Raw genomic sequence first — 461,373 nt, forward strand, 5'->3', positions numbered from 1 at the left:
CATTTTCTTCTATGAATTGGTCTACAGTTTTTAAAGCAGATAATCGGTCTGTAAAGTTAGTTATATCTGTTCTTTCTTGAGTTATGGATTTAGTTAATCCATCTCTTTCTCTCCAATAATAGATTGGCCATTTAGCATCTGCTAAAACTGCGGTTGATCTGGATTTGAAATGTGCAGGGATAGTTACTGGAATATCTTCGTATAAAACTCCTTCTGGAAATTTGAAATTGTTTTCTCTCCAGAATTCTGTTTTGAATAGTTTATTCCATGCTGTTGTGTCGTATATTAATTCTGGGTTTTTAGTGATGTGTGTGTTCTCAATAGTTTCTTTGAATATTTTTTTATGTAAACTTGAATCATAATATCTTTTGGAGTTGAATCTTCTTACGTTTCCAGTTATTATGTCGTGTTTCCCGTTTTCAGACATTTCATATAATTTTTTATAAGCGTCCTTTGATAAGAAGTCATCAGAATCCACGAAAGCAATGTATTCTCCATTAACAAGAGGAATAGCGTAATTTCTTGCTTGGCCTAATCCTCCGTTGGGTTTTGTTATTAGGTGGAAGTTTTCGTATTTGTTTGCATATTCTGCAGCAATCTTACCACTGGAATCTGTTGAACCATCATTCACCATTAAAACTTCAATTTCTTTTAATGATTGATTAACTAGTGAATCCAAGCATTCTTTAAGGTATTCTTCTACATTGTAAATTGGAACAATTACACTAACTTTTATATTGTTTAACATTTCATCCCCTAATGAAATTATCTTAAATATCTAATATTCAAATTTTATTGTTAAACTCTTCAATCAAAGTGTGGGCATATTCCCAGTCATTTTTGTCATCTATTTCTGTCCATTTTAACCCGTTAGTGTAAAAATATTCAATTCTAGATTTTTTACTAAGGTCTTTATAGGTCAAATCATAATAATTTTGGACGTCTTCTGCAATTAAACCTTCTAAAATAGAATTAAACATGGATAAATCATTTTTAGATATTTTTGAAACCCCTATAAATTCTCCAGAGGCCATATCGATATTTATTCCTTTTCCAATTTCCATTATTACATTATCTTCAATCCGTATCTTAAAAGACTCTTCATTTAACTGTTTATAATTGTCCACTACGAGGGCAGTTTCGTTGATCGCAAGCAGACCTGAAATTATACGCTCATCCACAACGTTATCTCCATTGATGATTAATACATCTTCATTTAGCTGCCTGGTCGCCAAACTAACAGAACAAGATGTATTTGTTTGGGAATATCTTTTATTTTCAACGGTATTTATTTCAACATCGCATCTGTTCTTCAGGTCCTCAATTTTTTCAATTACCCTTTCTTTTTTGTGACCTAAAACTATAATAAACTTATTAATACCACTGGAAATGCAGTTTATCATCATGCGTTCCAGTAAACTCATATTATCAATCTCAAGCAGGGGTTTGGGAATATCTTTGGTTAATGGCATCAATCGGGTTCCTGTTCCTGCCGCTAATATTATTGCTATCATAAAATCACCTAACTATTTGCTATTAGTGTATTTTAATAAAAATTTTGTAAAATATTGAATTTAGCATTCCATTTTATCCCATAGTTTCTTAAAAGCTATTTTTGGAGGTATAGATTCCACTATAATATCATATACAAAATCAACAATTGTACTGTCTATAGAAGTCTTATCACATAGTGCTTTTATGGCCATTATGGAGTTTTTACCTTCAAATATTATTCCTGAGGCTTTTTCATCTACAACTATCCTTTGACCATATAACATCCCTAGAGTGTGGTTCCTACTTTCTCCAGATGTAGATGTTAAAACTACGTCTCCAAATCCACAGTAATCGTTAACCGTATCTCTTTTACCACCTAATGCTTCTATTAAGTCTTTAGTTTCATTAAATCCTTTAGTTAACACGGCATATCTTGCATTATCATTTAAATTCATTCCTTCACATATACCATAGGCAATTGCATTTATGTTCTTAATTACGCCGCAACATTCTGTCCCGATTACATCTTTGTTTAATTTAACCTTAAATTCGTCTGTAGTTAATACTTTTTTAACCAGATCCAGATGTTTTGGATCGTCAGAAGCTATATTGGCTACTGTAAACAGTGAAAGTGCAATTTCAGATGCAAAGTTAGGTCCAGATAATATAACTGGAGATCTATCAAAGTATTCTGTCACGATTTCACTCATAGTTTTTAATGATGGATATTCTATCCCTTTAGCTGTACTTACGAGTATACAGTCTTTACAGATGAATTTAGATAACTCTTTTAGAGGAGATCTAATTCCAGATGACGGAACACATAAAAATACGATATCACAACTTTTAACATGGTTAAAATCATTGACAGGGATAATATTTTCTGCTAACTTTAAATTAGGATAGTATTCAGTGTTATGTCTTGTTTTAGCTATTTCATCGACAACTCCTTTTCTTCGGGCGTATAAATAAACTGAATTTGCATTAACAGAGATAAGTTGTGCAATAGCTGTTCCGAGTCCACCGGCTCCAATAACTGAAACTTTTAAATCCATGAATTCACCTCAATAGTTGTCAAATTGAAATTAATAAAATAATCAACATATCATTAGATTCAATATTAATAAACTAATTTAAATACTAAATTGTGATTAATAATCCTTATATTTATTACTTATGTGCTAAAATAATGGAAATGAAGTAATATAATATTTCTTTTTCAAAATGAATTTAGGAGATATTTGCAATGTATTGTATTTAAAGGTTTCAAAATAAATTGTTTGTTTTTATATTAGTATAATGGTTCTAAATTTGGATAATAAGTTTTTATTGCAATAATTCTGTATCGTGTTTTTATAATAAAAAATTATTATAAATGGATACTAATAAGTATATAACTCATATAAATCTTATATTTTATATTACAATGGTTATTTGCCGATATTTATTAATACATGGTGATATTATTACTAATTATAATGGATACTTGTGGTTAGGATGATTCGCGATCTTAAATTTGATAACTTAAGGGGTTTAGCTATAATACTGGTAGTTTTTGGCCATTTTATTGGCAGCTGTTTAGTTGCTAACCGTTTTGTCGGTAGTGCTTTAGATTTAGCTTATACTTCAATATATCTTTTTCATATGCCTTTATTTATATTTATAAGTGGTTATTTCTCTAAAATTGCTTCAGATACTAATGTGAAAGCTTTAAAGAATGTTTTCATACCATATTTATTATTTAATACAGTGTGGATACTGTCTGTTTTTTTAATAGATGGAAATTTATCCAGAACTATGTATATAATACCTGGTTATGGGTTGTGGTACTTATTAAGCCTTTTCTTCTGGAGAACCTTTTTACCGGCTGCAGATAGAATAAAATATGTTTTCTGGTTTAGTATTTTATTAGCACTGTTTATAGGAGTAATTGATTTTAAATCAGACCTTTTATCAATTTCAAGGACTATATGTTTCTTCCCGGTATTTCTTTTTGGATATTATTTCAAAGATTTAAAAGAAAAGTTTACCTTTAATAAATATTTATCTGCAGGAGTTTTTGTAGCATTAATTACAGCTGCGACTTTGTTTTTTGTTTTTAAATCAAGTAGACTTCTAATGTTAAAAAATTCCTATGTTGATATGCATATGGGAAATGCAGAAGGTATAATTTTAAGACTTATAGTTATATCCGTTGGAATATTGTGTTGTATTCTTCTATTTAATATTATGACCTCTAAAAAAACATTTTTAACTAAAATGGGAAGAAATTCGCTGGCTATTTATGTTTTACATTTGTATTTTGTAAGTTATTTACCCTATATATTCAAATATTTAGGTTTTAACTTCCTATTTAAGAATTACATTTTTTGTGTGGTTTATATTGGTTTAGGGGCAATTATCGTCCTATTTGTCTTGTCTAGAGATGTAGTTAGCAATGGTGTGAGGGCATTGACTGACATTGCCGTAAAAATCTTAATAAAAGATGAATCTCAAAATAACAGTAAGTTAATTCCAGGTAATATACGTGGATTTTTAGCCAGAATATTGAATTTAAGCAGTATTTATAAAAGGTAATATCATATAAAATGGTTATTAACTTAAAAGGAAATTTCTATGGATACAAAAATTTCAGTAATTATACCTAATTTTAATGGGAGGCAGTTCATTAAAACGTGTCTTGATTCGATTAAAAGACAAAATTACTCCTTTTATGAGGTAATAATCATAGATAACGCGTCATCTGATGAAAGTGTAAGGTATATTCATGAAAATTATCCTGAATTCACTTTAATACAAAACAAAGAAAATTTGGGCTTCGCAGCTGCAGTTAATCAGGGAATTAGAAGTTCATCTTCAGATTATGTGTTTCTTTTAAATAATGATGTGGAACTAGAGCTAAATTCCATTTCAAATCTTCTAAAATGTGTTGAAAAAGATGAAAATATCTTTGCAGCCTCTTCCAAGATGATTCAATATGCAGATAGAAGCAAAATGGACGATGCTGGAGATGAATACACTGTTTTAGGCTGGACCCGGAAAGTAGGTGATGGAAAATCTCCAGATCTATATGTCACAGAAAGAGAAACTTTCAGTGCCTGCGCTGGAGCTGCTCTTTATAGAAGAAGCATTTTAGATGAACTGGGATGCTTTGATGAAAATTTCTTTGCATATATGGAAGATGTGGATATCAGCTATAGAGCAAGAATTCAAGGGTATAAATGTGTATATTGTCCTGAGGCTGTTGTCTACCATTTTGGCAGTGGAACCAGCGGTAGTAAGTATAATGAGTTTAAAATCAGATTAGCTGCGAGGAATAATATTTATGTTCCATATAAAAATATGCCATGGCCTCAACTAATAATAAACGGTATTTTTTTACTTGCAGGCTACTTCATAAAGTACATATTTTTCTTTAAAAAAGGATATGGCAGTACCTATTTAAGTGGTCTAAAAGAGGGATTTAATTCTTTAGGGAAACTTGAAAAAACGAAATATGAAAATAAAAATATTATCAATTATTTAAAGATAGAATGGTTTTTAATTAAAAATACTGTTAAATTCATTTTTTTTTAATACAAAACCTTTTCATATGCCTGTGAAAATGTAAAATGTAGTATTTGATATGATCTATAAGTATAAGTACCTGCAAATTTAATTTTTTAAATAAAGTATAAAATTTTTACTAATTATATTTAACTGGATATTATTAATTATATTTATTATCAGACTTAATTTTTTCTAGATAAGGTACTATTTTTTTATAAATATTACATATTTTTTTTAATTATTTGACTAAAGCATGTTTTTTTATTAAAAATATTATTAAATTTATTATTATATGAAAAATGTATAGTAAAGCTTATCTTTCTTATTTTAATATAATATTATAACCTCCTGAAATGTTAAATAACTTTTCAATCTTGTAATCAAAAAATTAAAGAAAGTATTACTTAAGATTGATTGTTTCAATTCTCAAGTAGAATATTTTATATAGAGGCGGAGTTTATGGACTTATCTATAATAATAGTGAACTATCGTACATATGATTTAACAAAACAAACCATAGAATCTGTAATCAACAAAAAACACCCTTTCAGTTATGAAATATATGTGGTGGACAATGCATCAGCTGACGGCAGTCTCGAAAATCTAAAAAAAGATTTTTTCAGAGAATCAGAAACTGGTCTAATTAAATTTATTGCAAATGAAGAAAATAAAGGCTTTGCCCACGCAAACAATTTGGCCCTGAATCAAATATCTTCTAAATATGTACTGTTACTTAATTCTGATACCATAGTTGTTGACGACTGCATTGAAAAATGCATAGAATACATGGAAAATGATAATGCATTAGGTGCAGTAGGATGTAAAGTTGTTCTACCAGACGGCACGTTGGATAAAGCATGTAGAAGAAGTTTTCCCGATTTCAATGTTTCATTTTATCGAATGACTGGATTGTCACACATTTTTCCAAAAAGTGAACGTTTTGGAAGGTATAACCTCACATATCTTGATGAAAATGAAACTTATGAAGTTGATTGTTTAGTTGGAGCTTTCATGATGCTAAGATCTGCTGCTATCCGTCAAGTAGGGCTTCTAGATGAAACATTTTTCATGTATGGGGAAGATATTGACTGGTGCTATAGAATTAAAGCAGCTGGCTGGAAAATAGTGTATTACAGTGATGCTGAAATAATCCATTACAAGGGAGCAAGCAGTAAACAAAAAAATAAGCTCATATATGAGTTTTACAGGGCAATGTATATATTTTACAACAAACACTACAAAGATGAGTATTCTAGAATTATAACCGCAATTACATATGCAGGAATATGGGGAATGTATGGATTAAAACTATCTTTAAACACATTAAAAATTAACTATGGCATGATTATGCCTAATAAAACTCCAAAAGAACCTGTTTCGCAACTATCTAAATAAGATATAATTGGTGAATTGGTGATGGAATGATCAGGCAAAATCAAAGATTTTTTAATCTGGCTCTAGTAATTATAGACATAATAGTAATCGCATTTTCACTCGTATGCGCATGGTTTGTCCGTTTTCAGAGTAATTTATTTATTCATGAGTCTAATTTAGGTTTTGGGTACTATATGTTATCCCTTTTAGTGATTATACCATTATATATTTTATTATATTCTGTTTTTGGTTTATATACTCCTCAAAGGACTAAAAGCGTTAGATCATTGCCTGTAAATATCATTAAAGCAAATGTTATGGGATTATTAATGCTTGTAACGTTCCTTTTTATAATTGAACAAATTGATTACTCCAGGTATTTACTTGCATTATTTGCCGTATTCAGTACCGTATTTTCCAGTATTGAAAGAATCATATTCAGACAATCACTTCGATTTATACGCAGCAAGGGTTTTAATATTAAATATATCCTAATGATAGGGGGAGGAGTACTAGGTGAACAGGTTGCAACTAAACTCAATCAGCGTGAATATCTAGGATATAATATAATTGGATTCTTAGATGATAATATTGAAAATGGACATAAAATTGCAAATTCTCAAGTAATAGGAAACATTGATGACTTATGTGATGTTATTTTAACAAATCAGATAGATAAGGTAATTATAACAATATCTCCAAGACATTCTGCTCTATTAGAATCTATAATAGATTTATGCGAAAGGTATGGTGTAAAAGCAGAAATTGTACCTGACTATTATAGATACTTCCCTGCAAAACACTATATCGATATGATAGATGACATTCCAATTATAGACGTTAGATACGTTCCTTTGGATAGTTCGTTTAAAAAAATCGTTAAAAGAATTTCAGATCTTCTATTTGCTATAATCGGCATTATCCTTCTTTCGCCTGTCCTGATTTTAACTGCCTTTATAATAAAATTAAGTTCTCCAGGACCAATTATATTTAAACAGGAAAGGATAGGGTTTAACAGGAGAAAATTTGTGATGTATAAATTTCGCAGTATGAAAATTCAGGAGGGAGAAGCAGAAAAACATCAATGGACAGTTAAAGATGACCCCCGTACCACTAAATTTGGTTCATTTATCCGGAAAACAAGTATTGATGAACTTCCACAGCTTTTTAATATATTAAAGGGAGATATGAGTTTAATAGGCCCTAGGCCTGAGCGCCCTTATTTTGTAGAAAAGTTCCGTGAGGAAGTTCCAGATTACATGATTAAACATCATGTACGTCCTGGGATGAGTGGTTGGGCTCAAGTACATGGGTGGAGAGGAAATACTTCCATCAAAAAGAGGATAGAATTTGATATCTATTATGTGGAAAACTGGACTTTAATTTTAGATGTAAAGATATTTTTAATGACTTTAATCCAGGGTTTTGTTAATAAGAATGCTTATTGAATGATTTTTGATTAGATTGAATCATACCAATATTTACCAAAGGTTATATGGTATGAATTACTATTACTATTTTTAAATTCAAGATTTGATTGTAGGTTAATAATATGTCATTGAAAGATATGTCATGGAAAAAGAGAATTGCTATCATAATTCTAGTCATTTTCATTGCAGGCATTTTATTTGTAGCTTATGAATATGAAACTACAACTTCGGATGAAAATGTACTGCAAGGAGACCATAACATACTTATTCTCTGTGCAGATCCTTCAGAAAAGAGGCCAGGTATTGGGGCTGTAGATATGGCTTTTGTAGTCCATACACATGATGGAAATATTGAAAATGTAACACCAATATATCCTGGTGGTATGGCTCATCCAACTGCTTCACCTCCTGAGTATCTAAAAGAAACGCAGGGTGTAAATAAACTTTATCTCCATGATTCCCTATGGGATGCTAATGTAGAAACTGGAACTAAGCTAGCTCAAGAGATTGTTCAATACCATACTGGCTATAAAACGGATGTTGTTGTAGTGGTAACTCCTGATGCTATAGATGCATTGATAAATGCTATTGGGCCAATATATGTTAATGGCACAGATGTTACTGGTAGTTCTATAGCTTTCGTACGAAATGAACAGTATAATGAAAGTATGAGTAGGGGCGAAGCTGTAAAATCGGTTATGAATCCTATGATGAATGCTATAAAGGATAAAAGCAAATTTTCTGCATTTTTACAGGCAGCTACCGCCCAATATGCCTTGGGAAACATAGTAGTTGTGCCAAGGGATGCATTTGTAAAGATATCTATTGCATATGGGTTTAAATCTTTACTTTAATTTGTTGAATCAAAAATTTTTCAAAAATTCCCTCAAAATCTTTGATTTTGTAACTGCAAACACAACGTGTTTGCATGTTTCATTTCCTGAACCGTGAAATCGAAGATTTCGCAGGCCACAAACACAAGGGTGTTTGTTGGCTTTGGTTTTGAGAATTTTTGCAGGATTTCCTTTTTTATTAGTTAAATAGGTAGTATTTATTCTTAACTAAGATAATATACATCATCAAATACTAATAGTAAAAACAATACTCATATACACTAAATCCACTTCAAAGTATGTTAAATAGATGATATTTATTTAAATGATGTATTAACTGATTTAAATGCAATAACTTAATTATTTTTTTTTAAAATTAAAATTTAGTTAAAATCTATGGTTTATGAGTTTCCCATACGTCTTCAATTTCATTTAATGAAAATTCACCCAATTTACGATGGAATTGAGTATTATTCCAGTAATTAAACCATACTTCTGAATGTATAAGTTCAATATAGTTTGTATTCACTTTGTAAATATTAAATCGTAATTTAACGCTTAATAACACGCCCTCAGTAACTTTGAAAATTTCTTTATTTTTTTTAGATTCCTCTTTTATAAACCCAATGTCTTTAATTTTTTCTATAAATTCTGTTTTTTCCAACTAAAATTCCTCTTTAAAATTTGTATAGTAATCTGTTCTTTTGTAATAAATAGTTTTTTTAAGTGAGCTTTATAACCGTGCCGATCTAACAAGATTAATTACAGTTGTACAAAGCCCACGGGTTTGAGAGTTTTTGACAGTTTTTCGAGTACTGATTCTATTTTTTTTAAAATATATCTTTAATTTTGAGTATTGCATATTGGCATACTTACCACAAATAGAAACAATAAATTACCTGAAAATATTTAATATCATTTAAAGAATAATCATAAATTATGCTTTGAAATTATGTAAAAATATGCTTAAATAGCGAGTATTATTTGTGCAATACTAATAGTATTATATAATACGTTAACAAATTTAACTAATGTATAATAGTAAGGTGTTTTGATGTCATCAGACAGTAATAGGGGCAAGTCATTTGATCTAAATTTCTTTGAAAATTTAAAAAGATCAAATGAGGACCATGGATATTTAATATGTCATAAATGTTATGGATATTATCCTCTTAAAGAAAATGAATCACCAGATGATTTTTTAGAATGTGAATGTGGTAGTGATCTGGAATTTTATGAAGATATTGATGATTTTATAAAGATCAAAGATTCAAAAGACTTATACGGGGATAACTCCGGAACAGTGAACGGTAATTATGATGAACTGCAAGAAATAGAAAATGCCATTAAAAGCAAATCTGAGAAGAGAAAAAAGTTTTTTGAAGAGTTATCAATGCGTATTAAAATGCAGGAAGACATATTGGCTGAGATCAATTATGGAGAAAACGGACTATGGGATACACTTGAAGAAAAAAGTTTAGATGAAAGCATCATTGAAACTACTACTGTAAATATGGCTGTACAGGAAAATAATTTTTTATCACATGTTAAAAAGCAGCGGTCAAGGGCAGAACGTGCAGAAAGCCATTATTTTACAAAAATAAGTGCAACTTTATTTATTATAACTGCTTTTGTGCTTTTATTTTTATATGCAACGACTTAAAATCATGTTCTTTATTTTAAGTAATTATTTTAACGCACATGTTCACAAAAACTTCGGTTTTGCAAGCCGCCGAAAATTCGTAGAATTTTCTGGGTATCAAAAATTCAAGGAATTTTTGAGCACCGCCGAAAAATCGTGGATTTTTAGGGCTGCAAAATTAGAAATTTTGCAAGCTATCAAAAGATTTGTCAGCTGCGATTTTTACATGTCCTATGATCATGTGCACAGTTCATGCTTTATGTTAAATTATAATATCAATTAATTATATGAAATTATATTTGGAAGAGTGTAATTTACTTAACCATATGACCCATAAAAATTCAAAGTAACATCTGCACAACTATTTAGACATGAGCGTAGTTAAAATTTAGAAAAGGGATGAAAACCCCATAACTGATATAAAAACTAAAAAAAAGTTTTAAACTTTTATTGCTTTTTCTACAGCTTCCAGTGTTTTTTGAATATCTTCATTATCATGCATGGATGATATGAAACAGCATTCAAACTGTGATGGTGGAATGAAAACTCCATTTTTAAGTAAAGTCTGGAAATACTGGTTGAACTTTTCAGTATCTGCAGATTTAGCACTGATATAATCATATACTTCTTTATCTGTAAAGTATAACTGGAACATGGAGCTTAAACCAGATATTTTAAAGTTCAAATTATTATCAGAGAGTATATCTTGAATTCCAGTTCTTATCATCTTTCCTTTTCTTTTTGATTCTGCATAAAAATTATCATTAAGCTGGTTTAACATTGCAAGTCCTGCAGTAATTGACACTGGATTTCCATTAAATGTCCCTGCCTGATAAACAGTGCCCGCTGGAGCTATCATTTCCATAATCTCTTTTTTACCTGCTAAAGCACCGATAGGGAATCCTCCACCAAGAATTTTACCGAAAGTTACAAGATCTGGAGTTACACCAAAATATTCTTGAGCTCCACCTTCAGCTATCCTAAAACCAGTGATAACTTCATCAAATATTAAGATAATATTATTTTGGCCTGTCATTTCACGTAAAAATTTTAAATAGTCTTCTTTTGGGGGAATAAAACCCACATTTCCCATTATAGGTTCTACAATTATGGCTGCAATGTCATTTTTTTCTCTTTCTATTAAATCTACCACAGCTTCTTTATCGTTAAAAGGTATTAGAACTGTATTTTTTGTTGTATCTTCTGGCACACCTGGCGAATCTGGTAATCCAGCAGCTCCAGAACCTGATTTAACGAGAACGTAATCATGTGCTCCATGATAAGATCCTTCAAATTTAATGATCTTTTTTTTACTGGTAGCTGCTCTTGCGAGTCTTATTGCGCTCATTGTTGCTTCTGTACCTGAATTTACAAACCGAACCATTTCGGCACATGGTACTTTTTTAATTACAAGTTTTGCAAGCTTAATTTCATTTTCTGTAGGAACACCATATGCTGAACCAATTTTAAGCTGTTCTGCAACTTTGCCAATTATTTTTTCGTTGGCATGACCTAAAACGAGAGGCCCATATGCGAGGCAGTAATCTATATATGAATTTCCATCAACATCTATTATTTTTGAACCTTTTGCTTCTTTTGCAAAGAATGGATATGGTTTATAAGCTCTAACAGGAGAATTTACTCCTCCTGGGAGATAATTTTGGGCTTCTTTGAATAATTCTTCAGATTTCATATTTTTAACTCCTTATCTTGTTAGCTAATGGGGTAAGTTTGAAATAATTAAATGTAATTTAGTTATGGGTTTACGTATGGTGTACTATTTAACTAATTTTTCAAGTCCAATAAGTGAATTTGCAATGGCCACTGCAACTGGGGTCCCGCCTTTTGGTCCTTTGGTTATAATATGAGGTATTTTAGTTTTTGCAAGTACTTCTTTAGATTCTGCAGCACCGACAAATCCAACTGGGACCCCTGCAATGGATCTAGCTTTCATACCTTCATTTTCAACCAGATTTATAGCTTCAAAAAGTGCTGTGGGAGCGTTTCCAATTACAATAATTCCATCAAAACCCTCTTCCTGTGCAACGCGCATTGCAGCGGCTGCTCGAGTTATCTGTTCTTCTTTTGCAAGTTTAATGGCATCTTCATGGCTGATATAGCACTTTATTTCACCTTCATATTTATTTATTCCAACTTTGACCATATTTATGTCTGTAAGAATATCTTTCCTGGCTTTAATTGCTTTTATACTTTCATCTACAAAATTAGAAGATACTCTGCTGATATCTGCATATTCAGGATCTGCTGTGGAGTGAACTATTCTCTCAACTATCCTTTGCTCGGCTGGAGAAAGATCTTTTATTTTATCTGCAATTAATGATCTTACTATTTCTCTACTTTTAGAGGCTATATCATAGCCCTGTTTTGTTGATGCACCCATGAAAATAGAATCGTTACCCATTTTTTCACATCTTAGATTTTTGATTTTAATTGTTACTATATTTAAAGAAGACATAGGATATAAATCTGCAATATCTGATTCAATATTTCTTATGCTCATGTCTGACACGCGCATGAATTATACATGTTAAATTGTAAGTTTATAATGAATTATCTTTAAATATATAATTCAACCATATCGCATGAAAATTACATTATTTTATAATTACATTATTTTGCACAACTTCTGCACATGATCGTTTCTCAATTTTTAATTGGTGATGAGAATTTATATTTTTTTGCTGTTTGCATCTGGGTTGTACATAGTCTCAATTTCTGATTTTGATATTTTGAATTTTATTTATAGTTTAATTTCCAATTTTTTTTTAGGGGTTAATTGTTATAACACTGTCAACAGTGAATTATGCAAGACATCCCTCTTGATTTGATGATTTTACACAAAGTTTTTATAATATAAATATATAATAGTTGCCTAAGCAACGATTATGAGGTATTTCATGGAAAAAAATGAATTAATTGATCTGGATGACTTTTTGATCTACCAGATCTATGGATCTGCGCGTTTGTTACGATTTCAACTTCAAAAGTTGTTAGATGAGAACGAACCTAATTTCACACCAGAACAGGCATTTTTACTCTATAAATTGTATATGAATGATGGCCAATCACAGAGACAGCTTGCAGACAAAATTCTCAATGATTATCCCAATATAACCCGCCTTATTGACAAGCTGGAAAAGAAGGGATATGTACGCCGAGAAGTCGATGAGAATGACCGCAGGATCTTTAAAGTTTACATGTCCGAGGAGGGTAAATCTCGTTTTAATAGTTTTATTCCTTTGATAATGCATCAAAGAGGAAAGTTACTGGAGAATGTCAGTTCTTATGAAGAAAAAATAGTTAAAGATGTATTAAAGCGTATAGAACAAAATGTACAGAAATATTCTTTATAATTTTTGTAGTTTTCCAGTTTAAATTTATTTTTTAATAGTTGCTTAAGTAACTATTATTAAAGCAATTATTGCTGGAGTAATTAAATGAAAATATTTAGTAAAAACTGTGAAAAAGTATATAAACTGTTTAGGTGGTTTTAATGATAAAAGAAGCAATTAAAATATTTAAAAAGGATATTAAAACGATTAAACAACTCCCACTACTTATAATCTTTTTGATAGTGATTATCTGTTTACCTTCACTGTATATTCTGTTTACTATTCCTTCTGCTTGGGATCCATATTCTCAAACCTCAAATATGGAGGTTGCTGTAGTTAATGATGATACCGGTTATAGTACTAATGGAACACGTTATGATATTGGAAACATGTTAGTTGATGAATTAAAAAATAATACCAATTTTAGCTGGCAGTTTGTTGATAAGGAAACAGCGTTAGATGGCGTTAAAAATGGAAAATATTATGCAGCTTTGATAATGCCTGGTAATTTCAGTGAAGATTTACTTTCCATTGAAACAACAACTCCTCAACAGGCTAAAATACAGTATATAGACAATGAAAAATTGAGTCCTATTGCAACAAGACTTACTAGTGCTGGGGCTAATGAGATACAAACTAAAATTAATGATGAAATAGTTAAAACCATTGATGGAATTATTTTTGGTAAGCTCAGCGATGTAGGGGAAGTGGCTAAAGAAAATAAAGCACAATTCATTAAGTTAAGATCATTTGTAAATGAGTTAAATGGAAAGATAGACATTATAGATTCGTCAATATCAGAAGTAAATTCAGATATGGGCACAGTACAGAAAATATGGCCTAAAGTTAGTGCTGCACTGCCTGAAATACAAAAATATTCCAATTATGCCAGAAAAAATTATGATTCTTTATACAATCAAATTTTATTTGATCCACAGAAATCTTTAACTAAAGTCCAGGACATGGAATCACAGGTCGGCACAACCATAACAGGTCTCAAATATGTTGATGCGATTTTAACAAGTTTATACAATGCAACAGGAGACTCTCAGCTAGAATCTGTCATTACACAAATTGAAACTAATATCAACTATGCAAATCAAGTTCTTGCAGTTTTAAAAAATATAGAAACTAATATAAAAGATGGTAAAAACCCGGGAGGAAAATTAACAGAGCTAAAATCTTTAATTGACCAGATGGATGATGGTGTAAATACCCTCGCAGCAAACAAAGCCAGCATAAGCCATAAAATTAACAAAGCTGCGGCCACATTAAATATGGTTAATTCAAAATGGCCTACAATTAAAAGTGCCATACCTATAGCTACAGCTAAGCTTAATTCGATAAATGAAGAGGACATAGATAAATTAATAGCATTCTCAGATACTAACCATGGTGATGTTAAAAATTACTTTGAAAGCCCAGTAGAATTAAATAAAGAAAGCATGTATCCTGTGAATAATTATGGGTCTAGTCTTGCTCCATTTTATATTGCTTTATCGCTATGGATAGGGGGCCTTATAGCTATAGCTATGGTAGCTGTGCGTGTGAAATCAAATATATATTCTGTTAGGGCTGCTTATTTGGGAAGAATGAATTTATTTTTAGTAATAGGCGTATTTCAGTCATTATTAATAGCATTGGGTGTATTGCTTTTAAATGTACAAAATTCATCAGCAGCACTAATGACATTAACCATATTGATCATAGGCATGTGCTTTATGATAATCATGTATTCTGTGGTTTCAATCTTTGGAAGTCTTGGGAAAGTAATAGCAGTTTTACTGTTGATTTTGCAAATTGCCTCGTCAGGAGGAATTTATCCTGCAGAACTCCAATCCACGTTTTTCCAGGTTATACAGCCATATTTGCCCATGACATATGCTATTAGAACTCTCAGGGAAGTGGTAGCTGGAGTTTTATGGAACAGTTACTGGTACAATTTAGGGGTATTAATTATATCCACAAGCATTATCTTAGTGCTAGCATTGCTAATTACAGGAAAAATAAAAAATTCACAAGATCTAGAAGAAAAATTAAAGGACAGTGGTTTAGTTGGATAATTCGTAAATATTTAGTTATCTATTGCAGGATAATCCTGCTCTATTTTTTATTAAAATAGATGTTTTACCTTGGACATTAAAGGGGATACGCTTAATGTCCAATGAAAACAATCTTAATGCAAATTAAATAGTGATTTTATACTTATTTATAATTTCATTTTTGTGATTGTGTGTTTTTATGCATATTTTATACATAAAAAAGCTTAAAATTATAAGTCACGTAAATAGGTCTGATAATTGAATTTAAGAAATAAAAACAAAAATATCTATTATTTTAAAAAATAAAAAGGAAAAAGGCATCATGCCCCTGTCATAAATCTTAATGTATATCCTGCAGATAAATTGTTACCTGCACTGTCTTTTACAGCTGATGCTGGAATATAGATCTGGTACACATTATGAGCATATCTATTTAAATCCATTTTGATGGAAAGCGTGTTACCACTTATAGATTTGCTGATTACAACTGTTTTTCCATTATTCATGTTTTTCATGTAAATTTTAGACCAGTTAACATTTGATTTAATGTTTTCACTGAATTTGATAGTGATAGTAGTTGTCCTTGAAACTCCAGTAGCACCATTTTGGGGAGTGCTTGAAGTTACTTTTGGAGCTGTTGTATCATGTGTTGTGTTTCCAGTTGATGCACTTCCAACTTTAGTGTCTAACGCGTTTATAAATGCGTTTGCATCACTGTTTTTCTTAGCTGTTGAATCACTCATGTAAGTTTCATAGATTATGGTAGGTATTCCTTTATTTGCGATAGGCACTGTAACGTACTGTGTACTTGTTGGATTTGGTGGGCTGTATGTCAATAAAAATGGCATAGCACTGATTATCTGGTTAGCATAGGTTTTAGTTATAGCAGTACTTGAAATTGGATATAAAAATCTGTAGTATTCATATCCACTATCTGCACCGTGATTTTCGTGAACATCTACCACTAACATTGGATTTTCTTTAGAAACAGCAGGTACCACGAATTTCTGGGCTAATAACTGTCCATTCATTCTTCCTTTGCTGTAATCATCTGCATCCTGGGTTACATGAACCTTGTAGATGACATACCTTTTACTGAGAGTCGCTGATTTACTTGCCAGAGCATTTGCAACAGCGGTATGAATTCCATTTTCCTGGGGATGTACACCTACTATGATTACTATGGTTTTATTTGAACTTAGATTCCCGTAAACTTCTTTTTCAACATAACCATAGCTTGTACTGCCTATTACATTTGCGCCATTTGGTGTACTAATTGTTGACCATGAATTTACTGAAACGTAGTTTGGTAGCACTTTATTTGTTTTGTAGTAGTTAAGTACCTTTGAATACATATAAACCATAGATTCGAAGCTTATGGTGTCTCCAGTACTGGTTTGTGTGGCGTAATTAGGTGCTCGTCCATTGGAATCCATGTAAGACTTAACGCGGTTTGCAATATCTAGATATTCTGCTTTAGTGATATTTCTGCTTGTAATGTTTTCTGATGGAGCAGTTGCGTTACCATAGTCTTTAAGGGTAATTGTTGCATTGGACTTATTATTGTTGATATTTGACACTGCTGTAGTTGAAAGTTCTAAGAATTGCTGCATGTTCACCTGTTTTCCAGATACATTTACAGTACTTGGAAGTGTGTGATTTGTTTCTACGTATGATTTCACTGCAGTCGATGCATTAATGACCTGATCTGTTGTGACGTTTGTAGAATTTGCTGCAGATATGTTGCTGATACTTAAAAAAAGTGCCATAGCAAATACTGCTACAAAGAACAATTTCCGCATTTTTCCGCCTCCGAAAAATTTTCTATTTTTTGGGGTTCAGAAAATTTCGAAAGAAATTTTCTTCAACCTCCTTATTAATCTAAATAAAATTTAAATTAAATCTAATCAACGGTTTTTAATTTAAAAATTATTTACAGATCAGGATAGTTATCTATATCTTATAAATGATTTGGTTTTAAATCAAAAATAAAGAAATTAAATAACGGATTTTATCATTTGAAACATTCTAATTGAGTTTTATTGGCATATATTCCTGTTAGCATTTCCTTATTACTAACCAGACCATTTTAAATAATTTTTGATGATGTTTAAAAATTGATTAGCTTTTTTAAAAATCTTTAATTTTTTATATGGACTTAAAATTATTTGATAGATAATTTGAGCTTAAAATTTAAAATATAAAGTTAATAAATGTTTTTTTATATTTTAATTAGTTAAATTAAAATAAAGAACAAGATTTAAAAGGTTATATTTAATTAATTTTATTTTTTAGTGGACTAGAGAAAATTTTACCTTGTATAAATAGAATTATGAAGTTATTTATGAATTAATATTATTTAATTAAATCTTAATTAATTATTAAAAGTGTATTATGATATTAAAATTAAAATAAATTTATTACAAATAAAGAAAATAGCATAACTACCTTTTATGGAAATATTTAAATAAATAAAGCTCCTTAAACTTTATAGATATTATAAATAGAATTTACCACGTGAATATAGAGATCATTAAATCAAAAATATTAATACTTGGTTAAAACACAGTGTTCATATTCAGGCTTATCATGCTACTAATAAAATAATTGCTTTTATAATGAAAATGTATATGTAATAAAAGCAGTACAACAAAAATAGGTGAAATTAACTTGTGAGAAGTCTTAAACTTGCTTAATATCATATTCGTGAAATAGAAATAGAATAAATTATCGTATATTTGCTGGATTTAAAAAACAGAACGTTTATGAAGATATTATTTTTAAACTTTTTTTAGAAATATATTTAAGGTTTAAAATAATAAATAATGTAAAATTCAACTAATTGAAAACGCAATATGATCGCTTTATAATAATTAGGTGAGTTTTATAATAAAGCGAAAAGGTAGATACAATAAATTCAAGTTATAAAAGAAAAGTTACAAATCTATTAAAATGTAATATTTAAAATGAAGGCAGCTAAAACTTTAAACTCTTTTTAATAAATTTTAATTTCATAATCAATAAAATAAAAAAATTCCGTAAGGATACAATTGTGTAATAGAAATATAAAGATTCCGTAAGGATACAATGTGTAATAGAATGTGTAATAGGTGATAGACATGCGTGATATGTTCAATGCAAAATCGATTGCAGTAATAGGTGCGTCGGAAACAAAAGGTAAAATCGGATACGATATAATGAGATCCCTTTTGAATTACTATAAAGGAGAAATCGTCCCGGTTAATATTAAAGGCGGTGAAATACTTGGAATTACTGCCTGTACATCAATAAGTGAGCATGGTCCTGTAGATCTTGCAGTTATAACCATACCTTCGCATTTAATTCCTGCAACTGTTGAAGAATGCGGTGAAATTGGAATTAAAAATATTGTTGTAATTTCAGCAGGATTTAAAGAAATTGATGAAGAAGGGGCCCGACTTGAAAATGAATTAGTGGAACTATGTAAAAAATACAAGATCAAACTGGTAGGTCCTAACTGTTTAGGTGTAATGAATACTTATAACGATATGAATGCATCTTTTTCCTCTGATATTGCCCACAAAGGTAAAATCTCTTTTATGACCCAATCTGGAGCTATCATGGCAGCTATTCTTGATTATGCTGATAAAAAGAATATTGGTTTTTCCAGAATTGTCAGCCTTGGAAACAAAGCTGTGATCAATGAAAATGACTGTATGAAAGACTTTATGGAAGATGAAAATACAGAAGTTATAACTGCATATCTGGAAGGTATTGTCGACGGCCCTGGTTTTATAGAAGCCAGTAGAGAAGCTTCCAGGAAAAAACCGGTTCTTGTTATAAAATCTGGAAGAACTTCCAAAGGATCTGAAGCTGTTTCTTCACACACAGGCACAATTGCAGGTTCTGACTCTGCTTATGAAGCAGCTTTCTCCCAGTGTGGAATTATACGTGTAAATTCCCTCGACGAAATGATGGATTACAGTAGTGCTTTGGCTTTATCTCCACTTCCAAAGGGAAATAGAATAGCTATAATCACAAATGCTGGGGGTCCAGCAATTATGACAACAGATGTTGCAATAAAAAATAACCTTGAAATTGCTGAACTTACATGTGAAACTAAACAAAAATTAAAAGACGGATTACCTGCAACTGCAAGTGTTAAAAATCCTGTTGATGTTTTAGGTGATGCAAGCCCCGAAAGATATGCATTTGCACTTGAAACTGTCTTAGCAGACCCTAATGTAGACGGAGTAATTTATTTGGTTACACCTCAGTCTGTTACCGATGCTGATGGAATTGCTAAAGTTGCAATTGAACACGCAAAGAATTCTGAAAAACCAATTTTATGCAGTTTCTTTGGAGGAACCAGTTTTGAAGGGGCTGAAAAACTTCTAGCTGAACATCAGATACCAAATTACCTGTATCCTAAACGAGCTGTTAAAAGTTTGAAAACTTTATACAACTACAGCATTATCAAAGACCAGGAATATCCAGACTCCCCTGATTTTGACGTTGACAAAGAAATTGTTAAAAACATTATTCAAGAGGCACAGGAAAAAGATATGTATACCCTGGGTCTTGAATCATTTGATATACTTAAAGCATACGGAATTCCAACAGTAGGCACTGCAATTACAAAGAATCTTGAAGATACAATAAAAGCAGCTGAAGAAATTGGATATCCTCTGGTTATGAAAATAGTTTCACCGCAGATTTCACATAAATCGGATGTAGGTGGAATTAAACTTAACCTGAACAGTGCAGATGATGTCAAAGCAGCTTATGAAGACATGATGGAAAATATACCTAAAAAAGAACCTAATGCAACTCTTGAAGGTGTTCAGCTACAGAAAATGTTGTCCGGTGGTAAAGAGGTTATCATAGGTATGGTCCAGGATCCTACCTTTGGTCCAATGATGATGTTCGGACTTGGCGGTATCTACGTTGAAATATTAAAGGACGTTAAATTTGCAATTGCACCTGTAAATGAAGAGGAAGCAAGGGAAATGATAGCTGGAATTAAAACTCATGAACTCCTCGAAGGAACAAGAGGAGATAAAGCAATGGACACTGAAGCCATTGCAGATATCATACTGAGAATTTCACAGCTTGTTACAGACTTCCCAGAAATCAACGAGTTTGAAATCAACCCGTTAATGGTCTTTGAAGAAGGAGCATTAGCTGTTGATATGAGGTTGATGTTAAAAGAAGGTGGATCCGGTCCTGTATCCGAACTTTCCCAGAGTGCAAGGGTAAAATCAAGTGAATAATTTTAAGAAGTTTAAATCCTTCTTAAAATATTTTTTATTTATATTTTAAATATATAGTTAAGTCCTATCTTTTTGTTCTTTAATTAAGGAATTAATATTGATTTTTCTGTTTTTATTGAAATATTCATGATAATATAAAAGTTTCTCATTTTAAATTTGAATCTAAACTCATTATTCAGTTTTCTTGATTTGATTTTTATGCCTATATTTTAGTTTCAATTAGATTACTCTATTAAATTTAAAACTGCTTCTAATAACAATTAATGTAATCTGAATAACATTTAACTTGATTTTAGGTGTTTAAATGCATAAAAACAACTAATTACTTACTAAAACTAAATAATAGGTATTATCTTACAAATTTTTATAATTTAAATATTATTTTTTCATTAAAAATTCATAAATGTTATTTTAAAGTTCTTGTTTGGCGAACCAACCAAAAATAGCAAACTTTATATATTTTAATATAGATCAAGTATATTTGAAAAATATTAAAGTTAAATTGAATAGGTGGATAAAATGAAGGAGAAATTAACATGCATATAATGGAAGGATACTTACCATGGTACTGGTGCGTTTTCTGGTACGCGATTGCAATACCATTTGTTGTCCATGGAGTAATCCAGATAAAAAAAGTAACTGAAAAACATCCTGAATCAAAACCACTGTTAGCTGTGGCCGGAGCATTTATGTTTATTTTGTCATCTTTAAAAATGCCTTCAGTAACTGGAAGCTGCTCTCATCCATGTGGTAATGGTTTAGGTGCAGTTTTATTCGGACCAACAGTTGTAAGTGTTTTGGGAGTAATTGTACTAGCTTTCCAGGCACTGTTACTGGCCCATGGAGGTATAACCACTCTTGGAGCTAACGACTTTTCAATGGCCATCGTAGGTCCAATTTCGGCATGGCTGGTTTGGAAGGCTTCAAGAAAAATAGGCTGGTCCTTTTCAGTGTCAATATTCCTCGCAGCAGTTGTAGGGGACTGGTTAACTTATGTAACAACAGCGGTACAGCTTTCAATGGCATTCCCAATACCAACATTTGGTGACGCTTTTGTAAAGTTCATAGCAATATATGCTTACACCCAGGTACCTCTTGCAATAGCAGAAGGTCTTTTAACTGTAGTTGTATTTGACTACATCATGAAACTCAGGCCAGATATATTGAAGACTCTTGGAGTTATAACTGCCAAAGAAGCATCCGAAAAAACTTCAGAAAAAACACCGGAGGTAGCTTAAATGGTTGACAAAAAACCTATAATTTTATTACTTCTGGTTGTCCTGATTGTAGCATTCCCTCTTGCCATGTACAATGGTAAAGGGGAGGAACAGGGATATTTTAGTGGAGCTGATGACCAGGGAAGTGAATTAATAGAGTCAACAGGTTACGAGCCATGGTTCAGCTCGATATGGGAACCTCCAAGTGGTGAAATAGAAAGTCTGCTGTTTGCAGTGCAGGCTGCTATTGGGGCCATTATAATAGGCTATGTTTTAGGATATTATAATGGTCAGGCCAAAGAACGGAGAAAAAGAACAGAGGAAATAGTTAAAGAAAGTCAAAAAATAGATGAAGCAAATAAGCTGATAAATAAAGCAAAATAATGGAAGATAACTGGTGATAAAAATGTTTGAAAATACATTAGATGGATATGCTCACTCTAACGGACTTAGAACTGTAAATACTTACCTTAAGGTTATATTTGCAATTTTAACTATGGTAGTGAACTTGATATCCACTTCACCAGTTGTACCTTTTATTGTGTTACTAATATTGACCTATTTAATCATATTTAAGGCTAAAATTCCTTATAAATTCTACTTAAAATTTTTTGCAGTTCCGTTTATATTCGCATTCATAACATTCATTTTCATGGCAATATTCTTTGGAGTCGGAGCACATGTCCTAGATCTAGGTATATTTAACCTTGCAGTGACGGCTGATGGTTTTAACCTTGGACTTCTTGTTTTTGCAAGGATGCTGGGAGGTTTCTCATGTCTAGCATTTCTGGCTCTTACAACCCCAATGACAGAACTTTTTTCAATACTAGAAAGGTTAAAAATTCCATCTGTGGTTGTAGAAATTACCATGCTCATGTATCGTTATATATTTGTCTTTCTGGATGAAGCTATCAACATGTATCATTCCCAGGAAACAAGGCTTGGCTATTCCAGTATGAAAAGAGCATATAACTCAATGGGAATGCTTGCAAGCAACCTGTTTATTAAAACATGGATAAAAGGTGAGCAGATATATGTTTCAATGGAATCAAGATGTTACAATGGTTCAATGAAAACAATGGGCGAATATAGGAGTATAAGAAGTATTGGAATTCGTAATTTGACATTACTAGTGTTGTTTGAGATAACACTCTCTATAAGTGTGTATTTAACAGGGAATTTTAACATATTTTAATTTTTTTAGGAGTGATTAAATAAAGATATTTCATCGCTTAGAGGTATTACTGATTATATAAATAAAATGCAAAATTGTATTACGACAGAAAAGTTATGAATTTGATTTAAGGGGATTTAAGGAGATAACATGAATATTGTTGAAACAAAAAATGTCACGTATCAGTATCCTGATGGAACTAATGCTTTGGAAACTATTAATTTTAGCGCTGCTACAGGCAAAATTATCGCACTTCTCGGTCCAAATGGCGCAGGAAAGTCCACATTGTTTTTACACTTCAATGGGATACTTCAACCTACATCTGGAAGTGTAATAGTAGATGGTAAATCTTTAAAATATAAAAAAGATAGTCTTATGAATTTAAGGCAGAAAGTAGGGATAGTCTTTCAAAATCCAGATGATCAATTATTTGCCCCGACTGTGCAGGAAGATGTCGCATTTGGACCTATGAATTTAGGTTTATCAAAGGAAGAAGTAAAAAAACGCGTTGAGGACTCTTTAAGACGAGTAGATATGATTGAATTTAAAAAGAAAGCGCCCCATCATTTAAGCGGCGGTCAAAAGAAACGTGTTGCCATTGCAGGTATATTAGCAATGCACCCTAAGATAATGGTTCTAGATGAACCAACAAGCGGTCTTGATCCGAGGGGTGCATCCAGAATTATGAAACTGCTTTATGAGCTTAACAGGGAAGGGATTACTATTATCATATCCACCCATGATGTTGATCTGGTACCTCTCTATGCACATACTGTTTATATAATTAGTAAAGGAAATTTAATCAAAAAAGGAAACCCTCAGGAAGTTTTTGAAGATGCTGAAACCATAAGAAAAGCTAATTTGCGCCTTCCAAGAATAGCACATCTTATGGAAATACTGCAAAAGGAAGATAAATTGCCGTTTGATAAACCGTATCCTCTTACGATAGGTGAAGCTCGAAGAAGGATATATAATCAAATTAAAATATTTAATTCTTACTGAAATATCAGTTAACTCCTTATTTTTTTGATTTTTTTTTGAGTTATTGACACTTCAGTGCTTGTAAGTATTACTCATCTTATAAATAAATTAGAAAATTGTATTACAATTTGTTGGATATTTTGGGTAGTTAAATGGAGGTACTATCGCAGTGATTACGTGTATTACTTAATATAAAGAAATTGGAAAATTGTATTACTTAAAATGTTAAATTACAGAGGTGGTTTAAATGAATTTAATATCAGGAATAACAGCTGTTCCATCAGAAATGAGTTTAATGTTTATACTTTCCGCTTTTATACTTGGTGCGCTGCATGCACTGGAACCAGGACATGGAAAATCTGTCATGGCCGCATTTGTTATGGGTACCAATGCAGAATTAAAAGATGCTTCATTACTTGGGCTTACAGTAGTTTTTTCCCATGTAATTGTTGTAGTTTTGCTTGGAATAGCTTCAATATTTTTAATAGGAGCTTTAGACGTTAACGGAACCCATGAAGTTATGAGTTTAATAGGGGGAATCATACTGGTCGGAGTTGGTATATGGATAGTGAGAAAATATCTTCATCCTCATCACCACCATGAACACAGCATCGATACTAAGAAAGGTGTTGTTGCTATTGGATTATCTACTGGTTTAATACCATGCCCTGCAGCCCTGGCAGTACTGCTTTTCAGTATTGCAAATAACCAGTTATACAACGGCCTTACATATGTTTTGATATTCAGTGCAGGGCTTGCAATATCCATAACTCTTCTTTCAGCACTTTTTGTTAAAGGAAGAGGATTTATCCAAAGATACATGGGCAGCAATGCTATAAACAAGATTCCACTGATAAGTGGAGCTATTATTATGGTAATTGGAGTATTTACACTGTTACAGCCTGTATTTGAATCTATTTAATTTATGTAAAGGGTATTTGATTGCTTCAATCTGGCAATTTTCCTTTAATTTTTCAGTTAAGTATTATAACTTTTCTTAATTTGGCCTCAAAAGTAATAATATAAAATAAATAGAAAGTATTATATATAAAAAGCACTAATTCTTCTTTGTAGTGGTAAAGCTTGTAAAAAATTTCGAAAATCATAGATTTTCTTTGTTTTTGCGGCTGCAAAAATTCATAGAATTTTTGCAAGATGTCAAAAAATATTATTAATAGTTAAAAATACCAATTTTAATTATTAATTTCGACCTTGCCATTTATTTCCCCCTAGAAATATCGGTTAGGATATAAAAAAATTATAACCATTAGAGACCTATACAATTCAAGAAATATGTGGCATTTAATTATAATAACTAAAATTAAATGCCATTTAACTTGAATTTATTTATCCCCCGTATTTCTATAAGAATGAATTTAGATAGAAAATAATGAAACTTATATCCTAATTAACTTTTATCGCGTTAAAAATGTCTTTTAGAGGGTTATATCAATTTGATAGTGCCAGGTATCTTTTTTGAAATTTTATCTGCAATTTGTGGAACTGTTGAAGTTATAATGCTGTTTTTTGAATTTTCTGCAGCATATTTGTCATTAGATCCAGCACCAGTAATATTTGTATTTAGTTCTTCACTTAGGTTTTTAACTGTAACTTTTTCTACCCATGGATCCATGTCGCTGATAATAATTTCATCCACTAATCCATCTAATTCTTTAGCTATAACCCATGAGACAAATCTACCTCCTAATAAAGATACATTATCTCCTTTTAAATCATTTACTATACTTTTTGCAGTTTTATTTATATTTATATATTTATAAAGGTTTGAATTAGCTAAAGTAACCCAATGAGCATCTCCAACTTCAAAAGATCCAATTTTATGAGGATATATGTTGTGAGGACCAGCTATCTTTACAGCCCTTGTCAGAGCTTTTAATTCTTCTCTTTGTACTGGGATGCTTGTAGATTCACATTTAACTTCCTCTTTTATCATTTTTATAACTCGGGGGAGCCCAAAAATACCTCTTTTGGCAGTTCCTGGGGAGTATCCACACATATAACCGTGGTGATTATTAGGGAAGCCTGTTATAATTGCATTAAGACCTGCCCTTAGACCTGCTCTGCATTCGTCTTCATATGCACCGTTGGTTGCGACTACTTTGCCAGGAACTAAAATTCTAGCCATGGCAACTGCTTTAGCAAATGCATCCAGTCTATTTTTGGAATTATTAAATGGGCCTCCTTCTAAAACAAAAACATCGGCACCTATATCCAGAGCTTTCTCAAAACCAGTGATCAGGTCATCATAACCGTCACCAATGAACATGATGGCTTCTAGCCCTTTTCCATATTTTTTAGCTAAGTCGGCAACTTCTTCTGCTTCTTCTATGGGGGCTGCATGGCCTTCTCCGCCCTGTTCGATTGTTAAATTAACAGCTACTGAAGAAGAAAGCTTAATCCATTCTTCTTTGTTTATTTCTTCTATTTTTTCCTTATCAAAAAGTCTTGAATGAATTCTTCCCTTTGGGCACTCTTCAAAGTAGGGCCCTTGATAATAACACTGCCCTGAACACTTAACTATCTCTTTGGGAAATCTCATGGGGCCATAGCGGCCAAAGTGGTCAAGATCTAGGGGGACATCAGTTATCGCGCTGACTTCTTTGATAATGTCAATTCCGTTCATGCCATGGGCTTCTGCAATGTCTGCGAAGGCGTAAGCACATATATGTATTGGAGCCCCAATCATATTTGCTAGAATACAATTACCAAGAAGGTCTCGTTTTTCCAGATCGGATGCGCAGGTTCCCACAACGATTTCTGTCAGGTCGCAACCCAGGGGAAACTTTTTAAAATTCATACCTAATTTCATAGCTTCTTCTGTATTCAATTCTGATACTGTATTTACCACATCAACAACGTTTTTTTGTGATTTACAAAGTTCTAATGCTGAATCCATATCATTAACGGATTCTTTTATTATTTCATGCATTTATGTCACCTTTCAGACTTTTGGAACGCTAAAAAAGTATATAAAAAATACTGTTTTGTCTTATTTGTATTAATTACGGCTTCTAAAATTCTATTAATTTAGATAAGTGTATTTTATATTTAAATATTAGCATTTAATCCAGATTTTGTATTACTTTTTTCTTAGATTGCTCTGTATAATTCATACATGCATTTCAGAAGTGGTACTCTTCAAAATAAAAGAAAAAATATAAAAAAAAGTTAATTGGACTTTTGAATAGGTCCAATTGATTTTATACAGTTATAAAATTCTTTCATGGTTTTTTGGAATTTTTCACCCTCTGAAGCAGAGATCCATTCAAATTTAAACCTTTTTTTATCTATTCCAAATTCGGGAATGAGATCTTCAATGAATTTAGCCCTTCTTTTCCATTTATAGTTCCCAGAATCATAATGACAGTCCCCAATATGACATCCGCCTACAAATACACCGTCTGCTCCTTCCTTAAATGCTTTGAGTATCATTTCTGGATTGATTCTTCCAGAACACATGACTCTTATAATTCTAACTCCTGGAGGGTACTGCATACGGGCAGTCCCTGCAGTATCTGCCCCTCCATAACAACACCAGTTACAACAGAATCCCACTATTTTTGGTTCAGACATTTTATCACCTTAATTTTTTACTCCTTTTCTGGGCTGTATAACGGAGGTAATTCATCATTTACTCCCGCTATGTACCCTGATTCTTTTTTATATTTTTTTTGCATTTTTTGGTAGATTACAGACAGCGGAATTTCCATAGGGCAGATATCTTCGCACTGGCCGCAGTTTATACAGCTAAAACTCATATGGGATAACTTAACACCCTGGAAAGTAATTGGATTAGGAGGGATCTGGTCTTCTTCTACATAACATTCTTTATCGAGTGCACATTCTTTGCAGTAACAGATAGGGCAGACATCTCGACATGCATAACATTTTATACATCTATTCCAGTATTTTTCCCAGCTTTCGGAAGATGGATAATTTTCTTCTAGATATTTATCCTGGAAATTCAGGGCTAGCTTTATCATAGATTCTTCAATTTTGTTTCTTATAGATATGGACTTTTCAGAAGGAGATTTAATTTCAATATAGCCTTCTTTTTTTGCATTTTCTACTAATTCTTTTCCTTTTTCTGTATTTATTTCTATAAATGTCCATCCGGGTTCCGCTCCCCAGTTACCGCAGGCTATATCTGCATTTCTAGGAACCATAAGATCACATCTCTGGCAGTTTGCACGCCTTCCATGCCCTTTTTCTTCGAGTTCATCTATTTTAACAGATTTATGGCTGCCGTCTTTAAGTTCGATTATGAACTGCCCTTTGTCTATTTCTTCTTTGATCACATCATCTGGATCAACATCATAGAACATGTCTATCATTTTTCGTGCGGTTACTGGCATTACGGTACCTCCACAGTTTAAACCTATTTCATACAGTTTATCTTTTTTTAGCTGGCACCGCTTTTCTAATTCATTGATTGCCATAGCGTCACATGGTTTCACAGCCACTGCGAGCTTCATGTCATTCATGTGTTTTTTTATTATATCCCCGAACATGGTAGGTGCACAGTGCAGTGAACCGCATGTTTTCAGTACATCTTCTGCTTCTTCAATAAGTGAAGGAATACCATCATAGATATCTTCACCTCTTGTTAAAGTTAGAACACCTTCTACCAGCTCTTTGTCAAGTAAATACTGAAAAATAGAACTTACTGCTCCACCGCATTCACCTTCATCCAGTATTTCAGGGTTTTTTGATCTGGCGAGTAAATATTCTGAATTCATTTTATCACCTGTAGTTCAATTCCCATCTTTCCTGCGATTTTATCGATGATTATTTGATCTTCAAGTGCACTTCCAGGTGCTGGAACGGTTTTTGAAATTTTCTGTATATCTCCCATACTACTCGTAAAAGTTCCAGTTTTTTCCGCCCAGCAGGAAGCAGGAAGTACTGCATCCGATAATAAAGTGGTTTCGTTCACTGAACTATCTTGAGTAATTAAAAAATCAAGATTATTTAATGATTCTTCTACATAAGATGCAGGATTGTCTCCCACCACATAAAGAAGTTTTACATTTGATATTAATTCAGCTATTCCCTCTTTATCTAATGCTGGAAGAATTTTCATAACTCCCATTCCATTGCACTGTTTCATTACAGGGAGTATTTTAGATTTGGTATTTTTCGTAAGATTTAATATCTTTTCAAATTCTTTTTTATGATCTAATTTGTTGAATATGATAGTTGATGATTCATTTAGCTTATTAAGCACGTCTGGATCCATATTATCTAAAAATTCTGAAATTGTTTTGATTTGAATGTAATTATCTGAATTTAATCCGGTGAAAGTCTTATCTGGAGAGTCTGCAGATGTTATTTCTGCACCATTTTCACTGGCAATAATTATTCTTCTGCCCAGTAATGGATTTTCTTTAATTACATCCCCTATTATCAAAATGAAATTTGAATTCTCTAAATCTTCAAAAGTGGCAGTTTTTATGTCAAACTCGGGAAAATTTCCGGTGTAATACCCTATATTTTTTATATTTAATGTGTCAGCAAATTTTTTCAAAGTTTTCATGTCTTCATTTGTATAGTTCCCTGAACCTATTATTCCAATTTGAGAAGGGGGATAAGATTTTATTTTGGAAACTATTAAATCTAAAGCGTCTTCCCAGTTAGATTTTGATAAATTACCATTTTTCATTATAAGGGGGTTTTTTAATCTATTTTTAGCAGTTATTAGATTAAAACAGTTTTTTCCTTTTTCACAATTTTTTCCTTCATTTATAGGGTGTCTTTTATAGGGATAGGTATCCACTACTTTATTTTCTTTAGTTATCAGGTTTATTCCACAGCCAACACTACATTGTGGACATATGCTGTGTGCTACGTTTAAAATTACTTTCATTTTTTCACCTTTAACGTTTTAATAAAAAAATTTAAAAATTAATTATTTTAACAGTATATACTGGGGTACATGTCAACAAAATTTTTATTAGGTGAGCTGTTTTTAGTAAATGTTGATTTTGAATCTTCTAATTCGGTTTTTATATTTATATCAACGCTTTTTGTTAAATTTAACATAGTTAACATTATTTTTAAACTATTATCAAAGATCGTGCTGGGTAAAATATTTGCTGGATCTTTTAGACCTTCTAACCCTACTGTGCCATTGATTTTGAAGGTTATAGGGTACTTATCCGATGTTTTAATTGTACATGAATATTCTAATGAAGAATTACTCTTTTCTTTAAAATCAACATACCAGTCAACATCTAAATCTATGTTGGGTTTTTTGGGATCTTTTTCCGGACGAATTATTTGTAGTTTATTTACAGAAATTTTCATTTTTCCTCCACCTCCACTTGATCAAACAACAAATACTTAGTATTACTTATATAAAATTTATGATTATATAACGCTCATTAAACAGCTTCATTCAGGCTTAAAGTGAAGGATTATGTGTTTTAAACTGAAAAATGTGTGTACAATATCATGTTATTTAATAAACGTATTTTATGATACTATTTTAAAAAAAATTATTATTTATTTTAAAAAATTCGCGGAAAAAATGGGAGTTTTAAACTATTAAAGCAAGTATTAAACATTATAATCATGTATAAATCAAAATAAGAAGTTATATATTTTTTTAGAAGTAAATAATGGCTTAAATAGTAAAAATAAATGAAATGAGTAACTGAATTTAATATCATTAATAAAGTATTATTTATTACTCCATATTCTGGACTAAAAAGGTTATTTTTTATAAAAAATGCTTAAAATTATCCAAAATTAATTCGTTATACTTACCTAACTTTAAAACTTAATACTTCCATACCATCAGAATTATTACGCGAAAAAAACAAATCAAAAGATTTATATTTTTTATGATATCAATTCTCAATCTGTACTACATAGAATTAAGGTAGTATTACTTAATTAGCAAAAAAAGGAGTGATAGTATGAAGATTGCAATATTAGGGGCAGGATGTTACAGGACACACGCTGCGAGTGGAATTACGAACTTCACAAGGGCATGTGAAGTGGCTGAAATGGTAGGAAAACCTGAAATAGCCATGACTCATTCCACAATGACTATGGGCGCAGAATTAATGGAACTTGCAGGAGTTAAAGATATAGTAATTGCTGATCCTGTATTCGACAACGACTTTAGAGTTATCGATGATTTTGATTATGAAAACGTTATAGAGGCCCATAAAGAAAACCCTGAAAGTGTAATGCCTCAAATAAGAGAAAAAGTCAATGAAGTTGCTAAAGACCTGCCGAAACCCCCAAAAGGAGCTATTCACTTCGTCCATCCTGAAGACCTTGGATTTGAAGTAACAACTGATGACCGTGAAGCAGTTGCAGATGCAGACTTTATAATGACATGGTTCCCTAAAGGCGACATGCAGCCAGCAATAGTTGATAACTTCTTAGATGATGTTAAAAAGGGCGCAACAATAACCCACGCATGTACAATTCCAACCACAAAATTCAGCAAGATATTTGCAGAAAAACACGGTGACCTTGTAACCTCACCTGAAACACTCAACGTCACATCCTATCACCCTGGAGCTGTTCCAGAAATGAAGGGGCAAGTGTACATAGCTGAAGGCTACGCTACGGATAATGCAATAAACACTCTTTTTGAGTTAGGTCAGAAGGCAAGAGGTAACGCATATAAAATGCCTGCAGAACTCCTTGGGCCTGTATGTGATATGTGCTCAGCATTAACTGCAATTACATATGCTGGATTATTAGGTTACAGAGATTCTGTAATGAATGTTCTGGGAGCTCCTGCGGGATTCGCTCAGATGATGGCTAAAGAATCACTCACCCAGATTACAGATCTGATGGATAAAGTAGGTATTGATAAAATGGAAGAAAGTTTAGACCCTAGTGCTTTACTGGGGACAGCAGACTCTATGAATTTTGGATCAACAGCAGAATTACTGCCTATAATTCTTGAATCATTAAATAAAAGAGCTGCAGAGTAAAATAATGCTCTTATTTTTTTTATTTTTTATTTTTAGAAATAAAATGTTGCATATTAACAGTTTATGGTGTTAAATTGATACAAAATACCCTAAAAAAAGTTCAAAATGGAAATGAACTTGAAAAGAATGATATAATAAGTTTATTTCAGACCAAAAGTGCTGAAGATCTTTTATATCTGTTACAAACTGCCTGTGATTTAAGAGATGGTAAAATAAAACTCACATCTACGGTTCATCTAACTAATGTTTGCAAGGTTACTCCTAAATGCAAATACTGCGGATTTGCTGCTGGAACATCACATGATGGATATTACCACCCTTTCTTTAAAGCAGATTCTGAGATATTAAATGCTGCTAAATGTGTAGAAAGGTCTGGTATTCCTAGAATAAGCTGTTCAGGTGCTCATGGGTATGAAGGTTCCCACGCAGTTAATGCTGCCAGGTTAGTTAAGGAAAATACTTCCTTAGAACTTTTGGTTAATGTGGGGGCTGATTTAAATAAAGAATCGTTAAAAGAACTTGGTAAATATGAAACTGATACAATATGTTGTAATTTGGAAACTGTAAATCAAAACCTCTTTAATGAACTTAAACCAGGCGAAAAATTAGAAGATAGAATAAAAATATGTAATAATATATCTGATTCTGGAATAGAACTCTCTTCAGGACTTTTAATTGGATTAGGTGAATCATATATGGATCGGGCTGATCACCTGCTTTATCTTAAAAAGTTCAAGACACTTGGAGAAATTCCGATAATGGGATTCAATCCATACAGAGATACTCCTATGGAATATTACCCTCCATGTTCTTTGATTGAACAGATTAAAACAATTGCAATAACCAGATTAGTCTTCCCTGATCTCAGGATAACTGTGCCTACTCCTACAATCGGCCCAAAAAATGTTAAATATCCATTAATTGCTGGAGCTAACAATTTAGCTACTGTAATTCCTGAAGATTATCCATCTAATGTTAAAGGAGTTGGATCTTCATCTTATGGAAATCTTAAAGATGTGGTAAGTATTGTTAAAGAGCTTGGATTAAAATTAGAATCATAAAAAGAGAGGTCAAAATGAAACTTGAAAAAATAATCAAAAATGCATGTGAAGAATCAATCAGCGAATCAAGGACAGGTGATACAGAAGATGAAATTAAATTCATCCAGAATTATTTAAAGTCTGCCCAGAAAATTATAGTTCCAAGCAGGAATACTGTAAAATTAAATATTATAAACAGTGTATTAAAAGAATTTGGACTTCAAGAAGCTGAACAACTGCATATCAATACCAGTGCAGCTGATTTGAACAGATTACCTGCACTTTCAAAGGCCATTATGGCTCTTGATCAGTGTGAGTGTGATCTAATAATTTCTAGAGGCCGTCTTGGTGTTCCAGGTTCAGGTTCAATGCTTGTAATAATCGATAAGAAGGGTAGAATTCTCACTGCAGCGACTTCTCCTTCCCATGTTGTGCATAAAAAAGAGGTGAAGGATGCAGTCAGCGGTGAAATCGTGCATGCGCTGGAAGGAATTGGGTTAAAGAGGATAAAATGAAATACGATACTGGGATTACTTCAGAAGTTTTCACTGTCACTTCAAGGATGAGGGTCGAAGATATCATTAAAAAAATAACTGAAATAAAATGTAATGCCGCGCTTGACTGGATAAACTCTTTAAATGTAAATATAGAGAACTCAGTTGTAGTAGGGGCATATCTCACAGGAATTGAATTATCCAAAAGACTTAAAAGAATTTCAAATGTTACAGTTATTGATATTTATCCCCACATGGAAAAATTTGTTGAAAAGGATGTTGAATTCAATTCAGATTTAATGAAGATTAAAGACGCAGATCTGGTTGTGGATACTACTGGTTTAGGTGGACTTAGACCTAAAATAGCTAAACTTATTAATGGTAACGTTTTTCTAGTTGAAGATCCAGTATCAGACGGTAGTGACAATCCAATACGCCAAAAAAATAATATAATAAATAGATTACGACTATCTAACTCAAATTGTAGGGGAATTCTAAAAACAGAAGGTTTAAATTCCAAAACATCAGGCACAATGACATTAACTGTAGAAGTTTTAAGGAAAAGTCTTGAAGATGTCCTAAAAAGATCTGGTGTTTTGTATGGCATAGCCGGTATGGAATTCTATGAGGGGGCACTTTTTAAAGAAAAAGATGTTGATAAGTTTTTAAGGCTTATTAAAAAACCTGCACTTACAGTTTCAACACTTGAACCACTTTCATGTGATGAAATAATCGAAAATTATCTTAAAAAAATAGGCAGCGAGGTAAAAAATGTTGGCCTCTGAACTTTTTAATGCCATTAACAAAATAGCCCCTCCTTATTTGGCCCTTAAAAATGATAGAATAGGTTATTTAGGTCCAGGAAATCCTGAAGAAATGGAAATAGATAAAGTTCAAGTAAGAATGGATATTCTCCCGTGGGAATATCCGTCTAATTCAGATATTGTGGTTTGTCATCATCCTCCCCTCTTTGAGCCAGATTTTCCAGTATATGTTGTTCACTCAAATTGGGATATTGTAAATGGGGGAGCAAATGATGCTCTTGCGGAGTGTTTAAATTTATGGGTTTTGGATGTTTTAGATGAAAAAACAGGCATTGGTAGAATTTGCTCCACAGTTACAACCATTGAAAAATTTATCAAAAATATATCAAGAGCCATACCTACAGATCACATTAAAATAGTAGGTAATCAACAGAAAATAATTAAAAAAATTGCTGTTGTTTCTGGATTTGGCCTTAATAACCTTGAATATATAAATTTAGCATACAAAAAAGGTGCAGATGTCTATATATCTGGAGATTTAACTCACCAAAGTGCTATACTTGCAGAAAAATTGGGGTTATGCGTTATTGATGCTACTCATCATGCTACTGAAATTCCTGGATTGATAAAACTATGTGATTTCATATCTAAATTAGGAGTTAAAGCTGAATTTGTAGATGGAGAAGTACCATGGAAAACTATTAAAATTTAGAATAATAATTGTATATTTATTTAAATTAGGTGTAATAGTGATGTTTAATGGATATTTAAGATAGTTTTAGGGATATATTCTATTTAAAAAGCTGTAAAAATTATTTATATTTATTACAAAAGATTAATTAAAGCCATTAAATGTAATACGATTATATAAAAAAGTATTTATAGGAGATACTACTTCATTACTTTGAGGATGATTTTTTCCATTTATTAAAACATCCTTGGTAAGTAATAAAATATTAGGTATTTTTATTAACCTAATTGAAAAAAAATGGGACATTCAAAACAACCAAAATATCACATTCGCTCAAATGTATCATTTAATTGTTTGAATGTCCCTCAACAATAAGATCTATAGATGATATTCATTAACTTATATTAAATAAATTTTTCCGTATTTTTTATATAAAAAGTCATTTGGAAGGTGTGAAAATGAGTATTGAAAAATTAAAATATGATGAAAACCCTAAAAACTATGTTACATTAGCGGGTTTTGCAAAATCAGGGATAAAAATAGATATAACTTATCCTGTTGACGAAAATGTGACATTTGAATTGTTTTAAGGTTACCTTAGTTGTAGCTATCAATTTGCAAGTGGAATATTTGAAAAAATTCAAACAGCTCAATATTAAATTTATTTTTTTTAAAATTGGTTTAAAAATGTAATTAGCAAATCTTGTAAAATACATAACAATTGTTACCTGACTAATTGGTAATCATGGGGAACATCAAAATGATGGGTGAAGTTCTAGAAAACAAAATACAGAGTATTGGTGAATTAGAAAATAAGAAAGTATCTAATGGACATGTAACACTGGTCGGCGTAGGTAGATTGGGGTTGAGGATAGGTATAAATTTAATACAGGTTCATAGAGGAGGTCCAAAAGAGATCAGTGCTTTTGACGGCCAGAAAATTTCAAAGTCAGATATAATATTTAAGATTCTTGGAGGGAATTTTGGAGATTATAAAGTGGATTTTCTAAAAAACATTTGCACGCATCCAGAGAGTTTAAGGAAAGTAACTGCATTTAAAGAAGATATAACCAAAAATAATTTAGATCTTATAAAAGGAAATGTTGTTTCCATACAATCTGCGGGAGGGAACACTATCCCTACTACCGCAGCTATTATTAAAAGAGCCCATGAAATTGGAGCAAAAACAATAAGTACTGCCGGCGTTTTTGGTATTGGAGAAGAAAAAATAACTGTTATGGATATCTCTGAGGTAGATGACAGTAATCCTGTGGTTAAAGAACTTAGAGCGCATGGAATTGAAGAAAATCACAAAATAGTAACTACTGGAAGGTTCATTGAGGACAATATACCAATTACACCTTACGTTTTAGATGCGTATTCTATTATAATGACTAAAGAAATTTTAAAACTATTGATATGATTATTATGATTAAAGTAGCAACTGCAGAGTGTTTTACACATGGACATATTGCAAGGGAAATACATGCAATTTCCCAAGGATACGATGGTGAATTTGGCCCTAACTACCCTTTATTAAAGAATGTTACTCAAGATTTGACTGTAGTGTGTGGAATTTTTGCCCCTACATTATCAGCACTTCAAAAAGTTTTAAAAGTAGATCCTCCTGAACCTTTAAAATTAATTCGTGGAATAAAAGTTTACGATGAAGAAAACGACAAAAAAGTGGCAGTTATGATGGCAGAAGCCGTGAAAGATCTTTTAGAGGCAGATATGGGAATTGGGACAACTGCAGGTATTGGGAGGGGAGGTATCGCTATATCAACTGATGAATATACTGTTGTGACCAGTTCTGGATTTTATGCAGATATTACAACTCATGATTCGTCACGATTACTCAAAAGGCAGGAATGCGGTATCAAAAAAGCATTATCTATTTTTAGGGATGTGTTGAACGATAATATGGGTAAAATAAAGGAATATGAAAATATTGAGATTATAAATAATGAAAAATGAATTTACTTCAATTTATATTTATGAAAAGTATTGAATTAGTATATTATTACTTTTTACTGTATTTTTAGTATTGTTTTATTATTTTGTAATACTCTAAGTGATAAATCTTTTATTATTCTTCTAATGATTAAAATTTATACTTTTTTATAAAAATGCATATTGTCCACTTTTTAATTGTTTAAAATCAATTATATTGCTTATAAATGATTTAAGATTCATATAATGATTTGTATTTTATTTATGGATAGTATATATGGTTAAATATTGAATATAAGGTTAGTAATGTCAAATATTAAGTTTCTGTTAATTTACTAAATAAAATCAATTTTATTACTAATTCTAACTAATTTAGTTATAAATTATTAATTTTTACTGATTTTTATTACTAAAACTATGATTTTAAGCTTGAAAATAATAATAAAAAATTAATAACAAGTATTAAATGTAATTGGGCTATAACAGTTTTATATCAGCGAAAGGAGGTGAAAATATGAAAAATAGAATAATTAAGCGATATGTGGTATTAATGATGCTAGCGGTTCTTTTTGTATTGAGTATTTGTGGAACGGTAGCAGCAGATGATACTAAAACTGGAGATGATTTAAACAATAGTGTTGTAGAACGATCTACTGCACAAAATAATGATAATGGAAGTTTAAAGGATATTGATCCGCGGATATATGGGGTTGTTAAAGTTAATAAGTCCCCGGTTAGCGGTGCCAAGATCACTATAATTAACCCAAATAATAATTCGGTTATTGCTTCAGGGACTACAAACTCCACTGGAAATTATGATGTCAGTTTTGTATCTAATCTCACGCAATTCAAAGTGAATATAGCATATTCTACCTATAAGAATTACACGACTACAGTAACACCTGCTGGTTCTCCAATACCAACAGCAGAACTAAATCACACATTTGTACCATCAAAGATGTTGAAATCAGTGAAAATGGTTATATTTGTCGCAGGTAGTAGGGTAGGGGTCGTTGATCGAGTAATGAACGATGTTTACCTGAATAATCTGGTTCCAGAAGGATATGATTTTGAATTAAAGATATTCTCTGAAGATACATTGTCTACAGATTCCGCAACATTCAAAAGGTTTTCTGAGGCATTAAAAACAGCGAATATTTTCCTGATGGTTAACCCCGGTACTAATACGTTCACAGCGACCCTTTCACCGGTTGTACAGAAAATGCCATCTGGCTCTAAGGTGTATTTACTGGGGGGATCTAATCCTTTAACAGATAGTACTAATGTAACAACGCTGGGTATAGCTTCTTCCATCTTAAATTCCAATTTAAGTCCTGAAAACATTAGAAGAGGTATGTTACAAGCATTAAAAGAGTATAAAGCTATTGATAGTTCGACAAATACCACAGTAATTACACTACCTACAGAATTTGTTTACCATCCAGATACCACAAAAATTTTCAATACCAGGCAGGAGTATGTGGACTGGTATATTTCAGCAGGTAAATACAAAGCAAATGGTCCATGGGTGGGATTGTTATTCCACAGCTGGTACTATGGTGCCAATGATCTGGAGGCATACAATGATTTAATCCATGAATTGGAAAAACGCGGAGCTAATGTAATAGTCCCTATATTTTCAAACTTTGCAACCACAGCCAATAAATTCTTCATAGTAAACGGTACTCCGGCTATAGATGTTCTGATTACTCATTTACATAGTGGAATGACTGATAATGCAAGTTTAGATATAATTGATAAGTTAAATATACCTATACTTAGCCCAGTACACGTGTTCCTTCAAGATACTCTTGACGGTTATCTTGCAAGCAGCACAGGGCTTACTGGTAACGAATTAACCACATGGATTATAACTCCTGAAATAAATGGACGTTCTCAACCTGTTCTTATAGGTGGGTCCATGAGTGTAGGTACTGATCCGACTACTGGTACGGATATTAAGGTGTTTACTCCTTACCAGCCAGGCATTGATCAGCTGGCAGATAGGGCTGTTGCATGGGGTAATTTGAAGCATAAACTTAATCAGGATAAAAAACTTGCTTTGATATACTTCGACAACACTCACGATGAGGGAATGCCTGTCGGGGGCAGTCTTAATATTGAAGCTAGTCTGGCAAATATCCTTAAAGCTCTGGCTAATGAAGGGTACAATGTAGGATCTCTGAACACCGCTAATTTGACTGCAAGCAGTATTTTGGCTTTAATTAATGACCATGGACGTAATATTGTAAATTATACTCAACAGGATCTGGCGAATCTTATCAAGAAAGGCGCGCCTACTATGTCTGTACAGAGATATCTTCAGTTATACAATGCTTTACCATTGAAACTGCGTCAGGAAGTTGAAGCTGTTTGGGGCCCTGCTCCTGGAAACCTGATGATTTATAACGGCCGGATCGTATTCCCTGGAATAATGATGGGCAATATCTTCATGGGACCACAGCCGATCTGGAAGTGGAATGGTAATTCATCCAGTCTAGATAATGACACCTTACCTCCGACTCACCAGTACATTGCTTTCTACCTGTGGCTGCAGGAAGATTTTAACGCTGATGCAGTGGTTCATACTGGAGAGCACGGTACACTGGAACTTCTTCCAGGACATAGTAGTGGTATGACTGAGGACAACTGGCCAAACACGCTTATTGGTGGAATGCCTAATATCTACATTTTCTCCGGTACCAATGATAATGCTAAGAGGCGTGCATATGCAGTACTTATTTCTCATTTGACCCCGCCTGTTGTTGAAACAGCATTATATGGTAATCTATTGGAAATGCATGATCTGTTAAATTCATTTGATGATGCCTACAATAGAAACGATAATGAAAGAATGGCTCTTTTAAAGACTCAGATTCTAAATAAAATCAACAATGAAACGGGTTTAAAAGAAAGGTTAGGTATGGACTCTAAAACAGGATTTGGAACAGTTTTGAACAGGTTGCATGATTATCTTCATGAACTGCAATCACTGCTGACTCCATATGGTCTGCATACTTTTGGCGAATTGCCAGATAATGAAACTCTGGAGAAATTTATTGCAGCTATCATTGCATATGATCCCGGAAACAGAACAGGTCAACATGATTACATCCTTAGTCTTCTGAATCAGAGCGTAACTAATGAGATGGCTTCTTTGATTAATGCTTTAAACGGAGGCTTTGTCAAACCAGGGGTGGTCGGTGATCCCGTAAGAGATTTAACATCAATGCCTACTGGAAAAAATACGTATTCATTTGACCCTAGAAAAGTTCCTGATGCAGCCGCATTGGCTATTGGTACTGCAACAGTAGAAGCTGTGTTAAAACAGTATCTGGCTGACAATAAAGGTAAGTATCCTGAAACTATGGGTACTTCTATACGTGGAGGAGAAGTGATAACTACCAATGGTGAAAGTATTGCCACTATTTTCTATTTACTGGGTGTAAAACCAGTATATGTAAGTGGAACAGTTGTGGGAATTGAAGTGATTCCTCTAAGTGAAATGGGAGGAAGGCCCAGAATTGATGTACTTATTGGCGCTTCTGTTAGTTTCATTAACGTATGTCCTAATATAATAGCACTCATTGACAACGCCATCAAACAAGTAGCTCTTTTAGATGAGCCCACTAACAAAAATTATGTGCGCAAACATTATCTGGCTATGATGGGTCAATTAAAAAAAGAGCTGTTATCAAAGGGATTGAGTCAAACTGAAGCACAGACTCAGGCAGAACGTCTGGCAAGGGCAAGAATATTTGGCTTACCGCCGGGTGCTGATCCTCATGCAATGGGAACTGCAAGAATTTTGCGTTCTTCTGAAACATGGACTGAGGAAGAGCTTGCAGAAGCTTACTTAGAATATGAGTCATGTCTGTATGGTGATGGCTTGTATGGGGTACCTGGCCGTTCAGTAATGGAAAAATTGTTAATGACTGTTGAAACTAGTATGGTAATTACTCCTCGTGTAACCAACGGCGCAACTGCACCAACTTACAGGGGTATAACTATGATAGAATTCATGGTCAAACGCCTTACTGGTAGAAATATAACAAGCTATGTTGTTAACACAGGCAATGCGCGAATTGATGGAAGCACTATCACTGGTATTAGTGTAAAAACATTAAAAGAAGCATTATATGATAGCATAACCATGACTCTGCTTAATCCAGTTTGGAGAGAAGGCATGTTGAATGAAGGACCTGCAGGACAGAGGCGTGTGGCTCTGGCCGTACGTAGCATGTATACATTAAATATTAATGGTGCAGTAGATCCTGATATGTGGCAGGAAATAGCCGATATGTACTTATTTGGTAAAAACAGGCTTACGGATCCTGATGCAAGAGCAATGATTGCAAACGTGGTTAATCAGCTTAATAAACGTGGCATGATGCAGCTTTCTTCGGATCAAGTTAAGTCATTGAATAAGATCTTGGGATTACCTGAACAAAATAACAACTCGAATAATAATCAGAATAGTACTAATGTAGTAAAAGCTCCCCAGGGAGTGGAAGGAACTTCTGATATCAACACGGGTTCTTCAGGTGGTTCTGTAGGTGATTCTGGGCAGGTTGTTCAGGCAGTTGCAGTGGCTGCTGATGCAGGCCAAAGTGCAGGTGATCAGGGACAGACAGCTTATGAAATCTCTAAAGCAGAATCTCAGGGTTCTACAGAAGATGAAATGCCATTAACAGCAGGAATAATAGGAGTTATTTTGATAATTAGCCTTTTGACAGTAGGTTACTTTAAGGGTGGCTTATTGAACTTTTTAGGTTTCACTAAAAAATAATTCCTACTTTTTTTTATTTTTTTATAAGGGATGTGAGATTATAAAACACATGAAGAGAAGGGAATACTTATACTTGTAATGGCAATATATGTTAGCTTTTTGCGGCACGCTCTGGTCACGGTACTGAATATCCGGAAGAAATTAATATTACAACTCCAGATCCAACGCCAGGTTCGACACCAGATCAAAGGGGGAATGGTGGGACAATTAAAAGCAGCACAACAAGCAGTGAAAATAAAGGGGATAATTCAGTACAAACCTGCTGATGATAATTATACAAAGGTTCAGCCTGTTGAGGAAATCAATGACACTGAAGATAATAATGAAAGCGTTACAAATTATGGAGATTTAAAAAGTTTTTATTGGGAAATTGCTTTAGCATGTGTAGTCATAGTTGGCTTGCTTGTAGCGGGTTTTGTACTTAGGGGTAAATTGCGTGGCAGATAAGATATGTGTTTATATTATTTTTTTTATTTTGATTTAAGATACATAATTATAACAAGTAATTTGCTGCATTCTACCATATTATTATGTATTTTATTGACTAGATTTTTAAATGGTAGCTGATGTTATTTTGACTAAAAGCAGCTATTAATTATTTTAATAATAAATAATCTAAAATTCAATAATTCTTATATTATTTAAAAATTTTTATTCTCATTTTAAAACTAATTAAAGGTTTTTTTTGGTATTTTAAAACTATTGTGGTTATTTAATACTACTTAAAATTAACAATAGTTAATTTGAACGAGTATGAATGGTTTTAATAATATTTTAAAATTATTGCAATGAAAAATATTAATTTTTCCTGATTTTTATTACTGAAGCCTATATTTTAAGCTTGAAAGTAATAATAAAAAATTAATAACAAGTATTAAATATAACTGTGCTATAAATTGAGTTTGTCAACAAAAAGGAGGTCGAGAAAAATGTTATCAAAATCGGAGATTTTGATACAAGAGAAATTCTTTGAATTTCTCATGCTTTGCATTTTTCGAAACGTTTGGAAATCTTCGATTTCCGATGTCCCGAACACACGGTGTTCGAGGGCCCCAATTAAATAGAAAATTTTTTTGGAGGTGAAAAATATGAAAAATAGGACAATTAAGCGAAATATGGTATTACTAGTGTTAGCAGTTCTATTTACGCTGTTTATTTGTGGGTCCGCATCAGCTGCAGACTCATCAACCACTGGAGGTAATGGTACTGGTTCAGATTTGAACCAATCTTTACAGAATAGTACTAATTCTGCATTGCAGTTATCTTCACAAAATAATAGTCATGTAGTAGACCCCATAATCGGTGTGAAAGTGGGTTATGAGTATTCTTCTGATTCTATTAATCCAGAAATAACTGTCAAAGATAGCAAAGGCGCGAAAATTAATGTCACCAAGACCTATGACATGGCTTTTAAAGGTTATAGGCTGAGTTTTGATTATGATGGCGCTGTAAACGGTACTAAATTTAATGTAACGGTCTCTGCACCGGGTTATACTACCCAAAGTCAGATGATCGGCGTGTTTTTAAACTCTGCCAATGCTACAGACACTAACCTGTACGGCAGCGCAACTTTCAACATGAATGCTACTGCTGCTTATAAATTAGGTCGAGAGGTAACTAAAAAGGCAGATCAGCTTTTAAACTTTTCAAAAGCAGATAAAGTGCTGGTTATAACTACTGCTGGTTTAGCTTATTTAAATGGGACCACGACTGAGGACTGTTTGGAAGGTATTTTAAACGGTTCTGGCGGTAAGATCAGTTACGGTCAAGGGAACCTGCTAACTTTTCAATCAACCCGAACAGATCCACTGGATTTCTGTTTTGTGGTTATGAATGGGAATTCACTGACTGCAGCGTTCTTCAAGAATGGTTCATTAGCACCAGCTTATAAAGGTACTTTCTCTGCTATCAACCAGACTTTATGGGAGAAAACCATTGTTCCAACATTGGGTGATGAAGCATTTGGCTATGTCAGCCTGGCTAATGCCTGGAAAGAAGGATTATCAACAGACATCCTGAGACAAGCTGCATACCACGGCCATGTTTGTCTGGGAACCATCAGCGGACAGGCTATGATAAGCCTCCTGCTCAAATATTACCCTCCAGGGGTATATGGAGATGATGGAGAACTGGAAGCAACAAGTTACAGGGCAGTTAGTGTGCCAGGTAATTCAGATGATGATGCGTTCATCTATTCCTTAGATTTAACTTCAGGAAAACGTTCTTGGGTTGGATATGAAACCAGCGACTCAGGTGCCGCTGACAACATGGTGGGATTCATCCGATGGTGTGCATCAACCAACACAGGAACTCTTATAATAATGGCTTTCGATGAAGACAAAGTGGTACAGGCATACAAGAATAAAACAGGCCTTATAGCTTACTCAGGTATAGCATCCGAGTTGAAATTCAATGCATGGTTAATAAACAAATTAGAAAACGACCCAGATTCCCTCGTGGATATACTGTACGTTTTCAATATAACTGCAGAAGTTCACAACAACCTGACTGGAGGAGTCGACTCCAAAAATGTTGTATGTGATGCACTTGGATTAGACATGGACTACATATTAGGACTTGGACTGACAAACCTAGTGGACCAGAAAAATGCTACAAACTACACTACTGGAAACCTAACTGAGGATCAGATCAAACAGATTGGAATAGATGCTGCTAACAAAGCCATTGAATTATTCGCGGCAGACGGCATTACTCTGGAGAAAGATGATCCTAACCTCACAGTCTTCACATCTGCAGGTTATGTACGTGTCAATGAACAGGTAATGGACATGGTCTTTGATGGAATTTACGATGTCTTAGGATCCAGACTTTCCAGAGCAACATTACTATCACAGCACAATGCAAGGTTCAATCCGTTATTCTTCCAGTTCACTCTGGTACAAAATGGAACATATATCAGTAAAACTCTTACTTACGATCCAGAAACAGGTAATTTTACTGTGAAGAACGAATCTTCCTGTATCATAGACCAGGTACTCCCGTACGACCCACCATACGATGTCTTAATGGCATGGTTATGGCACAACCACGTCTGTGGAGGTAGTACAACTGGATACTTAATTACCGACTACGTTTATGATAATTTCCCTATAAGCGAAGATGAACAGTACTCTTACGTATCTACCAATGACATCTGTAGAGATGATATTTTATCCTATCTCTTAGGAGTTTCTGCAGGATCTGGAACCTACTATAACCAGCGAATGGAGTCAGCAGGTAGTGAAGTTGGAATTATCAGTATATATGACAGCAAAACTAAAACTCGAAGAGTAGCTATACTCAATTTGACCAGTCCCAAATTTTCAGGTGGTAACTCTTATGAAAACTATATAAATCTTTATAAAGTACTCCAAAAATACGACGACTGGAATTCACCAGAGTGTCTTGCGGAGTTAGCGACTATACCCAACCTGATTTCTGGACCTTCAATAACCCGGACTGTTGATACTTGGGTAACTGAAGAAGAGTGGCAAGCAATCATATCTGGAGGCAATGGATCTCTCAATGCTCTGGAGTATATTAAGAGCTTACCTGTGCGTACGCAAGCAGATCTCATAAGTTTACTGAATCAGAATCAGAACGGTACTCATAATCAGAATGGTACTCAGAATAATAATGGAACTGCTGTAGTAGAAGCTCCTGATGGAGTTCAAGGCAATTCTCAAGGTATTTCAAGCAGTGGTACTGGTTCTGCTACTGGATCTGTAGGCGATTCTGGACCTACTGTTAGTGCAGCTACTCAAACAGAAGTTACTACTTCTGATGAAGGAACTCCTAGTGCTGGAGGTAATGCCTATGAAGTTTCCAAAGCTGCTCCTAACTCAGAAGAGTCTGATTTGAACTATGCATTAATAGCTTTAGGAGCTGTTCTCTGCGGAGGACTTCTTGTGGTAGGGTTCTTTAAAGGTAGTATTCTGGGATTCTTAAGGAAATAAAATATTTTTCCCTTTCTTTTTTTATTTTTTAAATAGTTTACAATTTAAAGGAGATGAGCTTATAAAACACATAAAAAAATTCAGTGTCTTGTTAGTATCTACAATGGTGTTTGTTTTAGCTTTTTGCAGTGCTGCAGCGGCACATCCTGGGCATGGTACCGTGTATCCTGAAGAAGTTACTTCTGATCAAACATCCGATCAGAGCACGAGTAGTGGAACAACAGGTACCAGTGGTACAAGTACAAACACTAAAAAGAGTACGGGAAGTGCAAGTAGTACAGGAAGTACATCAGGCGCGAGCAGTACAAATACTGGAAAGTCAGTACAATCTGGAACATCTTCAAGTAACGCTGATTCTGATGATTCTGGAGATCAATCTGTGGATGATACATCTAAGCCTAGTAAAGTTACCAATACAACTTCTGATTCCAACACGTCTGATACAAATGCAACTTCCAAAAATTCAAACAGCTCACCGTGGAACACTGCTGCTATTGTAGTGTTTCTTGTAGTGGGATTGGGGGCTGTTGGGCTCTTTTTAAAGAGTAGTTTGTTCAAATAATCTTTGTTTCTATAATAAACATTTAAATTTAAAAAGGAGGTTTTATTCTGCATTTACCTGATGGACTTATACCTTTATGGCAGGCTGCGATTTACTGGATTTTGACCATTATTATACTGACAGTATATATATTCAAACTTTCCAGAACTGAAGAAAAGGAGAAAAAAATTGTGGCAACGGCCATATTTGCAGCCGCTACATTTGTAGCATCATCATTATCGATACCATCACCATTTGGAGTACCTGTGCATTTTTTCCTGATACCTCTTGTGGTGATTTTGCTTGGTCCTTTAAGCGGTGTTGCAGTGGAGTTTTTATGCCTTATTGTGCAGTTTTTCTTTTTGGGAATGGGGGGCATAACTTCTTTAGGTGCTAATACTGTGACTATGGGAATAGTACTGAGCTTTTCAACGTATCTCTTCTATAAACTAACTTTAGATCTTGATAAGAGATTAAGTGTTTTTGCAGGTACATTAATGGGAATAACTATGGCCACAATAACGCAGGTATTGATACTGATTGCGGCAGGAGTTGCAACATTAGACATGTTAATGGCCACGTTGATTCCATTCTATTTGTTTGTAGCGGTTATTGAAGGGATTGCGAACGTATTAATTGTATCGGCACTATCCGGTGTTAAACCTGAACTTTTAACACTGAATAAGGGTGAGGAGATATTAAAATGAAAATAAAAGTTATATGTCTATTGATTTTGATAATGGGTACCGTAGCATCTGTCAGTGCCCATGGGGTGGATGTTACACCTCAATCAACCATTGTAATTGCTGATAATTCAAGCGGGGTACTGGCTAAGAAAGTAGTGGATGAAATGGGCGTGAATGCCAGTGTCTACAAATTTACATCTGATGATGAAGTTGCCCATCAGCTTGAACATGCATTATCTAATCCAAATAAAAGAATTCTGGCAGTGGCCTATCAGGGCACAGTCAGTGAATTTATAACCAATAACTCCAATGTGTCAAATAGGGTATTCGTATGCTCAGCCGATGAGATGGATATTAAAAATGGTTTAACTCTGTTAACTTCAAATAACAGCAGTGGAGGATTTGCAACGCCGTTTGCAGCAGGTCTATTAATTGGTGTTATTGGGGGCCTTGCAGGGGGCGCTTTCTGGATGAAAAGGAAGATTTCATGAAAATTTAATTTATTTTTTTTATTTTTCTAACAATGGATAATTTTCCCAGGGGGTTCATATTTTCTGATTTTATCAATGCTTGGAGATTTTATTTCATATTCTTAAATTTTCAGTGACTTAAATTTAATTATATAATTTTCTCCATGTGCACGGTCCCTAATTCATTTTTCATGTCTCTGGTAATCCTGTATCCCTTTGAAAGCCAGAAATCCAGAGAACCATCCACTATCTTTTGTGTATGGAGGTACAGGTTTTTATAACCTTTATCTTTGCAGAACTTTTCTGCGGTGCTTACTAATTTAGAGCCAACACCGTTTCTTCTCCATCTTTTATCTATAAAAACTCTCCAAATGCTTGCAGTACTTTTTGAATTATAAATCCCATCAAATATATTATAATTTTTGTCATAAGCTCTTATTGCGAGAGTTCCTATTAAACTTCCTGTATTTTTATGGGTTGCAAGTAAAAATACGCTTTTATCAGGTTTAATATAATAGTCTTCTATGTTTATGATGTCGTGGTGGTATTCTGGAACGTACCCGTAACCAAATTCTTCATTTATTATTTTAAAAATGAAATTTTCTACGCTGTAATGTTTTATGTCTTCTGTTTTCATCTGTTTTATATTGAAATAAGTAATATGAACCTCTCCTTTGCCGCATATTGCATTGTTTAATACTTTTTAAATGAAAAAGTCCAGTTTAGTAATACACATTACTATATCTATATTAACTGACAATATAATATACAACAAAGATATTTAAACCTATTGTCAATTGGGGAATATCTAATGGAAACACCAGTGATTGAAACAAAAGATCTAAATTATGATTACCCTGATGGAACACATGCACTTAGGGATGTCAGCATCAAAATTAAAAAAGGGGAAAAAGTTGCTTTTATTGGTTCAAATGGTGCAGGTAAAACTACTCTCTTTTTACAATTTAACGGTATTTTAAAACCTGTATATGGAAGGATTAATATTTCTGGAGAAAAAATGGGATATAAAAAGGAAGTTTTAACCAGAATAAGGCAGGAAGTGGGTATTGTTTTTCAAAATCCTGATGATCAACTTTTTGCCCCTACTGTGGTGGAAGATGTCGCATTTGGACCTATGAATTTAGGTTTATCAAAAGAAGAAGTAAAAAAAAGAGTTGACGATGCCCTAAAGCGCGTGGAAATGGAAGAATATAAAAAGAAAGCACCACATCACCTGAGCGGCGGTCAAAAAAAGAGAGTCGCAATTGCAGGTATTCTAGCCATGGAACCAAAGATACTGGTACTAGATGAGCCGACAACAGGATTGGACCCTTATGGGGTGCTTCAAATATTAAAAATACTCAATAAACTAAACCAGGAAGGAATGACGATTCTTTTAACCAGTCACGATGTGGATATAATACCTCTTTTTGCAGATAGGATTTATGTGATGCATCATGGAGAAATAGCGGGTGAAGGTTCACCAGAGGAGATATTTTCCAGCCCAGAACTGGTAAAAAAAGCACATTTAAGACAGCCACAGGTTGCAGATCTATTATATAGCTTAAAGAAGGAAGGCCTAGATATTAAAGTTAAACTAACTGTAAAGGAGGCCCGTGATGAGTTGTTACATTTACTGGGATAAGATTTTAAAAATTTCCCAAACTTTAAGTAAATTTAATGACTTTGAGTCAAAAAGTTTACCTTTAGATAAATTTTTACCTTTGCTTGGGGAAATAGAGGAAATTGCTCATGATAAAAATATTGGATTTGATGATGCAAAGCACATATTAAGCGATAAAAAGATGGGTCCCGCCCTGGATGTAATTAGAGAATTCTACATTGATATAGCGGAAAGGTTAGAAGTTGAAAAAGCACAGGAGATACTTCAGTCCCATGACCCCTGGAAAACATTAGAATCGTTTTATTTCTTTGATCACTATCAAAAACTGATTCAAAATGAACATGGACTTATTCCTTTTGTACCTGGCGAAAAAATAGTGTTTATTGGGGGCGGACCACTTCCCCTGACTTTGATAATGCTCCACAAATTTTATGGGATACATGGTATAAGCATAGAAATTATTCCTGAAATTGCTGCACTTTCAAAGGAAATAATAAAAAAACTGCGTTTAGACCAGTATATAGATGTGGTAGTGGGAGACGAAACTTACCTCAGCCATTTGGAGTATGACGTTGTGATGGTGGCTGCACTGGCCGAACCAAAAGAAAGGGTATTTAAAAACATAAGGAAACAGATAGATCAATCGATTCCGGTCATTTATAGAACTTATATGGGTATGAGAGCAATTTTATATGCTCCAGTTACAGAAGATGTACTTAAAGGGTTTAAAAGGGAAAATATGGTTTTGCCTACAGGTAAAGTGAACAATACATCGGTGCTCATTAAAAAAGAAGTTTAAAACGTCAAATCCATAATACAACTTTTTTACAGACCTTAGATCTTATTCTATGAAACTCTAATTTTTTATTATTGACTTTTAATCTGCAAAAATTTCTATTAAATAAGTTATATTGTGTTAAACCACAATTCTCCTATAAAGTAATACTGGGGCGATTATTGTAATACTTTTATCCTGTTTTAAGCCGTTTTAGTAATATTCTTTATATTGTAGTTTGAATATATACTAAAATGTGTATTAAAACAGGTATGACTTTGAGTTTCTATGAAATAAAAAAAAGACAATAACATGAAATTTTAAAAACATGATTCGAAATTATATGGATTTTTAAAGGTATATCTTTAAAAAAACAGTGAAACAGGGATATTAAAGGAGTTCTATGAAAAAATAATCATGAAGGTGTTTAAATGAGCTGTTACAAATACTGGGGAAACATAGTGAATATATGCAAATCACTTGAAAAGTACGACGGCTGTAAAATAGGAGAATATCCTTTAGATGAGGTTATACCTATCTTAGATGCTGTTGAAATTATTGCGCATGATGAAAGCATTGACTTTGATTCAGCAAAACACATACTGGAAAATGAAAGGATGAACCAGGCCCTCAAGACTATCAGGAAGTTCTATGTTGATGTTGGGACCAATCTGGAAATAAACAATGCAAAGGAAATACTGGAAGCTGAAGACCCATGGGCGAAACTCTCATCGTTCCATTTTTACCATAGGTATGAAAAGCTTGTAAACAACGAAAAAAATCTTGCAAAGCTTTCTAAAGATGATAGGCTTGTTTTTATAGGTGGAGGGCCTCTTCCGTTAACAGTTATATTGTTTAACAAGTTCTTTGGTGTTAAAGGCACGAGTATTGAAGTGGTCCCTGAAATAGCTGATCTCTCAAGAAAAGTTCTTGAAAAGCTTGGACTCAGTTCCCAGATAAATGTTGTTGATGGGGATGAAACGGTGCTGTCCCACGTGAAATATGATGGTGTCATGGTTGCCGCATTTGCAGAACCTAAAATAAGGGTTTTTGAACACGTTCATGAATTAGTTAGGCCTGAAACCAAGATTCTTTACAGGACTTACAGTGGCATGAGGGCAATTCTTTACACGCCTATAAAACATGAGGATTTAAGTGGTTTCACTGAGCTTGGAAGGGTTTTTCCAACGGGCAAAGTAAACAATACTTCGGTACTTATTAAGAAGATAACATAAATTTATTAAGATCACTTTAATGTTTTATTTTCTCCTGCAAAATTTAGAGCGGATTAACAAATGACAACGTTTTTCAAGGGTTTATCATTGTTTTATGATGTTTTACTGCAGTTATAGAAAATATACGCGATTATGACTGAAAATTAGGTTAAACTATACTAATTTTACATATGCATTTGCATTGTCTATTTAATAATGATCCCAAAATCAGTGTATAACTTAATTTAAGAATTGAAACTATTTGGACATTATCAGTTTAAAAGTCAACTTTTAATTGGATTAATAATAGTCCCAGAGAATGTGCGCTGCAGGTGTAAATTCCTTTAAATCTTTTATTGTTTTTGTTTATTTGATTTTTCATGTTTTATTTCCATTCAAATTTTTATCCTTGAAGATGCTCTTTAAATTTATTGTGTCTATATTTAAGGACTATGGATTCCTATATTCATAAAATTCATGATATTTTATTTCATACTATGAAATATTGCTTAATGCAAATATTATTGTAAAAATAAGTGGTAAAATCCATAATTATGCTCATGTGATATGTAAGTATAGATAATATGGGGAATGGTATGGGTAACTCTATCCTAAACTTTCTCAACATTATATTACCACTAATAATCATTAAATTTTAACCTATATAAATATTAGCTTTTTATTAAATAGTATTAATATTTCAATTAAATTTAAATGAAAATTATTATGATATCTCTATGGATTTCTGGGCTAATTGTAAAAATATTTTATTTTATATTCGTAATTTCTATAAATTAATAAGAAATAAAGTTTTTCATCTTTTAGAGTAATAAATTTACTTTTTTATTACTAAAAAGCAAGTATTGAGGTTAAAAGTAATAATAAAAATAAAATAGAAAGTGTTAAATATATTGAAAACCAATTTTCTGTCTGTGATGGCAAAACCACTGTAAAGTATTATTTAAACACAAATTCGTTGGCATGATTATTAACAAATCCCTCTTTGCCATCACTTTTTCTTCTTAAATATAACTTAACCTTCAATTGTGGTGTTAAAATGGAATCTAATAATAAAATTGGTTGATTAACATTAAAGAACAACTTAAAAAACTCGAGAGAAAATCTGGAGATAAAAATACATGTATTGTATGGGTGAAATTTCCTTACAGCAGAAGCAATCTTAAACTAATAAACGAATCATTAAAGGAACTAAATTGGAATATAAAAGATTACAGGCTGACCTATGATGAAAACATTATTTTTATAGATAAAGAACTGCTTTAAAAATTATATTGAAAATTTTTAAATTAACTATACATTTTTTCTAGTTGGGTATTACAATTTTGACTAAATTAACCTTGAAAGTAATAATACTAAAAAAATAGAAAGTATTATATATAAAAAGTACTAATTTATTCTTTGTAGTGGTAAAAGCATTGACTAAGTATTATAATTAGTTAAAAATAGCCTCTTTAATTATTACTTTGCTATTTTGCCATCAATCCCCCCACCAAAATATTCTCTTATGTATTTAAGAGATTGAATATATCAAAAACTTTTAACCAAGGAGGTATAGGGCATTTAAAGCTTATTTTAAATTTTAATGTCCCATACCTTTTGAGGGATTATAATGAATTACAAGGATGATGTTGAATTATTAAAAATGAAAAAAATAATAACATTAGATTTAGTAATTAAAAAATTAATAGAATTAGATTTTGACTTTGAAAAAAAAGCTACCTGTGTTGCGTGGATAACTTTTCCATACAGTGAAGAGAATTTAAAAACAGTAGAAACTGCTTTAAGAAAGCTTAATTGGACGGCTGAAGAATACATATTAAACCATGATGAAGATTTTATTTTTGTTGAAAAAGATATAAATACTCATTAAACTGTTTTTTAGGGCCTGCTTCTGACGTTTAGCTTTGATAGTAATGATTTTGTAATTTTATTAAGTTATAGATAAGGATATGTCTTGTGAATTTAAATAGTCTCTTAATTCAATACCTCCAGAACTCCTGATTAAAGGAAGTTCAACATGTAAGTTAATCCTTTTGTGTAAATTTTTTCATATAATCATGGATGTCTCCTGATTCTAAGAAATCTATAAGAATGGGGTCTTCCTTAATATTCATATAGATTGTATAAATTTTATAGTAAATGAGTACATCACGGAGGAATTATCACTATGATAACTGTAGAAGATGCTATGGCTAAAGATGTAGTTAAATTTAAAGATGTTGATACAATAGCTTATGTTACAGAAATTTTAAGGGGAAAAAATATAAGTGGGGCCCCAATAGTTGATGAAGATAATAAAGTAATTGGTATCGTAAGCGAAGGGGATATAATGAGACTTATTGAAGTTCATTCTCCTAACCTTAACCTGCTTTTACCAGCCCCATTTGATTTAATTGAACTTCCGGTAAGAATGGAAGTTGGATATGAAGAGATAGCAAACGATGTAAGAAAGGCAGCATCTGTTTTAGTCGGCGAAATAATGACCAAAAAAGTCAGAACCACAAAAAAAGACGCTTCAATTTCTGATGCAGCAGCATTAATGGATAAACATAACGTCAACAGGCTCCCTGTAGTTGATGAAAATAACAAATTGGTAGGTATTGTAACAAGGGGAGATATCATAGGTGCTTTGGTGAGGAAGGAATGAGTAAGCGAATTGCTATTTATGGTAAAGGTGGAATTGGAAAATCCACTATTGTTTCCAATATAGCTGCAGCCTATTCTAAAGATTATAACGTGCTTGTAATTGGATGTGACCCTAAAGCTGATACAACAAGGACTCTTATAGGTAAAAGATTGCCTACTATCCTTGACATTGTAAAAAAAAAGAAGAACGCATCCATTGAAGAGGTTTTATTTGAAGGATATGGAAATGTTAAATGTGTGGAAAGTGGAGGTCCTGAACCTGGAGTTGGATGTGCTGGAAGAGGCGTTATAGTTGCAATGGGGCTTCTAGACAAACTGGGAACATTTTCTGATGATATAGATATTATTATATATGACGTGCTTGGAGATGTGGTCTGCGGTGGATTTGCAGTACCTCTTAGGGAAGATTTCGCTGACGAAGTCTATATAGTGACTTCTGGGGAGTACATGGCATTATATGCTGCCAATAATATCTGCAGAGGTATTAAAAAGCTTAAAAGTAACCTTGGAGGCATCATCTGCAACTGCCGAGGAATTGAAAATGAGGTTCAGATTGTAAGTGAATTTGCGGGTAAAGTTGGAAGCAAGGTTATAGGTGTTATTCCTCGCAGTGAAATGGTTCAAAAGAGTGAAATTGACGCAAAGACCGTTATTGAGAAATTTGGAGAGTCTGAACAGGCCGATATTTATAGGGAGCTTGCAAAATCTATATATTCCAATGAAGATTTTGTTATTCCAGAACCTATGGGTGTAGATGAGTTTGATGAATTCTTTAGAGGATTTCAATAATTCAATCAATCCTCAAAAACCTTGTTTTCTGCGGTTTGGAAATTACAAATCTACAAATATTTGTAGATTTGTAAAATTGCGAAAAAGTCGCAAGAATTATAAATTTCTTCAACTCAAAATTTTTTTATTTTTGAAGGGTTTTCACAATCTTTGATTGTGATACCCAGAAATCATAGATTTCACTGATTTATTTTTTTAAAATTGAAATGTGGCACTTGTAATTGTAAGTGTCTAAGATCAGGTATTTGAGCAAAAATGTTAATATTGATCCTGATATTCTAATTTCATTTTTGCGGATATGTGCAAAAGCATTTATGTGCATTATTTCTCTAAATTTTTAATATTGTACCAAAAAGATGGTATGAATCGACTTTATGTGAGTAAAAATGATATGATTTTTAAAATAATCACAGGATTAAACGATAAATATATATAGGATAGTTTAAATAGGATATATTGACAAAACAAAAATGAGGTGAATGTTTATGGCAGAATTACCATTAGCTCCAGTCGGAAGAATCATAAAAAATGCTGGTGCTCAAAGAGTAAGCGAAGATGCAACAGAAGCTTTAGCAAAAGCTTTAGAAGCTAAAGGCGAAGAAATAGCAGCAGAAGCTGTTAAACTCGCAAAACACGCTGGAAGAAAAACAGTTAAAGCATCAGACATAGAATTAGCTGTTAAAAATTTATAAATTTTTTTAATATAGCCAAATCTTGGCAGGGTATGCCTTAAACACTGTTAGTGTTTAAAGCCGGTGAATTCAGCTTCAGCGGCTGCAGAAGTTTTATAAACTTCTGTAAGGCTCTACTTTTTATTTTTCACTTAAAGCTTTTCAAATTAACATGCTGTTATAAAATAATCATACTTTTTTTTAAACTGTTTTAATTTTAAGCTCATTAAACCTAAAATTAACTTTTTTAAAAATTAAGATCAACAGTTATAAAAAGAGTTATCGATGGTCATATAGACGTGTTTGGATTGAATTAGAAATGATATCAGTTCAATATTTTTTCTTCAAATGAGAAAAATGAATTTTAAATTATAAGATTAATTTAATCTTAAAATTGATTGTTTTAAATAACTTTATTTTTTAATACGTATTTATAAGCCATTGGCTGCTTTTTCCTGGTTTAAAATCATTCTCGTTGTAGTTACACTCTTTGCACGGGAAAGAATTTCGCTGTGACCATCAGACTTAATTTTTGCCTTAATTTCTTCAAGTAAGTCTTTTAATTCATTGGGCTTGCATGAATATGCTTTGTTTAATAAATCTTCTGAGTTTTCTTTTGTTTTATTATTTGATTTCTTAAATTTCATTTGTCTAACCTTTTAAAATTCTAAGATTTTAGAGTATACATGTTTATATTAGTTAGTAGTGTCTAATCTGATTTTAAATGTCAATTGAGTTAGCTATAGTAATTTTTGTTCTTTCTGGACTTAATTATCGTTTTATATGAACTTATCAATAGTTAGGATGTTTGTAGATTTTTAAATCCCTACATTTTGAATATTTTTGTTAAATCTAATGATTTAATAAAACTCAATAAGCCTTAAAAAGTGTTTAATTATTTATAGTCATTAATTTTTACATTATACTAATATACATTACAGTTTTAGCTATTTAACCAGAATATATTAATATATTTCGGAAATAGTGATTAATATATCATGGGAAATAGTATTTAAATAATAATATTTTTGGGAAATAAAAACATTTTAAGATCTTTTTTTGGATATTTAGAGAAAATTAAGTTGTATAGTGAAATAGCCATTTATTTTGGGGAATATACTTGATTACATTCTTTAAAAAACTTAATCACCTATAAAATCCCTGTTTTAGTAATGCAAAAAAACAATAATAAAAATAGACATAGTATTACATGGTGGAAGTATGGTGAAGATACCTGAGTTAAAAAGAGGAATAGCAGATAATGCAACAGAACTTATAGGTAATACTCCTTTGGTAAGGTTAAACAAAATTAATGAAGGGGCAGATGCAGAAATTATAGCAAAATTAGAATCTTTCAACCCCTTAAGCAGCGTAAAAGATAGGATAGGGGTTGCAATGATTGAATATGGGGAGGAACAGGGTTTAATTAATAAAGATACTGTACTGGTAGAACCTACAAGTGGGAATACTGGTATAGCTCTTGCATTTGTTGCAGCGGCAAAGGGTTACAAATTAATTCTTACAATGCCAGATACAATGTCAATAGAGCGGCGGAAGCTGCTTGCACTTTTTGGGGCTGAAATTGTACTCACCCCCGGTGCAGGTGGAATGAAAGGTGCAGTAGCAAAAGCTGAAGAACTTGCAGAAAACACACCCAATGCCGTGATGCTACAGCAGTTTAAAAACCCTGCAAACCCTAAAATGCACAGGGAAACAACTGCACATGAAATATTAAGAGATACTGACGGTAAAGTTGATATCATAGTGGCAGGTGTAGGTACTGGTGGAACAATAACTGGTATTGCAGAAGTTTTAAAGGAAAAAAATCCTGATTTTAAAGCAGTTGCAGTTGAACCTGCTAATTCCCCAGTTCTATCTGGTGGGCAACCAGGACCTCACAAAATACAGGGAATTGGTGCAGGTTTTGTTCCTGATGTGCTTAGAAAAGATTTGATTGATGAAATTATAAAAGTTGAAGATGACGATGCTGCAAGAACTATGTTAATGCTGGCAAGAAAAGAAGGAATCTTTGCAGGTATATCATCGGGAGCCGCAACATGGGCCGCCCTTAAACTGGCTAAAAGAGAGGAAAATAAAGGTAAAAGAATTGTTGTAATACTTCCAGATACTGGAGAAAGGTATTTGAGCATGGAATGGGTATTTGAAGAAGTATTCAACGAATATGAAACTGAAGAATTTACAAATTAAGGTTAAATTCTCCTCTGGTTTTATCAGAATTTGATCAGGGCTTGACTACCGCACTGTCAAATTTAACTTCTTCAGCTATTTTTAGCATAACTCTTTTTTATCAAAACCTTAATAAATCAAGTATTTTATTTTCAACATGTCTATTTTGACCTTTATATGGAAAATTATGGGGATAAAGCACTGGATTGAAATTTAATTCAATAACACTGTGATTGTTTTTATCTGGTTTTGCTTTTATATCTTGGATGATCATGTCAACCCCACAGATCTTCGCTCCTACTGCCTTTGTTGAGTTTACGGCGATGATCTTGTAATGTTTCAGCACATCATCTGTAAAATCGATGCTGTCACCACCGGTACTGATATTGGAATTTTCCCTGAGATATACAATTTCTCCACCATTTGGAACATAAGATATGTTCTTCATTTGAGAAGCCAGGTAATTCTCTTCAACTGGACCTATGCTGATTTTCTCAAGTGGAGTTAAATACCCTTTACCCCTCATAGGATTCATATTTTTTTCAAAAACCAGTTCTTTAATGTTCTGTACTCCATCACCTACAACATTTGCCGGAACTCGGTGCATCACTGCCGCAACTTCATCGTCAATTACTAAAAATCTATATTCTTTTCCTGGCACGAATTCTTCAATCATAACAGAGTTATCATAGCTTAATGCATGTTTAACTGCTTTTATATATTCTTCTTTAGACTTTAAACATTTTAATATTAGAACACCGTCTCCAAAATTAGTGGATTTAGGTTTTATCACAATATCTTTATATATAAAGTTGGAATATTTATCTAGAGCTTTATTTATATTGTCCACGGTTACACTGGGAGGCACATTAATGTCGTGCTCCTTAAGAACCAACTTTGTTATTTCTTTGTTTTCCATGATCAATGGGGCTATATATGTATCTACAGAGGTTTTTGTAGCCTGCTTAACGTATTCAACGTTGCTTCCTTTTTTCAAGCGGATGAAGTTATCATCATGGTCAAGTACTTCTACATCAACTCCTCTTTTTAAAGCTTCCTTTATAACAATTTGAGTTGAAAGTTCTAGTCGTTCATAGTTTGTTTGCATAACTCGCCTCTTTTGATATTGTTATTTAAATTAGTCATGGTGGCACTTTTTTGTATATTATTTTTGGCCCATCTTGTTCCAAATTCTAAAAAATTTTCATTATTTTCTTTCATTTCCATGTTTATCATTTCAGAGGGTAATAATGATATATCAAGAAGCTTTTGATGCTCCTTTTCTACACTTAGAAGATATTTATTGTCTCCAGTGCCCATGTACATTAAATCTGCTATAGTTTTAAGCCTTTTAAATATCTCTTCTCCCCATGATTTCAGATTGATCTCTTTTTTATCATATTTTTGGAGCATTAAATCTTTTTTCCTTCCAAAAAGTGATACTAGCTGGTGGTTTAAGTTCATTTTGGTATGTTCCTCTTCGGTGATGGGGGAACTTTCTTCAAACAGGCAGAAGAGCATGAAAACTTGAAGGAAGTTCATTTGTTCAATACTTAAACCCATCTTTTCAAATGGATTTAAATCTAAAATTCTTACTTCCACATATTCCACACCTCTTTTTTCCAGCGCATCTAGATGTGTTTCTCCTTTCTTGACGGTTTGCTTTAATCTAATTGAAGAATAAAATTCGTTTTCTTTTTGCAAGACATTTTCATTGAGTTGCACCTGAGAACCGTTCCTGTAGATACCCATCTTTGAATATTTTTCATCCTTAGTTGACATCATCTTACGGAGCTTTGTAGAATACTCCTTTAAACTGTTGAAGTACATCTTCTCATTTTTAAGACTGTTTGAATAGCCAAATCTGCTTACACGTAGAGATGTTGCGTATTGATTGAAATTTTCTATAATTTCTGCACAGCTGGGGCAGCATTTTTGAATTATCTCAAGTTCCCTGTTTATAACTGAATGGTAAGTATGATGGCAGAATGGTGAAGCACCAAAAAGATAAATTAGTACCCATCTGTATCGTAAAAAGTTTCTTGCAAGCCCAAAATGTATTTCATCAATAAATAAACGTTTATTTTTTTTGTTCCCAAATTTTTTATATAAATAATCAATTATTTCAGTGCCAAAAGAAAAATTGTAGTGAATTCCAGATATCATCTGCATTTTTTTACCATATCTCACTGCCAGCCCTTTTCTATATATTTCCATATTTTTTCCATTTTCAGAACCTGGAAAACGTGCAATGGGTATTTGCTCTTCATCTGGAAGTTTTGGAGGCATACTGAGTGGCCATAGGAGCTCGTTACCTATGCTACTTTCAACCTCCTTGCTTATGGTGTTTAATTCTTCATAAACTTCTTCAACTGAATTGAAGGTTGCTGTTATCATCTCGATCTGACTTTCAGAAAAGTCAGTGGTAATGCGTGGATTTTTAGTTTTATCCCCAAATAATGTGGGATGAGGTGTCAATGCAAGATCACCTGAGGAAAGAACCCTCTGACACTCTTTTTCCAGGCCAAAATTACCCTCTACCAATAATTTTCCTTTATTATCCTTTAAAAAAGACTCTGATATTTCTGAAAAATCCCAGTTCATAAAATCCTCTTTTTAATCAGTAATTAATTATTCATGGTTTAAAAACAGCACAACGCCATTATTTACTGTTACTATTTATAATTCGGTAAATGTTCATAGATTTCTTAGGTATAGGTTGTTACATTAAATAAAATTAATAAAATTGTTTGAATATGTAAATTAAGACTTTTTTACATTTATATTTTTTTGATGGTTTTACATTATCAAAATTTTTGGCATATAAATTGGGGTCCCAAATACTTCGTTAAATCTAGCTATAACGAAGCACACGAAAATTTTCAATTTTTGGTGCATCAAAAATTACATTTTTGACAGTTGAAAAAATCTGTCAAAATTTTTAATTTTGACGTTTGCGAAACTTGTTTCGCAACTGCAAAAATTTAAATTTTTGCACGCCACAAAAAATCTCCGATTTTTGTTGGTTTTAATTTTTTCACATGCAAAAATCTGTGATCTTTGACATGAAGTTAAAAATTCAAATATCTTCGATATTTTTATGCAATTCTGTTTGTATTAAGTTGTAATTACAAGTCAAATATTAAGATCAGTAAAATATAGCAAATATAATGCTGTACATATACCCTAAAAGATGTAAATATGTTAAACTTTTTATTTTATAGTAATCCAGATTCACTCGTTTAATTAAATACATTAAAAATATAAATTAACTGGATTCTGTATGTGAATAATTAAATTATTATATAATAATTACATTCATTCAGTTTCAGAAATACGATGTGTGCCTGGACAATAAATTGGTATATTTAGCACCCCTGAACTTAAGTGTATTACTTAATTTGGCAGAGTTTATGAACCCGGGACAACTGAGGGGGATTATTGCCCCATGTTAATTGTATAAATGTTGCAGTTTAAAAGCTATAATATACATAAGTAATCTTTATGAATTCTTTTTAAAATACTAGAAAATTACATTTAATTAAAATAAAATTTGAGATTATTCCTAACTTTTTTAAATGAATTTAACTTTTTTTTATTCTAAATTTTTTCTGTTGATATCATAATTATATAATTTAAGATATGGTGCTCAAAAATTGTATTGATTGACTTTATGTGAGTAAAAATGATATGATTTTTAAAATAATCCTAAAATTAAACGATAAATTTATATAAAATTACTAAGAGATAATATAATAATAAAATAAAAAATGAGGTGATAGGTATGACTGAATTACCAGTTGCTCCAGTTGGAAGAATCATAAAAAATGCAGGTGCTCAAAGAGTAAGTGATGATGCAAGGGACGAGTTAACAAAAGTGCTTGAAGAAATGGGTGAAGAAATAGCTGCAGAAGCTGTTAAACTTGCAAAACACGCTGGAAGAAAAACAGTTAAAGCATCAGACATTGAACTAGTCGTTAAAAAGTTATAGGCACTTTTTCTTTTTTAAATCCAATAACTCTTTCTTTTTTACAAATGTTATCTTAACTAATTTTAAAATGTTATTAAAAAGGAATTATGTTAAAATTAGGCATAATATTTATAAAATACTGAAATACATGACTATAATTCCACAAATTACCATTAACTAAACATAAAAGATTGTAGAGGTTTGGATCCATAATTAAGATATTTATCTATGGTTATATTTGATATATTGATAGAGTATTATCCACATATAATTAAAAATTAGCATTAATATGTAATAAAAAGAATAATATATGTTTTTATATTTAACTATTGACAATTAAGTGCATTATTTATAGCTTTTTTCAGTTTGGTATCATCAAAGGGCTTTACTAAATATTCATAAGGTTCAGTTTTTTTGATTTCTTCAAGAGTTTTAAAATCAGAATTAGCAGAATTATAAATAATGGGAATATTATAATCTTTTTTAATTAATATTGCAGTTTCAATGCCATTTAAGTTTCCTTTTAAAATTATATCCATAAGAATTAAATCCACTTTATTATTTTTTACTAAGTTTAGGGCATCTGCACCTGAAGCTGCTATACCTACCACTTCATGTCCCAATAATTTTAATCTTTGTTCGAGATCCCAAGCTACTATGCTTTCGTCTTCAACAATAATAATTTTAATTGTCATATGTGATGTTCCTCCAACTACCTATTTTTTATTAACTTTAATCGCCGAACAAATCTTTTATTTCTCGCTATTTTCCTTTTAATGCCCTTATTTTTAATATAAAGATCAACGGTGTTATTAATTTAATTAAATCCTTATATCCATTAGCTATTTAATGCCTCTGTTTCTTAAATAAAGATCAAAAATGATCCTAATAAACATAATATTTCCTATTCATCCTATTTTAATGTTACCTCGCTTTATTTGGCAGAATAACGAGAAAATATTAATTTAAATGTAAAAATGAATAAAAAGGTAAATAAAAAAGTAAGTTAAATTAATATTATTTTCTAAATGTATAAATTAAAGCTTAATAAATAAAATATGCCTTTTTGTCATCGTTTATTAGCATATGGGATATATACATTAGAAACTGAAAAATATTTTTTTATTCATGCATATTCTGTTAGAATGTATGAATGGAATAATTTCTATTTTAATTGCTGTAATTGTTCTTCTATTTTATATTGGCTTAAATTGAGATGGTTTTATGTATATTTTGATTGAATTATAAATTTAGAAATAAAATTTTATCTAAAATCGTCACATAAGTTTTACACAAAACTTTATTATGTTGGTAACTTAATATTCTGTTTAAATCAATTTTTATGTCTTAATAACATATATTATGTTTTATTTTTAATATATATAAATTATTTAATCTTTAAATGGTTTTATTCATTAATTTTATGATTTTAAATTCTTATAAATGTTTAAAAATAGGTTTTATGGGTTGACTAGTATGTAATGAACTTAAATTTTTGAGACTATGGTGGCTGTTTGAATCTAAATCTGGATAAAAAGGCTTTTTATGATTAAAAGTATGAATATAATTTTCAAATTATATTTTTACCTCATATTTTTTGGCTTTTTGTGAATATAGTCACTAATAGATCCTTAAACGTTTTTATATTGTGAATAGATAAGATAATTTGATTTTTAAAAAAAAAATAGGAGGTAAATTTAATATGAACATGTATAAACTATTTGTTACAGTAGCACTGGTTTGTATTATGGCTGTTGGAGCATCACCTTCATTTGCTGCAGATCCAACTTCAAGTGCAACTCAAGCAGCTTCTGGAAACGTGACAAGTTTAGTAGCTATTACTACTCTTTGGAATGGTAATGAAGGAAGTGATATTGATTTTGGAAATCTTGTAGCTAATAATGTTGCAACTACATTTTCAGGTAATGAAACTGTAAAAGATTACTCAAATGTTCCAATAGCTCTTTCAACATATGCTAGTGGAGCACTTTCAGGTAGTTCAGAAACAATTCCATTAGCAAACATGTTGTACTCAGATTATGGTAATAGTGTACCAGACACTGCGTTCACCACTACACCTTCAGCAGTGAAAACATGGGATACACCGGATCAAGCTTCAACACCTACAACACCGGTGACATATAAAATAACAGTACCATGGAACACAAAGCCTGGAACTTACACAACTACCATATATCATGTTGCACAGGCTGCTACATAAATTTTTTTCCTTTTTTTTTATTTTTTTAGTTAAAAACTTATTTTAAAAAAAGAGCTACCATACTTTAAATTTAATCTTTTGGAAGTGAATTTTCATGAAAAAAAAACTTTTAAGTATATTATTAGTAGCAGTATATGTTCTAGTCCTTGTATTACCTGTATCTGGTGCAGGGCTCTTAGCATCACCTGCTAAATTTAATATAAACCTTAAATCATCTCAAACATTTACTGGAAGTGTCAATGTCCAGAACACTGGAAAAGGAACTTTACAAGTAACTGTTGATAAAAAAAGAGAGCAGAACAATGGTAAAATTACTCTCTTTGCAGATGATGGAATTGCACAGTGGATATCAGTGGATACTACCAATATAACCTTAAATCCTGGTGAAACTAAAACTATCAATTTCAAAGTTACAGCACCAAGTACCATAAATTACAGTGATGCATTTGGTGTACTTGTAATAAAGGCTACTCCTGTAAGTAAACAAAACAGTTCTAATGGTGGGATAGCTGTAGTGGTGAAACAAGGAGTTGAACTGCTTATACCTCTAATTGTAGGACTTCCAGGTCCAATAACAGAATCTATAGGACTTTCAGGACAGGACATTCCATGGTTACTTTTAACATACATGCCTGGAAACTTTAATTACCACATAAAGAATAATGGGACAGTTATGGAAAATGTCACAGCTGACAGTCAAATTAATGGATGGTTCAACAACTACAATATTAAAACATCAGGAAAGGTTTACCCTGGAAATGATTACTATATCCAGAATACTTGGACGCCCGATATCTATGATTTTGGAGTATATACTGTGGAAACGAACTTAACATATGGTCAATACAACGGAACCAAGACAATAACTCAAAAAGATAACATGATTGTGATACCTATATGGTTAATTATATTGATCTTGGTGATACTTGCAACATGGATCATGAGAAAAAAAGGTGTAAAATCGCCAGTAGTTATTCAAAGAAGAAAAGAGTAATTATTTAATTCTTCTTTTTAATTTATGTACTGAATTAATTCAAACAAAAATTTAACTGCTGCTGATGATTTTTAATGTTTCAAACTTAATAGAGTTGAGCATAAAAATTTAATTTATAAAACATTATAATAGAGATTCGTCCTGCTCTGCAATGCAGAATCCACAGACCGCACCAGGATTATCCTTTTGATTTTCTTTTACAGGGCACAGATAACTTCCATTTTCATATTTAACTTTAAGACTTCCTGGAAATGGAGTTCCAGGTGGATGAACAGATTCTTCTAAAATAAAAGTAGTATAGAGTGACATTATTTTATATATCTTAAAAAAATCAGGGTCAAACCCTTCACCAGCATTTACTTGGGTTTCTTGTTCATTTAAAAGTTTCACGGCTTTTTGAAGATTTTCACAATCCACTTGCTCACTGTACTCTTCTCCATCCTCTTTAAGAACTTTAAGTCTTGTAATAAACGCTTCAGTGTAAGATTTAATGTATTCTTCCCTATAACTTCCAGGCACATATTTGGCATCTTCACTTAAAAAGACAGAAGCCTTCATTATGTCCATTATACATACTTTTGATGCTTCTTTTTTCAAGATTTGCATCAATTCATTTTTATTTAAATTTTCAAGTGAATATACATCTTTTAACATATAAACCATTTATTTATCAGCTTTTTCCTGGCAATCTGGACAGATATAAACATTCTTATCTGTTGAAAAAATCTTGATTTTTTCACAAGTAAAATCAGAGATTTTACGTGTTTTAAATACTTTATCGCAAACTTCACATATGGCTTCTTTAAAGCCCTCTTTGTGTGGTTTTATACTTGCACAACAGGAAAATGGTCCAATGTTGCGATTACCTTCCATTACTGGTTTATTTTCTTTTTCTGTCATTTAAATTACCTGCAAAATTTATAAAGGGGATTTAACCGCAGCAGCTTCCCCCGCCTATACTAAGGCCTAAATTATTTAAAAATGTCACATATCCCTTATCCACGAGTTGAGCCTGATCTACAAGTCCATAAACTTCTATTTTTCCGGATGAAAGTAAATCTATGAATTTTGAGGAACTATCGTCTTTTAATATTTGTGCAATATCTTTTTCATCGAGTATAAACAGTAAATCTGCAACAGGACTTTCTAATTTCTGCAGGCTCTTTAAATCTTTTATATCTGTCTTTAAACTATTATTTTCTTTTTCTATAATTACTAATTTCTCTTTATTTTCAGTCATGGATATTGCAATAGCAGCACTATCAATTAAATCATCAAATAAAGCAGAATTTTGTCTAGCCCAGTTATCCCATATTTCAACTTTAAATTTTTTACACTCAAAAAATCGAAGATTTTTTGGTGCCCCAAACGCATTTGGTGTTTGAGGGTTTTGTTTTTCCTTTAATTTAGCATTCATTTTGTCAAATTTATTTTTAACGTGTTCATATCCTTTCAGGTAAAATGGACATCCTTCTATACAGTAAGTACAGCCATTGCTGCATCCTATACAGTTTTTCTTTATAAGTTCAACTTCTTTACCACCGCAGCAGGTTTCTTTTTCTATCAAAGCTTCGTAAGGGCATGCTTTAACACATTTATTACATTTAGCACAGTATTCTGGTATCCATTCATGTTCATTGTCTTCGTTTACTGGTAAATTAGCAATGCTCACAAATATGGCAGAAACTTTAAGTCTTGGCCCGAGTTCTGGAGTTATAAGAAGTCCACTTTTTCCGATATGACCTAAACCTGCCTTTTGGCCAAGTGCAGAGAAGTTAACAATTCCCCCTTCTGGATGGGCAACTTCAGTTGCATAGCCATTTTTTCTAAGATAATCAGAGAGCTTAGTAGTTAAAATAGCCGTTTTAACATATGCAGTATTATTAAGGTCCTGGGCATCTGCTCCCGGAGCAGTTTCAATAATATCCATACCCATTTCTACAGTTAAAACAATAGTAAATGGGTATTGGATGAATTTATCCTTAAGCATTAAGTCTGGGGTCGTTTGAGTGTATCCTAAACTACTAATACCTAATGAATGAGCGTAATTTTCAAATTCTTGCATAAAGTCATTATCAGCTATAAATTTAGGCTTATCCGGATTTTCTGCCCGTGATAAATCAGGTAACTCAATAGCTCCACAGCATTCTCCACCTTCTTTTTCTGCTGTGCTTTCTGCCCCGCAGCCGCATCCATTATCTTCTTCCAAATGATTATCATCTTTTATGGTCCCACATCCACAGTCTTCAACTTCTTTTGAAGCATTTCGATTGTTTAAAGTAGATTTATCTTCACATCCACATTCACAATCTTCATCCTGATTTCCTGTAGGTAATTCATCATCACAGCCACAACTACATTCATTAATATCTTTTACCTTATCTTCAATTTCTTTATCTAATTTATCGTCTTCACATCCACATTTATTATCATTCATGATTTTCCCTCATTTTTATAAGTTTTACGATTGTTTTATTTTTTAAAATATTTTCTATGGAACATCAATGCCACATTTACAAGGCTTATAAGTACTGGAACCTCTATTAAAGGTCCAATTACTGTAGCAAATGCAACTCCAGATCCTATACCAAAAACTGCTACTGCAACAGCTATTGCAAGTTCAAAATTGTTACTTGCTGCTGTAAATGATATTGTAGTTGTTTTTGAGTAATCTGCCCCAATCCTGCGGCCTAAGTAAAATGTTACAAAAAACATTATTATAAAATACAGGAGTAGTGGAATAGCAATACGAACAACATCTAGAGGTATTTGAACGATAAAATTACCTTTTAAGCTAAACATCACCACTATAGTAAAGAGTAGTGCTATTAATGTGATAGGGCTGATTTTAGGGATAAATTGATTTTGATACCACACTCTGCCTTTTTTTCCGATTAAAATGAATCTTGTGGTTATCCCTGCTAAAAATGGAATTCCAAGATAAATAAACACACTCTGAGCTATTTGGCCTATACTAATATTTACAATGCTTCCCTGTATTCCAAAGATTGGAAGAAGTACTGTAAGGAATACATAAGCATAAACACTGTAAAATAATACTTGAAATACGCTGTTAAATGCTACAAGACCTGCTGCATATTCTGTATTTCCTCTTGCAAGCTCATTCCAAACTATAACCATTGCGATACAAGGTGCTATTCCAATTAAGATTAAACCAGTTACATATTCGGGATATGCACTTAAAAAGACTATTGCCAATATGAACATTAGAATAGGTGCTATAACCCAGTTCTGGAAAATAGCCAAACCTAATATTTTTTTATTTTTAAATACATCTCCTAGTTCTTCATATTTTACTTTTGCAAGCGGAGGGTACATCATTAAGATTAATCCAATTGCTATAGGTATGCTTGTTGTTCCAACCGAAAACTTACCTATAAATGATTCTACCCCTGGAATGAGATACCCTAATGATACTCCTAAAACCATTGCCAGGAAAATCCACAGAGTTAGATATCTATCCAGAAAACTGAGTCTGGTAACTCCACAAAGTTGACTTGTAAATTGATCTGTAGTGTTTTTCCCCATAATCATCCTCTTTAGATCATTTTAAGTTTTTAAATAAAAAGAATTATTTACATGAGAATTCTTTATCAATGGGCTCGCAGCATTCTCCAATATCTTCAGATAAATCGCAGCATCCTGGTATCATATGGGAATAGTATAAATCTTCTAACCAGTCTTTTAATTCATCCCTTATCTTTTTAAATAATTCTAATTTTTCTTCTTCTGTCCCGTCAAATGATGAAGGATCTTCAAATGGCTGCTTAAAGTATTTTTTACCTCCCGCAAAGAAAGGACATGCATTATATGGATTTCCACAAACGGTTATAACATAATCAAATTCATGGTCCTCAAATTCCTTTAAGCTTTTAGATCTATGGCTTGAAATATCAATTCCAATTTCGCCCATACATTTTATTGCAAGCGGGTCTACTTTTTGAGGGTCGCTTCCAGCACTGTAAACATCAAAATCATCACCATACAAATGTCTGAACAGCCCTTCTGCCATTTGAGAACGGGCTGCATTATGTATACACATGAATAAAACTCTTTCTTTTGCCATTTAAACCACCTTAGATGTTTTTCCCGACTAGTTAATCAAACCTATACAATTTTGCAGCGTTTAGCAATGAATGTATAACGCTGATTTTTTTTGTATTTTCCCACCCGTCAACATCTAATAATCTTAAACTTACGAAATTTACTTTTTTTAATCTATAAGTTCTTTAATTTTCTTTTTCATTACTAAAACACACTTTTCCCCATTTTCATCAAGTCTAACGGGATCAGTAGGCTTCATATTCTCTAAATTTAATTCTTCCTGGGCATTAATAATTTTTGCAACCTTAACTCCTTTCTGCTCAAGTATTTTATCAACACAAGAACCTTCGCACCCATTAACTGCAATAATAGGATATTTTCTTATTAATTGTTTGAAACCTTCTCTATCTGCAGATGTTGCACCCATACAAATAGATATAAGGTCATCTCGTTCTTTAACTGTATCAACACTTGCTGCTCTTGTAATTAGTCCATAAGGACTCATTCCACTGCATGGAGCTAATGCATATTTCTTTTCATTTACCATGACTATCACCTAAATTAGTTCTATTAATTCTTTAATCATATCTGCAATTTTAGGACTTGTAAGGCTGTAGTGGATCCATACGCCTTCTTTTCGCCCTTTAATGAAACCTAAATTTTTTAAGATATTCAAATGGTGGGATATGCTTGACTGGGGTTTTTCCAGTGCACATATTATCTCACAAACGCACAGTTCACCATCTGATAATAAGTACAATATTTTAAGCCTGGTAGAGTCTGATAAAGCTTTAAGTTTACCAGAATATTCCTCAAAACGATCTTCAGATGGTAATGATTCTGTAAGTTTCTTCATTCTTTTTATTTGATTTTCATCAGGCCTACCGTCGCCTGAAATTTGACAAGTTTTCATAAACATCCTCTTTTAATGTTTCAACCAGTAATCTGTAACAATTTAAATTTTTTACTAAATCAATATATCTATATATGTCGATATATTGATAGATGTTGAAAATAGTATATAAAATTAACGGAATATCGGTTGAAAATTATAAATCAACAAATAGAGTATAACGTTTGATAATATTCTTTTCTATAACAAAGATGAGCGACCTTTTATAGAATCCATTAGGATCTATAACATAGCCTTAGAGTAGTAGTCCATAGTGGGAGATTAGACCTTTAGAGAAATAGAAGTGATTAGTTTCTTGGGAAAGCTTTGCAGTATTTAACCTTCAATAAAAGGACGGTAGTTCTACAGAAGTACCATAAAAGAATCCAAATGTGTACTATTAATGAATTCAATAAGAGGTACGACTCAAGTAAGTTCTATTTAATGAGACTGTCATTCTATTAACGGCTTCTTCTTTATGAAATTTAATGGGTATCTATCTCATGAAAATATGTTAAAATAAGAAATAAAAGTTGTTTTTTAAATAGTTTATATTAAAAAATTTAAGTAAAAAGTGTTTTATTGTGCTTCTCCGTTTTTACAGTAGTATCCTCCAGGTTTTCCTTCACCTAATTTATTTTCTTGGTATATGGGACAAGTAGGGCAGTTGCACATTTTATCATAGTCGAGGTCATCGCACATTGTAGTGCCTGTGGCACAGTAAAGTCCAGGTAATTTTTTGGGATCGGGTATTTCTCCTTTTTTCATCATTTCTGGCATCATTTTGAATACTTTTTGGGCACATTCACTTTTTTCCTGTACTGGACATACATTACAAACGCATTTTTTAATATTTTCCATATTATATTCTATTTTAGCCATGAAACTCCTCCATTACTACTTTGATTATTATTTTTAATAAATTTTTCCAATGCAATTATCCATTTTTCAAAGGATTAAATGGGTCTTTGCACTAGAAAAACATAATTAATAATTTTAAAAGATTTCAATTGGATGAATTCTATTTTAGCTTCTTATGAAATCAAATTAAGGGGCTTTAAGGATATCTCATGGAATTTTCGTTTGACTATCAACATTTTTAATTTTGATGTGTAAAATCAGAGATTTTACAACGTCGCCATATATTGATTTGGCTAAATACCGTGCTTCTCTTTAAGAGAATGCTGCGTCTAAGAACTGCAATTACCGCTTCGTGAATTATTTTTGAAATAATTTTCCAGTAAAAATTAGAAATAGAAAAATTCTAAATTCAGTAAGTTTATAATAATAAATTAACTGTTTATTGGTGGGAATTCCATTGGATAAATATTATCGTACGGTAAGGAGAGTTCTAATCTTTATTCTGGTACTCAATATAATTGTTGCTTTAGCTAAAGTTCTTTATGGTTGGTATTCTAATTCTTTGAGTATGCTTTCTGATGGTTTTCATTCTTTTTTTGACGGTGCATCTAATGTAGTTGGGATTATTGGAATTACATTGGCATCTAAACCTGCAGATAAAGACCATAAATATGGGCATTGGAAAATAGAAACGTTTGCTTCCATAATAATTGCATTATTCTTATTTTTAGTATGTTTTGAAGTTGTTCAATCAGCTATAACTCGGTTCTTTAACCCTTCAGCACCTGAAATAACATCAATCAGTTTTTTTGTAATGGGAATAACTATTCTAATTAACGCAGGTGTTTCATTTTATGAATACAAAAAAGGACGTGAAATAGACAGTAAAATTCTTATTTCAGATTCAATGCATACGAGAAGTGATATATATGCATCTATAGCAGTTATATTTGGATTTTTTGCAATTATTGCAGGTTATATATGGATAGATCCACTTATAGCTTTATTAATAGCAATATTAATAGCTAAAACAGGAATTGGAATAATAAAGGAAAGTTCTGAAGTTCTTCTGGATAAATCAGTTATAGATGATGGGGTTGTTGAGAAAATTGTAAAATCCGTGCCTGATGTTATTGAATGCCATGCAATAAGAACTCGAGGAAAAAAGTCCCAAACATATATAGATCTGCATATCACAGTTGATCCTCGTTATTCAATTGAAGAAGCACATAATATAGGTAATAAAGTAGAATTAAAGCTTAAAAAATCCATTCCCGGAGTGAAAGAAGTTTTAATACACTTAGAACCTGAGACAGATTAAATTTAGTCGTGATTATTATTTTTATTGTTAATAAGTTTAATTCATGTTAAATCCTGTTAAAAATAAAAAAATAATATAAATAATTATCAGTAATAATGCTCTTAAACGAGTTAATCCACTTTTACTCATTAAATACAGGCTAAAAATAGAAATTAGAATTATAAAAAATATGGAAACTATTTGAAACTCGCTATAATCTGGGACTAAAATTGGATTTATAATTGATACCGTTCCTAAAATCAAAGTAGAATTGGATACAGTACTTCCCATCAAATCGCCTACTGCCAGAATTTTGTAGCCGTGTAACAAAGAAATTGTCTCAAATGTGAGTTCCGGAAGAGATGTTCCAAATGAAATCAATATGATTCCTATTAGAAAAACAGGGATTCCAATATCAGATGCTATTAATGGGGTATAATCAACTAAATATTTTGCACTGATTAAAAGTGCCATTAAACCTATTGAAAAGAAAATTAAGTTTTTTATGAACTGTTTTTTGTTTACTACATTTTCCTCTTCTTCAAAATCTGTCTGCTTAAAAACCAGAGTGAAATAAGCTATAAAAATGATAATTAAAATTATGCCATCGATACGTGATAAAATTCCGTCTGAAGCTAATATTATTGGTAAGAGGGCTATGAAAAAGGGATAAATGAGTTCTTTTTTAATTTTATTATCCTTAAAATTAATTTCTCCAGCTATTAATACGGCTGTGCCTATAACTAAAGATAAATTGACCACATTAGATCCTAAAACTGTTCCTAAAGAAAGTTCAGGTATTTTCTCTATAGCAGATGTTATACCAATTATTAATTCAGGTACACTGGTTACAATGGCCATTATTATAAATCCTGCCGCAAAATGACCCAATTTAAGATATAATGAAATTTTAGATATTGATCTTGTCGTTACAGCACCGCTTAAAATTAAGATAATTAAAAGAAATGCAAAAATCATGTAATCAATATTCATAATATTATGTCTGTTTAATATGATATTTAGTAGGGTATACCTTAAAAAGTGATTTTTTTCTAAATTAGAATAAATATTTTTAAAGTAAGTCAGACACTCTTCAATGCAGTAAATTGAAGCATTACATGAAAATGACATTATTATAGTCTTCCAGAATTGTGGAATCAATTTCAGGTGCAAACAGTGCCAGAATGAAATCAATTATTATGGGACTAATTAGCAGATGCAGAATAAATATTTAAATTGATGCAACATGATTGAAAATTGAGCAGAATACAATAAAAAGAATATTTCATTTAAAAAGTCAAATTTATTCCTAAGTACTTTGAATTGAATCAATATAACTGAGATTTGAATAATTTATAAAAAAGTGACAATACAACTTCTACAGAGTAGGTGATAGGTTATAGTGGGAAATTGGTAGGTTTGAAAGGAGGTAGAGCCTAACAAATATTGAAGGGGCTCCATTGCTTGTGTTTTAAAATATGTCAAAAATTATTTAATATATAAATCATAAAATTCTGAACTTGCTATATCTTCTAATATGCGCTTATAATAATTTTCAAATAGTTTTTTTTCTTCTTTAATATATTCTGGACGATTTAAATCATCATCTTGAGGATTTAATTCAAGAATCACTACAATGTTATCTATTTTAATTATAGAATCAACATAGGCCGATTCTTTATATTCTAACAATTTATGGTTGATGATTGGCCCCCATTCCTTTGGGGAGCTTTCATCAACGAAGCCTAATTTATAGGGGTCCTCTTTGATAGTTTTTACATATTCTAACATAAATATCACCAGAGATATCTGGTCTAACATGTCTTTGATATTCAATAGGAAGGTACATAATAATTATATCCAATATAATGTTTTAAAGTAGCTGTAAAACTTGAATACCCGCATGTTGGGCATTTATGTTTCTTTTTGAATTTGATCTTTTCCAGACTTAATATTGTTATCTGGCCTTTTTTAGGAATATTATAAGTTGTTCCACATTTTTTGCATGTTACGGTCCAATTATCTATATCTACCATGAGTACACCTTAAATATATTTATTATGTTTTATATCATTTGAAAATAAATGGGGATGGGAGTGTGTAAAGATCCCCAAAAATTATGTAGGAGGCGGATTTTTTATATTTTTTATACTCCCTGGATTTTTTTAATTATTTGACTGGCTTTAATTTCTTAACTGCCGTATCTCACGTATTCTATTTAGTAAATAGTATTTAAGTAATTATTCCAAAGTTTTTCCCAAATTATTACTGATTATGCCCAAATCTAATGTTATCTTGAAAGTGAAATGAATGGATAACTTAAATAATAATCTAAATGGTTTAATTGATACTATATTTATTGCAGTATATGCTAACTTATTAGATTGCATGGAAGAAGATCCATGTTAGACTATAAATATAAGTTGAGCTATTGGGCCGGCACCAAAGCGAAGAATAATTAATTTCATAATTGGATAATAGTTATAATTTGTCGTTTATTCTTATTTGACAGTGTATATTTTGATTTAAATGGATTTAATTAACCTATTCTAGATTTATATTCTAAAACTCTTATTTTCAACCTATCTGATTTTAAGTCCCATAACCACTATTAAAATAAAATTTAATGATAATCTTGAAGGGTAAAATCAATAAGTTTATTCATCTCCTTTTCAATATAATCAGTCCCCGTTTTACCCTCCTGTAAGATATAGTCACTGTAAATGTCACAAAAAACCATAATTTAATTTATTTTTATAGAGATATTAAGGAAGTTAAAAAAGATATTTAAATGAGTAACAACTTAAAACAGTATAAATATTAGAAAAGCTATTTACAGCATTTTTAGTACATTTAAAGGTAAAAATATTTTTTTCAATTGAAAAAAAATCTCTCTAAAGATTATAGTCTAGACTTTAGATCAACATATCATATCAAGAATACAGGCGAAAAATATATACGCTCTCCAAATATAGTTAACTCTATAATAAAAATCATTCGTCAATATGTGAGTTATCACGGTAACGTTAGATTTAAACTAATTCTTTTTAATTCATAAAATTTAAAGCATTTTGGTCATCACTTAGTTTGTACTAGAATCTTTTTTGGCCAAATTAAAATCATTCCTAGCGATAGCTATGAATTAATGTGCTGTAAACTTTTTCAAACAATATGGATATGTTTATGAATGAAAAAGAAAAAAAAACAGAATTAAATTAGATAAAGAAGAGTTAAAATGCGTAAGTTAATGAAAAAACGCATCGAGGAAATTATAGGAAACATGAATACAGTAGATGGTTTTAACCAAATTAAATAAGGAGGACTTGTGATTGAGGATATTCACACGATAATTCTGTATAATAAAATAAAAATGTGTATTTTAAAGAATAATGATCTTATGAAGAATGTTATATCTAAAATTTTTAATTAATATAACATCCCCTAAGTTTTTAATAAACTTTTTTCAGTTATAAGTGGACTATTCTACTTTTAAGGTAAATTTTGGGATTTATAAGTATATTACAGGATGATATGCCGTTTATGGAGATAAAAAGGTTAAAATCCATAATATGAAAGAGAAGAATATATCCTTAAAAATAGGATGTCATTTTTTTTGGTTAAACAATCCTAATTTTAAGCTTTTCATGTCATTAACAGAAAATTTTCGATCATATCATTAAAATGGGCTTTTTGAAGATTTATAATAACTTTAGATTAATTAATTGGGCGTTTATTCATTCCGCTCTAAATAATCAATGGATTGGTAAAATTATGTCTTTTATGAGTAGAATAAAAAGTAAAATAAACAATTTAAATACAAAAAATGAAGTTTTATCAGGTACTACTGTGGCGTTGGCTCTTGTACCTGAAGCTATAGCATTTTCAATAATTGCAAATGTAAGTCCGCTGGTTGGTCTTTACACTGCAGTTATAATAGGATTAATTACCGCCCTTTTTGGAGGTAGGCCTGGAATGATTTCTGGTGCTACTGGTGCAGTTGCAGTGGTCATAGTCGCTTTAGTAGTAACACATGGTGTTGAATATCTGTTTGCAGCGGTAATTTTAATGGGCATTATACAAATGACAATTGGCTTTTTAAAGCTTGGGAAATTCATTCGTATGGTTCCACGAGCAGTGATGTTTGGATTTTTAAATGGTTTGGCTATAATTATATTTACATCTCAATTTGCGCAGTTTCATACAGCAGACGGCGGCTGGCTAACTGGCCCTCTGCTATGGATAATGTTAGGTTTTGTAGCACTATCAATGGCGATCATTTACCTGTTACCTAAAGTTACCAAGGCTATTCCTGCATCATTAGCTGCAATAATGGCAGTTTCGGCCGTTACAATAGGTTTACAGATACCAACAAAAACGGTTGGTGATATTGCATCAATTGGGGGAGGTTTGCCTGCATTCCATTTACCGTTAGTTCCTATTAATCTGGAAACTCTTGCAATTATATTGCCTTATTCGCTTGTTATGGCATTAGTAGGGTTAATTGAGAGTTTATTAACGTTAAATGTCGTTTCTGAAATGATTGAATCATCTGGAAAAGGAAATAAAGAAAGTGTAGCTCAAGGAATTGCCAATACAGCTTGTGGTTTCTTTGGGGGTATGGGAGGCTGTGCAATGATTGGTCAAAGTATGATAAATGTGAGTTCTGGAGGTAGAAACAGGATTTCTGGAGTTACAGCAGCAGTTGTACTATTATTCATTGTTTTAGCAGGTTCTTCATTGGTAGAAAAGATACCAATGGCTGCATTAGTTGGTGTAATGTTTATGGTTGCTATAGGTACATTTGAGTGGGCTTCATTTAGAATTATAAAAAAAGTGCCGAGAATAGATGTAGTTGTAATGGTAGTTGTGGCTGGAGTGACTGTAATCTTTAATAACCTTGCAGTAGCTGTAATAATTGGTGTTATTATTTCTGCATTATCCTTTGCCTGGAATAGCGCTAAAAAAATCCATGCACATGTATCATTTGATGCTAATAATGTGAAGTACTATGGAATAAGTGGCCCTTTGTTTTTCGGCTCAACAACGGCATTCAAGGAAATATTTGATTATTCAAATGACCCTGATAAAATAGTTATTGATTTCAGCGATTCTAAAGTTATGGATCACTCAGCAATTGAAGCTTTAAACTGCACAACTGAACGGTATGCTAAATTGGGGAAAAAGGTCCATATTAAACATTTAAGTGAGGACTGTAAGCAATTGTTAGATAACGCGTCAGAAATAATTAATGTTAATTACTGAAGATATGAATTGATAAATAATTAGTTTCTTTTTTTTACACGGAAAAGAACGTTATTTATTTTCAAATTTAGCTTTTTATTTTTGCTAAATATATTTAATTAAGCTTTATTAAAGTGGTATGAAACCTTTATTTTTAAAATAAACCTGTTAAAATTTAATTTGAAGTAGCAAAGACGAGCCCTATTTTATAGAATCCCTTAGCTGGATCCAGAATATTGCCCTAGAATAGTAGGTCCTAGCGGGAGATTCGAACTTTAGAGAAATAGAAGTGACTAGTTCCTTAGGAGAGCTTTGCAGTATTTCAACCCTGATAAGAAAGACGGTAGTTCTACTGAAGGTGCCATATAAGAATCCAATAAAATGCACCTATCAAATAAATTCTTGATTGTAACAGCAAATGATAATACTGTCTTTTAACTATAAAAAATTAGATTGAATTATGGAGAAGTATAAACATCCTTTGAAAGCTGGATAGGATGGAGATAAAAGTGAGTTTGTGGGAATATATTGATTGGGATATTGACGAAGAAAAAGAGAAAAATAAGAAAAATGCAGAGAAAATATTGAAAGAATTCCCTGATGTTGAAGGTTTAAAAGAGGTTCTTGATGATGTACAGGCTTTGATGGATTCTGAAGTTTATGATAAAGTTTATGAGGCTAGTTTGAAGGATCCTGAGGAAATGTCATCATATATTGATACGGTAGATGATCTTTTGAAATTAAAACAAGTTAAATTAGCTTCTGAAATTCTTAAGGAACCTCCTCTTTATATTTCGTCTTTAACAGGTGTTGTAATTTTTTCACATCTTAAAGCGCTGTTTGCAGGTTTAATTCCTGAAATATGGTATGTTTATGCTCAAAGAAAATTGAATCATAAAGATACCCTGAGGGAACATGCTATTTTAGAACGTTTAATGTCACTTTTAGATGATTTTGGCAAGCCAATAAATTTTCAACCACCTGATGAGAAATTTTATAAAAAATTAAAAGATGTAAAATGGGATAAAAGTGCTAAAAAACTCTTTGGAAAAATACATAGAATACGTGGAGATATTAGAGTTGTTAGGTGGGTTTCAGATTCAAGTACTTTTGGTACGGGCGAAAATTATTCGTTAACCTTTTTAGCTGCATGTAGTGCTGTGAATCGAGATAGAAACAAAATATTATCAGAAGACGTGATTGTGGCTAATAGAACTTATTTCAAATTGTTGAATACTGATATTAGTAAGTTAATGTGATTCTTAAGATAGGTACCAATTAAATGAGTTCTATCGATGAGACCACAAGTTAAATTCTTTTTTTATGGCTTCTTTTTAAAGTGTATTCAATTTAAATATTAGGAGTTATGTAATTTTACATATTAAATGACTAAATTGTATAATAATTGTTTTTATTTTAAAAGGGGATTATGATGGACGGGAAAAAATTATTGATGGTTGGCATTCTAATTGGAGCTATTGTTTTAGTTATAGGAATCTTTGTAATGTATAATCCAATCAGTTATGATGCCCATTACTCAACTAACAATGATGCTTCTTATTGTGGGGATCCAATGTATTATACTTTTAATAATTCAACTTCTGAAGCAACAGCAATATCTGTAGCAAGATTAAATGAAGGAATGATGGGTTTTGGTAGTAATGTTCTGTATAATTCGGGTTATGCCCCATATATTAAGATAAATGCTTCTTTAAGCTATAATAAAAAATATTGGATAGTTAATATGAGCATGGGAGAACCTTTCGAGTGGATTGTTACTGTTGATCCCAAAACATGGATGAGCAAAAAAAATGGAGAAAGTCTAGAAGGAACTAACAATACATGGAGATCCTTAGACGAATTGAAAGCAAAATACATAGCTGAACTTAAAACTGCTACTCATAAAGATTTATACATAGGAAAACCATCTAAAATTACCCTTGATGGTAAAGAAATCTGGAAAGTACCAGTATATAAATCAAACAGCCAAGGAATGAATGCAACATATAATGAGGAAGAAATAATAGGATATGTTTATGTTGATCTTATAACAGGAAAAAGTAAAACTTTTCTAGGAACAGTAGGATGGAGTACACTTGAAGAAGTAGATGAAGCACTTACTAGAATGGGTTCTCCCTATTCACCACCATTTAAAGACGCTTTAAGAGATTTATACCAAGAATAAAACCTTTAATTTTTATGAATTTTACAGTTAAATTCTTTTTTATGGCTTCTTTTTTATGAAATAAAATCAAATGAGGTTCTTTTAACGATATCAGTAATGAACCCATTTAAAGAAATCACAAACGGGGGCGAAAGAGTAAGATTAATATCTAATCCGCCCTATTCGTTAAATACATGAGATATTACGTGCGGTCGCAAGCTCCCAAGTTTTGAAAAAATAAAAAATTTTTTAAAAACTTCGTAATATCTCGTATTTAACAAAATAGCCCCGCCCCCTCCCAGGAAAAGACTCCGTCTAAGGACTGGAAATTTGCAAAATAAAAAATTTTGCAATTATTTTAAAAATAAATTTTTGATATAAAATAGAATAAATATTTAAATGTATATTGTTAGCTGAATACCTTTTTAAATTGAATAGATCTTGCTAGAAATGTATAAAATAGTTAAAGAATTAAAATAATAAAAAGTTTTATATTATAATGTACATAATTTTAAATAATTTGAATCATAGTACAATTGGTGAATCAAAATAGTAATTGTACAAGTTAAGAGAAGTTTACTTGAATTATTATTTTTTTTAGGGTGTATCTATGAGTAAAACGGATGAATTGCGTGAACGTGCAAAGAAAGAACTATTAAAGGCTGATAAAAAAGGTTATATGCCAAAGGATACGTCTGAATTGATATATGAACTTCAGATTCATCAAGTAGAACTTCAAATGCAAAATAAAGAACTAAAAGAGTCCCATGACGAAATTTCAAGGCTTTATGATCAATACTATGAACTTTATGACCATGCTCCTGTAGGATATTTTTCATTAAATAGAGATGGAATTATACGTAATGTGAATTTAAAAGGTATTGAATTACTTAAATTAAGTAAAAAGGATATTATTGGGCGTGGTTTTAGTAGATTCATGCAAAAAGATTTTGAAAATGAATATTATCGTTCATTAGCTAATGCGATTAATACTCATGAAAATCAGAGTGTAGAACTCAAGTTAAAAAGGAATGACCTATCTTTTGATGTGCATATGAATATTATGCCTATATATGAAAGGTTTAATGAATGTTACCGTATAACTATAACGGATATCACTGAACGTAAAAAACTTGAAAAACAGTTAATGGAAACTATAGATCAATTAAAGAGCTCTAATGATGAATTACAACAGTTTGCTTATGTGTCTTCTCATGATTTGCAAGAACCTCTCAGAACTATAACCAGTTTTACTCAATTACTTGAAAGGCGCTATAAAGGTAAGTTAGATAGTGATGCGGACGAATTCGTAGAGTATATTGTAGATGCTACAGTACATATGAAACAGCAAATTCAGGACTTACTTGAATATTCACGTGTTAAGGCCAACAAAGAAGAATTTAAACTTATCGATACTAATAATATACTAAATAAAGCTCTTTTAAATCTCCATTATTCAATTAAAAATGCTAAAGCTGAAATAACACACGATAAACTCCCAAATGTAATAGGAAATGCTGATCAACTTCAAAGAGTATTCCAAAACCTCATCTCAAATGCTATCAAGTTTAGGAAAAGTGAAGAACCGCTTAAAATCCACATATCATCATATAGGGCAGAATACTGGGAAGAGTATGTCTTTAGTGTAAAAGATAATGGTATTGGGATAGAAGAACAATACTTTGAACGTATCTTTACAATATTTCAGCGATTACACACAAGAGAAGAATATCATGGTACCGGAATTGGATTATCAATAATTAAAAAGATTATAGAAAGACATAATGGCTATATTTGGGTTGAATCCGAACTTGGAGCCGGTTCTACTTTTTATTTTACGATTCCTTTTAAACCCTCTGAAATTAGGGGGGGGGGCATTTCTTTAAAAAAGTGATTAAAATAATTTCTTTTAGGCAAGTTGGGGTCTGTTTCAATTTAGTAAATTAAATTGATTGTATGTAAACATGGTAATACTATAACCTCCTGCAGAATTTTAGAATTAATCAGAGGTGCTGGATGGAATTTTATATAATCTGAAGTCATTTTTCACACATATATCTATTTCTGATAATGGATTAAGACCCAAAATATCATATATTTACATAAAAGGAAGCTATTATCTCAAAAATCATTTAATTAAAAGATTATAAAAGTCTTAATAATTTTGAAGAAGACATTAAATCTCTAAAATTAAAAAAATGATATTTCTAAAAGTATAAGTTTATTTATTAACAATAATTACATATGGAATCTAAGATCCTGGTTGTTGAGAACGAATATATTATCTTAAAAGATATAGAAAGCTCATTAGAAAATATGGGTTTTGAAGTAGTTTCAACAGCTTCAACTGGAGCAGAAGCCATTCAAAAAGCTAGGGATCTTAAACCTGATTTGATACTTATGGATATTGTGCTTGATGATGAAATGGACGGTATTGAAGCTGCTCGGAAAATAAAAGCTATTTTTGATGTTTCCATAATTTATGTCACTGCTTATGGCGACGAAAAAACTTTTAAAAGGGCTAAATTAACAGAACCGTACGGATTTATCACTAAACCTCTCAGCACGGATGAATTAAGAGCATCTATAGAAACTGCGCTCTATAAACATAAGCTTGATAAAAAGTTAAAGGAAAGTGAAGATAAATATCGTCGTTGGTTTGAGGAGGATTTGGCAGGTAATTTCATTGCAACGCCTGAGGGAGAACTTCTTGAATGTAATCCATCATTTTTGGAGATATATGGGTTTAATAACCGTGAAAAAGCTATCCATCCAAATATTTCAAAATTCAACTCGACTGACTGGATTGATCTTATATCCCGCCTGAAGGATGAACATAAAATTCATGATTATCAAAGTTGGCATAAAACGCCCAATGGAAAACAAATCCATATTGTTGCCAATGTAGTGGGCGTATTTAATGATTCAGGTGAGCTTGCTCAAGTTAAAGGTTATGTTTTTGATGATACTAAACGTAAAAAGGCTGAAAATCTTTTCAGGAAGAATGTAGAACAGGAAAGTTTTCTTCTTGAGCTTTACAAGAGATCTTCTCAGCTTACAGATAATGAATTGTATAACTCTGTATTAGATCATGCAGTCAGTATCACAAATAGTACTATAGGATTTTTTCATTTAATTTCTGAGGACCAGAAAAATATTATTTTAAATACATGGAATAATGAAGCTTTAAAGACATGTAAAACTTTATTTAAAACACATTATCCTATTGAACAAGCCGGTAACTGGACTGATTGTATAAAATCAGAAGGTCCTGTTGTTTATAATGATTTTAAAAATTCTCCTAATAGAAAGGGATTTCCGGAGGGACATGTATCTGTTAAAAGATTTATAAGTGTTCCTGTATTTGATGGGGATAAAGTTAAGTTTATTTTTGGTGTGGGAAATAAAATTGAAGAATATGATGATTGTGATATAATTCAGATTCAATCAGTGGCTAATGAGCTATACAAGATCATTAAACGACGACATGGGGAACAGGAGTTAAAAGAAGCTCGTGATAATTTAGAGAAAATGGTAAAAGAGCGTACTTCAGAATTAGAGAAAGCTTACAATATTATAAAAGAAAGTGAAGTTAAGTTCCGTGCTTTATTCAATAAGGCACTTGATATGATAACCTTATCTGAAAGTCGGAACAACGGGTTATTTGGGAATTTTATTGAAGTAAATGATGCTGCAGTTAACATATTGGGTTACACAAGAGAAGAATTTTTAAATAAAACACCTTTAAACTTATTTGCGCCTGCTAATAAAGAAGAAGTACCTGAATTCATGGCAGAACTTCAAAAGAAAGGATATATTAGATTTGAATCAGTTACCATAACCAAAAATGGAAAGCAAATACCTGTTGAAGTTGGTGTGCATACTTTTAAACTTGGAGAAAAAAAGGTAAGTCTTGCTATTGCTCATGACATTACAGAACGTAAAAAATCTGAAAAAAAATTAAAGAAAAGCGAAAACAGTCTAGCAAAAGCTCAACACATGGCCCATATTGGCAGCTGGGAATCAAATATCCAGACAGGGGAGGTAAGCTGGTCCGATGAATTATATTCTATATTCCGGGTAGATCCAAATACTTTTGATCCTGATTTTAATTCATTTATAACTTTTATCCATCCCGATGATTGGGAATATATGAAAAATATTATACATCAGGTAACATCAAAGGGCATATCAGTTGACTTAGACTATCGGATAGTTTTAGCAGATGGGTCAACACGTATTCTAAATACCAAGGCGGAAGTTACAGATTTCGATGAAAATGGAAAGCCTCGCCTAATATTAGGTACAACTCAGGACATTACTGAACGTAAACAGATGGAAGAAGAATTACAGGAAACTATACAGAAGTTAAAAAGATCTAATGAGGAATTACAGCAGTTTGCGTACGTTTCTTCTCATGACTTGCAAGAACCTCTCCGGACTATAGCAAGTTTTACTCAATTAATGGAAAGGCGTTACAAGGGTAAGTTAGATGAAGATGCTGATGAATTCATGGATTATATTGTTGCTGCTGCTGTCCGTATGAAACAGCAAATTAATGACTTGTTAGAATATTCACGTGTTAGCACAGCAGAAAATGAATTTAAATGTGTTAATACTGATTCTATTTTGGATCAAGCTATTATTAATCTTAAAAGTTCCATAGATGAAAACAATGCTAAAATAACTCGTGATCCGTTACCCGATGTAATTGCTGATGGTGATCAATTAAGAAGAGTTTTTCAAAATATTATTGGAAATTCAATTAAATACAGAAACCCAGATGAAAGTCCAAAAATTTATATTTCTGCGTACAAAGATGAAAAAAACAGGGAATACATATTTAGTATGCAGGATAATGGGATTGGAATAGAAAAGCAGTATTTAGATAGGATATTTAGAATATTTCAGCGTTTACATACTATGGATGAGTATAAAGGAACGGGAGTAGGATTAGCAGTTGTTAAAAGAATTATTGATCATCATGGTGGCAAAATATGGGTTGAATCAGAATTAAATAGGGGTTCTACTTTTTATTTTACTATACCAATAAGATAAGCATTTTTTAAACCTTTTGAGTCCATGTTTTTAAATAGATAATGAAATCAATTAAAAATCAGGGTTCACTAACTAAATTACATATTTATATGATAATCTAAATATTGGAAGATGATTTAGTTTTGAACCAACATTCTTCAACATGTTGTAAGGAGGGTATATCCATCATAATCTAAGGGTTTAATTATAAAACAGTCAGTTTGAAATTTTTGAGCTTTTAAAAAGTTTTCTTTGCTATTAGAAGTAGTTAAAATAATTACAGGTATATCATTTAAATTATTATTAGTTTTTATCTCTTTTAAGACTCGAAAACCGTCAATTAGGGGAATATTTAGATCAAGCAATATTAAATTAGGTTTTACTTGGTTTCTTTTTTATTTAGAAATTTTAAAGCTTTACAATCTTTGATTGTAAACCCCAAACACTAATTGTTTGGAGGCTTCAATACCATTATAAGCAATATGTATATTTGTTTTTGTGTTGGATTCTTTAAATATTTCTTTTATCATTCTTATATCTGCAACATTATCGTCAATAATTAAAATGCTAAATTTTTTCTTATCCTCCTAATATTCATTAGAAAAACCTCTTTTTAATACAGAGATCATTTATGATCTTATTATATTAATTATTTTAATAATCTTTGTTTTCCAGCTGAAAAAAGCACTATAATCTCTTATTTTATAATATTTGGATAAAAGTAGTTACTAAAGTTTAAGTTTAAATAGTGTGATTAACACATATCAACTAATACATTAATTCTTAAGTTTTAATAATTTTTGGCTTTATAAAAATTGTAAATATGGTGTTAAATGACAGTAAACTCTTTAATTAATGGAACTATTCATATTTTATTGGTCGAAGATAGTGAATCGGATGCAAGATTAGTAAAAGAATTTTTAAAGGAAGCAGATATAGATCATGTATTGTATGTGGTTGATGATGGTGTTGAAGCCCTTGAATTTATGAATACTCATTGTAAGGCCGCTACTAATTACTGTCCTGATATCGTTATGCTGGACTTAAATCTACCTCGAATGGGTGGTATTGAAGTTCTAAAAGAAATGAAAAAAGACGATACTTTAAAAAGGATACCTGTGATTGTTTTAACTACTTCTACATCAGAAGAGGATGTACAGGAATGCTATGGTAATTATGCCAATTGTTATATTGTTAAACCATCTAATTTAGCTGATTTTGAAAATATAATGGATACTCTCAAGGAATTCTGGTTTAATACAACTAATTTACCTAAATAGATATTATTATCAAATATTTAATTTTAAAAAATAGCTGCAGCATTTTAGTCCTATTTTTTTAGTACCGCAAAATATGATACACATTAAATTTAATAAAGAAATCGAAGGGCGAAATATCGTCTCAGATATTCATAATTTACCCTTTTTAAATTAAAATTCGCCCTTCAACTCATTGCTTGTTGGTGTTTCAATACGAAAAAAGCATTTTTTTCTCTATTTTTTATTCTATTTTATTCAGGTAAATGTGATATGCTGGACATTAAATGGTGGCACTCAACGTCTAGGGAAGGTTAGTATATGGGTAATTTAATACTAATTTTTGACTTATTTATATTTTCATTTTAGTGAATTTGTGCCAGAGTGTATAATCGTAAATGTTGAATGTAAAGATTATGAAATGGTGTGAGATTTAATTTCAAATTTAATGGAGAAAATTATTATATGGTTGTTCCTAATTACACATGCAATTCATGGCGCTCCGCCATTCACGGTGGGTTTTTATGGCAGTATATGGTAAAATCGATGATATTTCAAGTCCAAAAGAAGGTTCAGAACTGGTTCTTTAAATAGGGTTAAAAATAAATATGTTTAAATAGAAAAATGATGGTCATAAATTAAGTGATTTGTATTAAATTTATTTTAGTGAAGTCTACAATCAATTTAGTGAAGTATATTGATTTGAATAGTTTTTTAGATAAAATATTTGTGGTTAAATTGATTTTAAGCAAATATATTTAAACCATCCCCAAAATTCTTTTTTTAACGTGAATTAATTTTCTATTTTTTGAAAAGTTAATTTTAATTTTTTAAATGAATACAAACATGTATCCTCTGCAGTTTTTTTGCTTTCAAAATAGAATAAATGTGAACTGCACTTGCAGTCAGAACAACCGAATCTGTCAGTGGACGTTCCTTTCTTTGAAATTTCCATGGCAACATCACACTCCCATTTTTCTGGGCTTCTTTCCAGTATTACTTCTTTTACATTTGAATTTGGGGAGTTTAAAAGGTAGTCAATATGCCAGAATAATTTTTTCTCTTTTGATAAGTGTCTACGTATTCTGCTGTCTATAGAATTAAGTGCAGATCCTACATATACGTAGTAACCCTTTTTAAATTCTATTTCTCCAATCTTTCCGATTTTAATTGTTGAATCTTGGCTTAATTGGATTATGAGACAGTATGTTGCCATTTTAACACCTTAGTTATGCTTAAAATTAGTTTTAATTGTAGGTTATATAAATTAAGGTTATGCTTTAATTTTGCTTATATAATCTTTTACATCTTTTATCTGTTCAAGATAGTCATCGATTATATATAACACATTTTCATAGGGCCCAAGTTCACGATCACATTTTTTATCAATTGATTTTCGTTTAGATGAAACTTTGGTTCTTTTAATTGACCCTAAAAGAGAAGATTTGTTGTAATCATAATTTAAATATTTCAATTTAACTGATCTCATATCTGCAGAAACTTGCCGCCTTATTTCCAGCAAATTTTCTTCTATTCGCTCTATACCAATTAAAGTCATTCTGGCTTCAAGAATAGAAGATGTTTTTAATTCAAAGCTTTCTATATCCAAGCTTGAAACCATTCTTTCATATTCTTTGGCTTTCAGTATTTTTTTTTCAACCTGGGGCATGTTAAATTATTTGAAATAACTAATATAAATATGCTAACCGTTTGATACTTATTTATTATTTTAAAAAAATGATTTTTAACGGGAGTAGCCTTTCATAATATTGGATATTAAAAAAAAATGATCTAGCCTGCCATTAAAAATTATTGGAATTGATATTAATTCTTCTTAAATTGAATGTATACATCACAATTGTAAACTATATGTCCAAATTGTTTTAATTAAGTATCAGTTAATTAGTGAATGAATTTGTATTTTTAAGGCCGTAGTTAACTTTTTACTGGTTAATTAATTAACCTGTTTAACATAGGTAAATCTATAACTGGAGAACAAAGAATTCATTTGGTTAATTTCCAATCAATCATTTAAAAATCCAATAAATTAAAAAAAGTAGATGTCACTGAGTCTAACTTAATATTAAATAAAATAAGTTAAAGTTTACAAATTATATTGAAATTTAAAGCATATTGGTGACGGAAGTATTAGGAATAAGATCAATTGAATATTAAGATAAATCTTAACTTCTATTAAAAGTATTATTTACTATTTATCAATGCAATTTTACTGGTCACTACTGTTTTGGCCCTTAGAAGAATGCTGTCTGCATGATCTCTATTCTGGATTTCATATTCTATTTTTTGAAGTAAAAACCCTAAATTATCTGGTTTGCATTTATATGCATCATCTAAAAATTTACTGGATACTTCCCTATCAATAATTTCATCCATTTAGTTTCACCTCTACGACTATGTTAGACAACTTTGTTGGTTGTACTAATATTTGTCATAAGGATTATTTAGATTTTTCCTATTATAGGATGAATTATTGCTATGTGAATATTTTGGCAGGTAAATTTTAGATCATTTAACCGGATTTAAGCTTTAATTTATACATTGTTAAGTTTTATGACTTTTTTTTGGAAATATATTAGGTTTAAAAGCTAAAACAAGTAATATCTCTTTAATTTAGAAATTAACTTATTTTTTCCAAATTTACTTAATAATTACCGGCCGGTTAAATAATCTGATTTTTCATCTCAGGAAATATTCATATTCTGAAAATTTAAAAGCGTAACTGCTTGTTTAAATGATAACAATAAAAATCATTATAAAACTGGCAATGACATACAGGATTCCAGGTATAAAATGTGCCTGAAATTCGTCACGGTCTTTAGCCAGCATTTTGTCAGCTTCTTTATCCGTATAAAATGTTTTTGGAGATAGATAAAGCATAGCTACAAAAATCAAAGATTTTTGTGGTTCGAAAATCAAAGCTGACAAATACTTCGTATTTGTCGCTCCAAAATTCTATGAATTTTGAGAGATTTTCTCAAATTCAAATATTCTGTAGTATCCAAAATCAAAAAATGAGGATAAACCAACTAAAACAATATTTAAAGTGCCGTGTGGAGTTGGATCAAATGATACGCCATATGCTCCTAAAATAATGAGAAATGCGGCGAAATTAAGAAGGGGCAGTATGTACATAATTGCCCATGATAACAGTAATCTTCTTATGGCGTGTAACTGACCTTTCCATGCATTAATTGCCCATGATAACAGTAATCTTCTTATGGCGTGTAACTGACCTTTCCATGCATTATATGTGTCATAAGGGTTGTAATTTCTATGAACTCTATCTATTATTAATGTAAAATGAATGGCAAATATGAGGGTAAATAATTCTTGAGCTTTCAAAAATTCTTAAATTTTTGGTGCACAGAAAAATTTACAATTTTTCGTTGCCTCGGTAAAAAACTGCATAAATTAATCTTCCTGAAAGCTAAATTTTGTACTTAATAATTTTTAAATTAAAATTAATATATTTAATTATTTATAGTCTTTAATCAATATTAACTAACTGATTTGTTTTAATAGAATAATTGAATTTAAAAGAATGATATTGGAGAAATGATATGGAATATACTTTTTATGCTAAAGGACATAAAAATGTCACTTCTGCCCATAGATCAACATTTGAAGTTACTATGGATAAAGAAATAGGAATAAGGGCTGATTGTATTGTAGGGGTTTCATCTAAAATTAAGCTTGTAGATCTTCCTCCAGAACTTAGAGAAGCCATAAAAGATGAAAATACACGGATTAAAGTTCAACTTAAAACAGAAAATGCAAAGGATGAAATTAAAGGGTATGGACATCCCGAACTTACTCTGGATCATCCAACAGATATGGTATGTAGAAAAAGTGAGTTTAAATGCAGCCGTACTTTGATGATAAAATCAAACAAAGCTGCAATTGACCTTAAAAGGGAACTTGTAGAGGATTTAAAGGAAGGAAAAGATTTAAAGGTAACAATATTGGTAGAATAATAAAAGTTAAACTATCTTGAATAATTAAACAGATAATTTAAAGTGATTTTTATGAATATAATGGGTGCAGTACTGGGTGGAGTAATAGGCGCAATAATAGGCGTAATTTTAGCAATAGCTATAATCAAAGCTAAAAACAGGTGATAGATTTGGATCATATATATGAAAAGGTCAAATCATTCATAGAAGACAACGGCGATGAATATTACCTCTGCGAGATAGAGGATATTCTGGGGGTCGATGAAGAAACCCTTTTAGAAGTGCTCAAGCAGCTTAAAAATGATAATATAGTAACTGAAGAACATTTTTTTGAAACGGGCTGTGTAAATAATAGAGTATGTATAGACTGCTTTGAACCTATGGAACATGAAGATACAGAGCTTAAAGAAACTCCTGAAGGAGATATTCAGCATATTCATGTTTATAGGTGCCATAAATGCTTTAAAAAAGAATATTATTGAGTAAATCTTTTTTGAAAAATAAAATTTTAATTTAGTATCCAAAACCGGATATTATTATTTTTTGAGTTTGTTTTTAAAATGGAAACATTAAAAATAATAATCTAAAATTTTTACTTAATTTACATGCCTATTTGATGTTTTTAGCAAAGAATATATCTGCGTTTTGAATAATACAGTTATGGAGGATATTATGGCAACATGTCAAAAATGCGGAACTGAAACTTCTGATAATGAAAAATATTGTTTAAAATGCGGAGAGCAAATGGATAATGGGAGAAGCTATCTTATTGTTAATATCATTACAATAGCGGCAATAATTATTGGTTTTATAATGCCATTTGTTTTTATATTTGCACTTATACCTGCAGTATATTTATATACGCGTCCCGTAAATTCTGTTAAACAACGCGGAAAGTTGTATATAATAGTTACACTGCTTTTATTTGTTATTATGCTCATTGTTTGGAGTTTTATTGACCACTTGATTTAGATTATGTTAAATAGTCATAATCTTTTTTATTTAAAGTAAATAATGATTTTGCATAAATAGGTTAATTATGACTTGATTGAAAAAAAAGTTATTTTAAAATTAGAAAACTTTGAATACATTCTAAAATTTTAGATTTTCACAACAAAATTAGAAAAATCTGATTTGTTGAAATGCAGGGGACGGGATTCGAACCCGCGAAGAGACTCACTCACTAGGCCCTCAACCTAGCGCCTTTGACCGCTCGACCACCCCTGCTTGTTCATGTTGAACTAACAAGAGAACATATCATCTTATTTATGTTTCACTATATAAATGTTTCGATTCTACGTTGCTGATTTCATCTTATTTTGTATATTTTCAAACCGTTTATGGTGCCGTTGGTTATTTCTTTGTATTTTTTTAATAAATCCTCTTTAGTATTTGAGTTTCCCCAGAAAAAAATTTAAGTGAATTAAAATTGAACTTTTACTTTCCGACTAATAAAAATGTTTAAAAAATGGAACATAAATTCCTTAATGCTTGAGAGTATTGTTCAACTATTATTGAATTATTATGTAATTTTTGATTAAATAAATGGATTAAAACAAGTTCAACTTAAATAACCAGTACAACATATGAAGTATAAAACATGCACATAATATGGACATGAGCCTAAAAAGTTATTTAAAATATATAATTAATATGGTTATGTAATGTATTGCTATGAAAGCTGTAACTGAAACCAATGATGAAATATTAGTAGATATAGAAGTTTCTACTAAATCAAAGAAGTTTGAAATAATTGGTTACAATGAGTGGAGAGAAAAAATAGAAATTAGAATAAAATCAGTTCCACAAAAGGGTAAAGCTAATAAGGAAATAGTAAATGAATTTTCGCGTCTTACTGGGTCGCAAGTTGAGATTGTTTCGGGACTGAAAAGCCATCATAAGACTCTCCGAGTTTATAATCTCTCTAAATCTGAATTTTTACAAATTCTAAAGGATAAATTTAATTTATAGTATGCATCTTATTAAACTTATAGTCGTAAACATCAATCTATGATTTTTGATAGTAGAACATCTGATTATTCACTATAAAATATGTGATTAGGTAAAACAAATATTATATATCTAAAAGTTGCGTTATTTTTATACCATTAACATTTAATCTCATACTAAAAACAAAAATTATCTAATTTATTTCACTTGAGTTTACTGTTATCCCCTTGAAATTAGTTAAAACAATATATTATGAGCAATATTCAAGTGAAAATATAAAATATTGGCAATTATTTAAAAACAGGTTATAAAATATGACAGGTAAAAATACAAATTATTTAATCGTAGCTGTAGTTTTTATTATGGCGGTATATGCGTTCTATACAAAGTACTATTTTAACGCATCAGGATGGTTCTTATTGGGATTAACGCTGATTTTAATCACATATTTCTCTAAAATTAGTGCAGATAAAAAATATTACATAATGACACTTCCACTGCCGATTTTAGCTTTAATTTGTTTTGCACTTGAGTTTATATACTGAAGTGCTAAGTGCTTTTAGAGTAAAAAATATAAAATTTTGAGTTAGCTATAAAATATTTTTTTTAAACCATTTAAGAAAATATTAAAGGATAATAGAATATATCCTATTTTAACTGTAATTATATTTTCTGCAGGTTACCTTCCTATTTTAGTTGAAGAGAGATATCGTGGGCATTATATACTTCATTACGTTTAATTGGAGGTCATTTGCTTAATGAATTGTTTAAACATAGCTTTTTCACAGCCCATGTGAAAAGTATAGTTTTGCTGGTTTTTGTACTTTCATTTATATGGATGCATGTGTCGTTTTTGAGTGAAAATATTAATTTAGATAATGAAATATATGACCTGGCGAATCTTATTGAAGATCAATACAATATATCTGTGGAAATATGGCAGTTAATCAGACAAAGAAAATACGTATAACTTATTTGTCGTATTATCTGGGAACTAACTATTTGGGGCAAACGAATGATATCAGTAGTTTCCAGTTACAATAAAATTGAAAAATATAATGTTGACTTTTATATAGTATGGGGATATAATAACTCTGTTTAAGGGATATACTGAAGTTACAAATGATAAAATAAATGTTTTAAAGATATATTCCATAAATAATAAAGTACAAGTGGAAAATTAAATCCATAAAAAAACCAAAAAAGTTTATAAGTCATTTGAATGTAAGTATAATATGTATAACTAAAGAATTTAAACTTTTAACATGTAATTAATAGGTGAACAGTTATGAAAGCGGTGATACCTGCTGCTGGACTTGGTACAAGGTTTTTACCTGCCACAAAAGCACAACCAAAAGAAATGCTCCCAGTGTTTAATAAACCAACAATACAATACGTAGTTGAAGAAGCTGTAGCTTCCGGAATAGATGATATATTAATAATAACAGGAAAAGGTAAACGATCCATTGAAGATCATTTTGACAGAGCTTTTGAATTAGAATACTTCCTTAAAAATGGTGGAAAAACTGATTATCTCAAGGAAGTAGAGTACATATCTGAGCTTGCTGATATTTATTATGTAAGACAAAAAAAGCAGAAGGGACTTGGAGATGCAATAGCATGTGCAAGAAAACACGTCGACGGCGATCCTTTTGCAGTTTTGCTTGGAGATACCATAGCTCAATCTAAAGTTCCCTGTACAAAGCAGCTTATGAATGTTTATGATAAGTATGAATCTTCAGTGATTGCTATAGAAGAAGTTCCTGATGAAAAAGTAGAAAGATATGGTATAATTAAGGGATCTAAAATTGATGATTCTCTTTATAAAATTGAAGACCTGGTTGAAAAACCTAAATTAGCGGATGCACCTTCCAATTTAGGAATTATAGGAAGATATTTACTCACTCCTGATATTTTTGATCATATTGATGAAGTTGAACCCGGTGTCGGTGGCGAAATCCAGCTTACAGATGCTTTAAGGCATTTAGATGAAAGCTACGGTTGTATATTCAATGGTAAACTCCATGATATTGGGAATACGGTGGACTGGCTTAAAAGCTCAATTGAAATTGCAATGGAAGATGAAGATGTTAAAAAGGAATTACTGGAGCATTTAAGCAATCTTCTAAAATAATCGATGTTTTTAATTATTTTTATTAATTTAACATCTCTTTTTTTATTGATTATAAACAAATTATATAAGCAATACCATCAAAAATTGAACAGTATACTGAATTATTTATGATTTAAAAATTGTGGAAAGATATTAAACTAAGTGATTTTATGAAGATTTCGATTGTTATCCCCGCATTAAATGAAGAAGGAATCGTTGGTAAAACAGTTAAATCGGTTCCAGTTGAAAAATTAAAGAACAATGGGCTTGATGTTGAGATACTAGTGGTAGATAATGCATCAACTGATAACACTGCTTCAGAAGCACGTGAAGCTGGAGCAAGAGTGGTATATGGAGAAAAGAGAGGATATGGTAATGCTTATTTAAAAGGATTTTCTGAAGCAGAAGGGGATATAGTTGTAATGGGGGATGCAGACGGTACATATCCTTTTGAAATGACATATGAATTCATTCAACCTATCTTGAAGGGAGAAGTTGATTTTGTAATGGGCTCCAGGCTCAATGGAGATATAAAAGAGGGTGCCATGCCTGCACTTCACAGATATATAGGTAACCCTTTTCTTACATGGGTTTTAAATGTTCTATTTAAAGCCGGAATTTCTGATGCTCATTGTGGAATGAGGGCCATAAAAAAAGATGTTCTTGATGATTTAAACCTTAAAAGCAGCGGAATGGAATTTGCTTCAGAGATGGTAATTGAAGCCGCTAGAAAAAATGTTAGAATGACTGAAATTCCAATTACATACTATCCTAGAGAAGGTGAATCAAAGTTAAGTTCTTTTTCAGATGGTTGGAGACACTTAAGGTTTATGATGCTTTACCGGCCTACACCGTTTCTTTTGGGTCCTGGTTTAATAGTATTGATTGTAGGTATAGCTTTAACTCTTGGAGTTCTTTTTGGATTCCAGTCCAGACGGCATACTTTAATTTTAGGTAGTTTACTGCTTATTATAGGTTATCAAATGCTTCTGGCGTGGATACAATTTGGAGCATTTGGAATGGTCAATGGAATCACTGGAACTTCTGGAACAATAAAGAAATTCGTTAATTACCATTCACTTGGAAGAGAACTATTTTTAGGGATTCTTCTTTTAGTCTGTGGGGTACTTGTAGGGTTTAAGGTGCTCTTCAGCTGGCAGGCAGTTGGATTTGGAGCTCTTTCTGAGATTCAGTTTGCCACACTGGCTCTGATATTATCAATCTTGGGAATTCAGACTATATTCTCCGGAATGTTCTTGAGCTTGCTGCTGTTAAACAGTGACTATGACGATTAATTGAGGTTTAGATGAATTTACAATTCATCTACCAAAATTATGCATTACTTGAAAATCTAAAAAAATCAAGGATTTTCACATTTCTCTATTTAAAGATCTCATCAAAGATTTTAAGTTGAAACCATCATGTTTTTCGACTATAAAAATAAGAAATTTTTGAAGTTGAGAAAAACCGAAGCTTACGAAAATCGTAGATTTTCGTGCCTTTAAAAACCGAAGGTTTTTGATGCACTGAACACTGTCAAAAATCAAAGATTTTTGATGCATCGAAAATGCTACGCATTGTCGAATGTTTCATGTTCGAGTGCTCCAAAAATTCGTAGAATTTTTGAGAGGTTTTTCGAACATTAAATTTTTAAAAAAATTTTAATAGGTTTGTGAATTGAAAATGAAAATTGCTTTTATTTATGATGCTGTTTATCCTTTTATTACTGGAGGGGCGGAAAAAAGAGTCTATGAACTGGCAAGACGGCTTGTTCAAAGGGGCCATGATGTCCACTGGTATGGTGTCGGCTGGTGGTGGCCTGAAAAAGGGCAAAAAGATATTGAAATGGAAGGAATTCACTTACATGGTGTTTGCAAACCTATGGATTTATATAATTGCGAAAGAAGGTCTATAAATGAAGCTGTCTATTTTGCAGTGCGTCTCCTTCCAAAACTTGGAAGGGAAAAGTTTGATGTTATTGACTGCCAGGGATTTCCTTTCTTTTCATGCTTCACAGCCAAGTTAAATTCTTTATTTGGAGGTTCTCCACTTATAATTACATTACATGAAGTATGGAATGATTACTGGTATGAATATCTTGGAAAAGCAGGATTTTTTGGCAAATTAGTTGAAAAAGTAATGGTTAATCTTACAGGTAGGATTATAACAGTTTCCAAGAAAACAAAATTTGATTTAAAGGCAATTAAATCCTCTGAAAAGTCATTAGTTATTCCTAATGGTATTGATTTTAACTATATCTCTAAAATAGGTCCTGCAGGTGAAAAATCAGATGTTATATTTGCAGGCAGGTTAATCAAAGAAAAAAATGTTGAGGTATTAATTAAGGCTATCTCTAATGTAAAAGAGAAAATTCCAGATATAAAATGCTGTATAATAGGCGACGGTCCAGAAAGGGCAAAACTTGAGAAACTGGTACAAGAACTTAATATACAGGATAATGTTGAATTTAAGGGTTTTATGAAAGATTATGATAACTTAATTTCTTACATGAAGTCTTCTGAAGTTTTTGTTCTGCCTTCAACAAGGGAAGGATTTGGAATAGTCGTAATTGAAGCAAATGCATGTGGACTTCCGGTTGTAGTGGTAGACCACAAGATGAATGCTGCATCTGACCTTATAATTAATAATAAGAATGGAATTGTATCTGGTTTTTCTAAAGATGATATTGCAGAGAATATAATTAACATGATTAACAAAAAGAAAGAAATGCAGGATGGTTGTATTCAAACTTCAAAGGAATATGATTGGGATAAAATAGTAGATACTCTGGAAGAATTTTATAAACGCTAATATTAAGACTAAATAATGCTTTTTTGATTAATTTAATGTTGAAGTGAATAAAATGAAGATAGTTCAAACGCCTGTTAGGTTTTACCCGTTTATAGGCGGTGTGGAAAATTATGTATATTATTTATCAAAGGAACTGGTTAAATTAGGTCATGATATTACTGTTATTTGTGCAAACGAACCTGTTTCAAAAAAACAAGAAGCTATTGATGGCATCGAAATAAAAAGGCTTTCTTATTTTGGTAAAATTGCAAATACGAATATAACTCCCCAATTGCCCTTTGCACTGTCAAAAGAAGAATTTGATGTTATTCATACCCATGTACCTACTCCGTGGAGTGCTGATTGGAGTAATGTAATCTCTAAATTTAAAAAAAAGCCGTTAGTTGTTACTTATCATAATGATATAATTGGAGACGGTATTGCAAATTATATTGCAGGATTTTATAATTCCACTGCTTTAAAATCGTTGTTGGGCAAAGCAGATAAAATAATAATTACTCAACCTAATTATATGTATTCATCTCCTTATCTAGGAAATTATAAAGATAAGATTGAAGTTATACCCAATGGAGTTGATGTGGATAAATTCAAACCCATCAATATAAAGAAAGAAGAAAACAGCATATTTTTCCTGAGCCTTTTAGATGAATTTCACAAATATAAAGGCCTGGACTATTTATTAAATGCATTAAAAATAGTAAAACTTGAAATAGAAGACGTAAAATTAATAGTTGGTGGAAAAGGTAAGTTATTGGATTATTACCGCAGCATGGTAAATGAAATGGGCTTAGGGGACAATGTTGAATTCCATGGTTTTATTCCAGATGAAAAAATTGTGGAATATTACAGTAAATGCAGTGTTTTTATACTGCCTTCAATCTCATCAAAGCAGGAAGGCTTTGGTATCGTTGCCCTTGAGGCGCTTGCATGTGAAACTCCCGTGATAAGCACAGAGATTGTTGGTGTAGCAGCTGATGTCAAAGAAAGTAATTCTGGGATTATTGTACCTCCTAAAGATGTAGATAAACTAGCAGATGCAATACTTAAAATATTATCTAATAAAGAGTCCTCCTTCAAAATGGGAATTAATGGAAGAAAACTTGTAGAAGAAAAGTATACATGGGCAGGTATTGCTAAAATGGCTGAAAAAGTTTATAGGGAGTTAATATGAAGATCTGTCTTATATCTAACTTGTATCCTCCTTGTATATTGGGAGGAGCAGAGGTAGTAGTAGAAAAGGTCGCTAAGAATCTGGCAATAAAAGGTCATGAAGTGGTGGTCATTACCACCAGTTATGATGAAGAAACTGTTGAAAATGTAAATGGTGTTAAGGTTTACAGGGTAAATCCATTAAATGTTTATAAAATGTATGACCACCCTAAAAAACCTTCTTTTATGAAACCAATATGGCATACAATTGATTTATGGAATATTCAGGTTTATAAAACATTAAAATCAATTTTAGAAGATGAAAACCCTGATATTGTGCATATTCATAATTTTAAAGGATTTTCTTTATCAGCGTTTCAAGTGGTTAAAAAATTGAATTTACCTCTAGTTTTCACAGCGCATGACTATTCATTGATATGTATGAGGGCAAATCTTTTAAATAGCTCTGGAAACATTTGTGATGCCCCCTCCGCGTTATGTAGTGTATATAACAAAATTCAAAAAAATCTGGTGGATAATAAGCCTGATGTGGTCATTGCACCTTCAAAATTTGTAATTGATAAGTTAAAATCAGAAGGCTTATTTAAAAATATTGAAGCTGTTAAAGTTCCATTAGGAATTGAAATAGGGGATAAACAAGAAGATAAAGACTATGGTACCATTGATATTTTATATGCAGGTGCGTTAAGTGAACATAAAGGAGTTCATATATTAATAAATGCTTTTAAAAATTTAAAATATGAAAATATAACTCTTCACATTGTAGGGAAAGGCAATGATGAGTCTAAATTTAAGCAAATTGCAAAAGACGATAATAGAATAATCTTTCATGGATTTAAGACAGGTAAAGACCTTATAAATTTTTATAAGAGTGCAAATATCAGTGTTGTTCCGTCAATATGGTATGATAATTCTCCAATGGTGATTTATGAAAGTTTAATGTGTGGAACTCCTGTAATAGGAAGTAGAATAGGCGGGATACCTGAATTAATTGAAAATGGATATAATGGATTTCTTTTTGAGACAGGAAATATAGGTGAACTTGAGAAAATATTGGAATGTGTTATCGAGAATCCATCTAAATTAAAAGAGCTGGAAGATGGAGCTTTAAAATCCGTCCAAAAGTACTCTATGGAAAACCATATAAATAAACTTATAGAAATATATGAATCCTTAATTTTAGTTAACTAAATTTATCTAATCTTACGGTGTGTTTTAATTGAATGTGTTAAATCATATAGTTATATCTTTATAATAAGGAGAAATTGAATGCTTAATGAAATTAAAAACATAAATGCTAAAAGATGGTTAATAATTGTAATATCAACTCTTTTTTTGATAGATATAATAATATTAACAAGTATTAGTTTTTTAAGAGAAGCATTACCCTTCTTATTTTTTACAATTGTCCCTGGAATATTAGTTATTCAGATATTCAGGTTAAATAAACTGAATTTTCTTAAAAGATCTGTTTTAGCAGTTGGAACGAGTGTTTCTTTATTGATATTTATAGGTTTATTTTTAAATTGCATGTATCCAATTTTACCAGAACCTTTATCATTAGGACCCGTTCTTATTTCGCTCAATTTTATGGTAGTAATCCTGGCATTTCTCTCTTACTATCGAAATAAGGAAGATTTTCAAAATTTTAAATTATTTAATTTACATATAAAAATTAAAGATAAACTGGTTTCCCCATTTATTTTTCCAGTTATATTTCCATTTATGGCCATATTCGGCACTTATTTAATGAATATAGCTAATAATAATATAATTTTAATTGCAATGCTTCTATTAATCCCTGTTTATGTAGTTGTACTTATTTATCTCAAAGATAAAATAGATGACAGTGTTTATCCTTTTGCAATTTTTATGATTGGCCTGAGCCTGCTTTTAATGAGGGGATTAACTTCAAATCATATAACTGGAAGAGATGTCCATATTGAATTTTACGTATTTCAGCTTGCATTAAAAAACTATTACTGGAATTTACTTGCTTATAACAATCCTTATAATGCATGTTTAAGCATTACAATACTTCCAGTCATTTATAAAGTTCTATCAAACATAAGCAGTGAATATATTTTTAAATTGTTTTTTGGACTTATAGGTTCATTTATTCCTCTTTCACTTTACATAATATTTCAAAAGTATCTTGATAACCGATATGCATTTTGTGCATCCCTTCTTTTTGTATTTCAAACTTATTTTATTCTAATTTTAGATACTGTAAGGCAAGAAATTGCATTTTTATTCTTTTTCCTGGCAGTATGGGCATTTTTTGGCTCTGATTTCAATAAATCAATTAAAAAAGCATTTTTTATATTATTCATTATTTCAGCAATGGTTTCACATTACACCACTGCATATATAGCTCTGGTTTTAATATTCCCAATATTACTTTTACCGTTTTTAAAGAGCTTGTTTAAAGTTTTAAAAGATGGAATTAAATCTAAGAATGATGCAGCAAATCAAAGATTTGTATGCTTCCAGAATTTTGATGTAATTATCATTATTCTGATTTTAACTGCTATATGGTATATTTTCGCTGCCAAAGTCCAGTTTGAAGCAGGAAGTGCGGTTATAGGAAGTACAGTAAGTAGTTTACAGTTAAATGCAGGCGGTTCTTCCATTCGAAATAATGCTGTTTTAAGTATTTTAGGTATTGGAATTCAGTCATTACCTAATTTTATAAGTGTAATTGTAAATAACCTAATTTTTGTCATGATTGGTATAGGTTTAATATTTATAATTAAAAATTACAGTGAATTTAAAAAGAAATTTGGAAACGGCTATCTATTAGGAGCTCTAATTTCGGTCCTGCTCCTGGTATTGTTTGTTATTTTACCATATGTTTCAAATGCATATGGCCCTCAAAGGTTATTCTTACAATTAGCAGTATTTTTAGCGCCTATTTTTATTATGGGGTGCCTTAAATTTGCTAAACTTATTAAAAAACCAAAATATGGCATAGTTATAATTTTAGTACTTTTAATATCACTTTTCACCTGTGGCACCTACCTGCAGTACCATTTTTATGGTATCCCCTATTCACCATTTTATGAACATAATGGAGATCTAAGGGATGAATATTATGTCTATGATCAGGAAGTAGCTGCAGCGTCCTGGCTAAATCAGTATAGGGTGACAGATCTAGGGATACAAGCTGATGCAACAGGATACATGAGATTAATGCTTGGCTTTGGAGGAACCCCTATTTTAAATAAAAAAGCAGGAGGATATGTTTATCTTAATTATATTAATGTCAATAAGCATATTATCTATTTATCATCTACTAATCCTAGAAATATCAATGATTTCGCATTTTTAGCAGGGAAAAGTAAAATTTATGACAATGGAGGGGCAGAAATTTGGAAATAAATAACAATTTAAAGGATATAAAGATTCTTTTTATCCATAATACTGTAATGTGGTATAGAAAACCATTTTTCAAAAAATTGAGTGAAATTTATAATATTAAATTTATTTTCACCCACATGCAGGCCTCCAAAGAGATATATAATGTTGAAATACCTGATGAAATTGAGGGCATGAACGATGTAAATTACAGTGTCCTTAAAAATCATTTTAATATAGCTTTTGGTGCAATAAAGGAATCGTTTGGAGATTATGATATATTAGTGGGGGGAAGCTGGGATACGCTTTCTGAATTATTTGAAACTACCTTTTATTTTATGGTTGCAAAACTTAGAAGAAAAAAATTTGTAATATGGAGAGAAGACTGGGCATGGGGAGTTGAATCATTTAAAAAATCCATGATAACTCCTTTAATTAAATTAATTATTAGAAATTCTGATGCTGTCATTGTGCCAGGCACTAAACACAGGGAATATTTTATTTCGTTGGGATCTTCTCCATCGAAAACATTTTTGATGCCTAATGTCAGTAATATGACATATAAAAGTGACTATTTAGAAAAAAAGGAATTTTTAAAAGAAAAACTAAAATTAAAAAATAAAAAAGTAGTTTTATATGTAGGTAGGCTGGTTAAAAGAAAAGGAGTTGAATATTTAATTAAATCATTTAAAAAGCTCCATAAACAAAGAAAAGATATTGTTCTAATAATAGTGGGGGATGGTAATTGCAGGTCTCAACTTGAATCTATTTCCAGGGGTATTGATGATATTTATTTCACAGGTCAAATAGGAAATGAAGATTTGCCTGCTTATTATGCACTTTGTGATGTGTGTGTGGTACCGTCTATAACTTATGAAATGGGGGACCCATGGGTTTTCATTTTAAATGAAGCAATGTACTTCGGAAAACCTGTAATTGCAACAGATGCAGTAGGGGCTGCGTTTGATATGATAAAAAATGGGGAAAATGGATTTATAGTACCTGAAAGAGATGTAGAATCTTTATATAAAACTATTGCTGATGTTTTATCTGATCCAGATTTAAAAGAAAAAATGGGATATAAATCAAAACAGATAATCGAAGAAAGATTTAGATATGGGAATATGGTTAAAGGCTTTCAAAATGCTGTAAATTATGTGATAAATAAATAAATTGATTCTTTTTAATTAAAAGCATTTAAGATTTCTGTAAAAAATTGTAATTAATGTTAACTATGTTAAAGATAATATCTAAAGTTTAGAACAGTGAGGACCAAAATGAACATACTAATAACTTTTCCAGGAGATTTAACTAGACCACAAGGAGGAGGCGCTAATAGAAGCTATAATCTAGCAAAACAGCTTCAAAATGCAGGACATAATATAACTGTTTTACAGCCGCAGGATAATAAAGAAAATACTGGCGAATTTGAAATCTTTAATTACACTGGAAACATATTAGGGAGAGATCTCTCAGTTTTCGCTGATTTAAATCCATTTTTTATCTTTAAAATTATTAAGTTACTTTTAAAAAAAGATACAGACCTCGTCCATATTGAATTACCGTGGGGTGCAACTGCTGTAAATATAATAAATAGACTATTTGGAAAAAAAGCAAAGGTTGTTTACAGTTCCCATAATTATGAGGCGGGAATGCAAAAAGATCTTAGGGATTATCACAGGAATTTAAAGGAATCTGGCTTTTTTAAAGTGCTGATATTTAATTTGATATATCCTTATACAAAGTTAATTGAAAGGTGCGCAGTTAAGTTATCAGATATTGTAGTCTGCGTGAGTAATTCCGACAAAGAATCCATGGCTAGTAAGTATAAATCAAGCAATGATAAAATTAAAGTAATTCATAATGGGACTGATTTTACTAAAATTTTGAAATCGTCTAGAAATAAAGAGATTTTTGGGCTGGATAAAAATAAAATATCAATTGTTTTCCATGGATCCTATGAACATCTCCCTAACTATGAAGCAATTAATTTAATAAAGGATAAAATTTATCCCGAATTTAGAAAAAAATTGGATAAAGTTGAATTTGTTATTGCAGGTGTTGGTGTTCCTGTATCCTCTAAAAAGGAAGGACTAAGACTCATTGGTTTTGTAGAAGACATATATTCTCTCCTTAAAAGTTCAGATATAGCTATAGTTCCTATTTTACATGGTGCAGGGACTAAATTGAAGATACTTGATTATATGGGCGTAGGTTTACCTATTGTAAGCACAGATAAAGGTATGGAAGGTATAAATGCCGTTAACTATGAGCATGCAGTCATTGTTGAGGATATAAATACTCATTTTATTGAAGCTATAAATTATTTAATAGAAAATAAAGAAGAAAGAAAAAGAATAGGCAGTAATGGTAAACAAATGGCAGAAAAAGAGTATGGTTGGGACAGTATTGGACAAAAACTGAACGATCTGTATAATAAAATAGTTTAGGCATTTACAATTTTATGTTTATAGTGAGGCAATTGAATGAAAAAAGGTAAAGCAATGGTTTTTTTAGAACCTGGTCAAGCAGCTAGAACAAAATTAACGGTTTCAGTAGAAAAAAATATCAGATCTTTTGAAGTCAAACTGTTTATTTTGCCTTTTTTAAATAAAATCAAAAAGAATTATGATATTGACATATTTCTACAAGATTCAGGAACACTTAGAATATTAAGTGATAATGGGTTTAGTTGCAATTTGATTGGTAAAGATCTTTTGAATCCCGACCAAAAAGAACTTTCAAAAAAAAAGAGTATTTATATTGCGCAGAATTGGTATAAATTGGATAAAAATGAAGAATTAAGTTTCAATGGTGTTAATATAGGCGAGGCTACAGAAACTGAGACTATAGATATAGTAAGGACTCTTTTTGAAAAAGTGCAGGTTTTTGAGTCTATAATTTCTAAGGAAGAAGTAGATAAAATATTTTTTGAAAATCCATACTCTCCTGATGGAAAGGCTTTGGGGATAATATGTGAAGGTTTAGGGCTGGAATCTGATTCTATATATTCATTTTATGGTAAAACTAAAAGGAAAGTTATAGATAGAGTTAAATATGGAGGATATTACAGAAATAACATAGAAACAATTAATTTTTATTCTGTTGATAATTTAAATGAAAATTCTCCCAATATTTTATTTGACACGCCTTATGCTAACCATCTGGATATTGTATTTCCTGTAATGGAACTCCTTTTGAGAAAGGGTTATAATGTCTATTTACTGGCTAAAGATGAAGATATAAATAGGTATAAATCTAAACATTCATTTTCAAAAATTAAACTTCCAAAAATAAAGTGTAATAAATTAAATGAAACATTAAAACAATATATTTCACGAGCAGAAAGTTCAAAAATCTTTGATTACAATGGAATAGATTTATGGCCTTTATTAAGAGATGATCTTTATCTTTCAAACAAAAATAAATTAAATGTACTGGGGCACCTGAAAAATTTTAAAGATATTCTTAATGATATAAAACCTGATTTAATAGTTGTAGGGGATGATCGAGGACCTTCTGCTGTAAGAGCTGATTTACTCTATGCTAAACATGAATGTGTTCCTATAGTTGAAATTCAACATGGTGTATATAGAATTGACAAAGCTATGGCAACTCCAATTTCAAATAAAATATTTGTATGGGGTGAATCAACAAAACCCGCCCTCCTTGAAGCCGGTGCATCTGGTGACCAGATGGAAGTTACAGGATCTCCCAAATATGATTCACTGGTATATAAGTTAAAAAACCATTTTAAACCTGCAGATGACGATAATATTAAAACCCTGCTCTTTGCAACTCAACCTCTGCCTGGTAATTTGAACTCTAGAATAATAAATGAAATTTCTTTAATGTTAGAAAAAACAGATAATATACGGTTAATTGTTAAACCCCATCCTAGTGAGAATACGGATTATTATAAATCAATTACAAAACAGTTTTCACAAAAAGTCAGCGTTAAAGACAGCGGTGACAATATAATTGATTTGCTGCTGGATGCAGATGTTCTTATAAATCTATTTTCTACTGTTGGCCTGGAAGCCGCTATTTTAGAAAAACCGATGGTTTGTGTGAATTTATATAATCAAAAAATAGTTTACATTGAAAGTGGAGTTGCACTAGAGGTTAAAAACTTAAAAAATCTTAAATCAAAAATTAATGATAGCTTATACAACGATAAAATACGAGATGAACTTGCAGAGAATCGTAAAAGATTTGTTTATAATTATGCATATCTTCAAGACGGAAAAGCATCAGAAAGAATCTGTAATGCTATAATTAAAATGATTGAAGATTAAAAACTTAAATAAAGATTTTTTAGGATATCATTACTATAAATTAAAGTTTAAAATTGAAATGGAATATAATCGTTGGAAATAATATAATCTTATTAATGGTGAGCTTTTGAAAGAATACAAACTTTTTGTACAGAGAATTGGTTTAGTAGGCGTAACAAATATATTTATAAGTTTAAGCACACTTATCCTGCTACCTATCTTATCCAAAAATTTAACGATTCAAAATTTAGGTGTATGGAACCTGTTCAATACTTATCTCTCTTTTATACCTTTATTTATAAATTTGGGCCTACCTTATACAATGGTCAGATATTTGCCGGTTAAAACAGAAAAAGAAGATATAAAGGAAGGATTTTACTCAATTATGTTCATAACTTTATTTGTAGGTTTAATTGCATTAGGAATACTCCTATTATTTTCAAATCAGATTGCACTGGTTCTCTTTGATGGCAACACCAGTGTTTCTATATTATTAGCAATAGGTACTGTGATAAGTGTTATGAGTGTTTCCTTTTTTACCTTTTTTAGAACATTCCAACAGATGAAAATATATTCAATACTTCAGCTAGCACAGACTTATCTTGGAGTTTTCATGGTAGCATTCTTTGTATATTCAGGATATCAAGTTAATGGGGCAGTGCTCGGATATGTTATTTCACAGTTTATCGTATTTTTAATAGTAATGGCATTTGTAATCCATGAAATTGGATTTAAATTCCCTAAATTTGAAAATTTAAGGGAATATATATCGTTTGGGTTACCTACTGTTCCAGGTAATTTTTCAAGCTGGCTTGTGGATTTAAGTGATCGTACTATAATAGGCATTTTTCTGGGAACTGCATTTGTTGGTTACTATTCTCCAGGTTACACTTTAGGTAATATAATAATGATGTTTTCGGCCCCATTTACTCTTCTTTTACCTTCTTTATTATCCTCATATTATGATAATAATAGAATAGACGAAGTGAGAAAACATCTGGACTATTCTATTAAATATTTCCTGTTGATAGCAATACCTGCTGTTTTTGGTTTATCTATTTTATCAAAACCGTTACTCAATGTGTTAACTACACAGGCAATAGCTCAAAATGGTTATATAGTAACTCCATTCGTTGCTTTGGGCGCACTTATTTTTGGTGTTCAGGGAATAATTACTCAAATTTTGTTACTGGAAAAGAAAACAAAGGTTATAGGATCCCGGTGGATAGCTGCAGGTGTTCTTAATGTTGTTTTAAATATAATACTGGTGCCGTTTTTTGGTATAATAGCAGCAGGAATTACGACATTGATTGCTTACGTATTCGTTTGTTTAATTACATCTTTTTATTCACTGAAATTCATTAAATTGAACTTTGACTTTATATTTATATTAAAAAGCATATCTGCTTCTGTATTGATGTCATTTGTCCTTCTGTTTATAAATCCAGTATCTTTTGTTGGGATAGTGGCTACTGTTGGGGTATGCGCAGTGGTTTATCTGCTGGTCATCCTTCTGTTAAAAGGTATTTCCCCTGATGAACTTAACTTTTTCAAAAAAATGGTAAAAAATTAAATTCAGTTTTAGTTCACTTAAAAATAAGTAATTTAAAAGGAATAGTACTATGGTCTGTAAAAATTAGACAGTTTCTGTAAATTTGATCTTGTCAAATTTCAATATTTCATCTTCTTTAATGTCCTCTAAAGCTTTACCTCCAATTAAATGGTCCATCATCCATGGGGGGATGCCAGTACCTGGTCTTTTCCATGTTATATCATTTTTTTCAATTATTTTGCCCTTTGGAATGGATTTTTTAGCAACTAAACTTCTTCGGGCGTATTTACGTGAGTTTTCTTCACTTTCTAAATAATTTTTATTAAACTGCCCTAATAGTTCATTATTAAGTTCAATTTTTTCCACAAAACTTTTTAGATCATTATAGTCCATGGCATGATAGTGATCATTTCCAGGCAGTTCTTTATTCCATGTATAATGTTTCTCAAGGACCATAGCGCCTAAATGCCATGCAGTAGTTAAAACATCATTTGTGTATTCGGGTAAAGTATGGTCTGAATAACCAATAACAAAATCTGAGAAAATTTTCTTCATATGGTTAATCATTCCAAGATTAGCGTCTTTATAATCGGTAGGGTAGTTTAGAACACAGTGAAGTAAGACTATCTGGGTATTTCCTTTATTTTTGATCCATTCTACAGCTCTCCATATTTCAGATATGGTCGAAGCCCCAGTAGATAAGAGTATAGGTTTACCCTTTAGAGCAATATATTCTAAAAATGGTTTATTTGTAATATCTGCTGAAGCTATTTTATATGAAGGCATCAATGGTTCTAAAAAATCTGTACTTTCAATATCAAATGGTGTAGCTAAAAAATCAACATTATATTCTTTACAGTAGTCTGCTAATTCTTCAAATTCAGATTTCCAGAATGTATCGTGTTTTTTAAATAGTTCATACTGGGATTTTGTTTTTTCCTTTTCTGTATCCCAGTATGCCGGAGAATATTTAGAAGCCAGTGTTTCTGCTTTGTAAGCCTGGAACTTAACAGCATCTCCTCCTGCATTTGCAACTTCTTCAATCATTTGTTTTGCTTTATCCAGATCACCTTCATGATTAACTCCAACTTCGGAGATAATATAAGGCTTTTTAAAGTTGTCAGTAGGGTTAATTTTGATTTTTTTCATGTTTCCACTTCCAGTAATTTGAAGAAATCTCATCGATAATTTTGGTCAGTCCATTTTTTATTACTGCAGATGACTTGAGCTGTTTATGGTACATTTTCCTTCTTAAATTGTCATCGTTTGAAATGGCCTTTATAGAATTTAGTATATCTTCATCAGTAACGGTACATGATATTCCTAAGTATTTAATTCCTTTATTATAACGGGCAAATAAATGAAGTGTTTCTCTATCATTTTGTGCAATACTTATGGTAGGGATACCCATGGATGTCAGTTCATAGATAGTTCTGCCGTTGGATGTTACTGCAATATCAGCTTTTTTCATTAATTTCTGCATATTATCAACTTTTTGATGGATTTCAATACGTGAATCTATTTGAGATAGATCGATATTATGTCTGTAGCCCCCTCCTAAAATAACGATTATTTTCTCTAAAGGAGTTTGATTAAATATATCCGAGCTTAAATTTAATAATTTTGAAGTCACATTACATTGATCTACACCGCCGAAAGTAATAATCAGCGCTTTAGGGACATCATTAAATTCAATAGGTTCATTTAAAAGGAATTTTTCATTTAAACATTCATATTCATATCCGAATCTATGGTTAGGATTAGGATTGGTTTTTTCGTATAGTGCATTGAATACTAAGTGGGCGTTATCTGCTCCATCTCCTAAATCTTCAAAATTAACTACAAAAAATCCAGAGTCCTTTAATTTATTAATGTAATCAAATTTGGTATCTAGAATATCATTAATTACTATATTTGGATTTATATCATCTAATAAGTTAAATAGTGAATCTTTTTTGGTACTTATAACGTTATATCCTCTTTCTTTAATTAAATTAATTGATGTTTCACCACTATCTGTCATTATAAATGTTATATCATTGCCTAAGAGCCCATCGGCAAGTGTTAAAGTCCTGTAAACATGGCCCATTCCTATATCATTATTTCCATTAACAATAAATGTAATTTTCAAACGTTTTATGGCAGTTTCTGCAATTAAAAAGTCCATTTCAGTATCAATGTCTAATCCTTCTGTTTCATCTAAAATAAAGATATCAACATTTTCACCGAATCTGGAATCCTCTTTAACAAATTCTCTTTTAGTTATTAGAAAAGCTCCTGCCTCTTTATATTTTTTAGGAAGCCACTGTCTGTTTAGTCTAGCTTCGTAATCTGGAGATAACTTATCGTTCTCTTTTTTCCAGTAGAGGTGTGTAGCATCAACTACAGGCAGGAGAGTATCTAAGTTTTCATCCCTAAACTTTTCAATAGCTTTATCTAAAGATACTGGTGACATTAATGGTGAAGTTGGTTGAAGTGTTATTACAATGTCATATTTCTTTTTATTGTTAAGTTCCGTATACTCTAAAGCATCATATATTACTGGATCTAAAGTGGTAATATCGTCTGCTAACGATTCAGGGCGTTTTCTTAAATAAACATTTAAACTGGATGCATAATCTAAAATTTCGTCACTATCTGAAGTAACGACTATGTCATTTATATGCTTACTTTCAAGAGCATTTTTAATTTGATAATAAATCAGTGGTTTTCTGTTGAGTATCCTTAAATTTTTTCTTTTAATGCCTTTACTTCCGCCCCTTGCGGGTATTATTCCTAGTATCTTCATGTAATCACCAAATGTGAATTAGATGTAACTTATAATCAGTATACTCAGTGTTTTGTACAATCACCTGACGTAAACTGATACTAAATTTATCAATGAAAGATTTATAATTACCTATTTAAACTAAAATTTATAATTTTTTGGCATAGTTATTTAAACTAAGAGCAAATAATAGAGATATTAAAAAATAGAGGGTAAATAAAGGAATTATTAAAAAAATAACACATAATTATTACATATATTCTGAAATCAATATTAAAAAACTATGAGTAGGTAATATGGGCGTTAAAAGAATAGGTTTATTACATGGTGCAATTTTAAATGGGGGAGATTATTTAATATGTAAGAGGGGCACTAAGCTATTAAATCAGTATTTGGGTTCTAAATTTGAATTGGTACATATTAAAAGATGGGAACCATTTAAAGGTAATTTTGATGCCTTGATAATTTTGGGCGGCCCTATTATTTCCAGGAATATGCATGTGCACTCCAGGAGGATTAAGGAATATCTTGATGATAAAAAAATACCGGTTGTAGCTTTAGGTATTGGTGTATCTGGCGAACCTTATGGGGACCTTGACGAATATTTCACTGATGAATCCTTAACTTTTTGGAAAGATATATATGAAAGTTCTAATTTGATTTCAGTCAGGGATGAGCAGACTTATTCGTTGTTAAAACATTTTGGTATTGATGCTAGACTAACTGGTTGTCCTGCATTATTTGATTTAGATAATATTGGGTTTGACAACGAATTTAATATTAAAAAAGGAGAAAAGTTAAAAGTCTCTTTGACCATTCCCAACATTAAAATGGATATACATTCATTTACTGATATTTTATTTACCCTTAAAGATTTTTTATTGATCCTGTTTTTCATTTCTTACGTGAAAATGGTCTTTAAATTTAACAAAATTGACAATGAAAGCTATTTAGTTTTGCAACATGGATTTAATTCAATTATTAATCTAATCTGTGCATACAGTAATTTATTTGGAATTAAAAGGGTAGACGCTTCAAAGAGAAGTTTAGATGAGATAAAAGAGATTAAATTTTCAGATATTCATATTGGAACTCGTCTTCACTGTAATATTCATTTTTTATCTAATGGAAAACCTTCTTATCTTTTTAATGTAGATAACAGGACGAGTGCCTTCCTGAAAACTATTAATAATGACTTTAATATTAATTTTTCTTTTTTAGGAATCATTGAATTGGTAAATTTGGCCTCAAAAGAATTAAAAGATGTCACCTTAGTTAAAAATAGGGTTATTAAATCTGATAAAACAATTACCAATTATTTTAAGGAAATGAGCATGTTTTTACTGGATGTAGAAAAATTCATGGATTCAACATATGATGAAGTAAAGGCAGTCCCTGAGGAGGACAGTATCATTAAAACTGCAGCCCCTGCATCACAAAAAATTACGGAAAAGCCCTGATTCAATGATTATTCTCAGGGGCTTCTTGAAGTTTTGAAAGAATTCCATTATTATCATTTTTAAGCACCTTCCCCAGCTGATTATAATAATGGATTGAATTAATATTTCTCGTAAACTGCCACAGTTCCAAATGTTTTGACTATATGATAACCATCAAGATCAGGTTTGGGCTCGCTTAGCGAATCAATGTAATAATAAGCATCTTTTTTCTGGAGCCGTTTCGAAAATTCTTCTGAATTACTGTAAAGTCTTGTATATGCACCGTTCACCTGTTTTTTGAGATACCAGCTGACTGCAGGAGGATAGTCCGAATAAATTATTTTGTTTTTGTAATCGGGATCATGTTCTTTAATCCAGTTGCTTGCGTCTCCTATATCCACGGTAAACGTTTTTTTAGGCGTATGTCCGATGTAAGTAACTGCAGCAGACGATAAAAATATCAATGCGATTATTGAGTAAATACCCCATGATTTCAAATTTTTATTTTTAATTCTAGGATTTATTTTATTAATAAATTCACTTAAACCTAAAATAATGAAATATACAAGTGCGGGGGCCATTGTAATAAAATATCTATCCACTTTCATTCCTAAAATACTTTGAAATATTAAATAAGCTCCAAACCATGAAAAAAACATTAAATCCATATCCAGATTTTTGGTTTTTTGGTTCCCCAAAAGCATATACAAAATACAACATATTCCAAAGAGAATTATCTCATTTATAACATAGGATACATTATTAAAAGCAGCGGCAAAGCCAATAACCAGAACAATCAGCACTATAATTTTAATTAAGTTATTCCTGCTTATTTTTAATTTATTCAGGTTAAGCTTAGAGCTTAAAATAGAGCGCATATATAAGATAATCCCAATAGAAGCGATTAATATGGTTATATATGACAATATGGATGGAACGCCCATGGAAGGATTTAATATTTGTTGATAAGTGCCTTGGATGGGGCCTACTGATATATAATTTGGTATGTTTTGGAGATAATACCATACACTGGGGTTATATGCAACATCCCCTACTCCTGTAGTTGAAGAGGTAGTAATATTCATTAACAGGTTATAAAAAGTTTTTATAGCTCCTAAATGCATTAAATAGAATATAAATGCAACAACCAGCACTGCAAGCTCTAACGAAATACCTAAAATAACTTTTTTAATTTTTTGTATTTTTCGTATATTGATGATGGAATAAAGTACTATTGGGAGAACTATGAGGCCTGCAGTGTACCTTGTAAGGAATGCTAACATAATAATGGGTATGACAAAGTATAAAAATTTTGAATCCTTTTTAACACCTAAAACAGTTAAATAAATTGCCCATATTGAAAAAGAAACTCCGGGAATATCTATGCCGCCTGCAGCAACCCATGACAGTACAACTGGAAATGATATAAATATTATGCTGCCAGTAAAGCTTTGAATTTCATTAAACCGCATGTTTAATAATAAATACAGTCCAATTACTCCAATTACGAGCAGTATACTATCTAAAATAAAAATAGCATTGATGGAAACATATCCTGTTTTAAAAAAAAGAGATGTTAAAAGGGGTACAACTGGTGGAAGGTAGAGTGCACTGCCTTTTCCTATACCTGCAAAGTAGAGTGCATTATTTAAATAGTTAAAAACATCCCAGTAGGGAACACCAATTTTCATTTGAACGTATAAAATATAGGAAGTTATTCCTACTGTAATTAGGGTTAATATAAAGAGAGGGTTGCGGTATATTTTATTTAAATTTGTAAAAGCAGGTTTATGTTTGTTTTTTGCACTGTCCAATTCATCACCTTGAGTTAAAAGTCCTTGAAAATCTTAGAAGTATAATATGATTTAACATATCAAATTTAAATGCGCATGATTTATATGTTGGTCATGTTTCTAAGTTTTAATATTTAATTTTTAACAGTAAGCAATAAATATTTTTTCGCATAATCTAAAAATCTGGTTTATATTCTAATTTAACATATGTGGCTTTAAAATAGGTATTATGTTTAATCAGTTAGATATTATACAAAAAGAATAAATAAACAATAAATTTTAGTTTTTAAAGCAAGTTAACAGTCCATGGACTAATTTGGTATATCTAACACTTAACCATAATGAAAGTGACGTTAGAGTGGATTAAACTCTATTTTCTTTTTTTAGATAGTAATTCAACTGGTCTTTTATGATGTGGTTTAGTTTATATTCTATTTTAACCCCTGATTTTTGAATTTTTTTGGTATTTGATAGTAAAATTGGCACTTCTGCTGGTCTGAATCTGTCTGGGTTGAATTCTACTGCTATTTTTCCTTTATCTGTGTGGGCGTAAATTCCTTTATCTGCAATTGTATACTCAAGTTCTCCTTCTAACATCATATGGTCTACTGCTGTTTTTTCAAAACCAATTCCAAAAATCTTGGAATGGTCCATTGAAACTGGTTCTTTAATTATTTTTTCTCCATTAAATGTTTCAATTTTATTAATATTCCATCCTGCTTCTTTTAAACTTAATAATATGTAGCTTAGTACGGAATTTGTTTGCATTGAACCTTGGTTATATACTTCTCCACTTTTACCTTTCTCTGCCAGGAGCATGTAGCCGTTAACTATGTCTTTGACATGTGACCAGTCTCTAAAAGCGTTCACATTACCTATATTAATTTTGCTAATTTCTCCAAATTTTAATTTCATAATATGGTTAGTTATAACTGATGTAACGAACATAGGGCCTCTTCCAGCACCTTCATGGTTAAAAGCACGAGAAACAACAGTATCCAACCCATAAGAATGATAATAATTCCTCATTAAAAAATCACCATAAACTTTAGAAACAGCATAGGGAGACATGGGGCGTAAAGGATTAGTCTCTTTAATAGGAACTTCGGGAATATTTTCTACTTCAGGAAATATGGCGTGATGTTTTTTTTGCGCCTGCTCATGGTGAGTACTGGATGATATAACCAGCCCATATTCTTCGCTGGAACCTGCAAAAACAATTTTTGAGTCAATATCTTTCATCCTTACAGCATCTAATAAATTTGCGGTTCCTATGCAGTTTATCTGCTGTGTTTCCAGTGAATTCTCAAAGGACCTTGGAACAAAGGACTGAGCAGCTAAATGAAAAATAAAATCAGGATCTGACACGTCAAGTGCATTAGCAAGCGAAGTAATATCAGTTAAATCACCACCAATCAACTTTACATCCTTTTCAATTCCCTTGTCCTCTAAACTTTTGGTTTTTATTCCATCCGCCCTCTTTCTAACTAACCCACAGACATTAGCTTCCTTTTTTAACAAGCTTTCTCCTAAATAAGGCCCTACAAATCCATCTATTCCAGTTATTAAAACATTTTTACCTTTCCAGTTCATTTAAGCCCCTCATAACTAAATTTACACTTTAAATTAAGTAATTTCTGTGTTATATTACTCATTTTAGCTTTTATTGTATGTGATATGTCTTATATTTCGTAGAATGCGGGATATGGTCATTTAAATTTTTTATTTCAGTAGCCGTGCAAATGGGAGTATTAATGTATGTTCATTTTTCACATGCATTCGTCAGGGAATTCTTATTATTAAGTATGTGTTTATTATTAATTAATGTTACTAATTACTTACTAATATACAAATTTAGTATGTTAATTCCAGATATAATTCCCTCGTTTTATTTCCAACAGCTTTCCAGCTTGTTTTTTTGTTAAAATACTTGCATTTTTCCTTAAGATGTTCCTGTTTTTCAGCACTTCTTAGGAGGCCGCATATTTTTTCCAGTAAATCCTGCTTATTTTCGCTTTTAAATAGTTCTATACAACTATATTCTCTTTTTATTTCTTTAAAATAATCCAGGTCAGAAGTTATGGTTGGGATTTGGTAGCTTAAGGCTATATTAAGAGCTGCAGAAGCTATAATCCACCGGTAAGGATATATAAAAATATCCGTGGCGCCTGCAACAACTGGCAAATGTTTTCTATCAACAAAACCAAGAAATTTCACCCTGTCCTGTAACCCTGCATAAAATATTTGCTCTTCTAAAAGGTGCTTGTACTCAATTTGTTCTTTAGTTCTGGGCTCGCCTGCTATAACAAGGATATGGTTTTTATCAAGCTCAGGTAAAATATCAACAAGGAGATCATGTCCTTTATTTAAACCTATAAATCCAAAAATAGTCAATATTTTCTTGTCTGCTACGCCTAACCTATTCTTACATAACTTTTTATCCAGTAATTTGATTTGGATGGTACCCAGCGGAATTAAAAATAACTTACCCTTTTTTACTCCACAATTTTCCATAGAATTGATTAAATTACGGTTATGGACAATTAATTTGTCAGAAAAGTTTAGAAATTTAATAATAAGTTTATCTATCCTTGAATTTGAGTCTATTTCATGTACAGTGGTAATTATTTTATTTTTTCTCCAGAATTTCAGCAGAGATATAACCATTGGAAAATAACTGAGTGAAATGTTAGGTATAAACGGGCCAAATAAATCGCTGTGGTACTGAATATGTGTAATCTGATCCTTTGGGATATTTTTTAATAATTTAAAGAAATAAAAAAGATTTTTAGGTCCTGATTTTTTAACGGGACAGATGTTGATTTGAATATCATCATATTTTTTTAATTCATCAACAAGTAGTCTGGTGGTATCAGCTATTCCACATTCTGTGTTCCAGCTGGTAATGAAATTAATAGTAATCATTTTTCCATCTGGTGATTATTTAATAAAAATACCGTTTTTTATTCCTTTTAAAAAGTAATTACTGTGTTTCAGGCTTCTTTTATATATGCCGTATAATGTATACTTACAGGTTAAATTCCAGAAATAGAATCCAAAAAAAAGGAGCAGAAAAGAAATATACTCTGTTCTATTTGCATATTTTCGCATGAACCAGAACTTATTCCGGGTATAATAATATAATTTAGTGGGGTCATCTGTTGATGCTGAAACCTTATGCCATATTTTAGCTTTTGGAACGTATACTGACCTGTACCCTGCTTTATTTCCTCTTGTGCATAAATCTGCTTCTTCCCAGTAAGCAAAATATTTTGTATCGAATAAACCTATTTTCTCTAAAACTTCTCTTTTTACAAGCAAGCAGGAACCTTCACCATATTCTACAGTCTTTATTTCATCATACTGGCCATTATCAACTTCATTTACACCAATGGAGCGAGACTGTCCTTTAAACATGTTTAAGGATCCGCCGGCGAAATTTATAACATTTCGCTTGTTATTAAAATCATAGTAATATGTTTTGGGGCTTGCAAATCCTATTTTATGACTGCTTTCAGAAACTTTAACCAGTTCTCTTAAAAAATCACTGTCAACTACTGTATCATTGTTTAAGAGGAGAATGTAGTCTGAATCTAAATTAGTTAATCCATATCTTATTCCAATGTTGCTTCCCTCTGCAAATCCATAATTTTTGTCATTTTTAATCAGCACAACCTCTGCAGAATTAAATTCTATTTTTTCAGATTGTTCTTTTGTATATTCTGCAGTTTTAATCGGTTTATCTTTTAAAGAATATTTAAAAAAAGCAGATTTAACTTCAATTCCGCCTTTACAGTATCGCCTTATTTTTTCCAGAGAATTATCTGAAGATGAATTGTCAACAACAATTATACTGTAATTGAAATAGGTAGTTTGGCGTAATGATTCAAGACATTCTATAGTGTCTTCAGAACCATTCCAGTTTAAAATTACCACTGCAATTTTAGGGTTCATAATATCATGATATGTTTTTTTTTTTGACTGGAAAACATTCCTTTAAATGTTCTGGAGGTAAAAATGATACTCATAGTTAGTATGTACTTTCTAACATAAATAATTTTTATATCAATATAATATAAAATTAACATTGATTTTAGGGTATTATTTCTTCAAAATAGCCCTATTTGAACTTTTTAAAGTTTTTATTATATAATTAGTAACTATTATTCCATATAATCGGGTTGTAAAGATAGACAATCTACAATGAATTTAAATTATTAGTTTTCTTGATTGAGGCTTTAAAAATGATAAATTTAAACTTTAAATTTGCAATTTATGATGTATATTTGTCTATTGCTCGGTTTAAATGGTTTAATAATCTGATTCCTGCATGTTTTATGGTCCAGAAATTTTGAACATTAGTTATGGCATTTTTTGACATTTCACGACTTTTATCTGTGTCCCTTAGAAGTTCAAGAATGGCATGTGCAAATAGATTTTCATCTCTATCTATGAGCAATCCTGTTTCATTGTGTACCACTGTTTCCCTAACACCTCCTTCTTTAACAGCAACAACAGGAGTTCCACAGTTCATGGATTCAATCGGAATTAACCCAAATGGTTCAAGATAAGGAGTATAAATAACTATTTTTGCTTTATTATATAATTTTATCAGTTCATGGTCCTTTATTAAATCTAGAATAGTTAATTTTACTCCTAATTTATTTGCAAGTTGTTCTATGTAATTTTTCCATTCCAGCGATGAGAAATTAGAAACTATGATGAATTCTGGACGTATTTGTTCGTTTATTAAAGATAAAGATCGTATTGTAAAATCATATCCTTTGATAGGTGTACACGAACCCACAGACAGCACGAAATTTTCAGAAGATAGTTGCAGCGGTTTAAATTTATATGTATCAATTCCAAGGTAAGAAACAAAAGAATTCAATCCGTATGTTTTTAGAAGAGATTCTCTTGAAAAATAGGAGTTTGCTAGGATATATCTAGCATGCCTGGCATTTATGCTGTCAATTTTAAATGTATTGTTCAAATCCCGATATTTCATTTTTTTTCTAATAAAATTAGGATTTTCTATATCATTTGAGACTTCTTCAAGGATTTTATCGTTGCGTAAAGGCTGTTGGCAGTAGTAAACAGCAGGTATTTTGATATATTTAAGAATGAAAGGGGACATTGTAAACCTGTCCTGTTCACTTAAAACTACATCATAATTTCCTCCATTAATATGCGTGGCAATAAGTTTTTCAGTTGATTCAAGCTCTTTCAGTGATATCAAGTCATTACTGGGAGTTTCTGGGTTAAGTTTGGAATAAATTAATGATCTTAAAAAACCAGTTTTTACAGGAAATATCTTAAAATTATTCACCAATTCTACTAGAGATAAAAAGCTTTCATTTGCAGTTTCAGGAACAAAAACATCAACTTCATGTCCTGAAGAGACCAGATATTTAACATGATCATACAATGCTCTTTTGGCACCTCCTGAAGGTAAATTATGAAAAACAGCAATTTTTAATGTTTCTTTCATATGACTCCTCTATGTACAGTAATTTTTAAGCAGGCAAGTAAATTCTTTATTCTGGATAATTTTGAAACAATTTAATTATTACACATGTTTTAAGCCTAAAATTTTATTTAAACTGTTATTTATGTTCAAATATTATTTTTATATATTAATCAAGATTTTTTATTTGATTACTGTTATAATCAATGCTATTGTCCTGTAAATTGTATTTTTTACCAGTTCTGATAGGGCTGCCGTATAATTTAAGCCCGCTGATAAATCCTTTTAAATAGGGGTTAAATCCTCCTCTTAAATCTCTATTAATTAGGTAAGAAATGATCTGCGGTAAAAATAGGTATATGAAGAAATATAATAAGAATTTAAAATTATTATGGTTATTGATGTTTTGTTCCATAAAATAAATTCTATTTCGGGTACAGTAATAAGTTTTAAGATAGTTTGTACTTGATACACTTACTTTGTGCCAGATTTTCGACTTGAATGCATAAACTGATTTATATCCTGATTTTCTTCCCCTAAAACACCAGTCAACATCCTCCCAATACATAAAATAATTAGCATTTAACATTCCGATTTTATTAATCACTTCTTTTTTACAGAGTATACATGAACCGGTGATGTAATCTAATTCGCAGTTTTGATCATATTTGCCATCATCTATCTGATTAAAAGCTGTTTCAACCGCAATAACTTTTTTGAGGTCTATTTTTCCTCCACCAGCTGCTTGTATAACTTCTTTTTTGTCGTAGAAATAAGTTTTTGCCCCTACAAACCCTATTTTTTCATCATTTTCAGCTGCTTTTACGAGTTCTTCGAGAAAATTTCTGTCAACAACTGTATCATTGTTTAACAAGAGAACATAGTTAGATTTAAGGATACAAACTGCGTATTTAATTCCAGTATTGTTTCCGCCTGCAAAACCGTAATTTTCATTATTTTTTATTAAAATAATTTTTTCGGCGGGTAATATGTTAGAAATCTCTTTTTCATCTTTTTGTGCAGTTTCAAATTCATTTTCATTATATTCAAATATTCTTATGGGTTTATTGAATGTATTATAATTGAAGAAGTTAGATTTTACTTCTATTTTTCCTTTACAGTATTCTTTTATTTTTTCTACAGAGTTGTCGTTGGAATTGTTATCAATTAATATAACATTAAAATCAGGATAATTAATATGATAAATTGATTCTAAACATTTTATAGTATCTTTCCATCCATTCCAGTTCAGAATAATTATAGCAACATTATTTTCTGGTTTTTTCATGATATAACCTTTAAATGTGCTGAATTATTATATAATCCATTCTTTTTGTATTTCATATAATAGCGGGTGGTTAAACATACTGATTCTAAGCCATATATTACTTAAAATAATTTTATTAAGTTCTAATGTCTTTTTAACTTTTAATGAATATAATAATGCTTTTTTTAGATAAAATATTGTTTTATTTAAATTTTTAATACCAAAAAGGTGTGATAATGGATAATATTTAAGCATTGTAATCAATAAATTTTTATTGTAATGGTATTCCACTAGATCAGATGTTTTATGCTGATTTATACTTTCTGAAATACCTCTTTTATGATAGACTATTGAATTTACGGCTAAAACAGATTTGAATCCTTTTAATCTGATTCTCCAGGAAAGATCTACATCTTCAAAGATTACAAAAAAATTTTCATCAAATAATCCACTGTTTTTTAAAACTTCTTTTGGATAAACAGCCGCTGCAGCACAGGCTCCAAATATTTCTCTATCCTTCCTAATTGGATTATATGCTGAATTTATTCCTTTGTCCATTGCACTCCAAATATGAATTTCCTGACCTAAAGAATCTATTAACTTTCCATCAGGTTTTAAAAGTAAAGATTGAATGCTCCCTATGTTCCTATATTTTTTCGCTGCTTTTATTAATTCTGTAAGAAAATCAGGCTCAACCATAGTATCATTATTTAAAAGGAGTATATATTGCGAGTCAGTATTTAATGCAAATCTTATCCCAACGTTGTTTCCCCCAGCAAAGCCATAATTTTGCTTATTTTTAATTATAGTTATTTTTTTAGATGATAATATCCTATGATATTCATCTGATCTATTTTTCAATGTTTTAAGTTCTTTTTCTGTGTATTCAAAGATTTTAATAGGTTTGTTTAAATGGCTGTACTTAATATGTTTGGATTGGACCTTAATTTTGCCTTTACAGTACTCTTTTATTTTTTCTATGGAATTATCAGTAGAACTGTTGTCTACTAATATAACATCATAATTGGAATAATTAATCTGGTAAATTGATTCTAGACACTCTATGGTGTCTTTCCAGCGGTTCCAGTTTAGAATAATTATTGAAACTTTTGGGTTCATTTAGGACCTCAAATTAATAAATAAAGCTTAATTTATAATTTATGAATTAAGCGACCATTATCGAAATTTTATTTAGAATATAATTTAAAATAACAATTATACATCAATTACTGCGTATAAACGGTAATATAGGGAAGATTTAATGAATTTTAATTTATTAAATAGACTAATTGGCAATCTTAACCATAAAGGTAATCCTGCAATTAATGATAATTGATTTAAATTAATAGGATCATCTTCTACAACTCTAAATGTGCTGAATTCTTTTGAAATTAAGTTTTCAAGGTCTTTTTTTGTGAAAAAATTAACATGATCTCTTTCTAAAATATGTTCATATGTTAATCCTGTTGATTTAAGCTCAAAAAATTGTGTGCAGTTGGGTACTGTTATAAGTATATTTTTCTTTGCTACTCGTTTTGATTCCTTTAAAATTTTATGTGGATTATCTACATGTTCTAAAATTTCAAAGAGTAAAACTGTATCAAAAGTGTTGTCTGGAAATTCTAAATTGTATGCGTCCATTGTATATGCTTCTACGTCATTTTCACGTGTTTTTTCAACATATTCGGGATTTATGTCTACACCTGTACATTTAAATCCCAAATTGTTTAAATTACAACAATAACCTCCTGTAGCACATCCTAAATCTAATATTTTCCTTCCCGCATGGTTGGTAACAAAATTAATGGACTTTAAGGATGCACATGGTTCTATAGTTAAATACCAGTCTTTAGTATCCCTAAATATTTCATTATTTTCCATTAGATTACCTCCATGATGTCATTAAAATATTGATTATGTCAAAATTTTAGATTATTTAAATTCATGATTGTCCTTTTTTAAGGTTTTATTTGAATATTTCAAGACCATTTCAGTTAAAATGCTATATATTACTATATTTATTATTAGTAATATATTTATCTCCTTAATTGTTTCAATAGCATTATATCAACTTCATCAATGCACCCAACTATATAAATAAGGATGAAATACAGCAAAGTGGCCATAATAATCAATAAAAACAGATTTAAATCTTTAAAATACAAAATAAATATACTCATGACCAGAGTTGCAAATAAAATCTTTGATAAATCATCCATGACTGTTTTATATTGAATTCCATAACCAGATTTGTAAGTAACCAGAAAAATGTACACTGTTGAAAATATTGCAGATATAAGCGTAGCAAAACTTGCTCCAATATAACTAAAGAGAGGAATTAAGAATAAATTTAATAATATATTTGTTGCAGCAGATATTATAGAGATTTTGGTTATAATATACTGTTTATTTATTGATTGTAACAGCTGTACAAATGGAGCCCCTGCAAAAGTTAGCATAATTGTCCATATCAGTATCTGTAAGGCAATTATTGATTGACTATATCCTGGACCGAAGATCGTTAATATAATTTTATCTGCTAAAATTGTCACTCCCACTCCCAGCGGAACTCCAAGTATGATCATATATTTGAAATATTTTTCGTTCATTAATTTAAGCGAATTTTTGGAAGATGTGTAAAACTGGGACATAACTGGAAAAATAGCCATATTAATTGCATTTGGTATAAACAACAGTATCAGCATTAATCTGTATGCAGCACTGTACCAACCAACCACTTCTGCTCCCTGTACTACAGATAGCATTATTGAGTCAATATAATTATACAACATTCCACTAAGGGCAGTTATCCCAAATGGCCATGATTCTTTTATTAGGGGCTTCCAAAATGAAAGATCTATTCTAAGTTCAGGCAACGGAAAGTTTTGCACATATTTGAAAAGGATATATGCTAAGATTAATCCTGCAGAAATCACATTAATAAAAGCAAAGAAAATAATGCTTAAATTATAGTGTATCATAATTACAGTGCCTAAAAGCACTATAACCGAACTCAGTATGGTACTCAATGATATGTATTCCATTCTTTCATTGGCCTGGAAAATAGCACCTAAAACACCTGAAAAAGATCCTATTATCACAGATACTGTGACAATATAAATAACATTTTTAACGATTTCGGGGTATCCAATTATATTGGCGATGATTATTATCAATCCAAACGTTAAAATGGACAGGATAATTTTTATGAGAAAAATATTGGAGATATATTTATCTCTATCAGATAAATTCCTTGAAATTTCTCTTACCATAAGCGTGCTCATACCTAAATCCGCAAAGATGCCGAGAATTCCGGTAATCGAAAGTGCAATAGACCATATTCCAAATATATTGGCTCCAAAGTATCTTGCAGCGTACATTGTAATAAAAAATGTGAAAATATAGCTTATAATCTGTGATATCAATAAAAAAGTAGTATTTTTTGCTATTTTACGAACTCTGCTCATTAAAAATTCTTCCTTTTTTAATGATGATGTATTAAATTAAAGTTGGATCTATTAAATTACAGATCTAGTTTTTATAACTTTAATAACTCTTTATAACTGGTTAAAATGGTAATTCTACATTAAAATAATGAAATCAAGTGCATATCATATATTAAATTAGGAATATTTGTTTTTGACTTCTTTATTGTACATTACAATATCACTGTAACTTATTACTTACTTACAATAAATATATTTCTATTATGGGATCATTTTCATGTACAAATTGGAAATTAAATAAATAAATGGCTTAATGATAATATTTGTATTTTTTGTAAATTAGATGAGTTAATAATGAATTTAAGTTAAAAAAAAATAGTTTTTTTATATTTTTATAAAATTAAACGGCATTATTTTAAGATAGAACTTTTTTAAACCATTCTACAGTTTCTTTCAGTTCCTCTTTAAAATCAGCTTTTGGATCATAACCCAGTGATTTAGCCTTGGATATATCTGCTAATGAATACTTTATATCTCCAGGGCGTTCTTTCTCATATAATGGCTGTATGTCTATTCCAATAATTTCTTTTATCATCAAAAAAAGCTGGTTTATAGTAGTGCTTTTACCAAGGCCTATATTGAATGCACCTGTTAATTTTGATTCTGCTGCCATAATATTGGCGGCTACAACGTTTTTTACTGAGACGAAATCTCTGCTCTGCTCTCCATCTCCATATATGATTGGACTTTGATTTTTAAGTATTTTATCAATGAAAATAGGAATTACAGCAGCATATTGTGAGTTAGGGTCCTGCCTTGGTCCAAATACATTAAAATACCTAAGGGAAATTGTTGGTAATCCATAAATTTCAGAAAATACATTGCAGTATAGTTCCCCTGTAGTTTTACCTACAGCATAGGGTGATAAAGGGTTAACTGGATCATCTTCACCAAGCGGCAGTGATTCTGTATCTCCATAAACAGCAGAAGAAGAGGCAAGCACTACCTTTTTAACATCGGTATTTTTTGCAGCCTCCAAAACTTTTAATGTCCCTGTTATATTGACTTTATTTGAAGTAAATGGATCATCTACACTTTTTTGAACGCTGGTAACGGCTGCCTCATGGAAAACATAATCTGCACCATCAAAAATTTCTTCTAAATTAATTGAAGTTATATCCCCCAGTGTAGTGTCAATTTTAGAAATATTAAAGTGTTTTATATTTTCTATATTTCCAGTTGATTGATCATCAATAATAACGACCAGATTGTCTTCACTAAGTTTTTCGACAAGATGTGATCCAATAAATCCGAGACCGCCTGTAACTACAACTTTTTTATTTTTCATAGGTATTCCTCTATAAGATATTACTGTTTAAACTGAACTTCGAGTTACACTCACGTTTAGATTAAGCGAACGATACACGTTTTGAGTATCAGGCAATTTATATAATAAAAATTTTACACTCTGGTTTCCAGCAGGAAGATTAAATTTGAATGGAATTTCTTTTTGTTCACCATTTGTAAGGGTAATGCTTTCATTTTTTAAAATAGTTTGATTATTTTTTACCACTAACTGGTATGTAGTATTTGCATATTCATGATTTACAATACCAATAATCATATTTCCACTTTCGCCGGCAGTTAAATTAGTTGGGTAATCACCTGCTTTTCCAGTAGGTCCTAAAATATAAAATTCGGTGAATTTTTCGCCAGGTTGTGGAAAAACGACAATATAAATAGTTGCAACAACTGCAATGATAAGTGCAATAATTAAAATAATTGATAGTGGTTTATCCAAGTTAAATTTACTCATATATAATCTTCCTTCTTTGTGTGTGTTAAATTTATTCTATAAAATTGCTTATTTAAAAATTGTTTATTTAAATTAGATCATATTTCTAGAATATTATTATTTTATTTGTTTTGATAATTATTTTTGTTTATTTTATACTAAATTTACATAATACTTTTTTCTATTTGTATACATATATAGATTAAATTAATGATATATTAAAATAAGTATAGGGATATTTTGTGAAATTTTAAAAGTTATTGAACTTTAAAATCGGGCAAATTATAATATCTAGAAAATCTTTAAGAATTCCTCCCTAGAAAAGTACAATGTATTTTACAGCCTTAATTTTTTAATTTATATTAGTGTTAGTACAATTATTTCAAATATTTATGGTAAGATGATCTGAATCCATTGAATTAATAATTATGATTTAAGTGGAAATTCCCTGTTTTTAATATTGAAAAATGGAAAACCAGTATGATCTATATGGAGATTTCCCATTTAATCTTACGAATTCATGATTTCAAAAACATTTATATGGGATAAAAACATAATCTGGTTTGTCGGAACTATGTTTCCTTATTCCGGTATGACGAACAACCATCGAAAAATTCACAAAAAGCAAAAAAAAGATAGAAATTATCTTGCTTTCGGCTTAAAACACAACCATTGAATGATACATTAAGAATATATGGACTATATGCGGATGATGTTGTGAATATATCTTTAAATGTATATTTAAATTAAATAAACATTGTTAATTTGGATAATGGGAATATATTCAATTAAAATTAATTTGTTATGGTTAAATGATCCAATTAATGTTTTAACATCTAATGGAAAATGTGGCAAATTTGTGAATATGCTAATTTAAAATGATTTTACATCATATTGCCAATGTAAAATTATTAATAAGTTCTATAGAAGAGGTATAATTTGTAAAAGCATTGATTGGAGAATTTAAGGTATGATTGTATTGAGTTGAAAGAAATTATTGTCATCATACGCTCTAATAAAAATGGGAAGGACTGAAAGTGAAAACATTTATATATTTAGTTGATCATCTTTTTATCATGATTATTCATGTTGATATTGTAACGGTGTTAAGTTATGTTCTCGCAGTAATATCTGCAATTATTGTAGGATTTATACTTAGACTTCCTTTACTTCCTGAAAGGCCAATGAGGGATTCATGGACAATAAGTATAATTTTTCCAACTATCATAATTGCACTGGGGTTATCTGCAATAGTTTTTGAGCTTGGATGGAATGGAATGATAGTGGGAATTGTCATAGGAGTACTATCTGCATTAATTTCCAAATATTTACTTGAAAAAATTCTCCCACCACATACAGACCTGATTGGGGGTGAATCTGGTGAATGAGATAATAGGAATTATAATAGCAGCAGTTCTATGCTGGTTTAACTTTGTACTTATAGATACCTGGATGGGCCTTCCTGAAAAACCCGGTGTCAAAGGTGCAGGTGTTATTGGAAGAGATGTAAAAAAAAGAGGTGGAGATCTATCGGGTGGATTCTTCCAGGGAAACATTGTATGCTCTCCTGATGCATCAGCAGGTACACTGTTAAGTGCTATAGCATGTTACCTTATAGGTATTCCTGCAGGTGGATTTGTCGCAGCTTTACTTGTATTTATTGGTAATAGACTTTGTGCAGACCCAGGATATGCTGGTACAACTGGTGCAATTACTATAATGATTATAATAGCTTTAACTTCATTTATTGGTATCTCTCCAGAGCAATTTATTATAGGTATGTTACTTGCAATTGTTACAATACAAGGACTAGATCACCCAAGAGCATCTAAATTACTTGGTAAAATTGCCAAAAAAATGGGAAGATATACAAACTTAACTTAAAACATCAAACTATAAAATAAATAAACTACAATATATTAAAAAGGTAGATAAAGATGCTAATAGAGATTGCAGGGATTATAATTGTATTTATGGCTTTAAGAACTCTAATTGCCCGAGATAGAAGTGAAAGGATGCTCTATCTAAATGCGATGAGTTTTGGTATATCTGCACTTATTGCCCTTTATATACAGACTCCATTTGGAGCTATAATTGCAATAACTTATTTTGTAGCTTCTACTATAAGTTCGAATGCAATTGCATATTCTATTGGAAGAATACAAGAGGAAATTACTGTTAAATAATTTAAAATCGGTGGAATAATGGCTATCGTAGATTTCATAAATATATCAACAGTATCGGCTGCCGTAGCTTTGATTGGGTCAGCTGGTATAATATTACTCCCAAAGCCTGTTGATAAAGTGATAATGTTTACTCTGCTTCAGGGAGGTTTTATAGGGATGATAGTAGCAGCGAAATACTTGGATGTTGCAGTAGCTGTTGCATTATTCGATCCAATTTCAACAGTTATCCTTTTAATTGGTATTATAAAACTCAATGATGTAAGACGAAAAAAACTAGAAGCCCAGGAGGAATCGAACATTGCTTGATATTTACATATGGTTTTATACAGGCTGTGCACTGGTAATACTGGGCAGCATTGCAACAGTTATTGGTCCTGGGGTTAAAGACCCAATAGTAAGGACATTAAATACAGAAGTAGCTGCAGTGGGAGTTTCAATGATACTTTTGACTTACAATCATACTATAGCGCTTCTTACATTCGTTGCAGCAACTGTTATAATGACTATGATCCTTTTGAGGGCAATTGTAAGGCTTGAGGAAATGGGGGCTAAGGTATGAGAAGCATAGGAAGGCTTTTAAATGATCTTGCAAACCCGGATAATATTCCGAGGTTTTTTTCCTTAGTGCTGGGAATTGTGCTTATAGTAGGTTTTGTAATGCCATTTGCATTAAATGACCATCAAATTTATCCAAGACCTGAACCTCAAAGCCAGATTAATTCAGGTGATCCGCTGGCACCTTATGACCGTGGTGGTACTGTAATTGCAGATTGGGGCCTTAATGGTAACTTCCTTTTACAGCCAGGTATTGTTAAATCGCAATACCCACAGTTTTCGGTAAACTCAGGCAAAGTAACAGGATATCTGTCTCCAATGGCATTATCAGTTAAAAATACAACATTATATTATGGTACTTCAATTTATTCATCTCCTGGTGGGTTAATAGATGAAATACTCTACTACTCAAGGGGTTTCGATACAATTCTTGAGTCCAGTATCTTGATGATGGCATTTGTAATTGCTTCATTTATAGCACTTCAATTTACAATGAGGAGGGAAGAAGAATGACCGGTGCTGAAGTTTTAGTTCCAAGTGTTGTTTCCCCTTTGGTAGTTTCACTTTACCAACCGGCCATACTGGTTGGTTTATTAACCGGTTTTATAGGCCTTCTTGGAATAGCCTTTAAAAAAGGTGATTTAACTGCTCTTATACTTACAGACATTGTAGGATTTGCAATGTTAATTATAGTTGCAGCAGTTGCAACTGATTTGGCGGAAGCGCTTATACTTCCGGGACTTGTAGTCGAACTTGCTGAAATCCTTGCGATTTCAGAAGTCCTTATGAGCAGAGAAATGAGAAAAACAGGAAAAAATGTTGATTTGATTCCACTTCCACTTTCACTGGATATGGAAATTTTAGAAACTGCACCTGCTTTCCTTGCAATAATACTTATAGCTTATGGGGCATTTCTAAGCGGATTTACAGGAGGGGCCGTTGCAGGAACAGGAATATTGTTTTACGTCCTTTCTAAAACAATTAGAGGAGTCCCTTCATCTATATGGGAAGGAGTTGCAGGAATATCTGGAGTGGCATGGGTACTCTGGTTAATAGGTTTCCTCATGTTCTTTGTTACCCCTCAATACTGGTTACTCGCTCTATTCTTGTCAGCATTTGGAGTGTTGATAAAGGTAGCATCTAAAGTTGGACTTATAGGTGTTTTGGGTAGAGAAGAATTTAAGAGAGAAAAATAATTATGATTCATACTTAAAATGATTTGGAGCAAATAAAAATGGATATAGCAACATTAGGTGGGCAATTATTTGGTTACATACCTTTAGGAGATATTGTGCTTTACTTTACCCCATTTAATCTGTTCCTATTTGGTGGAGCACTCCTGTTTACATTTCTTATAGCTGTAAGTAATACAGAGACCCAGGTAGAAGCTAGATTTGGTTCTCTTGAAGATAGGGAAGTAAAAGTAGATAAAGATGAATTTAAAGTAAGGAGATTTCTTGCGATAATATGTGGTCTTGCAACTGCAGGTGCTATGATAACAGGAGACCTTTTCAACTTTACATTATTCGTTGCATTAATTGGTATAGTAAATATCGGATTGGTAGGCGCTGTTAAAATGGTGGATGTTTTAGATTCAGCATTCCAGTACGGTATAATTGCCATGATTGCATCCCTTCCTTTATTTGGAGGAGCAGCAACAATTTTAGCTGCAACAGGTACTTTAAGTTTGATAGAAATTTCTCACTTGAGTTTGGTGACACCAATGGTACAATTTGCATCGGTACTGCTCTTAATGGGTATTGCGGGTGAGACTGGTATAGCTCCATTTTATGCAACAAAAGCTGAAATGTTTAGAACTCCCGGTTCACCGTTTTTAGTTATAATACATTTAAGTTCATTACTTGTAATTGTAAGGGCAATTGAAATATTGCTGCTTATCAACAAACCATTTTAAAAGATTTATCAGGTGAAATAATGAATAAAATGAGTATAATAAGCTCAATAGTATTAATAATTTCTGTAGGGAGTATAATATACGCATTGATATTTAATCCTGCAGATTGGATAGTCTATGGAATTTCAATTATATTTATCCCATTGGGCGTACTCTCATTTGGACTAATAATCATGGCAAAAGCCAGAGAAGAAGAGAAAGAAGATAGAAGGAAGGAACCCTTCATCGGATATTAATAATCAATTTCAATCGGTGATCAGATGAATTTAATGGCAAATATCCTACTAAACGTCCTTATTGCATTCTTAATTGGAAGCTTGCTTCTAGGATTATACAGGAAAGTGGTGGCTAGAGTACAGACTAGGCCTGGCCCTCCAATAATCCAGTACCTTTTACATTTACTTAAATTTTATATTAAAGAATCATCATTTACTAAAACGGCTGCAATGCCTTTTTATCTAGGAATAGCTAGTATTATGATGGTTATATGGATAACTGCAGTAATAGTGGGGCCAGTGGTTCAAGGATCACTTTTAATCATATTTGCCGTATATGCTCTTCATAAAATAGTGGAACACAATGCCGGATCCTCTTCAGGCTCGCCGTATGGTAAATTAAGCTGTGTCAGGGCAGTATATTCAGCAGCAGCAGAAGTGCCTCTCTTCTCGGTCCTTGTTATTATTTACCTTAAAACAGGATCTATGGGAATTGCAGATATAATAAATTATCAGGCTGTTCATGGACCTTTGCTTTACAGTATACCACTAGCAGCCGCAATGTTTTTCGTGCTTATAGTATCAAAAGCGCAATATACTCCATTTTCAATAACTAAAGGAAAAGATATAGTATCGGGATATGAAACTGAACACTACGGATTACTACGAGGATATCTAATGATATCTGAGGCCCTTATGTGGTATATGTTACTATGGGTATTTTTAATAGTATTCTTTGGAGTATTAAGTCCTTTATGGCTTATAATAGGAATGATAATAATGACAGTAGGAATAGCGTTTATAAGTGCTACTACACCACTTTTAAACCCTAACCACTCTGTAGTACTGCAGATAATATTTGCAGCAATAGGAATTATAGGTTCAATATTACTCATGAATGTGATTTAGTTAATAAATAAAATATTTTCATAGGAGAATAAAAAAAAATGATGAAAGAACAGGATACGCTCTTCTTAATGGCTCTTGTTGGAGTAGGGGCCATAATAATGAGTATACTTGCTGTATTTGAACAGTGGATTATCGTAGCACCTTTAACAATTGCTGTAGTTATTCTGGCATTTCTTCTTCTATACCAGAATAGACACAAATTTGCTCATCTTGCAGAGTCTCTTGAAAAAGGAGCTTTTATTGTAGCCCTTATATTGTTTATATTATCATTTATATACCTTTATAAACCTGCCTGACTGGTGATATCATGGATTTAATAATTTATCTTATATATATACTTTCATTTGTAATTGGGATGATTGTAGGGCTTTTACTTAGTTATAAAAAGTATACTGAACCTTTCGTTAGCAAAAATATTGATCTGGTGGCCCTTGTAATCTCAATTATAGGATGGATATTGTTCTTAAATAGTCAATTTATTGCGCTAATTCCACAATATATTTCGATTACAGTAGGTCTGTTCTTTGTGGCTACTGTACTTGGAATGAGACCTGGATATGGAAGATATGAATTAGCAATTGGATTTATAGTATCTGGCCTAATTTGGCTTGTAGGGATGGTCCTTTTATGAATAGTGATTTAAAAGAAAAAAGTGAATCATTAATGGAACTGATGAAAGGGAGAATATTAAACAGTTACAGATGGCAGGAAGATATAATAAAGCCATTTTCAAAGGAAATGGGTATTACTCCCAAAGAATTAGAAAAAATTTTAATGAGACGATTAGACATGTCAAGCCTTGAAGCTTTACATCCGCGCTTTGAATCGTCTAGATATAGTTGTATACTTAATAAAATACATTCAGACCTGCAAATTTGCTGGCTTTCTGATGTAATGGAGATTATATCAAAGGAAGACGCTGATGCAATAAAAGATAAAATTGCAAAAGAAGTTATTAATGGTAAATCTTATGAAGATGCCATAGTTGATGGTAAAAAAGAATTGATTGAATATCTTATGAGGTAAAGAAATGTTAGATGCGCTTAAAGATATCGTAAGGAAAAGCTCTATTCACGCCTGTCTTATAAATACTGGGGGATGTAATGGGTGTGATATTGAAATAGTTGCCCTTTTATCTCCTCGTTATGATTTAGAACAGTATGGGATTTATTTCCACAATAATCCAAGAGAAGCTGATGTAATTTTAGTTACAGGACCAGTAGCAGAGCAGTGGAAAGAAAATCTACAACGACTTTATGCTAAAGCTCCAAACCCTAAGATAGTGGTTGCAATTGGAGCATGCCCACTTTCAGGAAACGTTTATAATCAGGAAGGTAGTGCAATATACCCTCCTCTTCACGATTTTATTCCAGTGGATGCATCAGTTCCAGGATGCCCACCAAGACCAACAGAAATATTAAAGGCCCTTCTGGCAGTTGGTCCCGATGCAATAGCAGCCAAAGGGAGGCAAAGTAAATGATAGTTCCTATAGGACCACTTCACCCTGCACTTAAAGAACCTCTGCGTTTAAAACTCCACACAAAGGGAGAAAGAGTTATAGGTGCTGAAATAGATTATGGTTATGTTTACAGAGGTATTGAAAAGGTTATGGAAGGAAAAACCTGGCAAAAATGTGTTTATTTATCAGAAAGGGTTTGTGGAATATGTTCATATGTACATACAATGACATTCACTGAAACATTTGAAAAGATTGCAGGTGCAGAACCTCCATTACGGGCTCAATTTTTAAGGGTAATTGCCAATGAACTGGACAGAATACAAAGCCATCTACTTGCAAATTCAACATATTTCAACACAATTGAACATGAAACCCTATTTATGTACATGCTTTCCATGAGAGAACTTATAATGGATGCTATTGAACTTTTAACTGGTAACAGGGTTCACATGGCATGGAATGTCGTTGGAGGAGTGAGGTTAGATGCTAAAGAAGTTCATCTAAAAAGTATTCTGGATCTTTTAGATAAATTTGAGTCGCAGTATGCTAAATATCCTCAAATGTTTGAACACGGCCCACTTCTAGGTCTAAGATCTAGAGATGTGGGAGTTATATCTAAAGAAGATTCACTTAAAGCAAGGACTGTAGGGCCCATAGCCAGAGCTTCATCCATAAAACATGATTGGAGATCAGATAAACCTGTATATAAGGACCATTTAGATTTCAATGTAATCTGGCGTGATGAAGGGGATAACTTCGCAAGAAATATGAACCGGTTTGATGAAGTTACAGAATCAGTAAAAATGATCAGGCAAGCTATAGAAAACCTTCCTGAAGGTAAGGTAAGGACTAAAGTAGATATACCTGCAGGATATGCAGATAACAGAAATGAAGCTCCAAGGGGAGAAGTAGCATACATGATAGAAACAAATGGTAATCTAATAAAGAACATCTCCATAAGGACTCCAAGTATAATGAATATCGATGCATGTGCTAGATACATGCTTAAAGATGTTGCAACAGTTGCAGACGCTGTTGCGACCTATGCAAGCGTAGATCCATGTGTCGCATGTACAGAAAGAGTTACAGTAATAAATGAAGAATCAGGTAAAGTTACAGAATTTGATGGAATACAAAATGTTAATTCAATTAAGTTGAAATAATTAATCGAGGTTAATTCACAATTAATTTAAAATAAAAGATGGTGTTTTATGTCTTCAGTAATATGGTATTTATACGAATTTGCAAGAAAAGGATGGGTTGAAAACTTTGTAGGGGCTGCAACAAACAGGGAAACTGTGGAAACACCTGACAGGTTTAGAGACTTTCCTGAAGTTATAAGGGAATTGTGTATTGCCTGCGGGGCATGTACGGCAGCATGTCCATCTCCAGCTGCTATAAAACTTGTAAGAACAAAAGACAAGGATGAGGAGAATGGGGAAGGTATAACCTATCCAGTTATAAATACAGACGCGTGTATTAGATGTGGTTTCTGTGCAGAAGTATGTCCCACAGATCCCAAAACACTTAGAACTGGTGAAAGTCATTTAATTCGTGAAGAATTCACAATACTGCCTGCAGAGAAGATGTTTGTTATTGATGATTATCTCTGTATCCGGTGCAAAAAATGTATGAAAGCCTGTAAAGTTGAAGGTGCCATTATTGAAGAAGACAATAAGATCATGATAGATCAATCTAAATGTGTAGCATGTGGTGACTGTGCCAAAACATGCCCAGTAAAAGGTTCCATTAAAGGGATATACATTTCTGATGTTGAAGGTCAAAAAGATGTAATTAATATGGTGGTACAGACCCTTGAAAATTTAATAGAGTCTAAACAGGATGAACTTAAAGATCTTCCACCTGAAAAAGCAGTGACCTTTGAAGTTCCATTTGAGGATATTCTGGAAAAAGCTCGTGAAATAATGCCTGATGAAGAGCGTATAAGGGATCTGGTTGAGAAAGTGACTGATAGATTAAAACTGAGAGTCATTACCTGGGACGATTCAAAATGTAAACAATGTAAACTGTGCATTGATGAATGTCCTACTGGTGCCATAACTTATGATAAAGAAAAAGGCGTTGTTAGAGATTCTGATAAATGTCTGAGATGCACCACATGTTATCAAACATGTCCATTTGGTGTTGCAGGCTTTTATGTTGCAAGATTTTTACTTACGCAGAGTGAAGTGAAAGGTGATGAAATTCTTGTGACTGTAAAACCAGCATTATTACCCGTGGGGGAATGATAAAATTCCTGAAACTAAAACTGATAAAAAATCATACAAACCACTTAGGGAAGTAGAAGTGGCATATGAAATAGATTCATCTAAATGTGAGCAGTGTATAGATAAACCTTGTCTTCAAGCTTGTCCTGTGGATGCAGTCCATGAAGTACCTCCAGATAAACACATAGAGATTGATGATAAATGTTTTGGATGTGTACTTTGTAGAGAAGCATGTCCATTTGATGCTATAAAGATGGAAACTACTTTAGCAGAAGCTGTAAGGGAAAATGTTCCTAACATTAACTCTAAATTGTGCAGAAGATGCGGGGCATGTGTAAATGCATGTAGAACTGGAGCAATTCAGCTTATATCTTCAGGTAGAGAAGAAGCTCACAGCGTAATTGATGAAGAAAAATGTGTTAAGTGCGGTTACTGTTCCAGAGTATGCCCTACAGAAGCCATAAAATATGGTGAAATTTTACCAAGGTCTGTAGCAGGTGGAAAAGGAGTAGTTGTAAATGAAAAGCAGTGTATTGGATGTATGACATGTACAAGGGTTTGTCCATCTAAAGGAGCTATAAATGTAGGTAAAATAAGTAAATTACCTTATATAAATCCTGCATATTGTGCAAGATGTGAAGAGTGTATGGATGTATGCCCGTCAACTGCAATTAGGTATTCTTCAAGAAAAAAAGCTTACGAAAAATTCGGTAAAATCAAAACAATGGAAATAGTTTCTGAACTTCTTGAAAAAGAAACAGCTAAACTTGCAAGGGATGCAGGTAAAGTAGATAATATCCTGAATAAAATTTCAAGGGATGTCAGCTTTGAACATACTGAAGATGAATTTGAAATTGATATAACCGATAAGTTAAAGGATGAAATCAGTGCTGCTATGGATGGCGCCCTCGAAATTGAGGATATAAAGGATGTAATTGAAAGTACAGTTCCAAAAAGGAATATAGCTGTGGTTGAAGAAAGCTGTATAGGATGCGGAGCGTGTATTGGTGTCTGTCCAGTTGAAGCAATTGAGCTTGAAATGCCTTCACCGGTTCATGTTGGTGAAGAGTGTATTTACTGTGGAAAATGTGTTGAAACATGTCCATTTGGGTCTATAGTCCTTAAAGAAGAATATTTTGATGCCCATGATAATAAAATATTCTTTGTTCGAAAGAATTTAGAAGGTCCAAGAACTGGAGAGATATCTATTGATAGTGAAACATGCCAGCTGTGTGGCGTATGTGTAAATAAGTGTCCTAAGGATGCAATGAGTATCGAAGAGGGTAAAGTAGTAGTAGATACTGAAAAATGTATAGTATGTGACACATGTGAAGTGACATGTCCGGTAGGTGCTGTAAAATTAAAAGCACCTTAATTCATATTATTTAAGGTCCTCTAGTTTGCAAAATTCCATTTTGTAGGTTTATGAAGCTACATTTTGTAATATTATCACAATCTGTCAAAATCTAAGATTTTCAACATCAAAAAGATGGTTTTTGTAGGATTTGATTGTGATGCCCACAAAAACTTTGAAAGGTTTTTGGAGGGTTTAATTTTTTTAATTGGAGGTTGAGGAAAATCGTAGCTTTCAAAAAACCGTAGGTTTTTTGATGTTTGCGGAATGTAATTCCGCAACCGTAAAAATTCAAAGAATTTTTACATGCCCCAAAATCGAAGATTTTGAGGGATTTTCCGAACCCAAATACGAAATATTTGGAGGTTGAAAAAAATCTCAATCGAAGATTGAGATTTTTTGAACCCCAAAATCGAAGATTTTGGAGGAAAAAAATTGGGCAGAAAAGTTTTTATTTCTGATTGTGAAGGCCCTATATCTATAAATGATAATGCATTTGAACTTGCAGGTATTTTTATCGAAGATGGGGAAAAATTTTTCACTATACTCAGTAAATATGATGATATTCTGGTTGATGAAGTTAAAAGAGAAGGATACTATGCTGGAGGAACTTTAAAATTAATTGTTCCTTTCTTAAAAGCATATGGCGCTACAAATCGTAGTATAGTAGATTTTTCCAGAGAAAATGTACTTCTCCTTCCTGGTGCAAAGGATACAATGCAATTTATAGATGGTATAATGCCTTCTTTTATTGTAAGTACGAGCTATGAACAGTATATTCAGGCTCTTTGTGATGTCATTAAATTCCCTTTTGAAAATACGTATTCAACTAACCTGGATATGGATGCATATTCAATTAATGAAGAAGATAAAGAAAAACTAATGGAATTTAGAACCACTGTAATGGCAAATCCAGACTTTGAAGTAATTGATAAAATATTTTGGGATGATATTCCTGAGATGGAAATCAGTAAAATCACAGAAAAAATAAAGCCTGTTGGTGGAGAAGGTAAAAAAGAAGCTGTTATGGATATTTTAGACAGGTTTAGCTTTGAAAATTCGGATGTCATGTATGTTGGGGACAGTATAACTGATGTTGAGCCTTTGAGATTTGCAAAAGAGCATGGAGGGCTTGCAATTTCATTTAATGGGAATGAATATGCTATAAAAGAAGCAGAAATTGCAATAATGGCTGACAACACTATTATAACATCAGTCGTCGCTGATTTATTTAATAGATTTGGAAAAGATGAAGTTATTAATTTCATTAAGTCATATATGGATAATACGGAAGATGCCATTAATAGTTATCCTGTAAATAAAAAACTTAAAGAAGCAATAAAACAGGTAAATCTCCCCAAAATCGCGATTGTGACCAGCGAAAATATTGAAGCACTCGTTGATGAAAGTAAGACATTTAGAAGATTAGTTAGGGGAGAATTGATAGGTGCATTAGGATAATGTATCAAATATTATTGAGTTGATAAAATGAACATGGAAAATACTTACTGTGAAGCATTTGATGGAATCTGCTGCAGGGTAATTGTAACAGCAGACAATAATGAAATCCTTCAAAGAGCAGCTTATGATGCAACAGCAACTCCTGGAACTGTTATTGGACGTGTTGAAGGAGGCATTGAAAGCTGGCTAAGCGCTGATGAGACTCCTGATGGGAGAAAAGGAGCAGTGCTTCAGATATGGTACCCAAAAGAGGATATCAAGAAATTCGAAGTGGAATTATCATATAGAATAAGGCAGGATATACTTGTAAAACCTTTTACTGCACTTTTCGATGCTTCAAAAAATCCTGCTGGAAAAATGGATATGATGAGGGATGTAGGTCACTGCGGTGATGGTTATGAATGGGAAGAAGAAAATTATGGGCGTAACATGATAGTTGTGCCTATAGCTATCCCTGATTTCCAGATAGAACGTGATGTAGGATACATGCGTGGAATTATGGGTGCAAATTTCTGGTACATGTGTAGTACTAAGGAAGCCGTAATGGAAGCTGGAAGGGAAGCATTGAATGCTATAGGTGAAGTTGAAGGTGCTATAACTCCTTTTGATATTTGTTCAGCGGCTTCTAAACCTGAAACAAATTATCCGTGGATAGGACCAACAACAAATCATCCTTACTGCCCTTCACTTAAAAAAACTCTTGAAGAAGAATCAATGGTTCCTAATAATGTTAAATATATTCCTGAGATCGTGATTAATGGTTTAAATATAGATATCACAAAAAAAGCTATGAAAGCAGGAATTGAAGCAGTAATGGATATTGATGGTGTTGTAAGTGTCTCTTCAGGAAATTATGGCGGTCAGTTAGGAGATCATAAGATATATTTAAATGAATTGTTTGAATAAATTTAAGCTAAAGGAGAATTTAATGAAGAAGTTTGATGTAGTGGGATTTGGCGCATTGAATGTTGATAAACTTTATAATGTGAATAAAATAACCTGCGAAGATGAAGAATCTTATATAACTGATTTCAACAGATCATGTGGTGGATCTGCTGCTAATACAGTTATAGGACTTTCAAAATTAGGCATGAAAACGGGATTTATAGGTAAAGTTTCTAAAGATTATGATGGAAAACTTTTACTTGAAAACCTCCAAAAAGAGGGTGTAGATACTGAAGGTATTATTATTTCAGAGGGTAGAAGTGGTAATGTTCTTGGATTTGTGGATAATGAGGGGCAAAGAGCGCTGTATGTAGATCCTGGGGTCAATGATTTAATTAAGCCTGATGAAGTTAAATTAGATTATTTGGAAAATTGTAGGATATTACATCTTGCATCCTTTGTAGGTGAATCTTTTAAGGCTCAAGAAAGTATTATAAATGAAATCTCCGAAGATATTATTGTAAGTCTAGATCCTGGAAGAATATATGCTGAAAGGGGCATTAACTATCTTAAAAATATTTTAAATAGAACAGATATTATTCTTACTAATGAAGAAGAATTAAAGTATTTAACTGGTAATAAATATAAAACATTTAAAGAGGGAGCTGAAGTTTTACTGGAGTCCAGTATAAATATTGTAGTAGTTAAAAGAGGAGATAAAAGTACTTATATTACAAATGGTGATGAAAGCTATTTCATAGAGCCATTTGATGTTAAATGTATTGATACAACAGGTGCAGGGGATGCATTTAACGCAGGATTTTTATATGGGTTTCTTAATAATAAGAACATTGAAGAATCATGTAAATTAGGGAATTTTATTGCTTCATGTTGTATAATGGAATCTGGGGCAATTAAAGGATTGCCAAAACTATCTGAATTGGATAAATTTGATAAAATAATTAACATATAAATTTCATCTACCTACCAAAGGTGTAATTATGGACATAACATTTAAAAAGGACAAGAATGTGCTAAAAGACGAAGTCATCCATAAGGCTATGGATCTAGAAGAAATTAAACCAGAGATTGAAAAATATAGGCTGAAGAGGAAATGTATAACTATTTCTCCAGAGTGTATAAGGTGCAATTTGTGCACTGAAGAATGCCCTGTAAGTGCTATATCTGAAGCAAAAGCAACTAAACCTGCTAAAGTACTTGATAACTGCGTAAACTGTGAAATATGCGCCCAAACTTGTCCTGTAAAGAGTATACATGTTATAGAAAGTACATCTGATGTTGAAGATGAAGAAGTAAAATATCGTCTTAAAGAATTAAAGGTACCTCATAGAACCCTTAAAATGAAAAATATTGAAGTAGCTGAAGATAAATGTATTTCCTGTGGAACTTGCGCTAAATTCTGTCCTACAGGTGCAGTAAATGCTGAAGATGGAAAACCAACTGTAATAGATAAATCAGCATGTGTCGGGTGTGGAGCATGTGTTAACGTATGTCCAGAAAATGCGATAAAGCTTGAAAGGGAATTAGGGCCAGTATTAAGAACAAAAGAACTCTCAATTGATAGAGAAGCGTGTGTTTCCTGTCAAGTATGTGAAGAGAATTGCCCTGTAGGTGCTATTAAACTTGAAGATGGCGAATTAGTATTTTCTGAAGATAAATGTATTTTATGTGAAGTGTGTTCTAGTAAATGTCCAGTGAGCGCATTAAAACTTGAGAGGTTGTCCAATGAAAGTTAAAGAAATTATGGATAAGGAATATATATACGTATCTCCGGATCAAGACATTGTTGAAGTATCATTACTAATGGAAAAGACAAAGAAATTTACAACACCTGTTGTAGATAGTGAAAAGAGGTTAATTGGATGGATAACCTCTCTTGAAGTTACAAAAGGGTTTAGAGAAAGTAAAAAGAAAGTATCTGACGTTATGCGTTCTAAAGAGGAAATTGTTAATGTCCATGAAAATGATCCAGCAAGGTTAGCTGTTTTAGAAACTACAAAGCACAAAGTAATAAGTATACCAGTTTTAAATGATGATGATGTTGTAGTTGGCGTTGTAAGGACATTTGACATAGTAGAAACGCTTTCACAGCTCTATGAAATTAAAGTTTATAAAATATTTGAAGCTATGGCAGATGAACTTAAGGGAGTAAGCTGGGATGAACTCATGGAAGCGTCTGCAATAGTTACTAGAAGGAGAACTGGCCAAAGAATTACACCAGAAGAGTATGAGAAAAATATTAGAGATGCTACCTTTGGTGAGGCTATCTGGGCAACTGGTGGCCTTGAAAAATTCTTTGTTGGTTTAATTGCTATTGGTGAGCTTGTAATTGCAAGAAAAGTTGCAAGAGCAAGACAATAATTTTTTTATTTTAATTTCAATATTTCCTTTTTTATAATCATCTAATGTTAGGAGTAGTGTCCACTTATTTTTTAAATTTTAAAATTGAAAAAAAGAGTTTTAAATATTATTAAAAAGGAGGGTTGAAAGTCCCTCCTATTGGTTTAAGAGTAAATTTACACCATGTTTGATGATTTAGTTATATTATCTGCAGCAATGATGATGGTGTTTATGATGTTTGTGCCATTTATGCCACTTATGCCATTTATTCCATTTGTGCCATTTATTCCATTTGTGCCATTTATTCCATTTGTTCCATTTATTCCATTTGTTCCATTTATATCCATGTCCGTAGTTAGTTCCGATTTGTCCATGGTTTGTGTTTCCATGGTTAGTTCCGATTTGTCCATGGTTTGTGTTTCCATGGTTAGTTCCGATTTGTCCGTGATTTGGCCCGTTATTGCTTGGTGCGGCTGCTACTACTCCAGAAAGACCTATTGCTACCATAAGAGCAAATAGGATTATTCCTAATTGTTTTTTCATATTTTAACCTCCACATATACATTTGTAATACAAAATTTTATATTTGTACTAAATAACTATATGGCCATTTAGTAATAAAAATATTACTATTATTATTACTACCTATTAGTTTTACTATCAAAAAATGTAATTAAATGAAGTTGTAATGATACATAGTTTCTCGAGAAAATTAAAAATAAATACGAAGGGAGAAATTTGCCTGAAATCTTATTTGTTATATGGTTATAATAATGAATTAATAGGGCATAAAATAGTTAATATTTGATTTTAGGTAACATAGTTTATTACATTCTTTTCAATACATAAAAAATCTATTATTTGAATTACTTTAAGATAAATAAGAAATTATTAACTGTTTTTTATTATTGAATTAAAATTAAAATGAAGAGAGCAAAAGAAATATTTTATTTAATTGTTAAGTTATGAATAAAAGATTTAAGATTTTAATTTTCTTTTCAATTAAAATAAGTTAAATATGTATGGTGAATGACATAACTGTTTAAACTTATAAATTTTAGAATTAAAATGTATATTTAAATTTGGGCATGTTAACAAATTTCTTATAACAATTTAGTCAAAATATTTGGTCATTTACTATAAATTTAGAGTTATATGCTGAGCGGAATCATCGGGTGATGAGATGTGCAATATAAACAAATTACCTGAAAATTACGTTTGATCTATATAATTAATTTATTATATTCCTGCGTTACTATCCAAATGTTATCAAATTTGAGCTTAACTTTCTACACAATTTATTTAAAGTTTTGTAGTAAATCATAAACTTTGCTAATGTTTAATTTGATATTTTAGGACTTAAACATACCAAATAGTAAAAGGAGGATTTAGTCCTCCTTATTTTTTATACTTTCACTTATAGATTTTGCAATATTATTTGTAATTTTTGATTTATCTAAAGTGAAAGACTTCAAGATGCTTATCTCCACCATCTGTGATGATGTCTCCACCACCATGGGTTGTAATGATGTCTCCACCATGGTCTGTAATGATGTCTCCACCACCAGGATCCGTGGCCTCCCATCCATTTACCCTGTCCACCTTGCCATTTCCCGTGTCCTTGCCATTGTCCTTGATCTACTGCTGCTGCTGCTCCAATGAAGCTCATAGAGACTACAAAAGCCATTATAAGAATAGCTAGTTCTTTTTTCATATTTTCACCTCCATACGCATGCATTGACACAAAATTTAAATTTTGTGTCTTGGGGTGACTTATGTTTTTTCAGTAATAAAAATATTGTTAAACTTCCTACTAATTAAAATAGGACAGTAGATTATTACTTTATTATTGTGGAGAACAAAAATTATAGAAAAAGCGTAAATAATCTTTCAGCACTACCTACTTTAAATCAATATGGGCTTAAAAAACGATTTGAATTACTTGATTATTACTTATAATATTAAATGAAAATCATTTCTAACTGAGTTTGGCAGTTGATAAAAATTAAGAATTCTTTAATAGTTTAATTATTTTAAAAACTTTTAATCTTAAGAAGAACTGAAAATTGAAAATATTTAAAATTTAATGGACCAAACGGGATCAGTGGGTAATTAATAAAGTTGTAATACAAGCTGATTACACTGAAAAGTCTCGTTTGGTCAATATGTAAATAGTTTAGTCCATATTATGTGTTAATATCTGAAATATTACTAAATTTGGACCGTACATCTATATTACAATATTTATTATGTAATTAATATGATAAAAAATTTATTATTAACATATGATCTAAAATCACGGAAATAAAATACATGATTTGAAGTTAAATTTTGATATTATTTGGGAGAACAATAAAATTTAAGTTAAATAAGGTCACTTTTAATTTAAAAAAATAGTTTTTAGTAGTTGCTAAATAAAAATTTGGAAGTGAAAATAATTATATTTTAGTAAATATTAATTTAAAATAATAAGGGGAGTAAATTGAAAGTTTAAAACCTGTAGAATCGCCAGTGCAATCAGCTTGTATTATATAATAACCATAATTATATTACGGCACTGACGATTCATTTTTCAACAGATTTTAACCTTGTCGAAGTTAATTAATAGTTTTTAGTAGTTTAAGTTTAATGAACGAATAGTTATTGCTCCCACACTGTTTGAATTACTGTTAACTATAACTGGATTAAATGTATTGGTATTTGTTATATTGTAAGTGTTAGTAGATGAGGAACTACTGGTTGCTACGTTGGTGTTGGCGTTTGTTAAATTGTTTGTGTTAGTAATGGTCGAAACTTGTGTTTGTGCTTGTGCCTGGTCCTGAGTTTGGTTTTGAACCGGACTTAATAATGATGCGTTAGGATCTAGCGTTAGGTTTATGTCTATTAGTTGTGCTGATGCTGCTCCAGTCATTCCTACTGCTGCGATGAACGTTAGTAATAAAATTAGCATTGGTCGTTTCAATTTTTCACCTCCTTCTTAAATAATTCATGCATTTTGATTAATGCAAGCCAATTAAATTAGTACAAATTATTGACTTAATATAATCGACTTGATTAATACTATCAACACTATTAGTATGTACTTACATTAATAAAAACTTTACTATTGATAATACTCATATTAATAATTTATCTAAAAAATAATGATTTAAAATAATCCTATTAGGGTTTAAATATAAATTTATTGAACAAAAATAAAAAAAATGTAATTAAATTAATTGATAGAGGGGAATCATCAGTTCAATCAGCTTGTACTATTATAACAACTATAATTAGTTACCCCTACTGACGATTCTATTCTATCAACTGGTTACTTGTCAAAATTTTAGAAGTTAAGATTATATGAACTGAGATTTATAGTGCCTACGCTGTTTGAGTTACTGAAAATCATAACTGGATTAAATGTGTTGTTGTTTGATATAATATTAGTATTGGTAGATGAAGAAGTACTGGTTGCTACGTTGGTGTTGGCGTTTGTTAAATTGTTTGTGTTAGTAATGGTCGAAACTTGTGTTTGTGCTTGTGCCTGGTCCTGAGTTTGGTTTTGGGTTGGATCTAATAATGATGCGTTAGGACCTAGTGTTAGGTTTATGTCTATTAGTTGTGCTGATGCTGCTCCAGTCATTCCTACTGCTGCGATGAACGTTAGTAATAAAATTAGCATTGGTCGTTTCAATTTTTCACCTCCTTCTTAAATAATTCATGCATTTTGATTAATGCAAGCCAATTAAATTAGTACAAATTATTGACTTAATTTAACCGACCTGATTAATACAATCAGCATTATTAGTATGTTAAAATAGTAATAAAAACTTTTCTATAAGTGATACTAATATTACATAATTCATATTAAAACAGATTTTAAAAATAATCTTATTCGATTTGACTAGAAATTTAAAATCTATTTAAAAGTTAAATCTTGAAAATAAGGTTCTAAAATCTTATTGGAAGTTATTTCATAAAAAGTAAATAATTCATAATCGGGAAGTCCCGATTATGAACTATATCTGCTTGCGAGTAATCCACCAAGTACTCCAACTATTCCCATTAATAGGGAAGTGATATTAAGTCCTGATTCTTGCATACCAACGCCACTTGGATTTGTGCTACTACTTTTATTTGGTGTTGAAGCCATGAGTTCAGGTACATTACCTGTTCCATAGGCACCGTCAAATGGCACGTATCTTAGCCCTTCTGCTTTTAGTTGTGCGTTTATGTTAGATGAACAGACGCTTATATCACCTATCCTGTTTTCAGAAGTCAGGTATATAAATGGATTGAAAGTATTTGTGTTTATAATACTTATGTTATTTATTGCATTAGCAGTGCTGGTAGCTGTATTATTGTTAGAATTGTTCAGGGTATTGTTATTGGCTGAACTTTGAGTTTGGGTTTCCGCTTGTGCTTGGTCTTGAGTTTGGTTTTGAGAAGGATCCAGTACTGATGCGCCGCTACCTACTGTTATGTTTTGAGCAGCAGTACTTCCTATCCCAACACCTGCAATCACAACAAGTGACAAGAATATTATCAATATCTTGTTCATATGGTAACCTCCTATTTTTTGGTGCAGAGCGGGGTTGTGACACCCTTAACAACGCAATTGCTCTACTAATGATTAATAATATGTTTAAAGCAGTTTTTTTCTCTTGTTTTGAATTTTTAATGTAAATTGATTGCAGGTTATTTTCCGTGATGATTATATTTGGTAAGTTGTGTTATTACTTGCTTATTTGTGTGTTATTACTTGCTTATTATATCAGTAATATAATAAAAACTTTACGATTAGTATTAAATACAAAAATAATATTAATATAATATTTTAATTAGTTATTAATTAACTACTAATTTAAGTGATATTGATAAAGTCTGTTTTATAATTCTCTTTGATATAATTAAATTTAAAAAAAATTAATGTATAAAATGAAGTAGAAATAGAGCTTAATAATAGAATCTAACTGTTTTTTTAGTAGAAATAAAAAAATAATTTATATCTAAATCAGTATATTAATTCAATTATTAAATAATTGATATTCCTAAAAAAAGCGCATTTAAATATATTTAATTTTGGTTTTAAAATAATAAAAGGTATAATTAAGGAAATTAGTTCCTTAATCTACCATACAATAAACCACTACCTATCATCAATGTGGATAATACAGCAGGTAAAATAGGTAAACCAGTTTTTTGCATTGGGACTGTTTTTCCTCCGGCACCAGCGTTGTTACCAGCGTTGTTACCAGCGTTGTTACCACCACTGGATCCACAGCCATTTCCACAGTAGCCGCTGTAGTATAAGTAGTACATGATTTTCTTTTGGATGATTATGATGGTTGTTTCATCGTCTTTTCCATCTTCTTTTCCGTCATCACCATCTTCTATTTCATCGTCATCATTTATTTCAGACGTGTCATCGTCTTGTTGATCATCAGTTACATCAGATTGACCAGCATCTCCATCATCTACAGCATCTTGGCCTTGATCAGCATCCTGTACAGTTGTGTCGCCTGTACCTGAATCTGTATCTGCTGCAGCACCAAATCCCATTCCAGCACCTATAACCATTACAAATGCTAGAAGCAATACTAATGCTTTTTTCATATTCTTTTCCTCCAGTATTTTAGGCGTAGGGCAGGGTTAGTAAAACTCCGTCTATCTTTAAGATGCCCTACTTAACGATTTATCTGCTTTGAGTCCCTAATTATTTGATTCAATATCAAAAATGGGACATTAAATGCCCTTATTTTTTAGTTTTTGTTTACAAGGATCTTCTAGTTAAGGGAGAGATCAATGGATGCGTAAAACTAATTGTGGAAATTATTGATTTTTTAGATTTGATGGATTGTAACATATCTTCCCCTTTGATAGTTGTATTTCTTGCAAGTATCATGTTATTACTATTGTAGCTTATTATATTATTAATATAATAAAAACTTTACTATTTGTATTAAAAGGAAAAATAATATTACTATACCAAGCAGATCAACCAATAAAAAAATAGTAATTTAACTAATATTAAGAAAGCATTTTTTACAACCCTCTTTAGTACTAAAAAATTTAAGAAAATAAAGTTTAAAAAATAGAGTGCAATTAGAAATCTCTAAATAAATTTAATTTATTTTGCAGTAATTATAATGAAATGAACTTTATTTTGTATATTACAACGTATAAATCAATAATGACCAATATTTCATGAAAATAAACGATTTAAAAGATAAATCTATTTAATGTTTTGGATAATTAAGACTACTGGGGGAATGTAAAAATAAAAAAGAAGCTTAAATTGTAATTGTACTGTATTTAAATCAGGTGAATTGATAAAAAAAGTTTTTAGTATATATTAATAAATTTAAACCTATAAAATTAAAAAAATAAAAAAAAATAAGGATTATTTCCTTATTTTTACATATAATGAGCCACTAATTACAAGTAATGTGGATAAAAGTGCAGGTACAACTGGTAAACCAGTTTTCTGTAGTGGCAATGTTTTTCCAGGATCTTTCTGATGATTTGTGTTGGGATCTAAGTTTAGGTTATATGAATCAATAGTTATATTTCCGGCATCGTTTGAATCTTGTGCTGCAGCTGCACTAAGTCCGAGACTAACATTTATCACAACGATAAAAGCTAGAAATAAAACCAATGTTTTATTCATGAGGTTCCCTCCCTTAATTTTTTGTGCAGGGCATCATCTTGAAATGATTAATTGCCCTCAGGCTGGATAACATGTTGGAACTAATTTATTAGAAAGGAAATTTAACTGGCTTAAATTTTTATACATGTATTTTATTGTATTAAATGGATTTTGGGAGAACTTAAGTTGTTAATACCTATAAATTGTGAAATATGGATTATTTATGCTTTCCTTTTTAACAGGATTATCCATACCCATTATTTTAATACTATAATTGATTATTATATTAATAATACAATAAAAACTTTCTTATTTTTACTAAAAAAAGGAATAAAAATAGTAAAATAATTTAATTAATTTATTGAACCATAATAATCCTTATAATAAAAATAAAATTTTTATTATCTATTTTTTTAATAGTAAATAAATTAATAAACTGCTTTATGTCAAATAATGAAAAGATATAGACGAAATTCAGAATTAACATATCTAACAATTAAATATCTTTAAAAACCAATAAATTAAACTAAAAGATTTATTATGGTAAATAAAAATTTTATACTGAAAAATGTATAAAAATTAAGGAGTGGATTATTTCCTTAATTTTCTATACAGTAAACCACTGCCTACAAGTAATGTGGATAAAAGTGCAGGTACAACTGGTAAACCTGTTTTCTGCATAGGTAATTCATTGACAGATCTATTTTTATAACTATATTCTTGAATTTCACTGTATATCTGACTAGCTTTGCTACTTGAAGCAAGTTCAGTTCCTGCATTAGATGCAGTATTCACGTTTACATTGTTTATATCATTATTAACGGCTATTTGATTATTTATGTAATTAGCATTGTAACATTCATCGCCACCATCACACCCATAGTAGTCGTCATCGCAGCATTCGTCTGTATCATGGCAGTTCCACAGCGTATCATAATCTTTATCGCGGCATTTATCGAATCCTTTATCTTTCTTATTCCAGAACCCGTTGTACCAGTTATCTTTGTCATTTCCATGATAGTTGTTTCCATAATCTTGGTCAAAGTTGTTTCCATCATTTTTTCCTTGACTATTATCAGTGTCGTCCCTATTTTGATTTATATTATCACTGTTTCCATCATTTTGAGAATTATCAATATTGCTTCCATCATTGGCGGCTGTGTTAATTGTATTTCCAGAATCATTTGTATTTGAATTTAAAGTTGCGCCGAATCCAATGCTGGTACCTGCTACCACAGCTATGGTTAGAAATAAAACCAAAACTTTTTTCATTCAGTTTCCTCCTGTTATTTTTCAGCACAGAATTAACCATTAAATTCTCCAAATCATTTCATTACCCCTATTAAATTGTTTATTTAGTTAAAATAGGAGTTAAAAATATCTAATTTTTATTATGCACGTAGTGGGACATTTTGTATGATATAAAAGTCCATAGAAAATTAGATGTGGTTATGAAAAAAAATCTCAATTTTTGGTGCATAACATATTTCCAAGATTTTCTTTTTGGTAGTGGTATTCATTGTCTCCTTCAAAGTAATACTTTAATTAATTATTATATTACATATGTAATAAAAAATTTACTATTAGTAATAATATTTTAAATTATATAGATATACTAAACTAATCATCCAACAAAAAATTAGTAATTTGAACATTATTAAACAAAATTACATTAATATTTTCTTTCCAATTAAGTAAATTAAAAAAAACAAAATTATAAAATAAAATTTAGATAAAAAATATTAAATTAATTTAATTGATTTTTTGTTATTTATAAGAAAATAGGATATATTTAATATAATTAAAAGATTGTCACGTAATTATCAGATATTTTTAGAATAAAAACCATTAAAATCTTTAAATATTAGGATAAAAGTATTAAATAGGGCAGTGGGTAAATAAAATAATTAAACGTATTAGAATTTTTAATATCGAAAATGTAAAATGGTTATGATAGTTGTTTAAATAGCTAATAAAATTCATTGATGGACACTATCTTCTGTGGGAAAAAGTAAATAAATATGAAAAATCTACTTCAAATATTGATTTATTATGGTGACTAACCAAATATTTTTGACAAGTATTTATAAGAAATTTGTGGATATGTTAAATTTCAACTCAAAAATAAGCGTTTAATGAGTTGTGTTTACGGAACGAAGCTAACAAAAATCTTCGATTTTTGTGCTCCGAAATTCTACGAATTTCGAGAGTTCCGTAACCGTGAAATTCATAGAATTTTCACATGTTATTTACTATAAAATAAATGCTAATTTTGAGGAATATTTTTAATTTTTTAAATTGGGAAGTTGAGTATGTGCGGAATAGCAGGAGTAATGGGAACAGATATATCAAAAAAACTATATGATATGCTTATCTCTTTAAAACACAGAGGTCCTGATGGAACCGGCGTTTTTGTAGATGGTGTTACATCTTATGGAAATTTGGATAATTTAGAAATTTTTGAAGGATCATTTGGACTTGGACATAATTTACTTTCTATAGTTGGGTGTGAACCTGATTCACAACCCATAGCCTATGATAATTATGTTTTAGTGTGTAATGGGGAAATATACAATTTTAAAGAACTTAAAAACAAGTTTAATATAGATTTTAAAACAGATTCTGATTGTGAAATTATTATAAGTCTTATTAAAATGTTTTATGAGGGCTCACTTTATGATGCCGTAATAAAAACCATTGAACAAGTAGATGGAGATTATGCATTTGCGGTGTATGATGGTAGAAACTTTGCATCAGTGCGAGATCCTGTTGGGGTAAAACCGCTTTATTTTGGAGAAAATGATGAAAAAATTTTTGCATTTGCCTCTGAGAAGAAAGCACTTTGGAAAATAGGTATAACCAACGTAAAAACACTTCCACCAGATTCAATGTTGTATAATAAAGAACTGGTAAAAATAAACAATAAATTAAATGAAAATGTTAATATACAGAATTTAGGAAGTCAATCTAATTTATCTAAAGAGACACTAAGAAAGCAGTTAAAGGAGCTTTTGATAACATCTGTAGAAAAGAGAGTATCCGGACTTTCTGAAGTGGGTATACTTTTTTCAGGGGGCATAGATAGTACAATAATTGCCAAAATAACAGATGATCTTGGAATTAAAACGCACCTTTATAGTGTTGGCCATAAAGATTCTGCTGATCTTAAGTTTGCAAGGAAAACTGCTGAAGAAATGAATTTATCTCTTAAGACTAGTGTAATAGATGTAAAAGATGTCAGGAAATATGTGATACCTGTATTGGATGCGGTAGAAGAATTCAATATTATGAAAATTGGAGTGGGAATGCCTGCATATATTGCAGCAGAGATGGCACATGAAGATAATTTAAAAGTCATGCTTTCAGGACAGGGGGCAGATGAACTTTTTGGAGGATATAATCGTTATTTAAAGTTCTATGAGGAGAAAGGTGAAAGGGCACAGGAAGACTTGAAGAATGATATTTTAAACCTGTATCATGTAAACTTACAGAGAGATGATGCTGTCACTATGGCAAATTCAATTGAACTTAGGGTGCCTTATCTTGATCCCGATATTATAAATATTGCTATGAACATACCTATGAAATATAAAATAAACAAAGATGATACCTTGAGAAAATGTATTCTCAGGGAAGTAGGGGCTGAACTTGGAGTGCCTGAAGAAATTGTAAAGAGGCCCAAAAAAGCAGCTCAATATGGATCAGGTATCCATAAAATGCTCGTTAAGAAAGTTTTAAAGGAAGAATCCTTTAAAAATATCCAAAATAGATTTGATCAATACAGTAATTAAGTTTAATAAATGATTTATATATGATTTAGAGGGGAAAAACATGAAAATAGAAAAAGAAGCTGAAATAATATTAGAAAAATTTCGGGAAGCCCTTCAAGACATTCCTGAACTTGAAGAAACTCAATATATTGTTGATAATGTTAATCTAACGCGTCCAGATTGTGGAAAAGATAAAAACCCTGAAAAAATTCTTAGAAATGCAGAACTGGATGAAAATGGAAATATTATTGCAGAAAAAGGAAAATGGGTAAAATAAACACCGTTTATCCTTTTTAATGAGGTATGATGGAATGAGATTAAATTTGGTTTTAGAACTTTTAGATATCCCCGGACAACTTACTGATGCTTTTAAGCCTATTAGTAGGCTTGGAGCTAATATAGTCACTGTAATTCACCAGAGGGATGTTAAAACTGAAAGGGGTACAATACCTGTCCAAATTACAATTGAGGGAGATAAAGATACATTGGACAAGGTTATAGACACTCTTGAAAGTCAGAATATTCAGATAATGGAAATAGATGGTGTTTTAAGGAAAGAAAAAATAAGAACAATCTTTATTGGAAATATCGTTGAAAAAGATGTTAAGGATGCACTTGGCAGGCTTAATAACATTGAAGGTGTAAGAGTAATTGATTTTAATTTAAAAATTGGGGATGATCCAGAAAGATCCGCATCTAAGATCATCCTTGAAGCAGATTCCGGTAAAAGAAAAGAGATACTGGGAAAAATAAAAGGAATTGGAAAATCTAAAGGATTTTTAGTTATAAATGAAGTTTAGACGTTGATTCGCTGCTACTTGGGAGAGTTTGAAGGAAATCTCTCGAAAATTAAAAATTTCGGAGCACGAAAAATTTCATTTTTCGTTAGCTATGATTTCCTGAACATTTGAAAAATCTCTCAAAAATTCTACGAATTTTTGGAGCGCAAAAATCTTCGATTTTTGCAAGCTACGATTTTTCGAATGCCCAAACACTTGTGTTTGGCAGCCCCAAAAATTGAAATTTTTGGAGGTTGAAGAAAATTCCATGAATTTTCTGAACCCCAAAAATATAAAAAATATTTTTGGAGGAAATAAATGAAAATTTGTATTTTAGGTTTTGGTGCAGTTGGAAAGGGTGTAGTAAAGGCTATTTCCCTGAAAAATGATAGATTTAAAGAAAAATATGGATTAGATCTTAAGGTGGTAGCAGTTACAGATACTTCGGGAGCTGCAATCTCTAATAATGGGTTAGATCTTGATTTACTCCTTGAAACTAAAGAAAAAACTGGAAAGGTTTCTAATTATCCAGGATATGGAGTTTCTGGAATGTCAAATATGCAAGTACTTGATAAGGCTGAATATGACTGTCTTGTTGAAGTAACTCCTACTGATATCTGCAACGGTGAACCTGCTAAAACACATATTTTAAATGCATTTGAGGACAAAAGAGATGTAGTTACCTCAAATAAGGGACCTTTAGCTTTATACTTTAAAGAACTAAATGGATCTGCAATGAATAATGGAGTTCAGTTTAAATTTGAAGCTTCCGTAGGTGGGGCAATGCCAATTATAAACTTTGCCCATGAAACTCTGTCCAGCTGCGATATAGATTCTATAGTGGGAATATTAAATGGTACAACCAATTATATACTCTCAAGGATGGCTAAGGAAGGTTCATCATATGAACAGATTTTAAAAGAATCTCAAGAGCTGGGAATAGCTGAAACTAATCCTGCACAAGATGTTGAAGGTATAGATGCCGCATGTAAAACTGTAATTCTTGCAAATTCACTTTTAGGTAGAGATGTAAGTTATAAAGATGTGGAAGTAATTGGAATATCAAAAATTACTCCTGAATCTATTTCGCTTGCCAAAAATGAAGGTTATCTCATTAAATTAATTGGGGAAGTATCGGGAGATGTTCTTGAAGTTTCACCAAGACTTGTAAGGGAAGGATCTCCTTTTGCAGTAGATGGTACACTGAATGTGGCGACACTTAAAACAGATCTTGCAGAAGATGTAACTGTTGTTGGAAAAGGTGCAGGGCCCCTTGAAACTGCTTCTGCTATTTTAAGTGATATAATAAGTATTTACAAGATTAAACAATGCAACGGGTAAACCAAATATAATAACACGATATCAGTTTGGATCAATATTAACTTGGAGACTTTTTAAAAATGAAATACGTAGTTGTAATAGGAGATGGAATGGCAGATTATCCCCTTGAAGAATTAAATAATAAAACCGTTCTTCAAGCTTCTGTGATTCCCAATATGGATTTTATAGCATCTAATGGTACAAATGGATTACTTAAAACCGTTCCTGAAGGTATGCTGCCGGGGTCTGATGTTGCAAACCTTTCGATAATGGGTTATGACCCTAAAAAATATTATACTGGAAGAGGGCCGCTTGAAGCGGCAAGTATAGGTGCTGATCTTCAAAATGGGGAAGTTGCTTTTAGATGTAATTTTATAACAAGTAAAGATGGAAAATTAGCAGATTTTAATGCAAATCATATTTCTACAGAAGAAGCAAAGGAGCTTATAGGCACTTTAAATCAGGAATTTGGAGAAGTTGGGAAATTTTACCTTGGTGTAAGTTACAGGCATTTGTTTGTAATGGATAATGCTGAATTTGCTTCGTTAAAATCCACTCCTCCTCACGATGTAGTTGGAGAAGGCATTGAAGAAAACCTTCTAAAGCCTTATGATGATAAAAATGCTGAATTGTTAAATAAAGTCATGTGTGACTCAGTGAAAATACTGGAAGATCATCCTGTTAATAAAAAAAGAACTGCAAATGGTAAGTATCCTGCAAATATGATATGGTTATGGGGACAGGGAACTAAACCTAATATGGTTCCATTTGCTGACAAATATGGATTAGAAGGTGCCACAATAACTGGTGTGGACCTTATAAAAGGCCTTGGATCTTATCTTGGACTGACTAATGTTGATGTGCCGGGAGCAACTGGATATTTTGACACTGATTACACTCAAAAGGCAAATTATGCAGTAAATGCATTAAATGACCATGATTTAGTGTTTGTTCATGTTGAAGCTCCGGATGAAGCAGGCCATGCTGGTGACATCACAGAAAAGATCAAAGCTATAGAAAGTATAGATGAAAAGATCATTGGAAAACTTCTTGATGAGCTTCCAAAATTTGATAATTATGCTATTTCTATACTGCCTGATCATGCGACCCCTATATCTCTTAAAACACATACAACTGATGCAATTCCATATGCAATGTGCTCTACAAATGAAGTTAAAGATAATGTCAACCAGTATAATGAATTTTCAGCAAAAATGGGTTCTTTGGGCACCATTGAAGGGCATAAATTTATGAAAAGTTTTTTGGATATTTAAACTATAATTTTAATATCCATATTATTTGTTAAAATTAATTTTAGAGCATTCCATTAATGTTATAAATAATGCTTTATAAATCCAGATTGTAGATTATAATTTTAACTCGATATAAGATTTTTAATGATATACATCGATATTATTAGGAGATGGTTTAGCTGTCAAAATATATAGTGGTAACTGGTGGAGTTGTAAGTTCAATCGGAAAAGGAATAACTGCAGCATCAATTGGTAGGATATTAAGGTCATATGGAATTGATGTAACTGCAATAAAAATAGATCCTTATTTAAACTGGGATTCAGGAACACTTAATCCGTATCAACATGGAGAAGTGTTTGTTACAGAAGACGGTATGGAAACTGATTTAGATTTAGGGCATTATGAAAGGTTTTTAGACGTAGAACTCTCCGGTGATTCTAATATAACTACAGGTAAAGTTTATTCATCTGTTATTGATAAAGAAAGGAAAGGAGATTATCTTGGATCATGCGTACAGATAATTCCACATATAACTGACGAAATTAAGTCAATGATAAGAAAAATTTCAAACAAAAGCGATGCAGATGTAGTTTTAGTGGAAATAGGCGGAACTGTTGGAGATATAGAAAGTCAGCCGTTTTTAGAAGCTGTGAGACAGCTGCGTAATGAAGAGGGGCATGACAATGTAATGTTTGTCCATGTAACCTATGTACCTTACCTGAATGCTGCTGGTGAATTTAAAACTAAACCTACCCAGCACAGTACTAAAGAATTAAGAAGTACTGGTATTATTCCAGATATGATAATTTGCAGGTCTGAGTTATCTATTGATGCTCCCCTAAAACAAAAAATAGCTCATTTTTGTGACGTTGAAAGAAATGCTGTTATAAATTGTCCTGATGTTAGTTCAATTTATGAAGTTCCTTTAATTTTAAGTAAAGAAAATGTAGGGGAATATGTACTTAAAAGATTAAAAATGGAAACTCGACAGCCAGACCTTAAAGACTGGCAAAAAATTGTGAAGTCCTTAAAAAAAGAGGAGCCAGTAGTAAATATAGGAATTATAGGAAAGTATGTGGAGCTTGAAGATGCTTATATAAGTATTAGAGAGTCTTTAAAACATGCAGCGGCGAGTATTGGTGTTAAAGTTAATATAGACTGGATAAATGCCGGAGATTCATTTGATACCAATAAACTTGGGGGATTGGATGGACTACTTATACCTGGAGGTTTTGGTGAAAGAGGTATTTCAGGAAAACTAGAGGCAGTAAAATATTCAATAGAGCAGAAAGTCCCACTATTTGGAATTTGCCTTGGAATGCAGTGTATGGTAATTGAATTTGCAAGATTAAATGGTTTTGAAGATGCAAACAGTACTGAATTTGATCCAGAGACTAAAAATCCTGTTATTGACATCATGCCTGAACAGATAAAAGTTGAATATATGGGCGGGACAATGAGGCTTGGTTCTTATCCATGTAATGTTAAAACTGGAACACAAGCATATGAAGCATATCAAAAAAAGTCTGTGGATGAACGGCATAGGCATAGATTTGAATTCAACAATGAATACCGTGAAATATTGCAGGAAAAAGGTTTAATAATTTCAGGCGTATCTCCTAATGATTTACTTGTTGAAATGATAGAGCTTAAAGATCATCCGTGGTTTTTAGGCTGTCAGTTCCATCCAGAATTTAAATCAAGACCAAATAATGCTCATCCTATCTTTGTATCATTTATGAATGCCTCATTTGAAAATAAAAAGAATAAATCTTAGGCTATTTAATTTCAAATATCTAAATATCTCAACGGGTCAAGTGATTATCATGGTTTTCGATATACCTTTAGTCTGTACATTCATAGCAATTATAGCATGTTTGTATGCAAGTTATACAGATTTAAAATCTGGAATTATCCAGAATAAACTTACTTTCTCATTAATTGGATTAGGAATTGCATTAAATGCAGTATATGCATTTATGATTAATGATATCTGGTTTATTGTAACTGGTGTAGTATTTACAGCGGTGATCTTTGCTCTGGGCTACATTTTCTGGAAATTAGGGGCATGGGCAGGTGGAGATGTTAAATTATTTACAGCACTGGCAGCTTTACTCCCTTTTTATCCATTAACGTTAAGTTACAATATATGGGGTGCAGCTTTCCCAATTGTTTCTATCTATGGGTTCCCTATTACTCTTATAATAAATAGTTTGCTTTCTATACTTCCTTTTCTCCTAATTTACGTGTTATTTATAGCAATACGGAGGAAACCTTATCTCGTAGACGAATTATTGGCTCCAGTTAAAGAATATAAAAAGAATATTGTACTGGCGCTGGTTACAACAGCAGCAGTTTCATTGACATACCTCATACTGCCTTATTTACCCTATAAAACAATAATAGTTTCATTAGTTCTTATATTTGTTTTATCACTCGTCATTTCAAAGCTGCCGAATATAATAAAAGCAGTTATTTTATCTGTTTTTACAGCTTTTGCATTATACACAAATATAAAAGTAACTGTAATTGGTATAGTTGCTATATTCTTATCAATAACAGCTATTGGAATTATTAGAAAATTGATTACATCGGTAAATAGAAAAGCTCTCCAGGACGACTATGAAATTTCTGATTTAAAAGAAGGGATGATACCGGCTTATAATATCTATGAAAGAACAGACGAAGTTTATGTTGATGATAAAGGTTTTTTTGATAAAATAAAAGAATCTTTAAAAAATGGGGATCCTACTGCTGGAATCACTGCCCATAAAGGTAAACTTTTAATAAGTTCCATGGCAGCAGGTTTAACTGAAGATGATATAACTCTTCTTAAAAAGTTATTTGAAGAAAATAAAATAGATCCTAAAATTAAAATCAAAAGGGGAGTGCCATTTGCGCCATCAATCTTGATAGGCCTTTTAATTTCTCTATTTATTGGAGATTTAGCTGTTATACTTCAGAAAATATTATATGTAATACTATATTGATTTATAGTATCATATAATAATTAATAGAACTTATCTTAATGTATGTACACTTAATTATTTATATAAGATATAAACAACATTAACCAGAAAGAATTAAAGTAATAAGGCAATTTCTGTTTAATATTTACTTGTAACAGTAATCTATGAAGTTCATTAATTTATATAATGCATAACGCCTTATTAATAACACAAATTAGAGGAATTTCAATGAATATATTTGCCAAATTCGGTGAGTTAATCATAAGAATATTTAATTTTATTGGAATGCTAATTTTAGCAATACCCAAAATCCCTTCTATTTTGAGGGGTATTAACACTAACGATATTAAAGATAAGGTTAATTCGGGGTCTTTTAAAGAAAATTTGTCTAAAGTAAAAGATACAGGTCTTGAGATTGGTGAAAAAGGGGCTTCAAAGGTTTCTGAAATGAGAAATCCTCAAAGTTCTCAATTAAATGATGATGCTAAAGAAATTCAGATGCATGATACACCATTATCTGGAAAATTTACTTCAAAAGAAAAGGAAAGAACCGTATTTAAACTTCAACTAATTTCTATAGGTTTTTTAGTTGTATCTGTAATTTATCTATTTAATTTTCTGTCTTTCATTATTTTCTGTATTCTTGGAATTCTATTAGTTGTATACATGGTATATCTGCTGCGGTCTAAGGTTAAATTAATGTATCCTGTAGACTTTAATGCTTACCGTGACTTTTTTTTAATGTATATTGTGGCAGGCATAGTCTTAGTCGTAGTCAGCAGTAATCCAAACTTTATCATGGCGTTTTCATTCGAATTTTTCCCATATCTTACAATTCTGATTTTTGCAGCTTTATTATCTGTGGCTGTTTTTTTAATTTTCAGAATAAGGTATCATCGAAATTACACATATGGGACTGTAGTTGAAACCAGTGAAAATACAGCCTATGTGAAAGTAGAATATGATATATGTTCTAATGTGAAGCCTGATATGTACTTTGTAACTAACAGCTGTGGTGCTGGTAAGGGAGACGAAGTTAAACTTCAAATAAAAGAAAAACTATTAAGCACTGGTGGAAATAAGCCGGTTAATATAATTGAGATTATAAATTAATTATTTTTTTTATTTAATTTTAAAAAAGGGAATACTACTGACTAAACAGTAGTAAATGAAATTATAAATTACACTACTTTAATTGTGTATACATGTTTATTTGTTACAATGGTGTTGCTGGTCACATTGTACCCCTGGGAGGCTATTGAAGATAGTATGCTGCTTTTTATGATTTGATTTTGGTTAGTGGAAAGCGAACCACTGATATCTACTTGGAGTGTTATATTATTTCCATTAGTAGTTGTGGTTATATCTTTGACTGTTACAGGTTTCATGGTTCTATTTAACATAGCAAGGGTAGTTGTTGCATTATCTGCTGCAGATCTTACTGCTGATGTTATAACGTTTTGTTCGTTTGCATTTCCTGCATACCAACCAATAGCACCTACAATTACTGCCATAATAGCAAGTATAAGAACGAATTCTAATGATATTTGTCCTCGTCGATCCATTATCATGATTAACTCTTTTTCAGTATTGGAGTATATGTTTTACTATTTTAACTATTGTAATACTATTTAATTAATCTATATGTTTTTTATTTGAATACATTTACATTTTTAGGAAGTGTAATACTATTTTGGGATGAGATGGGAGTTTACAAACATATATAAATATTGTTAAGTTATATAAAATATCAATTGAAGTTTATATAATCATAATATAGGAGTGTAAGAATTTGGGATTAATATCAGGCGATTCAAGGGGTCAATTATTTTCTTTAGATATATTGTTTGCTCTTATACCTCTAGTGCTTGTTTTAGGCATGGTTGCTTCTGATATGGACAATATAACATATTTAATACAGGACACTGTTTATCGAGGTTCCACTGAAAGGGTTGCTGCAGATACCTTGAATACATTACTTGAAACATCGGGGGATCCTACAAACTGGGAACAAAATGGATCTGTGAATGTTGTAGGAATTGCAAAGTATGATTCTAATAAGGGAATACCCTTAGAAGGGACGGTATCGGCGAGTAAACTGACAGCTTTGAATGTATCTAATATGCAGAAACTTATAGGCAACGAATATGGATTCTATTTGAATATTACTACCATAGATGATAGTACTATTTTGAAAAGTATAGGTACAAATAATGTAGGTGCAAGTGGAGCTGGAATTAACAGCACTGCTTCTGATATTGTTAGAGTAGAAAAAGTAGCTAATTATGCACAACTGGATGTAGTATCTTCTTTAAAAGATGGTATTAGAGATGCTGGAGTTCCAAGGATATATACCAGCCCGCCTAATCCTTTTCCAACTAATAATTTTTATCTTACTATCTATGATTATTATGTTCTTGTTGTAAATAATGGATACGACTCTGCGACTGTAGATATCAACAGTAAAACCGTAATAAAAGGTAATAATTTCAACGGGCAGAGCACACGTCATGCTAATATAACAGAACAAATTGATGAGTCATTTTTAAAGAATATGACAACTCTACAGGATAATACAGTAACTGTAAGGACTGTAAGTAATCCAGGGGCTTCAATGGATGTTTATATAATTCAAGCTCCTAAAGGGATTCCTGAAGATCAAATTAGTTTAGACAATATTAAACCAAAACCATGTAGGGTGATACTATTTCTGTGGACCAATTAGGGACTGATTATTATGGATGATAAAGGTTTTATATTCACAGTTGACGCAGCACTAGCTTTAATAGTGGTAATAGTACTTACTGCTACTATTACAGCATATACGTTGCTTCCATATTATCAAGGTGAAGACCACCAGCATCTGGAGGCTCTAGCAGACAGTATTTTAGAAACTATGGAGCAGAGCGGACAGTTGCGTACTGATGCGGTTTATTATTCTAGTGGTGATGCAAGTCTTATTGCCAAAGCCAATGCTGATTTAAACACAACTCTTGGTACGCTTGTACCTTCAGGTGTTGCTTATAAGATTACTATGACCTCTGGAAACTCATATGTGGTTCAAAATACAACAGGTACCCGTAATTTGCTTACCAGTAATGATATTGCAACTAAAGTTAAAGTCATATCAGGGCCGCAGGAAGGATGGGTAGGAAGGGCTTATTATAAGATAGAGCAGGTTCAGTTTGAGGATCAAACGGATACTGCAGTAACTACATTATGGAATTTCCATAACTGGCTGCAGAACTTCAACCCATGGAATAACGGTCTTGATGATTATAACTACTGGGGAGGCAATAATCCTTCATATTATAGTTCACAAGTTCCCAAAAGTATTTCATTTTACATTAATGGAACATCAATAAATGGGGCTAAATTTTTAATAGGCAGTGCTTATGATCGTAGTAGTTGGTCAAATCCAAGTGCTTTCGGCGCAAAATTTATTTTAAATGGTAATGCTAACCACAATATAAGTAGTGCAGACTTTGGTAGTGCTCTATATTATACTGCATATTCCAGTGGTTATACCAATTATAGACGTTATATGTACAACTATTTGGGTAATATAACTAATTCAGAATTAAATATTGGAATGAATAACTTTTATCTCGATTTTTCAGCAAATTCGTATCAGGAATTACCCTGGTTTTCCATAATAGGTAATTATACTACAACAATGAAGGTTCCTCAGGGAGTTGTGACCGCTACCTCAAATTTCCCAGACATTGCAGGAGCGGGTACATCATCCAACTCTTTGACCTATGATTTGAATACTGGAACAGTAACAAATTCTACGGGAAGTAGTATAAGTTGGAATACTATACAGAGCAGTGATATAAATACAAATAAACCTTTCCAAATAACAGGCATACCTTATGGTACATCCACAGGGTCTGCAGTTGCTTCTGTATCTAATGTTTATTTACCTCCAAACACCCGACTTTTTGATGCGTATACTGTTATAAATCCATATGGTGGTGTTGATAGGGCTATTGTACAGGTTAAAAATTCAAAAGGTACATGGCAAACCATATTCACTTCATTTGGTTCTTATACCGAACGTGATGATGGAGGTTACGGTAACATTCCTGGGATATTAAACATAGCACCTTATCTTACCTCAGGCAATAACCAGGTTAGAGTTATCATATGGGACGATGCGCCAAGCAGTGATAATGATTTAGTTGGACTAACCAGCTGTTATTCTATAATTAAATACAGTCAGCTGCCGATCAGGTGGGATACTTACCCATTTGACAGCAAACAGTATGATGATACTACTGCAACTCAAACTAAAACCTTTAAAATAGATTCCGATGCTCAGGAAGCCATATTATTTATAGGTACGGGATTAGATACTAAAAATATAACAGTTACAATTAAAAACAGTACTGGAGCAAGTTCAACACTTTATAGCAGTGGGCCTGTTCCATTTTCACTGGATCTGGGAGATCTTGATGCAGCGAAAACAACCCATTTACTTACAACCATAAATCCAAATGGTACTTATCAACTGAAACCTGGAAATTACACTATAAGCCTAAGTATAACTCCTGGAGCATCATATGAATCTGGTGATTATGGAGGGTCATCTAGACCTAATGGCGCTATTTCGTATAATGCTATTGCAAACCCTGAAATTTTTTCGGGTACAAGAGTAAGCGTTGTTTACCCCAAATTCCTGTCAAGTATATGGGTGGATTCATTTGCATCAAACCCAACTGATGCAAAGACCATTGCAGCTAATAATTTAACTGATACCCTGCGATCATATGGATATACTGTAGATACCAGCCAGATAAAGACTGAGGCTATCTACACGGGGGATGTACCAAATTCCATACCTGTACGATTGGAGTTGTGGAAACAATAAGAGATGATAAAATGGACGATAAAGGATACGCATTCACACCGTTAGCGCTTTTATTAATGATGCCTGTGGTCATACTGGCTATTTCATACAGTGGTATTGTAAATGAAGTTAACCTTCTCTCTGCAATAGTTATAGGTGGGGATGTCACTGCCACTGTAGCAAGTGATGTTGTAAATGCTATACAACAGGATACAGCAGATGCAGGTAGAAGGTCTGCTTTTATGGCAGTTCAGTCAGTAATAAATAGTACTAATGTACTGGCCGATAATCAACCATTTTTTAGTACTACTGGGAATACAAGCAGGGCTTATATTACAGATACTACTGCAGAAACGATAAATATTAATATTACTAATACTTGTAGAGATCTGGAGAGGCAGACAGGCAGGATTATATACATAGATGGTAGCTATGTTAACCCTAATAATAATGATTCTGCTCCTATATTTCAAGGAAGTGATTTAAGTATTTCACAGGATGATCCCTATGGATTTACAATTTCTATACCCAGTATAGCTATAACAGTTGTGCAAAATTCATCCTCTGCAGGTCAAAATGTGACGTTTAACACACCTGTTCAAACTGCTTATATTTCTATTGAAGGTCTGGAAGATCCATATGTATGGGTAAATGCTAAAGAGAGAACCAGTTCTGTTTTCTATAAATATCCTTATTATAATACTTATATGGGTAATTTAGAATATCACTTCGCTGATAATGTATCTGCAGGCAAATTAGATAATTTATATGAGTGTCTTATGGGGGCCAATACAGAAATGGGGTATCGTCCTTATTATTTCCCTGATTCACATGGGCTGACATTTTTTGACAGATTAGAGGGCAGAACATATGATAAATCTGCCGGCCCAGATAGTGCTAAAATGAGTACATTTATTCTGTATGATCCTTTACAGGAAGATCATGGTAACAATCCAACATCCATGTTAGATCATGAATATTTTGCAAGTGTAACTGGTTATACCATAACAACGAAACATGGCTCAACTACCACTACTGTTATGGGACCTGATGGTAAAAATTTCCTTATTTCCACTGCTTATCGTGGATATCTTAATCTTTCCACTAGTTATAGTTATTAGGTGAAAAAATGAGCTTAGACAGTAGAGGACAAGCAAGTGCTGAATTGATACTTGCAACGGTAATATTTATGGTCATTGCTTTAAGTTTAATTCAATTAACAAGCTCTGAAATGGATAAAACAGACAGCGGAAACCTTGGTCAGGTTAGGATGATAGGTGAATCTGTAGCTGAAACAATCAACACTGTTTATATAAATGGCCCCGGATATTCTGCCAATTTAACCCTTCCAAGTTCTCCAGCTAATTATACAGTTTATGTATACAGCAATGGAAATTTAAGTATGTCCTATCACAATAACAATATAACCATTAAACTGGTACCAACCCGTATTCAATCTTTTAGTATGACTAATAATGGTACACCTCATCAAGTTAAAAACAATAATGGAACTATACAATTTACATAATATCTAAATAAAAATTCAGTCAATTATTATCGGTGATTTCTATGGATCTAGAACCTGGATGGGAAAAAAAAGCTTTAATTGTATTAGGTATAATTTTTGTTATTATTGCAGTTTATGCATTTAATCCGTTTCACAGTAATTCGGATGTAGAGTATCAAAATGGATCTGCAGATGATGGAGTTGTAACACCTGCAGCTCCTGTTGTGACTGCTAATAATTCTACAGCAAACAATACTACAGCTAATGTAACAAATAACAGCACATTTCAGATATCTGCAGATGTAGCTAAGAATATAGCTGCAGGAGCTAATCCTGGATATACCGCAGGGCAACCAACTCAAAGCAATGTTACTATAAATAACACTGTAATGGCTGTGTGGGTTGTTCCTTTAACACAGGGCTCCACATCAAAGAAGGTTTATGTTGATTTATCCACGGGGACAGTAGTTGGAAGTGCATAACCTGAATATAGATATAAATTTACTTTTCAATTATTTTTCCATTTATTTATTAAAAGTATTATAATGGCTAAAATGAATTTTGTTATTTTAACTGTTTTTGAAAATAAATTAGAGGCTTAATTCATTTATTCCCTATGGTTAGTACAAAGTTAAATAATTAAAAAATTTTATAAGTGTATATTGATAAAATATAATAAATTATTATTTGAGATTTCTCAGGCATAAAAATATTTGTTCTCATTTAGAAAATAAAAGTGCAGTAGCAAAAAAGATATATGTTGATTTATCAAAGGAGTAATAGTTGTAAAGTGAAACTTAGTGTAATACAGAGATTGAATAGTCGTGGGACGTAATCATGGAAACTATCGCAGTTATATTAATGGTTATATTATTTTTAGTACTAATGGTATTTGTATTTTCAACCGCTCTTTTAACGCCAATTATAGGCAAAAAAAATCTGATATTTGTAGTATTAATGGGTTTTATAGTAGGTATCATCGGTGGGGCATTTTTTATATCTCCAGTAATGGATGATATTCCAAATATTGCTTCTGCATTTTACCAGAGTACGTCTACAGATTTAGATACTATATATTTAGATATTCCAGATAGTGTAGACGTTGATCAGTTTATAAATACTGCAAAAAATATAGATGGAGTTAAAAACGTTAACGTAACCGGAATAACGATCAAAACATCTGGTTTCTCTGATTATTGGAAAAACACACTTCCAAATCGTATACCTGCTTCAAATACCAATATAACATCGGTACAAATTCAGGGAAATGATACTTTAAACATCCAGATTCAAAACGGAAGCAATCCAAAAGATACAATTAAAAGTTTAGACGACTGGCTGATGCTAATAGCTGGAATAAGTTCATCATACAGTGCTGTGCATGTAACTGTTCAGACTGACCCTGCTAAAACGGATCAGGTTAGAGATCAACTGTCACAAACTGTAGTGGTAACAAGTATAGAGGGCCCTACACAGGATAAAATCAATTCTTTAAAGGCAATACTTCCAAATCAATCCAATGTAGTCATTTTATGCGGATTTATTGGAATGTTTGTTGGCTTAGCAGGGGTATTTATAGATAGTATTCTTGGTATTTTTGAAAATATTAAGGGAAGAGTAGTTAAAAAATGAGGAGTGAATATGAAAGCAGCAGTTCTTTTTTCAGGGGGTAAAGACAGTACAATGGCAGCATACAGTGCCCTTAAGGAGGGACATGAGGTAGAGTATCTTGTCTCTGTATTTTCTGATAATCCTGCATCGTACATGTTCCATGTTGCAAATATACATATTACAGAACTTTCAGCTGAAGCAATGGGAATAAAGCTCATTAAAAAGGTTACAAAGGGCATTAAAGAAGAGGAATTAGAAGATCTTAAAAATATTTTAATTGAATTGAAAGATAAAGGAATTGAAGCTATTTATTCAGGTGCTCTTTTTTCTGTATATCAAAAGTCAAGAATAGATGCACTCTGTGAAGAGTTAGGGCTTGAATCATGCGCGCCACTATGGCATAGAGATCCTACAGAGTACATGGAAGAGATCCTCGACCTTGGATTTGAGGTTATAATAACAAGTGTAGCTGCTGAAGGCTTTGATGAATCATGGCTTGGTAGAAAAGTTGATAAAGACTCTCTCCTTGAGATTATTGAACTAAATAAAAAATATAAAATACACATTGGCTTTGAAGGCGGTGAAGCTGAAACTCTTGTTTTAGACGGTCCTATCTTTAATAAAAAAATTAAAGTGATGGAATCAGAAAATATTTGGGAAGGAGACAGCGGTTACTTTTTAATAAAAAAAGCAGAGTTAGAGGATAAATAAATTAATGAGTTCTATTAATTTTTAAATATATTGATTTTTAATTTAAAAATAGATTTTCTAAATTTATTTTTATTCGACGCAGCGAAAAATCGAAGCCTGTAAATCTGAAAGATTTGATAACATTCAAAAATTGTAAATGTTCGATGGCTTTTTTCTCTGAAAAAAGCATGTGGATCTTAAAAAATAGAAGATTTTTTGGGCGTAGAAAAATGCTTTGCATGCAAACACAAAGTGTTTGTTGTTACAAAATCGTAGATTTTGTAAACATTTTTCTCCAGCTTTGATTCACGGCATTCGAAATTTATAATTTTGATGTTTGCGAAACTTCGTTTTGCATGTTGAATGAAATCTTTGATATCCTGAACCCCAAATTGAAGAGTTGCAGGGTTGAAAGGCAGCGGCTATTTTTTAATTAAAGAAGCTGAATTAGAAGAAAAATAAATTTTTGTATTTAAAAATGTAAATATCCCTATTTTAAAGTTAATATTGTTTATATCTATTTTTAGACACTTTTAATTTCTGGAGCGATCCAGTCTATAAATCTTTGAACATCATCAGTTTCAATTTCAACGTCAATTTCTCCCAGTGGAGATAGATCATCTTCTACAAAATTTGGAACCCCAACGAATGCTGCCTGTTTACTTAATTTGAAATGAATTTTATTTGCACTAATTCCTTTTAACATCATTTTCCTGGCAACACTTCTGATTTTCCTTTCCCTGAGTTCCTTACGTAAATTTGTAATTGATTCTTCTTCACCAGATACAAGGATATAATTTTCTCCTATTTCCATATCATCATAATCAAACATGTTTTTTAAAGTTTTGGTGACTTTGTCAATATCTTCTGTGGGATTCAATTCAGTCTTAGCATATATCTTACAGTTCATTTTTATAAACTCCTGCTGGCGTGAATTAATTTTTAGATTTTTTAGTCTTAACACTCAAAAACCTACGGCTTTTGCATGTAAAAAACACAAGCAAAATCCTCAAAAAATTCATAGAATTTTTTGGGAGCCCTCGAAAACTCAGTTTTCGGGGCCGGGGAAACTTAGTTTCCTCCGGTTAGAAAATACATAGTATTTTATAAAAATTGTAAATTTTTGCTTAATGTTTTTTTAACCTCGAAAATCTTCGATTTTCGGTGTAAAAATCACGATTAAAAATCAAAGCTTTCGAAAATCTATGATTTTCGAGCTCCAAAAATTCATAGAATTTTTGAGAGATTTTTAATCAGTGTTTTTTAACCTCATTTTTTAATATGCTGCGTATTGAATTTTTAAACTTCCAGACTGGCCCTTCATTTACTATCATATAATCTGATGTGGCTATAACATTACCTATTCCAAATTTAAGTTCTCTATCGTCCCTTTTTTTGAATTCTGCCACATTACTGGAATCATCTTCTCTTTTTCTTCTTTTTAACCTGTTAAAACGTGTTTTAGGGCTGGAATGAATAGCAATAATTTTAAATGTTTTAAAATTTTTCTTAAATATTTTTACTTCATACGGGCTTCTTATACCTTCAATTATAAATTTTAATTCACATTCTGCAGTTTCATCTTTTGAATGCTCTTTAATCAGTTCTACACATCTTTCTGCAACTACATAGTCACCATACTCTTCACGTAGTTTAACTGCAGTTTCCCCAATCTCAGCGTTTCTTTTTACTGCTTCATCTCTTATAACATCGCCCATTCGTATTATATTGACATTCATACTCTTTGCAACTCTTGCTACGATGCTCTTACCTGATCCTGGTAGTCCTGTTACTCCTATTACCTGCATGATCTCACTCTTTAATGATTTCAGTGATAAGTCCATTGTTTTGAAATTTCATCGTTATTCAAATTCATTAATGGAATTTAACATAATCCTCAATGATTCTTTAAGGTTATTAATATTGTTAAAATTATCTATCAGTTTTTTTAGTTCATCTGGGTTCTTAGCCTTAAGTTTATTTACTTTACGGGTAAGACACGGCATTGTTCTTGTAATATTGTCGACTATAGTTAATGATGAGGTTTTAGCTGTCCGTGATAATGGATTTAAGTCTATAGCTATTACATATTTACCTTCTTTTACCAGTGCTTCTGTTCTGTCACCATCTTCCAGTGGAACTAAAATTACATCTGCTTTGTACATACCTTCAGGGCTGACGCTTCCCCTTGGACTATCCAGGCCTTTAATATGTTTGAAATCTTCCTTTTCTGTACCTAAAATTTCTCCAGCTCCCTGATCTTTTAAAAATTTCCAGATTGTTTTAACTCTTTCAGGAGTTCTGTAAAAAAGGTTTATCTCAATTTTTGCATCTAAAACTTCTGCTAATTTTACAACATGCTCTGGAACAAGGGCAGTAGTGTTACCATTTACAGATATAACTGGATTTTTTGCAAGGATTAAAGCTGCAGCTGCTGCTTCTATAGCTTTTTCTGCAGTTTCAGTTGTTTTTTCTCCAATTAAATAATCGAAAGCTTCTCCTCTTCCATGGGCTATCATTCCAGAATCGGCTAAAATTCCAGATTTATAGGCGTTTACAATTTTATCTCTTGAAAGTAAAGATTTATATCTTGGATGGCTTTTTGGTATCATATTAATTAGTCCTGTAAAATTTAATTAATCAGTAAAAATTCTATATCCTGACTATTTTATTATATTAATAAAGTATAGATATTTATTTAATATTCAAATGTCTGTATAATTACCAATACTTCTATTAACCCAGATATGATTTTATAAGATAGTTAAAAAGATCTATATTCCTAATTTTTTGTTACATTAACTATGTATAAACACATACTTATAGCCTCAGAGTTTAAGGTAATTAATTGAAATGCGTTCCAGGTTTTTCCTGTTAATTAATTTTCATAAAACTTTTAATTACGGCTTTTCTGTTTATAATATGGCCTTAATTAAATATTTAAACTAGTAAGTCCTATATGAAACATATTTAAAAGAAATTAAAACTGATTACAGGAACTGTTTTAATGCAAAGATATTTTTAACCAGTATGATATAAATAATACGGGGATAACATGAAAGAAAGAATAGAAATAAACAGGCCAGATAATAATAATGAACCAATTGGAAGACCTGAGGGAAGAGAAACAAAAAAAAGCAGAGTTAACAAGTGGGGTGTTTATCTAAGTATCCTTGTTATTGTGGCTGGTTTAATTTGGTATGCTATAAACATGGGATACATTCCTATGGAATTTATAAAACAGCAGGCAGGCCCAATTTTAGTTGTAATTATTGGATTATTAATTTTAATTAAATCACTATCAAGATAAATTAAAAATAGGAAGTTTAAAAAAATTTGAGGTTGAGGAAAATTTCCTCTGAAATTTTCGGAATATTCAAAAATCTACAATTTTTGATGCCCCGAAATTCATTCTGAATTTCCTGAACCCATAAAACAAAGTTTTTTGAGGCGTTTATATGAAAGATATATTAGAAAAATTATCAAATGCAGCTGGAGTATCCGGTTTTGAAGAAAATATTCGAGAAATTATAACAGATGAAGTAAAAGACCATGTGGACGAAATCGAAACCGATAATCTTGGTAACCTCATAATGGTTAAAAAAGGGAAGGAAAATGGGAAAAAGATAATGCTTGCAGCCCATATGGATGAAATCGGTTTAATGGTAAGGCACATTGACAAAGAAGGGTTCATTAAATTCTCTAAAATTGGGGGAATAAATGACCAGATGCTTCTAAATCAGGAAGTTTACATCCACACAGATAACGGGAAAGTTCTGGGGGTTTTAGGTTCAAAACCACCCCACAGGATGAAAGCAGCAGAGAGAAAAAAGGCTGTTGAATATGAAAATATGTTTATAGACATCGGGGCAAAGGACAAAGAAGAAGCAGAAAAAATAGTCAATGTTGGAGATGTAGTAACAATCAAACGCGAATTTTCCACACTTAGAGGTTCTATTGTTGCAGGGAAAGCATTTGATAATAGGGTAGGTTGTTTAGTGCTTATTGAAGTTATGAAAAGGATTAAAAGCGACGCTACTATATATGCTGTTGGAACTGTACAGGAAGAAGTTGGACTTAAAGGAGCAAAAACTTCAGCATTTAAAATAAATCCTGATTTAGCTATAGCTTTAGATGTTACAATATCTGGAGACCACCCCGGAATTAAGGAAGATGAAGCCCCTGCAAAACTTGGAGGCGGACCTGCTATAATTTTAACTGATGCCAGTGGAAGAGGTATAATAACCCACCCTAAAGTCAAAAAGCTCCTTATTGAAGCAGCGGAAAGAGAAGAAATTCCATATCAGCTTGAAGTAAGTGAAGGCGGTACTACAGACGCAACAGCAATTCACCTTACAAGGGAAGGAATTCCTACAGGTGTTTTATCAGCTCCAACAAGGTATATTCACACACCAGTTGAAGTCGTAGATCTTGATGATGTTGAAAACACTATAAAATTACTGGTAGCTGCACTTGAAAATGCTTAAAAATTAAACGTTATAGTTTAATTATTTTATTTTTTAAACACAAATTTGTTTTTAAACCAATTAGAAATAGAATTAAAGTATAAAAACCTTTTTCTGGGAATTATTAAAATTTGGCTTTATATATCATATTTTGAATCTAATAACTTCATTTAGTTTGTATCAAATATAATCTTTCATATTTGAATAGAAATTTAATAAATATAGTTTATAGCGTGTTGTAACCTATTTTCAAGTTACTGCTAGCAAACTATTGATGGAATAGGTGGTTAAGTTGGTAGAGCATGAACATAATGATATAGATTTAAAAGAATTTGAAGAAGGAAATAAAGAACTGGAAGAACATCTAACTAAAAATAAAGAAGAGGCGCTTGCTGTTTTAAAGAAATTATTTAAACCTTTATATGGGGATAAATGGAGTAAGGAGCAAGATGAAGCTATGGAGTTGTTGTTAAAATCTATAACGGATATGGCGGTATGCGAAGCTTTGATTGATGTTAGGCTCGCATTTTTAAATTATGGAGAAGAGGAGTAATTAAAAAAGTAGAATGGTAATGTAAATTGGATATAACTGTGCCTATTTAGGTTCTGAACTGGATAATATTTCAATTCCATTTGAATTTATTTCATAGGTCATGAATTGAGTAGGTGTTTTAGTACTCCTCATTTTTACGATATCCATTACTCTTTCTCTACGGCCAGTGTATGGATTTTCACGTTTCATAAGTTTTATAGCTCCATAAACTGAAAATAATGCCAGTTCATTGAATTCATGGGAAGTAGCACTGTCAAGTATCACAAGTGCAGTAATGTCCCTCTTTTTCAGTTCATATACCAGCAGATCGAAGCGGTCTCTGAATTCGTAAGGTGTTAACTTAGCGGTGTAACTTCCAAGGCTGTCTAAAATAATGACTTCAATATCTTCAGGAATATTTTGTAGAATTTTAGCGAAGTTGCCCTTCATAGTACCAATATCTATACTCATTGCGGCCTCAGTTACCTTGGCTCTGGCTCCTGCCAGTTCAATGAAATTTAAAAGACCGTTTTCCTGGAATTTTTCTAAATTCCAGTTGAAAGAGTTACCCTGCGTATTAAGATCATGAGCATCTTCTTCTGTAGTTATGTATGCTGTTTTAAGTCCTTGATCACAGCTGTTTTTTGCAAAATGAAGTCCAAATATTGTTTTTCCGGAACCTGCATCCCCTGTAAGAAGCATAGTCCTACTTGCCGGAAATCCGCCGGTAATGTGATCTAATACTGATATGCCTGTTTTTACTCTTTCCAATGTTATATCTCCTTTAACTCTATATAAATAAAATAAGTTAACTTCATTATTTAAGTATATGGTCTTTGGCCAGTATAAATTCAAATGTACATTTATTTGAACCTTCAGCCATGCATGATATCTGTTCCACATTGCCTTTAATAGATGTCCATGTAAAACTACGTAATATAATTATTCTACATATCATGCAGAACATAGGACTGTATTCTGCTTCTTTTTCCCAGGGACAATTTGAAAATTTAAGATAATTTTGGTGATTTTCTAATGTAGCCTCTGCTTCAATACCTAGATTTGATAGAAATCCTTTTATCCATTTAGTATAATAATTTAAGATATTTTCATTTAAATTGGGTGTACCTTCTTCAAACTTTGGTTTCATATTTATTTCAAAACGGTCTGAAAAACTTTTTGCAATATTATTTCTTATCTGGGGAGGTATATTTGATGCAAATACAGGCATAGCACTTAAAAGAAAACCGAAAAGTTCACCTCTAGCTTTTTCTTTTAAAAGCTGTTCTTTTTCTTTTTCAGCATTTTTACGTTCGGTTATATCCTGAAATATAAGTACAATACCATTTATATTATTTTTATCATCTTTAATAGGGGAACTTGTATCATTAATTGGTATTTGTCTCCCATTTTTAGTTATCAAAATAGTGTGGTCTTTCATACCTGTTATAGAGCCTTTTTGAAGCACTTCAGTAACGGGACTTTCTACAGGATTGCCAGTTTCTTCATTAATAATTTTAAAAATGCTTTCCAATGGTTTTCCTAAAGCTTCATCCTGTTTCCATTCGGTTATCTTTTGAGCAATAGGGTTCATGAATGTGATATACCCATCTTTATCAGTGGTAATTACGGCATCACCAATACTTTCAAGAGTTGTTGAAAGCCATTTTTCATTTTCTTTTAATTTACTTTCCATTTCATACTTGTAGAGCGCAACTTCAATGGCACTGTGCAGCTCTCTATCTTCAAAGGGTTTAATGATGTAACCAAAAGGGCCAGTTATTTTAGCTCTTTTAAGAGTTCTTTCATCTGAATATGCTGTTAAATATACAACAGGGATGTCAAGATTATCTTTTATTTGTTGAGCAGCATCAATACCGTCCATCTCTCCCTTTAGTACAATATCCATAAGTACTAGATCAGGATTAGTTTCCGAAGCTTTCTCTACTGCTTCCTCACCTGAAGACGTGATTGCAGGCACGATATAACCCATATTTTCCAGCCTGTGTTTGATATCCATGGCTACAATACTTTCATCTTCAACAACAAGAATTTTAAAAGACTGCATAATGCTTACTACTTTACTGCTTTAAATATATTAATATTGCCTTTTATTTTTAATCATAATCAGTTTTACAAGATTCATATTAAGCGGCGCTGCTTTTGTGCAGATGTTTGTAGATAGTAAATGCCAGGTTTTTATTTATGCTTTCAACACTTGCTATCTCCTCAACACTGGCATTTTTTATGCTGTTAATGTCACCAAAATGTTTAAGCAGTTTTATTTTCCGTTTTTCTCCCACTCCTTTTATCCCGTCGAGCATAGAATACTTCAATTCGCGAGATCTAAGTTTTTTATGGTAAGTAACTGCAAATCTATGTGCTTCATCTCTTATTCTCTGCAGGAGATGTAATGCTTCAGAATTTCTAGGTAAAATTATAGGGCTTGAATTATTTGGGACAAATACATGCTCAAATTCTTTAGCTAACCCAATAGCAGGTATATCATCTAAATTAACTGATTTTAAAACATCTACTGCCACGTTGAGCTGTCCTTTTCCTCCATCTACTATGATAAGATCTGGTTTTTTATCATTATCTCCAGTGGCGATCCTGCTGTACCTTCTGCTTAAAACATCTTTCATCATGGCATAATCATCAGGACCAGGAATGTCTACTTTAAATTTTCGATATTTACTTTTTTTAGGCATGCCGTCTTCAAAAACAACCATCGATCCCACTGCATGTTTGCCGCTGATATTGGAAATATCAAAACATTCAATATGTCTTGGAATTTTGGGAAGTCTAATATATTTTTTAAGATCCAGCAAAGTATTTCTTACTTCTTTTTCCTGATTCTTAATTATTTCTGCATTTTTAGCGACCATCTGAACTAAACGGGTTTCTGTTACATTTTGAGGAGTTCTAAGAGCTACTTCATACTCTTGGTTGGAAGACAACCATTCTTCAATTAGATCCTTTTCATCAGGTTTGTACTGTATAATAATTTCTGACGGTACATGTCTTGGGCTCATATAGTACTGTTTTAGAAATGCTGAAAGGATTTTATCAGGTAATGTGCCTTCAGTTCCACTCATTAAGAAATCGTCTTTTCCGATAATTTTACCGTCTCTTATGGAAAATACAACTACACAAGCTAATTTTTCATCGTATGAACAGGCAATTACATCTTGTTCAAGGCCTCTATCAAATTCTATTTTCTGTTTTTCAAGGATGCTGTCTACAGATAAAATTTGATCCCGCAGTACTGCGGCCTTTTCGAATTCATGGTTTTCTGCAGCTTCTGTCATCATTTCATTTAACATATCAATTATTTTATTATATTTGCCCTCAAAGAACAGGTTAATTTTCTCCACGATTTCATTGTAAGATGTTTCAGTTATTTTGCCTCCGCATGGAGCACTGCAAAGATGAATTTGATAGTTGAGACATGGGCCGTCCATTTTCCTGCAGGCCCTTATTTTAAAAATAGCTTTTAACGATTTGACCATTCTTCTTACGGATCCGACATCTGTAAATGGCCCGTAGTAAAATGCACCATCATCTCTAACATTTCTTGTAATTAGAATCCTTGGGAACTTTTCGTTGGTTATTTTAATGTAGGGATATCTTTTGTCATCCTTTAATCGAATGTTATATTTTGGTTTGTACTTTTTTATGAGATTGGATTCCAGAATAAGTGCTTCTTTTTCTGTATCTGTTATAATATACTCTAAGTTATGAAAATGACTCATGAGTAATTTTGTTTTTAAAGGTAATTCTGATCTGCTGAAATAAGATTTGACTCTTTTAATTAATGATTTAGCCTTTCCAACGTAGATTACATCGTCATCAATATTTCTCATTATATATACACCGGGTCTATCAGGCAAATTATCAGGGTTACTGCAACGATTTGACATTTAATCGCCTCTTGTATTTTTCGTGGTCTTTGAATTTAATAAAAAAAGAAACACTGATTTTAAGTGTTATTTTAAGAAATTATATTATCTCTTGTTTTAGGTGAAGCAACTTGCGGCCTTTTTACAGCGAAGGAATTATTCAAATCTTCATGCATCCCTTCTGCAATTTTTAATGGTATGCCAATAACCATGTATTCTGGAGGGAACCATACATTTCCAGTTGGGTCTACAGGGCCCACAAATGCAGTATCTTTTGGGACCTTTTCAGCCATTCCTGCAGGGTAAGTAACAAAAGTCGCACATGAAGGACCAAAAGCCATACTAATCGCATTAAATGGGTTTTTAGTTCTAAAGTGTATAATACTGCTTAAATTTCTTATTTGTTCTCCATTACCAAAGCAGATGATTGATTTAACATCAATATTATTTTTTATATCTTCACATCTCTGTATTATAAGATATTTCCCAAGTGGTTTTATTTCCCCAATGGATTCTAAAAATCCTTCAACATACTCAGGTCCAGCTTTAAGATATTCTGCTTCGCCGTTCCTAAATTTTTCACTTCCAGTAGAAACAAAATATTTAATAAATTCAAGAGGTTTGGTAAATCCAAGATATGTCATTGAACCAGGGCAACAGCCCCTAAGTGTATCTTTCCCAATATATAGTGGAGGTTGATTTTCATTTATAGATGTTAACATTATGGCTTTAGCAACACAACGATCAAGAGAACACATTGGTACTGCCCCTTCAGGGATCGTTTCAGAACTATAAACAGCTAAAGGGCTTGTACTCAATTTTCCACCAATTTTAAGACTCTCTCCAATTTTTTTTATAGAACTATTTCCCGTTTTAACCACCTCATAAATTTATAATTTACGCTGTTTGGAAAAATCATAGATTTTCCTTCAACTCCAAAAATATTGAAAATATTTTGGGATTTAGAAAAATGCACAACATTTTTCTCAACCTCAAAAAACTTGTTTTTTTGGGTTCAGAAAATACGTAGTATTTTCTTCAACCTTCGTTATACCATCAATTATTTATATCATACTTCCCAATATTAATAAAGTTATTTTCTTATAAGTTATAATAATATATATAAAAGTTATCTTTTTTTCAAAAAAGAGGAAAGAGAAATAAAAAGATTTAGGCAAGTATCTAATAATAAAACAATATTAAATAGATTAAAACGAATAAATCAGAAATTAAAATACTTATAAGGTGATTTAAGTATCAGAGACGGCTTTGTGTTACAGCTCCAAAATGACATTCAGGGCACCTATTACTTTTCTAATGCTCTTACTCAAAACCTATTTTATATCAATATAAAACTTAAACTATCAAAAGATTTTAGAAAAATGTTAAAATACCCTTTTTAAATAGAGGAAAGAGAAATGACAGGATTTAAACTCAATTCAAATTATAAACCATTGGGAGATCAGCCAAAAGCAATAAATTCGCTTGTAAATGGTATAAATGATGGATTAAAGCATCAAACATTACTTGGAGTTACAGGATCCGGAAAAACATTTACCATGGCAAATGTGATTAAAGAAGTAAATAAACCCACATTGGTCATGTCACACAATAAAACACTTGCTGCACAGCTTTATGAAGAATTTAAAGAATTTTTCCCTGAAAATGCTGTGGAATATTTTGTAAGTTATTATGACTACTACCAGCCAGAAGCATATATCCCCCATACAGACACTTTTATAGATAAGGAAGCCAGTATAAATGACGAAATAGACCAGATGAGACACTCAGCAACACAATCACTGCTTTCAAGGGATGATGTGATAGTAGTTTCAAGTGTCTCATGTATATATGGTATTGGATCTCCTGAGGACTATGGAGATCACTTGCTGCATATGAGAGTTGGAGAAACGATGGAACGAGAGGAAATATTATCAAAACTCGTCCATATCCAGTATGAAAGAAATGATATAGATTTTACAAGGGGGAAATTTAGAGCTAGGGGAGATGTTATAGAGATATTTCCAGTTCACGGGTCACTTCCTGTAAGGATAGAACTTTTTGGAGATGAGATAGATGGAATATCTTATATAGACCCTTTGAGGGGAAATGCAGCTAAAAAAATCGATAGAATAACCATATTTCCTGCAAAGCACTTTGTTATTTCTGATAGTAAAATGCAGAAGGCATTAAACGGAATTGAAACCGAACTGGAAGATAGGTTAACTATTTTAAGGTCTCAAAATAAATTACTGGAAGCACAACGCCTTGAACAGAGAACAAGGTTTGACATGGAAATGCTTCAGGAAATGGGATATTGTCCTGGAGTTGAAAATTATTCGCTGCATTTAAGCGGCAGAAAATGGGGCAGTATGCCTCACACACTTATAAAATATTTTCCGGAGAATTTTTTAACTATAATTGATGAATCTCACGTTACAGTGCCTCAAATTGGTGGGATGTATGCTGGAGATCGTGCACGTAAGGATTCACTTGTAAATTATGGATTCAGGCTTCCATCGGCTCGTGAAAATCGCCCGCTCAATTTTGAGGAGTTTGAAAGTATAATGAATCAGGTGATTTATGTTTCTGCAACTCCTGCAAATTATGAACTCGCAAAAAGTCAGAATACTGTAGAACAGATTATAAGACCTACAGGGCTCATTGATCCAAAGGTGATAATCAAACCAGTTAAAGGGCAGGTAGATCACCTTTTAGGGGAAGTTCAAAAAAGGATTAAGAAAAATCAGAGAATACTGGTAACTACATTAACTAAAAAAATGGCAGAAGACCTTACAGATTATTATGCAAAAATTGGAGTTAAAGTAAGGTACCTCCACTCAGAAATAAGTACGCTGGAACGTATTGAAATTATCGATGACCTCAGACGTGGTGAATTCGACTGTCTTGTGGGAGTAAACTTACTCAGGGAAGGACTGGACCTTCCAGAGGTATCTTTAATCGGAATTCTTGATGCAGATAAAGAAGGATTTCTCCGTTCTGAAACATCACTTATCCAGACAATAGGGCGGGCAGCAAGGAACGTAGAAGGAGAAGTAGTTATATATGCTGATGAAATCACAAAATCTGTAGAATCGGCAGTTAGAATTACTAACAATAGGAGAAAACTGCAGATTGAATATAATAAAAAGCACAATATAACACCAAAAACTGTGGTAAGATCCATTAAGGAAAAAGAGAAAAAAGATAAAATTGAATTAATAGATGATATTGAAAGCATGCCAAAAGATGAACTTCGCTTACTTATTAAAGATTTAGAGCATGAAATGACATTGGCAGCAAAGAAACTTGATTTTGAAAAAGCTGCAAAGCTTAGAGATAAAATCAGCATTCTAGAAGGGGTTTCGAAGTAATGAATACAAAGAAAGATAATATAACCATAAAGGGTGCAAGGGAACACAATCTTAAAAATATAGATGTTACACTACCAAGGGATAAATTTGTTGTAATTACAGGACTCAGCGGTTCTGGAAAATCATCCCTTGCATTTGATACAATTTATGCTGAAGGGCAGAGGAGATATGTAGAATCTCTTTCAGCTTATGCGAGGCAATTTTTAGGGCAGATGAAAAAACCTGAAGTTGATTATATAGAAGGGCTTTCGCCTGCTATATCCATTGACCAGAAAACCACTAAAGTAAATCCTAGATCAACAGTAGGGACAGTAACAGAGATATATGATTATTTAAGGCTTTTATATGCACGGATTGGTATTCCACACTGCTACAACTGTGGAAAACCTATATCTCAGCAAACTTCGGGTCAGATAGTTGATAATATCTACAAAGAAGAAGAAAAGACTAAAGTACAGATCATGGCTCCTGTTGTTAAAGACAGGAAAGGGGAACATCAGAAAATGTTCGAAGACCTCCAAAAAAAGGGATTTGTAAGAGTAAGGGTTGACGGTGATATATTAAGTCTGGATGAAAATATTGATCTTGACAAGAACAAAAAACACACCGTTGAAGTCGTTGTAGACAGGTTAGTTATAAGATACGATGTTGATTTTAAAAGGCGGCTTGCCGATTCAGTTGAAACTGCTCTTGAGCTTGGCGAAGGATTAATAGTAGCGCTCTACGAAAAAGATGGTGAAAAGGAAGAAAAAGTGTTCAGCGAGCACTTTGCGTGTACGGACTGTAATATAAACTTTGAAGAAATAAGTCCCCGGACATTTTCATTTAACAACCCTCACGGGGCATGTCCAGAGTGTAATGGGCTTGGAAGTAAAATGGAGATAGATACAGACTTAGTAGTCCCTGATAGTAGTTTATCACTTGAAGAAGGGGCAATTCTTCCATGGAGTAAATCCAAGAACAAGGATAATTACTACCACCAGATGCTTGAAGCAGTTGCAGACCACTATGGGTTTAGCATGGACATTCCCTTTGACGAACTACCCAAAAAATACCAGAACATAGTTCTTTACGGGTCATCTGAAAGAATTGATTTTACATTTAGACGAAAAGGTAGAGTACACCATGTAAAACGGAAATTTGAAGGTGCAGTAAAGAGAATGGAACGTCTATTTATGGATACCAAATCAAATTACATGAGAAGTTACATAGGACAGTTTATGAGTGATAGGAAGTGCCCTGCATGTAATGGTACAAGGTTACGCCCTGAAAGCAGATCTGTTACAGTAGGTGACAGGACTATATCTGCAGTTGTGGCAATGCCTATAAAAGAGTCATATAAATTCTTTGAAGAGCTTGAACTTACCAAAATGCAGCATTTCATTGGAAAAGAAATCCTAAAAGAGATAAGGGAACGTTTAAGATTTCTATCTGATGTTGGGCTTGATTATATTACATTGGATAGGTCTTCTGGTACACTTTCTGGAGGGGAAGCCCAGAGAATTCGTCTTGCAACACAAATAGGCTCTGGTCTGGTGGGAGTTCTTTATATACTCGATGAACCAAGTATTGGACTGCACCAGAGGGACAATACTCGACTTATTGAAACGTTGAAAAAATTGAGGGATATTGGAAATACTCTGATTGTTGTAGAACACGATGAAGAAACTATACTCTCTGCAGACTATGTTGTAGATATAGGTCCTGGAGCAGGTGAGCATGGTGGAAGGGTAACTGCAACTGGAACGCCACTGGAAATAATGAATAATCCTGACTCTATAACTGGAAAATATCTATCTAGAAATGAGACTATAGACTTTCCAAAAGAGCGTACAAAACCTAACGGGAAGTTCATTACTGTAAAAGGTGCAAGACAGAATAACCTAAAAAATATAGATGTAAAAATACCTCTTGGAGTGTTTACATGTGTTACTGGGGTTTCTGGCTCTGGAAAAAGTACTCTCGTAAATGATGTGCTTTATAAAGGTCTTTATGGGGAATTTAATAGAAAGCCTATAACTACAGGAAAACATGATGAGATCACAGGGGTTTCTAATATTGACAAGGTAATTATAATTGACCAATCCCCAATTGGACGTACTCCTAGGTCGAATCCAGCTACTTACACCGGCGTATTTACATATATCCGGGAAATATTTGCTGAAACTCTTGCATCTAAAAAGAGAGGTTATAAACCCGGTAGGTTCAGTTTCAATGTAAAAGGCGGACGATGCGAGGCATGCAGTGGTGATGGAATAATTAAAATTGAGATGCACTTTTTGGCAGATGTATATGTGCCGTGTGAAGTGTGCAAAGGGAAGCGTTACAACAAGGAAACTCTGGATGTGAGGTATAAAGGTAAAAACATTGCAGATGTGCTGGATATGACAGTTGAAGAGGCACTCCAATTCTTCAGAAATGTTCCACGTATACAGAAAAAACTTCAAACCCTTGATGATGTTGGGCTTGGTTATATTAAACTTGGGCAGCCCGCAACAACACTTTCAGGTGGGGAAGCCCAGCGTGTGAAACTTTCAAAAGAGTTAAGCCGGCAAAGCACTGGTAAAACACTTTATATACTTGACGAACCAACCACAGGACTTCACTTTGCAGATATTAAAAAGCTTCTCCAGGTTCTTGGTAGATTAAGGGATTCTGGGAACACAGTCCTGGTCATAGAACATAATCTGGACGTTATAAAAACAGCAGATTATATTATAGACCTGGGCCCCGAAGGAGGGGATGAGGGAGGTCTTGTTATTGCAGAAGGTACTCCTGAAGAAGTTGCATTAAGTGGCACATATACAGGAGAATTTTTAAATAAGATTTTAAATGAGAAACCACTAATTTCTTCTATTGAATCAGGCGATGATGTAATTTCAGAGGGGTCTTCGGGTAACAAGTAAATTTAATCTGTAGTTTATAGAATATTTAAAAAGTAAATTTACTTTTTTTAACTTATTTATTTCATCTCAAACTTCTTTTTTTGGCTTATAAGTTTGTATGATTTGGTTAAAATCGTATAATAACCTATTAAAACTATTAGTTTTATTAATGAAAGATTCTAATATAAACACTAAATCGTGGCAGTGATGAAAAGGGTATTTCTAAGATATAAAGTGTGTGTGCAACAATGAAATTACGAGAAAAAACACTGGTACTCCTTGGAATAACTATAACATGTTCAATTATTGTTATGTACCTGGCTTCAAATGTTGTTTTAATGGGGGGATTTCAAACACTTGAAGAACAAAACACACTCCAGAACATCCAGCTAGCTACAAATGTGCTTTCAGGTGAAATTTCTGATTTAAATAAAACTATTAATGACTGGGCAGTATGGGATGACACGTATATTTTCATACAGAATCATAATTCGAGATATATACAAAGTAATCTTTTAAATTCTACTTTTACTGATCTGAAACTTAATCTGGTTATTTATGTTGATAATTCGGGAAATATTGTCTATGGCAAAGAATTCGATCTTCAAAAAAAGGAAGAAAAACCTGTTTCTGAAAGTATTAAGAAGTATATATCTAAAGATAACATTTTACTGAGCTCGCAAGATGGTGTAAAAGGGATTATCATGCTTCCAGAGGGGCCGATGATAATTGATTCACATCCCATTTTAACTTCAAATGGAGATGGTCCAAGTAGAGGGACATTAATCTTCGGCCGATATTTAAATGATGTTGAAATTCAGCATTTATCTGGTGAAATACAGTCTTCCCTTACATTGGTTAGTTACAACGATTCCAATATGCCTGCTGATTTTCAAACTGCACGCGATTCGATGTCTCAAAGTTCTCCATTTTTTATTAAACCAATAAATGATAGTTATATTGCGGGTTATGCTCTTATAAATGATATTAATGGAAAACCTGCATTTATTTTAAAGACAGAAAGACCAAGAGGTTTTTATAAAGAATATCAAAATACAATATCTTATTTTATAGCATCTCTGTTAGTAATATGCTGTCTTCTTGCTGTAATAACTCTAATTTATCTAGATAGGTCTATACTCTCTAAATTATCTAGATTTAGTAAGGATATTTCTATTATAGGTAAAAAAGGTGATCTCTCTACACGTATACTTGCTGATGGAGAAGATGAACTTTCATCTTTAGCAGAATCAATTAATGGCATGTTATCAAGAATAGAAACTTCACAGGATCAATTAAAAAAATCAGAACTGGAATTTCGCTCTTTAGTAGAATTAGCTAATAATTCAATTGTTTTAACAGATAATGCTGGCAAAATTATGTTATGGAATAGAAGTGCACAGCGTATGTTTGGATACAGTGAAAATGAGATTTTAGGAAAGCCAATTTCAATTTTATTTCCAGATGAATACCATGAATCTTACCAGAAAGTGATGGATAACCCATATAATTCTGCTAATTCTCAAAATATGGGAGTAATTTACGAGTCATATGGATTTAAAAAGGATAAAAGCAGGTTCATGCTGGAAATTTCACATATTTCATGGAAGATAAAGAATGAGAAGTTTTACTGTGCAATTATAAGGGATATTACTGATGGTAAACAGGCAGAAAATGAAATTAAAGAATCTTTAAGAGAAAAAGAAGCGCTGTTAATGGAAATTCACCACAGAGTTAAAAATAATATGCAGATAATTTCAAGTTTGCTATCCCTTCAAAGTAGATATATAAAGGATAAAGATGCATTTGAAGTTTTTAAGGAAAGCCAAAATCGTGTTAAATCTATGGCTATGATTCATGAAAGGCTTTATAATTCTAAAGGACTTGCAAAAATTGATTTTGCAGGATATATTAGGAATCTGGTAGATGATCTGTTTGATTCTTATGGAGTTAATCATGATGATGTTAAGATCGACATCAGTGCAGATAAGATTTTTTTAAATGCGGATACTGCCATACCTGTTGGTCTTATAATAAATGAACTTGTAACTAATTCTTTAAAATATGCTTTTCCAGCTGAAAATAGTGATCATGAAGAGAGCATGATATACATAAAATTTCATAGGAATAATAAAAATATTCTATTAGTTGTGGGGGATAATGGTATAGGGCTTCCAGAAGACTTAGATTTACAACATTCAGAAACACTGGGCTTACGTCTTGTACTTTCATTAGTAGACCAGATTAATGGGACAGTTGAACTTCGCGGTAACGATCAAACAGAATTCCGAATTATTTTCACACAAATTGAGCAAAATAGTCCATTAAACAATTAGTATATTAAATTTCAGGAATGATATTTATTCTTAATTTTATACTTTTTTAAGGCTCTACTAATTTAATTAAGTTATTAAATCATTGTTTTTTAAATAACCAAAAATAAATTATGTCTTTAGATACATAATAAGACTATCCTATTTAATTAGGGAGATGTTATTTACCTGAGGAGGTAATCTTATAGGTCAAAATAAGAAATGTAAAGTATTTTTAGTTAAAACTAAAGATAGATACTCAGGAATAAATAATTTAATGGATCATTTTAAAATAGATGAATTTTCAGGGGATAAAGTTGCATTAAAATCTAATTTTAACAGTGCTGATCCTTTTCCAGCTTCAACACACATTGATACACTTCATGCAATAATTAAAAAACTGAATGAATCTAATGTCACGGGTTTAACTTTAGCCGAGCGTAGTGGAATGGGTAACACCCGCCAGGTACTTGAGAAAATGGGAGTTTTTGAATTATCAGATAAACTCGGCTTTGAAGTCGTTGTGCTTGATGAAGAAGATAGAAATGAATGGGTGAAGGTTGAAAAAGAAGGAACTCACTGGGTTAAGGGATTTTATATATCAAAACTATTTCTGGAATCTGATAGAGTTGTCCAGACGTGTTGTCTTAAAACACATAGATTTGGGGGCAATTTTACATTATCACTTAAAAATTCTGTTGGAATCGTTGCAAAAAGACTGCCTAACGGTTTATATAATTATATGGCTGAATTACATGTGTCTCCCTATCAGAGACTTATGATTGCTGAAATTAATAAGCACTACAATGTTGATCTGATCGTTATGGATGCTATAAATGCTTTTATAACAAAGGGACCTGAGCAGGGAGAAGTTGTGGAGCCAAATCTTATTCTTGCATCCGCTGATCGAGTGGCAATGGATGCAGTAGGGGTTGCAATCCTTAGAAATTATGGTGTTAAAACGAGTATCAGTAAGGGCCCAATTTTTGAGCTGGATCAAATTCGAAGAGCAGCAGAACTAGGTGTTGGGGTTGAATCTGCACAAGAAATTGAATTAGTTCCATTAAACGATGCGAGCCACGGCGATGCAGATAGTATAAGGAAGATACTTGAAGGATAAACCTTGAAATTCTATTTTTATATTTTAAAGTTTATTAAGGAGTACTTATCACATGCGTGATACTCGAGATGATAAAACAAGGTTTCATCAGGATAATTTAATTATAGAACCGCATAGGCCCAATTTAAAAGAGAAACTTTTCTTTTTACTTTCAGGGATAATAGTTAGTATTCCTATAACTCTCCTTTTTGGATCATTTACAAGAAATTTTTTAGATGTTTTCCCTTCTTTTTTTGCCAGTCTAATTTCAATAATTATTTTTACTCCATTTATTGAAGAGTTTGCCAAAGCATACCCTTTATTTTATAGACATGGTGAAACTGAAAGATCCATTTTTATTTTAGGATTCTTAGTTGGTCTAGGATTTGGTATAACGGAATTTATACTGTATGTATTCGTACTTAATATACCCGTAATAGTGAGACTGCCTGGAATTTTATTTCATGCATCAGTCACGTCTATAGTTGCATATGGTATTGCAAAAAAGCAGCCTTTAAAATTTTATTTAATTGCTGTTGGTTTACACATCTTGAATAACTTTTCAGCAATGATTGAAACTGGAGATATTGGTGTTATTGTAGCTAATGTTGGTGCTTATTATCTTTGTTTGATGTTTTACTTTAAGACTACTGAGCAGTTTATTGATGGTAGTTATTTTGTTGATTAACGATTAAAAATAGATATTTCAATAAAATACAGTTAAATTAAGCTTACTAAAACTAAAAAATAAAATATAATTTAAAAAAATTAAGTTTATGAAATAATGACTTTCATGAATTTAATTATTCTACTATTTCAGCAAAACCAAAGTTTCTTCTTATAGAAGTGATTTTAATTTTGACTTCATCGCCTATTTTGGCGCCTGTTACAAAAACAACAAATCCTTCTATTCTTGCGATTCCATCGCCGTCTCTTCCAAGATCTTCAATTTTAACATCGTATTCTTCGCCTTCGTTTAAAGGAGAAGAAGAATTTCCTCTATTTGAGTAATTATCTCTTCCGTAATTATTATTAAACAATTCATCACGTCCTAAATAAGGCCATAAATGACCTGTATACAGTTTGATTTATAGGTATATATAGTTATGCTATTTTTTTAATTTTTAAAAGAATTTTAGATTTTTTAATAAGCGTTTGTAACTGGAATATACTCTAAAATTTTAATAAATTTATTTTCATAAAAATTTTCTAAAAATATATAGTATCTTGAAGATTTTAGTTAATTTAATGCCTTTTTAAGACAGTACAATTAAAATTAGAAATTTTATAAAAAAAATATATTTGAAAAATTCAGGTAAATTATTTTAGATTTTATTATTAAAAGATATTATTTCCTGTTGCATAACAGAATATTTCCTGTGCCCACGTTTTCAGCTTCAACTTCCCTTATTATAGTCACCATTGCTTCTACTGGTAATCCCATTATTTTACTTGCACTTTCTGCAATAGTTTTTACAAGTTCTTCTTTTTGCTGTTTTGTTAATTTAGGTCCTTCTATTGTAATTACAGGCATGATATCACTCCTTAAATTTATTGGATAATTGTTTATTTTCAATGCTTAAATAGTTATAGCGAATTTATTCTTTCTTTGAACTTTTCAAGCTCTTCTTTTACGTGTTCTTTAGATGTCATTTCCGGGCCGTATATGCCAATAGAAGGAAGCACCTCGAGGCCAGTTAATTCAAGGATATTGTGGGTTATAAATTTGAAGATTTCATCTAAATCTCCATGAGGACCTTCAGAGGAATATACTTCTTTAGGTGCGCCTGTTGTAAATGATAACATTGCTTTTTTACCTTTAAGTAAACCAGTGTCATACATCTTTCCTTCAGCTATATTGTGGACAACTCCTGGCAGGAATACCCTATCGAACCATCCTTTTAAGATTGCAGGGGGTGAACTCCACCATACTGGAAACTGGAAAATTATCATATCTGCCCATTTTATTTTCTCTACTTCGTCTTTAATATCCTGAGATAGCGATCCAGTTCCGACTGCATTTACCTGTTCCATCATGGGATTAAATTGCTCAGTATTTTGCCTTTGCGAAAAATCATTTTCATCAAGGACTGCTTTAAATCGCATCCCATATAAATCAGATATTTTAACTTCATGACCATTATCCCTTAATGTTTTAGCTGCAAGGTCTTTCATAACTCCATTTAAAGAATTTGGCTCTGGATGTGCAAAAATAATAAATACATTCATACTAATGACCTCCTTTTTTAATATTTTATGTACCTAAAAATTTAAATTCTTTTTGATGCACTATTAATAATAGCTGCATTTTAAAAAGAAAATAAGAAATTAAATGGATATTATAAAAATCAAAACTCTGTTTAACTAGTTTAACTTAAATTAAGAATATTGTCTGATTGTCGTATTTAATGAATAATTCTCTGGTGATTATAATTGTCTGAAACTAAGTCTAATGAATGCTTTTCAATATCACTGGAATATATATCTTCTAAAATACCAGATAAAGGTATAACCATAGGAAATTTCCTTGATTTGATGGGTGATCGTGGGGGACTAATCTTATGCTTAATTTTAGCAACTCCTTTTTTAATTCCAGTATCCATCCCGGGATCCAGCATACCTTTTGGACTTGGAATTATGTTTATTGGAATAAGCAGAATTTTCAACAGGTACTTAATACCTAAATTTATTATGGAATATGTGCTGCCTAAGGATACTCTTTTGAAGATATTAAATGGAACCATGACTGCTTTAGGAAAATTAGAGAAGTATATTAAGCCTCGTTTTTTAGTATTGAGTGAAGGCCCTGCCATAAGTCGATTTAGTATTTCTCTAATGGTATTTACTTCGTTTTTACTTATGCTCCCTTTACCTGTACCATTAACAGACAGTTTACCTGGATATTCAATCTTTTTTTTAGTTTTAGGTATCCTTGAACATGATGGCTACTTCATTTTAGCAGGCTATATACTGACTATTATCACCACTATTTATTTTAGTTTGATATTTTTATTTGGTTATGCTGGAATAACATTTGTTTTATCTCATTTTGGGATATATATGCCTCAATTTTAGTTTTGGAATATGTTCTAAAATATTTTGAATTATTTTCTATTATTAATAGATATTTTTAGTTTTTCTATTCTATTAAAGAGATTTACCGAGTATTAATGTTAATTTCCATATAATAAAATGTATATATTAAAATATTATATTAATATTGTATTTTACAAAAAATAGAAATGAAGGGGATACAAATGAATAAAAATTTGGTTTTAATGGCATTAATAATGTCTATGTTTGTTGGTCTTCAAATTGCTGAACCTGCTGCAGCAGCTAGTATGAAAGTTGTAGATCATGGATCTGTTAAATTTAAGGATTACTACGGTAACCCATGTACTTTCACGTGGAAGACATATCAAATTAAAACAAGCTATGTAAAGATGGTAGGACATGCATATTCACCAAAAACTAAAAAAGAAGCTTATATGTATGTTTATATTCAAAAAATCAGCAAAAACCTGGTTAAAATTTCGGGAAAAGATGTTTTGAAGTATTCTGGACATACAAAAACTATTAAAATACCTACTGAATATGGTTACTCTAAATTAACTGCTGCACAATGCTATTGGAGATACTTTAGGCCATCATTACTGTCTACCATAACTAAAACAATGTCTTAACGAATATTTTATTATCTATTTTTATATTTTATAAAATAATTTTAACCTATTTTTTCTAATTATATATTTTAATCTAGTTGTAAAGAGAATTAAAAATAAAAGTTCTCGAACTTGGTTTAAAACTAGATCTTTTATTTGATAGACGTAAAAAGACTTAATAAGAGTTAGAGAAAATTATCAAGAGCGTATTTAGTTATCCGATATTTTCGGATAACTGAAATGCTCTTTTTTTCAAGGAATACATACAAGGTAATGTATCATGTGCAAGGAGTGGACTGAATAGCCATTTGAAAATAATAGGTATTGGTCACTATCTGGGGAGTAGTGACCAAATGGAACTTTTTATGATACAGTTAGATAGTAGATCCTCCTGATTTATATACCTTTGCATATCGAAATGTCAGATATCAAAAATGCAAATGCTGCAAATAATGTTTATTTTTTTAAAACAGGGACAAATATGGTGAATACATTCATGGTTTTACTTTCTAAAAAATAAATTAACACTTAATACTGAGTTATATTCAGCTACATGTCAAAAATAGAATTATGGTAAATTTTAAATAGTTAAACTTTTACATTATAACTGTACATGATTGGTTTGATAGTTTAATCAATGTGATTGGAATAATGATATAAAAAATATATTATTATTCCTCCACATTTTTGTTTAAATTTTAAACAAATGATAATTACTTAAATGACATTTTGGGCATAGATATTGATATTAAAAACATCGAACCTGTTATGCTGGATTTATGCCTTAAATTAAAAAATAAGGAATATTTAACGTTGATTTTTTTAATTAAGCTATAAGATTGTTTCTATATTAAATAATACAATTAAATCAAAATAAACTACTAAACACACTAATTTATTAAATCTATTCTAATGGTGGGAAGACGCACATAGATGAAGTCTTTTTCTTTAAAATCTTCCCACAGGTTGAAATTAATTTATACTTAATTTATACTTTTGCTTTTTTAGAATATATGCAAAAACGTATTTATGTGGGACTTGCTTTTTAATATTTTAAAAGTGTATTAAACTTATAAACAGATTTAAAGATTTAATTTTAAAAATTAATTTTATTTAGTTTAATTATATTTGCAGTGTTAATTGTGAGTTAATTAATCTATTTAAGTTATGCACAATTTATTTTAATAATATTAAGTATAAACTTAATAACCATATGCTGGAAATTAATATGGATAAGCAGGAGTGAATTGAATGAGCAAAATAGGAGTTTTAATAGGACCAAAATTTGAAGATATAGAGTATACTAAACCTTCAAAATCTTTTAAAGAAAAGGGGCATGAATTAACTCATATCGGATTAAAAGGGGGGCAAACAGTAGGAGGAAAAGAAGAAAAAACAAAAGTCGTTGTTGATAAATCAGCAGGAGATGTATCAGTAAATGATTTTGACGCGATCTTTATTCCAGGTGGATGTTCTCCAGATAAACTAAGAGAAGATAAGAATGTAGTGGAGTTTGTGAAAGAATTTGTTGAAAGTGATAAGCCAGTTTTTGCAATCTGTCATGCTCCTCAGCTTTTAATTACAGCCCAGGTTATTGAAGGACGAAAAGTAGCAGGGTGGAAATCTATTGTTCAGGATATTAAAAATGCTGGAGCAGAGTATGTAAACAGGGAAGTTGTTGAAGATGGCAATATAATCTCAAGTCGTGGGCCTGATGATATTCTGGCATTTACTGAAGCAGCTCTTAAAAAATTGGAATAAAGAGTAAGTGGTTACAGTGCTTAAAATAAGTTAAAATTATTTTATTTAATTTTTAAAATTAACTTATAATATCATACTTTAAAATTAAAAAGTAGGAATTATTTTATAACTGGAATTACTTAAATTAAATTGGATGTCTAGACATACTTGACTAGTTTTAGAATCCATCAAAATCAGCCATAGAGTTTCTAAATTTTCAAGGTCTAGATATCCTAGCCTAAAATAAATATAAATAATTAAATTAATCTCCATCTGAGAAAATAGACATTCCCATTACTATCTGGCCGTTATTATCACGTATAGGTACAGAACTGCTAATTACTACGCTTTTTGTACCGTCTTCCTTTGAAATAATGATCTTTTCTTCTTCAACTTCTTCGCCGCTTGTAATAGAACGTGTTAACGGCCAGTCTTCAAGTTCATAGGGCCTCCCATCAGGGTGGGAACAATTGTAATAGCAGTATTCTGCAAGTTCTTCTATCTCTAAACAATCAATCCAGATATCCTCCAATTTTTTATTTTTAATAAGAGGTTTACCCGAAGAGGCTTCTACAATTAAAATTCCAACAGATAAATTGTTGATTAGAGTATCCAGTTTTGATCTTTCTATTTCTACAGCTTTGAGCGCATCAATCAATTTATTTTCTACATTTTCCCTTTCTTCAATTTCTTCCTGCAGTTTTCTTTCTGTTTCAAGCAGTTCTTTTTCATGCCATTCAATCAGTTCTCTTTGATCTTTATGGCTTTTCATTAATTCTTTTTCAGTTTCTTTACGTTCAATAGCGTAAGAAATTGAACGAGCCAATAGACGACCGTCAATTTGTCCTTTAATTAGATAATCCTGTGCACCTTCACGAACAGCCTTAACGGCGATATCTTCATCATCAAATCCACTCATAATTACTATGGGTAACTCGGGGGTCTGATCATAAGTTCTAATAAAAGTATCAAATCCCCAGCTGTCAGGTAAATTTAAATCAAGAAGTAAAACATCAAATGTATCATTAAAAAGACTTTCAAATCCATTTTTAAGTCTATCAACATGATTCAATTCAAACGAGATATTTTGTGTTTCTTTTAACATTTCCCTTATGATTACAGCATCTTCTCTGTTATCCTCTATTAATAAAATTTTGATAGGTTTACTATTCATATTTCCGCCTCCATAACTGAGACAAGTGCATGATAAATATGTTAAGTGTAATTTTGTAATAATTTATAATTTTAATATTTTTATTTAAATGGGACTGATTTATGAATTATTCTATAAATATATTAGATCTCAAGTGGTTAATATGTAGAATATTCAGCATGTAGTTTGGAGAATATCAATGCCAGAGTAATTATATCCTGTTTGTTGTGCTCAATTATTGGAACTAAAGGTCCAATATTTTGAGTTTTAATGTAAGTCTTATAAAATGCAGGTACTAATCCACTTGGTACGTCATCTATTCGTTCTATACCAAATAAATGGTTTTCAATTGTTGTTAACTGGCAGTTTGGTAATTCGTCACTCCATGTACGCCGTGAAAAGTGAAGTAAATCAAAGTGGGGCATGTTTAAATTCTTTTTAATGCCGAAATATTTCATTCTATTTCGAATATAAGGTATATCAAATGTTTGCCCATTAAATGTTACAAATACGCTTTCATCTTCAACATGAGATGAGAAAGCCTCTAAAACTGCACTTTCTTCTCCTATACTCCTTGACAGGTACTGGTTTACGCATATTTCATTTCCATGAACTTCAGCAACCCCTAAAAGGATTATAGGAACGTTACTAAAACCTAGAGTTTCTATATCTAAAAAGATGAAATCTTCATCATTAGAAAAACTGGATGAAAATAGGGACATAGGGTGTGATTTTGGGTAACATTCTGAGATCCTATCAGATATATAGCAGTTGTTACAGCTGTCAATGATCTTTAATAAGTTAGATGCTTCTCTGCCAAACCTTTCATGTTCTACAAGGTCTTCGATAGTTTTGTAGCCTTCACTTTGTAATTTTAGTTCCCTTGATGCTCCAATTCCGTTTAATAGTTTTAAATCTGATAAAATTTTTTCTCTAGCATTTTCCTGATTTAATGTATTAAATTTAAGAGTGGATTTATTTTCTATATCATAACAGGTACCACTATCTGTAACAATTTCGTTACCATCTATCAGATCCTCAAGTGCTATTCCATCATGATCATCTAACAGTTTTTCCTTTAATTTCTGGGCATTTTCGTATTCCATGTATTCATTTCCAAAAGTTTATTGTTCCTAATAATTTATGCTCTTATTGGAATTTTGGGCTTTTATACTTTTACATTTATCATATTTCAAACTTTATAAGTATATTGTTTTTTAATATTTTCAGCATAGAAAATACTATACATTTGAAAATATCAGATATTCTTGGTATGTCTAATTTATTTTAATAAAAAAATGTAGTTTTCTTAACTGATTATATTAATCTACAGATGAGTAAAATTTTTGCATTAACCTGTAACTAAATAGAAATGATACATTCCCAGTTTGGAATGTTTTTAAAGAAAATATTGGATTTAAAAGGCATTAATTTAAAATCCTATCGCAAATTTCAGTATTCTAGCTCCGCAAAGTTTAAATATGGACTATGGGATATAGTAGTTTAGATATGAATTGTATGATAAGTATTACTTATATGAAATGAGGGAGGAACATATTATGGGAAGTTATAAAGATAATCATTTTTTTGGCAGCGTTAAAGTTGGTGAACGTGGACAAATAGTTATTCCTAAAGAAGCCAGGGATACCTTTGATATTAAACCGGGAGACAGTCTGGTAGTCTTTGGAAAAGATAAAAACCAAAAGCTCATAATCGTAAAAGAGGATGTAATGAGAGATTTTGCGCTTAAAATACTTGAAGACTTAGACAGTCAAGAATGATACTAAATTTATTTTTAAATATCTTATTTCTTTTGATTCCATTTTGACTCTTTCATGGACTAATTATATTTTTATTTTTTTCAAATTCTTTTATTTAAAATTCACATGTCATCTCAGCAAAGTTTAAATATGACTTATAGGATCTATACGTTTAAGTATGAATTATATGATAAGTATAATTCATATGAACTATAAATAGGGACATCCATAAATTACAAGAATAATAGAGATCCTCGAAAACTGGAAAATGATCATTGCTTCTGCGGATGCAGTTGCAGTTGATAGTCTAATCTGCCATATATTAGGGGAAGACCCATTAATACCTGTAAATAAGAACGCCTGTGAACGTGGGCTTGGAGAAGCAGATATAACTAAAATTAAGGTTTTAGGAGATCGAATTGAAACAATAGACGATTTTAAATGGCCTTCAGTTAGAATATTTCCATTAGATAGAATTCCGTCGTTAAAACCATTAATTGACCCTGAAATTTGTATTGGATGCGGTAAATGTATCAAAAGCTGCCCAATGGGTGCTTTGAGCGCAGGTACTGAAACACCTCAATTTAATTATTCGGAATGTATAACATGTATGTGCTGCGGTGAAATGTGCCCAGAAAAGGCAATTAAACTGGAAAATCATACTCCTTTGGCAGTGAATAAATAAATGGTAAATAGAATTTTACCCATAAAATTTAAATATGAATTGTATGAAATACATGATTGAACATATATTATATACAAAATATGATCAATATAACTGATGGAGGAATATAATCATGGGAAACTATAAGGATCACCACTTTTGGGGCAGTGTCAAAGTTGGTGAACGTGGCCAAATTGTTATTCCTAAAGAAGCTAGAGATAGATTTGATATTAAACCTGGAGATAGTTTAGTAGTCTTTGGAAGAGACAAAAATCAGAAGCTTATACTCTTTAAAAGTGATGTAATGAGAGATTATGCACTTAAAATACTTGAAAATTTAGACAGTCAAGATTAATATATCCTAAGGAGTGATACAAGTGAAAATAGCAGATGGAATAGAAATGATAGAAATACCTATGAAAATGATGGGAAGGGAAAGCACAATTCGCCCAACATTAATATGGGATGATGATACAGTTATCCTGGTTGATGCAGGAATGGTAGGTACTTTACCAGTAATCAAAAAGGCAATGGAAGACGCGGGTGTGCCACTCAAACGGCTTGATAAAATCATAGTTACACACCAGGATATAGACCATATCGGCGGTATTAAAAATATTCTTGAGGAATTACCTGAAGTCAAAGTGCTTGCACATGAAGAGGATAAACCATATATTAAAGGTGAAAAGAAGCTTGTAAGAGTGAACACAAAGTTTATGGAACGTATAAGTGATTTATCAGAAGAAGAACAGAAAAAAGTTTTGTATATATTTGAAAATTCCAATGCACCAGTCGATATAACTTTGGCTGACGGAGAAGAGCTCGCAGACTGCGGAGGAATTGTAGTTATTCATACTCCCGGCCATACACCGGGACACATATGTCTATATCACAAACCTAGTAAAACTCTCATAGCAGGAGATGCGATGAATATCTCTGAGGGACAACTTGTGGGAACAAATAACTTGATTTTAACAGAGGAAGATGTGAAAACAGCCACAGCTTCGCTTAAAAAGTTTGAAAAATATAATGTTGAGAATGTAATAACTTACCATGGAGGTCTGTTTAACGATGACCCCAACCAGAGAATTAAAGAGTTTAATAATGATGAGGCGTAATTTGAATGTTTGATTTTAATTTAATTCTTATTCCTTTATTTGGATTTCTTATAGGCCTCTTCGTGTCCACTTTAGGTGGGGGCGGAGGAGGGTTGTATGTACCTGTTTTGACGTTGATTTTTGGTGTAACTCCACAGGTGGCTGTGGCAACATCTTTAGCATCCGTTTTACCCACCACTGCTGCAGGCGCCTTAAGTCATTATCGTGAAGGTAATGTAGATATTCGTACAGGTTTAATTTTAGGAATTGGCGGAATAGTGGGTACTGTAATAGGGGCATATATTGCCAATATGATACCTCCATTGCTTTTAAAAAAGATTTTGGGTGCTTTTATGTTGATAATGCTGATTCCAACATTAAGAAGCATGCTTAAAAGACGTAAAAATAAAAATGAAGTTAAAAAAGAATCTTCAAAACTTACTGGACCTAAAAAAATTATAGCTTCTCTTTTTGGAGTGGCAGGTGGAATACTGGCAGGAGTTTTTGGACTAAGCGGAACACCGCCAGTTACTGCAGGTCTTTATAGTTTAGGCCTGCCTGCTATGATGGTGGTAGGTACAACTATATTCGTACTCATCTTTAACTCTGTTACAGGTATAGGAACATATTTATTGTTAGGAAGGCTTGATATACCTCTGGTACTCCTTCTTGGTTGTGGATCAGTTGTAGGTGCATTTTTAGGGCCTAAATTGCTTAAAAAAATTAACCCCAAAAATTTTGAAAAAATCTATGGACCTTTGACCATGGGCATAATGCTTATTTCAGGCGCAGCCTTGTTACTTACATAAATTAACCAACAATTTTGCCAGTAAACATAATCAGAGAAACTAGCTATTACGGAGGCTATTAAATGTTTGACTTTAATTTAATTCTTCTTCCTTTATTTGGATTTATTATAGGCCTGCTTGTAACCACTCTTGGAGGGGGCGGTGGATCCTTATATGTACCTATCTTAACTCTCTTTGGTGTAACTCCACAGGTGGCTGTGGCCACATCTCTGGCAACTGTACTGCCAACTACTGCAGCAGGCGCCTACAGCCACCACCGTATGGGAAATATAGACGTCCGCACAGGATTGATTCTGGGAGTCGGGGGAATAATAGGTACATTAATAGGTGCATATATTGCCAATATGATTCCACCTTACATTTTAAAGAAACTATTAGGTGTTCTTTTACTTGTAACTGCGGTTCCAATGATAAGGAGATTTTTAAATGAACGAAAGGATGCCAAGACCGGTGCCAGAAAAAAGGAAAATGAAAAAACAGATACACTTACAGGACCTAAAAGAATTATAGCATCATTCTTTGGAGTGGCTGGAGGAATACTGGCAGGAATTTTCGGATTAAGTGGAACCGGGCCTGTCACAGCAGGACTTTATAGTTTGGGCCTACCTACACTGATGGTTGTGGGTACAACAATATTTGTACTTGTGTTTAATTCAGTAGCAGGTATTGGAGGCTACTTCCTTTTAGGCAGATTTGATCTGACTTTAACACTTCTTCTTGGCAGTGGCGCAGTTATAGGTGCGCTTTTAGGGCCTAAATTATTAGGTAGAATTGATAGGGGAGTTATAGAGAAATTTATACCGCCGGTACTCATATTAATTTCTATAATTTTCGGCTTATCGTTAGTAGTAAGTTAAAAAAGAGGAATAGGCTTAATCAAATACATTTCTTTATTTTTTTTTATTTTGATGCATATTCGCTGAACTTCATTATAACCAAAAATATATCAATTTATTATCAGATCTTGGTTTAAATCAGCTTATTTACTGAATCATATTAATAAAGAAAATCCCTATATTTTTAAAGTACTTAAAAAAGAATAGTTTTATACACACCATAATTCTAGATAAATCAATACTTAATCATCTTTTGGAGAAAGAATATGGATAGGGATAAATTTAAAAAATATATGCTTTTGATGCATAGCGATAAGATCAGTAAATATTTAATGAATAGAATTAGTGGATATGCTGTAATTTTAATTTTAGGAGCAATAGTACTGAATTTAGTAATCTTTTTTTATTTTAACAGCTTAACTTTCCTTTCTAGTGTGGAAAACAGATTGGATTTCATGGTTTTTATTTTAACAGTTATATTAGTTGATGCCACTTTATCTCTACTGTCTTTTACTTATATCCTGGTTATTAAAGAAGATGATAAAGGTGCAATGGATTTGAAGGGAACAGAAATTGTCAGTGATAAATCAGCTGTTGAGATCGGTTATTTAATTAAAAACTGGAAAGACGGGCTAAAAATTAAATCGGAACATCTACAAAACCAGAAAAAAAAGTTGTTGGAATATATTGATAAAATAGAAAACAATGCTGAAATTTCTGATAAAAAGCAGGAAATAGTCAATAAAAGAAAAAATGATGCTCATAAAGCCAAAAAAATGGAGAGAGGCAGCAGATTACCTGTATACATAATTGAGTCTAAATTAATGAAAATCAGTGACGATTTAAACGTTTTTGATGATAACCTGGAAGAACTTGAAAGTGACGAAATTAAATTTCATTTAAAAGAAGCCTTAAATTTAAATGAGAAATTAAAAGACCTTGAAAATGAGCTGGTTGAAAATTTAACACTTTTAGAGTATTCTATGGAAGTATACAACTTCAAAACTTTAAAGTTGATTGGAAGACTATTTTTCCAAAGTTCAATATCTATTATTATGGGATTTTTTATTTTAGGCGTGTTAATATATGCAATGCCAAATCCTGTTGTTTTAATAGTTCTCCAAAGCTTTGGAAACATACCTATGCAGTTAATCCTGCTTATTGCAACTATTTTCATTCTAGATGGGTCATGGTCCTTCTTGAGGGCAATTCATTCCTTTTTCAATCTGTACATAAGGGATTAAAACTTTAGACTTATTTTTTTAATATTTTATAAACAGGAGAGTTCTATTTTTCAATATCATTATATTTTTAAAAGTTTTGAATTAGCACAAAGTATATATGCCACATTATATCAATTATTTGATATCAAAAATTTGATATTTATGACTGGCAAGTAACAGTTATAATTTAAACTTGGATATACGAAAGGAAAATAATTCAAAAAAAATTTCATAAATTTCATGAAAAAGGAGGATAAGGAATGAGCGAGGTTGGAGGATTGAGAATGTGGATACTTCATGTAATAGGTGAATTTGGACCTAGTAACGGTGTAGAAATTATGGCTAATGTCCAAAAACATTATGATTTGCAGGCCCAATGGCATAAAGGTACCCATATACATCCACATCATAATGTACAATCGAAACGACTTTTACCGGGTTCTGTATATCCTATGCTGAAAAAAATGGTATCTGAAGGTTTAATAACCAAACAGGATGATGGAAAATATGATTTAACTGAAAATGGGAAAATCATAGTAACTAATTTATTTGAACATTTTCAACAGCGCAATAAATTGAATCGTGGAGTGCTTTCTGTAGAAAATTCATTAGATGCAATGAACTGGCATGCATCTTACATGGATGAGCTTGATAAAGAGGAAATTGTCCCTCATGAAGAATCAATTGAATTACTCATTGAAAGACTTAAAAAAATAAAAGAATCGCTTAAATAATGAGATTGTCATAAAAACCGCTAGAAAAGCGAATTTAGTACTTCATTTTTAATTTTTACAGCAGTTAGCGGCAGCTCTCTTCAAATTCTAGATTATAACCAAAAATTGAGAAAAAAATGGTAAATGAAGCTAAAAATTCAAATAAAAGAATTTGATTAATAGTAATCCTAAAAATCAGTTAATTATCAGATTTTTAAGCAAAAATATAAATTAATATTTAAATTTAATCAAAATTAAGGTGAATTAACATATGAATGCAGAAAAAGATGTTTTAAAACATTTTAAATTGATCTTATCGGGACTTATAATTAGCCTCTTAATTGTTTCATTAGATAGTACAATTACTACTACAGCTATGCCTCAAATTATTGCAAGTTTAGGTGGTTTGCAGTACTATGTTTGGCCGGTTACGATTTACCTCACAACTGTAATAATTTCTGCCATGCTTTCGGGTAAGCTGTCTGATTTCTATGGAAGTAAAAAAATATTGACAGGTGCATTACTGGTCTTTGTATTCGGTTCAGTTCTCTGTGGGTTTTCACAGAATATGACGGAACTTATACTATTTAGGGCACTGCAGGGATTAGGTGCCGGTATAATTGTGACTGTGCCAAAGAAAATTATCGCCGAAATGGTCCCGCCAAGACAAAGAGGAAAATATATGGGCTTGTTTGGTATTGCAGGCGGTATTTCAACTGTAGTAGGCCCTACTCTGGGAGGTTTTATAACAGATTCCCTCGGATGGCAGTGGATATTCTTTGTAAATGTCCCAATAGGAATCACAGCATTAAGTTTAATTATTCCATATCTCCCCAAATTTGGAGTAATTGTAAAAGAAAAAGTAATGGATTACCTGGGTATTATAACTTTTGCAGGTGCTTTAACATCATTTTTAGCGGCTTTAACTTTTAGCCAGCAAAGTACTGCTATTTCGCAGGTATTACTGGATTCATTATGGATATTTGCGGCAATTATGTTTTTTGGATTTATATATGCTGAAAGAAAAGCTAAAGAACCTGTACTGCCGTTATATCTGTTTAAAAACTCCGTATTTACTATTTCAAGTGTTTCGGTGTTTTTGTTAGGTGCTGTAACGTTAGCAGGTACGGTTTACATTCCCCTTTTCTTACAATTAGTCCAGGGCCTAAGTCCTTCATCTTCAGGCGCATATCTAACTCCATTGATGTTTACCATGATCCTAGCTGCAATTTTATCAGGCCAGATAATCTCAAAAACAGGTACTTACAAAAAACTCGCTGTCATATCCTTTGCCATAGGCACTGGAGGTATGTTCATACTTTCAACACTCACTCAAAACACTTCTAACCTGGAAATAATCATTTATGAAATTATCATTGGAATAAGTGCAGGTTTAGCAATGCCGCTGTTTACTGTTGCAGCTCAAAATTCGGTTTCAAAACGAGATTTAGGTGTTGTAACCTCATCATCAATGTATATCGAACAGCTTGGAAGTGTAATTGGTTTAGCTGTTCTAGGGACTGTTGTAAATATGACTTTGAACCTTAATTTACAAAATGAGGTACATGTTTCATCATCTTTACTTGTCACAGCCGTTCACAATGTATTTTTGATAGCTGCAGTACTGAATATAATTGGATTAGTGCTGTGTTTCTTCTTAAAAGATATATACATGAGTAATAAAATGGATGAGGAAGAAATGGGCTGCGAAGATGCTCCTGAATATATTCGAGACGTCTAAACACCAAAATGTAGATTTTTTAATGAAGTTTACACATCACATTTTTTTAAGGTGAATTTGGAGAATATAAATGAAATTTTTAGAGTATCAAATAGGCAAAGTTTTAAGTGTCTATAAATTAAATGGCGGAATTATATTCATTTGTTTTTTTTGTAAATAGATCCAAAATTTACTTCGTTAAACCATTATATTACGAAGTATTTGAAAAAATTAAAAAAAGTTCATCAAACTTTTCAAAAATTAACAGCTACTAAATGATCCAAAAATAGGTTTAAAATATAATCAAAAAAGATAATTATTCTGTAATAATAGTACAACCGTCGCTTTCTACAATGACAGTGTGTTCTGTCTGTGCAACCACTGCGTTGGTTTTTTCTCTAAGCACGTGAAAAGGGTAGACTGCTCTTGATGAAACTAACATTCTCATTGCCGCGTTTAAGTGGTGCTTGCTTAAGTGACTTGTAAGCCATCTACCTGAAAAGTTTAAATTTCCATATTTTTCTTTTATAACTTTTAAAGCTCTTTCCGCGTGAACTAATCTCATGGGCCTGTCCCTTAAAAATTTGAATATATATGCTTCGTTCATATCAGTAACTCGCCCAATACCATCGGTTGCAAATGGTTCTATTGCTATAACATCTCCTTCTTCTAATTTATGCGGATTATTTTCTTTGATGTTTGGTATTGAGAGCCCTGCATGAAGTATCCATTGATCAATACTGTGGCCTGCTAAATTGGATATAGGGTTAAAACCCCTGTCATTTATGGCTTTTCCTATAACTTCTCCCACTTTCCCGATTTCAACACCGGCCCGTATGGCACTTATTCCACTTTCAAGTCCCTCTTGAGAGGCAAGTATCATATTTTGGTGCTTTTCGCGCAGTTCCTCAGGGATATCGTCCCCAACAAGAACGCTTACTGCAGTGTCTGCAATGTATCCGTCTACATGCGCACCCAGATCAATTTTAACAACATCTCCAGACTTAATTATATTTTCATCACCTGCAGGGGATGTGTAATGGGCAGTTATTTCATTTACAGAAACATTGCATGGAAATGCAATACCTCCTCCGAGATCTACAATTTCATTTTCAACAAATTCTACAAGGTCTAAAATTTTCATGTCTTCTTTTACATAGTTTATTGCATCTTTCCTAACTTTTGATGCTATTTTCCCAGGTTTTTTATACATATCAATCATATAATCACGTAAATTCAATTTTACAATGTTTTAACTAATTTAAATAAAAATAATGGTGTAGTTATAAGAAAATTCAGTTTAAATAATACTGATTTAGTTTAACCATACTCACTTCGAGATATTTTTGACTTAGACTAGATATATCTTTTGATCATTTCAACTCTTTCAATGAGTTTTTAATTTGTGGTCTCATTTATAAAATCATTGAAATTAATTGAAAACAGATTTCATAATAAAAATTTTTAAGTTTTGAAATTTTAGTTAATTAGGTAGATATATTTGACTTAATATTGTAAAATTAAAAATTTTATCAAATTTTCCAAAATTAGACAGTGGGATCTATCAAAACAGCCAGTTATACAAATATTAAGATCTTGTGAGTAACAATATGTTTTAAACTCATCTAAAAATACAAAAAAAGAGGAATTTCTAATGGAAATTAAATTTTAAAAGCTCATGATCAGTAGTTTCGATGATGTTATATCCTAATAAAAAAACGTTCACTATAATTGTAGTACAGTTTAAAGCGTTAATACAGATTAAGAGCATTAAAAATTAATTTAAAACCTAAATTAAGCTATTCTACTACTTCTGCAAAAGCAAAGTTTCTTCTTGTGGAAGTGATTCTAATTTTAACTTCATCGCCTTTTTTAGCTCCACTTACAAAAACTATGAAACCTTCTATTTTGGCAATTCCATCTCCACTTCTTCCCATATCTTCTATTTTAACATCGTATTCTTCGCCTTCGTTTACAGGAGAAGAATTTCCTCTATTATCTCTTCCGTAATTATCTCTAAACAATTCATCACATCCTAAATATAACCAAAAAATGGTTGAATAAATTTTATTTTTGATATTATATAAAACAATGCATTTAAGAAAAATTAATTTATTGATTAAAAAGCTTAATTTTAACTTTTTTCATATTTCTATTAAACATTTATTATAGATTAAGAGGTATTTTTTGGTTAAACCAGTTGATAATATGTATAATTTTAAATAGAAAGTTTTTTTATCTTATTATTCATATAACCAAATTTAGTAGTATAATTTTAATATATTACAATGTATGCGATATGTGGGACATGAAAATATGTTTACATGCGGCAGTTTATTCTTCAACAACCCCTTGGAACTTTCCACTTTTTTCCATCACATGCACCACTTTATGAACTCGTGGATGTGGAACAACATGTGGTTCTAACTGTGATGATAACTCAATACAAATTTAATCATTTACTTTTTTTATTTTTAAAAATGGATTATCAGACTACTAACTTCAAATTAAATCCTAAATTTTAAGCTTATACGTAAAAATGCTCTAGAATTTAATTTTATGAATTCTGTAGGACTATTTCGAAATTTAGCCTGCAAAAAGACAAAATATTACGTATACTTCTGATACATTGACGTTTTAACATGGAGTATGCTTTTAAAATTATATGCATTTAATCATCTGTGAAAAAAGTCATCATTTTTAGTCAAAAAATCTAAACTATTGTGAAGACAACTATATTTATAACTTTAAAAATAGTGGGGGTCTCTTAATGGATACTTTTGATGATATGGATATAGCAAATGATTTTTTAGATGCTGCATATAAATGCAAACCAACTAATTTAGAACCTTTACTTCAAAAAATTGAATTAAAAATCAAAAACAGTGATCACACTGATAAAACCCTTTTAAGGGCTAAAATGATTGTGACCAGTAAATTAGCGCTCTACTATAGTAAATAATTTTTTATCCAGTTGAGGATTATAGTAGTTCTTCACTCTATGTAATAAGGATCAATGCATCCTTATTACATAAATTAGAATATTCAATTTCAAATTCAAAATTTAAAAGTACTATTTTTATTTAGATAGGTAATAGATAACATCAAAATTTTTTAAAATTAGAAATAAAATAAAAATCTTAAAAGTTAACATAAATCAATCATCACATGTATACTAACAAACTTATTTACTGCTATTTTTACGAATTTGTACTTTTATGATATGTAACTGCAAACTTATTATTTTTAACCATCTAACTGTTGGATTTTATTTGCAAATAGTATCATAAATTATTTTTAAAATTTATGGATCTATCAAATATTTGAATAATAAACCAAATCTTATATTTATTAATAGAGGACTACAAAAATTTTTTATTAAATTTAGGATCATTATTAAAAAATAAAAATTAGTTATGATATAATAAATTACATGAGCAAAGTTGAATTCAGTGTGATAAATATCAAAAGGTGTTTGTGCCCAGAATGTCCTGTCCAGTCAGAGAGTGTATGTGTTGAAGGTAAATGGAGAATAATGCAGGAAATAGCATGGGCAAGTGAAAGTGGAATGTATTTTGAAGCAGATAGGGTCCCTGGAATGTACTGCTCTACTGGAAAGGCATTATGCAAGGATATTAATCTGAAAAAAATGTGCATATGTGAGAAATGCCCTGTCTGGGAGGAAAACAATTTAAAAAATGGAGAACCAAAGCTTTATTTTTGTCAAAAAGGTGAAAGTAAAAAGTAGATATGTTGAATTAAGATTATACTTTATTTATTTCTGGAGCGCATCATTCAGTTTTTTATATATCACTGTTATTTACATACTTTAAGTTCAAAGATATTTAAATTAAACAAAAACCAGCATATTATAATTTATCTATTTTCTGAAGTGCTTTTTTAAATTCAGTTTTGTTTATTTCTTCATTATCTAACATAGCTTTAAGTTCAAAAGCCAGATTTTTCTTGGTGATTTCTTTGTCTTTACTTAAAAGACCATCATAGGCTATCTTAATAGCAGGATCATTTTGTGCTAGATGTTCCAGGTTTGTGGTTCCATTTTTTTCTACAGGAGAACCACTTTTTGCATTGACAACTTCCAGGTTACATGCTTTGGCATTGGGATTCCACGATTGAACTGCTTTAATTTTCACATTTCCCACATTTTCATTTATATTCTTCCTAAATGTATCAAAATTAACAGAATAGCTTTCCTGTACGTTCATAGAAACATTATTGAGGGCATGGTTTAAACTGTCAATTAAACTGTACACCCTGCCTCCTTTTTCACCATAAATGTTGCCTGATTTTGGGTAATAAGATGTTATAAGTCCACATATCCATTTTTGTTTGTTTTCATGGTCTGTAATTATAACATAAAATTCATCAATTTCTGTTTTTTTAATTAACCTCTTTTTCATTTCCCCTATGTAAATCTCGCCTGTTATTTCTTCTCCAGGGTCAAGTTGATTTAGAAACTTTGTGTTATATTCATCACTCTTATCCTTACTACCTTTTTGTATCCCTAAATCCAGCATAATAACCACCTAATTGATAATATTAATATGTAAGTTAAATATATTAAAAATATCGGATAATAGGTCAAATTATTCAAGATGTTAAATATAGCACTTGTCTAAAAATTTATTCACTTAATTTAAATGGAATAATAGAGAATAATGAATCAAATTCAGGCTGTAACTTGTAATACTCTTCTAATATCTGTACTGACTTAATTATTCAATCTTTAACTTTAATCGTAACCTGTAACACATATCTATAAATTTACTACATTTTACAGAAAAAACTGAAATTATTCAATCTACAACTTCCATGATAAAGTTAGTAACAGTAAAGGTAATTGAAATTTTTTTTATTATAACTTATAACTAATACTTGTTGTATTGAAATTTAACTTCTTATTCAGTTTCTTCGAAGTGTTTAATGCTTTCAAGAGGTACTTTTGTCCTTAAAATCTTACATCCTGTATTGCTGTCCTGTACAAGGCCAACACCACTTCCAAATAAACGTTCTAACTCTGTTAAATATGAAACTGGGACATTAAAATCCTTGCTAAGCTCGATATAGATATACAGATTGATCCTGGTGAACTCTTCAAATGTATCTTCCCTTTGAGCTAACTTTATTATGGGATTTCCTTCCTTTAAATCTACTAAAAGCATGTATATTATATTATCCAGTCTTTCCAACATTGTTAGGCTCCTAATATTTAATTATTAAATTTAATAATTCAAAAGTACTTTGTATTACTATATGATTTTAAATACAGATATTATTTGTTAAAGCCATAAACATAAACCATAGTGAATAACCAATGCTTTGGATTAATTAATTTATAAAAAATATATTTATGTGCTTTAAACCTGCAAAAACTTCGTTTTTGCGGTTCAGAAAATACTTTGTATTTTCTTCAACCTCCAAAAATATTTTCAATATTTTTGGGGTTCAGGAAAAAATCCATTTTTCCTTCAATTTATTAAATCCAAATTTAATTAATTACAAGAAATTTATTAAGTTTAAAAAGTTACATTATTTGCTATAAAAACCTTTATATAGTTGTTCTTAAAGTATTTAAATAAAAAGAGTTTTATTGTATTAACAAAAAGCTATTTTGGTGATTATTATGAAAGATAACGAAATTAAATCAATTGCAGTAAGAGTTTTCAATAATTTAAAAAGTGTTGAAGTTGCAAAAAATCCAGACGCGTCAGAAGAAGTAGGAATGGATGTAAGAGAAATGTTGCTTGGATTCGACACTAAAGAATCAATAGGTGACGCCTTAAAATTAATCAGTGAAAAAATGGATACTGATAATGATATGGAAGCTGAAGATCTTGCAGTTGTCATAACCAGAACCCCTATAATGACTGCAAATGGTCAATGGTTCATTGAAATGGACGCAGATGACTTCGTTCATTATTTTACTGAATAAATTCTAGAATTTAATTAAAAGAGACCCAATATCTCTATAATTCAATTCTTTTTTAAATTAAAAATATTATTTTTTTGGCTCTCCTTTAATCACTGATCTGGTTAATAACAGCCTGGTGCATCCTTCTTATAAACTCAATTCTTTCTTCGTATTTTAAAACATCGAGATAGCACTGTGCAACAAGATTAAATGAAAATGGTGATGGGATTACAGTATTTATCTGTTTTATCTCAAGTTGCCCGCTTTCAATCATTTTTAAAACACGTTTCGCATTTTTAAGATCCATGAAGTCTTCTATAACTTCCCTTCTTGCTTCTTTAAGTATTGAAAAGTTTTCATCAAGTTCTTTGACAAAATTTAACAGTATTTTACCTTTAATATGCTGTCTGGATACGCTTTTTTGTTTTCCTTTATAATGCCTTAAGATCATCAGTGCTCTTCCAGCACAATGTCTGAACCTTCCAGCTAAAGTTTCAGTTTTATCAATTGCTTTAATTAGAATATCTTCAATATTTTCAGATGTAAGGTCATTAAATGATTCTAAACCACCTATTTTACCTTCTGAACTTAAATAAAACCCGTTGTCTGAAATTGAAATCATAATATCTCGTTTATACTTTTTAGCCAGTATGTACGCTACAGCACGGGATAATGCATCGTTAACTCTTCTTCCAAAGCAGGTATGGAAAACAACGAATTTTCTGTTTCCAAAACCTTTGTAATACTCTATAAGAAGCTTTTTATTGCTTGGGATCACTGCGTAAAGGTACTGTTCCCTGAAGTACTCATAAATGGAGTTTGCAGCATTGTAATCAACATAGAGAAATTCATGGATGAAGTCCATAATTTCTTCCTTGCTGCGGCCGTATTGAAATTTACCTTCCATCAATGCCCTGAACCGTTGAATTTCAAGTGCGAGATCAAATGAAAGAGGCAGCTGTTCTGAAAACCATGAAGGGATACTTGGAGGTCCTGAAGATGGAGTAACATTTAAGGTCATTCCTCTTGCATAATTAAAACGGTATATTTTTCCTCCCAAGACAAAAGTGTCCCCTTTTTGAAGTTTTTCCATGAAATCTTCTTCCACATGCCCTACTACCTGGCCAGCGCATTTGACCCTTGCAGAGGATCTATCTGGAATTGTACCTATATTAGTTGAATAGAGCATCCTGGCTAATTTTCCTCTCTTTCCAAACATGTTAGTGTCATAATCAGCCCATATCTTAGCATAGACATATCTATCTTCTAGATCTGTATATTCTCCAGCTAAGTAACTTAAAACACTTAAATAATCATTTATTGATAGATTTCTATAGCAGTAGCTTCTTTTAACCAGGTCATATATTGTATCAATGTCCTGTTTACTTTCTATTGCCATCCCATAGATATGTTGTGCTAAAACATCCAGACAGTTTTCTGGAATGTGTATCTCATCTATTTTCCCTTCAACTGCATTTTTTAGTATTAATGAACATTCCACGAGGTCATCTCTATCTACAACAATGATCCTTCCTTTAGATTTTTCATGTAACTTGTGTCCACTTCTCCCTATACGCTGTAATGCCCTTGAAACAGATTTAGGAGAACTTACAAGTATAACCAGATCTATATACCCTATATCTATCCCCAATTCCAGAGATGTGGAAGATACAACAACTTTCAATTCCCCATCTTTCAATTTATCTTCAGTTTGAAGGCGCAGCTCCTTTGAAAGTGAAGAATGATGAGTCATAATGTTGCTGTCATCATATCTGTTTTTAAATCTCTTTTTAAGGTTAAAAACAACACTCTCTGTACCGCTCCTAGTATTTGTAAATATTAAAGTAGTTTTATGGCTCTGTATAAGTTCATCTAGAAGTTTATAAGTCGCATTGTTCATTTCTTCCGGATCCGAGTTTATGATATCATCAACAGGACATAAAACTTTCATATCAAGTCGTTTTAAGTAATTAACATCTACAATTTTACAGTCCCTAACTTCGCCGTCTTGAGACCCTACCATGTAGTGGGCTACTTTTTCAAGGGGAGAAACAGTTGCACTTAGTCCAATCCTTGTGAAGTTACCTGCCAGATTCTGCAGCCTTTCTAAGGTCAGGCTAAGATGTACTCCTCTTTTATTGTCTGCAAGTGAGTGAATTTCATCTATTATGACATATCCAACGCCTTTTATTTTTTCTCTAAATTTGGGAGCACAAAGAAGGATTGAAAGTGTTTCTGGAGTTGTAATCAATATGTGCGGTGGCTTTTTAAGCATTTTGGCCCGTTCATATTGAGTTGTATCACCAGTACGAACAGCTTTTCTAATTCCAAGTTCTTTTCCTGCAATCTTTTCAATCTCACGTAAAGGCTCATCGATGTTTTTTTCTATATCATTATCGAGCGCCTTTAATGGGGAAATATAAATACAATATACCTTATCCTCAATCTGATCCATGTCAGAAAGCATGGTTAACTGGCTTATAATTGAAAGAAACGCCGTAAGTGTTTTCCCAGATCCGGTAGGTGAGGAAATAAGTATGTTGTTACCCTTGTGTACATCCATAATGGAAAGCTTTTGAGACTCCGTAAATCCGTCAAACTTACTTTTAAACCATTCTTTGACCCATGGATGTAATAATTTATAAATTTCAGTGTCTTTGTAAATTTTTTCCTGTCTTTTTATCATTTTTATCCTTATTGACTTTAATTTACTAATTTTGAGATAAATATATCAGTTATAATATTTTATGAATTATATGTTAATATTTTTTTAATAATTAATTTTAAGTTAAACTGGTAACAAATAACGATCTACTCTAATTTCAGTGTCTTTGTAAGTTTTTCCCTGTCTTTTTATCCTTATTGACTCTAAATAGAATTAATTAAGCATTAATTCATTCTTATTATATATTTTATAATCAATTTGGTTATATTTTTATATTCAATAAATTTTTTATCTTCCCAAAATTCATGACTTCAAAGTTTTCAACCGCAAACACTTCAAAATCATCTAAAGAAACATCCTTTAAAAAGGGAGAAATAGTTTTCTGCTGCAGGCAGTCTGAGCCCTCAGTTATAAAGTTAAAAGAGGGCATTACTATAAAATTTTTATCATTTATTTTGCCCTTTAAGAAACATTTTACTTTTTCCACCCTTTCTCCACTTCGAAGTCCAATACTGGGGTGTTCATGGCCAATAATTACAGTATTTTCTTTTATTTCCTTGAAATTAGGAGGTATTTTATCACCGTGCATTATAATATAATTTTCTACAGAGTAATTTTCATATACCTCAAGGTCGCACTTTTCAGCTATAAACCCTGTAAAATTGTCATGATTTCCTTTAATTAGAATTATTTCATCAAAATGTTCCTTAAGAAATTTAATGAAGTCCATAACTTCATCCCATTCCTGTCTGCTGATTTTACCAAATTCATGTTTTAAATCGCCGTTAACTATAATTTTACTGGCATTTGAAGCGCCTATTATTTCTTTAAGTCTAGCTATAATTTTTTTATATTGAAATCTAGGGATCATAAAGCCTTCTCTATTTAAAGCATATTCATAACCCAGATGAATGTCTGATATGATTAAACAGTCTTTAATAAGCAGAGCTGAGTCAACAATTTCTGCACCGTATATTTCATTAGCTTTCATGTAAATCTCTGATATTTTGATCCTGATTTAAAAAAAATATTTTTTTTGGTATTCTATGAATATATTAAAAATAATTGATAAGTACATTAACTTGTATAATGAAGTAAATATATTTTATCATCACTTATGTAGGGAATATTTTTGCAAATATTATATTTAATTATAGGAAATAGCATTAAGTAATCACTTAAATCAACAACACCATATCACTAAATACTTTTACAAGATAATTGACATGTAAAAATCTACGATTTTTACGGTTACAAAACCTTCGAAAACCTTCTAAAGCACAAATATTTCATGTTGTAAGCTTTGTTTTCGAGGTTTTGTGAATATGAACGTACTACATATATACCAATTAATTCAAAGCAGCTAATTTTGGTGAAACTTTGATTTACTTTATAAATCAAATTATGAATATATGATGTATAACTTCTAATTGGATAATATTAAATGAATTCACAAATTAATCACATGCAGCTGAGTATTTAATCAATTATAGGCAAGACATTTTTAAAGGTGAATAACATAATTTATTTAAATTATAGATGGAATAAATTTTAATTGATTACAGCTGAGTAGTTTAAGAACTTTATTGTGATTAAATAAAATGAATATGTACTATTTAATAATTTGCTATAAATAAATATAGATGAAATGAATAATTGATTACAGCTGAGTGGTTTTTAAACTTTATTGTGATTAAATAAAATGAATATGTACTATTTAATAATTTACTATAAATGAAGGTGATTTATATGGCGAATGAAATTGATACCATCATAAAAAATTTAAAAGATGGCGATGTAGAAAGGCGAAAGGAAGCAGCAGAAGAAATTGGTAAATCAGGAGATTCAAATGGAATTGAACCTCTTATTGGAGCTTTTAGCGATGAAAGCCCTGCAGTTAGGTTCCAAGCTGCTAAATCTCTTGGAGAAATAGGGAATCCTGCAATAGAGCCATTGATAGAAGCTTTAAAAAATGATAACGAAGGAAAAATAAAAAAATATATCACTCTTGCCCTTAAAGACATCGGTGATGTCAGCGTTGTTGATACATTAATTGATGTTTTAAATGATGACGACTTTGCAGTTCGAAAATTTGCGGCAAAGGCTTTAGGGGAAATAGGGGATAAAAAAGCTCTGGAACCTCTTGTTGAATCATTGACTGATGAAGATTGGGGTGTTAAAGTAGCTACACTTAAAGCCCTTGGTGATCTTGGTGATGAAAGAGCTATAGATCCAATTAAAAAAGCAAGAAGGGCTGCTACTGGAGATAAAGACCTTAAAAAAGTTGCAAACAAAGCTTTAAAGAGAATAGGTAAATAATTTTACTTAAATTATTTTTTTTGAATAATGATACTTTCTACGGATTAAGTTCCGTCCTTTTTTCTAATTTTTTTAAAAATATTACCCATGATACTGCCCTTTTCAAGCTCCTTTATGATATTATCCTTTTCCTGGACTACACCCCAGAGCAGTTCGTGACTTTTCTTTAGTTTATCGTATTCTTCTTTGGTTAATTCAACTTCATTTATTTTGAGCCTCAAAGATTCTTTTTCAAGGGTGCGTAAATCAGTTAATCTTTTAACTTCCCTTTCAAGCTCTTTATTTACGGTTTTCAACTCATTATATTGATTATAAATAACATTAAGTTCTTCTATATCTTTATTGAGCATTTCAATTTCAGCTTGATAGCCGTCATTAACCTTTTTAATATCTAACTGAAGTTCTTCTATCTGTACTTCGTGTAAATCATTGATATTTTTTATTTTTTGATCCTGTTCCATTAATTCCTGATCTTTGCATGTTAACAGTTCTTTTAAATTAAGAATTTCTTGATCTTTTTCGTTTAATGACTGCTTTATCTCATTAATGCTAGAAGTTAGATCCTGTGAACCCTTAAATTCCTGCCCGAAATCTGCCTTACTTAAAATTACAATATCTTCAATATTTTCAAAATTAGTACCTTCTATCTGCTCTTTTTTAACAGGTATCATATACCTTCGAGTAATCTTTTTACTACCATCTTCAGACTTTGCCTTTGATGTTCTTTCATATTTTTTAAGTTTGCAGTATAAAACAGGTATATTTTTCATTGGATGTGAATATATTAACTTCTAATATATAACTTTTGAGTTATTTTAGATTAAAGTGATTAAATACAGTGATAATAAATTATTTAGATATAAACATACCATATAAAAAGACATGAAAACTGATCCAGAAAAAATCAGGATTTATTCATCTAAAACTGGAAAAGTAGAACTGATGGAAAAAGTAGAAAAAACTGATGACGAGTGGAAAGGAATACTTACTTCCCAACAGTTTGATGTAGCAAGGAAAAAAGGCACTGAACTGGCATTTACTGGAAAATATCATGATTGTCATGAAGATGGAATCTACAAGTGCGTGTGCTGTGACATTGATTTGTTTGACTCCAAAACAAAATTTGAATCTGGAACTGGTTGGCCCAGCTTCTGGGAACCTATCGCAGAAGAAAATGTGAAAGCAGAAACAGATAAAAGCCATAATATGATTCGAACTGAAGTTTTATGTGCCCTTTGTGACGCTCATCTGGGCCATGTATTTGATGACGGCCCCCCTCCAACAGGAAAAAGATACTGTATGAATTCAGCATCTTTAAAATTTGTTAAAAGATAAATTTCCATTTTTATTTTATTTTTTTATTAAATTATAGATATCTTCACGTCTGCCCTTTAATACAGGTAATTCTTCGCGTATTTCTTTAATCCTTGATAATTTTATATCAGCATAAATTACTTCTTCTTTCTCACTAGCTCTAGCTAAAATATCACCCCATGGATCAGCAACCATGGAATTACCGTATGCAACATATGACAGTTTTTCATTTCTAGCTGGCGATGCAGCAGCTACATAAAGTTGATTATCGATTGCTCTTCCTCTAATTAAAGTTTCCCAGTGTGCAGGGCCTGTGGTCATGTTGAATGCTCCAGGTATGACAATTAATTCTGCCCCTTCTAAGGCCATAAGTCTTGAAAGCTCAGGGAATCTTATATCGTAACATATTGCTACTCCAATTTTGCAGAGTTCAGTATCAATTAAGGTTATTTGATTGCCTGCACTTAATGTGTCTGATTCTTTAAAACTAATTTTTCCAGGAATATCAATATCAAAAAGGTGCATTTTCCTGTGATATCCAATTATTTCTCCATTTCTATTAAATATAAAACTGGAATTGTATAATTTGTCCCCATCTAATTCCGGTATTGAACCTGCTATGATATAAAGATTTAAAGATTTTGCCACTTTAGAAATGGATTTAAGGGTTTTACTGTTTTTCTTTTCTTCTGCATATTCTCTAAACTTATCGTTAGCATAGGGGCAATTGAACATTTCAGGTAAAATTACCAAATCACTCTTATTTAGAGCTGCAGTCTTAATCATGTCTAAAGCATTCTTTATATTGGAATCTTTATTATCAATGACTTTCATCTGGCATAAAGCAAGTTTAAACTGATTTTTCATTTAATCACTGAATTATTTTAGAAAATTTAATAATGGGATTATGAGGACTGTTTTATCATATCTATCCAGAAATCTTCAAGGCTTTTTAAAACTTTGATAAAGCTATCAAGATTTGCAGGTTTGGTTATAAAAGAATTAGCATAGTTATATGTTTCGGAGATATCTTCAGGAGCACTGGATGTGGTTAAAATTATAACTGGAATAGATTTTAAATTTTCATCTTCCTTTATTTCTACAAGGACTTCACGGCCATCCTTACGCGGTAGATTAAGATCAAGTAATACCAAATCTGGCCGAGGAGCATTTTTATATTCTCCTTTCTTATATAAAAAATCCATAGCTGTTATACCATTGTTTACAACATGCATTTTATTCAATGTTGTAAAATCCTTAAATATTTCCTTTATTAAGCGTACATCAGCCGCATTATCTTCAACCAATAAAATTTCCACATAGTCGCCTAACAGTTGTACTCCCCCTTGCACTTTTTTATACTTCAATATTGATATACTTTATTAACACCATATCAGTTTATTAATAATAAGTTTAGAATTTTTTTATGTATGGCTATTAAACTGGAAATGAAATCTACTGGAGGTAATGATATGAATAATCAAGATTTGCAGAATAAAAGTAGTTTAGAAGGGTCATCAAAGGAGTTAAGAAAATTTAAAGAAATTGAATCAACTGTTGATAAGTATATACTTGAAATTGAAAAGTCAGGTGATTTAACTAATGTTTTTCAATTTACTAAAGAAATGGCCAATATAATTATTTTCTTAGCAGAAAACGATAAGAAAGGCACACTATTCAATTTTGTAACGGATTATTTAGAGAAGATGATAGATAAAGGTAAAATAATCAGACAGGAAAAGGGGTTATAAAAAGGAATTTTTTAAAAATATAAAATGACATATGTCTGGATTTGATTTAATTACTATATAAAAAAAATAAGATTAAAAATAGTTTAATCAGTCATTTAATCCCATTAAGTACGAATAATCGTTTGGTTTATACCCTACGACTATTTTATCTCCAATTTTTACAAAAGGAAATCCGTTAGCGCCATACTCACGCATTTCATCTAGTATTTTTGTACGCTCTTTATCATCTGCTAAATCAAAATCAGTGTATTCAAAAGGTATGTTGTGATCTTTAAAGAATTCTTTTGTCTTTTTACACCAAGGGCAGGTGCTTAAAGTATACATTTTGACTTTCGCCATAATTTTACCTCCAGTATTATTTAATTTAAATCAATTTAGGGAGATAAACAAATATAGAAACTCCTTATGATTATTTGTTTTAATTCTATGTTTATTTTATTATTTAGTATATGATATTTATTATTTATGTTAGGTGTCAAATTGAAGAACTTTTATCTTCAGCTGCATTATCTAAAAAAACAGTTTATATATTTAAAAAATTAAATTATAAACAATTATTAAGTCGACTTATCTAAAAAAAAAACACTTTATCTATTTAAAAAATTAAAAGAAGCATCAATTAATCTATTTGAATTGGAATAAACATCAGAATTCCCCACCCATTCTGGAATCTCGTAAACAAATACAGGAGTTCCTGTAGCTGCTATTGGGCTGTCCACTTTATTAATTGATGTACTCTCTGCTTTTTCATCTGTGTTTCTTGGATAATAATTGAAATCAGGTAAAATATCTTTGATAGCTTCTGCAAGATTAACTGATTTTGAGTCCATAGTGGGTGTGGCTATATAGTATCCATTACCGTAGCCATATTTATGATTATGGCAAATTATCACCAGATCATAATCTGACTTTTTAATATCTGGGACCACATACTGGGCAACAAGCCCTTCACCATTATGACGACCTATGGTATAATCATTGGGGCTGCTGGTAACGTTTATCACGTAATTTACAATTTGGGCGTTGTGTTTACTTACATATGATTTTATGGCCTTAGGCACAACTGTTTTAGCAGATATTTCCCGAGGATGCATCCCTGTTATGATAGCTATTTTAGGACCAGATGAACCATAAGTGGAGTAAACATCTTTAGTTACATATCCTTTGCTATTTGAACCTAAAAAAGAATGATCAGGAGTTATGGAACTGTGCAAACCTAATAAATTTGAGAAAATATTGTTTGGAATTAGTATTAAAGAGGTTAAAATACATAAAACAGCTAAAATAAAGATTATTTTGCCTAAGCTGGTTTTTTTCTTAGTTAAATTTTCTTCGGGATACTGGTAATAGTCATAGATATCCTCAACTAATATTAGGTCTCCACCGCATACGCTGCATGAGTTTAAACTGGAGAAGACTGATTTTTTTTGGTCATTAGATCCCGGATTTTGAATACAGTCATACTCATTTTCTTCAAGTTTATAATATCCATTGCACTTCTTGCATATTAAATAATAATCAGGCACTATTTTTTATTTATTGAAAGTTATTTTTATATTTTCAGGGAATTGAGAAATTTAAGTAATCAAAAATATCAAGTTTAGGTAGTAAAATAATCGAATTAGTTTGATATATTACTTTTTTAAGGATTTAATTTATTTAAACTCATTTTTTAATCATTTAAGTTCTAAAATAAACATTAAAAGTATTAAAACTTTAGCATAACCTCTTAATAAGGTTTATACCCTTTAAAGTGATATTTTAACTATCGGGGGGAATATATTTTGGAACACAAATTAAACTGGATTATATTTACTCTGGCACTTGGAATGTTTTTATGGTCATTTAGTGCAGGTATTGTAAACATTTCATTGCCTACCATCTCTCAATATTTAGATATAAGTACAGATATGGTTTCATTAATAGTAATTATTCATCTTATTACACTTATAAGCTTTTTACTTGTTTTTGGACGTATAGGTGATATTACAGGTTATAAAAAAATTTTTGTAATGGGAATTTCCATATTTACTATTGGATCCTATTTTTGTGGTATATCCCTCGATTTTGTTTCATTAATTATATTTAGAATAATTCAGGGCATAGGATCTGCAATGCTGCTTTCTATGGTGCCTGCAATTATATCAACAGTATTTCCTCCTAGAATGAGGGGAAAAGTTTTTGGTTATATTTCGCTCACCACAACCCTTGGCCTTTCATCAGGATATGGGGTGGGAGGATACGTAACACAATATATGGGATGGAACTGGATTTTTTTAATGGTCGTGCCCGTGGGTATAATTGCAACTATTTTTGCTGTTAAAGTACTCCCTTCACAGGAAACAATGGTCCAAAATGTGAAATTTGATGTTATTGGCGCTTTATTAATAGGTTTAACTATTTTAACATTTATTATGCCTTTTAACATAGAAGAAAATCTTGGATGGGGGTTCACCTCTATAGTTATAACCTGTGTTATATCCCTGATCCTGGGAATTACTTTTGTTATATGGGAATTAAAACATCCCGAGCCTCTACTAGATCTTTCCATTTTAAAAAATGTTTATATTACTCTTTCCCTTCTTGCAGGATTTATAGCTACTCTTGTCCTTACTGGAACAATTTATCTTCTACCATTCTATCTTGAACTTATTATGGGCTATTCTTCAGATTTTGCAGGTCTTATAATTTTGATTCCCTCTCTTGTAGTTATTTTTATAGGGCCTTTATCAGGATATATCTCTGATAACTTTGGATCACGTATACCTACTATTATTGCTTGTATAACTCTTATTATGGCTATTATTCTATTATATCGTTTAAATCAAACAGTAGGAATACTATTTATATTCACTGCTCTTGGAATAAGGGCACTTTCAGAAGGTATGTTTACCCCTGCAAACAACAAAACAGTGATGAGCCACAGTCCCCAAGAAAAAGTAGGTTCTGTTTCAAGTCTTTTAAATACAGCCAGATATATGGGTCTTGTAATGGGAATTGTTGTTTTTAACGAAATATTCGTTACTACAATAAGTAATGAAATCACTGATCTAATAGGAATCCCTTCTACTGGTGCATTTCAATTCAGTGCTCCCATTGGAATTCTTTTAAATGGATTTCAAAATGCATTCATTCTGGGCATAGCAATGAGTGTTTTAATTCTTATATTCAGCATATTAACGAAAGAAAACAAGGAATATGACGAAGAAGAAGACTACTTAGTAGACTTAGACTCACTTAAAAAATATAAAGAGGGATTGCTGTAGATATCAATCTGTTTATAAATTCAGATATTTAATGTAAGAGATAAAAAGAATTTAAAGATATATAAATTAAAGGTGCCTTTAAAAAGCGTAACCTTAAAAACCTGATGATTTAGTAGGCCAGAAATTAAAATTAAAATAGGATACGTTTGATACATTATTTTTTATGTATCCTAACTGCTTTTGAATATCTATAAACTTAAAGACACTTCTTTTAAATTCATTAGAAGACGGTATATTAAATGCAACATTTTTTAATGATTGTTTTTCAATTTGAACACTTGTACCAAGTTTTTGGGAGACTATCAAGGCAGTTTCGTCCTTATGTGAATTTACATAGTTAGTTGCTTCTGCATGTACCTTCAGAAATTTTCTTAAAGCAACCGGTTGATCTTTTATAAAGCTGTCTGTTGCTATGACAACGCAACATGGGAAATCTTTCCAGTTATCCTTTTTGGAATATGTAAGTATTTCTCCATCACCTTCTACACTTGCAACAGATACATAAGGTTCCCATGCTATATACCCATCAAATTTTTTAAACAGTAAAGATCTTGGCATAAATGGTACTTCTGATTCAGTTATATTTACTTCATTTCTACTAATATTATATTGGAACAACCAGTAAGTCAATAACACATCCTGTACTGAGTTTACTTTAGGTATTGCTATAGTCTTACCTTTTAAATCAGAGATATTAGTTATATTTGTACTATTTCCTACTACTATTCCACTTCCTTCCTGGTTTACAGATGCAACGATTTTTATAGCTGTTCCATTATTTATAGCCAGGGTTACAGGAGCAATTCCACAATAACCAATATCTATTTTACCTAACTTAGCTGCATTTATAAGATCTGGGCCTGATCTAAATGGGACTAAACTGACTACTAATCCTTCTTTTTCAAACATATTCTTTGCATTTGCTACAAATAGTGCGGAATCATGATCACTTTGTAGATATCCAACTACAATGGTTTTATGCGAAGTTACAATGTAATTATAGGTTCCATATGCAGTTGCTGCAACTAAGAAAATAATTATTAAAGCCCCTATCTTTTTATTCATGGTTATGGCTTTGATATTAAAATATATTATATTTACGCCAGAGCAGGGAAAATTAATATAAAATAAATAGTTTTTGTTATTTATCGGCGTCTATATGCCTTGAAATAAAGATATTTTGAAACTTAAATTACTCTATCTATTTCTGCATCCCAAATTTCAGGATTTCTTTTAATGAATTCCTTCATAATATCCTTACATTCTTTTAAATCTAAATTAATTAATTCAACACTGTTCTCTTTTAAATAATCTTCAGGTCCCTTAAGTGTTTTATTTTCTCCCATTACGACCTTTGGAATTTTATAAAGTAATATGGTTCCAGAACACATTTCACATGGGGATAAAGTGGTATAAAGTATGCAGCTTTTGTAATCTTCTCCTTTTAATTTTCCAGCATTTTCAATACAGTCCATTTCTCCATGCAAAATTGAAGAGTCTTTCTGAAGTAATCTGTTATGTCCGCGACCAATTATCTCATCATTTTCAACTAAAACAGCACCAATTGGAATTCCGCCTTCTTTCAAGCTCTTTTTTGCTTCTATAATTGCTTCATTCATGAATTTATGATCTTTTTCCACTACCAAGAACTCATCTCCATAAAAAGTAATTAGTAGTATTTCTCTAATTTATTTTTTGATTTAATACTATTCTAATAATTTTGTATTTGCATTTATTATTGTGAAAATAAGCACATTAATCTTTATCATCAATAAATGATTGTGAGTACAAGTAGTTATGTAAGATTATTAATCCAATGTTAGGTGGAAGAATGGCGAGAGTAATAGTAGTGGCTTCAGGAAAAGGAGGGGTCGGGAAGACAACCATAGCAGCTAATCTTGGAATAGCTCTTTCTCTTCAGGGAGAAGAAGTTGTAGTCCTTGATTTAGATGTTGCAATGGCTAATTTAGAATTGATTCTAGGTTTAGAAAATCAACCAGTGACCTTACAGGATGTCCTGGCCGGAAGAGATATGATACATAATGCAATATATGAAGGCCCAGGCGGAGTAAAAATTGTTCCTGCAGGACTCTCACTTTATGGTCTTAAAGACATGAAACTAGAAAGACTTGAAGAAGTCTTGGAAACACTTACTGAAGATATAGATATACTACTTATAGATGCACCCGGCGGGCTTGAAAGGGATGCACTGGCAGCATTACAGGTTTCAAATGAACTAGTTCTTGTTACAACACCTGAAATTACTTCTTTAAGCGATGCTCTAAAGACAAAAATTGTTGCAGAGAAAATTGGAATGGAGATACTTGGGGTAGTTATTAACAAAGAAAGAAGTGGTAAAGAATTTTTAACTCCTGATGAAATCCAGACCATCCTTAACATACCAGTAATTGCAATCATTCCAGAAGATAGGGAGTTAAATATAGCATCTGCGTCAGGAAATTCGATTTTAGAAAAAAATCCTAAATCAGATACATCAAAGTTAATTTTAGGGCTTGCTTCAAGAGTTATTGGAAAATACAGCCTTGAAAATGATTTATCAAGTAAAGGAATTGTTTCTAAATTTTTCCAGACTGTTTTCAGCAAATATTTAAATGTAAACAAATCTTAATTTTTTATAATTTTTCTTTTTGATTTTTTATTAAATTAATATCTTTTATTGATGTTTTTTAGATATATGGGGCCCTCTTTGTACAAAATTTGGATATTAAAACCTTTAATTAAACAAAAGGATTATATATTTTATTACTAATTTATATTAAGGGAGGCATAGTGGCACTTCAAACCACCTTCATGTCAACTTTATCTATGCCTCCCAATTAATTTGATAATACAACTATTTATGTTTATAACAATTAATTTAGACTAATTCATATACTATATCATTTGATAAAAGGATAAACTTGTTATTCACTGTTAAAAATAATTTTTAATACCAAATTTATAATGTCATCTGTTTAAAATTTTTAAATTTTGTATATAGTTTTTAAATCGGATACTTAAAAAAATCTTTAAATCCTTTTAAGCTATTTTAGTAGTAATTATTAGGGAAAAATAAGTCATAAATATGCGGCTGTATCTAATGAAAATGTAAAGTATATATCAACAGTAAAACTAGAATTAGGCAGGGCCAATAATATTAAATTCCTTGATAAAGTTGTCCAGAACTTCATAATACTTTTTTTACAAGTCCACAGCTGGATCTTTAGATGGATCCCATTGCCCATATAAAAATTAAAAAAAGAATTAATAATACTTATTTTCATGAAATAAGCTCAAATATTTTAAATCATTGATTTTTAAATAATTTATAAAAATAGGAACGGCAATACTTTTTATAAAATAGTATTTTTTAAATGTTATCACATTTAATCTAAACAACCTAAAATTAACCATCATGGAACAGTCTAAAACAGAAAAAATAATTTATTCTATGGGGCTACTTGAATTATGTATTTTATCTATGTGTTTTATGCTAGCTCTTCTCAATATCTCCAAATAAAATACACTTTTAATGTAACATATATGGAATGCAAAACAAATTATATATTTTATATGTGTTTTATGCTAGCCCTTCCTAATATCTCCAAAATACACTTTTAATGTAACATATATGGAATGCAAAACAAATTATATATTTTATATGTGTTTTATGCTAGCCCTTCCTAATATCTCCAAAATACACTTTTAATGTAACATATATGGAATGCAAAACAAATTATATATTTTATATGTGTTTTATGCTAGCCCTTCCTAATATCTCCATAAAATACACTTTTAATGTAACATATATGGAATGCAAAACAAATTATATATTTTATATGTGTTTTATGCTAGCCCTTCCTAATATCTCCATAAAATACACTTTTAATGTAACATATATGGAATGTAAAAATCAAATTAATGATCTAGATTAAAACCTGGAGGAATGTGTTTGACAGATGTACCAATTAAAGTTGAAAATATTGTAGCTTCTGCAACTCTTGGAAAGTCAATTGAACTGCCCAAAGTAGCTCTGGCACTAGAAGGTGTTGAATATAACTCAGAAAAGTTTCCAGGGCTTGTTTACAAGCTTAAAGAACCTAAAACAGCAGCTCTTATATTTGGATCAGGAAAACTAGTGGGTACTGGTGCAAAAACTACAAAAGATTCAATTAAATCTCTAAATATTATTGTAGACAAAATGAGGGTGCTAGATGCAGATATACCAAAAGAATTCGAAATTACAATACAGAATATCGTTGCCTCTGCAAATCTAGGAAAAACATTAAACCTTGAAGCAGTAGCATTAGATTTGGAGAATACAGAATATGAGCCAGAACAATTTCCGGGCTTAGTTTACAGAGTTGAAGACCCTAAAGTTGTATTATTATTGTTCGGTTCAGGGAAAGTAGTGTGCACTGGTGCAAAGAACATTGATGCTGCTCAGCTTGGTGTTGAAAAAACGAAGGAAAGATTGGGTGAACTGGATTTAATTTAAATCCCACTTTGATAAAAATACCACTCATTTCTCCCTAACTTTATCTTGTATTATGATAAAAACTTCTTCTTTTTGTTTTTTATTATTTTTCATATGTTAAAAAAGATGATCTAAATAACAAGTATGAAGACATTGTAGTATTTTCAAAGGCTGCAGTATGTGCAAAAATTACACTAACTGAAAACTATTCTTAAAAATTCTATTTTACAAAAATAAACATTCTAAAACCGGTTTATTAACTAATAACTGCATCAACTAAGTTGGCACAGTTATTAAATAGAAAAATTGAAAAACATGCAAAAAAAATAGTGTTTAAAAATCAATTCGAATCCTTAAAAAGCGGTAAAATAGCATTATTTAGCCAGTACTCTTTAAAAACTTCTATATCTTTATTAAACTCATCAAAATTTGTAGATTTGGTTATGTAAGCATTGGCATAATGCTCATATGACTTCAATATATCATTATCATCATCAGAGTTTGTTAAAACAATTACTGGAATATGTTTTAGTTGATCATCTGTTTTAATTTCTTTAAGCACTTCCCGCCCATCTTTACCAGGTAAATTTAAATCTAATAAAATTAAAGAAGGTGTTTTACAGTTTTTATACGCGTCTTTTTTATTTAAATAATTTATAGCATTTAATCCGTCTTCAATTTGAGTAATATGAATATTGCTCGTATTTTTGTCTAGAATTTTAGCTATTAATTTTGATTCATCTGGATTATCTTCTATCAATAATATTTCAGTAAGTCCTATCGTATTCATACATTATCCCTCCTAATTTTATTAATTTAAGCATATTTTAGCTATTGTTACTAATTCAAATACTTATTATGTCATAACAAGTTCCTGGATTTAAATTAATCCGCTATAAGATGTGTTAATTCATATATTTAAATTTATAATAATTTAATAAGTTAATATCATTTATTTGCTTAAATCTACCATTTGTAATAGAACAAATTAATTATTGCAAATAATTGATCAGTAATACGCGTAATTGATCCTTTAAAAGCGATTTAAAACCATTTAAAAGTATTTTATGGAGTTAATTTAATTATTAAATTATTAAATCTTATTTATTAATAGAATAACTTATTTAAATAATAAAATAAGTATAGGAGTAATTATTAAATACAATAAGATACTAAATGATCCCTGTATTAAAAACGGAGATAAATGAATGGATATTGAACCAAATGACGAAACAGTTAACATCTTATTAATTGAAGATAATCACACTGACATAAGGATGATAAAGGAAATATTCAAAGAATTTAAAACAAAAACAAAAATACATTCAATTACAAACGGTATTGAAGCTTTAAAATATCTAAACAAAAAAGAAAAATACCAAAATAAAGCAGACCCTGATTTAATATTACTTGATTTAAATATTCCATTAATTGATGGGTTTAAAGTTTTAAAAGAAATAAAAAGTAATGATAAATTAAAAAAGTTACCTGTAATTGTTTTAACTACATCACACAATCCAGAAGACTTCTTAAAAGCCTGTAAACTACAAGTGGATTGTTTTATGAATAAACCATTGTGTTTTGATGAATATAATATACTATTACATCATATTGAAGAGTGTTGGCTTAAATTTTTGAAAAAAAATAGGAAGTAGCATTCAAAAACCTTTAGTTTTAGATACCTCGAAAATTTGTAGAATTTTCAAATGCTGCAATTAATTAAATTTTTAAGATAAAATAAAATTGTAACTCAATAGAAAAGGAGATCTATCTTCGCTAATAAAATAAAAAAATTAGTTTTAATTAAATTGATAGTTTCAGCTCATTAAAGCTTTTTTAAGTTAATTTAAAATAAATAATTAATAATTTAGAAAAAGTAGACTGTAAATAAAAGATTCTAAATTAAAAGAAATGTGTAATTAGAGATTATAAATCTCCGATTGGATATTTTTTGAAATACGATTTGTCTTGAAACTTATTATATTCTTTAAATGTACTTGAAGTTTTTATTCATAAACATATATTTAAGGAATAAGAAATTGGAGTTATTTAGTTTAGGTAGTAATTCAATTTCAACTCTTTAAAGTTAATTTCCTTTGAGATGTTTAATAATTAACTTTCAGTTACTGGAATTTTCCAGAGGTAGCCAACTTTTTTTGGTTTTTCCTGTTTGTTTCCTCTCGATTTCTTTTTTTTCACGTGAGCTTCGCTGCCTTCCCATGTTCCAACTGTTTCATCAAGGTATTTGGCAATTTTTTCACTATATTTTCTTGTTCCAATAGTGTAATTATCAGCTTCATTTCGAATATAACTGATTCCATCTCCCTCTTCTTCCATTACCTTAGATATTTTCATTAATTTTTCATAAAACTTTGCAGATACCATGCGTTTTCTCCTCTTTTTCATTTTCAGCAAATGGATATTTTTTTATCCAGCTACATTTCCATACATACAATTATAATTTTGTCTTTTATCCATTAAAAATGTTATATTTCGTTATTATTATTTTAGACATCAGTACATCACTTTAGAAAGTAAAATACTTAAAATGTTAATTATTTGCAATATCTTAACTGCACTTGTAAAAGTTTCCAGATTAGCGCCTTAAATTATACTAAATATATTTAATATGGTTAAAATGTCTTGTTCTATGTTTAAAATAATATTTTTTACGCTCATGTCTGGATTATTGTGCAAATAGTTACTATTTAAATTATTATGTAATTTGTTGATTAAATAAATGGATTTTTTTTAAATAAGTTCAACTTAGATTAACCAGTATGGAAAAATTTTTTATTTTTTCCGATTGAAAAAACTTTCAAGTCCAAAGGTCTTCAAAATCTAGGATTTTGAGACCTGGAAAACAAAGCTTACAAACATGAAACTTACAAAAAACCACAGGTTTTTGTGGTCGAGGAAATTTAACTAACAAATCATTAAAAAATCTCTGATTTTTTATGCGTAAAAAATGCATAGCATTTTTACAGCTGTCAAAATTTGCAATTTTGACGCGACAAATCGAAAGATTTGTCAGCTTTGATTTGTTGCCCCGAAATCATAGATTTCGAGGGTTTCCTCCAGCAAAAGAAAATGTTGCACATTTTCTTAAGCTTCGTTCTGCGGCTGCAAAAACATAGTTTTTGCAAGCTTTGTTTTTTTCAATATAACATTTTAATGAAGTATAAACCATACCATGATAATATACATGGGCCTATTTTAAATTTTACTTATAAGTGGAAATTATGGAAAGTAACACAATTCATCTACAGAAAAGAATATACTACTGCTCTAACAGATAATATAAATAAGCCCAGTATGATTACTAATTTCAAGTTAGTAAGGCGTAGAGCAGGCATGGAGAAATAAGGATAATTAAAGGGGTAATATTATGGTAAACACAGATATTGGAAACAATTTTGAGATTAGTCATTGTCCAAGATGTGATACCAGAAAAATAGGCATTATTGGTCTTGATGAGTACAATCAGGTCTTAGTGTTTAGATGTAATAAATGTGGAGAAGAGTTTACAAGACCCGTAGAAAAAATTGTATCTAATATTCTTTAGACAAACAAATTAAACATTAATAATTCCTGTTTAAGAGAATATTTAATTTATTAGATAGTAAAGTCTTTCAATATTTAGATTTTTATTATTTAACCTAATAATCACCATATAAGTTAATTATAGTAAATTCACGTCTCTTTTAATTCAAACTAATTTTATAAAACTTAGATATGAATCAGATTCAGGTATAATATACAATTGACTAAATTTAAATCTAAAAGTGTGTAACTTTTGATGATTTAGAAAAAATAAAATAGTAGCTGTTCTATAATATTATTATAATGAATAATTACATAGTTTAGACATTGATCTATAAAAAAAAACGTGTTTATGTGATTTAAATTGTTAAATGTAAGTTTAACTATCTAAATTTATAAGTTTAAAAAGTTATGTTTACAGAACGAAGCTGGAGAAAAATGTTTACAAAATCTACGATTTTGTAACAGCAAACATGAAGCATTCGAAAATTTTTAATTTTCGATGCGCCAAAATTCATTGAATTTTGGCAGTGTTTGCATGCCATGCATTTTTCTATGTTTGCGAATTTTCAATTCGCAACCGTAAAAATCGCAGATTTTTACATGCCGGAGGAAATTTATTTCCTCGGCCGCAAAAACCTATGGTTTTTGTAGGCGTCAAAAATCTTCGATTTTTGACAGCTAACAAACAATACATGTTTGTAGTCTGCAAAACTACGTGTTGCGGTCAGGAAAACCTATGGTTTTCGGGGCGTCAAAATTCGCAGAATTTTGACAGCTAACAAAAATCTTCGATTTTTGTGCCATCGAAATCCTCAAAAACCAGCGGTTTTTGAAGGCTTTGATTTTTTGAGGGAATTTTCACATGTTATTTACTATAAATAACCAAATAGAGTTCAAATCTTGAAAAATCACAGAGTATAGCTTCTATGATAATCAAATAATCTAATCGTGGAACATTATTTTTATATAAATTCAAACTTAATTTTTAATGGGAATAACATGTTAAAACCAAAATATGAATCTATAAATAACTTTAAATTTAAATCTGGTGAAATTTTACCTGAATTAAATATGGAATATGCCACATTTGGAACCAAAAAGCTGGATGATGATGGAAATATCACTAATGGAATAGTTTATCTGCACGGCTCTTCTGGAGATTACTCATCTGTAAAACGTGTGAAAGATGTTTTAGGCCCTGGAAAAGTTATGGATACTGATGATTATTATGTAATCTGTCCTACATCTCTTGGGAACCCAGGATCCTCATCACCATCAACATCAGGTATGGGGCACCTATTTCCAAAATATACCATAGAAGATATGGTAGATGCATCATATACCCTTTTAACTCAAAAATTAGATATTAAACACCTAAAAGGTATTATTGGCACTTCAATGGGTGGTTTCCTTGCACTTCAGTGGGCTATAAAATACCCTGATTTTATGGATTTTATCATACCTCTCACTACAAGCTCTTCATCAAAAGGTCAAAATTATGCATTATCTACTATAATGAACAATTACATTAAAAATGATCCAGATTATTTAGATGGTAAATATGAGCATAAACCCCAAACCGGGCCTCAAAATGCGATGATGATGCTTTATTTATTTGGTTTTTCGCCAGCTTACTATAAAAATTCTTCAAATGAAGAAGTTCTTGAATCAATTCATGAAATGGAATTAGAAGGAGCTAATTCTGATGCAAATAACATTGTATGGCAAAATGAAGCTACTATGATATATGATGTAAGCAAAGAATTGCATAAAATAAAAGCTAGAACACTAATAATTGGAATTAATCAGGACCTGTATTTCCCACCGGATACCGATGTAATACCACTTTCCGAATCAATACCTGGATCTGAACTCTTTTTATATGATTCAATACTAGGGCATGTAGGATCAAGCGAGGTAAAAATAGCAGAACAGGTAATTGGTGATTTTTTAAAAGATGGAGATTAAAGATGAAAGTTAAAGTTGTTGATTACGGAGTTTCAGATGATCCCAAAAAGTACTATGTGACTTATAAAATTACTGATATCGATGAAGAATCAATAAATAAACTTAAAAATCGCGTTGAAGAAGAATTAGATCTTAAATCCGGAGATTTATATTTAACTGCCTATTTTAACAAAGAATATTATCCATTTGGAAGTGAAGAATCTAAATACCGCAGTGAAGACTTTATAGCAAGGGAAGAAATTGAAATGTGGGCATATTTAATGAGTCTTTTGGAGGATTAAAGAATTTAGAATTTTAAATTAATTTATAAATTTTATTTTACATATTTGATATTATCACCACTCGGGAGAAACTGATAAATGAAGGATACGTCTTCAAATGACTTAAAGGATTTTAAAATACGAGAAAAATTGCAGTGGGCAATGTCCAAGTCCATGGAAAAAATGGGAATGCATGAATTTGATTCGTGTCATTTTGAAATAGTGCCGGTTGAAATAACAGTTCCTGGACTGGACCCTTCTTTTGATGGCTACAGCATTGCACATATCACTGATATTCATTTAGGGCAATGGATATCAACAGATAGACTAAATGGAGTCATGGATCTTGTCAATCAACAAAATCCAGATATGGTAGCAATAACCGGTGATTTTGTATCTTATGCAATCGATCATCTTGTAGATGATTTAACTAACTGTCTTAAGAAACTTCAACCCATGGATGTGTCACTAGCAGTCCTTGGAAATCACGACCACTGGCTTGGGGCCGATAAAATTCGTAATATACTGCAAGAAAGCGATATAATAGACATCAGTAATGATGTTTATACTTTAAAACGTGGAGATGCTGTGCTGCACGTAGCAGGTGTTGACAGTGTCACCTTAAATAAACACCGCTTGGATCTGGTTATGAATAAATTACCCTCTTGCGGACCTGCAATACTGCTTGCACATGAACCCGACTTTGCAGATATCAGCTCAACAACAGGGAGATTCAGTTTACAGATTTCAGGCCATTCACATGGAGGACAATTTATGATACCTGGTATTGGAACATTTATCCGGGGGCCCCACTTCTTAAAATATCCAGTCGGTAAGTACAAAGTGGGGGATATGGTCCAGTACACAAACCGCGGGCTTGGAACAAACATATTCTGGCTTAGAATTAACTGTCCCCCTGAAATTACTGTGATAAACCTCAGAACACCCAAATAATAAATATAATGCAATTAAAAATTCTAAAACCAGGTTTAAGAATAAATATATACTAATTAATAACTTCACAAGATTAATAACCAGATAAAATTCATATTATAATTAGTAATCAGTATTTATCCGAGGTTAAAAATGGATAAAAACCAGAACATTCTATGGATGGGCCGTACATTAGTTTTATTGATATCCGAAGTAGCAGGACTTATGTTAATGACATGGCTTCTTCCGGGACTGAGCATTAACAGCTGGGAAACAGCATTGATAGTAGTTGTATTAGTTGGTATAATAAATGCTATCTTTTGGCCTATTTTATCATATTATACCCTTCCTTTTCTTGTTTTTACCTTTGGAGTAGGTACATTACTTTTAAATGGTTTGCTTATATGGTTTATCAGTCTTTTTGTCCCTGGAATCACTATAAAAGACTCAGCTTTATTTCTGGTTCCTCTAGGGATAGCACTTATTAACACGCTTGCATCTGGAGCTTTAACTATTGGAGATGAGGCATCTTATTATAGATCCGTTTTAAGGAGATATGCTGAACGCTTTTCAAAAAATAATCATTCTGATAAACCTGGCGTTATATTTTTAGAAATTGATGGACTGGCAGAAGCTGTCTTACAAAAAGCTCTAGATAAAGAATACATGCCCACACTTAAAGGGTGGATAGAAAAAGGAAGCCATAAAATTCTTCAGTGGGAAACTGATTTATCTTCCCAAACTGGTGCTTCCCAGGCAGGTATTCTTCATGGAAATAATCACGACATGCCTGCTTTCAGGTGGGTTGAAAAGGAAAATGATAATAAATTAAGGGTATCTACTGGATTATTTGATGCACCTTTACTTGAACGGCGTGTATCAGATGGAAAAGGATTGCTTGCAGTAAATGGAGCAAGTAGATCTAATCTTTTCTCTGGAGATGCATTAAATGCCATATTTACCTACAGCAAACTCAGTGATTTATCGAAGTTTTATACAAAGGCATGGTATTTTTTCTATTCTAATCCCTACAACTTTGCACGTACCATTGTGCTGTTTTTATGGGACATTCTTCTGGAAATTGCATCCCGCTTCAGGCAGTGGAGAAAAGATGTACGACCTCGAATGAACCGCAGCATTATTTATTTAGCTGTGAGGGCTACAGCCAATGTTTTTTTACGCGAGATAACAACAAGTACCATCATTGGAGATATTTTTACAGGCCGGGCTGATGCAGTGTATGCTACATATGTAGGTTACGATGAAATAGCACACCATTCAGGTACAAAAGATAGTGATGCTTTTTATGCACTTAAACAGTTAGATAAACAATTTTTGCTCCTAGATGATGCAAGAAAGAGTGCTTCAAGACCATATCACTTTGTGATACTTTCTGATCATGGGCAAAGTAATGGAGCAACATTTAAACAGCGCTATGGAATTTCTTTAGAAGGTTTAGTACGCGAACTAATTCCTAAGGACTTAAAAATATATTACGAGTTCGATACAAATGAGGATCACTTTAGCCAGGTAATTACGTATCCTATTGCCGATGGGAAACGCTGGATAAGTGAAAAGAGAGAAAATGCAATCAAAGGAAGTAAAGAATTCACCGGAAATATCAAGCAGTCAATTGAGAGACAGGAAACTAAATGGATGAAGGAAAAACGAGAAAATGCAGTTAAAAGCAGTAAAGAATTCACCGGAAATATCTGGCAATCAATTGATAAGGATGATAAAATAAGTGAACGGCTGGAAAAATTTAATGAAGCACTCAAAATTCCAGTAAAACCACGAGAAAAACCTATTGATCATAAAGATGCAGATGTCACAGTGCTTGCTTCAGGTAACCTTGGCTTGATCTACTTCAAAAAATGGGAAAGTAGAATGACCTTTGAAGAGATCAATGCTGTATTTCCTGAATTAATTCCAGGTTTAATACGACATGAAGGTATTGGATTTATAATGGTTCGATCCAGTAAGGAAGGACCTATTGTAATTGGCTCTAAAGGAGTTTATTATTTAAAAGATAATCAAATAGAAGGAGAAAACCCTCTTAAAGGTTTTGGAAAAAACGCAGCTTTACATTTAAAAAGGACAGACAGTTTTAAATATGTACCTGATATTCTGGTAAACAGCTTATATGACAGCGCAAAAAATGAAGTGGCTGCTTTTGAAGAATTGATAGGCAGTCATGGAGGATTAGGTGGTGAACAGTCAAAACCATTCTTATTATATCCATCGAGCTGGAATTTAGAAAAAGAAGAAATAGTAGGGGCTGAAAAACTTCACAATGTTTTAAAAAGTAAGTTAGATGAACTATGGTTAAATACTGAAAATAAATAAGTATTTAATTAATCAGCTTATAATCCATTCTGGGAAGGAATGCCCTACTTCCTGTTGATTTGCAGGTAAAGAAAAATGTAGGTGTGCAAATAACCATTTATCCCCTTTATTTTCAAGAACCATACTTAACCGCCCTGAAAGTAGCACTTCTTTTCCTGAAATTACGGCGTACATTGTCATCAATGCGGATAACCATGCCACATTGCCTGCATATTGAATAGTAACCTTTTCAAATTTAACCTGGATATTATCAGCCTGGGAAAAATCACGTTTAAATCCTTCCCTAAGCTCTTCACAGCCATGAACCCATTCATCCGTGCCTGTACCTATCGCTACAATATTCGGATCATCTATAAACAGATCTACCATAGCATCAATATCTTTGTCTGCGTATGCTTTTGCATACTTTTTAAGCATATCCATAACTTCAAGCTCTATGTTTTCCTCACATTTCATACTTAAGTCCCCCTTTATCATATTTATGTTTTCTTTGTTATATATATTTATATGGGTATTTTAAGCAAATTAAGGCCTAATTTAGTCATTATTTTAGATTCATATGAATTAAACTGGTTTATAATCATATTAAAATGTTAAAAAATACAAAAATATTCGCTACGACAACAAAACACTTCTGTTAAAATTTAGATATATGAATTATCTTAAAAATATTTAGTTTACCCGGCGATATTTTAAATACATTATTTTTCACGTGCAAATATGTTATGTTTGCTGTTTAAATCTTCGATTTTACAACCTCCAGGACATAGCGAAACTATTTTTAAATATGCTTTCTAATATTACATGATGAAATCTCTGTGCATAATCGCATGTGGAAAAAAGAAAATATGGGATGAAAATCCCGAAGCAGGCCCTGTAAAAGCAGAAAATTTGTATACAGGTTCATTTGCCAGAAAATGCATTCAATACGCTAAAAAGTCTGATTTTGATTCATGGTGCATTTTATCAGCTAAATATGGGTTTTTATTTCCAGATGAAGTTGTCCAGGGACAGTACAGTGAATGTTTCCACAATAAAACATCAAATTCAATTACATTAAAGAATCTTTTTTTACAGATAAAGTCTAAAGAACTTGATAAATACGAAAAAATCACTATTCTTGGTGGGAATTATTATACCCACATGATGAAAAAATTGTTTAGTGAAAAAGAAGTTCTTAATCCGTTAAATGGATGCAAAGGTATTGGACACATGATGAAGAAACTCAATTATTTAATTGACACTGCATCACTTTAATTTTAGTTTAATGAAAGATATATTAACTCATTAAAACTATAAGTCAACTAAGATGTGATATTATGATACCTGAATGGATTATGGCAGGATTATGGGGTTTAATAGCAGGATCGGCTCTTTTAATAGGGGCATTGTTTGCATACGTATTTGAAATTCCGCAGCGCATAGTAGCTTCCATAATGGCCTTTGGTGCAGGTGTTTTACTTTCAGCGATCTCCCTAGAATTAATGGAAGAGTCATTTTCCCTTGGAGGATTCCCCAATATGGTTACAGGTTTTCTTCTGGGCGCCTTAATTTTTACAGTTATAAATATTTACCTCGCGCGTTATGGGGCTAAACACCGTAAACGTTCAGGTAAACAGGTTCAATCAAACGGCATGTCAGAAGATAATAGTTTAGCTATTGTTGTAGGCTCTGTAATAGACGGGATTCCTGAATCAACTGCGATAGGGATTACTATAATTACAGGAGGAGCAGTAAGTGTTGCAACTGTCGTTGCAATATTTATATCCAATATACCTGAGGGCTTATCAAGTACAGCAGGTATCAAAAATGCAGGGTGGAATCCTGGTTCAATATTTGGTATGTGGCTCCTTATTACAGCTGTCAGCGGGTTAGCATCCCTTGCAGGTTATGCTGTCTTCAGCCAGCTTCCGTCGAGTATAAACTCATTAACTCTAGCGCTTGCAGCAGGTGGAATTCTTGCAATGCTTGTAGATACAATGATTCCGGAAGCTTTTTCAGAAACTCATGATCTTGCAGGTTTAATTACAGTTTTAGGGTTTATAGTTTCATTTATTCTTTCAAAAATAGGATGAAAAAATCAAAATACTCCTGAATATGACAGAAATGCATTTTGAACCCATAAAAAATAATTAGAAAAAAAATTAAATATTAGTTAATCAAAGTTTTAGGTCTTAAATTGCCTGCCTGTTTTTAAGCTCAACAGCTAGATTTTTACCCAGTTCGTAGCATTTATCCAGTTCTTCTTTACCGGGGACATAGTTTACTTCTAGTTTGTCAAATACTTCAAAACCGGATTTTTCAAGTTCATCTGCTATTTTCCGGACTCCACCGCCGGCCCATCCATGGGAACCAAAAATAAGAGCTAATTTTTTAAACCCTGTTCTATCAAACCTTAAGCCTTCAAGGTAATACATTAGGTCACCGATACTTGGGTATGGTTTGTTGAATATTGTTGGAATCCCAAATAAGACAGCTTTACTATCTAAAATATCTTTTACAATTTCACTCCGCTCGTCTTCATGTAAAAAGTACATGAACACATCAACATCTTCGCTCATTATCCCCTCTGCAAATGCATGGGCCATCTTTTGTGTTGAGCCGTGCATTGTGTCGTATACAATGGTCACTTTATTTCTACATTTACCTGTAGCCCAGTTGCTGTATGCTTCAATGATTTTCATTGGATCTGTCCATATCTGGCCATGTGATGGGGCAATTATTTCAATTTTATCAAGCAGTGCTAAATCTTCAACTTCTTTAAATTTCCTAAGTATTAAAGGGGATAAAGGTGTAAGTAAATTAGCATAGAATTTTTTGGCAGCGTCCATTAATATAAATTCTGGAATTTCAGTGTCTAATCTTTGTCTAAAACCTAGATGCTGTCCAAATGCATCATTTGAAAATAATATGCCATCATCAACAAGCAGTGTAAACATGCTGTCAGGCCAATGAAGCAGTGGAGCTTCAAGGAAGGCTAATTTTTTATTCCCAATGTCAAGTTCATCTCCAGTTTTGACAACGTTGAAATTTGCATTTTCAAGGGAATAATGTCTTTTAAGTCCTTCTAGTGCCTTTTGTGTACAGTATACTGGTGCATCTGGGAATTTTTTATGCACATCAGACAGGGCCCCGCTGTGATCTTTTTCAACATGGTTTTGAATTATAATATCTATTTTGAATTCTTTTCCCTCTTTAGCGCAGGCATCTTCAATTCTACCCCACATTTGAGAAGCTGTTCCAGGATATGTATTATCAATTAAGACTGTTTTGTCTTCTCCAAATACTAAGTAAGCGTTATATGTTGTACCATTTAGAGTGTATCCATGATAACTTCTTAAATCCCAGTCAAAGACTCCTACCCAATATACATCATCTTTAATTTTAACTGCATCTGCCTTCATTCTTCACACCTCTAAAACGAAAGTTTAGAAATTTCTAAATATATTTAAAACTATTTATTTAAGTTATATAATTTTTAACTTATATTTTTATCTATAAAAGCTAAAGAATACTATTAAATGATTAAATTAAGATGATAAGCCTATTTTTTAGGCATAATAGTTAAAATAGATATATAAACCTTTAAAAGACGTTATATGTACTTTTATTTAGATAAAAGTCTTAAAAGTGGCATTAATTTTTATAATCTAATTTATTGAAAATTAGTCTAAATCTAGTTCCATTAATTCTGTCAAGTTCTATAGAACCATCTAGTTGATCTACAAGACTGTTTACTAGTAATAAACCTAAAGTGTTACTATTCTTGAAATCAGTGCTTTCTGGTAATCCAACACCATTGTCGCTTATAACTAAAATGAATTTATCTTCTTTATAAGAATGTAAATATATACATATCTCATTTAAAATTATATCAGATGATTTACCGCAGTTATCTGCTGGAAATGCATATTTTAACGAATTAGTTACAAGTTCATTGATAATTAAACCACATGGAATTGCTGTATTGATGTCCAGTGAAACATCATCAATATCTAAGTTAAAGTTTATGTAAGAAGAATCTATGGAATATGAATAGGACAAATAATTTATTAGATTTTTAACATATGTTCCAAATTCAATATTTGTAAAATCAGATGATTGATACAGCTGTTCATGGATAAATGCCATAGATCTAACTCTGCTTTGGCTTTCTCTAAAAAGTTCAAGATCTTCTTCATCTTTTACATATTTAGATTGGAGGCTGAGCAGGCTGCTTATAATCTGTAAATTATTTTTAACACGGTGGTGGATTTCTTGAAGCAGCAGCCCTTTTTCCTCAAGGGATGCTTTAATTTTATTTTCTGCCAGTTTAATATCGGTAATATCATTACCAATACAAACTATCCCCAATGTTTGGGAGTTATCAATTTCAATTTGAGAGAGGGACAAAAATACTGGAATTAACTGACCATTTTTAGCCTTGAACATGGTTTCTATATTAGTTATTGATTTTTTATCGCCGTTAAATGGATTTTTTTTAAATAAAGACTTTTGATCCTCTGCAAAGACAGTATTGAGGGGTTTATCAACTAATTCTGAATCATCAACCCCTAAAAGATCCATAGTTGCCTGATTAACCTTTACTATGAGCATGTCATCATCAAGTAAAAAGAAAAAGTTTGACATGGTAGACACAATACTATTTGCAGCGATGGCGGGAGTAAGTGCAGGAAATTTGTATTTCCAGATTCCATAGCTCATAAGGGTGATTCCCATGGTCATGGTGGTCATTGTCAGTTCAGGTACCCTTAAAAATACAATAGGTAAAATAAAGTCGGTTCCTAAACTTATAAAGAAAGGTATGTAAAGACCTGCAAAAATGTATTTGGCCTGTTTTTTCTTTAAATCGTATGATTTTAAATAATATGCAAAACATATTCCTCCAGCTAAAACCACTGCAACAACTGTCCATAGCGACATGATGTTGTATAATGTTGCATCTGCAGGAATAGTGTAAGTCCATCCCCAGTATTCTTTTGAAGCGCCGGATATAAGTAAATCAGTGGTTAATCCAATTGCGGAAATGGCAATTCCCGGCAGGTATATTAAAAGATAGGTTAATTTATTTTTTAAATAGGGAGATTTAGTAAATATCAATGAGACATGCAGAAGTAAGGACGGTACTATGGGCCATAGAGTACTAATTTTTAACCAGAAAAATGCTGTCTGAAAGGTTTCAGCATGCCTGTATTCAAATTCTATAAACGCGAGAAATCCTACAAATATACATGTTAACGCAATTATGCTATTTAACCGGCTTTTTGGATTTTTATGGTAAATAAAATTACCAAGAAAAAAACACACCATAAAGGCTACCAGTGAAATTAATGCAAATACGTTCATTTGATATTTTTCTCCGATTTAAACTTTTTTAAATTTTGTTTTTTATATTATTTAAGTATAACTTGATATGCGACTCTATTTTAATTAATATATTCATAAAAAAGTTTATTTTTAAACAATATTTATTATTTATACTCAAAAATTGTATTACTTTTATTTATTTGTTTATTTCGCCTAAATAAACAGATAATAAGAAGTCAATATCTATTAATCAGCAAAATATGTTTAAAATTGTATTAAAATCTGGAGGAAAAAATATGCATTTGAACGTGAATTATGGAAATATCGAATTTAAGTCTTTGAAATATTTAAAAAATGAAATTACCTATGGAGGATATTTAGCTGCACTGTGCAGTCCATGTTTTATATTATCTACCTCGATTATTTTGGATATCCGAATTTCTATACCCATGCTGCTAATATCATATTTGCTGCCTTTGATAATTTACAGCTACGATTACTATAAAGACATAGATAAGGATATTAAAAACAATTCAGAAAGGGCTACTTTTTTAAAAAGGAAAGCAGATAGATATCCATTTGTATTCACTTTTTACAGTTTATTTTTGGTTTCTCTGCTGGTCTTATATTCAAACTGGAGCATGGTCGTTTTTATAGGGGCCATAATGGCCGGTGGGATACTGTACAATGTGGTGCTCAAAAAACTAACAAAAAAGATTCCTGCATTTAAAAATATGTTTACAGCATTAACATGGGCACTGGTAGGGGCATTTTTCCCACTTTTTTACTATTCCATGGGTATTAACCTGTCTTTTATCATAGCATTTCTGTTTATATTTATGAGAGTCTTGAACAATGTTATGTTCTTTGATTTGAAGGATATAGAAAATGACAGGTCTGAAGGCTTAAAAACACTCCCTGTAATGCTGGGAAAAAAAGGTGCATTAAACTTTCTACAGGCTTTAAACGTTATTTCATTCATTCCTTTAGTGGTGGGAGTGTACTTTAACATAATTGATATTAAGGGTATTTTATTGCTAATTTTCCTTTTTTATAGTTATTTCTATATTAATAAGGCAAATTCAGCATCAAGTAGTGAATTAGAAAAAACTGCACATACATTAGCAGATTTAGAGTTTATTTTATGGCCTGTTGTTCTTATAGCGGTCCCATTTTTAAATATAGTCTAATTAGGTAGAACTAGACAGCCATTTATTTATTTTTAATTATATTTTCCTTTAATTTATTTTTTATTAAAGCTTAAATTTAAATATCTATTTTATCCCTCTTTCTGTAGGCCATCCCCTGGAAGATTGCTATTAACGCATCGTTATCATTGGTAACTGTAATTGTATAAGTACCGAGCTTTGGATTTACAGATATCTCTTCTGCTTCAGCAAATAGAGTTCCAGATCTAGCGGCTTTCATAAAGGAGATATTTGCATTTATAGCTACTGTAACAGTTTTGTAAGAATTTGCAGCAGCAGCAAAGGTAAAATCTGCTAAAGTAAATATAGCCCCTCCGTGAACAGTTCCAATCCCATTAAGATGATTTTCAGTTATTTCCATTTTAGATTTTGCCCATCCTTCTTTAACTTCAAGTAGTTCTATACCTGCATATTCAGCAAATTTATCTTTTTTAAAGAATTCTTTAATCTTTTCCATCTTAATTCACCATAACTCTATATTAAATATGTATTATCTATAAATAATTCTCTTTAAAGGAATAATTTTATAATTAATTATATATTCATTGATTTTTGTTTAAATGAATTTTATGTTGGCCATAGAAATAATATATAACCAATCCTATTGCAAACCAGATAATAAATCTTAATTGAGTGATACTTGGCAGTTCAAATACACAAAATGCAAAATATTATTGCAATAGAAGGGATTACAGGTACAAACGGCGTTTTAAAAGGGCATTGAATGTCTGGTGCGTTTTTCTTAACATTATTACAGCAAATGAAACAATAATAAATGCTACAAGGGTTCCTATATCTACAAGCTGGACTACATCAGTTATAGGAACAAATGCAGCAATAGCCGCTCCAATAAAGCCAATAAATGCAATACCAGTAACTGGAGTGTTATATTTTCCATGTATTTTTATTTGATTTTCTTGATTAATGGAGTTTAAATTATTTAAAATAACAATTGACGCCGTTTTTAACATTTTTGGACTTAGTTAATTATTATAATAATAAAATATAAATAATTATTACTAATAACATCTAAAATTTAAGTAAATATATTTTTCATTAAACAATTAAAAAACCGTATTTTAATTTATAAATTCATATCAAGCTTAAAAAGAGGAAATATAATGGATATTAAAATAGATATCAAAGAAATTATAGGAGAAAATGCTAAAAATGGTTATATTCCTGTAGAATTGATAACTGATAGAGGTGAAGTATCCTGCCGATTTTATAAAGTTGACAGCGACAATTTAAGCGTAATTTGGGTAGGTGGAGTAGGTGGAGATTGGGACACACCATCTGAAGAATTATACCCCGATCTATCTGAAAAACTTAAAAAAAATAACATATCTTCCCTTAGAATCCGCTACAGATATCCTCATGATATTGAAGAATCGGTATATGATGTACTTGCTGGAATTAAGTTTTTAAAAAATGTAGGGGCATCTAAAATTGCTTTAGTTGGCCATTCAATTGGAGGAGCAGTGGTGATTCAAGCTGCTGCATTATCCAGTTCTGTTAAAACTGTAGTTACACTTTCAACTCAAAGCCACGGGACTGATTCAGTTTCTAATTTTTCTCAAGGCACTTCCATATTAATTATCCACGGATCTGATGATCCTGTTCTTCCCATTAACTGCTCTAAACAGGTTTACAATAAAGCACATGATCCAAAGGAAATAGTTATATTAACTGGAAATGCACATTGTCTGGATGAATCTTCTGAAAAAGTCCACCAGATAGTATATGATTGGATTGTATCAGAATTAACCAATTAAACATTGGTCTAATAATAACGTATATTACATTCTTTTAGTGATAAATTACTTTGGCCTATTACATACAAATAAATCTCTTCATTTTCATCTACTTTTACTGGTTTCCACCCTCTGAATTTCCAGACATATGAAACAATTCTAGTTCCCGGCTTTAACTCTTCCAAAAACTTAGATTTTAATTTTTGATTGGCAGTATTACTTAAAAATAAAGTTACCACTGTAGCTTCACTGATATTTTGATTGAAAAAGTTTCCCCATATAATTTTGGCCCTGTTTCCAATACCTGAAAGTGTTATGACTAAGCGGGACCAGAATACGCGGGACGGATCTGCTTCCAACCCCACTGCCTTTGCATTATACTTTTTAACAGCATTAATCACAATTCTACCGTCGCCAGAGCCTAGATCATATACAATATCTTCTGGACCTATTTCTGCCATATCCAACATCTGTTTAACCAATTTTTTAGAAGTAGGCTGAAATCCAGCACCTATAATACTTGACCAGAATATCCATATTAAAAAAAGTCCAATTATTGCTAGAATTATGAGTATATACAATGAAAATGTCATTTTGTGCTCCGATTTTATATTATTTGATACTAACTTTGTTTTCTATATATTATTAATTAAGAGTTATCTTTAGTATAAAATTAAATATGTATACCTCTGTTACTTTCTACCTTTAGTTTAATTGCTAATCTTGACTTTTCAAGAGCTAAACCTAATTGTAAACCAATAGAACTAAGATTTTCAAGACTAATATCATTGTAATGCTTTATCTGTCTGCTACCCATATTTAAAAGACCTATTATATTATCACCGCTTTTAATGGGCAATATTAACATGGTTCTTATACCATTTGCTTTAACTGCAGGTTCGAGGGATTCATATTCTTCAGATTCAGATGTTATATATACTAAATTCTGTTTTTCAAGTGTTTTACTGAAGAGATCTTTAAACATGCCTGCCATGCACATATTTTTAAGACCTTCAGGAAGATTTTTGTGTACCCTTAGAGTTAATTCTTCTTTATCGTCATTTAGATAAATACAACCCATTTCAAAGCCCAGTGAACTAATAGTGGATTTTACAGCTTTTTCAAGCATTTCATCTTCGTTGCTTGTGGAATTGAGTACAGTTGAAATCTGGTTCATTGCAAGTAAAGTGTTGGCAAATTCCTCTTTCTCACTGGTTAACCTCTGCATCTTCAGATATCCTGAAAGTTCATCGGCAGCCATCTCTACATTTTCAATGCTTACAGAGCTAACTGAAGTTAAAGTAGTCAGTAGAAGTATAGAACCAATGGCAGAATCTTCATCGATAATTGGAATAGACAGCATCAAAGAAATAGACATGTCTCCCATTACTGATTTGACATTTTCAAGATAAAAGTCTCCTTTCCCGGCAGATTTTGCCTCCAGCGTATTCATACTTTTTTCAATAAATCCTTTAACATGCGGAAGTAATTCACCAGTTGACTCTGATGTTTCGTAAGCGGTCCTTATATTTCCATTATCCTTTAAAAATATCGTACAATATTCATATGGAATTATATCTTTGATACTTACTGTTGCTTCTTCCATAAGCTGTTCTTCACTACTTGCTGAACCTGCAGCCTGAGCTATTGATAACAGTGTTTCTAACTCGCGCTTTGTACGTCTGGATTGTGAAAGTTCTTCCCCTATAATAACAATACCAATAACAGTTTCATTATCCTCCAAAATCGGCTGCAGTGATATTTTATATGGTCTGTATATGCCCGACTTTTCCATCATATCTATTTCAAGGGTTATATTATCCTTCAAACTCAATGATCGTGTAAGGTTTTCAATCATATTTACTTGTTCGCTGCTTATTATGTCACGTAGATTCTTTTTTGCTGGAAAGAATGTATTAAACGTGTTATTAAATGTTATGATGTCCATATGTATATTAACAGTGAATATTAATGCATCTGGACTGTCAATTAACATTTTAAGTTCCATTTCCTTTGACCTTAGTGCATGCAGTCTTGAAGCAGCTGATACAAGCTCATTTATTTTTTGAATGTCAAGATCAACAGGTTCAGATATGATTTCAGGTTTTTCAGGGATAGCTTGTTTTAAAAACCATAATTTACTCCTGCCCACAAATTTAAAATCTAATATTCCTTTTGCATGCAATATTTCAAGATACTTAAGCACAGTAGCTCTGCTCCTGCTTGTACCCCTCGTTATTTTATCCAGCATGCAGTCTTCAGGAGGGTGAGATCTTATATATGACATGATCAGCCTTTCTGTATTTGATAATTCTTCCATGATCTCCATCTCAAATCATTTATACTATATAGTATAATTTAGTAACTTATATATAAATATTGCCTACTGCACGTATTTCGCGTTATTCTTTTATATATATGTATGTTTTTCATTTTATCAAAGGACAAAGTTTAAATATTAGAAATTATACTATAAAGTATAGTTATACTATAAAGTATAGTTTAAATATATCATTTTGCAGAGGGCAGATACAATGTATGAAGAAAAAGTAAAAGAATTAAAAGAATTGTTAGGACTAAAAGGAAGTCCTGTAGCTGTAAAACTGGTAAAATCCGCTGATGAAATACCTGAAGGTTATCTCAAAGTAAGTGAAAAGAAAAGGCACTGTGAATTTGTCCAGGACGCAAGGTTAACTGGAAATAAAGGTTATGCAACTTCTGATGAACACATGTGTAAAGGAGGAGCCGGTGTAATGGGAATTGAACCATTACCTGCAAGTGTAGCTTCTGGAAAGATGTACCACCAGCTTGGAAACTTTGAAACCCCTGAAGGTGCCCAGGAAACCATAGCTGCTATTCCTAAATCCAGCGAAAATTACTTTGCTTCAATTTATTCACCTTTAGAAAGTGCAGAATATGAACCTGATGTAATAGTTCTTGTAATTACACCAAAACAGGCTTTAAGAGTATCTCAAGCTTATTTAAGAGCAAAAGGTGGTAGAATTTCCAGCGACTATTCAGGTATACAATCACTGTGTGCTGATGCAGTAGTGGCAGTAAAAGAGCGAGGAGTACCAAACATGACCCTCGGATGTAGCGGGTCACGTAAATACGCCAAAGTAGCAGATGAAGAAGTTGTTATAGGCATACCCCCTAAAAACTTCGTTGATATAGTTGACGCCTTGGAAACATTTAAAGGTAAATGGGGAGAACTTTAGGAGAAAACAGCCATGAAAACCGTGCAAGCTCTGGGAATTAAGGCACCTAATTCAGCTATACTCGCAGAAAACATAATAAAAAACGGTGCAGATGATGGGTTTATCTTAACTCTCAGCCCAGGATCAGAAGAAGGCCTTGAAAACATAGCAGAGAAATATGGTTTCGCATTTGAAGTGGAAAATTCAGATAAACAGGTTGTAGTTAGAATGACAAAATCACAAGCAGTAGAATTGGACGTTACTGGAGAAACATGCCCAGGACCTATCATACTGGTAGGGGAGAAGCTTAGTTCTATGGCAATTGGGGAACGCTTAAAGGTCAAAAGTAAAAGTAGTGAAGCCATTGAAGATATAGCCATTTCCATTCCAGAAATGAGTGGTAAAGTGGTTGAAAAAGGTACAGATGACAATAAGAGTTATATTTTACTGGAAAAAGTAGAAAAAACTGCTTCAACATCTGCTGCAGTAGCTAATAGGGATAAAGTGCTTGTCGCACAAAGTAATGGGATAGGTAATGCAGAACGTGCATACGCCACATTCATATTCTCAAAAGCTGCCCTCAGTATGGGTAAACAAGTGGCAATATTCCTGCTCATGGATGGAGTAAGTATAGCCAAAAAAGGTAACTCCAAAAAGGTTAAGCATCCATCTTTCGATAGATTGGACAAGCTAATGATAGAAGTTATTGAAATGGGTGCTAAAGTTTACGTATGCGAGCTCAGTGCCGAATTTAGAGGAATGAAACAGGATGACCTTGTTAAGGGTACCAGCCTTGCAGGGGCTGCAACATACATAACACTGCTAAGTGACCCTACATACGCAGTTGTAAACTTTTAATGGAGGAAAAAGAATGCAAGTTACATATCCCGTAATAATACTCGCGATACTGGTGAGTGGTATTGCAAGCGGTTTTATAACATTTAGAATGTCAGGTATGCGCCTGGCACCTCACTTTGGTGCTTTGATATTAGCACTTATAGTCACAATTGCAGCTATTGCCACAGGCAATGTGTTTGTTCTCTATGCAGCTGTAGCATTGCAGTTAATTGCAGTTATTACAGCATTTACACAGACATGGGCAACGCTCAAATATAATTTCCAGACATCACCAGCATATGCTCCACATCTGGCTCTTATGGCTATGATTCCAGTACTCGCAATTGCATCAGTGATTTAATTTAATTCTATTTTTTAATTCTTTTTTAAACTCTTAATTTTTTATAATTAATATTCAGTATTTACAGTAGTAATTCTTTAATTTAACTGAAATACGTCCAGTGTTATAGATTTATTTAACTTACACCATATAATAAAACCAATGATAACCGAAGAGAAAGAAAGAGTAAGAAACCTAATCTGGAGCACTTTAGAGAATAATAATTTATCCCAACATACTAAATCTCCCTATGGGAGAATACCTGATTTTTCAGGCTCGACTGAAGCTGCCAGAATGTTAAGAAACACTGAAGAATGGCAAAATGCAGAAGTTATCTTTTCAAGCCCAGATACAGCCCAGATAAAAGTCCGTGAATTTGCACTGTTAGATAAAAAGCTGTTAATTATGGCTTCACCCAAGCTTAAAGAGGGATTCCTTTTAATAGATCCATTTAGCATTAAAGGGAATGAAGAAACAGCATCAACCATAAAAGGCGCTTTTAAATTTGGGAAAAAAATCCATGAACTTACGAAACTTCGTTTCGTGCTCCGAAATCAAAGATTTCGAGAGTTCCCTCAAGTAGATCTTGTAGTGGAAGGTTCTGTAGCAGTGGATAAATCTGGAAACCGGCTTGGAAAAGGAGGGGGTTACGGCGATAGGGAAATATCAGAGTTAATTTCTGAAAAAGCTATTACACCAAGTACTCCAGTTGTAACTACTGTTCATGAAACCCAGATTATAGACGAAGTCCCTACAGAAGAACATGATCAAAAAATAAACATGATCATAACACCTGAAATGGTAATCAGGATCATTTGACTTGTCTAATTATGTTATACTTAAAATAATGCATCAAAAATTAATGATTATTAGTAATGATATGGTTGTTCATATTCATAATAAAGTCTAGAAAGTAGACAATACATTAAGTTGTAGTATTGACCAATTAAACATGATCTTTATCTAAGATTTTGAATTTAATTCATAATTTTTTATATTAAATATAACAGTTTTGCGATGTATAAGTTACACTTGGGTGGAAATCATGAAAAATGAAAAAAATAAAATTAAGAGTTTTATGGATAATTTATCTTCAAAGCGCCAGAAAAAAGAGAAAAATTCTAAAAAATCTGAATATATTGGCGCAATAGTTGTTAACGTAATTTTATTGTATATTTTTAATAATTTACTCAACTGGCATGTTTACTTTATTACAAATGCACTTAATGAAATTTTATGGATTATAAACATTGCAATTACAGCTACAATAATCGGAAACATAATGTTTCTTATCTTCAATCCAGAATGGTTTAGGCATATAATAAAGATAATTTTGAATATATTTGCATTTACTGCTGTATATTCCATTTACAGCATTTTTCCATTCAATTTCAGCTCATTTTTAGTTGACTGGAGTGTAACAATTGCTTTAATATTTATAATGGCAGGTATAGTAATTGCAACTATAGTTGAGCTCTTTTTATTGATTATTAATATATTGGCGAGATTTAAATTAATTAATAAGTAGACACTCTACTTAATTTCTTTTATTCCAAATCTAAGTTACTGGCATCAATATCATCTATCCACTAATTCCTTTAAATTCAGCAGTACTTTCTAAGCTACCAATTTATCTCATCGATTCAATGTTTATTAGCACCAATACTTTCTATTTTATTGATTTAACTAAAAACTCATCAATATTAACTACTCAATTTCTTTTATCTCACCCATCCAACGCTTACTCATATCAATATTTTCTTTTATTTTCATTAATTCCCCTAAAAGCTCGTTGATATTTTCAGCAGATATTAATACCACAATGTCGCCCTTATCAAATACAGAATGATCTTTAAGTACAACTCCATTTTCGCCTACAAATCCAACTGTTGACTTTAATTTGTTCATTTAGCGCCTCCAATTATATTAAAATTTAAAAGGATCTACTTATTCCCCAATAACAGTTACCTCTATTTTTCTTAACCTGCCTGAAGTATCTGCTTCTATAAAAAATAAATCCTGCCAGGTTCCTTTGATGACTCTTCCATTTCTTACCGGAAGTGTTCTATCTGGAGGAAGGAGCATTGACCGGAGGTGTGAATAAGCGTTTACATCATGCTTCCACCCTTCTTTTGGAGTTAAATTATCAAGTAATTTTTCAATATCTTCCCTTAAATTACTCTCAAGTTCTGTTAAAGCAAAGACCGCAGTGGCATGTGGAGCAAATACATGTACAATACCATTACTGATCTTAGACTCGCCCACTGCACCTTCAATTTTATGTGTTAAATTAATAATATCTCCTGGTTTTTCAGTTTCTATATGGATGGTTTTGGTAAAAATCATAAAAGACCTCCTGCCTTAAAAAAATTTTAACTTAAATTTGCAAGATTTATTTTTCAAAATTTCTATTCTAAATGATGTTTATCTATATTATCTTTATTGATTATTTTACTTTTACAATTTTTCAGACCCTGCATTTTCTTTTAAATAATTTGAGAATAAGTAGTGATATTAAAAATATCCCTGTAAAGTATCCTGAAAACCACAACGTATATATTAGTATTGAACTTTGATAATAATATAATAATACTTTTCATATTAACTAATTATTTTATGGGAATACTTAAAAGAAGATGAAAATATGATGAGGGCCGGTAATTACTCATTTGGGAAAAACTTTGAAATATTTGACAATCTGCTTGAAGCTATATCAGTTTACGAACCGGTGTATGATAATAAAGGTAAGATCCATGATTTTATTGTGAAATATGTTAATTCTGCCGAAATAGCCGGCTTAAGTGATTCCTATAAACATTATGTTGGTAATTATATCAGTAATTTATATGGAAATGATGACTTAGAACTTTATTTTAAAATATATGAAGATATAATAATTACTGGTAAAAAAACGTTTAAAGCTTATTTACCTCCATTTAATCGATATTACCAAATTTCAGGATTCCCAATTCATGACAACCTTTTTGTCATGTTGAAAGTAGAGATTACTGGTGAAGAAAAAGAATTAGAAAATAATAATGACAATTTAGAGATTAAAACTGCAAAAAAAACAGCAATTATTGGAGAAAAAGGAATAAATGAAATATTAAATGAAAATGATGAAAAATTCCGTTTAATATTTAATAGAGCAGATGATATGATCAGTTTAAATCTGATGAATGAAGATGGTACACCTGGAAAATTTATTGAAATAAATGATACAGGTATTAAACGGTTAGGTTACAGTAAGGAAGAATTTTTGGATATGACCCCTTATGATATAGATAAAGAATATGAAACTCGAAGAGCCCTCGCAAAACCAACTAAGGAACATCATGCAACATTTGAAACTGTCCATACAACTAAAGACTCTCAGAGGATACCCGTAGAAATCACTGCCCATATTATTAATTACAATGGAAAAAATGTCGGCCTTTCAATTTCTCGAGATATACGTGAACGTAAAAAAGCAGAGAATTCGTTGAAAGAAAGTGAAAACCGCTACCGTAAATTACTGGAGAATTGTTTTGATGCAGTTGTGTTTCATAGCGAAGGAAAAGTTATCTGGGCAAATAATACTGCAATGGAGCTTTTAGGTGTAAAAAACTCTGAAAAACTTGTAAATAGGTCTTTGATTGATTTTGTACATCCGGATTATAGGGAAATAGTAATAGAACGTATAAATAATATGGTAGAAAACAAAGCCGTTCCACCAATAGAAGAAAAATTTTTATCGATAGATGGAAAAGCCATAGATGTAGAAGTTTTAGCAGCTGGATTCACCTATAATGGGAAAAACGCAGTTCAAGTTGTTTTTCGTGATATAAGTAAACGTAAAGAGACAGAAAAAGCGCTTAAAGATTTTGCAATACTACAGGCAAAGATCATGAGGGCTTTAAAAGAAAGTGAGGAAAAATTCCGTTTGATATTTAATAATGCAAACGATATGATTTCTTTAAGTGAAATCGATGCCAATGGAATGCCTGGGAAATATATTGAAATAAATGAAGTCGGTGTTGAAAGATTAGGTTACACTAAAGAAGAATTATTAAATATGAGTCCTGTTGATATAGTTGCTCCAGATAAAAGAGCAGAAATGCCATTTAATGCAGTAGCATTAACCAAAAATGGTTACAGCAATTTTGAGATAGTTCATGTTACTAAAGAGGGCAGAAGAATACCAGTGGAAGTTAATGGACACGTGATTAAATACAAAGAAAGAAGAGTTTACCTTACAGTTTGTCGAGATATCACAAGGCATAAACTACTGGTTAATGCTTTAAAAGAAAGTGAAGAGAAATTCAGGGAAATATTTCATAATGCAAATGACATGATCACATTGCATGAAATGAATGAAAATGGGATGCCTGGGAAGTTCATTGAAGTAAACGAAGTTGGATGCAATCGGCTGGGTTATACAAATGAAGAGTTTCAGAATATGTCCCCTGTAGATATTGTAGCTCCAGATAAAAGAGTAGAAATGGCAAGCCACGCCATAGAAATTTGGACCAATGGATATGCTAAATTTGAGATAGTCCACGTTACTAAAGACGGTAGAAGAATACCTGTAGAAATAAATACTCATATTTTTAAATTTAGAGGAAAAACAGTAGCTCTTGGTATTTCCCGTGACATTACAGAACGTAAGGATGCAGAAGAAAAACTGAAAAAACTTTTAGATAAATTAAGTCATTTAAATGAAGAATCTGAACAATTTATTTATACAACTGCCAACTATCTACAAGAACACCTGGAAATCATTACAGATATTACAAAACAGTTAAAACATGATCATGAAGATAAATTAGACGTTAATATTGAAAAATCCATTAATAATATTGCAGACGAAAGTGAACACTTAAAACAGATGATACTTAATTTGCTGGAATGAAGATATTTCTAGAACTAAAATAGAACTTAAACCTGCAGATATCCCGAATATTACAATTTTTATTTAAAAAAAACAATATAGTGCTTCAATTAATTATTTAGCCCTGTAAAAAAGGTATTGAAAAATATGAGGTAAAATATAAGTTGAATCATAACTGAGAGCTGTTCAACGTTTATTTTACTATTCCAATCATATATTAGTCCATCATAGTTTTAGGAACCACATCAAATGATTAATCAACTAAATGGTTAATTAATCATAGTTCTGGTTATTTTTATATATGTTGTACTGATAGCTGTCATTAACTGTTTTGTAGTTTTCATTTAACAATCCCTGGTCATAATAGGATTGTAGAGTTGCATAATTTTTTAACTCAAAATCCCTGTAGGGGTTGTTAAAGTAAGGGAAGAGCATTCCTTTAATTGTATATACATATGCAGGAATTATTCCATAGGTTTGGGTTAATATCTGGAAATACAGTGGGAATCCACATCCTTGAACTAGAATTGGGTTGTCCTGCCTGACAGTTCCATGCCATACCAGCGGAAGCGGACCCTGTTGTCCATGTTCCTGGGCGAGTTCGTTGACGTGAGCCATCATCTCGTCGTAAGTGTCATAAACATGCCCATCAGACATGTATTTATACCTGCCGTCAGGAACACCAAATAAAGCCACTTTAAACGAATCCAAAAAGTTAACCTGGCTTATATTAATCGAACCGTTACCTTGGGTGTCAATAAAACCTACTTCTATTATATATACACCACTATCGTTGTAGCTGCGGTAGTTGGAACTTCCAGTAAAATGTACTACCAGAGCACATTTAGATCCTCTTTCTTCTGCATATTTTACCAAAAGTTCGGAGTCAGGATGTCCAGGATACATATCTGGATTTGCCAGTTTAACAAACGAAAGCCTTCCTAAAGGTTCAATAGGACCATTTGAAACTGTGACATAAGAATAACCTATAATAAGAGCTAAAATACCTAATGTAATTAGTAACCATTTCATTTTTTATTCACCATAATTTTAAATCACGCACTATCGTAGCTCTGGCTGTTGTTTTCGTACAGCTGCTTGTAATATTGAAGGGCAGTTTTGTTACCCTTTGTATTGGTCTCATAATTTATGTTTAATAACCCCTGATTATAATCATCTTGTAACTGTGAAGCATTTTTAAGCTCAAAATCACGGTAAGGATCATTAAAGTACGGTGCAAACATCCCAGATAACGTATACACATAAGCAGGAATAATTCCATATGTTTTAGTTAATATCTGGAAGTATAATGGGAACCCTTCTCCAGGAGTTATTATAGGATTTCCCTGCCTTACTGTTCCTTTATAAAACATTGGAAGCGGACCCTGTTGTCCATGTTCCTGGGCGAGTTCGTTGACGTGAGCCATCATCTCGTCGTAAGTGTCATAAACATGCCCATCAGACATGTATTTATACCTGCCGTCAGGAACACCAAATAAAGCCACTTTAAACGAATCCAAAAAGTTAACCTGGCTCATATTTATTGAACCCATACCCTGAGTGTCAATAAATGCTACCTCAATTATATACACATTGCCCTCCTGATAACTACGATAATTAGAACCACCATACAATTGCAGTACCAATGCACACTTAGATCCTGTAGCCTCAGCTTCTTTAGCAAGGAGTTCAGAATGAATATGGCCAGGATACATATCTGGATTTGCTAACTTAACAAATGCAAGCCTCCCCATAGGTTCAATAGGACCATCTGAAACTGTAATATATGAATAACCTACAATAAGGGCTAAAATGCATAATGAGGCTAATAACCATTTCATTTTATATTCACCATAAATTAACGATAACTTAACATTAACTAACTATACTTAAAGTATTTATTCCATAATTACACCCAAATCAGCATTTTTACAATTAACTTAGTATTACTTTTGTAATTATGGTTAAATTAACTAAAATTAAAAATTAGTTTAGAATACTAAAGAAAGTACTCTAAACGCTATCCCCCCAATAACTATGGCTGTGACAAGGTTAGCTGCAGATATATATGCCGCGGCTTTCACTCCAAATTCGCGGATCAATATTGTGATGGTAGACAGGCATGGAATGAACAGCATAGATACAAGGGCCAGCACTATAAATTGAACCGGTGTTAAAAAGGCAGCTAGATTTGGGCCAACCAAAGTCACCAGCATTAAAAGAACAAATTCTTTTCTAACAATACCAAATATTAGAAGAATACCTGAAATTGCTGGAAGACCTAACCACATAACGGTAATAGGAGTTAATGCGGCATTTATAGGTCCTAAAACGCCGAGAACATACAGGGCCTGTATAATTGCACTGGCAATAACATATATTGGAAGTACCAGATAAATCAAGGATTTAGTCCGTGTCCATGTCTGTTTGAGTGCAGTTGATAAGGATGGTACTTTAAAGGAATGCATTTCCATTATCAATCCTGTTGACTCGCCAGGTACCACTTTTAAAGCAATTCTACCCATTATAAATATAATTGCAAGGTCAATGGCATAAAGTGCAATCGCCCACCATATGTTGACAAAAACCGCTACAAGACCAAGAACTATGATGGTTCTTGCTGCACATGGTGCAAATGTAATAGCAAATGATGCAAGCAGCCTTTCACGTCGTGTTTCTAAAATACGGGTCTGGTCAATAGCTGGAACATTACATCCATAACCAAGGATCATAGGGATAAGTGCCTTCCCGTGCAGCCCTATTTTATGCATCAGTGTATCCATCATAAATGCAACCCTGGTTAATATTCCAGAATTTTCAATTAGACTGAGCATTATATAAAATGGAACTACAAACGGTATAACAAGTGTAACCCCTGCTACAATACCTCCAAATGCACCGTTCCATAGAACGCTTGCTAAACCTCCACTTACTTGAGGATCTACAGGTTGGAAGAAGCTAAAAGCGTCTGAAAGCAAACCTGAAAAGAAATTCCCAACTACAAATGTCCATAAAAGCAGTCCACCTATTACCAGAGCAGAAGTGATATAACCATAGACCCTGTGTGTAACTATCCTGTCCAGTTTCTCTGAGAATGTGATTTTTATTTCACTCTGCATCTGAGCTCCTTCTGCAATTCTGTTTGCAAGGGCATATCTTTCAGATGCAATAACAGAAAAAGAGGGTTCCCTATGAATATCTTCTATTTCCTCTGCCAGATCATATGCTAAATTGGTAACCTCTTCAGATTTAGATTTCACTAACTTTTGAATCTCTGGATCGTTTTCTATCAGCTTTATAGCTACCCACCGCGATGGATATCCTAAATCAAGATTTTTAGACTGAATTAAATTAGTTAGTTCTTGAATTTTATTTTCCACTTCACTACCATATTCCAATGTAACAGCTTTATTTTCCTTTTTTTCTGCTATTTCTATGGCTGTTTCCATTAATTCGTGTAATCCTTCCCCTCTTACAGCTACAGTAGCAACAACTGGTACTCCTAATGCTGCCTGCAGTTTTTCAGTATCGATATTAATTCCTTTTTGTTTGGCTATATCAATCTGATTAACACATATAACTAACGGCACTTCCATTTCCACAAGCTGCATTGTAAAAAATAGATTTCTCTCTAAAACGGCAGCATCAACAACATTAATAACAACGTCAGGTTTTTCCAGTGCAATATATTCCCTTGATACAATTTCTTCCAGTGAATATGTAGAAAAAGAATATATTCCTGGTAAATCAATTACATCGATGTCATAACCTTCAAAATGAAGTTTACCTTCTGCTCTCTCAATTGTTTTTCCAGGCCAGTTCCCTATAATCTGGTTGGAACCTGTAAGATCATTAAAAATAACACTTTTACCAACATTAGCGTTTCCTGCTAGTGCAATTGTAAAATCAGGTGCTGTTTTATTATTTTGCCCGTGTTTATGTCTATTCTGGTGCCTTTTACCATGATTTTTTCCATTCCCTGATTTTTGAGGTTTGTTTTCGCCAGATCCAGCCAATATCAGCACCCCATCTCATCACAAGCTTCAATAAAAACGTTTGAAGCTATATCTCGACCAAGGGCAAGTTTTGATCCTCTAACTGCAACTTCAACAGGGCCTCCGAGTGGAGCAACTTTGATTACACTTATAATTGCGCCAATGGTAATTCCCATATCTAAAAGCCTTCGAATTACCTTGTGATCTCCCCTTATAAAACTTACTCTACCTTTTTTGTGTTCGTTAAGGTCAAGTATTGAGATTAGGTTTTCATTCCTCTTTCCAACTTCTTCCACATCTACTTCTTTCCTTTCTTTGCATTCTTCACAGGTTGTAAATTTTAAATCACATTCTGGAATAACGCTGTCACCAGGACATTTATTAGGCTGTTCTAAAAGATGGCAAAGTGCTCTTTCTGCATCGTCAGAGAGTACATGTTCCATTTCACATGCCTGGTCATGAATCTTATCACTTTTGATCTTTAAGATGTCACATAAAAATCGTTCAATTAATCTATGCTTTCTGGTGATTTTTTTTGCAATTTTAAGGCCTTCCTCTGTCAATACCACTCCTTTATATGGAGAATATTCTACGTAGCCTTTAACTGCTAGTTTTTTAAGCATTTGGGTAGCGCTTGCTGGTGCAATTTTTAGATTTTCTGAAATCATTGATGTTGAAACCCTTTCTCCGTTTGGGCCAAGTTTGTATAATAGTTCAAGATATTCCTCTACATTTCCGCTAATTGTTGTATTCTTTGGCATTTAGGTCCACCTAAAACATTAATAACTATAGTTATTGGAGAAGCTATATAAAGTTTTGGGTATGCCTAAAAATTAAAATATTAATTTACAAATAAGCATAAAAAATACATCCATGTCCTTAAGTAATGTAATATTTTCATGGGAATATCTAAACTACACATTTTTAATTTTTATATTAAAATTGCAACAGGAAGTATCTCATGCGCATGCCATAGACATGAACTATAATAATATTTAGATCCAACATGCATGCCCTACATATAAATAGAATTTAAAATTAAGATTTGAATTATTTTAGAATTAATTTGATAAGTAATATTAATCCTGAACTCATAATGAATTCAGGAATAAAATGTTAACGACCAAATTAACAATATTTTACTTTATTTTTAAGTTAATGTCCTGGACACTTTTAGGGGCAAGTGTCCAGGGAGACTTTTTATGGTCCATATAAAAATATTTCCTAATGATTTATATATATTTGCATATCGAGTAACCAGTTAATACCTACAGTAATTATTTTATATTCTTAAACGCTACCTATAAAATAATTGAAATTAATTCAATAAATTAATTTTTATTAAATCCATATACTAAAATAAAGACCCGTATTTTTTATATAATTTATTTAAAAATAAACAACTACCTATTTTATTTCTATAAACGATAATTTACCCATATATTTTAAAAATAACAACTTTCCTCAATTTTAGGATCCTGGACACTTTATGCGCAAGTGTCCAGAGTACATATGGTCAATTTAAATACATTCATAATGACTTATATACTTTTGCGTATCTACCCTATTTTTAAAACAATTAAAATTATTATTTATTACTATTCTATTATGCCCCTAATTAATTTATAGCCTGTTTTATACAAGAAATTTTCTAAAATTCAATATATTCCGAAATAGATATAAATAAGCTCATGGATAAAGGTATCTGTTAAGTTAAATTTCTGGAAGTAAAAAATATGGCAGGATTTGGTAGGGGAGCTGCAATACTCATAAGTATAATGGTTGGTCTTATTATTTTACCCTTACTTGGAATTAAAGGCCTATTTGCCATTGTTATAATTGGTTTTATTGCAAATTATCTCACTGTAAATAATCAAAGAGGTTATCTAATAGGTGCGATTGCTGGAGGCGCAATTGGCCTTATCGTCTTTATATGCGGCTTTTTTGTTTCACCTGTACTTCCTGATCTTCCAACTTTATCCAGTTCCAAAATGATTAAATTAGAATTATGGGGATTATCTACTTTACTAATCGGGTTTTTTGTTTTAATTGTAACTTGTACTGGACTTGGAGCAATCGGAGGAGCGATAGTACAAAAAATATTTACAAAGAAAAGTGAAACCGAAAAATACAAAAAAAGAGATAAGCCTCAAAGAAACTTTAACAAGTATTTAAAATTAATTTTAAATAGAAACAAACACCCGAAAAGCTTTAATAATAGATCAGGAAAGACTTTGAGTAGAAATAAAAGGCAGAAAAGCTTTAATAATAAACCAAGAAGAAGTTTAAAAAAGAAATAATTATTATGGAATATACATATATCATTATAACTCATATGGAAGGATATTAAAATGAAAGCCATAGTTGTAGGATCCGGTGCAGGCGGGGGAGCCATTGCAAAAGAACTTGCTAAATCAGGCATTTCAGTCACTGTAATTGAAAAAGGACCATCTGTTAGCACTAAAAAAGCATATAAACATTATGATGTATTGAATGTAGGGACAGAAGTGTCAAGTACCATCTGTTTAGGGGGTACTACTCTTGTAACAGCAGGGAACGCTGTGAGAACCTGTGAAGAATCTTTTAAAAAATTAGGAATTGATTTAAGCAGTGAATTTGAAGAGATAGAAAAGGAACTGTGTATAAATACTCTTCCAGACTCACATTTTGGAGAAGGAACCAAAAAAATAATGGATGCTGCCAGATCTCTGGGCCTGGAAATTCAAAAAATGCCCAAGTTCATATACCCTGATTTATGTAAACCCTGCGGCAAGTGTTTTTTTGGCTGTCCAAGGGAAGCTAAATGGACCAGTATTAAATATATCAAAGAAGCTGAAGAATACGGAGCAGAAATTATAGATAATACTCCAATTACAGATATAATCATTTCTGATGGGAAAATAAAAGGCGTAAAAAGTGATGACAAGATATTTAAAGCAGATATTGTGATCTTATCAGCCGGTGCAATACAAACACCTCGACTACTGCAAAAGATAGGTATAAATGCAGGCAACAACCTTTTTGTAGATACATTTGTTACAGTTGGGGGAATACTTAAAAATATAAAGTACAACAAGGAAGTAACAATGAATGCCCTCATAAAATTAGATGATATGGTTTTAGGCCCTCATTTTTCAGAAATTTTAGTAAATAAGCTCAAAAAATATAAAGCTCGTAAAAAAGATATCCTGGGGCTTATGATTAAAATAAAAGATGAACCTTCAGGTAAAGTTACACAGGATAATGTAATAAAATTCAACACTGCAGAAGATATTGCTCTTTTAGCACGTGGAACTGCTATTGCCGGTGCAATATTAACTGAAGCAGGTGTAATTCCAGAAACACTGGTATCAACTTATGCAAGAGGAGCACACCCCGGTGGAACTGCTGCAATTGGTGATATTGTTGACACTAATTTACAAACTGAAATAGAAGGCCTTTATGTTGCAGATGCGAGTGTTTTCCCCGAAGCCCCGGGTGCACCACCTGTTGTTACTATTCTTGCACTTTCAAAAAGGCTTGCAAAACATATAGTTAATAAATAATTTTATTTTTTTAAATTAATTTATTTAATTTCTTATTTTTCTAAATCAGCTTAATCTATTGTCTGAACTAAAAGTGTATAACTTAAGGAATAATGATAATTTTCCAAATATAAACCTATTCCAATTTCTTTGTTCTATAAATAATCAATCCTCCGATTACGAAATTAGCAATTGCAACTATAATCAGTTCAATCCCATAAGCTGCACTTACTGTAAATCCTGTACTAAAACCTGCTGCATTCAATAACTGTATCGCCCCTAAAATCCATAAAATAACTCCAAGCACATATATGACCATGAAACTTTTAGATAGATAAATCAACACTGCAAAGAGAATGAATATTACTCCAAATACAGTGGATGAAAATTCGAGGCTTAAGATTCCCCATATTGCCACAAGAATAGTAAGTCTCTTAATCCATTTCTGTCTCTTTTCATCAACTGGTTTTTCATTCAAAATAATACCTCCTTTCTCTATTAAAGATATAATAACTTCTAATTAAGCTTAAAAGCTTATTAAATATTTATTTTTGCTTTAAATGATGTTTTCTATTACTGTAACGGAGATATCCCTTGAATAGCTCCCCTATAATAAAAAGTAATATCGCTGGAATGAAACATATACCCCACTGATACGCATCAAGTGAAACAGTCCCAAAGAGCTCATGGAAAATCCTTGATTCGGTAATGAGGATTGTACCTAATAAAATCCAGAGATACGCATAAAGGAGTCGGGTATTTGAAAAAGTGGCGCTTTGAAATGATGTATCTTTAGGAAATCGAAGATTTAGAGCAAGAAAGATATTCATCAGTGATATTGACACAAGTCCCATAGTTTGACCTATCTGCATGGAACCGTAGGATACTTGCCCTATATGATACACATAGAGCGATGTAACTGCCATGAATGCCCCTGCAATAAATAATCGAATATACATTCCTTTCGAGATGATTCCTTCATCGTGTTTTCGAGGCTTACGAGTCATAATACCTGGCGATGCCATATCAAGCCCAAACATTACTCCAATGGGTGCAACAACGAGCATGTGAACCCATAACACTTGACCTGGTGTAAAAAGTGCCGTACCGGCTATGGCAAATATCGAAGAACCCAAAAAAGCCAGTATAAACATAAACATGTTAGCGATCTGTATTCTAAGAAATTTTTGCAGGTTATCATAGATCTTACGCCCTTCTTCGATGGCAGTCACTATTGTTTTGAAATTGTCATCAACAAGGATCATCTTGGCAGCTCCTTTAGCTACGTCAGTACCTGTAATGCCCATTGCAATACCTATATCTGCTGCTTTAATTGATGGAGCATCATTTACACCGTCACCAGTCATTGCCACAATATTACCTTTCTTCTTAAGAGTTTTCACCAGCCTGACCTTATGTTCCGGCGCGACCCTGGCAAGAACTCCAATCTCGTCGATCTGGTTTTCCGCTTCCCCCTCACTTAGTGCCGCAAATTCTGCACCAGTAATAGTCCTTCCATCAATACCCAGTTCCCTGCCAATTGCCTCAGCTGTAACTGCATGGTCTCCAGTAATCATCCTGACCCGGACGCCAGCCTGTTTTGCCTTTCTAATAGCATCTTTTGCTTCTGCACGTGGTGGATCCACTTCCCCAATAAGTGCCGTCATCATGAGACCCTGCATGAGGGACATCAACTCACCATTGGGATCAAAAGATGAAGGGTCAAAATCTTTCTGGGCAAGGGCAAGAACTCTTAATCCTTCACCGGCTATACGTTCGTTTTCATCTTCAACTTTCTTCCTGTCATCTGCACTAAGCTCATGAGCCGATCCATCAGGCATCCGCCCATATGCAGACAACCCAATGATCACATCAGGAGCCCCCTTAACATATGCTCGGATTACAGGCATACCTTCGCTTGTTTTCATCTTATGGAAGGTTGCCATGAATTTATATTCTGAATCAAATGGAATGCTTGCAATTCGAGGATTATTCTTCCGGAACTCCCGGACATTCAGGCCTCCTTTTTCAGCAAGTACATAAAGAGCAGCTTCAGTCGGGTCTCCAACAACTTCTCCATCCTTAATATCAGTGTCGATGCAAAGAGCACATGGAAAAAGGACATAATCAAGGTTCTCTTCTGGTCCCCCTTCAGTTCTCTCTATTTTTCCATCAAAGCTGTATCCTTCCCCAGAGACTGTATAACGGCGTTGTGCTGTTGAAATGTCCCGTACAGTCATCTGGTTCATTGTCAGTGTCCCAGTCTTATCTGAATTGATTGCTGAGGTGGATCCCAGCGTTTCTACTGCAGGCAGGTTTTTGATGATGGCATTTTTCTTTGCCATCGCCACCATGCCCATGGCCAATATGGTGGTTACGACAGCTGGCAGTGCATCAGGAATAGAACCTATAGCCAGGGATATACCTATATTGAACAGGTTTGTGAAGGATCCTCCCTGGGAAAGCCCAATTGTTAGAATACAAATAAATGCTATCACTGCTATTCCTATAATAAATAAGGTGACCCTGTCGATCTGCTGCATGAGGGGAGTTTTTCCTGCTTTATGTTCTTTTAGCATGGTGGCAATATGTCCTACTTCCGAGTTCATGCCTGTCTGGGTAACTAAAATCTCACCATGTCCACGGGTCACGTTAGTGTTCATGAAAGCCATGTTAACCCTATCACCAAGTGGAATATCCTTTTTGGTGATCACATCATTGTTCTTATCAACAGCCATGCTCTCACCGGTAAGTGCAGCCTCTTCCACCTGGAGATTTGCAGCGATCATCACCCTGCCGTCGGCAGGGACACGATCACCAGCATCTAAAATCACTATATCTCCAGCTACAATTTTATCGGCATCAATTTGAGTAACGGAACCATCCCGCCGCACTTTAGAAACAACTTTCATCATTTTATTAAGTTCCGCAACACTCTTAGAAGCTTTGGCTTCCTGACGATACCCCAGATTAGCAATAAAGACTGTTAAAAGAATAAGGAGTATAAAAGTTCTGATTTCACCAATTAAAAGGCCCACTATAGCTGCAACAACGAGGACTATCTGCATGTAAGCCTTGTACTGCTCTAACCATTTTCTCCATGCAGGTTTTTCTTTTTCCTCTTCAAGCACGTTTGACCCATAGCTCTTTAAGCGATTAATTGCTTCAGTAGAACTAAGCCCTTCCTCAGGGGAAATTCCCATCTTTTTTGCAGCCTCTTCCTTGCTTAAAGTGTACCACACTTCTTCAATGCCCGAAGATCGCGGTGATGGATTAGACATATTTTTGGCTCCTCTAAAATACGTTGGAGGTTGATACTGGAATTAATTACTTACTAAATTCATCTCTTTTATACTAAGTAATAATATATAAAGATATATTAATAAAATTTATGAAGATATTAAAAGAATTAAAATTACATGATGCCTTATTAATTTAGTATTAAATGATTTTTTTATAAAAAGAGAGAATATACGAATTTTTAAAATGATTAAATTAAGGATATTTAATTTATATAGAAAAATAAATTGCCATGATACAAATTTAAAATAAAGAAAATGCAAGTTAAAAATGCCGCTCATTAAAATATATAATGTAAATTCTTAATTTCCATGGCAATTTAATTAAATAGAAATATACTCTGATTAAAAGGTAAAGCAGAGGGATCTTTAATGGTTAAAAATAAATTTATTTAATATTTTCACTTATTTTAAACAGTATTTCTTTAAAGGTTTCTATTTCTTCATCACTAAGACCATTTAACATTTTTTTAGTGATTTCTAAATTTTCTTTATCGATGTCCAATAATAATTTTTTACCTTTAGGAGTTAATTCAATTAAAAGTTTTCTACGGTCGTTTTCTCCTACTTTCCTGTTTACGAACCCTTTTTCTAACAGCCTATCTATAGTCCTTGTTGGAGTACTCAACCAGTGTTTCTTTACATTCTTCCATTTTAAAATTAAAAACAAACTATGAAATCTTTTTAACAATTATATCCATTTTTCTTAGAAAATATCAATAAATAATCAGTTGAATCGAATTTTAAAGCTAACCTAACCAACATTAATTCCAAAATTTAGCAAAAATATACTTAATGTAAGATTTAATGTCCACTGATTATTCTAACAATTGGAAGAACTTTAGTCTTTTCCACATCTAGAACAAAGACGAACTTGACTTAAAAAATAGTATTTAAAAATGTTTATAAATTATCCCATCATAATTGTACCACTAACAAAAGTTAAATATTACTACATATGTGGTTCACTTTTAGATTCGAGTATAACTTCCCAGTTATAATATCCAAATATAGGAATACTTATTTTTCTAAGATAAGCTAAAAAAGAATTTTGAAAAACATTTCTTTTAGAACCCATTTTACGAAGAATAAAATCAATTATCGACATTTTAATTAATGATTTGTTGTTATATACTATTTTAAAACCATTATTCTGGATAATATCTAATAGTTGACTGTCTTTCGTATATTCTCGTACATGTGTTGGATCTAAAGTCCATTTGCCATTACATCTATAAAAATACCATGCATATCTTTTTTTGAAAACTGTTGAAAGGTAAACAATTCCATTGCTATTTAATATTCTCCTAATTTCTTTAATCATTGCTTCATCATCTTCAACATGCTCTATAACTTGAGTAGTCGTAACAAAATCGATACTACCATCCTTAATATCTTTAAGGTTACAGGTATCTGAGATATAACAAATAAAATCTTCATTTATTTTTTTGACTTTATCAATTCGTAATTGGGACAAATCAACAGCATACACATTTTTTCCATCAAAAAACCCTTTGTTATTAAGGGCATATAATAATGAACCATCACCACAGCCTAAATCTATATATGAATCCCATTTTATATTTTTAACAAATTTTAAAAGTATAGATGGTATTACTTCACTATAAAATTGTGTACTATTTTTTGAATATTTCTCAAAGTCCATTTTTTAAATCCCCTAATGAAATTAAGCGTTTATTTAATTCACCATAGAAACTAAATATCCTGTAGCATTTAATATTTCCTCTAAAAAATCAAGATCATCGAATTTAAAATCTAAACGAATCCACCAATAATTTTTGAGGGCATGCCATCCTCTATTATCATTCCATATAATTCACATATTTCAATATTTAAAATTTTATTTGTTAATTATATGTTTATTGTTAATACTATTGGATATTATTATATATAAATTTTGATAAATTGTTTGCTTTTTAAAATAAGTAAACTTGAAATAATGACTTTAAAATGTAAAATTTCGTTCTATTAAATAGATATTTACATTGATTAAAAAATATGATTGTGTAATCTCCCCCATATTTAAAAATTATACTACAAAACAGAAACATTAGTATATTTTTAAATACACTGAAGAAGTAGAAATAAATAAAATAGGAATAGATTAAATATAAATCATTACGTTTTTTTAAATAATTTTTAATTTTAATTCTTTATTTATTCAGTTTTTCTATTCAGTAAAAATAAAGACTATACGTTGCAATCATCCATTTTAATAAATTCTCGCGTATTAATCAATCAGTAGTCCGTTTAATCAGGACACTTTATTTAAACTTAATATAAACAGGATATGTTTTTTATTCAATATTTTCACTTATTTTAAACAGTATTTCTTTAAAGGTTTCTATTTCTTCATCACTAAGACCATTTAACATTTTTTTAGTGATTTCTAAATTTTCTTTATCGATGTCCAATAATAATTTTTTACCTTTAGGAGTTAATTCAATTAAAAGTTTTCTACGGTCGTTTTCTCCTACTTTCCTGTTTACGAACCCTTTTTCTAACAGCCTATCTATAGTCCTTGTTGGAGTACTCACTGCAACACCCAGTGTTTCGGCAATTTGTTTCATAGTTTTAGGCTCATCAGGCCCTATTGCATAAATTGCACTTGCCTCAGCTATAGTTAAATTCTTATAAATTTTTAACAATGTTTCTTGACTTGCTTTACTCAATTTATTGTTTATTACATCAAAAAGAGCTGTAACTACCCTTATATCATCATCATTCATAGTTGATTTTCTATCATTTTCTTGATATAAATATTCCGATAGCTATATATTCCGACAAGTATATATTATAGTTATCAAATATTATGTGTTACAGATAGTTTGATATGCGTAATATTGAGGGGTTGAAGAAAATCTCTTCGAGATTTTAGAAAATACTATGTATTTTCTAACCGGAGGAAACTAAGTTTCCCCGGCCCCGAAAACGGAGTTTTCGAGGGCTCCCAAAAAATTCATAGAATTTTTTGAGGATTTTCTGAACACTCGAAAATTTTTATAAAAATTTTCGGTGCTCACAAAACTTTCAGTTTTGTGGCAGTAAAAATTCTGTGAATTTTTACATGCCCCGAAATTCTATGAATTTTAGAAAAATGCCTTGCATTTTTCTAACTCCCAAAAATCGAAATTCATCGATTTTTGAGGATTTCGAGGGCCCAAAAATCAGAGATTTTTAGAGGTTAAATTATGAATTCATTTGAAGATTTAAAAGAAACAGCACAAAATTTCATTGGCCTGCTGCTTGCAGGTGATTTTACATCTGCCGCCAGTAAATTCGATGACCAGATGAAAATTGCCTTAAATGAGGCCAAATTACAAGAAATATGGATAAATGCAATAGGGGAAGCAGGAGCTCTACTGCAGATAAATACGCCGAAGACAGTCGAAGTAGAAAGTTACAGGATTGTTACTATTCCATGCAGTTTTCAAAGATCTATAATTGATGTACAGATGGCTTTTAACAAAGAGGGTCAGATCAGCGGGTTAAACTTTATTCCAACAAGTATGGAATATCATGCACCTGACTATGTTGAAAAATCTACGTTTCATGAGGTTGATGTGACTATTGGTGAAGGTAAATGGGCACTGCCTGGAACTTTAACAGTACCTGACAGTTCTGGACCTTTTCCCGGCTTAGTACTGGTACATGGTTCCGGTCCAAATGATAGAGACGAAACAATTGGCCCCAACAAAATATTTAAAGACATTGCATGGGGTTTAGCTTCAGAAGGCATTGCGGTGCTTCGATATGATAAAAGAACTTTCGTACACGCCAAAAAGTTAACACCTGATCTGGTGGATGAAATGACTGCTAAAGAAGAAGTAATAGACGATGCAATGCTTGCCGCCAATCTAATGCGCAAAACAGAAGGCATAAACCCTAAACGTGTGTTCTTACTTGGGCACAGCCTGGGGGCCACACTAGCTCCACGTATAAGTCAACAGGATGATGAATTAGCTGGGATAATAATCATGGCAGGCATGACTCGTTCAATAGAAGAAGCAATTTTAGACCAGTTTACTTACCTGTATAGTTTAGATGGTAATATAACCGAACAGCAAAAGGCTGAACTTGATGATTTAAAAGAAAAAGTGGACAAATTGAAGGACCCGGAATTTATAGAAAACATTTCAAGACAGGACTTACCTTTAGCAATGCCTGTTGCTTACTGGAAAGATTTACACAACTATGACCCAGTAAATACTGTTAAAAATTTAAATACGTCAATTTTAGTTCTTCAAGGCGGGCGCGATTACCAGGTACTTGAATCTAAAGATTTTAAAGGGTGGAAAGATGTCCTTAATAACAAGGAGAATGCTGCTTTAAAAGTATTCCCAGAGTTAAACCATTTGTTCATAGCTGGTGAGGGCAAATCAAGTCCCCAGGAGTACATGGTTGAAGGTCATGTCGAAAAAGAGGTAATAGATTCCATTGCGGAGTGGATAAAATAAGCTGCCTCGAAAACAATTACTTTCTGGGCAGTTCTACAAATTTATGGTGAAAATATGAAAACCAACTGGAAATTGTTTATAATTTTACTAATTGCAAGTATATTTGGGACAATAGCTGTATTTCCCTACACGTTGACATTAGAGGGAAGTGTACTCCAGAACTTACAGGTACCTTTATACGCGTTCTTAACCGGTCAAATCATACAGACTACAATTATGTTTGCTGTTGTTATTCTTATTGGTCTTTTCCTCGCTAAGAAGGTCGGACTTGGCCTTCCAATTCTAGAAGGTTGGCTTGAAGGTAGAAAAGTGAAAGGTTACCTGAAATCAATACTTGGAATATCTATTGGGCTTGGAATACTGGCAGGGTTTCTGATAATCGGGCTCGACTATTTGTTTTCCTTTGCAGGCGCAACAATTAATGTGGCTCAAGCTTCAATTAACCCTCCCGTATGGCAGGGGTTCCTGGCATCATTTTACGGCGGAATAAATGAAGAAATCCTGTTAAGATTGTTCTTAATGACCCTTCTTGTATGGATATTCTTTAAAATTAAGAAAACAAGCGACGGAAAACCAACAAAAACAGGAATGTGGCTGGCCATTATTTTAGCTGCAGTTTTCTTCGGTATTGGCCACCTACCTGCCGTAATGACTATAACGGCACTTACACCCCTGGTGGTTGTACGCACTATCATTTTAAACGCTGCAGGTGGAATTATATTTGGATGGCTTTACTGGAAGAAAGGGCTTGAATCTGCTATGATATCTCACTTTTCAGCAGATATCGTGCTGCACGTAATCGTGCCTTTCTTGGTGTTGATGTAAGATATTAAATCCCCCTTTTTTTAAATTTTTTTTATATTTTTTCTTTTATTTCTAATTGAACTTCCCCACCCATAAGAACTAATTCCATAATTTTTTTAAGGGTCCAAATTTAAAATTAGATACGCTGGACTTTTCCACAGTACTTATTCTGCACCTGGAATAAATTTAAAATAATTTTATTTGAATTCATTCCGGTACTTGTTTGCACCTGGAATTAATTCTAAAATTCTTACAAGGGGTTATAGTACTGCAATTTTAAAACACAACCAATTCAATTTACTAAAATGAAAAGGCCTTGAATTTCTTTAAAAACTAAAATTATTTATGATATGCTTAGAAAGTGATATAAAAAGATATTAATTGGGAGGGCAATTAGATTGGTAAGAGTCAGAGATAATGGGCTGCTCGCATTAGGGCTTTTATTTGTATTTCCTACAGTTTATCTTATAGTTTCAAGTTATTCTATATCATTTGTTAATTTCTATTTTCTTTTAACCGGGTTATTTCTAATTTTTAACAGTGTTTTAGAGCATAAAACAGCATCATTATCCATAATATTTAGTTTCATATTGTTACTAGCTGTTTTTATCGCCATAATGAATCTAAATATTTACCCCTGGTCTAAAGAAAGTTTAATTAGCATTATAACTGGAGTAACATTCTTAATACGTGGAATAATTATATATTTAGGTTATTTATCCGAAAAATAAGTTATTTCTCTAAAATAAAGGCAAATTTCTCTAATAATATCCAATGCATTAAATAGAGGTGCTGTACCACCCTTCCGTTTTATTATTAAATTTTATACAATTCATATTTTTAGTACTGCAAAAATAGGACTATACTGGGCTGCTTTTTATTTTTTTTCAAAAATAGGGGAAAATAGTAAATTATTCCCAACAAGTATTATATATAATTAAAATAAAATGTAATCTAACTAATTTGAACAGGATATGAAACCATGTATGAAAATAAAGTAATAGCTTTTGTAATAGCTTTAATTTTTTCAATGGCTACGCTTACTGGGGCAGTGTCAGCTGTAAATTTCAGTCCCGGAGGCGATATCCCTGCTGTTACAACTGAAACTTCAATGAATTATCCCATTGTTGGGACCATTGATTTTACTGCTGAAAATTTGACCAATAAGACGAAGTTATCAGATGAACGATCTAAGGAACCTGGAGACTACCACTATAAAAAACAAAAACAAGGCATTGAAAAACTGAAAACCCTCAGTACTAGCGGCATCCCCCCAAAAAGCCAGGTGAAATAATAATGTATAATATACCCCGATTAATGTCTATGATGAGTACTGTTAAAACTAAAATAACATACAATTTCTCTAAATTCTATAAAAAGCTCAAATAATTTTAATTATTCTTTTTATTAAATTTTTTTCAATTAAATAACTGTGAAGCGGTACTTGCAGTCCTTAAATGCAGTCTTTTCCTGGGAAGGGGTGGAGTATTTAATTAAATATGTGATATATTAATTAAGATAATCAAGTTCCTTGAAGGGAAGTTATCTTTGTAATATACGTGTATGACGTCCGTAAGAGTTTAAAGTTTGCAGTTTATCTTTAAGGGATTGTCACGCTAGTGGTTCCTTAAAAATGTTTTATTAATGATTTTCGTCAAATACCATTTTATTTGATTTCATAAAGAAGAAGCCAAAAAAGAATTTAATTAGGGTCGTATTAATGAATTCATTAACGGTCCCATTTGATAAATTCACTTGAAGTGTATCTTTATAGGATCCTTGGTATTACTCCCCCATAGGACACTATCAATAAGGTTTGCAATACTCCTCTAGAGCTCATCTAAGAATCATATTTCCTCTTTTTTTAAACACCCGCTAGGGGCTACTACCTATTAGAAGTCACGTTGTAATTATTTTCTTTAATGATTTCATTGTAGGATTCATCAAAGAACCAATTAGAACATATTTACTACTCAAAAATTAATTTAAACTTTATTTTTGAAAATAATGAATATAAGGCTTTATTAAAATATATTAAAGCTTTATCCACTTAAAAACTCCAAAACTTTTCCAATCACCAGTTCCTCTTGCACATGCATCAAATCATGCCCTGCATTTGGAACAAGTTCAATATTGATCTGAGGGGCAACTGAATTAAGACGTTTTACGGCCTCATGAGCAGAATATGTCTTCTCATTCTCACCAACAACAAATAATGCAGGCACTTGGATACCTTGCAATTCTTCATTCTCAAAAACTCTAGGTTGAATAGCAGGTTTTATTTCGAAATAAGACGCTGCAATCTTTTGTTCTTCCATTATTACCTCAATTTTTTCCCGATTAGCTTCATCTTTCTGTAAAAAGTCCTCATATAACCATGAAATTAAATTATTTGCACCTTCAATGTCCGATAGTATTTGGGCCATTTTAGCCAAAAATTCTGGAGACATTGGTTGTACTATAGCCGGCATTACCATTACCATATTGTGCAGCCTTTCAGGATGAACTAATGCGTATTCAGCTGTCAACCATGCCCCATATGATGCACCCATTAAATTAATATTGTTTTCCAGTCCAATGGCTGTGAATAACTCATCCAACCATGCTGTAAAATCATCAGGACCATTAACAGTTCTTATAGATACACTCAACCCAATATCACTGATATTATCCACTGCATATGTCCTGAACTGTTGGGATAATTCTTTAATTTGCGGCATCCAAGATAATGAATTCCCGCCCAATCCAGTTAGCAACACCAGAGGCGGTCCATCAGATGGCCCACTAATTTGCACAAATGTCTGACCATACGAAGTGTCAATCATTTTAGACTCTGAAGGTATCGGCCATTCATTCAATTTCTCATTATACATCCTAAGATACTTTTCTTTTGCTTCTTCAGATTTAAAGGGGTAATATTCTGTAATTTCCATAAATTATCACTTTCCATAATTAATTATTATTAATTTTTTAAATTATGGTTAAAATATGTATATAAATGTTTCATTTCAAATTAAATTAAAAATTAAATTTCATTTGGATTAAATTCATAAAATAGAGCTCATTAAGGCATCTTATAGTTTAAATAGAAAAATAAATACAGCGAGGATTCTTTTACTCTTATTATTCCACACCTTATCAACATTAAAAATATCTATATTTTTGAATACATTTGATAGGCACCTTCTTATTGAATTCACCAATTTACATTCCATAGAAACACCGTTCTTTTATCTAGGGTTGCAATACTCCTCAAGAGCTATTTTAAGAACCATATCCCAACTTTTTCTAAAGGCTAAACTCCCGCTAGGGGCTACTATTCTATGGTTAGATTCTGGATCCAGCTGAGGGATTCTATAAATTAGAGCTCGTCATTGCTACATAAAAAAGGTGCATATATCTGGTTTCAGGTGAAATTACCCTATTAATTTGAAACTGCTTTTATCTATCATTAATTAAAAAATTAGAGTTATTTTATAAACTTCTTAAGCTAGAGAACTTGAAAAGTAATATTTGTATAATTAAACCTTAATAACTCCTAATAAGCACTAAAAAAACGATAGTTAAAAGTAATTTGTGGAATATAATATAATGCAGTGAGAAACTATGAAATGTGATAAAAGTGTATTTAAGTTAAAAGAAGTAGCAGATATTGAAAATTATATATGGAATTTTAGAGGGTCTGGTTTATTATTTAATTACATAAATCCCATAAACAAAAAATTAAGCGAATTAAAAGACCCAGCATATATTGAAAAAAGTAGCAGTGACCATGATACTATAAATGTTTTTTTCAAGATAAACCCTGCTCCTGATTTAACTTTAGAATCCATAAAATCTAAGAAAGAAGAATTTTTAGAGTATTTTGAGAAAGTGGGAGATGAAATAGTCAATGGAAATTAAAGGAACTCCATTGTACAGGTGTATTTGCCCATTTTAAATTAAAATATTCCAATATTTGCTCATTAACACATTAAACAATCGTGGACACTTGTTTTTGTAGTTGTCCATGACTAATTTTATAAAAAAAATCATGAGATTTTAAATCTTTTAAAAAATGTTGATGGGTGACTAGTACATTAAATAATTCCCTTCATTAGTACCGTTTACGTTTTTAAAATCAAATTTAACTAAAGGAATATGAATTTTATAAAAAATATTTTTAATAAATTTAAATAAATAACAATCATTTGCTCATGTCTATGATCCTGTGTATGAGTTATACTTATGTTAAATTGTAATTTTAATTGATTACATGGGACTCATCTTAAAAAATGCAATTTACTTAACCAGACACACGAAAATGAAACAATATTATTTGCACAAATTCGGGGCATGAGCGTAATCATTTATATATTCTAAAAGATTAAATAAGATATTTTATTTAAAATTTAAGGCTGTTTTCAATTTTCATCCGATTCCAAGCAATATTCCAGATATTAAGTTAAATTAGAAATCTCAACTAAACAAACCATCATTTTATACCTAAAACATCCCCCATATCACTAATTTCCTTTGAAGCCCCAACAACATAGCGCACTGCTTTAATCACTCCAGTTACGAATGCCTGCCTGCTGTGTGCCCTGTGGACAACTTCAATCCGCTCCCCTTCACCTGCAAAAAGCACGGTATGGTCTCCAACGATATCTCCACCGCGGACGGCATGTAACCCTATTTCTCCTTCTCCTCGTTCGCCTACCATTCCATGTCTGCCATGTACACAGTTTTCATCTTTATTTCTTCCAAGTGCCTCAGCCATAATTTCATAGGCTTTAACAGCGGTCCCTGAAGGTGCATCTGCTTTATGCTTGTGGTGAGCTTCTATTATTTCGATATCATAATCCTCATTTAAGATTTTGGAAAGATCTTTGATGATTTTAAAGAACACATTCACACCTACAGCCATATTTGGAGAAATAACTGCTTTTATCTTATTTTCTTCGATAGATTCTTTTATCGATGACATCTGTTCATCTGAAAATCCAGTTGTACCTACAACTACATTAACTCCACATTCTGCTGAAGTTTTAATTGTCTCCACAGCTGCGTCTGCTATAGTAAAATCAACAAGTACATCTGCTTTCGTTTCCTTTAAAACATCGACAAGTTTTTGCGCACCATTTACTGGAACGCCAATATTTCCCACACCTGTTACTTCACCTGCATCCTTTCCTTCAAGTGGAGTATCTGGCGACCCTATAGCTACCGCCAGTTCCATATCTTCCTGTTCAAGTATAGCTTTAATTATTTTAGAACTTATTCTCCCGCCTGCACCTGTTACAGCTACTTTAATCATTTTATTACCTCTAATTAGTTCAAATTACAAATTTAAAATTCATCCTGTTGTATTTAAGTGATTTCCGATATTTTAAGATTTATATAAATATTAAAAGTTATTTTACTTTTTCTATACACTCCCCAGAAACTTCTTCTTGAGTTACCGGTGCATCTCCACTTAAAGGTATTTCTTTAAGTAAGAACGCGATAATCAATCCTGCAAATGCCAGCACTATGGCTGCAAGGAAAATATTCTGGATAGAAAGTACTAAAGCTTGAGCTTTACCCAGGGTAACTGTAATTTCTAAAGTGAAATTCATTATAAACCCAAATACTGGAACAAATATTATAGTACCTATGTTCCTGAAAAACCGCATTGAAGCTGTTACAATACCTATATCCCGTAGTGTAAATGCATTCTGCACCGCCACATTGAATATATTATATGCCATTCCAGAACCAATACCAAGAATTGTCGAATATGCAATTAGCTCGTAAGGAGACGTACTAGTATTCATTGTAGCAAGAAGTACAACCCCTATTCCGGTTATAATAAATTCAGCAATTACAAGATTTTTATATTTCCCTGTCGTGGATATGATTTGTCCAGTAATTATTGAGGCCATTGTAAGGCTTAAGGACATGGGGATCATGAGGAAACCTGCATTTGTAGCGCTCATTCCTAAAACACCCTGTGCAAATAATGGAACGTAAATTACCCCAGAAAACATCAGTGCACTTGCTAAAAAACTCTCTACTGCTGAAACACTGAATATTGAATTTTTGAATAATCTCAACGGTAAAATAGGTTCTGCAGCTTTTCCCTCAGCCAAGATGAACAGTATAAACATGATTCCTGAAAATACAAGAAGTCCGGCTATCTCAACTAATGGGTATTTATTTAGATCTCCTGCAAGTGTTACTGCCAGAAACAGCGAACTTAAAGTTAATGTAAATGTAACGATCCCTGCATAGTCAATGACCTTTTTAACACAATCCAGTTTGAAATTTGGAAGCGAATAAAGAATTAACGCTACAGCAGCAATTCCAACAGGAACATTTACAAAAAAAACCACTCTCCATCCCAAATTATCTGTAATTACACCCCCAAGAATCGGCCCCAAAACATCTGCAAGTCCAAATACTGATGCAAGTATTCCCATATATTTGGCCCTTTCCCTCGGAGAGAAAATTTCTCCAACTACAATAAATGGGAGAGATATTAAAATCCCACCACCAATTCCCTGAAGCCCCCGGAATATAATCAGTTCAAACATACTAGTTGCAAAACCGCACATGACCGAAGTTACAACAAATATGATAATTCCCGCAATTAAAACATGTTTCCTGCCGTAAATATCCGATAATTTACCAAAAATGATTATTGCAATGGTGGATGTTAACATGTAAAATGTAAAGGGCCACACATAGTATTCCATTCCCTGCAGGCTGTTAATAACTTTTGGCATGGCTGTAGCCATAATTGAGTAATCAAAGGCGGCTACAAGGAGCCCCACCATTAATCCGGCCATGATCATGATTATTTTATCTTTAGCAAGGTTATACTGGCTTTCATAATTCATAGTTATCACATGAGGTTCCTTTTTTAAAATATTTTATAATACTTTCCAACAGTCTAAAAGGTTAAATTGTTGTCTTTTTTAGCCTGTTAAAAAGCAGCGCGATCATTGCAGTTGATGCAGGAAATGTAAACGCGAACAAAACAAGTGAGAAAGGGAATCCAAAGTCCAGGTGTGTAACTGCTTGTATAATTGCTACAATCCCGAGTATACCATTTACCACAAATATCCACTTTACTGCTGTTTCCATTTTCCCTCCGCTGAAGAGAAGTCCAATGAAAATCATAGACAGGCTCAGCCATGTATATCCCAGTACTTCCATGGACCAAAAGACAGAATTCAAATTACCGAAGGCAAAGAGAGTAGTTCCATCGAGTAATCCTGTTGAAATACTCTGGGATATGGCAGTCATCTGTAAATAGTAATTGGCAGTGATCTGTGCTAGATATACCACTGCAAAGACGATGCCAAGCAGGCTTAATATCTGTTTTCTTTCAGGGGTGAATCTGTGAATACTTACAGTTAGAATAAGGTATAAAGGCGCGATAAGGAAACATGGGACCACAAACATCAGTATCTGCCAGTAATGCTGAGTGTAAGATTGGGCATAAACTTCTATACCCTGCCAGTTAAAATTCAGTGGAAATATTACAAAAGTAACTACAAGCGCGATCAGAAACATAGCTGATGCGATAGTAACACCCACTGCAGACCATGTACCAATTCTAGCCTCAAGTAAAAGCTGTTTAGGTGTTTTCTTTATATTTAAGTTTTCAATCATGATTTTTCCCCATTAGATTTCAATTACGATTTTTAAAAAAAAAGGAATTATTCTTCCCTAAAGAACATTTTAGTCCTCATCTCCTCCAAATTAGAAACTATACGTGAGAGATCGCTTCCAGGAATACTGACCATTATATCTTCCTGATTGATGTCCATACTTTTCCTTGCTGCAACGTCGCCGAACCCGTAAGTGACTTTTCCAGTCATGTAAGGGGTTGCGGCCATTGAACTGCATACAGGAACTGCGTCGGTGCCTATCCCATGTTTTCCTGAATCGTATGCATTTGCATGGAGTATTTCCATTCCTTGTTTTGCACTGCAGAGCATGAATATCACGTCAGCTTCAAAGTCAGCCTTATTAAGGGGAGCAAAAATAATTGCACTGAAAATTCCAGGGTTTAGGTAAGTTTCATTTTCCCTTGAACGCTGCACTGCTGGAATATTCTTATACAGGCCATTTGGAACCATAAATGCTCCGCTTTGTACATTTGCAGGGTATTCTCGCATGTCTTTAAGTCCAGAATATCTTGCACCGCCCATACATTCTTCCTCTTCTAAAGTAGAATAGAATATTTTGCCGTCCATTGCTTTTACAAGCTTTGTACAAAATCTTGATTTACCTTCTTCTTTCTCAACATTTCTCGGCTCACTTACAAACCATTTTATAGCCACCGGTTCATTTTCCAATTTTAAAAGTTCATTTAATTTTTCTCCCAATTCATTATAATCCATATTTAACACCTCTTTTTACAATAAAACCCCTATATTAAGCTAAATTTTGCCATATATTTTTTCATGCTTAATTTTTTTAATTAAAGAGCCATATCACGGTCAAACTTTTTTATAAAAAAATTTATACCCTCTTACAATCTTGCAACTAATTCATTCCGTTATTTCCTTAACATGTGGAGAAACAAATCACCTATATCACTGGTAAATTTCTCCTCATCAATTCCCCTGTTTTCGAGCATTTCTTTAGCCCAGTCGCCCATATTCACCTTACCGTTGAAGATCACAGATAAGAGAATTGCAGCTTCCACTGGATCCACGTCTGGCCTGATTTCACCATTATCTATACCTTTTTGTATGGAATCTATTCCTACAGACATTATTTCCTTGAATAATCCTCTTACTTCCTGGAACTCTTCACTGCTGTTCATTTTGTCCATATCAAACTGTTTTTTAATTGATGAAGGGGAGTACAGCAGCCTGAAGTAATCCGGATACTTAGTAGAAAACTCCCTATTTGCATTTCCATATGCTATAAACTTTTCTAAACCAGTGCTTCCTTTTTCAACCTCTTCTTTAATCATTTTATCCCAAATTCGGATTCCGCGTAAGACTATGGCAAAGTAAAGCGATTCTTTATTTTTAAAATAAAGGTAAAGCGTACTTTTACCAAGCCCCACTTCTCTTGCTATTTCATCCATAGAAACTTCATCAAAGTCCCTATCAATTAACAGCTTTCTAGCAGCATCAATGATATCATTTTGACGCTGCTCCCTTTCTCTTTCCTTCCATTTTGCAAGTGACATATTATTTCACCTATACCAATTATGACTGTTAAATCATGTTAATGACTCATGAGTCAGTAATATAACTTGTGAGTCTAAGAGTATATAAAGGTTTTGGTTTAAAATAAAAACTGCAATACAAAATCAATTATTTAAAAATAGCATTTATTCATTAATAGGGCAGTTAACTTAATAAACCACTAAAAATAACATGTTATGACATTTAAAATCTATTTAATTAAATTTTATATTATTACGCTTATAAAAATAAGTTTTTCAATCCGTTTTTGGTATATCTATAAAAATTAAGTTAAAAGAATTAGATACTCAGATTGAAGGGCAAATTTTAATTTAAATGGTAAATTATGAATATCTGAGACGATATTTCGCCCTTCGATCCTATTATTAAATATAATGTGTATCATATTTTGCGGTACTAAAAAAATAGGACTATAGCTAATTTCTTTATCTTTTCACAGTTTTAAAATACTAGTTTGCACCTGAAATTAATTCTAAAATTCTGCAAGGGGCTATAGTACTCCATGTTTGGACACAAATTACTTTAATTTACTGCATTAAAGTGACTATTTCATTTTTGAAAATCTGAATTCTTCTTATTTTATCAGAATATCTAAAATAAACTTTTCAATTTAATTCTTCAATCTTATTTAGGTATTCCTGTCTATGAATGAATGCATAAACAAATGATATTACAAATAATATGTAAATTCCTAAATAAATGTAAAAAGATGTTTCTGTGGTATAAACTGGTGTAAATACATAAGCATAAGCCATTGTTAATCCTTGGAGTATGATAACACCTAAAAATGCAGAATAATAGATACTCATATTAACATACTTTTTCAGAGCTAAACCCGCTATAATCACATATATAGCAAAAAAAACAACAAATAAATCCAGTGTAGATCCTGAAAGTAAAAACCGCCCTAAAGTGGCAAATAAACTCATAAAACCTAAAATTATGATCCAAACTCCTATCTTCATTGATTAATACCTCCCTTATTTACTAAAAAAATCAAACTTAAGTTTATAGGAACTTCACCGGGCAATATATGCATATTATTGCATTTCAATTTAAACAGAATAGTATTAATAATTTTCGACATTGATTTAATCTTAAATAATTGTTTAATCTTAAAATAATCAAAAATTTTTTATTTTTGAAATTTGCAGTCCTTAGACGCATTCTTCTCCGGAGGTGGGTGGGGGTGTGAGGGCTGGTTTTAGATTCATGCGAACTGTCAAAAACTTTGTTTTTGACGTGAAAAAATTAAAAATTTTTTCAACTTTACCATATGCCTGTATATTACGATAATCAGGCTCCTCGAAGGGATGTTATCTTTGTAATATACGCGTATGAGGCCACGTTAGTGGTTTAAAGTTCGCAGCTTATCTTAAACGTAACTGATGATCTGATTCAAGAAATTCGCTCAAAAATTCTAAGAATTTTTGGCGTCCTCAAAATTTTTAATTTTGGGATATCGAAATCAAAGATTTCGAATACCCCTAAATCTACGATTTTCGAGGGTTTTATTTCTTGGTATATGTTAAATGATTTTATTTGATTTTCAACCCTATTGTTGAAATCTTTAGAATAGACCACTTTAAGAAAGAATTCATAGGTTCATTACTAGAATTCGTTGATTGAAATCTTTTGAACCATTAAAACTTCATAAAAAGAATATTTACTCCAAATAGATAAGATAAAATTAATTAGGATTATCTTCTTTATTTGGAGGTGTCACTAAAATTTTATCTATGTGATGGCCATCCATATCAACAATCTCAAATTTAAACCTATTCCACTCAAAAGTTTCTGCTACTTCAGGGATTTTACCCAAATAAACCATTACAAAACCACCCATAGTATTGTAATCGTTGTTCTCTTCTTCAGGTAACTCACCAATATTAAATAAATATTTGAATTTTTCAACTGGTAAAAAACCATCTATTAACCAGGTATCATCTTTACGTTTCACAGCTTTAGGTTCATCTGGCTCATCTATTGCAGGGATATCACCAACTATGGCTTCAAGAACATCATTAAGTGTAATAAGCCCCTCTATACCCCCATATTCATCCAAAACCATTGCCATATGTACATGTTCTCCAGATTTTTTAAATAATTTTAAAAGCTCTAAAGCATACAAACTCTCAGGCACGAGAAGAGGTTTTCTCAAATACTTCTTTATTTCAATAGGTTCGCCTCTAAGTGCAGGGTTAATTAATTCTTTGACCTGAACAACTCCTAAAAAGTCATCCAGATCTTCTTTTCCAACAGGAAATATTGCCCTTTCACTTTCAATTATCTTTTTTTGCAACTCTTCTTCAGAATCATCTATATCCAACCATATTATGTCCTTCCGAGGTTTCATCAAGGCATTTACTCTTAAATCGTCTAAGCTAAACACTCTTTTTATCATATCCTGTTCTGCTTTTTCAAATGTCCCCTCATGAGTTCCTTCCTCAATTAAAAGCTGAATCTCATCTTCAGTAATAGTTTCTTCCTTTGCTTCCTTTACTCTCAAAACACGCAGCACAAAGTCTGTAGAAGCGCTTAAAATATAAATAATGGGCATAGCAACCTTGGATAAAGCTTTCATAGGTTTTGCTATTTTAACAGCTTTTTTTTCAGGATTATTTAATCCAAGTCTTTTAGGAACCAGTTCCCCAATAATTAAAGAAAGGTATGTAATAATCAGCACCACAATAACAACGCCGATAGCCTCACTGTATGGTGCAAGAGGTCCTATGGAGCTGAAAAATGCCCCAATTTGTTCGGCAATTGTAGCACCACCATAAGCACCTGCGAGTATTCCTATAAGGGTTATTCCTACTTGTATTGTAGAAAGAAAACGATTAGGAGAATTTGCAAGTTCTAAAGCTGTTTTAGCACTTTCACTGCCTTCATTTACCATTTTTTGAAGTTTAAATTTTCGGGATGATATAATTGCAATCTCTGACATTGCAAAAATACCGTTTAAAACAACTAAAATAAGAATTAAAGAAATTTCCAATAATGTATTCGCCATTAAATAATCCTCACTTTTATAAACTATTTTATTACAATTAAATTATATGATTTAATAATTTATATTTTTGTACTGGTTATCTCTCTACTTTTATATTATAAATAAATTCATGAAATATATAATTTCATGATATATTTCGCAGGAACTATGGCTTATTTAATAGAATTCGCCTAAGAAACCAATATTAAATCTTTAAAAAGGATATAATTTTAAAACCTTTAAAAAAATAAAAAATAGGAATTCACCTTCAGAATTTCAAAGTAAAGTGAAATCGTATTTCATCTGTCTGTTTACAATGGTTAATCGCTAAAGACTTGCAGTTTTTACAAAAAATGCATTCTTTTGCTTGGTTTCTTTATTGGTGCCAATTGGACACTTACGGCAAATTCCAGCGAACCTTCTTTTAAATTTCATAGAACGAATTCGTCTTAGAATTCTATAAATTATTTCGTTTTTCTGGGTTTTTCGGGATTCTATTCATGATTTAACCTCCAAATTTCCTTTGACTTTGTTTTACTGCTGGTCAAAAAAATTTGGGGATTCATGTTTCAACAAAGAATTAACCATTGCCCTAGATAGAAGCCGTTGAGATAATTTCATAAAAAAGAAGCCAATAATATAATTCATTTTAGGTCTCTTTTAATGATATAATTTAAAAGTAATGATAGTTTTACCTATGATGTTTATATCTTAAAACATCAAATGAATTTACACACAAAAATAACATGAAATAGGTAAAAAAAAAACACTTAAAGGTTAAAAAAATGCCACTGGTTAAAATAGAAATACTAAAAGGAAAATCCGAGGAGCATAAAAAAGCCATATTAGACGGAATTCATGATGCTCTGGTTCAGGCCATAAAAATACATGACTACGATAGGTTTCAACGATTATATGAACTCAATAAAAACAACTTTGAGTATCCAGAAACTAAAACAGACAACGTCACATTAATTGAAATTACAATGTTTCAGGGAAGATCCCTTGCGGCCAAAAAAGAGCTTTACAAAGCCATAACTTATAATTTAGCCCAAAATCCAGGAATAGATGGCAATGACATTACAATTGTCATATGTGAGCCGTCTCTAGAAAATTGGGGAGTTAAAGGTGGGAAGCCAGCTGATGAAGTCGATTTAGGGTTTGAAATTGAAGTTTAAATTATATTAAACTATCTTATTTTTCAATCATTTTATTTTCAGGTTACATTATAATGATTAATTATTCAATGAACTTGATTTAAAGGTAAAATGATAAACATTAAAATTAACTAATTTCTAGAATCCATCATTCTATCATTGAAATCTATATTTTTCCACTTAACGCCTAACATGTCTGCCTGCTGCATGAGAATTTTTACAGCATTCTCATTTCCTTTAACAAGTACTAAATCTTCCCCTGCTTCTTTATATTCTGCAAAGGCAATGGTGTTGTAATAAATTTCCTTTTTAATTTCATTTGTTATATTTTCAAGCAGCACTTTACCAACGCCAAGGGTTGGATCACCGTCTTTAAGATATCTAATTTCATTTGAGACTTTCCTTTTAAGGGTAAAAAGCCTGTTTATAAATAATTCTTCTTCTTTACCATCTTCAACTTCTTTACTCCTGAGCAGATTTATAAATGTATCTAAGAGCTCAGGTAGAGTATTTTCATCTTCCATTTTACCGCCTCTTCTAGATTTAAGTTTCCAAATTTTGTTAGGTATATTCATATATACCTGTAAAACACGGTATAAGATTGAGTATCAACTTATTTAAACGTTACATTTTTGAAGAAAAATATCGGCGTAAAATACTTAAATTTTAAAATAACGCATAATACAAATTTATAAAAAGATTTAGTAAGATAACTAATTAAATATTTGCTAAAAAATTAGTAAATGTCATTTTATAATTAAATAAGCTGTTTTACAGCTTAAATCAAATTAACACTTTTTATTAATATATTTTAATAAAAAATAAAATTTAAAATTCATCTTAACTTACATTTGAAATATATTTAACTCAAAATCATAAGATAAATTTAATATCTTTTTTTGATAATGGATGGGGTTGTAACTAACTGAAAAAAAAGTAAAAAAATATTTAATATTTATGTGGGTAAGACTTTTTTTCCATAAAGTTCATTAAGCACCTCTGCAAGCCCAACGTATATTGCGCTAAATCCCGTAAATATTCCTTCATATCCTGCAATTAAAGTTATCATTGAGTTCCCCGTAATTTCTCCTGCAGATAGCAGGAAAAATAGTATAGCCAGGCTGAAGAATACTACCTGTAATCCCCTGCTTATTTTTAACGTTCCTATAAACATTATAATGGTGAAAAGTCCCCACATGAATAGATACGCTGCAAGTGATGCTGCATCTGGTGCAGCTCCAAGGTTCAATTTTGGTATTATCAGCAAGAACACGAAGGACCACCAGAACAGCCCGTATGATCCAAATGCAACCATAGCAAATGTGTTGCCGTTTCGGTATTCCATTAAACTTGCAATAATTTGAGCTATTCCACCATAAGCAAATCCCATAGCAAGTATCATACTGTTTAACTCGTAAAATCCCGCATTATGGAAATTCAAGAGAACTGTGGTCAGTCCAAATGCTATAAGCCCTAGAGGTGCAGGATTTGCAGGAGTATGTTTTGAAAGCTTCCTCCCATCTATAGTTATGGTTGCAAAATCATCTTCAACTATGTTTACACCTCCTTTTTTGATTTAATTTATTCTTCAAGCGTTGAAATATCTCCTACGTCTTCTCCCCTGTCTCTTGCCCTTAAAACTCTTCTCATGATCTTTCCACTTCTTGTTTTTGGGAGTGAATCTACCTGTGTAATCTGGCCTAAAACAGCAACAGGACCTAATTCATACCTTACATGTCTGCTTAAATCTTCAATCAATTGGGTTTTAAGCTGGTATCCTTCTTTTAATATTACAAATGCTTTAATTACTTCTCCTTTTATTGGATCTGATTTACCAATGACTGCTGCTTCTACCACTGCAGGATGGCTTACAAATGCAGATTCAACCTCAGAAGTACCTATTCTGTGCCCTGCAATTTTTAAGACGTCATCTGATCTTCCCTGGATCCAGAAATATCCGTCTTTATCTTTCCTTGCTATATCTCCTGCCGTATATACACATCCTGGAACTTCCTTCCAGTATGTGTTAATAAATTTCTCTTCATCATTGTAAAGTGTTCTAAACATTGCAGGCCACGGTTTTTTGATTACTAAAAGCCCGCCTTTTCCGACAGGCACAGGGTTTCCCTCATCATCAACTACATCCGCATCGACACCAGGCAATGCCCTTGTAGCTGAACCAGGTTTAAGTGGAGCTATAGGTAATGGGGAAATCATATGCATCCCAGTTTCAGTCTGCCACCATGTATCCATAATAGGGCATTTTTCTTTTCCTACATTTTTGTAAAACCACATCCACGCTTCAGGGTTTATTGGTTCTCCGACGGTTCCAAGGATTTTTAGTGATGAAAGGTTGTAGAGGTTAGGATATTTGCTTCCGAATCTCATAAGGTGTCTTATTGCAGTTGGAGCTGTATAAAGTTTTGTTACACCGTATTTTTCAACAACACCCCACCATGCTCCAGGATTTGGGTAGTCAGGTGCTCCTTCATATACAAGAGTTGTTGTACCTAAAAGAAGCGGCCCGTAGAGTAAGAAACTGTGCCCTGTTATCCATCCAATATCTCCTGTACACCACCATAAATCTCCATCATGAATATTGAATACATTTTTAAGCGTTGTTGCTACCCCTACCATGTATCCTGCGGTTGTATGCAGAACTCCTTTAGGTTTCCCTGTACTTCCAGAAGTATAAAGGATAAATAACGGATCTTCAGCATCCATTTCCTCTGCTTCCAGTTCAGCTGGTTCTCCTTCAATAAGTGTTTCGTAAAATATTTCTCTTCCACTTAACTCAGACATTTCTATAGGGATTCCAGTGTGTTTTACCACAACTACAGTCTCAACAGTCGGGCACTGCAGCATCGCTTCATCTGATACTCTTTTTAAGTCTATAATTTTCCCTCTTCTAAATGTCCCGTCTGCAGTTATCAAAATTTTTGCATTACAATCATTTATTCTTTCAACAAAAGATCCTACACTTAATCCCGAATAAACAACACTGTGTATTGCTCCTATTTTAGTACAAGCAAGCAGTGCAACCATGAGTTCTGGACACATTGGGAGATACGTTGAAACTACGTCTCCTTTTTTAACACCTAAATTTTTAAGCGCATTTGCAAATTTGTTTACTTCCCGGTACAGCTCATAATATGTTAATTTTTTCTCATGTCCTCTTTCATTTACGTATAAAACTGCAACCTGGTTTCTTTTGTCAGTATCAATCCATCTATCCACGGCATTATATGCCATGTTGATTTTACCGTTTACAAACCACTTGTAAAACGGTTCATTACTATCATCAAGTATTTTATCCCACTTTTTAAACCATACAAATTGTTCTGCCTTTTCTGCCCAGTATTTCTCAATATCTTTTCCTTTTTCAATTTCTAATTCCCAGTCTTTCACGTGCAGTACATCAACTATTTCTTGGCCTGGTTTGAAAACCCTTTCTTCGTTCAGCAGGACATCTGTATCATGTCTCATAACTTTTTTCACCACTTTTTTGTTTCACTCGAAAAAAAGTTTTCGAGGTTATAAAAATTTTTAATTTTTATACCCCCCAAACTTTCAGCTTTGAGGGTTATAAAAATTTTTATACCCCCAAACTTTCAATTTCGAGGTTTTTCAAAGTATGGTGATTAATAAGTTTTTATTGATATTTATATTTTACTATTATTAATCATTATAAATATTGATTAATCATGACAAATATTAAGATTAAATAATAATTATCCACGGGTTAAAATATTAATTAAAAAATAGTTGAATGTGAAAATAAAAATAGACTCTAAAATTAACAAAAAAACTGCTTTAAAGTAAGCATCACATGTTTTATAAATTATTTAATAAAATCAAAAATAAAAATCTATTTTTTACCCAGCATTTTATCTACTGAATCTTTAATAGGATTTAACCAGGGCTTTAATGCTTCTTTAGTACTGTTTTTATTAGTACTGGCGGTATTTTTATTTTCTTCATCATAATTGTTATATGCTTTATTTCGGTTAATTACAAAATCATTGAGCCAATCTGCCAGTTCATAATCGTGAAGGTCTTCAAAAAATACCCATGCATAGCCTTCATGTTCACTGCTTAAATTGAGGTAACCATCTATAATTTCACCAGACATTACAATGTGAATGGCCCTTATTAGCGGTAAATTCTGCTCACAAACCCCTACAACATGATCTAACTTAATCTTTAAATTAGTTTCTTCGTAGACTTCTCTTCTGAGGGCCTGGTCAAAAGATTCACCGGAATCTACTTTTCCTCCAGGAAGTTCCCATTTTCCAGGGTTAGTTTTAGAACTTGTGGAACGTTTGATAATTAAAATTTTACCCTTCTCATCAGTTAAGAGAACCCTTACTGCCAGACCAAAAACGTATTCTATCATTTTGATTAACCCATATTTTATGATATAATATTCATTCTCTATTTACATATATTAATACTCTTATTTTTAGACTAAGTTAAATAAAGAAAGATGTCGTACAATCAAACTGTTTTAAAACAAAATTTCTTAAAATTAACATTAATGCACATAATATTTCGCATTTAGTTATATATAAAATTTATAGATCAATTTATTTAGAAATAGCAGCCTATTAATCAATAATTTCAAAAAATAAAAAAAAGTAAATGATGTTTATTACATCATTGGTGGCATTCCACCAGGCATTCCGCCCATACCTCCCATATCAGGTGCGGCACCGGTACCTTTGGTAGCGATAACGTCGTCAATACGGAGGATCATTTCAGTAGCTTCTGCTGCGGACTGTATAGCCTGTTTTTTAACTCTTTGTGGTTCAACAACACCAGCCTGGTACATATCAACTACTTCTCCAGCGAAAACATCTAATCCTATGTAGAATGATTTTTCGTGTGCTGCTCTTAAGTCTACAAGAGCGTCAATGCTGTCTAAACCTGCGTTTTCAGCGAGTGTTTTTGGAACAACTTCTAGAGCTTCTGCAAATGCTGCAACAGCTAACTGTTCTCTGCCACTGATTGTGTCAGCGTATTCTTTTAATCCTTTGGATATTGCTATTTCAGGAGCTCCTCCACCAGCAACAACCTTTTTATCTTCTACTGTGGATGCGACAACACCAATTGCGTCTTCAACTGCTCTTTCAATTTCTTCTGCAACGTGTTTTGTACTTCCCCTGAGTATTAAAGAAACAGCTTTAGGGTCTCTGCAGTCTTCTATGAATGTTAAAACTTCATCGAATATTTTCTTCTCGTATACGAGACCAGCTTCTCCTAAATCTTCTGGTTTTAAGTCATCGATGTTAGTTACAACTGTAGCGCCAGTTGCTTTTTCGATCCTGCTCATGTCGGATTTTTTAACCCTTCTAATTGCATATATGCCGTTTCTTGTGAGGTAGTGCTGTGCAAGGTCATCGATACCTTTTTGACAGAATAAAACATTTGCACCGGATGCAATTATTTTATCTACCATGTCCCTGATCATCTGTTCTTCATTTTCAATGAATGCCTGCATTTGAGCAGGGTCTGTTAAACTTATTTTAGCATCAGTTTCAAGGTCTTTTACTTCAATTGGGTATTTAACAAGTGCTATTTTAGCATCTTCGATCTGTTTTGGCATTCCGGGGTCAGTCCTGCCTTTGTCTACAACAACACCGTTTACTATCATTGATTCGTTGACAGATTCTCCTGAAATCCTCTGAATATTTATGTTATCAGTGTCTACTTCTCCATCTTCTTCAACCTGTCTTACAGCGTCAACAACGAGTTCTGCCAGTGGTTCTCTTGCAGCTTCGGATCCTTTACCTGTCATTGCAGTCATTGCAACTTTAAGGAGAGTATCACGGTCGTCAGCCTCAAATGATATTAAGTTTAATAATTCTTGAGCTTTTTCTGCTGCCTGCCTGTAACCGTTAGCTACAACAGTTGGGTGTATGTCCTGGTCCAGTAATCCTTCTGCTTTTTTGAGTAATTCTCCAGCTATGATTACTGCTGTTGTTGTTCCGTCCCCTACTTCGTCTTCCTGTGTTTTTGCAACTTCTACAAGCATTTTAGCTGCAGGGTGTTCGATATCCATTTCTTTTAATATTGTTACACCGTCGTTGGTTACAACGATATCTCCAAGGGAGTCTACAAGCATTTTGTCCATTCCCTTAGGACCTAAAGTAGTTCTTACAGTTTCTGCAAGGAGTTTCCCTGCGGTAATATTTACTCTTTGAGCGTCTCTTCCTAATAATCTATCAGTACCTTCTGGAAATATTAAAATTGGTTGGTTTCCACCACCTAATTGTGCCACATTAATCACCTCTAATTTTTCTTTTTAAAAGTTACACTGAAAATCTCATTTGAGATTTCATTTAGAATTCTATTCTTTGTATTTTATCAATGGGTTAGAGGTTCTATAAATAATTTGCGCATACTGGTTTAAAACAATTGTTTATAATTTAAGAAAAAAATGTGAATATATGCTGTAAATTAAGGTTATTTTTCATTTAAAATTAAACAATATTCAATATTTATCCCATTTTTCAATCCAAATGTTCATTAGGATCTATTTTAAGTTTATATACTCCTATTTCATTCCTCGATTTCGTATTCAAATTCAAAGAATGGTTCTCCGCTGATTTCATCCGCTAAAAGATGTTCCATTTCATGTGAAACACCATACGCATTTGAACCTGTAAATTTAAAAGGCCCTTCAACTTTTTTTAGCCTGATTTTTTTAGTCAGGGGATTAAGTGAAGCTTTTATTGCATATTCGGCCTCAATTGTTGTCTTATATGGTCTTTTTACAATTTCTCTTTCCTTTTTATTTCCACATTTTTCAAGCCTGTAAATTGTACCTTCCTGATTTAAAATCACAGGATTTAAAAATAGAAATACATTTTCAAGGGTGTAACCTATCATTTTTTCCTCATCAAAACGGGTGATCTTTTCTTTTATAGCCATGACATTGGTAGATTTTACTTTAAGGCTCCAATCTCCCCCAAACTTAATTGAAAAAAGTAAAGGCAAAAATACATCCTGAGGAATTTTAAGTTTTTCTATGACTTCTTTTTCCATTAAATTAAATGATAATTGTTTTTTAAAATCTTCTACCTCTCTTATCTAAACACTCCCCATTTAATTTATTATCTGCTGAATTCACTTTACACTTGATGTATAAAAATTTAATTTGAATTAAATTAAATTTTCAGCCTAATCGTGAGTTACACAACACCATATATTTATGTATTTACCAAATAATAAACACTGCAGAAATTTAAAAGCATGAAAATTTAATTATTTTATTTTAATTGATTGGTGGAAACATATACTACTCCTAACACTTAGTATGTTATTAATATGTACTCTGTTTTAAAATTAAAATCATTATTAAACGTTGTATGAAATATACTTCCACTATTATTTGAATTGATCAGTATGTTAATGAAAATAAATTTTACTACCAGTATATACAGTTTATATAATTATATAATATACATTATACATTAATTTTATTTTTTAACTAAACATTATTCAATATTTAAGAGAAAGCTTTTTATTGTATTAATTATAGATAAAGACAAGTCAAAGAATTTTGTTATATAAAACCACATGTGGAGGTGCAGTTGTTTGAAAACAAAAATAATAGCCATCCTACTCATAACTTTAGCGACATTAGGCTTTTCTGAAACAATAGCAGCCCAACATGTTGCAGAAGAAGACCATTCGCACACACACGGATCAGCAAGAAACAAAGCTGTCATAAACCACCTAAAAATACACAATAAATCCATAAAGCATCAGTACGATTTTTTTCTAAGGGAAAACAAACATCACAAATAAAAAACATGCCTATTTTTTTTAAACTTTTAGTTTAATAACAATTTAACGACAGATAATGATTTGCATGTACACAGGTAACCAAATTTATTTAAAAAATTGAATGATTTGCTTGTTTTTATATTTAATCTAACGTTTTTTTAAGTTCATATCAAATGTGTTTTTAATTTTTTAAAGTGCTTAGCATGCAGTTACAACTATTTTATAATTTTAAAAAATTGGATAATTTAATTATACTTATTCTAACCTTTTTTAAGCTCATCCCCTTCCAGCATATTTTAATGTTTATTAAAATTTAGAGTAGTTTCAGACATCTAAATTAGTAGATGGTTGCAGATCTTTTCTATTTTTTAAGAGGGAGAATATAGCCAAACAAAATACAAAAATGTAGTTAGTACATTATAATGACGGTTAACTATATAATTCTGTACTAACATTAAATTGTAATGGTGATTAAAAATGCCTAAATGGGTAAGTGGAAAAGAAGTAAGCAAAGAAGAAGCAGAAAACTCGCTAAAAAATCTGGTTGAAAATGTATGTTTTAAATGTGAAACCCACAGCGATGAATGCTCACTTGCAAAAGCTGCTGCAGACATTAAAAACATGACAGAATAATTAAAATATTTAAAGCATGTTAAAAAAAAACCTCCTATTTTTTCCTTTTTTTAAATTTAGTTAATATTATTTTTTAAACCATTCAATTTAAATAATAAACATCTGTAAAATAGCATTTTAGAGACAATGTGACTGTTAATTATTATAAAAAAATTGAAATTATACTATACTTGCATATATAATTATAATTCCGCAGATTGCCAGTACCAAACATAAGATATAGTAAAGATTCCTTTTGGATTTGTAATTGAGATATTTGTCTGCCCACGATTTTCTATGACTTAATTTACCTCTACTGGTAATCAAATAACATGAATACGTTATAAAAAATAATCCAACTATAAAACTAATAATTATCATAGTAACTAGTTTAAAAAAGGATTATATAAATTATTTCTTTTTTGCATTACTTTTTTCAATCTAATAAAAAGCTGAATGATTCCAAATATTAAATTATACATCCAACAGGGCGTTTATCCATACATCAGTCAAAACAAAGTTTATAAACACCTAAAGGAGAGAACTTAAATGTTAGATTGAATACTAATTTGAAATACTCCATTATAGGAAAAACAGCCATTTAAAATAAATATAAAACATAACCTTCAAACCATATATTTTCATGTTATATTCAAACAAGTTTTAAACTTAGCTGCAACCTACTTTTTAAGTTATTCATTATAATTATTGATTAATTTTATAGAAAAATATGGAAATAATATGATATAATTCGTCTAGTCTTATTTAAATAATAGAACTTATAAAAATTCATATAGTGGATTAGTTATAAATGAACTAAAAGTGAATTGTTTTAAAGGAATATTAAGTAATCATTTAAATTGATTTTAACTTATTGTAAATTAGAGGATGACAGAATGCCAGTTATAACATTTGAGTATGATGATCTTTATAAAATTTTAGGAAAGGAAATCAAACAGGACAAATTAATAGATCTTCTACCTATGATTTCAAGCGATATAGAAGATTATGATGATAATGAGATTAAAGTAGAGTTTTTTCCAAACCGCCCAGACCATTTAAGTGTTGAAGGGGTTGCTAGGACACTTAAAGGATTTTTAGGTATGAAAAAAGGTCTGCCTGAATATGAAATAGAGCCTTCTGGAATAAATGTTGAAGTTGATCCTGATTTAGGTGATATAAGGCCGTATATTGCTTTTGGGATAGTTGAAGGAGTGGACCTAAATGGAAATAAGTTAAAACAGGTCATGGAATTCCAGGAAGACCTTCACTGGGTTATAGGAAGGGACCGGAAAAAAGTTGCAATTGGAATTCACAATTTAGATGTTATAAAACCGCCTTTTTTCTATGAAGCCGCAGATCCAGATAAAGATTCATTTGTACCCCTTGAATGTACTCAAGAGATGGCTTTAAATGAAATACTGCATGAACATAAAAAAGGAAAGGATTATGCCCATTTACTTGAAAAATTCGATAAATATCCTCTTATAATAGATTCTAACGGTGATGTGCTTTCAATGCCGCCTATAATCAATGGGGAACTTACCAAACTCACAGAAAATACCAAAAATATTCTTGTTGATGTTACTGGAACTGATGAGAAAGCTGTAAATTATGCCCTTAACATCATTATGACTTCATTTGCCGAGGTAGGTGGCAAGTTAAAGTCCATGAATGTAATTTATAAAGACAGGCAGGTTCAAACACCTGATTTAACTCCAAAGAAAAAAGAAGTAAGTGTCAGCAATGCTTCAAAGAAAATTGGAATAGACCTCACTGCAGAAGATGTGGTAGATTTCCTTGGAAAAGTTAGAATTGGAGCCGAAATTAAAAGTGAAGACATAGTTGAAGCTGTAATTCCCGCATACAGAATGGATATTTTACATGAAGTTGATATTATTGAAAATATTGCTATAGGGTACTGCTTTAAAAAAATAGGGTCTGAGCTACCGGAAATTGCAACCATAGCAGAGGAAGATAAAGGTGAAACTTTTGACAATGTGCTAAGAGAAATTTTAATTGGAATGGGCTTTATTGAAACAATGAGCCTTATGCTTACCAGCGAAAAAGTGCATTATAAAAACATGAGGCTTGATGAGGATGAACGTGTAACTGTAGCCCAACCAATATCAACAGACAGGACCATGTTAAGAAAGAACCTCTTACAGGGGTTAATGGAATTTTTAGAAGATAACAAACATGAAGAACTTCCACAAAAGATTTTTGAAGTTGGAACTGTTGTATTTTTAGATGAATCATGCGAAACATGCACTCAGGATTATAAAAAGTTAGCAGGGGCTATAACTCATTCTACTGCAAACTTTACAGAAATCAAATCTACAGTTGCCGCATTATTCGTAAATCTTGGGCTTGAAATGGATATTGAAAATTATAATCATCCTTCTTTTATAAAAGGGAGATGTGCAAAAGTTAAAGGCAGTATTAACTGGAAATCTGAGAAGATCGATGTTACAGGTTACTTTGGAGAAGTCCATCCAGAAGTTATAACCAACTTCAACCTGGAATACCCAGTTATTGCATTTGAAATCATGTTTAAAAACTCGGAATTATTTTAAATAAAGGGTTTAAACAACTTCATTATTTAACTTTTTTTAGATGAGATATACATTACTATTTTTTTATTTTATTTTCAATAAAAGCTCTAATTCATCATTAAGCAGTAATTTTATGCATTAATTAAAAAAAAATGCTACTTTTTTAATTTTATTTTCAATCAAAAACCTAATTTCGCATTAAACAGTAATTTTTTATCATTTAAGTACTAATTCATTAACACGCTACTATCCATTTATCTTTAGTAAAATTTTAATTCATCATTAAACGATGATATTATTATCCATTATGTCTTAATTCATTAACACGCTACTATCCATTTATCTTTAGTAAAATTTTAATTCATATTAAACAGTAATCTTTTTATACCCTTATGTGTTAATTTATTAATAACATATTTGGAGGCAAATAAGATGACATTTGCTAAATGGGTAAAAATTATTTTGAAAAATCCTGTAATTAAAGATAAAAGAGAAACAGATGAACTTATTTATACTGTTGGGGAACCTTTCGATAAAAATCTTGGTAAAATAAACCAGATCCATATAAATGGGGACCAGATAGTTATTTCATGCAATTCGCCAGAAAACAACGAGATGATATCTGTGGGTATACCCATAAATTCCAATGTTTTGAAATATTACTATGGTAAAAATTCTATGAAAATTTCTTGAGAACTTAAATTTAGGTTATAATTTATAACAATTATTTTACTCCTATTTTTTTATTTTAACTACAATCTATCCAAATACAGCACAAATACAATTTAAAAACTTTAATTAACAATAAACAGTTTAGTCTATTTACCCATAACTGTAATTACAAATTTTCTATTTCTCGGACCGTCAAGTTCAACGAAAAAAACACTCTGCCATGTCCCTAAACTTAAATGACTATTTTCTACAGGAATAGTTTCACTACTTCCAATAAAAAAAGATCTTATATGTGAATCCGCATTGTTATCTATCCTATCATGTAAATAATTATTATTCTCTGGAATTAAAGACTCTATTGCATTTTGAAAATCTTTCACCAGTCCCGATTCATTTTCATTTATGACTATTCCAGCAGTTGAATGCTTGGCAAATATATTAATCACACCATCTTTTATTTTACTTTTAGTTATAATATCATTAATATCCTGTGTCATGTCTATAATTTCAACTCTCTTGTTTGATCCTTTATTTAATACGAATTTTTCCATCTCCATATGCTCACCTTTTATAGACAAATATTCTATCTAATTTAAATCCAAGTATTTATAGAAAAATACTAAACACATTTTTATCCATTATTTTTCGTTTTAACCCATAATTTTAATCTATTTTACTTCTATTGTCTTAATATTCATTTAAACTATCTTAAACCCCTAAAACTAATTATTAGATTTGCCGATTACAAATTAACAACATGTAACAAAGTTTATAGTAACATTTTGAGATTTCAGATATTCAACACACTCTTCAAGGGAAGACCCCCTAAACACGATATCCTCTTCTCGAAGTTGATCCGTGGATTTATCTTCATCCAGAATGCTGTTGAGCTTAAGCACTATAAAATCACTAGATGACTCATGAATAATTTTAATAGATTCTAACTTTTTTTCATCAGTTGGAACCCAATCAAATGGATCAAATCTATTTGGAAAGCGTCTTGACTTTCTTAATCTAATTGTTTTTCCTTTTAAATTTTCTAGACTCATAAAAATCACCATTTACTGATTCATTTTGTTTTCATAAAAATAAATATTTATCTATTCCTTATTTTAATTTTTAAATTTATTAAACCATTTAAGCCAAAAAAGAGGCAAATACTAACATTTAAACTTAATTAAAGATCAATTATCAATATAAAATAGAACTGAAAAAAAAATAACCTGCAAGTCAATAGGAGCAGGTTATTTAATAGTTCTATCTAAAATAGCAATATTATGCTGTTTAAAAGTATAAAAAGGCAAAAATATTATTTGAATCTGAAAATACATGATTTAGATCCGTCTGCTATGGTTGTCCTTTGATCTACATTTCCTTCAAATTCTATCCATTTAAAGCTGGAGTTCAGTATTGCATAACAGTTAAGGCAAAAAACATGTTTCTTTTTAGCATCCTCTTTCCATGGGCAGTTTAAGAATTCTATATAATATCCCTGATCATTAAACAGGAGTTCATTTTGTATGCCAAACCCGTTAAATAAATCAGATAACCATGTAAGATAATATTTAAATAGGACGTCCGGCTCCTCGGTTAATTCACCGCCCATTTCTTCATCGAAACTGGGTTTAAATTCTTCTTCTAACCGTTTTTCAAGTATGTCTAAAAGCATATCTTTAAGTTCTTCTTGAGAAGCTTCAGCATAATGGGGTAGAGCAGTTAAAACAAAATCATAGTAATCCGCCAATATTTTCCTTTTGATGTTTTCACTGTTTCTCTTTTCTGATTCATGCTTGTAAAGCGCCATTTCAATATGAGCCTTCATTTCACTTGTTCTAAATGGTTTAACCATATATCCATAAGGTTCTGTTATCCGTGCGCGTTTTAATATTTCATCATCAGAATATGCTGTTAAATAGATAACCGGAATATCTAAATCATCACGTATATGTTGTGCAGCTTCAATACCATCCATATCCCCTTTTAATACTATATCCATCAATATCAAGTCAGGCCGTGATTGTTTTGCACGTTTGATTGCTTCTTCACCCCGATCAACTGTGTCTACAACGTTATATCCCAGATCTGTTAATTTCTGTTCAACAGCCATTGCCATAATGACCTCATCTTCAACTATCATAATTTTTTTGCCAGACATTGAATGCCTCCTTATATCTCTAATTCTTTAAATGTAATTTTAAATTCACTACCTTCTGATGCATCCATCTCTATAATTCCATCTATTTGTTTTGTAATCCTATTAATAAGTTCTAAACCCAATGTACCTGTTTTTTTATAGTCTAAATCTTTAGGAAATCCTATTCCATTATCTTTAACGATTAATTCAAATTTATCACCGATTTTATGGAATACAACAGTAATGGTTGGTATTTTAGATACAGACTCTGAAATTATACAAGATTGACTGGCAGATGTTCCATCTGCTGACCTGCAGCCGTAGGTAACGGGGAATGCATATTTCAAGCTGTTTGTTAGTAATTCATTTAATATCAAACCTAATGGAATTGCAGTATCGATATCTAAAAAAATATTTTCCACATCAGTAATCAGGTTAATCTGTCCGGAAGCAGTTACATATGTACTAACTAAATCCGTTGCCAGTGTACAAATATACTCTCCAAAATCAATGCTTTTAAGATCTGCGGATTGATAAAATCTTTCATGTATAAGGGCCATTGAATTTGCTCGATTTTGACTTTCCCTGAAAAAATTAAAATCCGTTTTATCCTTGATATAATGGGACTGAAGCTCAAGTAAATTTGATATCATAATAAGATTATTTTTAACCCTGTGATGAATTTCTTTTAAGAGCATCTCTTTTTCCTGCAAAGCTATTTGTAACTCACTTTTACTTTTTTTAAGTTCAGTTAACTCATCACGTTCTGTAAGGGCTCTTTTAACTGCTGGTACTAATTTAGTAAGGTTATTTTTAAAGACATAATCTGTAGCACCCTTTTTCAACATGTCCACCGCGAATTCATCACCTATTTTCCCACTTACAAAAATAAATGGAACTTCAGGGGCTATTTTTTTAGCAATCTCTAAAGCTGAAACACCATCAAATTTGGGAAGCGAATGATCGGCCAATATCACATCGGGTTTAAATAAATTAAGCCCCTCAATGAAATTTTCCTCTATTTCTACCTGTTTAGAGGTAAAATTTATACCTTCACGGCGCAGTTCGTATTCTATTAACTCAACATCATACTGAACATCTTCCAGTATAATAATCTTAAGTTCTTCTTTCATTTAATCTCCCACTTAAAACCTTTTTTTATACTTCAATTCCTTAAATCTTATGCGAAATGTTGTTCCGCCATCTCTTTCTAATTCTAATGATCCTTCCAACTGATTTATAAGCATATTCACCAGCCGCAAACCTAACGTTTGTATATTCTCAAAATTGATATCTTCTGAAAGGCCGATACCATTATCAGCAACAATAAGTTCCAAATATTTATCATGCATGTGAAGCCTTACAGATACCTCTCCAGAATTATTATCCGGAAATGCATATTTCAAGCTGTTAGAAACCAGTTCGTTTATTATTAATCCGCAGGGAATTGCAGTTTCAATATTTAAGAAAATTTCTTCTGCATCAATAATAAGTTTAATATTGTTTTTTACACCATAAGAGTAAAATAAATCTTGAACCAGATTTTTTATGTAATTTGAAAAATCTATACCTGCCAGATCAGTGGATTGATAAAGCATATCATGAATCATAGCCATTGATTTAACCCTATCTTTACTTCCATGTAAAACATTAACTGTTTCTTTGTTATCAACATAATTTCCCTGTAGATCGAGTAAACTTGAAATTATCTGCAGATTATTTTTAACCTGGTGATGTATTTCTTTTAAAAAGAGTTCTTTCTCCTTAAGTGATGCTTTAATATCTTTTTCTATTTTTTTTCGGTGGCTTATATCACGAAAAACAACTTGAACAGCATTTTCACCGTTGTAGGTAAATCCAGTTGCTAAAACTTCAACATCAATTGGTGTTCCGTCTGCACGTAAAAATTTTTCTTCAATTGGTGGGAGTGTCCCACCATCTTTTAACATTTTTTGTACTCGTTCCATTACAGTTTTATGGTACTCGCCATGTATAAATTCAATTAATGGAATATTCATGAACTCTTCAGGACTTTTTATCCATAAAAGTTCCATTGCAACTGTATTTGCTGATATAACGTTATTACCATCATGAATTACAACTGCATCAAAAGAATTTTCCAGTAATTCACGGTAGCGATTTTCACTTTCCTTTAACGACTCTTCTGCTTTTTTACGTTCACTTATATCTAAAAAAGAAACCACACGATTTTTAGTATTGGGAATTAATGCAACAGTTACATGGACATCTTTAATGTCGCCTTTTTTATTAATTAATTTAGTTTCATAATTTTGAGGGACTGATTCAGGGCTAATTTTTCTTAAGCTGTGATAATTCCTTACCATTTCTAAGTCTTCTTCAGCTATAAGGTCTATCCAGCTTTTTTTACCTTCCATATCTTCTTTTAAATACCCTGAAAGCTTCTCAAATTCACTATTTGCAATGGAAACAACAGTATCTTCCCCAAATATTAATGTTGCAGTTCCAGTATTTTCAAAAATAGTCCGGTAATACAGTTCTGACTTTTTAAAATCTGTTTCTGCTTTTTTACGCTTTGTAATATCTGTTATGAATCCTTCTAGTGCAATTAAATCTCCTTCTGGAGAGAATATACCTTTCCCCTGCTCCCAAACATGTTTTTCTTTTGAATCTGCTGTAATTATTTTATAAGTAATTTTAAAATGTTCTTTTTCTTTTAAGGCTTTTTGAATGGTATCCCATACCATTTTCCGGTCTTCAGGATGTATTAGATCTACATAAGAAACATTTTTATTCATAATGATGTCTTCTGATTGATACCCTGTTAATTCCAAACAACCATCGCTTACAAATTCCATTGTCCAGTTGAGGTCATTACTGCATCTGTAAACCACCCCTGGTAAGTTACTTATTAAAGTTTCAAAAGTACGTTCATTCTCTTTTAAAGCTCTTTCTGTTAATTTAAGATTATCAATCTCTTTTTTTGCATTTCCATATAAATTCTTATTTTTCTGTAAAACCATTGCCTGGTGACGAAATAGAATAAATACAATAATTCCAACTACTAATTCAAGATATATAAAATTTAGAGAAGTTATGTTATAACTAGCCCATATAATTAAGAAAAATGTGGCCAATATAACGCATAACGGCAAATAATATAAAAAACTTGAATTTATTATCCCTGATTTAAATGTATCCGTCTCACTATTCTCTAAACGGGATTTAGTCATTTCTGGAGTTGCATCTTCACCCGAATTAGAGATAAGATATAAACTAAAAATGAATTTAAATAATCCCCTTTTTTTAAGCATAAAGAGCTTTTATATTCACATGATTTTATATTTAAATAAGTTAAATGTGCAGTATGTCACGAGAATTATCAAAATAGCTGTAAAATTATATTATAATTTACAGTTTTATAGAACTTATTTCAAAATTCATGGGACATAAACTATATTTAAAAGGATATTTACCGCATAATAATTATTTAAGACACTATTATAAATTATATTTCAGTTAATATCCATAATAATATAAATCATTAATTATCCAGAATGTTAACTGTATAATATTAATTTTAACTGTTTAAATGGTTTAGTTATTTATTTTATCTAATAATCCGTAAAACACCTTAAAAAAATTTTTATATAAATATTTTCTCGCAATAGCAAATTGGAATCATCCGAGGCATATGTTTTATAGTATCAAAATTAATAATTCAAATAATATCTAAAAGTATTTAGCTTATGTTTAAGTTTTAATCCTTAAATTTGAGCTTATAATAACTAATTAATTGAGGAGAAAAAACAACATTATGATAGATCTTGCTACCTATTTTGGTAATTTAGCAGTTAACCTTATTGGAACCCTTGGTTATCTTGGTGTTGCAATTGGAACTGCATTTTTTCCAAGTGAAATAATAATGCCTTTAGCAGGAGTTGCCGTTTCACATGGAAAAATGACGCTCTGGGGAATAATAGCTGCAGCAATCATAGGAGATGTTTCAGGTGCTTTAATCATCTATTTTATAGCATATATAGGTGGAAGGCCTTTAATGGAAAAATACGGCAGGTACATACTTATTGACCATGATAAACTTGAACATGCAGACGCATGGTTTGAAAAATACGGGCCTGAAGCAGTACTGATAAGCAAACTTTTACCCATAATGGGAAGAGTTATATCTGTGCCAGCTGGAATTGCCAAAATGAGCCTTAAAAAATTCATTATTTACACTTTTATAGGTACAGTACCATTTGCAGTTACTTTAGGATATTTGGGAGTGCAGTTAGGTATTAAATGGCCTGTTATAAAAGAATATCTTGATACGTGGGATATAGCAATAGTTGCAGTTGTTTTTGTAGGTATTTTAAGTTATTTAATATATAAAAGGCGCGTTAATACAAAATAAGGCGTTGTTTTTTCATAATTAAACTACAAAAAGAAAATCAGTTAAAATAGTAGAGTATTTAAACCCATAATGTGATTTTATTATTTATTAGCTTTATTTATCTAGCTCAGTTAAGTCAGTTAAAATTCTCCGGACTATCATATTACCAACTATATCAGTTAAAGTTTGAGATACAGCAAATAAATCTTGATCCAGTGGCCCTGTCATCATTTCTTTAAATTGATTTAATTCGCTATCAGTAACAGTTACTGTATACTCCCTAGTTTTTTCTTCCTCATTTCTTTTATGTTTAAGCTCCATTTTTATCCCATCCCATGCAACCCTAATTTATTTCAAATTAATCACTATAAAATGAGTTAAATTCTAAACAAATAACTTAGATCACTGAAAATTACAATACATGGTTAAAAGCACTTTTAAAAATAATTTCCATTATGGCCCACATATTGGAAATCATATAGACAAATAATAACATTAAGTCCTTTTTAAGCTTTAAAACCTCACTAAATATTTTTATTCTTAACTAATTTAATATCTTACTAATTGCATAATAAGTAATAAAAGGTGGTATTTCATGACTGAAAAATTATTTCAGATGTTGAAAAAGGATCATGATAACATTAAAAATCTTCTAAAAGAAGCTTCCGAGAAAGAAGATAGTTCTAAATTTAGAGAAATTAAACATCAGCTGAATATACACATGGAAGGAGAAGAAGAATTCTTTTATCCAAGATTAAAGCGAATAGATGAATATGAGGTAAATCAGAGTTTTAAAGAACATGAAAAAGCCAGAAAAATGATTAAAGATATGGAAGAAATCCACTGGAAAGATAAAGAATGGATGAACAAACTAAAAGAGTTACAAAAAACAGTAGAAGCTCATTTTGAAAAAGAAAAAAACATGATATTTCCAGAAAGTGAAAAAATCAGTACTCTTCAAAGAGAAGAAATAGCTCAACATATAGAGAAAGAAAAGATGCGTAAAAAGTTAAAGAGCATTCCGCATGAAAAGTTAGTACCTTTACCTGATAATATTGATATTCCACAAACCATTCCTGCGTCTCAAGTTAAAGTACCTTCAATGTATATAAATGGAGACGTTGAATATGAAGATGCTGAAGGAAATAAAGTTAATAAAGAAAATGCCACTCATTTAAGACTTACAGGTATTGATAGAAGATCTGATATTGTCGTAGGGCCTGTTAAACCTAAAGGGATGATTAAGTTGACTTTATATTTTAACAATAAAAATTCACCTGAAACCAAAGAGAAATCAACAAGCAGCAAAAGTAAGATATTTAATGAGGAATACAAACCTATAACTAAATAAAACTTTTAATACATTCCCTTTTTCTAAAATAAAGACTTTTAAATTCATTTAAAGTAATGATATCCTGTTAATTCTTCTCATTTTATCTCTTAAAAATGCCTTATCTCCCTTAATCATATCTCTTATTTTAAAATAAATTTTTCATATTAAGACTTTAAAATGGCTGTTTTGAAGCTATAAACCTTGTTCAAAGGATTGAGTTATATGTGCCCCTTAATGACACCAATTATTGATTTCTGAAAATAGTTTTAAAAAGGCTTTAAATCCTAAAAAGAGTTATATGAATGTCTTTTTTTTGATTTTAAACCAAAAGATTTATATATGATCCCATATTATTATGGTTGTACTTAAATGTCCTAACTTAATATTTGAGGACGCGGAGGCGGTATAATTAATCGAAGTAGTTTATTTAAGATTTTTGGATTTCTTGTAGTCCTGCTGATTGCAGGAATGCCGGCAGTATCTGCAGGTAGTGTCGGTGCAAAACATGTGGTTGTAACGCCAAAATATGTAATGGCAACTGCAAAACATAGCTGTTCAATATCATCAGATTATAAATATCATACAAGGGTTTTCTACAACTACAACCCACAAAAACATACATGGGGAACATTAAAATTTGAGCAAGGAACATATTATGGTCCAAATCAAGGTACAAGTCCCGAAGGACTTTGGTATGATAAAAAAACAGATATGGACTGGTGTTTAGTTCATGGAAAATCCCATGATCACCGTGATGTTTATTTAATTCCATATAATGGAAAAATTCATGGAAAAAAAGTAGTTAACGGATATTTTGTATAAACATTCCAGAATGTAACTTAAAGACCTAATTAAACAAATTAGGCATTAAATTTTTATTTTTTGAAAAATTTTTTTAAGTATTTTTTTATCAAGACTGAATCTATTTTTAATTTTAACTAGAAAAAAATAAAAAAATAATCAGGTAAAGATACAATTATAAAAATGAAACAGCAGGAAGATTATTTAGATTATCTGAAGGGTCGTGGTCTTCATCTGTTCTGAGGTATTTATTTCCATTAACCTGGATAATATTAACTTTCTGACCTTCGTCCCAAATACCCTGATTACCATTAAGAATCGTTATGAACGTATAATTACTTTCTAAAGCTGAAACTACTTCATCTCGAGACCATATTTCAGCATCTCCCATTGCATTTCCTTTATCTTTATGAACTCTTGCCTGATCTATACAATTTCCTTCACCGTTGAATTTAACGGCGGATATACAATAATCTGCCCATTTTTCCATGGAATCTCCTCTTTTTATTAAAAAATTTATTGAATCTGAAATATATTCTGACCAATATGATCTTGTATCAGTTAGCAAATGATATTTATTGTTTCCTATTTGAGCTAAATAGAAAAGATTAAGGTATATTATTAGAAATAGATTAATATTACAGTTAATTAGTAATTTCCAAACCTTCTTTTAAGTTTAATTATAAGAATAAGCCGGCTTTAACCAGTACTAATTAATTTTTAGATAATGACAACAAAATAAAGCAGGAAGAATATCATACTAGTAATCTATTTAAATTTTTAAAGGTATTATATGTTATAAAGTGACTAGAACCATGCTTACCATAACCAAAAGCACCGTTAACAACTATTAGACTATTTTTCTTTTAAATCAAACTTAAAGTGTTAAACGTATTACTTTATATACTCATCAAATAAACAAAGTGCATTAAGCACCTCTAACTAATTTTTAAACCATTTGAGTCATTTTTCAAAACGCTGCGGAGGCTCTGAGAATAGCTACTTTTAAATAGAAATAAATTTTAGATGTTTGGAACACACCTTAATTCTGTTAAGGTTAATAAATGTCTTTTTATCTCACTTTTTAAATAATGAACAGATATAGCTCCTAAAACTTTTGTATATATTTGGATAATTCCTGTTTGATCACGTCTTCTTGAAATCATGATCCATTTTAAGCTAAACTTCAATTTTTTAGATAATACTAAAAATAAGGATGTGACATATAATATATTGATGCAAAATAAAACTAAAATAGAAAAGGCATTGCTTGCACCTTCAGCATATAAACTACAAATAGAAGTTTTAAATAAATTTGCAGCAGGGGACATTACAAAAAATAGATTAATAATGCAGCATATCCCTAAAACATCCCTTACCAATCAATTATTTCTTGCTGCAAAAAAAGGTACTCCTATCGTAACCTTCGGAAGAAAAAATAAACCAGGAATTATGATTTTAGCCGGAGTTCATGGCAATGAGTATCCTGCCCAAATAGCTGCTGTTAAGCTTATAAATAGATTAGCTGTAGAAGAATTAAATGTAACAGTCCGCGTGATTCCTTTTGCTATACCCTTTTCAACTGAAAGAAGCCTTAGATCATGGAAAGGCCAAGATCCAAACAGGACTGCAAATTTATATGGAACTCCCACCAACAACATACTGGCATATTCAAAGAGAAATAGAGTTAAATACCTGGGTGATTTTCACTCTACTAGACCTGGGGGATATCCCGGAAAAATAAGTGTACTCTGTTCAGAAATTCCCTGCCTTTTAAGTTTCCAGATGGCTGATTTTATAGAAAAAGAAACCAAATCCACACTGTTATCATTTACAAAGGCAGGATCAATATATCCTGGAGCTCTGGAAGATGTATTTAATTTAGCTGGAATTCCTGCAGTGACAGGAGAATCAATGTCACCCCATGGAACAGTTATGCCTGGAAGTGTCGACGCATCATTAGAACAGATGTACGCATTTTTAAAATTTCATAAAGTACTCAAAAAAGTGCCTGAAGTAACTTAATCCCACTATTGTGCCATAATAATCTTTTAAACTCAGTAAATCATTATAACATAACTTTTTTTATAAAAAAGTGGATAATATTCTTTTTAAACTCGAGTCATCATCCCCTTTTAAATTAGCCTTTTTAAAAATTAGAACTTTTTTTATTTTCAATTATTTTTTACCAAATTATAACTCAAAGCACTTATTTTGGAATAACTTTGGATTAATTTGGTAGAGAATTAGGATAAAAATCGGATTAAATTCGGCAAAATTACTTTTAACATGCTTTACATCTTTATATTATCAAAAGTACAATGGAGGTGAGAAATATGAAAAAAGTATCCATTAAAAAAGTAGCAATTGTTTGTGCTGCAGTGATGATGGTCAGCATGGTACCAATTTTTGCAGCTGATACAGGCAATTCCACAACAACCTTAAATCAGCACGTGAAACACCAGTACAAATATCAACATGGGTTAAATGACAGTGATAAACAGATTAATTCAAATCAGAATAAAGTACACGGCCAAACCATTAACTGCACCCAGAACTGTACTGAAAATCAGCACAAGTACAGCTACCTAAACAAAAATTCATATAACTGTACTAGAAACTGTACTTCCTGAAATTAGAGATGCATTATTAATATAAAAAGAATAAGATATTTTTATCTTATTCTCATTATTTTAAGGATTTATTCCCAGGATATCTTTAAAAATATAGATAAACCTACAAATTGAATTATATTTGTTACCAATAGAGGTATTCCCATTCCCTGACCTCTAAACCCACTTATTAAAAATATGAATCCAGTAAACAGAATGTTCTGGATTAAAAGGAGCACTGTAAATATCAGGATGCCCATTATAAATCTAGATTTAAATTCTTTATAACTGTTCCAGTAAACATATAACAGCGCTAATAAAATCAAAATATTGAAAATTCCAATTATTCCTGCTACAGAAACCAGCTCTGTATTATAATGACCAATACCCCCTCTAAATCCCTGCTGTAATCCCATATGGCTCTCCTCTCTATATTATTTATTATTTAATGACTCCCATATTTCTTCAAAAACATTATAATTTTCTTCCATTTTATCTGAAAGGAAATACATTATGTTATATTTTTCCCCAGTCGAAGTAACAACGTTGTTTTCCTCCAGAACTTTAAGATGATGCCTGATGGTTGTATAATCAAGTTTTAATTCATCTGCAAGTTGATGGGCATTATATGGCCGGGTATGCAGTTTGTTAATTATTTTAGCCCGGTTAACACCACCCCTACTTGCAAAAAGCCACCAAAGCACTTTTTTCATGATTTATCCCTTTTAAATTCTCTATTAACTAAATATCTGATAAAATGAACTCTTTATAAACTTAAATATAATATTAAAGGGTTCACTGGCCTTATTGACAAAAATATATTTTGGAAATGTCATATTTGCCTTGCTCGTATGGTCATAAGTTAATTCTGCAAATATATATCTCATATCTGCCTTATTTAATTTTTTACCATCCACAGTTACTGAATCAGGAATAGTTTTATTTGTTCCCATATAATCGGAGACATCATTTCCAGCTTCCCTGTATTCATCAATTGTAAGAACTCCAAAATAGGTGCTTTCTCCAGATATGTTGCCTGAAAAACTCAGAGATGTATTTTGAATAGGATAACCGCTTACATATTGTGAAGCCAGATATAACCATTTTAAAGTACCTAATCTAGGTTTTTTACCATCTAAAATACTTTGAGAGCCGTATGCAACCACTTCAGGATCTATTTCATGAATTCCAATTAGATTTGAATCATAGCTGGAACTGGATAAATTCGCATTTGAGGAATATGCCGCGTCAATTAATCCCGAAGCTATCTTATTGATCTCTTCATCCTGTGAAGACGTGCCAACATTTGGCTGAATCAATTCCACTCCTCCGCTCTCTAAAAATTTAGAAGGGTCGTATAAACCTGCAAAATAAACACTGGAATAATTATCATCCCACGCTCTAGGCAAATAACTCATATTATCTAAATCAAGCTTACCATAGTTTACAAAAACAATTCCATCCAGATTTTGGGCATATTTTTTAAGATAGCCTGCTTTAATACCCTCAATTAAGTCCACCATAGATCCAGGATCTACTGCTGCGATATAAGCTGCAATTCCACCAGGTGCATTTTGGATAGCTCTTGGCGCTTCGCCAGGTTTAGGAGATTTATTATCTATATCTACATTAGCTGAGCCAGATATGGCATCTTTTATTTTGTTAAGCATATCCTTATCATTGCTTTCTGATATCAGGTTATCGCATGTGATGTAAATTACAGGAAGGTTGTTATTTGCATAGCTGTTCATTACAACGCTTGTTGTGATATCATTTGAAGACCATAAAGTCACTTTATCATTTACAGTAACGTTTTGGTCTACGCTGAAGCTTGCATCTTTCCACAAGGCCATTGCCACTGGTAAAAGGCTTAAAGGAGCTTTAATTTTTGTATTTCCACTTTGAATGCTGGTTAATGTATTTTCATCGTTACCATTCCATACCCTCTCTGTTTGGATATTAGAATATTGATTAAGTACAGAATCAGGTATTGAAGAAGGGGAAGCACAAACGATTATCTTTTTAGGTGATAATTTCTGAATTTCAGCATTTACGTTATCTGGAATGGTATTACCGACTACTAAAAGTGGAGCGTTATTTTTTATTGCAACCAATGCTGCAGATACATCTTGACCTGTTCCAAGCACGACAACGTCGCTTGTTGTCCAGTATTTGCTGGAAATACTAACTGAATCTGCAGTAATCTTTTCTCCACTTAATGAGATATCCCCAAAAACAGTGGCAGTTTTACCATTTAAATAATTTAAAACAGCTTGGCTTGGATTTTTATCACTTAAAATAAGTTGACTATTCGTAAATGAGGCTGCAGGAGCTGTTATTATCTCATTTGAGGGTTCGCTCACGAATACATTTGCTGATGCAGGAGCAAGCAAAATAAAAATAGTTACAAAGAACAATATAGCTTTATTCATTAAAAACACCTGAAAAAATGGAGAAATAGATAGTTAAAATTGAGCTTCAATTTCGTCTTCTTCCATGATCCGTTCACAGTAATAGCATCTTAAAACCACTGGTTTTTTGCCTGTCACAAAGAATTTTATTTGCACCGGCTCATCTGTATTTGTTATACAGTTTGGATTAGGGCATTTTAATATATCTTTCACCTTATCTAAAAGATGCACTTTACTTTTTTCTACAATTTCATAGTCTCGGATTATATTGATTGTAGCAGAAGGTGCTATTAATGCTATTTTATCAACTTCTTTAGGGGCCAGTTCTCGTCCTTCTATTTTAACTATATCTTTACTGCCCATTTCTGATGATAAAACATTCATAGCAACGGTTACTGTAGTTTTTTCATTTGGTAATTCAAGTATTTTAAGAACACTTAAAGCTCTATTTGAGGTTATATGGTCTATAACTGTACCATTCTTTATTGGCTTAACCTTAAGTTCTTTTGGCGTTTTCATGTTATACCTGCAGTAATTTTTATTTTAAAGCTCATATACAATTGAATACACGTTTAAGTCATATATATTATAAAATGATTATAATAACATTTATTCAATGTATAATTGATGTTAATAATAAATTGGTATGAGCCTTATTAATTATCTATATCTAATAAAAATAGTACCCTTTTGCTTATAAATTTTGTTTTTATAAAAAAATTCCATACCTGGACCTATTTAATTTAATTAAAGTTAAAGTACGCTCATGTCTGTGATTATCATAAATTATACTTCATTTAAATTTTTTTTATGGGAATTATCTTAAAACCATTAATTTACTTCAGATATCTTCATGGAAATTTATTTACATAATCTATTGGACATGAGCATTGAAGTAACTTAGTTTAATGTTATAACTATCTGATCTGCAAAGCAGGGATCACATGCTGTCCAAAATCTTCAATAAACTTTTTTTGACTTCTATTTACATTATGAATATAAATATGCTCAAATCCAAGCTCAGCATACTCTTCCAGCTTTTTTATGTGATCTTCAATATCTGCTGAAATATACACTTTTGCATGTATATCATCAGGTTTAACAAGTTCAGATGCATCATCAAATTGTTCAGGTATCTTTAATTCTGTTTGAACACGATTTTTAAATGCATTGGTTTTCCACTGTTCCCATGCACCGTTTAATGCTTTTTCTTCCGTTTCATCATAAGATAACTGTGCCTTAAGGTATATAGGGTTTCCCTTTCCACCGCCCCTATGAAATGCTTTTATAATATTTTGAAGTTCTTCTTTAGGCTTTGAAGTTGTAATTAACCCATCTGCCCATCCCCCCATCCATTCTGCAGTTTCAACTGAAATTGCTGACCCTATTAAAAGAGGAGACTTTTTAGGCCGTGTATAAAGAGTGGCATCCTCAATATTTATATATCCCCGGTATGTTACAGTTCCTCCTGACCAAAGAGCTTTCATAATAGCTGCAGACTCTTTTAAACGTTCATTTCTTTCAGTTTTTGCGGGCCATCTTTCGCCTGTAATTCCTTCATTTAGTAATTGTCCACTTCCAACTGCTATCCAGAACCGGTCTGGAAACATTTCACCAAGTGTAGCTGCTGCCTGAGCTAGTATAGCAGGATGATATCTTTGCCCTGGAGAAGTCACTACTCCAAATGGCATTGATGTAGCGTTTAACGCTGCACCAAGCCATGTCCATGCAAATCCGCATTCTCCTTGATTTTTGCCCCATGGGTGAAAATGATCTGAACACATGGCTGTGTTAAACCCTGCTTTTTCAGCTAATTTAACCAGATTTAATAATTCACTTGGTTTAAATTGCTCATGGGACGAATGAAAACCAATTTTCATATTTTTCACATACCAAAAAGGTTTAATTATTTTTAATCATTTTTTTGAAGTTGAAGATTTCCATAGATTCTGGATATCTTTGGGAAGATTAGATCTTACCTGTTTTATTTCTCCAGCACCACCAAGCCTATTTTCTAATAAGTGAAATACAGCCCTAGTAGCTTCTTCAGTTTGTATTGGTCTTTTAGGTGTTTTTTCCTGTACTTTCTGGAAAAATTCTTCCCTATTTTTTATTTTATCAGGCTTGTGTCTTGTACTGTATCCCTCATAATAAATTCCCTTCATAACCATTGGAAGCTCATCTCCAAGTTCTATAGCTTCTTCAAGAGGTAATCGATCTCTTAATGTCTGAATAACAGATCTAAAAGCTATATAAACCATGTTTTCGTCTTCCCATCCCAGATCATCTTGCATTTCATGCAGCCATTCCTTTGTTTTTTGTGTAGACTTTTCTATTGATGAAAATGCAGCCTTAACCATTTATTATCACTCCTAATTATTTTCTTCAAAAATTCTATGAATTTTTGAGACATCGAAAATTTACAATTTTCGATAGTTAAAATTTCAAATCAAGAATGCATTATTAATATTTTTAATTCGAATGTAATAAAATATTCTGTTAAATTAATAAAAAGATAAGTAAATTCAAAATGTTTATACTTTAAAGTAAAAATAAACTTCAAATAATTTTTAAATACTTAAAGAGGGCACCTAAATGGAAAATGAGAAAGAACTAAAAATCGAAAATCAATTTGATTTAATCTGTCCAGAATGCGGCGTTGGAAATTTAAATGGAGCCAAAAATTGTTTGGTATGTGGTAAAAATCTTGAGGACACTATTATATTTTTAGAAGATGACTCTTTTGACTTAGAAATTACTAAAGATGCCATTATAGAATACAGAAAGAATTTTTGGGGAACAAATAGAACTGGGAAAGTAAATAAATATAATTTAAATAAAGTTGAAAATGTTGAATTTGGCCCGTCTTCACGTTTTATTTTTTCATATAATGAAAAAAGAATCGTTTTACCCCTAAAGGAAGAAAATTTGAAAAAAATAAAAAAAATAGAAGAAGTTTTAAATCTTTAAAGACACGTAAAACTTGTTTTCCAGGTCTGCATCAGATTAACATATGTCCCATCTATGATTTATTCTGTATGTTTTATCCCAGTCTTGCACCAGTTTGAGCATCTATAGAAATACTAACTCCTTCTTTTTCGCCACCCGAATTAATAATTGGTACATTCCACACTAATCTTCCATCGGACCATGTATTAAGCGTTGGGGTACCAGTATATGCGCCAGATTCTAAAATATATGCTTGAGCAATTTTTTTTGCCTGTTGAGCTGACACGGTAGTATTTGTATTGTTAGTGCTGTTGGTTGTAGAATTTGTAGAATTAGTTTCATTATTCACCATCGTGGTGTTATTCTGCGGTGATTCATTTTGTGGAGGGTTACTGGACACATTTGATGTATTATCGATTGGACCTGTATTTTGTGCGGCTATATATATTCCCGCAATAGATATTACAATTAAAGCTACAATTGCAATCACAATTCCCTTGTTATTCACTATTTCACCTCTTTGTCATTTAATATCTTTATTTCCTATGTTAAAAAAATTTCCAATTTTTTTACAATGAAAAATAAGAAATTTTTCACATGTTAAAAAAATTTCCAATTTTCTTGCAATTTTTAATTGCAAGTTTGAAAATCGACTTCGATTTTCAATTTTTACAATGAAAAATAAGAAATTTTTCATATATTAAAAAAAAGTATTGATGATAATTTTAGTTTATATCAGTTATAAAATAAATATTTGAATAAAAACATGTTAATTTCTTATTTAAAACTCCCAATCATTCTTTAAATAATCTTTAATCTACTAAAAATTAAAATACTTAAATTAAACTCATTTAATAGATTAATCTATCTTTTATTTAAAATAGTCACATATAAAAAAATAAATAAACTATTATTCATCTTTTTTCTGACTTAAAAGCAGTTTAAGATCAAAAATCATGGCCCATGCTTCTTCAACCTGTGAAGAAATATCTCCAGATGCAAGTTCTATAAATTTTTCCAGACATTTTATGGCCTCTTCATAATTACCCATAAATTTAAGAACAGATCCTTTACCTGCCCATGCTTTAGCATCATCTGGATTCACTTTTAAAGATTCATTAAACGAGTCTAGTGCTTCTTCATATCTAGTAAGGCTAAAAAGAACAGTTCCCCGATTATCCCATGTATTGTTATCTTCAGGTTTAATATCTAGTGCCCTGTCAAAACAGTTTATAGCCTCTTCAAATCTTTTAAGGGCTGCCATTGAAACTCCCATATTGGACCATGCCTGAAAATCATCAGGTTTCAAATCAAGAGATATTTCAAAACTCTCTATAGCATCAGAATACCTTCCAGCACCTGAAAGGGCAACTCCCCTGTTGTCCCATACTTTCACATCATTTTTATTTAATTCTAATGCTGAATCATAACATATTAATGCTGCAACATATTCTTTTTGCATTAAAAGTCTATCTCCTTCGTTGACCCATGATTCAAATGCCTTTATATCCTGAATATCTCCATTTTCTAAATTTGTCATTGATCATTTTTTTGATCTTTATTTAACTTAAATTTTAATCATTAAATACTAATTGAGCATAATTGGAGTTAATCAAATTATTGCTTAAAAATTTTCATGTCATTTATCATACCTGCAATATGAGCTAAAAAAATATTTATCATAAACTACAAATAAAATAGTGGAGATAGAACTATGATTGATTGGAAAGCCGTTATTATCGGATTTTTTGTGTCTCTCGTCCTTGGAACGCTGCTCAGCTTTGTTATTCCTGTTGTGGGCGGGCTGATTTCATCACTTGTTGCAGGTATACTTGTTGGTTATATTGTTAACATTAATTTAACTAACGGTGCTGTAAATAGTGCTATTATGGGCCTTTTAGGTGGATTAATAGAATCAATAATCATCATTATATTAGGTGCGGCCTTTGCAGGGATCATTGGACTGCTTGTTGCAGCTCTTGGTGTTATCGTAGTTTTAGTGCTTACCATAATTCATGTGATAATCGCTGTAATTGGCGGTGTAATAGGGTCTGCAATTAGGGGAAATGCATATTAATTATTTCCTATTTTCAAACTAAAATAAGTATTTAAATGCCAAATAAAATATAAAATAGTTTTTTTTAATTGTATTGCAGTTAGATTAAGCTAAAAACAAAATAAAACCCTGCAAAATCTTCGATTTTCGGTTCAAGAAACATAGCAATCGAAAACTCCGTTTTCGATGCGTCAAAATTGAAAATTTTGACAGTTTCTTTCAACCTCAAACACATTGTGTTTGGGGCATGAGAAACTTTAAAAAATCAAGGATTTTTTAAGCCTACAAAAACCAAAGGTTTTTGTGGCCGAGGAAATTAAACTAACAAATCATTAAAAAATCTCTGATTTTTTATGCGTAAAAAATGCATAGCATTTTTACAGCTTTGATTTGTTGCCCCGAAATCATAGATTTCGAGGGTTTCCTCCGGCAAAGAAAATGCTACGCATTCTCTCCTGCTTCGTTTCTCGGCTACAAAACTTTCAGTTTTGTAAGCATGTAAAAATTTTCAATTTTTACGGTTAAGGAACTCTGTTCCGTAAACATGTAAAAAATCTTCGATTTTTTACGACCACAAAACCGAAGGTCTTCAAAATCTATGATTTTGAGACCAAGAAAACGGAGTTTTCTTAGGTTTTGTAGGCACCGAAAATCCCTCAAATTGAGGGATTTTCAAGTGAAATAAAAAAAATATTTACGCATCTTTTACAACGAATTTCTCCATAAACTTCGCATAAACAGGTCTTGTTACGAAAATTCCAATTAAAACCCCAAGGATTGTAGTGATTGCAAAGTTAGAAAGAAGTCCAATTCCAGTTAAACCTCTTGTTATCCCTACATAAAATAGCGGGATCATTGCAGCAATTAAAGTGGCTGCTGAAGCATATATAATAAAGAAAGCACCTTTAATTTTGAGATTGAGTCCTGTCCTTCTTCTTTTTGAAACTTTACCCCTCTTAAGGACCTCATCAGTTATAATGATCTGGTCGTCTACTCCCGTACCTATCGCCGCAATAATACCTGCTATGGCAGCTAAATCTAACTCTACACTATGTGATATAGATATCACGCCTAAAATGATGATAAGTTCTGCAATGCTGGTGAAAACTATAGGCAGTACCAGTATAGGCCTCTTATATCTGACAAATACTATAAGGGCAACTACAATTAATGCCAGTACACCTGCCATTAACGCTCCAGTTCTGAACTGATCTCCCAGATCTGCAGATATTCCCTGTATTCCTGCAATATTAACAGATACTGGCAATGAACCAGACTGCAATACGGCGTAAATTTCTTTTGCATGATTTTCTGCATCTGATTTTGAATTTGCAGGAATCTGTACCTGTACATCAGGTTGAGGTACACCATTAGCAACATCAGGATTTATTTCTGGCGAACTAATCAGCTGATCATCCAAGTAAAAATCTACGGGTTGACCAGCTTTGCCATTTGCTGCTGCTGCAAATTTCTTAGCGCCCTCAGTTGACAGAGTAAATGGAACATATGCAGTATTTCCTATGATCTCATATGTTTTGACACTAGTTATGTCTGAACCTGTAATAACTGTCTGGTTGTCTATTTTTGCTTCAAATTTACCGGGCTTTCCAATAAGCTTTGCAACCTGATCAGGCTGAACATTAGCAATTTCAACAATGACATCCTGATCTCCACTAGCCCTAACTTTAATGTCTGACACTCCAAAAACGTTAAGACGCTTATCCAAAACAGTCGTAACTGTACCCATAGTAGTTGTATCAACCGGATGTTCCAGATGTATTTGAACTAGAGAACCGCCCTTTAAATCCAGCCCTTGAGGCACTCCATAGATTGAAATTGAAGCTAAACTTCCGATTAAAAGAACGATCAGTACAATTACACGGTAATCCTTTAAAAAATCTGTAATATTGCTCATTCATGTGCTCCTTAATACTTAATTTAGAAGACAATTAATAATTCATTTATTATCGCCAAAAATGAGGTATATTCCCCAATAATTTTTGTTTACATGCGAAAATTTTCAATTTTCGCGGTTGCAAAAACACAGTTTTTGCAAACATGCAAAATCGAAGTTTACAAACCTTAAAAAATCTCTGATTTTTTATGTAGAAAAATGCAAAGCATTTTTCTAACTTTGGTTTGTGCCCCAAACACACATTGTGTGTTTGATAGTTTCGCGGTTGCAAAACTGTCAAAAATTTATAAATTTTTGATACCTGCAAAAACCTATGGTTTTTGCGGCCGAGGAAATAAATTTCCTCAGGCGTAGAAAAATGTTGTTAAAATCTCTCAAAACCGCAGGTTTTGGAGCGCGAAACTTTGTTTCGCAAGTTTCAATTTTGACACCGCGAAAATCAAAGATTTTTCGCATGCTATGCATTTTTCTCCAGCTCTATTTTGCAAACAGAAAAAATTACCCATTTAACTGTATATTTCCATGAATTTTCAATTATATCTCCTGTTTATCTTTCCTTGAGTTAGTTTAACACACTAATCTTTATGAAAATATTATTTTATATGTTATAAATGTTTCCATTTACCGGGCTGGTACTATTTTAAATAGAAGTAATAATAACGATTTAGAGCCAATTCTAAAAATATTTTAGATATTTTGAAAGTATTAAACCCCTAATTATGTTTTATTTAAATTATAACCATATCTCATTAAATTAAGTTAAAATAAACTGGTAATTCACTTAAATTCAAAAATAAAAAGGAAAGAGTATTTTTACTCTGTTACAACAAATTTTTCTATGAATTTCGCATACACAGGCCTTGTTACGAAAATTCCAATTAAAACACCAAGGATTGTGGTAAATGCAAAACTTGAAAGGAGTCCAATTCCAGTCATACCTCTTGATAACCCCACATAAAGCAGTGGAATCATTGCAGCAATTAACGTGGCTGCTGAAGCATATATAATGAAGAAAGCACCTTTAATTTTAATGTTAAGTCCAGTTCTTCTTCTTTTTGAAACTTTACCTCTTTTAAGGACCTCATCAGTTATAATGATCTGGTCGTCTACTCCCGTACCTATCGCTGCAATAATACCTGCTATGGCAGCTAAATCTATCTCCCAGTGTATAATTGAAGCAGCACCTAAAATGATGATAAGTTCTGCAATACTGGTGAAGACAATAGGCAGTACCAGTATAGGCCGCTTATACCTGATGAAGATTATAATGGCAACTACAATTAATGCCAGTACACCTGCCATTAAAGCCCCATTTTTAAACTGGTCTCCTAACTCTGCAGATATACCCTGTATTCCTGCAATACTAACTGATACAGGCAATGAACCAGACTGTAAAACTGCTTGAATACCTTTTGCTTCATTAACTGCAGCATCTTTTGTGCTGTTACTACCAGTTATTTGTACATCTGTTGTTGGCACGCCGTTAGCAACGTCTGCACCTATTTCTGGCGAACTGATTAATTGATTATCAAGGTAGAAATCTACAGGCTGCCCTGCTTTACCCTGTGCTGCTACAGCGAATTTTTTAGCCCCATCTACAGATAAGGTAAACGGTACTTCCCAGTTGTTTCCTGTAACACTGTACGTTTTGACACTTACTATGTCTGAACCTGTAATTACTGTCTGGTTGTTAATTTTGGCCTCAAATTTACCTGGTGTTCCAATGATCTTTGCAACCTGATCTGGTTGAACACCTGCAATTTCAACGATGACATCCTGATCTCCACTAGCCCTAACTTTAACGTCTGACACTCCAAAAACGTTAAGACGCTTATCCAGAACAGTCGTAACTGTACCCATAGTAGTTGTATCAACCGGTTTTTCCAGGTGTATTTGAACAAGTGAACCACCTTTTAAATCCAGCCCTTCAGATACCCCATATAATGAAATTGATGCTAGGCTTCCTACTAAAAGAACGACCAGTACAATTACACGGTAATCCTTTAAAAAGTCAATTACGTCACTCATTTGCGGCCACTCTCCATGTACCATCTAAGGATTCCAAGGTTCATAAGCCATGTCGCTATAACATCGGCAGCAAGTCCTATCATCAAAACCTCCGCAATATTCTGCAGAGTCGCTGCAGATGGTATGAAGAATAAAACTATGACATATAGTGCTACCATTGAACCTATAGCTGCTGCAGCCATTGTAAATCCTGTTTTCATAGCATTTATAGCTCTTTCTGTAATTGTTCCTTCCCTACGCTTCAGTACACGCGTGGTAAGCAAAATATCTGTGTCTACACTGTACCCGATAAGCAGGAGTAATGCACCTACCGATGCAAGTGAAAGTGGTATTCCAAACAGGGACATTCCACCAGCTGCTATAATAATATCCGACAGTGCAGCAAGAATAACCGCCATAGAAGGTACAAAATTCCTGAACACTATAAATACAGTTACAGACATGAAAAGAAATGCAAATATAAGCGTGTATATTATTTGTGTTAGAGCTGCTGAGCTAAGTACTGCCCCAACAGATCTATAACTTAATATAGTGGCTGTTCCATTCAGGATATTTGTAAATGTGTTTGCATCTGCTTCTGTTCCAATTGTTACAGTAGCTTGATTGTTGCTGAATGAGTTTACAGTCACATCACTCGTATTCAGTCCAGTCTCTATCATGCTTTTCAATTCATCCTGACTTATGGACTTTTGAAGCTGCAAAGTGGTGATAGTACCACCTTTTAAATCTACACTTTCGTTTAAACCATTTGTCGCTAAAATAGCCACTGCAATTATTGTAATGATTATGGGAACTGCTATTAATGGTTTATATGATTCCATCAATGTTTCTATTTTCATTAAACCTCCCCATTATGCTCCATAAATTTTTAAATCCATCTCTTCAACCGTTTTTTTCATTTCATCTTCTATTTCATATGTTTTTTTACCGGCAGTTTTAATTAAGAAGGATGTTATCATTCTTCCGCCTCTAACTTCAATTTTCTCTTTCATCCTCAAAATGGTGTTTCTACCTCCTGACCCTCCAAGAGTAGCAAATAAAATTACATCTTTACCTTGAAAATCGCACTTATCAATAAGGGTAATTACAGCAGGAGCAGGTTTTCCTGCCCATACTGGCGTTCCAATATATACCAGACCATATTCATTTAAATCAACCGTCTGTGGCTTAATATTTGTTTTATTTTCTCTCATAGCATCTAATGATGCATTTATATAATTTAGAGGCCCCGACCTCTTTTTTAAATCTTCAATTTCAACAGTATCTGCTGAAACTTCTTTTGCAAGAGTATTAGCAACCCTTGCTGTCTTTTTAGTTCTGGAATAATATAAAATAATAGTTTTCATTCAGGACACTCTCTTATATCAATATTATTTTACATAGTTAACTTAATATTATTTTCGCATTATTAGTTCACTTAATATTTTTTAACTTAATAAAGGCCATTAGTTATATAATTAAATTAATCAATGATTTGTTATTAATTTCAAGTATAATAATAATTGATCCTGATAATATAATGTTATAATAACTAAAACTTAAGTTATTTAATTTATTATCTTGACTTAAAAAGTTTATGGATGTAATCCTGTAACATCCAGCGACTTTTTCTCATCAAATCCAAACATTATATTCATATTTTGAATTGCCTGTCCAGATGCACCTTTAACTAAATTATCAATAGCTGATACTATAATAATTCGTCCATTTGGATCTATCTGGAAACATCCAATGTCACAATAATTAGATCCTCTAACTGCACTTAATCTTGGAATTTCATCCATATCAACAACCCTCACAAATGGCTCTGATTCATAAAAAGCATCATAAATCTCTTTTACATGCTCAGAGGTTACATCTTCTTTTAAAAATGCATGTGCAGTTGTTAAAATGCCCCTTATTACTGGAACAAGGTGTGGTGTAAATGAAACCTTAACATCCCCAAATTTAGATACTTCCTGTTGAATTTCAGGCATGTGTCTGTGGGTTGTAACTGCATAAGGAACAATATTATCACTGATATTTGGATAATGGGTAGCCCCTGTAGGTTTAATTCCAGCTCCACTTACCCCCGATTTAGAGTCAAGTATAATTGCATCTATGAGTTTTTCTTTTGCAAGAGGTAATGATGCTAAAATACCTCCTGTTGGGAAACATCCAGGATTTGCAACAAGTTTGGATTTCTTTATTTCATCCCTGTACACTTCTGGAAGCCCATAAACTGCATCAAGTGGAGCGGAATGTTCGATACCATACCATTTCTCATAAACAGCCATATCATCAAATCGGTAATCTCCACTTAAATCCACAACTTTAATGCCTCTTTCTATTAACTCTGGAACTATATCCATAGATGCCCCATGAGGAGTAGCAGTAAAGACAAGATCTGCATCTACTTTTTCTGCAGGGATATCTTTAAATTTAATATTTTCTCCCCTTAAATGAGGATGTACTTTTGATACATTAATTCCTGCATATTGTCTGGATGTTGCAGCAACTACATTTACATTATTATGATATTTTAAAAATCGCAGGAGTTCTCCTCCTGTATATCCACTTGCTCCTATGATGCCTACATCAATCATATTATCTTCACCTAAATGATTTTAGTTTAATGTTTATATTATAAATTACGATTATATTGAATGACATAATATTTGTCCATTCACTATAAAAAAACCTTGAAATAATTATATATTTGAAGTTGAAAGAAATATATTTTCCCAAAACATTGGAAAACGTTTTATAAACTGTTAGAAATCAAAGCCGTTGAATCTAAAGTAATGGTTAATTTGTCAAATATTGAAAATAATTATAATCAAAGAATATTGATTTTAAATAATAATTTATATCAAATTTAAAGTAAAATTTAAATATATTAAACATGGCAAAGCTCAAATCTTTAATTATTAGATATTTCTTTAAATTATATATCTTTAAAATATAAATATTCCTGGCAAAATTTTATATTCTTCACATACTCCTAAATCATTTTTCTTTAAAAAGAAAAATTTTGTATGATTAAACAATTTTTGTACTGATATATCTATAATATTTATTTTTTTGATCAAAACATGTTAATATTATCTTAACTTTTTCCTAAGTTTTTAAATCTTATTATTTCACTTTCAGTGTATTTTAACTTCCACATGATTTAAGTACATCTTCACAGTATTTTATGGTTTTTAAAAAAAGCATTTAAATCGCTTTAAATTAAAATTAAACTTTTTAGAACGCTTTGTTTACACTTTTTTTTCGAAAGATTTATATGGTGCGATACTTAAGTAGTGCCACCCAGAAGAATACATTTTAAATGTATTCTTATGTTGGGGATCGGAGGCGGTATAATTAATAGTAAGCTGTTATTCGCAGTTATGTTAGTGACAGCTATGTTACTAACGGGTATTGCTGGCGTAAGCGCAGCAAATGTGGGACATACAGAAACTAAACTTAATAATTCCCACATCGTATCTGAAAAAGTTAATTATAACATAATTAACATAAAAGGTACAAATAAATCGGATATAAAACAAAATAAATCCGATAAGGCTGTAAAATATATTAAAAAAACAGCCAAAAATAAACAAATGAAAACACTAAATAAGAACACAACGAAACACAAAGTACACAAGAAGCATTGGATACACAGTAAAAACTTAACAAAAACCAATAATACTGTATATCATTATATAAATAGTAGTACAACCCACAAATCAACTAAAACAACAAAGACATTAAAACATAAAGTTACAGCGAATTCAACCAAAAACACAGAACTTCAGGCGGCTGCAGGAGAACCAAAGAAAATCAAAAAAACTACTTCAAATACAAGTGGAAAATATCTGGCAGCAGGATCACCCTCAACTGTAAAAGTACCTAAATCACTACGGAAGTACCTTAAAGCTACTAAACACTGTCAGGTAAACAATGCAAGAATTAAATCACTGTCAAAAAAGATAACCCGAGGGAAAAAGACACAGAAAGCCAAAGCAGTAGCTATATTCAACTGGGTGCGAAATAAAGTGGGTTACAAATTTTATTACAATACACGAAAAGGTGCAGTTGGTACATTAAATGCCAGAAGCGGAAATTGTGTCGATACAGCTCACCTGTTAATAGCTCTTGAAAGGGCTGCAGGTATACCAGCACGATATATTCACGCTAAAGCTAAATTCAGAAGCGGAAAATGGTATGGCCACGTTTGGGCCGGAGTGTATGTGAATGGAAAATGGTACAAAGCAGATGCTACCAGTTCCAGAAATTCATTTGGTGTTACTAAAAACTGGAAAAGAGCAATAATAAAAGGTAAATATGCGTCTTTACCATTTTAAAATGTGTTAATCAACCTATTAAAAATCATAGATTTAATGCAGCAAACACGTAAACACAAAGTGTTTAGTGTATCGAAAATCCTCTGGATTTTCAGGGCCTGCAAAATCTACGATTTTGCGGTTCAGGAAATTGAAAATTTCCTTCAACGTGTAAAAATCTTTGATTTTTACGGCCACAAAAACTTCGTTTTTATGAGCACCGAAAATTCTACGAATTTTTGAGCGTTTGAGGTAAATATGCGTCATTGCCATTTTAAATAGGTAAGTGCGTTTGCCTTTTTCCTATTTTTTTTAAATTACTTAAAAATAGGCTTTCAATAACTAATAAAATTAATTCTTTCATATATTAAAAAATAAGTAAATAATTGAAACTTAAGATTTAATCATAGTTCCAATTCCTTTTTTAGTAAATATCTCAAGTAAGACAGAATGTTTAACTCTGCCGTCAATTATATGGGCAGATGAAACCCCATCTTCAATAGCTTTAATACAAGTCATTGTTTTAGGCAGCATTCCTTCTGTTATGGTTCCATCCTTGATTAACTCTTCAATCTCATCAATTTTGATTTTTCGAATAAGTGACTCAGGATCCTTTGGATCTGCAAGTATTCCCGGAACATCTGTCAGTATAATCAGCTTTTCTGCATCCATTTCAGAAGCCATGTCCCCTGCAACGGTATCTGCATTTAAATTCAGGGTTTCTCCATTATCAGCAACGCCAATAGGTGAAATTATTGGGATATAATCATTTTTGGTGAGTACATTTACTATCTCAGGGTTTATAGACCTAATTTCACCTACAAGCCCTAGATCCACAATTTTCTTTTCGCCAGTTACATTATTTATTACTTCATGAGGGGCTTTTCTGACGGCTTCTATAAGCTTACTGTCTTTTCCAGATATTCCTACTCCATTTCCACCGTGCCAGCCTATTCTAGATACAATTTCAGTGTTTATTTTACCTACAAGGACCATTTTAACTATGTCCATGGTTTCCCTATCTGTTATTCGAAGTCCTTCAATAAATTTTGGTTCTTTTCCAATTTTATCCATGGCTCTTGAAATTTCAGGCCCTCCACCATGCACAACAATTGGATTCATGCCCACGTACTTCAAGAGCACTGTATCCCTTGCGGTGGAGTCCATAGCCTTTTCATCGACCATGGCGTGTCCGCCATATTTTATAAGAATCTTCTTTTTATGAAATTTCTTTATGTAAGGCAATGCCTCTATTAAAATGTTAACAGTTTCCATTTTATCCCATTTTTAGTTATGTGATAGTTAAACTTTCTTTAAATTCAATAAATTTTGAACAAGTATGATAATGAATAAATTATTTTAATTTTTTATTTACTAATCAGTTCAATCTCTTAAAATACTTTGGTTTTGAGATCTTGGTTCAAGTGAAAATTAGTAATCAGTTATGTACTGTACTCTGAATTAATCTTCACATAGTCATATGATAAATCGCACCCGTATGCAGCTGCAGAATGCTCTCCTAAATTAAGATCAACGATTATTTCAATTTCATCATTCTGCATTATTTTTTCTGCAGTTTTAAGTTCATCAGTCCCATCAAAAGCTAGAATAGAACCTTTTTCCACAATTTTAACAGTTTCATTATCTGACTTAAATGTTATATCTACAATGTTTTCATCCATTTCAGCCCCAGAATATCCTACAGCTGCAACTACCCTACCCCAGTTAGGGTCAGCTCCGAATAATGCTGTTTTTACAAGTGATGATCCAACGATAGCTTTTGATGCAGATTTTGCATCACCAGAAGATACAGCGCCATTTACATGAACTTCCATGTATTTAGTTTCCCCTTCGCCGTCCTTTGCCATCATCTTTGCAAGTTCAATACATACATACTCAAGCGCTTCCTGGAAATTTTCGTCCATTTTCCCTGAACTTCCATTTGACATCAGTATAACAGTATCATTGGTACTTTCATCACCGTCTACAACGACCATGTTGAATGATTTATCCACTGCTTTTTTAAGCGCGTCATTTAGTTCTTCAGCTGATGCTTTAACATCAGTGGTAATGAAACATAGCATTGTGCCCATATTTGGTGCTATCATTCCAGAACCCTTAGTTATACCTCCAATTTTAACGGTACTTCCATCTTTAAGGGTAGTTTGAACAGCAAATTCCTTTGAAAATGTGTCGGTTGTCATTATAGCTTCTGCTGCTGCAAATGAAGCTTCGGGAGAATTTTCAAGGGTATTCAGTGACTCATCTATAAGTGTATTTATAATGTCTAAAGGCAGTTTCCTTCCAATTATGCCTGTGGATGCAACGGCAACATCATTTAATTCAATATTTAATTCATCTGCAACCCTTTTTGTCATTTCCCTTGCACTGGCGATACCCTCTTCACCTGTAAAACAGTTGGCATTCCCGCTGTTTGCAACGATTGCTGATAATTTCCCATCTTTAAGTACATCTTTTGTAACAATAACTGGTGCTGCCACTACTTTATTTGAGGTAAAAACTGCAGACGCTGTATTTTCTTTACTAACTATTACAGATACTCCATATTTCCCTTTACGAGAACCTGAAGCTAGAACACTATCTACAGCACATATTCCCCCTTTTATTATTTTCATAAAAATTCTCCATTAATATTATTTTAAAGTCAATATCAACTAATAAAATTAGAAAATAGTGATTTGCTATTCCACTATCTGAAATATTTCCATATTAGCCATCATTGCGTGCCAGTATCATTATTACTGTCACCATTATCATCATTATCGCCGTTATTTACACTACCACCACTGTTTTTAGTGTCACTATTACTCTTGCTTCCGCTACTACCACTATTATCAGTATAAGTAGATTCTGAGTTTTCATCTGTACTATTTACGCTGGTTTTAGGTTCTGTATTAATGTTAACATTTTTTGTGGATGGGACCTGTATATCCTGATTAGTTGAGACCTGTGTAGTGTTTTGAGTATTGTTTTGATCCAAACCCATTACTATTCCTGCTCCTGATCCAAATCCAAAAGCTATTAATGATATAATCAATCCGATTATGGCTTTTGCTTCAGTTTCTGGCTTCATAATACCACTCTAGTTTTCTATTGTAAGTTTTTATTAATAAATATAATGGTTTTACTTATTCTCTGTGTTTAAATATCAGCTAAATTAAACTATGTTGCAATTGCGTATAAAAGAGCAAGGAATATTGACACGATACCAAATTCCCAGTATCCAATGCTCCATCCTATGAATGTAGCTACAAACACAAAGATAAATATTATTACAGCTTTAGATTTCCCATGCATTAAGAAATCAAGGATAGACCTTGAGAATTCTGAAGGAATATAATATGCGTATGTTCCATCTGCAATATCAAAAACCATAACCGGGCTGTTATTCCATATTTTAACTTCATCAGCTATCTGAGCTCTTTCTCCAGATTCCCTTCTGCTTTTTCCTATACCTGCCCTTAGCATTGCACCATGATTTAAAGCATGCCATGCAGAATCAATACCTGCCTGTAATGCTGCATGTTTTGTTGGGAAATTAGCGACAAAATCATCGCCTCCTTCCCTGTATCCTTCAATTTTTCCATTACATTCCTTCTCGATGAAATTTTTAATATCTGTCATTATTTCAACGAGTTTGTCACGCCCATTTTCTGATATAAATTTAGTGGAATCTATCATATCAATAAATAGATAATTATCATAAACTGCAGGGGCACCTTTTAATTTTCCAGTTTTACCTGAAAATACAATTGCGTATTCTCCCCCTAATTTAGTAAACCCTACTCCTGATGATTCACCGATCTGTTTGTTTAAATTAATAGCCCTTTCAATAGATGCTGCCCCAGTCATTCCTGATGCTGCCCTTACGTGGATATCTTTTTCCAGACCGCGGCTTATAATTTCAATTCCAACTCTTATTGCATCATTTTTGGAAAGCATCCTTGCTACAATCTCAGTACTGCTTTCTTCAACAATTGTACCCCTTTCCTTTTCAATGATGTTTACAAATTCTTTAATAATCGGATCTTTTTCAAAGACCTCTACATATAGATACCTATCACTACCCATAATTATATTACTTAAAAGGGCATATTCATCAACTTTATTTTCTGCAGGCTTTAATTCTATGAATTTTCTACCTTCAGGGATGTTTGCTGTACCTATTTCTTTAACAAGGTTATGGAAAATATTTTGAGTTGTAATATGTGCACGATCAAGTTCCAATAGCATCGTTTTAGTGTAATTTATCATCTCTACGTATTCTCTTTCCCTGTCGTTGGTTGGGTAATATTTTGTGCCTATGCTTAAGACCTTAGACTTTATAAAAAGTCCAAAAAGTCCTCTCATTAGATAATCCATGACCATTTAACTTTTTCCTCCTTATAGAGCGAAATGAGATTTCGTTAGATATTACTACCCTTTACTTTCTCCTTTTTCTAAAACAATCTCAAATTGTCCTGGTTTTTCCATTAACATACTTGGTTTAACGGATACAATAGGAAATTTCCATGTTCCAATCCTTGCAGCCACTGTACTTGCGATATTTCTAGAGTTTTTCTTTACAAATGAGTAATCGTGATCATTAATGGTTATATTTATATTATATTTAGATTCCTCAACTACCTCATCAGAATAAAGAATATTAAGCTCAAAACTACCAGGTTTTGTGAAAAGATCATTTCTTACAGCAACAAGGGGTGCGTGTTCAAGTTTAAGTCTATCTCCAACAGTAACTGCAATATTTCCCGCATATCTAACAGCATCTTTATAGTCCCTTGGGCTTACAAGAACGAAAATAATGAAGTCACTTGTTGATTCTGCCTCTTCAACCAGGTTCATTACTTTACCAAAAAGAGGAATCTTCTGGAATATATCTTCTATTTTAGAGTCCAGTGCATTTTCCCTGGTTTTAGTTATCCTATCAATTGCTTCTTTTGCAATTGCAATACCGCTTATTTTCTTGCTTTTTTTAACTTTATATGCATCTAGTCCCTTTCTTTCAAATTCGTTAAGGGAATATGTACATATTTTTTGCAGTATATTTTTAACTTTTTTAGGCTTAGAAGATGTTCCAATGGATATTTCACCATTTTTAATACCATAAGGAATTCTTTTACTTGCAATATCTTTAAATTCGTCGTTATAATCTCTAAACATATCATTTGATAATATTTTTGCATTTTCTTCATATGCAATTTTTAAAATAAAATGATCTGCCGTTGTACCAGATGGGACCTGCTGAACTTTTTCTTCTTCAAGAAGTTTGTTGAACTCTTCCTTGTTGTCTATTTCATGTCTAAGGGGTGCATCCGCTATTGCAAACGGTTCATAACCTAATCCTTTCAACGCTTCCATTGCATTTAATATGTTATTAAGACTTGGCTGTCCGTCTTTTCCTTTTCCAAAGTGAGCCACGTTGGATGCATCAATAATTACTTTCAATCAATCACCTTACATCTATTTTCAAATTTTGCAAGACACTTAGATTTTCCATCCGCCTGATTTAGGATTACTTCAACAGTATCTGGTTTGATATCAATTGTATTAAAAGAACAAACATCTTTTCCTCGAAGTTTAAGTGAAGAAACTGTTCCTGCAGTGACAAATGTTGTATTACCAACGAACCATACATAAGGCACGTGCTTATGTCCTGATAATACGATATCTGCCCCTCCATCAATTATAGATTTTAGAATGTCACCAGCATCAGTCAATATATTCCTTTCACGTCCTGTTTTGGGAACAGGAATTATATGATGATGAAGGGCTATTATTTTATATAAATTATTTTCTCCAGCATCTTTAAGTTGCGCTTCCATTGAAGCTTGCTGTGACCTACCTATTTTCCCATAATCTATATCTGGCTCGCTGCTATCTAACCCTATAGCACTAATTTCAGGAGTTTTAACATTTAGAGTACCACAATGCTTCTTTATAAGTTCCTCAAAACACTCGTTTCCGATATGCCGTGCATCGTGATTTCCAGGAACTACAAGTAGTGGACTTTCAAAAAGTTCCATGAACTCTGCTGCTCTTTCAAATTCTGCATAATAACCATTGTTGGTTATATCTCCAGTTACAATCACTAAATTTGGATTAAGGTCATTAACTTTATTTATGGCCCGAAGTAAAAGCTCCTCTTTGAAATTGATTGCACCGATATGCATATCTGATAGGTGAGCAATAAATGCCATCTAACTTAACCTCATAATTGCTTCTGCAAGATCTCCATTCGTATCTTTTAATGTTTTAATAGCATCTTCTTTACTTGCACCTGTTTGAGCAGATACAAGCTCTACATCTTCATCAGGAATTTCTAATTCTATTTCTAATTTTTTCTCTTTAGGTTTACCAGTTATCTGGTATGTTTTCTGCCCCATAAAATCCATTATATTTATTTTTGGATTTTTTATCACTACTTCCTTATCTTTAAACTTTATTATGACTTCTGTGGCACCTTTAACATCCTTCATGTCCATGCCCATTTGTTTCATAGCTCTTTGCATTTGTTTAAGTTGTTTTGGGTTCATCCCTGCACCCGGTATCATAATTTACCTCCTTTTCTTGTCTTTACAGCTTGGCCAGTTTTTAAATCTTTTATTTCATGAGCGTTTAAAATTGACTTACCAAAAGCCAGTAAATCATCATTTTCATTTACAATTAATACTTCTTCATTCGCCCTAATATTTATATCAATGTCTATAACGAATTTAGCAAATATACTTTTTCCTTCCCTTGCAAATGGTTCAGCATCACTGTTTACAACCACTCTACTTTTAGGGTATTCAAGAAACTTGTGAAGTCTCTCCGCTCCAAGCATACTTAAAACGAATATCCCATCGCTTGCACGAAGCGTTGCAATCAGATCTTCGCCGTCATAAACATGTCTTATTTTACCAGTTTTTCTACTTTTAACTATATCTACATTGGTACCAAATAGAGCTTTTCCAGCACCTGTACCAAATTGATAATCTGCAATATATTTTATTTTTTCTTTATCATCAAACTGCAATCTTAATTCATTAATATTGAAATTTTCAAGCTCAAAATCAAGATCAAACCTTTTAATAAGACTCTCACTGATTATAACTTCATTGAAATTATTTATATACTCATTTATAATATTTTTAACGAATATTTTAGAATCACCATCTAATAAACTTGGAGACTCATTTTGAGCTAAAGGGTAAATTTCATCAATCTCAAGGGGAATAACTCCAAATGGAACATCTACAACAACAACCTGCAACTGTTCATCTACATGGGAGCTAATTTCTGATTTAAAGCCATTAATCCGGTAGAAATTTCCAAGTTTTTCTAAATCAGGTTTATCTCTGCCAAAATTGGTTAATATATTCTGAATATTTTTGGAGTATGGTTTTTTAAATGACGGCAGTAACAGCACTCTATTTTTTTGAGGAAGTCTTGAAAGACGGCCTAAATGTCTAGCTATTTCCGGCCTATTTAATGATTCAGGGCCTGTATAGAAAAATGCAGAATTTTTATATTCTGGATCATACTCTTCAATTAAGTTAGTATAATTTTTAAGGTTTCGCAGTGCATCTAAAAGATATGGATGGGCCCTGCACCTCTGTTCAACTAATTCAAGTAAATTTCCATCAACAATAGCCTGCCTTATTTTTCTGATTTCTGCAAAACTCACATGAAGGTTATGCTGTGCAATTAGTTTCATTCTCTGTTCTTTTTTCATACTCCTTAAATCATTAGGAGTATATTTAGTGCATACTTCACATGAACACGGCATCTCCAAAAGATCCTGTAATTTATAAGTTCCACTAGGCATCATCAGGCGATCATCCTGAGCATAAAGAATATAAGCAGCTGAATCAAACAAATCACATCCCATAGCAACAGCTAGAGCAAATACCATAGGATGGCCTGCACCCATAAGGTGTCTTGGTCTCGATGGAGGTAAATTAGCCACGGATGCCATTACAATATCCACAACATCTTTGTATTTATAATTTTCAAGTAAAGGAACTACTGCCCCTATAGGATAAACTTCAAAATCCATCTGACCAATTGCTTCGGCGCATTTTGCCCTCAAGTCCGGGAAAGTAGAGCCCTGCACAACAGAGTTCAGCATTAAATTTTCTCTTGCATCTAACGCTTCTTTTGCCCTTTCAAGAGTTATTTCAAGCTCTTTTTCAGCTCTTTCACGCTTTACATAGGGCGGCGTTGGAATATCAAGGGATGTACCAATATCAGTGCCTATCTTCTCTTGAAACTCGATTATTTCTTTGTTAGTTACATCGATATCTCCATACACCGAAAGCTGAAAAGAGCCTGAATCTGTGACAATTGGACCATCAAAGTTTATTAAACTATGTATGCCCTCTTCAAGTGCTTTTTCCTTCAATTCTTCATTTTTATAGATTATATAAGAGTTAGTTATGACGATATCTGCCCCATACTTTTTAACATCAATGGTTTGTTTTCCAGGATGGATTACAGGCATCAAAGCTGGTGTTTTCACATTTCCATGAGGAGTCTTCAGTATACCAATTCTACCCATTGCATCCTTATATTTAATTTCAAAGTTCAATTTTTCACCTATATCATTATATTATTAAATATATCTTTTAGTTTGTAAATTTAATTGTTCAAATGAACTATTTATTCAAAGAAGTTCAATTTTTCACATGGTTATTTGTTTTGATTAATTTGAATCATCAGAGAATTTGCAACGCATTTTCTTTAGCTGTCAAAAACTTTGTTTTTGACGTTGAAGGAAAACCATAGGTTTTCCTGAACCGCAAAACGTAGTTTTGCAGGCGACAAATCAAAAGATTTGTCAGCTGTGATTTTTACATGTCCATTATCATGTTAAAGTTTATACTTCATTATATGTTATATTGAAAAAAACTTTGTTTTTTTCAATCGGAAAAATAAAAAATTTTTCCATACTGGTTAATTTAAGTTGACTTGTTTTAAAAAAATTCCATTATTTAATCAAAAATTACATGATTAATTTAAATAGTAATATTTGCACAATACCCCAAATATGAGTGTAATTTTAAATTTTATAAGTTTTAGATTATTTTATACTTTATTTTCTTCCATTACATTTGTTAATCTTTTTATCATTTCATTTATCCTGCTGGAAGAACTATCCAATTTTGAAGCTTTACAACCACAGATACATTCATCAAATTGAGGGCAAATTATATACTTTACTTCTTTTGATTTTAAATCAGTAAATCCAAGCGCATTAATATTTCTAAGGAGCCTCCTCTTAAGCCGAGTGTCATTAACATCTTTACCCAGGTATATTGGAGTTTTTACAGTCGATGCAAATTTTTTTATTCCCCTTAAAGATTTTCGTTCATTTTCCCTTCTTTCCCTTATTTCATCATTAGACGCATTGAGTTCCGGATCCCTAAAAGGGACCCCTGCATCACTGAGTGCTATCATTCTCTCATCATTATCTGGGAGTGATTTTTCGATTACTCCAGGAACTTTAGATGCCACTGTGCCTCCGCTTTTCCGCCCAAATAATGGACCTTCACCTACATGAAACCCTGCATGTACCATTGCAGACCTGACAGGTGCTGCAGATGTATAAGTAAGAATAATACCCTCATCTTTAAGTATATTTTTCAAAATAAGGAAAAAATCAAGGGTATACAATTCAGGGGATTTGAGTGGTGAAAATGGATCCAGAAATACCGCATCATATTTCTTATCAATTTCTTTAATTACATATCTGGCATCACTCAAGTATATATTAATCTTGATTCTATCGGGTATCTCATCTTTATTGAATTTAACACCAAGAGTTCCATCATCATATAATTTATTCTCCACTGCGCTCTTTATGATATTATAAGACTTAAGGGGGTCTTCAATAAAAAGAGATGATGCAATGGTCTCCCTTGATATTTCAATCATATCAATTTCAATATCAACATCATCACCTAAAAATTCAATACATGAAGCAGCATTATAACCCAGTCCGCTGCATATATCCAGTATCTTAACTTCTTTCTTTCCTTCAAGCTTTGCAGGTTTAACAAATTTCTCCATTGATTCTGAAATTGCCCCGTGATGGGTATGCATCGTCTCAGACTTGTCATTTACATCGTTAGATTTTAACGTATAAGATCCATCTGCAGTTTCTATAAAATACTCCTTTAAAAGGTTTTTTGTCTTGTTTCTTGCGCATTTATTCCCTTTCTGTTCTTCTGTGAAGCATTCTCTGATAATTTTTAGAGCATCGTCTGTTGCAGTTAATGCTTGATAATCACTTTTTGTTTTCATGGTAATCCAAATTTTATTTACTAAATAGTAACAAATTAATTTAGAACGTGCAGATTCAGTATAAATGTTTTGCGCATTCTATGTTGAATTAATCTAAATTGAATTTGTATAAAAACTTTAATTATTAAATCAATGATTTATAAAATTTAAACAATACCCAACATTCAATCATGAACATTTAAAAATATTTATCTATGATACAATATTTATATTTGAAGAATTAAAAATTGAATTTACTATTTTAATTCATTAAATAAAGCTAGATTCACACTAGTATAAAACAGTATATTGGAGGCAAATAAGTGGTAAAAGTTATTGGAGTTATAGGTAGCCCGCGGAAAAATGGGAACACCGCATATCTAGTAGAAAAAGCACTGGAAGCTGCAAAAGAATTAGGAGCCGATGTTGAAAGTTTATACTTGGGAAATATGAAAATGGAACCCTGTAATGCATGTGATATATGTAAATTGACAGGTGAATGCCCAAAAGATGATGATGTAAATGGAATTCTTTCAAAACTTCAGGAAGCCCATGGAATAATCATTGGAAGTCCAGTTTACTTTGGAACTGTAACAGCACAGCTTAAAATACTTATGGATAGATCAAGACCACTTCGAGCTGATTTTAAACTTAAAGACAAAATCAGTGGCGCAATAACTGTGGGAGCATCCAGAAACGGAGGACAGGAAACTACATGTTCGGCCATACATAATTTCCTGCTTATTCAGGACGCTGTAATTGTAGGTGATGGTGCGCCTCTTGCGCACTACGGCGGAGCTGGAGCTGCAGGAGCTGCTGGCGATGTGCAAAATGATGACTATGGCATAGCAACATCAAAAAATTTAGGGAAAAGAGTAACTGAACTTGCCAAAAAAATTAACAATATTAATTAAATATCAAATAAATTAGTGAACTGTTCAATTTTATTACTATTTTTTTTAAAAGATGCAAAAATTGTCTAGAAAAAGGAAATATTTCACCTACATTAACCACTCATTTTATTTATTAGTGCATATAATATTATTTTATCATATATTTATGCCCAACAAAACGACCAAATGGCAATATTTTCATTGGAGAAAACTGCAATGACATTGAATGATCTTCAGATAAAAAATTTATCCCCTTCAAATAGAAATTTGGAAGATAAAATGGATCAAAATTCAAAAAAATCCAATAATTCCCATAATAATTGGAATATATATGTGGTTATGCCGGCATATAATGAAAGTAAGACTATAAAAAAAGTTATAGAAGATCTTAAACAAAGAAATTTAAACATGGTCATTATAGACGATGGATCTCATGACAAAACATATAAAATAGCTGAAAATTCTGTTTATGACCATGGGTTCATTTACAGGCATGTAATAAATAGAGGATTAGGTGCTGCGCTTGAAACTGGAATAAAAGCAGCGCTGGCAAAGAATGCAGATATAATAGTAACATTCGATGCAGATGGGCAGCATAATCCCGATGATATAATTCCAGTATGCAAACCAATCATGGAAAAGAGAGCAGACATTGTAATAGGAACAAGAAATTTTAATGAGATGCCTGCTTCTAAAAAATTTGGAAATACCGTTATGAACATAATAACGCGTATTTTTTACGGAATTCATGTAAATGACTCTCAATCAGGTTTACGAGCTTTCAACAGAAAAGCTGCTAAAGTTCTAGATATAAACTCAAGAGGTTATGGAGTATCTTCTGAGATAATAGGTGAAATTAAAAAATATAACTTAAAAGTAGAAGAAGTTGAAATCGAAACCATTTATACTGATTATTCCATGTCAAAAGGTACAAATTTAATAGTAGGTCTCAAAATACTTGCTAAATTAATAATAGGCATTCTAAAATAATATTGAAGATTAAATAACATACAGGCGGTGCACAAATGATATATCAAGATGTAGGAGCACTTATGGGAATAATTGCCATAATTATTGCAATTTTAAGGCTTAAAAATGGTAAAATGTCATTAGGGATGGCTTTCCTGTGGATTTTAATTTGGTTAATTGTTATATGGGTATCTATATTTCCTAACTCAACAAACATATTTGCTAGTCTGACAGGAATAGGCAGGGGATTAGATTTAGTCCTAATAGTAGCACTTATTGTGGGTTACTATCTTATTTTTAAGATGTACGGCATGATAGAAAATATGGATAAAGAAATAACATTACTTGTAAGAGAAATTGCGCTCCAAAGAGGCAATTTAAAGGAAAAAATAGATGAGGAATACTCAGCAAATCCAGACTCAACAGACGAAAAGAGTAAAACCAGATCAAAATAAACTCATTTATTTTTAGAAATCCAATTAATTCTTTACAGATTTAATCAACCAGAGAGAACATTATGAAAATAGGATACTTCATCAGCCATTTTCCATACGTAGACCTCGTCAACGATGCAACTTATAACAAAGAATATGCCCATGGAGGTACTGAAATCGCTGCTTACCAGTTAGCGCGCAATATAGCAGAAATAGATGATGTAGAGATTTTTACAACATCCATCAATTCTAAAGATTCCATTGAAACTTCAGAAAATATGTTAATACACAGATACAGTACCTTTTTAAAAATTGCAAGCGCTAACTTATCATTTAAAATTTTATACAAACCTTTAAGCTGTAAAATAGACATTGCTCATGCTCATTATAACATGCCCTACTCTGACTATTCTGCACTTAGATATGCAAAAAAAAATAAAGTACCATTTGTGGTTACATACCACGCCGATGCACAGGAAAGTGGAGGAAATCCAATCCGCAACTGGGCGCAAATGATCTACAATAGATCCCTCCTTAAAAATGTTTTAAATGGTGCAGATGTAATAATTGCCACATCAAAGTCGTATATAGATGAATCTAAGTTTTTAGGAGATTACAGGGACAAAATTGAAGTAATACCTAATGGAATAAACCTGGAAGAATTTGATATTAAGCTCAGGAAAGAAGAATGCAGAGATAAATTGGGCCTGCCGCATGATAAAAAAATAATACTGTTTTTTGGAAATATTGTTGCATATAAAGGTCCCCATATCTTATTAAAAGCTTTTTCAAAGGTAAAAAGTCAGTTTAAAAATGTAAAACTTGTTTTTGCAGGAAGAGGTGAAATGCAGGAAGAACTTACAAAATTAGCTGCTGAATTAGGTATAAAAAATGATATTATGTTTACAGGATATGTGGATGAAGGGCTGAAACCATTTTATTACAAGTGTGCAGACATATTCTGCCTTCCTTCAATCACCATGGCTGAAGCATTTGGAATTGTAAATTTAGAAGCTATGGCTTGCGGTATTCCTGTTATATCTTCTAAACTTGGAGGAATTCCAGATGTTGTTGTTGATAGAGAAACAGGACTTCTTGTTAACCCAGAAGATGAAGAATCACTGGCAGAGTCCCTAATATTTTTACTTGAAAATGATGATATAGCTAGAAAAATGGGCGATAACGGTAAAAAGAAAGTTGAAGAATATTCCTGGAAAAAGATAGCAGAAAAAACACAAGGGATTTATGAAAGGTTAATTTAAATGGTTATGCTCTCAGAATTTTAATTCCATCTTTAGTTGCACTTAAAAATGATTTATAACGTCTTAAATTCTTAAAATATATCAAATCAATAGCACTGATAAGCCAGAAGTCAAAAACAAAGAAATATAATAAGAATGATAAAGTTTGCAAGTTATTGCTATATTTTTTAACAAATAAAAACCTATTTTTAGTTTCTAGATAGTCCACAAACAAATTGGTGTTTCTATTAGTGGAACCACCTATTTTATGCCACATTTTCGATTTAAAAGCATAAACCGATTTCCAACCGCTGATATAACCCCTTATAGCCCAATCATTCTCTTCTCTATAAGAAATATATTCTTTATCTAATAGGCCTATATCTTTAAGCATTCGTGCCCTTGCAAGTAAACAGCACCCATGGATGTAGTCAACCTCTTGATTTGCATCATATTGTCCTTTATCAATTTCTTTGTAACCAATATGGCTTGGTTTAAATTTCCATAAATTCTGTTTTCCTCCAGCGAAATTTATAATATCTTTTCTTCCTTTGTAATCATAATAATAAACTTTTGGCCCTACAAACCCAATTTGAGAGTCATCTTCTGCAACTTTTACTAATTCATTTAAAAAACAATTATCAACAACAGTATCATTGTTTAAAAGCAAAATATAATCCGAATTTAAAATATCTAAAGCATACCTAATTCCAATATTGTTCCCCTCAGTAAATCCATAATTTTTATCATTTTCGATAAGAATCAGTTCCTTGTTCATATAGTGTTCATCCTTCAGGGATTCTATTTCATGTTTTAGATATTCTTTAAACTTAATTGGCTTATTTTCGCTATAATCAAAAAAGGGAGAGTTTACTTTTATTTTACCCTTTAAATATCCTTTGATCTTTTCTAAAGATTCATCATTTGATGCATTGTCAAGGAGAATGATGTTATAATTGGGATACTTAATTTTGTAAACTGATTCTAAACATTCTAATGTATCTTTCCATCCATTCCAGTTAAGAATGACAATAGAAACGTGAGGATAATTCATAAGATGCCTTCCATTTTAAAATTTCTTTTTAAACTTTGTCCAGTAAAAAATCGATCTTTGAAAAATTTTTTGTATACTTAAAGGATATTCTGAATCCCAGTTTCCCATGGTAGTATAAACCATTTTATAGTTTTTTCTATGTTTATTCAATAATTTTTTTAATATACTATAATATTCCTTTGAAAAGGAGTCTCCTGCAGATTTATGATATATCGAAGCTGGAACTACATAAACATCCCGTCCCTTCTCATTAACGCTTAAACTATAATCTACAGCATATAAATGCCAACCATTACATACTTCTTCGTCGAATGGAACCATATCAAAAACATTTTTTGGTATTATAAAAAGACATTCATCAAGTGTTTGCACTTTAACAGGCGTGTCGATTTGTATTTTTCCAGAAAACTTTGGAGGTATTCCTTCTTTGATATTACTTATAATTACCTTTTCTTTAGATTTTCCTGCGACTCCTGCAATACCTAAATTTGATATAGGATCTAAAATTAGTTCTAAATCATTTAAAAACGTGTTTGAACATAGATCTACATCTTGATGTGTAAAAATTATATATTTACCTTTTGCTTTTTTACCTTCTTGATTAAATGCTTCTGCAGCTGATTTAAACTTTTTTTGAGTGTTATCAATTAATATAAGTTCATAATTAGTAGTTTGACTATTCAGGCTTTTGAGTAAATAATCATTTAAAATTTCTTCATTATTATACACGCAAACTATTGAAAAAATTATTCCACCTCAAAATGATTATATAAAATCAATTTAATTGTTTATTTCCTTTTTATGATTTGTTTAAATAAGTACCTATCCATATCATCAATTCCGTTAATTAAGTATAATACTGCCAGATATGCTAAAACAGCAAAAGGTGCTAAAATTAACAAATTAATGATCTTGAAATATATAAGGAGTACGCTCATAACAAGAGTACTGACTGTTACTTTTAATAATATTTCATTAATTCTATTTTTAGATACTCCAAAACCAAATTTATATCCGATCATAATGGCACTGCCCACAAGAATGGCTTCTGTCACTACTGTTGCAATACTGGCCCCCACATAACTAAGCGTTGGAATTAAAATTAAGTTAAGTGCAATATTTACAACTACACATACTGCTGAAATCTTGGTAATTATTAACTGCCTGTTTGTAGCCTCTAATAGCCTAATAAATGCTGCCCCAATGAAAGTAAAAACTGTGGTCCATATAAGTATCTGCAGAGCAATGATTGATCTTTGATATCCATAACCAAATATCAAAATTATAATATTATCTGCTAAAATTGTAACAGCTGCTCCCATTGGAATTCCAGTTACAACCATTAATTTAAAATATTTTTCAGTGATTAAGTTCAATGAATCTCGTGAAGAGAGATGAAATTGTGACATTGATGGGAAAAGAGTGGTATTAATGGTAATTGGGACATACAGCAAAGCAAGAATCAACCTGTACGCTGCATTATACCAGCCTACTACCTCGTTCCCTTGAAATAATGAGAGCATAACCGAGTCTATATATGTATATACCATACCTGAAATTCCTGTTAATCCAAAGGGTAATGCTTCTTTTATTGCAGATTTCCAAAAACTCCAGTTAAGTTGCATTTTGTAAGGTGGAAATTTCCAGATATAAACAAGAAAAATATAGATCAAACTAATTACACTGGATATAAAAAATATAAAAGCAAATCCTAAAACACTGAAACCATAGTATATTCCAATGATAACACCTGCAAATAATAAGACATTGGTTAATACCTGCCCGATTGATTGATATTCTATTTCTTCATAAGCCTGGAATAGGGAATTAAAAATTCCATAAAATGAAGTTAATATGCTGTACAATGCAACAAAGTAAACAACATTTATAACTTCCTGAGGATAACCCATTAAATTTATAACTACTGCCACAAGTCCGAATGTCAAAGCAGCTAAAATTAGCTTAATTAATACTATATTACTGAAGTATCTGCCTGTTAAAGATTTATCCCGCGCTATTTCTCTAACGGTTAAAGTGTTTAAACCTAAATCTGCCAGTATACTGAATATACCCGTAAATGCAAGAGCAAATGATAAAATTCCATAACCATCAGCCCCGAGATAGCGGGCTATATAGATCATATAAAAAAATGCAAATATATAACTTATAATTTGAGAAACAAATAAAAATACGGTATTTTTAGCTATTTTACGGGCTTTACTCATATTTAATCTCTCTTTTTAATTTAGTTATAAACCTACAAATTAAAATATTAAATTTGATTTTATCACATATAAATTACTAAACTTTAGTAAAAATCTGTTATTTATGATTTATCTGAGCAATGATATTATCACTTTTAAGACATTATAAAATTATTCAACTCCATTGAAAGTTATATTAGTTAATATCCATTTAAATTCACCTAGTTTTTGTTTTTTTCTCCCAATTAATTCAAGTATTCTTAATAAGTTAACTGGACTTATCCAAGCATAATTATAAATAATAATAAAATAATAATATTTAGTAGTTACTTAATAACATTAATAAATTATACTTGGTGTAAATCATGGATATTGGAATAGTTCACCCCGAATTAATCTATCCCCGCGGTGCAGAAAAACAGGTATGTAAATTAAGTTACTATCTAAATAAAATGGGGCATGATGTTACAATATATACATTTGAGAAGAAAGAAACATGTGTTTTCAATTCATTACTTGAAAATATAGAAATTATTTCTTTAAATGAAAAATGGATTTCTGGTCCATTCTACAGTTATAATTTAGTTAGATGGCACAGTTTAATTAAGAAATTAAGCGAAAAAATTAAAGAACATGACATTATAAATGCACACAACCATCCTGCTCAATGGATATCAAAATATACCGATATACCAACAGTATGGACATGTAATGAACCATATCAACACAATATTTCCAGTTATATGAAAAAAATGTATTCTGCCCACAGTTTAATAGATAGAAAACTAACAAGGAGCACTAAATTAATATTGTCATTGAGTAACAGGATAAAAGAGCTCATCAAAATGAGATATCCAGATAAAAAAGTGGACATCAGCTACTCTGGTGCGGACCTGGATCATGAAGTTAAACATGAAACTAACGAATATTTTGACACCATATTCGTGGGGCCTATACAGCCCCAAAAACGCCCCTTTGATATAATAAAAGCATTTTCTTCAATCGATGGAAATATAGAAAATGTAAGGTTACATTTTGTTGGAAATACAACCAGTTTAATTTCTAAAAGAATGAAAAATGAAATGATAAAATATGCTTCAAAAAATGATATTGAAACTATTTTTTATGGTTCAGTTCCAAATGATAAATTATATGAACTTTATAACATTGCAGATATATCTATTTTCGTATCTGAAGCAGAACCATGGGGAATATTCCCATTAGAAACTATATTAGGTGGGATACCAACTATAATATCGGATCAATGTGGAATAAAAGATATTTTACCAGATGATAATCCTGTTGTAGAAACTGGAAATATCAAGCAATTAGCTGATAAAATAATGGAGATTAAGAATAATTACCATGAATATAAACATAGAACAGTTAAAACTTCAAAAATGGTCTCAAAAAAATATTCTTGGGAAGCTTACAGCAGGAGAATGGAAAATATTTTAAAACAATGTAGTTAATCAAATTTATTTAATAACAGTGAAATATTCTTATAAGTTAAATACAATCTATTTTTAGTTGATTAATAAGCAAAGTAATTCAATACAAATTATTTAAGCTTCTTATTATATATTTACCAGCCCAGTGGATTTAATATATAAATTAAAGTACAAATAACAATATCCAATAATATAGTGAATAAAATGTCAATTTTAATAACAGTAGGAATAGTTGCCAAAAATGAGGAAAAATATATTGAAGAAACCTTAAGAGGCATCATAAACCAGAGCATAAATACTTCATTAATTGAAATAATTGTTGTAGACGGCAATTCCTTTGATAGAACGCGTGAAATTGCAGAAAATATTTTAAGCATGTCAAATGTAAAGTATAAAGTTTTAAATGAAAAAGATTTTGGTTTCTATGGCCTGTGTTTTTCAAGAAATCTTGTAATTGATAATTCAAGCAAAACCACCAAATATATTGCTTATACAGATGCAGACTGTATTGTTGATAAAAATTGGCTTAAAATGCTGTACCAGCATATCGAGAAAAGTGGAGACGACATTGCAGGCGCTGGAGGCCCAAGACTGGTATCCCCAACAGAAGATAAAAAAGAACTTGTAATAAACAATTTTTTAACCTCAAATATTGCATCTGGAGGAAATCCAGCTTTTTCTAAAAGAAATGTTGCGTATTTAGACAGTATTCCCAACTACAATTCAATTTACAAAAAGGATATAATATCCAGATTTAGATATGACGACAGTCTAATCATCTCAGATGATAATGAATTGAATTTAAGACTTAAAAAAGCAGGGTACAACTTCATCTATGCTGGAGACGCTGAAGTCTACCACCGCGAAACAAATTCCATAATTGAATTTGGAAAAAATATGAGGAATTATGGTGTAAATATAACAAATACCATAAAAAAACATAGATTATTTAAAATTAAACCTTTTCTATCCTTAATATTCGTGTTATACCTTATTTTTTTAGTCCCATTATATTTAATAGTAGGGTTGATTATTTTAATTCCACTTATACTCTATTTCATATTTGCAGTCATAATATTTGCAGAAATTATTTACAAAACAAAAACCATTTACTCTTTGATAATTTTTGTTTTATTGCCGGTTCAACACATCTCATATGCATATGGAATGATCTATAATTTCTTATTTGTTAGACCCGTGCGTAGAAACGGTAATTAAATTCTAAAATATTCATTTAAAACTTATTTATATACTTTTAATTTAGGATAGGCTTCATTATATCCTATGAAGAATAATTTATAATTCTTAATTTATTGCGTGAAAAAAATAGTGGATTAAATATAAAACATACGTAGGATAATATTTCTTATCTTTAACTTCAAAGAAAATGAACTTAATAAAACAAAAAATACGCTAATAGAGGGAAAATTATGGAAAGAATTTTTGAAGATGAAAATTTTGATGATGCCTATCAAAAGGTTATCAACCTAACTGGAGGCATTATATCAATGAGAGAAAAGGAAAGGCTTGCTGAAATATTTGAAATAGAAAATTCATTGATAATTACAGTTGATTTCCTAAAAAGAGAGATATATGCAGAATTTGTGGAAGACAATCCCAAGAATTATGCCATTATTAAAAAACAGTTAGCTGATTCAAAAAGGATAGTAGGGGACTTAAATTTAAAATTTATTGATATTTTCAACTGAAAATACAATTAGTCCCTAAAAAACTTATTAATTAAAAAATCATTGACTTAATCAATTAAATGGTACTGTTAGAAATCAAAGTCTTTAAATCTAAAATATATTCTACAAAAACAATAAAAATTTTGATCATTTACAATATTTTTTTTGTTCAATAATTATTTAATCAATGATCACCTAATGACTATACAATAACAAAAATATAATAATAGCTCCCTACTGATTTTATACCAAGATTAATGCTAAGAACATTGTGAGTAAAATGATATACTTTAGAGGCTGCGTTGCAAGAGAAAAGCTTAATAACATAGCTGAAGCCACAGAAAAAATACTAAAAAAGGCAGGCATTGATTATAAAATATTAGAAAATGAAACCTGCTGTGGATCCTTTTTACTTAGAACTGGATTTGCCCACGATGCAAAAGAAGTAATGAAAAATACATTAAAAGAAATTAGGGAAGAAAAGATAATTACTTCCTGTGCTGGCTGTTATAAGACTTTTAAAAAAGATTATAAAGAAATTTTAGGTGTTGAACTGGATGTTGTGCATACCTCTCAACTTTTTAATGATTTAATTAAAGATGGAAAAATTGAGCCACTATTTTTAGATAAAACAGTTACATATCATGACCCATGCCATTTAGGCCGTCATCTTGAAGAATATAATGCCCCTCGAGAAATTCTAGATAATATTTCCAATCTAGTTGAAATGGATCGAAATAAGGAAAAATCAAGATGCTGCGGTGCAGGCGGTGGAGTTAGAGCTGCATTTCCAGAGATAACTGAAAATATAGCCGAAATGAGGATAAAAGATGCAGAAGATGTTGAAGCTGAAATTCTTGTAACTTCATGCCCATTTTGTATTTTAAATCTTAAATCCGCATCTAAAGATGATAAAAAAGTGCTTGATTTATCTGAGATAATTATATTCAAATAACTTTCATCATAATTTTAAAACCGGAGTTCTAGAAATGGATGATGCCAAATTAGATGCAATGAGACGATCATTTAATATAATTGAAACCAGAAAAAAGAAGCTTTTAAAAGATGAAAATGAACGCATAAGTAAGCTTCAAGAAAGAGTAAAAGAAATAAGGGAATACAGTATTGGAAACCTTGAAGAACTCATAGAAACTGCAAAAACTAGATTTTTAGAAAATGGAATGGAAGTTATTTTTGCAGAGAACTCCCATATGGCCCTGGATGAGATTTATAAACTAATTAAAGATGAGCCTATTATAGCAAAATCTAAATCAAACAACGTAAATGAAATAGGACTTTCTGCATTTCTAGAGAGCAAAGGGATAGAAATTGTTGAAACTGATCTTGGAGATAGAATAGTTCAAATGGATCCTGAAAGTTACGGCCCTTCTCACCCAATAGGTCCAGCTGCACACTTGGATATGGAAAAAATAGCCCAAATTGCATCAAAAAAATTCGGTGTGGAAGTAAAGCCTGAACCTAAATCTATCTTAGATATATTTAAGGCAGATATTATAGAAAGACTTGCAAATTGCAATGTAGGTATAACTGGAGCAAACAGTGTAGCTGCAGAAGACGGCGCATTAGTTATGGTTCATAACGAAGGTAATATCAGTTTAGTATCCATGAAAGATACCCATATAGTTGTAGTAGGAATCGATAAACTTGTAAGGACAATAGAAGATGCAGTAAGTGTTGTAAAACTTGAAACAATATTTGCAACTGGAAAAAAAATCCCTGCATACATAAATGTCATCACATCACCCTCCAAAACAGCAGATATTGAACAGGTGCTTTTGAAAGATATGTACGGTGCAAAACGAGTGATAGTGATTCTTCTAGATAACGGAAGGAGTGAAGCACTTAAACAAAGTAAAGAATGTTTGTTATGTATTGGATGCGGCAGTTGTATTGTTTCATGCCCTGTTTACAATGTTACAGGGTCTGATTTTGGATACAGGGGATATTTAGGTGGCAGAGGAATAGTTTTAAGTAATTTTATAACTGATAATAAAATATGTTTCGATTCAGGACTCTTTAAATGTACATTATGTGGCCTATGTACCCTTGAATGCCCAGTTAACATAAAGACAAATGAAATGATTGAAAAATTAAGGGAACGGTCAGTGCAATCAGGAGTTTGTCCAGATGAACATCACGGAACTACTGAGAAGATCAAAAAACAGGGATCACCTTTTTAAATATCAAAAAACACTTATGATATAAAAATTAATTCAATAAGAACTTAAATAGAAATTATATAAAAATATATATAATGTTCTAAAAAGTTGTGATAAAATGGACATTTTATGATACTTAGTCATAGAAATAATATAAAAAAATTGATTTGATTGAAAACGGAGGTATAAAATTTGCTTCTCTTAATAAGCCCAATAAACACCGAAGAAGCACTTGAATCTATTGAAGGCGGTGCAGATATAGTCGATGTCAAAAATCCAAAAGAAGGTTCACTCGGCGCAAATTTTCCATGGGTCATTAAAAGTATAAGGGAAATGACACCCAAAGATACACTTGTAAGCGCTACACTAGGCGATGTTCCATATAAACCCGGCACAGTATCACTTGCAGCCCTCGGTGCTGCAGTTTCTGGAGCAGATTACATCAAAGTAGGATTATATGGTACAAAAAACTACGATGAAGCACTTGAAGTAATGAAAAATGTTGTAAAGACAGTAAGAGATTACAGAGAAGATGCAATAGTAGTTGCATCAGGATATGCAGATGCTCATCGAGTTGGCGCAGTTGATCCTATGGAAATACCAAAGGTAGCCGCAAGTGCAGGTGCAGATATTGCAATGGTAGATACTGCAGTTAAAGACGGAAAAACATTATTTGATTTTATGGACACTGAAAAATTAACTAAATTCAACGACGAAATTCACGATTACGGATTAAAATCAGCCCTTGCAGGCTCAGTAAAAAAAGATCAGCTTTTAACCTTACATCAAACTGGATGTGATGTAGTAGGCATAAGGGGAGCAGCATGCATTGGTGGAGATAGAAATTCCGGTAAAATTCACCGAAGTGCTGTAAGTGAATTGAAGAAGATGATAGATCAATTCTAGTTAATTAAAAAGCAAATATAAAAAAAAAAACAAATTGTAAAATTCTATAAGTAACTTACAATTTGTATTAAATCTTGATCCTATTTACTATTTACAAAACGTATTTTCTTAAATTACGTTTTGTTTAAAGATTTTCTAAGCATAACATCAAAACCAAGTTTTGATGATAACTATTTCATTAAAGATTAAATGGAGGTATTTATGTACTCTAAAAAACTAAAAGAAGCTCCAAGCGGGTATACATTCGATGATTTTTTATTAATACCTAAGGCTTCTTCTGTAGAACCAAAAGATGTTAAAGTTGAAACACAAATTTCAAGAAATTATCGTATTAATATTCCTATTATAAGTTCTGCAATGGATACAGTTACAGAATCCAAAATGGCAATAACACTTGCCCAGGAAGGTGGACTAGGAATTATACACAGGAATATGACTATAAGTGAGCAGGTAAATGAAGTCAAAAAAGTAAAACAATCCAGTGACCTTACTATACGCGATGTAATAACAATAAGTCCAGACGCATCCATAGCGGAAGCAAATGAAATAATGGATATAGAAGAAGTAAGCGGACTTCCTGTTGTAGAAAATGAGATTGTTGTAGGAATAATAAGTAGAAGGGATATTAAACCTATCATTAACAAGGGTTCTAAAAAGAAAGTTAAGGATATAATGACAGAAGAAGTCCTGACTATCCCTGAATCAACTACTCCTGATGAAGCACTGGATATTGCCTATGAAAACAAAGTTGAAAGGCTACCTGTAGTTCGAAACGGCAAAATAATGGGAATTGTAACTATACGTGATATCTTAGAGCGGAAAAAATTCCCTAATGCATCAAGAGATAAAAAAGGGAAATTTATGGTTGCTGCAGCAACAGGACCCTTTGATTTAGAACGTGCTATGGCTCTTGATGATGCAGGGGCCGACATTATAGCAATAGACGTCTCTCATGCACATAATTTACATGTTGTAGATTATGTCAAAACAATTAAAGACAACATCGATGCAGATTTACTTGTTGGTAATATTGCAACAGCCAAAGCTGCAGAAGCATTAATAGCAAAAGAGGTCGACGGACTTAAAGTTGGTATTGGACCAGGATCTATATGTACAACAAGAATAGTTGCTGGTGTGGGTGTTCCACAGCTTACAGCAGTGTCAGATGTGGCAGATATTGCAAGAGAATCTGGAATTCCTGTTATAGCAGATGGAGGTTTAAGATTCTCGGGAGATATTGCAAAAGCTATAGCAGTAGGTGCTGATGCAGTAATGCTTGGAAGTTTACTTGCAGGGACACACGAAGCTCCGGGCGATGTTGTAATTATGAATGGAAGAAAATTCAAACAGTACAGAGGTATGGGTTCACTTGGAGCCATGACTGGTGGAGCTGGTGCAGGAACAGACCGCTACTTCCAGGAAGTAAAAGGACCAATGAAGCATGCTAAACTTGTTCCTGAAGGAATAGAAGGAGTTGTACCCTACAAAGGCCCTGTAAATGAAGTTTTATTCCAGTTAATAGGAGGACTTAAGTCTTCTATGGGTTACTGTGGTGCAGAAGACATTTCAGCAATGAAAGAGAAAGCAAGGTTTGTAAAGATCACAGCAAGCGGTATGACAGAAAGTCATCCACACGATATTACAATAACCAATGAAAGTCCAAATTATCCTACAACCCGTTTGATGTAAAAACATCACATACTCCTTTTTTTATTTTTTAGCTAATTTTAAATGAGGTTCATTTTATGAAATCCATTATAATTCTGTGTGGCGGTAGAAGCCGTAGAATGGGAAAAGATAAAGGTTCACTTGTTTTAAATGGTAAATCAATGCTCATGCATGTCTTAGATACTATTAAAGGCATTGTTGATGAAATTGTACTGGTTTTAAGGGATCAAGAACAAATTGATAGATATAAACTCATTTTAAAAGACATAGATATGTCAATTAGGATCGTTACAGATGAAACAAAAGATCAAGGCCCCCTGGTTGGAATTTTAACAGGACTTTCATATATTAATTCAGAATATGCTCAAATTTTACCGTGTGATTCTCCATTTATTTCTAAATCATTTGTTTTAAAGATGTTTGAGATTGCAGGAGCTAAAAAATTTGATGCAGTTGTCCCAATATGGGATGATGGACATATTGAGCCATTGCATTCTATTTATAAAAAAGATGTAGTAAAAATAGGCAGAAATCTGGTTAAAAACGAACAATACAACGTAAAGTCGCTTATTGATAACTTAAATGTCAAATATGTTGATGTTGAGGAACTTGATGAGAGCACGATGAGTTTTCGAAATTTAAATACTATTAATGACTTCGAAAATTATTAAATGAAATGAAAAATAAATTTTAATAGATTCAAGTTAGTATAAACAATAAAATTTTCATTCTTGTATATTTAATTTTAAAACTAGCATTCTATCAAATAAATGACTAAATGTAATTAGTGAAGACATATAAGCACAAGAAGTACATTATTCTGGAGGATATATCTGAAATATTAAAACCAGCCTCTTAACAGCTTGATAACAATATTTATTTTAACTATTTATAGCTTCAAAATCAATTCATAATATAATAATAAAAAAGCTTATTAACCATACGCTCTAAAAATATATTTAGATCTATAAAGAGGGGCTTAAAGTGGTTAGACATAAAATTGTACATTTTATAAGGAATAATCCAGATTCATACCCTTCAAAAACTTTTCGTTTTATGTATAACTTATTAAATGGGTTAAACCTATTATTATCAACTTTAACCGGATATATTCCATTCCATACGATACGCAACATACTTTATCGCAACATCTTTAGAATTAAACTTCCAAAAGATTCCATAATTTACTGGCGATGCCGGTTTTTCAGGCCTTCAGGCATTAAAATTGGTCATAATTCAATAATAGGCAATGATTCATTCTTAGACGGACGTAAAAATATATACATAGGCAATAATGTTAATATCGCTGGAAATGCGCATGTATATACCATGGAACATGATATAAACAGTCCTTCCTTTGCATCTGTTGGATCTCCCGTTTATATCTGTGATTGGGTTTACATCGGTTCAAGGGTTACTATACTGCCAGGAGTGACTATTAATGAAGGCGCAGTAATTGCATCAGGATCCGTTGTGACAAAAAACATTGAAAAGTGGACATTGGCTGGTGGAGTGCCTGCAAAGTTCATTAAAGAAAGACCAGTGGTTAAATATAAATTAAATACTAAAAATAAGGCTTTTTTCCAATGACAACGCGATATTAAAATGAAATTTAAAATTACAGTAGGAAAAACAGGTATAACGGATATGCCACTAAAATAACGTTTAAATTGATTCATTTTTCTTAATGATACCAACAATTAAACCATTTGCACTATTGAATGGATGACCATACTCAACATTTGCAATGTCGTCCCAGTTAACTTCAATCCATTGATTGTCCTTTGTAATTCGTTTTAAATAATGGGTTTCAGTAAATTGTATTTTACCATTATTTAACAGCTTATCCAGTGTAGAATTATATCCAATAGGTAATGTAACAACCAGTTCACCGTTAGTATTTAATAAACTTTCCAAATTTTGGATTGCCCACAGTATTTTCGTAGGTTCCTTCGAGTTTTCATCGAAGCCAACATGTTCTAAAGTTGAAATAGTTACAATCAAGTCATAATTTTTAGCAGATTTGAATTCACATACGTCACAGTTGATTACATTACTTGCCACGTCATATTTATCCACAATATCATAATTAACAGAGAAATAATTAGAAAAAACATTTCCTACTTCAAGAATTCGCTTCCCCTTCCTTTTTTTTACAATTTCCCAAACAATTGGAACTTCCACCGCTCTTTCATTTTCCCAAGTAGTGTTATACATATGATAAAAGTAATTATATTTTTTTCCATTGAAATAGAATGTTTTTAATGGTTTAAATGTGTTATAATAATGATATTTAAGAATTGCTATTAACTGGCTAAACTGATTAATTTTAGATCCAGATAAAATTATTTTTAAAATCTTAAACACATTGTTCACTTCCATTTTTATATCTCATAATTTTTAAGCGATTATAAAGTTAGATTAACCCTAATGGTGTATATTCAGCACCTTTATTTCTCAAGCAGTAAATTAACAAAATTACTATAACCATTTTGGGATATTTGGCATGTTTTAATGATTTCATCATTATCTAGATGCTCCAAACATTTTTTTTGGCCATTTATTAAATTTATTTTGAATCCGTATTCTTTTAGTTTTTCCAGTAACTGTTCTGGTTCAGTACCCATATTTTTGAGGCCCATAGGCCAGAATTCCATCATAATTTTAATGGACTCTTTTTTTAAAAGAGAATCGGCTCCGTTAACAATAAGCCCTTCAGCACCCTGAGTATCCATTTTAATCAGTATATTATCTAATTCAGTAAATTTTTCATTAAAAAATGAATCTAATGTTGTTGTATTGACTTCCGAGAAATTAATTTTATCAGGAACATTATTTCGAGCTAAAGAATGAGTTCCAAAACTAAATTCATCTAAAAATATTTTAACTTTCCCTATATCATTCGAAACAGCTTTTTGAACTGTCGTAACATTATTCAAATTATTAATTTTTACATTCTTCAATAAAAGATTGTAATTATCAGGTACCGGCTCAAAAGAATAAATTGAGCCTTTTTTAATTATATTTGCACCGATTAAAGTGTAATAACCAATATTAGCACCTATATCAATCAAAATTGTGTCTTCATTAACTAACTTTTTGAATAATTCTGTTTCATATCCTTCATAAGTTCCATTAAGAATTAAAGGAACTAATCCAGTTTCTCTGGTGTTTACATATAATTTAGTATCAGGAAGGTTTACTAGAATTGTGGTATTAGGGTTAAACCAGTCATAACAACTAGAATAAATTGAGTTTATACCATATATTTCAGGCAGATGCTTATTATAGAAACTGTATACTCTGGTTAAATATAAAAAAAATATTTTTTTCATTTGAAACATATTTAATATTATTTGAGTAATAAGTAATAAATTTAACTATTATTAGTACAGTAATCTGTCTATTTCGCCCATTTTTACAGGGGCAACCCTCTAAACCAACCAATAGAAACATATTTATTATAACTAGACAATATAGTATTACATAGTTACCATTTCCCATTATTATTTTATTATAAACCGTATATTTCAGTTTATATTAAAATATCCATTTTAAAATCAGATATTATTGCTTCAATTAATGTAAAAATATCTAATAGTGACTCAATACATTTTATAAATAATACTAAATAATTATTTTATAATAATACCTATTTAAACAGAACATTTCAGTTATTAAATAAGATAGAGAGTATATTTCATGAATTCAATACATAAAATAGTGAAAAATACCAGCATGTTATTTATAGCCCAGATTATAGGTTATATCTTGCTTTTTTTCATTGCCATGTACACAGCCCGATATCTTGGTACCAACGGATTTGGTAATCTATCGATTGCTCTTGCTTTAACAGGCATTTTTGGAATTTTTACGGATTTAGGTATCGGATTACTTTCTATAAGAAATATAGCAAGAGATCTATCTTTAAAAGATAAATATATCACAAATATACTGCTAATAAAATTTTTTTTGAGCATTTTAACTTTTGGACTTATTATGGTAACTGTAACTATCTTTAATTATCCTGGAGATATTAAACTTCTAATTTATCTAATAGCAATATCTACAATAATCAATGCATTCTCATCCCCATTTAATGCTACTTTCCAGGCATATGAAAAAATGGAAATACCTGCTATAAGCTCGATTATAAGCAACGTTATAGTTTTTTCAGGAGTTTTTGTTGCTATCTATTTTAATAAAGATATATTCTTTTTCGCCCTTTTATACATCATTAGCAGTTTAGCGTGTTTACTATTTAATTTCATGGTTTATGTATGGAATTTTTCGTTTCCACTTGCGAATATCGATTTAAAATTATGGAAATATATTATAAATGATGCTTGGCCCTTTGCATTAATGGGAATTTCTGCAAGTATTTATTTATGGATAGACTCACTATTACTATCTATAATGGTAAGTAGTGAAGCAGTAGGCATTTATAACTCTGCTTACCGGATTTTAATGATTTTATATGTTATTCCTGCTATTTTTATTGCAGCATTGTTTCCAGTAATGTCAAAACACTTTAAAACTGCCAAAGATTTATTAAAAATAGAATACGAAAAGGCGTTTAAATATTTAGCCATTACATCCATTTTTATTTTCATAAATGGAATTCTTTTTGCTGAAAACATTATAAAATTAATTTTTGGAAATGAATATTTATCTTCCATTTTAATTCTTCAGATATTAATGTTATCTGTGCCCATAATATTTTTGAACTCACTATCTGGTAACATTCTGGCAGCGACCAATAAACAGAGGTTTCTTAGTATTGTAGCTATTTTAAATGCTTTGTTAAACGTTACTTTAAATCTCTTTTTAATTCCCAAATACAGTTATATTGGTGCTTCAGTGGTTACGGTTCTTACAGAGGTATTAGGATTCAGTTTAACATTTCTATATATCAATAAAAGTTTCTTTAAAATTTCTGTAAATGAATATATATTTAAACCACTTTTAGTTGGATTTGTGTCTGCTATCTTAATTTATTATTTAAAATTAGCATTACCCTGGTTTTTTGCAGGTATAATTGGTCTATTTTTGTATTTAACTATTTTATTTGTATTTAAATTAATTAATGAGGAAGATAAAAACTTATTTAAACAAATTTTAAGGGGCGATATTAATGAATAATCAATTAATTAAGTCTAATTTTGATTTTGGATATAAAAAATGGAAATTAGACCCAATATATGCTAAATTAACTCTTGAATACGAAAAAGGAGATATATTAGACATCGGATGTGCAACATGTCAAATGTATGAATTTCTAAAGAGAAATGGTTGGAAAGGCAAATACTATGGAATAGACATCCAAAAATATGAAGGTTATGCATACCCCAACAAAGTTAATTTGATAATAGGCGATGCTACACAATTAGACTTCCCTGAAGTAGATACTATACTCCTATACAACATTTTAGAACATGTAAACGACCCAATATCTTTATTAAAGAAGTCATTAGACTCCAGTAAAAAAAATGTATTGATACATATACCTAAACGAAATGAAAAACTGTGGAAACATGGATTGGCGGAATTTCATCAGCTTGATAAAACTCATATGCACTGTGGATTTTCTAAAGCTGAAATATACAACATCGTAAGTAATAGTGGAGGTTCAATTAAAAAATACAATGAGACTGATGCCAAAAATGCAATAATAGGCATAAATCTATGGGACAATATAATACCTAAATTAACTTTCATACTACTAAATAAAACTTTCTCTTCAAAAACATTCTATGAAAATATCTGGTTGGAAGTAGTGAAAAAATGAAAATAGGAATATTCACTCCTTATTTGAGGGCGTTTGGAGGGGGTGAAAAATATATTTGTAAAATTGCAGAAACTTTAAGCCACCATCATTTTGTTGAGTTCATTATTCTAGAAGATATAAACAAAGAGAAACTGGAAAATAGGTTAAACATTAATCTGGAAAAAATAAGCTTTAAAAAAATAAACCTTAGGAAATTAAAGAATATTTCTTTATTTAAAAATTTAGTAATTGAAAATATATCTAAAAATTATGATATCTTTATAAATCAAGAAAATAACACTACAATCTCTGCTAAATCTAAAAAAAACTTTTATATATGCCAGCAACCGATATTAAAGTTGGATAAAACTTTCTTTCAAAAATTAACCGATCCCTTTTTTTCTGACAGTAATCTTGAATCGTACCAAAAAATAATTGTTTATTCTCAATTTATAAAAAAAGAAATTAAAAAAAAAGTCAAAAACGAAATAAAAGTTGTATATCCTCCTATTGAAAATTTTAAACCATTTAAAAAGGAAAATATAATATTAAGTGTTGGAAGATTTTTTGTTGGATTTCACAATAAAAAACAGCTTGAAATGATTAAAATATTCAAACAGCTTTATGATGAAAATGTTATATTAAATAACTGGGAATATCACTTGGTAGGCGGAATTGTAAAAGATACTAAAGATATATATTATTTAAAGACATGTCAAAAAGAAGCACGAGGTTATCCAGTTTATATACATACCGATGTTTCATTTGAAACCCTTAGAGGATTTTATGGTAAATCTAAAATATTCTGGCATGCCACTGGATTAAACAAAGACGAAAACGATTATCCTGAGCTAATGGAACATTTTGGAATTACTACTGGAGAAGCAATGTCAGCAGGATGTGTCCCTGTTGTAATTAATAAAGGAGGTCAGCCTGAAATAGTCCAGGAGAAAGTTGATGGGTTTCTTTGGGATACACCAGATCAATTAAAAGAGTATACGCTTGAATTAATAAAAAATGATTTATTATGGAAAAATATGAGTTTAGCTTCAACTTATAGAGCTAAACACTTTGGAATAGAAAAGTTTATCGCCAATGTCAAAGAATTATTTATAATTGATAATGAAATTAATTAGATAGTAATTTGCAGTTTATAATATCCCATTGAATTTGCTTGATAATTTATATTTATTTTTGATGATTTATAAAGTGATTATTTAATAATTGATTTAATCCATTCAATACACCTTTAATGAAATTTTTGTTCCTTTCAAATCCATTTTTCTCTTTTAATGCACTGCAGAAATAGTAAAAGTTTGTAATCCAGAAACCATACACAAAAAAGTACAATAAAAATGAAATGTATTCAATTTTACGGGTATTTTTCTTCATAAACTTGATCTTATTGCGGGAATAGTAATATAATTTAATCGAATTGTTGAAAGACGTTGAAACCTTATGCCATATCTTTGATTTGGGAACATAAATAGATTCATAGCTTGCTTTAAATCCCCTCTTGCATAAATCTGCTTCTTCCCAGTAGGCGAAATAACTGGTATCTAAAAAACCTATTTTTTCTAAAACCTCTCTATTTATAAGGATGCATGAACCTTCAACATAATCAACTTTATTTACTTTATTATATTGGCTCTTATCAACCTCTTGATACCCCAATACTTTTAGAATACCAGTATATGGGTTTAAAAATCCCCGGCAAATGAAATTACGTCATTTATTCCTTTATTTTCATAATAATGAGTTTTAGGACCTAAAAAAACCTATTCTCCTATTGCCCAATTTTTACCAGTTCAGTTAAAAAATTTTTATCAACAACGGTTTCATTGTTCAAGAGGAGTATATAATCACTTTTAAAGTTTTTTAGGGCAAATTTGATCCATATACTATTACCCCCTACAGATCCATAATTCTTATTATTTTTTAAAACTATAAGAGAACTTGATTTAATAAGATCCTTATTAAATAATTCTAATTCTTCTTGAAGATCATGAAAATAAATGGGCTTATTTTCATTTTATAATTAAAAAAATTCGGATCTTATCAATAACACAATACTCCTTTACTTTTTCTACTGAATCATCGAAAGATGCATTATCATCAAAAATTGCCTGATAATTAGTATAGTTAATGTTATAATGATTCATTAATGGATACCTGATTTATGTTTTCTTTTTCAAACAGAAAAGGCCTAATGCATAGTTACGTCCAGAGGGTTTGACTTCTCTGGCTTCATTTTCTTCACATTTAACAAAAACGTTTTCAGAATTATTCTTATAGTATTCTGCATCAATAATTTCAAAATGAGATTTAATCTCTTTAAATAACTTACTATTTTTATTATAAACTCTGTGCAGTGGGTATATAATTTTTTCTTCACCATAAGGTATAGTAAGAATTAAAATCCCATTATGGCGCAAGATATCTCTTGCCTTCTTAATAGCTTTAATATCTCCATCAATATAATTAGGTGAGTTATAACGGCCTTCCAAACCAATATGTTCAATAGTGGAGCACATTACACAAACATCATAAATTGAAGAAAATGGGTATAATATAAAGTCACCATTGATGTAATTTATTCCATCATAAGGCAACTTTTTATTTAAATCAATACCATCAACTTCAAAATCCATTTCTTTAATAATACTAGTTAATGGAGATGCAAAACAACCAACATCAAGAACATATTTGTATTCTTTATCCAACTTAATTAACTTTCTAATTACATAAGGGTATTCAATACATCTATCACCTGTTAATGGGCTTTCCATTGGATCGACATTAATTAAAGGCTTAATAATATCTACACTTTTGAAGAATATTTTTTCTAACATTTTATCACCTGTTATATTTTAAATAATATTTCATGACATCTAAAATATTTTTAAGAAATTATTCCTTGTTTCTGATCTTTAATAACAGATCCACCCTTTAAACACTCCTTTAATGAAACTTTTGTTCCTCTCAAAACCTTCTTTTTCTTTTAATGCACTGTAAAAATAGCAACAATTTGTAATCCAAAACCCATATCCAAAAAAGTACAGTAAAAACGAAACATATTCAATTCTACCTGCATTTTTCTTCATAAACTTGATCTTATTACGGGAATAATAATACAATCTACTAGAATTGTTGAAAGACGTTGAAACCTTATGCCATATCTCTGATTTTGGAACATAAACAGATTTGTAACCTATCTCAAATCCTCTTTTACATAGATCCGCTTCTTCCCAGTAAGCAAAATAACTTGTATCTAAAAAGCCTATTTTTTCAAAAATTTCTTTGTTTATAAGAATACATGACCCTTCTACATAATCAACTGTACTTACCACGTCACACTGACCTCTGTCAATCTCTTGATATCCTAACACCTTTGGCATGCCTTTGTAAAGATTTAATAACCCTCCAGCAAATGAAATTATATCCTTTCTTCCCCCATTATCATAATAATAAGTTTTAGGGCCAAGAAAGCCTATTTTTTCATTTTTTTGTCCAATTTTTACTAATTCTGTTAAAAAATTTTTATCAACAACAGTGTCGTTGTTTAAAAGGAGTATGTAATCACTTTTAAAGTTTTTTAAGGCAAATTCAACCCCTATATTATTTCCACGGGCAAATCCATAATTATCCTCGTTTTTAATGACTAAAATATCCTTTTTGTAGTTCAATTTATCAATATTTTCATGTTTAAATGATTTTAATTCCTTTTCTAACAGACAATGAAAAAAGATAGGTTTATTATCAAATTTATAATCAAAAAATTCTGATTTTATGTTTAATTTTCCTTCACAAAATTTTTTTATTTTTTCCATTGAGCCATCATCCGAAGCATTATCAACTAAAATAACTTGATAATTGGGATAAATTATTTGGTATAGTGATTCCAAACATTCTATTGTGTCTTTCCAATTATTCCAGTTAATAATAATTATAGTTACATGGGGAACATGTTTCATAATCTTACTCTCCTAATATGTGAGTTATAATCTACAAATGATTATGAAAAAGCAAATAGCTCATCTAATAAACCTTTTAACATTATTAGATTGTATTTTAGTGAATTAAACGTAGATTCAACCGATCGGTACTTATACAAAAAATAAAACAGTTTAAAAGGTGATGCTAACGAACTGACTATTATATTGCGAGTTGGGAATAAATTATACCGAATACTATAAATTCCTGTTAAGTATGCATCTCTAAAAGGGTCTGGATCAGGATAATGATCAACAACAGGACCGACCACTTTTTTCCATTTATATCCTTTTTTCTCAACCCATTTTTTTATAAATTCGTCCTCATAGATCATTAAGTCAAAAGGAATTAATATGCCCTCAACAGATCGTGTTTTTATCAAAGTAGCAATAGTATAACCCCTTGTATCCACTCTTCTTTGATCCACCACTTTTTCAAAAGTTGTAAATTTTGGAATAGTTGTAGGGTTATGGTGGATAAAATTACTTTCAATGGCCCCTACTTCACAATCTGAAATATAACTGATTATTCCTCTAAACCAACCCTGTCTTAAAATAACGTCACTGTCAATGAATACAAACCATTCTGTATCCACATTTTTTATGCCAATTTCTCTGGATTTACCTAAAGCTGCTTCTGTTTTGATAATTTTAATATTAAATTTATTCTTATAACTCTCTATTATGTCCAGTGTCTTATCAGTTGAAAATCCGTCTAAAACAATTAAATGACAAACAGGTATCTCTTCAAAAATTGATTTTAAACATTTATCTAAAATAGTTTCACTATTTTTAGTACACATCACTACATCAATTTTCATTTTAATCACATGTAAAGATTTTTCAGATTATTTAAAACTTTTTATGTCGTTAAGGTTTTATCAGTAAATAATTGAAAATTATTATTTTATGTACTGATAAATAAATTTGAATTCTATGTCGATCTTTTTAAAAACGTCATTTAAAGAAGTCTGGTTTATAATCAAATTATAATTACTGGGAAACTCTATATTAAAAGCGTAGTTATTTTTATGTTTTAATTTAAGGATGTCTCCAACACCTTTAATATTTTTAAAGAGTGCTAAGCTCAAGTCATGAAAGTGCATCATGTAATAATATACTCCAAAAGTTCCACCATATTCTATTCTTAAATCTTTACTTTTCATCATATGGTTCAGTTTATTGGATTCTCTTTTGGTTCCTTTATACAGTCTGTCTGCTGCCAGTATTTTATTAACCTTCAAAAAGTTGTATTTCTGCCCTATTCTTAGCCAGAATTCATAATCCATGCACAAATAGATATCTCTAATCTTATTATCTTTAATTATCTTTTTTCTAAAAAATACGGCTGGCTGACAAATAAAACATTCTCTAAGAAGATGTTTATAACTCCAATTGGAAGTTTTACATATCTTTTTTATATTTCCAAATTCATCAATTATTACTTCATCCCCATAAATGACGTCCACATCCTGATTTTCATAGAATTTATTTACAACATATGAAAAAGTATTGTAGTCCAAATAACAATCATCAGAATTAACCCATCCGATAATATCGCCATTTGCCATTGCAAAACCTTTATTTAAAGCATCTGACTGACCATTATCATGTTCAGAAATCCAATTTAAGTTGTATTTATTCTCATATTTTTTTAAAATATCAATGGTATTATCTATGGAACCTCCATCGATCACAAAATGTTCTATATTCTGGTAATCCTGATTCATCACACTTTTAATAGTATCTTCAATGTATTTACCCTGATTATATGATGGAGTTATAATGGATACCAAAGGATTCTCAATCATTTTATCATCCCCATTAATTTAATAAGTGAATAGTGTAAAATAAACTTTAAATTACACTATCTGATCATTTATCCACCAATAAGTTTTTTCTAATCCTCTTTCAAGACTTACCTGCGGTTCCCATTTTAACTCCTTTTTAAGAAGGGTTAAATCAGCGTTGCGGCCTCTAACTCCCTGTGGTGCTGAAAGATCATAGTTTTTCCCTATCTTTTTCCCGGAAATATCGATGATTATATCTGCCAGTTCATTGATGGTTACTAAACGATCACACCCTATATTAAGCGGTCGATTATAATCAGATTTCATTAGCTGCATAATTCCGTCTATACAATCATCTATGTAACAGTACGATCTAGATTGCTTTCCATCACCCCATATCTTAATAACACCAGGATCAGGAGCGCTAGCTACTTTACGACATAAAGCAGCTGGTGACTTTTCTCTCCCCCCATTATATGTTCCTTCAGGGCCGTATATATTGTGAAAACGGGCTATTCTTACTTCAAGATCTGTATCCCTTTGATAAGCTTCGCAGGTCTTTTCAGTGTATAGCTTTTCCCATCCATAAAAATCATCTGGATCAGCAGGATAAGCATCTTTTTCCTTTAATCCACGGTTATTAGGGCTTTTTTGGCGATAAGTAGGGTAAATACATGCTGATGATGCAAAAAATAATCTTTTAATCCCCCCATCTGCAGAAGTTTGTAACATATTAACATTCATAAGTACATTATCATGCATTATTTCCGCACCTACTTCTGTAATAAATCCTATACCTCCCATATTAGCTGCAAGATGAAATACATAATCTACATCAGCAGCAGCTTTTTTACATGATTCGGCTGATCTTAGATCAAGAGTTAGATTTTCAGAATAATATGGCTCCGAAATGTAGTTATCCCATTTGATATCTACAGCTCTAACAAAATTACCTTCATCATAAAGTTTTTTAGCTAAATGACTTCCTATAAATCCACCAGCTCCAGTAACTAATATTTTTTTCATTTAATCCCTCACTTTTTTCATGAAATATTCAAAAATTATACTATAACTAATACTTTTAATATTAAGCATATTGATATTGCCATAATAAACAGGATATTTTCTTACTAACGTTTTAAAAAGTGTTTTAAAACGAATTATCCAGATTTATATATACATTACATTATTAAGGCAAATTAAACTCCCCATATGGCTTATTTATTCTTGATCATGATGACACCTCCGGATAATATAAAAATTCAGCATTACCATTATCATAAATAAGATTCTTGCTTTTTAAAAATTCAAAATAATATCCGTCAGTTATATCTATATAATTCAAAACTAAACGTGAATTTTCCAAAGAGGGGATATAGATAGTACCATTTTTAACATTCCAGCACCTTAAAAACAGGAGCGAATTTTTCTGAATACGTGTAGTGTTTTCTGTAAACTGATGAACATCAAGTTTAGGAACCTTGAAACTCACAAATCCACCACCATACCAATCACCGTATACCCTATCCTTACTGTTGGTTACCCCATTCAGCCAGTTACAAGCCTGTATCTCAGATTCTGTGTGGAACGGCCAGTCTGCTTTATAAAGGGAAAGGGGCATGGAAGTGGGTGTTGCACCAGTGACTTCAAAAACAAAACCAGTAGCAAATAAAAAGTAAGGAATTAAAATAAGAACTGCCAGTAACTTTAACGATTTCCCTATTGAAGATTTCTTTGTTAAAGGTATCCCCGTTAAAGATATATTTGCAAAGGATATCCTTGCTAAAAGTTTCCGGATTAAAATATTAAATCCTTTTCTAGAAACTACATTTGATAAAAACTGGAATACCATTAAACCTCCCAAAATACAAAATGGAGCGAGTACAAATAAACAAATATGGAAAATACGTGTTATATTGATTTTTGAAGCAAAATAAGGTAATATTATGCTTAATAAAATTATAAAAAGATTAATCAGTGCTAACGATACATAACTCTTATTAAAATATTTTCTATATCGAGTTAACATTCCATAAACTCCAATAACAATTAAAAACTGTGTTATGTACTGCATAACTCTGGCAATTTGCCATACGATTTCTGATGAACGCATTTGTCCTATACCTAAAGCCTGCATGACATAAGGATCCATTCCATACGTGGAAAAGAAATTGGAGTAAAGGTTTGTTAAAATGCCGTTACCTATTTTTACAACTGATAAAAGGGAAGAACTCTGCGAAATGTATATGTACCACCCCATAGAAAACGTTAGAAATATCAAAACATATGTAACAGTGATAGCATTTAAATTAGCCTTTTCTGGATATTTTAATTTAATTTTAAACTTCCCAAAAAAGTTATTTATATTATCTTTCTCCATTAAAAATAATAAAACCACATAACTACCAAATATAATCAGATATAGATAGGCAGCGGTGTAATGAGATACCACAATGGAAAATAAAAATATAAGTAGAATTATGTTCTTTTTTAAAAAGTCATTTGATTTGTTGAATATCAATAATAAAGATACGACTATAAAAAATTCAGCTAATTCCTGTCTTGAAAGCCCAACTATCTCAAAAAAGAAAGAAGGAAATGAAATAAAAAAAAATGCTGCTAAAAATGAGATCTTTTCACTGCAGAAGTTTCTATACATAGAAAATAATGCCAGCGGAACCAGGGACAGCAAAAAAGAATAGATGATTTTAAGAATCCACACGGGACTTAAATTCAGTAAAATAGAGTAAATTGGAGGCATTATTGTTATGCTCAACATAGCATTCAGGTTGGTATGGATTTGAGAATCCCAAAACGCATTATTAATAACAGTAGATAACGTATAGTACTCTAACTGGATATCTCCCCCTACAATATCCCCTGAAATAAGTGAATGCGTCCATAAAATTCCTAAAGAAATAGAAAAGATATAAAGAGAGTACAATTTAACAGATATCTTTTTCATGAAAACAATGATTAAAACAGAAATAGCCATCAGTGAGTAATTAATTAAAATTAAATAATTATTTTTATAGTTAAAAACTATAAAAGAACTTAAAATAGCTAAAAAAGGAATTAAAATCGGCAATAATCCATAAAAATTTAATAAATATCCCTTAATGAATTTACCATTAATGTGAATGTTGAAACCTTCTCCAAATTTATAGGCAACTAAAGTTAAACAAGAAGTCATTAATATAAAACTTGAAAGTAGAGGCCATAATGAAAGAGGTTTAATAATTCCAATTAAAGGTAGTAAAAAGTTTAAAGATACTCCCAAGAAAAATGTAAATGATATACTCAAACCAATAACACATAATAAATTTTCAATGGAACCCAGCTGTCTAGGTTTTAAGATGGATAACAACAAAGCTCCAGGAATAAAAGTAAGATAAATAAACCCTATGATTTGCCTAAAAACAGGTGAATTAAAGCCTAAAGTTTCCAGTACTATTAATCCTGAAAGCAGTAATTGTACCACCACTGAAAACAAAATTAAATATTTTAAATTTTGGTCTATGCTACCATCTCCACATGTTGACCATAAAAAACATCTGCAGCATAAACCATTTTGTGACCTTTGAGTGTGCGCAACTGAAAATTATTATCCTTCAGCTTTTTTACTACATCATGATACGTTTCTTTCCCCCTAAATTGATGATATGCCGCAATTACCATATTGGGCTTAAATTTGAAAACTTCTCCCATTCCATCTAAAGCTTCAACTTCAGAACCTTCAATGTCCATTTTAATAAAATCAACTGTTTTAATATTTAATTCTTTTAAAATATCATCTAAGGTATCAACCTGTAAAACTAGACCTTCAGAAGTTTTTTCAGGATGATCCTCTACAAATGTATGAGAACGATTATATTGCCCCTTATTCATTTTTAAATCCTTTTTTGAACTCCATATTCCTTTATTAATAGTTATAACATTTTTTAAATTATTTAATTTTATATTTTTCTTTAAAATCTTTAAATTTTCAGGTTCTGGTTCAATAGCTATCACTTTACCTTCATCACCTACAATTTTAGATGCCATTACAGTAAATAGACCAAAATGCGCACCGGCGTCAACCACGATATCGCCTTTATTTATGTGAATAAATTTTCCATAGATGTTTTTATTGAAAATTTCATCGAGTATCATGAAAAAAGAGCCAAAAAATGGATAATCCTTGATTTTATTTACTTTACTTCTGTTTAGATATTTTAAATAAGCATAAGGATTTTTATCAGGCAAACCATAAAAAGCCAGACCATCATTAGTTTCCAGGTACAAAATACCATCTTTACATGTTCTTATATTGCTTATCAATTTTTCAGCCTGATAAAAAGGGTGATCGGCCAAATCATAAATAAAATAGTTTAATCTGTCTTTAAATTTGCTTTCAGGTATTATTTTGGTTAAAAAAGTAAAAATCTCAAACTTGTTCAATTTCAGATGCTCCCTTACCATTTTTATAGACACATTCAACACGGCCCATAATTGAATCTATATTAAAAATATTTTCAATATAAGTCCGTATTTCTTCAATATTGTAATTTTCACAGCTTAAAATATCCTTAATAGCCCTATTAATCTCATTTTTATCATTTTTTACCACTCTTCCAAATTTCTTCGCTAAATATGCATTACCACAGTTTTCAGTAGTAATTACAGGAGTTCCACACATTAATGCCTCAACAACAGTATTTCCAAAACTTTCAAATAAAGAAGGCAATATATAAACGTTTGCATCTGTATAGGCCTCTAATTTTTCTTTTCCATAAAGGGGACCCACATATAATATTTTATCAGCAATATCAAGCTTTTTAATCAATTTATTAATCTCTTCAAGATATCCATCATCTGGACCAACTATAACAAGCATTGTTTCATTCATTCCCAGTTCTGCATAAGACTGTAAAAGCAGATCAATTCCTTTAACCTTGTTAATCCTGTTTAAAAAAAGCAGTATTTTCTGGTTATTTAACCCATATTTCTTCCTGAAACTTCCCTTTTCTGTTGAAACATTAAAATCGGATAGTTCAATTGGATTTGGAATAATTTCAATGTTTTCTTTAGTTTCAACAGGAACATAATGACTTGCTTCCAGTTCAGTTGATGCAATTATTTTAGAAGCGTCTTTCAAAATTCTTTTACCATATATTTTATCAAATATCTTTTTTAATATCGTTTTATTAAAAAAAGGTATCATTGCACCATGTGTCTGTAAAATATAAGGCTTATTATATATTTTAGAATAGTAGCTAACTGCAACGGCCAAAATACTTCTGTAGTCATTAACATGAATTATGTCATATTTACTGATATTTTCCCTTATAAATGAAATAAAACCTATAGGCAAGAATAAACGATGATTAAATGCTAAATAATTGCTTATATTTCTGAAATAATGTACATTAATGCCATCTAAAGATTCTTTACGCCGTACTCTTAACCTTGAATTTGAATCATCCCCAAGATCAGTTGTACACACGTCAACTTCATGCCCTCGTTTTACCAGTTCATTAGCCAGGTTATAAGAACTTCTGGTAATTCCTCCAAATTTGCGGGGAGGAAATGTACATGTTATCATCAAAATTTTCATCTTACACCCCGTGAGACAGTAATTTTATCTGAAACGGTTTCAATAATTTCTCCTCTCTGGATAGAAATCCAGGTATAATAGAAGATTTCATTAAGCAATTACTCCCTTTAAATCATCTGACGAAAAAGGCAGTCCCATTTTTGCCATAGATCTCGCTTCTAAGGTGGAGAGCTTAGCTTTAAAATCTTCAGGTTTTTTCATGAGACTTTCAAGATAATCTTCAAATTTTCCTTCCAATATGTCATCAGGAGATATCAAAGCAGACGATGTCAACCCTGTATCTTCTGCAAGTGATCCGCACTTTTGAAAATAGTTAATAATAATCATAGGAATGTTTGATAGATAAGCAAAAACACAGGAATGGTATCTCATACCTACAAATACGTCGCAGCAAGAAAGCAATGCTAAACTATCTAAGGGATCTTTTTTATAGGGAATAAGTATCACCCTATCCTCATGATTTAATTTTTTCCCCAAAATTTTGGTAATTTGAACGTCATCCTCCTTAGATTTTCCTTTAAATGTAAATAAATAAATTAAATTCTTTTTATCAGTTGAAAGCCATTTTTTTAGCGCTTTAACTATTTCATCAACCATCAGCATGTCTCTTTCTGGATCATTATGATAAATACTGAAAAACGGGAGAATTGACATGCCTAAAATTTTATTTCCTGTTTTGTTATGACATTTACGTGGCTCAAGGAGAGCTGAAAGGTCAAATGAAAGTCTAACTTTATTTAAACCCAAATTTTCCAGCATATTTAAAGATATACTGTCTCTTACACTTACAAATCCAGATAGTTTGCATATACTTTTAGACAAAAACTTACCGATCTTCGTGGTGAGCGGCTCAACCCCAATGCCCAGAAGATAAACCTGTTTCCGCAGTAATCGTGAAAAAAGAACGATAGATAATATTAATGTTAAATTTACAAATTGTCTCCCCGTATTGGTATGATCATACATAAAAGTCCCTCCCCCCCATAAAACTGCTGAAGAAGATAGAATTTCTTTTAATATAACAAATAGGTTATTTTTTATGAACCTAACATAGTTTTCTGTTTCCGCTGGAATTTTTAATGAATCATCTGAGACTACCACAAATTCAGAAAGAGGATTTTTCCTGAAAAATTCCTGTATCAATGCATAGATCATAGCATCATCTCCAGTGTTTTTCCAGCCGTAGTAACCAAACATGAAAATTTTTTCCTTCATTTTATCCCCTATTTTTGCAAACAAAGATTTTATCATAAGCTAAAAATCGATTAGGTACATAAAAACTTTCTAAAATGTTATAATTTGCCTTAAGCATTTTTTCAAAATGCCCGTAATCCTTTATATCACCGTGCCAATGGGGATCATTTGTCCCAAAACGTCCGTTTAAGGTATAAATTTCCATTAATAATTTTAAATACCAATTTTCAACCGATACAGCGATGATTAAAATAGATTCTTCGTTTAAAAAACTTTTTAAGTTATTTAAAGCTATTTTTACATTGTTTACATGCTCAAGTACATCTAAACAGAAAATAAGATCGAATTTTTCTATAGAAGAGGGATTTTCTATGTTATTTTGGGAAAAAGAGTAGTTTTTGTCCTGTGAAACCTGATCACTGATATTGGCTGCAACCTTAAGCAGTTCATCAGAGTATATATCAATCCCACAAATCTGGGATTCCGGATAAACATTACTTAACCGGTTCACCAGAACTCCCAATCCACATCCAAAATCACATATTCTCAACTTTTGATGGTTAAAATATTTTTTGGAAAGTTCAAGAGCAAGTTCCAGGCGTTTCCAGCACATTATATTAAATATAGGAATAAAATAAGGCCCTATTCCCATATGTGTTTTATACGACTGTGGAGTTGCATTATAAATCTGCTTTTTAAAAGTATTTTCAATTTTGACCCTTCCGTTTTCCATTTTAAGGAAATCATTTACTTTTCTGTTGTACTTCATTGAGTACCCCCTCAAACTCATCAGCGATACAATTCCAGTTATAATTTTCAACTAATTTTCTAGCCTTATTTCCTTCAAATTCGGCTTTATTATTTTTAATCAGTTTAATTGCTATTTTTAATACATCTTCTGGTTTATTGGCGTATAAAATTCCATTATTATTGCCAAATTCTCCCATTATTCCCTTAAGAGGAGTAGTTACAACTGGCTTTTTCATGGCCATATACTCATAAATTTTTATAGGAACTATCTCTTTCATGATCTTCTCATCAGGATAAGCAGGGAGTATGCATACGTCTGATGAAGCTATAAATTCAGGTATTTTTTCATATGGAACCTTACCAGTCAAAATAAGTTGATTATTTAAACCAAATTTTTCTTTTATATCTCTTATTTCATTGTAAGCATCACCATCGCCTACAATTAAAAGTTTAAGGTGTGTATAATCCTTTTTAACTTTAGAAAGTTCTATGGCAACTTCTTTAAGCCCTGAAAATTGATATAACCATCCCATAAAAAATACAACAATATCATCATCATTTATCCCATATTCAGCTTTTACAGCACTACCACTGATACTTGGATCAAAATTCTCAAGATTAACCCCTGCACCAATAACTTTAGTCTCCTCCGGAGTAGATCCAAGATTAATAACATAGTCTTTAAGCCTATAATTAATAGTAAGTACTTTATCCGCTTTTTTAAGAGCTATTTTCTCCATTATCCGTCCAAGGGGATGAAGAAACTTAGCAGGAATGAGTCTATGGCTCACATCGATCCAATAATAAACAAAAGGTATATCATGCTTTTTAGCTGCTTTACCTGCCAAATAAGCCACGATCCCCAAACTTAAGATTATGTCTGGTTTAAATTCTCTAATTTGCCTTTCAATTTCTTTTTTTTGACTATAAAAAAGAGATAAATAATCTAAAAATGGAATTTTAACGATTCCAGGGCGTATAACAGTGACCTCCACGCCTTTATGGATTTTGGATACTCCCCGAAAAATTTCTCTTTTAGATTTGAATTCCCTCCTGCCTTCACTCTTCCACAGTATTTCAAAATCAATTACCCTAATTTCATGTCCCCTAAGGGAAATCAACTCTGATAAATGATGTTGTTGACCAGGATTTCTCTTAATATAATCTGTATTTTGAACCAGCAGTATTTTCATCTTAATTACCTATGCAATATCAATATCTCCAAAGGTTAAAAACCAGTTTTTTGAAGAATAAGCAACATCTGGAGCTATAATGTCATCATCAGCTTTTACTACGAAAAAAAATTCTTTAGGAGAATATTTTTTAGGTAACTTCAAAAATCCAGCTTTTTTAAGTACATCAAAGTACATGGATGTATTAAGCATTAAACAACCCATAATATCCATATCATTATCTTTAAAAAGATTATAAGCGTGCAAAAGTAACGAACAAGCAGTATTATCATCAAAAGTAAGAATATCCACGACAAGTCCTAACTTGAGGTCGAACATAGTATCCTCCCTTAAAACTATATAACCTTTTAAAACATCATCTTCAACAGCAGAAAATATTTTATAATCGTAACCAGGGCGTTGGACATATCTCCAGTTAAGATATTTACTATCACGTATTACGGCGATTTCAAATTGATTTGAGAGTTCCTGCCATAATAAATCAAAATTTTCATTAAAACAATATATCTGATTAATTAATAAATTTCTATTTTCTGATTTAGTTTTGGAAACAAAAATTAAATGGTTAAAAGCATCTGCAACTGGATAAAGGCATTTTTGAACATATGGATTTTTTATATATTTTTTAACGAAACTTCTTGGTTTTAAAACCTTTACCAAAAGTGGCAGTGAATCAACGTATTTCCATTTTATTCTTTTTTTATATCCGGGAAAGGAAAAATTATTGGGAAAAGTATAGACAATATGGACTCCTAATTCCTTTAACATTTTAAAGGATTCATTAACAAGTGTTGAAAATAAGCCCATTCTCCTGTAATCCGGATGAGTCATCACATCCACATTCATCCCAGATTTTAGGGTTTTATCCCTGAATTTTAACCTGATTGGAATTGTAGGCCTTAAACTTATAACTTCGTCCTTATCATTTACTGCAATCAGGATTTTACCTGATTTAAATTTCCAGTTCCATTCATCCTCATCGAAAGTTTCATCATAAACCGCTTTTCGAAGACTAAAAACTTTTTCTTTATAGTTATCTGTATATTCCTTAATAATGAAACTTGAATTCATTTTCTGCCCCCATTTATTTTAAAACTAACATATTGTAAAAATCTTCTAACTTTAAGAAGTTATAATCCCTTTTTAAGAGAATATTTATGAATTTATCAAGTATTTCCATTCCATTATTATTTTTATAAGTTCTTTTGAGTATTGGACCGTATAATGGAGAAATTTTATTAAACTGAATTTTTTTGGATGAATTTAAGTTCTTTAAGTCATGTAAATGAAAACTAAAATTAACAAAATTAGGTAGCTTGCTTATATTTAAAAGAGCAATATATGGCCTGCCTAAAAGTTTTAAATAACTTAAAGAAACAGGAATTTTGAGAAATTTAGAGAATGTAGTGATTGGAAATTCATTTAAATTAAAATCAGATAAATGATGAGGTATGGATGGTAAATTTAGACCATTATAAAAGCCCGGCCTTAAAGATGGAATTATACTGGAATCAAATTTGAAACCATCAAATGATAAACTTAAAAATAGTTCCTGATTAAAAATACCTGCTTGAGAGCGATATCCCTGAGGATAATCACCAAAAAAATTGTAAAACGCAGCCTTACCTTTCTTTATTTCACATTTATGGTTAATTTCTCCTAATTCAGGGTGTGAATATGTATGCAGTTCAAATTCCATATTTAATTGTGATGAAAAATCTTCCACAATTTCAGGATGTGTTTCAAAAAGAGAACCCTGAACAAAGCAGGTTAATGGAATAGATCTTTCTTTAAGATAATTTATTAACTCGTCAGCTAATAAAAATGCTTCATGTGACGGTTCTTTAAGAAGACCGCCGTGATCTTGTTCTAGATCAAGTGTTATACATGCTATCTTAATGTCTTTTAATTTTTCCAGATCAATGAAGTTATATTTCATACATATCCTCATTAAAAACTTTTAATTTTTAAGTGCAAATCTTTGCTTTTATCAACATATTACCCATAGATTGCAGTGCTTGTGTTGTAAAATACAAATCATTAGTTTTATTTTCCCCATTTGGGAAAATTATCCTGCCATAGCCTAAAATATATGGCCATGAATCTTTCTTCCATCCTATAACATCGTGCCAGCGGAGTCCATTTTTTGAAGCCCATATATGTGCATTTTCATCCCATTGAGAACTAATGCCCTCACTGTTCCCTTCTACAGTGGTAGCAAATACTTTAAATTTTCCTCCAGTAGTAGTTGAATAATGAACTGGACCGTCAACCTGTGTTAGCTTCTCAATGCTTTCATCACCGCGCATATATCTGCATATATAGTTCTGACGGGTGGGAATATCAGTTCCCCAGTAAACATGTTTTTTAGTAAATGTTAGACTCAATGTGCGAAACATCTGGCTACCAGAAGCAATAGTAATCCATGTATCTCCTTCATCTTCAGAAAACATGATTTTACTCTCGTTATCTTTATCACCAGTACATAACCACACGTTCTTTGAGTATGGATCAAATTGCACGGAATGGATATGTCTAATATTATCTAAAGAGCATATTACATTCCAAAAATGTCCATTATCACTTGATTTAAATAATTTAACCCCGGAATCACGATTATTATTTAAAAAATACTCTCCAAAATAGCAGTTGCCCTTATTGTCTTCACACAATCCTTTTCTTAAAGGACCAAATCCTTTATGAAAAGTATGAACAATACTGATTTCATCATCTTTAATATGGAATATCTGACCACTAGCGACCGCTAGAATTGCCCCATTTGTCAGTTTTATAATAGCTTTAATACCTAAACGCAAAGCCCTTGAAAATAACCCATATTTTCCCATAAATCTAGAATAAAAAGGTACAGGCAAGCTTATAACTCTTTTAAATGTATGACCTCCATTTTGACTTCGAAAAATTGTGTAGTTTGAAGATGCCAGTATCTCTTTATCATCCATATGCTGGACAACAAAGTTTGGTATTTTTTCTTGAATCTTTAAGTGCATTTTAATCTCCACAAGCCTTATTTATCTAAGATTACTAGCTGAATTATAATAGAAACTCATTATTTCAAGCTTCCAGTTGAAATTCTAACATTTAATTCATTCAGACTTTCGAACAGCTAATATCTTCGCCAGAATCCATTTCATATTTTCTATTAACTAATTTTACGTCTGTTTTAATGTCAAATTCTGCACTTTTTTCTATATTGCCCCAATTTTCAGCAAACCAGCTGTAAGTACTTTTTAAACCATTTTTAAACTTCATTTTTGGCTTGTAATTGATTAGATCCCTCGCCTTTTCAATAGATGAGATTAGTTTCGTTTTTGCATCCCAATTTCTGCGTGGTGCATACTTGATACCCATTTCATTTCCTGTGAGTTCATTTACAGTGTTTGCCATATCTATAACTCTGTTATCTTTTCCGGATCCTAGATTTATTGCTTCCCCAATTGCTTCTTCTTCTATTCCCATTGCAAGTATACCTCTCACTATATCTGTAACATAGGTCCAGTCCCTTGTCTCTGAACCATCACCAGTTATTGGTAAAGGATTTCCAGTCATTGCCCAGTAAAAGAAATTAGGAATTACATTTCTATATTTTCCAGGTACTTCTCCAGGGCCAAAGAGATTAAAAAATCGAGCATTAACAATTGGAAGCCCATATAGATTGTAAAAATAGTTAGTATAAAGTTCACCAAGCAATTTTGTGACTTGATAGGGAGTATGCAATTTTATAGATATATCATGTTCTTTGAATGGCATTTTGGAATCTAACCCGTAAACGCCACATCCTGAAGAAGAATATATAAACCTTTTAACTCCAGTAAGCTGGGCATACTGCAGGACCTTTAAGATTCCAATCCCATTCACCATCAGGTCTTTTTCAGGATTGTCCACAGAATTTTGATTAGCAAAATGAGCAGCTAAATGGAATACATAATCTGGCTTTTCTTTAAAAACCCTTTTTAATACTTCATCATTTAATATATCCCCCTCTATAAACTCAATATTTTCATATTTCGGAATATTCCACCTGTAAGCAGATGAAAGGTTATCCAGTATTATAACCTTTTCTGCATTCATCTCGGCCAATTCACGGGAAAGGTTACTCCCAACACAGCCGGCTCCTCCAGTTATTAACACTATTTCATCTTCATAATCACTTGATACACTCATTAAAATCCCTTCTTCAAAGTTAACACCTGAAATCTACTTTTAAATTAAAAAGGCCCATTTGACTGATATTACTATATTGTGCATAAGTAATATATAATATTAACTACTTACTTACTTACATTAAAAATAATAATTAAACCTGAATCAGTAACTGGCAAAAATTAGTGATCATGATATAATGGAGGTCAAATAATAATGGAAACAGAAAAAATATTAGTTACAGGTGGAGCTGGATTTATAGGAACTAATCTTGTAAATGAATTAAAAAACAGAGGCCATGAAGTTACCACACTCGATCTATTACATAACGATAAAAATGATTATGTAAGGGCAGATGTTAAAAATTACAGGCAACTTGAACGGATTTTTGAAGATAATGACAATTTTAACTATGTTTACCATCTTGCTGCTGAATACGGCCGTTGGAACGGTGAAAGTCACTATGAAAATCTCTGGGAAACCAATGTTATTGGAACAAAACATATGATCAGATTACAGGAACAATTAGGTTTTAGAATGATTTTTTTCTCTTCTGCTGAAGTTTATGGTGATTATACAGGGATTATGAGCGAAGATGTAATGGAAAACAACCCCATTAAAGACACGTATCAAATGAACGACTATGCAATAACCAAGTGGGCGGGAGAGTTGATGTGCATGAACTCCGCCGCAATGTTTGATACAGAAACCGTTAGAGTAAGACCCGTAAACTGCTACGGCCCTCATGAACATTTTCATCCATATAAAGGATTTATTCCATTATTTATATACCACGCACTATTTAATAAACCCTATACTGTTTACAAAGGCCATAAACGGATAATTGATTATGTGGAAGATACTGTAAGGACATTTGCAAATATTGTAGATAACTTCAAAACTGGAGAAGTTTACAACATAGGCAGTAAACAGGAATGGGAACACGACATCAAAGAATATTCAGACATTGTTTTAAACGCTGTTGGGCGCGATGACTCAATAGTGACCTATAAAGAAGCCGAGGCATTCACCACAAAAGTGAAAACAATTGATTTTTCAAAAGCAATAAACGATCTAAAACATGACCCTAAAGTTTCACCAGAAGATGGTATAAAAAGAACTGTTGACTGGATGAAATGGTATTATCGAATAGACCAGTAGAATTGTATTTTAAAATTAATATTAAATAGTATAAATCCAAACCACTCAAAGATATCAATTAACAAATAAATTTTAATTAAAACCCACATATTTCCTTTTTTTGTATATTACTCAGTTATCAATTTAAAAAATGCTATTTTTCAATTAATAAAATTGCCCCTTAAAATTTATATTACTAATCATTATTTTCATAAAACCTAAAGATTTAATAGGAAATAATAATAAAATAATATAGTAAAGTATGAAATTACATACTAACCTAAAATTCATACAAACTGAAATGTGTTATTCAGATTAATATAATCCCTCTAAAATCAAAATTTTGATTTTAGGGGCGTGTAAAAACCATTGGTTTTTACAGTTGCGAAACAAGTTTCGCAAACATGTAAAAAATCTCTGATTTTTTACGGTTGAAAATCATAGATTTTCAAACACCAAAAATTCATAGAATTTTTAGAAAATGCGAAGCATGCAAAATTAAAAATTTCGCAGGCGTCAAAAACTTTGTTTTTGACAGTATTTTCTAACTCCCAAAAATCGAAGCTTGCAAAAATCTCTGATTTTTGTGCTCCAAAAATCCTATGGATTTTTGAGAGATTTTTGAGGATTTTGAGCGAGTCAAAAAATGAGTAGATATTATGGCAAAAATAACAGCAATATTACCAGCCTATAACGAAGAATTATGCATAAGCAGTGTAATTCTCTGTTCTAAAAAATATGTAGATAAAGTAATTGTTGTTGATGACGGCAGTATAGATAATACTGCAAATATAGCTAAACTAGCAGGAGCCCAAGTAATAATCCATTCATCTAATAAAGGTAAAGGAGCAGCATTAAAAACAGGTTTTGAAGCTGCAAAAGAGTCAGAAATCATAGTAACTTTAGACGCAGATGGGCAACATAACCCCAAAGAAATACCAAAACTAATAAACCCAATAATAAATGGGGAAGCAGATATAGTAAACGGCAGCAGATATATTAACGGAAATAAAAAGGATACGCCATCCTACAGACGTATTGGACAGTCGATACTTGATAAAATTTCTAATTTAAGCAGTGGGCTTAATATTACCGATAGTCAAAGTGGTTTTAGGGCATTTGCAAGATATACCATACCTGCTTTCAGGTTTAGCTGCACTGGTTTTAGTATCGAGAGTGAAATGTTAACAGATGCCTCAAATGTTGGGCTGAGGGTCAAAGAAGTCGAAATAGGAGTTAGATATGATATCGATAGTTCTACAAAAAACCCAGTGAGCCACGGTGTAGGTGTTTTAATTAAAATTATAAATGATTTACAGTTCCAAAGGCCCCTGTTTTACTTTGCGTTACCAGGCACCATAGTTACTTTAGCCGGTGTAATTTTATGTCTCATGTTTTTTGGAGATTATATGATGACATCATCCACTAATATTGCAAGCAACATTGCACCTTCAGCATCTTACAGCCTAGTTCCCACAATCCTTGCGATAATGATGACATTAATCGGCGGATTTTTAGTATTAACCGGTATCCTTTTAGATTCAATGGGAAAAATGATAGATCGCATTTTAATTAGATCTCAAAATGGGGCCAATATTTCTAAATCTGCAGAATATATAAAATTTAATAAAACAAAAGACACGGAAATGAAGGGCAAATAAGATTAAATTCATTATTAAAAATATATATTATTTAAAAATATCTCCATTAATTAAATTAAGCTATTTATTTGTTAAATATATCCTTTTAATTTATTAATTAATTTTTCTGGCTTTGTAGGAAATTAAAAACTTAATAAGTATTAATTTATATTACTATTTGATATTAGTACAAGTTTAGTACAAAAGTTGGTTAATAATAATTTTAAATTCATTAAATCATAATAAATTGTTCCAAAATCACCTTAAAATACTAGCTTGTTAGTAAGTAAACACTAAAGTATATAAAGTTATAATAATAAATAGTATTACTGTAATAACGGAGGTGTTATATGATATCTACCGTAACAGCCACAACGACCATAGTAGCTATGACTCAAGTCATGACTTACAGCATAATAGCAGTAATTGCACTCTTAACAATTCTAACCCTAAAAGAAATCCTAAATACAGAATCCAGTAAAAATAAACGCATAAGATCATTTGTTGAAGGAACAAATGTTGCAATAGTTCCACTGCTTTTAGTATTTGTATCCATTGTAGGCTACAAAGTGGTGACGGTCATTTAGGAGGTATCTTGTATGGAAAAAAAAATAGGACTAACCATTATGGTGATGGTTATAGTAGTGATGGGAGGACTTGTATATGCAAGTATTCCCCAAACTGGAACCCAACAAAATACCGTCGTACCCTCTGGAGCCACAAGCGTTGCATTTGAAAACCATGGGAACTCATGGAAACATGTTGTCGCAGCCTTTGATATAACTGATGTAGATGGATCCGTAAAAAAGATATTTGCTGATCTATGGATTAAACCACAGAGCACTGCAACTGTTGATCTAAGCAGCCTTGCAGGTCTAAATAACCAACCGCTCCCACAAGGAACTAATGTAAATTTAAAAACATACACTGCTCCTAATGTACCTACATCTCAGGTCCCACAGGATGTAACAGATAACAAAGTGACCGCAACCGCAGATCCATCTCAGGGTGGAAAATATTTAGCAGCACTTACACCAAGTACCAGTGCAGCCGATCCAGTTGTTGTTACACCAAGAAACACAGTAATAGTCAATGATACAGCATTCAGCATAACTACGGGTGGAGGAGTCTCATTGAGTGGAACAGCAGCAGTACCACTTTGTGCAAATGCTGGAGGAGCAAGTGCTCAAGCACCTACAAACGGCACAGCTGTCGCAACCACGCCGGGAGTAACCGCTTTAGCGCCGCTAAATGGGCCTGTTATTGCAAGTACTCCTAGATTACGCATAGTACTACCACTTTAAAGCCAGAAATACGGATTTGACGCAAAAACATATGGAAATGTCGAAAATAGAATAATCAAAAAATAGTTTTTACCAAACTTCAGTTTGAGTACCAATAAAGTTTTGTAGCCCCAACTATTATGTTTGGGGCGTTTTTTTATTCGATAGAAAATTTAATTAAATTAATGGATCTGTGATATCATGAACCCCAAAGTATACATACTTATTGCTGCTTTTATATCTGGATTTTTAATTTTAGGGTTTGGAATCAATACCCTCGAAAGTATGTTATTTGACCAAATACCGTATAATTACACATCTTACATTTCAATGCCCCCTAATCATCCTAATGAATCTCCTATAGGTGGCTATTATAAAATATATGGAAAAGGACGTGATTTTAATTTCTGTATAGTCCTTCCAGGAGCTGAAAATCAGGAAAGTCCCCTTGATTACACCGCAGACGGGCTTAACGGTACTGGAAAAATAAATGAAATAAATATAACCTATGGTACTATTATATCACTTTTATCAGGTGATTTTAAAAATGCACTTTTCAACACAAAAATCAATGGTAATTATAGCATGGCATGTGCTGCATGGACTGGTTACGGTAATTTCACAAATACTGGCCAAAATTTCATTGGTAACTTTAAAATAAATGGAGTAAAAACGGATTGGGAAGGAACATTCAACTTAGTCCCAGAAAGCAACAAAATTGTACTAAAAGCAGACTACATATGGTATCATCATGCTAACAAAAACGACGGCAGCATTAGAAAAGTTAAAAAGATATATTACATGTAAATACATTGTATTTACACATTTAACTAGAAATTTAACTTCATCATCACAGAATCGAATTTATGTATGGTATTAAAATTGGAAATATAAAAGGCATTACCAAGAATAAAAACGAGTTAGAAATTCCGTGTGAAAGTGTAATCCCAAATAGGCTTCCTGTTTTCTGGAATGTATAACCATAGAATAGAGCTACACTGAACACAAACAGAAGATCCAAAGCTGAATTCCAGCCTATGTGAAGGGCAGTAAAGAGTATTGAAACATACAACAATCCCCATAATCTTCCAAGTATTTTTTCTGCATTTTTTTGAAGTATCCCTCGAAACAGCAGTTCTTCTGCAAACCCTGTAGATATTATAAGGATTATACTTGCAAATAGAACTGTTTCTGCAGAAAATGTAGAGACTAATGGCTGTGGCTTCAATATTAAATATTCAGTGAACCCTAAAACAACCCCACTTAAAGCAATTGTTAGTTGAAGCGGAATGTTACCTAAAATCAGCCCTACCTTTTTCCGGGTAAGCTTTTGAGATCTCATGAGTACAAATGATGCGGCAAACAATGGAACTGCTATTACAGGGAACCAATAAAGCTCATTTACCTGCATAAGAGGTATTGTAAGTCCTATTATCCTTATCATTGGCAAAATCATCATAGAACGAAGGAGATAAGAAAAATTAAGGGATTTGGTAAGAGAAGAATTAATTAAAAGAGCAAAAAGGACAAGAGTATGTATTATTAGACCGTATTCCACGTTGTAATGTGCAGTTACAATTTCTGCAGTTACAATAGCTATCAAATATGTAATAAGTATCAATATATTTTTCCTAAATGACTCAAATCGCACCCGTTTGTCCTCAATGTTGGTGATCACCTTTTTAACCCGGATCTCTCTTTCATAGTTCTCAATATCAAACATTTTAAGGTTTTTTTTGTAATTTAAATGCTTTTCTCTTTTTTTTGAACCAGAGGGGAACATTTTTATATCAAATAACGTTTTTGATTCTTTTTTATCCATCGATTCACCCATCTACTAATAATACTTTTATTATATTTATAATTACCAATTATATAAAATTTACCTTAAAAGTATTATTTAATAATGAGATTATACAAAATTCTGTCAAAATTTTAAATTTTGAATATTTATAAACTAGTTTTTTTTCAATTTTCCTAAGATTAGAGATATTCAAATTGTCGGTACTCAAAAATAAATTAGAATATTAAATTTTTACTTAAAATCAAATGTTAAAAGAAACATATATTGATACATACGTTATTTTAAACAGATTTTTACTTAATTTTGGATCTTCAAGAAACTTTTGTACTTATTAAATTTCTTAGAAGTTTAAAATAATAAAAAATTAATTTCGATTTCTTTTATAGATTTTTAGAAATAATATTCATTTTTCAACATGTTTTTTATTAAAAACACCCTATTTTTGAAATATTAAAAAGTTATTATAATTACTCTACAAAATTTTGGATAATAAAAAATTTATATAGTTTAATATACTAATAATATAATAATAATTTAATATATTAAACATAATAACATACTTATAAAATTCTAAGAAGTTATTATGTATTAATAATAAAAAATTAGGACTTATGGAAGTCTGGTGATTTAATGAACTGGATAAATAGCTTAAAATTGAAAATTAGAAATAATTCAGCAGTTGTTGGTATAGTAGGGCTAGGATATGTAGGATTACCCCTTGCAGTTACATTTTCAAAAAAATTCAATGTTATAGCATATAATAAGAACAAAAAGAAGACAGAATTATTAAAAAACGGAAAATCCTATATAGAAGATGTTAAAAACACTGAAATCAATTTAAAAAATTTATATCCAACAAACAATTATGAAGATCTAAAAAATGCGGATTTTATCATTATTGCAGTTCCAACGCCGTTAAATAAAGATAAAAGCCCTGATTTATCTTATATAAAACGGGCAGGTGAAGAAGTTGGAAAAATACTTAAAAAAGGACAATTTGTAGTCTTAAAAAGCACCACCTATCCTGGAACTACAGAAGACTTTTTATGTCCCATTCTTGAGGAAGAAAGTAATTTAAATGTTACAACCGATTTTGGAATAGCCTATTCTCCAGAAAGAGTAGATCCTGGAAATAAAGAATATAAAATCGAGAATACACCAAATGTAGTTGGTGGTTTAACTCCAGAATTTACTGAAATCTGTTCAATGTTATTTGAAGGCCTCACTGGCGATATTATTAAAGTAGAAAATTGTAAAACAGCTGAAGCAGTAAAAATGATTGAGAACATTTATAGAAATGTTAATATTGCCCTAGTTAACGAACTAGCACTAATTTTTGAAAAAATGGAAATTGACATCTGGGAAACTATTGAAGCTGCCAAGACCAAACCATATGGTTTTACACCTTTTTATCCAGGTCCTGGAGTTGGCGGACACTGTATACCTCTTGATCCTTATTATCTTTCATATAGAGCAAAGCAGTTCGGCATCATTCCAAGATTTATAGAAACAGCCGGAGAAATCAATGATTTCATGCCCATACATACCATAAACTTAGCAAAAAAAGCACTTGAAAAATCAGGAAAAAAAATTAGAGATTCTAATGTATTAATCTTGGGTTTAGCCTACAAAGCAAATATTAGTGATACACGAGAATCTCCAGCAATTCAAATTATTGAAGAACTCGTTGAGATCGGAGCAAAATTTAAGGTCTATGATCCCCATTCAAATTCAATAAAAACCCGATTTGGAAATTATTATTCAGAAAATAACTTTAAAGAGAGCTTAAAATGGGCTGATTGTATTATAGTAGTAACTGATCATGAAGAATTTAAACAGAATGGAGAATTACTAAACGTTATTAAAGGTCAGCAGACCATAATTGTCGATACACGAAATATATTAGATTCAATCAAAGAACAGCAAATGTCACTTGTTAATACAACGAATATAATTGATTCAAATATTGAAAATATTCCATCAGAGAATCCATATTACATAAAATTATAATTGTAAATTTTTTATTCAATCTAAAAAGAGGATTAAAATGGTAAAAAACATAGCAATTATTGGAAGTGGCTACTGGGGTAAAAATTTAGTTAGGAATTTCTCTGAACTTGGTGTCCTTAAAACAATTTGCGATTTGAATAAAAATGTATTAAATGATTTTAAAAAACAGTACCCAGAAGTTCATATTACAACTTCTTTTCAGGAAGTTTTAGAAGATCAAGATATAAAGGGAATTGTAGTTTCTACTCCCGCAGTTTTACATTATAAAATGGTAAAAGAAGCTTTAAGTTATGGAAAAGATGTATTTGTAGAAAAACCACTTTCTCTAAATGTACATGAAGGTAAAGAACTGGTTAAAACTGCAGAAAATAAAGGCAATATCCTGATGGTTGGACATATTCTACAGTACCACCCCGCCGTCCTTAAACTTTATGAAATGATAAAAAACGGAGAATTGGGCAAAATTCAGTATATCTATTCCAATCGTTTGAACTTAGGTAAATTCAGGACAGAAGAAAACATATTATGGAGTTTTGCGCCCCATGATATTTCTGTAATCTTAATGTTTTTAAATGAAATGCCTAAAAGTTTAACATCACATGCAGGTGCTTATCTAAGTAAAGATATAGCAGACGTTACTTTTACCACCATGGAATTTCACAGCGGTGTAAAAGCCCATATTTTTGTAAGCTGGCTCCATCCATATAAAGAACAGAAACTTGTGGTAGTTGGCAGCAAGAAGATGGCTGTATTTAATGATGTTTCAGATGAAAAACTTTTTTTATATCCTCATGAGATAGAATGGATAAATAGAGTTCCCGTGCCTCGGATGAAAGATGCCATGGCGGTAAAAACCAAAATGAGCGAGCCATTAAAGGAAGAATGTAAACATTTTATAGAATGCATAAAATCCAGAAATGATCCAAAAACAAATGGAAGAGAAGGTCTTCAAGTACTTGAAATTTTAGAAGCCAGCCAGAAATCACTTGAAAATAATGGTAAAACCGTATTAATCCATGAAAATTCTTATTTTTCCCACCCTACGTCTATTGTAGATCAACCTTGTACTATAGGTAAAGGAACAAAAATCTGGCACTTTTCACATGTAATGACTGGAGCAAAAATAGGAGATAACTGTAACATTGGACAAAATGTGATGATTGCTCCAGATGTAGTTATCGGGAATAATGTTAAAATACAAAATAATGTTTCAGTTTATACTGGCGTTAAAATAAATAATAATGCTTTTCTTGGACCATCTATGGTTTTTACAAATGTTAAAAATCCCAGGAGTTTTATATCTCGAAAAAATGAATTTAAAGAAACATTAGTAGGAGAGGGTGCCTCCATTGGTGCTAATGCTACCATTGTATGTGGAAATACCATTGGTAATTATGCTCTTATTGGAGCAGGGGCAGTTGTGACTAAAAATATACCTGATTATGCGCTTGCTGTCGGAAATCCTGCTAGAATAACAGGTTGGATTTGTGAATGCGGACTTAAATTAAACTTTTTTAATAACCAGGCAGTCTGCAGTTGTGGAAGCAAGTATGAAAAAATAGATGATAATCTTAAAAAAATGAAATTTCTCTCTGCTGAAGTTGTAAAAGAGAATAAAAAAGAGAAGACAATGTGAGGCAAAGTTAAGATGAAAATTCCATTTCTAGACCTGAAAAGGCAATATGATACAATAAAAGAAGAAATAAATGAATCTATTGGAGACGTATTAGATTCACAAAAATTCATTCTTGGAGAGGAAGTTGAAGAATTCGAAGATAATATGGCAAAATACTGCAAATGCAAAGATGCAATAAGCGTTGCAAGCGGTACTGATGCATTACTTCTATCTATTAAAGCCCATAATATTTCTGGAAGTGTGATAACATCCACATTTACATTTTTTGCAACCGCAGGAGCAATACATAACTCTGGTGCGAACCCTAAATTTGTAGATATAAAACCTGAAACATTCAACGTAGACCCTGAAAAAATAAGAAAAAACCTCCAGGACGATGAAAGTATAAAAGCAATTTTGCCGGTTCATCTTTTTGGTAAACCTGCTGAAATGAATGAAATTATAGAAATAGCAGAAGATAATGATTTAACAATAATAGAAGATGCAGCTCAGACACTCGGTGCCGAATATAGGGGGAAAAAAGTTGGATCTACAGGAACGGCATGCTTTAGTTTCTTCCCCTCCAAGAATCTCGGAGGATTTGGAGATGGAGGGTTAATAACAACTAATGATGAAGAACTATCAGAAAAAATAAGGACCCTCCGAGTTCATGGAGCAAAACCAAAATATTATCACCATATTATTGGTTATAACAGCAGATTAGATGCTATTCATGCGGCTGTTTTAAATGTGAAGTTAAAATATCTCGATAAATGGGTTCAAAAAAGGATTAATAATGCTAAAATTTATAATAACGCGTTAAAACATGTTGAAAATTTAGAATTACCCCAAATATCAGATAATGAGAAACATTCATTTAACCAGTACACAATTAGAGTAAAAAACGGTTTAAGGGACAACCTTAAAGATTTCCTGCAAAACAAGGGCATAAACACTGCAATATATTATCCTTTACCATTACATTTACAGCCCTGCTTTTCTTCATTAAACTGTAAAAAAGGAGATTTTGTAAATGCGGAATTGGCAAGTAAAGAAGTCCTTTCATTACCTGTTTTTCCAGAATTAGAAAAAGAAGAGATGGAATATACAATTGACAGTATTTCTGAATTTTTTAAAAGGGATTAAAATGAAAATTATCACTGTATTGGGAGCTAGACCCCAATTTATCAAAGCTGCATTGTTATCTCATGAATTAAGGAGAGAAAATCATGAAATTATTGTTCATACAGGGCAACACTATGATACTGAGATGTCAGATATCTTTTTTAAAGAGATGAATATTCCTGAACCAGATTATAATTTAGGAGTTGGATCTGCATCACATGCTTATCAAACTGCAGAAATGATGTTAAAACTTGAAAAAATTTTTGTAAATGAAAATCCAGATTTGGTTTTGGTATATGGTGATACTAACTCTACTTTAGCAGGTGCAATAACTGCCTCTAAATTAAATTTACCAGTAGCTCATGTAGAAGCGGGCCCTAGAATGTTTGATAAAACTATTCCCGAAGAGATAAATCGAATAATTACAGATCAGTTATCTTCTTTACTTTTTGCACCAACTCCCAGATCAGTTGATAATCTCACAAATGAGGGCTTAAATAAGGGAATTCACTTGACTGGAGATATAATGCTTGATAACTTTAAATATTTCTATAAAAAAGCTGAAAAACATTCTAAAATTCTAGAAGAACTTGATTTAACAGAAAAAAATTATATATTAACAACTATCCATCGCGCAAGGAATACTGAATCCATTAAAAACTTAAAAACTATTGTAAAATCATTATTAAAAATTTCCGAAGTAGAAAAAATAATATTCCCTGTTCATCCCCGTACTAAAAAATACCTTAAAAAATATAATTTCTACGATAGGCTAAATAAAAATCCCAATATTAAATTAATAAACCCTGTAGGCTATTTGGATATGTTAATTCTAACTAAAAATGCCAAAAAAATAATTACAGATTCAGGAGGTCTGCAAAAAGAGGCTTATTTTGCCCAAGTTCCATGCATAACCTTAGATAAATCATCTGCATGGCCTGAAACTGTTGAAGATGGTTGGAATCTAGTCATTTATGGAACATCTGAAAAAATCGCTCGATCTGTGCTTCATTTTAAACCAAGTTCTACACAAAATAAAACCTTTGGTCATGGAAACGCTTCAGTTAAAATAACTCATTTAATAGAAGAATTACTAAAAAATAGAGAAAAAACCATTATACTGGCTCCAAAAATGATCCTTTCTAGAAATATATAAATTTTGAAAGAGGTAATACTATGAAAATATGTTTTCTTGCAAATTCAGAAAGTATCCATATTCAACGATGGGTTAAATATTTCACAGATACAGGTCATGAAGTACACATAATATCAGATAGTTCCACTGATAAAATTAACATTGAAAACGTAATATTCCATCAACTTAAAAATATCAATTCAAATAGAAACACTGTGGCGTTCTATATAACATTGATAATCAATATTGTATATGTTAATTATCTAATAAGGAGTATTAAGCCAGACATTCTCCATGCGCATTATGTTGTATATTACGGGTTTTATGGAGTTTTAACTTCTTTTCATCCTTTAATTATATCTGTTTGGGGTAGCGATGTTTTAAAAGTGCCAGATGAGTCTCTAATAGCAAACTACATAGTTCGTTATAGTCTTAAAGGTGCAGATAAGATCACTACTACTGCTGAATTTATGAGAGATCACCTACTTGATAACTTTAAACTAGCAAAAGAAAAAATCATTAGAATTCCATGGGGAATAAATACCAACATTTTTTATCAAAGGTACAGTTCTAAAGAAAAAGAATTAAAAGAATATTTAGGAATAGGAGATGCTGAAACAGTTGTTATCAGTAACAGGAGCATGGCTCCCCAATATAATATTGATAAAATTATTGAAGCTATCCCTTATGTTCTAAAATCAAATTCCAATACTGTTTTTGTGTTTATAAAAGGTTATGGCACCACTAATTTTGAAAAAAAAATGAGATTGAAGGCTCAAAAATTAAATATCATCAATAACGTTCGTTTTATCTCAAAGAATATAACACCTAAAGAAATGGCTACCTATCTTAACATTTCCAACATGTTCGTTTCAATAACAAAAACAGATCAATTTGCAAGTAGCATTATGGAAGGAATGGCATGTGGATTGGTCCCTATTGTAAGCAATATTGATGTTTATTACCAATATTTATCAGATAATAGTAATGCACTATTTGTTAATCCCGATAATCCGCAGGATTTAGCTGAAAAAATAATTTATTGTATTAATAATCCTGAAATAAAGGAGAATTTTTATAAAATAAACAAAAAAATCATTGAAAAACATGAAAATTGGGATAAAAATGCTCGAAAGATGGAAAAATTATATGAAGAAATGTTAAAAGAAGGAGAAATTAAAGATGAAATGGAAAATCCCATTGTTCAAAATATATCATGATGATGACGATATCCAAAGTGTAACAAACATCATCAAGAATGGTTCCCATTGGGCAACTGGAACAGAAATACAGCTATTTGAAAATGAAATTTCCCAGTATATTGGAAGAAAATACGCTGTGACATTTAATTCTGGAACTTCAGCTCTCCATACTCTCCTTTTAGCTCATGATATTAAAGATAACGATGAAGTAATAGTTCCATCTTTTACTTTTATCTCAACGGCTAATGCTCCTCTTTTTGTTAAAGCAAAACCTGTTTTTGCAGAAATTGAAGATAAAACATGCGGATTAGATCCTGAAGATGTTAAAGAAAAAATTACTCCAAAAACTAAAGCAATTATTCCTATTCATTATGGGGGTAACCCCTGTTTAATACGTGAATTAAAAGAGATTGCTGATGATTATAATGTTTTACTCATAGAAGATGCTGCAGAATCACTTGGGGCAAAAATAAAAGATAAAAAAATAGGGAGCTTTGGAGATTCAGCCATACTCAGTTTTTGCCAGAATAAAGTAATCTCTACAGGTGAAGGCGGGGCAGTTGTAACAGATTCAAAAGAAATCTATGAAAAATTAAAATTAATAAGATCACACGGAAGGTTAGATGCTCAGGATTACTTCTCTTCAACAAATTATATGGATTACCTAACTTTGGGATACAATTTTAGAATGCCTACCATGTGTGCAGCACTGGGTCTATCACAGCTAAAGAAGATAGACTCCATAATTAAAATGAGAAGGAGCAATTCATCTTATTTATCAAAAAAATTGTCAAAAAACGATATAATTATACCAAAAAGTCCCTTAAATTATTATAATGTTCATCAGCTGTTTACAATAAGGATTGAAGAACAAAGGGATGATTTAATCGAATATATGTCAAATAAAGGTATAATGACTAAAGTATATTTTTCTCCTGTTCATTTAACTCATTTCTATCAAAAAAAATTGGGATATAAAATTGGAGATTTGCCTGTTACTGAGAAAATATCCAATCAGGTACTGTCTTTACCAATGTATCCCACATTGACAAAAAGAGAAATGGATTATATTGCCGAAAATATTGAAAAATTTTTGAAGGTAAAATAATGAAGGACAAATTAAGGGAAAAGACTGTTTTAGTTACGGGTGGAACAGGATCAATAGGCACAGAAATAGTCAAACAAGTTCTAAGTTATGATGCATCCAAAGTCATAGTTTTCAGCAGGGATGAAATAAAACACTTTTCATTAAAGAAAAATTTAACAGATGATCGACTTGAAACTGTCGTTGGAGATGTAAGAGACTATCGTAGCATTCAAAGAGTATTTAATGATTTCGATATCGATTTAATTTACCATGCAGCTGCAATGAAACACGTTGTTGTATGCGAAGATTTTCCAATAGAAAGTGTTCGAACTAATATTTTAGGAACACAAAACATGGTAGATCTGGCAACAAAGTACGGGATCCCCAAGATGATTAACATCAGTACAGATAAATCAGCTTATCCTGTTAACGTGATGGGTGCAACTAAATTTATTGCAGAAAGAATCGTACTTAATGCGAATTTTTCTTGTGTTAGATTTGGTAATGTTGCTAATTCACATGGTTCAGTTATTCCTATTTTCATTGAGAATCTTTTAAACGGAAACCCCTTAAACATAACCAACCCCCACGCAACCCGTTTTATTATGGAAATTCCTGATGCAGTCAATCTTGTAATGGAGGCCACCAAATATGCTCAGGGCGGAGACCTATTTATTCTAAAAATGAAGGCATTTAAACTAGGAGACTTGTTAGATGTGATTCTAAACAGAATCGCTCCCAGACTGGATATACTTGAAGAGGATATTAAAGTAAATACAATTGGTCTAGTTGATGGTGAGAAACTTCACGAAGGTTTGATTAACAGTACAGAATCCGAGTTTCTTTTTGAACTAAACAACACTTATGTAGTTTTAAAAAATAGAGAGAATGCGTTAAAATACAAAAATATAAAAAGGATAAATTCATTTGGATACACTTCAAATGAGGTGGATTTAATTTCAAAAAGCGAAATAGAGAAAATTGTAATTAATTACTTTAAAAAAGACAGTATGAGGGAAAAATTATGGGAATATCTAACAAATTACTCCAAAAAATATGTTGTCCAACATGTAAAGGAAATTTATTAATTAATGAATCAAATAAACTTCAGTGCAACGACTGTGGAAAAGGGTTCCTAATTATCAATGATATACCATTGTTTATAAATGAAGAATCTGCATACGATAAGCTGTATGATCAAATTGACTTCCATAAACATCCTTTTGGATATAATCTAGATTATGCCTCCTGGAGAAAGGGAAAAATAAATAGAGAAATTGTAAAGTATTTAAAAAAAGGATCAGTTTTAGACGATGGCGGCGGCTATGGTTATTTAAAAGAATTTCTTGGAAAGGAACATACATATTATAATATGGAGTACAGCTATGAGATACTGAATTATGATACCAGTCCTTTAAAATCTGTAGGAAAAGGTGAAGAACTTCCATTCAAAGATGCTATTTTTGATAATATAGTAAGCGGCGATGTACTCGAACATGTGCATAATAAAGTAAAGTACCTTGAGGAAACATACCGGGTGTTAAAACCTGGAGGAATATTTATTTTAAATACACCACGAACAGGATGGATTGAATCCTATAAAAAATCTATCTGGTTTTGGATTCCCTATTTGAACTACATAACAAATGGAATCAAATCTATATTTAAAGACGAAACAAATATAACAACACCTTCTGGAGTTGTTGATATACCTAGCGATGAAACATGGTTACGTAATCAATTAAAAACGCTTGGCTATCAAGTAGTTGTCCAGAAAAGGACTGATAATCATCTTCCAGGCCTTTCCAATAAATTCTGGAGAAAATTTGCAGATGCATTTATAGATCCAGAAAAGATTGGGCATTGTACCTTTTTTGTTTGTAAAAAATTGTGAGAGTGAAAAGATTGACAAACGAAAACACATGTGAAAATTTAAAAAACAAACTAAAGAAGTGTGGAAACAACGTTAAAATATACCCTCTTTCAAAGATTATAACGCCCGAAGTCATAGAAATAGGAAATAATTCAATGATTGATGATTTTAGTTTCATAAATGGAGGTAAAAGGATTAAAATTGGCAAATATGCCCACATTGCATCTTTTGTAAGCATTATTGGCGGTGGAGAACTAGAACTAGGTGATTATACTGTTTTAGCATGTGGTTCTAGAATATTGACTGGAACTGATACATATCATGGAGGAAAAAGAATGTCTACAGCATTGCCACTTGAACAAAGAAATGTTATTAGAGGTAAAGTTGAAATAAAAAAGGATGCATTCGTTGGGACCAATGCAGTTATTCATCCCAATGTGAAGATTGGAGAAGGAGCAGTAATCGGCAGTTGCAGCCTTGTAACTAAAGATATTGAACCATGGAGCATTAACATTGGAGTTCCCTGTAAAAAGATAGGATATAGGCCGGATGTTACTGTTGAAGATATATAACTTATATTTGTAAATAGTATCATGAATCTAAAAACATTATTTCTTCGTTATATGGGCAAGACGCCCGATCGAGCCGAAAGATTAGAAAGTTACATAAACAATTTCAGAAAAATGGGCATAAAAATTGGAAAAAACGTAGATATGTATGGGGTTTCAATAGACAGTCTATTCCCATTTCTAGTTGAAATAGGAAATAACTGCATAATAACTGGTGGAACTAAAATATTAGCTCACGATGCTTCTTTGAGTCTATTCACAAATCAGTACAAAGTGGGTAAAGTTACAATTTATGATAACGTATTTATTGGAATGGACACAGTTATAATGCCTGGTGTTAAAATTGGCCCAAATGCTATAATTGGAGCTAACTCCATCATCACAAAGACAGTTCCCCCCAATTCAGTTGTAGCTGGAGCGCCCGCGAGGCATATTTGCACCCTTGATGAATTTTTGGATAAACACAAACCTGAAACACAAAGTAAAAATACAGAGATTATCATAGTTGACTCTTCAAAACTAAACAGCGATCAGGAAGTAGTAAACTTTAGAAAATATGTTAAAAACATGGTTAACCAATAAAAATTTAATAATATCAACTTATAAGGTAAGATAAGTATCTACACATTAAAATATGGAATTTAAAGTATTTATAAATTAAATAATAATTGATAAAACCATTCTATATTTATAAATAATTATTAGGCAAATTAAATGAAATTTATAAAAAACGTCCTTTTAACATTTTCTGTCCAGTTAACAGCAGTGATCCTGGGAATAATTATTTCGGTCATTTTAGCTAGAACGCTTGGACCAGAAAAAGTAGGGATATATTCAATAATCATACTAATATTCACACTTTTAAGTACATTTGGAAACCTGGGAATTGCCATATCCAATACATATTATGGTGTAAAAAAAAAATATACATGGAGTGAAATAGCTTCAAATTCATTAATATCCGCATTTTTACTTGGAACAATTATTCTAGCAGCCCTTTTACTATTTTATTATTTCAATCCATCACTATTTGAAAATCTCGATCCAAATCTTTTATTAATAGCTTCAATAACAATACCTTTCATCCTTTTAATGTTATATTTCCAAAATATTTTATTGGGTCAAAACAGGATAGAAGAGTACAACTTTACAAATATCACCCAAAGCATCATCTACCTATCACTGATTGTTATACTTATTTTAGTTGTACATGGAGATTTATGGGCAGTAATTGTTTCATGGACTGTATCCTACGTAGCTGCATCCATTATACCTGTAATAATGGTTTATAGATCTACAAAATTTAAATTACATTTTAATTTAAACCTTTTCAGTAAAAGCGTGAAATTTGGTTTACAAAGCTATTTAGGTAATGTAATCCAGTTTTTTAATTACAGAATAGACATGTTCTTAATTGAGGTACTATTAAACTTTACAAGTGTCGGTTACTATTCTATATCAGTCGGACTTGCAGAATCATTATGGTACTTACCCAGTGCTGTAGGTACCATGGTATTTGCAAGAACTCCTGGTTTAAGTGAAGAAGAAAGAAATAAATCAACTCCTCGAGTTTGCCGTAACACATTGTTTGTAACTATAATACTTGCCATAATTCTATTTTTTACAGGGAAATATATAATATTAATTTTGTTTGGTTTGCAATATTTACCTGCCCTTACACCTTTATGGGCACTTATTCCAGGAATAATTGCTTTAAGTATCTGTAAAGTTTTGAGCAATGAAATAACAGGTCGTGGAAAACCATTAATAATTACCTATGCATCTGTTATATCACTAATTGTTAATATACCCCTAAATATAATTTTTATCCCACAAATGGGAATTACAGGGTCTGCTTTAGCTTCCAGTATATCTTACACTGCCGCTACATTAATAGTTTTAGCAAAATTCCTCAAAATATCAAAGAACACAATTTCAGAAACATTAATTATAAAAAAACAGGACATTAAGCTTTATAATGAATTTTTATTGAAAATAAGAGAAGTTGTCCAAGTTAGATTTAAAAAAATTATTTCAAAATATTAATTCTTATTTTTAATTTTTCTCCATATTGTGATGATAAATAACAAACATTTTCCTTATCCTAATGTTTAACGGTGAAAAATAGATTAAGAAAAGCATCGCCTGCCAAGGATATTGTAGATGATATCGATGCTCCCATTACATTAAAGTGAGGAATTAATATAATATCTAAAATAACATTTATTGACATCATTAAAGCCGTTATTTTAAGGTTAAATTTGCTCTTCCTATACTAATTAATGCCCCAATTATTGGTTGAGCAATACTCCCCCTTATTACCGTCCCTATAAGCAATATCTGCAAAAATAACGGCATAAAGGTAGTTAGATTTATACAATATATTTATTATATCCGTTGCAAAAAATCCAACCAATAACCCTAAAAATACTAAAATAACAGTTGAATATTTCATAGTTTTATCCATTTAATATCACTAACTCATTTTTAAGCGTGCAACCTTAGTTTTTTTTAATAATAATGTTAAAAACATCCGAAAATTTTTTAGCCATCTCTTTATGGCTGTATTTATTCATTTCTTCAGAAATTCCATTATAACTAACTTTTCCATTGGATTTAAATTCAGAATATGCCCTAAATATTTCTTCTTTTATCTCTTCTATACCATTTAAACTAATACCTGCACCAGTTTTTGCAAGTAATTCATCGATTACTCCTCCTTTGTAACCTATAGAAATTATTGGCCTTTTTGCAGCGAGATATTCAAAAATTTTGCCTGTAAAAACTCCTTCTTCCTGAGGATTATCCCACATCAATAATAACAACATCTGGGATCTCCATTCCCTTTTAATTACTTCATCTCGCGGAATTAACCCATGTATATTAACTATATCTGCTATATCGTACTTTTCTACCGTTTCCCTAAGCAGATCATCATCAGGCCCAAAAAAATTAATTTCAAAATCAGCCATATTTATTTTATTTTCCAGATCTAATTGTTTAATTGCATCAAATAAAATTCCAGGATCTCTCTTGCCATTCCATAAACCTCCAGCATAAGTTATACTGAATTTTTCTGTTAAAGGAATTCCGGGATTGACATTTTCTGGATCAAAACCATTGGGAATTATAAAGATATCTTCATGAGTTTTATGTAATTTTTTCAAAATTTTAGCTAGAGGTTTAGAAACTATTATTAAACAATTGGCTTTGGTTAATGTTTTTACTTCTAACCTTTTTTCTAATAATTTACGTAGAAAAAAATGGCTATACTTATAATAACTATATTGTGTCCATAAATCACGCATATCTGCTACCCATGGGATTCCATGCTTTTCTTTTAAACTTTTAGCAATTGAATGAGGAGTTACTGGAGGAAAAGAACTAACTATTACATCCACATCTTGATTTTTCAGCAGATCATCTGCAGCCTGCACCGCTGGATAATACCAGTACTTTTGTATATCAGGATATAAAAAAAATGCATCCCATAGATATCGGATAATCTTTATAACTAAATTACTGTTCTCATTTACATCCTTAAGCATGTCAGGTAATTTTTTTATATAGTAATTGTCATCATAAGGCACAGTTACTACCCTAAATTTATTTAATTCTGGAGATGGCTTATTTGTCAATACAATAGGCTCCCATCCAAAATAAGGTAAATATTTAATAAGTCCCCCCATCCGAATTGTACCTACAACGGCACTGTGCTTATAATAGATTATTAAAACTTTCATATTAGTATTTTATCAATCATGACATAAATTATTATGGTAATTTAATATAATAATATATTTAAGCTAATTTATTCTAGTTATATGACTAAAAATTAAAAATATCAGTTGAATCACCTAAAAAATACAAAAAGTTAAATTAAAAACGCAAAATTAGACTTTATAACCTTGAATTATCTTCCAAAATAGAGATACAATCCAAAAATAAGGAATTAATATAATAAACTAACTAAAAAGGATAAATAAATAAGTATATCTTTAATTAATCATAGATTTCTTTTTTTAAGTTTTATAAAGTTAAATTATAATTATATTTATTTTTATACAACGTGAATTAAAATTTAACGATTTTTAAGTTTTTAAATTGAATTAAATTATTTAAATTTACACCTAATTGAAAAAAATATTCTTTTTTTTATATTAAAAAAATTTATATATTTTAATATACTAATAATATAATAATAACTATTAATAATAATTAAAAAATACGTTTACATTCATCTTATAGGAGGAATTATTATAAAAATCATTAAAATTATAATTTTTGATATTAAAACTTCCATAAAAGCATTAAAAACATTATAAGATGTTAATATATGATTAAAACAATTTAAACAAATAAATAAAACTTTTAAATCCATTATAAACCTAAAATAATCAAAATTTAAAAAATACATAATTCTAAAAGTCATAATGATACTCCCGGAGTATAGAGTTGATAAAATGAATTGTAAAGTATGTAATAATTCTCAAAATAATAAAATTTACAAAATTAAAGAGATGATGTTCAACTCAGGAGAATCTTTCGATTATTTAGAATGTTCACACTGTGGTTGCCTCCAAATAACTCATGTTCCACCAAATATAGAAAAATACTATTCTGGAAAATATTATTCATTCCAAAGAAAGTATAACAAATTTTTGAAACACACACTAACCACCAAAAGAGATGAATATGCATTATTTAAAAGAAATTTTTTAGGTAAACTACTTTATAAGAAATATCCTCACGACTTATTATTTAACATTGGCAAATGTAACCTAAAATATGATTCAAAAATACTAGATGTTGGATGTGGCTCAGGTAACCTTTTATACTCCTTAAAAAATGCAGGATTTAAAAATTTAGTTGGTATCGATCCTTATTTGAAAAAAGAAATTACATCTCCCCACCTTAAAATCGTTGGAAAAGAGATTCAAGAGATGTCTGAAAAATTTGATTTAATTATATTCAGCCATTCACTAGAACATATGGACAAACACGCCGAGATAATACAAAAAATTTCAAATATTTTAAATGATGGAGGTTACTGCATCGTTAGTATGCCCATAAAAACCGATTACATCTGGGATTTATACGGCACTGATTGGGTCCAGATAGATGCTCCTCGCCATATTCTTATTCACAGCTTTAAAAGTTTTAGTACACTAATAAAAAATGCCGGTTTGAATGTAAAAAGTGTAAAATTTAACTCTAACGAATTTTTATTTTGGGGCAGTGAACAGTATAAAAAGAATATTCATTTAGAATCTGAAAATTCCTATGCAAATAACCCTAAAGGAAGTATTTTTACAGGAAAACAAATCAAAGAATTCAAAGATAACGCAGACGAGTTAAATAAAATAAATTCAGGGGATCAGGCAATTTTTATTTTGGAGCAATGAATATGAGCTCAAAAGTGTCCATTATCATCCTCAACTGGAATGGTTGGGAAGATACTATAGAATGTTTAGAATCTCTTTATCAGATAGATTACCCTAATTATGAAGTAATTCTCATCGATAACAACTCCGGCGATAATTCTATAACAAAGATCAGAGAATACTGCGCAGGTAACATAAAAGTAGAATCCCCTTTTCTCCAGTATAATCCAGAAAATAAACCTATAACCATTACAGAGTACGCTAATAACAAACTTAAATTCGTAGACAAATTAGATGAGAATTTTCAGAATTTATCTTGTACAAAACTAACTTTAATAAAAAATGATAGAAACTACGGTTTTACGGAAGGCAATAATATCGGAATAAAATTTGCACTTGAAAAGTTAAATTCAGATTATATCTTACTTTTAAATAATGATACAGTAGTGGACAAAGAATTTTTAAGAAAAATGGTAAATACAGGAAATAATAACCGTAAAATTGGAATTCTTGGACCTGCAATATACTGGTACAATAATAAAAATATGATCCAATCTGCTGGTGCAAACTTATCCTTTAAAACTGGAAAACAGTATATTTTAGGCAGAAACCAAATGGATTCAGGACAATTTAATGAAATTTTAGACGTTGATTATGTTTCCGGATGTGCACTCCTCATAAAAAGCAGGGCAATTGATAAAATTGGACTTTTAAATGGAACATATTTTTTATACTGGGAAGAAGCTGATTGGTGCATTCGGGCACGTAAAAATGGTTTTAAGGTATGCTGTGTCCCACAGGCGAAAATCTGGCATAAGGAATCCAGCTCTGCAAACAAAGTTATGGATTACTATTTTACCAGAAATACATTCCTGTTTATGAAACAGTATACTAACACGTCCCAATTTGGCATATTCATACTTTACTTTTTTGGATTTAGATTCTGGTTTAAAATAGGGGCGTATATCTTATATTATAAAAATATAAATTTATTATTCTGTTTTTTTAAAGGAGTTAAAGAAGGACTATTCATCCAAAATAAACATTAGATCCTCCATTATCATAAATCTTATTGTAACTTGAAGTAATGAAATTTAGAGGTGAATATCCTTGGTTAGTAACTATATTAGCTCCTTCCATCTGGTTAACACGTATACGTTTTTCTTTAAGGTTGTATGACCCGAAAAATACATATGAGTTTTTATTAATTAAATCCATATAAAATGGAATTTGTCCGACGTTACTTAGTATACCGTAAAGTAAATAAATTCTAATTACATCTGCATATACCATATGACCACTATTTCTATAAGTATTAATCCATTCAGCACCGCTTAATTCCATATTATTAAATACAGGGGAATCATATGATTGCTGTATCGATACTGAAGAGGTATGTTCTTCTCCACCAATGTAGTAAGCTAACCCTGAATCAAAAAATAAAAATATGACCAAAAAAATGGATATTATTTTTAATTTATTTTCATTTCTTATTTTGACCTTTAAAAAATTAAATAATTCTAATAATTTCAAGAATCCAATTATAGCAAATGGGGCTAAAAAGATAATACCAAGATGGAACAATCTAGATGTATTAAGTTGGCTGGAAAAATAAGGAACAACAACACCTGCAATAAGCATTCCTAAAACAACAACACTTAATAACAGGTACTCTTTAGTAAAATTCATTCTATCTTTAAATAAAGTTGCCAGTACGCCCACAACAATTGAAAATTGAATAATTAAGTATAGTAACTTATTTATTTCAGCTAAAAAAAATGCTTGTTGAGTTATAACTACACTTAATCCTTGAGACGTATTGGGTTCTATAATACTTAAAAGATTAGAAGTAATTTGACTTCCTATTTGCACCAGAGATACGAAACCAGAGGATCCAGAACTGTACATATACCACGACAGAACAGAACTGAGGAAAAATATTACAAATGTTGCAGTTAATTTTGTATTATAACCCGACGAAATAGTTTTATTCGGATTTCTAAATCTTTTTATGTAATTTACAGCGTAAAACATCACTAAATAGGCTATAAACAACAAACACAAAATATAGGATACTCCATAATGAGAAACTATCAAAGAAAAACTGAATAAAATTAATAAAAACGAACCTTTAGTATTGCGTAGATCTTTATTTATTAATATTAACAGGATCAATACAAGGAATAATTCAGCAATTTCTTGTTTTGTTATGGAAATAATTTCTGTATAGAAAGTGTACGTTGCCATAAAAAGGAAAGTAGCTAAAAAGGAGATTTTATTGCTGGTTTGTTTCTGGAATATGTGATATAAACCCAAAGGAACTAACGAAAATATAAAAGGATAAATGACCTTATATGTCCAGACAAGTGAAATACCGCTGATATTTGATAATACTGGAGCCAGAATAGAAACACTTAATATTGAATTTATATTACTCGAGACTGCATTATTCCATATCAAATTATGAATTACAATATTCGCTGTGTAATATTCTACATTAATATCCCATCCCCAGATATACATTGAAATTAATGATTGATGTAATAAAAGAGAAATTGAAATGCTGAAAATTGCTAAAGGATATAAATCTGGCGAAAATCCTTTATTAAAGCTTACCAATAACAATATGGAGCAGATTATAATTATTAATGAAATTAAAATAATATTATTATTATAAAAATTCATTAAATACGTTCCAAAAACGCTTATAAACGGTAAAAGAATTAAAAATAGTGCAGATGGATTTAATAAATATTTTTTGTTTATATAGTCTAAATTATCATTATAGCTGAAATTTCTAAAGTACATCTTAATGTTTGTAAACGGTATAAAAAATAACATGTTAAATACGTTTAACGAGGGCTTTTTCTTTGTATTATCCGTTTTATAATGATTTTTATCTTTTAAAATACATAAGATACATAATATGGTTGTAAAAACTAAAAAAGTACAGATCAAACATTCTTTTGAAAGCGGCTGCAATATACCAAGTATGGGGTATATCATATTCATAAATAGTCCTATAAACATTGCCGCCATTACACTTAAGCCTGTGACAAATAAAATATTTTCAATGTTACTTCTAATTTCAGATAATCCCATAATTCGCAAAATCAGCATTCCAGGTATAAATAAAATATAAATAACAGCTATAAACTCTTTAAGTATAGATATATTTATACCCGCATAATCTAAAAATGTTAAACCAAGAAATCCAATCTGAATTAATAAAATGACCATAATGAAATTTTTAATTTTCCAGTTATTTATTTGAAATACGCCATCCATACTATCATACCATTAAACAATTTTATTTCATATTTAGAAGTGATATTAAATTCCTATAACTTTTTATAAGCTGCCATATATTGAGGATATCTGCATCCTTAGGAAAAAAATTTAAATATATTTTTATTAATAATACTCACCATTGAATTCTCTTTGTGACAAATAATCCCTCCATTATTCAGTTTCATGTGAAAATGTTTTTTTAAATAACTTCTAACCTTTAAGAACTTGATGATAGATACTGTTCAATCGATTCTCCATAATTTTCCAATTATACTTGTTTTCATAAGCTTTCCTGCCATTGTCTCCTAATCTTTTCCGCAACCCTTCATTATCTTTTAAACAAGATATTGCCTCTATTAAAGACTTTTTATCTCCATAAGGTATTACTACTCCACAATTCTCTTTTTGCACAATATTCGCCATTGATGTATTTTCATTCACAATTATGGGTATTCCTGATGCCATTGCCTCAAAAAGTTTATTTGGACTAGCGTACACATTGTTAGGAATATCTGGATCATATAATGCCAAAGTCAGATCAGCATCAAGCGTGTTTTGAATTATTTCATCATATAAAACGCCATTTAAGTCCATACTTACATTTTTCATACCATTAGTCAACGATGATAATTTATTTATATAATTTTTTTCGCCGCAGTACCCTTTGATAATTAATTGGACATTTTCCATGTCTTTTATAGCCGAAATAATTAGATCTGTGCATCTTTGCCCTGTTATTTTGCCGCCTAAAAATATTTTAAATTCATTATCCTCCTTATTTTTTCTATTTTTTCTAAATAAGCTCTCTTCAGGAGCATTATTTATTGTTATAATCTTATTTTTAATGTTTTGACCAATTTGATAAATTCTGGAATCATCAGCAATTATAATGACGTCAGCAAACTTCATTGTAAAGTTATCCATGTTTGAAATGAGTGGTCTTAAAAATCCTTCCATTACATCCCCATAAAAATCAAAAATATCATATACAACTGGTTTTCGCTTTATTTTAGCAACTATAATGGAAAAGAAATATGTATCAAAATTAACCGCATGCAAAACATCCCATTTCATAATTAATAGCCAAAATAAAAGAAAACCCCACCAAACAGGAAAATAGAACAATGTTTTGACATGACCCACTGGGACATCTAATTTCAAACTTTTTACTTCTACATCATCATCTAAAAGAAAAGGCCAGCTTCTCTCCCAAATAATAAGACTGACTTTATATCCGCTTTTCTTAAGACTCTCTAATTCCTTTTTTAAACGGGTATCTGGATAAGATATTGCCATTAAAATTTTATTTTCTTTCGGGGTACTCCTTTTAAGTTCATGAATATCTTTAAAGTCATGTACCCCCTCAGGCATTGCCTCTAAATCACAGCCAATATTTTTTTTAATAATTACCTGATCTTCCATTTTTGGTGGTTTTTGCATCATGATATTACCAATTTTTAGTTGTATCCCATAGAGGATTATAATAAAATTTAAGACAAATTTTTACAGTTATATTCTTAAATAACCTGCCATAGTGCTAGAATAATAAATTATCTCATAAAAAAGGAATGATAATGTTAAAAATGGATTTTTCACAAATTTTTTCCAGTTAATAAAAAAAGATGTTCTAAGGGGAGAAACCTGAACCAATCCCATCGATTTGTTCTCTTTCAAAAATTCTTTCATGGTCTGGCCATAGTAGTACTGTTTTGATATGACTTCCTTCAGAGTCCGGGGTTCGCCTAAATGCAAACCTTCAGATTCTACAAAACCGATTTTATAATTTTGAGTTTTTATTCGGTTTTGTATGTCATAATCTTCACCAAAAATCATATTTTCGTTGCATCCTCCTATCTCCTCGAACACTTTTTTCTTATAAAACCGGGAAACATTCCTGCTGGAATCATATTTATAACAATCTTTTTCGAATTTTCTAATTTTAGCCCAGAAGCTTATGCTTGGATCAGGACCCCAATATGTTGATAATGCGTCATAATCACCGTTTTCACATTTTCTTACGCATTCCTGAACCACATTACTGGATAAAACTACATCAGAATCTAATCTATAAATATATTCTCCTTTAGACATTTCTACACCAATATTGGTTTGTTTTGACCTGTTTTTGATATTACCTTCACTCACATTAACATCCCATTTATTAGCTATTTCAACTGTCCTGTCATCAGATCCCGCATCAACTAGTATAACTTCGATGTTGCCGTAGGTCTGATTTTTAATACTATTTAAACATTTTTCAATGGTTTTTTCTGAATTTAGGGAAGGTATAACAATCGATACCAGCGGATCAGCGGAAATTTTTTCTTTTTTCATTTACATTACTCCTAATCCAATGCATAATATCCATTCAAACATGAACTCCAAATTTTAGTAAGTTTAAAGGACCATGTAAAAGTATAATACCGGGATCATGCATATAACATGAAATATTTACAGGAAAATATAAATCCATATGATCATACTCTTTTTCGCTCATAATCCATCTCCAAAGTTGTGATTAATTCATTATCTTCCTGAGAAATTTGCTTGAAGAGAGAAATGTAATTTTCAGTGATCTTATCCCATGAATAACCCTCCAACACACGATGATAAACTTCATCCTTAAGATATAGACAGGTTTCAGGATAGTTATATACGAGTTCAAGTTTTCTTGTAAGTTCAGAGCTGTTTTTAAAATAAAATGCAGATTTTCCACAAACTTCGCGGTTAAATGGATTATCATGGGCTATAATTATATTACGAGAAACCGCTGCCTCTAAAAGGGAAGGATTAGTTCCCCCAACCGAATGACCATGAATATAAGCCCTGCAATTCTGCCTGAGCATGTTTAAAAATTTTTGATCATAGATTGATCCCATAAATATTACATCAGAGGGCATATCGACAGTTATAGACTCAATTTTTTTCTGATATTGGGAACTGGTGAAATCCCCCACGATCAAAAGAGGGATGTCAACATTTAACTGGGAAAACGCCTCAACTATGGTTTGAATATTATTTTCCGGCTCCATACGGGCTACCACCAAAAAATAATTTCCAGGAGTTATTCTAAAGGAAGTATATTTTTTAATCTGCTCTTTAAAGTCGTCATTCCCTACAATAGGATCACATGCGTCGATACCATATGAAATATAGACTGTTTTGTCCAGATATTTATTATTTACATAATTTTTCATCTCTTGAGAATCGACAATTATTTTATGTGCAAATATGGTTGCCATTATATGATTTAATTTCAGAAGCCATCTCTCAAATAGATTGAACTTACTCCTCTTCCACATGACTCCATCTACGTTTACAATAAGCTTTGACTTCCGATTGAGGATCAATGGAATGAAAAGAAACATACCTACTTCTATACCAAGGAAATAAATCAGTTCATGTTTTCGGCTTAATTTTATCAGAAAATATATATCCGAAAGATTCTCATAAAACTTTCTTAAAAAATAATTTTCAGGTGGTTTTATTGGAAAGTATTCCAGTGCTGCGCCATTATAACTATTTTTGCGCGAATGAGGGGATTCATATTCGCAGCTTACCGAAACTTCATATCCTCTTTCTACCAGATTTTCAGTTAATCCCTGTGCAAATGTTTCAAATCCACCATATTTGGCAGGTATACCTCTTGAGCCCACAATTGCAATTTTCATATTGGCACCTATTTTAAAACTGCATTATACCACAGTTAACTCCTGTAATATAATAATGTCCTGAATATTCTCCATCCATCCTTTACTGAGTTCAATTTTGGTTCATCTATCCTACAGTTATAATTAATGGGGACTTCAAAAACTCTGAAATCTCCTTTAGAAACCTTTGCAAGCATTTCTGCCTCTAATTCAAATCCATTAGAATCGATACCCGTCTGTAACAGATATTCTATAACTTCTCTTTTAAAAGCCCAGTATCCTGTACAGACATCGGATATGTTAATATAAAATAAACTTGCAACGAAACTAAGGATATGATTACCAACTAAATTAAGTTTACTAATAGAACCATCTTTTCTTTCACCATTCAACCTAGATCCGAGAACTAAATCCGCTTTATCTTCTATTAATCGTTTTATGAGATTTGAAGCGTCTTTAGGATCATATGTATTATCTGCATCCATCATTACAACATAATCCGAATTAACTTTCTCAAAACCTTTTCTTATTGCATTACCTTTTCCCTGCTTTTTTTCGTTAATTACTGTTACACCAGCTTTCTTTGCAATTTCGGGAGTTTTATCCTCCGAATTATTATCAACTACTAAGATCTTCGAATTTGAATATAATATTTTGATATTATTCAAAAGAGTCCCAATTGATTTTTCTTCATTATATGCAGGAATTAAAAATGTTACATCTTCCATTACGTTCTCCCCTTATTTTTGAAATTTCGTATTACTCCATTCATCGAATTTCTATAATTCCTTGAACGCTTTTTTTAATCCTCCACACTTTCAAATAATCAATATATCCAAGGGAATATTCTTTGATCACCTATTTTAACTCTGTTTCATTGTTAAATTCTGCAATTCTTTCAATACTACCTCTAATTATTTAGAAGATAGCCGCATACTCATTTTAACCGTTAAACTCCAGCAAATTACTTGGGCAAATTCCCTTATTTTTTCAATGAATGAAAATAATCTTATTTTTGAATCTAATTTCATACAAGGTACACAATTAACATCATAATATCCATTAAGCATATTTAGTGCGTTTAACGCAGGATATAGCCCCATATTGTTCAATATAAATTTTATTGTCTTTAAAACCTCTATTTGGAGCGTATCATCATCTGCAGCCACACAAAAGAAATTTAGAATCATGTTTCTGTATTCTTCAAACAATTTACCGCATTTAACATTTAAAAATTGGACAATTACAACAGAAAACTGGTATAAATTGCAAAAATAGTTATTATGAAGTTCTTGAAGCATTTTCGTAATATAAAAATAAATATAAAATTTATAATCTATTGCTATCTTTTCTGAATTTAATTCAGCTAATCCAGAAGAAAGATTAGTTATTCCATAACCCTTTACTTTCAGTACTGGCATAGCTTCATTTTCATTTAACATATTCATGGGATTCATTCTCCAGATAGTCTAAAATATACTATAAAATTTGAACTGTACATTTTATTGATAATAATATTCTTATTATAAGTACTATTTAATACTAACTATTATTATATTAATAATAAAAAGAATAGGTGAACTTTAACCACCATATGATAAAAATTGATAATTTACCTGTTATAAATTAAAGATAGCAGTAAAAACCCAAAAAATATCCATTAAAGAAAGAATAATGTTCCTAAAAACAAGATTTGTAAATAAATTAAAAAACAGATACCAAAAAGCGCTGCATTAAATTATTTAAGGCAATTAAAATAATTAATGAAATTAATATCAAAAATTAAGGACATCTCAAAAAAATAGTTTTGAAATATGCATACTCCACTTTATTAATAAACTTCCATAGTTTACAGTATATTTCAAAAGGGTAATAAAATATCTTAATATTTCACAACAATTATTATAATCATTCTAAACAAATTTGTTTTCTATAGAAGTCTAAAAGGATATTAAAAGACAAATATAATCAAATAAATTATAATATAATTGTTTAATTAAAGGACCTCGAAATGAGAATATTAATTTATCGTTCCATACACTGCTTCTAAAAAGGGTAAAAATCAATAATGGATTTTTTTATTGTATAAACTCTCGGGACATATTAGTAATTCATATAAAATCCTCAAAAAAGTAACCATTAATAAGGTCATATATTTGCCATGTTGAAACATTTTCTACTCCTTTTTAAACCATAACTCAACATGTAAAAAAATTAAAAATTAGAGAATTAATAATATCAAATCATCGAAAATATAAAATAACTTAAAAATGGTACTAGTTCTATAATAAATACATTGTAATACTTAATAATTTTATTAATGCTTATAACAGTTTTTATAGTTTTATTATTTTGAAGCATGTTAACTTTAATTAATTTAGATTCATGTATCCTATTAATACCATTTTATTAAATAGATAGGTTAATAGAATTTTTAAACTTGTTCATACCTATTGAACAATTCTAAAATATAAATAAAATATTATGACAGTACCAAATTAATACCAAACTTTATAAGGATGTAATAATAAATAAATGTATTGTAATAACGGAGGTGTTATATGATATCAACCGTAACAACTACCACGACAGCAGTGACCTTGACACAGGTCATGACTTACAGCATAATAGCAGTGATAGCACTAATAGCATTTCTAGCATTTAAAGAAATTCTAAGCACAGAAGCACGCAAAAATGAGCGAATACGAACATTTATCGAAGGAGCCAACGTTGCAATAGTTCCATTACTGATGGTATTTGTATCTATTGTAGGCTACAAAGTGGTGACAGTTATTTAGGAGGTATTTTGTATGGATAAAAAAATCGTATTAGGCATAATCTTAATGGTTGCCGTAGTAATGGGCGGAATTGCATACGCAAATATCCCCCAAACTGGATCCCAACAAAGTACACCTGTATCTGGAAACGCCACTAATGTCGCATTTCAAAACAATGCAACATCATGGAAACACGTAGTAGCGGCATTTGACGTGACCAAAATCGATGGAACTAAGAAAAAAGTCTATTCTGATCTATGGATTAAACCAAAAGGAACTGCAAATGTAGATTTAAGCCGTGCCTTGGGCTATGGAAATCAGGCCCTCCCTAAAGGAACTAAAATAAAAATGAATACATACAAAGACCCTAATGTCCCTGTGTCCCAACTCCCTAATGGAATTACAGATAGTAGAATAACCACAACCGCAGATCCAACCTTAGGAGGGCAATTTTTAGCCTCAATCACAGCAATAAGTAGTTCAAGAAAGATAATAACCAGTAGCACATCACTCATTATACAAGTGAAAATTATCATTATAAAAGTGATAATATCAGGACCACTTTGTGTAAACACTGGAGGATCAATCATTACTCTACCATCAAATGGGAACAGCCAGATAATCAGAGGATCATGGTTACGTCTTCTCATCTAAACCAGAACATGAAATAACTAAAAATATAAAAAAACCAAAATCAGATAAAAATGAATTTATCCCAATAGATTGTTAATCTCCTCAAACACTACCAAAAACTCTCAAAATCAAACATTATTTGCATTCATTCAATTAAAAGACATATGCACAAGCAAAAACTCATGTTTTTGCTTTGAAACTCCATAATTTCTAAATTCCGTAATTGAATGGCAAAAATCTTTGATTTTTTGCAGTGGGGATATACTTTACAGATTTTAGTGTTTGAGGGCTTGTTTTATTTGAAAAGTCAATTTAAAACAAAGTCAACTATACAAAAAAAGAAAATTTAAAATGGATGCCTGAGTGATATAATGACAAAAAGAAAACTATACGTGCTCGTTGCAGTTGTTATATCTGGATTTTTAGTTTTGGGAATTGGAAGCAGTGCCCTTGAAGGTTTTTTATTTGATCAAATACCCTATAATTACACGTCTTACCTCTCAATCCCTTCAAATTCACCGGATGCAGCTTCTATCGATGGTTATTATAAATTATACGGAAAGGGGCGTGATTTTAATTTCCACATAGTACTTCCCGGAGCTGAAGGCCAAGAAAGTCCCCTTGATTATACCGCAGATGGGCTTAACGGCACTGGTAAAATAAATGATATAAGTATAACTTACGGCACTATTGCATCGCTTTTATCAGGTAATTTTAAAAATGCCCTTTTCAACACAAAAATCGATGGCAATTACACCATGGCATGTGCTGCATGGACTGGCTACGGCAATTTCACAAATAACGGCCAGAATTTCTTAGGAAACTTCAAAATAGACGGAGTAATGACAGACTGGGAAGGAACATTCCATTTAGTCCCTGAAAATAATCAAATAAGCTTAAAAACAGAGTACATATATTATCCACACGGCAATAAGACTTCTGAGAATACTAAAGAAGTTAAAAAAATTTATTATTTGTAGCTACTTTGTTATACATTCCATAACTGAACAATATTTACAAAAAAAGAGATTTAAGAGAAATTAAAGCACTTAAATTTCTCAATATTTATTTTTAAAAAACTATTTTTCCCCAATATCATTTACATCTGGCTCCCGGCCGGAATTAGACTCCATATCAACTACCTGCATCTTATGCACATAATTGGCTCCACGGAGCCCGGATAATACGGCCCCTATAGCACAGAATGCTGCACCGATATAAAATGACATTCTAAGAGCTGGCATAAATGCCTCTGCAAGTGTTTGCGGGAACCATGTAGTACCTGTAAGCACTGTCAAAGTTCCTTGAGGTATGGAAGAGACAAATTGAGTTGGTAAAGCACTGAGTATTGTACTTACAGGGTTAAAGCCCAGGAATGCTGAAAACAGAGCACCTGTTGGTGGAATACTGCTTAAAACTGGAGCTAACTGTGCTGCGCCAATACTTGCCAGTGAAGAAGTCATAGCACCAGGGAACTTCTGAGTGATTCCAACAATAACTATGGTGAAGAACATAGCCATACTTGCTGTAAATGCAGTCATTATCACCGTTGTTATCATACCAGAGGCAACTCCCCTGTCCTTTGGTGATACAGAATTCATTATGGATGCAGTGTTTGGTGAACTGAACATTCCCTGTCCTATACCCATCATGAATATTGCTGCGCCAAATTCAAGGTAACTGAAGTCGTATGGAAGTGCTGCAAGTACCAAAAATGCAGTTGCTGAAATAACCATCCCCAGAGTTGCAATCCACCTTGGGCCGTATTTATCAGAGAGCATTCCCGAGATAGGTCCCATTACTACAACTCCTAAAGTAAGAGGCAGCATGTACACACCAGCCCAGAACGGAGTTGATTCATAGCTGTATCCATGAAGAGGCAGCCATATACCCTGTAAAAGGATAATGAGCATGAACATCATTCCACCCCTACCCATAGCATTCAGGAAACCGGCTATATTAGCATAGCTGAACATCTTTATTTTGAAGAGGTCCATTCTAAACATTGGGTTTTCGGAACGATTTTCAATGAATGGGAACACTGCAAGCAGTACAAATCCTATAATCATTGATACAATTACCCATGGATTATGCCAGCCCATAGCGTCATTACCATAAGGCATTAAACCGTAGGTTATTCCAATTAATATGCTGGTTATTGATGCAACAAAGACTATATTACCTACAATATCGATTTTTGTATTCGGATCCCTGTATGATATCTCCTTAAGTTTAAGGAATGACCAGATGGTACCCAATAGTCCAAATGGCACGCTGACCAGGAAAACAAATCTCCAGTCATAGATTGCAAGGATACCACCAAGCAGCAGTCCAATAAACTGTCCTGACATGAAGGCAACCATGTTGATACCTAATGCTTTACCTCTCTCGCTGACAGGGAAAGCATCTGTTAATAACGCCGAACCATTCGCCATTAAAAATGCAGCGCCTATTGCCTGGATAATTCTGAATGCAATAATCTCTATAGCCCCAATGTCACCTGTTCCTGGAGTTAAATAGAGAAGGATAGAGCCCACTGTAAATATTAAAAATCCGATCTTAAACAGCTTTACCCTGCCATAAATATCCGACAAACGCCCGAAACCAAGCATTAATGTTGCTGTTACAAGACCATATCCCATTAGTATCCACAGGAGATACTGGAATGAATTGAGCGGGTCAATATGAATGCCATTGAAAATGGCAGGTAGTGAAATTAAAGTTATACTTCCGTTAATTGAGCTCATTAATCCCGACATTATAACGTTGATCATTACAACCCATTTATAATCGAGCCCACGTTTTTTTCCTATACTTTTGCCTGAAACTGTACTGTTCAACTGATCACCTGTTAATTAAATGAAATAGCATCTTCTCTCAAGTTAATATTTATTTAAAACACGTTTAAGATGCTGTATTACGTACAATTAAGTTTAATACGTTTTATTTAAATGTTGATTTATTATTAAAATAGAATTTTAAAATTATAACCTATTCATCGTTTTTATTATTTATATCTCCATCATTTTTATTTTCAACTATTTGAAAGGCAATATCTTTCATTATATCTGCTTTTGCAAGCAGATCTTCTGCTTTAATGATTAAGACTCCTTTGCCTTCAAGTCCCCTCACAACTAGAGTATCTCCGCTTTGTATATCGAATAAATCCCTAATATCTTTGGGAATTACGATTTGACCCCGTTCACCTACTTTAGCCGTGCTGAGAACACATTTTCTGTTACTTTTATGATTCATTTTTAACCACTTAAAAATTCATGTAAATCATATTTATCGTACTTATCACATTTATGCGATAAATTATATTTAAATGTATTGAAGTGAAAATTATACAAGCTAATGTATATACTTCAAATAAAAATATTCCTGCTTAATTGAACCTATAAGGTAAATATAATTATCAAATATTAAAAAAGACCGCTTAAAATAATATTTTATTTAAACAGCTGATTTTTACCTATTAAAATGGTTTTTAAGACGTAATATGGAAAATGACGATATGTCCCCTTCAATTATTACCTAGATCCCTATAAATCCTTAAAATAAAATTTTATAGTTATATCTAAAAACAGGACCGATAAAGGACCATAATACTTAGATAACAATTAAGGCTCTGTTTAAAAGATTAGTTTTATTGATATATAAATCTATCGGCTGTCCGATACTTGTAAAATTAACCTGAAAATTTGAGATTATTTTATTTTCCAACCTAATTTAGTCTTGATTACGGTAATAACAAGGCATAAATGCCTGAAAATCATTATAAATACCGTTTTTCATTAAGTAAAACCGTACATCCAGGTTATATATCCTAACTTTTACGATCTATAAATATCTAAGTTCTAAAGGTTAATCCTAATTATAAAACCATATCTTCCTACCATCCACCTAGAAGTAAATATTTATAGTTTACAAACCAAATATAATACTGACTCAAAAAATGAGGCCGATAAAATGCATGATAGAAGATATAGAAAAAGGACTATTTTAGATAGGAAAGGTTTAATTGAAAGAATGCTTGAAGACACATCCCGAACAATCGACAGTATGAAGCAGGACCTTGAAAGGTCAGTTGTTGATTATACATTCGTCCCTGGGAAGGATATAATCGAAACTGACGAAAGTGTAATCGTTCACGTGGACTTACCAGGTATCAATAAAGAAGATATCGAATTAAACCTGACTGAGACCAAATTAAAAGTTAAAGCAGAATTCAATATTGAACTTGAAGTGGAACATGGAAATTACATAACACTCCATGATAGGAAATCCGGTGTCATGAGGAGGACTGTAAGGTTCCCTAAAAAGGTGATACCTAATGAAGCAGAAGCTACCTTCGAACACGGTGTTTTAACTGTTGAAGCTCCAAAATTAGAGAGAGAAGAAAGTTTCAGCGTGAAAATTAAATAACAAAAGAATTTAATTTTACTATTTTTTATTTTTATTTCAAGAACAAATCAATATAATACTCAAAACATACTATTTCTCAATTAACTATCCCAAACTTAATCATTATTTGCTATTAATTCAGATTATGCGATTAATTCATGAAAATGTACATAAATGACATGGCCAGTATACATGTGGCTGTCTATTTATGGTAATTTCTCAATAGATCTAATTTTGATATCTGGTTTTGAAAATAGGAGATTTATTTCGTTATATCGATGTATAGCGAACAAAGTGAAAATTGTATCAAAAATTGTTTTTTTTTTGGAAGTAATTATTCACAAAGATAATTTTTATACATATCTGTTAAAATAGTAATACCTATTAATCATGAAAATTAATTAATAGTTATGGATCTTAAACGGATTGCCACGGTGTTATTATTAGCATTTATTTTACTGAGTTTGTGTTTCTATTACCATAATTATTATAATGATAACCTAAAATATCCATCTACAGCAGCCATTGAATCACACTACCCTGAAGGCTCGCTAGTATACATCACTGGAAGTGTAACCAAGCCAACTAATAATGGTTTTTGTCTTAGAGACGGCAATAACCTGGATATAATTTACAATGTAACATCCAGTAAAAAGGTTCAACCAATAGACTATATACAGCTGCTCGGGATACTGGGACATAATTATACTATAAACAGCACTGAAGTATATGTTGAAACAAACCACGGCTATGAACTTATAATATTCAGGTCTGCACTTGCTTTAATTGTCTTTATATTCATATTTTTCTGGTACTGGAAGTTTGACTTCAAAAGGTTCGAATTTTTGAGGAGGAGACAGTAAAATGCCGGACTGGATTACACACCTGCTGGCTGCATGGATACTGTGCACGATCCTGAGCTTTAAATACAAAGAGATTAACCCTGCTTATACCGTGGTGTGCATGGCAGGGGCTCTGATTCCTGACCTGTTTAAAATAACGATACCCCTGGGATTTATGGGTATAAAAGTGGAAAATTTTTTAATGCCAGTTCACCTACCGATAGGTTCCCTAATTATTGCAGGCATATTCACCCTCTTTTTTAAAGAAAAGAAAAAATTAGTCCTGTCGCTTTTAGTGCTCGGGGTCGCAACCCACTACACACTTGACCTGCTCCTCATTAATTTAAATGGAGGTATGGTAATGCTGTTCCCATTGTCATGGAACTCATGGACCCTTAACATTATACCCGACGACGATTTAAATATCACCATACTTACAGTAGGGCTTGCTATGGTTGTTTACTTTGTTTCTGTCTGGTTTAAAAAGAGAATTAATGTAAATAAAACATTAACTACAAAATAGGGCATTAAATACCGAACTGGACTAATAGATTTATTAATTATATTTTATATTAGATGCATGATAAAGAATTGAAGAAAATTTTCACATAAAAATAGAAATCTTTATTATGATAATTTACCAATTTAGTATTATGGAATTAATAAACAATAAAATTCCAAAACGATTTATGTCTCTAGATATTGCAAGGGGAATTGCAGTCCTTTTAATGGTAGAAGCCCATATTAGATTTATTGTGCCAATTTTGTCAGAATGGGCATATTTATTTGCAGCACCCTCATTTATTTTTATATCTGGAGTAAGTTATCAATTATTAATCCAGTCAAGGCAAAATAAAGTAAGATCCTCCATTTACTTAGAAGTGCTCTGGAGAGCGGTGTTATTATTCTTATTAACAGCTGCAGTGACGTTAATAGGGAACTTATTCCTTGCAAGGGATGTATCCATATTTATTGGTGATATATTTCTAATAATAGCAGTTGGTTACATTATAGGACTACTCATTAAAAATAGCATCAAACTAAAAGTAACTGCAATCATCCTAATTTATTTATTGACATTTATAATTACCAACTACCATATCCAGTCGCTATTATTTTTAACTGGAAGTATACAAATATTACCTGGAGTTTGTTATTTTATTGTCGGCCAGATTGCATTTGAAGCCTACAAAAACAGGAATTTAAATTTAAAAACCAGTAACAAATTTTTAGCATATTCAGCAGTATTTATGGTACTAAATTTAGGAATATTATATTTAATTCCATATAATTTTACAATTCAAGGACGTGACTTTTTCTTAGAGTTTTTAACCATATCAAGCATTACAACTTTTATTACATTCTTACTTTTAAGAGTCATAGATATTGAAGGCAGGTTTAACAAAATATTTAAGCCTGTAAGAAACTTAGGAAGAATATCTTTAACCGGGTACTACGTTTCTTATGTTAGTTTTGTTGTAACAGGTTTTTTTGTTTTAAAAACAAATCCAATTATCCTCAACCTGAGTTTTTTCATTTTTGCAGTAACAGCTTTAATATTACTTGAGAAATTATGGAGACCGCATAAATATATTTTAGGCTTTGAATGGCTTTTAAGAAAAGGAACTAATATTGGAGTAAAATTTACAGAAAAAATAGGGGAAATTCAACTCCCTATAAAAAATAGGAGAGTCTAGATTTTTATTAATATTTCACTAAATTAACAGCTTCTTTTTAATAATTTTCCATTTAAAGGTCATTTTACCATAAAAGTAAAAACAATCGAGTTTACAATGCTGTAAAAGATCTAAAGCATAAATAAAACACGGAATAACACATATCCATTTGCATGGACGGCTATGGCGTAAAAGTGGAGAATTTCTAATACCCATGCACCTGCCGGCGGGTTCATAAATTATAGCATCGATATCACTCTGTTTTTCAAAAAAAATTAGTCTTATTGCTTTTAGATTTGGAGTTGCAACCCATTATGCACTTAATTTACTCTTAACAAATTTAAACGGAAGCATAGTCATTTCATGGAATTCATGGACTTAACGTTATACTTGACGATGACTGGCATATCACATGTTGCAGTGGTTGTTTATTTTGCCTGGTTTAAAAAGAAAAGTAATGCAAAATAAGACCTAACTATGAAATATTATATCAGAATTGATTAAATAGAGAATAAAATTACTATTAAACACATCTCAGATCTCATTAATATCATGATAAAGAACTAAAGAAATCTTATTCATACATTTTCAACATTAGAACCATTCCCTATAATATATTCAAAGCTTTCTTCTTTACTTGCAGACTTTACAGGAACCCTTCCAATGCCATAATATTCAAACCCATTATATTCCATGATTTCAGGATCAAATATATTTCTACCATCGACTATAATCGGTAAAGTCATCAATTTTTTCATTTTATCCAATTCTACATCTTTAAATTCATCCCATTCTGTAATAACTAAAAGTACATCCGCATTTATTAAAGTGTCATATTTGTCTTCGAAATATTTGATTTGACTGTTTTCAGGCACTACTCTTTTAAAATTATCCTTTGCTTCTGGATCATATAATCTCAAGTAAGCACCAGAGTCCCTTAAACTAGTAACTATATCCAATGACGGTGTTTCTCGTATATCATCAGTATTAGGTTTGAAAGATAATCCCCATACTGCTATTTTTTTATTTTTAGTTATCCACAAAATGTCCTCTACTTTTTTTACAAAATGTTTTCTTCTATTTTTATTTATCTTTTCAGTTTCTTTAAGAAGGCTAAAATTAATTCCATAAGTCTCAGCTATGTTAATAAATGCCTTGACATCCTTTGGAAGACAGGACCCTCCATAACCAATGCCTGCATTTAAAAAATCTCTTCCGATTCGGTTATCTGCACCAATAGCATCTGCAACCCCATTAATATCTACACTTGTTTTCTCACATAGATCCGCAAGCAGGTTAATATATGAAATTTTTAGGGCTAAAAACGAATTAGAAGCATATTTAATAATTTCTGCAGCTGCAATCTCAGTAACAAACAAAGTACTGCCGTTATCTGTAAATGGTTTATATAATTCACATAATAAGTTCTCTGCACGTTTACTTTCAACGCCTACAACAATTCTATCAGGATTCATAAAGTCACAAACAGCAAAGCCCTCCCTTAAAAATTCAGGATTAGATGCTATATCATACTCCAAATCTTTTCGCGCATATCTTCCTATCGTTCGTTTAATTAGTTTATGTGTATTAACAGGAACAGTAGATTTTTCTATTATAAGTTTATAAGAATCCATTTTTGCCGCAATTTGCCTTGATACTTCTTCAACTTGAGACATATCCGCTTTTCCAGTTTCATTTTCAGGAGTACCAACACAAATAAATATTATATCACTGAAATCTACTCCTTCCATCATTTTATTTGTAAATTTTATTCTGCCCTCTCCAAGATTCTTTTGAAGCATTTCCTGTAAATATGGTTCATATATGGGTGCTAAGCCCTGTTTAAGTTCAGCAAGTTTATTTGAGCTCTTTTTAACGCACAGCACTTCATTACCAAGATCAGCTAGACAAACTGCTGTAACCAACCCTACATATCCTGCACCAATGACTGTAATTTTCATTGCATTTTCCTCCAGTTCAAACAATTCACTAACTAAATTTAAATCTGAAAATTATACTCACGACGAAAAGTTTAATTTAACTCCAAAAAAATAAAAAAAAGGATTTAGATATGTGCTAAATTTCTAGGATACAATTTTTACGGTGTCTGTCGCTTTTGGTCTTGTTGTATAACCCGTCTGACAGGCGGATGCAGTGCTGGTTATAGTTTTACCTGCTATTATGCTGTTAACACGCACAGTATAAGTAAGTACTACATCTCCCCCACTAGAAACATTGCCTAAACTGTCCCAAGCTATGGTTTTTGCAGTGCTATTGTAAACCCCACCAGCAGAACATGACACAAAGTCAAATCCACAACTTAAAGGTAGAATTTGGGCACTAACATTTTCAGCGTCGTCAGGACCTGCATTATGAATGGTTACTGTATAAGTAATTAAATCACCGACATGAGCCTGCCCCCCAGTCGTATTATCCGCCAAAGTCATGCTTAAAACCGATTTTTTCACATAAATGCTGTCAGTTCCTGTTGTATACGCCCTAGTAGCAGCATTTTGCTGGTATACATTAACTGGCACATTTTTACCTGCACCGTTGATATTTACAAGCACTGTAAATGTTTTAACTAAGTCAGCGCCAGGAGCTATAGTTCCAAGGTTATTCCAGATAATACTTCTACTCGATGTGTCATAAACTCCGCCATCACTGGAAACATAGGTCAATCCAAAGTTTAATGGCATTACTTTAAGCCAAACATTCTCCGCATTATCAGGGCCTGCATTATGCAGTGTTATCGTATATGTTACATAATCACCAACGTTAACCTTTCCACCATTTGTATTATCAGTTACTGAAACAGCGACTGGTGATTTGTTAATATACAGCGGATTACTTGTTATTGTACTGCTTCCAGGATACTCAGTATGATTTTCACTGGCAACAGGTGCTAAACATTGACCTGCACCAACATTACAAGCTTGCACTTCAAAAGTTTTAATAATATCTGCTGTATTGCCTATTGTCCCTATAACCCATGTAATAGTCCTTGTAGTTGAATTCCATGTTCCATCTGGACTAGAATACCATGCTAAACCTAAAGGCAGAACAGTGGTAAGTACAACATTATGTGCATCTTGAGGGCCAGCATTATGCAAAGTCAAAGTATACTTTATTATATCATAAGGATTGACATTAGAATTAGTGGCGTTGTTAGTTATTGTCATGCCAATATTGGCAACCACCGCATTAATCACCACATTCACAGGAACTGTAACGCCGTCTACTGTAACAGAGATTGGTGCTGTTACCTGTGTTGGGGTGTATGCATTGGCATGGAATGTAGAAGTTGCTTTACCGTTTGTTGTAGAAGCTGGACTGTCCACAGTTCCATAAAATGAATTTACAGAATAAGTAGCACCCATTCCATTTGGAACATAGCCGCCAGTAGGCTGCACATTATTTGAGTTCCATGTTAAATCTGCTGTAATCTGAGATGTCTGATAGTTGTTAATTGTACCTGGTGATGCAGTTGCCCTGAGTTTTATATACGGACTGGCATCAAGTGTAGTTAATGTACCTTCATCACAAGTATCGGTTCCAACTGCAGATCCAGTAGTTGGGCCAGTATTTTTACCCCACCAGTTGTTTTCTGCATTAAGGGTTCCTATCCCTGATATAAGATATATGCCGTGCACTCTATTATTTAATATTCTGTTGAAATTTATTGTAGGAAATCCACTTATTATCCCTACTACTCTAATACCAGACGCACCGTTATTTGTAATGCTGTTACTTAAGGCTTTACCAACTCCTTTACTAAAGTAAATACCATTATTGCTGTTGTAGCTAATTTCATTACCTTGAATTGTAGCTGTTGCATGATTCGATGCAGAAGCGCTTTCTACAGCAACCCCATTATCCCTGTTATTCGTAATAGTGTTACTTTTTACTGTACCTGTTCCTGATCTAACATCTACTCCATTGGCATTGTTTGTAATAGTGTTGCCTGTAATTGTACTGGTACCTGCTGTTGAAATACCATCATGAGTGTTGGCATTAACGACGTTATTTGTGATGGTGGATGTTCCGCCATTGGTATAAATACCATTGTAGTTGCCTGTTATAATGTTATTTAAGATAGTAGCGGTGTAAGTATTTGCAACGTAGATTCCTGATGAACCAACGTTAGAATGAGCTGTTGTACCTGTTGCACCTGTTATTGTAAATCCGCTGATAATTGGATTGTTGGCATTCACTGCAAAAGTATCACCATTTGTATTTGAAGCCTTTACAGTAACATTTCCATTTGTTGAAAAGTTAAGATTTGCTTTATTTATATTCACGTTTTCGTTGTAGGTATAAGCTGCACCGCTGTTATCATAGACAATAATTTTGTCTCCAGAATTTGCAGCGTTTATCGCTGATTGAATTGTAGAATAAGTATGTCCGGGTCCAACTTCGAGTGTCGCTGCCGACACTGTTCCGCTGATAGCGAGTATGGAAATTATTGAAAATAGCAGCAAAGCTACTTTTTTCATATTTTGCATTCTTTTTCACCTCCATATGCCCATTACAGAAAATTCACTTTAATTAAAATAAATTTTCCATAATAATGTATAATAATGTATTAACAGGAAGTATAAAAACTTAATGGTTCAATTTTGTGACTTTTTTCACAGTAAAAACGGATTAGTAACTATTTTAATATTTTTAATACAAAAATAATATTTATTAAATTTAATTAGATGAATTTAGTTTAATTTAAGCTATTATTTAATCTATTTGTTTTACTAAAACTTAAAATAAATAAAAAAAATAATATTATGTTAATATAAGTATTTTATACGATTATAAAACTTGTGATTATATATTAAAACATTATAAACCTAAATTATATAAATTAAAAGCTTAATAAATGGTATTATAAATTGGAATAAATTAAGTTATGTGAATTAAATAAATTAAGTTTAATACAATATATTGATATTACAAAAATACATAAAAACCAATAATATACTAATGTTAAAATTTTCTGGACAGGAAATAAGAACTACGCTTTATTATCTTAATAATAAAAGAAGATAATAAAAAAAGAAAATATAAATTAATTTCATTTTTGAGAACTTTAATACAATATTTAAAATAAATCTTGAAAATTAAAGGAATAATCATATGAACACAGTTCAAAGAATATTCAAAAATACAGGATTATTACTCATAGCATATCTATTAAGTTATGTATTTGCTTTTCTGTATACCATATACTCTGCACGTTATCTTGGAGTTGAAAATTTTGGTATTTTATCATTTGCCCTAGCTTTTACTGGAATCATAGGTATTTTAAGCGATTTAGGCCTAAATACACTTGTTACTAGAGAAATAGCAAGAGATAAAAATATTATAAAAGAGTATACAGGAAACATTATAACCATTAAATTAATTTTATCTTTGATTACATTTGGACTAATTATATTACTGGTTAATTTAATGGGTTACTCCCTGGAAAATCTATATGTTGTATATTTAATAGCACTATTTACACTATTTAGTAACCTTTCAATGTTTTTTTATTCAATTTTCCAGGCATTTGAAAAAATGGAATATCAATCTATAGGCCAGATTTTAAATAGTCTTTTGATTTTTACAGGAGTAATTATTGGAATAACCTACAAATTCGATCTTTTAAAATTTGCATTAATCTATTTTATAGCAGGGTTAATTGTTTTAGCATATGCTTATTCAACTTTTACCTGGAAATTTTTTTTATCCAAACCTAAATTTAACTGGAATCTATCCAAAATAATAATTAAGAGTTCACTGCCCCTTTCTTTAACTTTTATTTTTTCATTAGTATATTTTAAAATAGATTCTATAATTTTATCTTTAATACAGGGAAATATAGCAGTTGGAATATATACAGCATCATACAGCTTAATGGTGGCCTTAACATTTATTCCTTCCGTTTTTTCTCTTTCAATTTATCCTCTACTTTCTAAATTCCATATATCATCAAAAAAATCCCTTGAAGTTTCTTATCAGAAATCTTTTAAGTATTTATTTTTGATAAGTTTACCAATTGCAATGTGCACCACTTTCCTGGCTGATAAAATTATTATATTAATATATGGGACCGCGTTTGCTGAGTCAATTATTGCACTTCAAATTCTTATCTGGACTATTCCCCCAATTTTTTTAACATATATGTCCAGGACATTCCTTATATCAATAAATAAAGAGAATATACTTCTAAAAATACTTTTTATATGCATGATCATTAATATAACTTTAAATTTAATCTTTATTCCATATCTTAGTTATATTGGAGCTTCAATAATAACTGTAATTACAGAATTAACCTCTTTAGGACTATGTTTTTATTATATTTCTAAGTACATATGCAAAATTCAAATTCAAGATATTATAATTAAACCCATACTAGCCATAACAATTACTAGCCTATTGATTTATTATTTATCTGTTAATAACATAAATATAACCGTAATAACCGTTATATCGCTCATTACATATTTCTTGAGCTTAGTTTTGTTTAAAGTTTTTACAAAAAATGATATTAATCTGTTTAAAAAAATAATCAAAACTTAAGATGTTAATCAGTAATATATTGATTAGACTTAAAAGAGAGGTATTTTAATGTATAAAACTAGAGATCTAATAAATAAAGATTTATCTAGATATCATAAATATCACAATGATGATGAAATTTCAGTACATATGAATGTTTTCTATATTTTTGCTTATTTTGTCGTAAGTAGAGGATTTAGAGCAGTATTTTGCTACAGAATATCTAATTATTTATATAAAAATAATAAAAGCTTTTATTATCCTTTTAAATTCTTTGATTTAATCTTTAATTCAAGTGAAATATCAAGTAAAGCAGAAATTGGACCCGGCCTACTTTTACCTCATAATCAGTGTATAATAATTGGTGGAGGTAAACTAGGCAAAAATGTTTCAGTTTTTCAAGGAGTGACAATAGGTTTAAAGAAAAAATTAAATGAATATCCAACTATAGGAGATAATGTACAAATAGGAGCAGGTGCTAAAATTTTAGGTAATATAACAATAGGTAATAATTCAAGGATTGGTGCTAATGCAGTGGTGTTAAAAGACGTTCCTAATGATTCAATAGTGGCAGGAATACCTGCTAAGGTAATTGGAAAAAATTTAAAAATATAAATTTAAAGTAAACTCCCAACTCAATAATTACTTCTATAATATATCTGAGAAAAGCCATTAGAATACAATAAAGATTTATTATCTATAACCCCTTCAATATCTACATAATATCCTTCGCTTGATTTACTTGAATTTGAAACAAAAACAAGTTTATTTAGCGTGTTAAATTTTCCAATGAATATATAAGAATCAGGATAAACCCAAAAGTTATTATTTGGATTTAATGTTCTAATCATGCTTATATTCAACTCTAAACTCTTAAAAAGCTGCTGCCGATAAATATCAGTATAAGTTATATTACTATTTTTGAAATCATATAGCCATTTAGCGCATAAAACATCCTGATCACTGAAAACTGGATAATCAACACTGCTTATGGAAAAAGATGTAGGTTCATCCTGTGTAATTTCATAAATAAATCCTGTAAAAAATAAGAATAATAAAATCTGAAGGATGCTTAAAATTCTTATTGACATTTTTAAACTATCAGCAGTCCACTTCCTTTTGAAAACCTTGTATACAATTCTAAAACAATAAATTCCACCAACAACTGCAAATGGGGCTAAAAAGAATAAGGTTATATGGTAAATACGTGTCAAGTTAAGTGAACTTGCAAAGAATGGAAGTATTACACTTAAAATTAATATTCCCAAATTTATAAGGGCAAATAATACAAACACTGTTTTGAATTTATACTCATGATTTTTAATTACACTTAATATCCCCATAACAATAAATGCCTGAAATAAATAATTGATATATGCAGGTATCTTATGGAGAGGAGAAGATATACTAACTGTAAACGCTGTTAACCCCTGTGAAGTCTCTGGACTTAAAAAATCCATTGAAATACTATTTAAAATATGCACACCAATATCCAAAATTCTTTCAATTAGAAAAGAGCTTGAAACATAGAGGTACCATGATAATGCAAATATTATAAAAAACAAAATAAATGAAGAACTTAACATTTGCAGGTTATTATTTAAATTAGCAGTTAAACTTAACTTTATTTTTAATTTTTGGGCAGTATTTAATATTATATCCTTTTTCAATGCTTCAACAAGGATATAAAATACTAAAATGGACAGCATAACTATATAAGATAATCCATAATGAGAAATTATCATTGAAAATGAAAAAACAATGAATAAAATATTTCTTTTAAGTTTATTCATCTTTAAATCAATCATCAATAAAATTATCAGCATAAAAAATAGTTCTGCAACTTCCTGTCTGGCTAATTGAGGTAATTCCCTGTAAAAAGTGAATACTAACATGAAAAAGAAAACGGATAAAAATGCTATTTTTGCGTTGGTTTGCTTTTTAAAGATTAAATATAAACCTAACGGCACTAAAGCAAAGATCAAAGGATATATTATTTTTAAAACCCAAACTAAATTTAAGCTGCTTATCAAAGAGAGGATAGGTGCTAGAATTGTAATACTCAACATTGCATTTATTTCAAACGGCAGAGATAAGTTCCAGTAAGCATTGGCAATAACCAAATTTGATAAGTTATATTCCTGTAATATATCCCAACCCCATAAGTTCATGGATACCAATGACGTATGGAACAATAAAGATACAGCAATTACGAAAACTGCCAGTGGATACCATTTTACCCCGATTTTACCAAATGCCACCAAAATAACTACAAATGAAATAGTTATAATCATCAACATTAAAACCAGGTTATTTTGATAAAAATTCATTAAATAAGTGCCGATTACAGCAAAAAAAGGTATAATGAATAAAAATAAAGGTGAAGGGGATAAGAAGTCTTTCAGGTTTATATATTCCTCATTACAGTAATTTTTATCCATGATATAACTTAAAAGGCATAAGATTAAAACAAGAGCTGAAATAGTTACTATTAAATAAGGTAATGAAATAGGGCTTAATATCCCTAAAATTGGATAAATCAGGTTCATAATGAACCCAATGCACATTATACTTGTAATGCTTAATCCTACAGAATACAAGAGTGTTTCAACACTGTTTAGATCATGCAGCCTGAGAATCCTTAAAATTAAAATACCCGGGACAAATAACAGGTATATTACTGCAGTAACTTCCCTTAAGATAGGAATATGTATACCTACACGATCTAATACTAAAAAAATTAATAAAAAAGTTTGAATAACAAGTATAGTGTTTAGAAACTTATATATTCCCCAGTTATTCATTTTGAAGAAATTTAACATTTTAACTGGTTTATCACTTTTATCCATTGATATTCTCCAGAACTTCCACTAATTTTTGGCCCTGGTTTTCCCAAGAAAATTCTTTAGATAATAATCGTGCATTATTTCCAATTTTTCTTCTCATTTTCTCATTTTTTAATAAAAAACGGATATTTTCAGCAAAATCTTCTTCATTATCAGGATCACATACTAAAGCCGCACTATTTTCTTTTAATATTTTCGAAATCTCATCAACTTCATCAATAACCATGGCTTTACCAAATGCCATATACTCTAAAACTTTAATAGGGCATGCCACTTCAGTACAAATATCTTGAGGGAACGGTAAAAGCATTATTTGTGAACTTGCTATCATTTCATAAGCTTGTTCTAATGGGACATATCCAGTAAAAACTATATTAGATAGTTTGTATTTATCTACAAGATCTTCTAATTTTTGACTGTAAATGCCACCCCCAACTATATAAAATGTAACCTCTTCATTTTTTAGAACTTTAGCCACATTAACTATCTTATCTGCCCTTGCCCACTTGGCAAGATTACCTACAAATGTTACTGCACCTTTTTTCTCTTTAATTACTTTTTTTGAAACTTCTATGACTTTAGAATTGAAATAACCGTTAGGTATAACTGTAATTTTTTCTTTTTGTACATTAAATTCTGTAATAATGAATTGTGCCATGTTTTCAGAAACAACATTTATCTTAAAAGCTTTTTTTAAGGCTAACTTCTCCAAAAACCTAATAAGTTTTTTATAAATTCTTTTTGAAATATACCATGGAGGCGCAGCATAATCAATTTCACTGAAATGTATCCCATGAACATCTAAAATGTAATTAGAGAACCCAAAAAGAGCAAAATATCCACCTAAAGGACTTGTTTCAATAATTAAAGGATTATTCCTTAATTTTTTTGCTTCTTTAATTAGGGAAAATGTTCTATTAAAAATATTTAATACAGATCCTCCATTATATGGTATAGCCATATGAACCATATTAATCCCATCTAGTTCAAATGATATGTTACCATTAGGCTTTGGTGTCAAAAGGGTGACATTAAATCCATTTTTTTGAAGTTCGGTTGCAAATGCTATTGTTCTTATAACATCACCGCTCATTTTACTCAGATCCATATCAGCAACCAGAGTTATTTTTTCCCTCATGAAACACCCCAATTATTAAACAACCCTATTGTATACCTCAATTATTCGTTTAGCATATCCATTCCAGGTCCACTCTTCTTCTATAAGACGTTTTCTACTGTTTTTTCCCATTTCAACCATTAAATCTTCATTTTCGAGTAAAATTTTAATTCTCTTTGATAATGCAATCGAATCTTTTGAATTTACAAGAAACCCATTATAACCATCTTTAATTTGTTCAGGAACCCCATCTACATCGGTAGCAATAACTGCACATTCACTGGCCATTGCCTCATAAATGGCAATTGGCCTACCTTCAGCTAAAGACGGTAAAACAAAAATATCCGCTATAGAATACCATTTTAACAATTCATCTCCCCTAACTTCGCCTAAAAAAGAAATTTTATCTTTTAAATTTAATTTATTAGACAAATTTAAAAGTTTGCTTTTCTCAGGGCCATCTCCTATAATTATAATCTTAAAATCTTCTTTGTAGGATGTCTCTAATAAAGAAATTGACTCTAAAAGATAATTAACTCCTTTTCTTTCAATTAAAAGCCCTACAAAAAGTATAATTTTTTTTTCTTTTATTTTAAATTCTTCTTTTATTCTATCTTTATCCCTAGGCTTGAATTTATTTGTATCAACACCCATAGGAACTGATTCTATTTTTTCATCATTTATCCCCAAATCTTTAATCATATCCCTTAGACTATCACTAATGCATATAATTTTACTGGAATAATTCAAAGTCTCCATAAATTTTGTATTAACAGAAGGATGATTTAACCATGTTAAAACAGAATCAGAACTATGAATATCGATTACAAGAGGTACAGACCATTTTTCACATAAATCTATCATCCCATATCCATCAGGATATGATTGGTGAGAATGGACAATATCATGCTTACTTAGATTATTTAGCACATATTTAGGAATAGATTGCTTATAAAATTCTCCAATTACACTATAAAATAATTTTTGAGGCAGCATATAAAGAAATCTTGGCCTATGAATCTTTCCTTCTTCACAGCATTCAATTAAAGGGAGTTTTGTAAGGTTACTATATGGAAAAAACTTAAATGGAAGTGAAAACGGCAGTGGTGTAACAACTTCAGTTTTAACATTATCCATTTTAGAAATTGCTATATTAGCAGCCCTATTCCAAGGTGTCCAATGAAAAAATTCATTAGGATAATTTGCTGACACCAATAACGTTCTAATTTGATTCATGTTATACCAACTTTTACACTACTTGTAAATAATTTGACGCATATTTGATATTAATTCAACTTAGTTGTTCTATACATTTTTTAAGCTCAAAAGCTATATTTTTACGGTCATAATGTTGTTTAACATATTCTCTTCCTGCTTTTCCCATTTCAATTAATTTCTGGTGATCATCTAATAACCCATTAATAGTTTTTGCAATTTCTTCTGGGGTATCATCTGTAATTATTCCTCCTCCTGACTCCCTTGCAAGATTTACTACCTCACCAATACCACTTGCAACAAAAGGAACACCGCATGCCATGTATTCATAAGTCTTTACTGGGGCCATATAATTCAATGTTTTTAGTTTTTTCATAGGTGCAATTCCTATTAAACTCTCCGAAATAACTTTTGGAACATTTTTTCTTGGAATTAATCCCTTAAAAATCACTATATTTCCTAAATTATGTGATAAAGTAAATTTTTCTAAATTTTCTTTAGTATCACCATCTCCAACAATAAGGAGTTTAATGTCGTGTTTTTTTACGATAAATTTCATTGCTAGAATATATTTTTTTAAGTCTTGAGCATGGCCAATATTACCTAAAAATAAAATATGATTCTTTTTTTTAACACTGCATGGATAAAAAAAGTCAGTATCCGCGCCATTAGGAATTAAAACTATCTTTTTATTTGTCTGGTACAGATTTACTATATTTTTGGACAGTTCTTTTGTAGTAGCTAAAATCATATCTGTACGGGAATAACAGATTTTTTCAAATTTTCTGCTAATTTTCTCAGGTAGAGATCCTTCTTTAAGAAATCCTAAAGCTATAGATGCATCTATCCACGAATCTCTAGAATCAATAATCCATTTTTTATTTAATATCACCTTTGAAAATAGTCCAGTTATAGCAGTAAATATTGGAGGATTAGATGTTATAATTAAATCAAATTTATTAAAATAGAGAATAGTTAATATAGAAGCATGTAATGGGAAAATTAAATAATAAAACATTCTACTTACAAATCCTGGGTCTTTAGATGTAGACTGCCATGACCATATATTAAATAATTTAATGCCCCCACTATTTTTTAATTTCAGGATTTTCCAATTTCTTTCAAATGTTCTGGTTGGAAATGAAGGATGTGGAGCGAAAATGATGGGCTTTACATCTAATTCATTTAAATTATACGCTAATTCTGATATCCTAAAAGCATTAGCTGATTTTTCTGGAGGAAAATGCTGTGTAATAAAAAGTACTTTCATTTTTTGATTCATTTTTAAACCTATTACCTGCATTTTAAGACAATCTTCGGCCTCAGTCATAGATTTTTAATATTTAATCATACCTCTTCAAGTACCAGTAATCAATACATAATTTCTTTATAAATTCCCACAATAAGTCCACTATTATTTATTAACCAATTAATAATTCATACTCCTCATATTAAGTTTTTGCTAAGATATTATGATTTTTAGTTAATTCAAACAGGCATATTGATATATTTATTCATACAAAAGTATTATATTAATTTATCTGTTATATTAATCGTAGTTATAGTAATAAATTATATATAAAACATTAATATTAAGTATCAAATACTTAGAATTAGTATTATATATTTTAAGTAATATTCATAACATTATAACAAATTAAATCTTCATTAATTTAAAAAAAATATCCCAAATAATGTATAAAATAGCAGATAAATGTAATTAAAGAAAAATATAACTTATCAAAGCCATTAATCATCTAAATTCTCAAAAATTACCCAATAAGTTACATTATACCAAATATTCATGTTTTTTGAGTACTTACTTCGGTTTATAATACTCCAAATTTATATGATTCATCTATCTTTGAGATTATTTAAACTATAAAATTCTAGTTTAATTAAAACAAATAACATTTTCAGAGCCCTGTAATTTAGTAAACAATCTTTATTTTTACTGTTTTAAAATTACACTTCTTTCAATATTATCCAAGCTGCTGACAAACCATTGGCAAGTGTTTTTTTAAACCATGTAAAGTTTATCGAGCAAATATTTTCATCTCTACATCTCCTAATTAGGTATGGTCCTGATGTTCTCATTTTTATAAAATTCACGGGCTCTTAATGTTATACTCAATGATGACTGGCATATCACGCTGCTTGCAATGTGTCCTGCTGTAGTTGTTTATTTTGTTTTGTTTGGTTTAAAAATAGGAGAAGTATAAAATAATTCTGTTTAAAAATTTAAGCCGCGGCAAAAATTAGTAATATTATTTAAAGCGTGGATATGTTTCTATTTAATATTATTATACTATTACTTATGCAATCCATGCAAACAGTGACAATTTGTTTAATATAATAATGACAATATTTATATAAACGTGAAAATAAGATACTAATTGAGACTTATGTTTAAACGAGGAATGGATAATAAGGGGCAGTTATCAGTAGAATATCTATTACTGCTGGTCGTAATTTTCGTTGTTTTTGGGGCTATGATCACCTATTTGGTTGGGCCTTCTATAGATTCAGCTAATGATATTTCTGATGTGTCTGGCGCAAGTAATGCTGTTAATACTATTGCAAATGCGGCTAACATTGTTTATGCCAATGGACCTAATTCAAAAAGGACAATACAAATTTATATTCCTCAAGATATGATAATTACAACATCTTACAATGGGGTTAGCGCTAATATTACATTATCTAATGGTACAATCAAGACGGTAAGTGCAAAAACATCTTATCCATTGCAAGCAAATACATTCAACGTTTCAAAGGGAAATAAAAAAGCACTTGTTAGATGGTATACTGGAGACCCCTATTTAGCTAATTATATTGGAAGTTAAGTATAATTATCACTATTTTTTCAAGTACTTCACTATTTCATGAACATAATCTATTTTTCATGCAATTATAACATATTTAACTTTAAAAATGTTACATTAATCCATTGTTCATAAATTTAAAAATTGAGTGTTAATAATGAATCTAAAAACTAAATATTTTAATTATTTTAAGTTATATATTAATGACCCATTAAATAAAAATTCAATTTTTTTAATCCTATATTCTTTAACAAGTGCAGGTTTTGGATTTATATTTTGGATATTAGCTGCAAAATTATATCCTCCAGAATACGTAGGCATTTCAACCGCTTTAGTATCCGCCATGACATTAATATCAACATTATCATTATTAGGACTTGATCAAACAACAATAAGATTTATTCCAGAGGGAAATAAAAGTCAAATATTTAGCAATTCTCTCATTATTACATTTTTGTCATCATTATTATTATCAATTATATTCCTTTTAGGTGTCAATATATGGTCCCCTCAATTGATTATTGCAAAAGAATATCCAATTTTATTCATTTTATTTGTTTTATTCACTTCTTTAACAAGTATAAGTGGAATATCTTTAGTTGCGCTTAGAAAAGCCAAATATTATTTTGTTCAAGGAATCTTAATGAGCTCCAGAGTTATATTTTTATTTTTATTCATGATTTTTGGAGTTTTAGGTATATTTTATGCAATTGGAGTATCTTATCTTTTTGCACTAATATTTTCATTAGTTATCCTTTTTGTAGTATTTAAAATACAATTTAAAGGTATAAATAAAGAATTTCTAAAGAAGTCATTTAAATATTCTACTGGAACCTACATTTTTGGCTTGTTTAATTCTTTACCTACACTCTTACTTCCCATATTAGTTTTAAATATTTTAGGACCAGCAGCAACTGCATACTCTTATATAAGTTTTACAATTGGCTCATTAATCTACATATTTCCAACTTCATTCGGAACATCATTGTTTGTTGAAGGCAGCCATGGTGTATCCTTAAAGAAAAATACTTTAAAATCATTAATTTCAGTATTCGCAATTACAACTCCCTTAATAATTATTTTATATTTCTTTGGAGGAATTCTATTAGGATTAATAGGTAAAAATTATAGTACTAGCGGAATAGAGCTTCTTAAACTAATCATTTTATCCACATATTTTGTTACTATATGTCAATTATATTATTCAATAAAAAAAGTACAAAATGATATAAAAAAATTAATTTTAGTTAGTGGTTTTAATTTTATAGCATTAATTATATTAAGTTATATACTCATGATAAAAATAGGAATAATGGGTATTGGATATGCATGGCTAATTGGATATGGGTTATCTAATTTGTTAATAGCCTTTATTATTAAAAAAGAAAAGTGGTTTAATGATAAATAAAAATATTTTGGAGATTACTGAAAACAATCTTTGTACTGGTTGTGGAACTTGTATCCCTTTATGTCCTTCAAAAGCAATTAAAATACAAATAAATTCCAAAAAGGGCATTTATATTCCTAATGTTAATAAATTAAAATGTAATGGATGTGGAATTTGTTATCAAATATGTCCTGGTTCTGAAATTGACTTTGAAGGTTTAAATAAGGACATATTTAATAAAAAAATTGAAGATCCGATAATTGGAAGCTACATTAAATCATTCACAGGTTATTCAAAAGATCCCCATATTAGATACAATTCTTCATCAGGAGGTTTAATAACACAAATCTTAATTTTTGCATTAAATAATAATATAATTGACGGTGCATTAGTTACTCGAATGAGAAAAGATAAACCTTTAGAACCAGAACCATTCATTGCCCGTACAGAAGAGGAAATCATAGAAGCCTCAGGATCTAAATACTGTCCCGTACCAACCAATATGGTCCTTGATGAAATCATAAAATCAAGTAATGAAAAGTTTGCAGTAGTAGGATTACCTTGTCAAATAACTGGAATAAGAAAAGCTGAATTAATAAATAAAACATTGAAAGACAAAATTATTTTACATATAGGCATACTATGTAATCATACTCCTAATCTAGTAGCAACTGAATATTTCTTATATAGTAAAAAAATAAACAATAATAATATTAAAAAAATTAACTATAGATCTGGAGGCTGGATACCAAAGATGGAAATTACTTTTAAAAATAATGAATCTATTTTAGAAAACTATTGGGGAGATGGATTTGGACAGTTTTTTTATCCAATAAGATGCACATTATGCTGTGATATATTTGCTTTATTATCGGATATTTCATTTGGAGATGCATGGTTGCCAGAGATAGAAAAAATTGACAAAATAGGTACTTCACTTATAATTATCAGAAATTCGAGAGGAGAAAATATATTAAAAAAAGTCTTATCAAAAGATAAATTAACATTAAATCCATTGATTCATGAAAAATTGTTAAAATCACAATTTGATAAAGTTTATTTTAAAAATATATCTTTAATTACACGTATGAATATTCTAAAATTTTTTAGAAAGGAAATACCATTCTATAAAATTCCAACTTATAATTACAACTACAAAAATACAGATTACTTAAACTCAATATTTCTTTATATTATCTTAAATGTTTCATTAAAAAGATATATGTGGCCATTAATGACTAACCTAATAAAAATTTTCAAAAAAATCAAAAAAATAGAATGATATTCTATTTTTTGTTGTTAACATTTAAAAACTCATCTACAAGTTCTATATTCTGAAATGCACACTTTTTTAATTTTCTAACATTATATTCTAATGTTTTTTTGATTTCAAATCTGTTATTCCACAAAAGATCAATTTTTGCTGTAATATTCTCCTTATTAATCTCATGAAAATCATAAACATAATCATCTACATCTAACATTTCCATTATACCATAAAATTTATGACTATAACTTATAGCTAACGTAGGAACATGCATCGAAGTTGCAGCTATATTTGCATGCATTCTTGCACCTATAAATAGATCACATTTACTAATAATTCCCTTTGTTTCCTCTGCAGAGTATTCTCCATCAATTAAAACCATATTATCCTTATTGACAACTAAATTATAAATTTCTCTTGATACGAACCTATCATCAATACTATTGCTTGTAACGTGGGGTATAAAAACTATATTTGCAGAATATTTTTCAACTAAATAATCCGCCAAATAAGCCATTAATTCTATATAAGAATTAGAATGTTTAGGGTTTCTATCAAGTTCAAAAATAAGTTGGCTAACTGAAATTCCAACTATATGTTTCTTATTTAAATTCAATCCTTCATTCGATGCTATTTGATTAATTACCGATGATTTCTCGGGTTTTAATAAAAATGCAGAATCTGCAGTTAAATATATCTTATTATTTATTCCAATAGACATCAAATAATCTCTAGAAATTTTTTCTCGAACTATGAGGATATCAACTCTATTCAAAAAAAATTTAGATAATTTTTTGGTTAATATAGTATTAAATGGACCAATAGACTGTGCAAATATTACAATAGGTTTATTTAAAAGTTTACATAATAAAATATCATAACAAGATGCCAATGTTTCTATAACTCCATAATCATCACTGAATCCATCCCCACTTAAATCTAAAATAATATCTGATTCTTTAAATTTTTTTAAAAATGCATTCAATATCATTTCGTTCGTATCAAATTTTAGTTTATTCAATACATAATAAAAGAAAGACAGTAAAATATTGCCTAAATAGTTTAAAACACTTGTACTATATTTACTAACTTTTACATCATATTCAACTGCTTTTTTGGAATCTTCATCTGGAAAAATGGATAATAATATAAAATCTGAATTTTCAATACATTCTCTAATAGATTTTATCGTACTTACTAACATTGCCTCTGAGCCTTTATTTTTTGAAAAAGTTGCACCTAATAATAATACCTTTGACATTTATTCACCGTCCATAACATATGCAACAGCCTCTTTAAACCCATCAATCATATTTTCATATCTAAAATTATCTTCAATAATTTTTTTAGAGTTAAAACCCATTTTTTTTTCTAATTTTAAATCAGAAATTATCGTTTTCATTGATATAAACAATTCATCAACATCTTTTTCAGGTACTATAAATCCATTTTCACCTTTTTTTACCATATCAAAAGCTGCACCTACAGCATCACTGACTATTACAGGTTTTCCAAAATACATTGCTTCATTAACAACAAATACCCATGGATCTTTCATTTTACTAGATACCGAAGGTATGACACAAATATTACAAATAGAATAATAACTATCTAAATCTTTATTTTCGACTTGTCCAACAAAATAAACAGAATCACTAATTCCTAATTGTTTGGTCATAAATTCTAGATTTTTTTTATAGTTTCCGTCACCAACTATAATTAATAAAACATTATCAAATTCATTCCTAAGTTTGGTAAAAGCATTTAATAAAAAATCAATACCTTTACGTTCAACTAAACGACCTACATATAAAATTATTTTTTTATTGTCAATCTTAAATTTAGTTCTTAAGTTATTAATAGTTAAATTACTATCATTTTCATTTATATCACTAATATTTGGGACAATAAATATCTTTTCACACGTAACATCTAATGATATTAAATATTCCTTATGTTTAGAACCCGGAACTATTAAAGCATCTGAATAATTAGCAATAATCTTCGAAACTTTAGATGAAATCTTTCTTCTAATGGAACTATTATCTCCTCCCCAGTCTTCAGTCCAAAGTATAATTGGTTTTCTCATAATTTTTGCATAAATAAAGGATAAAATACAGTTGAATTCCAATGAATCAACGATTACATCATAATCTTGTTTCAGTAGTTCATTAATTATTTTAATATACCTAAAATGATTTTTTAAAATATTATAATTCATAAATTTTATTTTTTGTATCTCTGGTGAAATATCTATTTTATAAAGATTATAAGCAATTTCAATTTGCTTAAATACTAATCTGATATTATATAAATTGTCTAATATCCTAAAAAATGGTGTTCTATATGGCATTAACGTATTATGAAAAAACAATATTCTTTTCATTTATATATCTCCGAATCTCCATCTACATATATTTTATTTTTATAATAGAATTCATTATAAAAAGAAGTATTTTGTATATTCTGTTCTAAATAAGGTCTTTCAATTGATAATTTCTGAGTTGGAATTATCTGTAATTTTCCATCAACATTCAATTTTCTAAAAAATATAAATTTATTTTCCAGAGATTGACTTCCCGATTCTCTAAAAACTAATATTCTTATTTTTGGATAAATATAGCCTCTTAAAATTTGTCTTCCAAATATATCTGTAAATACTTTTGAATTATTATCATTACTCATTACTTGTTTTAAGAAATAAGCACCTTGTATTTCTCCTTGCGAATATACATATACCGATTCCTTATAATTTTCATTGGTAGACAACGAAATTGAATTAGGATTAGGATCGTTTGTTATCTGATGGATCACTCCTGAATCTAATAATAAGAACACTACTAAAAAAATTGACGCAACCTTTAAATAATTTGAGAAGTTTCTTTTTGTAGATTTTCTTTTAGTAATAATCCTTAAAAAATCCAGAAGAATAATAAACCCAATAATTAAAAATGGAGATAAAAAAATTAACATTAAATAAAATAATCTCAAAGTTCCAAAGTTACCAGAGTACTCGGGAATAATAATCGAAGCAGCTATTGCTAAAAAACTATATAATGATAAAAATAAATATTCAATTGTAAAATTGAAACTATTCAATGAAATTGTATATTTATTAATTCTATTTTTTAAAAATTTTACTTTTTTAGAGATATAATGTAATATAACAGCTAATAGACCTATAGCAACAAAAAATTCTGCCATTAAATAAATGTATTTCAATATTGAATATAAGAGAGATGTAGTACCTGCTAAAACTGTAGCTAAGCCTTCAGTTGAGCTTGGATCTAAAAAATCTGAATAAAAACTATTAATCATATGATTAAATATGTTTACAATATTATTAAATGAAGAAGAACCTGATGCATACATGTACCATGCTACTACAAATACTAAAAAGAAAAGTACTCCAGTTATATTAGTTCTTTCTTTATTTTTTATTAATATTAAAGAAATAAATAATAAAACTATAAATAATGAAAAGAAATATGATAACGCATAATGTGAAACAACTAAAGAAAAACTAAAAAATACAAATAAAAATGAATTGTTAAATGAAATCTCACGCTTATCAAAAATTAATAATATTAATAAAACAAAAAAAAGCTCCCCAATTTCTTGTCTTGCTAAAGAAGGTAATACACCATAAAATCCAGATACAAACATAAAGAATAGAGTAGCTAAAAATGCAACTTCCTTATTTGTATTTCTTTCAAATAATAAAAATAAACCTAAAGGTACAATTGAATAAATAATTGGATATATTATTTTAAAAACTGAATCTAGACTAAGATTACAAATTATGGAGTATATAATAGGTAATGAAACAATACTTAACATTCCATTGACATCTGATGGAATTGAAAAATTCCATACAGTAGAAGTAGCTACTAAATTAGCAAAATAATATTCTTCATAAATATCTGATCCCCATAATTGAGATGAAATTAAAGAACGATGCAATATAAGAGCTAATGAAACCATTAAAATAGCTATTGGGAAAAATTTTGGATCTATTTTATTAAATAAAAAGGGTATTAATGAGATAAGTATAAGCAACACAAATATTACGTAATTAAGATTATAATAATTCATGAGATAAGTGCCAAAAATAGCTAATACTGGTAAAAAACATAAAAAGATCACAGTAGGATTTAAACTATTTAAATTAATAAAATTTTCATTAAAATAACTTTTATCATCAAAAATATAACATAAAACTAATAAAACCATTACTATTGCACTTAAAGATATTAATAGATTGAAAAGAGAGAATGGATGAGAAAGTCCACTAAAATTAAGAAAAAAACCGGTAAACATGACAATTCCAATACTTAAACCGCAAGAATATAGTAATACACATATATTACCAAGTTTAGGTATTTTTAAAAGTCTCAATACAAGTATACCTGGCACAAATGTTAAATAAATAAATCCAATAATTTGTCTTAATACTGGAATTTGAAGCCCAATTTGATCTAAACCTATAAGACCTAAAATCATTAGTTGCATGGCTAATATTAATCGAATAAATTTAGCTATTTCCAAATGTCCAATTTGAATAAAGTTTCTAATTTGCAATTTAGCCCTCATTAAGTTCATAATAAATATTTTCAAATTTTTTAGAAATTTGATCAAAATTTAGATTTTTGATAATGAATTTACTTCCATCAATTATCAATCTCTCATATTTTCTCTCATGAGTAATTATAAATTTCATTTTTTCCTTTAAATCTATTATATCGCCATATTTAACTATATATCCACACCCTAAACTATTAATCAAATCACTGCATCCACAATTATCTGTGACTATTACAGGAGTACCACATAATAACGATTCTAACGGTACTAAACCGAATATTTCATAATATGAAGGATAAACTAACAAATTAGAATCTACATATGCTTCTAATTTATCAGTACCATATAAGGGGCCTATTATATCAACTTTGTCAGTAATATGAAATTTTCTTATTAAATTTTTCAATGTAGAAAGGTATCCATGATCTGGACCAACAATTACAAGTTTTACATTTTCCATTTCAAAGGTTAAATCTTTAAAAGACTCTAAAAGAATATTAATACCTTTAGTACTGTCAATTCTTCCCAAATATAAAATAATTTTTTCTTCATTTTTTATTCCATATTTACGCCTAAAATTTCCATTAACAGGCAAATTTTCGTATTCAGATGCATCAATTGAATTCTCTATAATCTCAATTTTGTTTTTTTCAACTCCAAAATTTGTATACTGATCAAATTCTTGATTATTTATTGCTATGAGTTTTGATGCACCTTTGATAAGTCTATCTTCAAAAATTTTGTTAAATATAGACTTTAAAAAAGTCATTGATTTTTTTTGATTTCCAATCAATTTAGGTGAGGATCCATGACCTTGTATAATATAAGGAATTCCATATTTTCTTGCATAATACCAAATATAAATATGTGGAATACCTCTCCATTCATGTAAATGAACCAAGTCAAAATTTTTTAGATTCTTCTTAATTTTAAAAAGCATAGAATTAGATAAATGTAATTTAAAATTATTTGCAATCCAATTATTTGAACAATTAAAATATTCAACATTTACATTTTCTTTAAATTTAATTTTATATTTGTCTTGTAATCTACCATCAATACCAACATCAGTTGTGTATATACTAACTTCATGTCCTTTTTCAGCTAATTTAACAGACAAATCATGAACTACCCTTACAGGTCCTCCATATTCCCATGCAAAATAAGGTATAACTTGTAAAATCTTCATTTACTACACTCGTTTGCTAGATTATTTAAACAATCTTCGAATTGAGATAGAATCAATTGCCAATCATGATTTTGAATAAAATTTTTAGCCCTAGATCTATTTAATTCAATATCATCTTCAGTTAAAGCTAAAACTTGATCTATAACATTTTGAGGTTTGTCAACATATAAAACTCCACTTTCCTCACCAAATTCTTTCATTACACCAGGTAATTCTGTGGATATTACGGGTTTATACATAGCCAAATATTCATACATTTTTATTGGTACTATATCTCTCATTATTTCATTATTATATGCAGGCAATAAACATATATCTGCACTTGCAATAAGTTTTGGAATATCATTATACGGCATTAAACCAGTCATGATAACTGTATCTTCAAGTTTCAGCTTCTTAACTAATGATTTTAATTCTAAATAAGAATCTCCTTCTCCAACTATCATAAGCTTAATATGAGGCTTAGATTTTCTGACCTTTGAAAGTTCTAAAATAACTTCTTTAAGACCTGAAAATTCATAAATCCAACCCATAAAAAATAAAAGTAAATCATCATCCGAAATACCATAATTCTTCCTAAATTGATTGGAATCTATTGTTAAAGGATTAAATCTATTAAAATCTATCCCTCCAGGTATAATATCAGTTATCGATTCATTTGCACCTAAATTTACAACTTGTTCTTTTAAAACTTCATTAATGACCAGAATATTGGAGGAATTCTTTATTATGTTTTTTTCTATAGATTTAGCAACTGGTTGAAATGGTTTAAATGGAATAAGCGTATGAATGATATCAGTCCAATAATATATAAATGGAATTTTCCTCTTTCTTGCGTAGTGCATTCCCCAATAATTACTTAAAACACTTGTAACACCTATAACAATATCTGGTTCAAATTCGTTTATTGATTTCTTTATCTCTGATCTAGAAGATAGTAAAAAAGAAATATAATCTAAAATTTTCATTTTTATGAACGGTGGTTTAATAAAAGTTACATTAGCCCCTTTATAAAACCGTTCTACATTTTCAGATACTTCTCTTTTAGATAAAAGTCCTTTGCCATCCCATAGTTGATCAAAACCAATAACAACTATCTCATGTCCTTCCAGAGATAATAATTCCATTAGATGATGTTGTTGATGAGGCCCCTTTTTAGTCCAGTCAGCATCTTGAACCAATAGTATTTTCATATTTTCACTCGATTTAATTTGTAAAAATGTCAAATCATGTAAGTATTTAACTTACTCACACTCTTGAACAACTAGTATCTTTACTTGAATCATCGTTATATTTCAATAAGTCCTTTTTATCCATAGAGTTAGTAGTTAAATCAAATTCTGCACTTCTTTCAATATTATCCCAGTTATCTACAAACCATTCATATGTCTTTTTCAAACCATCATTAAATGTCATTTTAGGTTTGTAGTCAAGTAGAGCCTCAGCTTTTTCAATTGATGAGAGCAATTTCGTTTTTGCATCCCAGTTTCTACGAGGTGCGTATTTTATACCTTCTTTGTTACCTGTAAGCCTATTTACAGTGTTTGCCATGTCTATAACCTTATGATCCTTAGCTGATCCAAGATTTATGGCCTCACCAATAGCTTCTTCTTTAATTCCCATGGCAAGCAGTCCATCGACTATATCTTCAACATATGTCCAGTCTCTTGTTTCTGATCCGTCACCAGTAATAGGGAGTGCATTTCCAGTCATGGACCAGTAGAAGAAATTCGGAATTACATTTCTGTATTTTCCAGGTACCTCTCCAGGGCCAAAAACATTGAAAAAACGAGCATTCACAATAGGAAGATCATATAAATTATGGAAATAATTAGTGTAAAGCTCGCCAAGAAGTTTTGTAACCTGGTAAGGAGTATGAAGGCTTATTGAAATATCGTGTTCTTCAAAGGGCATTTTAGAGTCCAGTCCGTAAACTCCACATCCTGAAGAAGAATAAACAAATCGTTTAACTCCAATAAGTTGAGCATACTGTAATACTTTTAAAATTCCAATTCCGTTTACCATCAAGTCTTTCTCAGGGTTATCTACAGAATTTTGATTTGCAAAATGAGCAGCTAAGTGAAACACATAATCTGGCTTCTCTTTAAAAGCTCTTTTTAAGGAAGCATCATCCAGAATGTCCCCTTTTATAAATTGAATATTATCATTTTGTGGAATATTCCACTCATATGCTGACGATAAGTTATCCAAGATTATTACTTTTTCTGCATTTAATTCTGCAATTTTACGGGAAAGGTTGCTTCCAACACAACCTGCCCCACCTGTAATTAATACTGTTTTTTCTTCATATTCATTCAATATATTCATGTTTGTCCCTTTCATACCATTATTTAATATATTTATTTGTAATTATGCAAACAAATTATAATTAAAAAGACCATTGGAGTAAATTATATTTTATAATAGTTAAAAGGAAGTAGTATAAAACTTTTCGTTGAGATAATACTTAAAATTTTTATTATTTAGTCAGATAATACTTTTTATGATTAAATATATAAAAAATAGATAATTTTTAAGGATTTTTTATTAAAGCAGTTATGCATAAATACTATCTCATTAAATAGCACTTTTTATAATTAAATGAATAAAAAAGAAATGCTTTTTAGTTAGTATTAAAAATATTAACTCATTTAAAACATTTAAGATGATTAATATGGAAACTCAAAAGATATTGGTAACTGGTGGAGCAGGATTTATAGGTACAAATCTTGTAAATGAATTAAAACGCAGAGGACATGAAGTAACAGCACTTGATTTACTTCACAACAATAGAGATGACTATATAAGGGCTGATGTTAAAAATTACAGGCAGATTGAAAGAGTCTTTGAAAAGAATAAATTTGATTATGTTTATCATCTTGCAGCAGAATACGGCCGTTGGAATGGTGAAGGTTACTATGAAAACCTCTGGGAGACTAATGTAATTGGAACTAAACATATGATCCGTCTGCAGGAACAGTTAGGTTTTAGAATGATATTCTTCTCTTCAGCAGAAGTCTACGGAGATTATAATGGAGTTATGAGCGAAGATGTAATGGAAAAGAATCCTATAAAAGACACATACCAGATGAATGATTATGCAATAACCAAATGGGCGGGAGAGTTAATGTGCATGAACTCTGCTACCATGTTTAATACAGAAACAGTTAGAGTAAGGCCTGTAAACTGCTACGGACCACATGAACAAGTACACCCATATAAAGGATTTATTCCATTATTTATATACCATGCGCTGTTCAACAAACCATATACCGTGTATAAAGGCCACAAAAGGATAATCGATTATGTTGAAGATACTGCAAGAACATTTGCAAACATTGTGGATAATTTCAAACCCGGAGAAGCCTACAACGTAGGTAGCAAACAGGAATGGGAATATGATATAAAAGAGTACTCAGATATGGTTTTAAATGCTGTTGGACGTGACGACTCAATTGTTACCTATAAAGAAGCAGAAGACTTCACAACAAAAGTAAAAACAATAGACTTCACAAAAGCAATAAAAGACTTAAAACACAACCCGCAAGTTCCACCAGAAGAAGGGATCAAAAAAACCGTAGAATGGATAAAATGGTATTATAGGATAAAATAAAATTTCCATCATTTATTTTTTTTTATCTGATTTAATAATAAATTTTAGTAGAGCGAATCTTTACCATATCTTTTTAGTAATAGAATAGGACGAATCAAATAGTACAATGGAAATAAAAATTCAGGTAATGATATTTCTGTAAAATCAACATAAGTAGGTCTTGTTAAACCATTAATACAATCTTTAATACTGTCTATTTTATTTTCTCTTTTCTTTAAATCTAAAAAGAATTTTTCAAATATGTTTACTGATCTATTTTGTTCAAAAAGTCTTTTTTTAATTTGAAATGAAATTTCTATTATGGATCTATCTAAATTTAAATAATTTAAAATTTCACGAGGAAGTTCTAAATCAAAAAGATCTTTAGCTAAAGAAAGATTAATTAATAATATTCTTTTTAAGCCTAGTTTTTCTGCATTTTCTAAAGTTTTAGACCAATTAATATTTTCATGTCGTATAAACTCTGAAATATCACATATCCAAGATAAACTACTCCAATCATGTTTTGCACAATGTACACATAATATTAAAAGCTGGCTAACAGGAGAGAATATCTTAACTTGGAAACCATTAAGATTAAATGTATTTAACTTGTTTGATAAATCATTTGAATTAGAAAATGAAAAGAAATTACCTTCAAATCTCCATTTAATTTCAATTAAAATGTTTTTATTATTTATAAATTGATATTCCTGTTCTAATTTCATATAAAAAGAATCTGTAATAACTATAGGAACATATAATTTATATTCATTATTTATCATAATATTCTTGACATTTAAAGCATCTGTTTGATTAATCAATATATCAATATCACCAAATTGACGTAACCCAATATTTCCATAAACCATAGAAGCCAAAACAGGCCCCTTATATGGAATCGCAGTTATACCCTCAGATTCCAGTAATTCAAGAATTTTAATGAGTTCTCCTGTCATCATTAAATTTTTACGTACATTTGCATTAAAATTATCCTTAAGCTCGCCTAAAATATCTTCAGGAACCATTTCAGGGCATATAAAATTAAGATTATGATATAAAAGTGGCAATAGTTTATGCATTGATGCTAAGTTTAATAAATAATCCCAATCTAATTTATTTTGAATTAAAAACCAAAGTTTATCTCTAATTTCAGGATTCACATCAGTTCTAGCGCAGCAGAGAAGAAGTTCATCTTCAGGGCGCAGCCTTATAACTTCATATTTATGAGTTGCATTAAATATCGACATTTTTGTGACCTGCGTAACATTTCAACAGTAATCTATTTATCAAACTATCTTATATTAATTTATAAATCTAACACACGTTTCAGTATTACTAAAGGCTTAAGGAATATTAAAATGGCTAAAAAACTAAATTTCAATAAAAAAATTTTGATACCCATCATATTCGTTGCCGCTTTAATGCTGGCTGCAACTGGAATCGTACTTTTGGCAGGGACATCAGGTTTTGCAATAAATACCACAGCCAACAGCACATTCGGTGAAAAAATTATTTCTTTAGATGCCATACATATTTTAAATAATAGTACAATGGACACTTATGAGTACAATAATACTAAATATTCATATCTAGAAGGTTACGTGCATAATAACAATGAATACGACGCCTTTAGTGTTGTAATGAACGCAACTGCATATGATGAATCAGGTAATGTGTTTGCCAGTAACAGCACAGTTCATATAAAATATAAAAATATTCCAGCAGGTGGAGAGTCCTATTTTTATGTTATCTATCCCGATCCAGACCAAAAAATTACGCGAATTGAAGTAAATGTCATTGGTGCAAAATCAGAACTTTAGATTTCCACTTAAAGTTTATTTTTTTCAATCTAAATCATTATAAAAATAAATCAAGATTGCAATTCATACAACGCCCTAAAATGCCCATTTTCCCTTTCTAAAAGGTCACCCCAAGTTCCAGACTCAATAAGATTTCCTTTTTCTATTAAATGTATAGTATCTGCATGTTTGATCGTAGATAAGCGGTGTGCTATAACCAGCATAGTTATATCTCCATGGAGTTTTTCAATTGAACCTATTATCTTTTTCTCATTTTTAGAGTCTAAATTGCTGGTTGCCTCGTCAAGTATTAAAAGGGCAGGTTCGCACAGTAAAGCTCTTGCTAAAGCTAACCTCTGCCTTTCACCACCAGATAATAATACACCACGGTCTCCAATTAAAGTATCTAAACCCTCAGGAAGTTTTAAAACAAATTCATCTGCAGAAGCCAGTTTTAAAGCACTTATAATTTCTCCTTCAGATGCACCCTGTTTTGCAAGCAGTAAATTGTTGCGCACCGTGTCATTAAATAGAAATGTTTCCTGCGCTACATACCCTATTTGACTCCGCCACGCCGAAAGATTATCTCCAGATAAAACATTGTTATCAATAAGTATATGGCCATTTTCAGGAGTTACAAGCCCCATAACCATGTCTGCAATTGTACTTTTTCCAGCACCGGATAAACCAACAAGAGCTGTAGTTTTACCTGTTTTAATGGTTAAGTTTAAATTCTGGAGGCTGAAAGATTCATTTGAATTATCATATGAAAATGAAACATTTTCAAATTTAATTTCACCGTGCAGTTCCACATTACCTGTTTTTAATTTCAGCTCTGAAAATTCTTCACATTCTTTCTCCAGATCTATGATGGTTGCAAAGGCAGGTATCATGTTTATAAAATATTGATAACTCCTTTGGACAATTGAAAAGCGGGGGATCATACGGACAAAAAGGAAAAGGAGGATTAAAAGCTCTGCTATGGAGAGTTTCATAAAGCTTATCAAAATGAACACGATGATGCTTAAAATAACCACAGAACCTACATCAAACAGGAATCTAACATCAGCATAACTTTTAACTGCGTCAATATATTTTCCTGCAACGCTGTCTGCCACATTCCCAAATGTTTCTATGTTCTTTTCTTCCATGTTGAAGCTTTTAATGGTTTTCATCCCATCTAAATGCTGAATAGTAGAGGAGTACATGTTTTTGGAAGTATCAGACAAAGCTTCGCCACTTCGCTGTGCATAACTGGTCCTCCTTTTAAGTAAAAGTAGAAGAATGATACCCACTAAAAAAATCAGACCTGTTATTAACCCAGATAACTCTAGTGCAAATACAAGATAAACAGCTAAAACAAAAATACTTGCAATTAAAGAAAGAAATTGATTGGTTCCAACCCCTATTCTTTCAATTTCATAAGTTAAAGCATGTGCAAAATCAGATGACCGCTTCTGCGTGAAAAAAAGCCAGTTAGAACTAGTAATTGCATTAAATAAACGTTTTCTTAGATATGCTGCAAATTCATACTGGATTTCAGAGCTTTTGAGTGTCTGTAATTTATAGAAAAATGCATTCACGCTGATTATAATTACATATATTACCAGCACAATTCCAAGTGTAGGTTTTATCCCAATATAACTAAAAAATAGAGAGATAAAACCTGCTATTTGGCCCAGTGCACCTTGTTGAACATCTAAACCAACTAATTGAAGTAAAGGTACAAGTAAAAGGAGTCCAATACCCTCTGTTAAACTGACAATAACCATCAAAGCCAGTACAAACACAGATTTTTCAGGCATTAACCTGGTTAAATCAGTGATGTATTTCCAGATATAATTATTTGCCCCTGATTTTTTTCCAGCCATAAGATCAACGAAGAAGTTATAAATTCTGTATATGTACAAATTAGATGTACTATATAAATTAATTTTCACAGTCAATTTGATTTAACTGCGAATAATTTCACAAGTTGTAATATTTCCAAGTAAAATTAACTTTGTAGAAATCATCGATAATATTCCATAAATTTCATACAGTCATTTTATTAAATATCAACATTCAGATCAGCAAATTTCTAAATTTATAGGTTTTTCAAAAATCTTTGATTTTTACCCCCAAAAAGTTATGTTGGAGGGTTTTCTACAGAGCAGTGAAATTAAAAATTATCTTAATTCATTGTATCTTCTTCTACAATTTTTACGAGTTTATGAAGTTTGTCTAAAGAATTACCCGTATTTAAACGTTTCACAGGTACACATTTTACAATAGTCGCATATTCAGCCAGGTTTGTAGACTGTTCATTGCTTTGAAAAATATTGGCACAGTAAGAATTCCTGATTAGTTCTATTAGCGATTCTTGAGGACTTAAATTATTTACGCCTATCCTATCATCTTTTTCAATTATATAAATCCATTTTAAGGGTAGATTACCCTCATAAAACTCAGGAGTAAAACAGGACCTCTTTTTGGATTCTGAATGAATCCTTGGAAAAGCTTCTAAATCATTATTAAACATTTCAATAGTTTCAGGCCATAATTTGATCCTTGGAAACCCGGGAAATACAACAGGAGTTCCATTTTCATCAAATTCAACACTTGAAATATCATCACAAACTAAAGGATAACCTTTATTATTTAATGCTGCAGTTGTAGTGGATTTTCCGCCGCCGTTAAATCCCATAAATGCGACTGCACCGCCATTTATATTAACAGTGCTGGCATGGAGTACCAAACGGCCGCGCTGGTGAAGTAGTATTCCAAACGCGGGCCCTAAAATCAGTGCCCTTAAAAAGTTTTCTTCAATTCCTGTTAATGGATTTACTGTTATTTTCTTCCCGTGAGTAATTTCACAGATCTCTATATCGTTCCATATTAAAAAAACAGAATTTTCAGTCCTCTTGAAACTGCTGGCAACTCTAAAAATACCTTCAGATAATATGTCTTTTGATGATGAATCAATCTTTCCATACTCTATTTTAATATCAGTTCCACTATTATCCTTATTAAGCTCCGGAAAAGTGATTGTAGATTGAATTGATAGTCCATGGGCTTTATAGAAAAACATTTTGAATCACCAGTAGTCTTTTAATTATCCGCTTTTGTTATATACTTTTTCAACTAGTGTGATATTTTTCACATATAGCTGAACCTAAATCACTTTTATCACATATTTTCACATTTTACTTTAAAAAATAAGCAGTATTATTTAATAAATATTTGTTAATAGTACCAATTTTTGTCTATCTAACTTATTTTGTATAAATACCCCTTTAATGTTGGCGTTAGAATATATTAAATCAATATAATAAGATTTAGGGAATTAAACCAAATAATTTTTATTTTTACCACATTAAATGTAATTAAATAGTATTAATAATTGTGTAAATGCTTAACACTATAAAAAAACATTTATAAGATGTTTTCACATTATTTAACTATATAATATATATAATCGTGAAAAGACTCACAGAGAATACATGATTTTTTACTGATTTACACTAATTTTCACAAAACTACCACAATTTCACTTACTGGAAGAATTTCATGATTAATTTTCACATTAAAAATAATTTTTATAAATGCAAGAAGGAGATGAAAATGATTAGAAATACAAAAGGGGGTGAAAACCTGATAAATACAGTTCAAAAAAACAAATTAATACCTCTTTCATTGATTCTAATAATTTTAGCAGTCATATTCACTATGGGAATAAGTGATGTTTCAGCTGCTCAAGTTACTAATGTATCCTCTGATACAAATTTTTTATCTAATAACTCAACTGTAAATAGTTCAGTTCAATTAGGTCTGAAATATAATCAATCTACAGTAAAGAATACGTCAACTAATAAATCAACGACCTCAAAGTCTAAAACTAAGTCACCAGATCCTCAAATCTATAATAATGGGGTTCCCGTAGCTAGAGGATCATATGCTGCAGGATACGTTTTTAGCTCAATCCAGGCTGCTATCAATACTGCCCAGAGTGGAGATACAATAATGCTAGAAGCCTCTACTTTCACAGAACGCATTACTGTTGATAAAGCCTTAACCTTTGACGTGTTCAACGATGGCCACGCAACTATAGACGGCAGCAACGGAGGTAGAGTAGTTACTATAACTGTAACTTCAGGTACTGTCACCTTTAATGATATAACATTTACACATGGAAGTGTAAATGGCAATGGTGGGGCTATTTGGAACAATAATGCAGGTACCACTGTGAATGTAAATAATTGTATATTTACAAGCAATAGTGCAACAGGAAGCAATCATGATGGTGGAGCTATTTACAGTGCAGGCCCTTTATATGTGAACAGCTGTAATTTCACAGGCAATAGTGCAACAAGAAATGGTGGAGCTATTTGGAGCGGCAGCACCCTAACAGTAACAAACAGTAATTTCACAAGCAACTCTGCAGCAAATGGTGGAGCTATCTACAATAATGCAGGTAATTCAAATATAACTGGTTCTAATTTCATAAGTAACTCTGCAACAACCAGAGGTGGAGCTTTCTTCAATAATAATGGTGTTGCTACAATCCAATTTAACAGAATTGTAGGAAATACACCTGCAGGTAGTCAAATACGCCGAAATAGTGGAACAGTAAATGCTCCCAATAATTGGTGGGGAAGTAATTCGGGTTCTACTGGAAAAACATCAGGTACTGTGAATGTTGCAACTTACCTAGTTTTAACTGTAACAACTTCTACAAACTCCATTCCAACATCAGGCACTTCAACCATTACAGCGGATTTAACACATGACAATACTGGAGCTAATCATGATCCAACTTCAGGACACGTACCTGACGGAACACCTGTAACATTTACCCTTAACCCATCTACAATAGGTTCTTTAAGCACATCAGGTGGTGTCACAACTGACGGTAGTTTACAAACAACACTTACAGCAGGTTCTAATCCCGGCACTGCAACAGTAACTGCTGTTGTCGATACTGTATCAGTATCTACTCCCCAAATTACAGTTATTAGAAGTGACATATATGTTTCACCAACTGGCAGTGATACTACAGGAAACGGAAGCCAAAGTAATCCCTATAAAACTATTGCAAAAGGTATTTCAATGGTTTATCCCGGAGGAACAGTTCACCTCTTAAGTGGAACATATACAGGAACGGGCAATGTCAATGTAAATATTACCAGTAACCTTACAATTACTGGCGAAAGTAGAGATTCGACCATTATCGATGGCCAAAGTGCTAACAGAATTTTCATCATTTCAAGCGATTACAATGTTATAATCTCCAACATAACCCTAAGAAATGGACTTGCAAATAATGATAATGGCGGTGCAATCCAAAATAATGGGGGCACTTTAACCTTAAATAATTGTGCTTTCACAAGTAACAAGGCTACTAGAACTGGTTATTGGGATAATAATGACGTTTATGGTGGTGCTATCTATAATACAGGTACATTAACTATAACAAACAGTAATTTCACCAGTAACTCTGTAACATCAGGTTCAAATAATTATGCTTACGGTGGAGCTATTTACAATAGCGGCACTTTAACTATAACTGGCAGCAATTTCACAAGCAACACTGCAACCACATATGGTGGAGCTATTATCAATTATGGTACTTTAACTATAACTGGCAGTAATTTCACAAGCAACACAGCATACGATGGTGGTGCCATTTCTAATGGAGATACAGGTACATCCCCTACAGGTTCTCTGACTATAACTGGCAGTAATTTCACAAGCAACACTGCAACTTCAGCAGGTGGAGCTATATGGACACACGGTACATGTAATGTGACTGGCAGTAATTTCACAAGCAACACTGCAAATGATTCCGGAGGAGATACAGCAAAAGGTAGTGGTGGAGCTATTCGTAACTGGGGTACCTTAACCGTGACCGGAAGTAATTTTACATGGAACTCTGCCACCACAAATGGTTGTGCCATTTCTAATTACCAAGGTACAGCTAATCTCAACTTTAATAGAATTATAGGAAACGGTGCTAATGATATTAATGCTGAATACAACGGCGGCGCTTCTACTGTAAATGCTGAAAACAACTGGTGGGGTTCAAACACAGGAGCAAGTGCAGGAAGAATTACAGCTGCAAATGGCGCTTCAGTAGATGCTAATCCCTGGATTATTTTAAAAATAAATGCTTCACCTACCTCAATTCTTGTTGGAGGTACCTCCGCCGTTACAGCAGATTTGACCTGGAATTCAAATAATATACAGCCTACTGGAGGTCATGTTCCAGATGGAACTGTCAGTTTCTCAGGTACTTTAGGATCTGTAAATCCGACTAGTGGAGTCATGGTTAATGGATTAGCAACAACAACCTTTACAGCAGGTAATACATCAGGCACTGCAACCGTAAGTGCAACATTAGATGGAGTTACTGTAAACACACCAATTACCCTAAAACCCGTCGCTAACCTGGGAATTACCCAGACAGTAAATTCACCTGTAAATGTGGGCAACACAGTGACCTACACTGTCACTGTTAAAAATAACGGGCCAAATACAGCCCATAATATTAGAATACAGGACATTATACCTGCAGGATTTACTGCAGTAGCATCATTAGGAAGTTACAGTAATGGAATATGGACCATAACAAGCCTTGATAACGGAGCAAATGCAACTTTAACCATAACTGGAACAGCTACAGCTTCAATGGCAGGACTAACAACCAGCAATACTGCAACAGAGCTTGACCAGACAGAAGAACATACATCCCCATTACCTACCAGTACTGCAGGAGTTTATACTAAAAAAGCAGACGTTGCATTAACTCAGACTACAAGCAGTACTCCAGTAAATGTAGGTGATACTGTAACATACACAGTTACAGCCACTAATCACGGGCCAGATACAGCCACTAACATTAATATTAGAGATATTATACCTTCAGGATTAACCAATGTTGTAGTAACCCCATCTGCAGGGACAACTTACAGCAATGGGATATGGACAATACCAAATCTCATAAACGGAGGAATAGCTACTTTAACCATAGCAGGTAAAGCAGGAAGTGATATGGCAGGACTTACAACAACAAACACTGCTACCAGAACCAGCCAGACTGAATATAACAGTCAGGCAGCGACAAGTACCAGCAGCGGAATTTATGTTAAAAAGGCAGATGTTGTAATTACAAACACTGCAAGCTCAAATAATTTGAATGTAGGGCAAACAGGAACATTCACAATCACAGTAACTAACAATGGGCCAGATACAGCCACAAATATTGTTATAAACGATCCATTACCAAGCGGATTTTCAGCCAGCGTAACTGGCGGAACTTACAGCAACGGGATATGGACAATTAACAGTTTAGCAAGCCAACATTCAGTAACTTTAACATTCACAGGATTAATAACCTCTGCAATGGCAGGGACAGATATAACCAACCATGCAACAGAAACACAGACCGAATACCCTCCTGCAACTATAACTGACGCAACAATACACGTGAACAAAGCCAATGTAGCTATAAACAAGGCAGTTAATGGGGTTAGTAAAGCTATTGTGAATGTAGGTGACACTATAACTTATCTTATAACTGTTACCAACAACGGGCCGGATTCAGCTACAGGATTACAAATAACTGACCTGGTACCTTCAGGATTATCTAATCTGGCTTATAGTGCCAGCACAGGTACATACAGTTTAGCTACTGGATTATGGAATATTGGTACTTTATTAAAGAGTGAAACTGCAACATTAACCATCACTGGAAAAATTACTGCTGCCATGGCGGGGCTAAACATTACCAACTATGCCAATATAACAGCTCAAAATGAATACAGCAGCTTACCAGTAGTATCAGCAGCTGATGTTTATACCAAACTTGCAGAAATTAAACTCAACCAAACTGCTACTCCCAAGGCGAATGTTGGAGACACTGTAACTTATAAAGTATATGTTACCAATAATGGACCAGATACAGCCACAAATATGGTCCTTAGTGATATGCCTCCATCTTCATTGAGCAATGTGCATGTCACAGCTTCCATTGGATCTTACAGCAATGGAATATGGACAATATCAAGCCTTGCAAGCGGAGAAACAGCAATATTAACCATAACTGGGACAGCTACATCATCAATGGCAGGAAAACTTGTAAACAACACTGCAACTTTAACCGCGCAAACAGAGTACGACCCAAGCACAATAGGAGATTCAACAACTGCAGGTGTTTACACCAATGAAGCCAGTGTAGTTGTCAGCAATACTGCAAATTCAAGCAGTTTAAATGTAGGACAAACCGGAACATTCACAATCACAGTAACTAACAACGGGCCAGATACAGCCACCAACATTAAAATTAATGATGCACTCCCAAGTGGATTCACATACTCAACCACTGGTGGAAGTTACGATGGAAGTGTTTGGACTATTGACAGTCTTGCAAGTGGAGAGTCAGTTACTTTAACCTTTACTGGAGTTTTAACTGCTGCAATGGCCGGAACAAACATAACCAACACTGCAACAGAAACACAAACCGAATATCCATTTACAGTAACAATTTCAGACGCGGCAATCCATGTGAAAAAAGCCAATGTTGCTTTAAGCCAGACTGGAAGTTATTCTGGAAATAAAGTAACTTTCGTAGTAAAAGCTACAAATAACGGGCCAGATACAGCTACTAATATAAATATAAAAGATTTAATTCCAGCAGGGCTAACAGGAGTAAGTGTAACCGTAAATGGTGGAACTTATGACCAGGCTACAGGAATATGGACCATATCAAGTTTAGCTAATGGTGAATTTGCAACTCTTACTATAACTGGAAATGCAACACCTCAGACAACTGTTAGCAATACTGCTAATAGAACAGCACAGGATGAATATAACGGTGAAAATAACACAATAACAAGCAGTACATATGTACCTAGTGTAGATATTAGGGTTAGGCATTATCCTTGGTATTATAACTTAGTAGATAATAATTACCAGTATGAGTATTTAACTGGTAATACTCCAGTATTTTATGTTTTAGTATCCAATACTGGTACGGATGATGCTACAAATGTTCAATTGAAGTATACAATAGGAACTGGCTATACCTATCAAGGTTTTGATACTCAAGGCATTGGAACAGCCACATATGACAGTTCAACAAGAACATTAACATGGAATATTGCTTACTTGCCTAAAGGAGGTACAGTAATACTTAAAATCTTTACAGGTTGTTTAACAAGTGGAAATAAGACAGCAGCTCTAACAAACATTGCCAATATAACACATATAGATCAATATGACTCCAACACTGCCAATAACAATGCAAGTTGCGCTTTGATTATAGATCCATCTTCAGATATTGGAATAAACCAAACATACACAACATCCACAGAAAGTGGCACAAATTATGTAACTTACACCATAACTGTCACAAACAACGGACCAGACAACGCTACAGGAGTAACCGTAACAGACAAACTACCAACAGGACTAACATACTACCAAATCTCACTAGACGGAGGCATAACCTGGATTAACTCAGACGCATCCTACAACCAAGCCACTGGAGTATGGACCATAGGTAATCTTAATATCGGTGACCAGAGAGTACTAATGATTAAAGCAATAATTACAGGAACTGGAACTATCAAAAACACAGTCACAAAAACACAAACAGGAAACGACTGGAACACAGACAACGATGCAAAAATAACCACATTAACTACCTAAAAACAACTAATCACAAAAGGGTTTATAACCCCTTTATTTTTATTTTATGAAAATTATTTAATTAATTATTCAACACTTTAATTACTAAATTAATTAGTCTTTTAATTCTCAAAAAGTATAAATGATTTTTTATCTTAATTAGGTATATGCAAAAATTGAAACTCACTTATAAACGTGAGATATTTTATTTAACCATTAGCATTTTCTTTTTTACTCTTTTTTTAATGTATATATGGAATTTCACGGTAGATGATGCTTATATATCTATGCGTTATGCCGAAAACTTAGTTTCAGGACATGGTTTAGTATGGAATGTGAATGAAATCCCTATTGAAGGTTATAGTAACTTTTTATGGGTTTTGATCATAGCATTAATCATTTTTTTTAAATCCGATCCTGCATTTTACTTAAAAATAGTAAGTTTAATATCTTTAATGGGGATTGGATATCTTTACTGGATATTTTCCAAGCAAATTTTCCAAAAAGAAAAAAACGAAGCATATTTAGGATTTTCAATTGCAATTCATTTTCTACTTGCAAATCCTGCAACAGCTATACATACAGTATCATGACTAGAAACAATGCTCTACTCTTTTTTATTTTTAGCATTAATCTTCATAGGGTTTAAGATAATTATTTCAAATCAAAACAAATATTATTGGATTTTATGTATTTTATCACTTTTGATTAGTCTTTTAAGATTTGAAGGAATATTAATATCCAGTGGAATGATATTATTGATATTTATTTATCATTATATAAAAGAAAAATCTTTAAAAATAAATAAATCTCATCTATTTCCCTTGTTTATTGTTTATCTAATCCCCCTTATGATTTATATGATTTTTAGATATTATTATTTCCATGAAGTATTTCCTTTACCTTTCTTCGTTAAAACTTTAACATTAACTAGTTCCATATGGTTCATTAAAAGCTATTCATCTTGGATTAGATCGTTAGAATACATAACTCCATTTATCTTAGTAATTTTCTTAGGCATTCTCTCAATTATAAAAAATAGGATTAATCAAGTCGATAATTTTAAATTAATTATTCTTTTGATAATGGCAGGAGTTACATTAATTTTTGGAAACATCATATATCTTCCAACTTCACTTATTATGAATTATGCAGATAGATTTTTTTATCCATCATATGTACTAATCTATTTTATTTGTGGTGTTTTTTAGCCATTTTATTTAAAGAATTAGATAGTGTATTATATCACAAAAGTCATTTAAAAAGGGTATTAATGACTTTAGCAGAAATATTATTAGTTTTCACGTTGCTAATATCTAACGCTACTTTCTTAAGTGAACTATCATATTACCATTCATATGATCAAAAACTCAAAGATACTCAGATTGATATTGGCCAGTCTTTAAAACCATTTTCTAATTATAATTATACTGTAGCATCTGATTTCGCTGGTTCCCTACCATACTATTCAAGTTGGAAGGATTTAGATATTCTTGGACTTAACGATAAATTTATCGCTGAAAATGGAGCAGCAACACCAGAATATTTAGAGGGAAAAAAACCAGATTTAGTAATTCTACCTTTTAGAAATGGAAAAATAGCATATTCTGCTAATTATGAGGAACCATTCTACAATTTTGTTAAAAAAAATAACTATGTAATTGTAAATACACTCTATTGGAATAATATTTCTTATATATACTACCTTAATCCAAAAATTAAAAAATTTAATGACATTAAAAAAGCAATTTTATCTTCAAACAAAGAGTATTAATCCAAAATTTGGAATATTAACTCTTTAACGTATACTTTTCATTTTATATGTTTACTAACCAATTAAAATTAGAAAATATATTAAAATCTAAAAATAAAGCATACCTCTATGAATCACCATGAGGTTCACCCGGTATAGTTCCCCCGCCTTTTGTGATTTCATTCACGTTCCCATATATGCTAAGCTCAGGTTTTTCGTACGTAACTTTTTCTTTTGTCATATTAATCTTCCTACAATTAAATTATTATATTCACAAGTATAATTGCATTTTTATTGCTTATATACATTTGTAAATTATTTATTTCAACCAAAAAAATAATATTAAAGCAAGATACAAAAAATAAGTATCAGTGTACGAAATTCTTTTATTATGTTCATATTTTTTATAAATTTTTTTAAGTTTTTCAAAATTCATATAATCTTTAATTATTTCACCATTTCTAAACATCATTTCCAAAGACTCTTTTTCAAATAGAAATAAGTTCCTTGTAAGAAATGGGCGGAAACTTGCTTTATTGGTACGCCATTGGACTTCTGAAGGAAGTATTCCTTCCATCGCAACACGCTGAATAAATCTGTTCCATACTTTAAATTTCATTTCAGTCGGTATAGAATAACAGAACTCAATAAGTCTTTTGTCATAATAAGGATATCTTAAATCAAGAGAAAATGATTCAGACATTAGATCTAATGTTTCAAAATGTTTTTGAGCACTATCACCACTAAGCGAAAGATAATGATATTTTTTAGCCGTGTTTACTTTTGTAAATTTTTGAAAATTATTAGGATATTCATTTATTTTTTCATTAATTTTTAATTCCATCATAAAATCTTTATTCAAGTAACTATAAGAGTAAAAGAATTTTTTTAATCTTTTCTTTAAATTAGAGGGAATCAATGGATAAATGACATCATGGATAACTTTTTTATAGACACTACTCCCCATAAGTTTTGAGGAAGCTCGAATCTCTTTAATTAATTTATACCACTGAAATGTAACGGCTAATTCAAGAAAGTAATTTTTTCCAGTGTAGATGACATAATCACCACCTGCACCACATAATAAAGTTCTTATACTATTATTATGCATTTCTTTAAATGAACTCCTAATAATAGGTAAGAAAGGATTTGAATAAGGCTGATCTTGATAATATAAACTAATATTTGCTTGTTCTAATGGACTTATTTTGTCACAAAGAATATAATGGGCGTTAATTCCACCTGTATTCACAACTTTTTTAATATAAAAACGCTCATCAATTTGAGGAAATTCATCAAAAATGTATGAAAATGTGTTTAAATCAGGGCAATGATAATTATTAGCCATATTAATATTTTTTGCAGTACATACTATAGATGAAGAATCTAATCCACCACTTAAATCAAATCCAATTGGAAATGCACTACGTAAACGGCATCTTACCGCTTCTTCAAATATTTCACGAAATGAATTTATATAATCCTCTTCAGAATTCATTAAGGTCTTAGAATTTGGATCAAGTTCCCAATACTTTCTTAATTTATTTTTATTTAGGTAAATTGATAAAGAATGTGCAGGAATCAATCTTAAAATATTCTCATAAAAAGTGCATATTTTATCTTCAATATATTCTATTTGTAGAAAAAGTGCTATTTTTATCTCATTCAACTCACGCGGAACCCCTGGAACACAAAAAAGCGCCTTAATCTCCGTCCCAAAAACAAACATCTTATCATCTAAATAATAGTAAAAAGGCTTCACACCCATATGGTCCCTGGCACAAAACAACTTTTCCTCATTTTTATCCCAGATAACAAAAGCAAAATCTCCCAAAAGCTTATCAGGACAATCTTCACCCCATTTTTCGTAAGCTTTCAAAATAAAATAGCTGTCTGATACTTCCTCGTTATCTTCTATATCCAGTTCCTTTGAAAGCTCGTCCCTGTTGTCTATCCTGGCATCAACTGTAATAACAAGTCCTGAATCATCTTCAAAGGGAAGTTTTTCATGTAAAGATTCTGGAGTTGTCCAGAGCATCTGATGACCTAAAGCAATTGATCCTTCACACCAGACAGCAGATCCATCAGGTCCCCTGTGAGAAAGCCTGTTGTTCATCTTTTTAATTAGTTCTGGATCAACTTTTCGCCCATCCCTGTAAAAAATCCCTGTAATCGCGCTCATCTTATTTTTCACCTATGTTCAATATAGGAGTATATTCAACTTCTGATTCACCCAGAATTATTTTATCATCAGATTCTAACCATGCATGGGCTTCAAATTCCCCATTATTTTTGGAAACTCCTATTTTAAGGTTAGAATTATAATTCTGCCCTGCAAGTAATATCTGCGCAGTTAAAGCACGAGTAAGACACGTGGCCTTAGGCACATATCTGCTCATAACCGCAACAGCCCAGGTCAATTTTTCAAGGGGAATAGCGTGAGATTCACCTGAAACTGCAGTGAATCTACTTATAACCTTTTGAATAACCGAAAAAGGGAGTATCCACAGCATTATTCTAATTACCCATAGTAAGAAGAAAGATTTAATTAAAATACATTTATCTTCAAAAGTCAATTTTAAAAAACTGCGAATTATTCCCATAACATCAACATAACTTTATTCTACATGCAAAAATTTTGTTTTTGCGGTTCGGAAAATTTTCAATTTTCCTCAACTTCAACAAGCCCTTTATCTGAAAGTTCTGCAATTAGTTCCACCAGGTCCTTTTCACATACTTCTTCTGAAACATCGTACTCTTCAAGGACTGCATCACGAATTTCAGCCACAGTTTTCGGTTCTTGGATAATAATATTCCATATAAATGCCCCTACTGGATTTAAGCCGTAATAAACGCCGTCTTTAAGACCTAAAATTACAACTTCATCTTCCACGTCGCAGTGAACCGCTTCCTTTGTGACAGAAATCACAGATAAATCAGATATTTTATGTATCATGTTATCTCAATTGCTAGTTAGATCATAAATATTTATAGGAAGCAAAATTCTTTCATTTAATACTAAACACCAAAAAATTAAGAATAGAGTATTTATAACGGAAATATCAATGAATTAATATTAAATGCATAACCATTCAAATTGAAATTTAATAATACTTGATACAAGGAAGACCAGCATGAAAAGACCAAACAACACAGACATTATTTTAGTAGTTTTACTGGCAGTGATATCTATAATCTGTATCACGGCTCCATATTTAAACAAATACATAATAGTGTTAATTCCATATGGGCTTTTACTGTTCCTTTTACCAGGGTATTCCATTGTAAGTGCATTATCTACTAAAAAAAGCGGATTAATCACTAAAATATTAGTGGGCATCCTTATAAGTATGGTTATTACATTTATATTGATTTCAACTATCCATTACACTAAAACACCATTTAGATACCGCTTAATAATTATAGCATTATTTACTATATTTTTTGCAGCAGTTGGGTACATAAGGAGAGTTATATCTTCCAAGAAACCAGATAGATATGTAATCTGTGAAAACTGTAACGGTTATTATAAACTTGAGGAAGGTGAATCTTTAGAAGATTTTGAAGCATGCCGCTGCGGAGGTCAATTAAAGTATGCTGAAGATAATATCCTGTCTAAAGAGGAGCCAAAGAGGAAAAAAAAATCTCAAAAAGAGAAGAAATCTAAAACTGAAGATCTCCAGTACCTCATATGTGAAAACTGCGGCGGCCGATACACCCTTAAAGAAGGAGAGTCCTTAGAAGACTTTGAATCATGCCACTGCGGGGGCAGATTGAAATATGCCAAAGAATATTTTAAATTGAACTCCAGCAGTAGATCTAAGATTTTTTCAAACAGCTTTTTACTGGTAATTATCCTTACACTTGCTGCTGTAATTGCAGTGGTCTTTAATTCAATAAGCAGTAGTATTATCAGGTCCATTATGGTTTTACCTTTACTGTTCTTTTTATCAGGTTATTCTATTATCAACATTATTTACCCCCAGTTATCTAAATTTAAGCTTGTAATATCAAGTTTTATTTTAAGTACAGTTGTCACATTTTTACTGTGTTTAGCATTCAGCAGTGCTGTAAAAGTTTCCCCTGCAAATGTTATTACAGGTTTAGCATGCCTTACAATTATATTAACAGTTATTTCCAAAATTAGAGGGCCTAAATTAAGCAAAGCCGAAAAAGAAGTAGAAGAAAAAAAGGTGCAAAAACGATCCAATTTAGGTACAGCACTCTTAAAATCCATTGCAGTTAGAAATAAACAATCAGCACCACATACTAAAAATTCAGTAACTGAATTACCAAAAAGTCCTCAGCAGGCACCACATGATGCAAATTCAGTATCTAAATCACAAGGGAAAAAATCTATCTTTTCAGATATTGTACTTGTATGGTTAATCAGTGCTTTATGTGCGATTTCCGTTCTAATTCCCCAATTAGAAACTACTGCTTTAAAAAGTGTTTTTGGATTTTTATTGATATTATTTGTCTCAGGATACTCTTTAATAGTAGTTATATATCCAAGAAAAGAGAGTTTGGAAGGTATAGAACGTTTTGCATTAAGCTTTGGATTAAGTTTATTTATTACTTCGATAATTAGTTTCACAGTGTATAGTCAACTTGGAACACGAATAAATTACATTTTTTTAGTTGTTTCAATTTTGACATTCATATTAGGTTTCTTAGCTTACATCAGGAGGTGGAATCTACCTGAAGAGGATAGGTTCAGTGTCAACTTCAAATATTATTTCAACAGGATCATTGAATCATTCAGGGGAGAATCAAGAAAAGATAAAATTTTATCCATCATCCTTGCAGTTTCCATTATCCTTGCAATTTCTGCCACAGCTTATGTGATTGCAGTCCCTAAGGAAGGTGAAAAATTCACAGAATTCTACATTTTAGGTCCAGATGGAAAAGCAAGCAACTACCCCACAAATTTAACAGTGGGGCAAACCGGGAACGTGACAGTAGGAATTGTAAATCACGAATATTCCACCGTTAACTATGAAATGATAATAAAATTAAACAACCAGACTATAAACGACACCAATATCACACTATCCAACAACGAAACATGGCAGCAGCCTTTCACATTTACGCCATATACATACGGCCAAAACCAGGAGCTTGAATTCGAACTTTACAAACTACCAGATAATAGCACAGTCTACAGGTCTCTTCACCTGTGGATTAATGCGGGATAAAATTTCTCTTTTTTTAATTTATAATTTAAATACCGGTAAAAACTTAATTTTTATAGCATAAATAGAGATTATAAATATATTTAGCCTTATCTATCTCATTTAAAAGATAATTTAATCTAAAAATAAAAATATCTTAAAATATTATTTTGTAGACTTTGTGCAGTAATTTAGTTTATGCTTACATAACAAATGTGATTATAGTAATACTTTTTATATAACTTGTATTAATAATAAAAAGTATGTTAAAAAAATATGCATTAGTATTACTTTTCATTATTTTTATTGGCATGTATACTGGACTTAGTCCATATAAACAAAATACTCATTTTTCAAAAATAAATTCAAACATTGTTAATGGTGCAAATCCATACACAACTTCTACAGACAAAATAAATCCAGATAACCCTGATATTCAGAAATATTTCCAGAAAGTTGCAAAAGTTCCCTATAAAGCAAATTATGACACCAATGCACCCAAAAAACCAGCCCAATTTTGGAAGGACAATTACGGCGACTGCGACGACAAAAGTGCTGCATTTGCCGATTATTTAAATAGAATGGGTGCTGAAGATATAAAAATTGTTATAATTCTCCATAATTCAAAGAAATACTCCCACTGCGTAGTTATATGGAAAAATCATGTTTTTGACGCAACAGCTGAACCTCCACTTTATAACATGGAGCAGACTAAATATTTTAATTACCTTAAAAAAATGGGATTCAACCTGCAGATCACTTACCCCTACACATATTACAAAAAGAGTTATTTATAACAGTATAATTAAAAATAATGAGAATATATTACTTAGAAATATATGAAAAAACAAATTGTACACCAATTAAGTAATAACTAATTATTTTCGCTCATGTCTGGAGTATTGTGCAAATACTACTATTTAAATAATAAATGCAATTTTTTTAAAACAATTTCAACTTAAATTAACCAGTATAGAAAAATTTTTTATTTTTTCCGATTGAAGAAAACTTTCAAGTCCAAAGGTCTTCAAAATCTAGGATTTTGAGACCTGGAAAACAAAGCTTACAAACATGAAACTTACAAAAAACCACAGGTTTTTTGCTGCATCAAAATCGTAGATTTTGACAGTGTTTGTGCATTCGAAAATCAATGATTTTCGAAAGTTTTCCAAGGTTTTCGTAAACATGAGCGACTGTTAAGGTTATACATTAAATCTTTTTTTTTTTCGTATAGATTTATTATCTAATAGTTTAATTTTAAATATACAGGACATTTTCACGCCTAAAATTATTTCATTAAACCCTGAATAAAAATAACCTATTAATTATTAAATGAATATATTATAAAGCAGTTACTTACTTCAATGTATATTAATTACTGATGAATTTATAATTAACATATTAATAAATAGAATTATTTAATACAAAGTTATATGATTGTATGTATTGCATAATAAACAAATATGGCTTTACAGTAGAAGAAAATAACAAATATTATATATTAAATGGAGATAATAGATATTATTTGGAGGTAATAAATGATCTCAACTGTAACAACCACAACGACGACAGTAACTACAACACAGGTTATGGCGTATGGGATAATTGCAGTGATTGCATTGATCGTATTTTTAGCGCTAAAAGAGATTTTAAGTGCTGAAGCAGATAAAAGCGAGCGAATGAAATCATTCGTTAAGGGATCCAACGTAGCAATAGTACCACTACTTCTGGTATTTGTAGCTATTGTAGCTTATAAAGTGGTAACAGTCCTTTAGGTGAATTAAAATGAAACAAAATAATTTAATAATCGCTATAGCAATTATAGCTGTCATAGTTATAGCTGCTTTAGCCGTAACAACTTTTATGAAACCACAAGGACAACAAACTTCAGCTACAGATCAGAGCACCAAACTAGCGTTCTATAATAATGGAACTACCTGGGTATCTGCAGATTTTGTTCTGGAAAATGTGACTTTAAAGAATGGTAGTGTACAAACTATCTATTCCGAAGTATACATAAAACCTAATGGTAGTGTAACACTTGATCTAAGTGCACTTGCAGGTTATAACAATGAATCATTGCCTGCAGGAACAACAATACCATTCATGGCATGGTTTGGACTAAACAACGCTAACAATTCAACAGGCAACTTAAATATTGCACTACAAGGATGGTCTAACACTTCGCAGCCGCAACCATATGATCAGGAATTAAACCTAACATATACTGGTTTACCTGATGATGGTTCCATAAACCTAACTGATAGTGCAGCTTACACAGATACAGATATGAATGCACTCATTCAAAAAGTAGGATTCGATGATAGTACTAATTCAGCAGAACCGTTAGATGTTCAAGGAACAATAACTGTTAATGATGATGGTACAGTCACAATAACACTATTAAACACCCCTACACTCTGTAATGTAATGGCGCATATAATTGGGTAACTTGTGTTAAAAAACAGTTAAACGTAAAACCTCTTTTTATTTTTTTAGTATGTAATTGTGATTAAAATGAATTTTAAAAAAATATTTCTAATAATATTAGTTCTTATTCTGGGATTTTTAGCGTACGGTACTGCAAGTGGAAGTTTAGAAGAAATTGCATTCAGCAATATACCTTATAATTATACTTCTCATGTTTGGATACCTCCAAATCAGCAAAATGGAAGCTCCCTAGGCGGGTTTTACTCAATATATGGAAAAGGAGAAAACTTTAACTTCACCATAATTCTCCCTGGTGCTGAAAACACAGAAAGTCCTCTTGATTATACAAAAGACGGGCTTAACGGTACAGGACATATAAATAATATAGATATAACTTACAACACCATTACAAGCCTCGGGGCACATGACTTAAAAGGAGCCATGTTTAACACTAAATTTGACGGGATATTCAACATGTCATGTGCTGCATGGACAGGTGAGGGTAATTTCTCAAACAACGGCCAGAATCTCACAGGAAACTTTAAGATAGATGGCCCAATGACAGATTGGAAGGGAACATTTAATGTAAAAGAAGACGGCAATAGGATAAAGTTACAGATGAATTATATATGGTACCCACATGGATCACCTCAAAAAGCTAAGAATGTCCAAGAAGTTATTTATATGTAAATGCATTAAACTCAAGTTTAATGCATTACTTTTTTTACAATTTATTTTTCTAATATTTTTGATAATTCCACTAATGCATTATCAAAAAACAGTTGCTAGATAAGGCGCTACAGCTGGGAAGATAAACGGCATGATTAGAAACAGGAATGAATTGGAGATTCCGTGAGATAATGTAACTCCCAGCAAACTTCTTGTTTTCTGGAAAGCATAACCATAGAATAACGCTACGCTGAATACAAAAGCTAAATCCAAACCAGATTGCCACCCAACGTGAAGAGCTGTAAAGAGTATGGAAGCATACAGTAAACCAAATACCTTTCCAAATACATTTTCTGCATTTTTTTGAAGTATACCTCGAAACAGTAATTCTTCTGCAAACCCTGTTGATATTGTAAGGATTACAGCCCCAAACAGAACTGTTTCTACAGAAAGCGTAGAAATTAATGGAGCAGGTTTAAGTATTAAATATTCAGTAAACCCTAAAAGTACCCCGCTTAAAGCTATAGTTAGTTGAAGGGGAATATTACCTAAAACTAACCCTATTTTCTTTCGGGTGAGTTTTTGAGCCCTTATTAATGTAAATGATGCAGCAAATAGCGGAATCGCAATTATGGGGAACCAGTAAAGGGGCTGGATCTGCATGATAGGTATTGAAAGCCCAATTATTCTAATCATAGGTAGAGCCATCATTGATCTAAGAAGGGTTGAAAAATTATAAGATTCATGAAAGGATGAATGGATTAAAAGGGCAAACAGTATAATCATCTCTAAAACAAGGCCCATTTGCATATTGACATATGTAACAGAAATTTCTGCAGCGGAAATTGCGATGAAATAAACAATAAGTGCTGCTATATCTTTTTTAGAAGATATAACACTATACCTTTTGGACTCGATGTCTTTCATTGCATCTTTAACACGGGCCTCCCTTTCACGGTCTTTAACCTTTTCAAATAATTCTAAAGAACGTTTATAATCCATCACAGCATCTTCAAATGCATCCTGAAGTTCAAAAGTATTTGCTATAAGGTTTGATACCATTCCTGCACGTTTATAATCACCAGCTTTCTGAAATTTTTTAATGGACTTTTCATAGCATTCACGTGCTTCTTCATAGTCTTTGTATCTTTCAAAAGAGATTCCCAGCCCAGTAAGTGCATAACCTTCACCAATTATATCTTCAGCAGCGTTATAAAGATTTAGAGATGAATTATAATACTTTTGAGCATCCTCCGGTTTATTTAAAGATATATAACTATCACCTATTCCTAAAAGAGCATCTGCTTCCTTTCGAGGATCATTTGTATTTTTAAATAAGTTTACTGCTTTTTTGTAATAGGAAATTGCTTCTTCAAGTCTTCCCTGAGCATAAGAAGTATTTCCTAAATCAAATGCCATCTTAGCATCCATTTTATCCATCGATTCACCCGTACCATTTCAGAGAATTATTTATTTTCTTTTATTTTTAATTACCTGCCATATAAATTTACTTATTAAAAATGAGTAACAGTTGATATTACTTCATTAAAAGAAGCTTATATAATTTGTATAATTAATATGTGATAACTAAACTTTATTATTTAATATAAAAAATTTAAAATATTTATTACTTGATTTAACTGATAAATGAATATTTATTACATGTATAAAACCATTGCACCAAAACCAAAATATATCACATCCCTATAAAATGATAAATCTCTTTTGTGACTTCTGTAACACAACTATATTAACATAAAATAAAATAAGTGAATTTATATATAATAAGAATTTATAATATTGCATATAATATTTAAATTACCACAATTACTACGCATAATCATAATATAAAAAAAAGTAGTACTCTTCAAGTATTTCAGATGGATTAAGATAGTCCCCATAAATTATAGAACATATTGCATGGTAAAGATGCAATATAAAAAATAATGAACATAGTACACAATATAAAACAGTTGAAAATAAATTATTACTTAATATAACAAAAAATAAAAGTGTATTATTCCATAATAACAAATTATTTATATGCAAACTAAAAATAAATTAATATACACTATTTTAATTTATTATATTAATAATAGCGATAATTAGTCTGGTATAAGGGGATAAAAGGGAAAAAAATGACTAAAATAACAGCCATACTACCTGCTTACAATGAAGAGGTATCCCTCGGAAGTGTTGTACTTAATACTAAAAAATATGTGAACAATGTAATTGTAATTGATGACGGCAGTACTGACAGTACTGTAGAAATCGCAGAACTTGCAGGTGCAGAAGTAATAAGTCATCCTTCTAATAAAGGAAAAGGTGCAGCATTAAAAACTGGTTTTGAAGCTGCAAAAACCTCCGAAATTATAGTAACTATAGATTCTGACGGTCAACACGACCCAAAAGAAATACCAAAACTGGTAGCTCCCATAATAAACGGTGAAGCGGACATCGTAAACGGCAGCAGATATATCAACGGGAATAAAAAAGATACTCCATCCTACAGGCGTGTTGGTCAAACAGTGCTGGATAAAGCCACTAATTTAGGCAGCGGACTCGAGATTACAGATAGTCAAAGTGGATACAGGGCATTTGCAAGGCATGCAGTACCTGCTTTCAGATTCAGCAGCGTCAATTTTGGTATCGAAAGTGAAATGCTTATGGATGCATCCAATGCAGGGCTGCGGATCAAAGAAGTTGAAATTAATGTCAGATATGATGTAGACGGCTCTACAAAACATCCTGTAAGTCACGGTATAGGCGTGCTGATGAGGGTAATAAATGATCTTGAATTTCAAAGACCTTTATACTATTTTACATTACCTGGAGCTATAATAGTTATAACTGGAGTAGTATTGGGCCTTCTATTCTTCGGGGACTACTTAGGAGGCGGATCTAGGAGCCTGCTCCCCACGATCCTTGCAATAATGATGACAATGGCAGGTGGATTTTTGGCATTTACAGGAATAATTTTAGACTCCATGAGTCGAATGATAAACAGGGTTGTAAATGATCCTAATTATGATATCCGTGCCAGTGAAATTTCCAGCACTAAAGTCAAACAACAGGGAAAATAAAATACACATTTAGTCATCTGGAACATTTTTTAATTAATAAGATTGCAGTACTACCCGACATGTTTTTAATAGTTAAATAGCATATTTATTGTAATGTTTAATCATAAAATTGTTAATAAAAATCTTTTAATTATTATTCCTTCAATCATAGCATTTTTCATAGGGCTTATCCCAACATTACAATACGGCTGGCCTTTAAGCTGGGATATAATCCACCACGTACATATTGCAGAAGTATATGCACAGTACGGGTTTACACTTACAGATCCGCTGATAAGTTTACAAAATGGGCCGCAAAAAATAGGATATGTCCCATTATTTCACTTATTTATTGCAGCTATAGGCTATATTACAAAAATTAATTACTTCCAGATAGCACGCTGCCTACAGCCCTTAATTGCAGCAGGCATAGTATTCTCAGTTTCATATGTAGGATACAAATTTTATGGTTTAACAGCAGGTATTTCTGCGGGCTTTATAATATTATCAAGCAACCTTGTTAACAGGATAGTTTTACCTATTCCTGAAAATATAGCATTGATCATCTTCCCAATTGCAGTGTATTTATTTTACATATCCCTGAAAAAAGATACATATAAATATGCTTTAATATCTGGATTAATGTTTATTTTAATGGTATCAATCCACCAATCAGCTGCATTTCTATTATTTTTAACAATAACCTCCTTTATTATTGTTAAATCTATTTTAAGCAGAGATATATGTGTTTTTAAAAAGTATATTGCGTGGATACTGCCTCCTGTTTGTGCAGCAGTTATAGCATTAACAGCTGTTCTAATTCTAGACACTAGTATCATACATAATATACTGCAAAATGGAATAGGTGCTGTAACTGGTTACAAAGACTCAATCTCATACAACTACAACCAGCCTTTAGATTTAATTCGTTATGTATGGCAGTTAGGGATCATAGCTTTATTGTTTGCACTTATAGGTGCAGTAGCATCCTATAAATTAGACCTGCCTAAAGCAGTGAAAGATAAATCTGTCCTTTTAATAGTATGGATAGTAGTTATGTTCATATTCAGTAAAATTAACTGGTTTGGACTTAATATGATATCTTACCGGGTCCTTATTTATATACTGCTGCCACTTTCAATATTAGGCGGTTTTGGCCTGTATCAGACATATAAATGGGGAAAACAAAAGAAAATATCAAATTTACCAGTAGGGCATTTAATTTTAGGGATAATATTCTTATTTGCAACCCTAAATGGTGTTTTAATAGCAAGTAACCCTAAAATAGCTAATTTTGGTGCCCAAACAGAGCTTGGAAACATAAGTATAGCACCGCCCTCTGTATCTGAAATAGATTTAGCCAGCTGGTTTAGTAAAAATGGAGATAAAAATAAGAGAGTAGTGATTTCAAATTATTATTCAGGGATGTTTTTAGTAGCCGATACAGGGCAGCCTCTTTCACGTTATAACCGTGTGCTCATTGGTAAAGTCAATCAATCAACAATTATTAAGAAGGATATAGGTTACCTTGTATATGATAAAAGGTTAAAATTCTCTTCAGGTAATAAGACTTACCGTGCCGAACCTGGAGGGCTGCTGTATTTCAGCAGAGATATTCGCCAGTTTATACCAAAATATGCAAAAATAGTATACGAAAACAATGACTTTATAGTATGCAAGGTTCAAAGTGCTAAAACATAGAATACATCACGATTACATTTTTATACAAAAATAACCATACACTTAACCAGTTTCTCTTTTAATTATAGTATAAAATATCTCAATAATATAAACAATTAAATATATTTAAAAAGGAATACATCCAAATCATTTTTAAATTTCAGCGGGTATTAAAATGAATATCTTTATACTAACATCGGGAAAGTATGGTTCAAGGATTATAAACCATATATCAAAAATGGGACTTGCATATTCCATAATAGGGATACATGAAGTTTCAGGAGATTTACCCGAATTTATAGATGATGTCAGCAGTTATGTTCCAGATAATCTTCCTGAAGCAGACTTGATCCTTTCAATTGGATTATACGGAGACATAAATATGATTATACCTTTCGTTGCATCTAAAACTGGGGCAAAGTCCATAATTGTACCAATACATGACCCTAAACAAATTCCAGCAGGCCTCCAGATGGAAATAGAAAGCGAGACTCATGATGCCAGAATAGTGTTTCCAAAACCATTCTGTTCGCTTGAGCCCGTTGGAGATAAATATATAGATAAATTTGTAGAATCCTTTGGAAAGCCAGAACTTGAGATCAAAGCTGATAATCTAATAAGACATGTTGAAGTTAAAAGAGGCGCTCCATGCGGTTCGACATTGTTTGTAGCAGAGAAATTGAAAAATGTACCTGTCACTGAAGCCGAATTTGAGGCTGGAGGTAAATATCATAATTACCCATGTTTAGCCTCCATGGATATTGATCCTCAAATTGGAGATACATTATTACACGTTGCAGGTTACAGGATCAAGGAAGCTGTAAAGAGAGAACTTGGGTTTGCTGCAAAATCTGCGGTCGTTTGTGAAGAAATGTGCCAGGGTAGAGATAACTGCAGCCATATCTGCTATGAGGTATGTCCCATAGGTGATGAAACTGTTAAGATCAAAGAAAATGGTAAAGTAGAAATTGATGCAAATTCATGTGGATACTGTTCAATTTGCGTCCAAAAATGTCCATTTGAAGCCATTACAATTAAAAACAACATAAACTTAAAAAGAAGTGAATAAAATGGAAGGAAAAGTAATATTTATAGGTGCAGGACCCGGAGATCCTGAACTTTTAACCGTTAAAGGCCAGAATGCATTAAAAAATGCAGATATTATAATTTATGCAGGGTCACTTGTAAATAAAGAAGTTTTAAGTGTCGCTAAAAAAACAGCTGAAATATACAACAGCGCTTCTATGAACCTTGATGAAATTCTAGAAATAATGGATACAAGAACAAAACAGGGAAAAATCCTTGCAAGAGTACATACAGGAGACCCATCCATATATGGGGCAATAGGAGAACAGATCGAATTTTTAAGGCACAATAATATTAACTTTGAAATTATTCCCGGCGTCAGCTCTTTATTTGCAACTGCAGCCGCACTTGAATCTGAATTAACACTGCCTGAAGTATCACAGACTGTTATTATAACCCGTCCTGAAGGTAGGACTCCTAAACCTGAATCAGAGTCCATTAAAGAACTTGCAAAGCACAACGCCACCATGTGCATCTTTTTAGGCATTCACATGATCGAAAACGTTGCACGCGACCTTTTAACTCACTACCCTAAAGACACTCCAGTTGCAGTTGTTAAGAAGGCCTCATGGAAAGACCAGTTGATAGTTAAAGGTACTTTAGAAGATATTGCCTCCAGAGTTAAAGAAGCTGGAATTGAAAAGACCGCAATTATAGTAGTAGGTAACGTTCTTAATCCCGGTGATATTACTCCCTCCAAACTTTATGATGCTGAATTTACACATGAATACAGGGAAGGGCGCAAAAACAAATAATAAAATTTAACAGATAAAATAAATATCAGAATATTTATACACTTACTTAACTTTTTTTAATCTAAAACTTTGGAAGTAAGAAACTTGAGTTATATAAATAAACTAAAAGAATGGTTCAACCGGCAGAGCAATACCAACAAAGCAGTGCTGGGATTAAGCCTATTTTGTATAGGTTCTATAATATTCATTGTAATGGCAGGAATACTGGTTCCAGATATTACTTATTTATCTTTAGAGACACCTAATGCTCAAATAGATAATAGCACTCTTGAATATACTATAACAGGTTCCTCAGAACCAAATGCCCAAATTTTTCTGTATGATGAGGATTTAAACTTAAATAAAGTGCCTGTTAAGGTAGATAACAACGGTAAGTTTAGTTACAATCTTAATATTCCACTTAGCATCACCGACACCAAAGTTTCTGTAGTTTCACAGGTACATGGGAAATATGAGGTCTCTCAAGATATTGAAATACAGCGCCCATTAACATTTCTTTCAATTAAACCTATGCAGGAACTTAGTTATGGGAATAAAAGTCTTGTACTAGAAGGTAAAAGCGATCCTGGCGCTACTATTCATATTATCTCAAATATGACTCTGAGAAGTAACCTTAACCTCCAAAGTTATGTGGATACCGCTTTTAATGACCCTGTGATCAACAATATTACTTTGAAGGCTGATTCAAACGGCTATTTTAAGCAGGATTTCTATGTTCCTTTAAATTCCACATCAGCTTACTTCAATGTAACGGCCACATCTACAGGTAAAAGGGACAGTACTCAAGTTCAAAATGTTACCCGTGATTATGATATATTCCCTTCAATTATGTCAATCTTTAACAGCAGCTATCTTTCAAACAGTGTTAAAGTGAAAAACTTCACTGGAAAAGGATTTTCAATAACTTATCCTGCAGTCTGGGAAAGACAATCATATAAAAACGCGGGAAAAGATGCCAGATTAGATTTAATCTATGGAAATAGTGTTGAAGCCATAGTATGGTATGGTAAAATTGGTAATGAATTTGGAAACTCTCTTGAAGACTATAAAAACACCCAGGATGTTCACATACGTACATGGTGGGGTGGAACTGAAGTTTTTGAACAGGATATCAATAAAGATGGTATGACTGGATTTAGAACGGTATATAAATGTCAGAATAATCCTGTGTTTTCCAATGACATAGCTGCACCGTTTTATATAGACAGGACAACTGTTACAAAAGATAATGTAAGTGTATATGAACTGCAGTTAATGGTTTTCAATGATTACTACGAAAAGAACGATTATTTAATTGAACAAACAGTAAACAGCTTTAAGATTACCTAATTTTTAAAATTGATTGAAATTACTTGAAGATGTTACTTTTTAATTCTTCATTTTCTTTAAAATATTTTTAAACTCATTTTTTAAACATGAACACAAAGTTTATATAATCTGCAGGTAAAAATATCATAAACACGTAATATATTACCTATAGGAATATTAACATATCTAAATAATAACTTTTGGTTGGTAAAAATGGAACAGAATTCAAACCTAAAAGGACATTCAAATAGATTCGAAATGGAACAGTATATACTGGTATTCATATTTTTGATAGAGCAGCGTTGGGGTTATATAATCAATAAAGAACTTGCAGATGATAAAATAACAACTAAACAATGGTTAATGATGATTGTTATAGAAAACGCATTTGACCACGACCCATCTATGCAGGAAGTTGCAGATGCATTAAGTACCAGCCATCAAAATGTAAAACAGCTGGCAGTCAGATTAGAATCAAGGGGATTTATGAAGATAGAACGAGATCTCCATAACAGGCGTATTTTAAGACTGAGAACTACAGATGAATGCAGAAGGTACTGGGAAAAAAGGAGTCCTGAAGATGCTAAATCTATAATTTCTCTATTTAAAGGATTGGAAGATGAAGAAATAAGTTCATTATTCAATATTGTAATAAAACTGGAAAAAATATCAGGAAACCTGTATAATGAAGCTAAAAATGTAAAAAAGTAAATTGAATGTTTTAAGCCATTATCCTTATATTAAAAGTTTTAGGAGAGATCATCGATTTATTCCTCCTTTTTATAGCTCATCGGTTACTGTACATTCTTTCATAATAATCCATGTACTCGCCGCTTTTTATCCGTTCCCACCACTCTTTGTTATCTAAATACCACTGTATAGTTTCAACTATGCCTGTTTCGAAGGTATATTTTGG

At 31.5% G+C, this 461,373-nt stretch carries 426 protein-coding genes and 1 tRNA gene (1 of these 427 only partly in view); 230 read left to right on the plus strand and 197 right to left on the minus strand.

Annotated elements, in window-relative coordinates; translation table 11 throughout:
- The 3 genes from AAGU07_RS00005 to AAGU07_RS00015 all read right to left on the minus strand — a co-directional run.
- The coding region (locus AAGU07_RS00005) for a glycosyltransferase (protein WP_342457172.1) at positions 1-679 on the minus strand (679 nt) is incomplete at its 3' end.
- Positions 680-785: 106 nt separating this feature from the next.
- Positions 786-1,514, minus strand: coding sequence for a phosphocholine cytidylyltransferase family protein (locus AAGU07_RS00010; protein ID WP_342457173.1), 729 nt, complete (start codon positions 1,512-1,514; stop codon positions 786-788).
- Between the two features lie 60 nt (positions 1,515-1,574).
- Positions 1,575-2,549 (minus strand): NAD(P)H-dependent glycerol-3-phosphate dehydrogenase, encoded by a 975-nt coding sequence (locus AAGU07_RS00015; RefSeq protein ID WP_342457174.1) that lies wholly within the window; start codon positions 2,547-2,549, stop codon positions 1,575-1,577.
- A 442-nt stretch (positions 2,550-2,991) separates the two neighbouring features.
- Here AAGU07_RS00015 and AAGU07_RS00020 point away from each other — a divergent pair, with 442 nt between their 5' ends.
- The 5 genes from AAGU07_RS00020 (at position 2,992) to AAGU07_RS00040 (ending at position 8,701) form a co-directional block, all read left to right on the plus strand.
- Positions 2,992-4,071: an acyltransferase family protein gene (locus AAGU07_RS00020; RefSeq protein WP_342457175.1), complete on the plus strand. Its 1,080-nt coding sequence runs from the start codon at positions 2,992-2,994 to the stop codon at positions 4,069-4,071.
- A 39-nt stretch (positions 4,072-4,110) separates the two neighbouring features.
- Positions 4,111-5,070 carry a glycosyltransferase family 2 protein gene (locus AAGU07_RS00025; protein ID WP_342457176.1) on the plus strand — a complete coding sequence of 320 codons (960 nt, stop codon included), beginning with the start codon at positions 4,111-4,113 and terminating at the stop codon, positions 5,068-5,070.
- 432 nt (positions 5,071-5,502) lie between these two features.
- Positions 5,503-6,438 (plus strand): glycosyltransferase family 2 protein, encoded by a 936-nt coding sequence (locus AAGU07_RS00030; protein WP_342457177.1) that lies wholly within the window; start codon positions 5,503-5,505, stop codon positions 6,436-6,438.
- Between the two features lie 26 nt (positions 6,439-6,464).
- Positions 6,465-7,865: an undecaprenyl-phosphate glucose phosphotransferase gene (locus tag AAGU07_RS00035; protein WP_342457178.1), complete on the plus strand. Its 1,401-nt coding sequence runs from the start codon at positions 6,465-6,467 to the stop codon at positions 7,863-7,865.
- Positions 7,866-7,969: 104 nt separating this feature from the next.
- Positions 7,970-8,701, plus strand: a complete 732-nt coding sequence (locus AAGU07_RS00040; protein ID WP_342457179.1) for a DUF4012 domain-containing protein — start codon at positions 7,970-7,972, stop codon at positions 8,699-8,701.
- Between the two features lie 373 nt (positions 8,702-9,074).
- Here AAGU07_RS00040 and AAGU07_RS00045 read toward each other — a convergent pair whose 3' ends face one another.
- On the minus strand, positions 9,075-9,344 hold the full coding sequence (locus AAGU07_RS00045; RefSeq protein ID WP_342457180.1) for a hypothetical protein: 270 nt from the start codon (positions 9,342-9,344) through the stop codon (positions 9,075-9,077).
- Positions 9,345-9,734: 390 nt separating this feature from the next.
- Between AAGU07_RS00045 and AAGU07_RS00050 the strand changes: the two genes are divergently transcribed.
- A complete protein-coding gene (locus AAGU07_RS00050) occupies positions 9,735-10,343 on the plus strand; it encodes a hypothetical protein (RefSeq protein ID WP_342457181.1) in 609 nt (202 codons plus the stop codon).
- 418 nt (positions 10,344-10,761) lie between these two features.
- Here the strand turns inward: AAGU07_RS00050 and hemL are convergent, their stop codons facing one another.
- Positions 10,762-12,015: a glutamate-1-semialdehyde 2,1-aminomutase gene (gene hemL / locus AAGU07_RS00055; protein WP_342457182.1), complete on the minus strand. Its 1,254-nt coding sequence runs from the start codon at positions 12,013-12,015 to the stop codon at positions 10,762-10,764.
- An 84-nt stretch (positions 12,016-12,099) separates the two neighbouring features.
- A complete protein-coding gene (locus AAGU07_RS00060; RefSeq protein ID WP_342459324.1) occupies positions 12,100-12,744 on the minus strand; it encodes a cobalt-precorrin-8 methylmutase in 645 nt (214 codons plus the stop codon).
- A 496-nt stretch (positions 12,745-13,240) separates the two neighbouring features.
- Here AAGU07_RS00060 and AAGU07_RS00065 point away from each other — a divergent pair, with 496 nt between their 5' ends.
- Both AAGU07_RS00065 and AAGU07_RS00070 read left to right on the plus strand, forming a co-directional pair.
- Positions 13,241-13,696, plus strand: a complete 456-nt coding sequence (locus AAGU07_RS00065) for a MarR family transcriptional regulator (protein ID WP_342457183.1) — start codon at positions 13,241-13,243, stop codon at positions 13,694-13,696.
- A 140-nt stretch (positions 13,697-13,836) separates the two neighbouring features.
- Positions 13,837-15,738, plus strand: a complete 1,902-nt coding sequence (locus tag AAGU07_RS00070) for a YhgE/Pip domain-containing protein (RefSeq protein WP_342457185.1) — start codon at positions 13,837-13,839, stop codon at positions 15,736-15,738.
- A gap of 299 nt (positions 15,739-16,037) precedes the next feature.
- On the opposite strand, the gene AAGU07_RS00075 is transcribed toward AAGU07_RS00070, so the two are convergent.
- Positions 16,038-17,519: a pseudomurein-binding repeat-containing protein gene (locus AAGU07_RS00075; RefSeq protein ID WP_342457186.1), complete on the minus strand. Its 1,482-nt coding sequence runs from the start codon at positions 17,517-17,519 to the stop codon at positions 16,038-16,040.
- A gap of 1,317 nt (positions 17,520-18,836) precedes the next feature.
- On the opposite strand from AAGU07_RS00075, the gene AAGU07_RS00080 reads away from it, so the two are divergent.
- From AAGU07_RS00080 to AAGU07_RS00105, 6 genes are all read left to right on the plus strand, one after another.
- Positions 18,837-20,969: an acetate--CoA ligase family protein gene (locus tag AAGU07_RS00080; protein WP_342457187.1), complete on the plus strand. Its 2,133-nt coding sequence runs from the start codon at positions 18,837-18,839 to the stop codon at positions 20,967-20,969.
- A 536-nt stretch (positions 20,970-21,505) separates the two neighbouring features.
- Positions 21,506-22,207, plus strand: coding sequence for a cobalt ECF transporter S component CbiM (gene cbiM / locus AAGU07_RS00085; protein ID WP_342457188.1), 702 nt, complete (start codon positions 21,506-21,508; stop codon positions 22,205-22,207).
- A complete protein-coding gene (locus AAGU07_RS00090; protein ID WP_342457189.1) occupies positions 22,208-22,570 on the plus strand; it encodes an energy-coupling factor ABC transporter substrate-binding protein in 363 nt (120 codons plus the stop codon).
- Between the two features lie 22 nt (positions 22,571-22,592).
- A complete protein-coding gene (cbiQ, locus tag AAGU07_RS00095; RefSeq protein WP_342457190.1) occupies positions 22,593-23,381 on the plus strand; it encodes a cobalt ECF transporter T component CbiQ in 789 nt (262 codons plus the stop codon).
- Positions 23,382-23,510: 129 nt separating this feature from the next.
- Entirely contained in the window at positions 23,511-24,362 is an 852-nt protein-coding gene (locus AAGU07_RS00100; RefSeq protein ID WP_342457191.1) for an ATP-binding cassette domain-containing protein, read from the plus strand.
- Positions 24,363-24,588: 226 nt separating this feature from the next.
- Positions 24,589-25,263, plus strand: a complete 675-nt coding sequence (locus AAGU07_RS00105) for a sulfite exporter TauE/SafE family protein (RefSeq protein ID WP_342457192.1) — start codon at positions 24,589-24,591, stop codon at positions 25,261-25,263.
- 522 nt (positions 25,264-25,785) lie between these two features.
- Here AAGU07_RS00105 and hmdC read toward each other — a convergent pair.
- From hmdC to AAGU07_RS00130, 5 genes are all read right to left on the minus strand, one after another.
- Positions 25,786-27,291, minus strand: coding sequence for a 5,10-methenyltetrahydromethanopterin hydrogenase cofactor biosynthesis protein HmdC (hmdC, locus tag AAGU07_RS00110; RefSeq protein WP_342457193.1), 1,506 nt, complete (start codon positions 27,289-27,291; stop codon positions 25,786-25,788).
- 239 nt (positions 27,292-27,530) lie between these two features.
- Positions 27,531-27,935 (minus strand): hydrogenase iron-sulfur subunit, encoded by a 405-nt coding sequence (locus tag AAGU07_RS00115; RefSeq protein ID WP_342457194.1) that lies wholly within the window; start codon positions 27,933-27,935, stop codon positions 27,531-27,533.
- A 17-nt stretch (positions 27,936-27,952) separates the two neighbouring features.
- On the minus strand, positions 27,953-29,101 hold the full coding sequence (locus tag AAGU07_RS00120) for a Coenzyme F420 hydrogenase/dehydrogenase, beta subunit C-terminal domain (RefSeq protein WP_342457195.1): 1,149 nt from the start codon (positions 29,099-29,101) through the stop codon (positions 27,953-27,955).
- Positions 29,098-30,228, minus strand: a complete 1,131-nt coding sequence (locus AAGU07_RS00125) for a molybdopterin-dependent oxidoreductase (protein ID WP_342457196.1) — start codon at positions 30,226-30,228, stop codon at positions 29,098-29,100. Before AAGU07_RS00125 ends, AAGU07_RS00120 begins: the two co-directional genes overlap by 4 nt.
- Positions 30,229-30,275: 47 nt before the next feature.
- Entirely contained in the window at positions 30,276-30,668 is a 393-nt protein-coding gene (locus AAGU07_RS00130) for a hypothetical protein (protein ID WP_342457197.1), read from the minus strand.
- A gap of 614 nt (positions 30,669-31,282) precedes the next feature.
- Here AAGU07_RS00130 and hmd point away from each other — a divergent pair.
- From hmd to AAGU07_RS00200, 14 genes are all read left to right on the plus strand, one after another.
- On the plus strand, positions 31,283-32,320 hold the full coding sequence (gene hmd, locus AAGU07_RS00135) for a 5,10-methenyltetrahydromethanopterin hydrogenase (protein ID WP_342457198.1): 1,038 nt from the start codon (positions 31,283-31,285) through the stop codon (positions 32,318-32,320).
- 131 nt (positions 32,321-32,451) lie between these two features.
- Complete coding sequence (hmdB, locus tag AAGU07_RS00140; RefSeq protein ID WP_342459325.1) at positions 32,452-33,381, plus strand: 5,10-methenyltetrahydromethanopterin hydrogenase cofactor biosynthesis protein HmdB; 930 nt, start codon at positions 32,452-32,454, stop codon at positions 33,379-33,381.
- A 14-nt stretch (positions 33,382-33,395) separates the two neighbouring features.
- The gene (locus tag AAGU07_RS00145; protein WP_342457199.1) at positions 33,396-33,875 is read left to right on the plus strand and encodes a FeGP cofactor biosynthesis guanylyltransferase HcgB family protein; all 480 of its coding nucleotides are present in this window, start codon (positions 33,396-33,398) and stop codon (positions 33,873-33,875) included.
- A complete protein-coding gene (locus AAGU07_RS00150) occupies positions 33,872-34,639 on the plus strand; it encodes an SAM-dependent methyltransferase HcgC family protein (protein WP_342457200.1) in 768 nt (255 codons plus the stop codon). The genes AAGU07_RS00145 and AAGU07_RS00150 overlap by 4 nt, the downstream gene beginning before the upstream one ends.
- Positions 34,626-35,330 carry a Nif3-like dinuclear metal center hexameric protein gene (locus tag AAGU07_RS00155; RefSeq protein WP_342457201.1) on the plus strand — a complete coding sequence of 235 codons (705 nt, stop codon included), beginning with the start codon at positions 34,626-34,628 and terminating at the stop codon, positions 35,328-35,330. The genes AAGU07_RS00150 and AAGU07_RS00155 overlap by 14 nt, the downstream gene beginning before the upstream one ends.
- Positions 35,331-35,767: 437 nt before the next feature.
- Positions 35,768-35,899 carry a hypothetical protein gene (locus tag AAGU07_RS00160; RefSeq protein WP_255360670.1) on the plus strand — a complete coding sequence of 44 codons (132 nt, stop codon included), beginning with the start codon at positions 35,768-35,770 and terminating at the stop codon, positions 35,897-35,899.
- A 170-nt stretch (positions 35,900-36,069) separates the two neighbouring features.
- Positions 36,070-36,732: a ThiF family adenylyltransferase gene (locus tag AAGU07_RS00165; protein WP_342457202.1), complete on the plus strand. Its 663-nt coding sequence runs from the start codon at positions 36,070-36,072 to the stop codon at positions 36,730-36,732.
- A 5-nt stretch (positions 36,733-36,737) separates the two neighbouring features.
- Positions 36,738-37,286 carry a UPF0254 family protein gene (locus AAGU07_RS00170; protein ID WP_342457203.1) on the plus strand — a complete coding sequence of 183 codons (549 nt, stop codon included), beginning with the start codon at positions 36,738-36,740 and terminating at the stop codon, positions 37,284-37,286.
- Positions 37,287-37,776: 490 nt separating this feature from the next.
- Positions 37,777-42,051, plus strand: coding sequence for a cobaltochelatase subunit CobN (locus tag AAGU07_RS00175; RefSeq protein ID WP_342457204.1), 4,275 nt, complete (start codon positions 37,777-37,779; stop codon positions 42,049-42,051).
- Positions 42,052-42,129: 78 nt separating this feature from the next.
- On the plus strand, positions 42,130-42,498 hold the full coding sequence (locus tag AAGU07_RS00180; protein WP_342457205.1) for a hypothetical protein: 369 nt from the start codon (positions 42,130-42,132) through the stop codon (positions 42,496-42,498).
- Positions 42,499-43,139: 641 nt separating this feature from the next.
- The gene (locus AAGU07_RS00185) at positions 43,140-46,007 is read left to right on the plus strand and encodes an FmdE family protein (protein ID WP_342457206.1); all 2,868 of its coding nucleotides are present in this window, start codon (positions 43,140-43,142) and stop codon (positions 46,005-46,007) included.
- A gap of 88 nt (positions 46,008-46,095) precedes the next feature.
- Positions 46,096-46,569 carry a hypothetical protein gene (locus AAGU07_RS00190; protein ID WP_342457207.1) on the plus strand — a complete coding sequence of 158 codons (474 nt, stop codon included), beginning with the start codon at positions 46,096-46,098 and terminating at the stop codon, positions 46,567-46,569.
- Positions 46,570-46,616: 47 nt separating this feature from the next.
- A complete protein-coding gene (locus AAGU07_RS00195; RefSeq protein ID WP_342459326.1) occupies positions 46,617-47,255 on the plus strand; it encodes an ECF transporter S component in 639 nt (212 codons plus the stop codon).
- Complete coding sequence (locus AAGU07_RS00200; RefSeq protein WP_342457208.1) at positions 47,252-47,725, plus strand: hypothetical protein; 474 nt, start codon at positions 47,252-47,254, stop codon at positions 47,723-47,725. The genes AAGU07_RS00195 and AAGU07_RS00200 overlap by 4 nt, the downstream gene beginning before the upstream one ends.
- Before the next feature lie 127 nt (positions 47,726-47,852).
- Here AAGU07_RS00200 and AAGU07_RS00205 read toward each other — a convergent pair whose 3' ends face one another.
- On the minus strand, positions 47,853-48,341 hold the full coding sequence (locus AAGU07_RS00205; protein WP_342457209.1) for a GNAT family N-acetyltransferase: 489 nt from the start codon (positions 48,339-48,341) through the stop codon (positions 47,853-47,855).
- A gap of 174 nt (positions 48,342-48,515) precedes the next feature.
- On the opposite strand from AAGU07_RS00205, the gene AAGU07_RS00210 reads away from it, so the two are divergent.
- The 8 genes from AAGU07_RS00210 to AAGU07_RS00245 all read left to right on the plus strand — a co-directional run bounded on the left by AAGU07_RS00210 (position 48,516) and on the right by AAGU07_RS00245 (position 55,465).
- Positions 48,516-49,349 carry an ATP-binding cassette domain-containing protein gene (locus AAGU07_RS00210; protein WP_342457210.1) on the plus strand — a complete coding sequence of 278 codons (834 nt, stop codon included), beginning with the start codon at positions 48,516-48,518 and terminating at the stop codon, positions 49,347-49,349.
- Positions 49,324-50,127: a nicotianamine synthase family protein gene (locus AAGU07_RS00215; protein WP_342457211.1), complete on the plus strand. Its 804-nt coding sequence runs from the start codon at positions 49,324-49,326 to the stop codon at positions 50,125-50,127. The genes AAGU07_RS00210 and AAGU07_RS00215 overlap by 26 nt, the downstream gene beginning before the upstream one ends.
- A 407-nt stretch (positions 50,128-50,534) precedes the next feature.
- On the plus strand, positions 50,535-51,338 hold the full coding sequence (locus tag AAGU07_RS00220) for a nicotianamine synthase family protein (protein WP_342457212.1): 804 nt from the start codon (positions 50,535-50,537) through the stop codon (positions 51,336-51,338).
- A gap of 1,059 nt (positions 51,339-52,397) precedes the next feature.
- Entirely contained in the window at positions 52,398-52,601 is a 204-nt protein-coding gene (locus AAGU07_RS00225; protein ID WP_342457213.1) for a hypothetical protein, read from the plus strand.
- Between the two features lie 346 nt (positions 52,602-52,947).
- Positions 52,948-53,208, plus strand: coding sequence for a hypothetical protein (locus tag AAGU07_RS00230; protein WP_342457214.1), 261 nt, complete (start codon positions 52,948-52,950; stop codon positions 53,206-53,208).
- A 297-nt stretch (positions 53,209-53,505) separates the two neighbouring features.
- Entirely contained in the window at positions 53,506-53,985 is a 480-nt protein-coding gene (locus AAGU07_RS00235; protein WP_342457215.1) for a CBS domain-containing protein, read from the plus strand.
- Entirely contained in the window at positions 53,982-54,773 is a 792-nt protein-coding gene (cfbC, locus tag AAGU07_RS00240) for a Ni-sirohydrochlorin a,c-diamide reductive cyclase ATP-dependent reductase subunit (protein WP_342457216.1), read from the plus strand. The genes AAGU07_RS00235 and cfbC overlap by 4 nt, the downstream gene beginning before the upstream one ends.
- A gap of 485 nt (positions 54,774-55,258) precedes the next feature.
- Entirely contained in the window at positions 55,259-55,465 is a 207-nt protein-coding gene (locus AAGU07_RS00245) for a histone family protein (RefSeq protein WP_048082423.1), read from the plus strand.
- Positions 55,466-55,875: 410 nt separating this feature from the next.
- On the opposite strand, the gene AAGU07_RS00250 is transcribed toward AAGU07_RS00245, so the two are convergent.
- Positions 55,876-56,091 carry a hypothetical protein gene (locus AAGU07_RS00250; protein WP_342457217.1) on the minus strand — a complete coding sequence of 72 codons (216 nt, stop codon included), beginning with the start codon at positions 56,089-56,091 and terminating at the stop codon, positions 55,876-55,878.
- A 574-nt stretch (positions 56,092-56,665) separates the two neighbouring features.
- Here AAGU07_RS00250 and cysK point away from each other — a divergent pair.
- A complete protein-coding gene (gene cysK / locus AAGU07_RS00255; RefSeq protein ID WP_342457218.1) occupies positions 56,666-57,652 on the plus strand; it encodes a cysteine synthase A in 987 nt (328 codons plus the stop codon).
- A 100-nt stretch (positions 57,653-57,752) separates the two neighbouring features.
- On the opposite strand, the gene gshAB is transcribed toward cysK, so the two are convergent.
- Together gshAB and AAGU07_RS00265 are read right to left on the minus strand one after the other, a co-directional pair.
- The gene (gene gshAB, locus AAGU07_RS00260) at positions 57,753-58,739 is read right to left on the minus strand and encodes a bifunctional glutamate--cysteine ligase GshA/glutathione synthetase GshB (RefSeq protein ID WP_342457219.1); all 987 of its coding nucleotides are present in this window, start codon (positions 58,737-58,739) and stop codon (positions 57,753-57,755) included.
- Positions 58,715-60,235 carry a glutamate--cysteine ligase gene (locus AAGU07_RS00265; RefSeq protein WP_342457220.1) on the minus strand — a complete coding sequence of 507 codons (1,521 nt, stop codon included), beginning with the start codon at positions 60,233-60,235 and terminating at the stop codon, positions 58,715-58,717. Before AAGU07_RS00265 ends, gshAB begins: the two co-directional genes overlap by 25 nt.
- Positions 60,236-61,415: 1,180 nt before the next feature.
- Here AAGU07_RS00265 and AAGU07_RS00270 point away from each other — a divergent pair.
- Entirely contained in the window at positions 61,416-61,622 is a 207-nt protein-coding gene (locus tag AAGU07_RS00270) for a histone family protein (protein WP_048082428.1), read from the plus strand.
- A 305-nt stretch (positions 61,623-61,927) separates the two neighbouring features.
- Here AAGU07_RS00270 and AAGU07_RS00275 read toward each other — a convergent pair whose 3' ends face one another.
- On the minus strand, positions 61,928-62,296 hold the full coding sequence (locus AAGU07_RS00275; RefSeq protein ID WP_342457221.1) for a response regulator: 369 nt from the start codon (positions 62,294-62,296) through the stop codon (positions 61,928-61,930).
- Positions 62,297-63,303: 1,007 nt separating this feature from the next.
- On the opposite strand from AAGU07_RS00275, the gene AAGU07_RS00280 reads away from it, so the two are divergent.
- Positions 63,304-63,822: a hypothetical protein gene (locus tag AAGU07_RS00280; protein ID WP_342457222.1), complete on the plus strand. Its 519-nt coding sequence runs from the start codon at positions 63,304-63,306 to the stop codon at positions 63,820-63,822.
- A gap of 94 nt (positions 63,823-63,916) precedes the next feature.
- Positions 63,917-64,816: a hypothetical protein gene (locus AAGU07_RS00285; RefSeq protein WP_342457223.1), complete on the plus strand. Its 900-nt coding sequence runs from the start codon at positions 63,917-63,919 to the stop codon at positions 64,814-64,816.
- A gap of 123 nt (positions 64,817-64,939) precedes the next feature.
- On the opposite strand, the gene AAGU07_RS00290 is transcribed toward AAGU07_RS00285, so the two are convergent.
- From AAGU07_RS00290 to AAGU07_RS00325, 8 genes are all read right to left on the minus strand, one after another.
- On the minus strand, positions 64,940-65,479 hold the full coding sequence (locus tag AAGU07_RS00290; protein WP_342457224.1) for a DUF2115 domain-containing protein: 540 nt from the start codon (positions 65,477-65,479) through the stop codon (positions 64,940-64,942).
- Positions 65,480-65,716 carry a hypothetical protein gene (locus tag AAGU07_RS00295; RefSeq protein ID WP_342457225.1) on the minus strand — a complete coding sequence of 79 codons (237 nt, stop codon included), beginning with the start codon at positions 65,714-65,716 and terminating at the stop codon, positions 65,480-65,482.
- A 31-nt stretch (positions 65,717-65,747) separates the two neighbouring features.
- Positions 65,748-67,253, minus strand: a complete 1,506-nt coding sequence (locus tag AAGU07_RS00300) for a reductive dehalogenase domain-containing protein (RefSeq protein ID WP_342457226.1) — start codon at positions 67,251-67,253, stop codon at positions 65,748-65,750.
- A gap of 35 nt (positions 67,254-67,288) precedes the next feature.
- Positions 67,289-68,365 (minus strand): ACR3 family arsenite efflux transporter, encoded by a 1,077-nt coding sequence (gene arsB, locus AAGU07_RS00305; RefSeq protein ID WP_342457227.1) that lies wholly within the window; start codon positions 68,363-68,365, stop codon positions 67,289-67,291.
- Between the two features lie 43 nt (positions 68,366-68,408).
- Positions 68,409-68,903, minus strand: coding sequence for an arsenate reductase ArsC (locus tag AAGU07_RS00310; RefSeq protein ID WP_342457228.1), 495 nt, complete (start codon positions 68,901-68,903; stop codon positions 68,409-68,411).
- 147 nt (positions 68,904-69,050) lie between these two features.
- Entirely contained in the window at positions 69,051-69,428 is a 378-nt protein-coding gene (locus tag AAGU07_RS00315) for a putative zinc-binding protein (RefSeq protein ID WP_342457229.1), read from the minus strand.
- A 9-nt stretch (positions 69,429-69,437) separates the two neighbouring features.
- Positions 69,438-69,794, minus strand: coding sequence for a metalloregulator ArsR/SmtB family transcription factor (locus AAGU07_RS00320; protein WP_342457230.1), 357 nt, complete (start codon positions 69,792-69,794; stop codon positions 69,438-69,440).
- A gap of 558 nt (positions 69,795-70,352) precedes the next feature.
- The gene (locus AAGU07_RS00325) at positions 70,353-70,655 is read right to left on the minus strand and encodes a DUF2769 domain-containing protein (protein WP_342457231.1); all 303 of its coding nucleotides are present in this window, start codon (positions 70,653-70,655) and stop codon (positions 70,353-70,355) included.
- Between the two features lie 436 nt (positions 70,656-71,091).
- On the opposite strand from AAGU07_RS00325, the gene AAGU07_RS00330 reads away from it, so the two are divergent.
- Positions 71,092-71,955: a cation diffusion facilitator family transporter gene (locus tag AAGU07_RS00330; RefSeq protein ID WP_342457232.1), complete on the plus strand. Its 864-nt coding sequence runs from the start codon at positions 71,092-71,094 to the stop codon at positions 71,953-71,955.
- A gap of 36 nt (positions 71,956-71,991) precedes the next feature.
- Here AAGU07_RS00330 and AAGU07_RS00335 read toward each other — a convergent pair whose 3' ends face one another.
- The 3 genes from AAGU07_RS00335 to AAGU07_RS00345 all read right to left on the minus strand — a co-directional run bounded on the left by AAGU07_RS00335 (position 71,992) and on the right by AAGU07_RS00345 (position 73,970).
- Positions 71,992-73,065, minus strand: a complete 1,074-nt coding sequence (locus AAGU07_RS00335) for a hypothetical protein (RefSeq protein ID WP_342457233.1) — start codon at positions 73,063-73,065, stop codon at positions 71,992-71,994.
- Between the two features lie 357 nt (positions 73,066-73,422).
- A complete protein-coding gene (locus AAGU07_RS00340; RefSeq protein WP_342457234.1) occupies positions 73,423-73,725 on the minus strand; it encodes a hypothetical protein in 303 nt (100 codons plus the stop codon).
- Positions 73,726-73,766: 41 nt separating this feature from the next.
- The gene (locus tag AAGU07_RS00345; RefSeq protein ID WP_342457235.1) at positions 73,767-73,970 is read right to left on the minus strand and encodes a hypothetical protein; all 204 of its coding nucleotides are present in this window, start codon (positions 73,968-73,970) and stop codon (positions 73,767-73,769) included.
- Positions 73,971-75,705: 1,735 nt separating this feature from the next.
- Here AAGU07_RS00345 and AAGU07_RS00350 point away from each other — a divergent pair.
- From AAGU07_RS00350 to AAGU07_RS00375, 6 genes are all read left to right on the plus strand, one after another.
- A complete protein-coding gene (locus AAGU07_RS00350; protein WP_342457236.1) occupies positions 75,706-77,196 on the plus strand; it encodes a SulP family inorganic anion transporter in 1,491 nt (496 codons plus the stop codon).
- Between the two features lie 488 nt (positions 77,197-77,684).
- A complete protein-coding gene (locus tag AAGU07_RS00355) occupies positions 77,685-78,434 on the plus strand; it encodes a hypothetical protein (RefSeq protein ID WP_342457237.1) in 750 nt (249 codons plus the stop codon).
- 173 nt (positions 78,435-78,607) lie between these two features.
- Positions 78,608-79,360, plus strand: coding sequence for a hypothetical protein (locus tag AAGU07_RS00360; protein WP_342457238.1), 753 nt, complete (start codon positions 78,608-78,610; stop codon positions 79,358-79,360).
- 607 nt (positions 79,361-79,967) lie between these two features.
- A complete protein-coding gene (locus AAGU07_RS00365; protein WP_342457239.1) occupies positions 79,968-81,233 on the plus strand; it encodes an ATP-binding protein in 1,266 nt (421 codons plus the stop codon).
- Positions 81,234-81,583: 350 nt separating this feature from the next.
- Complete coding sequence (locus AAGU07_RS00370; RefSeq protein WP_342457240.1) at positions 81,584-84,397, plus strand: PAS domain S-box protein; 2,814 nt, start codon at positions 81,584-81,586, stop codon at positions 84,395-84,397.
- 812 nt (positions 84,398-85,209) lie between these two features.
- On the plus strand, positions 85,210-85,656 hold the full coding sequence (locus AAGU07_RS00375) for a response regulator (RefSeq protein ID WP_342457241.1): 447 nt from the start codon (positions 85,210-85,212) through the stop codon (positions 85,654-85,656).
- Between the two features lie 769 nt (positions 85,657-86,425).
- Here the strand turns inward: AAGU07_RS00375 and AAGU07_RS00380 are convergent.
- The 5 genes from AAGU07_RS00380 to AAGU07_RS00400 form a co-directional block, all read right to left on the minus strand.
- Positions 86,426-86,848 (minus strand): GIY-YIG nuclease family protein, encoded by a 423-nt coding sequence (locus tag AAGU07_RS00380; protein ID WP_342457242.1) that lies wholly within the window; start codon positions 86,846-86,848, stop codon positions 86,426-86,428.
- A 57-nt stretch (positions 86,849-86,905) separates the two neighbouring features.
- Positions 86,906-87,301: a hypothetical protein gene (locus AAGU07_RS00385; RefSeq protein WP_342457243.1), complete on the minus strand. Its 396-nt coding sequence runs from the start codon at positions 87,299-87,301 to the stop codon at positions 86,906-86,908.
- Positions 87,302-87,834: 533 nt separating this feature from the next.
- Entirely contained in the window at positions 87,835-88,026 is a 192-nt protein-coding gene (locus AAGU07_RS00390) for a hypothetical protein (RefSeq protein WP_342457244.1), read from the minus strand.
- A 354-nt stretch (positions 88,027-88,380) separates the two neighbouring features.
- On the minus strand, positions 88,381-88,569 hold the full coding sequence (locus tag AAGU07_RS00395; RefSeq protein WP_342457245.1) for a hypothetical protein: 189 nt from the start codon (positions 88,567-88,569) through the stop codon (positions 88,381-88,383).
- Between the two features lie 36 nt (positions 88,570-88,605).
- Positions 88,606-88,995 (minus strand): hypothetical protein, encoded by a 390-nt coding sequence (locus AAGU07_RS00400; protein ID WP_342457246.1) that lies wholly within the window; start codon positions 88,993-88,995, stop codon positions 88,606-88,608.
- 218 nt (positions 88,996-89,213) lie between these two features.
- On the opposite strand from AAGU07_RS00400, the gene AAGU07_RS00405 reads away from it, so the two are divergent.
- From AAGU07_RS00405 to AAGU07_RS00415, 3 genes are all read left to right on the plus strand, one after another.
- Positions 89,214-89,627 carry a DUF371 domain-containing protein gene (locus AAGU07_RS00405; protein ID WP_342457247.1) on the plus strand — a complete coding sequence of 138 codons (414 nt, stop codon included), beginning with the start codon at positions 89,214-89,216 and terminating at the stop codon, positions 89,625-89,627.
- Between the two features lie 149 nt (positions 89,628-89,776).
- Complete coding sequence (locus AAGU07_RS00410; protein WP_342457248.1) at positions 89,777-90,088, plus strand: hypothetical protein; 312 nt, start codon at positions 89,777-89,779, stop codon at positions 90,086-90,088.
- 190 nt (positions 90,089-90,278) lie between these two features.
- Positions 90,279-90,578 (plus strand): zinc ribbon domain-containing protein, encoded by a 300-nt coding sequence (locus tag AAGU07_RS00415; RefSeq protein WP_342457249.1) that lies wholly within the window; start codon positions 90,279-90,281, stop codon positions 90,576-90,578.
- 171 nt (positions 90,579-90,749) lie between these two features.
- Here AAGU07_RS00415 and AAGU07_RS00420 read toward each other — a convergent pair.
- Positions 90,750-90,833, minus strand: a tRNA-Leu gene (locus AAGU07_RS00420).
- 447 nt (positions 90,834-91,280) lie between these two features.
- Here AAGU07_RS00420 and AAGU07_RS00425 point away from each other — a divergent pair.
- From AAGU07_RS00425 to AAGU07_RS00485, 13 genes are all read left to right on the plus strand, one after another.
- Positions 91,281-91,577, plus strand: coding sequence for a DUF167 family protein (locus AAGU07_RS00425; RefSeq protein WP_342457250.1), 297 nt, complete (start codon positions 91,281-91,283; stop codon positions 91,575-91,577).
- A 293-nt stretch (positions 91,578-91,870) separates the two neighbouring features.
- Positions 91,871-92,101: a hypothetical protein gene (locus tag AAGU07_RS00430; RefSeq protein ID WP_342457251.1), complete on the plus strand. Its 231-nt coding sequence runs from the start codon at positions 91,871-91,873 to the stop codon at positions 92,099-92,101.
- A 206-nt stretch (positions 92,102-92,307) separates the two neighbouring features.
- Positions 92,308-92,526, plus strand: coding sequence for a hypothetical protein (locus tag AAGU07_RS00435; protein WP_342457252.1), 219 nt, complete (start codon positions 92,308-92,310; stop codon positions 92,524-92,526).
- Positions 92,527-92,844: 318 nt separating this feature from the next.
- Positions 92,845-93,690, plus strand: coding sequence for a UTP--glucose-1-phosphate uridylyltransferase GalU (gene galU, locus AAGU07_RS00440; RefSeq protein ID WP_069582592.1), 846 nt, complete (start codon positions 92,845-92,847; stop codon positions 93,688-93,690).
- A gap of 149 nt (positions 93,691-93,839) precedes the next feature.
- Complete coding sequence (locus AAGU07_RS00445) at positions 93,840-94,964, plus strand: glycosyltransferase family 2 protein (protein ID WP_342457253.1); 1,125 nt, start codon at positions 93,840-93,842, stop codon at positions 94,962-94,964.
- Positions 94,965-95,352: 388 nt separating this feature from the next.
- Positions 95,353-96,480 carry a glycosyltransferase family 4 protein gene (locus AAGU07_RS00450; protein WP_342457254.1) on the plus strand — a complete coding sequence of 376 codons (1,128 nt, stop codon included), beginning with the start codon at positions 95,353-95,355 and terminating at the stop codon, positions 96,478-96,480.
- 52 nt (positions 96,481-96,532) lie between these two features.
- The gene (locus tag AAGU07_RS00455; RefSeq protein ID WP_342457255.1) at positions 96,533-97,651 is read left to right on the plus strand and encodes a glycosyltransferase family 4 protein; all 1,119 of its coding nucleotides are present in this window, start codon (positions 96,533-96,535) and stop codon (positions 97,649-97,651) included.
- The gene (locus AAGU07_RS00460; RefSeq protein WP_342457256.1) at positions 97,648-98,841 is read left to right on the plus strand and encodes a glycosyltransferase family 4 protein; all 1,194 of its coding nucleotides are present in this window, start codon (positions 97,648-97,650) and stop codon (positions 98,839-98,841) included. The genes AAGU07_RS00455 and AAGU07_RS00460 overlap by 4 nt, the downstream gene beginning before the upstream one ends.
- 78 nt (positions 98,842-98,919) lie before the next feature.
- Positions 98,920-101,031, plus strand: a complete 2,112-nt coding sequence (locus AAGU07_RS00465) for a DUF2206 domain-containing protein (protein ID WP_342457257.1) — start codon at positions 98,920-98,922, stop codon at positions 101,029-101,031.
- Positions 101,022-102,179 (plus strand): glycosyltransferase family 4 protein, encoded by a 1,158-nt coding sequence (locus tag AAGU07_RS00470; protein ID WP_342457258.1) that lies wholly within the window; start codon positions 101,022-101,024, stop codon positions 102,177-102,179. The genes AAGU07_RS00465 and AAGU07_RS00470 overlap by 10 nt, the downstream gene beginning before the upstream one ends.
- Positions 102,180-102,284: 105 nt before the next feature.
- Positions 102,285-103,457: a glycosyltransferase family 4 protein gene (locus AAGU07_RS00475; protein WP_342457259.1), complete on the plus strand. Its 1,173-nt coding sequence runs from the start codon at positions 102,285-102,287 to the stop codon at positions 103,455-103,457.
- A 36-nt stretch (positions 103,458-103,493) separates the two neighbouring features.
- The gene (locus AAGU07_RS00480) at positions 103,494-105,305 is read left to right on the plus strand and encodes a CDP-glycerol glycerophosphotransferase family protein (RefSeq protein ID WP_342457260.1); all 1,812 of its coding nucleotides are present in this window, start codon (positions 103,494-103,496) and stop codon (positions 105,303-105,305) included.
- 106 nt (positions 105,306-105,411) lie between these two features.
- Positions 105,412-106,857, plus strand: a complete 1,446-nt coding sequence (locus AAGU07_RS00485; protein ID WP_342457261.1) for an oligosaccharide flippase family protein — start codon at positions 105,412-105,414, stop codon at positions 106,855-106,857.
- A 63-nt stretch (positions 106,858-106,920) separates the two neighbouring features.
- Here AAGU07_RS00485 and AAGU07_RS00490 read toward each other — a convergent pair whose 3' ends face one another.
- On the minus strand, positions 106,921-107,985 hold the full coding sequence (locus AAGU07_RS00490; RefSeq protein WP_342457262.1) for an N-acetylneuraminate synthase family protein: 1,065 nt from the start codon (positions 107,983-107,985) through the stop codon (positions 106,921-106,923).
- Positions 107,966-109,624, minus strand: coding sequence for a hypothetical protein (locus AAGU07_RS00495; protein ID WP_342457263.1), 1,659 nt, complete (start codon positions 109,622-109,624; stop codon positions 107,966-107,968). Before AAGU07_RS00495 ends, AAGU07_RS00490 begins: the two co-directional genes overlap by 20 nt.
- A gap of 275 nt (positions 109,625-109,899) precedes the next feature.
- Between AAGU07_RS00495 and AAGU07_RS00500 the strand changes: the two genes are divergently transcribed.
- The gene (locus tag AAGU07_RS00500) at positions 109,900-111,063 is read left to right on the plus strand and encodes a polysaccharide pyruvyl transferase family protein (protein ID WP_342457264.1); all 1,164 of its coding nucleotides are present in this window, start codon (positions 109,900-109,902) and stop codon (positions 111,061-111,063) included.
- Between the two features lie 98 nt (positions 111,064-111,161).
- Here AAGU07_RS00500 and AAGU07_RS00505 read toward each other — a convergent pair whose 3' ends face one another.
- The 11 genes from AAGU07_RS00505 to AAGU07_RS00555 all read right to left on the minus strand — a co-directional run bounded on the left by AAGU07_RS00505 (position 111,162) and on the right by AAGU07_RS00555 (position 124,831).
- Positions 111,162-112,856 (minus strand): glycosyltransferase family 39 protein, encoded by a 1,695-nt coding sequence (locus tag AAGU07_RS00505; protein ID WP_342457265.1) that lies wholly within the window; start codon positions 112,854-112,856, stop codon positions 111,162-111,164.
- A gap of 342 nt (positions 112,857-113,198) precedes the next feature.
- Positions 113,199-114,428 (minus strand): GDP-mannose 4,6-dehydratase, encoded by a 1,230-nt coding sequence (locus AAGU07_RS00510; protein ID WP_342457266.1) that lies wholly within the window; start codon positions 114,426-114,428, stop codon positions 113,199-113,201.
- Positions 114,429-114,689: 261 nt separating this feature from the next.
- A complete protein-coding gene (locus AAGU07_RS00515; protein WP_342457267.1) occupies positions 114,690-115,760 on the minus strand; it encodes a glycosyltransferase in 1,071 nt (356 codons plus the stop codon).
- 15 nt (positions 115,761-115,775) lie between these two features.
- The gene (locus AAGU07_RS00520) at positions 115,776-116,789 is read right to left on the minus strand and encodes a glycosyltransferase family 2 protein (RefSeq protein WP_342457268.1); all 1,014 of its coding nucleotides are present in this window, start codon (positions 116,787-116,789) and stop codon (positions 115,776-115,778) included.
- 319 nt (positions 116,790-117,108) lie between these two features.
- Positions 117,109-118,326, minus strand: coding sequence for a glycosyltransferase family 4 protein (locus AAGU07_RS00525; RefSeq protein WP_342457269.1), 1,218 nt, complete (start codon positions 118,324-118,326; stop codon positions 117,109-117,111).
- Between the two features lie 145 nt (positions 118,327-118,471).
- Positions 118,472-119,590 carry a glycosyltransferase family 2 protein gene (locus tag AAGU07_RS00530; RefSeq protein WP_342457270.1) on the minus strand — a complete coding sequence of 373 codons (1,119 nt, stop codon included), beginning with the start codon at positions 119,588-119,590 and terminating at the stop codon, positions 118,472-118,474.
- Positions 119,591-119,617: 27 nt separating this feature from the next.
- The gene (locus AAGU07_RS00535) at positions 119,618-120,688 is read right to left on the minus strand and encodes a glycosyltransferase family 2 protein (RefSeq protein WP_342457271.1); all 1,071 of its coding nucleotides are present in this window, start codon (positions 120,686-120,688) and stop codon (positions 119,618-119,620) included.
- A 96-nt stretch (positions 120,689-120,784) separates the two neighbouring features.
- Entirely contained in the window at positions 120,785-121,450 is a 666-nt protein-coding gene (locus AAGU07_RS00540) for a class I SAM-dependent methyltransferase (protein ID WP_342457272.1), read from the minus strand.
- A gap of 155 nt (positions 121,451-121,605) precedes the next feature.
- Positions 121,606-123,036 (minus strand): flippase, encoded by a 1,431-nt coding sequence (locus AAGU07_RS00545; protein ID WP_342457273.1) that lies wholly within the window; start codon positions 123,034-123,036, stop codon positions 121,606-121,608.
- 394 nt (positions 123,037-123,430) lie between these two features.
- Positions 123,431-124,363 (minus strand): SDR family oxidoreductase, encoded by a 933-nt coding sequence (locus AAGU07_RS00550; RefSeq protein WP_342457274.1) that lies wholly within the window; start codon positions 124,361-124,363, stop codon positions 123,431-123,433.
- Positions 124,364-124,390: 27 nt separating this feature from the next.
- Positions 124,391-124,831 (minus strand): DUF1616 domain-containing protein, encoded by a 441-nt coding sequence (locus AAGU07_RS00555; protein ID WP_342457275.1) that lies wholly within the window; start codon positions 124,829-124,831, stop codon positions 124,391-124,393.
- Between the two features lie 1,016 nt (positions 124,832-125,847).
- Here AAGU07_RS00555 and AAGU07_RS00560 point away from each other — a divergent pair.
- From AAGU07_RS00560 to AAGU07_RS00670, 23 genes are all read left to right on the plus strand, one after another.
- Positions 125,848-126,198, plus strand: coding sequence for an energy-converting hydrogenase A subunit A EhaA (locus AAGU07_RS00560; protein WP_342457277.1), 351 nt, complete (start codon positions 125,848-125,850; stop codon positions 126,196-126,198).
- A complete protein-coding gene (locus tag AAGU07_RS00565) occupies positions 126,191-126,694 on the plus strand; it encodes a hypothetical protein (RefSeq protein WP_342457278.1) in 504 nt (167 codons plus the stop codon). Before AAGU07_RS00560 ends, AAGU07_RS00565 begins: the two co-directional genes overlap by 8 nt.
- A gap of 53 nt (positions 126,695-126,747) precedes the next feature.
- Positions 126,748-126,996 (plus strand): DUF2109 family protein, encoded by a 249-nt coding sequence (locus AAGU07_RS00570; RefSeq protein ID WP_069584690.1) that lies wholly within the window; start codon positions 126,748-126,750, stop codon positions 126,994-126,996.
- 18 nt (positions 126,997-127,014) lie between these two features.
- A complete protein-coding gene (locus AAGU07_RS00575) occupies positions 127,015-127,302 on the plus strand; it encodes a DUF2108 domain-containing protein (protein ID WP_048082479.1) in 288 nt (95 codons plus the stop codon).
- Positions 127,295-127,555, plus strand: coding sequence for an EhaE family protein (locus AAGU07_RS00580; RefSeq protein WP_069584695.1), 261 nt, complete (start codon positions 127,295-127,297; stop codon positions 127,553-127,555). Before AAGU07_RS00575 ends, AAGU07_RS00580 begins: the two co-directional genes overlap by 8 nt.
- Complete coding sequence (locus AAGU07_RS00585) at positions 127,552-128,064, plus strand: EhaF family protein (RefSeq protein ID WP_342457279.1); 513 nt, start codon at positions 127,552-127,554, stop codon at positions 128,062-128,064. The genes AAGU07_RS00580 and AAGU07_RS00585 overlap by 4 nt, the downstream gene beginning before the upstream one ends.
- Positions 128,061-128,747, plus strand: a complete 687-nt coding sequence (locus AAGU07_RS00590; protein WP_342457280.1) for an EhaG family protein — start codon at positions 128,061-128,063, stop codon at positions 128,745-128,747. The genes AAGU07_RS00585 and AAGU07_RS00590 overlap by 4 nt, the downstream gene beginning before the upstream one ends.
- 38 nt (positions 128,748-128,785) lie before the next feature.
- On the plus strand, positions 128,786-129,466 hold the full coding sequence (locus AAGU07_RS00595; protein ID WP_048082483.1) for a membrane protein: 681 nt from the start codon (positions 128,786-128,788) through the stop codon (positions 129,464-129,466).
- Between the two features lie 20 nt (positions 129,467-129,486).
- On the plus strand, positions 129,487-129,702 hold the full coding sequence (locus tag AAGU07_RS00600) for a hypothetical protein (protein ID WP_048082484.1): 216 nt from the start codon (positions 129,487-129,489) through the stop codon (positions 129,700-129,702).
- 24 nt (positions 129,703-129,726) lie between these two features.
- Positions 129,727-130,590 carry an NADH-quinone oxidoreductase subunit H gene (locus tag AAGU07_RS00605; protein WP_342457281.1) on the plus strand — a complete coding sequence of 288 codons (864 nt, stop codon included), beginning with the start codon at positions 129,727-129,729 and terminating at the stop codon, positions 130,588-130,590.
- A gap of 38 nt (positions 130,591-130,628) precedes the next feature.
- Positions 130,629-130,886, plus strand: a complete 258-nt coding sequence (locus AAGU07_RS00610; protein WP_342457282.1) for a hydrogenase — start codon at positions 130,629-130,631, stop codon at positions 130,884-130,886.
- An 11-nt stretch (positions 130,887-130,897) separates the two neighbouring features.
- Entirely contained in the window at positions 130,898-131,221 is a 324-nt protein-coding gene (locus AAGU07_RS00615; protein WP_342457283.1) for an energy-converting hydrogenase subunit EhaL family protein, read from the plus strand.
- The gene (locus AAGU07_RS00620; protein ID WP_342457284.1) at positions 131,218-131,616 is read left to right on the plus strand and encodes a DUF1959 family protein; all 399 of its coding nucleotides are present in this window, start codon (positions 131,218-131,220) and stop codon (positions 131,614-131,616) included. The genes AAGU07_RS00615 and AAGU07_RS00620 overlap by 4 nt, the downstream gene beginning before the upstream one ends.
- A 4-nt stretch (positions 131,617-131,620) precedes the next feature.
- Positions 131,621-132,070, plus strand: a complete 450-nt coding sequence (locus tag AAGU07_RS00625) for an NADH-quinone oxidoreductase subunit B family protein (RefSeq protein ID WP_342457285.1) — start codon at positions 131,621-131,623, stop codon at positions 132,068-132,070.
- Positions 132,067-133,212 carry a nickel-dependent hydrogenase large subunit gene (locus AAGU07_RS00630; RefSeq protein WP_342457286.1) on the plus strand — a complete coding sequence of 382 codons (1,146 nt, stop codon included), beginning with the start codon at positions 132,067-132,069 and terminating at the stop codon, positions 133,210-133,212. The genes AAGU07_RS00625 and AAGU07_RS00630 overlap by 4 nt, the downstream gene beginning before the upstream one ends.
- A 48-nt stretch (positions 133,213-133,260) precedes the next feature.
- Positions 133,261-134,298, plus strand: coding sequence for a 4Fe-4S binding protein (locus tag AAGU07_RS00635; RefSeq protein WP_342457287.1), 1,038 nt, complete (start codon positions 133,261-133,263; stop codon positions 134,296-134,298).
- A gap of 58 nt (positions 134,299-134,356) precedes the next feature.
- The gene (locus AAGU07_RS00640; protein WP_342457288.1) at positions 134,357-135,652 is read left to right on the plus strand and encodes a 4Fe-4S binding protein; all 1,296 of its coding nucleotides are present in this window, start codon (positions 134,357-134,359) and stop codon (positions 135,650-135,652) included.
- Between the two features lie 187 nt (positions 135,653-135,839).
- On the plus strand, positions 135,840-136,001 hold the full coding sequence (locus AAGU07_RS00645; RefSeq protein ID WP_342457289.1) for a hypothetical protein: 162 nt from the start codon (positions 135,840-135,842) through the stop codon (positions 135,999-136,001).
- A 65-nt stretch (positions 136,002-136,066) separates the two neighbouring features.
- A complete protein-coding gene (locus AAGU07_RS00650; RefSeq protein WP_342457290.1) occupies positions 136,067-137,092 on the plus strand; it encodes a hypothetical protein in 1,026 nt (341 codons plus the stop codon).
- A 27-nt stretch (positions 137,093-137,119) separates the two neighbouring features.
- A complete protein-coding gene (locus AAGU07_RS00655) occupies positions 137,120-137,998 on the plus strand; it encodes a formylmethanofuran--tetrahydromethanopterin N-formyltransferase (protein WP_342457291.1) in 879 nt (292 codons plus the stop codon).
- A gap of 22 nt (positions 137,999-138,020) precedes the next feature.
- Complete coding sequence (locus tag AAGU07_RS00660) at positions 138,021-138,950, plus strand: carbohydrate kinase family protein (RefSeq protein WP_342457292.1); 930 nt, start codon at positions 138,021-138,023, stop codon at positions 138,948-138,950.
- A gap of 28 nt (positions 138,951-138,978) precedes the next feature.
- Positions 138,979-139,734 carry a 4Fe-4S binding protein gene (locus AAGU07_RS00665; protein WP_342457293.1) on the plus strand — a complete coding sequence of 252 codons (756 nt, stop codon included), beginning with the start codon at positions 138,979-138,981 and terminating at the stop codon, positions 139,732-139,734.
- Positions 139,724-140,359, plus strand: coding sequence for a CBS domain-containing protein (locus AAGU07_RS00670; protein WP_048082497.1), 636 nt, complete (start codon positions 139,724-139,726; stop codon positions 140,357-140,359). The genes AAGU07_RS00665 and AAGU07_RS00670 overlap by 11 nt, the downstream gene beginning before the upstream one ends.
- A gap of 183 nt (positions 140,360-140,542) precedes the next feature.
- On the opposite strand, the gene AAGU07_RS00675 is transcribed toward AAGU07_RS00670, so the two are convergent.
- From AAGU07_RS00675 to AAGU07_RS00710, 8 genes are all read right to left on the minus strand, one after another.
- Positions 140,543-140,881 (minus strand): hypothetical protein, encoded by a 339-nt coding sequence (locus AAGU07_RS00675; protein ID WP_342457294.1) that lies wholly within the window; start codon positions 140,879-140,881, stop codon positions 140,543-140,545.
- Positions 140,882-141,818: 937 nt separating this feature from the next.
- Positions 141,819-142,052 (minus strand): hypothetical protein, encoded by a 234-nt coding sequence (locus AAGU07_RS00680; protein WP_342457295.1) that lies wholly within the window; start codon positions 142,050-142,052, stop codon positions 141,819-141,821.
- A gap of 897 nt (positions 142,053-142,949) precedes the next feature.
- Positions 142,950-143,300 (minus strand): hypothetical protein, encoded by a 351-nt coding sequence (locus AAGU07_RS00685; protein WP_342457296.1) that lies wholly within the window; start codon positions 143,298-143,300, stop codon positions 142,950-142,952.
- Positions 143,301-143,663: 363 nt separating this feature from the next.
- Complete coding sequence (locus AAGU07_RS00690) at positions 143,664-144,014, minus strand: hypothetical protein (RefSeq protein WP_069584727.1); 351 nt, start codon at positions 144,012-144,014, stop codon at positions 143,664-143,666.
- Positions 144,015-144,332: 318 nt separating this feature from the next.
- Positions 144,333-144,881 carry a hypothetical protein gene (locus AAGU07_RS00695; protein ID WP_342457297.1) on the minus strand — a complete coding sequence of 183 codons (549 nt, stop codon included), beginning with the start codon at positions 144,879-144,881 and terminating at the stop codon, positions 144,333-144,335.
- A 557-nt stretch (positions 144,882-145,438) separates the two neighbouring features.
- Positions 145,439-145,936: a hypothetical protein gene (locus tag AAGU07_RS00700; RefSeq protein ID WP_342457298.1), complete on the minus strand. Its 498-nt coding sequence runs from the start codon at positions 145,934-145,936 to the stop codon at positions 145,439-145,441.
- 787 nt (positions 145,937-146,723) lie between these two features.
- Positions 146,724-146,990, minus strand: coding sequence for a hypothetical protein (locus tag AAGU07_RS00705; protein WP_342457299.1), 267 nt, complete (start codon positions 146,988-146,990; stop codon positions 146,724-146,726).
- Positions 146,991-147,560: 570 nt separating this feature from the next.
- On the minus strand, positions 147,561-148,241 hold the full coding sequence (locus tag AAGU07_RS00710) for a hypothetical protein (protein ID WP_342457300.1): 681 nt from the start codon (positions 148,239-148,241) through the stop codon (positions 147,561-147,563).
- A gap of 1,040 nt (positions 148,242-149,281) precedes the next feature.
- Between AAGU07_RS00710 and asnB the strand changes: the two genes are divergently transcribed.
- The 8 genes from asnB to AAGU07_RS00750 all read left to right on the plus strand — a co-directional run bounded on the left by asnB (position 149,282) and on the right by AAGU07_RS00750 (position 158,174).
- Entirely contained in the window at positions 149,282-150,760 is a 1,479-nt protein-coding gene (gene asnB / locus AAGU07_RS00715; protein WP_342457301.1) for an asparagine synthase (glutamine-hydrolyzing), read from the plus strand.
- 40 nt (positions 150,761-150,800) lie between these two features.
- Positions 150,801-151,016 carry an Asp-tRNA(Asn) amidotransferase subunit GatC gene (gatC, locus tag AAGU07_RS00720; RefSeq protein ID WP_342457302.1) on the plus strand — a complete coding sequence of 72 codons (216 nt, stop codon included), beginning with the start codon at positions 150,801-150,803 and terminating at the stop codon, positions 151,014-151,016.
- Positions 151,017-151,050: 34 nt separating this feature from the next.
- A complete protein-coding gene (locus tag AAGU07_RS00725) occupies positions 151,051-151,539 on the plus strand; it encodes an amino acid-binding protein (protein WP_342457303.1) in 489 nt (162 codons plus the stop codon).
- A gap of 297 nt (positions 151,540-151,836) precedes the next feature.
- Complete coding sequence (locus tag AAGU07_RS00730) at positions 151,837-152,859, plus strand: homoserine dehydrogenase (RefSeq protein ID WP_342457304.1); 1,023 nt, start codon at positions 151,837-151,839, stop codon at positions 152,857-152,859.
- Between the two features lie 59 nt (positions 152,860-152,918).
- Positions 152,919-154,112 (plus strand): cofactor-independent phosphoglycerate mutase, encoded by a 1,194-nt coding sequence (locus tag AAGU07_RS00735; protein WP_342457305.1) that lies wholly within the window; start codon positions 152,919-152,921, stop codon positions 154,110-154,112.
- 158 nt (positions 154,113-154,270) lie between these two features.
- Complete coding sequence (gene pyrG, locus AAGU07_RS00740) at positions 154,271-155,869, plus strand: CTP synthase (glutamine hydrolyzing) (protein WP_342459327.1); 1,599 nt, start codon at positions 154,271-154,273, stop codon at positions 155,867-155,869.
- Positions 155,870-155,918: 49 nt separating this feature from the next.
- Positions 155,919-157,082 carry an A24 family peptidase C-terminal domain-containing protein gene (locus AAGU07_RS00745; protein ID WP_342457306.1) on the plus strand — a complete coding sequence of 388 codons (1,164 nt, stop codon included), beginning with the start codon at positions 155,919-155,921 and terminating at the stop codon, positions 157,080-157,082.
- Between the two features lie 207 nt (positions 157,083-157,289).
- On the plus strand, positions 157,290-158,174 hold the full coding sequence (locus AAGU07_RS00750; protein WP_342457307.1) for a DUF2101 family protein: 885 nt from the start codon (positions 157,290-157,292) through the stop codon (positions 158,172-158,174).
- A gap of 68 nt (positions 158,175-158,242) precedes the next feature.
- Here the strand turns inward: AAGU07_RS00750 and AAGU07_RS00755 are convergent, their stop codons facing one another.
- The gene (locus AAGU07_RS00755; RefSeq protein ID WP_342457308.1) at positions 158,243-158,632 is read right to left on the minus strand and encodes a class III signal peptide-containing protein; all 390 of its coding nucleotides are present in this window, start codon (positions 158,630-158,632) and stop codon (positions 158,243-158,245) included.
- A 221-nt stretch (positions 158,633-158,853) separates the two neighbouring features.
- Between AAGU07_RS00755 and AAGU07_RS00760 the strand changes: the two genes are divergently transcribed.
- The 7 genes from AAGU07_RS00760 to AAGU07_RS00790 all read left to right on the plus strand — a co-directional run bounded on the left by AAGU07_RS00760 (position 158,854) and on the right by AAGU07_RS00790 (position 165,742).
- Entirely contained in the window at positions 158,854-159,786 is a 933-nt protein-coding gene (locus AAGU07_RS00760) for a hypothetical protein (RefSeq protein ID WP_342457309.1), read from the plus strand.
- A 12-nt stretch (positions 159,787-159,798) separates the two neighbouring features.
- The gene (locus AAGU07_RS00765) at positions 159,799-161,934 is read left to right on the plus strand and encodes a hypothetical protein (protein WP_342457310.1); all 2,136 of its coding nucleotides are present in this window, start codon (positions 159,799-159,801) and stop codon (positions 161,932-161,934) included.
- Entirely contained in the window at positions 161,922-163,034 is a 1,113-nt protein-coding gene (locus AAGU07_RS00770; RefSeq protein ID WP_342457311.1) for a hypothetical protein, read from the plus strand. Before AAGU07_RS00765 ends, AAGU07_RS00770 begins: the two co-directional genes overlap by 13 nt.
- A gap of 8 nt (positions 163,035-163,042) precedes the next feature.
- Positions 163,043-163,441 carry a hypothetical protein gene (locus AAGU07_RS00775; RefSeq protein ID WP_342457312.1) on the plus strand — a complete coding sequence of 133 codons (399 nt, stop codon included), beginning with the start codon at positions 163,043-163,045 and terminating at the stop codon, positions 163,439-163,441.
- A gap of 41 nt (positions 163,442-163,482) precedes the next feature.
- Positions 163,483-163,902: a peptidase gene (locus tag AAGU07_RS00780; protein WP_342457313.1), complete on the plus strand. Its 420-nt coding sequence runs from the start codon at positions 163,483-163,485 to the stop codon at positions 163,900-163,902.
- 355 nt (positions 163,903-164,257) lie between these two features.
- Positions 164,258-165,052 (plus strand): hypothetical protein, encoded by a 795-nt coding sequence (locus tag AAGU07_RS00785; RefSeq protein ID WP_342457314.1) that lies wholly within the window; start codon positions 164,258-164,260, stop codon positions 165,050-165,052.
- Positions 165,053-165,061: 9 nt separating this feature from the next.
- Positions 165,062-165,742, plus strand: a complete 681-nt coding sequence (locus tag AAGU07_RS00790) for a TIGR00289 family protein (protein ID WP_342457315.1) — start codon at positions 165,062-165,064, stop codon at positions 165,740-165,742.
- A gap of 502 nt (positions 165,743-166,244) precedes the next feature.
- On the opposite strand, the gene AAGU07_RS00795 is transcribed toward AAGU07_RS00790, so the two are convergent.
- From AAGU07_RS00795 to AAGU07_RS00805, 3 genes are all read right to left on the minus strand, one after another.
- Complete coding sequence (locus AAGU07_RS00795) at positions 166,245-166,631, minus strand: RNA-binding domain-containing protein (RefSeq protein ID WP_342457316.1); 387 nt, start codon at positions 166,629-166,631, stop codon at positions 166,245-166,247.
- 343 nt (positions 166,632-166,974) lie between these two features.
- Complete coding sequence (locus AAGU07_RS00800; RefSeq protein WP_342457317.1) at positions 166,975-167,529, minus strand: nucleoside monophosphate kinase; 555 nt, start codon at positions 167,527-167,529, stop codon at positions 166,975-166,977.
- A gap of 54 nt (positions 167,530-167,583) precedes the next feature.
- Positions 167,584-168,333, minus strand: a complete 750-nt coding sequence (locus AAGU07_RS00805) for a 4-phosphopantoate--beta-alanine ligase (protein ID WP_342457318.1) — start codon at positions 168,331-168,333, stop codon at positions 167,584-167,586.
- A 443-nt stretch (positions 168,334-168,776) separates the two neighbouring features.
- On the opposite strand from AAGU07_RS00805, the gene AAGU07_RS00810 reads away from it, so the two are divergent.
- The 3 genes from AAGU07_RS00810 to AAGU07_RS00820 all read left to right on the plus strand — a co-directional run bounded on the left by AAGU07_RS00810 (position 168,777) and on the right by AAGU07_RS00820 (position 170,740).
- Positions 168,777-169,031, plus strand: a complete 255-nt coding sequence (locus tag AAGU07_RS00810; protein ID WP_342457319.1) for a hypothetical protein — start codon at positions 168,777-168,779, stop codon at positions 169,029-169,031.
- Positions 169,032-169,179: 148 nt separating this feature from the next.
- On the plus strand, positions 169,180-170,208 hold the full coding sequence (locus AAGU07_RS00815; RefSeq protein ID WP_342457320.1) for a M42 family metallopeptidase: 1,029 nt from the start codon (positions 169,180-169,182) through the stop codon (positions 170,206-170,208).
- 271 nt (positions 170,209-170,479) lie between these two features.
- The gene (locus AAGU07_RS00820; protein WP_342457321.1) at positions 170,480-170,740 is read left to right on the plus strand and encodes a hypothetical protein; all 261 of its coding nucleotides are present in this window, start codon (positions 170,480-170,482) and stop codon (positions 170,738-170,740) included.
- Between the two features lie 42 nt (positions 170,741-170,782).
- Here the strand turns inward: AAGU07_RS00820 and AAGU07_RS00825 are convergent, their stop codons facing one another.
- The 4 genes from AAGU07_RS00825 to AAGU07_RS00840 form a co-directional block, all read right to left on the minus strand.
- Positions 170,783-171,490 carry an ATPase domain-containing protein gene (locus AAGU07_RS00825; RefSeq protein ID WP_342457322.1) on the minus strand — a complete coding sequence of 236 codons (708 nt, stop codon included), beginning with the start codon at positions 171,488-171,490 and terminating at the stop codon, positions 170,783-170,785.
- A 46-nt stretch (positions 171,491-171,536) separates the two neighbouring features.
- A complete protein-coding gene (locus AAGU07_RS00830) occupies positions 171,537-172,787 on the minus strand; it encodes a methanogen output domain 1-containing protein (RefSeq protein ID WP_342457323.1) in 1,251 nt (416 codons plus the stop codon).
- A gap of 79 nt (positions 172,788-172,866) precedes the next feature.
- Positions 172,867-174,642 carry an excinuclease ABC subunit UvrC gene (gene uvrC, locus AAGU07_RS00835; protein WP_342457324.1) on the minus strand — a complete coding sequence of 592 codons (1,776 nt, stop codon included), beginning with the start codon at positions 174,640-174,642 and terminating at the stop codon, positions 172,867-172,869.
- Between the two features lie 71 nt (positions 174,643-174,713).
- On the minus strand, positions 174,714-175,439 hold the full coding sequence (locus AAGU07_RS00840; protein WP_342457325.1) for a DUF169 domain-containing protein: 726 nt from the start codon (positions 175,437-175,439) through the stop codon (positions 174,714-174,716).
- Between the two features lie 600 nt (positions 175,440-176,039).
- Here AAGU07_RS00840 and uvrB point away from each other — a divergent pair.
- From uvrB to AAGU07_RS00865, 5 genes are all read left to right on the plus strand, one after another.
- Positions 176,040-177,995, plus strand: a complete 1,956-nt coding sequence (gene uvrB / locus AAGU07_RS00845; RefSeq protein ID WP_342457326.1) for an excinuclease ABC subunit UvrB — start codon at positions 176,040-176,042, stop codon at positions 177,993-177,995.
- Positions 177,995-180,901 (plus strand): excinuclease ABC subunit UvrA, encoded by a 2,907-nt coding sequence (gene uvrA / locus AAGU07_RS00850; RefSeq protein WP_342457327.1) that lies wholly within the window; start codon positions 177,995-177,997, stop codon positions 180,899-180,901. The genes uvrB and uvrA overlap by 1 nt, the downstream gene beginning before the upstream one ends.
- Positions 180,902-181,128: 227 nt before the next feature.
- Complete coding sequence (locus AAGU07_RS00855; protein WP_342457328.1) at positions 181,129-183,216, plus strand: CHASE4 domain-containing protein; 2,088 nt, start codon at positions 181,129-181,131, stop codon at positions 183,214-183,216.
- 253 nt (positions 183,217-183,469) lie between these two features.
- Positions 183,470-184,312: a DUF362 domain-containing protein gene (locus AAGU07_RS00860; RefSeq protein WP_342457329.1), complete on the plus strand. Its 843-nt coding sequence runs from the start codon at positions 183,470-183,472 to the stop codon at positions 184,310-184,312.
- Between the two features lie 52 nt (positions 184,313-184,364).
- Positions 184,365-184,979 carry a PrsW family glutamic-type intramembrane protease gene (locus AAGU07_RS00865; protein ID WP_342457330.1) on the plus strand — a complete coding sequence of 205 codons (615 nt, stop codon included), beginning with the start codon at positions 184,365-184,367 and terminating at the stop codon, positions 184,977-184,979.
- Between the two features lie 115 nt (positions 184,980-185,094).
- On the opposite strand, the gene AAGU07_RS00870 is transcribed toward AAGU07_RS00865, so the two are convergent.
- From AAGU07_RS00870 to AAGU07_RS00880, 3 genes are all read right to left on the minus strand, one after another.
- Positions 185,095-185,331: a TRAM domain-containing protein gene (locus tag AAGU07_RS00870; RefSeq protein WP_048082561.1), complete on the minus strand. Its 237-nt coding sequence runs from the start codon at positions 185,329-185,331 to the stop codon at positions 185,095-185,097.
- A 308-nt stretch (positions 185,332-185,639) separates the two neighbouring features.
- Positions 185,640-185,825 (minus strand): 4-oxalocrotonate tautomerase DmpI, encoded by a 186-nt coding sequence (dmpI, locus tag AAGU07_RS00875; RefSeq protein WP_342457331.1) that lies wholly within the window; start codon positions 185,823-185,825, stop codon positions 185,640-185,642.
- A gap of 53 nt (positions 185,826-185,878) precedes the next feature.
- Positions 185,879-186,520 carry an NAD(P)H-dependent oxidoreductase gene (locus tag AAGU07_RS00880; protein WP_342457332.1) on the minus strand — a complete coding sequence of 214 codons (642 nt, stop codon included), beginning with the start codon at positions 186,518-186,520 and terminating at the stop codon, positions 185,879-185,881.
- A gap of 204 nt (positions 186,521-186,724) precedes the next feature.
- Between AAGU07_RS00880 and AAGU07_RS00885 the strand changes: the two genes are divergently transcribed.
- From AAGU07_RS00885 to AAGU07_RS00895, 3 genes are all read left to right on the plus strand, one after another.
- Complete coding sequence (locus AAGU07_RS00885; RefSeq protein ID WP_342457333.1) at positions 186,725-187,366, plus strand: exopolysaccharide biosynthesis protein; 642 nt, start codon at positions 186,725-186,727, stop codon at positions 187,364-187,366.
- A 182-nt stretch (positions 187,367-187,548) separates the two neighbouring features.
- Positions 187,549-187,974, plus strand: a complete 426-nt coding sequence (locus AAGU07_RS00890) for a hypothetical protein (RefSeq protein WP_342457334.1) — start codon at positions 187,549-187,551, stop codon at positions 187,972-187,974.
- A gap of 1,230 nt (positions 187,975-189,204) precedes the next feature.
- Positions 189,205-189,714 (plus strand): type 1 glutamine amidotransferase domain-containing protein, encoded by a 510-nt coding sequence (locus AAGU07_RS00895; RefSeq protein WP_342457335.1) that lies wholly within the window; start codon positions 189,205-189,207, stop codon positions 189,712-189,714.
- Between the two features lie 241 nt (positions 189,715-189,955).
- Here the strand turns inward: AAGU07_RS00895 and AAGU07_RS00900 are convergent, their stop codons facing one another.
- Positions 189,956-190,867: a response regulator gene (locus AAGU07_RS00900; RefSeq protein WP_342457336.1), complete on the minus strand. Its 912-nt coding sequence runs from the start codon at positions 190,865-190,867 to the stop codon at positions 189,956-189,958.
- Between the two features lie 137 nt (positions 190,868-191,004).
- A complete protein-coding gene (locus AAGU07_RS00905; RefSeq protein ID WP_342457337.1) occupies positions 191,005-191,952 on the minus strand; it encodes a ribonuclease H-like domain-containing protein in 948 nt (315 codons plus the stop codon).
- Between the two features lie 453 nt (positions 191,953-192,405).
- Between AAGU07_RS00905 and AAGU07_RS00910 the strand changes: the two genes are divergently transcribed.
- The 9 genes from AAGU07_RS00910 (at position 192,406) to AAGU07_RS00950 (ending at position 199,689) form a co-directional block, all read left to right on the plus strand.
- On the plus strand, positions 192,406-192,627 hold the full coding sequence (locus AAGU07_RS00910; RefSeq protein WP_342457338.1) for an AbrB/MazE/SpoVT family DNA-binding domain-containing protein: 222 nt from the start codon (positions 192,406-192,408) through the stop codon (positions 192,625-192,627).
- Positions 192,628-192,874: 247 nt separating this feature from the next.
- Complete coding sequence (locus AAGU07_RS00915; protein WP_342457339.1) at positions 192,875-193,291, plus strand: 4Fe-4S binding protein; 417 nt, start codon at positions 192,875-192,877, stop codon at positions 193,289-193,291.
- Positions 193,292-193,403: 112 nt separating this feature from the next.
- The gene (locus AAGU07_RS00920; RefSeq protein ID WP_342457340.1) at positions 193,404-193,625 is read left to right on the plus strand and encodes an AbrB/MazE/SpoVT family DNA-binding domain-containing protein; all 222 of its coding nucleotides are present in this window, start codon (positions 193,404-193,406) and stop codon (positions 193,623-193,625) included.
- A 22-nt stretch (positions 193,626-193,647) separates the two neighbouring features.
- Positions 193,648-194,388, plus strand: a complete 741-nt coding sequence (locus AAGU07_RS00925) for an MBL fold metallo-hydrolase (protein WP_342457341.1) — start codon at positions 193,648-193,650, stop codon at positions 194,386-194,388.
- A 5-nt stretch (positions 194,389-194,393) separates the two neighbouring features.
- The gene (locus AAGU07_RS00930; protein ID WP_342457342.1) at positions 194,394-195,176 is read left to right on the plus strand and encodes a sulfite exporter TauE/SafE family protein; all 783 of its coding nucleotides are present in this window, start codon (positions 194,394-194,396) and stop codon (positions 195,174-195,176) included.
- Positions 195,177-195,238: 62 nt separating this feature from the next.
- On the plus strand, positions 195,239-196,033 hold the full coding sequence (locus AAGU07_RS00935; protein WP_342457343.1) for a sulfite exporter TauE/SafE family protein: 795 nt from the start codon (positions 195,239-195,241) through the stop codon (positions 196,031-196,033).
- A gap of 245 nt (positions 196,034-196,278) precedes the next feature.
- Complete coding sequence (locus AAGU07_RS00940; protein ID WP_342457344.1) at positions 196,279-197,256, plus strand: hypothetical protein; 978 nt, start codon at positions 196,279-196,281, stop codon at positions 197,254-197,256.
- Between the two features lie 239 nt (positions 197,257-197,495).
- Positions 197,496-197,969 (plus strand): PadR family transcriptional regulator, encoded by a 474-nt coding sequence (locus AAGU07_RS00945; protein ID WP_342457345.1) that lies wholly within the window; start codon positions 197,496-197,498, stop codon positions 197,967-197,969.
- A gap of 250 nt (positions 197,970-198,219) precedes the next feature.
- Entirely contained in the window at positions 198,220-199,689 is a 1,470-nt protein-coding gene (locus tag AAGU07_RS00950) for an MDR family MFS transporter (protein WP_342457347.1), read from the plus strand.
- Between the two features lie 295 nt (positions 199,690-199,984).
- Here AAGU07_RS00950 and map read toward each other — a convergent pair whose 3' ends face one another.
- Both map and AAGU07_RS00960 read right to left on the minus strand, forming a co-directional pair.
- The gene (map, locus tag AAGU07_RS00955) at positions 199,985-200,890 is read right to left on the minus strand and encodes a type II methionyl aminopeptidase (protein ID WP_342457348.1); all 906 of its coding nucleotides are present in this window, start codon (positions 200,888-200,890) and stop codon (positions 199,985-199,987) included.
- Between the two features lie 577 nt (positions 200,891-201,467).
- Positions 201,468-201,692: a TRAM domain-containing protein gene (locus AAGU07_RS00960; RefSeq protein ID WP_342457349.1), complete on the minus strand. Its 225-nt coding sequence runs from the start codon at positions 201,690-201,692 to the stop codon at positions 201,468-201,470.
- Between the two features lie 746 nt (positions 201,693-202,438).
- On the opposite strand from AAGU07_RS00960, the gene AAGU07_RS00965 reads away from it, so the two are divergent.
- Both AAGU07_RS00965 and AAGU07_RS00970 read left to right on the plus strand, forming a co-directional pair.
- On the plus strand, positions 202,439-202,630 hold the full coding sequence (locus AAGU07_RS00965) for a hypothetical protein (protein WP_342457350.1): 192 nt from the start codon (positions 202,439-202,441) through the stop codon (positions 202,628-202,630).
- 492 nt (positions 202,631-203,122) lie between these two features.
- Positions 203,123-203,416 (plus strand): DUF2769 domain-containing protein, encoded by a 294-nt coding sequence (locus AAGU07_RS00970; protein WP_342457351.1) that lies wholly within the window; start codon positions 203,123-203,125, stop codon positions 203,414-203,416.
- 121 nt (positions 203,417-203,537) lie between these two features.
- Here AAGU07_RS00970 and AAGU07_RS00975 read toward each other — a convergent pair whose 3' ends face one another.
- Both AAGU07_RS00975 and AAGU07_RS00980 read right to left on the minus strand, forming a co-directional pair.
- Positions 203,538-204,206 carry a hypothetical protein gene (locus AAGU07_RS00975; RefSeq protein ID WP_342457352.1) on the minus strand — a complete coding sequence of 223 codons (669 nt, stop codon included), beginning with the start codon at positions 204,204-204,206 and terminating at the stop codon, positions 203,538-203,540.
- A gap of 381 nt (positions 204,207-204,587) precedes the next feature.
- On the minus strand, positions 204,588-204,881 hold the full coding sequence (locus AAGU07_RS00980; protein WP_069585702.1) for a hypothetical protein: 294 nt from the start codon (positions 204,879-204,881) through the stop codon (positions 204,588-204,590).
- A gap of 431 nt (positions 204,882-205,312) precedes the next feature.
- Between AAGU07_RS00980 and AAGU07_RS00985 the strand changes: the two genes are divergently transcribed.
- Positions 205,313-205,621, plus strand: coding sequence for a hypothetical protein (locus tag AAGU07_RS00985; protein ID WP_048082588.1), 309 nt, complete (start codon positions 205,313-205,315; stop codon positions 205,619-205,621).
- Between the two features lie 85 nt (positions 205,622-205,706).
- Here AAGU07_RS00985 and AAGU07_RS00990 read toward each other — a convergent pair whose 3' ends face one another.
- Complete coding sequence (locus tag AAGU07_RS00990) at positions 205,707-208,286, minus strand: ATP-dependent helicase (protein ID WP_342457353.1); 2,580 nt, start codon at positions 208,284-208,286, stop codon at positions 205,707-205,709.
- Between the two features lie 241 nt (positions 208,287-208,527).
- Positions 208,528-209,256 carry a metallophosphoesterase gene (locus AAGU07_RS00995; protein WP_342457354.1) on the minus strand — a complete coding sequence of 243 codons (729 nt, stop codon included), beginning with the start codon at positions 209,254-209,256 and terminating at the stop codon, positions 208,528-208,530.
- Positions 209,257-210,014: 758 nt separating this feature from the next.
- Here AAGU07_RS00995 and AAGU07_RS01000 point away from each other — a divergent pair.
- Positions 210,015-210,584 carry a HEAT repeat domain-containing protein gene (locus tag AAGU07_RS01000; RefSeq protein WP_342457355.1) on the plus strand — a complete coding sequence of 190 codons (570 nt, stop codon included), beginning with the start codon at positions 210,015-210,017 and terminating at the stop codon, positions 210,582-210,584.
- A gap of 44 nt (positions 210,585-210,628) precedes the next feature.
- On the opposite strand, the gene AAGU07_RS01005 is transcribed toward AAGU07_RS01000, so the two are convergent.
- Positions 210,629-211,354, minus strand: a complete 726-nt coding sequence (locus AAGU07_RS01005) for a hypothetical protein (RefSeq protein WP_342457356.1) — start codon at positions 211,352-211,354, stop codon at positions 210,629-210,631.
- Positions 211,355-211,466: 112 nt separating this feature from the next.
- Here AAGU07_RS01005 and msrB point away from each other — a divergent pair, with 112 nt between their 5' ends.
- Positions 211,467-211,919, plus strand: coding sequence for a peptide-methionine (R)-S-oxide reductase MsrB (msrB, locus tag AAGU07_RS01010; protein ID WP_342457357.1), 453 nt, complete (start codon positions 211,467-211,469; stop codon positions 211,917-211,919).
- Between the two features lie 15 nt (positions 211,920-211,934).
- On the opposite strand, the gene AAGU07_RS01015 is transcribed toward msrB, so the two are convergent.
- Positions 211,935-212,765, minus strand: a complete 831-nt coding sequence (locus AAGU07_RS01015) for a carbon-nitrogen hydrolase family protein (protein WP_342457358.1) — start codon at positions 212,763-212,765, stop codon at positions 211,935-211,937.
- Between the two features lie 38 nt (positions 212,766-212,803).
- Positions 212,804-213,217 (minus strand): response regulator, encoded by a 414-nt coding sequence (locus tag AAGU07_RS01020; protein WP_342457359.1) that lies wholly within the window; start codon positions 213,215-213,217, stop codon positions 212,804-212,806.
- 153 nt (positions 213,218-213,370) lie between these two features.
- Between AAGU07_RS01020 and AAGU07_RS01025 the strand changes: the two genes are divergently transcribed.
- On the plus strand, positions 213,371-213,649 hold the full coding sequence (locus AAGU07_RS01025; protein ID WP_342457360.1) for a hypothetical protein: 279 nt from the start codon (positions 213,371-213,373) through the stop codon (positions 213,647-213,649).
- An 87-nt stretch (positions 213,650-213,736) separates the two neighbouring features.
- Here AAGU07_RS01025 and AAGU07_RS01030 read toward each other — a convergent pair whose 3' ends face one another.
- Entirely contained in the window at positions 213,737-213,988 is a 252-nt protein-coding gene (locus AAGU07_RS01030) for a glutaredoxin family protein (protein WP_342457361.1), read from the minus strand.
- Positions 213,989-214,236: 248 nt separating this feature from the next.
- Complete coding sequence (locus AAGU07_RS01035; RefSeq protein WP_342457362.1) at positions 214,237-215,175, minus strand: hypothetical protein; 939 nt, start codon at positions 215,173-215,175, stop codon at positions 214,237-214,239.
- Positions 215,176-215,433: 258 nt separating this feature from the next.
- On the opposite strand from AAGU07_RS01035, the gene AAGU07_RS01040 reads away from it, so the two are divergent.
- A complete protein-coding gene (locus AAGU07_RS01040; protein ID WP_342457363.1) occupies positions 215,434-216,915 on the plus strand; it encodes an MFS transporter in 1,482 nt (493 codons plus the stop codon).
- A gap of 93 nt (positions 216,916-217,008) precedes the next feature.
- Here AAGU07_RS01040 and AAGU07_RS01045 read toward each other — a convergent pair whose 3' ends face one another.
- The gene (locus tag AAGU07_RS01045) at positions 217,009-217,980 is read right to left on the minus strand and encodes an ABC transporter substrate-binding protein (RefSeq protein WP_342457364.1); all 972 of its coding nucleotides are present in this window, start codon (positions 217,978-217,980) and stop codon (positions 217,009-217,011) included.
- Between the two features lie 122 nt (positions 217,981-218,102).
- A complete protein-coding gene (locus AAGU07_RS01050) occupies positions 218,103-218,555 on the minus strand; it encodes a nucleoside deaminase (RefSeq protein ID WP_342459328.1) in 453 nt (150 codons plus the stop codon).
- A 191-nt stretch (positions 218,556-218,746) separates the two neighbouring features.
- On the opposite strand from AAGU07_RS01050, the gene minD reads away from it, so the two are divergent.
- Positions 218,747-219,544 carry a cell division ATPase MinD gene (minD, locus tag AAGU07_RS01055; RefSeq protein ID WP_342457365.1) on the plus strand — a complete coding sequence of 266 codons (798 nt, stop codon included), beginning with the start codon at positions 218,747-218,749 and terminating at the stop codon, positions 219,542-219,544.
- Between the two features lie 1,323 nt (positions 219,545-220,867).
- Complete coding sequence (locus AAGU07_RS01060) at positions 220,868-221,413, plus strand: TATA-box-binding protein (protein ID WP_342457366.1); 546 nt, start codon at positions 220,868-220,870, stop codon at positions 221,411-221,413.
- A 319-nt stretch (positions 221,414-221,732) separates the two neighbouring features.
- Here the strand turns inward: AAGU07_RS01060 and AAGU07_RS01065 are convergent, their stop codons facing one another.
- A complete protein-coding gene (locus tag AAGU07_RS01065; protein ID WP_342457367.1) occupies positions 221,733-222,182 on the minus strand; it encodes a response regulator in 450 nt (149 codons plus the stop codon).
- Between the two features lie 418 nt (positions 222,183-222,600).
- Between AAGU07_RS01065 and AAGU07_RS01070 the strand changes: the two genes are divergently transcribed.
- Positions 222,601-223,047 carry a response regulator gene (locus AAGU07_RS01070; protein WP_342457368.1) on the plus strand — a complete coding sequence of 149 codons (447 nt, stop codon included), beginning with the start codon at positions 222,601-222,603 and terminating at the stop codon, positions 223,045-223,047.
- Between the two features lie 457 nt (positions 223,048-223,504).
- On the opposite strand, the gene AAGU07_RS01075 is transcribed toward AAGU07_RS01070, so the two are convergent.
- Positions 223,505-223,777 carry a hypothetical protein gene (locus AAGU07_RS01075; RefSeq protein WP_048082603.1) on the minus strand — a complete coding sequence of 91 codons (273 nt, stop codon included), beginning with the start codon at positions 223,775-223,777 and terminating at the stop codon, positions 223,505-223,507.
- 1,003 nt (positions 223,778-224,780) lie between these two features.
- On the opposite strand from AAGU07_RS01075, the gene AAGU07_RS01080 reads away from it, so the two are divergent.
- From AAGU07_RS01080 to AAGU07_RS01100, 5 genes are all read left to right on the plus strand, one after another.
- Entirely contained in the window at positions 224,781-224,957 is a 177-nt protein-coding gene (locus tag AAGU07_RS01080; protein WP_342457369.1) for a hypothetical protein, read from the plus strand.
- A gap of 980 nt (positions 224,958-225,937) precedes the next feature.
- Positions 225,938-226,906 carry an alpha/beta fold hydrolase gene (locus AAGU07_RS01085; RefSeq protein WP_342457370.1) on the plus strand — a complete coding sequence of 323 codons (969 nt, stop codon included), beginning with the start codon at positions 225,938-225,940 and terminating at the stop codon, positions 226,904-226,906.
- A 2-nt stretch (positions 226,907-226,908) separates the two neighbouring features.
- A complete protein-coding gene (locus AAGU07_RS01090) occupies positions 226,909-227,187 on the plus strand; it encodes a DUF5750 family protein (RefSeq protein WP_342457371.1) in 279 nt (92 codons plus the stop codon).
- 78 nt (positions 227,188-227,265) lie between these two features.
- Complete coding sequence (locus tag AAGU07_RS01095; protein ID WP_342457372.1) at positions 227,266-228,120, plus strand: metallophosphoesterase; 855 nt, start codon at positions 227,266-227,268, stop codon at positions 228,118-228,120.
- Between the two features lie 132 nt (positions 228,121-228,252).
- Positions 228,253-230,445 (plus strand): phage holin family protein, encoded by a 2,193-nt coding sequence (locus AAGU07_RS01100; protein ID WP_342457373.1) that lies wholly within the window; start codon positions 228,253-228,255, stop codon positions 230,443-230,445.
- Between the two features lie 12 nt (positions 230,446-230,457).
- Here the strand turns inward: AAGU07_RS01100 and AAGU07_RS01105 are convergent, their stop codons facing one another.
- Positions 230,458-230,901, minus strand: coding sequence for a nuclear transport factor 2 family protein (locus AAGU07_RS01105; RefSeq protein ID WP_342457374.1), 444 nt, complete (start codon positions 230,899-230,901; stop codon positions 230,458-230,460).
- Between the two features lie 351 nt (positions 230,902-231,252).
- Here AAGU07_RS01105 and AAGU07_RS01110 point away from each other — a divergent pair, with 351 nt between their 5' ends.
- A complete protein-coding gene (locus tag AAGU07_RS01110; protein ID WP_342457375.1) occupies positions 231,253-231,702 on the plus strand; it encodes a DUF6884 domain-containing protein in 450 nt (149 codons plus the stop codon).
- A gap of 62 nt (positions 231,703-231,764) precedes the next feature.
- Positions 231,765-232,520 (plus strand): ZIP family zinc transporter, encoded by a 756-nt coding sequence (locus AAGU07_RS01115; protein ID WP_342457376.1) that lies wholly within the window; start codon positions 231,765-231,767, stop codon positions 232,518-232,520.
- A gap of 99 nt (positions 232,521-232,619) precedes the next feature.
- Here the strand turns inward: AAGU07_RS01115 and AAGU07_RS01120 are convergent, their stop codons facing one another.
- Both AAGU07_RS01120 and AAGU07_RS01125 read right to left on the minus strand, forming a co-directional pair.
- Positions 232,620-233,849 carry an FprA family A-type flavoprotein gene (locus AAGU07_RS01120; RefSeq protein WP_342457377.1) on the minus strand — a complete coding sequence of 410 codons (1,230 nt, stop codon included), beginning with the start codon at positions 233,847-233,849 and terminating at the stop codon, positions 232,620-232,622.
- A gap of 232 nt (positions 233,850-234,081) precedes the next feature.
- Positions 234,082-235,791 carry a histidine kinase dimerization/phosphoacceptor domain -containing protein gene (locus tag AAGU07_RS01125; protein WP_342457378.1) on the minus strand — a complete coding sequence of 570 codons (1,710 nt, stop codon included), beginning with the start codon at positions 235,789-235,791 and terminating at the stop codon, positions 234,082-234,084.
- Between the two features lie 257 nt (positions 235,792-236,048).
- On the opposite strand from AAGU07_RS01125, the gene AAGU07_RS01130 reads away from it, so the two are divergent.
- Complete coding sequence (locus AAGU07_RS01130) at positions 236,049-236,942, plus strand: UbiA family prenyltransferase (protein ID WP_342457379.1); 894 nt, start codon at positions 236,049-236,051, stop codon at positions 236,940-236,942.
- A gap of 76 nt (positions 236,943-237,018) precedes the next feature.
- On the opposite strand, the gene AAGU07_RS01135 is transcribed toward AAGU07_RS01130, so the two are convergent.
- Positions 237,019-237,417: a PaaI family thioesterase gene (locus AAGU07_RS01135; RefSeq protein ID WP_342457380.1), complete on the minus strand. Its 399-nt coding sequence runs from the start codon at positions 237,415-237,417 to the stop codon at positions 237,019-237,021.
- 232 nt (positions 237,418-237,649) lie between these two features.
- The gene (locus tag AAGU07_RS01140; RefSeq protein ID WP_342457381.1) at positions 237,650-237,931 is read right to left on the minus strand and encodes a hypothetical protein; all 282 of its coding nucleotides are present in this window, start codon (positions 237,929-237,931) and stop codon (positions 237,650-237,652) included.
- Positions 237,932-238,081: 150 nt separating this feature from the next.
- On the opposite strand from AAGU07_RS01140, the gene AAGU07_RS01145 reads away from it, so the two are divergent.
- The gene (locus AAGU07_RS01145; RefSeq protein WP_342457382.1) at positions 238,082-238,735 is read left to right on the plus strand and encodes an alpha/beta fold hydrolase; all 654 of its coding nucleotides are present in this window, start codon (positions 238,082-238,084) and stop codon (positions 238,733-238,735) included.
- Positions 238,736-238,743: 8 nt separating this feature from the next.
- Here the strand turns inward: AAGU07_RS01145 and AAGU07_RS01150 are convergent, their stop codons facing one another.
- Both AAGU07_RS01150 and AAGU07_RS01155 read right to left on the minus strand, forming a co-directional pair.
- Positions 238,744-239,307, minus strand: a complete 564-nt coding sequence (locus tag AAGU07_RS01150) for an SAM-dependent methyltransferase (protein ID WP_342457383.1) — start codon at positions 239,305-239,307, stop codon at positions 238,744-238,746.
- Positions 239,308-239,387: 80 nt separating this feature from the next.
- Positions 239,388-241,034, minus strand: coding sequence for a GAF domain-containing protein (locus AAGU07_RS01155; RefSeq protein ID WP_342457384.1), 1,647 nt, complete (start codon positions 241,032-241,034; stop codon positions 239,388-239,390).
- Between the two features lie 214 nt (positions 241,035-241,248).
- On the opposite strand from AAGU07_RS01155, the gene AAGU07_RS01160 reads away from it, so the two are divergent.
- From AAGU07_RS01160 to AAGU07_RS01180, 5 genes are all read left to right on the plus strand, one after another.
- On the plus strand, positions 241,249-241,932 hold the full coding sequence (locus AAGU07_RS01160) for a DUF169 domain-containing protein (RefSeq protein ID WP_342457385.1): 684 nt from the start codon (positions 241,249-241,251) through the stop codon (positions 241,930-241,932).
- A gap of 12 nt (positions 241,933-241,944) precedes the next feature.
- A complete protein-coding gene (locus AAGU07_RS01165) occupies positions 241,945-242,769 on the plus strand; it encodes a DsrE family protein (protein ID WP_342457386.1) in 825 nt (274 codons plus the stop codon).
- A gap of 13 nt (positions 242,770-242,782) precedes the next feature.
- Positions 242,783-243,109, plus strand: a complete 327-nt coding sequence (locus AAGU07_RS01170) for a DUF5400 domain-containing protein (RefSeq protein WP_342457387.1) — start codon at positions 242,783-242,785, stop codon at positions 243,107-243,109.
- 141 nt (positions 243,110-243,250) lie between these two features.
- On the plus strand, positions 243,251-243,907 hold the full coding sequence (locus tag AAGU07_RS01175; protein ID WP_342457388.1) for a 5-formyltetrahydrofolate cyclo-ligase: 657 nt from the start codon (positions 243,251-243,253) through the stop codon (positions 243,905-243,907).
- Between the two features lie 226 nt (positions 243,908-244,133).
- On the plus strand, positions 244,134-244,616 hold the full coding sequence (locus tag AAGU07_RS01180) for a hypothetical protein (protein WP_342457389.1): 483 nt from the start codon (positions 244,134-244,136) through the stop codon (positions 244,614-244,616).
- Positions 244,617-244,795: 179 nt separating this feature from the next.
- Here AAGU07_RS01180 and AAGU07_RS01185 read toward each other — a convergent pair whose 3' ends face one another.
- Both AAGU07_RS01185 and AAGU07_RS01190 read right to left on the minus strand, forming a co-directional pair.
- A complete protein-coding gene (locus AAGU07_RS01185; RefSeq protein WP_342457390.1) occupies positions 244,796-244,996 on the minus strand; it encodes a hypothetical protein in 201 nt (66 codons plus the stop codon).
- Between the two features lie 39 nt (positions 244,997-245,035).
- Entirely contained in the window at positions 245,036-245,434 is a 399-nt protein-coding gene (locus tag AAGU07_RS01190) for a secondary thiamine-phosphate synthase enzyme YjbQ (RefSeq protein ID WP_069585652.1), read from the minus strand.
- Between the two features lie 298 nt (positions 245,435-245,732).
- On the opposite strand from AAGU07_RS01190, the gene AAGU07_RS01195 reads away from it, so the two are divergent.
- Positions 245,733-247,979 (plus strand): PAS domain S-box protein, encoded by a 2,247-nt coding sequence (locus AAGU07_RS01195; RefSeq protein ID WP_342457391.1) that lies wholly within the window; start codon positions 245,733-245,735, stop codon positions 247,977-247,979.
- Positions 247,980-248,231: 252 nt separating this feature from the next.
- On the opposite strand, the gene AAGU07_RS01200 is transcribed toward AAGU07_RS01195, so the two are convergent.
- The 4 genes from AAGU07_RS01200 to AAGU07_RS01215 all read right to left on the minus strand — a co-directional run bounded on the left by AAGU07_RS01200 (position 248,232) and on the right by AAGU07_RS01215 (position 252,714).
- A complete protein-coding gene (locus AAGU07_RS01200; protein WP_342457392.1) occupies positions 248,232-248,990 on the minus strand; it encodes a hypothetical protein in 759 nt (252 codons plus the stop codon).
- A 23-nt stretch (positions 248,991-249,013) separates the two neighbouring features.
- Positions 249,014-249,799 carry a hypothetical protein gene (locus AAGU07_RS01205; protein WP_342457393.1) on the minus strand — a complete coding sequence of 262 codons (786 nt, stop codon included), beginning with the start codon at positions 249,797-249,799 and terminating at the stop codon, positions 249,014-249,016.
- A 150-nt stretch (positions 249,800-249,949) separates the two neighbouring features.
- The gene (gene feoB, locus AAGU07_RS01210; RefSeq protein WP_342457394.1) at positions 249,950-251,974 is read right to left on the minus strand and encodes a ferrous iron transport protein B; all 2,025 of its coding nucleotides are present in this window, start codon (positions 251,972-251,974) and stop codon (positions 249,950-249,952) included.
- Between the two features lie 2 nt (positions 251,975-251,976).
- Complete coding sequence (locus AAGU07_RS01215; RefSeq protein WP_342457395.1) at positions 251,977-252,714, minus strand: metal-dependent transcriptional regulator; 738 nt, start codon at positions 252,712-252,714, stop codon at positions 251,977-251,979.
- A 975-nt stretch (positions 252,715-253,689) separates the two neighbouring features.
- Here AAGU07_RS01215 and AAGU07_RS01220 point away from each other — a divergent pair.
- Positions 253,690-254,253, plus strand: coding sequence for a hypothetical protein (locus AAGU07_RS01220; protein ID WP_342457396.1), 564 nt, complete (start codon positions 253,690-253,692; stop codon positions 254,251-254,253).
- Between the two features lie 51 nt (positions 254,254-254,304).
- Entirely contained in the window at positions 254,305-255,498 is a 1,194-nt protein-coding gene (locus AAGU07_RS01225; RefSeq protein ID WP_342457397.1) for an FAD-dependent oxidoreductase, read from the plus strand.
- Positions 255,499-255,613: 115 nt separating this feature from the next.
- Here AAGU07_RS01225 and AAGU07_RS01230 read toward each other — a convergent pair whose 3' ends face one another.
- The 5 genes from AAGU07_RS01230 to AAGU07_RS01250 form a co-directional block, all read right to left on the minus strand.
- Complete coding sequence (locus AAGU07_RS01230; protein WP_342457398.1) at positions 255,614-255,955, minus strand: hypothetical protein; 342 nt, start codon at positions 255,953-255,955, stop codon at positions 255,614-255,616.
- Between the two features lie 67 nt (positions 255,956-256,022).
- Positions 256,023-258,758: an HAD-IC family P-type ATPase gene (locus AAGU07_RS01235; RefSeq protein WP_342457399.1), complete on the minus strand. Its 2,736-nt coding sequence runs from the start codon at positions 258,756-258,758 to the stop codon at positions 256,023-256,025.
- A gap of 406 nt (positions 258,759-259,164) precedes the next feature.
- Positions 259,165-259,404 (minus strand): MarR family transcriptional regulator, encoded by a 240-nt coding sequence (locus AAGU07_RS01240; protein ID WP_342457400.1) that lies wholly within the window; start codon positions 259,402-259,404, stop codon positions 259,165-259,167.
- Between the two features lie 324 nt (positions 259,405-259,728).
- On the minus strand, positions 259,729-260,442 hold the full coding sequence (locus tag AAGU07_RS01245) for a class I SAM-dependent methyltransferase (protein WP_342457401.1): 714 nt from the start codon (positions 260,440-260,442) through the stop codon (positions 259,729-259,731).
- A gap of 652 nt (positions 260,443-261,094) precedes the next feature.
- A complete protein-coding gene (locus AAGU07_RS01250; protein ID WP_342457402.1) occupies positions 261,095-261,526 on the minus strand; it encodes a MarR family transcriptional regulator in 432 nt (143 codons plus the stop codon).
- Positions 261,527-261,988: 462 nt separating this feature from the next.
- Here AAGU07_RS01250 and AAGU07_RS01255 point away from each other — a divergent pair, with 462 nt between their 5' ends.
- The 4 genes from AAGU07_RS01255 to AAGU07_RS01270 all read left to right on the plus strand — a co-directional run bounded on the left by AAGU07_RS01255 (position 261,989) and on the right by AAGU07_RS01270 (position 265,352).
- The gene (locus tag AAGU07_RS01255) at positions 261,989-263,254 is read left to right on the plus strand and encodes a DUF3887 domain-containing protein (RefSeq protein WP_342457403.1); all 1,266 of its coding nucleotides are present in this window, start codon (positions 261,989-261,991) and stop codon (positions 263,252-263,254) included.
- 54 nt (positions 263,255-263,308) lie between these two features.
- The gene (locus AAGU07_RS01260; RefSeq protein WP_342457404.1) at positions 263,309-264,079 is read left to right on the plus strand and encodes a CPBP family glutamic-type intramembrane protease; all 771 of its coding nucleotides are present in this window, start codon (positions 263,309-263,311) and stop codon (positions 264,077-264,079) included.
- A 377-nt stretch (positions 264,080-264,456) separates the two neighbouring features.
- Positions 264,457-264,789 carry a hypothetical protein gene (locus tag AAGU07_RS01265; protein ID WP_342457405.1) on the plus strand — a complete coding sequence of 111 codons (333 nt, stop codon included), beginning with the start codon at positions 264,457-264,459 and terminating at the stop codon, positions 264,787-264,789.
- Positions 264,790-265,040: 251 nt separating this feature from the next.
- The gene (locus AAGU07_RS01270) at positions 265,041-265,352 is read left to right on the plus strand and encodes a hypothetical protein (protein WP_342457406.1); all 312 of its coding nucleotides are present in this window, start codon (positions 265,041-265,043) and stop codon (positions 265,350-265,352) included.
- Between the two features lie 748 nt (positions 265,353-266,100).
- On the opposite strand, the gene AAGU07_RS01275 is transcribed toward AAGU07_RS01270, so the two are convergent.
- Positions 266,101-266,991 carry an alpha/beta hydrolase gene (locus AAGU07_RS01275; RefSeq protein ID WP_342457407.1) on the minus strand — a complete coding sequence of 297 codons (891 nt, stop codon included), beginning with the start codon at positions 266,989-266,991 and terminating at the stop codon, positions 266,101-266,103.
- Between the two features lie 673 nt (positions 266,992-267,664).
- Between AAGU07_RS01275 and AAGU07_RS01280 the strand changes: the two genes are divergently transcribed.
- Positions 267,665-267,961 carry a hypothetical protein gene (locus AAGU07_RS01280; RefSeq protein ID WP_342457408.1) on the plus strand — a complete coding sequence of 99 codons (297 nt, stop codon included), beginning with the start codon at positions 267,665-267,667 and terminating at the stop codon, positions 267,959-267,961.
- Positions 267,962-268,532: 571 nt separating this feature from the next.
- Here the strand turns inward: AAGU07_RS01280 and dapB are convergent.
- The 7 genes from dapB to AAGU07_RS01315 all read right to left on the minus strand — a co-directional run bounded on the left by dapB (position 268,533) and on the right by AAGU07_RS01315 (position 276,265).
- A complete protein-coding gene (gene dapB / locus AAGU07_RS01285; protein WP_342457409.1) occupies positions 268,533-269,354 on the minus strand; it encodes a 4-hydroxy-tetrahydrodipicolinate reductase in 822 nt (273 codons plus the stop codon).
- 97 nt (positions 269,355-269,451) lie between these two features.
- On the minus strand, positions 269,452-270,918 hold the full coding sequence (locus AAGU07_RS01290; RefSeq protein WP_342457410.1) for an MDR family MFS transporter: 1,467 nt from the start codon (positions 270,916-270,918) through the stop codon (positions 269,452-269,454).
- Positions 270,919-270,979: 61 nt separating this feature from the next.
- The gene (locus AAGU07_RS01295; protein WP_342457411.1) at positions 270,980-271,696 is read right to left on the minus strand and encodes a hypothetical protein; all 717 of its coding nucleotides are present in this window, start codon (positions 271,694-271,696) and stop codon (positions 270,980-270,982) included.
- Between the two features lie 47 nt (positions 271,697-271,743).
- Positions 271,744-272,430 carry a DUF169 domain-containing protein gene (locus AAGU07_RS01300; RefSeq protein ID WP_342457412.1) on the minus strand — a complete coding sequence of 229 codons (687 nt, stop codon included), beginning with the start codon at positions 272,428-272,430 and terminating at the stop codon, positions 271,744-271,746.
- Positions 272,431-272,588: 158 nt separating this feature from the next.
- Positions 272,589-273,233, minus strand: a complete 645-nt coding sequence (locus tag AAGU07_RS01305) for a TetR/AcrR family transcriptional regulator (RefSeq protein ID WP_342457413.1) — start codon at positions 273,231-273,233, stop codon at positions 272,589-272,591.
- Between the two features lie 624 nt (positions 273,234-273,857).
- A complete protein-coding gene (locus AAGU07_RS01310; RefSeq protein ID WP_342457414.1) occupies positions 273,858-274,217 on the minus strand; it encodes a hypothetical protein in 360 nt (119 codons plus the stop codon).
- Positions 274,218-274,942: 725 nt separating this feature from the next.
- Complete coding sequence (locus AAGU07_RS01315; RefSeq protein WP_342457415.1) at positions 274,943-276,265, minus strand: hemolysin family protein; 1,323 nt, start codon at positions 276,263-276,265, stop codon at positions 274,943-274,945.
- Positions 276,266-277,029: 764 nt separating this feature from the next.
- Between AAGU07_RS01315 and AAGU07_RS01320 the strand changes: the two genes are divergently transcribed.
- The gene (locus AAGU07_RS01320) at positions 277,030-277,422 is read left to right on the plus strand and encodes a tautomerase family protein (protein WP_342457416.1); all 393 of its coding nucleotides are present in this window, start codon (positions 277,030-277,032) and stop codon (positions 277,420-277,422) included.
- A gap of 110 nt (positions 277,423-277,532) precedes the next feature.
- On the opposite strand, the gene AAGU07_RS01325 is transcribed toward AAGU07_RS01320, so the two are convergent.
- Together AAGU07_RS01325 and AAGU07_RS01330 are read right to left on the minus strand one after the other, a co-directional pair.
- Positions 277,533-277,925 carry a hypothetical protein gene (locus AAGU07_RS01325; protein ID WP_342457417.1) on the minus strand — a complete coding sequence of 131 codons (393 nt, stop codon included), beginning with the start codon at positions 277,923-277,925 and terminating at the stop codon, positions 277,533-277,535.
- 431 nt (positions 277,926-278,356) lie between these two features.
- On the minus strand, positions 278,357-278,869 hold the full coding sequence (locus tag AAGU07_RS01330; protein ID WP_342459329.1) for an acetate uptake transporter: 513 nt from the start codon (positions 278,867-278,869) through the stop codon (positions 278,357-278,359).
- On the opposite strand from AAGU07_RS01330, the gene AAGU07_RS01335 reads away from it, so the two are divergent.
- Positions 278,850-278,981, plus strand: coding sequence for a hypothetical protein (locus tag AAGU07_RS01335; protein ID WP_342457418.1), 132 nt, complete (start codon positions 278,850-278,852; stop codon positions 278,979-278,981). The two genes, AAGU07_RS01330 and AAGU07_RS01335, sit on opposite strands and share 20 nt — an antisense overlap.
- Position 278,982: 1 nt before the next feature.
- Here AAGU07_RS01335 and acs read toward each other — a convergent pair whose 3' ends face one another.
- The 4 genes from acs to AAGU07_RS01355 all read right to left on the minus strand — a co-directional run bounded on the left by acs (position 278,983) and on the right by AAGU07_RS01355 (position 284,448).
- On the minus strand, positions 278,983-280,887 hold the full coding sequence (gene acs / locus AAGU07_RS01340) for an acetate--CoA ligase (protein ID WP_342457419.1): 1,905 nt from the start codon (positions 280,885-280,887) through the stop codon (positions 278,983-278,985).
- A 382-nt stretch (positions 280,888-281,269) separates the two neighbouring features.
- The gene (locus AAGU07_RS01345) at positions 281,270-281,797 is read right to left on the minus strand and encodes an NUDIX domain-containing protein (protein WP_342457420.1); all 528 of its coding nucleotides are present in this window, start codon (positions 281,795-281,797) and stop codon (positions 281,270-281,272) included.
- Between the two features lie 255 nt (positions 281,798-282,052).
- Positions 282,053-283,681 carry a thermosome subunit alpha gene (gene thsA / locus AAGU07_RS01350; protein WP_342457421.1) on the minus strand — a complete coding sequence of 543 codons (1,629 nt, stop codon included), beginning with the start codon at positions 283,679-283,681 and terminating at the stop codon, positions 282,053-282,055.
- A 281-nt stretch (positions 283,682-283,962) separates the two neighbouring features.
- Complete coding sequence (locus AAGU07_RS01355; RefSeq protein WP_342457422.1) at positions 283,963-284,448, minus strand: RimK/LysX family protein; 486 nt, start codon at positions 284,446-284,448, stop codon at positions 283,963-283,965.
- 552 nt (positions 284,449-285,000) lie between these two features.
- Between AAGU07_RS01355 and AAGU07_RS01360 the strand changes: the two genes are divergently transcribed.
- The 4 genes from AAGU07_RS01360 (at position 285,001) to AAGU07_RS01375 (ending at position 289,052) form a co-directional block, all read left to right on the plus strand.
- On the plus strand, positions 285,001-285,213 hold the full coding sequence (locus AAGU07_RS01360) for a hypothetical protein (RefSeq protein WP_342457423.1): 213 nt from the start codon (positions 285,001-285,003) through the stop codon (positions 285,211-285,213).
- 456 nt (positions 285,214-285,669) lie between these two features.
- Positions 285,670-285,825, plus strand: coding sequence for a hypothetical protein (locus tag AAGU07_RS01365; protein WP_342457424.1), 156 nt, complete (start codon positions 285,670-285,672; stop codon positions 285,823-285,825).
- An 875-nt stretch (positions 285,826-286,700) separates the two neighbouring features.
- Positions 286,701-288,380, plus strand: coding sequence for a phenylalanine--tRNA ligase subunit beta (gene pheT / locus AAGU07_RS01370; RefSeq protein ID WP_342457425.1), 1,680 nt, complete (start codon positions 286,701-286,703; stop codon positions 288,378-288,380).
- A 411-nt stretch (positions 288,381-288,791) separates the two neighbouring features.
- Positions 288,792-289,052, plus strand: coding sequence for a hypothetical protein (locus tag AAGU07_RS01375; RefSeq protein WP_342457426.1), 261 nt, complete (start codon positions 288,792-288,794; stop codon positions 289,050-289,052).
- 125 nt (positions 289,053-289,177) lie between these two features.
- Here AAGU07_RS01375 and AAGU07_RS01380 read toward each other — a convergent pair whose 3' ends face one another.
- The 5 genes from AAGU07_RS01380 to AAGU07_RS01400 form a co-directional block, all read right to left on the minus strand.
- On the minus strand, positions 289,178-289,588 hold the full coding sequence (locus tag AAGU07_RS01380; protein WP_342457427.1) for a secondary thiamine-phosphate synthase enzyme YjbQ: 411 nt from the start codon (positions 289,586-289,588) through the stop codon (positions 289,178-289,180).
- 192 nt (positions 289,589-289,780) lie between these two features.
- Complete coding sequence (locus AAGU07_RS01385) at positions 289,781-290,080, minus strand: hypothetical protein (RefSeq protein WP_342457428.1); 300 nt, start codon at positions 290,078-290,080, stop codon at positions 289,781-289,783.
- 260 nt (positions 290,081-290,340) lie between these two features.
- Positions 290,341-291,186: a methanogen output domain 1-containing protein gene (locus tag AAGU07_RS01390; protein ID WP_342457429.1), complete on the minus strand. Its 846-nt coding sequence runs from the start codon at positions 291,184-291,186 to the stop codon at positions 290,341-290,343.
- An 11-nt stretch (positions 291,187-291,197) separates the two neighbouring features.
- A complete protein-coding gene (locus AAGU07_RS01395; protein ID WP_342457430.1) occupies positions 291,198-292,298 on the minus strand; it encodes a histidine kinase dimerization/phosphoacceptor domain -containing protein in 1,101 nt (366 codons plus the stop codon).
- 12 nt (positions 292,299-292,310) lie between these two features.
- Positions 292,311-294,458, minus strand: a complete 2,148-nt coding sequence (locus AAGU07_RS01400; RefSeq protein WP_342457431.1) for a PAS domain S-box protein — start codon at positions 294,456-294,458, stop codon at positions 292,311-292,313.
- 503 nt (positions 294,459-294,961) lie between these two features.
- On the opposite strand from AAGU07_RS01400, the gene AAGU07_RS01405 reads away from it, so the two are divergent.
- Complete coding sequence (locus AAGU07_RS01405) at positions 294,962-295,558, plus strand: DedA family protein (RefSeq protein WP_342457432.1); 597 nt, start codon at positions 294,962-294,964, stop codon at positions 295,556-295,558.
- A 93-nt stretch (positions 295,559-295,651) separates the two neighbouring features.
- On the opposite strand, the gene AAGU07_RS01410 is transcribed toward AAGU07_RS01405, so the two are convergent.
- On the minus strand, positions 295,652-295,858 hold the full coding sequence (locus AAGU07_RS01410) for a hypothetical protein (protein WP_342457433.1): 207 nt from the start codon (positions 295,856-295,858) through the stop codon (positions 295,652-295,654).
- A 274-nt stretch (positions 295,859-296,132) separates the two neighbouring features.
- Between AAGU07_RS01410 and AAGU07_RS01415 the strand changes: the two genes are divergently transcribed.
- Positions 296,133-296,888, plus strand: a complete 756-nt coding sequence (locus AAGU07_RS01415) for a hemerythrin domain-containing protein (protein ID WP_342457434.1) — start codon at positions 296,133-296,135, stop codon at positions 296,886-296,888.
- Between the two features lie 450 nt (positions 296,889-297,338).
- The gene (locus AAGU07_RS01420; protein ID WP_342457435.1) at positions 297,339-297,692 is read left to right on the plus strand and encodes a hypothetical protein; all 354 of its coding nucleotides are present in this window, start codon (positions 297,339-297,341) and stop codon (positions 297,690-297,692) included.
- 154 nt (positions 297,693-297,846) lie between these two features.
- Here the strand turns inward: AAGU07_RS01420 and AAGU07_RS01425 are convergent, their stop codons facing one another.
- Complete coding sequence (locus tag AAGU07_RS01425; protein WP_342457436.1) at positions 297,847-298,161, minus strand: DUF3892 domain-containing protein; 315 nt, start codon at positions 298,159-298,161, stop codon at positions 297,847-297,849.
- Positions 298,162-298,907: 746 nt separating this feature from the next.
- On the opposite strand from AAGU07_RS01425, the gene AAGU07_RS01430 reads away from it, so the two are divergent.
- Positions 298,908-299,696: a succinylglutamate desuccinylase/aspartoacylase family protein gene (locus AAGU07_RS01430; RefSeq protein WP_342457437.1), complete on the plus strand. Its 789-nt coding sequence runs from the start codon at positions 298,908-298,910 to the stop codon at positions 299,694-299,696.
- A gap of 311 nt (positions 299,697-300,007) precedes the next feature.
- Positions 300,008-300,304, plus strand: a complete 297-nt coding sequence (locus AAGU07_RS01435) for a hypothetical protein (protein ID WP_342457438.1) — start codon at positions 300,008-300,010, stop codon at positions 300,302-300,304.
- 68 nt (positions 300,305-300,372) lie between these two features.
- Here AAGU07_RS01435 and AAGU07_RS01440 read toward each other — a convergent pair whose 3' ends face one another.
- The 6 genes from AAGU07_RS01440 to AAGU07_RS01465 form a co-directional block, all read right to left on the minus strand.
- On the minus strand, positions 300,373-300,699 hold the full coding sequence (locus AAGU07_RS01440) for a hypothetical protein (protein ID WP_342457439.1): 327 nt from the start codon (positions 300,697-300,699) through the stop codon (positions 300,373-300,375).
- Positions 300,700-300,717: 18 nt separating this feature from the next.
- Entirely contained in the window at positions 300,718-300,996 is a 279-nt protein-coding gene (locus tag AAGU07_RS01445; protein ID WP_342457440.1) for a winged helix-turn-helix domain-containing protein, read from the minus strand.
- 24 nt (positions 300,997-301,020) lie between these two features.
- On the minus strand, positions 301,021-302,715 hold the full coding sequence (locus AAGU07_RS01450) for a cell wall-binding repeat-containing protein (protein ID WP_342457441.1): 1,695 nt from the start codon (positions 302,713-302,715) through the stop codon (positions 301,021-301,023).
- A 33-nt stretch (positions 302,716-302,748) separates the two neighbouring features.
- Positions 302,749-303,213, minus strand: a complete 465-nt coding sequence (gene pyrI, locus AAGU07_RS01455; protein WP_048082664.1) for an aspartate carbamoyltransferase regulatory subunit — start codon at positions 303,211-303,213, stop codon at positions 302,749-302,751.
- A 398-nt stretch (positions 303,214-303,611) separates the two neighbouring features.
- The gene (locus AAGU07_RS01460; protein ID WP_342457442.1) at positions 303,612-304,574 is read right to left on the minus strand and encodes a TIGR03885 family FMN-dependent LLM class oxidoreductase; all 963 of its coding nucleotides are present in this window, start codon (positions 304,572-304,574) and stop codon (positions 303,612-303,614) included.
- 36 nt (positions 304,575-304,610) lie between these two features.
- Complete coding sequence (locus AAGU07_RS01465; RefSeq protein ID WP_342457443.1) at positions 304,611-305,054, minus strand: DUF2267 domain-containing protein; 444 nt, start codon at positions 305,052-305,054, stop codon at positions 304,611-304,613.
- Positions 305,055-305,289: 235 nt separating this feature from the next.
- Here AAGU07_RS01465 and AAGU07_RS01470 point away from each other — a divergent pair, with 235 nt between their 5' ends.
- A complete protein-coding gene (locus AAGU07_RS01470; protein ID WP_342457444.1) occupies positions 305,290-305,664 on the plus strand; it encodes a hypothetical protein in 375 nt (124 codons plus the stop codon).
- Positions 305,665-305,737: 73 nt separating this feature from the next.
- On the opposite strand, the gene AAGU07_RS01475 is transcribed toward AAGU07_RS01470, so the two are convergent.
- Both AAGU07_RS01475 and AAGU07_RS01480 read right to left on the minus strand, forming a co-directional pair.
- Positions 305,738-306,151: a PepSY domain-containing protein gene (locus AAGU07_RS01475; protein WP_342457445.1), complete on the minus strand. Its 414-nt coding sequence runs from the start codon at positions 306,149-306,151 to the stop codon at positions 305,738-305,740.
- 402 nt (positions 306,152-306,553) lie between these two features.
- Positions 306,554-307,183, minus strand: coding sequence for a tetratricopeptide repeat protein (locus AAGU07_RS01480; protein ID WP_342457446.1), 630 nt, complete (start codon positions 307,181-307,183; stop codon positions 306,554-306,556).
- Between the two features lie 174 nt (positions 307,184-307,357).
- Here AAGU07_RS01480 and AAGU07_RS01485 point away from each other — a divergent pair, with 174 nt between their 5' ends.
- Positions 307,358-307,720, plus strand: coding sequence for a DUF5518 domain-containing protein (locus AAGU07_RS01485; protein WP_342457447.1), 363 nt, complete (start codon positions 307,358-307,360; stop codon positions 307,718-307,720).
- 673 nt (positions 307,721-308,393) lie between these two features.
- Here the strand turns inward: AAGU07_RS01485 and AAGU07_RS01490 are convergent.
- From AAGU07_RS01490 to argC, 5 genes are all read right to left on the minus strand, one after another.
- Complete coding sequence (locus tag AAGU07_RS01490; protein WP_342457448.1) at positions 308,394-309,614, minus strand: preprotein translocase subunit SecD; 1,221 nt, start codon at positions 309,612-309,614, stop codon at positions 308,394-308,396.
- An 813-nt stretch (positions 309,615-310,427) separates the two neighbouring features.
- Entirely contained in the window at positions 310,428-311,642 is a 1,215-nt protein-coding gene (locus AAGU07_RS01495; RefSeq protein WP_342457449.1) for a preprotein translocase subunit SecD, read from the minus strand.
- Positions 311,639-312,481, minus strand: a complete 843-nt coding sequence (locus AAGU07_RS01500; RefSeq protein WP_342457450.1) for a protein translocase subunit SecF — start codon at positions 312,479-312,481, stop codon at positions 311,639-311,641. Before AAGU07_RS01500 ends, AAGU07_RS01495 begins: the two co-directional genes overlap by 4 nt.
- Before the next feature lie 12 nt (positions 312,482-312,493).
- Positions 312,494-312,988, minus strand: coding sequence for a flavodoxin (locus AAGU07_RS01505; protein ID WP_342457451.1), 495 nt, complete (start codon positions 312,986-312,988; stop codon positions 312,494-312,496).
- 228 nt (positions 312,989-313,216) lie between these two features.
- The gene (gene argC / locus AAGU07_RS01510; RefSeq protein ID WP_342457452.1) at positions 313,217-314,227 is read right to left on the minus strand and encodes an N-acetyl-gamma-glutamyl-phosphate reductase; all 1,011 of its coding nucleotides are present in this window, start codon (positions 314,225-314,227) and stop codon (positions 313,217-313,219) included.
- Between the two features lie 738 nt (positions 314,228-314,965).
- On the opposite strand from argC, the gene AAGU07_RS01515 reads away from it, so the two are divergent.
- Positions 314,966-315,973 (plus strand): transglutaminase-like domain-containing protein, encoded by a 1,008-nt coding sequence (locus tag AAGU07_RS01515; protein WP_342457453.1) that lies wholly within the window; start codon positions 314,966-314,968, stop codon positions 315,971-315,973.
- Between the two features lie 372 nt (positions 315,974-316,345).
- On the opposite strand, the gene argB is transcribed toward AAGU07_RS01515, so the two are convergent.
- The 9 genes from argB to AAGU07_RS01560 all read right to left on the minus strand — a co-directional run bounded on the left by argB (position 316,346) and on the right by AAGU07_RS01560 (position 326,257).
- Positions 316,346-317,227 carry an acetylglutamate kinase gene (argB, locus tag AAGU07_RS01520; RefSeq protein WP_342457454.1) on the minus strand — a complete coding sequence of 294 codons (882 nt, stop codon included), beginning with the start codon at positions 317,225-317,227 and terminating at the stop codon, positions 316,346-316,348.
- Between the two features lie 167 nt (positions 317,228-317,394).
- Positions 317,395-318,588: a bifunctional ornithine acetyltransferase/N-acetylglutamate synthase gene (gene argJ, locus AAGU07_RS01525; RefSeq protein WP_342457455.1), complete on the minus strand. Its 1,194-nt coding sequence runs from the start codon at positions 318,586-318,588 to the stop codon at positions 317,395-317,397.
- A gap of 101 nt (positions 318,589-318,689) precedes the next feature.
- The gene (locus tag AAGU07_RS01530; protein WP_342457456.1) at positions 318,690-319,046 is read right to left on the minus strand and encodes a hypothetical protein; all 357 of its coding nucleotides are present in this window, start codon (positions 319,044-319,046) and stop codon (positions 318,690-318,692) included.
- An 89-nt stretch (positions 319,047-319,135) separates the two neighbouring features.
- The gene (locus tag AAGU07_RS01535) at positions 319,136-320,341 is read right to left on the minus strand and encodes a hypothetical protein (RefSeq protein WP_342457457.1); all 1,206 of its coding nucleotides are present in this window, start codon (positions 320,339-320,341) and stop codon (positions 319,136-319,138) included.
- A gap of 48 nt (positions 320,342-320,389) precedes the next feature.
- Positions 320,390-321,418, minus strand: coding sequence for a Zc3h12a-like ribonuclease (locus AAGU07_RS01540; RefSeq protein ID WP_069584151.1), 1,029 nt, complete (start codon positions 321,416-321,418; stop codon positions 320,390-320,392).
- Complete coding sequence (locus tag AAGU07_RS01545; protein WP_342457458.1) at positions 321,415-322,170, minus strand: metallophosphoesterase; 756 nt, start codon at positions 322,168-322,170, stop codon at positions 321,415-321,417. Before AAGU07_RS01545 ends, AAGU07_RS01540 begins: the two co-directional genes overlap by 4 nt.
- On the minus strand, positions 322,171-322,524 hold the full coding sequence (locus tag AAGU07_RS01550) for a nascent polypeptide-associated complex protein (RefSeq protein WP_342457459.1): 354 nt from the start codon (positions 322,522-322,524) through the stop codon (positions 322,171-322,173). It abuts the gene before it with no gap.
- On the minus strand, positions 322,521-324,542 hold the full coding sequence (gene tgtA / locus AAGU07_RS01555) for a tRNA guanosine(15) transglycosylase TgtA (protein WP_342457460.1): 2,022 nt from the start codon (positions 324,540-324,542) through the stop codon (positions 322,521-322,523). Before tgtA ends, AAGU07_RS01550 begins: the two co-directional genes overlap by 4 nt.
- A 497-nt stretch (positions 324,543-325,039) precedes the next feature.
- The gene (locus AAGU07_RS01560; RefSeq protein ID WP_342457461.1) at positions 325,040-326,257 is read right to left on the minus strand and encodes an MnmC family methyltransferase; all 1,218 of its coding nucleotides are present in this window, start codon (positions 326,255-326,257) and stop codon (positions 325,040-325,042) included.
- Between the two features lie 302 nt (positions 326,258-326,559).
- Here AAGU07_RS01560 and AAGU07_RS01565 point away from each other — a divergent pair, with 302 nt between their 5' ends.
- The 4 genes from AAGU07_RS01565 (at position 326,560) to AAGU07_RS01580 (ending at position 329,794) form a co-directional block, all read left to right on the plus strand.
- Positions 326,560-327,150, plus strand: coding sequence for a flavodoxin family protein (locus AAGU07_RS01565; RefSeq protein WP_342457462.1), 591 nt, complete (start codon positions 326,560-326,562; stop codon positions 327,148-327,150).
- A gap of 195 nt (positions 327,151-327,345) precedes the next feature.
- Positions 327,346-328,119 carry a glycosyltransferase family 2 protein gene (locus tag AAGU07_RS01570; protein ID WP_342457463.1) on the plus strand — a complete coding sequence of 258 codons (774 nt, stop codon included), beginning with the start codon at positions 327,346-327,348 and terminating at the stop codon, positions 328,117-328,119.
- Between the two features lie 35 nt (positions 328,120-328,154).
- Positions 328,155-328,553, plus strand: a complete 399-nt coding sequence (locus AAGU07_RS01575; RefSeq protein WP_342457464.1) for a DUF2304 family protein — start codon at positions 328,155-328,157, stop codon at positions 328,551-328,553.
- Between the two features lie 62 nt (positions 328,554-328,615).
- The gene (locus AAGU07_RS01580) at positions 328,616-329,794 is read left to right on the plus strand and encodes a glycosyltransferase family 4 protein (protein ID WP_342457465.1); all 1,179 of its coding nucleotides are present in this window, start codon (positions 328,616-328,618) and stop codon (positions 329,792-329,794) included.
- 4 nt (positions 329,795-329,798) lie between these two features.
- Here the strand turns inward: AAGU07_RS01580 and AAGU07_RS01585 are convergent, their stop codons facing one another.
- The 3 genes from AAGU07_RS01585 to AAGU07_RS01595 are packed head-to-tail and all read right to left on the minus strand — an operon-like array spanning position 329,799 to position 333,052.
- Positions 329,799-330,827: a glycosyltransferase family 2 protein gene (locus AAGU07_RS01585; RefSeq protein ID WP_342457466.1), complete on the minus strand. Its 1,029-nt coding sequence runs from the start codon at positions 330,825-330,827 to the stop codon at positions 329,799-329,801.
- A 15-nt stretch (positions 330,828-330,842) separates the two neighbouring features.
- Positions 330,843-331,556, minus strand: a complete 714-nt coding sequence (locus tag AAGU07_RS01590) for a glycosyltransferase (protein WP_342457467.1) — start codon at positions 331,554-331,556, stop codon at positions 330,843-330,845.
- A 59-nt stretch (positions 331,557-331,615) separates the two neighbouring features.
- Entirely contained in the window at positions 331,616-333,052 is a 1,437-nt protein-coding gene (locus tag AAGU07_RS01595) for a flippase (protein WP_342457468.1), read from the minus strand.
- A 344-nt stretch (positions 333,053-333,396) separates the two neighbouring features.
- Between AAGU07_RS01595 and AAGU07_RS01600 the strand changes: the two genes are divergently transcribed.
- The 9 genes from AAGU07_RS01600 (at position 333,397) to AAGU07_RS01640 (ending at position 342,514) form a co-directional block, all read left to right on the plus strand.
- Positions 333,397-334,503, plus strand: a complete 1,107-nt coding sequence (locus AAGU07_RS01600) for a glycosyltransferase family 4 protein (RefSeq protein WP_342457469.1) — start codon at positions 333,397-333,399, stop codon at positions 334,501-334,503.
- A 183-nt stretch (positions 334,504-334,686) separates the two neighbouring features.
- Complete coding sequence (locus AAGU07_RS01605) at positions 334,687-335,700, plus strand: glycosyltransferase (RefSeq protein ID WP_342457470.1); 1,014 nt, start codon at positions 334,687-334,689, stop codon at positions 335,698-335,700.
- A 212-nt stretch (positions 335,701-335,912) separates the two neighbouring features.
- On the plus strand, positions 335,913-336,191 hold the full coding sequence (locus AAGU07_RS01610) for a hypothetical protein (protein ID WP_342457471.1): 279 nt from the start codon (positions 335,913-335,915) through the stop codon (positions 336,189-336,191).
- Positions 336,192-336,450: 259 nt separating this feature from the next.
- Complete coding sequence (locus tag AAGU07_RS01615; RefSeq protein ID WP_342457472.1) at positions 336,451-337,125, plus strand: (Fe-S)-binding protein; 675 nt, start codon at positions 336,451-336,453, stop codon at positions 337,123-337,125.
- A 34-nt stretch (positions 337,126-337,159) separates the two neighbouring features.
- The gene (locus AAGU07_RS01620) at positions 337,160-338,371 is read left to right on the plus strand and encodes an LUD domain-containing protein (RefSeq protein ID WP_342457473.1); all 1,212 of its coding nucleotides are present in this window, start codon (positions 337,160-337,162) and stop codon (positions 338,369-338,371) included.
- Positions 338,372-338,542: 171 nt separating this feature from the next.
- Positions 338,543-339,256, plus strand: coding sequence for a (5-formylfuran-3-yl)methyl phosphate synthase (locus AAGU07_RS01625; protein ID WP_342457474.1), 714 nt, complete (start codon positions 338,543-338,545; stop codon positions 339,254-339,256).
- A 201-nt stretch (positions 339,257-339,457) separates the two neighbouring features.
- Positions 339,458-340,945, plus strand: coding sequence for an IMP dehydrogenase (guaB, locus tag AAGU07_RS01630; RefSeq protein WP_342457475.1), 1,488 nt, complete (start codon positions 339,458-339,460; stop codon positions 340,943-340,945).
- Between the two features lie 56 nt (positions 340,946-341,001).
- Positions 341,002-341,595: a molybdenum cofactor guanylyltransferase gene (locus AAGU07_RS01635; RefSeq protein WP_342457476.1), complete on the plus strand. Its 594-nt coding sequence runs from the start codon at positions 341,002-341,004 to the stop codon at positions 341,593-341,595.
- Between the two features lie 313 nt (positions 341,596-341,908).
- Positions 341,909-342,514 carry an acyltransferase gene (locus tag AAGU07_RS01640; RefSeq protein ID WP_342457477.1) on the plus strand — a complete coding sequence of 202 codons (606 nt, stop codon included), beginning with the start codon at positions 341,909-341,911 and terminating at the stop codon, positions 342,512-342,514.
- A 75-nt stretch (positions 342,515-342,589) separates the two neighbouring features.
- Here AAGU07_RS01640 and AAGU07_RS01645 read toward each other — a convergent pair whose 3' ends face one another.
- Together AAGU07_RS01645 and AAGU07_RS01650 are read right to left on the minus strand one after the other, a co-directional pair.
- Positions 342,590-343,306 carry a hypothetical protein gene (locus AAGU07_RS01645; RefSeq protein WP_342457478.1) on the minus strand — a complete coding sequence of 239 codons (717 nt, stop codon included), beginning with the start codon at positions 343,304-343,306 and terminating at the stop codon, positions 342,590-342,592.
- A 68-nt stretch (positions 343,307-343,374) separates the two neighbouring features.
- Positions 343,375-344,259: an FkbM family methyltransferase gene (locus AAGU07_RS01650; protein ID WP_342457479.1), complete on the minus strand. Its 885-nt coding sequence runs from the start codon at positions 344,257-344,259 to the stop codon at positions 343,375-343,377.
- A 367-nt stretch (positions 344,260-344,626) separates the two neighbouring features.
- Here AAGU07_RS01650 and AAGU07_RS01655 point away from each other — a divergent pair, with 367 nt between their 5' ends.
- Genes AAGU07_RS01655 through AAGU07_RS01665 form a run of 3 tightly spaced genes read left to right on the plus strand, consistent with a single transcriptional unit; the run spans position 344,627 to position 347,827 of the window.
- The gene (locus AAGU07_RS01655) at positions 344,627-346,066 is read left to right on the plus strand and encodes a flippase (RefSeq protein WP_342457480.1); all 1,440 of its coding nucleotides are present in this window, start codon (positions 344,627-344,629) and stop codon (positions 346,064-346,066) included.
- Entirely contained in the window at positions 346,059-346,712 is a 654-nt protein-coding gene (locus tag AAGU07_RS01660; protein WP_342457481.1) for a methyltransferase domain-containing protein, read from the plus strand. The genes AAGU07_RS01655 and AAGU07_RS01660 overlap by 8 nt, the downstream gene beginning before the upstream one ends.
- On the plus strand, positions 346,709-347,827 hold the full coding sequence (locus AAGU07_RS01665) for a glycosyltransferase family 4 protein (RefSeq protein WP_342457482.1): 1,119 nt from the start codon (positions 346,709-346,711) through the stop codon (positions 347,825-347,827). Before AAGU07_RS01660 ends, AAGU07_RS01665 begins: the two co-directional genes overlap by 4 nt.
- Positions 347,828-347,879: 52 nt before the next feature.
- On the opposite strand, the gene AAGU07_RS01670 is transcribed toward AAGU07_RS01665, so the two are convergent.
- The 16 genes from AAGU07_RS01670 to AAGU07_RS01745 form a co-directional block, all read right to left on the minus strand.
- A complete protein-coding gene (locus tag AAGU07_RS01670) occupies positions 347,880-348,365 on the minus strand; it encodes a hypothetical protein (RefSeq protein ID WP_342457483.1) in 486 nt (161 codons plus the stop codon).
- Positions 348,366-348,868: 503 nt separating this feature from the next.
- A complete protein-coding gene (locus tag AAGU07_RS01675) occupies positions 348,869-349,543 on the minus strand; it encodes a DUF268 domain-containing protein (RefSeq protein ID WP_342457484.1) in 675 nt (224 codons plus the stop codon).
- A gap of 78 nt (positions 349,544-349,621) precedes the next feature.
- Positions 349,622-350,665, minus strand: coding sequence for a glycosyltransferase family 2 protein (locus tag AAGU07_RS01680; protein WP_342457485.1), 1,044 nt, complete (start codon positions 350,663-350,665; stop codon positions 349,622-349,624).
- 41 nt (positions 350,666-350,706) lie between these two features.
- Positions 350,707-351,504: a glycosyltransferase family 2 protein gene (locus AAGU07_RS01685; protein WP_342457486.1), complete on the minus strand. Its 798-nt coding sequence runs from the start codon at positions 351,502-351,504 to the stop codon at positions 350,707-350,709.
- Positions 351,505-351,585: 81 nt separating this feature from the next.
- Positions 351,586-352,494 carry a glycosyltransferase family 2 protein gene (locus AAGU07_RS01690; protein WP_342457487.1) on the minus strand — a complete coding sequence of 303 codons (909 nt, stop codon included), beginning with the start codon at positions 352,492-352,494 and terminating at the stop codon, positions 351,586-351,588.
- Positions 352,495-352,545: 51 nt separating this feature from the next.
- Positions 352,546-353,499 carry an NAD-dependent epimerase/dehydratase family protein gene (locus tag AAGU07_RS01695; RefSeq protein ID WP_342457488.1) on the minus strand — a complete coding sequence of 318 codons (954 nt, stop codon included), beginning with the start codon at positions 353,497-353,499 and terminating at the stop codon, positions 352,546-352,548.
- A gap of 205 nt (positions 353,500-353,704) precedes the next feature.
- Positions 353,705-355,954, minus strand: a complete 2,250-nt coding sequence (locus tag AAGU07_RS01700) for a DUF2206 domain-containing protein (protein WP_342457489.1) — start codon at positions 355,952-355,954, stop codon at positions 353,705-353,707.
- A gap of 35 nt (positions 355,955-355,989) precedes the next feature.
- Complete coding sequence (locus tag AAGU07_RS01705; protein ID WP_342457490.1) at positions 355,990-356,913, minus strand: FkbM family methyltransferase; 924 nt, start codon at positions 356,911-356,913, stop codon at positions 355,990-355,992.
- Complete coding sequence (locus tag AAGU07_RS01710; protein ID WP_342457491.1) at positions 356,900-358,069, minus strand: glycosyltransferase; 1,170 nt, start codon at positions 358,067-358,069, stop codon at positions 356,900-356,902. Before AAGU07_RS01710 ends, AAGU07_RS01705 begins: the two co-directional genes overlap by 14 nt.
- A 90-nt stretch (positions 358,070-358,159) precedes the next feature.
- Entirely contained in the window at positions 358,160-359,284 is a 1,125-nt protein-coding gene (locus tag AAGU07_RS01715; RefSeq protein WP_342457492.1) for a polysaccharide pyruvyl transferase family protein, read from the minus strand.
- A gap of 1 nt (position 359,285) precedes the next feature.
- A complete protein-coding gene (locus AAGU07_RS01720; RefSeq protein WP_342457493.1) occupies positions 359,286-360,032 on the minus strand; it encodes a methyltransferase domain-containing protein in 747 nt (248 codons plus the stop codon).
- Positions 360,007-361,206 carry a glycosyltransferase gene (locus AAGU07_RS01725; protein WP_342457494.1) on the minus strand — a complete coding sequence of 400 codons (1,200 nt, stop codon included), beginning with the start codon at positions 361,204-361,206 and terminating at the stop codon, positions 360,007-360,009. Before AAGU07_RS01725 ends, AAGU07_RS01720 begins: the two co-directional genes overlap by 26 nt.
- A 9-nt stretch (positions 361,207-361,215) precedes the next feature.
- A complete protein-coding gene (locus AAGU07_RS01730; RefSeq protein WP_342457495.1) occupies positions 361,216-362,277 on the minus strand; it encodes a GNAT family N-acetyltransferase in 1,062 nt (353 codons plus the stop codon).
- Between the two features lie 13 nt (positions 362,278-362,290).
- Positions 362,291-363,145 carry a polysaccharide deacetylase family protein gene (locus AAGU07_RS01735; protein WP_342457496.1) on the minus strand — a complete coding sequence of 285 codons (855 nt, stop codon included), beginning with the start codon at positions 363,143-363,145 and terminating at the stop codon, positions 362,291-362,293.
- Between the two features lie 28 nt (positions 363,146-363,173).
- On the minus strand, positions 363,174-364,214 hold the full coding sequence (locus AAGU07_RS01740; protein WP_342457497.1) for a hypothetical protein: 1,041 nt from the start codon (positions 364,212-364,214) through the stop codon (positions 363,174-363,176).
- 100 nt (positions 364,215-364,314) lie between these two features.
- The gene (locus tag AAGU07_RS01745; RefSeq protein WP_342457498.1) at positions 364,315-365,388 is read right to left on the minus strand and encodes an NAD-dependent epimerase/dehydratase family protein; all 1,074 of its coding nucleotides are present in this window, start codon (positions 365,386-365,388) and stop codon (positions 364,315-364,317) included.
- Positions 365,389-365,583: 195 nt separating this feature from the next.
- On the opposite strand from AAGU07_RS01745, the gene AAGU07_RS01750 reads away from it, so the two are divergent.
- The 5 genes from AAGU07_RS01750 (at position 365,584) to AAGU07_RS01770 (ending at position 370,237) form a co-directional block, all read left to right on the plus strand.
- Positions 365,584-366,528 (plus strand): NAD(P)-dependent oxidoreductase, encoded by a 945-nt coding sequence (locus tag AAGU07_RS01750; protein WP_342457499.1) that lies wholly within the window; start codon positions 365,584-365,586, stop codon positions 366,526-366,528.
- A 638-nt stretch (positions 366,529-367,166) separates the two neighbouring features.
- Complete coding sequence (locus AAGU07_RS01755; protein ID WP_342457500.1) at positions 367,167-368,168, plus strand: glycosyltransferase family 2 protein; 1,002 nt, start codon at positions 367,167-367,169, stop codon at positions 368,166-368,168.
- Positions 368,169-368,497: 329 nt separating this feature from the next.
- Positions 368,498-368,734: a hypothetical protein gene (locus AAGU07_RS01760; protein ID WP_342457501.1), complete on the plus strand. Its 237-nt coding sequence runs from the start codon at positions 368,498-368,500 to the stop codon at positions 368,732-368,734.
- Between the two features lie 12 nt (positions 368,735-368,746).
- Positions 368,747-369,451, plus strand: a complete 705-nt coding sequence (locus AAGU07_RS01765) for a hypothetical protein (RefSeq protein ID WP_342457502.1) — start codon at positions 368,747-368,749, stop codon at positions 369,449-369,451.
- A gap of 180 nt (positions 369,452-369,631) precedes the next feature.
- Entirely contained in the window at positions 369,632-370,237 is a 606-nt protein-coding gene (locus tag AAGU07_RS01770) for a hypothetical protein (RefSeq protein WP_342457503.1), read from the plus strand.
- Between the two features lie 43 nt (positions 370,238-370,280).
- Here AAGU07_RS01770 and AAGU07_RS01775 read toward each other — a convergent pair whose 3' ends face one another.
- Entirely contained in the window at positions 370,281-371,252 is a 972-nt protein-coding gene (locus AAGU07_RS01775; RefSeq protein WP_342457504.1) for a CPBP family intramembrane glutamic endopeptidase, read from the minus strand.
- A gap of 612 nt (positions 371,253-371,864) precedes the next feature.
- Here AAGU07_RS01775 and AAGU07_RS01780 point away from each other — a divergent pair.
- The 11 genes from AAGU07_RS01780 (at position 371,865) to AAGU07_RS01830 (ending at position 383,896) form a co-directional block, all read left to right on the plus strand.
- Positions 371,865-373,244 carry a nucleotide sugar dehydrogenase gene (locus AAGU07_RS01780; RefSeq protein ID WP_342457505.1) on the plus strand — a complete coding sequence of 460 codons (1,380 nt, stop codon included), beginning with the start codon at positions 371,865-371,867 and terminating at the stop codon, positions 373,242-373,244.
- Positions 373,245-373,281: 37 nt separating this feature from the next.
- Complete coding sequence (locus AAGU07_RS01785; RefSeq protein ID WP_342457506.1) at positions 373,282-374,880, plus strand: Gfo/Idh/MocA family oxidoreductase; 1,599 nt, start codon at positions 373,282-373,284, stop codon at positions 374,878-374,880.
- A 12-nt stretch (positions 374,881-374,892) separates the two neighbouring features.
- Entirely contained in the window at positions 374,893-376,005 is a 1,113-nt protein-coding gene (locus AAGU07_RS01790) for a DegT/DnrJ/EryC1/StrS family aminotransferase (RefSeq protein WP_342457507.1), read from the plus strand.
- A gap of 1 nt (position 376,006) precedes the next feature.
- Positions 376,007-377,140 carry a UDP-N-acetylglucosamine 2-epimerase (non-hydrolyzing) gene (gene wecB / locus AAGU07_RS01795; protein ID WP_342457508.1) on the plus strand — a complete coding sequence of 378 codons (1,134 nt, stop codon included), beginning with the start codon at positions 376,007-376,009 and terminating at the stop codon, positions 377,138-377,140.
- Between the two features lie 20 nt (positions 377,141-377,160).
- Positions 377,161-378,339, plus strand: a complete 1,179-nt coding sequence (locus tag AAGU07_RS01800; protein ID WP_342457509.1) for a glycosyltransferase family 4 protein — start codon at positions 377,161-377,163, stop codon at positions 378,337-378,339.
- Complete coding sequence (locus AAGU07_RS01805; RefSeq protein WP_342457510.1) at positions 378,302-379,429, plus strand: DegT/DnrJ/EryC1/StrS family aminotransferase; 1,128 nt, start codon at positions 378,302-378,304, stop codon at positions 379,427-379,429. Before AAGU07_RS01800 ends, AAGU07_RS01805 begins: the two co-directional genes overlap by 38 nt.
- A complete protein-coding gene (locus AAGU07_RS01810) occupies positions 379,429-380,496 on the plus strand; it encodes an SDR family NAD(P)-dependent oxidoreductase (RefSeq protein ID WP_342457511.1) in 1,068 nt (355 codons plus the stop codon). Before AAGU07_RS01805 ends, AAGU07_RS01810 begins: the two co-directional genes overlap by 1 nt.
- Complete coding sequence (locus AAGU07_RS01815) at positions 380,433-381,302, plus strand: methyltransferase domain-containing protein (protein ID WP_342457512.1); 870 nt, start codon at positions 380,433-380,435, stop codon at positions 381,300-381,302. Before AAGU07_RS01810 ends, AAGU07_RS01815 begins: the two co-directional genes overlap by 64 nt.
- 11 nt (positions 381,303-381,313) lie before the next feature.
- Positions 381,314-381,853 carry an acyltransferase gene (locus AAGU07_RS01820; RefSeq protein ID WP_342457513.1) on the plus strand — a complete coding sequence of 180 codons (540 nt, stop codon included), beginning with the start codon at positions 381,314-381,316 and terminating at the stop codon, positions 381,851-381,853.
- Positions 381,854-381,874: 21 nt separating this feature from the next.
- A complete protein-coding gene (locus tag AAGU07_RS01825) occupies positions 381,875-382,432 on the plus strand; it encodes an acyltransferase (RefSeq protein ID WP_342457514.1) in 558 nt (185 codons plus the stop codon).
- A 132-nt stretch (positions 382,433-382,564) separates the two neighbouring features.
- A complete protein-coding gene (locus AAGU07_RS01830; RefSeq protein ID WP_342457515.1) occupies positions 382,565-383,896 on the plus strand; it encodes a flippase in 1,332 nt (443 codons plus the stop codon).
- Positions 383,897-384,125: 229 nt separating this feature from the next.
- On the opposite strand, the gene AAGU07_RS01835 is transcribed toward AAGU07_RS01830, so the two are convergent.
- Both AAGU07_RS01835 and AAGU07_RS01840 read right to left on the minus strand, forming a co-directional pair.
- The gene (locus AAGU07_RS01835; RefSeq protein WP_342457516.1) at positions 384,126-384,317 is read right to left on the minus strand and encodes a hypothetical protein; all 192 of its coding nucleotides are present in this window, start codon (positions 384,315-384,317) and stop codon (positions 384,126-384,128) included.
- Between the two features lie 34 nt (positions 384,318-384,351).
- Complete coding sequence (locus tag AAGU07_RS01840) at positions 384,352-385,593, minus strand: glycosyltransferase (RefSeq protein WP_342457517.1); 1,242 nt, start codon at positions 385,591-385,593, stop codon at positions 384,352-384,354.
- Between the two features lie 720 nt (positions 385,594-386,313).
- Between AAGU07_RS01840 and AAGU07_RS01845 the strand changes: the two genes are divergently transcribed.
- Positions 386,314-387,255, plus strand: coding sequence for a class I SAM-dependent methyltransferase (locus tag AAGU07_RS01845; RefSeq protein ID WP_342457518.1), 942 nt, complete (start codon positions 386,314-386,316; stop codon positions 387,253-387,255).
- 2 nt (positions 387,256-387,257) lie between these two features.
- Entirely contained in the window at positions 387,258-388,283 is a 1,026-nt protein-coding gene (locus tag AAGU07_RS01850; RefSeq protein ID WP_342457519.1) for a glycosyltransferase family 2 protein, read from the plus strand.
- Here the strand turns inward: AAGU07_RS01850 and AAGU07_RS01855 are convergent.
- The 6 genes from AAGU07_RS01855 to AAGU07_RS01880 form a co-directional block, all read right to left on the minus strand.
- Positions 388,264-390,522 (minus strand): DUF2206 domain-containing protein, encoded by a 2,259-nt coding sequence (locus AAGU07_RS01855; protein WP_342457520.1) that lies wholly within the window; start codon positions 390,520-390,522, stop codon positions 388,264-388,266. The two genes, AAGU07_RS01850 and AAGU07_RS01855, sit on opposite strands and share 20 nt — an antisense overlap.
- A 213-nt stretch (positions 390,523-390,735) precedes the next feature.
- A complete protein-coding gene (locus AAGU07_RS01860) occupies positions 390,736-391,968 on the minus strand; it encodes a glycosyltransferase family 4 protein (RefSeq protein ID WP_342457521.1) in 1,233 nt (410 codons plus the stop codon).
- A 66-nt stretch (positions 391,969-392,034) separates the two neighbouring features.
- Positions 392,035-392,859: a glycosyltransferase gene (locus tag AAGU07_RS01865; protein WP_342457522.1), complete on the minus strand. Its 825-nt coding sequence runs from the start codon at positions 392,857-392,859 to the stop codon at positions 392,035-392,037.
- A 143-nt stretch (positions 392,860-393,002) separates the two neighbouring features.
- Positions 393,003-394,196, minus strand: a complete 1,194-nt coding sequence (locus AAGU07_RS01870) for a DUF1972 domain-containing protein (protein ID WP_342457523.1) — start codon at positions 394,194-394,196, stop codon at positions 393,003-393,005.
- A 35-nt stretch (positions 394,197-394,231) separates the two neighbouring features.
- Positions 394,232-394,903, minus strand: a complete 672-nt coding sequence (locus tag AAGU07_RS01875; RefSeq protein WP_342457524.1) for a glycosyltransferase family 2 protein — start codon at positions 394,901-394,903, stop codon at positions 394,232-394,234.
- 186 nt (positions 394,904-395,089) lie between these two features.
- On the minus strand, positions 395,090-395,623 hold the full coding sequence (locus AAGU07_RS01880; RefSeq protein WP_342457525.1) for a hypothetical protein: 534 nt from the start codon (positions 395,621-395,623) through the stop codon (positions 395,090-395,092).
- Positions 395,624-396,736: 1,113 nt separating this feature from the next.
- Between AAGU07_RS01880 and AAGU07_RS01885 the strand changes: the two genes are divergently transcribed.
- From AAGU07_RS01885 to AAGU07_RS01895, 3 genes are all read left to right on the plus strand, one after another.
- Positions 396,737-396,973 carry a hypothetical protein gene (locus AAGU07_RS01885; RefSeq protein ID WP_342457526.1) on the plus strand — a complete coding sequence of 79 codons (237 nt, stop codon included), beginning with the start codon at positions 396,737-396,739 and terminating at the stop codon, positions 396,971-396,973.
- Between the two features lie 12 nt (positions 396,974-396,985).
- Positions 396,986-397,606: a hypothetical protein gene (locus tag AAGU07_RS01890; protein ID WP_342457527.1), complete on the plus strand. Its 621-nt coding sequence runs from the start codon at positions 396,986-396,988 to the stop codon at positions 397,604-397,606.
- Positions 397,607-397,956: 350 nt separating this feature from the next.
- Positions 397,957-398,565: a hypothetical protein gene (locus tag AAGU07_RS01895; protein ID WP_342457528.1), complete on the plus strand. Its 609-nt coding sequence runs from the start codon at positions 397,957-397,959 to the stop codon at positions 398,563-398,565.
- A gap of 99 nt (positions 398,566-398,664) precedes the next feature.
- Here the strand turns inward: AAGU07_RS01895 and AAGU07_RS01900 are convergent, their stop codons facing one another.
- Both AAGU07_RS01900 and AAGU07_RS01905 read right to left on the minus strand, forming a co-directional pair.
- Entirely contained in the window at positions 398,665-400,425 is a 1,761-nt protein-coding gene (locus AAGU07_RS01900; RefSeq protein ID WP_342457529.1) for an MFS transporter, read from the minus strand.
- A gap of 151 nt (positions 400,426-400,576) precedes the next feature.
- The gene (locus AAGU07_RS01905; RefSeq protein ID WP_342457530.1) at positions 400,577-400,840 is read right to left on the minus strand and encodes an AbrB/MazE/SpoVT family DNA-binding domain-containing protein; all 264 of its coding nucleotides are present in this window, start codon (positions 400,838-400,840) and stop codon (positions 400,577-400,579) included.
- A gap of 717 nt (positions 400,841-401,557) precedes the next feature.
- Between AAGU07_RS01905 and AAGU07_RS01910 the strand changes: the two genes are divergently transcribed.
- From AAGU07_RS01910 to AAGU07_RS01925, 4 genes are all read left to right on the plus strand, one after another.
- Positions 401,558-402,013 (plus strand): Hsp20/alpha crystallin family protein, encoded by a 456-nt coding sequence (locus AAGU07_RS01910; protein WP_342457531.1) that lies wholly within the window; start codon positions 401,558-401,560, stop codon positions 402,011-402,013.
- A gap of 389 nt (positions 402,014-402,402) precedes the next feature.
- Complete coding sequence (locus tag AAGU07_RS01915) at positions 402,403-402,855, plus strand: hypothetical protein (protein WP_342457532.1); 453 nt, start codon at positions 402,403-402,405, stop codon at positions 402,853-402,855.
- Between the two features lies 1 nt (position 402,856).
- Positions 402,857-403,357: a metal-dependent hydrolase gene (locus tag AAGU07_RS01920; protein ID WP_342457533.1), complete on the plus strand. Its 501-nt coding sequence runs from the start codon at positions 402,857-402,859 to the stop codon at positions 403,355-403,357.
- A 166-nt stretch (positions 403,358-403,523) separates the two neighbouring features.
- Positions 403,524-404,531 carry a heparan-alpha-glucosaminide N-acetyltransferase domain-containing protein gene (locus tag AAGU07_RS01925; RefSeq protein WP_342457534.1) on the plus strand — a complete coding sequence of 336 codons (1,008 nt, stop codon included), beginning with the start codon at positions 403,524-403,526 and terminating at the stop codon, positions 404,529-404,531.
- 557 nt (positions 404,532-405,088) lie between these two features.
- Here the strand turns inward: AAGU07_RS01925 and AAGU07_RS01930 are convergent.
- Both AAGU07_RS01930 and AAGU07_RS01935 read right to left on the minus strand, forming a co-directional pair.
- Positions 405,089-406,471: a UDP-glucose/GDP-mannose dehydrogenase family protein gene (locus tag AAGU07_RS01930; RefSeq protein ID WP_342457535.1), complete on the minus strand. Its 1,383-nt coding sequence runs from the start codon at positions 406,469-406,471 to the stop codon at positions 405,089-405,091.
- A 123-nt stretch (positions 406,472-406,594) separates the two neighbouring features.
- Complete coding sequence (locus AAGU07_RS01935; protein WP_342457536.1) at positions 406,595-409,015, minus strand: right-handed parallel beta-helix repeat-containing protein; 2,421 nt, start codon at positions 409,013-409,015, stop codon at positions 406,595-406,597.
- A gap of 625 nt (positions 409,016-409,640) precedes the next feature.
- Between AAGU07_RS01935 and AAGU07_RS01940 the strand changes: the two genes are divergently transcribed.
- On the plus strand, positions 409,641-411,071 hold the full coding sequence (locus AAGU07_RS01940; protein WP_342457537.1) for a flippase: 1,431 nt from the start codon (positions 409,641-409,643) through the stop codon (positions 411,069-411,071).
- Positions 411,072-411,119: 48 nt separating this feature from the next.
- On the plus strand, positions 411,120-411,665 hold the full coding sequence (locus tag AAGU07_RS01945) for a hypothetical protein (protein WP_342457538.1): 546 nt from the start codon (positions 411,120-411,122) through the stop codon (positions 411,663-411,665).
- A 20-nt stretch (positions 411,666-411,685) separates the two neighbouring features.
- Here AAGU07_RS01945 and AAGU07_RS01950 read toward each other — a convergent pair whose 3' ends face one another.
- The 4 genes from AAGU07_RS01950 to AAGU07_RS01965 are packed head-to-tail and all read right to left on the minus strand — an operon-like array spanning position 411,686 to position 417,510.
- Positions 411,686-413,899 (minus strand): DUF2206 domain-containing protein, encoded by a 2,214-nt coding sequence (locus tag AAGU07_RS01950; RefSeq protein ID WP_342457539.1) that lies wholly within the window; start codon positions 413,897-413,899, stop codon positions 411,686-411,688.
- Positions 413,892-415,034: a glycosyltransferase family 4 protein gene (locus AAGU07_RS01955; protein WP_342457540.1), complete on the minus strand. Its 1,143-nt coding sequence runs from the start codon at positions 415,032-415,034 to the stop codon at positions 413,892-413,894. The genes AAGU07_RS01950 and AAGU07_RS01955 overlap by 8 nt, the downstream gene beginning before the upstream one ends.
- A gap of 15 nt (positions 415,035-415,049) precedes the next feature.
- Positions 415,050-416,249, minus strand: a complete 1,200-nt coding sequence (locus AAGU07_RS01960) for a glycosyltransferase family 4 protein (RefSeq protein ID WP_342457541.1) — start codon at positions 416,247-416,249, stop codon at positions 415,050-415,052.
- A gap of 55 nt (positions 416,250-416,304) precedes the next feature.
- Positions 416,305-417,510 carry a glycosyltransferase family 4 protein gene (locus tag AAGU07_RS01965; RefSeq protein WP_342457542.1) on the minus strand — a complete coding sequence of 402 codons (1,206 nt, stop codon included), beginning with the start codon at positions 417,508-417,510 and terminating at the stop codon, positions 416,305-416,307.
- A gap of 1,123 nt (positions 417,511-418,633) precedes the next feature.
- Between AAGU07_RS01965 and AAGU07_RS01970 the strand changes: the two genes are divergently transcribed.
- The 3 genes from AAGU07_RS01970 (at position 418,634) to AAGU07_RS01980 (ending at position 421,722) form a co-directional block, all read left to right on the plus strand.
- Entirely contained in the window at positions 418,634-419,074 is a 441-nt protein-coding gene (locus tag AAGU07_RS01970) for a hypothetical protein (RefSeq protein ID WP_342457543.1), read from the plus strand.
- Between the two features lie 136 nt (positions 419,075-419,210).
- The gene (locus tag AAGU07_RS01975; protein WP_342457544.1) at positions 419,211-420,461 is read left to right on the plus strand and encodes an oligosaccharide flippase family protein; all 1,251 of its coding nucleotides are present in this window, start codon (positions 419,211-419,213) and stop codon (positions 420,459-420,461) included.
- Entirely contained in the window at positions 420,451-421,722 is a 1,272-nt protein-coding gene (locus AAGU07_RS01980) for a Coenzyme F420 hydrogenase/dehydrogenase, beta subunit C-terminal domain (protein ID WP_342457545.1), read from the plus strand. Before AAGU07_RS01975 ends, AAGU07_RS01980 begins: the two co-directional genes overlap by 11 nt.
- Positions 421,723-421,726: 4 nt before the next feature.
- Here AAGU07_RS01980 and AAGU07_RS01985 read toward each other — a convergent pair whose 3' ends face one another.
- The 6 genes from AAGU07_RS01985 to AAGU07_RS02010 are packed head-to-tail and all read right to left on the minus strand — an operon-like array spanning position 421,727 to position 429,808.
- Entirely contained in the window at positions 421,727-422,968 is a 1,242-nt protein-coding gene (locus AAGU07_RS01985) for a polysaccharide pyruvyl transferase family protein (protein ID WP_342457546.1), read from the minus strand.
- The gene (locus AAGU07_RS01990; RefSeq protein WP_342457547.1) at positions 422,969-424,093 is read right to left on the minus strand and encodes a glycosyltransferase family 4 protein; all 1,125 of its coding nucleotides are present in this window, start codon (positions 424,091-424,093) and stop codon (positions 422,969-422,971) included.
- Complete coding sequence (locus AAGU07_RS01995) at positions 424,090-426,288, minus strand: DUF2206 domain-containing protein (RefSeq protein WP_342457548.1); 2,199 nt, start codon at positions 426,286-426,288, stop codon at positions 424,090-424,092. Before AAGU07_RS01995 ends, AAGU07_RS01990 begins: the two co-directional genes overlap by 4 nt.
- A gap of 1 nt (position 426,289) precedes the next feature.
- The gene (locus AAGU07_RS02000) at positions 426,290-427,480 is read right to left on the minus strand and encodes a glycosyltransferase (protein WP_342457549.1); all 1,191 of its coding nucleotides are present in this window, start codon (positions 427,478-427,480) and stop codon (positions 426,290-426,292) included.
- The gene (locus AAGU07_RS02005) at positions 427,477-428,673 is read right to left on the minus strand and encodes a glycosyltransferase family 4 protein (RefSeq protein ID WP_342457550.1); all 1,197 of its coding nucleotides are present in this window, start codon (positions 428,671-428,673) and stop codon (positions 427,477-427,479) included. Before AAGU07_RS02005 ends, AAGU07_RS02000 begins: the two co-directional genes overlap by 4 nt.
- 55 nt (positions 428,674-428,728) lie before the next feature.
- On the minus strand, positions 428,729-429,808 hold the full coding sequence (locus AAGU07_RS02010; protein WP_342457551.1) for an NAD-dependent epimerase/dehydratase family protein: 1,080 nt from the start codon (positions 429,806-429,808) through the stop codon (positions 428,729-428,731).
- A 346-nt stretch (positions 429,809-430,154) separates the two neighbouring features.
- Between AAGU07_RS02010 and AAGU07_RS02015 the strand changes: the two genes are divergently transcribed.
- Entirely contained in the window at positions 430,155-431,093 is a 939-nt protein-coding gene (locus AAGU07_RS02015) for an NAD(P)-dependent oxidoreductase (protein WP_342457552.1), read from the plus strand.
- Positions 431,094-431,137: 44 nt separating this feature from the next.
- On the opposite strand, the gene AAGU07_RS02020 is transcribed toward AAGU07_RS02015, so the two are convergent.
- Positions 431,138-432,322, minus strand: a complete 1,185-nt coding sequence (locus AAGU07_RS02020) for a nucleotidyltransferase family protein (RefSeq protein ID WP_342457553.1) — start codon at positions 432,320-432,322, stop codon at positions 431,138-431,140.
- A gap of 111 nt (positions 432,323-432,433) precedes the next feature.
- Between AAGU07_RS02020 and AAGU07_RS02025 the strand changes: the two genes are divergently transcribed.
- Positions 432,434-432,895 carry an FxLYD domain-containing protein gene (locus AAGU07_RS02025; RefSeq protein WP_342457554.1) on the plus strand — a complete coding sequence of 154 codons (462 nt, stop codon included), beginning with the start codon at positions 432,434-432,436 and terminating at the stop codon, positions 432,893-432,895.
- Positions 432,896-432,945: 50 nt separating this feature from the next.
- Here AAGU07_RS02025 and AAGU07_RS02030 read toward each other — a convergent pair whose 3' ends face one another.
- Both AAGU07_RS02030 and AAGU07_RS02035 read right to left on the minus strand, forming a co-directional pair.
- Positions 432,946-434,745, minus strand: a complete 1,800-nt coding sequence (locus tag AAGU07_RS02030; protein WP_342457555.1) for an ABC transporter ATP-binding protein — start codon at positions 434,743-434,745, stop codon at positions 432,946-432,948.
- A gap of 302 nt (positions 434,746-435,047) precedes the next feature.
- Positions 435,048-435,944 carry a hypothetical protein gene (locus AAGU07_RS02035; RefSeq protein ID WP_342457556.1) on the minus strand — a complete coding sequence of 299 codons (897 nt, stop codon included), beginning with the start codon at positions 435,942-435,944 and terminating at the stop codon, positions 435,048-435,050.
- A gap of 533 nt (positions 435,945-436,477) precedes the next feature.
- Here AAGU07_RS02035 and AAGU07_RS02040 point away from each other — a divergent pair.
- The 3 genes from AAGU07_RS02040 to AAGU07_RS02050 all read left to right on the plus strand — a co-directional run bounded on the left by AAGU07_RS02040 (position 436,478) and on the right by AAGU07_RS02050 (position 444,314).
- Entirely contained in the window at positions 436,478-442,561 is a 6,084-nt protein-coding gene (locus tag AAGU07_RS02040; protein ID WP_342457557.1) for a hypothetical protein, read from the plus strand.
- Positions 442,562-442,827: 266 nt separating this feature from the next.
- Positions 442,828-443,133, plus strand: a complete 306-nt coding sequence (locus tag AAGU07_RS02045) for a hypothetical protein (RefSeq protein WP_342457558.1) — start codon at positions 442,828-442,830, stop codon at positions 443,131-443,133.
- A 680-nt stretch (positions 443,134-443,813) separates the two neighbouring features.
- A complete protein-coding gene (locus AAGU07_RS02050) occupies positions 443,814-444,314 on the plus strand; it encodes a hypothetical protein (RefSeq protein ID WP_342457559.1) in 501 nt (166 codons plus the stop codon).
- A 106-nt stretch (positions 444,315-444,420) separates the two neighbouring features.
- On the opposite strand, the gene AAGU07_RS02055 is transcribed toward AAGU07_RS02050, so the two are convergent.
- The 4 genes from AAGU07_RS02055 to AAGU07_RS02070 form a co-directional block, all read right to left on the minus strand.
- Positions 444,421-444,534, minus strand: a complete 114-nt coding sequence (locus AAGU07_RS02055; protein WP_342457560.1) for a lasso RiPP family leader peptide-containing protein — start codon at positions 444,532-444,534, stop codon at positions 444,421-444,423.
- Positions 444,535-444,612: 78 nt separating this feature from the next.
- Positions 444,613-446,475 (minus strand): lasso peptide isopeptide bond-forming cyclase, encoded by a 1,863-nt coding sequence (locus AAGU07_RS02060; protein WP_342457561.1) that lies wholly within the window; start codon positions 446,473-446,475, stop codon positions 444,613-444,615.
- Position 446,476: 1 nt separating this feature from the next.
- A complete protein-coding gene (locus tag AAGU07_RS02065) occupies positions 446,477-446,896 on the minus strand; it encodes a lasso peptide biosynthesis B2 protein (RefSeq protein ID WP_342457562.1) in 420 nt (139 codons plus the stop codon).
- Positions 446,897-446,955: 59 nt separating this feature from the next.
- The gene (locus AAGU07_RS02070) at positions 446,956-447,249 is read right to left on the minus strand and encodes a PqqD family protein (protein WP_342457563.1); all 294 of its coding nucleotides are present in this window, start codon (positions 447,247-447,249) and stop codon (positions 446,956-446,958) included.
- A gap of 178 nt (positions 447,250-447,427) precedes the next feature.
- On the opposite strand from AAGU07_RS02070, the gene AAGU07_RS02075 reads away from it, so the two are divergent.
- From AAGU07_RS02075 to AAGU07_RS02095, 5 genes are all read left to right on the plus strand, one after another.
- Positions 447,428-449,491, plus strand: coding sequence for a DUF1616 domain-containing protein (locus AAGU07_RS02075; RefSeq protein ID WP_342457564.1), 2,064 nt, complete (start codon positions 447,428-447,430; stop codon positions 449,489-449,491).
- Between the two features lie 287 nt (positions 449,492-449,778).
- On the plus strand, positions 449,779-450,264 hold the full coding sequence (locus tag AAGU07_RS02080; RefSeq protein WP_342457565.1) for a hypothetical protein: 486 nt from the start codon (positions 449,779-449,781) through the stop codon (positions 450,262-450,264).
- 741 nt (positions 450,265-451,005) lie between these two features.
- A complete protein-coding gene (locus AAGU07_RS02085; protein ID WP_048081100.1) occupies positions 451,006-451,242 on the plus strand; it encodes a hypothetical protein in 237 nt (78 codons plus the stop codon).
- A gap of 10 nt (positions 451,243-451,252) precedes the next feature.
- Complete coding sequence (locus tag AAGU07_RS02090) at positions 451,253-451,918, plus strand: hypothetical protein (protein WP_342457566.1); 666 nt, start codon at positions 451,253-451,255, stop codon at positions 451,916-451,918.
- 66 nt (positions 451,919-451,984) lie between these two features.
- The gene (locus tag AAGU07_RS02095; RefSeq protein ID WP_342457567.1) at positions 451,985-452,587 is read left to right on the plus strand and encodes a hypothetical protein; all 603 of its coding nucleotides are present in this window, start codon (positions 451,985-451,987) and stop codon (positions 452,585-452,587) included.
- 81 nt (positions 452,588-452,668) lie between these two features.
- Here the strand turns inward: AAGU07_RS02095 and AAGU07_RS02100 are convergent, their stop codons facing one another.
- Complete coding sequence (locus tag AAGU07_RS02100) at positions 452,669-454,006, minus strand: tetratricopeptide repeat protein (RefSeq protein ID WP_342457568.1); 1,338 nt, start codon at positions 454,004-454,006, stop codon at positions 452,669-452,671.
- Positions 454,007-454,704: 698 nt separating this feature from the next.
- Here AAGU07_RS02100 and AAGU07_RS02105 point away from each other — a divergent pair.
- The 6 genes from AAGU07_RS02105 to AAGU07_RS02130 all read left to right on the plus strand — a co-directional run bounded on the left by AAGU07_RS02105 (position 454,705) and on the right by AAGU07_RS02130 (position 461,168).
- The gene (locus tag AAGU07_RS02105) at positions 454,705-455,649 is read left to right on the plus strand and encodes a glycosyltransferase family 2 protein (protein WP_342457569.1); all 945 of its coding nucleotides are present in this window, start codon (positions 454,705-454,707) and stop codon (positions 455,647-455,649) included.
- A gap of 93 nt (positions 455,650-455,742) precedes the next feature.
- Positions 455,743-457,329 (plus strand): hypothetical protein, encoded by a 1,587-nt coding sequence (locus tag AAGU07_RS02110; protein ID WP_342457570.1) that lies wholly within the window; start codon positions 455,743-455,745, stop codon positions 457,327-457,329.
- 154 nt (positions 457,330-457,483) lie between these two features.
- The gene (locus AAGU07_RS02115) at positions 457,484-458,377 is read left to right on the plus strand and encodes a DUF166 family protein (RefSeq protein ID WP_342457571.1); all 894 of its coding nucleotides are present in this window, start codon (positions 457,484-457,486) and stop codon (positions 458,375-458,377) included.
- Position 458,378: 1 nt separating this feature from the next.
- Complete coding sequence (gene cobM / locus AAGU07_RS02120; protein WP_342457572.1) at positions 458,379-459,149, plus strand: precorrin-4 C(11)-methyltransferase; 771 nt, start codon at positions 458,379-458,381, stop codon at positions 459,147-459,149.
- 84 nt (positions 459,150-459,233) lie between these two features.
- Positions 459,234-460,478, plus strand: coding sequence for a hypothetical protein (locus AAGU07_RS02125; RefSeq protein ID WP_342457573.1), 1,245 nt, complete (start codon positions 459,234-459,236; stop codon positions 460,476-460,478).
- Between the two features lie 192 nt (positions 460,479-460,670).
- Positions 460,671-461,168: a MarR family transcriptional regulator gene (locus AAGU07_RS02130; protein ID WP_342457574.1), complete on the plus strand. Its 498-nt coding sequence runs from the start codon at positions 460,671-460,673 to the stop codon at positions 461,166-461,168.
- Between the two features lie 76 nt (positions 461,169-461,244).
- Here AAGU07_RS02130 and rfbB read toward each other — a convergent pair whose 3' ends face one another.
- Positions 461,245-461,373, minus strand: partial view of a dTDP-glucose 4,6-dehydratase gene (rfbB, locus tag AAGU07_RS02135; protein WP_342457575.1) — the final stretch only. It continues 879 nt past the right edge of the window; the window shows 129 of its 1,008 coding nt (coding positions 880-1,008); its start codon lies beyond the right edge, outside the window; its stop codon occupies positions 461,245-461,247.

The organism is Methanobacterium sp., assembly GCF_038562635.1.
Taxonomy (GTDB): domain Archaea; phylum Methanobacteriota; class Methanobacteria; order Methanobacteriales; family Methanobacteriaceae; genus Methanobacterium_D.

What these genes read in the sequence shown, in the direction of transcription:
- cysK (WP_342457218.1), top strand. Translation starts at nt 56,666, where the DNA reads ATGGTGAAGATACCTGAGTTAAAAAGAGGAATAGCAGATAATGCAACA.
- AAGU07_RS00980 (WP_069585702.1), bottom strand. Translation starts at nt 204,881, where the DNA reads ATGTTGGAAAGACTGGATAATATAATATACATGCTTTTAGTAGATTTA.
- AAGU07_RS00990 (WP_342457353.1), bottom strand. Translation starts at nt 208,286, where the DNA reads ATGATAAAAAGACAGGAAAAAATTTACAAAGACACTGAAATTTATAAA.
- AAGU07_RS00775 (WP_342457312.1), top strand. Translation starts at nt 163,043, where the DNA reads ATGAGCTTAGACAGTAGAGGACAAGCAAGTGCTGAATTGATACTTGCA.
- cbiM (WP_342457188.1), top strand. Translation starts at nt 21,506, where the DNA reads ATGCATATAATGGAAGGATACTTACCATGGTACTGGTGCGTTTTCTGG.
- AAGU07_RS01975 (WP_342457544.1), top strand. Translation starts at nt 419,211, where the DNA reads ATGAATCTAAAAACTAAATATTTTAATTATTTTAAGTTATATATTAAT.
- AAGU07_RS01260 (WP_342457404.1), top strand. Translation starts at nt 263,309, where the DNA reads ATGAAAACCAACTGGAAATTGTTTATAATTTTACTAATTGCAAGTATA.
- AAGU07_RS00710 (WP_342457300.1), bottom strand. Translation starts at nt 148,241, where the DNA reads ATGAAAAAAGTTTTGGTTTTATTTCTAACCATAGCTGTGGTAGCAGGT.
- AAGU07_RS01070 (WP_342457368.1), top strand. Translation starts at nt 222,601, where the DNA reads ATGGATATTGAACCAAATGACGAAACAGTTAACATCTTATTAATTGAA.
- AAGU07_RS01825 (WP_342457514.1), top strand. Translation starts at nt 381,875, where the DNA reads ATGAATCTAAAAACATTATTTCTTCGTTATATGGGCAAGACGCCCGAT.
- AAGU07_RS01735 (WP_342457496.1), bottom strand. Translation starts at nt 363,145, where the DNA reads ATGAAATATAACTTCATTGATCTGGAAAAATTAAAAGACATTAAGATA.
- AAGU07_RS00405 (WP_342457247.1), top strand. Translation starts at nt 89,214, where the DNA reads ATGGAATATACTTTTTATGCTAAAGGACATAAAAATGTCACTTCTGCC.
- AAGU07_RS00350 (WP_342457236.1), top strand. Translation starts at nt 75,706, where the DNA reads ATGTCTTTTATGAGTAGAATAAAAAGTAAAATAAACAATTTAAATACA.
- AAGU07_RS01665 (WP_342457482.1), top strand. Translation starts at nt 346,709, where the DNA reads ATGAAAATAGGAATATTCACTCCTTATTTGAGGGCGTTTGGAGGGGGT.
- AAGU07_RS01170 (WP_342457387.1), top strand. Translation starts at nt 242,783, where the DNA reads ATGCAAGTTACATATCCCGTAATAATACTCGCGATACTGGTGAGTGGT.
- AAGU07_RS01065 (WP_342457367.1), bottom strand. Translation starts at nt 222,182, where the DNA reads ATGAATACGATAGGACTTACTGAAATATTATTGATAGAAGATAATCCA.
- AAGU07_RS00635 (WP_342457287.1), top strand. Translation starts at nt 133,261, where the DNA reads ATGTCTTCAGTAATATGGTATTTATACGAATTTGCAAGAAAAGGATGG.
- AAGU07_RS01605 (WP_342457470.1), top strand. Translation starts at nt 334,687, where the DNA reads ATGTCAATTTTAATAACAGTAGGAATAGTTGCCAAAAATGAGGAAAAA.
- AAGU07_RS00230 (WP_342457214.1), top strand. Translation starts at nt 52,948, where the DNA reads ATGAATTACAAGGATGATGTTGAATTATTAAAAATGAAAAAAATAATA.
- AAGU07_RS01915 (WP_342457532.1), top strand. Translation starts at nt 402,403, where the DNA reads ATGGATCTTAAACGGATTGCCACGGTGTTATTATTAGCATTTATTTTA.
- AAGU07_RS00900 (WP_342457336.1), bottom strand. Translation starts at nt 190,867, where the DNA reads ATGAATAGTAAACCTATCAAAATTTTATTAATAGAGGATAACAGAGAA.
- AAGU07_RS01570 (WP_342457463.1), top strand. Translation starts at nt 327,346, where the DNA reads ATGACATTGAATGATCTTCAGATAAAAAATTTATCCCCTTCAAATAGA.
- AAGU07_RS01945 (WP_342457538.1), top strand. Translation starts at nt 411,120, where the DNA reads ATGTATAAAACTAGAGATCTAATAAATAAAGATTTATCTAGATATCAT.
- AAGU07_RS01190 (WP_069585652.1), bottom strand. Translation starts at nt 245,434, where the DNA reads ATGATTTTTACCAAAACCATCCATATAGAAACTGAAAAACCAGGAGAT.
- AAGU07_RS01120 (WP_342457377.1), bottom strand. Translation starts at nt 233,849, where the DNA reads ATGAAGGCAGATGCAGTTAAAATTAAAGATGATGTATATTGGGTAGGA.
- AAGU07_RS01545 (WP_342457458.1), bottom strand. Translation starts at nt 322,170, where the DNA reads ATGGCATTTATTGCTCACCTATCAGATATGCATATCGGTGCAATCAAT.
- AAGU07_RS01780 (WP_342457505.1), top strand. Translation starts at nt 371,865, where the DNA reads ATGAACTGGATAAATAGCTTAAAATTGAAAATTAGAAATAATTCAGCA.
- AAGU07_RS00375 (WP_342457241.1), top strand. Translation starts at nt 85,210, where the DNA reads ATGACAGTAAACTCTTTAATTAATGGAACTATTCATATTTTATTGGTC.
- AAGU07_RS01655 (WP_342457480.1), top strand. Translation starts at nt 344,627, where the DNA reads ATGAATTCAATACATAAAATAGTGAAAAATACCAGCATGTTATTTATA.
- AAGU07_RS01720 (WP_342457493.1), bottom strand. Translation starts at nt 360,032, where the DNA reads ATGAAGTACAACAGAAAAGTAAATGATTTCCTTAAAATGGAAAACGGA.
- AAGU07_RS00615 (WP_342457283.1), top strand. Translation starts at nt 130,898, where the DNA reads ATGGATTTAATAATTTATCTTATATATATACTTTCATTTGTAATTGGG.
- AAGU07_RS02065 (WP_342457562.1), bottom strand. Translation starts at nt 446,896, where the DNA reads ATGGGAATAATTCGCAGTTTTTTAAAATTGACTTTTGAAGATAAATGT.
- AAGU07_RS00555 (WP_342457275.1), bottom strand. Translation starts at nt 124,831, where the DNA reads ATGAGTAAATTTAACTTGGATAAACCACTATCAATTATTTTAATTATT.
- AAGU07_RS00170 (WP_342457203.1), top strand. Translation starts at nt 36,738, where the DNA reads ATGATTAAAGTAGCAACTGCAGAGTGTTTTACACATGGACATATTGCA.
- AAGU07_RS01960 (WP_342457541.1), bottom strand. Translation starts at nt 416,249, where the DNA reads ATGAATCAAATTAGAACGTTATTGGTGTCAGCAAATTATCCTAATGAA.
- AAGU07_RS01320 (WP_342457416.1), top strand. Translation starts at nt 277,030, where the DNA reads ATGCCACTGGTTAAAATAGAAATACTAAAAGGAAAATCCGAGGAGCAT.
- AAGU07_RS00120 (WP_342457195.1), bottom strand. Translation starts at nt 29,101, where the DNA reads ATGAATTCAGAATATTTACTCGCCAGATCAAAAAACCCTGAAATACTG.
- AAGU07_RS00145 (WP_342457199.1), top strand. Translation starts at nt 33,396, where the DNA reads ATGAAACTTGAAAAAATAATCAAAAATGCATGTGAAGAATCAATCAGC.
- AAGU07_RS01680 (WP_342457485.1), bottom strand. Translation starts at nt 350,665, where the DNA reads ATGAAACATGTTCCCCATGTAACTATAATTATTATTAACTGGAATAAT.
- AAGU07_RS00515 (WP_342457267.1), bottom strand. Translation starts at nt 115,760, where the DNA reads ATGATTACTATTAATTTCATTACCAGCTGGAACACAGAATGTGGAATA.
- AAGU07_RS00020 (WP_342457175.1), top strand. Translation starts at nt 2,992, where the DNA reads ATGATTCGCGATCTTAAATTTGATAACTTAAGGGGTTTAGCTATAATA.
- AAGU07_RS00345 (WP_342457235.1), bottom strand. Translation starts at nt 73,970, where the DNA reads ATGGTAGATATAGATAATTGGACCGTAACATGCAAAAAATGTGGAACA.
- AAGU07_RS01815 (WP_342457512.1), top strand. Translation starts at nt 380,433, where the DNA reads ATGGGAATATCTAACAAATTACTCCAAAAAATATGTTGTCCAACATGT.
- AAGU07_RS02010 (WP_342457551.1), bottom strand. Translation starts at nt 429,808, where the DNA reads ATGAATATATTGAATGAATATGAAGAAAAAACAGTATTAATTACAGGT.
- AAGU07_RS02130 (WP_342457574.1), top strand. Translation starts at nt 460,671, where the DNA reads ATGGAACAGAATTCAAACCTAAAAGGACATTCAAATAGATTCGAAATG.
- AAGU07_RS01850 (WP_342457519.1), top strand. Translation starts at nt 387,258, where the DNA reads ATGAGCTCAAAAGTGTCCATTATCATCCTCAACTGGAATGGTTGGGAA.
- AAGU07_RS02095 (WP_342457567.1), top strand. Translation starts at nt 451,985, where the DNA reads ATGAATTTTAAAAAAATATTTCTAATAATATTAGTTCTTATTCTGGGA.
- AAGU07_RS00855 (WP_342457328.1), top strand. Translation starts at nt 181,129, where the DNA reads ATGAAATTACGAGAAAAAACACTGGTACTCCTTGGAATAACTATAACA.
- AAGU07_RS00495 (WP_342457263.1), bottom strand. Translation starts at nt 109,624, where the DNA reads ATGAAGATACTAGGAATAATACCCGCAAGGGGCGGAAGTAAAGGCATT.
- AAGU07_RS00080 (WP_342457187.1), top strand. Translation starts at nt 18,837, where the DNA reads ATGCGTGATATGTTCAATGCAAAATCGATTGCAGTAATAGGTGCGTCG.
- AAGU07_RS01105 (WP_342457374.1), bottom strand. Translation starts at nt 230,901, where the DNA reads ATGAAATGTGAGGAAAACATAGAGCTTGAAGTTATGGATATGCTTAAA.
- AAGU07_RS00670 (WP_048082497.1), top strand. Translation starts at nt 139,724, where the DNA reads ATGAAAGTTAAAGAAATTATGGATAAGGAATATATATACGTATCTCCG.
- AAGU07_RS01650 (WP_342457479.1), bottom strand. Translation starts at nt 344,259, where the DNA reads ATGAAAAAAATATTTTTTTTATATTTAACCAGAGTATACAGTTTCTAT.
- AAGU07_RS00200 (WP_342457208.1), top strand. Translation starts at nt 47,252, where the DNA reads ATGAAAATAAAAGTTATATGTCTATTGATTTTGATAATGGGTACCGTA.
- hmd (WP_342457198.1), top strand. Translation starts at nt 31,283, where the DNA reads ATGAAGATTGCAATATTAGGGGCAGGATGTTACAGGACACACGCTGCG.
- AAGU07_RS00620 (WP_342457284.1), top strand. Translation starts at nt 131,218, where the DNA reads ATGAATAGTGATTTAAAAGAAAAAAGTGAATCATTAATGGAACTGATG.
- AAGU07_RS01250 (WP_342457402.1), bottom strand. Translation starts at nt 261,526, where the DNA reads ATGAATGATGATGATATAAGGGTAGTTACAGCTCTTTTTGATGTAATA.
- wecB (WP_342457508.1), top strand. Translation starts at nt 376,007, where the DNA reads ATGAAAATTATCACTGTATTGGGAGCTAGACCCCAATTTATCAAAGCT.
- AAGU07_RS01895 (WP_342457528.1), top strand. Translation starts at nt 397,957, where the DNA reads ATGACAAAAAGAAAACTATACGTGCTCGTTGCAGTTGTTATATCTGGA.
- AAGU07_RS00065 (WP_342457183.1), top strand. Translation starts at nt 13,241, where the DNA reads ATGGAAAAAAATGAATTAATTGATCTGGATGACTTTTTGATCTACCAG.
- AAGU07_RS01450 (WP_342457441.1), bottom strand. Translation starts at nt 302,715, where the DNA reads ATGAATAAAGCTATATTGTTCTTTGTAACTATTTTTATTTTGCTTGCT.
- AAGU07_RS02080 (WP_342457565.1), top strand. Translation starts at nt 449,779, where the DNA reads ATGTATACTGGACTTAGTCCATATAAACAAAATACTCATTTTTCAAAA.
- AAGU07_RS01180 (WP_342457389.1), top strand. Translation starts at nt 244,134, where the DNA reads ATGAAAAATGAAAAAAATAAAATTAAGAGTTTTATGGATAATTTATCT.
- AAGU07_RS01920 (WP_342457533.1), top strand. Translation starts at nt 402,857, where the DNA reads ATGCCGGACTGGATTACACACCTGCTGGCTGCATGGATACTGTGCACG.
- dapB (WP_342457409.1), bottom strand. Translation starts at nt 269,354, where the DNA reads ATGATTAAAGTAGCTGTAACAGGTGCAGGCGGGAGAATAAGTTCTAAA.
- AAGU07_RS00415 (WP_342457249.1), top strand. Translation starts at nt 90,279, where the DNA reads ATGGCAACATGTCAAAAATGCGGAACTGAAACTTCTGATAATGAAAAA.
- AAGU07_RS00530 (WP_342457270.1), bottom strand. Translation starts at nt 119,590, where the DNA reads ATGAAAAAACCAGAAAATAATGTTGCTATAATTATTCTGAACTGGAAT.
- AAGU07_RS01235 (WP_342457399.1), bottom strand. Translation starts at nt 258,758, where the DNA reads ATGTCTAATCCATCACCGCGATCTTCGGGCATTGAAGAAGTGTGGTAC.
- AAGU07_RS00050 (WP_342457181.1), top strand. Translation starts at nt 9,735, where the DNA reads ATGTCATCAGACAGTAATAGGGGCAAGTCATTTGATCTAAATTTCTTT.
- AAGU07_RS00540 (WP_342457272.1), bottom strand. Translation starts at nt 121,450, where the DNA reads ATGGAAAATAATGAAATATTTAGGGATACTAAAGACTGGTATTTAACT.
- AAGU07_RS01755 (WP_342457500.1), top strand. Translation starts at nt 367,167, where the DNA reads ATGGCAAAAATAACAGCAATATTACCAGCCTATAACGAAGAATTATGC.
- AAGU07_RS01600 (WP_342457469.1), top strand. Translation starts at nt 333,397, where the DNA reads ATGGATATTGGAATAGTTCACCCCGAATTAATCTATCCCCGCGGTGCA.
- AAGU07_RS00830 (WP_342457323.1), bottom strand. Translation starts at nt 172,787, where the DNA reads ATGCAGTCTTTTAAAATTCTTGTTGTTGAAGATGAAAGTATTGTAGCC.
- AAGU07_RS00325 (WP_342457231.1), bottom strand. Translation starts at nt 70,655, where the DNA reads ATGGCTAAAATAGAATATAATATGGAAAATATTAAAAAATGCGTTTGT.
- AAGU07_RS00750 (WP_342457307.1), top strand. Translation starts at nt 157,290, where the DNA reads ATGAATATATTTGCCAAATTCGGTGAGTTAATCATAAGAATATTTAAT.
- AAGU07_RS01985 (WP_342457546.1), bottom strand. Translation starts at nt 422,968, where the DNA reads ATGTCAAAGGTATTATTATTAGGTGCAACTTTTTCAAAAAATAAAGGC.
- AAGU07_RS00175 (WP_342457204.1), top strand. Translation starts at nt 37,777, where the DNA reads ATGAAAAATAGAATAATTAAGCGATATGTGGTATTAATGATGCTAGCG.
- AAGU07_RS01005 (WP_342457356.1), bottom strand. Translation starts at nt 211,354, where the DNA reads ATGAAAAATATACCTGTTTTATACTGCAAACTTAAAAAATATGAAAGA.
- AAGU07_RS01080 (WP_342457369.1), top strand. Translation starts at nt 224,781, where the DNA reads ATGGTAAACACAGATATTGGAAACAATTTTGAGATTAGTCATTGTCCA.
- AAGU07_RS00755 (WP_342457308.1), bottom strand. Translation starts at nt 158,632, where the DNA reads ATGATAATGGATCGACGAGGACAAATATCATTAGAATTCGTTCTTATA.
- AAGU07_RS01745 (WP_342457498.1), bottom strand. Translation starts at nt 365,388, where the DNA reads ATGAGTGTATCAAGTGATTATGAAGATGAAATAGTGTTAATAACTGGA.
- cobM (WP_342457572.1), top strand. Translation starts at nt 458,379, where the DNA reads ATGGAAGGAAAAGTAATATTTATAGGTGCAGGACCCGGAGATCCTGAA.
- AAGU07_RS01400 (WP_342457431.1), bottom strand. Translation starts at nt 294,458, where the DNA reads ATGCTTAAAAAAAGGGGATTATTTAAATTCATTTTTAGTTTATATCTT.
- AAGU07_RS00340 (WP_342457234.1), bottom strand. Translation starts at nt 73,725, where the DNA reads ATGTTAGAATATGTAAAAACTATCAAAGAGGACCCCTATAAATTAGGC.
- AAGU07_RS00550 (WP_342457274.1), bottom strand. Translation starts at nt 124,363, where the DNA reads ATGAAAAATAAAAAAGTTGTAGTTACAGGCGGTCTCGGATTTATTGGA.
- AAGU07_RS02105 (WP_342457569.1), top strand. Translation starts at nt 454,705, where the DNA reads ATGACTAAAATAACAGCCATACTACCTGCTTACAATGAAGAGGTATCC.
- AAGU07_RS00535 (WP_342457271.1), bottom strand. Translation starts at nt 120,688, where the DNA reads ATGAACCCAAAAGTTTCAATAATTATTCTAAACTGGAACCGCTGGAAA.
- AAGU07_RS00300 (WP_342457226.1), bottom strand. Translation starts at nt 67,253, where the DNA reads ATGAATGATAATAAATGTGGATGTGAAGACGATAAATTAGATAAAGAA.
- AAGU07_RS02035 (WP_342457556.1), bottom strand. Translation starts at nt 435,944, where the DNA reads ATGTTTTTCTATAAAGCCCATGGACTATCAATTCAATCTACAATCACT.
- AAGU07_RS00290 (WP_342457224.1), bottom strand. Translation starts at nt 65,479, where the DNA reads ATGGTTTATATGTTAAAAGATGTATATTCACTTGAAAATTTAAATAAA.
- AAGU07_RS00265 (WP_342457220.1), bottom strand. Translation starts at nt 60,235, where the DNA reads ATGAACTGGGATTTTTCAGAAATATCAGAGTCTTTTTTAAAGGATAAT.
- AAGU07_RS00780 (WP_342457313.1), top strand. Translation starts at nt 163,483, where the DNA reads ATGGATCTAGAACCTGGATGGGAAAAAAAAGCTTTAATTGTATTAGGT.
- AAGU07_RS00545 (WP_342457273.1), bottom strand. Translation starts at nt 123,036, where the DNA reads ATGAGCAGAGTTCGTAAAATAGCAAAAAATACTACTTTTTTATTGATA.
- AAGU07_RS01160 (WP_342457385.1), top strand. Translation starts at nt 241,249, where the DNA reads ATGTATGAAGAAAAAGTAAAAGAATTAAAAGAATTGTTAGGACTAAAA.
- AAGU07_RS00570 (WP_069584690.1), top strand. Translation starts at nt 126,748, where the DNA reads ATGCTAATAGAGATTGCAGGGATTATAATTGTATTTATGGCTTTAAGA.
- AAGU07_RS00695 (WP_342457297.1), bottom strand. Translation starts at nt 144,881, where the DNA reads ATGAACAAGATATTGATAATATTCTTGTCACTTGTTGTGATTGCAGGT.
- AAGU07_RS01245 (WP_342457401.1), bottom strand. Translation starts at nt 260,442, where the DNA reads ATGGACTTTGAGAAATATTCAAAAAATAGTACACAATTTTATAGTGAA.
- uvrC (WP_342457324.1), bottom strand. Translation starts at nt 174,642, where the DNA reads ATGTCAAATCGTTGCAGTAACCCTGATAATTTGCCTGATAGACCCGGT.
- AAGU07_RS01845 (WP_342457518.1), top strand. Translation starts at nt 386,314, where the DNA reads ATGAATTGTAAAGTATGTAATAATTCTCAAAATAATAAAATTTACAAA.
- AAGU07_RS01295 (WP_342457411.1), bottom strand. Translation starts at nt 271,696, where the DNA reads ATGATTGAAAACTTAAATATAAAGAAAACACCTAAACAGCTTTTACTT.
- AAGU07_RS00630 (WP_342457286.1), top strand. Translation starts at nt 132,067, where the DNA reads ATGATAGTTCCTATAGGACCACTTCACCCTGCACTTAAAGAACCTCTG.
- AAGU07_RS00800 (WP_342457317.1), bottom strand. Translation starts at nt 167,529, where the DNA reads ATGCAGGTAATAGGAGTAACAGGACTACCAGGATCAGGTAAGAGCATC.
- AAGU07_RS01155 (WP_342457384.1), bottom strand. Translation starts at nt 241,034, where the DNA reads ATGGAAGAATTATCAAATACAGAAAGGCTGATCATGTCATATATAAGA.
- AAGU07_RS01610 (WP_342457471.1), top strand. Translation starts at nt 335,913, where the DNA reads ATGGAAAGAATTTTTGAAGATGAAAATTTTGATGATGCCTATCAAAAG.
- AAGU07_RS01950 (WP_342457539.1), bottom strand. Translation starts at nt 413,899, where the DNA reads ATGGATAAAAGTGATAAACCAGTTAAAATGTTAAATTTCTTCAAAATG.
- AAGU07_RS00090 (WP_342457189.1), top strand. Translation starts at nt 22,208, where the DNA reads ATGGTTGACAAAAAACCTATAATTTTATTACTTCTGGTTGTCCTGATT.
- AAGU07_RS01890 (WP_342457527.1), top strand. Translation starts at nt 396,986, where the DNA reads ATGGATAAAAAAATCGTATTAGGCATAATCTTAATGGTTGCCGTAGTA.
- AAGU07_RS01425 (WP_342457436.1), bottom strand. Translation starts at nt 298,161, where the DNA reads ATGGAAAAATGGGCAGATTATTGTATATCCGCCGTTAAATTCAACGGT.
- AAGU07_RS01770 (WP_342457503.1), top strand. Translation starts at nt 369,632, where the DNA reads ATGAACCCCAAAGTATACATACTTATTGCTGCTTTTATATCTGGATTT.
- AAGU07_RS00675 (WP_342457294.1), bottom strand. Translation starts at nt 140,881, where the DNA reads ATGAAAAAACAATTAGGAATAATCCTATTTGCTCTTATGGTAGCAATA.
- AAGU07_RS01980 (WP_342457545.1), top strand. Translation starts at nt 420,451, where the DNA reads ATGATAAATAAAAATATTTTGGAGATTACTGAAAACAATCTTTGTACT.
- argJ (WP_342457455.1), bottom strand. Translation starts at nt 318,588, where the DNA reads ATGAAAATAATAAAAGGGGGAATATGTGCTGTAGATAGTGTTCTAGCT.
- AAGU07_RS00025 (WP_342457176.1), top strand. Translation starts at nt 4,111, where the DNA reads ATGGATACAAAAATTTCAGTAATTATACCTAATTTTAATGGGAGGCAG.
- AAGU07_RS00945 (WP_342457345.1), top strand. Translation starts at nt 197,496, where the DNA reads ATGAGCGAGGTTGGAGGATTGAGAATGTGGATACTTCATGTAATAGGT.
- AAGU07_RS00965 (WP_342457350.1), top strand. Translation starts at nt 202,439, where the DNA reads ATGGATACTTTTGATGATATGGATATAGCAAATGATTTTTTAGATGCT.
- AAGU07_RS01355 (WP_342457422.1), bottom strand. Translation starts at nt 284,448, where the DNA reads ATGGAAAAAGAAGTCATAGAAAAACTTAAAATTCCTCAGGATGTATTT.
- AAGU07_RS00315 (WP_342457229.1), bottom strand. Translation starts at nt 69,428, where the DNA reads ATGGTAAATGAAAAGAAATATGCATTAGCTCCATGCAGTGGAATGAGT.
- AAGU07_RS00445 (WP_342457253.1), top strand. Translation starts at nt 93,840, where the DNA reads ATGAAGATTTCGATTGTTATCCCCGCATTAAATGAAGAAGGAATCGTT.
- AAGU07_RS01910 (WP_342457531.1), top strand. Translation starts at nt 401,558, where the DNA reads ATGCATGATAGAAGATATAGAAAAAGGACTATTTTAGATAGGAAAGGT.
- AAGU07_RS00030 (WP_342457177.1), top strand. Translation starts at nt 5,503, where the DNA reads ATGGACTTATCTATAATAATAGTGAACTATCGTACATATGATTTAACA.
- AAGU07_RS00275 (WP_342457221.1), bottom strand. Translation starts at nt 62,296, where the DNA reads ATGACAATTAAAATTATTATTGTTGAAGACGAAAGCATAGTAGCTTGG.
- AAGU07_RS00425 (WP_342457250.1), top strand. Translation starts at nt 91,281, where the DNA reads ATGAAAGCTGTAACTGAAACCAATGATGAAATATTAGTAGATATAGAA.
- AAGU07_RS01875 (WP_342457524.1), bottom strand. Translation starts at nt 394,903, where the DNA reads ATGGAAGATGTAACATTTTTAATTCCTGCATATAATGAAGAAAAATCA.
- AAGU07_RS00100 (WP_342457191.1), top strand. Translation starts at nt 23,511, where the DNA reads ATGAATATTGTTGAAACAAAAAATGTCACGTATCAGTATCCTGATGGA.
- AAGU07_RS01135 (WP_342457380.1), bottom strand. Translation starts at nt 237,417, where the DNA reads ATGGAAAAGATTAAAGAATTCTTTAAAAAAGATAAATTTGCTGAATAT.
- AAGU07_RS01595 (WP_342457468.1), bottom strand. Translation starts at nt 333,052, where the DNA reads ATGAGTAAAGCCCGTAAAATAGCTAAAAATACCGTATTTTTATTTGTT.
- AAGU07_RS00060 (WP_342459324.1), bottom strand. Translation starts at nt 12,744, where the DNA reads ATGGGTAACGATTCTATTTTCATGGGTGCATCAACAAAACAGGGCTAT.
- AAGU07_RS01925 (WP_342457534.1), top strand. Translation starts at nt 403,524, where the DNA reads ATGTCTCTAGATATTGCAAGGGGAATTGCAGTCCTTTTAATGGTAGAA.
- AAGU07_RS02050 (WP_342457559.1), top strand. Translation starts at nt 443,814, where the DNA reads ATGACTTTAGCAGAAATATTATTAGTTTTCACGTTGCTAATATCTAAC.
- AAGU07_RS01125 (WP_342457378.1), bottom strand. Translation starts at nt 235,791, where the DNA reads ATGAACGTATTTGCATTAATTTCACTGGTAGCCTTTATGGTGTGTTTT.
- AAGU07_RS00815 (WP_342457320.1), top strand. Translation starts at nt 169,180, where the DNA reads ATGAAAGATATATTAGAAAAATTATCAAATGCAGCTGGAGTATCCGGT.
- AAGU07_RS00500 (WP_342457264.1), top strand. Translation starts at nt 109,900, where the DNA reads ATGGGCGTTAAAAGAATAGGTTTATTACATGGTGCAATTTTAAATGGG.
- AAGU07_RS00895 (WP_342457335.1), top strand. Translation starts at nt 189,205, where the DNA reads ATGAGCAAAATAGGAGTTTTAATAGGACCAAAATTTGAAGATATAGAG.
- AAGU07_RS00250 (WP_342457217.1), bottom strand. Translation starts at nt 56,091, where the DNA reads ATGAAATTTAAGAAATCAAATAATAAAACAAAAGAAAACTCAGAAGAT.
- AAGU07_RS01460 (WP_342457442.1), bottom strand. Translation starts at nt 304,574, where the DNA reads ATGAAAATTGGTTTTCATTCGTCCCATGAGCAATTTAAACCAAGTGAA.
- AAGU07_RS01215 (WP_342457395.1), bottom strand. Translation starts at nt 252,714, where the DNA reads ATGCCAAAGAATACAACAATTAGCGGAAATGTAGAGGAATATCTTGAA.
- uvrA (WP_342457327.1), top strand. Translation starts at nt 177,995, where the DNA reads ATGAATACAAAGAAAGATAATATAACCATAAAGGGTGCAAGGGAACAC.
- AAGU07_RS00010 (WP_342457173.1), bottom strand. Translation starts at nt 1,514, where the DNA reads ATGATAGCAATAATATTAGCGGCAGGAACAGGAACCCGATTGATGCCA.
- AAGU07_RS01505 (WP_342457451.1), bottom strand. Translation starts at nt 312,988, where the DNA reads ATGAAAACTATTATTTTATATTATTCCAGAACTAAAAAGACAGCAAGG.
- AAGU07_RS01580 (WP_342457465.1), top strand. Translation starts at nt 328,616, where the DNA reads ATGAAAATAGGATACTTCATCAGCCATTTTCCATACGTAGACCTCGTC.
- AAGU07_RS01930 (WP_342457535.1), bottom strand. Translation starts at nt 406,471, where the DNA reads ATGAAAATTACAGTCATTGGTGCAGGATATGTAGGGTTGGTTACAGCA.
- AAGU07_RS00575 (WP_048082479.1), top strand. Translation starts at nt 127,015, where the DNA reads ATGGCTATCGTAGATTTCATAAATATATCAACAGTATCGGCTGCCGTA.
- AAGU07_RS01130 (WP_342457379.1), top strand. Translation starts at nt 236,049, where the DNA reads ATGCATTTGAACGTGAATTATGGAAATATCGAATTTAAGTCTTTGAAA.
- msrB (WP_342457357.1), top strand. Translation starts at nt 211,467, where the DNA reads ATGAAAACTGATCCAGAAAAAATCAGGATTTATTCATCTAAAACTGGA.
- AAGU07_RS01280 (WP_342457408.1), top strand. Translation starts at nt 267,665, where the DNA reads ATGAAATGTGATAAAAGTGTATTTAAGTTAAAAGAAGTAGCAGATATT.
- AAGU07_RS00795 (WP_342457316.1), bottom strand. Translation starts at nt 166,631, where the DNA reads ATGAACTGTAAGATATATGCTAAGACTGAATTGAATCCCACAGAAGAT.
- AAGU07_RS01560 (WP_342457461.1), bottom strand. Translation starts at nt 326,257, where the DNA reads ATGAAAACAAAAAGTGATTATCAAGCATTAACTGCAACAGACGATGCT.
- AAGU07_RS00950 (WP_342457347.1), top strand. Translation starts at nt 198,220, where the DNA reads ATGAATGCAGAAAAAGATGTTTTAAAACATTTTAAATTGATCTTATCG.
- AAGU07_RS00460 (WP_342457256.1), top strand. Translation starts at nt 97,648, where the DNA reads ATGAAGATCTGTCTTATATCTAACTTGTATCCTCCTTGTATATTGGGA.
- AAGU07_RS01185 (WP_342457390.1), bottom strand. Translation starts at nt 244,996, where the DNA reads ATGAACAAATTAAAGTCAACAGTTGGATTTGTAGGCGAAAATGGAGTT.
- AAGU07_RS02000 (WP_342457549.1), bottom strand. Translation starts at nt 427,480, where the DNA reads ATGAAGATTTTACAAGTTATACCTTATTTTGCATGGGAATATGGAGGA.
- AAGU07_RS01275 (WP_342457407.1), bottom strand. Translation starts at nt 266,991, where the DNA reads ATGGAAATTACAGAATATTACCCCTTTAAATCTGAAGAAGCAAAAGAA.
- AAGU07_RS01710 (WP_342457491.1), bottom strand. Translation starts at nt 358,069, where the DNA reads ATGAAAATTTTGATGATAACATGTACATTTCCTCCCCGCAAATTTGGA.
- AAGU07_RS01200 (WP_342457392.1), bottom strand. Translation starts at nt 248,990, where the DNA reads ATGAAATGGTTACTAATTACATTAGGTATTTTAGCTCTTATTATAGGT.
- AAGU07_RS00930 (WP_342457342.1), top strand. Translation starts at nt 194,394, where the DNA reads ATGTTTGATTTTAATTTAATTCTTATTCCTTTATTTGGATTTCTTATA.
- AAGU07_RS02085 (WP_048081100.1), top strand. Translation starts at nt 451,006, where the DNA reads ATGATCTCAACTGTAACAACCACAACGACGACAGTAACTACAACACAG.
- AAGU07_RS00295 (WP_342457225.1), bottom strand. Translation starts at nt 65,716, where the DNA reads ATGACAGAAAAAGAAAATAAACCAGTAATGGAAGGTAATCGCAACATT.
- AAGU07_RS01195 (WP_342457391.1), top strand. Translation starts at nt 245,733, where the DNA reads ATGATGAGGGCCGGTAATTACTCATTTGGGAAAAACTTTGAAATATTT.
- AAGU07_RS01405 (WP_342457432.1), top strand. Translation starts at nt 294,962, where the DNA reads ATGATAGATCTTGCTACCTATTTTGGTAATTTAGCAGTTAACCTTATT.
- AAGU07_RS02025 (WP_342457554.1), top strand. Translation starts at nt 432,434, where the DNA reads ATGGCTAAAAAACTAAATTTCAATAAAAAAATTTTGATACCCATCATA.
- AAGU07_RS02075 (WP_342457564.1), top strand. Translation starts at nt 447,428, where the DNA reads ATGAAAAGACCAAACAACACAGACATTATTTTAGTAGTTTTACTGGCA.
- AAGU07_RS00920 (WP_342457340.1), top strand. Translation starts at nt 193,404, where the DNA reads ATGGGAAACTATAAGGATCACCACTTTTGGGGCAGTGTCAAAGTTGGT.
- cbiQ (WP_342457190.1), top strand. Translation starts at nt 22,593, where the DNA reads ATGTTTGAAAATACATTAGATGGATATGCTCACTCTAACGGACTTAGA.
- AAGU07_RS01270 (WP_342457406.1), top strand. Translation starts at nt 265,041, where the DNA reads ATGTATGAAAATAAAGTAATAGCTTTTGTAATAGCTTTAATTTTTTCA.
- AAGU07_RS00655 (WP_342457291.1), top strand. Translation starts at nt 137,120, where the DNA reads ATGAACATGGAAAATACTTACTGTGAAGCATTTGATGGAATCTGCTGC.
- AAGU07_RS01785 (WP_342457506.1), top strand. Translation starts at nt 373,282, where the DNA reads ATGGTAAAAAACATAGCAATTATTGGAAGTGGCTACTGGGGTAAAAAT.
- AAGU07_RS00765 (WP_342457310.1), top strand. Translation starts at nt 159,799, where the DNA reads ATGGATGATAAAGGTTTTATATTCACAGTTGACGCAGCACTAGCTTTA.
- AAGU07_RS01870 (WP_342457523.1), bottom strand. Translation starts at nt 394,196, where the DNA reads ATGAAAATTGCAATTGTGGGCTCAAGAGGTATACCTGCCAAATATGGT.
- AAGU07_RS00245 (WP_048082423.1), top strand. Translation starts at nt 55,259, where the DNA reads ATGGCAGAATTACCATTAGCTCCAGTCGGAAGAATCATAAAAAATGCT.
- AAGU07_RS01470 (WP_342457444.1), top strand. Translation starts at nt 305,290, where the DNA reads ATGGAAAATGAGAAAGAACTAAAAATCGAAAATCAATTTGATTTAATC.
- AAGU07_RS01375 (WP_342457426.1), top strand. Translation starts at nt 288,792, where the DNA reads ATGACATTTGCTAAATGGGTAAAAATTATTTTGAAAAATCCTGTAATT.
- AAGU07_RS00235 (WP_342457215.1), top strand. Translation starts at nt 53,506, where the DNA reads ATGATAACTGTAGAAGATGCTATGGCTAAAGATGTAGTTAAATTTAAA.
- AAGU07_RS00070 (WP_342457185.1), top strand. Translation starts at nt 13,837, where the DNA reads ATGATAAAAGAAGCAATTAAAATATTTAAAAAGGATATTAAAACGATT.
- AAGU07_RS01445 (WP_342457440.1), bottom strand. Translation starts at nt 300,996, where the DNA reads ATGAAAAAAGTGCTTTGGTGGCTTTTTGCAAGTAGGGGTGGTGTTAAC.
- AAGU07_RS00360 (WP_342457238.1), top strand. Translation starts at nt 78,608, where the DNA reads ATGGACGGGAAAAAATTATTGATGGTTGGCATTCTAATTGGAGCTATT.
- AAGU07_RS00610 (WP_342457282.1), top strand. Translation starts at nt 130,629, where the DNA reads ATGATGAAAGAACAGGATACGCTCTTCTTAATGGCTCTTGTTGGAGTA.
- cfbC (WP_342457216.1), top strand. Translation starts at nt 53,982, where the DNA reads ATGAGTAAGCGAATTGCTATTTATGGTAAAGGTGGAATTGGAAAATCC.
- AAGU07_RS01365 (WP_342457424.1), top strand. Translation starts at nt 285,670, where the DNA reads ATGCCTAAATGGGTAAGTGGAAAAGAAGTAAGCAAAGAAGAAGCAGAA.
- AAGU07_RS01530 (WP_342457456.1), bottom strand. Translation starts at nt 319,046, where the DNA reads ATGAAGCCAGAAACTGAAGCAAAAGCCATAATCGGATTGATTATATCA.
- AAGU07_RS00705 (WP_342457299.1), bottom strand. Translation starts at nt 146,990, where the DNA reads ATGAATAAAACATTGGTTTTATTTCTAGCTTTTATCGTTGTGATAAAT.
- AAGU07_RS00490 (WP_342457262.1), bottom strand. Translation starts at nt 107,985, where the DNA reads ATGAAAAAAATCAAAATTAACCCTACTGACAACTTTAAAAAGCCTTAT.
- AAGU07_RS01675 (WP_342457484.1), bottom strand. Translation starts at nt 349,543, where the DNA reads ATGTTAGAAAAAATATTCTTCAAAAGTGTAGATATTATTAAGCCTTTA.
- AAGU07_RS00520 (WP_342457268.1), bottom strand. Translation starts at nt 116,789, where the DNA reads ATGAACCCTAAAATTGCAGTGGTAATTTTAAACTGGAATGGTTCTGAA.
- AAGU07_RS01390 (WP_342457429.1), bottom strand. Translation starts at nt 291,186, where the DNA reads ATGTCTGGCAAAAAAATTATGATAGTTGAAGATGAGGTCATTATGGCA.
- AAGU07_RS00480 (WP_342457260.1), top strand. Translation starts at nt 103,494, where the DNA reads ATGAAAAAAGGTAAAGCAATGGTTTTTTTAGAACCTGGTCAAGCAGCT.
- AAGU07_RS00205 (WP_342457209.1), bottom strand. Translation starts at nt 48,341, where the DNA reads ATGAAAACAGAAGACATAAAACATTACAGCGTAGAAAATTTCATTTTT.
- AAGU07_RS02015 (WP_342457552.1), top strand. Translation starts at nt 430,155, where the DNA reads ATGGAAACTCAAAAGATATTGGTAACTGGTGGAGCAGGATTTATAGGT.
- AAGU07_RS01750 (WP_342457499.1), top strand. Translation starts at nt 365,584, where the DNA reads ATGGAAACAGAAAAAATATTAGTTACAGGTGGAGCTGGATTTATAGGA.
- AAGU07_RS01325 (WP_342457417.1), bottom strand. Translation starts at nt 277,925, where the DNA reads ATGGAAGATGAAAATACTCTACCTGAGCTCTTAGATACATTTATAAAT.
- AAGU07_RS01725 (WP_342457494.1), bottom strand. Translation starts at nt 361,206, where the DNA reads ATGAAAATACTGCTGGTTCAAAATACAGATTATATTAAGAGAAATCCT.
- AAGU07_RS01420 (WP_342457435.1), top strand. Translation starts at nt 297,339, where the DNA reads ATGCCGGCAGTATCTGCAGGTAGTGTCGGTGCAAAACATGTGGTTGTA.
- AAGU07_RS00150 (WP_342457200.1), top strand. Translation starts at nt 33,872, where the DNA reads ATGAAATACGATACTGGGATTACTTCAGAAGTTTTCACTGTCACTTCA.
- AAGU07_RS00320 (WP_342457230.1), bottom strand. Translation starts at nt 69,794, where the DNA reads ATGAAAACTTGTCAAATTTCAGGCGACGGTAGGCCTGATGAAAATCAA.
- AAGU07_RS02100 (WP_342457568.1), bottom strand. Translation starts at nt 454,006, where the DNA reads ATGGATAAAATGGATGCTAAGATGGCATTTGATTTAGGAAATACTTCT.
- AAGU07_RS00455 (WP_342457255.1), top strand. Translation starts at nt 96,533, where the DNA reads ATGAAGATAGTTCAAACGCCTGTTAGGTTTTACCCGTTTATAGGCGGT.
- AAGU07_RS01660 (WP_342457481.1), top strand. Translation starts at nt 346,059, where the DNA reads ATGAATAATCAATTAATTAAGTCTAATTTTGATTTTGGATATAAAAAA.
- acs (WP_342457419.1), bottom strand. Translation starts at nt 280,887, where the DNA reads ATGAGACATGATACAGATGTCCTGCTGAACGAAGAAAGGGTTTTCAAA.
- AAGU07_RS01715 (WP_342457492.1), bottom strand. Translation starts at nt 359,284, where the DNA reads ATGAAGGAAAAAATTTTCATGTTTGGTTACTACGGCTGGAAAAACACT.
- AAGU07_RS00160 (WP_255360670.1), top strand. Translation starts at nt 35,768, where the DNA reads ATGAGTATTGAAAAATTAAAATATGATGAAAACCCTAAAAACTATGTT.
- AAGU07_RS01485 (WP_342457447.1), top strand. Translation starts at nt 307,358, where the DNA reads ATGATTGATTGGAAAGCCGTTATTATCGGATTTTTTGTGTCTCTCGTC.
- AAGU07_RS01495 (WP_342457449.1), bottom strand. Translation starts at nt 311,642, where the DNA reads ATGAGTGACGTAATTGACTTTTTAAAGGATTACCGTGTAATTGTACTG.
- AAGU07_RS01000 (WP_342457355.1), top strand. Translation starts at nt 210,015, where the DNA reads ATGGCGAATGAAATTGATACCATCATAAAAAATTTAAAAGATGGCGAT.
- AAGU07_RS01345 (WP_342457420.1), bottom strand. Translation starts at nt 281,797, where the DNA reads ATGATAGAATACGTTTTTGGTCTGGCAGTAAGGGTTCTCTTAACTGAT.
- AAGU07_RS00155 (WP_342457201.1), top strand. Translation starts at nt 34,626, where the DNA reads ATGTTGGCCTCTGAACTTTTTAATGCCATTAACAAAATAGCCCCTCCT.
- AAGU07_RS01905 (WP_342457530.1), bottom strand. Translation starts at nt 400,840, where the DNA reads ATGAATCATAAAAGTAACAGAAAATGTGTTCTCAGCACGGCTAAAGTA.
- AAGU07_RS01315 (WP_342457415.1), bottom strand. Translation starts at nt 276,265, where the DNA reads ATGGCGAATACATTATTGGAAATTTCTTTAATTCTTATTTTAGTTGTT.
- AAGU07_RS01225 (WP_342457397.1), top strand. Translation starts at nt 254,305, where the DNA reads ATGAAAGCCATAGTTGTAGGATCCGGTGCAGGCGGGGGAGCCATTGCA.
- AAGU07_RS01385 (WP_342457428.1), bottom strand. Translation starts at nt 290,080, where the DNA reads ATGAGTCTAGAAAATTTAAAAGGAAAAACAATTAGATTAAGAAAGTCA.
- AAGU07_RS01175 (WP_342457388.1), top strand. Translation starts at nt 243,251, where the DNA reads ATGATAACCGAAGAGAAAGAAAGAGTAAGAAACCTAATCTGGAGCACT.
- AAGU07_RS02040 (WP_342457557.1), top strand. Translation starts at nt 436,478, where the DNA reads ATGATTAGAAATACAAAAGGGGGTGAAAACCTGATAAATACAGTTCAA.
- AAGU07_RS01430 (WP_342457437.1), top strand. Translation starts at nt 298,908, where the DNA reads ATGCAAAATAAAACTAAAATAGAAAAGGCATTGCTTGCACCTTCAGCA.
- AAGU07_RS01955 (WP_342457540.1), bottom strand. Translation starts at nt 415,034, where the DNA reads ATGAGGGAAAAAATAACTCTGGTTGCTGATATGGATCTGAGTAAAATG.
- AAGU07_RS01045 (WP_342457364.1), bottom strand. Translation starts at nt 217,980, where the DNA reads ATGAATAAAAAGATAGGGGCTTTAATAATTATTTTCTTAGTTGCAGCA.
- AAGU07_RS01860 (WP_342457521.1), bottom strand. Translation starts at nt 391,968, where the DNA reads ATGATGCAAAAACCACCAAAAATGGAAGATCAGGTAATTATTAAAAAA.
- AAGU07_RS00600 (WP_048082484.1), top strand. Translation starts at nt 129,487, where the DNA reads ATGAATAAAATGAGTATAATAAGCTCAATAGTATTAATAATTTCTGTA.
- AAGU07_RS01410 (WP_342457433.1), bottom strand. Translation starts at nt 295,858, where the DNA reads ATGGAGCTTAAACATAAAAGAAATGAGGAAGAAAAAACTAGGGAGTAT.
- pyrI (WP_048082664.1), bottom strand. Translation starts at nt 303,213, where the DNA reads ATGAAAACGCCAAAAGAACTTAAGGTTAAGCCAATAAAGAATGGTACA.
- AAGU07_RS01615 (WP_342457472.1), top strand. Translation starts at nt 336,451, where the DNA reads ATGATATACTTTAGAGGCTGCGTTGCAAGAGAAAAGCTTAATAACATA.
- AAGU07_RS00915 (WP_342457339.1), top strand. Translation starts at nt 192,875, where the DNA reads ATGATCATTGCTTCTGCGGATGCAGTTGCAGTTGATAGTCTAATCTGC.
- AAGU07_RS00625 (WP_342457285.1), top strand. Translation starts at nt 131,621, where the DNA reads ATGTTAGATGCGCTTAAAGATATCGTAAGGAAAAGCTCTATTCACGCC.
- AAGU07_RS00165 (WP_342457202.1), top strand. Translation starts at nt 36,070, where the DNA reads ATGATGGGTGAAGTTCTAGAAAACAAAATACAGAGTATTGGTGAATTA.
- AAGU07_RS01310 (WP_342457414.1), bottom strand. Translation starts at nt 274,217, where the DNA reads ATGAAGATAGGAGTTTGGATCATAATTTTAGGTTTTATGAGTTTATTT.
- argC (WP_342457452.1), bottom strand. Translation starts at nt 314,227, where the DNA reads ATGATTGATGTAGGCATCATAGGAGCAAGTGGATATACAGGAGGAGAA.
- AAGU07_RS01500 (WP_342457450.1), bottom strand. Translation starts at nt 312,481, where the DNA reads ATGAAAATAGAAACATTGATGGAATCATATAAACCATTAATAGCAGTT.
- AAGU07_RS00380 (WP_342457242.1), bottom strand. Translation starts at nt 86,848, where the DNA reads ATGGCAACATACTGTCTCATAATCCAATTAAGCCAAGATTCAACAATT.
- AAGU07_RS00865 (WP_342457330.1), top strand. Translation starts at nt 184,365, where the DNA reads ATGCGTGATACTCGAGATGATAAAACAAGGTTTCATCAGGATAATTTA.
- AAGU07_RS00605 (WP_342457281.1), top strand. Translation starts at nt 129,727, where the DNA reads ATGAATTTAATGGCAAATATCCTACTAAACGTCCTTATTGCATTCTTA.
- AAGU07_RS00700 (WP_342457298.1), bottom strand. Translation starts at nt 145,936, where the DNA reads ATGAAAAAAGCATTAGTATTGCTTCTAGCATTTGTAATGGTTATAGGT.
- AAGU07_RS00285 (WP_342457223.1), top strand. Translation starts at nt 63,917, where the DNA reads ATGAAAAAAAAACTTTTAAGTATATTATTAGTAGCAGTATATGTTCTA.
- AAGU07_RS01085 (WP_342457370.1), top strand. Translation starts at nt 225,938, where the DNA reads ATGTTAAAACCAAAATATGAATCTATAAATAACTTTAAATTTAAATCT.
- AAGU07_RS01145 (WP_342457382.1), top strand. Translation starts at nt 238,082, where the DNA reads ATGGATATTAAAATAGATATCAAAGAAATTATAGGAGAAAATGCTAAA.
- AAGU07_RS02090 (WP_342457566.1), top strand. Translation starts at nt 451,253, where the DNA reads ATGAAACAAAATAATTTAATAATCGCTATAGCAATTATAGCTGTCATA.
- AAGU07_RS00735 (WP_342457305.1), top strand. Translation starts at nt 152,919, where the DNA reads ATGAAATACGTAGTTGTAATAGGAGATGGAATGGCAGATTATCCCCTT.
- AAGU07_RS00730 (WP_342457304.1), top strand. Translation starts at nt 151,837, where the DNA reads ATGAAAATTTGTATTTTAGGTTTTGGTGCAGTTGGAAAGGGTGTAGTA.
- AAGU07_RS01760 (WP_342457501.1), top strand. Translation starts at nt 368,498, where the DNA reads ATGATATCTACCGTAACAGCCACAACGACCATAGTAGCTATGACTCAA.
- minD (WP_342457365.1), top strand. Translation starts at nt 218,747, where the DNA reads ATGGCGAGAGTAATAGTAGTGGCTTCAGGAAAAGGAGGGGTCGGGAAG.
- AAGU07_RS00105 (WP_342457192.1), top strand. Translation starts at nt 24,589, where the DNA reads ATGAATTTAATATCAGGAATAACAGCTGTTCCATCAGAAATGAGTTTA.
- AAGU07_RS01935 (WP_342457536.1), bottom strand. Translation starts at nt 409,015, where the DNA reads ATGCAAAATATGAAAAAAGTAGCTTTGCTGCTATTTTCAATAATTTCC.
- AAGU07_RS01255 (WP_342457403.1), top strand. Translation starts at nt 261,989, where the DNA reads ATGAATTCATTTGAAGATTTAAAAGAAACAGCACAAAATTTCATTGGC.
- AAGU07_RS00015 (WP_342457174.1), bottom strand. Translation starts at nt 2,549, where the DNA reads ATGGATTTAAAAGTTTCAGTTATTGGAGCCGGTGGACTCGGAACAGCT.
- AAGU07_RS00180 (WP_342457205.1), top strand. Translation starts at nt 42,130, where the DNA reads ATGGCAATATATGTTAGCTTTTTGCGGCACGCTCTGGTCACGGTACTG.
- gatC (WP_342457302.1), top strand. Translation starts at nt 150,801, where the DNA reads ATGAAAATAGAAAAAGAAGCTGAAATAATATTAGAAAAATTTCGGGAA.
- AAGU07_RS00335 (WP_342457233.1), bottom strand. Translation starts at nt 73,065, where the DNA reads ATGTCATTTTCATGTAATGCTTCAATTTACTGCATTGAAGAGTGTCTG.
- AAGU07_RS01205 (WP_342457393.1), bottom strand. Translation starts at nt 249,799, where the DNA reads ATGAAATGGTTATTAGCCTCATTATGCATTTTAGCCCTTATTGTAGGT.
- AAGU07_RS01415 (WP_342457434.1), top strand. Translation starts at nt 296,133, where the DNA reads ATGACTGAAAAATTATTTCAGATGTTGAAAAAGGATCATGATAACATT.
- AAGU07_RS00280 (WP_342457222.1), top strand. Translation starts at nt 63,304, where the DNA reads ATGAACATGTATAAACTATTTGTTACAGTAGCACTGGTTTGTATTATG.
- AAGU07_RS00130 (WP_342457197.1), bottom strand. Translation starts at nt 30,668, where the DNA reads ATGAAAATTTCTGTAAATAAACTACAAATAATTCGTCCGGAAAAAGAT.
- AAGU07_RS01965 (WP_342457542.1), bottom strand. Translation starts at nt 417,510, where the DNA reads ATGAATCAAAAAATGAAAGTACTTTTTATTACACAGCATTTTCCTCCA.
- dmpI (WP_342457331.1), bottom strand. Translation starts at nt 185,825, where the DNA reads ATGCCTGTAATTACAATAGAAGGACCTAAATTAACAAAACAGCAAAAA.
- AAGU07_RS00590 (WP_342457280.1), top strand. Translation starts at nt 128,061, where the DNA reads ATGACCGGTGCTGAAGTTTTAGTTCCAAGTGTTGTTTCCCCTTTGGTA.
- AAGU07_RS01585 (WP_342457466.1), bottom strand. Translation starts at nt 330,827, where the DNA reads ATGAATTATCCTCACGTTTCTATTGTCATTCTTAACTGGAATGGATGG.
- AAGU07_RS01835 (WP_342457516.1), bottom strand. Translation starts at nt 384,317, where the DNA reads ATGGATAAAACTATGAAATATTCAACTGTTATTTTAGTATTTTTAGGG.
- AAGU07_RS00430 (WP_342457251.1), top strand. Translation starts at nt 91,871, where the DNA reads ATGACAGGTAAAAATACAAATTATTTAATCGTAGCTGTAGTTTTTATT.
- hemL (WP_342457182.1), bottom strand. Translation starts at nt 12,015, where the DNA reads ATGAAATCTGAAGAATTATTCAAAGAAGCCCAAAATTATCTCCCAGGA.
- AAGU07_RS01805 (WP_342457510.1), top strand. Translation starts at nt 378,302, where the DNA reads ATGAAATGGAAAATCCCATTGTTCAAAATATATCATGATGATGACGAT.
- AAGU07_RS01645 (WP_342457478.1), bottom strand. Translation starts at nt 343,306, where the DNA reads ATGGAAGTGAACAATGTGTTTAAGATTTTAAAAATAATTTTATCTGGA.
- AAGU07_RS01030 (WP_342457361.1), bottom strand. Translation starts at nt 213,988, where the DNA reads ATGGCGAAAGTCAAAATGTATACTTTAAGCACCTGCCCTTGGTGTAAA.
- AAGU07_RS01100 (WP_342457373.1), top strand. Translation starts at nt 228,253, where the DNA reads ATGGATAAAAACCAGAACATTCTATGGATGGGCCGTACATTAGTTTTA.
- AAGU07_RS00510 (WP_342457266.1), bottom strand. Translation starts at nt 114,428, where the DNA reads ATGAACTGGAAAGGTAAAAATGTTTTAATAACTGGAATAGATGGATTT.
- AAGU07_RS00185 (WP_342457206.1), top strand. Translation starts at nt 43,140, where the DNA reads ATGAAAAATAGGACAATTAAGCGAAATATGGTATTACTAGTGTTAGCA.
- AAGU07_RS00910 (WP_342457338.1), top strand. Translation starts at nt 192,406, where the DNA reads ATGGGAAGTTATAAAGATAATCATTTTTTTGGCAGCGTTAAAGTTGGT.
- AAGU07_RS01970 (WP_342457543.1), top strand. Translation starts at nt 418,634, where the DNA reads ATGTTTAAACGAGGAATGGATAATAAGGGGCAGTTATCAGTAGAATAT.
- AAGU07_RS01775 (WP_342457504.1), bottom strand. Translation starts at nt 371,252, where the DNA reads ATGGATAAAAAAGAATCAAAAACGTTATTTGATATAAAAATGTTCCCC.
- AAGU07_RS00890 (WP_342457334.1), top strand. Translation starts at nt 187,549, where the DNA reads ATGAATAAAAATTTGGTTTTAATGGCATTAATAATGTCTATGTTTGTT.
- AAGU07_RS01435 (WP_342457438.1), top strand. Translation starts at nt 300,008, where the DNA reads ATGAAAAAAGTATCCATTAAAAAAGTAGCAATTGTTTGTGCTGCAGTG.
- AAGU07_RS01550 (WP_342457459.1), bottom strand. Translation starts at nt 322,524, where the DNA reads ATGATACCGGGTGCAGGGATGAACCCAAAACAACTTAAACAAATGCAA.
- AAGU07_RS01115 (WP_342457376.1), top strand. Translation starts at nt 231,765, where the DNA reads ATGATACCTGAATGGATTATGGCAGGATTATGGGGTTTAATAGCAGGA.
- AAGU07_RS00215 (WP_342457211.1), top strand. Translation starts at nt 49,324, where the DNA reads ATGAGTTGTTACATTTACTGGGATAAGATTTTAAAAATTTCCCAAACT.
- argB (WP_342457454.1), bottom strand. Translation starts at nt 317,227, where the DNA reads ATGGAAACTGTTAACATTTTAATAGAGGCATTGCCTTACATAAAGAAA.
- AAGU07_RS00985 (WP_048082588.1), top strand. Translation starts at nt 205,313, where the DNA reads ATGAAAGATAACGAAATTAAATCAATTGCAGTAAGAGTTTTCAATAAT.
- AAGU07_RS02045 (WP_342457558.1), top strand. Translation starts at nt 442,828, where the DNA reads ATGCGTTATGCCGAAAACTTAGTTTCAGGACATGGTTTAGTATGGAAT.
- AAGU07_RS01885 (WP_342457526.1), top strand. Translation starts at nt 396,737, where the DNA reads ATGATATCAACCGTAACAACTACCACGACAGCAGTGACCTTGACACAG.
- AAGU07_RS01575 (WP_342457464.1), top strand. Translation starts at nt 328,155, where the DNA reads ATGATATATCAAGATGTAGGAGCACTTATGGGAATAATTGCCATAATT.
- AAGU07_RS00805 (WP_342457318.1), bottom strand. Translation starts at nt 168,333, where the DNA reads ATGATACCAAAAAGCCATCCAAGATATAAATCTTTACTTTCAAGAGAT.
- hmdC (WP_342457193.1), bottom strand. Translation starts at nt 27,291, where the DNA reads ATGCATGAAATAATAAAAGAATCCGTTAATGATATGGATTCAGCATTA.
- AAGU07_RS01015 (WP_342457358.1), bottom strand. Translation starts at nt 212,765, where the DNA reads ATGAAAAATCAGTTTAAACTTGCTTTATGCCAGATGAAAGTCATTGAT.
- AAGU07_RS01395 (WP_342457430.1), bottom strand. Translation starts at nt 292,298, where the DNA reads ATGAAAGAAGAACTTAAGATTATTATACTGGAAGATGTTCAGTATGAT.
- AAGU07_RS01300 (WP_342457412.1), bottom strand. Translation starts at nt 272,430, where the DNA reads ATGGATTATAATGAATTGGGAGAAAAATTAAATGAACTTTTAAAATTG.
- AAGU07_RS01140 (WP_342457381.1), bottom strand. Translation starts at nt 237,931, where the DNA reads ATGTTAAAAACGGCGTCAATTGTTATTTTAAATAATTTAAACTCCATT.
- AAGU07_RS01095 (WP_342457372.1), top strand. Translation starts at nt 227,266, where the DNA reads ATGAAGGATACGTCTTCAAATGACTTAAAGGATTTTAAAATACGAGAA.
- AAGU07_RS00115 (WP_342457194.1), bottom strand. Translation starts at nt 27,935, where the DNA reads ATGTCTGAACCAAAAATAGTGGGATTCTGTTGTAACTGGTGTTGTTAT.
- pheT (WP_342457425.1), top strand. Translation starts at nt 286,701, where the DNA reads ATGCCAGTTATAACATTTGAGTATGATGATCTTTATAAAATTTTAGGA.
- AAGU07_RS01830 (WP_342457515.1), top strand. Translation starts at nt 382,565, where the DNA reads ATGAAATTTATAAAAAACGTCCTTTTAACATTTTCTGTCCAGTTAACA.
- gshAB (WP_342457219.1), bottom strand. Translation starts at nt 58,739, where the DNA reads ATGCAAACAAACTATGAACGACTAGAACTTTCAACTCAAATTGTTATA.
- AAGU07_RS00665 (WP_342457293.1), top strand. Translation starts at nt 138,979, where the DNA reads ATGGACATAACATTTAAAAAGGACAAGAATGTGCTAAAAGACGAAGTC.
- AAGU07_RS01810 (WP_342457511.1), top strand. Translation starts at nt 379,429, where the DNA reads ATGAAGGACAAATTAAGGGAAAAGACTGTTTTAGTTACGGGTGGAACA.
- AAGU07_RS00310 (WP_342457228.1), bottom strand. Translation starts at nt 68,903, where the DNA reads ATGGCAAAAGAAAGAGTTTTATTCATGTGTATACATAATGCAGCCCGT.
- AAGU07_RS01165 (WP_342457386.1), top strand. Translation starts at nt 241,945, where the DNA reads ATGAAAACCGTGCAAGCTCTGGGAATTAAGGCACCTAATTCAGCTATA.
- AAGU07_RS01800 (WP_342457509.1), top strand. Translation starts at nt 377,161, where the DNA reads ATGAAAATATGTTTTCTTGCAAATTCAGAAAGTATCCATATTCAACGA.
- AAGU07_RS01855 (WP_342457520.1), bottom strand. Translation starts at nt 390,522, where the DNA reads ATGGATGGCGTATTTCAAATAAATAACTGGAAAATTAAAAATTTCATT.
- AAGU07_RS01790 (WP_342457507.1), top strand. Translation starts at nt 374,893, where the DNA reads ATGAAAATTCCATTTCTAGACCTGAAAAGGCAATATGATACAATAAAA.
- AAGU07_RS00040 (WP_342457179.1), top strand. Translation starts at nt 7,970, where the DNA reads ATGTCATTGAAAGATATGTCATGGAAAAAGAGAATTGCTATCATAATT.
- AAGU07_RS00940 (WP_342457344.1), top strand. Translation starts at nt 196,279, where the DNA reads ATGGATAGGGATAAATTTAAAAAATATATGCTTTTGATGCATAGCGAT.
- uvrB (WP_342457326.1), top strand. Translation starts at nt 176,040, where the DNA reads ATGACAGGATTTAAACTCAATTCAAATTATAAACCATTGGGAGATCAG.
- AAGU07_RS01740 (WP_342457497.1), bottom strand. Translation starts at nt 364,214, where the DNA reads ATGCACTTAAAGATTCAAGAAAAAATACCAAACTTTGTTGTCCAGCAT.
- AAGU07_RS00680 (WP_342457295.1), bottom strand. Translation starts at nt 142,052, where the DNA reads ATGAAAAAAGAACTAGCTATTCTTATAATGGCTTTTGTAGTCTCTATG.
- AAGU07_RS02055 (WP_342457560.1), bottom strand. Translation starts at nt 444,534, where the DNA reads ATGACAAAAGAAAAAGTTACGTACGAAAAACCTGAGCTTAGCATATAT.
- AAGU07_RS01025 (WP_342457360.1), top strand. Translation starts at nt 213,371, where the DNA reads ATGAATAATCAAGATTTGCAGAATAAAAGTAGTTTAGAAGGGTCATCA.
- AAGU07_RS02110 (WP_342457570.1), top strand. Translation starts at nt 455,743, where the DNA reads ATGTTTAATCATAAAATTGTTAATAAAAATCTTTTAATTATTATTCCT.
- AAGU07_RS00790 (WP_342457315.1), top strand. Translation starts at nt 165,062, where the DNA reads ATGAAAGCAGCAGTTCTTTTTTCAGGGGGTAAAGACAGTACAATGGCA.
- AAGU07_RS00880 (WP_342457332.1), bottom strand. Translation starts at nt 186,520, where the DNA reads ATGAATGTATTTATTATTTTTGCACATCCAGAGCCAAATTCTTTAAAT.
- AAGU07_RS00975 (WP_342457352.1), bottom strand. Translation starts at nt 204,206, where the DNA reads ATGCTGGATTTAGGGATACAAAAAGGTAGTAAGGATAAGAGTGATGAA.
- AAGU07_RS01690 (WP_342457487.1), bottom strand. Translation starts at nt 352,494, where the DNA reads ATGATTGAGAATCCTTTGGTATCCATTATAACTCCATCATATAATCAG.
- AAGU07_RS01535 (WP_342457457.1), bottom strand. Translation starts at nt 320,341, where the DNA reads ATGGTCATGGATTATCTAATGAGAGGACTTTTTGGACTTTTTATAAAG.
- AAGU07_RS00390 (WP_342457244.1), bottom strand. Translation starts at nt 88,026, where the DNA reads ATGGATGAAATTATTGATAGGGAAGTATCCAGTAAATTTTTAGATGAT.
- AAGU07_RS00125 (WP_342457196.1), bottom strand. Translation starts at nt 30,228, where the DNA reads ATGAAAGTAATTTTAAACGTAGCACACAGCATATGTCCACAATGTAGT.
- AAGU07_RS01150 (WP_342457383.1), bottom strand. Translation starts at nt 239,307, where the DNA reads ATGACATTTTCATTGTATATACTCATAATTCTAGCAATAATTGGACTT.
- AAGU07_RS01380 (WP_342457427.1), bottom strand. Translation starts at nt 289,588, where the DNA reads ATGGAGATGGAAAAATTCGTATTAAATAAAGGATCAAACAAGAGAGTT.
- AAGU07_RS02020 (WP_342457553.1), bottom strand. Translation starts at nt 432,322, where the DNA reads ATGTCGATATTTAATGCAACTCATAAATATGAAGTTATAAGGCTGCGC.
- AAGU07_RS01695 (WP_342457488.1), bottom strand. Translation starts at nt 353,499, where the DNA reads ATGAAAAAAATATTAGTTACTGGAGCTGGTGGATTTATAGGAAGTCAT.
- AAGU07_RS00385 (WP_342457243.1), bottom strand. Translation starts at nt 87,301, where the DNA reads ATGCCCCAGGTTGAAAAAAAAATACTGAAAGCCAAAGAATATGAAAGA.
- AAGU07_RS01990 (WP_342457547.1), bottom strand. Translation starts at nt 424,093, where the DNA reads ATGAAAAGAATATTGTTTTTTCATAATACGTTAATGCCATATAGAACA.
- AAGU07_RS00995 (WP_342457354.1), bottom strand. Translation starts at nt 209,256, where the DNA reads ATGAAAGCTAATGAAATATACGGTGCAGAAATTGTTGACTCAGCTCTG.
- AAGU07_RS01635 (WP_342457476.1), top strand. Translation starts at nt 341,002, where the DNA reads ATGAAATCCATTATAATTCTGTGTGGCGGTAGAAGCCGTAGAATGGGA.
- AAGU07_RS00595 (WP_048082483.1), top strand. Translation starts at nt 128,786, where the DNA reads ATGGATATAGCAACATTAGGTGGGCAATTATTTGGTTACATACCTTTA.
- AAGU07_RS00660 (WP_342457292.1), top strand. Translation starts at nt 138,021, where the DNA reads ATGAAGAAGTTTGATGTAGTGGGATTTGGCGCATTGAATGTTGATAAA.
- AAGU07_RS00465 (WP_342457257.1), top strand. Translation starts at nt 98,920, where the DNA reads ATGCTTAATGAAATTAAAAACATAAATGCTAAAAGATGGTTAATAATT.
- AAGU07_RS00725 (WP_342457303.1), top strand. Translation starts at nt 151,051, where the DNA reads ATGAGATTAAATTTGGTTTTAGAACTTTTAGATATCCCCGGACAACTT.
- AAGU07_RS01220 (WP_342457396.1), top strand. Translation starts at nt 253,690, where the DNA reads ATGGCAGGATTTGGTAGGGGAGCTGCAATACTCATAAGTATAATGGTT.
- AAGU07_RS00075 (WP_342457186.1), bottom strand. Translation starts at nt 17,519, where the DNA reads ATGCGGAAATTGTTCTTTGTAGCAGTATTTGCTATGGCACTTTTTTTA.
- asnB (WP_342457301.1), top strand. Translation starts at nt 149,282, where the DNA reads ATGTGCGGAATAGCAGGAGTAATGGGAACAGATATATCAAAAAAACTA.
- AAGU07_RS01490 (WP_342457448.1), bottom strand. Translation starts at nt 309,614, where the DNA reads ATGAGCAATATTACAGATTTTTTAAAGGATTACCGTGTAATTGTACTG.
- AAGU07_RS00585 (WP_342457279.1), top strand. Translation starts at nt 127,552, where the DNA reads ATGAGAAGCATAGGAAGGCTTTTAAATGATCTTGCAAACCCGGATAAT.
- AAGU07_RS00860 (WP_342457329.1), top strand. Translation starts at nt 183,470, where the DNA reads ATGGATCATTTTAAAATAGATGAATTTTCAGGGGATAAAGTTGCATTA.
- AAGU07_RS00210 (WP_342457210.1), top strand. Translation starts at nt 48,516, where the DNA reads ATGGAAACACCAGTGATTGAAACAAAAGATCTAAATTATGATTACCCT.
- AAGU07_RS00935 (WP_342457343.1), top strand. Translation starts at nt 195,239, where the DNA reads ATGTTTGACTTTAATTTAATTCTTCTTCCTTTATTTGGATTTATTATA.
- AAGU07_RS02005 (WP_342457550.1), bottom strand. Translation starts at nt 428,673, where the DNA reads ATGAAAATACTATTGGTTCAAGATGCTGACTGGACTAAAAAGGGGCCT.
- arsB (WP_342457227.1), bottom strand. Translation starts at nt 68,365, where the DNA reads ATGGGGAAAAACACTACAGATCAATTTACAAGTCAACTTTGTGGAGTT.
- AAGU07_RS01110 (WP_342457375.1), top strand. Translation starts at nt 231,253, where the DNA reads ATGAAATCTCTGTGCATAATCGCATGTGGAAAAAAGAAAATATGGGAT.
- AAGU07_RS00810 (WP_342457319.1), top strand. Translation starts at nt 168,777, where the DNA reads ATGAAAGAAAGAATAGAAATAAACAGGCCAGATAATAATAATGAACCA.
- AAGU07_RS00450 (WP_342457254.1), top strand. Translation starts at nt 95,353, where the DNA reads ATGAAAATTGCTTTTATTTATGATGCTGTTTATCCTTTTATTACTGGA.
- AAGU07_RS00785 (WP_342457314.1), top strand. Translation starts at nt 164,258, where the DNA reads ATGGAAACTATCGCAGTTATATTAATGGTTATATTATTTTTAGTACTA.
- AAGU07_RS00525 (WP_342457269.1), bottom strand. Translation starts at nt 118,326, where the DNA reads ATGAAAGAAACATTAAAAATTGCTGTTTTTCATAATTTACCTTCAGGA.
- AAGU07_RS01090 (WP_342457371.1), top strand. Translation starts at nt 226,909, where the DNA reads ATGAAAGTTAAAGTTGTTGATTACGGAGTTTCAGATGATCCCAAAAAG.
- AAGU07_RS01730 (WP_342457495.1), bottom strand. Translation starts at nt 362,277, where the DNA reads ATGAATTCAAGTTTCATTATTAAGGAATATACAGATAACTATAAAGAA.
- AAGU07_RS01480 (WP_342457446.1), bottom strand. Translation starts at nt 307,183, where the DNA reads ATGACAAATTTAGAAAATGGAGATATTCAGGATATAAAGGCATTTGAA.
- AAGU07_RS02030 (WP_342457555.1), bottom strand. Translation starts at nt 434,745, where the DNA reads ATGGCTGGAAAAAAATCAGGGGCAAATAATTATATCTGGAAATACATC.
- AAGU07_RS01865 (WP_342457522.1), bottom strand. Translation starts at nt 392,859, where the DNA reads ATGAAAAAAGAAAAAATTTCCGCTGATCCGCTGGTATCGATTGTTATA.
- map (WP_342457348.1), bottom strand. Translation starts at nt 200,890, where the DNA reads ATGATTGATATGTATAAAAAACCTGGGAAAATAGCATCAAAAGTTAGG.
- AAGU07_RS00745 (WP_342457306.1), top strand. Translation starts at nt 155,919, where the DNA reads ATGGTTTTCGATATACCTTTAGTCTGTACATTCATAGCAATTATAGCA.
- AAGU07_RS01465 (WP_342457443.1), bottom strand. Translation starts at nt 305,054, where the DNA reads ATGGTTAAGGCTGCATTTTCATCAATAGAAAAGTCTACACAAAAAACA.
- AAGU07_RS00220 (WP_342457212.1), top strand. Translation starts at nt 50,535, where the DNA reads ATGAGCTGTTACAAATACTGGGGAAACATAGTGAATATATGCAAATCA.
- AAGU07_RS01515 (WP_342457453.1), top strand. Translation starts at nt 314,966, where the DNA reads ATGTTGGGGATCGGAGGCGGTATAATTAATAGTAAGCTGTTATTCGCA.
- AAGU07_RS01305 (WP_342457413.1), bottom strand. Translation starts at nt 273,233, where the DNA reads ATGTCACTTGCAAAATGGAAGGAAAGAGAAAGGGAGCAGCGTCAAAAT.
- galU (WP_069582592.1), top strand. Translation starts at nt 92,845, where the DNA reads ATGAAAGCGGTGATACCTGCTGCTGGACTTGGTACAAGGTTTTTACCT.
- AAGU07_RS01440 (WP_342457439.1), bottom strand. Translation starts at nt 300,699, where the DNA reads ATGGGATTACAGCAGGGATTTAGAGGGGGTATTGGTCATTATAATACA.
- AAGU07_RS00270 (WP_048082428.1), top strand. Translation starts at nt 61,416, where the DNA reads ATGACTGAATTACCAGTTGCTCCAGTTGGAAGAATCATAAAAAATGCA.
- AAGU07_RS01765 (WP_342457502.1), top strand. Translation starts at nt 368,747, where the DNA reads ATGGAAAAAAAAATAGGACTAACCATTATGGTGATGGTTATAGTAGTG.
- AAGU07_RS02070 (WP_342457563.1), bottom strand. Translation starts at nt 447,249, where the DNA reads ATGATACATAAAATATCTGATTTATCTGTGATTTCTGTCACAAAGGAA.
- AAGU07_RS01290 (WP_342457410.1), bottom strand. Translation starts at nt 270,918, where the DNA reads ATGAATTATGAAAGCCAGTATAACCTTGCTAAAGATAAAATAATCATG.
- AAGU07_RS02060 (WP_342457561.1), bottom strand. Translation starts at nt 446,475, where the DNA reads ATGAGCGCGATTACAGGGATTTTTTACAGGGATGGGCGAAAAGTTGAT.
- AAGU07_RS01840 (WP_342457517.1), bottom strand. Translation starts at nt 385,593, where the DNA reads ATGAAAGTTTTAATAATCTATTATAAGCACAGTGCCGTTGTAGGTACA.
- AAGU07_RS01685 (WP_342457486.1), bottom strand. Translation starts at nt 351,504, where the DNA reads ATGAAAATTGATGTAGTGATGTGTACTAAAAATAGTGAAACTATTTTA.
- AAGU07_RS01880 (WP_342457525.1), bottom strand. Translation starts at nt 395,623, where the DNA reads ATGAATATGTTAAATGAAAATGAAGCTATGCCAGTACTGAAAGTAAAG.
- AAGU07_RS01620 (WP_342457473.1), top strand. Translation starts at nt 337,160, where the DNA reads ATGGATGATGCCAAATTAGATGCAATGAGACGATCATTTAATATAATT.
- AAGU07_RS00370 (WP_342457240.1), top strand. Translation starts at nt 81,584, where the DNA reads ATGGAATCTAAGATCCTGGTTGTTGAGAACGAATATATTATCTTAAAA.
- AAGU07_RS01940 (WP_342457537.1), top strand. Translation starts at nt 409,641, where the DNA reads ATGAACACAGTTCAAAGAATATTCAAAAATACAGGATTATTACTCATA.
- AAGU07_RS01075 (WP_048082603.1), bottom strand. Translation starts at nt 223,777, where the DNA reads ATGGTATCTGCAAAGTTTTATGAAAAATTAATGAAAATATCTAAGGTA.
- guaB (WP_342457475.1), top strand. Translation starts at nt 339,458, where the DNA reads ATGTACTCTAAAAAACTAAAAGAAGCTCCAAGCGGGTATACATTCGAT.
- AAGU07_RS00475 (WP_342457259.1), top strand. Translation starts at nt 102,285, where the DNA reads ATGAACATACTAATAACTTTTCCAGGAGATTTAACTAGACCACAAGGA.
- AAGU07_RS00035 (WP_342457178.1), top strand. Translation starts at nt 6,465, where the DNA reads ATGATCAGGCAAAATCAAAGATTTTTTAATCTGGCTCTAGTAATTATA.
- AAGU07_RS02115 (WP_342457571.1), top strand. Translation starts at nt 457,484, where the DNA reads ATGAATATCTTTATACTAACATCGGGAAAGTATGGTTCAAGGATTATA.
- AAGU07_RS00905 (WP_342457337.1), bottom strand. Translation starts at nt 191,952, where the DNA reads ATGGAATACGAAAATGCCCAGAAATTAAAGGAAAAACTGTTAGATGAT.